The sequence below is a fragment of the Achromobacter marplatensis genome (genome assembly GCF_049060505.1).
GTDB classification, from domain to species: Bacteria; Pseudomonadota; Gammaproteobacteria; order Burkholderiales; family Burkholderiaceae_B; genus Achromobacter; species Achromobacter marplatensis_A.
Genome location: NZ_JBMGRB010000001.1, coordinates 115344 through 565465 on the forward strand (window position 1 = coordinate 115344; position 450122 = coordinate 565465).

General features: G+C 65.1%; 398 protein-coding genes, 7 tRNA genes and 1 riboswitch (2 of these 406 cut by a window edge). Of the genes, 194 read left to right on the top strand and 211 right to left on the bottom strand.

Translation table 11 applies throughout. The features are described from left to right. Both glyS and glyQ read right to left on the bottom strand, forming a co-directional pair. Positions 1–868, bottom strand: partial view of a glycine--tRNA ligase subunit beta gene (glyS, locus tag ACI0FO_RS00500; RefSeq protein WP_416023317.1) — the 5' end (the start) only. Its footprint begins 1271 nt before the window's first position; the window shows 868 of its 2139 coding nt (coding positions 1–868); the start codon lies at positions 866–868; its stop codon lies off the left edge, out of view. Continuing rightward, the gene (gene glyQ / locus ACI0FO_RS00505; protein WP_416023319.1) at positions 869–1777 is read right to left on the bottom strand and encodes a glycine--tRNA ligase subunit alpha; all 909 of its coding nucleotides are present in this window, start codon (positions 1775–1777) and stop codon (positions 869–871) included. Positions 1778–2069: 292 nt separating this feature from the next. On the opposite strand from glyQ, the gene ACI0FO_RS00510 reads away from it, so the two are divergent. Beyond that, on the top strand, positions 2070–2837 hold the full coding sequence (locus ACI0FO_RS00510; RefSeq protein ID WP_416023321.1) for a crotonase/enoyl-CoA hydratase family protein: 768 nt from the start codon (positions 2070–2072) through the stop codon (positions 2835–2837). Between the two features lie 119 nt (positions 2838–2956). Beyond that, the gene (locus tag ACI0FO_RS00515) at positions 2957–4480 is read left to right on the top strand and encodes a fumarate hydratase (RefSeq protein WP_416023322.1); all 1524 of its coding nucleotides are present in this window, start codon (positions 2957–2959) and stop codon (positions 4478–4480) included. Positions 4481–4629: 149 nt separating this feature from the next. Here the strand turns inward: ACI0FO_RS00515 and ACI0FO_RS00520 are convergent, their stop codons facing one another. Next, positions 4630–5694, bottom strand: a complete 1065-nt coding sequence (locus ACI0FO_RS00520; RefSeq protein WP_416023324.1) for an alkene reductase — start codon at positions 5692–5694, stop codon at positions 4630–4632. A gap of 110 nt (positions 5695–5804) precedes the next feature. Here ACI0FO_RS00520 and ACI0FO_RS00525 point away from each other — a divergent pair, with 110 nt between their 5' ends. Then, positions 5805–6689, top strand: coding sequence for a LysR family transcriptional regulator (locus ACI0FO_RS00525; protein WP_416023326.1), 885 nt, complete (start codon positions 5805–5807; stop codon positions 6687–6689). A 143-nt stretch (positions 6690–6832) separates the two neighbouring features. Here ACI0FO_RS00525 and ACI0FO_RS00530 read toward each other — a convergent pair whose 3' ends face one another. From ACI0FO_RS00530 to ACI0FO_RS00540, 3 genes are read right to left on the bottom strand one after another with little or no spacing between them, the layout of a single operon-like run. Continuing rightward, on the bottom strand, positions 6833–8068 hold the full coding sequence (locus tag ACI0FO_RS00530) for a CaiB/BaiF CoA transferase family protein (protein WP_416023328.1): 1236 nt from the start codon (positions 8066–8068) through the stop codon (positions 6833–6835). Continuing rightward, complete coding sequence (locus ACI0FO_RS00535; RefSeq protein ID WP_416023330.1) at positions 8065–8925, bottom strand: MaoC/PaaZ C-terminal domain-containing protein; 861 nt, start codon at positions 8923–8925, stop codon at positions 8065–8067. The genes ACI0FO_RS00530 and ACI0FO_RS00535 overlap by 4 nt, the downstream gene beginning before the upstream one ends. 7 nt (positions 8926–8932) lie before the next feature. Continuing rightward, the gene (locus ACI0FO_RS00540) at positions 8933–9847 is read right to left on the bottom strand and encodes an SDR family NAD(P)-dependent oxidoreductase (RefSeq protein ID WP_416023332.1); all 915 of its coding nucleotides are present in this window, start codon (positions 9845–9847) and stop codon (positions 8933–8935) included. A gap of 177 nt (positions 9848–10024) precedes the next feature. Here ACI0FO_RS00540 and ACI0FO_RS00545 point away from each other — a divergent pair, with 177 nt between their 5' ends. Together ACI0FO_RS00545 and ACI0FO_RS00550 are read left to right on the top strand one after the other, a co-directional pair. Then, the gene (locus tag ACI0FO_RS00545; protein WP_416023334.1) at positions 10025–10924 is read left to right on the top strand and encodes a LysR family transcriptional regulator; all 900 of its coding nucleotides are present in this window, start codon (positions 10025–10027) and stop codon (positions 10922–10924) included. A 237-nt stretch (positions 10925–11161) separates the two neighbouring features. Then, on the top strand, positions 11162–12154 hold the full coding sequence (locus ACI0FO_RS00550; protein ID WP_416023336.1) for a Bug family tripartite tricarboxylate transporter substrate binding protein: 993 nt from the start codon (positions 11162–11164) through the stop codon (positions 12152–12154). 118 nt (positions 12155–12272) lie between these two features. Here the strand turns inward: ACI0FO_RS00550 and ACI0FO_RS00555 are convergent, their stop codons facing one another. The 5 genes from ACI0FO_RS00555 to ACI0FO_RS00575 are packed head-to-tail and all read right to left on the bottom strand — an operon-like array spanning position 12273 to position 17397. Further along, entirely contained in the window at positions 12273–13235 is a 963-nt protein-coding gene (locus ACI0FO_RS00555; RefSeq protein ID WP_416023338.1) for an NAD(P)H-dependent flavin oxidoreductase, read from the bottom strand. 18 nt (positions 13236–13253) lie between these two features. Beyond that, on the bottom strand, positions 13254–14228 hold the full coding sequence (locus ACI0FO_RS00560) for a Bug family tripartite tricarboxylate transporter substrate binding protein (protein WP_416023340.1): 975 nt from the start codon (positions 14226–14228) through the stop codon (positions 13254–13256). Positions 14229–14285: 57 nt separating this feature from the next. Continuing rightward, a complete protein-coding gene (locus ACI0FO_RS00565) occupies positions 14286–15806 on the bottom strand; it encodes a class I adenylate-forming enzyme family protein (RefSeq protein WP_416023342.1) in 1521 nt (506 codons plus the stop codon). Positions 15807–15823: 17 nt separating this feature from the next. Next, complete coding sequence (locus ACI0FO_RS00570) at positions 15824–16996, bottom strand: thiolase (protein ID WP_416023344.1); 1173 nt, start codon at positions 16994–16996, stop codon at positions 15824–15826. After that, positions 16993–17397 (bottom strand): Zn-ribbon domain-containing OB-fold protein, encoded by a 405-nt coding sequence (locus tag ACI0FO_RS00575; RefSeq protein ID WP_416023346.1) that lies wholly within the window; start codon positions 17395–17397, stop codon positions 16993–16995. Before ACI0FO_RS00575 ends, ACI0FO_RS00570 begins: the two co-directional genes overlap by 4 nt. A gap of 200 nt (positions 17398–17597) precedes the next feature. Between ACI0FO_RS00575 and ACI0FO_RS00580 the strand changes: the two genes are divergently transcribed. Genes ACI0FO_RS00580 through paaG form a run of 3 tightly spaced genes read left to right on the top strand, consistent with a single transcriptional unit; the run spans position 17598 to position 20755 of the window. Continuing rightward, positions 17598–18788 carry an acyl-CoA dehydrogenase family protein gene (locus tag ACI0FO_RS00580; protein WP_416023348.1) on the top strand — a complete coding sequence of 397 codons (1191 nt, stop codon included), beginning with the start codon at positions 17598–17600 and terminating at the stop codon, positions 18786–18788. Positions 18789–18821: 33 nt separating this feature from the next. Then, positions 18822–19934, top strand: a complete 1113-nt coding sequence (locus tag ACI0FO_RS00585; protein ID WP_416023350.1) for an acyl-CoA dehydrogenase family protein — start codon at positions 18822–18824, stop codon at positions 19932–19934. Beyond that, positions 19931–20755, top strand: coding sequence for a 2-(1,2-epoxy-1,2-dihydrophenyl)acetyl-CoA isomerase PaaG (gene paaG, locus ACI0FO_RS00590; protein ID WP_416023352.1), 825 nt, complete (start codon positions 19931–19933; stop codon positions 20753–20755). The genes ACI0FO_RS00585 and paaG overlap by 4 nt, the downstream gene beginning before the upstream one ends. A 24-nt stretch (positions 20756–20779) precedes the next feature. On the opposite strand, the gene ACI0FO_RS00595 is transcribed toward paaG, so the two are convergent. Continuing rightward, entirely contained in the window at positions 20780–21673 is an 894-nt protein-coding gene (locus tag ACI0FO_RS00595; protein ID WP_416023353.1) for a LysR substrate-binding domain-containing protein, read from the bottom strand. A 150-nt stretch (positions 21674–21823) separates the two neighbouring features. On the opposite strand from ACI0FO_RS00595, the gene ACI0FO_RS00600 reads away from it, so the two are divergent. From ACI0FO_RS00600 to ACI0FO_RS00615, 4 genes are read left to right on the top strand one after another with little or no spacing between them, the layout of a single operon-like run. Beyond that, positions 21824–22654 carry an FAS1-like dehydratase domain-containing protein gene (locus ACI0FO_RS00600; RefSeq protein ID WP_416023355.1) on the top strand — a complete coding sequence of 277 codons (831 nt, stop codon included), beginning with the start codon at positions 21824–21826 and terminating at the stop codon, positions 22652–22654. Beyond that, positions 22651–23844: a CaiB/BaiF CoA transferase family protein gene (locus ACI0FO_RS00605; protein WP_416023357.1), complete on the top strand. Its 1194-nt coding sequence runs from the start codon at positions 22651–22653 to the stop codon at positions 23842–23844. Before ACI0FO_RS00600 ends, ACI0FO_RS00605 begins: the two co-directional genes overlap by 4 nt. Continuing rightward, entirely contained in the window at positions 23841–24671 is an 831-nt protein-coding gene (locus tag ACI0FO_RS00610; RefSeq protein ID WP_416023359.1) for an HpcH/HpaI aldolase/citrate lyase family protein, read from the top strand. Before ACI0FO_RS00605 ends, ACI0FO_RS00610 begins: the two co-directional genes overlap by 4 nt. 50 nt (positions 24672–24721) lie before the next feature. Then, the gene (locus tag ACI0FO_RS00615) at positions 24722–25621 is read left to right on the top strand and encodes a sugar kinase (protein WP_416023361.1); all 900 of its coding nucleotides are present in this window, start codon (positions 24722–24724) and stop codon (positions 25619–25621) included. A gap of 210 nt (positions 25622–25831) precedes the next feature. Here the strand turns inward: ACI0FO_RS00615 and ACI0FO_RS00620 are convergent, their stop codons facing one another. From ACI0FO_RS00620 to hda, 4 genes are read right to left on the bottom strand one after another with little or no spacing between them, the layout of a single operon-like run. Continuing rightward, a complete protein-coding gene (locus tag ACI0FO_RS00620; RefSeq protein WP_416023363.1) occupies positions 25832–26320 on the bottom strand; it encodes a 2-amino-4-hydroxy-6-hydroxymethyldihydropteridine diphosphokinase in 489 nt (162 codons plus the stop codon). Positions 26321–26324: 4 nt separating this feature from the next. Further along, positions 26325–27719, bottom strand: coding sequence for a polynucleotide adenylyltransferase PcnB (gene pcnB / locus ACI0FO_RS00625; protein WP_416023365.1), 1395 nt, complete (start codon positions 27717–27719; stop codon positions 26325–26327). Beyond that, the gene (locus tag ACI0FO_RS00630; protein WP_105555426.1) at positions 27720–28418 is read right to left on the bottom strand and encodes an HAD family hydrolase; all 699 of its coding nucleotides are present in this window, start codon (positions 28416–28418) and stop codon (positions 27720–27722) included. Further along, positions 28415–29116, bottom strand: a complete 702-nt coding sequence (hda, locus tag ACI0FO_RS00635; protein WP_416023367.1) for a DnaA regulatory inactivator Hda — start codon at positions 29114–29116, stop codon at positions 28415–28417. The genes ACI0FO_RS00630 and hda overlap by 4 nt, the downstream gene beginning before the upstream one ends. Before the next feature lie 343 nt (positions 29117–29459). Here hda and purM point away from each other — a divergent pair, with 343 nt between their 5' ends. Then, complete coding sequence (gene purM / locus ACI0FO_RS00640; protein WP_310034719.1) at positions 29460–30509, top strand: phosphoribosylformylglycinamidine cyclo-ligase; 1050 nt, start codon at positions 29460–29462, stop codon at positions 30507–30509. Positions 30510–30520: 11 nt separating this feature from the next. Here purM and miaA read toward each other — a convergent pair whose 3' ends face one another. After that, positions 30521–31486 carry a tRNA (adenosine(37)-N6)-dimethylallyltransferase MiaA gene (gene miaA, locus ACI0FO_RS00645; protein WP_416023370.1) on the bottom strand — a complete coding sequence of 322 codons (966 nt, stop codon included), beginning with the start codon at positions 31484–31486 and terminating at the stop codon, positions 30521–30523. A gap of 2 nt (positions 31487–31488) precedes the next feature. Further along, a complete protein-coding gene (gene mutL, locus ACI0FO_RS00650) occupies positions 31489–33474 on the bottom strand; it encodes a DNA mismatch repair endonuclease MutL (protein WP_416023372.1) in 1986 nt (661 codons plus the stop codon). Between the two features lie 101 nt (positions 33475–33575). On the opposite strand from mutL, the gene ACI0FO_RS00655 reads away from it, so the two are divergent. Then, positions 33576–34211, top strand: a complete 636-nt coding sequence (locus ACI0FO_RS00655; protein WP_313458635.1) for a VTT domain-containing protein — start codon at positions 33576–33578, stop codon at positions 34209–34211. Between the two features lie 256 nt (positions 34212–34467). Here the strand turns inward: ACI0FO_RS00655 and ACI0FO_RS00660 are convergent, their stop codons facing one another. Together ACI0FO_RS00660 and tsaE are read right to left on the bottom strand one after the other, a co-directional pair. Beyond that, complete coding sequence (locus ACI0FO_RS00660) at positions 34468–35850, bottom strand: N-acetylmuramoyl-L-alanine amidase (protein ID WP_416023374.1); 1383 nt, start codon at positions 35848–35850, stop codon at positions 34468–34470. Further along, on the bottom strand, positions 35778–36317 hold the full coding sequence (tsaE, locus tag ACI0FO_RS00665) for a tRNA (adenosine(37)-N6)-threonylcarbamoyltransferase complex ATPase subunit type 1 TsaE (RefSeq protein WP_105555421.1): 540 nt from the start codon (positions 36315–36317) through the stop codon (positions 35778–35780). Before tsaE ends, ACI0FO_RS00660 begins: the two co-directional genes overlap by 73 nt. 161 nt (positions 36318–36478) lie before the next feature. On the opposite strand from tsaE, the gene fumC reads away from it, so the two are divergent. Beyond that, a complete protein-coding gene (gene fumC, locus ACI0FO_RS00670; protein ID WP_416023376.1) occupies positions 36479–37876 on the top strand; it encodes a class II fumarate hydratase in 1398 nt (465 codons plus the stop codon). Between the two features lie 98 nt (positions 37877–37974). Here the strand turns inward: fumC and ACI0FO_RS00675 are convergent, their stop codons facing one another. Further along, complete coding sequence (locus tag ACI0FO_RS00675; RefSeq protein ID WP_416023378.1) at positions 37975–38874, bottom strand: AEC family transporter; 900 nt, start codon at positions 38872–38874, stop codon at positions 37975–37977. Between the two features lie 243 nt (positions 38875–39117). Here ACI0FO_RS00675 and ACI0FO_RS00680 point away from each other — a divergent pair, with 243 nt between their 5' ends. Further along, a complete protein-coding gene (locus ACI0FO_RS00680; protein WP_105555418.1) occupies positions 39118–40110 on the top strand; it encodes a tripartite tricarboxylate transporter substrate binding protein BugE in 993 nt (330 codons plus the stop codon). Positions 40111–40199: 89 nt separating this feature from the next. On the opposite strand, the gene ACI0FO_RS00685 is transcribed toward ACI0FO_RS00680, so the two are convergent. Further along, on the bottom strand, positions 40200–41105 hold the full coding sequence (locus ACI0FO_RS00685) for a LysR family transcriptional regulator (RefSeq protein ID WP_416023380.1): 906 nt from the start codon (positions 41103–41105) through the stop codon (positions 40200–40202). 145 nt (positions 41106–41250) lie between these two features. Between ACI0FO_RS00685 and ggt the strand changes: the two genes are divergently transcribed. After that, positions 41251–43020 carry a gamma-glutamyltransferase gene (gene ggt, locus ACI0FO_RS00690; protein ID WP_416023382.1) on the top strand — a complete coding sequence of 590 codons (1770 nt, stop codon included), beginning with the start codon at positions 41251–41253 and terminating at the stop codon, positions 43018–43020. 29 nt (positions 43021–43049) lie between these two features. On the opposite strand, the gene ACI0FO_RS00695 is transcribed toward ggt, so the two are convergent. The 4 genes from ACI0FO_RS00695 to ACI0FO_RS00710 form a co-directional block, all read right to left on the bottom strand. After that, entirely contained in the window at positions 43050–44450 is a 1401-nt protein-coding gene (locus ACI0FO_RS00695; RefSeq protein WP_416023383.1) for an APC family permease, read from the bottom strand. A 453-nt stretch (positions 44451–44903) separates the two neighbouring features. Then, the gene (locus ACI0FO_RS00700; protein WP_416023385.1) at positions 44904–46031 is read right to left on the bottom strand and encodes a CaiB/BaiF CoA transferase family protein; all 1128 of its coding nucleotides are present in this window, start codon (positions 46029–46031) and stop codon (positions 44904–44906) included. 12 nt (positions 46032–46043) lie between these two features. Next, a complete protein-coding gene (locus ACI0FO_RS00705; RefSeq protein WP_416023387.1) occupies positions 46044–47024 on the bottom strand; it encodes a Bug family tripartite tricarboxylate transporter substrate binding protein in 981 nt (326 codons plus the stop codon). Between the two features lie 47 nt (positions 47025–47071). Further along, positions 47072–48775 carry an acyl-CoA dehydrogenase family protein gene (locus ACI0FO_RS00710; RefSeq protein ID WP_416023389.1) on the bottom strand — a complete coding sequence of 568 codons (1704 nt, stop codon included), beginning with the start codon at positions 48773–48775 and terminating at the stop codon, positions 47072–47074. A 114-nt stretch (positions 48776–48889) separates the two neighbouring features. Here ACI0FO_RS00710 and ACI0FO_RS00715 point away from each other — a divergent pair, with 114 nt between their 5' ends. Then, on the top strand, positions 48890–49789 hold the full coding sequence (locus tag ACI0FO_RS00715; protein WP_416023390.1) for a LysR family transcriptional regulator: 900 nt from the start codon (positions 48890–48892) through the stop codon (positions 49787–49789). 3 nt (positions 49790–49792) lie between these two features. Here the strand turns inward: ACI0FO_RS00715 and purU are convergent, their stop codons facing one another. The 6 genes from purU to ACI0FO_RS00745 all read right to left on the bottom strand — a co-directional run bounded on the left by purU (position 49793) and on the right by ACI0FO_RS00745 (position 54971). Continuing rightward, positions 49793–50647, bottom strand: a complete 855-nt coding sequence (gene purU / locus ACI0FO_RS00720; RefSeq protein ID WP_416023392.1) for a formyltetrahydrofolate deformylase — start codon at positions 50645–50647, stop codon at positions 49793–49795. Positions 50648–50688: 41 nt separating this feature from the next. Continuing rightward, positions 50689–51798, bottom strand: coding sequence for an NAD(P)/FAD-dependent oxidoreductase (locus ACI0FO_RS00725; protein WP_416023394.1), 1110 nt, complete (start codon positions 51796–51798; stop codon positions 50689–50691). After that, a complete protein-coding gene (locus tag ACI0FO_RS00730) occupies positions 51795–52319 on the bottom strand; it encodes a flavin reductase family protein (protein ID WP_416023396.1) in 525 nt (174 codons plus the stop codon). The genes ACI0FO_RS00725 and ACI0FO_RS00730 overlap by 4 nt, the downstream gene beginning before the upstream one ends. A 39-nt stretch (positions 52320–52358) precedes the next feature. After that, positions 52359–52988 (bottom strand): pyridoxamine 5'-phosphate oxidase, encoded by a 630-nt coding sequence (gene pdxH, locus ACI0FO_RS00735; protein WP_416023398.1) that lies wholly within the window; start codon positions 52986–52988, stop codon positions 52359–52361. A 115-nt stretch (positions 52989–53103) separates the two neighbouring features. Then, positions 53104–53760, bottom strand: coding sequence for a gamma-glutamylcyclotransferase (locus tag ACI0FO_RS00740; protein WP_416023400.1), 657 nt, complete (start codon positions 53758–53760; stop codon positions 53104–53106). Positions 53761–53762: 2 nt separating this feature from the next. Continuing rightward, on the bottom strand, positions 53763–54971 hold the full coding sequence (locus ACI0FO_RS00745) for an MFS transporter (protein WP_416023402.1): 1209 nt from the start codon (positions 54969–54971) through the stop codon (positions 53763–53765). 377 nt (positions 54972–55348) lie between these two features. On the opposite strand from ACI0FO_RS00745, the gene ACI0FO_RS00750 reads away from it, so the two are divergent. From ACI0FO_RS00750 to ACI0FO_RS00765, 4 genes are all read left to right on the top strand, one after another. Then, positions 55349–56536, top strand: a complete 1188-nt coding sequence (locus ACI0FO_RS00750) for an efflux RND transporter periplasmic adaptor subunit (protein ID WP_416023404.1) — start codon at positions 55349–55351, stop codon at positions 56534–56536. Position 56537: 1 nt separating this feature from the next. Next, positions 56538–58496, top strand: a complete 1959-nt coding sequence (locus tag ACI0FO_RS00755) for a MacB family efflux pump subunit (protein WP_416023405.1) — start codon at positions 56538–56540, stop codon at positions 58494–58496. Between the two features lie 5 nt (positions 58497–58501). Further along, complete coding sequence (locus ACI0FO_RS00760; RefSeq protein ID WP_416023407.1) at positions 58502–59938, top strand: efflux transporter outer membrane subunit; 1437 nt, start codon at positions 58502–58504, stop codon at positions 59936–59938. Positions 59939–60007: 69 nt separating this feature from the next. Next, a complete protein-coding gene (locus ACI0FO_RS00765) occupies positions 60008–60847 on the top strand; it encodes a tRNA threonylcarbamoyladenosine dehydratase (protein ID WP_416023409.1) in 840 nt (279 codons plus the stop codon). Positions 60848–60915: 68 nt separating this feature from the next. Here ACI0FO_RS00765 and ACI0FO_RS00770 read toward each other — a convergent pair whose 3' ends face one another. Genes ACI0FO_RS00770 through ACI0FO_RS00780 form a run of 3 tightly spaced genes read right to left on the bottom strand, consistent with a single transcriptional unit; the run spans position 60916 to position 62976 of the window. Beyond that, positions 60916–61227, bottom strand: coding sequence for a non-heme iron oxygenase ferredoxin subunit (locus ACI0FO_RS00770; RefSeq protein ID WP_416023411.1), 312 nt, complete (start codon positions 61225–61227; stop codon positions 60916–60918). Positions 61228–61240: 13 nt separating this feature from the next. After that, entirely contained in the window at positions 61241–61714 is a 474-nt protein-coding gene (locus ACI0FO_RS00775; RefSeq protein WP_416023413.1) for an aromatic-ring-hydroxylating dioxygenase subunit beta, read from the bottom strand. 2 nt (positions 61715–61716) lie between these two features. After that, on the bottom strand, positions 61717–62976 hold the full coding sequence (locus ACI0FO_RS00780; protein WP_416023415.1) for an aromatic ring-hydroxylating dioxygenase subunit alpha: 1260 nt from the start codon (positions 62974–62976) through the stop codon (positions 61717–61719). Between ACI0FO_RS00780 and ACI0FO_RS00785 the strand changes: the two genes are divergently transcribed. After that, positions 62975–63127 (top strand): hypothetical protein, encoded by a 153-nt coding sequence (locus ACI0FO_RS00785; RefSeq protein ID WP_416023417.1) that lies wholly within the window; start codon positions 62975–62977, stop codon positions 63125–63127. The genes ACI0FO_RS00780 and ACI0FO_RS00785 overlap by 2 nt on opposite strands. Positions 63128–63187: 60 nt before the next feature. Continuing rightward, positions 63188–64090 carry a LysR family transcriptional regulator gene (locus ACI0FO_RS00790; RefSeq protein ID WP_416023418.1) on the top strand — a complete coding sequence of 301 codons (903 nt, stop codon included), beginning with the start codon at positions 63188–63190 and terminating at the stop codon, positions 64088–64090. Between the two features lie 76 nt (positions 64091–64166). Here the strand turns inward: ACI0FO_RS00790 and ACI0FO_RS00795 are convergent, their stop codons facing one another. The 4 genes from ACI0FO_RS00795 to uvrA form a co-directional block, all read right to left on the bottom strand. Further along, entirely contained in the window at positions 64167–64799 is a 633-nt protein-coding gene (locus ACI0FO_RS00795) for an aminotransferase class IV family protein (protein WP_416023420.1), read from the bottom strand. A 90-nt stretch (positions 64800–64889) separates the two neighbouring features. Next, the gene (locus ACI0FO_RS00800) at positions 64890–65087 is read right to left on the bottom strand and encodes a hypothetical protein (RefSeq protein WP_416024576.1); all 198 of its coding nucleotides are present in this window, start codon (positions 65085–65087) and stop codon (positions 64890–64892) included. Then, positions 65054–66190: an aminodeoxychorismate synthase component I gene (locus ACI0FO_RS00805; RefSeq protein ID WP_416023422.1), complete on the bottom strand. Its 1137-nt coding sequence runs from the start codon at positions 66188–66190 to the stop codon at positions 65054–65056. The genes ACI0FO_RS00800 and ACI0FO_RS00805 overlap by 34 nt, the downstream gene beginning before the upstream one ends. A gap of 5 nt (positions 66191–66195) precedes the next feature. Continuing rightward, positions 66196–72009: an excinuclease ABC subunit UvrA gene (uvrA, locus tag ACI0FO_RS00810; RefSeq protein ID WP_416023423.1), complete on the bottom strand. Its 5814-nt coding sequence runs from the start codon at positions 72007–72009 to the stop codon at positions 66196–66198. 240 nt (positions 72010–72249) lie between these two features. Between uvrA and ACI0FO_RS00815 the strand changes: the two genes are divergently transcribed. The 4 genes from ACI0FO_RS00815 (at position 72250) to ACI0FO_RS00830 (ending at position 74939) form a co-directional block, all read left to right on the top strand. Beyond that, positions 72250–73035: an IclR family transcriptional regulator gene (locus ACI0FO_RS00815; protein ID WP_416023424.1), complete on the top strand. Its 786-nt coding sequence runs from the start codon at positions 72250–72252 to the stop codon at positions 73033–73035. 18 nt (positions 73036–73053) lie between these two features. After that, complete coding sequence (locus ACI0FO_RS00820; protein ID WP_416023426.1) at positions 73054–73701, top strand: bifunctional 4-hydroxy-2-oxoglutarate aldolase/2-dehydro-3-deoxy-phosphogluconate aldolase; 648 nt, start codon at positions 73054–73056, stop codon at positions 73699–73701. Further along, positions 73694–74626 (top strand): sugar kinase, encoded by a 933-nt coding sequence (locus ACI0FO_RS00825; protein WP_416023428.1) that lies wholly within the window; start codon positions 73694–73696, stop codon positions 74624–74626. The genes ACI0FO_RS00820 and ACI0FO_RS00825 overlap by 8 nt, the downstream gene beginning before the upstream one ends. A 184-nt stretch (positions 74627–74810) precedes the next feature. Then, entirely contained in the window at positions 74811–74939 is a 129-nt protein-coding gene (locus ACI0FO_RS00830; RefSeq protein WP_006226408.1) for a hypothetical protein, read from the top strand. A 164-nt stretch (positions 74940–75103) separates the two neighbouring features. Here ACI0FO_RS00830 and ACI0FO_RS00835 read toward each other — a convergent pair whose 3' ends face one another. After that, positions 75104–76069: a LysR family transcriptional regulator gene (locus ACI0FO_RS00835; RefSeq protein WP_416023430.1), complete on the bottom strand. Its 966-nt coding sequence runs from the start codon at positions 76067–76069 to the stop codon at positions 75104–75106. Between the two features lie 224 nt (positions 76070–76293). On the opposite strand from ACI0FO_RS00835, the gene ACI0FO_RS00840 reads away from it, so the two are divergent. After that, positions 76294–77229, top strand: a complete 936-nt coding sequence (locus ACI0FO_RS00840; protein ID WP_416023432.1) for a glycosyltransferase family 2 protein — start codon at positions 76294–76296, stop codon at positions 77227–77229. A gap of 2 nt (positions 77230–77231) precedes the next feature. On the opposite strand, the gene ACI0FO_RS00845 is transcribed toward ACI0FO_RS00840, so the two are convergent. From ACI0FO_RS00845 to ACI0FO_RS00910, 14 genes are all read right to left on the bottom strand, one after another. After that, positions 77232–77981 carry an ABC transporter ATP-binding protein gene (locus ACI0FO_RS00845; RefSeq protein ID WP_416023433.1) on the bottom strand — a complete coding sequence of 250 codons (750 nt, stop codon included), beginning with the start codon at positions 77979–77981 and terminating at the stop codon, positions 77232–77234. Further along, complete coding sequence (locus tag ACI0FO_RS00850; RefSeq protein ID WP_416023435.1) at positions 77981–79774, bottom strand: ABC transporter permease subunit; 1794 nt, start codon at positions 79772–79774, stop codon at positions 77981–77983. Before ACI0FO_RS00850 ends, ACI0FO_RS00845 begins: the two co-directional genes overlap by 1 nt. After that, the gene (locus ACI0FO_RS00855; protein WP_416023437.1) at positions 79771–80811 is read right to left on the bottom strand and encodes a branched-chain amino acid ABC transporter permease; all 1041 of its coding nucleotides are present in this window, start codon (positions 80809–80811) and stop codon (positions 79771–79773) included. The genes ACI0FO_RS00850 and ACI0FO_RS00855 overlap by 4 nt, the downstream gene beginning before the upstream one ends. Before the next feature lie 18 nt (positions 80812–80829). Further along, positions 80830–81981 (bottom strand): ABC transporter substrate-binding protein, encoded by a 1152-nt coding sequence (locus ACI0FO_RS00860; protein WP_416023439.1) that lies wholly within the window; start codon positions 81979–81981, stop codon positions 80830–80832. Positions 81982–82156: 175 nt separating this feature from the next. After that, positions 82157–82885 (bottom strand): SDR family NAD(P)-dependent oxidoreductase, encoded by a 729-nt coding sequence (locus ACI0FO_RS00865; protein ID WP_416023440.1) that lies wholly within the window; start codon positions 82883–82885, stop codon positions 82157–82159. Positions 82886–82918: 33 nt separating this feature from the next. Then, complete coding sequence (locus tag ACI0FO_RS00870; protein ID WP_416023442.1) at positions 82919–83704, bottom strand: cyclase family protein; 786 nt, start codon at positions 83702–83704, stop codon at positions 82919–82921. Positions 83705–83747: 43 nt separating this feature from the next. Beyond that, positions 83748–84989 (bottom strand): SDR family NAD(P)-dependent oxidoreductase, encoded by a 1242-nt coding sequence (locus ACI0FO_RS00875; RefSeq protein WP_416023444.1) that lies wholly within the window; start codon positions 84987–84989, stop codon positions 83748–83750. Next, complete coding sequence (locus ACI0FO_RS00880; RefSeq protein ID WP_416023445.1) at positions 84986–86155, bottom strand: thiolase family protein; 1170 nt, start codon at positions 86153–86155, stop codon at positions 84986–84988. Before ACI0FO_RS00880 ends, ACI0FO_RS00875 begins: the two co-directional genes overlap by 4 nt. After that, complete coding sequence (locus tag ACI0FO_RS00885; protein WP_416023447.1) at positions 86152–87786, bottom strand: AMP-binding protein; 1635 nt, start codon at positions 87784–87786, stop codon at positions 86152–86154. Before ACI0FO_RS00885 ends, ACI0FO_RS00880 begins: the two co-directional genes overlap by 4 nt. A gap of 9 nt (positions 87787–87795) precedes the next feature. Beyond that, the gene (locus ACI0FO_RS00890; protein ID WP_416023448.1) at positions 87796–88287 is read right to left on the bottom strand and encodes an aromatic-ring-hydroxylating dioxygenase subunit beta; all 492 of its coding nucleotides are present in this window, start codon (positions 88285–88287) and stop codon (positions 87796–87798) included. Then, the gene (locus ACI0FO_RS00895; protein ID WP_416023450.1) at positions 88284–89603 is read right to left on the bottom strand and encodes an aromatic ring-hydroxylating dioxygenase subunit alpha; all 1320 of its coding nucleotides are present in this window, start codon (positions 89601–89603) and stop codon (positions 88284–88286) included. Before ACI0FO_RS00895 ends, ACI0FO_RS00890 begins: the two co-directional genes overlap by 4 nt. A 30-nt stretch (positions 89604–89633) precedes the next feature. Next, complete coding sequence (locus tag ACI0FO_RS00900; RefSeq protein WP_416023452.1) at positions 89634–90611, bottom strand: PDR/VanB family oxidoreductase; 978 nt, start codon at positions 90609–90611, stop codon at positions 89634–89636. A gap of 25 nt (positions 90612–90636) precedes the next feature. After that, on the bottom strand, positions 90637–92181 hold the full coding sequence (locus tag ACI0FO_RS00905; protein ID WP_416023453.1) for an indolepyruvate oxidoreductase subunit beta family protein: 1545 nt from the start codon (positions 92179–92181) through the stop codon (positions 90637–90639). Between the two features lie 13 nt (positions 92182–92194). Next, entirely contained in the window at positions 92195–94417 is a 2223-nt protein-coding gene (locus ACI0FO_RS00910; protein WP_416023455.1) for a thiamine pyrophosphate-dependent enzyme, read from the bottom strand. A 368-nt stretch (positions 94418–94785) separates the two neighbouring features. On the opposite strand from ACI0FO_RS00910, the gene ACI0FO_RS00915 reads away from it, so the two are divergent. From ACI0FO_RS00915 to ACI0FO_RS00940, 6 genes are all read left to right on the top strand, one after another. After that, positions 94786–95292, top strand: coding sequence for a MarR family winged helix-turn-helix transcriptional regulator (locus ACI0FO_RS00915; RefSeq protein WP_416023457.1), 507 nt, complete (start codon positions 94786–94788; stop codon positions 95290–95292). A 183-nt stretch (positions 95293–95475) separates the two neighbouring features. Then, the gene (locus ACI0FO_RS00920) at positions 95476–97047 is read left to right on the top strand and encodes an ABC transporter substrate-binding protein (protein ID WP_416023458.1); all 1572 of its coding nucleotides are present in this window, start codon (positions 95476–95478) and stop codon (positions 97045–97047) included. Positions 97048–97111: 64 nt separating this feature from the next. After that, positions 97112–98101 carry an ABC transporter permease gene (locus ACI0FO_RS00925; protein WP_175177960.1) on the top strand — a complete coding sequence of 330 codons (990 nt, stop codon included), beginning with the start codon at positions 97112–97114 and terminating at the stop codon, positions 98099–98101. Further along, complete coding sequence (locus ACI0FO_RS00930) at positions 98101–99015, top strand: ABC transporter permease (RefSeq protein WP_416023461.1); 915 nt, start codon at positions 98101–98103, stop codon at positions 99013–99015. The genes ACI0FO_RS00925 and ACI0FO_RS00930 overlap by 1 nt, the downstream gene beginning before the upstream one ends. Before the next feature lie 7 nt (positions 99016–99022). Further along, complete coding sequence (locus ACI0FO_RS00935; RefSeq protein WP_416023463.1) at positions 99023–100003, top strand: ABC transporter ATP-binding protein; 981 nt, start codon at positions 99023–99025, stop codon at positions 100001–100003. Continuing rightward, positions 100000–100995 carry an ABC transporter ATP-binding protein gene (locus ACI0FO_RS00940; RefSeq protein ID WP_416023465.1) on the top strand — a complete coding sequence of 332 codons (996 nt, stop codon included), beginning with the start codon at positions 100000–100002 and terminating at the stop codon, positions 100993–100995. Before ACI0FO_RS00935 ends, ACI0FO_RS00940 begins: the two co-directional genes overlap by 4 nt. A 323-nt stretch (positions 100996–101318) precedes the next feature. Here ACI0FO_RS00940 and ACI0FO_RS00945 read toward each other — a convergent pair whose 3' ends face one another. Next, a complete protein-coding gene (locus ACI0FO_RS00945) occupies positions 101319–101834 on the bottom strand; it encodes a hypothetical protein (protein ID WP_416023467.1) in 516 nt (171 codons plus the stop codon). A gap of 124 nt (positions 101835–101958) precedes the next feature. Beyond that, positions 101959–102750: an AraC family transcriptional regulator gene (locus ACI0FO_RS00950; protein WP_416023469.1), complete on the bottom strand. Its 792-nt coding sequence runs from the start codon at positions 102748–102750 to the stop codon at positions 101959–101961. 97 nt (positions 102751–102847) lie between these two features. Between ACI0FO_RS00950 and ACI0FO_RS00955 the strand changes: the two genes are divergently transcribed. From ACI0FO_RS00955 to ACI0FO_RS00970, 4 genes are all read left to right on the top strand, one after another. Beyond that, positions 102848–103771 carry a DMT family transporter gene (locus ACI0FO_RS00955; RefSeq protein ID WP_416023471.1) on the top strand — a complete coding sequence of 308 codons (924 nt, stop codon included), beginning with the start codon at positions 102848–102850 and terminating at the stop codon, positions 103769–103771. An 85-nt stretch (positions 103772–103856) separates the two neighbouring features. Next, positions 103857–105530: an energy-dependent translational throttle protein EttA gene (ettA, locus tag ACI0FO_RS00960; protein ID WP_169274244.1), complete on the top strand. Its 1674-nt coding sequence runs from the start codon at positions 103857–103859 to the stop codon at positions 105528–105530. A gap of 316 nt (positions 105531–105846) precedes the next feature. After that, positions 105847–106380, top strand: coding sequence for an isochorismatase family protein (locus ACI0FO_RS00965; RefSeq protein ID WP_416023473.1), 534 nt, complete (start codon positions 105847–105849; stop codon positions 106378–106380). Positions 106381–106569: 189 nt separating this feature from the next. Next, positions 106570–106794: a glycine zipper 2TM domain-containing protein gene (locus ACI0FO_RS00970; RefSeq protein ID WP_416023474.1), complete on the top strand. Its 225-nt coding sequence runs from the start codon at positions 106570–106572 to the stop codon at positions 106792–106794. Between the two features lie 91 nt (positions 106795–106885). On the opposite strand, the gene minE is transcribed toward ACI0FO_RS00970, so the two are convergent. The 4 genes from minE to ACI0FO_RS00990 all read right to left on the bottom strand — a co-directional run bounded on the left by minE (position 106886) and on the right by ACI0FO_RS00990 (position 110902). Continuing rightward, positions 106886–107146 carry a cell division topological specificity factor MinE gene (gene minE, locus ACI0FO_RS00975; protein WP_006226437.1) on the bottom strand — a complete coding sequence of 87 codons (261 nt, stop codon included), beginning with the start codon at positions 107144–107146 and terminating at the stop codon, positions 106886–106888. A gap of 3 nt (positions 107147–107149) precedes the next feature. Beyond that, complete coding sequence (gene minD, locus ACI0FO_RS00980; RefSeq protein WP_105555581.1) at positions 107150–107965, bottom strand: septum site-determining protein MinD; 816 nt, start codon at positions 107963–107965, stop codon at positions 107150–107152. A 110-nt stretch (positions 107966–108075) separates the two neighbouring features. Continuing rightward, positions 108076–108972, bottom strand: coding sequence for a septum site-determining protein MinC (gene minC, locus ACI0FO_RS00985; RefSeq protein WP_416023476.1), 897 nt, complete (start codon positions 108970–108972; stop codon positions 108076–108078). A gap of 160 nt (positions 108973–109132) precedes the next feature. After that, a complete protein-coding gene (locus ACI0FO_RS00990; protein ID WP_416023478.1) occupies positions 109133–110902 on the bottom strand; it encodes a glutamine--tRNA ligase/YqeY domain fusion protein in 1770 nt (589 codons plus the stop codon). A 136-nt stretch (positions 110903–111038) separates the two neighbouring features. On the opposite strand from ACI0FO_RS00990, the gene ACI0FO_RS00995 reads away from it, so the two are divergent. Then, positions 111039–112382: a cytochrome ubiquinol oxidase subunit I gene (locus ACI0FO_RS00995; protein WP_416023479.1), complete on the top strand. Its 1344-nt coding sequence runs from the start codon at positions 111039–111041 to the stop codon at positions 112380–112382. Beyond that, complete coding sequence (locus ACI0FO_RS01000; RefSeq protein WP_416023481.1) at positions 112379–113434, top strand: cytochrome d ubiquinol oxidase subunit II; 1056 nt, start codon at positions 112379–112381, stop codon at positions 113432–113434. The genes ACI0FO_RS00995 and ACI0FO_RS01000 overlap by 4 nt, the downstream gene beginning before the upstream one ends. Positions 113435–113454: 20 nt before the next feature. On the opposite strand, the gene recQ is transcribed toward ACI0FO_RS01000, so the two are convergent. Next, positions 113455–115284, bottom strand: coding sequence for a DNA helicase RecQ (gene recQ, locus ACI0FO_RS01005; protein WP_416023483.1), 1830 nt, complete (start codon positions 115282–115284; stop codon positions 113455–113457). Between the two features lie 93 nt (positions 115285–115377). Continuing rightward, positions 115378–116703: a fimbrial protein gene (locus tag ACI0FO_RS01010; protein ID WP_416023485.1), complete on the bottom strand. Its 1326-nt coding sequence runs from the start codon at positions 116701–116703 to the stop codon at positions 115378–115380. Between the two features lie 219 nt (positions 116704–116922). Here ACI0FO_RS01010 and ACI0FO_RS01015 point away from each other — a divergent pair, with 219 nt between their 5' ends. The 5 genes from ACI0FO_RS01015 to ACI0FO_RS01035 all read left to right on the top strand — a co-directional run bounded on the left by ACI0FO_RS01015 (position 116923) and on the right by ACI0FO_RS01035 (position 122402). Beyond that, on the top strand, positions 116923–117624 hold the full coding sequence (locus ACI0FO_RS01015) for a response regulator (RefSeq protein WP_006226445.1): 702 nt from the start codon (positions 116923–116925) through the stop codon (positions 117622–117624). After that, complete coding sequence (locus ACI0FO_RS01020; protein WP_416023487.1) at positions 117624–119204, top strand: sensor histidine kinase; 1581 nt, start codon at positions 117624–117626, stop codon at positions 119202–119204. The genes ACI0FO_RS01015 and ACI0FO_RS01020 overlap by 1 nt, the downstream gene beginning before the upstream one ends. Positions 119205–119275: 71 nt before the next feature. Then, positions 119276–120346, top strand: coding sequence for a Holliday junction branch migration DNA helicase RuvB (ruvB, locus tag ACI0FO_RS01025; protein WP_416023489.1), 1071 nt, complete (start codon positions 119276–119278; stop codon positions 120344–120346). A 78-nt stretch (positions 120347–120424) separates the two neighbouring features. After that, positions 120425–121390 (top strand): threo-3-hydroxy-L-aspartate ammonia-lyase, encoded by a 966-nt coding sequence (locus ACI0FO_RS01030; RefSeq protein WP_416023491.1) that lies wholly within the window; start codon positions 120425–120427, stop codon positions 121388–121390. A gap of 103 nt (positions 121391–121493) precedes the next feature. Then, positions 121494–122402: a complex I NDUFA9 subunit family protein gene (locus tag ACI0FO_RS01035; RefSeq protein WP_416023492.1), complete on the top strand. Its 909-nt coding sequence runs from the start codon at positions 121494–121496 to the stop codon at positions 122400–122402. Here the strand turns inward: ACI0FO_RS01035 and ruvA are convergent, their stop codons facing one another. The 6 genes from ruvA to ACI0FO_RS01065 all read right to left on the bottom strand — a co-directional run bounded on the left by ruvA (position 122403) and on the right by ACI0FO_RS01065 (position 127888). Continuing rightward, positions 122403–122975 (bottom strand): Holliday junction branch migration protein RuvA, encoded by a 573-nt coding sequence (gene ruvA / locus ACI0FO_RS01040; RefSeq protein ID WP_105555355.1) that lies wholly within the window; start codon positions 122973–122975, stop codon positions 122403–122405. It abuts the gene before it with no gap. An 86-nt stretch (positions 122976–123061) separates the two neighbouring features. Beyond that, the gene (gene ruvC / locus ACI0FO_RS01045) at positions 123062–123610 is read right to left on the bottom strand and encodes a crossover junction endodeoxyribonuclease RuvC (protein WP_313464045.1); all 549 of its coding nucleotides are present in this window, start codon (positions 123608–123610) and stop codon (positions 123062–123064) included. Further along, on the bottom strand, positions 123610–125199 hold the full coding sequence (gene purH / locus ACI0FO_RS01050; RefSeq protein WP_416023493.1) for a bifunctional phosphoribosylaminoimidazolecarboxamide formyltransferase/IMP cyclohydrolase: 1590 nt from the start codon (positions 125197–125199) through the stop codon (positions 123610–123612). The genes ruvC and purH overlap by 1 nt, the downstream gene beginning before the upstream one ends. Positions 125200–125303: 104 nt before the next feature. Continuing rightward, positions 125304–125543: a helix-turn-helix domain-containing protein gene (locus ACI0FO_RS01055; protein ID WP_006217670.1), complete on the bottom strand. Its 240-nt coding sequence runs from the start codon at positions 125541–125543 to the stop codon at positions 125304–125306. A gap of 36 nt (positions 125544–125579) precedes the next feature. Beyond that, entirely contained in the window at positions 125580–126605 is a 1026-nt protein-coding gene (gene dusB / locus ACI0FO_RS01060) for a tRNA dihydrouridine synthase DusB (RefSeq protein WP_416024520.1), read from the bottom strand. Between the two features lie 116 nt (positions 126606–126721). After that, on the bottom strand, positions 126722–127888 hold the full coding sequence (locus ACI0FO_RS01065; protein WP_416023495.1) for a UbiH/UbiF/VisC/COQ6 family ubiquinone biosynthesis hydroxylase: 1167 nt from the start codon (positions 127886–127888) through the stop codon (positions 126722–126724). A 79-nt stretch (positions 127889–127967) separates the two neighbouring features. Between ACI0FO_RS01065 and ACI0FO_RS01070 the strand changes: the two genes are divergently transcribed. After that, positions 127968–128432, top strand: coding sequence for a hypothetical protein (locus tag ACI0FO_RS01070; protein ID WP_416023497.1), 465 nt, complete (start codon positions 127968–127970; stop codon positions 128430–128432). 6 nt (positions 128433–128438) lie between these two features. On the opposite strand, the gene ACI0FO_RS01075 is transcribed toward ACI0FO_RS01070, so the two are convergent. Beyond that, entirely contained in the window at positions 128439–129782 is a 1344-nt protein-coding gene (locus ACI0FO_RS01075) for an aminopeptidase P N-terminal domain-containing protein (RefSeq protein ID WP_416023499.1), read from the bottom strand. A gap of 142 nt (positions 129783–129924) precedes the next feature. Further along, a riboswitch (yybP-ykoY riboswitch) is annotated at positions 129925–130081 on the top strand. A gap of 79 nt (positions 130082–130160) precedes the next feature. Between ACI0FO_RS01075 and ACI0FO_RS01080 the strand changes: the two genes are divergently transcribed. The 5 genes from ACI0FO_RS01080 (at position 130161) to ACI0FO_RS01100 (ending at position 137304) form a co-directional block, all read left to right on the top strand. Continuing rightward, positions 130161–131165: a sodium:calcium antiporter gene (locus tag ACI0FO_RS01080; RefSeq protein WP_416023501.1), complete on the top strand. Its 1005-nt coding sequence runs from the start codon at positions 130161–130163 to the stop codon at positions 131163–131165. A 460-nt stretch (positions 131166–131625) separates the two neighbouring features. Continuing rightward, positions 131626–131961, top strand: coding sequence for a hypothetical protein (locus ACI0FO_RS01085; RefSeq protein ID WP_416023502.1), 336 nt, complete (start codon positions 131626–131628; stop codon positions 131959–131961). A 414-nt stretch (positions 131962–132375) separates the two neighbouring features. Beyond that, positions 132376–135183 carry a magnesium-translocating P-type ATPase gene (gene mgtA, locus ACI0FO_RS01090; protein ID WP_416023504.1) on the top strand — a complete coding sequence of 936 codons (2808 nt, stop codon included), beginning with the start codon at positions 132376–132378 and terminating at the stop codon, positions 135181–135183. A 49-nt stretch (positions 135184–135232) separates the two neighbouring features. Continuing rightward, positions 135233–136336 (top strand): porin, encoded by a 1104-nt coding sequence (locus ACI0FO_RS01095; RefSeq protein WP_416023505.1) that lies wholly within the window; start codon positions 135233–135235, stop codon positions 136334–136336. Positions 136337–136431: 95 nt separating this feature from the next. After that, the gene (locus ACI0FO_RS01100; RefSeq protein ID WP_416024522.1) at positions 136432–137304 is read left to right on the top strand and encodes a cytochrome c oxidase assembly protein; all 873 of its coding nucleotides are present in this window, start codon (positions 136432–136434) and stop codon (positions 137302–137304) included. 18 nt (positions 137305–137322) lie between these two features. Here the strand turns inward: ACI0FO_RS01100 and galU are convergent, their stop codons facing one another. After that, positions 137323–138174, bottom strand: coding sequence for a UTP--glucose-1-phosphate uridylyltransferase GalU (gene galU / locus ACI0FO_RS01105; protein WP_416023507.1), 852 nt, complete (start codon positions 138172–138174; stop codon positions 137323–137325). A gap of 57 nt (positions 138175–138231) precedes the next feature. Here galU and ACI0FO_RS01110 point away from each other — a divergent pair, with 57 nt between their 5' ends. Next, positions 138232–139755, top strand: coding sequence for a M48 family metalloprotease (locus ACI0FO_RS01110; RefSeq protein ID WP_416023508.1), 1524 nt, complete (start codon positions 138232–138234; stop codon positions 139753–139755). Between the two features lie 43 nt (positions 139756–139798). Here ACI0FO_RS01110 and ACI0FO_RS01115 read toward each other — a convergent pair whose 3' ends face one another. From ACI0FO_RS01115 to ACI0FO_RS01130, 4 genes are all read right to left on the bottom strand, one after another. Then, complete coding sequence (locus ACI0FO_RS01115) at positions 139799–140899, bottom strand: YheT family hydrolase (protein WP_416023509.1); 1101 nt, start codon at positions 140897–140899, stop codon at positions 139799–139801. A 17-nt stretch (positions 140900–140916) separates the two neighbouring features. After that, complete coding sequence (locus ACI0FO_RS01120; RefSeq protein WP_416023510.1) at positions 140917–141339, bottom strand: YybH family protein; 423 nt, start codon at positions 141337–141339, stop codon at positions 140917–140919. A gap of 34 nt (positions 141340–141373) precedes the next feature. After that, on the bottom strand, positions 141374–141592 hold the full coding sequence (locus ACI0FO_RS01125) for a zinc-finger domain-containing protein (RefSeq protein ID WP_310034625.1): 219 nt from the start codon (positions 141590–141592) through the stop codon (positions 141374–141376). A gap of 77 nt (positions 141593–141669) precedes the next feature. Beyond that, positions 141670–142590 carry a branched-chain amino acid transaminase gene (locus ACI0FO_RS01130; RefSeq protein ID WP_416023512.1) on the bottom strand — a complete coding sequence of 307 codons (921 nt, stop codon included), beginning with the start codon at positions 142588–142590 and terminating at the stop codon, positions 141670–141672. A gap of 194 nt (positions 142591–142784) precedes the next feature. Here ACI0FO_RS01130 and ACI0FO_RS01135 point away from each other — a divergent pair, with 194 nt between their 5' ends. From ACI0FO_RS01135 to ACI0FO_RS01145, 3 genes are all read left to right on the top strand, one after another. Continuing rightward, positions 142785–143516 carry an AzlC family ABC transporter permease gene (locus tag ACI0FO_RS01135; protein ID WP_416023513.1) on the top strand — a complete coding sequence of 244 codons (732 nt, stop codon included), beginning with the start codon at positions 142785–142787 and terminating at the stop codon, positions 143514–143516. Beyond that, the gene (locus ACI0FO_RS01140) at positions 143513–143848 is read left to right on the top strand and encodes an AzlD domain-containing protein (RefSeq protein ID WP_416023514.1); all 336 of its coding nucleotides are present in this window, start codon (positions 143513–143515) and stop codon (positions 143846–143848) included. Before ACI0FO_RS01135 ends, ACI0FO_RS01140 begins: the two co-directional genes overlap by 4 nt. A 322-nt stretch (positions 143849–144170) precedes the next feature. Then, a complete protein-coding gene (locus ACI0FO_RS01145) occupies positions 144171–145646 on the top strand; it encodes a DEAD/DEAH box helicase (RefSeq protein ID WP_416023516.1) in 1476 nt (491 codons plus the stop codon). Between the two features lie 97 nt (positions 145647–145743). Here the strand turns inward: ACI0FO_RS01145 and ACI0FO_RS01150 are convergent, their stop codons facing one another. Further along, positions 145744–146127 (bottom strand): thioredoxin family protein, encoded by a 384-nt coding sequence (locus ACI0FO_RS01150; protein WP_416023517.1) that lies wholly within the window; start codon positions 146125–146127, stop codon positions 145744–145746. 63 nt (positions 146128–146190) lie between these two features. On the opposite strand from ACI0FO_RS01150, the gene ACI0FO_RS01155 reads away from it, so the two are divergent. The 3 genes from ACI0FO_RS01155 to ACI0FO_RS01165 all read left to right on the top strand — a co-directional run bounded on the left by ACI0FO_RS01155 (position 146191) and on the right by ACI0FO_RS01165 (position 148869). After that, positions 146191–147000: an EI24 domain-containing protein gene (locus ACI0FO_RS01155; protein ID WP_416023519.1), complete on the top strand. Its 810-nt coding sequence runs from the start codon at positions 146191–146193 to the stop codon at positions 146998–147000. A 33-nt stretch (positions 147001–147033) separates the two neighbouring features. Beyond that, positions 147034–147858: a competence/damage-inducible protein A gene (locus tag ACI0FO_RS01160; protein ID WP_416023521.1), complete on the top strand. Its 825-nt coding sequence runs from the start codon at positions 147034–147036 to the stop codon at positions 147856–147858. Positions 147859–148005: 147 nt separating this feature from the next. Beyond that, positions 148006–148869, top strand: a complete 864-nt coding sequence (locus ACI0FO_RS01165) for an IclR family transcriptional regulator (protein WP_416023522.1) — start codon at positions 148006–148008, stop codon at positions 148867–148869. Between the two features lie 124 nt (positions 148870–148993). Here the strand turns inward: ACI0FO_RS01165 and ACI0FO_RS01170 are convergent, their stop codons facing one another. After that, the gene (locus ACI0FO_RS01170; RefSeq protein ID WP_310034618.1) at positions 148994–149971 is read right to left on the bottom strand and encodes a tripartite tricarboxylate transporter substrate binding protein BugD; all 978 of its coding nucleotides are present in this window, start codon (positions 149969–149971) and stop codon (positions 148994–148996) included. A 382-nt stretch (positions 149972–150353) separates the two neighbouring features. On the opposite strand from ACI0FO_RS01170, the gene phaP reads away from it, so the two are divergent. Beyond that, on the top strand, positions 150354–150932 hold the full coding sequence (gene phaP / locus ACI0FO_RS01175) for a TIGR01841 family phasin (protein WP_105555332.1): 579 nt from the start codon (positions 150354–150356) through the stop codon (positions 150930–150932). 180 nt (positions 150933–151112) lie between these two features. Here phaP and ACI0FO_RS01180 read toward each other — a convergent pair whose 3' ends face one another. From ACI0FO_RS01180 to ACI0FO_RS01200, 5 genes are all read right to left on the bottom strand, one after another. After that, on the bottom strand, positions 151113–152156 hold the full coding sequence (locus ACI0FO_RS01180) for a quinone-dependent dihydroorotate dehydrogenase (RefSeq protein ID WP_416023524.1): 1044 nt from the start codon (positions 152154–152156) through the stop codon (positions 151113–151115). 74 nt (positions 152157–152230) lie between these two features. Next, positions 152231–152965, bottom strand: coding sequence for an arginyltransferase (locus tag ACI0FO_RS01185; RefSeq protein WP_416023526.1), 735 nt, complete (start codon positions 152963–152965; stop codon positions 152231–152233). A gap of 40 nt (positions 152966–153005) precedes the next feature. After that, entirely contained in the window at positions 153006–153779 is a 774-nt protein-coding gene (gene aat / locus ACI0FO_RS01190; RefSeq protein ID WP_416023527.1) for a leucyl/phenylalanyl-tRNA--protein transferase, read from the bottom strand. Next, positions 153776–154357: an NUDIX hydrolase gene (locus tag ACI0FO_RS01195; RefSeq protein WP_416023529.1), complete on the bottom strand. Its 582-nt coding sequence runs from the start codon at positions 154355–154357 to the stop codon at positions 153776–153778. The genes aat and ACI0FO_RS01195 overlap by 4 nt, the downstream gene beginning before the upstream one ends. A gap of 10 nt (positions 154358–154367) precedes the next feature. Next, a complete protein-coding gene (locus tag ACI0FO_RS01200; protein ID WP_416023530.1) occupies positions 154368–155300 on the bottom strand; it encodes a LysR family transcriptional regulator in 933 nt (310 codons plus the stop codon). A gap of 130 nt (positions 155301–155430) precedes the next feature. On the opposite strand from ACI0FO_RS01200, the gene ACI0FO_RS01205 reads away from it, so the two are divergent. Next, a complete protein-coding gene (locus ACI0FO_RS01205; protein WP_105555327.1) occupies positions 155431–155832 on the top strand; it encodes a DoxX family protein in 402 nt (133 codons plus the stop codon). 130 nt (positions 155833–155962) lie between these two features. Then, on the top strand, positions 155963–156394 hold the full coding sequence (locus tag ACI0FO_RS01210; protein WP_416024523.1) for a nuclear transport factor 2 family protein: 432 nt from the start codon (positions 155963–155965) through the stop codon (positions 156392–156394). Between the two features lie 23 nt (positions 156395–156417). Here the strand turns inward: ACI0FO_RS01210 and ACI0FO_RS01215 are convergent, their stop codons facing one another. The 7 genes from ACI0FO_RS01215 to ACI0FO_RS01245 form a co-directional block, all read right to left on the bottom strand. Continuing rightward, positions 156418–157017: a DUF2946 family protein gene (locus ACI0FO_RS01215; protein WP_416023532.1), complete on the bottom strand. Its 600-nt coding sequence runs from the start codon at positions 157015–157017 to the stop codon at positions 156418–156420. A gap of 2 nt (positions 157018–157019) precedes the next feature. Further along, positions 157020–157361: a hypothetical protein gene (locus ACI0FO_RS01220; protein ID WP_416024524.1), complete on the bottom strand. Its 342-nt coding sequence runs from the start codon at positions 157359–157361 to the stop codon at positions 157020–157022. Between the two features lie 101 nt (positions 157362–157462). Then, positions 157463–157536: transfer RNA gene (locus ACI0FO_RS01225), tRNA-Cys, on the bottom strand. Positions 157537–157591: 55 nt separating this feature from the next. Next, positions 157592–157667, bottom strand: a tRNA-Gly gene (locus ACI0FO_RS01230). A gap of 222 nt (positions 157668–157889) precedes the next feature. Beyond that, positions 157890–158504 (bottom strand): hypothetical protein, encoded by a 615-nt coding sequence (locus ACI0FO_RS01235; protein WP_416023534.1) that lies wholly within the window; start codon positions 158502–158504, stop codon positions 157890–157892. A gap of 102 nt (positions 158505–158606) precedes the next feature. After that, positions 158607–158682, bottom strand: a tRNA-Gly gene (locus ACI0FO_RS01240). Between the two features lie 206 nt (positions 158683–158888). Continuing rightward, positions 158889–158964 (bottom strand) — tRNA-Gly (locus ACI0FO_RS01245). A gap of 193 nt (positions 158965–159157) precedes the next feature. Between ACI0FO_RS01245 and murB the strand changes: the two genes are divergently transcribed. Continuing rightward, on the top strand, positions 159158–160204 hold the full coding sequence (murB, locus tag ACI0FO_RS01250; protein ID WP_416023536.1) for a UDP-N-acetylmuramate dehydrogenase: 1047 nt from the start codon (positions 159158–159160) through the stop codon (positions 160202–160204). 136 nt (positions 160205–160340) lie between these two features. Here the strand turns inward: murB and dapB are convergent, their stop codons facing one another. Beyond that, a complete protein-coding gene (gene dapB, locus ACI0FO_RS01255) occupies positions 160341–161132 on the bottom strand; it encodes a 4-hydroxy-tetrahydrodipicolinate reductase (protein WP_416023538.1) in 792 nt (263 codons plus the stop codon). Positions 161133–161150: 18 nt separating this feature from the next. Next, entirely contained in the window at positions 161151–161687 is a 537-nt protein-coding gene (locus ACI0FO_RS01260; protein WP_416023540.1) for an outer membrane protein assembly factor BamE, read from the bottom strand. A gap of 157 nt (positions 161688–161844) precedes the next feature. Here ACI0FO_RS01260 and fur point away from each other — a divergent pair, with 157 nt between their 5' ends. Next, on the top strand, positions 161845–162264 hold the full coding sequence (gene fur / locus ACI0FO_RS01265) for a ferric iron uptake transcriptional regulator (protein ID WP_006223539.1): 420 nt from the start codon (positions 161845–161847) through the stop codon (positions 162262–162264). 162 nt (positions 162265–162426) lie between these two features. Here fur and recN read toward each other — a convergent pair whose 3' ends face one another. Beyond that, the gene (recN, locus tag ACI0FO_RS01270) at positions 162427–164088 is read right to left on the bottom strand and encodes a DNA repair protein RecN (RefSeq protein WP_416023543.1); all 1662 of its coding nucleotides are present in this window, start codon (positions 164086–164088) and stop codon (positions 162427–162429) included. A 13-nt stretch (positions 164089–164101) separates the two neighbouring features. Next, the gene (locus ACI0FO_RS01275) at positions 164102–165001 is read right to left on the bottom strand and encodes an NAD kinase (protein WP_416023545.1); all 900 of its coding nucleotides are present in this window, start codon (positions 164999–165001) and stop codon (positions 164102–164104) included. A gap of 143 nt (positions 165002–165144) precedes the next feature. Between ACI0FO_RS01275 and hrcA the strand changes: the two genes are divergently transcribed. The 7 genes from hrcA to dnaJ all read left to right on the top strand — a co-directional run bounded on the left by hrcA (position 165145) and on the right by dnaJ (position 171898). Continuing rightward, positions 165145–166149, top strand: a complete 1005-nt coding sequence (gene hrcA, locus ACI0FO_RS01280; protein WP_006223542.1) for a heat-inducible transcriptional repressor HrcA — start codon at positions 165145–165147, stop codon at positions 166147–166149. Positions 166150–166194: 45 nt separating this feature from the next. Continuing rightward, the gene (gene hemH, locus ACI0FO_RS01285) at positions 166195–167319 is read left to right on the top strand and encodes a ferrochelatase (RefSeq protein WP_416023546.1); all 1125 of its coding nucleotides are present in this window, start codon (positions 166195–166197) and stop codon (positions 167317–167319) included. Further along, a complete protein-coding gene (locus ACI0FO_RS01290; protein ID WP_416023548.1) occupies positions 167309–167545 on the top strand; it encodes a hypothetical protein in 237 nt (78 codons plus the stop codon). Before hemH ends, ACI0FO_RS01290 begins: the two co-directional genes overlap by 11 nt. Before the next feature lie 124 nt (positions 167546–167669). Then, positions 167670–168227: a nucleotide exchange factor GrpE gene (gene grpE, locus ACI0FO_RS01295; protein ID WP_105555318.1), complete on the top strand. Its 558-nt coding sequence runs from the start codon at positions 167670–167672 to the stop codon at positions 168225–168227. Positions 168228–168244: 17 nt separating this feature from the next. Beyond that, the gene (locus ACI0FO_RS01300) at positions 168245–168649 is read left to right on the top strand and encodes a thioredoxin (RefSeq protein WP_416023550.1); all 405 of its coding nucleotides are present in this window, start codon (positions 168245–168247) and stop codon (positions 168647–168649) included. Positions 168650–168729: 80 nt separating this feature from the next. After that, the gene (gene dnaK / locus ACI0FO_RS01305) at positions 168730–170655 is read left to right on the top strand and encodes a molecular chaperone DnaK (RefSeq protein ID WP_416023552.1); all 1926 of its coding nucleotides are present in this window, start codon (positions 168730–168732) and stop codon (positions 170653–170655) included. Positions 170656–170764: 109 nt separating this feature from the next. Beyond that, entirely contained in the window at positions 170765–171898 is a 1134-nt protein-coding gene (dnaJ, locus tag ACI0FO_RS01310; protein ID WP_105555315.1) for a molecular chaperone DnaJ, read from the top strand. Between the two features lie 528 nt (positions 171899–172426). On the opposite strand, the gene ACI0FO_RS01315 is transcribed toward dnaJ, so the two are convergent. Further along, on the bottom strand, positions 172427–172816 hold the full coding sequence (locus tag ACI0FO_RS01315) for a DUF4148 domain-containing protein (protein WP_416023555.1): 390 nt from the start codon (positions 172814–172816) through the stop codon (positions 172427–172429). A gap of 286 nt (positions 172817–173102) precedes the next feature. Further along, on the bottom strand, positions 173103–175859 hold the full coding sequence (locus ACI0FO_RS01320) for a M16 family metallopeptidase (protein ID WP_416023557.1): 2757 nt from the start codon (positions 175857–175859) through the stop codon (positions 173103–173105). Between the two features lie 107 nt (positions 175860–175966). On the opposite strand from ACI0FO_RS01320, the gene ACI0FO_RS01325 reads away from it, so the two are divergent. The 3 genes from ACI0FO_RS01325 (at position 175967) to ACI0FO_RS01335 (ending at position 177923) form a co-directional block, all read left to right on the top strand. Further along, positions 175967–176566, top strand: coding sequence for a GNAT family N-acetyltransferase (locus ACI0FO_RS01325; RefSeq protein WP_416023559.1), 600 nt, complete (start codon positions 175967–175969; stop codon positions 176564–176566). Between the two features lie 248 nt (positions 176567–176814). Continuing rightward, on the top strand, positions 176815–177192 hold the full coding sequence (locus ACI0FO_RS01330) for a hypothetical protein (protein WP_313461119.1): 378 nt from the start codon (positions 176815–176817) through the stop codon (positions 177190–177192). Positions 177193–177365: 173 nt separating this feature from the next. After that, positions 177366–177923, top strand: a complete 558-nt coding sequence (locus ACI0FO_RS01335; protein WP_416023561.1) for a GNAT family N-acetyltransferase — start codon at positions 177366–177368, stop codon at positions 177921–177923. Between the two features lie 72 nt (positions 177924–177995). Here the strand turns inward: ACI0FO_RS01335 and ACI0FO_RS01340 are convergent, their stop codons facing one another. Both ACI0FO_RS01340 and ACI0FO_RS01345 read right to left on the bottom strand, forming a co-directional pair. After that, positions 177996–179168, bottom strand: coding sequence for a vWA domain-containing protein (locus tag ACI0FO_RS01340; protein ID WP_105555311.1), 1173 nt, complete (start codon positions 179166–179168; stop codon positions 177996–177998). Positions 179169–179193: 25 nt separating this feature from the next. After that, positions 179194–180075 (bottom strand): AAA family ATPase, encoded by an 882-nt coding sequence (locus tag ACI0FO_RS01345; protein WP_313461115.1) that lies wholly within the window; start codon positions 180073–180075, stop codon positions 179194–179196. Positions 180076–180253: 178 nt separating this feature from the next. Here ACI0FO_RS01345 and ACI0FO_RS01350 point away from each other — a divergent pair, with 178 nt between their 5' ends. Together ACI0FO_RS01350 and ACI0FO_RS01355 are read left to right on the top strand one after the other, a co-directional pair. Next, positions 180254–180607, top strand: coding sequence for a c-type cytochrome (locus tag ACI0FO_RS01350; RefSeq protein ID WP_006217806.1), 354 nt, complete (start codon positions 180254–180256; stop codon positions 180605–180607). 11 nt (positions 180608–180618) lie between these two features. Continuing rightward, positions 180619–180981, top strand: a complete 363-nt coding sequence (locus ACI0FO_RS01355) for a c-type cytochrome (RefSeq protein ID WP_105555309.1) — start codon at positions 180619–180621, stop codon at positions 180979–180981. A gap of 77 nt (positions 180982–181058) precedes the next feature. Here ACI0FO_RS01355 and ACI0FO_RS01360 read toward each other — a convergent pair whose 3' ends face one another. Continuing rightward, positions 181059–181484 (bottom strand): DUF1841 family protein, encoded by a 426-nt coding sequence (locus tag ACI0FO_RS01360; RefSeq protein WP_416023563.1) that lies wholly within the window; start codon positions 181482–181484, stop codon positions 181059–181061. A 248-nt stretch (positions 181485–181732) separates the two neighbouring features. Between ACI0FO_RS01360 and icd the strand changes: the two genes are divergently transcribed. Continuing rightward, the gene (icd, locus tag ACI0FO_RS01365) at positions 181733–182989 is read left to right on the top strand and encodes an NADP-dependent isocitrate dehydrogenase (RefSeq protein WP_416023564.1); all 1257 of its coding nucleotides are present in this window, start codon (positions 181733–181735) and stop codon (positions 182987–182989) included. 119 nt (positions 182990–183108) lie between these two features. Further along, a complete protein-coding gene (locus tag ACI0FO_RS01370) occupies positions 183109–184365 on the top strand; it encodes an O-antigen ligase family protein (RefSeq protein ID WP_416023566.1) in 1257 nt (418 codons plus the stop codon). Between the two features lie 33 nt (positions 184366–184398). Here ACI0FO_RS01370 and ACI0FO_RS01375 read toward each other — a convergent pair whose 3' ends face one another. The 9 genes from ACI0FO_RS01375 to kdpF all read right to left on the bottom strand — a co-directional run bounded on the left by ACI0FO_RS01375 (position 184399) and on the right by kdpF (position 194974). Continuing rightward, positions 184399–185298: a 4-hydroxy-tetrahydrodipicolinate synthase family protein gene (locus ACI0FO_RS01375; RefSeq protein ID WP_416023567.1), complete on the bottom strand. Its 900-nt coding sequence runs from the start codon at positions 185296–185298 to the stop codon at positions 184399–184401. Positions 185299–185301: 3 nt separating this feature from the next. Further along, positions 185302–185637: a hypothetical protein gene (locus ACI0FO_RS01380; protein WP_416023569.1), complete on the bottom strand. Its 336-nt coding sequence runs from the start codon at positions 185635–185637 to the stop codon at positions 185302–185304. Between the two features lie 142 nt (positions 185638–185779). Continuing rightward, positions 185780–186547: a TorF family putative porin gene (locus tag ACI0FO_RS01385; protein ID WP_416023571.1), complete on the bottom strand. Its 768-nt coding sequence runs from the start codon at positions 186545–186547 to the stop codon at positions 185780–185782. Positions 186548–186675: 128 nt separating this feature from the next. Beyond that, positions 186676–187368: a two-component system response regulator KdpE gene (kdpE, locus tag ACI0FO_RS01390; protein ID WP_105555306.1), complete on the bottom strand. Its 693-nt coding sequence runs from the start codon at positions 187366–187368 to the stop codon at positions 186676–186678. Between the two features lie 12 nt (positions 187369–187380). Next, a complete protein-coding gene (locus ACI0FO_RS01395) occupies positions 187381–190167 on the bottom strand; it encodes a DUF4118 domain-containing protein (RefSeq protein ID WP_416023573.1) in 2787 nt (928 codons plus the stop codon). 51 nt (positions 190168–190218) lie between these two features. Continuing rightward, complete coding sequence (gene kdpC, locus ACI0FO_RS01400; RefSeq protein ID WP_416023574.1) at positions 190219–190839, bottom strand: potassium-transporting ATPase subunit KdpC; 621 nt, start codon at positions 190837–190839, stop codon at positions 190219–190221. A gap of 62 nt (positions 190840–190901) precedes the next feature. Next, positions 190902–193061 (bottom strand): potassium-transporting ATPase subunit KdpB, encoded by a 2160-nt coding sequence (gene kdpB, locus ACI0FO_RS01405; protein ID WP_416023576.1) that lies wholly within the window; start codon positions 193059–193061, stop codon positions 190902–190904. Positions 193062–193088: 27 nt separating this feature from the next. Next, complete coding sequence (gene kdpA / locus ACI0FO_RS01410; RefSeq protein WP_416023578.1) at positions 193089–194885, bottom strand: potassium-transporting ATPase subunit KdpA; 1797 nt, start codon at positions 194883–194885, stop codon at positions 193089–193091. Next, positions 194885–194974: a K(+)-transporting ATPase subunit F gene (gene kdpF / locus ACI0FO_RS01415; RefSeq protein ID WP_039882847.1), complete on the bottom strand. Its 90-nt coding sequence runs from the start codon at positions 194972–194974 to the stop codon at positions 194885–194887. The genes kdpA and kdpF overlap by 1 nt, the downstream gene beginning before the upstream one ends. A gap of 917 nt (positions 194975–195891) precedes the next feature. Here kdpF and ACI0FO_RS01420 point away from each other — a divergent pair. After that, entirely contained in the window at positions 195892–196176 is a 285-nt protein-coding gene (locus ACI0FO_RS01420) for a DUF4212 domain-containing protein (RefSeq protein WP_416023580.1), read from the top strand. Next, entirely contained in the window at positions 196176–198266 is a 2091-nt protein-coding gene (locus ACI0FO_RS01425; RefSeq protein WP_416023582.1) for a sodium:solute symporter family protein, read from the top strand. The genes ACI0FO_RS01420 and ACI0FO_RS01425 overlap by 1 nt, the downstream gene beginning before the upstream one ends. Here ACI0FO_RS01425 and ACI0FO_RS01430 read toward each other — a convergent pair. The 5 genes from ACI0FO_RS01430 to trxB form a co-directional block, all read right to left on the bottom strand. Beyond that, on the bottom strand, positions 198263–199435 hold the full coding sequence (locus ACI0FO_RS01430) for a hypothetical protein (RefSeq protein ID WP_416023584.1): 1173 nt from the start codon (positions 199433–199435) through the stop codon (positions 198263–198265). The genes ACI0FO_RS01425 and ACI0FO_RS01430 overlap by 4 nt on opposite strands. Next, the gene (locus ACI0FO_RS01435; RefSeq protein WP_416023586.1) at positions 199407–200003 is read right to left on the bottom strand and encodes a hypothetical protein; all 597 of its coding nucleotides are present in this window, start codon (positions 200001–200003) and stop codon (positions 199407–199409) included. The genes ACI0FO_RS01430 and ACI0FO_RS01435 overlap by 29 nt, the downstream gene beginning before the upstream one ends. 92 nt (positions 200004–200095) lie before the next feature. Then, positions 200096–200425, bottom strand: coding sequence for a DMT family transporter (locus ACI0FO_RS01440; protein ID WP_416023587.1), 330 nt, complete (start codon positions 200423–200425; stop codon positions 200096–200098). After that, a complete protein-coding gene (locus ACI0FO_RS01445; RefSeq protein ID WP_416023589.1) occupies positions 200422–201090 on the bottom strand; it encodes a Smr/MutS family protein in 669 nt (222 codons plus the stop codon). The genes ACI0FO_RS01440 and ACI0FO_RS01445 overlap by 4 nt, the downstream gene beginning before the upstream one ends. Further along, positions 201077–202036, bottom strand: coding sequence for a thioredoxin-disulfide reductase (trxB, locus tag ACI0FO_RS01450; protein WP_105555295.1), 960 nt, complete (start codon positions 202034–202036; stop codon positions 201077–201079). Before trxB ends, ACI0FO_RS01445 begins: the two co-directional genes overlap by 14 nt. 42 nt (positions 202037–202078) lie before the next feature. On the opposite strand from trxB, the gene ACI0FO_RS01455 reads away from it, so the two are divergent. Further along, a complete protein-coding gene (locus ACI0FO_RS01455; RefSeq protein ID WP_416023591.1) occupies positions 202079–204463 on the top strand; it encodes a DNA translocase FtsK in 2385 nt (794 codons plus the stop codon). Further along, positions 204463–205086, top strand: a complete 624-nt coding sequence (lolA, locus tag ACI0FO_RS01460; RefSeq protein WP_416024526.1) for an outer membrane lipoprotein chaperone LolA — start codon at positions 204463–204465, stop codon at positions 205084–205086. The genes ACI0FO_RS01455 and lolA overlap by 1 nt, the downstream gene beginning before the upstream one ends. A gap of 45 nt (positions 205087–205131) precedes the next feature. Here the strand turns inward: lolA and ACI0FO_RS01465 are convergent, their stop codons facing one another. The 9 genes from ACI0FO_RS01465 to ACI0FO_RS01505 form a co-directional block, all read right to left on the bottom strand. After that, on the bottom strand, positions 205132–205545 hold the full coding sequence (locus ACI0FO_RS01465; RefSeq protein ID WP_105555293.1) for a RidA family protein: 414 nt from the start codon (positions 205543–205545) through the stop codon (positions 205132–205134). Positions 205546–205555: 10 nt separating this feature from the next. Then, entirely contained in the window at positions 205556–207049 is a 1494-nt protein-coding gene (locus tag ACI0FO_RS01470) for an N-acyl-D-amino-acid deacylase family protein (RefSeq protein WP_416023593.1), read from the bottom strand. Positions 207050–207063: 14 nt separating this feature from the next. Next, complete coding sequence (locus ACI0FO_RS01475) at positions 207064–207936, bottom strand: MurR/RpiR family transcriptional regulator (protein ID WP_416023594.1); 873 nt, start codon at positions 207934–207936, stop codon at positions 207064–207066. 43 nt (positions 207937–207979) lie between these two features. Then, positions 207980–208978: an ABC transporter ATP-binding protein gene (locus ACI0FO_RS01480; RefSeq protein ID WP_416023596.1), complete on the bottom strand. Its 999-nt coding sequence runs from the start codon at positions 208976–208978 to the stop codon at positions 207980–207982. Then, positions 208975–209982 (bottom strand): ABC transporter ATP-binding protein, encoded by a 1008-nt coding sequence (locus ACI0FO_RS01485; RefSeq protein ID WP_416023598.1) that lies wholly within the window; start codon positions 209980–209982, stop codon positions 208975–208977. Before ACI0FO_RS01485 ends, ACI0FO_RS01480 begins: the two co-directional genes overlap by 4 nt. A gap of 2 nt (positions 209983–209984) precedes the next feature. Further along, positions 209985–210854, bottom strand: a complete 870-nt coding sequence (locus ACI0FO_RS01490) for an ABC transporter permease (protein ID WP_416023600.1) — start codon at positions 210852–210854, stop codon at positions 209985–209987. 120 nt (positions 210855–210974) lie between these two features. Further along, positions 210975–211916, bottom strand: a complete 942-nt coding sequence (locus ACI0FO_RS01495; protein WP_105555287.1) for an ABC transporter permease — start codon at positions 211914–211916, stop codon at positions 210975–210977. 250 nt (positions 211917–212166) lie between these two features. After that, positions 212167–213726, bottom strand: a complete 1560-nt coding sequence (locus tag ACI0FO_RS01500; RefSeq protein ID WP_416023603.1) for an ABC transporter substrate-binding protein — start codon at positions 213724–213726, stop codon at positions 212167–212169. Positions 213727–213838: 112 nt separating this feature from the next. Then, on the bottom strand, positions 213839–215107 hold the full coding sequence (locus ACI0FO_RS01505; protein ID WP_416023604.1) for an amino acid deaminase: 1269 nt from the start codon (positions 215105–215107) through the stop codon (positions 213839–213841). Positions 215108–215282: 175 nt separating this feature from the next. On the opposite strand from ACI0FO_RS01505, the gene ACI0FO_RS01510 reads away from it, so the two are divergent. From ACI0FO_RS01510 to ACI0FO_RS01530, 5 genes are all read left to right on the top strand, one after another. Further along, positions 215283–216074, top strand: coding sequence for a deaminated glutathione amidase (locus ACI0FO_RS01510; protein WP_416023606.1), 792 nt, complete (start codon positions 215283–215285; stop codon positions 216072–216074). A 90-nt stretch (positions 216075–216164) separates the two neighbouring features. After that, the gene (locus ACI0FO_RS01515) at positions 216165–217505 is read left to right on the top strand and encodes a replication-associated recombination protein A (RefSeq protein ID WP_105555283.1); all 1341 of its coding nucleotides are present in this window, start codon (positions 216165–216167) and stop codon (positions 217503–217505) included. A gap of 42 nt (positions 217506–217547) precedes the next feature. Then, positions 217548–218894: a serine--tRNA ligase gene (serS, locus tag ACI0FO_RS01520; RefSeq protein WP_416023607.1), complete on the top strand. Its 1347-nt coding sequence runs from the start codon at positions 217548–217550 to the stop codon at positions 218892–218894. A gap of 231 nt (positions 218895–219125) precedes the next feature. Beyond that, complete coding sequence (locus tag ACI0FO_RS01525) at positions 219126–219374, top strand: hypothetical protein (protein ID WP_169270565.1); 249 nt, start codon at positions 219126–219128, stop codon at positions 219372–219374. Next, positions 219361–219516, top strand: coding sequence for a hypothetical protein (locus ACI0FO_RS01530; RefSeq protein ID WP_416023609.1), 156 nt, complete (start codon positions 219361–219363; stop codon positions 219514–219516). Before ACI0FO_RS01525 ends, ACI0FO_RS01530 begins: the two co-directional genes overlap by 14 nt. Positions 219517–219672: 156 nt before the next feature. On the opposite strand, the gene ACI0FO_RS01535 is transcribed toward ACI0FO_RS01530, so the two are convergent. Beyond that, a complete protein-coding gene (locus tag ACI0FO_RS01535) occupies positions 219673–220011 on the bottom strand; it encodes a virulence factor (RefSeq protein ID WP_416023611.1) in 339 nt (112 codons plus the stop codon). A gap of 289 nt (positions 220012–220300) precedes the next feature. After that, positions 220301–220798 carry an ASCH domain-containing protein gene (locus ACI0FO_RS01540; RefSeq protein WP_416023612.1) on the bottom strand — a complete coding sequence of 166 codons (498 nt, stop codon included), beginning with the start codon at positions 220796–220798 and terminating at the stop codon, positions 220301–220303. Between the two features lie 189 nt (positions 220799–220987). Between ACI0FO_RS01540 and ACI0FO_RS01545 the strand changes: the two genes are divergently transcribed. Both ACI0FO_RS01545 and ACI0FO_RS01550 read left to right on the top strand, forming a co-directional pair. Then, positions 220988–221185, top strand: coding sequence for a hypothetical protein (locus ACI0FO_RS01545; RefSeq protein ID WP_332007479.1), 198 nt, complete (start codon positions 220988–220990; stop codon positions 221183–221185). A gap of 63 nt (positions 221186–221248) precedes the next feature. Beyond that, positions 221249–222484 carry an amidohydrolase family protein gene (locus ACI0FO_RS01550; RefSeq protein WP_416023613.1) on the top strand — a complete coding sequence of 412 codons (1236 nt, stop codon included), beginning with the start codon at positions 221249–221251 and terminating at the stop codon, positions 222482–222484. A gap of 51 nt (positions 222485–222535) precedes the next feature. Here the strand turns inward: ACI0FO_RS01550 and ACI0FO_RS01555 are convergent, their stop codons facing one another. Next, positions 222536–223420: a LysR family transcriptional regulator gene (locus ACI0FO_RS01555; protein ID WP_416023615.1), complete on the bottom strand. Its 885-nt coding sequence runs from the start codon at positions 223418–223420 to the stop codon at positions 222536–222538. 162 nt (positions 223421–223582) lie between these two features. Here ACI0FO_RS01555 and ACI0FO_RS01560 point away from each other — a divergent pair, with 162 nt between their 5' ends. Together ACI0FO_RS01560 and ACI0FO_RS01565 are read left to right on the top strand one after the other, a co-directional pair. After that, positions 223583–224710, top strand: coding sequence for a mandelate racemase/muconate lactonizing enzyme family protein (locus ACI0FO_RS01560; RefSeq protein ID WP_416023617.1), 1128 nt, complete (start codon positions 223583–223585; stop codon positions 224708–224710). Positions 224711–224783: 73 nt separating this feature from the next. Continuing rightward, complete coding sequence (locus ACI0FO_RS01565) at positions 224784–225770, top strand: Bug family tripartite tricarboxylate transporter substrate binding protein (RefSeq protein WP_416023619.1); 987 nt, start codon at positions 224784–224786, stop codon at positions 225768–225770. 25 nt (positions 225771–225795) lie between these two features. On the opposite strand, the gene ACI0FO_RS01570 is transcribed toward ACI0FO_RS01565, so the two are convergent. Continuing rightward, on the bottom strand, positions 225796–226644 hold the full coding sequence (locus ACI0FO_RS01570) for an IclR family transcriptional regulator (RefSeq protein ID WP_416023620.1): 849 nt from the start codon (positions 226642–226644) through the stop codon (positions 225796–225798). Between the two features lie 172 nt (positions 226645–226816). Between ACI0FO_RS01570 and ACI0FO_RS01575 the strand changes: the two genes are divergently transcribed. The 4 genes from ACI0FO_RS01575 to ACI0FO_RS01590 all read left to right on the top strand — a co-directional run bounded on the left by ACI0FO_RS01575 (position 226817) and on the right by ACI0FO_RS01590 (position 232035). Beyond that, on the top strand, positions 226817–228469 hold the full coding sequence (locus tag ACI0FO_RS01575) for an MFS transporter (RefSeq protein WP_416023622.1): 1653 nt from the start codon (positions 226817–226819) through the stop codon (positions 228467–228469). Between the two features lie 16 nt (positions 228470–228485). Continuing rightward, a complete protein-coding gene (locus ACI0FO_RS01580; protein ID WP_416023623.1) occupies positions 228486–229445 on the top strand; it encodes a carbon-nitrogen hydrolase family protein in 960 nt (319 codons plus the stop codon). Positions 229446–229448: 3 nt separating this feature from the next. Next, positions 229449–230066 (top strand): flavin reductase family protein, encoded by a 618-nt coding sequence (locus ACI0FO_RS01585; RefSeq protein ID WP_416023625.1) that lies wholly within the window; start codon positions 229449–229451, stop codon positions 230064–230066. Positions 230067–230430: 364 nt separating this feature from the next. After that, on the top strand, positions 230431–232035 hold the full coding sequence (locus ACI0FO_RS01590; RefSeq protein WP_416023627.1) for a methyl-accepting chemotaxis protein: 1605 nt from the start codon (positions 230431–230433) through the stop codon (positions 232033–232035). Between the two features lie 151 nt (positions 232036–232186). On the opposite strand, the gene ACI0FO_RS01595 is transcribed toward ACI0FO_RS01590, so the two are convergent. Then, positions 232187–232277: transfer RNA gene (locus tag ACI0FO_RS01595), tRNA-Ser, on the bottom strand. A 295-nt stretch (positions 232278–232572) separates the two neighbouring features. Between ACI0FO_RS01595 and ACI0FO_RS01600 the strand changes: the two genes are divergently transcribed. The 3 genes from ACI0FO_RS01600 to yaaA all read left to right on the top strand — a co-directional run bounded on the left by ACI0FO_RS01600 (position 232573) and on the right by yaaA (position 235464). Then, complete coding sequence (locus ACI0FO_RS01600) at positions 232573–233790, top strand: cation:proton antiporter (protein ID WP_416023629.1); 1218 nt, start codon at positions 232573–232575, stop codon at positions 233788–233790. A gap of 103 nt (positions 233791–233893) precedes the next feature. Then, positions 233894–234676, top strand: a complete 783-nt coding sequence (locus tag ACI0FO_RS01605; protein WP_416023631.1) for a 3-hydroxybutyrate dehydrogenase — start codon at positions 233894–233896, stop codon at positions 234674–234676. Positions 234677–234690: 14 nt separating this feature from the next. Further along, positions 234691–235464, top strand: a complete 774-nt coding sequence (yaaA, locus tag ACI0FO_RS01610) for a peroxide stress protein YaaA (protein WP_416023633.1) — start codon at positions 234691–234693, stop codon at positions 235462–235464. A 79-nt stretch (positions 235465–235543) separates the two neighbouring features. On the opposite strand, the gene ACI0FO_RS01615 is transcribed toward yaaA, so the two are convergent. Beyond that, a complete protein-coding gene (locus ACI0FO_RS01615; protein WP_416023635.1) occupies positions 235544–237769 on the bottom strand; it encodes an FUSC family protein in 2226 nt (741 codons plus the stop codon). Positions 237770–238197: 428 nt separating this feature from the next. Here ACI0FO_RS01615 and ACI0FO_RS01620 point away from each other — a divergent pair, with 428 nt between their 5' ends. From ACI0FO_RS01620 to pssA, 4 genes are all read left to right on the top strand, one after another. Further along, on the top strand, positions 238198–239967 hold the full coding sequence (locus ACI0FO_RS01620) for an acetolactate synthase 3 catalytic subunit (protein ID WP_255410149.1): 1770 nt from the start codon (positions 238198–238200) through the stop codon (positions 239965–239967). A gap of 10 nt (positions 239968–239977) precedes the next feature. Further along, positions 239978–240469, top strand: coding sequence for an acetolactate synthase small subunit (gene ilvN, locus ACI0FO_RS01625; protein ID WP_006217868.1), 492 nt, complete (start codon positions 239978–239980; stop codon positions 240467–240469). Between the two features lie 76 nt (positions 240470–240545). Then, entirely contained in the window at positions 240546–241562 is a 1017-nt protein-coding gene (gene ilvC, locus ACI0FO_RS01630; protein WP_046807014.1) for a ketol-acid reductoisomerase, read from the top strand. 167 nt (positions 241563–241729) lie between these two features. After that, entirely contained in the window at positions 241730–242503 is a 774-nt protein-coding gene (gene pssA, locus ACI0FO_RS01635; protein ID WP_105555264.1) for a CDP-diacylglycerol--serine O-phosphatidyltransferase, read from the top strand. Between the two features lie 63 nt (positions 242504–242566). Here pssA and ACI0FO_RS01640 read toward each other — a convergent pair whose 3' ends face one another. Further along, positions 242567–243085, bottom strand: a complete 519-nt coding sequence (locus ACI0FO_RS01640) for a hypothetical protein (protein ID WP_416023637.1) — start codon at positions 243083–243085, stop codon at positions 242567–242569. A gap of 333 nt (positions 243086–243418) precedes the next feature. Here ACI0FO_RS01640 and rpsO point away from each other — a divergent pair, with 333 nt between their 5' ends. The 4 genes from rpsO (at position 243419) to ACI0FO_RS01660 (ending at position 248085) form a co-directional block, all read left to right on the top strand. Further along, on the top strand, positions 243419–243688 hold the full coding sequence (rpsO, locus tag ACI0FO_RS01645; RefSeq protein WP_006223612.1) for a 30S ribosomal protein S15: 270 nt from the start codon (positions 243419–243421) through the stop codon (positions 243686–243688). Positions 243689–243782: 94 nt separating this feature from the next. Then, a complete protein-coding gene (gene pnp, locus ACI0FO_RS01650) occupies positions 243783–245945 on the top strand; it encodes a polyribonucleotide nucleotidyltransferase (RefSeq protein ID WP_416023639.1) in 2163 nt (720 codons plus the stop codon). Between the two features lie 181 nt (positions 245946–246126). Further along, positions 246127–246852: a hypothetical protein gene (locus ACI0FO_RS01655; RefSeq protein ID WP_416023641.1), complete on the top strand. Its 726-nt coding sequence runs from the start codon at positions 246127–246129 to the stop codon at positions 246850–246852. Positions 246853–246867: 15 nt separating this feature from the next. Further along, positions 246868–248085, top strand: coding sequence for a threonine ammonia-lyase (locus tag ACI0FO_RS01660; protein WP_416023643.1), 1218 nt, complete (start codon positions 246868–246870; stop codon positions 248083–248085). Between the two features lie 74 nt (positions 248086–248159). Here the strand turns inward: ACI0FO_RS01660 and ACI0FO_RS01665 are convergent, their stop codons facing one another. Next, complete coding sequence (locus ACI0FO_RS01665; protein ID WP_416024528.1) at positions 248160–248723, bottom strand: PIN domain-containing protein; 564 nt, start codon at positions 248721–248723, stop codon at positions 248160–248162. Positions 248724–249113: 390 nt separating this feature from the next. On the opposite strand from ACI0FO_RS01665, the gene ACI0FO_RS01670 reads away from it, so the two are divergent. After that, the gene (locus tag ACI0FO_RS01670) at positions 249114–249656 is read left to right on the top strand and encodes a hypothetical protein (protein WP_416023645.1); all 543 of its coding nucleotides are present in this window, start codon (positions 249114–249116) and stop codon (positions 249654–249656) included. 527 nt (positions 249657–250183) lie between these two features. Here ACI0FO_RS01670 and ACI0FO_RS01675 read toward each other — a convergent pair. Together ACI0FO_RS01675 and ACI0FO_RS01680 are read right to left on the bottom strand one after the other, a co-directional pair. Beyond that, the gene (locus ACI0FO_RS01675; protein WP_416023647.1) at positions 250184–251719 is read right to left on the bottom strand and encodes a tetratricopeptide repeat protein; all 1536 of its coding nucleotides are present in this window, start codon (positions 251717–251719) and stop codon (positions 250184–250186) included. 28 nt (positions 251720–251747) lie between these two features. Beyond that, positions 251748–252758 carry an RDD family protein gene (locus ACI0FO_RS01680; protein ID WP_416023648.1) on the bottom strand — a complete coding sequence of 337 codons (1011 nt, stop codon included), beginning with the start codon at positions 252756–252758 and terminating at the stop codon, positions 251748–251750. A gap of 190 nt (positions 252759–252948) precedes the next feature. Here ACI0FO_RS01680 and ACI0FO_RS01685 point away from each other — a divergent pair, with 190 nt between their 5' ends. From ACI0FO_RS01685 to ACI0FO_RS01700, 4 genes are all read left to right on the top strand, one after another. Further along, positions 252949–253875: a LysR family transcriptional regulator gene (locus tag ACI0FO_RS01685; protein ID WP_416023650.1), complete on the top strand. Its 927-nt coding sequence runs from the start codon at positions 252949–252951 to the stop codon at positions 253873–253875. Between the two features lie 163 nt (positions 253876–254038). Continuing rightward, positions 254039–255247, top strand: coding sequence for a CaiB/BaiF CoA transferase family protein (locus ACI0FO_RS01690; RefSeq protein WP_416023652.1), 1209 nt, complete (start codon positions 254039–254041; stop codon positions 255245–255247). Positions 255248–255318: 71 nt separating this feature from the next. Next, positions 255319–256278, top strand: a complete 960-nt coding sequence (locus tag ACI0FO_RS01695) for a Bug family tripartite tricarboxylate transporter substrate binding protein (RefSeq protein WP_416023654.1) — start codon at positions 255319–255321, stop codon at positions 256276–256278. Positions 256279–256315: 37 nt separating this feature from the next. Continuing rightward, the gene (locus tag ACI0FO_RS01700) at positions 256316–257242 is read left to right on the top strand and encodes a hydroxymethylglutaryl-CoA lyase (protein ID WP_416023655.1); all 927 of its coding nucleotides are present in this window, start codon (positions 256316–256318) and stop codon (positions 257240–257242) included. Between the two features lie 14 nt (positions 257243–257256). Here the strand turns inward: ACI0FO_RS01700 and ACI0FO_RS01705 are convergent, their stop codons facing one another. The 5 genes from ACI0FO_RS01705 to ACI0FO_RS01725 form a co-directional block, all read right to left on the bottom strand. Then, positions 257257–257694, bottom strand: a complete 438-nt coding sequence (locus ACI0FO_RS01705; RefSeq protein ID WP_416023657.1) for a universal stress protein — start codon at positions 257692–257694, stop codon at positions 257257–257259. A gap of 168 nt (positions 257695–257862) precedes the next feature. Continuing rightward, positions 257863–260250 (bottom strand): TonB-dependent siderophore receptor, encoded by a 2388-nt coding sequence (locus tag ACI0FO_RS01710; RefSeq protein ID WP_416023658.1) that lies wholly within the window; start codon positions 260248–260250, stop codon positions 257863–257865. A gap of 102 nt (positions 260251–260352) precedes the next feature. Next, positions 260353–261309, bottom strand: coding sequence for a FecR family protein (locus ACI0FO_RS01715; protein WP_416023659.1), 957 nt, complete (start codon positions 261307–261309; stop codon positions 260353–260355). Next, positions 261306–261821, bottom strand: coding sequence for a sigma-70 family RNA polymerase sigma factor (locus ACI0FO_RS01720; RefSeq protein ID WP_105555247.1), 516 nt, complete (start codon positions 261819–261821; stop codon positions 261306–261308). Before ACI0FO_RS01720 ends, ACI0FO_RS01715 begins: the two co-directional genes overlap by 4 nt. Before the next feature lie 229 nt (positions 261822–262050). Continuing rightward, a tRNA-Ser gene (locus ACI0FO_RS01725) sits at positions 262051–262138 on the bottom strand. A 151-nt stretch (positions 262139–262289) separates the two neighbouring features. On the opposite strand from ACI0FO_RS01725, the gene ACI0FO_RS01730 reads away from it, so the two are divergent. The 4 genes from ACI0FO_RS01730 (at position 262290) to ACI0FO_RS01745 (ending at position 264926) form a co-directional block, all read left to right on the top strand. After that, positions 262290–263267: an NAD(P)H-quinone oxidoreductase gene (locus ACI0FO_RS01730; protein ID WP_416023661.1), complete on the top strand. Its 978-nt coding sequence runs from the start codon at positions 262290–262292 to the stop codon at positions 263265–263267. Between the two features lie 130 nt (positions 263268–263397). Next, positions 263398–264144, top strand: a complete 747-nt coding sequence (gene tpiA, locus ACI0FO_RS01735; RefSeq protein WP_416023663.1) for a triose-phosphate isomerase — start codon at positions 263398–263400, stop codon at positions 264142–264144. Between the two features lie 21 nt (positions 264145–264165). Next, on the top strand, positions 264166–264660 hold the full coding sequence (gene secG / locus ACI0FO_RS01740) for a preprotein translocase subunit SecG (RefSeq protein ID WP_416023665.1): 495 nt from the start codon (positions 264166–264168) through the stop codon (positions 264658–264660). A gap of 181 nt (positions 264661–264841) precedes the next feature. Next, a tRNA-Leu gene (locus tag ACI0FO_RS01745) sits at positions 264842–264926 on the top strand. Between the two features lie 115 nt (positions 264927–265041). Here ACI0FO_RS01745 and ACI0FO_RS01750 read toward each other — a convergent pair. The 5 genes from ACI0FO_RS01750 to ACI0FO_RS01770 all read right to left on the bottom strand — a co-directional run bounded on the left by ACI0FO_RS01750 (position 265042) and on the right by ACI0FO_RS01770 (position 268943). Beyond that, the gene (locus tag ACI0FO_RS01750; protein ID WP_416023667.1) at positions 265042–265320 is read right to left on the bottom strand and encodes a DUF2164 domain-containing protein; all 279 of its coding nucleotides are present in this window, start codon (positions 265318–265320) and stop codon (positions 265042–265044) included. Positions 265321–265394: 74 nt separating this feature from the next. Continuing rightward, positions 265395–266021, bottom strand: a complete 627-nt coding sequence (locus ACI0FO_RS01755; protein WP_416023669.1) for a PqiC family protein — start codon at positions 266019–266021, stop codon at positions 265395–265397. Beyond that, positions 266018–267682 (bottom strand): intermembrane transport protein PqiB, encoded by a 1665-nt coding sequence (locus tag ACI0FO_RS01760; protein WP_416023671.1) that lies wholly within the window; start codon positions 267680–267682, stop codon positions 266018–266020. Before ACI0FO_RS01760 ends, ACI0FO_RS01755 begins: the two co-directional genes overlap by 4 nt. Then, positions 267679–268314, bottom strand: a complete 636-nt coding sequence (locus tag ACI0FO_RS01765) for a paraquat-inducible protein A (protein WP_416023673.1) — start codon at positions 268312–268314, stop codon at positions 267679–267681. Before ACI0FO_RS01765 ends, ACI0FO_RS01760 begins: the two co-directional genes overlap by 4 nt. Next, a complete protein-coding gene (locus ACI0FO_RS01770) occupies positions 268311–268943 on the bottom strand; it encodes a paraquat-inducible protein A (RefSeq protein ID WP_416023675.1) in 633 nt (210 codons plus the stop codon). Before ACI0FO_RS01770 ends, ACI0FO_RS01765 begins: the two co-directional genes overlap by 4 nt. A 253-nt stretch (positions 268944–269196) precedes the next feature. Between ACI0FO_RS01770 and ACI0FO_RS01775 the strand changes: the two genes are divergently transcribed. Continuing rightward, the gene (locus tag ACI0FO_RS01775; protein ID WP_416024530.1) at positions 269197–269448 is read left to right on the top strand and encodes a hypothetical protein; all 252 of its coding nucleotides are present in this window, start codon (positions 269197–269199) and stop codon (positions 269446–269448) included. Positions 269449–269533: 85 nt separating this feature from the next. Here the strand turns inward: ACI0FO_RS01775 and ACI0FO_RS01780 are convergent, their stop codons facing one another. From ACI0FO_RS01780 to ACI0FO_RS01845, 14 genes are all read right to left on the bottom strand, one after another. Further along, on the bottom strand, positions 269534–269713 hold the full coding sequence (locus tag ACI0FO_RS01780) for a hypothetical protein (protein WP_416023676.1): 180 nt from the start codon (positions 269711–269713) through the stop codon (positions 269534–269536). 196 nt (positions 269714–269909) lie between these two features. After that, entirely contained in the window at positions 269910–270542 is a 633-nt protein-coding gene (locus ACI0FO_RS01785) for a helix-turn-helix domain-containing protein (protein WP_105555565.1), read from the bottom strand. 88 nt (positions 270543–270630) lie between these two features. Next, positions 270631–272085, bottom strand: a complete 1455-nt coding sequence (locus ACI0FO_RS01790; protein ID WP_416023678.1) for an N-acyl-D-amino-acid deacylase family protein — start codon at positions 272083–272085, stop codon at positions 270631–270633. A 21-nt stretch (positions 272086–272106) separates the two neighbouring features. Continuing rightward, positions 272107–273114, bottom strand: coding sequence for an ABC transporter ATP-binding protein (locus tag ACI0FO_RS01795; protein WP_416023679.1), 1008 nt, complete (start codon positions 273112–273114; stop codon positions 272107–272109). A gap of 8 nt (positions 273115–273122) precedes the next feature. Further along, positions 273123–274130, bottom strand: coding sequence for an ABC transporter ATP-binding protein (locus ACI0FO_RS01800; RefSeq protein WP_416023680.1), 1008 nt, complete (start codon positions 274128–274130; stop codon positions 273123–273125). Positions 274131–274138: 8 nt separating this feature from the next. Further along, positions 274139–275014: an ABC transporter permease gene (locus ACI0FO_RS01805; RefSeq protein ID WP_416023682.1), complete on the bottom strand. Its 876-nt coding sequence runs from the start codon at positions 275012–275014 to the stop codon at positions 274139–274141. A 12-nt stretch (positions 275015–275026) separates the two neighbouring features. Then, a complete protein-coding gene (locus ACI0FO_RS01810) occupies positions 275027–275962 on the bottom strand; it encodes an ABC transporter permease (RefSeq protein WP_105555232.1) in 936 nt (311 codons plus the stop codon). A gap of 52 nt (positions 275963–276014) precedes the next feature. Continuing rightward, on the bottom strand, positions 276015–277586 hold the full coding sequence (locus ACI0FO_RS01815; protein WP_416023684.1) for an ABC transporter substrate-binding protein: 1572 nt from the start codon (positions 277584–277586) through the stop codon (positions 276015–276017). Between the two features lie 53 nt (positions 277587–277639). Continuing rightward, complete coding sequence (locus ACI0FO_RS01820; RefSeq protein WP_416023686.1) at positions 277640–279085, bottom strand: M81 family metallopeptidase; 1446 nt, start codon at positions 279083–279085, stop codon at positions 277640–277642. Between the two features lie 134 nt (positions 279086–279219). After that, positions 279220–279615, bottom strand: coding sequence for a RidA family protein (locus ACI0FO_RS01825; protein WP_416023688.1), 396 nt, complete (start codon positions 279613–279615; stop codon positions 279220–279222). Positions 279616–279640: 25 nt separating this feature from the next. Beyond that, entirely contained in the window at positions 279641–280777 is a 1137-nt protein-coding gene (locus tag ACI0FO_RS01830) for an NAD(P)/FAD-dependent oxidoreductase (RefSeq protein ID WP_416023690.1), read from the bottom strand. Positions 280778–280873: 96 nt separating this feature from the next. Beyond that, entirely contained in the window at positions 280874–281179 is a 306-nt protein-coding gene (locus ACI0FO_RS01835) for a hypothetical protein (RefSeq protein WP_416023692.1), read from the bottom strand. A gap of 68 nt (positions 281180–281247) precedes the next feature. Beyond that, positions 281248–282027, bottom strand: coding sequence for a tyrosine-protein phosphatase (locus ACI0FO_RS01840; RefSeq protein ID WP_416023694.1), 780 nt, complete (start codon positions 282025–282027; stop codon positions 281248–281250). Between the two features lie 77 nt (positions 282028–282104). Beyond that, on the bottom strand, positions 282105–282596 hold the full coding sequence (locus tag ACI0FO_RS01845; RefSeq protein ID WP_416023696.1) for a MarR family winged helix-turn-helix transcriptional regulator: 492 nt from the start codon (positions 282594–282596) through the stop codon (positions 282105–282107). Between the two features lie 152 nt (positions 282597–282748). On the opposite strand from ACI0FO_RS01845, the gene ACI0FO_RS01850 reads away from it, so the two are divergent. The 8 genes from ACI0FO_RS01850 to ACI0FO_RS01885 all read left to right on the top strand — a co-directional run bounded on the left by ACI0FO_RS01850 (position 282749) and on the right by ACI0FO_RS01885 (position 290301). Beyond that, positions 282749–284014, top strand: a complete 1266-nt coding sequence (locus ACI0FO_RS01850; RefSeq protein ID WP_416023698.1) for a flavin-dependent oxidoreductase — start codon at positions 282749–282751, stop codon at positions 284012–284014. Then, the gene (locus tag ACI0FO_RS01855) at positions 284011–284511 is read left to right on the top strand and encodes a DUF3237 domain-containing protein (RefSeq protein ID WP_416023699.1); all 501 of its coding nucleotides are present in this window, start codon (positions 284011–284013) and stop codon (positions 284509–284511) included. The genes ACI0FO_RS01850 and ACI0FO_RS01855 overlap by 4 nt, the downstream gene beginning before the upstream one ends. A gap of 50 nt (positions 284512–284561) precedes the next feature. Beyond that, positions 284562–285527, top strand: a complete 966-nt coding sequence (locus tag ACI0FO_RS01860; RefSeq protein WP_416023701.1) for a Bug family tripartite tricarboxylate transporter substrate binding protein — start codon at positions 284562–284564, stop codon at positions 285525–285527. 188 nt (positions 285528–285715) lie between these two features. Beyond that, on the top strand, positions 285716–286315 hold the full coding sequence (locus tag ACI0FO_RS01865; RefSeq protein WP_416023703.1) for a nitroreductase family protein: 600 nt from the start codon (positions 285716–285718) through the stop codon (positions 286313–286315). A 233-nt stretch (positions 286316–286548) separates the two neighbouring features. Next, entirely contained in the window at positions 286549–287604 is a 1056-nt protein-coding gene (locus ACI0FO_RS01870) for a diguanylate cyclase (protein ID WP_416023705.1), read from the top strand. 55 nt (positions 287605–287659) lie between these two features. Beyond that, positions 287660–288088 carry a VOC family protein gene (locus ACI0FO_RS01875; RefSeq protein WP_416023707.1) on the top strand — a complete coding sequence of 143 codons (429 nt, stop codon included), beginning with the start codon at positions 287660–287662 and terminating at the stop codon, positions 288086–288088. A 178-nt stretch (positions 288089–288266) separates the two neighbouring features. After that, positions 288267–289442 carry a hypothetical protein gene (locus ACI0FO_RS01880; protein WP_416024532.1) on the top strand — a complete coding sequence of 392 codons (1176 nt, stop codon included), beginning with the start codon at positions 288267–288269 and terminating at the stop codon, positions 289440–289442. A 28-nt stretch (positions 289443–289470) separates the two neighbouring features. Continuing rightward, the gene (locus tag ACI0FO_RS01885) at positions 289471–290301 is read left to right on the top strand and encodes a lysozyme inhibitor LprI family protein (RefSeq protein WP_416023709.1); all 831 of its coding nucleotides are present in this window, start codon (positions 289471–289473) and stop codon (positions 290299–290301) included. 38 nt (positions 290302–290339) lie between these two features. Here the strand turns inward: ACI0FO_RS01885 and ACI0FO_RS01890 are convergent, their stop codons facing one another. Continuing rightward, positions 290340–291110 (bottom strand): extracellular solute-binding protein, encoded by a 771-nt coding sequence (locus ACI0FO_RS01890; protein ID WP_416023711.1) that lies wholly within the window; start codon positions 291108–291110, stop codon positions 290340–290342. Between the two features lie 191 nt (positions 291111–291301). On the opposite strand from ACI0FO_RS01890, the gene ACI0FO_RS01895 reads away from it, so the two are divergent. Both ACI0FO_RS01895 and ACI0FO_RS01900 read left to right on the top strand, forming a co-directional pair. Further along, positions 291302–297343 carry a DUF3320 domain-containing protein gene (locus ACI0FO_RS01895; RefSeq protein WP_416023712.1) on the top strand — a complete coding sequence of 2014 codons (6042 nt, stop codon included), beginning with the start codon at positions 291302–291304 and terminating at the stop codon, positions 297341–297343. 334 nt (positions 297344–297677) lie between these two features. Continuing rightward, positions 297678–298400 carry a DUF4377 domain-containing protein gene (locus ACI0FO_RS01900; RefSeq protein ID WP_416023714.1) on the top strand — a complete coding sequence of 241 codons (723 nt, stop codon included), beginning with the start codon at positions 297678–297680 and terminating at the stop codon, positions 298398–298400. A 54-nt stretch (positions 298401–298454) separates the two neighbouring features. Here the strand turns inward: ACI0FO_RS01900 and ACI0FO_RS01905 are convergent, their stop codons facing one another. The 3 genes from ACI0FO_RS01905 to ACI0FO_RS01915 all read right to left on the bottom strand — a co-directional run bounded on the left by ACI0FO_RS01905 (position 298455) and on the right by ACI0FO_RS01915 (position 302402). Beyond that, on the bottom strand, positions 298455–298898 hold the full coding sequence (locus tag ACI0FO_RS01905; protein WP_416023716.1) for a hypothetical protein: 444 nt from the start codon (positions 298896–298898) through the stop codon (positions 298455–298457). A 90-nt stretch (positions 298899–298988) separates the two neighbouring features. Beyond that, on the bottom strand, positions 298989–301451 hold the full coding sequence (locus ACI0FO_RS01910) for a penicillin acylase family protein (protein ID WP_416023718.1): 2463 nt from the start codon (positions 301449–301451) through the stop codon (positions 298989–298991). 294 nt (positions 301452–301745) lie between these two features. Continuing rightward, positions 301746–302402, bottom strand: a complete 657-nt coding sequence (locus ACI0FO_RS01915; protein ID WP_416023720.1) for an isochorismatase family cysteine hydrolase — start codon at positions 302400–302402, stop codon at positions 301746–301748. Between the two features lie 191 nt (positions 302403–302593). Between ACI0FO_RS01915 and ACI0FO_RS01920 the strand changes: the two genes are divergently transcribed. Continuing rightward, the gene (locus ACI0FO_RS01920; protein ID WP_416023722.1) at positions 302594–303643 is read left to right on the top strand and encodes a hypothetical protein; all 1050 of its coding nucleotides are present in this window, start codon (positions 302594–302596) and stop codon (positions 303641–303643) included. A gap of 9 nt (positions 303644–303652) precedes the next feature. Here ACI0FO_RS01920 and ACI0FO_RS01925 read toward each other — a convergent pair whose 3' ends face one another. From ACI0FO_RS01925 to ACI0FO_RS01935, 3 genes are read right to left on the bottom strand one after another with little or no spacing between them, the layout of a single operon-like run. Continuing rightward, complete coding sequence (locus ACI0FO_RS01925) at positions 303653–304732, bottom strand: ABC transporter substrate-binding protein (RefSeq protein WP_416023724.1); 1080 nt, start codon at positions 304730–304732, stop codon at positions 303653–303655. Continuing rightward, positions 304722–306110: a sensor histidine kinase N-terminal domain-containing protein gene (locus tag ACI0FO_RS01930; RefSeq protein ID WP_416024533.1), complete on the bottom strand. Its 1389-nt coding sequence runs from the start codon at positions 306108–306110 to the stop codon at positions 304722–304724. The genes ACI0FO_RS01925 and ACI0FO_RS01930 overlap by 11 nt, the downstream gene beginning before the upstream one ends. 2 nt (positions 306111–306112) lie before the next feature. Beyond that, the gene (locus tag ACI0FO_RS01935; RefSeq protein ID WP_416023726.1) at positions 306113–306817 is read right to left on the bottom strand and encodes a response regulator; all 705 of its coding nucleotides are present in this window, start codon (positions 306815–306817) and stop codon (positions 306113–306115) included. 155 nt (positions 306818–306972) lie between these two features. Between ACI0FO_RS01935 and ACI0FO_RS01940 the strand changes: the two genes are divergently transcribed. Beyond that, positions 306973–308313, top strand: coding sequence for a CitMHS family transporter (locus tag ACI0FO_RS01940; RefSeq protein ID WP_416023727.1), 1341 nt, complete (start codon positions 306973–306975; stop codon positions 308311–308313). Between the two features lie 37 nt (positions 308314–308350). Further along, positions 308351–309091, top strand: coding sequence for an SDR family oxidoreductase (locus tag ACI0FO_RS01945; RefSeq protein WP_105555204.1), 741 nt, complete (start codon positions 308351–308353; stop codon positions 309089–309091). Positions 309092–309102: 11 nt separating this feature from the next. Here ACI0FO_RS01945 and ACI0FO_RS01950 read toward each other — a convergent pair whose 3' ends face one another. From ACI0FO_RS01950 to ACI0FO_RS01970, 5 genes are all read right to left on the bottom strand, one after another. Beyond that, positions 309103–309507, bottom strand: coding sequence for a GCN5 family acetyltransferase (locus ACI0FO_RS01950; protein ID WP_416023729.1), 405 nt, complete (start codon positions 309505–309507; stop codon positions 309103–309105). A 62-nt stretch (positions 309508–309569) separates the two neighbouring features. Then, positions 309570–309959 carry a helix-turn-helix transcriptional regulator gene (locus ACI0FO_RS01955; RefSeq protein WP_416023731.1) on the bottom strand — a complete coding sequence of 130 codons (390 nt, stop codon included), beginning with the start codon at positions 309957–309959 and terminating at the stop codon, positions 309570–309572. Continuing rightward, the gene (locus tag ACI0FO_RS01960; protein WP_416023732.1) at positions 309943–310215 is read right to left on the bottom strand and encodes a type II toxin-antitoxin system RelE family toxin; all 273 of its coding nucleotides are present in this window, start codon (positions 310213–310215) and stop codon (positions 309943–309945) included. The genes ACI0FO_RS01955 and ACI0FO_RS01960 overlap by 17 nt, the downstream gene beginning before the upstream one ends. A 229-nt stretch (positions 310216–310444) precedes the next feature. Beyond that, positions 310445–311740, bottom strand: coding sequence for a hypothetical protein (locus ACI0FO_RS01965; RefSeq protein ID WP_416023734.1), 1296 nt, complete (start codon positions 311738–311740; stop codon positions 310445–310447). A gap of 58 nt (positions 311741–311798) precedes the next feature. Next, complete coding sequence (locus ACI0FO_RS01970) at positions 311799–312242, bottom strand: hypothetical protein (RefSeq protein ID WP_416023735.1); 444 nt, start codon at positions 312240–312242, stop codon at positions 311799–311801. A gap of 470 nt (positions 312243–312712) precedes the next feature. On the opposite strand from ACI0FO_RS01970, the gene ACI0FO_RS01975 reads away from it, so the two are divergent. From ACI0FO_RS01975 to ACI0FO_RS01985, 3 genes are read left to right on the top strand one after another with little or no spacing between them, the layout of a single operon-like run. Beyond that, positions 312713–312916, top strand: a complete 204-nt coding sequence (locus ACI0FO_RS01975) for a cold-shock protein (RefSeq protein ID WP_105555199.1) — start codon at positions 312713–312715, stop codon at positions 312914–312916. Between the two features lie 40 nt (positions 312917–312956). Continuing rightward, complete coding sequence (locus ACI0FO_RS01980; RefSeq protein WP_105555198.1) at positions 312957–313214, top strand: hypothetical protein; 258 nt, start codon at positions 312957–312959, stop codon at positions 313212–313214. 28 nt (positions 313215–313242) lie between these two features. Then, positions 313243–313779, top strand: a complete 537-nt coding sequence (locus ACI0FO_RS01985) for a hypothetical protein (protein WP_416023738.1) — start codon at positions 313243–313245, stop codon at positions 313777–313779. Between the two features lie 58 nt (positions 313780–313837). Here the strand turns inward: ACI0FO_RS01985 and ACI0FO_RS01990 are convergent, their stop codons facing one another. The 4 genes from ACI0FO_RS01990 to ACI0FO_RS02005 form a co-directional block, all read right to left on the bottom strand. Beyond that, positions 313838–326227 (bottom strand): filamentous haemagglutinin family protein, encoded by a 12390-nt coding sequence (locus tag ACI0FO_RS01990; RefSeq protein ID WP_416023739.1) that lies wholly within the window; start codon positions 326225–326227, stop codon positions 313838–313840. Between the two features lie 130 nt (positions 326228–326357). Beyond that, positions 326358–327338, bottom strand: a complete 981-nt coding sequence (locus tag ACI0FO_RS01995) for a FecR family protein (protein WP_416023741.1) — start codon at positions 327336–327338, stop codon at positions 326358–326360. A gap of 103 nt (positions 327339–327441) precedes the next feature. Beyond that, entirely contained in the window at positions 327442–327957 is a 516-nt protein-coding gene (locus ACI0FO_RS02000) for an RNA polymerase sigma factor (RefSeq protein WP_416023743.1), read from the bottom strand. Beyond that, positions 327954–328589 (bottom strand): STN domain-containing protein, encoded by a 636-nt coding sequence (locus ACI0FO_RS02005; protein ID WP_146120995.1) that lies wholly within the window; start codon positions 328587–328589, stop codon positions 327954–327956. The genes ACI0FO_RS02000 and ACI0FO_RS02005 overlap by 4 nt, the downstream gene beginning before the upstream one ends. Before the next feature lie 171 nt (positions 328590–328760). Between ACI0FO_RS02005 and ACI0FO_RS02010 the strand changes: the two genes are divergently transcribed. Continuing rightward, a complete protein-coding gene (locus ACI0FO_RS02010) occupies positions 328761–329117 on the top strand; it encodes a gamma-glutamylcyclotransferase family protein (RefSeq protein WP_416023745.1) in 357 nt (118 codons plus the stop codon). A gap of 70 nt (positions 329118–329187) precedes the next feature. On the opposite strand, the gene norR is transcribed toward ACI0FO_RS02010, so the two are convergent. Further along, positions 329188–330714 carry a nitric oxide reductase transcriptional regulator NorR gene (gene norR, locus ACI0FO_RS02015; RefSeq protein WP_416023747.1) on the bottom strand — a complete coding sequence of 509 codons (1527 nt, stop codon included), beginning with the start codon at positions 330712–330714 and terminating at the stop codon, positions 329188–329190. 152 nt (positions 330715–330866) lie between these two features. Between norR and ytfE the strand changes: the two genes are divergently transcribed. From ytfE to ACI0FO_RS02055, 8 genes are all read left to right on the top strand, one after another. Further along, complete coding sequence (ytfE, locus tag ACI0FO_RS02020) at positions 330867–331562, top strand: iron-sulfur cluster repair protein YtfE (RefSeq protein ID WP_416023749.1); 696 nt, start codon at positions 330867–330869, stop codon at positions 331560–331562. Between the two features lie 78 nt (positions 331563–331640). Further along, a complete protein-coding gene (locus ACI0FO_RS02025; protein ID WP_416023750.1) occupies positions 331641–332558 on the top strand; it encodes a DUF808 domain-containing protein in 918 nt (305 codons plus the stop codon). Positions 332559–332772: 214 nt separating this feature from the next. Continuing rightward, complete coding sequence (locus ACI0FO_RS02030) at positions 332773–333642, top strand: alpha/beta hydrolase (protein WP_416023752.1); 870 nt, start codon at positions 332773–332775, stop codon at positions 333640–333642. A gap of 58 nt (positions 333643–333700) precedes the next feature. Further along, the gene (locus ACI0FO_RS02035; protein WP_006223711.1) at positions 333701–334645 is read left to right on the top strand and encodes an ABC transporter permease; all 945 of its coding nucleotides are present in this window, start codon (positions 333701–333703) and stop codon (positions 334643–334645) included. Further along, positions 334642–335463, top strand: a complete 822-nt coding sequence (locus ACI0FO_RS02040) for an ABC transporter permease (RefSeq protein ID WP_105555188.1) — start codon at positions 334642–334644, stop codon at positions 335461–335463. The genes ACI0FO_RS02035 and ACI0FO_RS02040 overlap by 4 nt, the downstream gene beginning before the upstream one ends. After that, positions 335460–337115, top strand: coding sequence for an ABC transporter ATP-binding protein (locus tag ACI0FO_RS02045; RefSeq protein WP_416023755.1), 1656 nt, complete (start codon positions 335460–335462; stop codon positions 337113–337115). Before ACI0FO_RS02040 ends, ACI0FO_RS02045 begins: the two co-directional genes overlap by 4 nt. An 81-nt stretch (positions 337116–337196) precedes the next feature. Further along, positions 337197–337817: a GntR family transcriptional regulator gene (locus ACI0FO_RS02050; protein WP_416023757.1), complete on the top strand. Its 621-nt coding sequence runs from the start codon at positions 337197–337199 to the stop codon at positions 337815–337817. A gap of 192 nt (positions 337818–338009) precedes the next feature. Next, positions 338010–339566 carry an ABC transporter substrate-binding protein gene (locus tag ACI0FO_RS02055; protein ID WP_416023759.1) on the top strand — a complete coding sequence of 519 codons (1557 nt, stop codon included), beginning with the start codon at positions 338010–338012 and terminating at the stop codon, positions 339564–339566. A gap of 104 nt (positions 339567–339670) precedes the next feature. Here ACI0FO_RS02055 and ACI0FO_RS02060 read toward each other — a convergent pair whose 3' ends face one another. Both ACI0FO_RS02060 and ACI0FO_RS02065 read right to left on the bottom strand, forming a co-directional pair. Further along, positions 339671–341233 (bottom strand): ABC transporter substrate-binding protein, encoded by a 1563-nt coding sequence (locus ACI0FO_RS02060; RefSeq protein WP_416023761.1) that lies wholly within the window; start codon positions 341231–341233, stop codon positions 339671–339673. Between the two features lie 35 nt (positions 341234–341268). After that, the gene (locus tag ACI0FO_RS02065; protein WP_416023762.1) at positions 341269–342405 is read right to left on the bottom strand and encodes a C45 family autoproteolytic acyltransferase/hydolase; all 1137 of its coding nucleotides are present in this window, start codon (positions 342403–342405) and stop codon (positions 341269–341271) included. A 57-nt stretch (positions 342406–342462) separates the two neighbouring features. Here ACI0FO_RS02065 and ACI0FO_RS02070 point away from each other — a divergent pair, with 57 nt between their 5' ends. Then, the gene (locus ACI0FO_RS02070; RefSeq protein WP_416023764.1) at positions 342463–342651 is read left to right on the top strand and encodes a hypothetical protein; all 189 of its coding nucleotides are present in this window, start codon (positions 342463–342465) and stop codon (positions 342649–342651) included. Between the two features lie 40 nt (positions 342652–342691). Here the strand turns inward: ACI0FO_RS02070 and ACI0FO_RS02075 are convergent, their stop codons facing one another. Genes ACI0FO_RS02075 through ACI0FO_RS02085 form a run of 3 tightly spaced genes read right to left on the bottom strand, consistent with a single transcriptional unit; the run spans position 342692 to position 348491 of the window. Next, on the bottom strand, positions 342692–344164 hold the full coding sequence (locus ACI0FO_RS02075) for an efflux transporter outer membrane subunit (RefSeq protein WP_416024535.1): 1473 nt from the start codon (positions 344162–344164) through the stop codon (positions 342692–342694). Positions 344165–344166: 2 nt separating this feature from the next. Next, positions 344167–347331 (bottom strand): efflux RND transporter permease subunit, encoded by a 3165-nt coding sequence (locus ACI0FO_RS02080; RefSeq protein ID WP_416023766.1) that lies wholly within the window; start codon positions 347329–347331, stop codon positions 344167–344169. Then, the gene (locus ACI0FO_RS02085; RefSeq protein WP_416024537.1) at positions 347328–348491 is read right to left on the bottom strand and encodes an efflux RND transporter periplasmic adaptor subunit; all 1164 of its coding nucleotides are present in this window, start codon (positions 348489–348491) and stop codon (positions 347328–347330) included. The genes ACI0FO_RS02080 and ACI0FO_RS02085 overlap by 4 nt, the downstream gene beginning before the upstream one ends. A gap of 154 nt (positions 348492–348645) precedes the next feature. On the opposite strand from ACI0FO_RS02085, the gene ACI0FO_RS02090 reads away from it, so the two are divergent. Then, complete coding sequence (locus ACI0FO_RS02090) at positions 348646–349269, top strand: TetR/AcrR family transcriptional regulator (RefSeq protein WP_416023768.1); 624 nt, start codon at positions 348646–348648, stop codon at positions 349267–349269. On the opposite strand, the gene ACI0FO_RS02095 is transcribed toward ACI0FO_RS02090, so the two are convergent. Then, positions 349266–349646 carry a VOC family protein gene (locus ACI0FO_RS02095; RefSeq protein ID WP_416023770.1) on the bottom strand — a complete coding sequence of 127 codons (381 nt, stop codon included), beginning with the start codon at positions 349644–349646 and terminating at the stop codon, positions 349266–349268. The genes ACI0FO_RS02090 and ACI0FO_RS02095 overlap by 4 nt on opposite strands. A gap of 124 nt (positions 349647–349770) precedes the next feature. Between ACI0FO_RS02095 and ACI0FO_RS02100 the strand changes: the two genes are divergently transcribed. The 5 genes from ACI0FO_RS02100 to ACI0FO_RS02120 all read left to right on the top strand — a co-directional run bounded on the left by ACI0FO_RS02100 (position 349771) and on the right by ACI0FO_RS02120 (position 358434). Beyond that, on the top strand, positions 349771–351741 hold the full coding sequence (locus ACI0FO_RS02100) for a BCCT family transporter (protein ID WP_416023772.1): 1971 nt from the start codon (positions 349771–349773) through the stop codon (positions 351739–351741). Between the two features lie 155 nt (positions 351742–351896). Next, positions 351897–353027, top strand: a complete 1131-nt coding sequence (locus ACI0FO_RS02105; protein WP_416023774.1) for an efflux RND transporter periplasmic adaptor subunit — start codon at positions 351897–351899, stop codon at positions 353025–353027. Between the two features lie 16 nt (positions 353028–353043). Next, the gene (locus ACI0FO_RS02110; RefSeq protein WP_416023776.1) at positions 353044–356142 is read left to right on the top strand and encodes a MexW/MexI family multidrug efflux RND transporter permease subunit; all 3099 of its coding nucleotides are present in this window, start codon (positions 353044–353046) and stop codon (positions 356140–356142) included. Between the two features lie 10 nt (positions 356143–356152). After that, positions 356153–357721 carry an efflux transporter outer membrane subunit gene (locus tag ACI0FO_RS02115; RefSeq protein WP_416023778.1) on the top strand — a complete coding sequence of 523 codons (1569 nt, stop codon included), beginning with the start codon at positions 356153–356155 and terminating at the stop codon, positions 357719–357721. 53 nt (positions 357722–357774) lie between these two features. Continuing rightward, on the top strand, positions 357775–358434 hold the full coding sequence (locus ACI0FO_RS02120) for a helix-turn-helix transcriptional regulator (protein WP_416023780.1): 660 nt from the start codon (positions 357775–357777) through the stop codon (positions 358432–358434). A gap of 348 nt (positions 358435–358782) precedes the next feature. On the opposite strand, the gene oprZ is transcribed toward ACI0FO_RS02120, so the two are convergent. From oprZ to ACI0FO_RS02135, 3 genes are read right to left on the bottom strand one after another with little or no spacing between them, the layout of a single operon-like run. After that, complete coding sequence (gene oprZ / locus ACI0FO_RS02125) at positions 358783–360174, bottom strand: multidrug efflux RND transporter outer membrane subunit OprZ (RefSeq protein ID WP_416023782.1); 1392 nt, start codon at positions 360172–360174, stop codon at positions 358783–358785. Beyond that, positions 360171–363308 carry a multidrug efflux RND transporter permease subunit gene (locus tag ACI0FO_RS02130; protein ID WP_416023784.1) on the bottom strand — a complete coding sequence of 1046 codons (3138 nt, stop codon included), beginning with the start codon at positions 363306–363308 and terminating at the stop codon, positions 360171–360173. Before ACI0FO_RS02130 ends, oprZ begins: the two co-directional genes overlap by 4 nt. Positions 363309–363311: 3 nt before the next feature. After that, positions 363312–364481 carry a MexX/AxyX family multidrug efflux RND transporter periplasmic adaptor subunit gene (locus ACI0FO_RS02135; protein WP_416023786.1) on the bottom strand — a complete coding sequence of 390 codons (1170 nt, stop codon included), beginning with the start codon at positions 364479–364481 and terminating at the stop codon, positions 363312–363314. Between the two features lie 245 nt (positions 364482–364726). On the opposite strand from ACI0FO_RS02135, the gene axyZ reads away from it, so the two are divergent. From axyZ to ACI0FO_RS02170, 7 genes are all read left to right on the top strand, one after another. After that, entirely contained in the window at positions 364727–365365 is a 639-nt protein-coding gene (gene axyZ / locus ACI0FO_RS02140; RefSeq protein WP_105555171.1) for a multidrug efflux transcriptional repressor AxyZ, read from the top strand. Positions 365366–365423: 58 nt separating this feature from the next. Then, the gene (locus tag ACI0FO_RS02145) at positions 365424–366320 is read left to right on the top strand and encodes a LysR family transcriptional regulator (RefSeq protein WP_416023789.1); all 897 of its coding nucleotides are present in this window, start codon (positions 365424–365426) and stop codon (positions 366318–366320) included. Between the two features lie 138 nt (positions 366321–366458). Continuing rightward, positions 366459–367961: an ABC transporter substrate-binding protein gene (locus ACI0FO_RS02150; protein ID WP_416023791.1), complete on the top strand. Its 1503-nt coding sequence runs from the start codon at positions 366459–366461 to the stop codon at positions 367959–367961. An 84-nt stretch (positions 367962–368045) separates the two neighbouring features. Then, complete coding sequence (locus tag ACI0FO_RS02155) at positions 368046–369845, top strand: gamma-glutamyltransferase family protein (protein WP_416023793.1); 1800 nt, start codon at positions 368046–368048, stop codon at positions 369843–369845. 66 nt (positions 369846–369911) lie between these two features. Continuing rightward, complete coding sequence (locus ACI0FO_RS02160) at positions 369912–370886, top strand: diacylglycerol/lipid kinase family protein (RefSeq protein WP_416024539.1); 975 nt, start codon at positions 369912–369914, stop codon at positions 370884–370886. After that, positions 370883–371677: a metallophosphoesterase family protein gene (locus ACI0FO_RS02165; RefSeq protein ID WP_416023795.1), complete on the top strand. Its 795-nt coding sequence runs from the start codon at positions 370883–370885 to the stop codon at positions 371675–371677. Before ACI0FO_RS02160 ends, ACI0FO_RS02165 begins: the two co-directional genes overlap by 4 nt. Then, positions 371674–372441, top strand: a complete 768-nt coding sequence (locus ACI0FO_RS02170) for a phosphatase PAP2 family protein (protein ID WP_416023797.1) — start codon at positions 371674–371676, stop codon at positions 372439–372441. Before ACI0FO_RS02165 ends, ACI0FO_RS02170 begins: the two co-directional genes overlap by 4 nt. Here the strand turns inward: ACI0FO_RS02170 and ACI0FO_RS02175 are convergent. The 3 genes from ACI0FO_RS02175 to ACI0FO_RS02185 are packed head-to-tail and all read right to left on the bottom strand — an operon-like array spanning position 372412 to position 373891. Continuing rightward, positions 372412–372840, bottom strand: a complete 429-nt coding sequence (locus ACI0FO_RS02175; RefSeq protein WP_416023799.1) for an NAD(P)-binding domain-containing protein — start codon at positions 372838–372840, stop codon at positions 372412–372414. The two genes, ACI0FO_RS02170 and ACI0FO_RS02175, sit on opposite strands and share 30 nt — an antisense overlap. Further along, positions 372837–373280 (bottom strand): PaaI family thioesterase, encoded by a 444-nt coding sequence (locus tag ACI0FO_RS02180; protein ID WP_416023801.1) that lies wholly within the window; start codon positions 373278–373280, stop codon positions 372837–372839. Before ACI0FO_RS02180 ends, ACI0FO_RS02175 begins: the two co-directional genes overlap by 4 nt. Further along, positions 373277–373891: a TetR/AcrR family transcriptional regulator gene (locus ACI0FO_RS02185; RefSeq protein WP_416023803.1), complete on the bottom strand. Its 615-nt coding sequence runs from the start codon at positions 373889–373891 to the stop codon at positions 373277–373279. The genes ACI0FO_RS02180 and ACI0FO_RS02185 overlap by 4 nt, the downstream gene beginning before the upstream one ends. A 459-nt stretch (positions 373892–374350) precedes the next feature. Between ACI0FO_RS02185 and ACI0FO_RS02190 the strand changes: the two genes are divergently transcribed. The 17 genes from ACI0FO_RS02190 to ACI0FO_RS02270 all read left to right on the top strand — a co-directional run bounded on the left by ACI0FO_RS02190 (position 374351) and on the right by ACI0FO_RS02270 (position 393392). Beyond that, a complete protein-coding gene (locus ACI0FO_RS02190; RefSeq protein WP_416023805.1) occupies positions 374351–375460 on the top strand; it encodes a porin in 1110 nt (369 codons plus the stop codon). Positions 375461–375758: 298 nt separating this feature from the next. Continuing rightward, positions 375759–376118, top strand: a complete 360-nt coding sequence (locus ACI0FO_RS02195; RefSeq protein WP_006217959.1) for an NADH-quinone oxidoreductase subunit A — start codon at positions 375759–375761, stop codon at positions 376116–376118. A gap of 40 nt (positions 376119–376158) precedes the next feature. After that, positions 376159–376635 (top strand): NuoB/complex I 20 kDa subunit family protein, encoded by a 477-nt coding sequence (locus tag ACI0FO_RS02200; protein WP_006217960.1) that lies wholly within the window; start codon positions 376159–376161, stop codon positions 376633–376635. Positions 376636–376710: 75 nt separating this feature from the next. Further along, positions 376711–377337 (top strand): NADH-quinone oxidoreductase subunit C, encoded by a 627-nt coding sequence (locus ACI0FO_RS02205; protein ID WP_105555161.1) that lies wholly within the window; start codon positions 376711–376713, stop codon positions 377335–377337. Between the two features lie 3 nt (positions 377338–377340). Beyond that, entirely contained in the window at positions 377341–378597 is a 1257-nt protein-coding gene (locus ACI0FO_RS02210; protein ID WP_105555160.1) for an NADH-quinone oxidoreductase subunit D, read from the top strand. A gap of 47 nt (positions 378598–378644) precedes the next feature. Then, on the top strand, positions 378645–379139 hold the full coding sequence (gene nuoE / locus ACI0FO_RS02215; protein ID WP_006217963.1) for an NADH-quinone oxidoreductase subunit NuoE: 495 nt from the start codon (positions 378645–378647) through the stop codon (positions 379137–379139). Then, entirely contained in the window at positions 379136–380503 is a 1368-nt protein-coding gene (nuoF, locus tag ACI0FO_RS02220; protein WP_088138982.1) for an NADH-quinone oxidoreductase subunit NuoF, read from the top strand. Before nuoE ends, nuoF begins: the two co-directional genes overlap by 4 nt. Before the next feature lie 15 nt (positions 380504–380518). Then, complete coding sequence (nuoG, locus tag ACI0FO_RS02225) at positions 380519–382846, top strand: NADH-quinone oxidoreductase subunit NuoG (protein WP_416023809.1); 2328 nt, start codon at positions 380519–380521, stop codon at positions 382844–382846. Beyond that, positions 382846–383919, top strand: coding sequence for an NADH-quinone oxidoreductase subunit NuoH (gene nuoH, locus ACI0FO_RS02230; RefSeq protein WP_088587944.1), 1074 nt, complete (start codon positions 382846–382848; stop codon positions 383917–383919). Before nuoG ends, nuoH begins: the two co-directional genes overlap by 1 nt. A 21-nt stretch (positions 383920–383940) precedes the next feature. After that, the gene (gene nuoI, locus ACI0FO_RS02235; protein ID WP_416023811.1) at positions 383941–384429 is read left to right on the top strand and encodes an NADH-quinone oxidoreductase subunit NuoI; all 489 of its coding nucleotides are present in this window, start codon (positions 383941–383943) and stop codon (positions 384427–384429) included. Positions 384430–384446: 17 nt separating this feature from the next. Beyond that, positions 384447–385103, top strand: a complete 657-nt coding sequence (locus ACI0FO_RS02240) for an NADH-quinone oxidoreductase subunit J (RefSeq protein ID WP_416023813.1) — start codon at positions 384447–384449, stop codon at positions 385101–385103. Further along, a complete protein-coding gene (gene nuoK / locus ACI0FO_RS02245; RefSeq protein WP_416023814.1) occupies positions 385100–385408 on the top strand; it encodes an NADH-quinone oxidoreductase subunit NuoK in 309 nt (102 codons plus the stop codon). Before ACI0FO_RS02240 ends, nuoK begins: the two co-directional genes overlap by 4 nt. A 17-nt stretch (positions 385409–385425) precedes the next feature. Further along, a complete protein-coding gene (gene nuoL / locus ACI0FO_RS02250; protein ID WP_416023815.1) occupies positions 385426–387468 on the top strand; it encodes an NADH-quinone oxidoreductase subunit L in 2043 nt (680 codons plus the stop codon). Next, the gene (locus ACI0FO_RS02255) at positions 387465–388967 is read left to right on the top strand and encodes an NADH-quinone oxidoreductase subunit M (RefSeq protein ID WP_416023816.1); all 1503 of its coding nucleotides are present in this window, start codon (positions 387465–387467) and stop codon (positions 388965–388967) included. Before nuoL ends, ACI0FO_RS02255 begins: the two co-directional genes overlap by 4 nt. Positions 388968–388976: 9 nt before the next feature. Then, a complete protein-coding gene (nuoN, locus tag ACI0FO_RS02260) occupies positions 388977–390461 on the top strand; it encodes an NADH-quinone oxidoreductase subunit NuoN (protein WP_416023818.1) in 1485 nt (494 codons plus the stop codon). Between the two features lie 13 nt (positions 390462–390474). After that, complete coding sequence (locus ACI0FO_RS02265; RefSeq protein ID WP_416023820.1) at positions 390475–390804, top strand: DUF2818 family protein; 330 nt, start codon at positions 390475–390477, stop codon at positions 390802–390804. 326 nt (positions 390805–391130) lie between these two features. After that, positions 391131–393392, top strand: a complete 2262-nt coding sequence (locus ACI0FO_RS02270) for a TonB-dependent receptor (RefSeq protein ID WP_416023822.1) — start codon at positions 391131–391133, stop codon at positions 393390–393392. A 135-nt stretch (positions 393393–393527) separates the two neighbouring features. Here the strand turns inward: ACI0FO_RS02270 and serB are convergent, their stop codons facing one another. Next, positions 393528–394385 (bottom strand): phosphoserine phosphatase SerB, encoded by an 858-nt coding sequence (serB, locus tag ACI0FO_RS02275; protein ID WP_416023824.1) that lies wholly within the window; start codon positions 394383–394385, stop codon positions 393528–393530. Positions 394386–394407: 22 nt separating this feature from the next. After that, a complete protein-coding gene (gene mfd / locus ACI0FO_RS02280; protein ID WP_416023825.1) occupies positions 394408–397890 on the bottom strand; it encodes a transcription-repair coupling factor in 3483 nt (1160 codons plus the stop codon). Positions 397891–397919: 29 nt separating this feature from the next. Between mfd and ispD the strand changes: the two genes are divergently transcribed. The 3 genes from ispD to ACI0FO_RS02295 all read left to right on the top strand — a co-directional run bounded on the left by ispD (position 397920) and on the right by ACI0FO_RS02295 (position 401345). Beyond that, a complete protein-coding gene (gene ispD / locus ACI0FO_RS02285; protein WP_416023827.1) occupies positions 397920–398603 on the top strand; it encodes a 2-C-methyl-D-erythritol 4-phosphate cytidylyltransferase in 684 nt (227 codons plus the stop codon). After that, positions 398600–399085 carry a 2-C-methyl-D-erythritol 2,4-cyclodiphosphate synthase gene (gene ispF, locus ACI0FO_RS02290; protein WP_416023829.1) on the top strand — a complete coding sequence of 162 codons (486 nt, stop codon included), beginning with the start codon at positions 398600–398602 and terminating at the stop codon, positions 399083–399085. The genes ispD and ispF overlap by 4 nt, the downstream gene beginning before the upstream one ends. 139 nt (positions 399086–399224) lie before the next feature. Then, on the top strand, positions 399225–401345 hold the full coding sequence (locus ACI0FO_RS02295) for a DUF4344 domain-containing metallopeptidase (RefSeq protein WP_416023831.1): 2121 nt from the start codon (positions 399225–399227) through the stop codon (positions 401343–401345). 191 nt (positions 401346–401536) lie between these two features. Here the strand turns inward: ACI0FO_RS02295 and ACI0FO_RS02300 are convergent, their stop codons facing one another. From ACI0FO_RS02300 to ompR, 4 genes are all read right to left on the bottom strand, one after another. Then, on the bottom strand, positions 401537–402055 hold the full coding sequence (locus ACI0FO_RS02300) for a carboxymuconolactone decarboxylase family protein (RefSeq protein WP_416023833.1): 519 nt from the start codon (positions 402053–402055) through the stop codon (positions 401537–401539). Between the two features lie 74 nt (positions 402056–402129). Further along, complete coding sequence (locus tag ACI0FO_RS02305; RefSeq protein ID WP_006217982.1) at positions 402130–402678, bottom strand: peroxiredoxin; 549 nt, start codon at positions 402676–402678, stop codon at positions 402130–402132. Positions 402679–402737: 59 nt separating this feature from the next. After that, positions 402738–404132 carry an ATP-binding protein gene (locus ACI0FO_RS02310; RefSeq protein WP_416023835.1) on the bottom strand — a complete coding sequence of 465 codons (1395 nt, stop codon included), beginning with the start codon at positions 404130–404132 and terminating at the stop codon, positions 402738–402740. Between the two features lie 34 nt (positions 404133–404166). Then, on the bottom strand, positions 404167–404901 hold the full coding sequence (ompR, locus tag ACI0FO_RS02315) for a two-component system response regulator OmpR (RefSeq protein WP_003813882.1): 735 nt from the start codon (positions 404899–404901) through the stop codon (positions 404167–404169). Positions 404902–405032: 131 nt separating this feature from the next. Between ompR and tsaB the strand changes: the two genes are divergently transcribed. Together tsaB and ACI0FO_RS02325 are read left to right on the top strand one after the other, a co-directional pair. Beyond that, on the top strand, positions 405033–406301 hold the full coding sequence (gene tsaB / locus ACI0FO_RS02320) for a tRNA (adenosine(37)-N6)-threonylcarbamoyltransferase complex dimerization subunit type 1 TsaB (protein WP_416023838.1): 1269 nt from the start codon (positions 405033–405035) through the stop codon (positions 406299–406301). Then, positions 406298–407287 carry a uracil-DNA glycosylase gene (locus ACI0FO_RS02325; RefSeq protein ID WP_416023840.1) on the top strand — a complete coding sequence of 330 codons (990 nt, stop codon included), beginning with the start codon at positions 406298–406300 and terminating at the stop codon, positions 407285–407287. The genes tsaB and ACI0FO_RS02325 overlap by 4 nt, the downstream gene beginning before the upstream one ends. Positions 407288–407367: 80 nt before the next feature. On the opposite strand, the gene lplT is transcribed toward ACI0FO_RS02325, so the two are convergent. Further along, a complete protein-coding gene (gene lplT, locus ACI0FO_RS02330; protein WP_416023842.1) occupies positions 407368–408681 on the bottom strand; it encodes a lysophospholipid transporter LplT in 1314 nt (437 codons plus the stop codon). A 264-nt stretch (positions 408682–408945) separates the two neighbouring features. Here lplT and smc point away from each other — a divergent pair, with 264 nt between their 5' ends. The 3 genes from smc to ligA are packed head-to-tail and all read left to right on the top strand — an operon-like array spanning position 408946 to position 415710. Further along, positions 408946–412479 carry a chromosome segregation protein SMC gene (smc, locus tag ACI0FO_RS02335; RefSeq protein WP_416023844.1) on the top strand — a complete coding sequence of 1178 codons (3534 nt, stop codon included), beginning with the start codon at positions 408946–408948 and terminating at the stop codon, positions 412477–412479. Between the two features lie 46 nt (positions 412480–412525). Next, positions 412526–413608: a cell division protein ZipA C-terminal FtsZ-binding domain-containing protein gene (locus tag ACI0FO_RS02340; RefSeq protein ID WP_416023845.1), complete on the top strand. Its 1083-nt coding sequence runs from the start codon at positions 412526–412528 to the stop codon at positions 413606–413608. After that, positions 413608–415710: an NAD-dependent DNA ligase LigA gene (gene ligA, locus ACI0FO_RS02345; RefSeq protein WP_416023847.1), complete on the top strand. Its 2103-nt coding sequence runs from the start codon at positions 413608–413610 to the stop codon at positions 415708–415710. Before ACI0FO_RS02340 ends, ligA begins: the two co-directional genes overlap by 1 nt. A 119-nt stretch (positions 415711–415829) precedes the next feature. On the opposite strand, the gene ACI0FO_RS02350 is transcribed toward ligA, so the two are convergent. From ACI0FO_RS02350 to msrB, 4 genes are all read right to left on the bottom strand, one after another. Continuing rightward, positions 415830–416606 (bottom strand): peptidylprolyl isomerase, encoded by a 777-nt coding sequence (locus ACI0FO_RS02350; protein WP_310032979.1) that lies wholly within the window; start codon positions 416604–416606, stop codon positions 415830–415832. A gap of 17 nt (positions 416607–416623) precedes the next feature. Beyond that, positions 416624–416893, bottom strand: coding sequence for a BolA family protein (locus ACI0FO_RS02355; protein ID WP_416023850.1), 270 nt, complete (start codon positions 416891–416893; stop codon positions 416624–416626). Positions 416894–416962: 69 nt separating this feature from the next. Next, positions 416963–417538, bottom strand: a complete 576-nt coding sequence (locus ACI0FO_RS02360) for a septation protein A (protein WP_332009457.1) — start codon at positions 417536–417538, stop codon at positions 416963–416965. Beyond that, positions 417539–417937, bottom strand: coding sequence for a peptide-methionine (R)-S-oxide reductase MsrB (gene msrB / locus ACI0FO_RS02365; RefSeq protein ID WP_416023851.1), 399 nt, complete (start codon positions 417935–417937; stop codon positions 417539–417541). Positions 417938–417989: 52 nt separating this feature from the next. Between msrB and ACI0FO_RS02370 the strand changes: the two genes are divergently transcribed. The 7 genes from ACI0FO_RS02370 to ACI0FO_RS02400 all read left to right on the top strand — a co-directional run bounded on the left by ACI0FO_RS02370 (position 417990) and on the right by ACI0FO_RS02400 (position 425064). Beyond that, complete coding sequence (locus ACI0FO_RS02370; RefSeq protein WP_416023853.1) at positions 417990–418667, top strand: energy-coupling factor ABC transporter ATP-binding protein; 678 nt, start codon at positions 417990–417992, stop codon at positions 418665–418667. After that, positions 418664–419260, top strand: a complete 597-nt coding sequence (locus ACI0FO_RS02375; protein WP_416023855.1) for an energy-coupling factor transporter transmembrane component T family protein — start codon at positions 418664–418666, stop codon at positions 419258–419260. The genes ACI0FO_RS02370 and ACI0FO_RS02375 overlap by 4 nt, the downstream gene beginning before the upstream one ends. A gap of 39 nt (positions 419261–419299) precedes the next feature. Continuing rightward, positions 419300–419857 carry a biotin transporter BioY gene (locus ACI0FO_RS02380; RefSeq protein ID WP_416023856.1) on the top strand — a complete coding sequence of 186 codons (558 nt, stop codon included), beginning with the start codon at positions 419300–419302 and terminating at the stop codon, positions 419855–419857. Positions 419858–420093: 236 nt separating this feature from the next. After that, positions 420094–421257 (top strand): ABC transporter substrate-binding protein, encoded by a 1164-nt coding sequence (locus ACI0FO_RS02385; RefSeq protein WP_416023858.1) that lies wholly within the window; start codon positions 420094–420096, stop codon positions 421255–421257. Positions 421258–421423: 166 nt separating this feature from the next. Beyond that, on the top strand, positions 421424–422461 hold the full coding sequence (locus tag ACI0FO_RS02390) for a branched-chain amino acid ABC transporter permease (RefSeq protein WP_105555135.1): 1038 nt from the start codon (positions 421424–421426) through the stop codon (positions 422459–422461). Between the two features lie 6 nt (positions 422462–422467). Beyond that, entirely contained in the window at positions 422468–424306 is a 1839-nt protein-coding gene (locus ACI0FO_RS02395) for an ABC transporter permease subunit (RefSeq protein ID WP_416023860.1), read from the top strand. Further along, complete coding sequence (locus ACI0FO_RS02400; protein ID WP_416023862.1) at positions 424303–425064, top strand: ABC transporter ATP-binding protein; 762 nt, start codon at positions 424303–424305, stop codon at positions 425062–425064. Before ACI0FO_RS02395 ends, ACI0FO_RS02400 begins: the two co-directional genes overlap by 4 nt. Before the next feature lie 54 nt (positions 425065–425118). Here the strand turns inward: ACI0FO_RS02400 and ACI0FO_RS02405 are convergent, their stop codons facing one another. From ACI0FO_RS02405 to fdxA, 14 genes are all read right to left on the bottom strand, one after another. Beyond that, positions 425119–425517, bottom strand: coding sequence for an ASCH domain-containing protein (locus tag ACI0FO_RS02405; protein ID WP_416023864.1), 399 nt, complete (start codon positions 425515–425517; stop codon positions 425119–425121). After that, on the bottom strand, positions 425514–427667 hold the full coding sequence (locus ACI0FO_RS02410) for a phosphocholine-specific phospholipase C (RefSeq protein ID WP_416023866.1): 2154 nt from the start codon (positions 427665–427667) through the stop codon (positions 425514–425516). Before ACI0FO_RS02410 ends, ACI0FO_RS02405 begins: the two co-directional genes overlap by 4 nt. Positions 427668–427742: 75 nt before the next feature. Continuing rightward, entirely contained in the window at positions 427743–428588 is an 846-nt protein-coding gene (locus ACI0FO_RS02415; RefSeq protein WP_416023867.1) for a branched-chain amino acid aminotransferase, read from the bottom strand. An 82-nt stretch (positions 428589–428670) separates the two neighbouring features. Next, entirely contained in the window at positions 428671–429696 is a 1026-nt protein-coding gene (locus ACI0FO_RS02420; RefSeq protein WP_416023869.1) for an ABC transporter substrate-binding protein, read from the bottom strand. Positions 429697–429807: 111 nt separating this feature from the next. Continuing rightward, entirely contained in the window at positions 429808–430791 is a 984-nt protein-coding gene (locus ACI0FO_RS02425; protein ID WP_105555130.1) for a branched-chain amino acid ABC transporter permease, read from the bottom strand. Further along, positions 430788–431675, bottom strand: coding sequence for a branched-chain amino acid ABC transporter permease (locus ACI0FO_RS02430; RefSeq protein WP_416023870.1), 888 nt, complete (start codon positions 431673–431675; stop codon positions 430788–430790). The genes ACI0FO_RS02425 and ACI0FO_RS02430 overlap by 4 nt, the downstream gene beginning before the upstream one ends. A gap of 102 nt (positions 431676–431777) precedes the next feature. After that, a complete protein-coding gene (locus tag ACI0FO_RS02435) occupies positions 431778–432992 on the bottom strand; it encodes an ABC transporter substrate-binding protein (protein ID WP_105555128.1) in 1215 nt (404 codons plus the stop codon). A 61-nt stretch (positions 432993–433053) separates the two neighbouring features. Beyond that, the gene (locus tag ACI0FO_RS02440) at positions 433054–433764 is read right to left on the bottom strand and encodes an ABC transporter ATP-binding protein (RefSeq protein ID WP_006223796.1); all 711 of its coding nucleotides are present in this window, start codon (positions 433762–433764) and stop codon (positions 433054–433056) included. After that, positions 433761–434534 carry an ABC transporter ATP-binding protein gene (locus ACI0FO_RS02445; protein ID WP_416023873.1) on the bottom strand — a complete coding sequence of 258 codons (774 nt, stop codon included), beginning with the start codon at positions 434532–434534 and terminating at the stop codon, positions 433761–433763. Before ACI0FO_RS02445 ends, ACI0FO_RS02440 begins: the two co-directional genes overlap by 4 nt. 353 nt (positions 434535–434887) lie before the next feature. Then, positions 434888–435523 (bottom strand): endonuclease III, encoded by a 636-nt coding sequence (nth, locus tag ACI0FO_RS02450; RefSeq protein WP_416023874.1) that lies wholly within the window; start codon positions 435521–435523, stop codon positions 434888–434890. Further along, complete coding sequence (gene rsxB / locus ACI0FO_RS02455) at positions 435520–436182, bottom strand: electron transport complex subunit RsxB (protein WP_416024541.1); 663 nt, start codon at positions 436180–436182, stop codon at positions 435520–435522. The genes nth and rsxB overlap by 4 nt, the downstream gene beginning before the upstream one ends. A 181-nt stretch (positions 436183–436363) precedes the next feature. Further along, the gene (locus tag ACI0FO_RS02460) at positions 436364–437590 is read right to left on the bottom strand and encodes a polyhydroxyalkanoate depolymerase (RefSeq protein WP_416023876.1); all 1227 of its coding nucleotides are present in this window, start codon (positions 437588–437590) and stop codon (positions 436364–436366) included. Positions 437591–437802: 212 nt separating this feature from the next. Continuing rightward, positions 437803–438603: a ferredoxin--NADP reductase gene (locus ACI0FO_RS02465; protein WP_416023877.1), complete on the bottom strand. Its 801-nt coding sequence runs from the start codon at positions 438601–438603 to the stop codon at positions 437803–437805. A 49-nt stretch (positions 438604–438652) separates the two neighbouring features. Further along, a complete protein-coding gene (gene fdxA, locus ACI0FO_RS02470; RefSeq protein ID WP_006218015.1) occupies positions 438653–438976 on the bottom strand; it encodes a ferredoxin FdxA in 324 nt (107 codons plus the stop codon). 156 nt (positions 438977–439132) lie between these two features. Here fdxA and pncB point away from each other — a divergent pair, with 156 nt between their 5' ends. Together pncB and ACI0FO_RS02480 are read left to right on the top strand one after the other, a co-directional pair. Further along, positions 439133–440308, top strand: a complete 1176-nt coding sequence (pncB, locus tag ACI0FO_RS02475) for a nicotinate phosphoribosyltransferase (protein ID WP_199196711.1) — start codon at positions 439133–439135, stop codon at positions 440306–440308. A gap of 72 nt (positions 440309–440380) precedes the next feature. Next, entirely contained in the window at positions 440381–440731 is a 351-nt protein-coding gene (locus ACI0FO_RS02480) for a RidA family protein (protein WP_006223803.1), read from the top strand. Between the two features lie 80 nt (positions 440732–440811). Here ACI0FO_RS02480 and ACI0FO_RS02485 read toward each other — a convergent pair whose 3' ends face one another. Then, entirely contained in the window at positions 440812–441321 is a 510-nt protein-coding gene (locus ACI0FO_RS02485) for a flavodoxin (protein ID WP_105555121.1), read from the bottom strand. Then, positions 441318–442151: a zinc-dependent peptidase gene (locus ACI0FO_RS02490; protein ID WP_416023878.1), complete on the bottom strand. Its 834-nt coding sequence runs from the start codon at positions 442149–442151 to the stop codon at positions 441318–441320. Before ACI0FO_RS02490 ends, ACI0FO_RS02485 begins: the two co-directional genes overlap by 4 nt. A gap of 106 nt (positions 442152–442257) precedes the next feature. On the opposite strand from ACI0FO_RS02490, the gene ACI0FO_RS02495 reads away from it, so the two are divergent. Next, positions 442258–444552 carry a RelA/SpoT family protein gene (locus ACI0FO_RS02495; protein WP_416023880.1) on the top strand — a complete coding sequence of 765 codons (2295 nt, stop codon included), beginning with the start codon at positions 442258–442260 and terminating at the stop codon, positions 444550–444552. 36 nt (positions 444553–444588) lie between these two features. On the opposite strand, the gene ACI0FO_RS02500 is transcribed toward ACI0FO_RS02495, so the two are convergent. Continuing rightward, entirely contained in the window at positions 444589–445902 is a 1314-nt protein-coding gene (locus ACI0FO_RS02500; RefSeq protein WP_105555118.1) for an MFS transporter, read from the bottom strand. A gap of 135 nt (positions 445903–446037) precedes the next feature. Between ACI0FO_RS02500 and argE the strand changes: the two genes are divergently transcribed. The 4 genes from argE to accD form a co-directional block, all read left to right on the top strand. Further along, positions 446038–447189, top strand: coding sequence for an acetylornithine deacetylase (gene argE / locus ACI0FO_RS02505; protein ID WP_416023881.1), 1152 nt, complete (start codon positions 446038–446040; stop codon positions 447187–447189). Between the two features lie 128 nt (positions 447190–447317). Continuing rightward, positions 447318–448517, top strand: a complete 1200-nt coding sequence (trpB, locus tag ACI0FO_RS02510; protein WP_416023883.1) for a tryptophan synthase subunit beta — start codon at positions 447318–447320, stop codon at positions 448515–448517. A gap of 3 nt (positions 448518–448520) precedes the next feature. Beyond that, positions 448521–449384: a tryptophan synthase subunit alpha gene (gene trpA, locus ACI0FO_RS02515; protein ID WP_416023885.1), complete on the top strand. Its 864-nt coding sequence runs from the start codon at positions 448521–448523 to the stop codon at positions 449382–449384. Between the two features lie 35 nt (positions 449385–449419). After that, positions 449420–450122: the 5' portion of an acetyl-CoA carboxylase, carboxyltransferase subunit beta gene (gene accD, locus ACI0FO_RS02520; protein ID WP_105555115.1), read on the top strand. It continues 173 nt past the right edge of the window; only the first 703 of its 876 coding nucleotides appear in the window; the start codon lies at positions 449420–449422; its stop codon lies off the right edge, out of view.

Sequence of the window (450122 nt, forward strand, 5' to 3'; positions counted from 1 at the left end):
ATTCCTGCGGCACTTGCAGGAACTGCTCTTCAAACTGGCCCACGTACACGGTGGGGTGTTCGACCAGCGCAGTCACTTCGTCCAGCAGCGCAGCGACTTCGGGGTCGTCGCCCAGCGTGGCCGACAGACGGCCGGCGTGGTCCAGCAATTGGCGCTGGATTTCGTCGCGGCGGCCTTCGAAGGACGCCACGACGCGGCCCTTCTCGGCCAGGGTGGCGGCGTAGGAATCGGCATCGGCGAACGACACCGGGCCGTTGCTCATGAAGCGGTGGCCCAGGGTGTCGCGGCCAGCGGTGAGGCCCAGCGCGGACACCGGCACGACGTCGGCGCCGAACAGCGCGACCAAGCCGTGCGCAGGGCGCACGAACTTGACGGTGGTGACGCCGTCGGCCAATTGATAGCGCATGACCTTCGGGATCGGCAGGCTGTTTAGCGCCGTGTCGATGCCTTCCTGCAAGCCTGCGGCCAACTGGGCGCCGGCAGCGGTGCCGCGGGCGACCAGATAGTCTTGCTTGCCGTCGGATTCGCGGTCCAGCGTGGCCGGGTCAATGTTCTCGAGACCCTTGGCGGCCAGCTTTTTCTGCAGCGCTGGGGTGACCTGGCCGTCTGCCGTCAAGCCGATCTTCACGGGCATCAGCTTTTCGGCATAAGGCTGGTCGGGCGCCTGGGCCAGCACGGCCGACAGGTGCACGGCCAGGCGGCGCGGCGTGGAATACGCGGTCACGGCGCAGCCGTCGGCCAACAAGCCGTGGCGCTCGAGCGTGGCGCGCACGCCTTCAGCGTAGGCCTGCCCCAACTTCTGCAGGGCCTTGGGCGGGAGTTCTTCGGTCAGCAGTTCGACCAGCAGCGGGCGGATGTTCGTTGTCATTTATGCAGCCTCCCCGGCCTGGTTGCGGCGCAGCATGGGAAAGCCCAGTCGTTCGCGGGAATCGAAATAAGCCTGCGCGACGGCGCGCGACAGATTGCGGATGCGGCCGATGTAGGCGGCGCGCTCGGTAACGCTGATCGCGCCCCGCGCGTCCAGCATGTTGAAGGTGTGGGCGGCTTTCAGCGCGGCCTCGTAGGCCGGCAGCGCCAGGGGCACGTCCATCAGGCGTTTGGCTTCGGCTTCGTAATCGTTGAAGTGGGCGAACAGCATGTCGGCCGACGAGTGCTCGAAGTTGTAGGTGGACTGCTCGACCTCGTTCTGGTGGAACACGTCGCGGTACAGCACGCGATTGCCGTTGGCGCCTTCCGTCCAGACCAGGTCGTACACGCTTTGCACGTCTTGCAGGTACATGGCCAGACGCTCCAGGCCGTAGGTGATTTCACCCGTGGTCGGCGTGCAGTCCAGGCCGCCCACTTGCTGGAAGTAGGTGAACTGCGTGACTTCCATGCCGTTCAACCAGACTTCCCAGCCCAGCCCCCAGGCGCCCAGCGTGGGATTTTCCCAGTCGTCTTCGACGAAACGGATGTCGTGCTGTGTCGGGTCGATGCCCAGCGCTTTCAGCGAACCGATGTACAGGTCCAGGATTTCCGGGGGCGCCGGCTTCAGCACGACCTGGTACTGGTAATAGTGCTGCAGGCGGTTGGGGTTTTCGCCATAGCGGCCATCCTTGGGGCGACGCGACGGCTGCACATAGGCGGCGCGCCACGGCTCCGGGCCGATCGCGCGCAGGAATGTGGCCGTGTGCGAGGTGCCGGCGCCGACTTCCATGTCGTAGGGTTGCAGCAGGGCGCAACCCTGCTTGTCCCAGTATTCCTGGAGCGTAAGGATGATTTGCTGAAAGGTGAGCATAGGATTCTTGGAATTCGGTCGCCTGAGCAAGGCTTGCCCTGGGCGTGGGAAACCCGGCATTTTAACTGGCCCGGGGCGGTCCTGTTTTCGAATGGGCGGCGTACAGTTACATCTATGCGTTTCGGGCACCGCCCGAGTGACGCCGGCGTGCCTGGAGTGGACACCCCGGGGCGCGGCGGCTGCGTCTAAAAACCAATGGTCGTATGATTCCAGGTTGAGTCCCAAGTCTTATATAAAACCCGGAACCCGATTAATACCCGCAATTCCGAGAATTCACGGAAGGAGCAGCCCCATGTCAGACCTGATCACGGTGGAAGTCACCGACGGCATCCAGATCATCACGATCAACCGCCCCGAAGCCAAGAACGCCATCAACCTGGAAACCGCCCAAGCCATGGCTGCCGCGCTGGACCAGTTGGATAGCCGCGATGACATCCGCATCGGCATCCTGACAGGGGGCGGCGGCACGTTCTCGTCGGGCATGGATCTGAAGGCGTTCGCCAAATCGGGGCAGCGCCCATACGTGGATGGCCGTGGTTTCGCCGGGCTGAACGAAAAGCCGCCCAAGAAGCCGCTGATCGCGGCCGTTGAAGGCTACGCCCTGGCTGGGGGGTGCGAAATGGCTCTGGCTTCGGACCTGATCGTGGCCGCCAACAATGCCAAATTCGGTTTGCCTGAAGTCAAGCGCGGCCTGGTGGCAGGCGCCGGCGGCATGTTGCGTTTGCCGCGCCGCCTGCCGTACCACATCGCGATGGAAGTGATTCTGACGGGCGAAATGCTGACCGCCGAACGCGCGTACTCGTTCGGCCTGGTCAACCGCCTGACCGAACCAGGCGGGGCATTGGCCGGCGCACTGGAACTGGCGCGCGCCATCGTTGAAAACGGCCCCCTGGCGGTGCAGACCGCCAAGAGCATCGTGTCGCAGGCCGTTGATTGGGAACAGGAAGGCATGTTCGATCGCCAGCGTCCCTTGATCGCCCACATCTTTTCGTCGGCCGACGCGAAGGAAGGCGCCACGGCTTTCGCCGAGAAGCGCAAGCCGGTCTGGCAAGGCAAGTAATGAGTATTCCCGGCCGCCGTTCAACGCGGCCGGGCAGCAACACCGATCTGTTCTCCCATGTGGTTGGTTGCACCCACCAGCCGCGTTTTCATGTTTTCCATCTTGACCCGCAAATCGCCATGTCCGTCATCATTAAAGAAGAAGACCTTATCCAGTCGATAGCCGATGGCATCCAGTTCATCAGCTATTACCACCCCGTGGATTACATCCGCCATCTGGCGCGCGCATACGAGCGTGAGGAAAGCCCCGCCGCGCGCGACGCGATGGCGCAGATCCTGACCAATTCCCGCATGTGCGCCGAAGGCAAGCGTCCGTTGTGCCAGGACACCGGCATCGTCAACGTCTTCCTGAAGATCGGCATGAGCGTGCGCTTCGACACCAAGCGCACCCTGCAAGAACTCTGTGACGAAGGCGTGCGCCGCGGCTACCTGAACCCGGACAATCCGCTACGCGCCTCGGTGCTGGACGATCCGCTGTTCGCGCGCAAGAACACCCGCGACAACACGCCCTGTATCTTGCACGTCGAACTTGTCCAGGGCGACAAGGTCGACGTGCAAATCGCTTCCAAGGGCGGCGGTTCGGAAAACAAGACCAAGTTCGCCATGCTGAATCCCAGCGATTCGCTGGTGGACTGGGTGCTGAAGACGGTCCCCACGATGGGCGCCGGCTGGTGCCCGCCGGGCATGCTCGGCATTGGCGTCGGCGGTACCGCTGAAAAGGCCATGCTGATGGCCAAGCAGTCGTTGATGGAAGACATCGACATGTACGAACTGCTGGCCCGCGGCCCGCAGAACAAGCTGGAAGAGTTGCGCATCGAGCTGTACGAAAAGGTCAACGCGCTGGGTATCGGCGCACAGGGCCTGGGCGGCCTGACGACCGTTTTGGACGTCAAGATCAGCACCTTCCCGACGCACGCCGCCTCCAAGCCGGTCGCGATGATCCCGAACTGCGCCGCCACGCGCCACGCGCACTTTGAATTGGACGGCTCGGGCCCCGCGCGCCTGGATCCGCCGTCGCTCTCGGAATGGCCGGAAGTGCACTGGGCGCCCGACTACAACAAATCCAGGCAAGTCGACCTGAATACGCTGACGAAGGAAGAAGTGGCCAGCTGGAAGCCGGGCCAGACCTTGCTGCTGTCGGGCAAGATGCTGACCGGCCGCGACGCCGCGCACAAGCGCATTCAGGACATGCTGGCCAAGGGCGAGCCGCTGCCCGTGGACTTCACCAACCGCGTGATCTATTACGTGGGCCCGGTGGATCCGGTGCGCGACGAAGTGGTCGGCCCCGCCGGCCCCACGACCGCCACCCGCATGGACAAGTTCACCGACATGATGCTGGAGAAGACCGGCCTGATCTCGATGATCGGCAAGTCGGAGCGCGGCCCGGTCGCCATCGAATCGATCAAGAAGCACGGATCGGCCTACCTGATGGCCGTGGGCGGCGCGGCCTATCTGGTGTCCAAAGCCATCCGTGGCGCCAAGGTGCTGGGTTTCGCCGATCTGGGCATGGAAGCCATCTATGAGTTCGACGTGAAGGACATGCCGGTGACCGTGGCGGTGGACGCCCAGGGCACCTCGGTCCACACGACCGGCCCCAAGGAATGGCAGGCCAAGATCGGCAAGATCCCGGTCGCCGTGGCGTAAGCACGCGCGGCACGAAGACGGCCGTTGAATCCTGAACCGGCCCCCGAAGGCATGGATCTACATCCTGCTTTCGGGGGCAGTTCAATACGCGGCTGAATGCTTGGGAATGCCGGGGCCTGCCCTGCGCGCGACACCCCTCCCTTACCGTATCAATCTTCTGCGTGCAGCATCGGGTAATCGGTGTAGCCTTTCGCGCCCGCTGTGTAGAACGTTGCTTTGTCGGGGGAATTAAGCGCTGCTCCCTTCAAGAGCCGCTCCGGCAAATCGGGATTGGCCAGGAATGCGCTGCCGAAGACCGTGGCGTCTGCCTTGCCGGCGGTGATCAGCTCCTTTGCCTTGGTTTGATCAAGCCCGCCGCCGATCAGGTACGAACCGTCAAAACGCGGACGCAATAGCGCGTGATAATCGACCGTCGTGTTGAACAGCGCAACGTGCAGGTAGGCCAGACCGAGGCCGCGCAGTTGGTCGACCAGATAAGTGTAGGTTTCCTGAGGGGCTTCGTCAGTGATGTCGTTGAAGTTCATCTCGGGAGAAATCTTGAGCCCGACGCGATCGCTACCCGCTTCGTCCGTCATTGCCTCCAGCACCTCCAACACGAATCGGGCGCGGTTGGCGACTGAGCCTCCATAGCCGTCTTGGCGACGGTTGGTTCCGGTGGAAAGGAACTGTTCGGGCAGATAGCCCGAGGCCCCATGCAGTTCCACGCCGTCAAAACCAGCCGAAATGGCGCGTCGGGTGGCTTCTCGATAGTGCTCCACGACGCCCGCGATCTCGGCGGTGCTCAGTTCACGCGGTGTCACGAAGTCCTGCAAACCTGCGTCCGTCCAGCTCTGACCTGCTGGTTTGATGGCCGACGGCGCCAGCGGCGCGACGCCACCGGGCAGCATCGAAGGATGCGAAATCCGCCCCGTATGCATTAGCTGAAGAAAGATCCTTCCGCCGTTGGCATGGACAGCGTCAGCGACCTTTGCCCACGCCGCCTCCTGCGCGTCATTGTGAATCCCGGGCATGCGCACGTAACCCTTGCCCATGGGGGCAGGAGAAACCCCCTCGGTGATGATGAGCCCAGCGCCCGCGCGCTGCTTGTAGTAAGTGATCGCCAGATCATGTTGGACCCCGTCGTCGTCGGCCCTTGAGCGGGTCATAGGAGCCATGATCAGGCGATTGGGGAGCGTATTGCGGCCGATCGAAACCGGTGTGAAGAGAGGGTTCATGACGAGACTCGTGGAAGTGATTGGGATGTTGCCTCCCATGCTATTCAATTCCATCATCTGCATAAATAGACTAAATTTGGAAGAACAATTCCATTTATGGAGCAATCTTCATGGTGCCGCTGAACGATATGGCTCGTTTCGTTGAGGTGGTAAAGGCTAAGAGCTTTCGGCGTGCGGCCGAAGCGATGGGCATGCCGAATTCGACCCTGTCCCGCCGGATACGCCTTCTGGAACAAGCAATTGGTCTGCGTCTGTTGCATCGCACCACGCGGAAATTCGAGCTGACGGAGGCCGGGCAGCTTTACTTCGAAAGGTGCAAGCGAATCGTCGAGGAAGCGCAGCTTGCCCATGAACAGCTTGGCGATATGTCGGTCATGCCGCAGGGCGTCCTGCGGGCATCGTTTCCCGTGGATTTCGCCACGGTTTTCCTGACGCCGTTGATCATCGAGTTTTCGCAGGCCTATCCTGAAATCACCTTCGAATTCGATCTCACGCCACGCCGCGTGGACCTGGTCAGCGAACCATACGACGTTGCGATCCGAATGGGTGAATCATCGGACTCCAACTTGGTCGCGCGGTTGATCGGCAAGTTCAAGCACAGTCTCTATGCGTCGCCCGCGTACCTGGAGCGAAGAGGTGAACCGAACAAACCGGAAGACCTGATCCAGCATGATTGCTTGCGCTTCTCTCCAACCAAGTCCGACATGTGGTCGCTACATCATCGCGAAGAGGTCGTCCACGTTGCCGTTGACGGCAGGTTTCGCCTGAATAGCATGGGCATGATTCAAAAAATGATCACGCAGGGGCTTGGCATTGGGGTGCTTGCAGACGAGATCGCGGCGCCCGAGGTGGCCGAAGGCAGGTTAAAGCGCGTCTTGCCTGCCTGGAGTTCCGCCACCATTCCGGTCTATGCCATGACGGAGACGCGGCTCCTTCCCGCCAAAACACAGCGCTTTATAGAGTTCCTGCGAGAGCGGCTGGACCATACGCGGTGATCGCATCAATCTAGCAAAGCCCGGATCCGGCGCCGCGCCGAACCCTGGCCTTCGGCTTATGGCTTCTGGCCATGGACGCGTTCGTGCCGCTGGCCGAATTGAGCCGGCGCGCACGTAATGGCATCCGTAGCGCGCCGGCCGCCCTACGGCGTCTTCGCGGTGGCCGCCTTGAACGCCGCGATGGCCCGGTCCGATTTACCCAACACGTCGCGCAGCACTTCCTCGGTGTGTTCGCCCAGCAAAGGCGGCGCGCGGCGATAGACGACGGGCGACGCCGAAAACCGCAACGGGCTGGCGGTGACGGGCGCCATCCCGCCGGCGGGATGCGGCAGGTCACGGCGCAACTGCCTTGCCTGAGCCTGCGGATGCGCGAACGCCTGCGCGATGTCGTTGATGGGGCCGCACGGCACGCCCACCGCTTCCAGCTTGGCGATCCAATCGTCGCGACGTCCTTTCAGCATGATCTCCGTCAAGATGCCGATCAGCACTTCGCGATTCGTGACGCGCAGGCGGTTGGTGGCGAAGCGCGGGTCGTCGCCCAGTTCGGGCACGCCGATGGCGCGGCAATAGGCGCGGTATTGCGATTCATTGCCGGTGGCCACGATCAAGTGGCCGTCGCTGGCGGCAAACACCTGATATGGCACCACGTTCTGGTGCGCGTTGCCGGCGCGCTTGGGCGCCACGCCGGAATTGAAGTAGTTGGAGTTCTGGTTGGCCAGCAGCGCCACGTGGCTGTCCAGCAGCGCGATATCCAGGTGCTGCCCCAGCCCGCTGCGATGGCGTTCCTGCAGGGCCGCCAGGATCGCGACGGTGGCGTACATGCCCGTCACGATGTCCGTCACCGCCACGCCGGCCTTTTGCGGTCCGCCGCCGGGCAGGTCGTCGCGCTCGCCGGTGATGCTCATCAGCCCGCCCATGCCCTGGATCATGAAGTCGTAGCCGGGCCGTTGTGCGAAGGGGCCGTCCTGGCCGAAGCCGGTGACCGAGCAATAGATCAGGCGCGGGTTGATGGCTTTCAGGCTGTCGTAGTCCAGGCCGTATTTGGCCAGGCCACCCACCTTGAAGTTCTCGACCAGGATGTCGCTTGCCGCCGCCAATTCACGAATCAGCGCCGCACCTTCGGGCGTGGCCATGTCGGCTTCGACCGACCGCTTGTTGCGGTTGGTGCTGAGATAGTAGGCGGACTCGTTGGTGTCGTGGCCGTTGCCGTCCTTCAAGTATGGCGGCCCCCAGGCGCGCGTGTCGTCGCCGACGCGGGGGCGTTCGATCTTGATGACGTCGGCGCCCAAATCGGCCAGGTTCTGCGTGCACCAGGGGCCGGCCAGGATACGCGACAGGTCAAGCACGCGGATGCCGTCAAGCGCGGGCGGGCGCGTCATGGTTGCACCGTCGCGGTGCCGTGGCTCATGACGACAAGATCGCGTTCGCGCGCGCGCACCTGAAAGCGGATCTGTCCGTCCGGCAGGCGCCAGATGTCGCATTGCAGGGTTTCGCCGGGATACACGGGCGCCGAGAAGCGGGTGTTCAGGCTGGTCAGGCGCGACGCGTCGTAGCCGCAGCAGCTTTTGACGATGGCATGCGCCGCCACGCCATACGAGCACAAGCCGTGAAGGATGGGCCGTGGATAACCCGCTTGGTGCGCAACCTCGGGGTCTGCGTGCAACGGGTTGCGATCGGCGTTCAGGCGGTAGAGCAAGGCGGCGCTGGGCGGCACGCGCAATTCGCACCGCAAATCAGGCTTGCCGCCCGGCACGGCGGGCAGGGCGTCGGGGCTGGCGTCGCCCTGGCCGAAGCCGCCGTCACCGCGGCAGAAAGTGCTTTGCCGCAGGGTGGCCAGGCAGGCGCCGCTTTCATCGTGCAACGTGCGCTCGGTGATGACGATGGCGCCCTTGTCCGCGCCCTTGTCGATCACATGCGTGTTGCGGCTCTTGCCGATGACCACGCCCGATGTCGGCAACGGCGCATGCACCGTCAGTCGCTGCTCGCCATGCACCACCTTCACCCAATCGATGCCGGCGCGCGGGTCCTGCACCCAGAAGCCGGGATAACCCAGCACCACGCTCATCGTGGGGAAGGCCTGTAAGTCCTTTTCGTACACGTAGCGCAATTGGCCAGCGTCTTCGGGGTCCTGGCCCAGGCCGATGCCCAGGGCATACAGCATGGTGTCTTTCTGCTCGTAGCGCTGACGTACATCGTCAAAGCGCCAGTTTTTCACGGTCGCGTAATCCAGGGGCATGGCGGTCTCAGATAGGGTCCCAGTCGATGACGTCGGGCGAGCGCTCCAGGGCGTAGAAGTGTTTACGCATGGCCGGCACGGCGATCTCGGCGATGCGCTCCGGCGTCCAGCCTTCGCTGTTGTGCACCGTGCGCAGCGGCCGCGGCTGGCTCATCAGCATGATCTCGTTGGCGCGCACCGCGAAGATCTGTGCGGTGATTTCGCTGGCCGCATCGCTGGCCAGGTAGACGGCCATTGGCGCGACCTTGCCGGCTTCCATCTTCTTCAGCTTTTCAACGCGGGCTTTTTCATCGTCGGTTTCCGCCGGGATGGAACTCGTCATGCGGCTCCAGGCGAACGGCGCGATGCAGTTGGACCGCACGTGGTAGCGCGCCATGTCCAGTGCAATGGACTTGGACAGGGCCACGATGCCGAGCTTGGCGGCCGCGTAGTTGGCCTGCCCGAAGTTGCCGATCAGGCCGGACGTGGACGTCATGTGCACGAAGGCGCCCGACTCCTGTTCGCGGAAATAAGGCGCTGCCGCGCGGCTCATGAAGAACGAGCCATTCAGGTGCACGTCGATCACCTGGCGCCATTCTTCTTCGCTCATCTTGTGGAAAACGCGGTCGCGCAGATTGCCCGCGTTGTTGATCACCGCATCAATGCGGCCGAACGCGTCGATCGCGGTCTGCACCACGCGGCTTGCGCTGTCGTAAGCGGCGACGCTGTCCGTGTTGGCGACCGCCTGGCCGCCGGCCGAGATAATCTCTTTCACGACTGCCTGCGCCGGTCCTTCCGCGCCGCCTTCGCCCGTCAGCGACACGCCGATGTCGTTCACCACGACCTTGGCGCCCGCCTGCGCCATCGCCAGCGCAATGCTGCGCCCGATGCCGCCGCCCGCGCCCGTGACGACCACTACCTTTCCGGAAACCATGCCGCTCATAGCCTGTGACTCCTGTGCTGCGGCGCATGCACCGCCTGTGGAAAACAGCCCCGCATCAACCGATATGGTTCGCAGGACCACGGCCTGCTAGTGTTAACAGGCCATGGTGCATGGTAGATTCGACACGGCATTCGAAGAATTCAAAATTAGAAATGCCCCCCTTCTGCGTGGTGGAACATGAGACATGATTTGACTGACCTGCGTCTGTTTGTGAACGTAGGGGAAACACTCAATTTGACCCGGGCCGCGGAACGCACGTTCCTGTCGTTGCCGGCGGCAAGCGCGCGGGTCAAGCACATGGAAGAAGCCTTCAAGGCGCGCCTGCTGGTGCGCCTGGCGACCGGCGTCGCGCTGACGCCGGCGGGCGAGGTGCTGCTGAAGCACGCTAACGCCGTCTTCCGGCAACTGGAATGCCTGAACGCCGACCTGCAGCCCTATGCCAGCGGATTAAAGGGACGTTTGAGGTTGCTGGCCAACACAACCGCCACGAACTCGTTTCTGGCGGATGCGCTCTCCACGTTCCTTGCGGAAAACCCTGACGTGGACGTCGAACTCGAAGAGAAGATATCCGGGGACATCGTCATCGCGATCCGCGCGGGCGCCGGCGATCTTGGCCTGGTTGCCGGCAACATCGATGTGGAAGGGCTGGACGTCACGCCGCTGTTCCGCGACGAACTCACCGTGGTGACGTCGTTGGACCATCCGCTGGCAGCCTCCAAGTCGGCCCATTTCGCGGACTTGGTCGACGCCTATCAATTCGTCGGTATTCACCCCGACAGCGCCATCCAGACCTTCCTGGAAGACATCGCCAGCGGCCTGGGCAAGCGCATTTGCCAGCGCGTGCACGTGGGCAGCTTCGAAGCGGTGTGCCGCATGGTGGAAGCGGGGGCGGGCATTGCCGTGGTGCCGCGTGCCTGCGCGGCGCGCTACAGCCGCCCCGATTCGCTGCACGTATTGAAACTGGATGACCCCTGGGCGCTGCGCGACCGTCTGCTGTGCCGTCAACGTGGCCGCGATCTGCCCAGCTTCGCCGAGTGCTTCATCGAACACGTGCAGCGCGCGGCGCGCGGGCAATGACCGAAGCGGCGCGTGGCCATGCCGGCGCCTGCTACGTTTTCCCTAGGCCATGTGTCGCATCCACGCATCGTCGCGATGCAGATCGTGTCCGCTGATCGAACTTTGCTTCCGTGCGAAAGAGGGGCTTTTGAAAATGTGTAGCGGTGATTCCGCGTGGCCGGAAAATAATAATTAAGCGCGGCGGGCAGCAGTTCTTGAAGCTTGACCGTGAATAACACCAAGATTCAGGAGACTGCAGTGATCGATCTTCAACGCCGCCGCGTCGTCGCGGGGCTGGGCGCCGCATGCGCCGCCGCCGTCGCACCCTTGTTTCCCGCCACCGCCCGCGCCGCTACCTGGCCGGGCCACGCCGTGACCTTCATCGTGCCCTTTCCCCCGGGCGGCCCGGTGGACACCACCGCGCGCTTTACCACGCAACCCCTGGGCCAGCTGTGGTCGGTGCCGACGGTGGTCGACAACAAATCGGGCGCGGGCGGCATCGTTGGCGCACAATTCGCGGCCAAGGCCGAACCCGATGGCTACAACTTCTTTTTTGCGTCCATTCACCACGCGGTGCTGCCCAGCTTGCGTGACAACCTCAGCTACGACATCAGTCGCGACTTCGTGCCGGTCGGCATGGCGGCCGTGTTTCCCATCGTGTTGGTCGTGAACGCGTCGCTGCCCGTGAATACGGTCAACGAACTGATTGCCTACGCCAAGGACAACCCCGGCAAGCTCTCGTTCAGCTCGTCGGGCACGGGCGGCGGCACACACCTGGCGGGCGAACTTTTCAACGCGATGGCCGGCGTGCGGATCCAGCACATCCCGTATCGCGGCAGCGCGCCCGCCATGCAGGACCTGCTGGGCGGCCAGGTGCAGGTGATGTTCGCGGACGGCCCGTCGGCCGTGCCGCATCTGAAGGGCGGCAAGGTGCGCGCGCTGGGCGTGGGCAACCCCACGCGTTCCAGCATGCTGCCGGACGTGCCGACCATCGCCGAAGCGGGATTGCCGGGCTACGAGGCGTATTCGTGGAGCGGCGTGATGGCGCCCAAGGGCACGCCGCCGGACATCGTGAAGCGCATGAATGCCGATATGGTCAAAGTGTTGTCGGACCCCGCCACGGCCAAGGGCATGATCGCCGCCGGCGCCGAGCCCAAGCCCGGCACGCCGGAGCAATTCGGCGAGTTCGTGCAGCACGAGATCGTCAAGTGGCGCGACCTGATCAAGACCGCGAACATCAAGCTGGAATAGGGCGGCGGCGCGTTGTGCGGGAAAGCGCAATCCGAACAACGCAAGCCGAACAACGCAAGCCGAACAACGCAATCCGAACAACGCGGGCGGGCCCGTAGACAAGCCCGCCCGTGTTTGCTTACGCCGCCATCAAGGCGTTGCGGGCGCTGCGGTATTCCGCTTCCAGTTGATCCACCAGCGTTGCGATAGGCAGGATTTCCTGCGCGGCGCCCACGCCTTGGCCGGCGCTCCAGACATCTTTCCAGGCTTTGGGGCGCGTGTTCTTGTCCATGTTGGCGGGCGGCGCCTCGCCGTGTTTGGCCAGCATTAAGGGGTCCAGCCCTGCCGCCTGGATGCTGGCGGAAAGGTAGTTGGCCGGCACGCCCGAGAAATACGGGGTGTAGGTCACGTCGGCCGCTTGGGCCTGCAGCACCATTTCGCGATACGCCTCGCCCGCCAGGGACTCTTGCGTGGCGATGAAGCGCGTGCCCATATAGGCGAAATCGCAGCCCAGGATTTGCGCCGCAAGAATATCCTTGCCGTGGCTGATGCAGCCCGACAGCGCCAGCGGGCCGTCGTAGAACGCGCGGATCTCGTTGACTAGCGCGATGGGGTTGATTTGTCCCGCATGGCCGCCGGCGCCGGCGGCCACCAGGATCAGGCCGTCGACGCCGGCTTCCAGCGCGCGCTTGGCGTGGCGCACGTTGGTGACATCGTGATAAACCAGCCCGCCGTAAGGATGCACGGCCTTTACCACGGCTTCCGGCGCATGCAGCGATGTGATGATGAGCGGCACGCGCCGTTCGGCGCAGATGGCCAGGTCGCCCTGCCAGCGCGGATTACTGGGATGGATGATCAGGTTCACGCCATACGGCGCGACACGGGCGGCGGGGTCGGCCTGGCGCTTGGCGGCCAGGCCTTCCTCGATCCGGGTGATCCAGTCGTGCAGCTGTTCCTGTGGCCGTGCATTCAAAGAAGGGAACGTACCGATGATCCCCGCCGCGCATTGCGCCACCACCAGTTCCGGCCCGGAAACCAGGAACATGGGAGCGCCGATGATCGGCAAGCGGGTCTGGGCGTGTAGCGCAAGCGGAGGATGCATCGTGGAGCTCCGGTGGGGTCAGTTGGCCTGGATGTTGGCGCTTTGGATAACGTCCGACCACAAGGCGTACTCGCGGTCGATACGGGACTGCAACGCCTTCGAGTCGCCGGCGTTGATGGTGTAGCCGCCTTCGGTCATGGCTTTGCGGAAGGCGGGATCCTTCGAGACCTCATCCAGCGCGCGCGTCAGGCGGGCTGAGACCGCGTCGGGCAGCTTTTTGGGGCCGACCAGCGCGTACCAGCCCACCACTTCGTAGTCTTTCATGCCGGCTTCCATCATCGTCGGCACGTCGGGCAGTTCCGGATTGCGGGTCTTGGACGTGACGGCCAGCGCGCGTGCCTTGCCGCTTTTGATGAAGGGGATGGCGGTGCTGGTGATGTCGAACATGAAGGTCACCTTGCCGCTGATCACGTCCATCATTGCCGGCGAATTTCCGCGGTACGGCACGTGCAGCATCGAGGCATCGGCTTGTTTCTTCAGCAGTTCAGCCGACAGGTGGTTGGACGCGCCGATGCCGGCGGATCCGAACGACACCGCGTCCGGATGCGCACGGGCATAGCCGACAAGTTCACCGACATTCTTGGCAGGTATCTGCGGGCCGATCAGCAGCACGTTGGCGTAATCGACCACCAGCCCGATCAGCGAGAAGTCGCGGCGCGGATCGAACAGCGTGCTGCGCTGGACCAGCGGCGACATGGTCAGCGTGGGGCTGGCGGCAAAGCCCAGCAGATAACCGTCGGGCGTGGCCTTGGCGGTGGCGTCGGACGCGATCATGCCGCTGGCGCCGGCGCGGTTCTCCACCACGACGGGCTGGCCCAGCTTGTCGCCCAGGTATTTGGCGAAAACGCGGGCCGTGGTGTCGACGGGGCCGCCAGGGGCGTAGCCCACCAGCAGGCGGATGGGGCGTTCGGGGTAGGCGTCCGCGCGGGCGGAAGCCGCCGTGGCAAGCGCCGCCACGGCGATGGCCGCGGCGAACAGGGTCTTGATGTTCACGCTGTTGTCTCCTTGTGTCATAGCAGCGGGTCGTGGAGCGGAACAGCGAGTCCGCGCCTACGCCAGCCTTTCTTTCAGCGGCTGCTTCAGGATTTTTCCGCTGACGGTCGTGGGAATGGTCTCGATGGGGATGATTCTTGCGGGCCGCTTGTAGGGCGCCAGTTGCGCGCGCAGGTGCAGCATCAGCAAGTTGGTGTCGATCGTGGCGCCGGGCAGGGGTTCGACGAAGGCGATGACCTCTTCGTTCTGGTCGGCCGTGTCGCGGCCCACCACGGCGGATAGCCGCACGCCGGGGAACGCGTTGATCACCGACTCGACTTCGATGGGGTACACGTTGAATCCGGACCGGATGATCAGGTCTTTGGAGCGGCCGGCGATGAACAACGCGCCGCTGTGGTCGACATAACCGATATCGCCCGTGTTGAGCCAGCCGCCGGGCAAGAGCGCCTGCGCGGTTTGTTCAGGGCTGCGGTAGTAGCCCAACATGACGCCAGGGCCGCGGATCAGGATGTCGCCGCGCTCGCCGGGCGCAGGCGTCCCGCCGTCGGGGCTGCCAATGCGCATTTCCACGCCGTCCACCGCGTAGCCGGCCGAGCAGTCTTCGCGCGGCGCGTCGATGCGCGTGATGAACATCGATCCCGCGTATTCCGTGATGCCGTAGCCATGGTGCATCGCCACGCCGAAGTAGCGTTCGGCATCACGCTTGAGCGTCGGGTCCAGCGCGGCCCCGCCGGTGTACAGGTAACGCAACGCCGGGGCGCGCAGGTCCGCGCGCGGCGGCGCCACGGCCATCATCCGGCTGAACATGGTGGGCACGCCCTGCAGGATGCTGACGCCAGGATGGGCCAACGCCTTGAACGCGTCTTCCGCATCGAAGCGGCTGCGCAGCACCAGGCTGGCGCCGGCGTGCACGGTGGCCATCAATACCGTGGCGATGCCGAAAATGTGCGACATGGGCAGCGCCGCATAGCCGATATCGTGCGGTGTCAGGCGGCGCGATGCCGCCGACACCCGCGCGAAGTGCAGCAGCCCGCGATGGGGCACCATCACGCCCTTGGGCGCGCCGGTAGTGCCGGACGTATAGATCACGGTGGCGACTTCCGCGGCCAGTTCGCCGGTCTCGGCCTGCGTGGGAACGGCCGCCCGCAAGGCCTGCACGCCCGGCCCCCAGATGGCCGGGTCCGCGTCCGTGGCGCTGGCGGCCACGGCATGCGCAGCCGCCGCGGACGAGATGCCCGTGGTGTAGAGCATCAGTTCGGGCTGCGCATGCTGTCGGATGTTGTCGACCTCGCGGGCGGACAAGCGGGCGTTCACCCCAACCGGCCAGGCGCCGGCCAGGCCGCATCCGAACAGCGCCGCGATCATCGCCGCGCAGTTTTCGCCCACCATCAGCACCCGGTGGCCGGGTTGCACGCCCTGCTCGCGCAACCAGCCCGCGACGGCCTGCACGCGTTGCCACAGTTGGGCGTAGGTCAGCGTGCCGCCACCTTCTTCGTGCAGGCAGACGGCGTCGGGCCGCTGGCGCGCTTGCAGGGCCAGGACTTCGTGGATGCGGGTGATGGGTTCTGCTTGGGACATCGGTGTTGCCGTGAAGGTCAAAGGGTGGCCTGGGTGCCCAGGATTGCGGTGGATTGGCTGGACAGCGTGCCGCCATTGCCATGCACCAGTGCCAGTTGCGCGTCGGCAACCTGGCGCGCGCCGCATTCGCCGCGCAACTGCCGGACGGCTTCGATCATGATGAAGACGCCATACATGCCGGGATGCACGCAGCACAAGCCGCCGCCATTGGTGTTGACCGGCAGCCTGCCGCCTGGCGCGATGGCGCCGTCCGCGATGAAGTCCTTGCTTTCGCCCTTGGCGCAGAAGCCCAGGTCTTCCAGGAAGAGCAAGGTGTTGATGGTGAAGGCGTCGTAGAGCTCGACCACGTCGACGTCTTTCGGCGTGACGCCGGCCATGGCGAAGGCGCGCTTGCCGGATTCGGCCGCGGCCGTCACGGTCAGGTCTTCCATGGACGAGATTTGCCGGTTCCACACTGCCGTGGCGTTGCCCAGCACGTAGACGGGCGGACGCGCCAGGTCGCGCGCCCGGTCAGCCCGCACCAGCACGTAGGCGCCCGCGCCGTCCGTGACCAGGCAGCAGTCGCGCACGCTTAAGGGGTCGGACACCATGCGGGCCGACAAGATCTGGTCCAGCGTGGCGGGCTCGCGCAGTTGCGCCTCGGGGTTCAGCTGCGCCCATTGGTTGGCCGCCAGCGCCACTTGCGCCAGGTGTTCGCGGCGCGTGCCGTACTGGTGCATATGGCGCGCCGCCGCCAGCGCATACGACGACAACGGGCTCAATGGCTCGTATGGGGTTTCATAGGGCTGCGGGTCGAATTGCTTGCGGACCCGGCCGATTTCAGCCCGGCTCAGGGTGGACGTGCGCTGCGTGCTGCCGTAGCAAACCAGCACTGCGTTGCATTGGCCAGAGGCCAGTGCATGCAAGGCCGGCATCAGGTGCGCCACGAAGCTGGAGCCGCCCAGCATGGTGCTGTCGATGAAGGTGGGGCGGATGCCCAGGTGTTCGATCACCGGCATGGCCCACATCGGCGCCGCGACGCTGGCCGTGCAGATGCCGTCGATGTCTCGCATGGTCAAGCCGGCGTCTGCCACGGCGCGTTGCGCCGCCTGCACCAGGATTTCCATTTCGGTATAGCCCGCGGCCTGTCCCAGCCCCGCATGGCCTACGCCCGCCACCGCGACGGCGCCGCGCAAATCGTTCAGCGTCATGGCGCCTCCTTGTTGGGTACGAAAACCACAAGCCCGTGGCCGTCCTGTTGTGCGACGCGGGCGCGCACTGCCATGCCGATATGCACATCGGCGGGGGGGACGCCTTCCACGCGGCTCATCAGCCTGACGCCTTCCTGCAGGTCGATCAACGCCACGTTGTAGTCGCCGCCCGCCTCGGGCTTGCGCCGCACCACGGTGGACGAATAAACGGTGCCGCGCCCGTCGGGCTCGGCCCAGGCCAGCTTGTCCGCGCCGCAATGCGGACAGATCATTCGGGGGTAGAACACCGCGCGGTCGCAGCCGTCGCAATGCTGGATAAGAAAGCGGCCCTGGTCGAGCGCCTGGCGGTACTGCGCCTCGACGCCCTGCGACACGCCTTCCTTGTGATCGGGAACAGTCATGGTGCGATGGGACTCCGGTAGATGACGGCTGCTAGTGTCCGCACTGGCGTCGGGTTCGGCCATTCTTCATTGCTGAAGCAGGCCTTTTGCGGGCCTGTAGAGGGGGCTCGCCCTACATCCTGCGCGAAGCCGGTCTTCGGAATAGGCAGATTGCCGGTCCGTCCGGCCCGTGGCTAGATACCGGGCAAAGGAGGTAGACCATGAACCTGACCTGGACGCCGCAAGAGCGCCAATTCCGCGACGAGGTGCGCACGTTCGCCGCGGCCAACCTGCCGGCCGATATCCGCGACAAGGTACTGCGGCATCAGCGGCTGGAACGCGAGGACTACGTGCGCTGGCACAACATCCTGGCCGATCACGGCTGGGGCGCGCCCAATTGGCCCGTCGAACACGGCGGCACCGGCTGGAACGCCTTGCAGCGCCTGATCTTCGAGGTGGAATGCTTCAAGGCGGGCGCCCCGCGGCTGCTGCCTTTCGGCTTGTCCATGATTGGTCCCGTGCTGATGAAGTACGGCAGCGCCGAGCAGCAGGCGCGCCTCTTGCCGCGCATGCTGCGCGTGGAGGATTGGTGGTGCCAGGGCTATTCCGAACCGGGTTCCGGTTCCGACCTGGCCTCGCTCAAGACCCGCGCCGTGCGCGATGGCGACGAATACGTCGTCAACGGCCAGAAAACCTGGACCACGCTGGCCCAGTACGCCGACTGGATGTTCTGCCTGGTGCGGACGGACCCCGACGCGCGTGCGCAGCGCGGCATCTCGATGCTGTTGCTGGACATGCGCACCCCGGGCGTGACGGTGCGCCCGATCCGCACGCTGGACGGCGGCCACGACGTGAACGAAGTCTGGCTGGAAAACGTGCGGGTGCCGGTAGCCAACCTGGTGGGCGAAGAGAATCAGGGGTGGACCTACGCCAAGTATCTGCTGGGGCACGAGCGCACCGGCATCGCCGGGCTGGGCCACTGCCATCGCGAGCTGGGTATCTTGAAGCAGATGGCCGCGCGCGCGCAGTCGCACGGCAAGCCGCTGCTGGCCGACAGCCGCTTCCGTGACCGCATTTCGCGGATAGAAGTCGACATCATGGCGCTGGAAATGCTGCTGCTGCGGGTGGCTTCCAGCAACGACGGCACGCCGGGCCCCGAGGCGTCCGTGCTGAAGATCCGCGGGTCCGAGATCCAGCAGGACCTCGCCATGCTGCAGATGGAAGTGGCGGGGCCGGATGCCTGGCCCTACGACCCCGACTGGCTACAGGCCGGCGCCGATTTCCATGGTCCGGGCCCCGAGATGGCTGCCGCCTCCGGCGCGGGCTACGCCGATATGCGCAAGACCTCCATCTACGGCGGCACCACCGAAGTGCAGAAGGGCATCATCGCCCGGCTGGTGCTGGGCCTGTAGGCCGGCCCCACGCAATCCGACAGGAAGACACGCATGGATTTCATCTACACCGAAGAACAGCGCATGTTGGCCGACAGCCTGCGCCGCCTGGTCGACCAGGCATGGACGTATCCCCAGCGCCGCGCCCGCCAGGCAAGCGGCACGCTGGACCCCAAGGCCTGGAGCGCGCTGGCCGAACTGGGCGTCTTGGGCCTGACGATTTCACAGGACTTTGGCGGATTCGGCGAAGTGCCGGCCAGCCTGCTGCCGGTGCATGTGGAACTGGGCCGCGGGCTGGTGTCCGAACCGGTCATTCCCAGCGCGGTCATGGGCGCGGCGCTGCTGGACGCCTGCGGCGATGCCACGCGCGGCCACTGGCTGCCTGCCATCGCATCGGGCGAGGCCATCGTCAGCGTGGCCTACCAGGAACCTGGCCGCCGCTACGACACCGTTCCGCAGAACTGCCGCGCCGTCAAGACCGCCGAAGGCTGGCGGCTGGATGGCGTCAAGCACCTGGTATGGCATGGCGCCGCAGCGACGGCATGGCTGGTCAGCGCACAAGGCGCCGACGGGCAGACCGTGCTGCTGGCGGTGCCGTCCGATTCGGCCGGTGTGCGGGTGACCGATACGCCCACGTTGGACGGCGCGCGCTGCGCCCGCCTGGACCTGGACGCGGTGGGCTTGCCCGCCGATGCCTTGCTGGCCGAAGGGCCGGCCGCGGACGCAGCGCTGGCGCAAGCCTTGCAATGGGGCACGGCAGCGCTGTGCGCGCATGCGGCGGGCGCCATGGAACGCCTGCTGGAGATCACGGTCGACTATCTGAAGACGCGCAAGCAGTTCGGGCAGCCGCTGGCGTCGTTCCAGGCCTTGCAGCATCGGCTGGCCGAGATGCTGGTGGCCAAGGAACTGGCCTTGTCGATGGCCTATGTGGCGGTTGCCGCCTTGACCGAGCCGGATGCCGCGCAGCGCCGCCGCATGATCGCGTCGGCCAAGCTGGAAGCCGCGCGCGCCGGGCGTCAGGTGGCGCAGATGGCCGTGCAATTGCACGGCGGCATGGGCATGACCGACGAACTGGATGTAGGCGACTATTTCAAACGGCTGACGGTGGTGGACCAACTGCTGGGCGACACGGCCGAGCAACTGGCCGTTCTGGAGGAACTGGCATGAGCGCAACCGCATCCCATCCGCCCCAAGGGGGCGAATACACCCAGATCCGCTTTACGCTGGACCGCGGCGTGGGCGTTATCACGCTTGACCGCCCCGACCGGTTGAACAGCTTCACCGAAGTCATGCACGCCGAGCTGGCGCGCGCGCTGGACGCCATGGAGGCTGATCCGGGCCTGCGCGGCCTGGTCATCACGGGGGCGGGCCGCGGTTTTTGCGCCGGGCAGGATCTAAGCGAGCGCAAGCCCGCTGAGGACGGTTCACGTCGTGACCTGAGCCAGATGCTCGAGAAATGCTACCGGCCGCTGATCACGCGCCTGCGCGCGTTGCCCGTGCCGGTGGTGTGCGTGATGAACGGCGTGGCGGCCGGCGCGGGTGCCAGCCTGGTGCTGGCCTGCGACGTGGTGTTCGCCGTGGAATCGGCGCGCTTCATTCAGGCCTTCAGCAAGATCGGCTTGCTGCCTGACGCCGGCGGCACGTGGTTCCTGCCTCGGCTGGTGGGGTCGGCCCGCGCGATGGGGGCGGCGCTGTTCGGCGAAGCGGTCAGCGCCCGGCAGGCGGAATCCTGGGGCTTGATCTGGCGCGTGGTGCCCGACGACGCGCTGGCCGCCACGGTGTCGGACGTGACGGCGACCTTGGCGGCAGGACCCACGCGGGCCTATGCCGCGACCAAGGCGGCGCTGCATGCGTCCAGCGGCAACACGCTGGCGCAGCAGTTCGATCTGGAATGCCGTTTCCAGCGCGAACTCGGCTACACCGACGACTACCTGGAAGGGATGCGAGCCTTCGCTGAAAAGCGGCCGCCCGCGTTCACCGGCACGTGACGCCGCAGGCGGGTGCTGCGGGCGTCAGGGCGCCCGTGGCACCTGGATCTGTTCGATCAGTTCGCGCGCGCAGCCGGGCAGGGCGTCGATGTCGCGCACCAACAGCTTGCGTTCCCGCACCACCCACGGTTCGTCCAGTTCGACGACGCGCAGCTTGGTGTCGGCGCCGTAGCGGCGGGCGGCGGAGTCGGGGATGACGCCGATGCCGACGCCGGCCTGCACCATGCGGCAGATCGAATCGAAGCTATAGAGCTGGATGCGTTGCGGCAGGCGCTGCCCGCCGCGTTCCAGTTGGTCGCGCAGGAAGGCGACCAGCGTGGAGCCTTCGTGCATGGTGATGAACGGATAACGCACGGCGTCCACGAGCTTGACCTTTTCCTGGTCTTGCAAAGGGTGGCCGTTGGGCACCACCAGAACCAGCCGGTCGGTACTGAAGTGGATCGTCTGCAATTCGGGGGCGTCAACCGGCCCGGCCACGATGCCCAGGTCCGTGGTGCCGTCCAGCACGCCCCGCACGATGTCGCGCGTCAGGCGTTCTTGCAAGTCCACCGTGACCCCCGGATGGCCCGCCAGGAACTGCGCCAGGATGTCCGGCATGAACTCGGTGACCGCCGTGGTGTTGGCGAAGATCCGGATATGGCCGGCGTCGCCGTCGGACTGCTCCTGGAAATCGTGTTTCAGGTGGTCCACCTGGCGCATGATGACGCGGGCATGCTGTAGCAGCTTCTGGCCGGCGGGCGTGATTTCCACGCCACGGCTGTCGCGGTACAGCAATCGGGTATTGAGCTGGTTCTCCAGCGCTTTGATCCGCACGCTGACCGCGGCCAGGGACAAGTGCGCCCGTTTGGCCGCCTGGGTCAGGCTGGGGGATTCCGCGATGTGGATGAACAGGCGTAGGTCGGCAAGGTCGAAGTGCATGGGGCATATATTACGGCGCGCGGCGCCGGGGCTGGGCATGGGCCGTCGATTCAGGCGCCGCAAACCCCGCCTTGAGGAAAAACGAATTCACAACGGGGACGGCTTGCGGGCATGCTTGCAGCTGAGAAAACCCCACCAAAGGATATCGGCATGACTTCTACAGATCCGGCAGGCTGGATCGGCAGCGGCGAACGCAAGGCGGACGCAATGGACCCCGGCCATGCCGCGCGCATCGCGGCCACGCTGGGCGGCGCGGCGCCGGCCCCGGGCGAGTCCCTGCCGCCCCTGTGGCAATGGGCGTTTTTCATCAGCACGGTGGGGATGGAAGGGTTGGGGACAGATGGGCACCCCTCGCGCGGCGGTTTCCTGCCGCCGGCCCAGGACCGCAACCGCATGTGGGCCGGCGGCCGGGTGGAATTCCGCCAGCCGTTGAAGGTGGGCGTCCCGGCCGAACGCGTGTCGACCGTCGCCGACGTCAAAGAGAAAACGGGCCGCACCGGCGCGCTGTTGTTCGTGACCGTGCGCCACGAATACCACCAGGCGGGCCAGATCGTCATCCAGGAAGAGCAAGACATCGTCTACCGGCAGCCGTCGCCGCCGAAGCTTGTAGGCAGCGAGCCCGCGCCCGAGGCGCAATGGCGCGACACGGTCAACCCGTCTTCCGTGCTGCTGTTCCGCTATTCGGCGGTGACCTTCAATGGCCACCGCATCCATTACGACCATCCCTACGTGACGGGCACCGAGGGCTATCCCGGCCTGGTGGTGCACGGCCCGCTGATCGCCACCGAGATGGTGGCCGCTTTTACGCGCGCCCATCCCAAGGCCCGGCTTACGCACTTGTCGTACCGCGGCCTGCGTCCGTTGATTTCGCCCACGCCCTTCCAGGTGGCCGGCCGCTTGACCGAGCCGGGCGTGGCCCAGCTGTGGGCCGAGCAGGACGGCACGCTGGCCCACCAAGCTGAACTGAGGTTTACCGAATGAGCACGCAGGCCACCCGCCCCTTGGACGGCATCAACGTCGTCAGCCTTGAACACGCCATCGCCGCGCCATTCTGCACCCGCCAACTGGCGGACATGGGCGCGCGCGTCATCAAGATCGAACGCCCGGGCAGCGGCGACTTCGCCCGGGGCTACGACGAACGCGTGCGCGGCCTGTCCTCGCATTTCGTCTGGACCAACCGTTCCAAAGAGAGCCTGACGCTGGACCTTAAACGCGACGAAGCGGGCGGCATCATGGACCGCCTGCTGGAATCTGCCGATGTGCTGGTGCAGAATCTGGCGCCCGGTGCGGCCGCGCGGCTGGGGCTGTCGTTCGACGCCCTGCACAAGAAGTATCCACGCCTGATCGTGTGCGATATCTCGGGCTATGGCGAAGGCGGTCCCTACCAGGACAAGAAGGCCTATGACCTGCTGATCCAGAGCGAAAGCGGTTTCCTGTCCGTCACGGGCACCAAAGACGATCCCGTCAAGGCAGGATGCTCGATCGCCGACATCGCGGCGGGCATGTACGCCTATTCGGCCATCCTGAACGCCTTGCTGCTGCGCCAGAGAACCGGGTTGGGCAGCCGCCTGGACGTGTCCATGCTGGAAAGCATGGTCGAATGGATGGGCTTTCCCATGTATTACGCGTTCGAAGGCGCCGCGCCGCCCGTGCGTGCCGGTGCCGCCCATGCCTCTATCTACCCCTATGGGCCGTTCCCGGTGGGCGACGGCTCCACCATCATGCTGGGCCTGCAGAACGAGCGCGAATGGCGTGTTTTCTGCGCCCAGGTGCTGCGCCAGGCCGATCTGGCCGAAGACCCACGCTTCCTGTCGAATTCGCAGCGCACCGCCAACCGCGACGCGTTGCGTGACCTGATCGTGGCCGCCTTCGCCGACCTGTCCGTCGCGCAGGTCACGCAGCGGCTGGAAGACGCCCAGATCGCCAACGCGCGGGTGAACGACATGGCGGGCGTCTGGGCGCATCCGCAATTGCAGGCGCGTGCCCGCTGGAGCCAGGTCGACAGCCCCGCCGGCACGCTGCCGGCGCTGCTGCCGCCAGCCAGCAGCAACGCTTTCGCGCCGCGCATGGCCGCCGTGCCCGCGGTGGGCCAAAACACGGATGCGGTGCTAGCATCATTGGGATACGCGCCGGATCAGGTGGCGCAATTCCATGCCTCGGAGGTCGTGTGACGCATCCCGTCGTTCGTAGCGCCCTGTTCGTGCCGGCTTCGCGCGCCGAGCGCATCCCCAAAGCGCTGGCCGCCGGCGCGGACGCCGTCATCGTCGACCTGGAAGACGCCGTCGAGCATCTGGCCAAGGCGTCTGCCCGCGAAGCCCTGTGTGACTTCCTGGGGACGCATCGCCAGGCGCGCCTGTGGGTGCGCATCAACGACGCGTCCACGTCCTGGCACGACGACGACCTGAAAGCCTGCCGGGGTCACCCCGGCGTGGCCGGGATCCTGCTGCCCAAGGCCGAAAGCCTGGCGCAGGTTCGGCACGTGGCGCAGACGGGCCTGCCCGTCATCCCCATCCTTGAAACCGCCCGCGGCTTGCTGAACGCGGCCGAGGTCGCGGCCACCCCCGGTGTGGCGCGGCTGGCCTTCGGCAGCCTGGACTACGGGTTGGACATGGGCCTTACCCCCGACACGCCCGGCGCGGAAACCGTGCTGGACCACGCGCGGGTGCAGGTGTTGCTGCATACCCGGTCGGCCGGGCTCGCGCCCGCCCTTGATGGCGTGTTTCCCGGTGTACAGGATCAGGCCGGGCTGGCGCACGCGGCGGGCCGCGCGCAGCAGATGGGGTTCGGCGGCATGCTGTGCATCCATCCCACGCAGGTGCCGGTGATCCACGCGGCGTTCGTGCCGGCGCAAGAAGAGCTGGAGTGGGCGCGCCGCGTTGTCGCCGCCCATCGCGAGACGTCGGCGGGCACTTTCATGCTGGACGGCAAGATGGTCGACGCGCCGGTCATCGCCCGCGCGCGGCTGGTGCTGGCGCAAGCCGGGGAACACGGCGCGTAGCCCGAAAGATCGCCTATCCTCGGGGTTTCCTCTTTTCCACAGGCAGCAGCATGAGCGATGCGCTCTTCATCGGACACACCTATATCGACGTCACCGTGCTGGCCGACGAATGGCCCACGGGCGACGAAAAAAGCGTGGCGCGGGACTACGCGGTGTCCTTCGGCGGCAACGCCGTCACGGCGGCGTTCGCTTGCGCGCGGCTGGGCTCGCCACCCGACCTGGTCTGCTCGCTGGCGCCCGACTGGCTGGGACACATGTACACGGACATGGCCGCGGCCCACGGCGTGACGCTGCACGCGCGCCATGTGCGCCGTTCGTCCTTGTCCTTCATCATGCCCAACCACGGCAAGCGCGCCATCGTGCGCGCACGCGACGTGGACTACCTGAACGATTTCCCCCGCCTGGATATCAGCGGCTATCGCGCGCTGCATCTGGATGGGCATCAGCCCGACGCCGCGCTGCACTATGCGCGGGCGTGCCGGCAGGCAGGCGTGCTGACGTCGCTGGATGGCGGCGGCGTGCGCGAGAACACCGACGAGCTCTTGCGCTACATCGACATCGCCGTCTGCGCAGAGCGCATGTGCGAACAGCTGGGCCTGACGCCGGAGGGTCTGCTGGATCTGCTAAAGGCGCGCGGTTGCCGTATTGGCGCCGTGACCCTGGGCGAACGAGGCATGCTCTGGTACGACGAGACAGGCCATGTCGACGTATTGCCGTCGCTGGACGTGCCGGGCAATCGCATCGTTGACACTTCGGGGGCGGGCGACGTGTTCCACGGCGCCTATGTGTGGTCGTACCTGAACCGTCCGGATCAACCCTGGGCAGAGCACTTCACGTTCGCGCGGGCGGCGTCCGCGCACAAGATCCAGCACCTGGGCAATGAAGCCGGGCTGCCCAAAGTGGAAGACGTGGAGCGGGCCATGATGGCGTTCGCGGCCAAGGCGGGGTAATGGCGTTCGCAGCCAAGGCGGGTAATGGTGTTCGCGGCGACGGTTGGATGTTGGGTTGCGCGCGCTTTCGGCCAACGTCTTTGGCCTGATTTTCTCGCACTCCACCCATCCTGCAAAACTGTGCCTACACACCCGTAGGATGGGTGGAGCGCGAGAAAATCAAGATCGGGAAATGGGCGCCAATCGCGCGCAACCCATCATCGCCCCTTGCTATTCAACGACCCGTTCAATCGCCTGATCGTGGATTGCGTCGATCCATTCGCCGATCGGCTTGCCCTGCACCGCCATGTCCGGCGCCAGATCACGCAGCGGCAGCAATACGAAGGCGCGCAAGTGCATGCGGGGGTGGGGCAGGATCAGTCGTTCGTGATCCAGCTGCGTGTTGTCATATGCCAGCAAGTCCAGGTCCAGCGTGCGCGGGGCGTTCTTGTAGGGACGCAGGCGGCCGTGGCTGTTTTCCAGCGCTTGCAGCACATCCAGCAAGGCCAGCGGCGGCAGGCGTGTGTCCAATGCCGCCACGGCGTTCACGAAATCAGGGCCGGTGGCGTCCACCGGCGCGCTGCGGTAGAACGGCGACGCTGTCACTGCGGTGATGCCGTCGGTCGCCTGCAGTTCGGCCAGCACGCGGCGCAGGGTGGCCGCGCTGTCGCCAAGGTTGGCGCCCAGGCCGATATAGGCGCGGACGATGGCGGGCGGCATCGTGTTATTCGGCGCTGGCGGGGCCGCGTGGCGCCGAGCGGCGCGGACGGCGACGTTTGCGCGGGGACGACGAAGCAGGCGGAGCACCGAAGCCGCCGCCGCCACCGCCGTCGCCGGGTTCGCGCGGCAGGCGCGAGACTTCTTCGATCATGTCGGCGCGCAAGACGTCGTCGGCGTTGGCCAGGTCCATCCACCACTGCGCCAGCACGCTGTCGAACTCGCCGGCGGCGGCGCGCAGCTGCAGGAAATCGCACGCGGCGCGGAAGCGCGGCTGTTCGATCATGCGGAAGATGGTCTTGCCCATGCGGCGTTCAAAACGCGGTTGCATGAACCAGATCTCGCGCATGTCGGACGAGAAGCGGCGCTGGATGGCCAGCTTCTCGGTCTGCTCGTCCAGCACGGAATCCGCCGCTTGCGACAACGCGGGAATGGTGTGTTCGCCTTGGGCGCGCAACTGCTTCCAGCGCACATCGACCTGCTGCCACAGCAACGCGGCAAACAGGAAGCTGGGGCTGATCGTCTTGCCGGCCCGCACGCGCGCGTCGGTGCGTTCCAGCGCCAGTTCCACGAAGTGCTCGCCACCGGGCTGCTCCAGCACCACGTCCAGTAGCGGCAACAGGCCGTTATGCAGCCCGTCGGCGCGCAGTTGGCGCAGGCAGTCCATCGCGTGGCCGCAGGTCAGCAGCTTGAGCATTTCGTCGAACAGGCGGGACGCCGGCACGTTTTCGATGAGCTCGGCCATGGTGCTGATCGGCTGGCGCGTCGCCGGGTCGATCGTGCCGTTGAGCTTGGCGGCGAAGCGCACCGCGCGCAGCATGCGCACCGGATCTTCGCGGTAGCGCTTGACCGGGTCGCCGATGATGCGGACCTGGCGCTTCTTCAAGTCGGCCACGCCATTGTGGTAGTCAATGACTTCCTCGTTGTGCGGGTCGTAGTACAGCGCGTTCATCGTGAAGTCGCGCCGCTTGGCGTCTTCTTCCTGCGAACCGAACACGTTGTCGCGCAGGATGCGGCCGTGCTCGTCGGTCTCTTGCTCTTCCGAAGCGGGAGCGCGGAACGTCGAGGTTTCGATGATCTCCTGGCCGAACACCACGTGCACGAGCTGGAAACGGCGGCCGATGATGCGGGCGCGGCGGAACAGCGGGCGGATCTGTTCGGGCGTGGCATTGGTGGCCACGTCGAAGTCCTTGGGCTCCAGGCCCACGATCAGGTCGCGCACGGCGCCGCCGACGATATAGCCTTCATAGCCGTGCTGGCGCAAGACTTCGCAGACCTTGATGGCGTGGCGCGAAACGTTACGGCGGTCAATGCCGTGTTTGTCGCGCGTGATGCGCAACGGCCCCCGGGCTGCCGGCGCGAACAAGCGGCCGACGAATTTTTTTATGGTTTCAGTGATCATTTAGGACTTCGAATCTTCCATGTGGTCGAATAAGTCGATCACTTGCCAGCCGCGTTCCTGGGCGATATTGCGCAGGGTCGGGCTGGGGTTGGCGGCGATCGGACGGGTCACCTTTTCGAGCAGCGGTACATCATTGACGGAATCGCTATAGAAAAACGATTCGGGGAAATCCGCAAGCCCTAGCCCCATATTGGACAGCCAATCGTTCACGCGCACCACTTTGCCTTCCTTGAAGCTGGGCGTGCCCAGAATGCGGCCGGTGTAGCGGCCGCGCAGGTATTCGGCATCGGTGGCAACCAGGTGCGGCACGCCGAAGGCGCGCGCGATGGGAGCGGTGACGAAGCTGTTGGTGGCGGTGACGATGGCGCACAGGTCGCCGGCGTCCAGGTGGGCTTGCACCAGACCGCGTGCGTCGGCGGTGATGGACGGGCGGATCACTTCACGCATGAAATCCTCATGCCAGTCCGCCAGGTCGTAGGGGGAATGCGCCGCCAGCAGGCCAAGCATGAATTCGGCGGCCTGCTCGGCAGTGAGTTCGCCGCGGTTGTAGCGGTCCATCAGGTCGTCGTTCTGACGGCGGGCGATGTCGGGGTCTCCCGCGCGGCCCGTGCGTGCCAGATAGTCGGCCCATTGATAGTCGCTATCCAGCGGCAGCAGGGTGTGATCCAGGTCGAACAGGGCGAGACGTCGGGTGGTCATGTGCGTTGCGAATCAGGGTCTGCGAGCATGGCCCGCAGCAAGGGCAGGGTGATGGGACGGCCGGTGGCCAGGGAATAGCGGTCCAGCGCGTCGATCAGCGCGGCCAGTTTGCGGATGTCGCGCTCGTGGTGGATCAACATCCAGTTGATGATTTCGGGTGCCAGGTGCATGCCGCGCTCGGACGCCTGGGCGGACAGCGCGGCCAGCTTGTCGGCGTCCGACAGCGGGTCCAGGCGGAACACGAGGTCCCAGCCCAGACGGGTGCGCAGGTCTTCGCGCAGCGGCATCGACAGCGGAGCGCGGTCGCCGGCCAGGGCCAGCGCAAACGCGCGGCCCGTGGCTGCGGATTCGCGCCAGCGGTTATACAGCGCAAACAGGGCGGCCTGGCGGCTGTCGTCCATGCGGTGCACGTCGTCCACCGCCACGAACTTCGGCATGGGCGATTTGGAATCGGCTTCGGCCAGTCGGCGCAGCATCATCTCGCCTTTGGCGGGATCGACGAAGACGGCATCGGGGCGGGCCGTCAGCGCGCGCAGCAGATGGGTCCGGCCGCAGCCCGCGGCGCCCCAGATATACAGGGCGCGGCCCGGATTGAGCGCGCGCACGGCTGCCAGCGCTTCCCCGTTGGGGCCGGCGATATAGTTGTTCAGCGATGGCGCTGGCGCGGGAAGAACGTCGAGCAGCAGCTGGCGGTTCATGAGAGTTATCGATCAGGCTTGCAGCGTCGCGAGGACATGCCGGTGTTGCCGGAAAAGCCAAAAAACGGTGATACAACGGGCCGGCGCAAGATTAACCCGCCAGAAACTGGCAAAATCCATACCGGCCAACCCAACACTTTAAACCACCTGGGTAGATAGTGTCGCGCCAAGCGCTTTGCCTGGCTTGGGTTTGCGCCATTTTTGCCCGTCAGCCGGCCCGGCCGGCTTCCGCCGCGATCGCCGCGCCCGGCCAGCATGAACCCTGCGCAGGCCCGCAACATCGTAAAATGCAGGGCGTTCCACCAAATTCCCAGCAATTGTTACATACCCCACGGCATTTCTCATGACGAATCAACCTAAAGCCCCCTTGACCTACCGCGATGCCGGTGTCGACATCGACGCGGGCGACGCCCTGGTCGACCGTATCAAACCCCTCGCCGCGCGCACCATGCGCCCCGGGGTGCTGGCCGGTATCGGCGGCTTTGGCGCCCTGTTCGAAGTGCCGAAGAAGTACAACGAGCCCGTGCTGGTGTCGGGCACCGATGGCGTGGGCACCAAGCTGCGCCTGGCGTTCGAGTGGAACCGCCACGACACCGTGGGTATCGACCTGGTCGCGATGAGCGTCAACGACATCCTGGTCCAGGGCGCCGAACCCCTGTTCTTCCTGGATTACTTCGCCTGCGGCAAGCTTTCGGTGGACACGGCGGCGTCGGTGGTGGGCGGCATTGCCAAGGGCTGCGAATTGTCGGGCTGCGCGCTGATCGGCGGCGAAACCGCTGAAATGCCGGGCATGTATCCGGACGGCGAATACGACCTGGCCGGTTTCGCGGTGGGCGCGGTGGAAAAGTCCGCGATCATCGACGGCAAATCCATCAAGCCGGGCGACGTGGTGCTGGGCCTGGCCTCCAGCGGCGTGCACTCGAACGGTTTTTCGCTGGTGCGCAAGATCATCGAACGCGCCGACGCCAAGCCCACCGACGACTTCCACGGTCAGCCGCTGGTTGACGTCGTCATGGCGCCCACGCGCATCTACGTCAAGCAAGTGCTGGCCGCGTTGGCCAAACACGGCACCAGCATCAAGGGCCTGGCCCACATCACCGGCGGCGGCCTGCTGGACAACGTGCCGCGCATCTTGCAGCCCGGCCTGTCGGCCAAGCTGCACCGCGATGGCTGGGAAATGCCCAAGCTGTTCCAGTGGCTACAAGAGCAGGGCGGCGTTGAAGACACCGAAATGCACCGCGTTTTCAACTGCGGCATCGGCATGGTGCTGGTGGTGGACGCGGCCCAGGCCGACGCCATCGCCGCGACCCTGCGCGAGCAAGGCGAAACCGTCAACAAGATCGGCGAAATCGTCGAACAGACGGAAGGCATGGCGCAGACCTTCGTGGTGTAAGCGTCTGCGGCCTAAGGCTTTTTGGCTAGCGCCATGGCCACCGCGTCGATCGTCTGCGGGACGGCGTCGGCGGCCAGGCAATCCACGATGACGCGTTCGGGTTGGGCCCGCAGCCATGTGATCTGGCGTTTCGCCAACTGGCGCGTGGCCGCGATGCCTTGTTCGCGGGCGGTGTCCAAGTCGATTTCGCCGTCCAGGTGCGCCCACATCTGCCGGTAGCCCACGCAGCGCACCGACGGCAGTCCGGGATGCAGATCGGGCCGCGCGCGCAAGCCACGAACCTCGTCCAGCAAGCCTCGGGCCAGCATCGCGTCAAAGCGTTGTTCGATGCGCGCATGCAGGGCGGCGCGGTCCGAGGGTTCCAGGCTGATGGTCAGGTACTGGTTGGCGTCGTCGTCCGGTTTGCGCTGCCCGCGTTGCAGCAGCGCCGACATGGGTTGGCCCGACAATTGGCAGATTTCCAGCGCGCGCTGGATGCGCTGGCTGTCGTTGGGCGCCAAGCGGGCGGCGGTGACCGGGTCCAGCACTGCAAGTTCGGCGTGCAGCGCGGGCCAGCCAAGCCGGGCCGCGCGGGCTTCGAGCTCGGCGCGCAAGGCGGGGTCGGCCTGCGGCAGGTCGTCCAGGCCGTCGCGCAGGGCCTTGTAATACATCATGGTGCCGCCGGCCAGCAGCGGGATGCGCCCGCGCGCGCGGATCTCGCCGATCAGGCGCAGCGCGTCGGCGCGGAATTCGGCGGCCGAGTACGACTGCGCCGGGTCCAGAATATCCAGCAAGTGCTGCGGCACGCGGGCCTGTTCATCGGGCGACGGCTTGGCCGTGCCGATGTCCATGCCGCGGTAGATCGTGGCGGAATCGACGTTGACGATTTCCATCGGCCAGCGTTCGGCCAGCGCCAGCGTGGACGCGCTTTTGCCGGCCGCGGTGGGGCCGGCCAGGCAGATGACCGGCGTCGTATCGGGGATGGGGGAAGACGACAAGCTTATTGTCCGCGCAGAAAGAGCTTGTCCAGGTCAGACACCGACCACTGCACCCAGGTCGGGCGTCCGTGGTTGCACTGGTCGGCCCGTTCAGTGGATTCCATCTGGCGCAGCAGGCCGTTCATTTCTTCGATGGTCAGCTTGCGGTTGGCGCGCACGGAGCCATGGCAGGCCATGGTGGACAGCAGTTCGTTGCGCTGTTCGGTCAGCAGGCGCGACACACCCACGGCGCCCAGGTCGCGCAGCACGGCGCGGGCCAGCGTCTCGATGTCGCCGCGCGCCAGGATGGCGGGCACGGAGCGCACGGCAATCGACGTGGGGCCCGACGGGCGCATCTCGAAGCCCAGGTCGGCCAGTTGCGCCTCGAATTCCTCGACGATGGCCACGTCTTTCTCTTGCGCGTGGAACACCACCGGCACCAGCAGGTCCTGGCGGGGCAGGCTGCGCGCGTCCAGCGCCTGCTTCAGTTGTTCGTACACCACGCGCTCGTGGGCGGCGTGCATGTCCACCAGCACCATGCCGCGGCGGTTTTGCGCCAGGATGTAGATGCCGTGCAATTGCGCCAGCGCCATGCCCAATGGATGTTCTTCATCGGCGGGCAGGCTGGATGCCGGGCTGGGTTCCCGCACGGGCGTGACCTTGGCGGCCGTGTCGTCGGACAGCGGGCGGTACAGCGACTGCCAGTCGGCGGCGGGGATGCCGGCGGGTTCGGCGTGCAGGCGGAAGGGCACCTGGGTGTGTGCGCGTTGCGGGGCCGGCGACGGGCGCAGGCCATAGGCGGCGGCGCCGCCCGGGTTGGCGCTGGAATGGCCGCCCGAATATCCCGGCCGGGGACCATCCGCCAAGCGCGTGGCTTCCCCGGCGGGGGCGCTTGGCGGGGCAGGGGCCGTGGCGAGTCCGGCGGCGGACGAGGCAGAGTAAGGGGCGGCGGTTTGGGCGACGGTCTCGAAACCGCCGTCATCCGCTTCGTTTTGCGGCGCGGGCGAGACCGCCGACGAGCCGCCCGTTTGCGCCAGGGTCTGGCCGACCGCGTGCGACACGAAGCGGTGCACGGCGCCGCTGTCGCGGAACCGGACTTCATGTTTGGCCGGATGGACGTTCACGTCCACGGCGGCGGGGTCGATGTCCAGGAACAGCACATAGGCGGGCTGGCGGTCGCCATGCAGCACGTCGGCATAGGCGGCGCGCAGCGCATGGCTGACGGTGCGGTCGCGTACATAGCGGCCGTTCACGTACAGGTACTGCCGGTCAGCGCGGGCGCGCGCCGCCGTGGGACGCGTGATCATGCCGGCCAGGCTGACCGTGCCGACCGAGTGCGACAGCAGCAGCCCGTGCTCGGCGAATTCGGCGCCCAGCACATCGCGGATGCGCTGGGGCGGTTCGGCGGGCAGCCATTGGCGTTGCGCGCGGTCGTGGTGGAACAGGCGGAACGCGATCTGCGGGTGCGCCAGGGCGATGCGTTCCATCGCATCGACGCAGTGGCCGAATTCCGTGGCTTCGGACCGCAGGAATTTTCGGCGGGCCGGTACCGCGTCGAACAACTGGCGCACGTCGACGGTGGTGCCCGGCGGGCCCGAGGCGGGGTTGACCTGCATGCTGCCCGCGTCGATCTGCCAGGCGTGCTCGCCGTCGCGGGTACGGGAAATGATGCTGACCTGGGCGACTGACGCAATTGAGGCCAGCGCTTCGCCGCGAAATCCCATCGACGCGACGGACTCCAGTTCGTTCAGCGACCGGATCTTGCTGGTGGCGTGGCGCGCCAGGGCCAATGGCAATTCGTCCGGGGGAATGCCGCCGCCGTCGTCCGTAACCGCGATTCGGCGGATGCCGCCGCCTTCCAGGCGCACTTCGATGGCGCGGCCGCCCGCGTCGATCGCGTTCTCGAGGATTTCCTTGAGGACGGAGGCGGGGCGCTCGATCACTTCGCCGGCGGCGATCTGGCTGATGAGCAGGTCGGGAAGCGCAAGGATGGAACGGCGTTCGGTCATTAGGCTAAAGGTCTGGTGGGGCGGTGTGGATGATTTTAGCCCCATGGCCCGGTGGGCTATAGTCGCTGGGGTCTAACCTCTTATGACTTCCGGGCTGCTGAATGCTTGAATTCTTCAATATGGTGCTCCACATCGACAAGACGCTGGGCGTCTGGGTCGCGCAATACGGCGTGTGGGTGTACCTGGTGCTGTTCTTGATCGTCTTCGCGGAGACGGGGCTGGTCGTCCTGCCCTTCCTGCCGGGCGATTCGCTGTTGTTCATCGCCGGCGCGTTCGGCGCCACCGGACATATCGACCCCGTCATGATGGCGGTGCTGCTGATCGTCGCGGCCATTTCCGGCAACACGCTGAACTACATGATAGGCCGGTACATCGGGCCGCGCGTGTTCTCGATGAACCTGCGATTCCTGGACCGGGGCGCGCTGATGCGCACGCACGCGTTCTATGAAAAGCACGGCGGCAAGACGATCGTCATGTCGCGCTTCATTCCCGTCGTGCGAACGTTCGCGCCCTTCGTGGCGGGCGTGGCCGACATGTCGATGTCGCGCTTCCAGTTGTTCAACATCCTGGGCGCGCTGCTGTGGGTCGTCAGCCTGGTCGCCGCCGGCTATTTCTTCGGCAACATCCCGCTGGTGCGCGAACACCTGAACACCATCGTGCTGCTGGGCCTGGCAGCCGCAATCGTGCCAGTCGTCGGCGCGGGCGTATTCAAACTGATCAAGTCGCGCCGCGCGTAGGATGGGTGAAGCGCGAGAGTGCGTAAGCAAGAGCATTGCCGCCCAGCGCGCGTAACCCATCAGGCAGCGGTCGTGCTGTGGCTGAATCGGACAAGGATAGCGGCGCTGTTTGATGGGCTGCGCGCGCTTCAGGCCTGAGTTCTGCCCGGGATGTCTCGCGCGCCCCCCATCCTGCCGGGGGGCGGCGGCTCGGGTGGCGGGGAACAAAAAAGGCGATGCGTTTTACGACGCATCGCCTTTTTTTACGCCAGTACGTTCAGCTGACGTCGCCCAGCCGCGCCAGCGGCGGGTTGGCGGTGAAGTAGCGCTGGATGCCGGTCATCATGGCTTGCGCCAGCTTGTCCTGATGCGCATTGCTGCGCAGCAGCGCCTCTTCCTGGGGGTTGCTGATGAAGGCGGTTTCCACCAGCACGGACGGGATGTCCGGCGCCTTCAAGACGGCGAAGCCGGCCTGTTCGACGCTGTTCTTGTGTAGGCGGTTGATCTTCTTGATCTCGTCGAGAAAGGCGTTGCCGACCTTCAGCGAATCATTGATCTGCGCGGTGGTGGACAGGTCCAGCAGCACCTTGGCCACCTGGCGGTCGTGGCTGCCCAGGTTGACGCCGCCGATCAGGTCGGCCGCGTTTTCCTTATCGGCCATCCAGCGCGCCTGCGCGCTGGTGGCGCCGCGCTGCGACAACGCGAACACCGACGAGCCGTTGGCCGAGGGCTTGACCCAGGCGTCCGCGTGGATCGAGATGAACAGGTCCGCGTGGACGCGGCGTGCCTTCTGCACGCGCACGTGCAGCGGCACGAAGTAGTCGTCGTCGCGCGTCAGGTAAGCGCGCATATAGGGCTGGCTATCGATCAGCGCCTTTAAACGCCGGGCGATGCGCAGCACCACGTCTTTTTCACGCAGGCCGCTGCTGCCGATGGCGCCCGGATCTTCGCCGCCGTGGCCGGGATCCAGCGCGATGGTCACCATGCGCTGCTTGCCGCGGCTGGCGGTCGCGGGGGGCGACTTGGGTGCCGTGGGCAGCGGCGGGGCGGGCTGCTGGCCCTTCACGCGGGGCGGTTCGGGTGGATCGGCCCGCGTCGCCGGATTGCGCTGGATGTCTTCCAGGATGCGCGCCAGCGGATCGTCCGCGTCGGCGCCGCTTTTGTTCAGGATCGCCACCAGCGGGTCTTGGGCGACCTTCGGATACAAGTCCAGCACCAAGCGGTATTGGTAGTCGGCCACGGGCTTGAGCGTGAACACCTGGGGCGCCACGGGCTGCTTCAGGTCGAACACCAGCCGCACGACGTTCGGGCGGTTCTGCGCCACGCGCAGGCTCTGGATATAGGGGTCGTCGGGCCGGACCTTGGACACCAGGTCGTTCAGTGCCGCGCTGATGGTCAGTCCCTCGATATCCACCACCAGGCGGTGGGGGTTTTCAAGGGTGAACTGTTCGGCCTTGAGCTCGCTGTCGAGTTCGAGCGTGACCCGGGTGTATTCGTCGGCCGGCCAGGTACGCACGGCCAGGATCGTCGCGGCCTGCGCCAGACGCGGCAAGACCGGCAGGACGAGCAGCGTGGCCGCGACGCTGATCAGGCGGCGCCGGGTGGCGCCTGCCGAGCAAAGGGCGCCGTCTTGGGCGGGGGGACAATCGCGTTCAACCATGTTTGTCCTCGAGCGGTGTTCGCGGTCAGGGTGGCGTCACGTCCCTCGCCGGCATAAGCCAGGGAAATCAGCAGGTCGGGCGGGGGCAAAAGACCCTCGGCCCGCTCCGGCCATTCGATCAAAACGACCGCATCGTCACGCAGTAAATCCCGGAATCCTGCGTCCAACCATTCGCGCGAATCACTAAATCTATAAAAATCAAGATGATAGAAGTATAAGTTAGAAACTTTATAGGATTCAAGCAGCGCGTAGCTAGGACTTTTGATTCGGCCTGTGATGCCGCATTCCCGCAACAATGCCCGGGTGAAGGCCGTTTTTCCTGCCCCAAGGTCTCCTTGAAGGTGGATACAAGCGCCCGCCGGGCCGGTTTTGCCTCCGGAAACCAGGGGCGCGAGCTGCCGCGCCAGCGATTCCGTGGCGGCTTCGTCGGGCAGGTGCAAGGTCAGGCTGCAAAGGGGGGCGGACATGGCGCTGGGCGAGTGGTAAAAAACGATGGAGGGAACACGGGTTTCGGCAATTATAGGAATGCGGGTTTCTGCTAATCTATTAACTGATTGCTATTCTCAATATGTCGTGCCTGGCGACTGCCGCCGGACGCGACTGACGCCGCCACGGAGTTGTACGCGCCATGAAGACCCGCATCGAAAAAGACACGTTTGGACCCATTGAAGTCCCCCAGGATCACCTGTGGGGCGCCCAAACGCAACGTTCGCTGCATTTTTTCGCGATTTCCACCGAGAAGATGCCTGTTCCCCTGGTCAACGCGATGGCGCGCCTGAAGCGCTCGGCGGCCAAGGTCAACGCCGAACTGGGTGAACTGGATCCGACGATCGCCGATGGCATCATCCGCGCGGCCGACGAAGTCATTGCCGGCAAATGGCCCAACGAGTTTCCTTTGTCGGTCTGGCAGACGGGCTCGGGCACGCAAAGCAACATGAACATGAACGAGGTGCTGGCGAACCGCGCTTCGGAATTGTTGGGTGGGGAGCGCGGCGAGGCGCGCAAGGTGCACCCGAACGACCACGTCAACCGCGGCCAGTCGTCCAACGACACCTTCCCGACCGCCATGCACGTGGCCGCCGCCGTCGAGGTCGAGCACCACCTGCTGCCGTCCCTGAAGGCGCTGCGTGCGACCTTCGCGGCCAAGAGCGCCGAGTTCTACGACATCGTGAAGATCGGCCGCACGCACCTGCAGGACGCGACGCCGCTGACGCTGGGCCAGGAACTCTCGGGCTATGTCGCGCAACTGGACCTGGCCGAACAGCAGATCCGCGCCACGCTTGCCGGGCTGCACCAATTGGCCATTGGCGGCACCGCCGTCGGCACCGGGCTGAACGCGCACCCGCAGTTCAGCGCCAAGGTGTCCGCGGACCTGGCGCATGCCACCGGCACGGCCTTCGTGTCGGCCCCCAACAAGTTCCAGGCCTTGGCGTCCCACGAAGCGCTGTTGTTCGCGCACGGCGCATTGAAGGCGCTGGCCGCCGGCCTGATGAAGATCGCCAACGATGTGCGCTGGCTGTCCAGCGGCCCGCGCTCGGGCCTGGGCGAGATCAGCATTCCCGAAAACGAACCGGGCAGCTCGATCATGCCGGGCAAGGTCAACCCGACGCAGTGCGAAGCCATCACGATGCTGGCCGCGCAGGTGCTGGGCAATGACGTGGCCATCAACATCGGCGGGGCCAGCGGCAACTTCGAACTGAACGTGTTCAAGCCGCTGGTGATCCACAACTTCCTGCAGTCCGTGCGCCTGCTGACGGACGGCATGGCCAGCTTCAATGAGCACTGCGCCGCCGGCATCGAACCCAATCACGCGCGCATCGCCGAACTCGTCGACCGGTCGCTGATGCTGGTGACGGCGCTGAATCCGCATATCGGCTACGACAAGGCCGCGCAGATTGCGAAGAAGGCGCACAAGGAAGGGCTGTCGCTGAAGGAATCGGCGTTGGCGCTGGGGTATGTGACCGAGGCGCAGTTTGCCGAATGGGTGGTGCCGGGCTCGATGACCAACGCGCACAAGCCGTCGTAAGGGGGCGCGCCGCAATGGCAATGGCCGCCGATGGGCGGCCATTTTTTTATCAATGCGAAGCCCGGCGCGAGGCTCCGCGCTACACGAATTCCGCCCGGTCAGGCGTGTCCGGTAAACAGCAGCCACATCGGGATCGTGGCCGCCGAAAATAGCGTGCCCAGCGAGATCAGCACCGCCACCATCCGGCCGTCACCGCCCATGCGCATCGCCAGCACATAGGCGGCGGATGCGGTGGGCAGGGCGGCAAACAGCAGCAGCATCCGCGATTCCAGGGGCGGCAGGCCCAACAGATGCGCGACCAGCAGCGCCACGGCCGGTAGCGCTACGAGCTTGACGCCCAGCATCCACGCGATCAGCAAGCCATAACCCTTGCCGCCTTCCCAGGCCAGGCTGGCGCCCACGCAAAGGATGCCCAACGCGATAGCCGCCGCGCCCAACCGCGCCAGTACGGTATCCACGGGGCCGGGCAGGTGCAGCCCCGCCAGGTTGCAGGCCAGGCCCAACAGCGTGGACACGACGAGTGGATTGCGCGCCAGTTCGCGCAGCAGGTTGCCGCCGCTGTGGCGCGCCAGCCCGTAGACCGCCGCGACGTTGGCCATGGGCACGGCAAAGCCGATGATCAGCGCCATCACCGTCTGGCCCTGCGAGCCGGCCAGGCTGGCCGACAGCGCCAGGCCAATGTACGTGTTGAACCGGTAGCCGCATTGCGCGGACGAGGCCAGCCCCAGCGACGACGGCCGCAGCACCAGGCCCGCCAGCCAGGCCAGCGCCACGCCCGCGGCGACGACGGCCACGGTGGCCTGCAGCAGCAGGGCCGCATTGCCCGCCGTGATGGGCGTGCGCAAAATGGACTGAAACAGCAGCGCGGGGAACAGCACGAAGTAAACGAGGCGTTCGGTGCCCGCGAAAAACTCGCGTGAGAATCCCAGTTTGTGACGTAGCGCCCAACCGAGCGCGACCAGTAAAAAATCAGGGAAAACCAGAAGGGCGACCGACATGGATTAAGGCGTTATTTCAGGGCGTTGGCCGGGGGTCGGCTCGCTATGCGGGTGTAAGCATTTGCTGCTATTCTCCGTCATTCTGGCGGGCGTGTGTGCCACAAGCAATCCCTAAAAGCAGCGCGAAACACGCAGCACACGAGCAATGCGCCCCCACCGTTAACTGCTGGTCCGCCTACAGGCGGGCACAACACACAACGGGCCGTTTACATACGGGCTCGCAATCTTGGAGGAAACACACCTATGAATAAAGTTCGCTCCCTGGCCGTGGCTATCGCCTTGGCAACCGGCGCCGCCGGCACGCTTGGCGTCTCTGTCGCGCACGCCGCCGACAAGTATCCCAGCAAGCCCATCCGCGTGATCGTTCCGTTCGCGCCTGGCGGCTCGACCGACATCATCGCGCGTCTGGTGACCCAGCGCATGAGCCAGGAACTTGGCCAACCGATGGTTGTGGAAAACAAGGGCGGCGCAGGCGGCGCCATCGGCGCGTCGGAAGCCGCGCGCGCCGATGCCGATGGCTACACCCTGTCCATCGCCACCGTCTCGACGATGGCCGTGAACCCGGCGTGCCGTCCGAAGGACCTGCCGTATGATCCGATCAAGGACTTCCAGCCGGTCACCAACTTCGCCAACACGGCCAACGTGGTCGCGGTGAATCCGAAGTTCCCGGCCAAGGACTTCAAGGGCTTCGTCGAAGAGCTGAAGAAGAATCCGGGCAAGTACTCCTACGGCAGCTCGGGCACGTGCGGTGTGCTGCACTTGATGGGCGAATCGTTCAAGATGGCCACGGGCACCGACATCGTGCACGTGCCGTACAAGGGTTCGGGCCCGGCCGTGGCGGATGCCGTCGGCGGCCAGATCGAAATCCTGTTCGACAACCTGCCGTCGTCGATGCCGCAGATCCAGGCGGGCAAGCTGCGCGCCATGGCCATCGCATGGCCCGATGAAATCGCTGCCGTGAAGGGCGTGCCGACGTTCAAGCAAGCCGGTTTCCCGGTCTTGAACCAGCCGGTCTGGTACGGTCTGCTGGCCCCCAAGGGCACGCCGATGGAAGTCGTGAACAAGCTGCGTGACGCCGCTGTCGTGGCCCTGAAGGACCCGAAGGTCATCAAGGCGCTGGACGATCAAGGCTCGGCGCCGTCGGGCAACACGCCGGAAGAGTTCGCGAAAGAAATCAAAGAGCAGTTCGACTGGGCTCAAGACGTCGTGAAGAAGCAGAACATCAAGCTGGACTGATGTTGCGCGGGGGCGGCCCAGGCCTGCCCCCGGCTTGCACGGCAAAACGGACGCCTCGGGCGTCCGTTTTCTTTTGGCGCAGCGCCCGCTCAGGCGGTCGCGTCCAGCGTGGCGATGCGTTCCGCGCAGGCCGCGCGCAGGCGTTCGATCAGGTCGCGGTGCAGGGACGATAAGGGGTCCTGGTTGCGCACCATGATGCTGATCGGCACGCGCAACGCCGGTTCCAGGCGGCGCAGGTGCATGCCGGGCCGCAGCATCGCCTGCGCGGTAATGGCGTCGACGATGGCGTCGCCGCAACCGGCATCGACCAGCGCGCAGGCCACGTAATGCGTCTGCACCTGGATAGCGACTTGCGGGTCCAGGCCCTGCGCGTCCAGCGCCATCTGAAGCAGCGCGCCGGAGGCGTCGCTGGCGTCAAGCACGATCAATGTGCCGCCCGACGGCGTCGCCAATTCCGGCAAGCGCATCGGGCCGGAAGCGGGCGTGCGGCTCAGGTGCACCAGTTCGGTATGGCCCAGGCCCATACGCGTAAGGCCGGGATAGTCATTGGTGTCGAAAGTGACGGCAAGGTCCAGCTCGCGCGTCAACAGGCCCTGCACCAGTTCGGCGCTGTGGTGGGTGTGGATATCGAAGGTGATGCCAGGCTGCGCGTCGCGGCTGTCGCGCACGACGCGGGGCAACAGCCCCAGGCCCAGCGCGGGCGCGCAGCCCAGGCGCAAGTGGCCGTTGGGCCGGTCCCGCAGGCTGGCGGCCAACCGGCGCACGCTGTTCAAGTCTTGATTCAGCCGTGCGACTTCAGGCGTCAGGATGTCGGCTTCGCGCGTGGCGACCAGCCGGCCCTTCACGCGTTCGAACAGCTTGAAGCCCAGTTGGGCTTCGGCGTGCGCCAGCAGTTTGCTGGCGGCGGGTTGCGAGATATGCAGCGCGGCGGCGGCCTCGGTCAGGGACCCGGTACGACGGATCGCTTCGAAAATCTCGATATGGCGCAGGCGCATGGCACGATGGGGATAAGGGACCGGAACCGCGATTCTATGTCGGAAGGCGCAAGCGAGGCATCCCGAGAGGCGGGCGCGACAGCGGCGGATGCCTTGACTATGATGGACGCCTGCCGGCATGCCGGCGCTATCCTGGAGCCCGATCATGCGCGCCTGCCGCTACGCCGCCGCCTTCCTGCTTGCCGCTGCCATGGGGGCGTCTTTGCCCGGCATGCCCGCCGCCTGGGCGCGCACGCCACCGGCGGCTGAAGATCGGAACCCCGAAGCCGCCAGCGGCGCGCGCGCGCGCGAACTGGTGCGCGCGCCGCGCTACATGATGGTCTCGGCCAATCCGCTGGCGACGCAAGCCGGTGAAGAGATGCTGCGCCGGGGCGGCACCGTGGTGGACGCCGCCATTGCGACGCAACTGGTGCTGAATCTGGTGGAACCGCAGTCTTCCGGTATCGGCGGCGGGGCATTCCTGGTGTTGTATTCGGCCAAGACGGGCCGCATCCAGACCGTCGACAGCCGCGAGACGGCGCCGGCGGCCGCGCGCCCGGATCGCTTCCTGGATGCCGAGGGCAAACCACTGCCCTTCGCGCAGGCCGTCAACAGCGGCATGTCGGTTGGCGTGCCGGGCTTGCTGCGCGGCCTGGAGCTAGCGCACAAGGACGCGGGCGTGCTGCCCTGGGCCGACTTGTTCCAGCCCGCGATCCGGCTGGCTGAAACGGGGTTCGCCGTATCGCCGCGCCTGCATGCGCTGCTGGCGGGCAACAAGGCCTTACCCCAGCAAACCGCCGCCGCTGCCTATTTCTACGCCCCTGACGGCACGCCCTGGCCGGTGGGCCATGTGTTGAAGAATCCCCAGTTTGCCGCCACGCTGCGCGCCGTGGCCGGGCGGGGCGCCGACGCGTTCTATCAGGGCGACATCGCCCGCGATATCGTGGCTGCGGTGCGTGGCCACGCCACGCCCGGCGACCTGAGCCTGGCCGATCTGGCGAACTACCGCGCCAAGACGCGCGACCCGGTGTGCGGCGCGTATCGGGGCTACCAGCTGTGCGGCATGGCGCCGCCCAGCAGCGGCCCCATTGCCGTGCTGCAGATGCTGGGCGAACTAGAGCAGTTTCCGATGGCAAGTTACGCGCCGGGCTCGGTCGAGGCCGTGCATTACTTTTCGGAGGCCGGCCGCCTGGCATTCGCCGACCGCGACTTCTATGTGGCAGATCCGGATTTCGCACGCGTGCCGGTGCGCGCGCTGCTGGACCCCGCTTATCTGCGCGCGCGTGGCGCGTTGATTCAGCCGGACCGCAGCATGAAGGTAGCGTTGCCGGGCGATCCGGAAGGAAAACTGCTGTCGCTAGGCCGGGACAACGCGCTGGAGCTGCCGTCCACCAGCCACTTGGTGGCGGTGGACGCGCAGGGCAATGCGTTGTCCATGACGACCACGATCGAAAGCGAGTTCGGCAGCAAGATCTTCGTGCGCGGCTTCTTGCTGAACAACGAAATGACGGACTTCTCGTCGTCGTTCCAGGATCCCGAAGGCCGTCTGGTCGCCAACCGCATCGAGCCGGGTAAACGCCCGCGCAGCTCGATGGCGCCGATCATCGTGCTGCGCGACGGCAAGCCCGTCATGTTGGTGGGATCGCCTGGCGGCAGCGCCATCATCAATTACGTGGCCAAGACGATCGTGGGCGTGCTGGATTGGGGGCTGGATATCCAGGCGGCCATCGCCTTGCCCAACATGGGCAGCCGCAACAAGGAAACCGAGCTGGAAAAAGGCACCCCGCTGGAAGCGCTGGCGCCCGCCCTGGAGCGCATGGGGCACCCGGTGCGCATCACGGAATTTCCCAGCGGCATTCACGGTATCGTCATCGACGCGGGCGGCTTGCAAGGCGGGGCGGACCCGCGGCGGGAAGGGCTGGCCGCGGGGGGCTGAGGCACGAAGCTGCCTGCCGCCTTTACCGGCTACTCCAGCTTGGACGGGTCGAGTTCCATGCGCGCTTCCCTGCGGTGCGCCAGGTACGTTACGCCCCACATCACCACGCCCAGCAGCAGCAGCCAGCCCGCCACCTGATACTGGATGACGTCGCGCCCCGTTAGCGGTGTGACCAGGAACAGGCAGGCTGCCGCACCCAGCCACGGGACGATCCGGTTAATGCGGAAGTGTTCGTGCTTGACGGTGTCTCGGCGCAGCACCAGCACCGCGACGTTGACGAACGCGAACACGCCCAGCAGCAGCAATGCGGTGGTGCCGCCCAGCGCGCGGATGGCCTGGGAATCCGCCAGCGCCACCAGCACGATCAGCGCCAGGGCCAGTACCGTCGTGAATAAAATAGCGGTCCATGGCGTCTGGTTTTTGCGATGCACGTGCGCCAGGAAGGCCGGCAGCACGCCTTGGCGCGACATGCCGTAGAGCAGGCGGCTAGCCATCATCATGTTGATCAGCGCAGAGTTCGCCACGGCGAACATCGAGATGACGGGCATGATGTATTCCACCGGCAAGCCGGGGGCGGCGCGCTTGACCACCAACACCAGCGGCGTCGAACTCTTGGCCAGTTCACCCACGGGCACCAGCGCCACGGCGCAAATGGACACCAACACGTAGATCACGGCGGTGATGCCCAGGCCGGTCAGCATCACCTTGGGGAAGATGCGGCTGGGTTCGTGGGTTTCTTCGGCCATGTTGACGGAGTCTTCGAAACCGACCATCGCGAAGAAGGCCAGCGCCGTTGCGGAGGTCACCGCCAGGAAGACGCTTTTGTCTTCCGGCGTGTCGAACGCGATCACGCGCGAGAAGTCGGCCTGGCCGCCGGCGATGGCGTAAAAGCCCAGCAGGATCACCATCAGCAGGCCTGACAGTTCGATCAATGTCAGCACCACGTTGGCCTTGACGCTTTCGGCCGCGCCGCGCAGGTTCACCAGCATCACCAACAGCATGAAGCCCAGCGCGCCGGACGTGATCCAGGCCTTGTCCGCCTTGATGCCGAAGGCGGCGAACAGATTGGCGGCGAAGGCCTGCGACGCCGTGGCGGCCGACGTCAGGCCCGAACACATGACGGTGAAGCACACGATGAAGGTCAGGAAGTGCACGCCGAACGCCTTGTGCACATACAGCGCCGCGCCGGCGGCCTTGGGATATTTGGTGACGAGTTCCAGATAGGACAGCGCGGTCAGCAACGCCACCGCGAACGCCACCAGGAAAGGCAGCCAGGCCGCGCCGCCGACTTCGGCGGCCACCTGTCCGGTCAGTGCATAGACGCCTGTGCCCAGGATGTCGCCGACGATGAACAGCAACAACAGTTTGGGGCCCATCACCCGTTTAAGCGGGGCGTGGTCGTTCGTTTCATTCGTTTCTTTCGTGGCCATGGTCCTTCTCCTCTTTCTTGGAATTTGGGGGAGGCGCTGCCCGGCAACGCGAGGCGACCTGAAAAGTCTACGGCCCGATGCGACCCTTCAATGCAACATCGTTGCAACGAAATGTCTTAGTTGTTGGCATTCGTTGAAAACCGCGTTCGTAGGATGGGTGAAGCGCGAGAGCATCTTCCTACGGGGGGATACGCCAAGCGCGCAACCCATCAAGCAGCATTGCAAGCAATGGCTGAATCAGCCACGGCATCAACGCTGCGTGATGGGTTGCGCGCGCTTGGGGCTGGTGAGCCTGCGGGCGTTTTCTCGCGCTCCACCCATCCTACGATGACCGCCGCCAACGGCACCCATTCATGGGTATCGATCCCGGTGAAAGGCATCCGTTCACGGGTATCGATCCGGGCCAACGGCATCCGTTCAAGGATCCGTGGGAATGGTGCGGAAGGCCGTTTCTTATTGGGTGTCGGTCTGCGGCGTGAGCGCGGGCGGCAGCTTGCGCAGGGTGGCGGGCGTGCGTGACAGTTTGATCGGAGAGCCCACGCCCCGGTAGTCTCCCTGTTCCAACACCATGCCCCGATGGCGCGTGTGCGGATGCGCCAGCGCCTGGTCCACGGTTTGCACGGCTGCGGCCGGCACGCCCGCGCGCAGCAGGCGGTCGGCCAGCGCGGCCGCATCCTGTTCCGCCAGCAACGCGGACAGTTCATCACGCAGGGCCTGGCGATGCCGCAGGCGGTCGGCGTTGGTGGCGTAGCGTGGGTCTGCCGTCAGGCCCGGCGCGTTCAATACTTGCGCCAGCAGCGCGAATTGCCGGTTGTTGCCCACGGCCAGGAAGATCGGGCCGCTGGCGGTGGGCAGCGTTTCGTAGGGGGCGATGTTCGGGTGCGCGTTGCCGCTGCGCGTTGGCACCTTGCCGCTGTAGAAGTAATTGGCTGCATGCGGATGCAGCAGCGACAGCGCGCAGTCGTACAGCGTGATGTCCAGGAACTGGCCCAGGCCGCTGCGGCCCCGTTCATTCAGCGCCAGCAGAATGGCCACCGCGGCGTTCAGGCCCGTCACCATGTCCACCACCGGCAGGCCGACGCGGGTAGCGTCGCCGTCCGCCTCGCCGTTCACGCTCATCAGGCCGCACATGGCCTGCGCGCAGGCGTCGTAGCCGGGCAACCCGCCTAACGGGCCATCCGATCCAAAGCCGCTGACTCGGCAATGGATCAGCTTGGGGAACGCCTGGCTAAGGGACTCGAAACCCAGGCCCCATTTTTCCAGCGTGCCGGGCTTGAAGTTCTCGACCAGCACGTCGGCGTCGGCCAGCAGGTGGCGCAGCAGTTCCTGGCCAGCCGCTTGCGACAGGTCCAGCGTCATGCCTTCCTTGTTGCGGTTGACGCCGATGAAGTACGACGCCGTGTCGCCCAGGAAGGGCGGGCCCCAGCCCCGGGTTTCATCGCCGCCAGGCGGTTCGATCTTCAGCACGTCGGCGCCGTGGTCGGCCAGGATCTGCGTGCAATAGGGACCGCCCAGCACGCGGGACAGGTCGATCACCTTGCATCCGGCAAGCGCGCCGGCATTGGGTAGGGTGGGGGCCATGGGGAGTCAGCTTCAGTCGATGGAAACGTTGGCGCTGGTGATGAGCTCGCGCCACTTGGGGACTTCGGTGGTGATGAAGGCGGCCAGGCCTTGCGGCGTCTGATCCTGCGCCTCGACGATGCCTTGCGAATGCAGGGTCTGCTTGATGCCGGGATCGGACAGCGCGGTCTTGAACGCCTGGTTCAATGTGTTCACCACGTCTGCCGGCGTGTCCTTGGGGGCGACGATGCCGAAGAAGACGCTGACGTCATAGCCCTGGAGCCCTTGTTCGGACAAGGTGGGCAGGTCCGGCAGGGCCTCGGAGCGCTGGGCGCTGGCCAGGCCGATGGCGCGCAGCTTGCCGGCCTTGATGTAGGGCAACGCCGTCAGGATGTCGGTGAACGACATCGACACCTGCCCGCCCAGCAGGTCGTTCAGCGCCGGGCCCGTGCCCTTGTACGGGATGTGCATGATCTGGGTGCCGGCCATCTTGTTGAACAGAATGCCGGCCAGATGCGACGACGCGCCATTGCCGGACGACGCGTAGCTGAGCTTGTCCGGGTTCTTCTTGGCGTAGGCGATGAGTTCTTGCGCGTTGGCGGCGGGCACCGACGGGTTCACGACCAGGATGTTGGGCAGGTGGCCCAGGCGGATGATGGGCGCGAAGCTGGTTTCGGGGTTGTAGCCCTGCTTCTTGTACAGGCTGACATTGATGGCCAGCGGGCCGGACGTGCCAAACAAGAGGGTGTAGCCGTCGGGCTTGGCCGAGGCCACGTATTCAGATCCGATATTGCCGCCGGCGCCGCTGCGGTTTTCGACGATGACGTTCTGCTTCAGGGGTTGGCGCAGTTTTTCAGCCAGCCGGCGCGCCATGGCGTCGGTGGGGCCGCCGGGCGGGAAAGGCACGATCAGCGTGATGGGGCGGGCCGAGGGGAAGGCGTCCGCGGCCAAGGCGGGCGTCGACGGGGCCGCGGCGGCGGCCGCCAGCATCAAGGGGGCAAGAAAGCGTTTCATGGTGGTGTCTCCTGGGGGAACGCGCCAGCTGTGCCGCCGGCGTCGGTTTACAGCGCGTATTGCAGAATGGTCTGGCAGGCCGCGCTTTCGTTGGGGGGAATGGCGTAGGGATCATGCGGCGCCAGGCGATGCAACAGCACCTGGTCGGCCAGTTGCGCGCGGCTTTCCAGGCCGGCGCCCGTGGCTTCCCAGCGCAGCGCGGCCATCGATACCGCGTGATACAGCAGCGATGCGGCCTGGCGGGCGAGTTCGGCATGGTCGCCTTGCGCGGCGTGTTCGGCCAACGCGAAGGTCTTGTCCAGCGCCTGGGCCTGCCGATCGGCCTGCGCGGGCGGGCAGGGCGCGCCGTCCGCCAGCAGGCGCTCGACATGGGCGCGCAGCGCGGGCAGGGAATGCTCTTTCTTGATGGCGCGCAGCACGTCCAGCGCGACGATGTTGCTGGTGCCTTCCCAGATGGATCCCAAGTGCGCGTCGCGCACCAGGCGCGGCTCGGTCCATTCTTCGATGTAGCCGCAGCCGCCGCGCACTTCCATCGCGTCGCCGGTGACCTTGCGCGCGTCGCGGCACGCGCGGAACTTGATCAGCGGCGTCAGGATGCGGGCCAGCGCAGGATCAGCCGCGCCCTGGTCCGCGTCGGCCAGCGCCCGGGCCGTCTGGAACATGACGCTGCGGGCCTGTTCGGCCCATACGGTCATCTTGACCAGTTGGCGTTGCATCAGCGGCATGTCGATCAGGCGCTTGCCGAAGGCGCGGCGGTGTTGCGACACGTAGATGGCCTCGGTCACCGCGCGGCGCATCAGGCCGGCGGCGCGCATGCCGTTGGACAGGCGCGAGTTGTTGATCATGTCGGCCATGTGCTTGAAGCCGCGGCCGCGTTCGCCCACCAGCCAGGCCACGGCCCCTTCCAGGCGGATTTCGCCGCTGGCCATCGAGCGGGTTCCCAGCTTGTCCTTCAAGCGCAGGATGCGGTAGTGGTTGTGGCTGCCGTCGGCCAGGTCGCGTGGCAGCAGGAACAGCGACACGCCCTTCAAGCCCGGCTGCGGTTCGCTGCGGGCCAGCACCATCGCGAATCCCGCGTCGGGGTTGGAGCAAAACCATTTGTCGCCGTGGATACGCCAGGTACCGTCGTCTTGCGCCTCGGCCGTGACCTCGGTGGCGCTGACGTCCGAACCCGCGCCCTGTTCGGTCATGAACATGGCGCCTTGGCGCAACGTGTCGAAATCCTGGGACGTGACCTGTGGCAGTACGCGCTCGACCAGCGCCGGGTCGCCGAACTTGCGCAGCGTGCGCGCCAGCGAGTCCGTCATGCTGACGGGGCAGCACAGGCCGAATTCCGCCTGCACGAACAGGTGGCTTAGCGCGTATTTGGCGGCGGCCGGCATGGGTTCCGGCCAGCCCAGCACGCCGCCGCGGTGCGAAAGCGCCGCCAGGCCGAATTCACTGTAGGCCAGGCGTTCCAGCTCGACATAGGCGGGGTGCTTGTCGACGCGGGACTCGTCGGTGCCGGCGCGGCTGCGCACGGACAGAGTGGGCGGATGCTTGTCCGCCGTGGAGGCCAACTCGTCCATGACGCCGCCGGCCAGTCCGCCCAGCCGTTGCAGGTGAGGCAGCAGGTGCGCGTGCAGCGCAGGCGGCAGGTAACGCTGGCTGAGGGCGGCCGCATAGGGATCGGCGTTGAATAGATTCAGGCCGCGGGAGTCCGGAACGGGCGTGACGGCAGCGGCGGTCGGGGCGGTTTTTGGAGCATCCATGGCGGCATCCTGCGGAAAACGGGGAAGATGGCCGATGTTGCGCGGGTCGATTAATCTATGCAAATACCGTTTTTGTGTAGAACAATCCATAAAAAATATAGATCGGAAGACGCCGTGGATCTGGACCCTCGCCTGTTGCGCTATTTCATCGCGGTCGCCGAAGAGCGCCATTTCAGCCGCGCCGCCGCGCGTCTGCATATTTCGCAGCCGCCGCTGAGCTACGCCATTCGCCAGCTTGAAGACAACGTGGGCGCGCGCCTGCTGGCCCGCACCAGCCGCCACGTGGAACTGACCGATGCCGGGCAGGTGCTTTACCGCGAAGCGCTGACGCTGCTGCGCCAGGCCGAGGAAGTGCGCACGCTGGTGCAGCGAGTGGACGCGGGCCTGCGGGGCCGGCTGCGCATCGGCTTCGTGGGGTCGATGCTGTATCGCGGCCTGCCCGCGCTGCTTAGCGCCATGCGGGCCGAGCTTCCCGATGTGGAGCACGTGCTGACCGAACTGAACTCCCACGACCAGATTGAAGCCGTTCGGCGCGGCGAGCAGGACCTGGGTTTCATCCACGCCAACCCGGTGCCCGACGAGGTTCATGCGCGCGATCTGGTAGCCGAGCCGTTTGTCGTCTGCCTGCCGGATTCGCACCCGTTGGCGAGCCGGGCGTCGCTGCGACTGGCCGACCTGGCGGGCGATGATTTCGTGTTTTTCGCGCGCGCGGCGTCGCCCAGCTATTACGAAACGGTGCTGTCGATGTGCGTGGCGTCGGGATTCATGCCGGTGATCCGGCACGAGGTACGCCACTGGCTAAGCGTGGCGTCGCTGGTGTCGCAGGGCCTGGGGGTGTCGATCGTGCCGGCCTGCCTGTCGCGTAGCGGCCTGGCGGGCACGCGCTTTATCGCCTTCGCGCACGAGGCGCGTTCCATCAGCCAGGTGATCTGGCCAGCGCAGGCGCGCTCACCGCTGCAGCAGAAGGCAATGGCGCTGGTGGCGCGCCAGTACCCGTCCGCGGCAACCGGCTGAGCATCAGCGGAACACGACGGTCTTGTTGCGGTTCAGCAGGATGCGGTGTTCGACGTGGCTGCGCACGGCGCGCGACAGCACCAGGGATTCGATGTCGCTGCCGACCTGGGTCAGGTCCTGGGCGGTCATCGTGTGGTCGACGCGTTCGATATCCTGGTCGATGATCGGGCCTTCGTCCAGGTCGGACGTCACGTAGTGGGCGGTGGCGCCGATGATCTTCACGCCGCGCGCATGCGCCTGGTGATAGGGGCGGGCGCCCTTGAAACTGGGCAGGAAGCTGTGGTGGATGTTGATGGCGCGGCCGTTCAACGCGCGGCACATGTCCGCCGACAGGATCTGCATGTAGCGGGCCAGCACGACCAGATCGGCATTCGACTGTTCGACGATTTCCAGCACCTGCTTTTCCTGTTCCGCCTTGGTGTCCGGCGTGACCGGCAGGTGATGGAACGGGATGCCATAGGAGGCCGCCAGGCTGGCGTAATCGTTGTGGTTCGACACGATCGCGGCCACTTCTGCGTGCAAATGCCCGCTATGCACGCGGAACAGCAGGTCGTTCAGGCAGTGGCCCTGCTTGCTGACCATGATCAGCAGGCGCTCTTTGCGGCGCGCATCGTGCAGCTTGAGGTCCATGCCGTATTCGCCGGACATCGCGTCCAGGCGGGCGCGCAGGTCATCGGCGGCCACGACGGCGGGCAGATCGAAGTGCACGCGCAGGAAGAACTGGCCCGTTTCCTCGTCGCCGAACTGCTGCGAATCCAGGATGTTGCAACCCAATTCGAACAACAGGCCGCTGACGCGGTAGACGATGCCGGTGCGGTCGGGGCAGGACAGGGTCAGGATGTAGTCGTTGTGCTGCATGGTGCGGAAATAGGCCAGGAAAGGAAGGGGAGAGGGCGGAGTCAGGCGGCCAGGCGCGCCAGGGTTTCTTCCGCCAGGGCCAGGCTGGAGGTCAGCCCGGGGGATTCGATGCCGAACAGGTTGACCAGGCCGGGCACGCCATGCACGGCGGGACCAGCGATGACGAAGTCGGCGGCGGGTTCGTGCGGGCCGGAGATCTTGGGCCGGATGCCGGTGTAGCCGGGCGCCAGCGCGTCGTCGGGCAAAGCGGGCCAGTAGCTGCGCACCGCTTCGTAGAACACCTCGGCGCGGGCCGGGTCCAGTGTGTAGTCTTCGGTGCCGACCCATTCCGTGTCGGGGCCGAACTTGGCTTGGCCGCCCATGTCCAGCGTCAGGTGCACGCCCAGGCCGGCGTGTTGCGGCACGGGGTAGATCAAGCGCGAGAACGGGGCGCGGCCGGACAGCGTGAAATAGCTGCCCTTGCACAGGTAATCGGTGGGGATGCTGGCGGGCGGCACGCCGTCGATGCGGCGGGCCAGCGCCGGCGCCTGCAAGCCCGCCGAATTGATCAGCACGTTGCAGGTCAGGGTCATGGCTTCATCGCCGCCGAATTGCAGGGCGAACCCGCCCTCGGGGCGGACGCGGCCGGACACCAGGGGCGTATGGAACACGCATTGGGCGCCGGCGTTTTCGGCGTCGCCCTGGAACGACAGCATCAGCGCATGGCTGTCGACAATGCCGGTCGACGGCGATACCAGCGCGGCCGTGCATTGCAGCGCGGGCTCCAGGCGCATGGCGTCTTCGCCGGAAATGTATTGCAGGTCGTCGACGCCGTTGGCGCGGGCGCGCTGCGCGATGCCTTCCAGCTGCGCGGCCTGTTCGCGGTCGGTGGCCACGATCAACTTGCCCAGCCGCTTATGCGGGATGGCGCGTTCGGCGCAGTAGGCGTACAGCAGGTGTTTGCCGCGCACGCAAAGGCGCGCCTTCAGGCTGCCGGCGGGGTAATAGATGCCGGCATGGATGACTTCGGAATTGCGCGAGCTGGTGCCGGTGCCGATGGCTTCCGTGGCTTCCGCCACCAACACTTCACGGCCAGACTGGGCCAGCGCGCGCGCGATCGCCAGGCCCACCACGCCCGCGCCGATGACGACGCAATCGACATCCACGCTCATGACGCCTTCCTTTCAGACCGAGATCCGGCCGGCGTCAGGTCGAAACCGCCTGCGTGGAACACCAGCGGCGGTTCGCTGCTGTGGCCGCAGCGTTCGACCTCGCCCACCATGATGATGTGGTCGCCTTCTTCGTAGCGGCTGCGGTTGCGGCATTCGAACCAGGCGGCGCAATGGCCGTCCAGCATCGGCGTGCCGCCGGGCGCGTGGTGCACGGTCAGGCCAGCGTAGCGGTCCGGCGTCTTGCCGGTGGCGAAACGCCGCGCCAGCGCGATCTGTTCGGCGCTAAGCACGTTGACCACATAGCGTTCGCACTGTTCGAACGCCGCCAGCGAAGAAGAACCGCGCGACAGGCTCCAGAGGATCAGCGGCGGGTTCAGCGACACTGAATTGAAGGAGCTGACCGTCAGCCCGATGGGCGCGCCGTCGAGGCCGGAGGCGGTGACGACCGTTACGCCGGTGGCATAGCGGCCCAGCGCGGTACGGAAGAATGAGGCGTCAAAGTCAGGGGAGGAGGCGGGCATGCAATCGTTAAGTCGGGCGGGCGCGCAAGGCGCCCGGCATCAAGGCGACAGGCGTTCGATATTCCAGGCCGTGCCGTCGGCGACATAGCGCAGGCGGTCGTGCAAGCGCGACGGCCTGCCTTGCCAGAATTCGAAAGCGGTGGGCTTCAGGCGGTAACCGCCCCAGTGCGGCGGACGCGGCGGCTGTTCGCCGAACCGTTCGCGGAATTCCTGTTCGCGCGCTTCCAGCGCTTCACGGGTGATGGGCTGGCTTTGGCGCGAGGCCCAAGCGCCGATGCGCGAACCGGCGGGGCGGCTGTGGTAGTACGCGTCCGATTCTTCGGCAGCAACTTTTTCCACCACGCCTTCGATCCGTACCTGGCGTTCCAGCGGCTGCCAGAAGAACAGCAGGCAAGCGCGCGGTTCGGCCGCCAGGTCCTGGCCCTTGCGGGATTCATAGTTGGTGAAGAACGTGAAGCCGTGCTCGTCAAAGCCCTTGATTAGGACGATGCGGGCGCTGGGCTGCCCGGAGGCGTCCACCGTGGCCAGGGTCATGGCGTTGGGTTCCGGCACCTTGGCGGCCAGCGCTTCGTCGAACCAGCGGGCAAACTGCTGGAACGGGGAGGCGGCGGCCTGGCTTTCCAGCAGGACGTTCTTTTCGTAGCTTTGACGCAGATCGGAGACGGACATGAGGCGTGGGATTCAGCGTTGATAACAGGGAGTTTATACCGCTTGGGGCATCGCTCCCTTATTGACCCCGCGCAGGTCTCAGGCATGTTTCCCGCTGGGACGCGGGCGGGGCCGGTCAGGCGCCTTCGGGCAGCGGCCGTCCATCAAGTTCCAGCCGGCGGGCAATGGCGTCCAGGCGGGCGTCATGGATGCCGGCGGCGCGCAGCGCCTGGGCCGTCTGGACCACGTAGTCGGTGCACGGCCCGTAGCGGCCGGCGGCCCGCCGCACGATGGCCAGCAGCTCGGCGTCGGGCAGGGCGCGGATGTAGGCCGGATTGTCGCGGTTCATGATGAAGACCAGCGCACGGACAGGGCCGGCGTCGGTCGCGCAGTTGATCCAGCGCGGCAGGTAGGCGCCGGTGGACATTTCACGTTCCCAGAGCGCGGGGAAATAGGTGGGGACCTGGTCCCCCGCCAGGCGATAGACCACGCCCCGGCAGGAGCCGCCGCGGTCCAGGCCGAACACCAGCCCGGGGCATTCCGGGGTGCCGCGGTTTACGCGCGACCACAGGCACAGCGCCCGGTGGTGCCCGCGCAAAGTCGCCAGGCGGCGTTCCATGAAGTCGAAGTCGGGGCGCCAGATGAGTGACCCGTACCCATATACCCAGACGTCATCGCCCGCCTGCCAATGCCGCAGGGCATCATCCAGCGAAGCCCGCCTTTCCTCGGGCGTCCACAAGCGGAAGGGCAGGCTGGCGCCGGCGATGGCGGAAGGAGGGGACGGCGTGTTCACGACTACGGGTTCCGGTCAGATTCGAGCGGGGGGTTGCGGTTGGCCCAGCCGCCGGCCATCAAGGCCAGCGAATAGGCCCAGAACAAGGGGGCGACACCAATTACCGCGCCCAGCGCGCCGAAGGTCAATGGCAGGGACACTTGGGATCCGTTGATCAGCGCCATTCGCAAACCAACGGCTTCGGCGGCGCGGCCAGGTGGCGAATGCTGGTGCAGCAGGGATAGCATACTCGGTTGGCAGCACCCCAAGGCAAGGCCCAGGATGAACGACAGCACGATCAGGACGGTAACGTCGGTGAACAGCGGGTAAAGCATGAAATCGATCGCCGCCGTTGCCATGGCCACCCGGACCAGCGTCCAGGATCGGACCCGGCGCATGATCAGCGGCAATATCAGGCGGATGACGAACGTTGCCGCCGCGAAGGACGCAAGAATGACGCCGATCGTGGTGGCCGACAGCCCGATCGCGACCCCGAAGATGGGAACGACAAACAAATGGGTGTCCCAGGCGCCGGACAGGATGGTGTTGACCATCAAAATCCGGCGCAGCGCCGGAACGGCCAGCAATTCGGTCACCCGGCGGCGCTGGGCCGCTTTGGCGCCGGTCAGTTGCGAATCCACGGCCTTCAATTGGTGACGCAAGGCATACAGGCCGATGCCCGACAAGATGGGGCCCAGGGCCAGCAGGCCGAAGGCGGTGCGCGTACCCAGATGGTCGATCGCCAGTCCAGCGATCAACGGCCCGGAAAATCCCGACCCGGCCAGCGCCAGCGACATGAACGAAAAATTGCGCAGACGCTGCGCGGGTTCCGCATGGCCCAGCAAGTCTTGCGTGGCGACCTGATGCAGCATGAACCCGATGCCGATGCAGCAGGACGCGATCAGCAGGGCGGTCTGTGTCTGCGAGATAAAAGGCAAAGCGGTGCCGATCGCTACCAAAGCCGTCCCGATGACGAGCGGGCGAACGATGCCCACCCGGTCGACCCAGCGGCCGGCGCGCACCGAGAACAACATCGGCAGCACGGCGAACACCGCGACCAAGGTGCCCACCTTGAAGGTGGACAGGCCCATCTGCAGCGCCGTCAATGAAACGGTGATCCGTCCCCCGGTCAGCGCCACGTGGTTCATCATTGCCAGCAGGCACAGCAGCACCGCCCCGGAAAATTCCGGGGAACTTGAAGGCGAAGAGGGGGATCTGTGAGAGGTAGACACGGCGTAACTGCATTCATTCTGTGCGGATCGTCGGCCTATGTCGAGGCGCGGCGTTTTTGCAGTGCGGCAAACGGTTTCAAGCCGTGGCGGCAAGATAGGCGCCATCTACTGTGCAAGTCACGGAGTTACGGGGCAAGATGCCGGCATGTTCGGCGCATGTGCAAAATATGCGGTTCCGCGCATGCGCCGCTGTCGTTGTATCGTTCTCGCAACGGAACAATCACATGAACGCTGGACGCACCAGTACCGCTTTACTGTTTTTCACCGTTTTGGCACAGAGTCGCCATCGTTTGGACAGGCCGCCCGTTTAGGATGGGCGCCTGTGCTTCGCAATACCGGCGTGGGTCCCCAGCCCTCGTCTCCTATCACCAGGTTCAATGAAAAAGCCCCGCAGCAAGTTCAAGCGTTATGCGTTGATCGCCGTCGTCGTCCTACTGGTGGCGTTCGCTTTGCGCGCCGTCTTTTTTTCAGCGCCGCCGCCGCCCACCTTTGCGGTGGGCGAGGTCAGCCGGGCGAACCTTGAGGACAGTGTCTTGGCCAGCGGCACCATCGACGCTATCGAACGCGTCAGTGTGGGCGCCCAGGCCACCGGCCAGCTGAAGTCCCTTAAAGTGCAACTGGGCGACCGCGTCAAGAAAGGCCAATTGGTCGCCGAGATCGACGACCTGACCCAGCAGAACGAACTGCGCAACGCGGAGGCGGCCCTGCAAACGCGGCGCGCCGAACGCGCGGCCAAGGTTGCCACGCTGAAGCAGGCGGAACTGGCCTTCAAGCGCCAGCGCCAGATGTTGGCGGCCGACGCCAGTTCCCGTGAGGCCTACGAGACGGCCGAGGCCACGCTGGCCGTGACGCGTGCCGAGATCGCGTCGCTGGACGCGCAGATCGCGCAGGCTGAAATCCAGGTGGACACCGCCCGCGTCAACCTGGGCTACACGCGCATCGTCTCGCCCATCGACGGCATGGTGGTGGCGGTGGTAACGAAGGAAGGCCAGACCGTCAACTCCATCCAGAGCGCGCCCACCATCATCAAGGTGGCCCAGGTGGACACGATGACGATCAAGGCCCAGATCTCGGAAGCCGACGTCACCCGCGTGAAGGCCGGCCTGCCCGTGTACTTCACGATCCTGGGTGAACCCGATCAGCGCTATCAGGCCAAGCTGCGCGCGGTGGAGCCCGCGCCGGACGCCATCCAGAAGGAAGACGCCACGTCGTCGCTCACGTCTTCCAGCGGCAGTTCCACCACCGCCGCGGTCTATTACAACGGCTTGTTCGATGTGCCCAACCCCGATGAAAAGCTGCGCATTTCGATGACCGCCCAAGTCTTCATCGTGCTGGGTGAGGCCAAGGACGCCGTCGTGGTGCCGGCGTCGGCGCTGGGCAAGCGCGGCAAAGACGGCCGCTATACCGTGCGCGTGGTCTTGAAAGACAACAAGACCGAGGAGCGCCAGGTCAAGATCGGCATGAACAACAACGTGCAGGCGCAGGTGCTCGAAGGGCTGGAGGTGGGAGAGCGGGTCGTGACGGCGGATTCCGCGCCTGCGGCCGCCGCAGCGCGGGGAGGCTGACATGGGCGGACCGCTGATCTCGCTTTCCGGGGTGCGCCGCGAGTTCCCCGCGGGCGAGCAGACCATTGCCGTCTTGAAAGACATCGACCTGACCATCGAGGCCGGCGAAATGGTCGCCATCGTGGGGGCGTCCGGATCGGGCAAGTCTACGTTGATGAACATTCTGGGCTGCCTGGACCGCCCGACCCGTGGCGATTACCGGGTCAGCGGCCGCAGCACGGGCGAGCTGGACCCCGACGAACTGGCCGAACTGCGGCGCGAGCACTTCGGCTTTATCTTCCAGCGTTATCACCTGTTATCGGACTTGACCGCGCAGGGCAATGTGGAAATGCCGGCCGTGTACGCCGGCAAGCGGCGCGAGGCCCGGGTGGCGCGCGCCGAGGAACTGCTGAAGCGGTTGGGGCTGGGCGACCGGTCGGAACACCGTCCGGGCCAGTTGTCGGGCGGCCAGCAGCAGCGGGTGAGCATCGCACGCGCGCTGATGAATGGCGGCGACATCATCCTGGCCGACGAGCCCACCGGCGCGCTGGACACGCACACCGGGCAGGAAGTGCTGCGCATCCTGGAAGAGCTGAACGCGGCCGGCCACACCATCATTATCGTCACGCACGATATGAATGTGGCGCGCCACGCGCAGCGCATCATCGAGATCAGCGACGGCGAGATCGTCGCGGACAAGCGCAATCCCGACGCGCCGCGCGTGGACGCCGAGCGCGACGCGCCGCCGGAACTGCCCAAGCGTCCCGCTTGGCAGTCGTACCTGGACCGTGGCGGCGAAGCGCTGCGGATGGCGCTGCTGTCCATGAACGCGCACCGGTTGCGTACGTCGCTGACCATGCTGGGCATCATCATCGGCATCGCGGCCGTGGTCTCGGTGGTGGCGCTGGGCGAAGGGTCGCGGCGCAAGATCCTGGACGATATCAGCGCCATCGGCACCAATACGGTCGAGGTGTTCCCCGGCAAGGACTTCGGTGATGAAAAAGCCGTCACTATCCGCACGCTGGTCGCGGCCGATGCCGACGCGCTGGCCCGCGAGCCCTATGTGGACAGCGTCACGCCCGAAGTCACCACCAGCAACACGCTGCGCTACCGCAACGTGTCCGTGAACGGGTCGATCCAGGGCGTGGGCGAACAGTACTTCCGCGTGCGGGCCATCAAACTGGCGCAGGGCAAGTTCTTCGACGAGACCAGCGTGGTGCGTCGGGCGCAGGAAGTGGTGATCGACGAAGGCACGCGGCGGACCTTGTTCGGTTCGCACACGGAACCGATCGGCCAGGTGGTGTTCCTGGGCTCGATGCCCGCGCGCGTGATCGGCGTGACCGAGAAAAAAGAATCCGTGTTTGGCAATAACGAATCGCTGAACGTCTGGATCCCCTACACCACGGCGCTGTCGCGCGTGCTGGGCCAGCAGCACTTGAAGAGCATCACGGTGCGCGTCAATGACGCCACGCCGCCGGCGGCGGCCGAACGCGCCATCGAGCGCGTGCTGATCCGGCGCCACGTGGTGAAGGATTTCTTTGTGTTCAACACGGACGCGATCCGCAAGACCATCGAGCGCACGACGGCCACCATGACGTTGCTGGTGTCTTTGATCGCGCTGATTTCGCTGATGGTGGGGGGGATCGGGGTGATGAACATCATGCTGGTGTCCGTGACCGAGCGCACCCGCGAGATCGGCGTGCGCATGGCGGTGGGCGCGCGCCGCAGCGACATCATGCAGCAGTTCCTGATCGAAGCGGTGCTGGTCTGCCTGATCGGGGGGGCGCTGGGCATCATCCTGTCGCTGGCGCTGGGCGTGCTGGTGTCCAAGGCCACGGGCGGTTCGTTCCAGATGATTTATTCCACGGCATCGATGGTGGCGGCATTCACGTGCTCGACGCTGATCGGTGTGCTTTTTGGCTATTTGCCGGCGCGCAATGCGGCGCGCCTGGATCCCGTCGAGGCGTTGGCCCGGGAATGAGGACGATGAAAGCGGTTTCCCTGATTCGCACACCCGCCGCCCTGGCGCTGCTTCTGGCGCTGGGCGGTTGCGGCAGCCTGTTGCGCACTGATTACGAACCGCCGCTGACCGAGGCGCCGGCTGCCTGGACGCATGCCGCGCCCGGCGCCGCGCAAGCGCCGTTGGCCGACGGCGGCGCCTGGTGGCGCAATTTCAACGACCCGGTCTTGAACGGGCTGGTCGACGCCGTGCTGGCGCGCAACAACGACCTGGCTGCCGCGGCGATCCGGGTGCGCCGCGCGCAGTACCAGGCTGGCTTGACCGAGGACCAATTGACGCCGCAATTGGGCGGCAGCGCCAACGTGGCCCGCAACCGCAATTTGTACGGCGACCGCGCGATCACACGCACCAACGCCGCTGAACTGACCGTCGGCTACGAGGTGGACCTGTGGGGCAAGCTGTCGCGCCAGCGCGACGCGGCCCAATGGGAAGCGCTAGCCACCGAAGAGGACCGGGCGGCCGCAGCCTTGTCGCTGGTGGGCACCACGGCCACGCTGTACTGGCAGACCGCTTTCATCAATCAGCGCATCGCCAGCAGCGAAGAGAGCATCGCCTATGCGCGCCGCACGCAGGACCTGGTACGCGCGCAATACGCGGCGGGCGGTGCATCAGCGCTGGAACTGGCGGAAGCCGAGCAGACGGTGGCCAGCCAGCAGGCAGCCCACACCTTGCTGGTTCAACAGCGCGTGGAATACACGAATGCGCTGACGATTCTGTTTGATGGGCCGCCGGACCGCAGCATGGCCGACCCGGCCCGCTTGGCGCAGTATCCCTTGCCCGAAGCGCGCGCCGGCGTCCCCGCCGATCTGTTGGGCCGTCGCCCGGACCTGCGTGCGGCCGAGCTGCGTTTGCGCGAAGCCTTGGCAACGGTGGACGCCACCCGCGCGAGTTTCTATCCGCCGGTGACGCTGACGGGCGCGGTGGGCACCGCCAGCCCGACGCTATCGAACATCCTGCAAAACCCCGTCGCGTCGCTGGGCGTGGGCTTGACGCTGCCGTTCCTGCAATGGACGCAGATGCAGCTGAACATCAAGATTTCCAAGGCGGACTACGAAGAGCGTGTCGTCAACTTCCGGCAGTCGTTGTATCAGGCGATGGCGGACGTGGAGAACGCGCTGTCGAACCGGACGCAGCTGGCCTTGCAGGCGGAACAACTGGCGGTGTCGCTGCGGGCCGCGCGGGAGGCGGAGCGCTTGTACGAAGTGCGCTACCGGGCAGGGGCCGTGTCGTTGAAGGACTGGCTGGACGCGCAAGAAAAGCGCCGGACGGCCGAGATTGCGCGGGATGAGAACGGGTTGAACCGGCTGGTGAACCAGGTGGCGGTTTATCGGGCGCTGGGCGGGGATGATGTTGTGGCGCGTGATGTCGGGGGCGAGGCCGGGGTTGATGTCTCGGGTTCCTGAGACGCCCGGCGTGGCGGGGGCTCACGTGTGCAACAGCCAACAATGCCCTTGGCCTATAAAATACCCGCCATGAACTCGCCCGATCATCCGATTCCGCCCGCCGACCTGGATCGCCGCTTCGGCGGCCTGTCCCGTCTGTACGGCCCCCAAGCGCCCGCACGTTTGCAAACCGCCCATGTTGCGGTGGCAGGCCTGGGGGGCGTCGGTTCGTGGACCGTCGAGGCCTTGGCGCGTTGCGGGGTCGGCGCCCTGACCCTGATCGACCTGGACCACATCGCCGAATCCAACGTCAACCGGCAGATCCATGCGCTGTCGTCCACGCTCGGCCAATCCAAGGTGGATGCCATGGCCGAACGGGTGCTGGCGATCAATCCGGAATGCCGGCTGACGCGGGTGGATGACTTCGTGTCGCCCGGGAACGTCGCCGACGTGCTGCCCGGGCCCTACACCGTCATCATCGATTGCACCGACCAGGCCACGGCCAAAATCGCGATGATCCTGCACGCGCGTGCGCTGGGCATGCCGATGCTGCTGTGCGGGGGAGCGGGAGGCAAGACGGATCCGCTCGCCTTGCGGGCCGGCGATCTGTCGGCGGCGGTGAATGACGCCTTGCTGGCCAAGCTGCGCAACAAACTGCGTAAGGAACACGGCTTTCCACGCGCTTCCGACCAGAACGGCAAGGCGCTCAAGCGCGTGCCGAAGATGGGCATCCATGCCTTATGGTTTGACCAGCCCGCCATCCTGCCCGATGCCTGGACCCGCCCCGTCGAGGGCGAGGACGACCTGGGCGCGTCGGGCCTGAACCTTGCGCCGCAAGGGCTGTCGTGCGCGGGCTACGGTTCGGTCGTGACGGTGACGGCCGCCATGGGCATGGCGGCCGCGAACGAAGCGCTGCGGTTGGCGATCTGATCAACAGCCGGGTTTTGCACCCCCGGTCTCGGGCGCCATGAAGGTCGTCCGGCTGTCCGATCTTTGCGTCACAGCGCCACGAACACCATCCCGTCCTCGATCCTGACCGGATAGGTCGCCACGTTTTCCCGCACGGGGGAACACAGCGCCCGGCCGTCGCGCACGTCGAAGCGGCCCTGGTGCAAGGGGCACTCGATTTCGTGGCCCTCCAGGAACCCGTCGCACAGGCGGGCATTGCCATGCGTACAGAGGTTGGCGGTGGCGTAGACCTCGCCGTCGACGCCGTACAGCGCGATCTCGCGGCCGCCTGCCTGCACCGCGATGACGTCTTCGTCCGGCACATCGGCTCGGGCGATGGCCTTGATCCATTGCGTGCTCATAGTGCTTTCCTGTTCAGATGGGATAGATGAGCGAATTCGGGATCAGTTCGCTGTCGAAAATGCACAGCCGCGACTCGAATTTCAGGCCGTCGGGCGTCTGGCGCACCACGTCCAGGTAGCGGCCCACGTTGAATACGGTGGTCAGCTGGCTGGGCTTGGTGCGGAATACCGCGTAGCTGGCCTCGGATTCAATCCGGTCGCCATGCACCGACAGCACGCGCGGCGCGCCTACCACGTGGCGTTGGTAGTAGGGGTCATGGAAGATCGTGTCCGTGGCGCCGTAGATGCGGTCCTTCAGCATGCCGCGGCTTTCAAAAGCCATGGTGGCCAGCGGATAGCCGCGCTCGTGGTTTTCGCGCGGCAGCACCTTGTACGTGCAGGCCTCCAAAAAAAAGTCCGGCCATTTCTCCCATTCCTCGGCGTCCAGCGCGGCGGCGTAGTCGGCGTACAAACGGGTCAGTTGGTAATAGAGCGGAAAGTCCAGCATCGTCATGCCTCCATCACGCTGCGCCAATACGCGTACATGCCGCGGATCAGCGTTTCGGTCACCATGTGGCTGGTGTTCTCGGCGGTCTTGCCGCCCAGTTCCGCCACGCTGCGGTGCCAGGGTTTTTGTTGAAAACCCGCTTGCGAGAATTCGATGACCTCGCCGTCGTCGGCGGAGACGAAGCCGGCCGGCCCGAACAGATTGGCCTGGCGCAGGCGCCGGCGCGTCATCTCGGGCGTGTCCTCGGCAAAACCGAAGTGGGTCCAGACGAAGTCGAACGCGTCGTGGCCCACCGGCTGGATGTGGCGGGTTGATAGCGAATTCACCTGCTGCTGGATGATGACGCTGGGGAACAGCGTCATCAGCACGGCGGTCGGGCCGTTCCACCAGGGTTCCTGGACGATGTCGAGGAAGCGGTCGTCGTTCAGCGACATCTGTTCCTTGAAGCTGGATACGCCGCTGGTGACACTGCCTTTGCCGCCCTGGCCGCGCGTGGAAATCATGGCGGCGTGGCGGAAGTGCCTGTCCATTTTCAGTTCGGATCGGTTGTCCGCGCGCCACAAGCCAAAGGTGACAAACCAGGTGTGCAGCAGGCCGGGGTGATAAGGGTCCTTGATGTTCTCCTGCATCAGCTTCCAGTTACCGGGGATGCGCTGGCGGCTGTAGCCGTGGATCACCAGTTCGCGGCCGTCGAAGACGCGGTCGAAGTAGTGCAGGATGTCCGGGCCCAGGTAGTCTTCCAGCGGCTCGACGCCATGGTCGAACGAGGCGAACACCACGCCGTTGCGGCACGCCACGGCCAGTTTGGTCAGGTTGTGCGCTTCGGGCTTGAAGTCAGGCGGCATGCCGCCGTTCACCTTGCCGTCCTGCTTCACGCCGCGCCGGAACGGCACGCCGATCAGATTGCCTTGCAGGTCGTAGTTCCATTGGTGATAGGGACAGACGAATTCGCTGCGGTTGCCGGAGCGTTCGCGGCAGAACTGCACGCCACGGTGGGCGCACACGTTTTCCACCACGCGCACCTGGCCGTCGTTGTCGCGCAGCAGGATCACGGACCTTTCCCCCACTGCGGTGCGCTTGAAGTCGCCCGGCTTGGGGATTTCGGCCTCCAGGCCCACGTAGCTCCAGTGCGCGCGGTAGAAGAAGCGTTCCAGCTCGCGTTGGTGCAGTGCGGCGTCGGTGTAGACGCCAAAGGGGATGCGGTGAGAACCTTCGTCCGGCCAGGGCGGGACGAAAGCAAGCGGTTGTTCGGGGGCGTTCATGGGCGGCCTCGTGCGTGGCCGCCCGGGCGACAGGGCGCGGCAGGTTGCATGGTTTGTCTCCATTTTGGTCTGGGCCGCCAGCGGCGGGCAGGGCCGGCGCGGCATCGGCGCAGGCAGTTATCGCATCATCTTCGGGCAGGCGTTCAAATAAATAAATAGAATCTGCTTGATAAGCCTGATCACCAAAATCAATATTGGTGGAGACAAACGCATGAACCTGAAAGACGTGGACCTGAATTTGCTGGTCGTCTTCAATGAACTGCAGAAGCACCGCCGGGTGTCCGCCGTGGCGCAAAGCCTGGGGATTTCGCAACCCGGCGTCAGCAATGCGCTGGCGCGTTTGCGCAAGCTGCTGGGCGACGATTTATTCCTGCGCACGTCGCGCGGGATGGTGCCGACGCCCTACGCGGAATCGCTGGCCCAGCCTATCGCCGACGCGTTGGGCGCGTTGCACGTCACGTTGAGCGCGCGTGTGCGCTTCGATCCAGCGCGCAGCGAGCGGGCGTTCGTGATCGGCGTGAACGACGTGGGCGAAACCTATTTCCTGCCGCGCTTGATGCGGGCACTGGACGGCGCGGCGCCTGGCGTCACGATCCGAACGGTGCGCGCGACGTCGATCGACGTGAAAGACGAGATGGAACGCGGCCGCATCGACCTGGCCATGGGTTTCCTGCCGGGCCTGACAAGCGGCTTTTTCCAGCGGAAGTTGTTCAGCCAGCCTTATGTGTGCATCTTCCGGCGCGACCACCCGCTGGCGCGTACCGGGGTGTCGGCGCGGCAGTTCCGCGCGGCCGAGCACGTGGCCATCGCGTCCGAAGGCACGGGCCATGGCGTGGTGGACGAGGTAATCGAGCAAGCCGGCATCCGCCGCCGCCTGCGGCTGACGGTGCCGCATTTCATTGCCGTGGGGCCCGTGCTGGCCGCCACCGACATGATCGCGGTGGTGCCGCAGCGCTTTGCCGATTGCGCCTGTCTGCCTTTCGGGCTGGCCACGGCGCCGTGTCCGGTGAAGATCCCGGAGTCCGTCATTAATGTGTTCTGGCACGCGCGTAGCCATCGCGAACCTGCCAACCAGTGGCTGCGGCAGGTGGTGGTGGACGAGTTCGCGGATTAGGGCGTGGCCAGGATGCGCGTGGGCCGGCCGCGCGATGCGATGGACGGCAATGCGCGCCCGCCCGCGTATCGAGGGCTCAGGTTTCGCGCAGCGTGACCGTGAACCAACCGCGCAGGGCGTTGGACAGGCGGATCTCGTCGGCGGCGTGCAGGTCATCCAGGGTCAGCACGCGTTCCTGGACGTTGCCGGTGTCCAACAGCTCGCCGCGTTGCACGCCGGGCAGGCAGCCGCTGTCCACCGGCGGCGTGTACCAATGGCCGTTCATACGCAGATACACGTTGCTGCGGCTGCCTTCGCACAGTTCGCCGCGCTCGTTCAGATAGAGCAGGTCGAAGATGTGGGGATGCGCCGGCAGCCATTCGATTGTCTTGGTGTACCAGGGGCGGTGCGTGGTCTTGTAGCGCAGCAATGGCTCCGTAGAGCGCAGCGCCTCGGGCGCCAGCATGACTTCCTGGACGGCCGGCAGCGGCGGCAGGCGCGCGGTCTGGATGTGGCGGGAGCCGTCGCGGGCAACCAGCAGGCGCAGGCGATGCGGGCCGGGCGTGACCAGGCCCATCGCGGCGATCATGATGTCGCCTTCCACCGACCGGCCGCCCCAGGGGTAGCCCAGCGCCTTGCAGGACGCCTCCAGGCGCCGCAGGTGGCGGGCCAGCAGGGGCACGCGCTGTTCGGCATCGACCAGGATGGTCTCGATCAATTCGGGTTGCATGGGACTCTCCTGGGAAAGGGCGGGCAGCGCCGCGCTCTATGCTACTACCGCTGCTGCGGTCCGGGTAGGATGGGTGGAGCGCGAGAGTTCTTAAGCAAGAACATTGCCGCCCAGCGCGCGCAACCCATCGAGCAACCGTTGTGTTGTGGCTAAAGCCGTTAAGAAATCATCGCTGCTTGATGGGTTGCGCGCGCTGAATGCTTGGGTGCTTGCGCAAAAGCTCTCGCGCTCCACCCATCCTACGGTTTGCGCCGTCAGGCGCGCAAAATCCGGGCCTTCCAGTGGCATTCCTGCCATTCCTCGGCGGGATTCGAGTCGTGCACGATGCCGCCGCCGACGCTGTAGACGCCAGCGCCGTCCGCGTCCAGGACCAGGGTGCGGATCGCCACATTCAACGAAAAATCGCCGTTCGGCGCCAGCCAGCCCACGCTGCCGCAGTACAGGCCGCGCGGGGCGGTCTCCATCTGGCGAATGCGCCGCATGGCGGCCACCTTGGGGGCGCCGGTGATGGAGCCGCAGGGAAACAGGGCGTGCAGCACGTCTTGCAGCGTCGCATCCGGCGCCAACGCCGACACCGTGGACGTCATGGTCCAGACGGTGGGATAGCGCTCAAGAGAGAACAGGGCGTCGACCGTGACCGAACCGGGCTCGGCCAGCCGGCCCAGGTCGTTGCGCAGCAGGTCCACGATCATCAGGTTTTCGGCGCGGTTCTTTTCGCTGGCCAGCAATTCCCGGCCGAGCCGGGCATCCTCGACGGGATCGGGGTGGCGCGGCGCCGTGCCTTTCATCGGGCGGGTCGTCAGCCGCGGGCCCTCGCGCCGCACAAAGAGTTCGGGCGAAAAAGACAGTACCGTGCGGTCGCCATCCTGGATGAACGCGCCATGGGCCACCGGGTTGCGGGCGGCGATGCGGCGGTAGAGCGTGGCCGGATCGCCCTGGTATTCCAGATCAAGCGCCTGCGTGAAATTGACCTGATACAGCTCGCCGTCGCCGATCAGGCCGCGGATGGCGTCGATCTGGCGCACGTAGCCGGTTTCGGTCATGCGCGGCGCGGGCAGGCTGATGGAGGCGGGCGCGCTGTTGGCATCCGGTGCGTCCCAGGGGGCTTCGTCCACTTTGCGGTCGAACACCAGCGCGGTCAGGCGGGGGCGGCCGTCGTCGCGCGGGGCCGTCCAGGGACCGGCGGGCGCGGGCAGGGCCGCCTCGGGCAACAGCCATTCGCCCAGTTCGTAATCCAGCAGCAGGGCCACCCATTGCCCCCGCCGTCGCGCGGCCTCGATGGCCGCCAGCGCGGGAGCGACATCGGCCGACGCGCGCGCTTCGATGCGGGAGCAAAAGCCCTCGAACCGCAGCGCGCGGCCGGCCAGCCGGTCTTCAAAACGACATTCCATACGTGTTACTGCGGTTGTTGTTGCGCCAGGAATTCCGTCAGGACGCGTCCGGTATGGGAGTGGTCGGCCAGGGTCATCACATATTCCGGCGAGCCTTCGGCCACCAGCTTGCCGCCGCCCGTGCCGCCTTCGGGGCCCAGGTCCAGCAGCCAGTCGGCTTCGGCGATGACGTCCAGATTATGCTCAATCACGACGACCGTGTTGCCCGCTTCCACCAGACGATGCAGCACATGGATCAGCTTTTCCACGTCGGCCATGGACAGGCCCACGGTGGGTTCGTCCAGCACGTACAGCGTATGCGGGATGCGGGACGCGCGGCCGGTCTTGATCAGTCCGTCGGTCAGGCGGGCCTTGGAAAGCTCGGTCACCAGTTTGATGCGCTGCGCCTCACCGCCCGACAGGGTTGGCGACGGCTGGCCCAACGTCAGGTAGCCCAGCCCCACGTCCTGCATCAACTGCAGCGGGCGATGGATTTTCGGGTGCGCCGCGAAGTAGCCGATGGCGTCGTCCACTTCCATGGACAGCAGTTCGCCGGCGTTCTTGCCGCGCATCTGCACGCTGAGCGTGTCGCTATTGAAGCGCGCGCCGTTGCAGGCGTCGCACGGCACCTTCACGTCGGGCAGGAAGTTCATTTCAATGGTGCGCATGCCCTGGCCTTCGCAGATCGGGCAGCGGCCATCGCCGGTATTGAACGAGAAGCGCGCCGCCGTCCAGCCGCGCATGCGGGCTTCGCGGGTGTCGGCGAACTGCTTGCGCACGTCGTCCCAGAACCCCACATAGGTGGCGGGGCACGAACGCGGCGTCTTGCCGATAGGGGTCTGGTCCACTTCCAGCACGCGGTCGATGGCTTCCCAGCCCTTGATGCTTTCGCAACCCGCCCAGCCCGGCGACTTGCCTTGCGAGACGGCCTGGCTCAGGTTGTCCAGCAGCACTTCGCGCGCCAGTGTCGACTTGCCGGAACCCGACACGCCCGTCACGACGCTCAGGCGGCCCACCGGGATCTTGGCGTCCACGCTGCGCAGATTGTGCAGGCGCGCGCCGCGGATCTCGATCATCGGCGTGTCGGCCTCGACTGGCCGGCGGCCTTGCAACGGGTGTTGCAGCGGCGTCTTCAGATAACGTCCGGTGACGGATTCCGGCGCGTCCATCAAATCCTGCACCGAACCTTCGGCCACGACGCGCCCGCCGCGGATGCCCGCGCCCGGCCCGATGTCGATCACGTGCGAGGCGCGGCGGATCGTGTCTTCGTCGTGTTCGACCACCACCAGCGTGTTGCCGTTTTCTTCCAGGCGGGCCAGCGCATTCAGCAGAATGCGGTTGTCGCGCGGATGCAGGCCGATGGTGGGTTCATCCAGCACGTAGCAGACGCCTTGCAGGTTGGACCCCAGCTGCGCGGCCAATCGGATGCGCTGCGCTTCGCCGCCGGACAGCGTCGGGGCGGCGCGGTCCAGCGCCAGGTAGTTCAGGCCCACTTCCTGCATGAAGTTCAGGCGGCCGCGGATTTCGGTCAGGATATCGCGGGCGATCTCGCCTTCCCGGCCGCGCGCCACCAGTCCGGTAAAGAAAGTGTGCGCGTCCGACACCGGCAGCGAAGCCAGTTCGGCGATCGATTTGTCGCGCCAGCGCACGGCGCGCGCCACGCGATTCAGGCGTTGCCCGTCGCACTGCGTGCAGGCGCGGGCTTCGCCTTCGTACCAGGCGTTCCAGGCGGTTTCCTCGCCGGTCTGCTCTTCGTCGAACCCCTGCAATTGCAGGCCCGTGCCGAAGCACCCCGTGCACCAGCCGTGCTTGGAGTTGTACGAGAACAGGCGCGGATCGGGTTCCGGGAAGCTGGTGCCGCACGACGGGCACGCGCGCTTGACCGAAAAATGCTGCTGCTGCAATTCGCTGTTCAGCGCTTCGTGCAGCTTGTTCACCGGCCACACGACCGACATCACGCCCTGGCCGTTTTCCAGCGCGCTCTTGACGGCCGCGCGCAGGTCGGCCTCGTTGGCGGGGTCCACCACCACGTCCGCCACCGGCAGTTCGATGGTGTGTTCCTTATAGCGGTCCAGGCGCGGCCACGGGGCCACGGGGATGAACTCGCCGTCCACGCGCAGGTGCGTATGGCCCTTCGAACCGGCCCACTTGGCCAGATCCGTGTAATAGCCTTTGCGCGCGGTGACCAGCGGGGACAGCAGGCCGATGTGCACGCCCTTGTGGTCGCGCAGCAGGCGGGCCACGATCTGGTCGGTGTTCTGCGGCTCGACGGCCACGTTGCAATCCGGGCAGTACTGGGTGCCCAGCTTCACGTACAGCAGGCGCAGGAAATGGTGGATTTCCGTCATGGTGGCCACGGTGGACTTGCGGCCCCCGCGGCTGGTGCGCTGTTCGATGGCCACGGTGGGCGGAATGCCGAAGATGGCGTCCACGTCCGGCTTGCCGGCGGGCTGCACGATGGCGCGCGCGTAGGCGTTCAGCGATTCCAGGTAGCGGCGTTGGCCTTCGTTGAACAGGATGTCGAAGGCCAGCGTGGACTTGCCCGAGCCGGACACGCCGGTGATCACGGTGAACTTGTCGTGCGGAATTTCGACGCTGATGTTCTTCAGGTTGTGTTCGCGCGCGTTGCGGATTTCGATCGCCATGTTGCCCTGGCGGCGCGCCCGCATCACGGACTGCAACGGCGTGCCTTCGCCGGCGCCAGAGGCTTCGGTAGCCAGGTCGGTGCTGTGATACGCGACGGCGGGTTCGGCGATGCGGGCCGTCAGGCCGGCTTGCTCGACTTCCTGCGCGTCGATGTCGCTGGTGACCACCACGTCGGTCGGCAGGATGCTGACTTCGTAGTCGCGCAGCGCAGCGCCGGTGTGCGACTTGGGGTTGTCCATCAAGTCTTGCGGCGTGCCCACGCCCAGCACCAGGCCGCCGGCGTCGCCGCCTTCCGGGCCCAGGTCGATCAGCCAGTCGGCCGCGCGGATCACGTCAAGGTTGTGTTCGATGACCAGCAGCGTGTGGCCGGCGGCCAGCAGCTTGCGGAAGGCGCGCATCAGGCGGGCGACGTCGTCGAAGTGCAGGCCGGTGGTGGGTTCGTCGAACAGGAACAGGCTGCCCTTCTTGGCCACTTTGGCCGTGGAAATGCCGCTGCGTGCCGCTTCGGCCAAGTGGCCGGCCAGCTTCAGGCGCTGCGCTTCGCCGCCCGACAGCGTTGGCACGGGCTGGCCCAGCCGCACATATTCCAGCCCCACGTCGGCCAGCGGCGCCAGCCCCGTCTGCACGTCGCGCAGGCCCTTGAAGAAGTCCAGCGCTTCGCTGACCGTCATGGCCAGCACTTCGTCGATGGACGCGCTCTTGCCCAGGTGTTCGACGCGCACTTCCAGTACTTCGGGGCGGAAGCGCTTGCCGTCGCAATCCGGGCAGCGCAGGTACACGTCGGACAGGAACTGCATTTCCACGTGTTCGAAGCCGGTGCCGCCGCAGGTCGGGCAGCGGCCGTCGCCGCCGTTGAAGCTGAACGTGCCAGCCGTGTAGGCGCGTTCGCGCGCCAGCGGGGCCTGGGCGAACAGCTTGCGGACGGCGTCGAACGCGCCCACATAGCTGGCGGGATTGGAGCGCGCCGTCTTGCCGATGGGGGTCTGGTCCACCATGACCACGTCGGCGATCTGCTCGGCGCCCAGCAGGCGCTCGAACGCGCCCGGGGCTTCAGACGGCTTGCCCTTCTGCTTGAGCAGCGCGGGGTACAGCACGTCCTGCACCAGCGTGGACTTGCCGGACCCGGACACGCCGGTCACGCAGACCAGCCGGCCCAGCGGCAATTCCACCGAGACATTTTTCAGGTTGTGCGCGTTGACACCTTCCAGCAACAGGCGCGGCGTGTTCTTGGCGACCGGCATTGGCCGCGGTGCTTCCACGCGCTGGCGGCCGCCCAGGTAATTGCCCGTCAAGGTGTCGGCCGCGCGCAATTGCTTGGGCGAGCCATCGAAAACGATGTAGCCGCCACGTTCGCCGGGGCCGGGGCCGATGTCGATGATGCGGTCGGCGGCCACCATGACTTGCGGGTCGTGTTCCACCACGACCAGCGTGTTGCCGGCGTTGCGCAGCCGGTGCATGACTTCGACCACGCGGTGCATGTCGCGCGGGTGCAGCCCGATGGACGGCTCGTCCAGCACGAACAGCGTGTTCACCAGCGAGGTGCCCAGCGCGGTGGTCAGGTTGATCCGTTGCACTTCGCCGCCCGACAGCGTGCGGCTCTGGCGGTCCAGCGTCAGGTAGCCCAGGCCGACGTCGCACAGGAACTTCAGGCGCGCGCGCACTTCCGTCATGAGCAGGTCGGTGGCCGCGTCCAGCGCGCCCGAAAACGACAGCTTGTCGAAGAAGCGGCGTACCCGTTCGATGGGCAGCAGCATCACGTCATGGATCGACAGGCCGCCCAGGTTGTTCAACTGGTCACGCGACCAGTCGGCGCCGACCGGCATGAAGCGCCGATAGCGGCCGTCGTCCGGCGGCAGCACCGTGTCGGCTTCTTCCTTGGTGCCCAGGCGCCACAGTAATGCGTCGGGCTTCAGGCGCGCGCCGTTGCAGGTGGGGCAGGGCGTATAGCTGCGGTACTTTGACAGCAGCACGCGCACGTGCATCTTGTAGGCCTTGGTTTCCAGCCAGTCGAAGAAGCGCTGCACGCCGTACCACTGGTGTTTCCAGGCGTCGTTGCCGCCTTTCCAGTCAGGCGTGCCGTAAAGCACCCAGCGCTTGTGCTCTTCGCTCATCGACTTCCAGGGCACCCCCAGCGGCACGCCCGCGCGCGGCGCGTACTTTTGCAGTTCGTCCTGGCATTCCTTATAGGACGGCGTGGTCCACGGCTTGATCGCGCCTTCCAGCAGGGTTTTGTTTTCGTCCGGGATCACCAGGCCGAAATCGATGCCGATCACCCGGCCGAAGCCGCGGCAGGACTCGCACGCGCCCAGGGGCGAATTGAACGAGAAGCTGCTGGGCAGCGGGTCGGTGTATTCGATGTTGCAGTCGGCGCAATGCAGGCGGTCGCTGTATTTCCAGATGTCGGCGTTGCCGCCTTCGGCGTCCATGACATAGACGGCAAGGTGGCCGGCGCCCATGCGCAGCGCGGTGTCCAGCGCTTCCATCACGCGTTCGCGTTCGGTGCCCGCGAAGCGGAAGCGATCCTGGATGACGTGCAGGATGCGGCGGGCTTCGCCGGCGTCCTTGGACGCCTTGGTTTTCTTGGCGCCCTTTGCGGCCTTCGCGCCCTTGGCCGCGGCGGTGGCGCGCGGCACGGCGGTTTCCTCGGCATGCACGCGGGTGTAGCCCTGCTGCTCAAGAAAGCCGCGCACTTCGTCTTCGGTGAAGTTGGCGGGCACGGCGATGGGGAAGGTCACCACCAGGCGCGGGTCGCCCGCCACCGCGGCGCGTTCGGCAAGCGAATGGTAGATGGAGTCCGGCGTGTCGCGGCGCACTACCTTGCCGCAGCCGCGGCAGTACAGCCGGGCGCCGCGTGCGAACAGCAGCTTCAGGTGGTCGTTCAGTTCGGTCATTGTACCGACCGTGCTGCGCGAACTGCGCACCGGGTTGGTCTGGTCAATGGCGATAGCCGGCAGGATGCCTTCGATGCGGTCGACCTGCGGCTTGTCCATGCGGTCCAGGAACTGGCGCGCATACGGCGAGAACGTTTCCACGTAGCGCCGCTGACCTTCGGCGTACAGGGTGTCGAACGCCAGCGAACTCTTGCCAGAGCCCGAAACGCCCGTCACGACGACCAATTCGCCGGTGGCGATAGTCAGGTCCAGGTTCTTGAGATTGTTCTGGCGTGCGCCAACGATGCGGATTTGGGAGCTCATGGACGGTATCGTAGCCTGAGGAAGCCGCCTGCCCGAACGATGACCCTTCGCTGGTTTCGAGCGCGGCGATATGGAATAATTGCCTACATAGTGAGTCACGGGTCCATGATATGGACAATCGTGAACTGACTAGCTGTACAAATAAACAGTATCGCAGATTCGTCTGACATTCGCGCTGTTTGCCTTGCGAAATCTGTTTGTTCATAGTTAAAAGCCAGCTGCCATTATTTGGGGACGTTCTTGTCGGAAACCAAGGTGGCGGGCGCTGCGGCGTTCGCCAAATTCATGACGGTGCTGCAGGCGGTGGCCGATGCGCCGCAGCCGCCCACGGCGGCCTCGCTGGCGCGCAGCTGCGGCTACCCGCGCCCGACGGTCTATCGCATCGTGGCGGCGCTGGCCGAGCAGGGCATGGTGGCGGAGACCGGCGGCGTCTATCGCCTGGGCACGCGCTTGATGTCCCTGGCCAGCCGCGCCTGGTCGCAATTCGACCTGCGCGCCGCGCTGGCGCCCGACCTGCAGGCGCTGCGCGACGCTACCGGCGAAACCGTGCACCTGGCGGTGCCCGCCGGGCAGGAAATGATCTATATCGACAAACTGGAAAGTCCGGGGCCGGTGCGCATGGTGTCGCGCGTGGGGTCATCGGTGGCGCTGCATTCCAGCGCGGTCGGCAAGGCCTATCTGGCCGCGCTGGACGACGCTGCCCGCGAGCGCCTGTTGCACGACCTGCCGTTGCCGGCGCGCATGCCGGGCACCGTGACCAGCCTGCCGGCCCTGCGCGCCGTGCTGGACGTGGACCGCGCGCGTGGCTACGCCATGGACAACGAAGAAAATGAAGCGGGCATTGTCTGCTACGGCGTGGCGCTGTGTGACGCGGGCGGCCGTCCCGTCGCGGGCGTCAGCGTCAGCACCCTGTTGTTCCGGCGGCGCGACGACCCGCAAGCCGCTTATATCGATCCCTTGCTGCGGCTGCGGGACGCCGCCGCGGCCAAACTCGCCGTCCTGCCGGCATCGTCCGGCGGCGTCTGACCGCCCCAGAGGAATTCCATGACTGCCTCCGTTTCCATCGCCTCCAAGCTCTCCGCCCTGCTGGCCGCCCGGGTCGTGCCCGTGTTGCGCTACACGGACGCGGCCACCGCTGCCTATGCCGCCGAAGTCGCGGTGGCGGCCGGCTGCACCACGCTGGAACTGACCTGGACGATTCCCGGCGTGACCGACCTGGTGCGCGCGCTGCGCGACAAGCACGGCCCCAGCCTGCTGTTGGGCGTGGGCACCGTGCTGGACGAGGCCCAGGCCCGCGACGCGCTGGTGGCCGGCGCCGATTTCCTGGTGTCGCCCGCCTTGGCGGGCGAGATCGTCGACATGGCGCACGCGGCCGACGCCCTTTGCCTGCTGGGCGCGTTCACGCCTACCGAAGTGCTGGCGGCTCGCCGCGCCGGGGTGGACGTGGTGAAGGTGTTCCCGGCCGACACCGGCGGCCCCAAGCACCTGGCCGCGCTGAAGTCGGTCTATCCGGACACGATCTTCTGCCCGACGGGCGGCATCACGCAAGACAACATGGGCGCGTACTTCGCGGCCGGCGCCGGGCTGGTGGGCATCGGCAGCAACCTGTACGACAAGGCTGCGTTCGCCGCGCGCGACACGGCGGCTCTGGTCGCCCAGATCACCCGCACCCGCGAGGCCGCCCATGGCTGACTTCGACATCGTCGCGCTGGGCGAACCGCTGGTTGAACTGAACCAGACGCACAAGGGCCAGTTGCAATACTTGCAGGGGTTTGGCGGCGACACCTCCAACGCGGTCATCGCGGCGGCCCGCCAAGGCGCGCGCTGCGCCTACCTGACCCGCGTGGGCAATGACACTTTCGGCGCCCAGTTTCTGAACTTGTGGCAGTCCGAAGGCGTGGACACGGCGGGCGTCCAGACGGACGACGACGCGCACACCGGCCTGTATTTCGTGCAGCACGGCCCCGACGGCCACGCGTTCAGCTATCTGCGGCGCGGCTCGGCCGCCAGCCTGATGACGCCGGCGCTGCTGCAAAGCGGGCTGATCGAGCGCAGCCGTTTTCTGCACGTGTCGGGCATCAGCATGGCGATCAGCACCAGCGCCTGCGACACCGTCTTCGCCGCGATCGCCCGCGCGCATGCCGCGGGCGCGCAGGTCAGCCTGGATTCGAACCTGCGGCTGCGGCTGTGGCCGGTGGACCGCGCCCGCGCGATCCTGCGAGAAGCCATGCGTGAAGCCGACCTGTTCCTGCCCAGCATGGACGACATGCAGCACCTGACCGGTAACGACGATCCCGAACGCACGCTGGACTGGATCCGCGACGGCGGCGCGGCGGGCGTGGTGGTGCTGAAACTGGGCAAGGATGGGTCCATCATTGACGATGGCCATACCCGCACGCCGATCGCGGCCCTGCGGGTGGACGCCGTCGACGCCACCGGGGCCGGCGACTGTTTCGCGGGTAGTTTGCTTGCGCGCCGCTGCCAGGGCGATTCCTGGGAGGACGCCGTGCGTTACGCCAACGCGGCGGCCGCGTTGTCCACGTTGGGCTATGGCGCGGTCGATCCGCTGCCGCGCGCGGAACAGGTGCGGGAACGGCTGAAAACGCTGGAAGCCTAGAAGAAGAGGGTGGCGCTGAAGTATATGGGGGCAGATCACGGCGCGGGCCTTATGCCCTGTTTTCCACCCCCGTTGGCGCAGCCTGTGCATTTCAGGCTAAAATGCCAAGTTATCCGAATTTTTTCCGCCAGCCCTATTTCCGGTTGTGCGGGCCACTTTCCGCAAATTCAACAGGAGAATCAACATGGCTGAACGCAAACGCGTGCGTCGTAACACCCTGGAACGCCGTTGCTTGGGCAAGGCTTTCAAGCGCTTGTTCGTCAAGTCGCCCAAGGGTGTTTTCAAGATGCTGGAAAAGATCAAGCGCGTTTAATCGACGCCCTGATTTGAAAAATCCCCGCATGGCGCAAGCTGTGCGGGGGTTTTTCTTTGGGCGCGCCATGATGGGGGCGCGACATTAGGGCGCGGCATGACGGGGGCGCGGCATGATGGGGCACGGCGCGGGCACGGCGGGGCATGGCGGAGTGGCCTGCCCCCTCACTCTACGGTCGGCCCCAGTTTCGGTTTGATGAAGTCCATGAACGCCCGGGTTTTGGCCGGCTGGATGCTGGACGGATACACCACGTAGATCGAGATGGGGTCCACCGACCAGCCCGGCAACACCCGCCGCAGCGAGTTGCGCTTGATGATCGGGTCCAGCGCCTGGCAATGCGGCATGCGGGTGATGGCCAGGTCCAGGCCGGCCAGGGTGCCGGCGATGCTCATGTTGTTGGCCGCCAGATGGCCGCTGACCGGCACGCGCTCGGTCACCGTGCCGTTGTGCAGGGTCCAGTGTGAATGCGCGTCGTCGATCGTGGTGCGCAGGCATTGATGCTGTGTCAGGTCGGCAGGCGTCTTGGGTTCGCCATGACGCTCCAGATACCGGTCGGAGGCATACAGGTAGTTGTCCAGCGACACCAGTTCCTGCACCACCGCGCCGTCGCTGCGCGCGACGGCCGTGCCGTTGCCGTTGCCCGTGTCGACGGGGGCCAGCGGGTAGTCGGTATTGCGGCCAAAGCGCAGCACCACGTCGAACGGCGTGCCTTGGGCGTCGGACGCCGTCATCATGCTCAGGTCGAACTCGCACTCCACTTCCGGATAGCGGTCGGTGAAGTCGTTGATGGTTTCCGGCAGCAGCCAGATCGCCAGGCTGTACGGCATGGATACCCGCAGGTTGCCCGATGGGCCGCCCGACAGCGACAGCAGTTGCTCGTGCGCCAGGCGGGCTTCGTCGATCAGGCCCTGGCAGCGGCGCATGTAGGCGGCGCCGGCTTCTGTCAGATCCAGCCTGCGGGTGTTCCGGTTGATCAGCCGCAGGCCGATCGCGCGCTCCAGTTCATTGATTCGGCGCGACAGCGTCGACGTTGGCATGTCCAGCGCGCGCGCCGCCAGGCTGAAGCTCTTGCGCTTGGCAACCTCTACGAACAAGGCGATGTCATTGAGCTGGACGGTCGAAGCTTCCATAGGCATTCCGGATTTTGGCCGCCCGAGTTTACGCCACTCCCGAGCGCCGCCCAACGCATAATGCTCCGGATTAGCCGCCAAAAAATACGCGGGTTGACAGATTTGATTGCAAATTCGAATGCGCCGCCATCAGTTCGCGCGGGCATATCCCCTACACTTCAGGCGAAAACAGTTAGACCAAGACCGCAGCGGTGGCATGGGGATCGCAAAGGGGCATAGCAGGCATGACCGATACACCAACGTTTTTCACCGTTCTGACGCCCACTTACAACCGGGCGGGTACGCTGCACCGGGTGTATGAATCGCTTTCCCGGCAAACATTCAGGGACTTCGAATGGGTGGTGGTGGACGATGGTTCCACCGACAACACCCACGATTCCATCCTGGATTGGCAGAAGCGCGCCGATTTTCCGATCCGCTACATCTGGCAGAATAACCAGCACAAGAAAACCGCATTCAATCGCGGCGTGCGCGAGGCGCGTGGCCAAATGGTCGTCGGCCTGGACAGCGACGACGAAATGCCGCCAGACGCGCTGGCCACCTTCAAGGACGCCTGGGATAGCATCCCCCCGGCGCGGCGCGACTCCTACGTGGCCGTGACCGGGCTGTGCGCCCGGCCCGACGGCAGCATCGTCGGCGACCGCTATCCTCAGGACGTATTCGACAGCACGGCGGTGGACGTGTATTTCCGCTATCGCATCAAGGGCGAGAAATTCGGCTGTATGCGCACCGACATCCTCCGGAAGTACCCCTTTCCCGAAGATGTGGCGGGCTTTGTGCCGGAAAGCCTGGTGTGGTGGGCGGTGGCGCGCGCGGGCTATCTCAGCCGCTTCATCAACCGAGTGGTGCGCACTTACCACGACACGCCGGGCGGCCTGAGCCAGGGCGCCGTGTCGGTGGCCAACAATGCGCAGGGCTTGTACCTGCTGGCCTGGGACATGCTGCAGCACCACCTGGAATTCTTCCGCTTTCGGCCGCGCGAATTCATCATGGCGGCCGCGCGCTACACGCGCTTCCGCCTGCACCTGAAGCATTCCGGCGTGCCCACGGCGGTGCAGGCCTACCGGCTGACGAACCCGGCCGCGACCTTCATGGTGGCGGCAATGTGGCCGGTCGGCTACGCGCTATACCGCCGCGACCGCCGGCGCGGCGTCGCCTGAAGTCAGGCGGGCGCCGCCGCCGGCGCGCCGTGGCCCAACCCCAGATACACCTCGACCACGCGCGGGTCCACCGCGACTTCCGCCGCCGGGCCTTCCAGCGTGACCGTTCCGGTTTCCAGCACATAGGCGTAATCGGCCACTTGCAGCGCGGCGCGCGCGTTCTGTTCGATCAGCAGAATGGACACGCCCATCTCGCGCAGCCGCGCGACGATCTTGAACACTTCGCGCACGATGCGCGGCGCCAGCCCCAGGCTGGGCTCGTCCAGCATCAAGAGGCGCGGCTTGGCCATCAGCGCCCGGCCCACCGCCAGCATCTGGCGTTCGCCGCCGGATAGCGTGCCGGCCAACTGCGCGTGGCGTTCCTTCAGGCGCGGAAACAGCTCGTAGACCTCGGACAGCGTCTTGTCCTGGTCGCGCTGGCCGCAGCGGAATCGGTGAAACCCGCCCAGCATCAGGTTGTCCTCCACCGTCATTTCGGCGAAGAGTTCGCGCTTTTCAGGCACCAGGTTCATGCCGGCCGCCACCATTTCCTCGATCTCGGCGTGCGCCTGGGCCTTGCCGCCGAACACGATCTGGCCGGTGGACGGCAGCACGCCCATGATGGCCGACAGCAAGGTGGTCTTGCCCGCGCCGTTGGGGCCGATCACGGTCACGATCTGGCCTTCGCCCACTGTCAGGCTGATGCCCGACACCGCTTCGACCTTGTCATACGCCACACGCAGATCGCGCACTTCCAGCAGATTCGCGCTCATCATTCCACTCCGCCCAGATAGGCTTCAAGCACCGCGGGGTTGTGCTGGATTTCGGCGGGCAGGCCCTCGGCGATCTTCTCGCCGAAGTCCATGACCACCACGCGGTCCACCAATCCCATCACGAAGTCCATGTCGTGTTCGACCAGCAAAATGGCCATGCCTTCCGACCGCAGCTTTTTCAGCAATTCGGCCAGTTCACACTTTTCCTGATAGCGCAGCCCGGCCGCCGGTTCGTCCAGCAGCAGAATGCAAGGGTCCGAAGCCAAGGCTCGCGCAATCTCAAGGATGCGCTGCTGCCCCAAGGCCAGCGAACCGGCTTCGTCATGCAGGTGCTTGCCCAGGCCCACGCGTTCGACCTGCCGCGCGGCTTCGGCCAACAGCCGCGCTTCCTCGGCCCGGTCCAGGCGCCACGCGGCCGGCAGCACGCCGCGATGGCCGCGCAAATGCGCGCCGATGGCCACGTTTTCCAGCACGCTCATGCGGCCCAGCAGGCGCACATGCTGAAATGTGCGCGACAAACCCAGGTGAGCGATCTTGCGCGCGCCAGCGCCCGCCACCGGCTGACCCCGCAACGTGACCTGCCCCGATGTGGGCGTGTCCACGCCCGAAATCTGGTTGAACATGGTGCTCTTGCCGGCGCCGTTTGGGCCGATCAGCGCCAGGATCTCGCCGGCGCGGATTTCCAGGTTCATGGCGTTGTTGGCGACCAGGCCGCCGAACTTGCGCGTCACGTCCACGGCCTTCAGCACGACCTCGCCGCGCGGCGGCATGGGGTTGCGGGGCAGCGGTTCCGCGGCCATGTCCAGGCGGCGCACGGGTTTCTTCACCCGGATCCAGCGCGTCAGCACGGGCCACAGGCCGCTGCGCGCGCGGTGCAGCAGCAGCACCATCCCGAAGCCGAAGACGATGACTTCGAAGTTGCCCGTCTGGCCCAGCAGCTTGGGCATCCAGTCTTGCAACCATTGCTTGAGAACCGTGAACACGCCGGCGCCGACCAGCGCGCCCCAAACCTGCCCCGCGCCGCCGATGACGGTCATGAACAGGTATTCAATGCCCATCTGCAGGCCGAACGGGTTGGGGTTCACGAAGCGCTGCATATGCGCATACAACCAGCCCGAGGCGCAAGCCTGCAACGCCGCGATGATGAAGATCACCATGCGCGACCGTGCCGTGTTCACGCCCATGGATTCCGCCATCACGCGGCCGCCCTTGAGCGCGCGGATGGCGCGGCCTTCGCGTGAATCCAGCAGGTTCTGCGTGGACCAGACGGCCACCATCAGGAACGCCCAGATCAGGTAGTAGATGCTGCCGCCCTGGTTCAGCGACCAGCCGAACAGGTTGATGGCGGGAATGTCCGGAATGCCCGTGTGGCCGCCCAGGCCCTCGACGGAACCGAAGGCGAAGTACAAGGACAGCCCCCAGGCGATGGTGCCCAACGGTAGGAAGTGGCCAGACAATTTCAGCGTGATCGCGCCCAGCAGGTAGGCGATCACCAGCGTCAGCAACAAGCCGGCCAGCAGCGTCAACCAGGGCGACGCGCCCAGCCAGGCCAGCCACGACGGCAGCGTATCGGCGCGGGTGGTCAATAGCGCCGTGGTATAGGCGCCAACGCCCACGAAGGCGGCTTGGCCGAAGCTGGTCAAACCGCCCACGCCGGTCAGCAGCACCAGGCCCAGCGCCACCAGCGCGTACAGGCCGATGTAGTTCAGCAGCGTGACATAGAACGGCGGCAGGGCCAGCGGCCCCAGCGCCAGCAGCGCCAGGAACACGAAGAGGATGATGCGGGGGTTCATTCGTCTTCTTCCTCGACGTGATGGCTTTTCAACGAGCGCCAGAGCAGCACGGGGATGATCAGCGTGAACACGATGATCTCCTTGTACGCGCTGGCCCAGAACGACGAGAAGGCTTCGATCAGCCCGACCAGCACCGCGCCGGCCGCCGCCAAGGGGTAGCTGACCAACCCACCGATGATGGCGCCCACGAAGCCCTTCAGGCTGACCATGAAGCCGGAATCGAAGTACATGGTGGTGATGGGGGCAATGAGAATGCCCGACACCGTGCCGATCAGCGCGGCAAGAAAGAACGTGGCGCGGCCGGCGAAGATGGGCGAAATGCCCATCAGCCGCGCACCCAGCCGGTTGAACGCGGCGGCGCGCAGCGCTTTGCCGTACATCGAGCGTTCAAAGAACTGATACAGCACGATGATCAGCACCGCCGACACCGCCACCACCCAAAGTGCCTGGCTGTTGATGTTGATGGGGCCCAATGCCAGGCTGGCGTCGGAAAACGGCGCGGTGCGCGCGCCCTCGGCGCCGAACGCCAGCAGGCCCAGGCCCACCAGCGCCAGGTGCACGGCAATGGACACGATCAGCAGCACCAGCGTGGACGCCGAGGCGATCGGCTGATAGAACAGCCGATACAGCTGCGGCCCCATCGGCACCACCAGCAGCAGCGTCAACAACGCTTGCACGGCCATTGGCAGCTGCGCCAGGGGGAGTTGGTAAAACAGCCCCGCCAGGATCAGCGGGTAGATCGCCTTGGCCGCGATGCGCCAAAGCCCGGCCGACCGACCCGGGCGCTTGGCCCGCGCCATCAGGTCGGCCACGGCTTCGGCCAACGCGAACGCCAGCAGCAGCCACACCAGCAGCACGGGCTTGCCGGCCTGGATGGCCGCCATGGTCAGCGCGCCAAAGGCGACGAACTCGCCCTGGGGGATGAACAGCACGCGGGTAACGGTAAAGACCAGCAGGATCGACAACGCCAACAACGCATAGATCGCGCCGTTGGTGATGCCGTCCTGCCCGAGTATCAAGGCGATCTGAGCATTCATGCGAAAAGGTCCAAGCCGTTACTTGACGAGCGTCCAGTTGCCGTCTTTCACGGTGATGAGTTCGCGGCCGCGTTCATCGAAGCCGCTATGGTCCGCGGCGCTCATGTTGTAGACGCCCTGCGTGCCCACCAGCTCCTTGGTCTGTTCCAGTGCGTCGCGCAAGGCGCTGCGGAACTCCTTGGTGCCCGGCTTGCCGGCCTTCTCCGCGATCGGCACGGCCTTTTCCAGCAGCAGGCCGGCGTCGTAGACGTTGGCGCCGAAGGTGGCGGGCTTGGAACCGTTGAGCTTTTCGTAGGCCGCGATGTAGTCGGTGGCGACTTTCTTGGACGGGTTGCTGTCGGGCATTTCCGGCAGCACCAGCATCAGGCTGGCGGCCAGCACCGTGCCTTCGACCTTCTTGCCGCCCAGTTTCAGGAAGTCGGGCAGCGCTGCGCCGTGGGTTTGATAGAACTTGCCCTTGTAGCCCTGATCGAACAGCGTCGTCTGCGGCAGCACGCTGGCGGCGCCCGGGGCGGCCACCAGCACGGCGTCCGGCTTGGCGGCCAGGATTTTCAGCGCCTGGCCCGTGACCGAGCTGTCAAAGCGCAGATAGCGTTCGTTGGCGGTGATCTTGATGCCCTTCTCGGTGGCCAGGCCGGAGAAGACCTTGTACCAATTCTCGCCATACGGATCGTTCAGGCCGATGAAGCCCACCGTCTTGATGCCGGTCTTGGCCATGTGGTCGACCAGCGCGCGGGCGATGATGTCGTCGTTTTGCGTGGTCTTGAACACCCACTTCTTCTGCTCGTTCATCGGCAGCACCACGGCCGCCGTGCCCACCGGCGCCAGCATCGGCACGCCGGCTTCGGCGGCGAACTGGATCACGCCCATGGCGTTGGGCGAACCCGACGGGCCGATCAGCGCGTCCACGTTCTGTTCCGAAATCAGCTTCTTGAACGCCGTGACCGAATTGGTGGAATCGCTGGCGTCGTCCAGCGAGACGTATTCCACCGTCAGGCCGCCGATTTTCTTGGGCAACAGCGGCACGGTGTTCTTCTGCGGAATGCCGACCAGCGCGGTCGGACCGGTGGAAGAGGTGACGACGCCGACCTTCATTTGCGCCAACGCGGGCAGGGCGAACAGGGCGGCGACGGCGGCGGCCGCGGCCAGGGGGAGTTTCTTCGACAGCATGGCAAAACCTCCGGATAGGGAGCAGAGTGGGGGTGCAGCTGAAAAGCGGAGAAAACAGGAACTGCCGGAATTACTTGTTGCTTAAAATTTCTAACCTGCAAGGATGAGCACTGTAGACGGGCTCTTCGTGCTTACCTATCCGTCAAAACCCGAAGCTTGCATCGCGGAACGCCCGCTAGATAGTGATGGAACTGACGCTGGCGCCGCCGCAGACGAATAGCGTCTGCCCGGTGACAAAGCTATTGGCGGGGTCGGCGAAGAACATCACGGCCCGCGCCACGTCATCCGAGCGGCCCAGGCGCTTGACCGGGATGCCGTTGGCCAACTGCTTTTCGCGTTCGCTGCCGGGTTCAATCACCTCGTAGAACATATCCGTCTGGATAGGGCCCGGCGCCACCACGTTGACCGTGATGCCGTAGGGCGCCAGTTCCAGCGACCACGTGCGCGCCATGCCGACCATGCCGGCCTTGGTGGCTGAATACGCGGTGCGGGTGGGCAGGCCCAACGCGCCGCGCGACGACATCATCACGATGCGGCCAAACTGGCGTTCCTGCATGCCGGGCAGCGCTGCCTGCACCAGGCTGATCGCCGCGCCCAGGTGGATCTGCGTCAGGCCATGCAGTTCTTCTTGCGTGACCTGTGGCAGCAGGTTGGGCCAGATGACGCCCGCGTTGTGGATAACGTGGGTGATGGGGAATTTCGCGGCGGCTTCACGGCCGGCCTGCGCCGTGGCTTCCGCGTCTAGCAGGTCCACCTGCATGTTGTGCAGGCGGGGGTGGGTGAAGTCGGCCGCGCGGCGTGCCATCGAAATCACTTCATAGCCCGCGTCCAGCATGCTGCGGCAGATTTCCGCGCCGATGCCGGCGCTGCCGCCGGTGACCAGGGCTACATTCGCTTGTGTCATGGATTCCCTTTGTTAGGTGATGGTCGCGCGGGTTCAGGCCTTGGGCGCCAGCGCCAGCACGCGCAGGGGGCTGCCCGAGCCGCTGCGGATCTTGAGCGGCGCCGAGAAAATCACCGCGCCGGTGGGCGGCAGCTGATCCAGGTTGGTCAGGCACTGCAAGCCGTAGCGGTTGTTGCCGTGCATGTAGTAGTGGCAGGGGTAGGGCGGGTTCAGGTGATGGGCCTGGCCCGCATCGGTGCCGACGGATTCGGTGCCGAAACCGTGCACGTCGCGTTCCTTGATCAGCCAGGGCACCACGTCCGCGTCGGGGCCGGGCGAGTGTGCGCCGTCGGCCTGCATGTTCAGGTAGTCGGCGGGCTTGGCGCGCTTGGACCAGTCGGTCCGCATCAGCACCCAGGAACGTGCCGGGATGCGGCCGTGCTGTGCTTCCCAGGCCTTCACGAAGTCGATGGTCAGCAGGAAGTCCGGGTTGTCGCGAGCTTCGGCGGAACAGTCGATGACGCAGGCGCTAGCAATGAAGGACTCGATCGGGATCGTGTCCACCGTGTTGTCGGGCTGGTCCTTGCCCGTGACCCAATGAGCGGGGGCGTCGAAGTGCGTGCCCGTATGCTCCGAACACGAGAAGTTGTTCCAGTACCAGGCCGGACCCCGCTCGTCGTAGCGCGAGATCTCCTCCATGCGGAAGGGCCACGCCTGGCCGAACTCCGGCGGCAGCACGATGGTGGGGAATTCCGGCGTCAGGGTTTCGGTCAGGTCCACCAGGCCGATGCGGCCCGACACCAGTTCCGACATGAATTGGGCAAGAATGTTCTGGCTCATGCTGCTGCTCCTCTTGGTTCGTGCGTTACCGGAAGCCGGGCCGTCAGGCGCCCAGTTCCCGTTCCAGTCCCTTGGGGTTCTCGGCCAGCCGGGCGCGGAATTCCTGCGCGACGTCGCCGACGTACACGTCTTCGATGCCGTCCTTCAGCGCGCGCACGATGGCGGCGGCGATTGCGGCGGGCGCCACGCGCGGCGGGGGCGTGCGTTGTTCCCATTCGTGGTCCACCGGTCCCGGGAACACGTTGATCACCCGTACCCCCGCGCCGCGCATTTCGGCGCGCAGGCATTGGGCCAGCGACAGGGCGGCGGCCTTCGACGCCGACCACATGCCGCGGGACGGCAGATTCATGTGCGCGTAGATGGACAACACGTTGACCCAGGCCGTCGCGCTGTTCACGCCGTCGGCGGCGCGGCCGCACAGCGCCGGTCCGAAGCACTGCGCCAGCCGCATCAGGCCCAGCACGTTCACGTCCATGGCATCGCGCGCCGTGTTGACGTCCTTGCGGCCAAGCAGCCCGCCTTCGCGTTCCAGATCGGCCGTGTTCACCAGGATCTCGACCTTGCCGCCGATCGAGGCGGCCACGCGTTCGACGGAATCGGTGTCGGTGACATCCAGCGTGACGGTCTGCACACGCGGGTCGGCGGCCAGGGCGTCGAAGGCGTCGTCTCGTTTCCAGGCCTGCGGATCGCCCAGGAACACGGTGGGGCAGTCGGCATCCAGCAGGGCGCGCGCCACCGCCAGGCCAACGGCGGACTTGCCGTCCGTGACCAGCGCGCGGCGGAACTTGGGATCGCACGAGGTCTCGCGCAGGGTCTTGTCGTCTTCCATGTTCGGGGTATTCCTTTCTGGCAGGGCGATCATCACGGCCTGGCCGCCGCGGTCCAGTTTCAGCGTCAGCCGCACGCGCGCGCCGTCGGCGCAGTCCTGGTGCACATGCGCCACGACGGACGGGCCGGCATCCATGCGCACCGTGCCCACGCGCCACGGCAGGCGTTCGCGGAAGTACAGGTCGTTGCTATGGTGCAGGACAGTGCTGACCAGCAGCACGCCGTTGGGATCGGCCGGGCGCCACGGCAGGTGTTCGGACAGGCAATGGCCGCAGACCTCGCGGGGCGGATACTGCACCGCGCCGCAGTCGGCGCAGGTTTGCAGGTCGAAGCGGCCCTCGGCAGCAGCGGCCGTCAGGCCCAGCGCGCTGCGGCTGCGCCAGCCGGGCGGCAGCGTGGGCTGGCGGGTGCGCGCAACCGGGTTCTTCCGGGGCGGCTTGGCTAGCGGCTCGGTCATGCGTCGCTCCTTGCCAGGATGGCCGCGGCGGTGCAAAGCCCGCGGTCGTAATTGATCATGCCGAAACCGCTAACGAGACCGATACGGGCGTTTGCCACTTGCGTGCCGCTCGCCATGCCGGTCAGTTGGCGCAAGGCTTCGATCAGGCCCAGGTAGCCGCCGGCCGCGCCCGCCTGGCCCACCGACAGCTGGCCGCCATTGGTGTTGAAGGGAAAGCTGCCGTCCACGGTGAAGGTGTTGGCGCGCACGAATTCTGGTGCGGCGCCTTTTTCGCAGAAACCCAGGTCTTCGATCTGCATCAGATTGATGACGGGGTAGTCGTCATAGGCTTGCAGGAAGTCCATGTCGGCGGGCGCTGCGCCGGCCTGGCCATAGAGTTCGTCCACGTCCATGGTCCAGCCGCCGCGAGTCTGGATCGGGTCGTCGATCCAGGCGTTGTGCCGTTCGATGGTGGACAGGATGCGGGCAAAGGGCAGGTTCAAGGCGCGGGCCTGGTCTTCACGCATGACCAGGAAGGCGTCCGCGCCCGCGCAGGGCATCACGCAGTCGAACAGGTGGATCGGGTCGGTGATGACGCGCGCGTCCAGGTATTGCTGCAAGCTCAGCGGTTTTTTCATCAGCGCGTGGGGATAGCGCAGCGCGTTGTCGCGCTGGGCCACGCACAGCTTGCCGAAGTCTTCGCGGGTGGCGCCCGTGGCGCGCATATAGTTCGCGGTCAGCAACGCAAAGCTGGCGTTGGGGCCGCCCGCCCCGTAGGGATACACGGCGTCCTGCGCAAAGCGCGAGAACTGGCTGACCGTGTTGCGAAACGAGTCCACATGGTTGGTGTCGCCCGCGATGCACGCCACGATGTTCGCGTCTCCGGCCTGCACGGCGCGGGCCGCGCGACGCAGGGCCGCGACGCCGCTGGCGCCGCCCATCGGGATGTGGTCCAGCCAGCGCGGGCTCATGCCCAGATGCTGGACGAGACCCACGGCCGTGTCGGGCGCCAGCGTGAAGCTGGACACGCACAGGCCGTCGACATCTTGCTTGGCCACGCCCGCCTGCCGGATCAGCGCGCCCAGCGCGCGGCCTAGCCACCAGTGGGCGGCGTGGGTGGAATAGCGTTCATACGGAATAGTGACGGGCAGGGCCGCCACAATGCCGTCATAGCCCAGGCGGCTCATCGGGCGGGCTCCTGGCGCTTCTTCAGGCTTGTGGTGTCGACGCAGCGCGCGGTGCCGGGCAAGGTGGGCGCCAGCGACTTCATCTCGCCACGCTGGATTTTGTTGGTGGTGGTCAGCGGCAGGCTGTCCACAAAGGCCACATAGCCGGGCGCCTTGTAATAGGCCAGCTGTTGCAGGCACCACTGCACGATATCGCGCGCGGCATCGGCCATGGCGGCGTCATCGGCCGGCAGGGTGTCGGCCACGACGCAGGCCAGCACTTCGTCGCCACGGACCGGGTCGGGCACGGCGGCCACGGCCACCGCCTTGACCAGTGGATGCTGCATCAGCACGCTTTCCACTTCCACGGCCGAGATGTTCTCGCCGCTGCGGCGGATTACGTTCTTCTTGCGGTCCACGAAGCGCAGCGCGCCATCGGCTTCGCGGCGCACGATGTCGCCGGTATGGAACCAGCCGTCCTGCCAGGCCTCGTTGGTGGCGGCTTCGTCTTTCAGGTAGCCGGCGAAAAAGCCGTAGCGCGGGTCATCGCCGGCGTGCCGCACCAGCAACTCACCATGTTCGCCCACGGCGGCCGGCTGGCCGGCGTCGGTCACGATGCGCACCTGCACGTCGTCTTCCTCGCGGCCAAAGCTGCTGGTGCCGATGTGGCGCGGTTCCTTATTGGCGATGATGACGGCGCCGGCGCCGGTTTCGGTCATGGCCCAGGCTTCCAGCAACGGGAAGCCGAAACGCGCTTCAAACGGGGCGTGCAGCTTGCGGTCCACCCCCGCGCCGAAGCCGAAGCGGACGGTGGGCTGCAAGTCGTCGTCGGACGGCGTCGCCTTCATCAGGATGGCGGGCATCACGCCCAGGTAATGCAGCACCGTGGCGCCGGAGGCGCGCACGCTATCCCACCACGTCTTGGGATGGAAGCGGTCAAGCGGGATCAGGCAGCCGCCCGTCAGCACCATGGCCATGGCCGAATACGCCATCGCGTTCATGTGGACCAGCGGCAGCGGGGTCAGCATGCGTTCCTGGCCGGGGCGTAGCGCGGCCAGCCCGCCGATGCGCGCATACCAGCCGCCCGCGTGCAGGAAATAGCGGTTTGGCAGGATGCACCCTTTGGGCCGCCCGGTGGTGCCTGACGTATACAGCAGCGCGCATTCGGTCAGCTCGTTCGGCGCGGCGTCGCCCAGCGGCGCGGCGAAGGGCGCGGGCGGCGGTGTATCGTCGGAACCCATCACGCGCAAGGGCCGGCCCGCGCGGTCGGCGGCGGCCAGCAGGTCGGCGTGGCGGTCGGGCAGCGCGACGACCAAAGCGATCTCGGAATGGCCGGTCAGGTATTCCAGTTCAGCGGCGCGCAGGTCCGGGTTGATCGGGACGACCGACACGCCCAACGCGTTCAACGCAAACCAATGCTGGAAGAAGGCGGGGCGGTTCTCCAACAGCAGTCCCACGCGGTGGCCATGGCCGTAGCCGGCTGCGGCATAGGCGGCGCGCAGGGTTTCAATGGCATCGGCCGCGCGGCCATATGACAGGTCGCCGGCGTCTATGCCATAGGCGCTGGCCGTTTCCGGCAGGATGCACAGGAAGGGCTGGGCGCCGTAGCGCGACGCGGTGTCGCAAAATGCCTGGTAGACGGTGGTGCTCACAAGCCGCTCCTACATGAACAATTGGATGTTGCCGAAGGCGGCGTCGCAGTTGACGAGGTCAACGCGCTTCAAACGGATGCGCAGTGCGCCGTCCTGTTCCACCAGATGATGCGTGGCCCAGCCGGCGAAGAGCGTCTGCGTGTCCTGGCGCGTTTCAACATAGTGAAAGGCGGTGCGCACCACATGGCGGCCTTGTTCGGGCGCGGCATCGGGGTGGCCGTGCTCGACGGTGGGTGCTTGCAGCAGGTGATGGCAGCGGCTTTTGGGCTGCTGCGAAAACGTGCGCTGCCCCGCCAGCCGTTCCACGCGCACGCGCAGCAGCAGCTTGTCTTCGTACATCAGGGACGCGTGCAGCTTCGGGTCCGTCTGGCCATGCGCCAGCGGCATCCAGTAATAGCCGTCTTCGGTGTACAGGTTCAGCCAATCTTCAAAGCGCAGCTCGTCCAGCAGGCGCGCTTCGGCGTAGACAAAATCGATCAACTCGCGGTCGCTTGCGCTCATACCGACTCCGATCCGGTCATGTAGCGGCCCCATGCGCGGTATTGGTTGCGCATCTGCCATTCGTTGGTGCCGTTGGTGGTGACGTTCTTCTGGGTAACTTCGTCGGGCGTATACAGCCGACCCACGTTGACCCAATCGCGGGCGCGGGAATTCAGGCCGTCTTGCGCGCGTTCGTACATTTCCAGGTCGTCGTGGCCGACGACGGACGTGGGTGCGTTGATCAGCCGGTTGTACATCAGCGTGCGCTCCAGCAGCAGGTCGGGCGCGCCGACCAGGCGGAACGTCCACGATTCCACCAGCGTGCGGTCCGCTGCGATAGGCTTGAAGATGCGCAGTGTCTGGATCGGGCCCTTCACCATGATGTTGGGGAAGTACACGGTGTTGTGGCGCACGTCGCCCAGGATCTGCTTGGCGCGTTCCTCGCCGTAGGCGGCAACCATGGATTCCCAGTAGCCCGGCACGCCGGAGTACGACGCGTGGATCGAGTCCGACACGCCGGTATGGCCATGGCCGTTTTCCCAGACGCGGATGCCCATGTTCTCGAAGAACTCGTAGGGCGAAATGAAGGGCGCGAACAGTTCCACCGCCATCGGCTTGGGCGTGCCTTCGGGCGCCTGCTCCCAGACTTTCACGGCCGTGCCGGCCGACGATTCGTGCGCGACCATCGGGTGGCAGGTGTCGGTCTGGTTATCAACCAGCATCTTCCAGTTGCAGCGGTGCATGTAGCGCAGCACGCCGCCGGCCACTTCCAGCCGGCCCTCGGGTGCACGGTCGACCATGTTGTCCAGCGTGGACAGCGATTCGCCGAAGAAATCCTCGAACGACTGGCCTTCCGGATTCAGGCGGCAGAAGACAAAGCCGCGATGGTTCTTTACGTCCTTGACGGCGGCCATGCCCTGGCTGGCTTCGCAGTTTTCCAGGCCGGTGTTCTCGTAGCCTTTCTTCAGCGGAATCGACAGCAGGCTGCCGTCGGTCTTGAACGTCCAGGCGTGATAGGGACAGCGAAAGAACTTGCCGGTGTTGCCGCAGGCGTCGCCGGCCACCATCGTGCCCTTGTGCGGGCAGCGGTTGTGCAGTACGCGCACGGTCTTGTCGCTGTGGCGCACCATCACCACGGGCTGGTTGCCGACGGTGGTGGTGATGTAGTCGCCATTGTTCGGCACCTGGCTGTCGTGGCCGACGTAGACCCAGGTGTTGGCGTACAGGCGTTCCATTTCCAGGTCGAACAGTTCCTGGTCGATGAACAGGTCCTTGTGCACTTCCGTGTCGCGCACCAGGGCGCGGATGGCGTCGGGATTGTCGCGGTATTTAGCCATGATCGCTTCCTTGTCTTCGGGGCCGCGGCGTTACAGGTCCAGCACCAGGCGGGCGGATTTCGCGCGCGAGATGCAGATCTGGATAATCTTGCCGCTGGCCTTCTCGGTGTCCGAGAGGTAGTAGTCGCGATGGTCGGGCTCGCCTTCCAGCACGGTCGCCTGGCACACGCCGCACTCGCCGCGCTTGCAGTCGTACATCGGGTCGCAGCCTTCTTCTTCCATGACGTCGACGATGGTCTTGTCGGCGGGAATGGTCAGCGTGCGGCCGGACTGGCGCAGTTCGACTTCGAAGGGTTGGTCGCCGGCTTGCGCGGCGGCGGTGACGAAGAGTTCGAAGTGGATGTGGGCATCCGGCCAATGGCGGGCCTTGGCGCCTGCGATGACGGCATCGATCAGGCCCTTCGGGCCGCACACGTACACGTGCTGGCGTGGGTTGGAGGCGGCCAGCAGCGCTTGCAGGTCGAAGCGGCAGGACGGGTCGTCATCCGCGTGCATGGTCAGGTTGCCGCCCGCCAGCGCTTCAAGTTCGCCCAGGAAGGCCAGTTGATCCTTGCTGCGGCCACAGTAGTGCAGGTGGAAGGCGCGGCCGGCGGCTTTCAACGCGGCGGCCATGGAGGCCACCGGCGTGATGCCGATGCCGCCCGCGATCAGCACCACGGGTTCGTCGCCCGCTGGCGATTCATGCAGCGGGAAGTCGTTCTTCGGGCCTTCGACGGTTAGCATGTCGCCTTCGGCCAGCGCGTGCATGTGGCGCGATCCGCCCTGGCTCGATTCCTCAAGTCGCACGCCCAAACGATATTCCGTTGGCTGGGCGAATTGCCCGGCATCAGGAGCCAACTGCACCAACGAATAGCAGCGCGGATCGCGCAGCCCGGGCACCGTGACTTTCAGGTGTGCGCCGGGGCCGAAGGCGGGTAGCGGGCCGGCATCCTCGCGCGCCAGGCGGAAGGATCGGATCAGTGGCGACTCTTGCCGGACTTCCCGGACGATCAGTTTGAGTGTCTGCACGGCGTTGTCTCTTTCTGTGTGCTTGTCAGGCGGCCAGCTTTTCGGCCAGCTGGCGTTCCATGGGGCCGCATTTCTCGTCGGCCAGCGCGGTGTCGCGCAGGGCGCGCAGGGTGTCGGCGGCATCGGGGCGGCCCACCAGTTGTTCGGCCGCGGCGATCAGTTGGCGATACTTGCCGCCGCCGCGCACGTGCGTGTCGCTATAGCCCTTGACCAGACGGCGGCAGTTGACGGTTTCGACGGCCAGCGCGTAATCCTGCGGTGTCAGGCGCGCAATCAGGTCCAACCATTGCTCCAGGCCGGCGGATTCAATCTGATGGCGCAGCGTGCTGCGCCGGAAACGGCGCATGCCGGCCAACGAATACAGCATCAGGAAACCGCCAAGCGTGCTGCTTTGCATCAACCGCCCCTTGCCCAGGCGGCGTTCGATGAAGCCGCCGAACGCCTTGGAGCCTTCCAGCCAGCGGCCTAGCCGCGTGGGCAGGGTGCCGCAGATTTCTTCCAGCCGCGGGTGCATGTAATCGGTCGTCATGACCAGCTGTTCGGGGCGCGCGCCCACTTCACGGCGGACACGTTCGAAGCGGGTGCCGCGCGTTTTCAGGTCGGCCACGCGGATCACGTCGTCGTAGGCCATGGCCGTGGCCACGTAACGCGCAGCGGCACAGGTCAGCGCCCAGCCGTGGGCGTCGCCGCCGTGCTGGGCGTCCAGGTCACGCAGCGCTTTCATGCGGCGCAGGTAGTCGGCGGCGTAGGCGGCGTCCTGGAATTCCAGCTGGCGGCGCACGCCGGCCGTCAGCATCGGCTGCGCACAGGCGGGAAAGTCGCGCTTGATGGTGTCCAGCAGCGCCTGGGCCTTGGGACTGGCGGCGCGCTCGGGTACCGCAGGGACTGGGCGGGCCAAATCGATGGCGGCGGGTTGGACGGGTGCGGCATGGGCCGCGTCGAAGCCCAGCGCGAAGGCGCGCAGGCTGGCCTCCACGCCCAGGCCCGCGCGGCGCACGGTGGCCTCGTAGTCGTCGCGCGTGAAGGGCAGGGCGCCGCTGCCGGCCACCGCGCCGAACAGGCTGGCGCTGATGACGCTGCCGGCGCGGTCGGCCAGGTCTTGCAGGTCGAAGCACAGGAAGCGCTTGGCGGCGGCGCGGCCGGCTTCCAGCACTTTGTTGGGGTCGGCGATGCCGTTGCCAGGCGCGGATTTCTCGCTGACGGCGTAACTGCGGTGCGACGAAGACAGCAGCACCGTGCGTTCGGGCGTAACCAGGCCACGCTGGATGGCGCGGCCGCCTTCCATCAGTTCGGCGGCCACGACCAGGTCCACGTCGCCGGGGGTGGGCATCAAGGCCAGGGCGGGCGGGCGTCCGGCCCGCGCCACGTCCGCCTCGGGCAGCAATTCCAGGTAGTAGATCGTGGCGCCGGTGCGCTGGGCCACGCCTGGCACCGACGTTGTTTGCGCCCACCAGCCGGCGTGCTCGGCCATGTCGACGATCCAGTCGGCCAATACGCCGCCGCCCTGGCCGCCCATGGCCAGGATGGCGATCTTGATGGGGTTGCCTTGCTGCATTGCCGGCGGGTTCATGAAAGGCTTGTCCTTACAGGGCGTATTGAGCCAGCCGCGCGGCGCGGCGGCGTTGCAGGAAACCGATGACCGCACCGCGCACGCGGGCCAGGAAGCGGTCGGTGCCGGTGGGGTTGTGCACGATGTCGGCGCGGTAGAAAGACGGGCACAGCACGGCGGCATGCGCCACTTCGCCGCAGTTGCCGCAGCCCACGCAGCTGCTTTCCACGTGCGCCACCGGGTCTTCCTTCAAGGGGTCGCCGCTGTCCTTGATGGACAGCGACGGGCAGCCCGACAGCCGGATACAGGCGTGGTCGCCGGTGCACACGTCGGGGTCCACGCCGAAGCGCTCTTTCACCATTCGGCGGCCTTCCTTGACCGCTTTGTTGAACAGCGGCTTGATGCGGCGCTGCTTGTTCAACATGCATTCCGACTGCGCGATGATGACTTTCGGACCCTTGATGTCGGTGGTCAGCGCCTCTTCGATCGTGGCGCGCACCTTGGCCACGTCGTAGGTGCGGTCCAGCGTGCGCACCCACTTCACGCCCACGCCGCGCACGGCGTGATCGATGGGGTTGTTGGTGGACCGGTCGGGGTTGTCGGCGCGCGACGACAGAATGTCCTGCCCGCCGGTGGCCGACGCGTAGAAGTTGTCGACGATGACGATGACGCCGTCGTACTTGTTGAACACCGCGTTGCCGATGCCGGACGACAAACCGTTATGCCAGAAGCCGCCGTCGCCCATGATCGAAATGGGGCGCTTGGCGGCGGGCACGTTGAACGCCGCCGCGCTGGACGCGCCCAGCCCGTAGCCCATGGTCGTGGCGCCAAGATTGAAGGGCGGCAGGATGGAAAACAGGTGGCAGCCGATATCACAGGAGATATGGTGCTGGCCCAGTTTTTCCTGCGCCAGCGTCAGCGCGGAAAAGATGGGACGTTCGGGGCAGCCCGTACAGAAGCCGGCGGGCCGTGGGGGCACCACCGACGCCAGGCCCTCGACCTGCTTGTGGAAGGTGATGGGTTGTTCGACGGGCTTGGCGGGCTTGGGACGCGAGACTTCGGTGATTTCCAGCTGGCGCGCGCCGGCTTCGGCGTCTGCCGCCACGGCAGGGTGCGTCTGCAACGATTCGGGGCGATGGCGCTTCAGGAATTCGCGCACGCCGTCGCGCATCACCTGCGTGGTGTATTCCCCCGCCATCGGCAGCACGTCCTTGCCGGACAGATGGGTGTCGATACCCGCCTTGCGCAGCACGGCATGCAGGTTTTGTTCGATGTAGTCCGGCTGGCCTTCTTCCAGCAGCAGCACGGCGCGCTTGTCGCGGCAGAAATCGATGACCTCGTCTTCGATGACGGGATAGGTCACGTTCATGACGTACAGCGGAATGCGGCTGTTGCCGAAGTTGTCCGCCAGGCCCAGCAGCTGCAGCGAGCGGATGACGCCGTTGTACAGGCCGCCTTGCAGAATCAGGCCGATGTCTTTCTGGTCGCCGTCGAAGTGCTCGTTGAGCTTATGTTCCTTGATGTAGCGGATGGCGGCGGGCCAGCGGTCCTTGATCTTCTCTTGTTCGTGCAGGAACGACGCGGGCGGCAGCACGATGCGGCTGGTGTCGCGCGCGGGGCTTTCCAATGCTTCGGCCAGCGAAAAGGCGGGCCGCTTGTTTTCCTTGGCGATGAAGCGGCCATGCACGTGGCAGCCCCGGATGCGCAGTTGCAGCATCACGGGCGTCTTGCTGGCTTCGGACAATTCGAAGCCGTCTTCCACTGCCTTGACCATGCTTTCCAGGTTAGGGCGCGGGTCCAGCAGCCAGATCTGCGACTTCATGGCGAACGCGTGCGAACGTTCCTGCATGATGGACGAGCCTTCGCCGTAGTCTTCGCCCACGATGACCAGCGCGCCGCCCGTGACGCCGCCGGAGGCCAGGTTGGCCAGGGCGTCGGACGCGACGTTGGTGCCCACGGTGGATTTCCAGGTGACCGCGCCGCGGATCGGGTACATGACCGAGGCGGCCAAGGTGGCGGCGGCGGTGGCTTCGGAAGCGCTGGCCTCGAAGTGCACGCCCAGCTCTTGCAGGATGTCGTTGGCGTCGGCCAGCACGTCCATCAAGTGCGAAATCGGCGATCCCTGGTAGCCCGCCACATAGCCCACGCCCGATTGCAGCAACGCTTTGGTGACGGCAAGAATGCCCTCGCCGCGAAACTCTTCGCCGGCGCCGATGCGCAACTGCTGGACTTCTTTCTTGAAAGACCTTTCAGCCATCTCGAACTCCTGGTTGGGCCGGATGACCGGTCCTCAAGCCTTGCTGCCGTGCAGCATCGTCATGTCACGAAATCTTCACCTGAAAAATACTTTAGGAGTCAACGTTTTAGCTGTCAACAAAAAAGATGAAATTTCATGGAAATCAAAAAATATCACGCTAAAACAAGGGTGTATATACTGGTTGTTCTCTAGCTCCATGGCGGTATTTCAGCGCCGTCTTGGTGCAAAAACGGGTTGCGATTCCGGGTATACCCTGTGCTGCGCAACAGCATTGCGGCACATCATGGCGCGTGGTTGCGCCGTCGTGGTGCAATGCGCTTTTCGGCCGTCGGCCAAACATGAATTCCGGTGCGTGGGAGCAAAGCAACATGCGGTTGGACAAGCAGCGGGAAACGCTTCTGACAGGTCGGGGCGCGGCGGGGCCGCGTTTCGTCGATGGCTACCTGGCCTATCTGCTGGCGCAGGCCAGCCAGCGCATTTCGGCCGAATTCCATTTGCAGGTAAAAGCCGCCGGCTTGTCCGTGACCGAGTGGCGCGTGTTGGCCAGCTTGGAAGGCAGCCCCGGCGAAACCATCGGCACGCTGGCGGTGCTGGCCATCACCAAACAGCCCACCTTGAGCAAGGTGGTGCAGCGCATGGAGGCCGAAGGGTTGGTGGCGCGCACCGGCGTGCGGGCGGACCGCCGCCAGACGCGGGTCTGCATCACGGCCAAAGGCACCCACCTGATCGCCAGCTTGTGCGAACAGGCGTTGCAGCACCAGAAAGCGGTGCTGGCGCCCTTCGGCGAAGAGCGCGCGGCGCTGCTGATCGAGATGCTGGGCGTGCTGATGACGGAACACGTGCCGCTTGAACTGCCCATCGATGCGGACGAGTAAGTCCGTTGCGTGCGCGCACTCGAACACTGTTCGTTTCAATTATTTTGTTACAAGCATATGCGTCCCTACTTATTGTCTCTCTATAAAAACCGTCTCCGGTACGCATAAACCCTGAATTGACAGGGGTCTGGCGCGTAGGCACACTCGCGCCGGTATTCAGACTAATGTCAGGAGTTAACCCCTATGCGCCGCACCTTGATTGCTATCGCGATCGCCGCCGCCGTGGCTGTGCCCTCGATCGGGCAAGCCAAGTCCTTCCGTTGGGCTGCCCAGGGCGACATCCTTACTTTCGATCCGCATTCGCAGAACGAAGGCATGACGATCGCCGCCAACAGTTATATCTACGAACCGCTGGTGGACTACGACAAGACGTTCAAGGTGGTGCCGCGCCTGGCGACGGAATGGGAACAGCTGTCGCCCACCCTGTATCGCTTCAAGCTGCGCCCGGGCGTGAAGTTCCATGACGGCGCTGCCTTCACGGCGGATGACGCGGTCTTCTCGATCCACCGCGCCATGGCGCCCACGTCGAACTACAAGGCCTACACGACGGGCATCAAAGAAGCGCGCAAGGTCGACGACCTGACGATCGAGATCGAAACGTCGGCGCCCAACCCCGTGCTGCTGCGCCAGCTGACCAACGTGTTCATCATGAACAAGGCGTGGGCTGAAAAGAACAACATCGCCAAGCCGCAGGACTACGTCAATAAAGAAGAGACCTACGGCGCGCGCAACACCAACGGCACCGGCCCCTACAAGCTGAAGTCGCGCGAAGTCGACGTGCGCACGGTTTTCGAAGAAAACAAGGACTGGTGGAACAAGGCGGGCAAGGTCGGCAACGTGACCGAAGTGGTGTTCACGCCGATCAAGCAGAACGCCACGCGCACGGCCGCGCTGCTGTCCGGCGAGATCGACTTCGTGCTGGACCCCGCAGCCCAGGACCTGGAACGTATCCGCCAGGCGCAAAAAGTGGTGGAAGGCAACGAATACCGCACCATCTATCTGGGCCTGGACCAGAAGCGCCCGGAACTCCAGTACTCGAACATCAAGGGCAAGAACCCGTTCCAGGACATCCGCGTGCGTGAAGCGCTGTACCGCGCGATCGACGTGGACGCCATCAAGCGCGCCGTCATGCGCGGCCTGTCCGCGCCGACCGGCACGATGATCGCGCCGCAGGTGCATGGCTGGGCCGAATCCGTGCACAAGCGCGTGCCTTACGATCCCGAAAAGTCGCGCGCGCTGCTGAAGGAAGCCGGTTATGACGGCACCTTGAACTTCACGCTGGACTGCCCGAACAACCGCTACATCAACGACGAAGCCATCTGCCAGGCCGTGGTCGGCATGTGGGCCAAGGTCGGCGTGAAGGCCACGATGAACGCCATGCCGCGTTCCACGTACTTCCCCAAGGTGCAGTCGTTCGACACCAGCGCCTTCCTGTTCGGCTGGGGCGTGCCCACGTTCGACGCCATGTATTCCCTGCAGAACCTGATCCGCACCAAGGGCGAAGGCGCGGACGGCATGTACAACCTGGGCGGTTACAGCAACAAGGAACTTGACGTGATCATCGATCGCATCAAGACCGAAACCGACCCCGCCAAGCGCGACGCCGACATCATCACCGTGCTGCAAGGGCACGCCAAGGACTTCGGCCACATCCCGCTGCATGACCAGGTCATCCCCTGGGCGATGCGCAAGAACGTCACGGTTATCCACCGTGCCGACAATCGCCTTGTTGCCGATTGGGTCAAGGTTGACTGACCCCGGCTAACCAGACGGCGCGGAGCCCACCCGGCTCCCGCCGTTTTGTTTTGGTTGTTCCCCTATGTTTGCTTTCATACTGCGTCGCCTGTTGCAGGCCGTAGCGGTGATGCTCACCGTCGCGCTACTGGCCTTTGTGCTGTTTCAATACGTCGGCGACCCTGTCACCATCATGCTGGGGCAGGACGCCACCGATGCCGAGCGCATCGAGTTGCGCGAACGCCTGGGGCTGAACGAGCCCGCCATCGTTCAATTCGGTCATTTCGTGGTCAACGCCGCGCAGGGAAACTTCGGCATCTCCCTGCGCCAAAGCGAACCCGTGTCCACCTTGTTGAAGTCCCGCCTGCCGGCCACGCTGGAACTGTCCATGGTGGCGGCGTTGCTGGCGCTGGTGGTCGGCGTGCCGCTGGGCGTGTACACGGCGCTCAAGCGCAATAGCCTGGTATCCCAGATGCTGCTGGCGGGCTCCTTGCTGGGCGTGTCGCTGCCCACCTTCCTGATTGGGATCTTGTTGATCCTGGTGTTTTCGGTGCAGTTGGGCTGGCTGCCCAGTTATGGGCGCGGCGACACCGTCAGCGTGGGCTGGTGGACATCCGGCCTTTTCACGGCCACGGGCTGGAAGCACCTGATCCTGCCGTCCATCACCTTGTCGCTCTTTCAGATGACGCTGGTGCTGCGTCTGGTGCGATCCGAGATGCTGGAGGTGCTGCGTTCGGACTACATCAAGTTCGCGCGCGCACGCGGGTTGAAGCGCCGCGCCATCCACTTTGGCCATGCGCTGAAGAACACGATGGTGCCGGTCATCACGATCACCGGGTTGCAGCTGGGCGGCATCATTGCCTTCGCCATCGTCACCGAGACCGTGTTCCAGTGGCCGGGCATGGGCCTGCTGTTCATCCAGGCGGTCCAATTCGCCGACGTGCCGGTGATGGCCGCGTACCTGTGCCTGATCGCGCTGGTGTTCGTGGTGATCAACCTGGTGGTCGATCTTCTGTATTTCGTCGTGGACCCGCGCTTGCGTTCGGGGCTGACCCGCGGCGGGGGGGCTCACTGATGCGCGCCGTACTCAAACGCTGGTGGGACAGCGATCTTGCCTGGGCCTGGCGCCGGGCGCCCGTGGCCATCGTGGCGACCGTGATGCTGGCGCTGCTGCTGATCGGCTCGTTCGGGGCCGGCTGGGTCGCGCCGCACAACCCGTTCGATCTGACGACGGTGGAATTGCTGGACGCCTTGTTGCCGCCCGCCTGGGAGGCCAACGGCCAGCAGACCTATCTGCTGGGCACCGACAGCCAGGGCCGGGACCTGTATTCGGCCATTCTGTACGGCACCCGCGTGTCGCTGTTGATCGGCCTGGCGTCGGTGCTGCTGTCCATGTTGATCGGCATCGTGCTGGGGCTGATTTCCGGTTACGCAGGGGGGCGCATCGATGCTTTCATCATGCGGATCGCGGATGTGCAGCTGTCGTTTCCCGCCATCCTGATCGCGTTGCTGATCGACGGGGTGGCGCGCGCCGCCGTTCCGCGCGAGATGCACGAGTTGATCGCATTCCCGGTGCTGATCGGCGCTATCGCGCTGGCCGGCTGGCCGCAGTATGCGCGCACGGTGCGCGGATCGACGCTGGTGGAGAAGAACCGCGAATACGTGCAGGCCGCCCGCGTGATCGGCGTGGCGTCTCCCGTGATCATGTTCCGCCATGTGTTGCCGAACGTGCTGGGGCCGGTGCTGGTGCTGGCCACGGTGCATCTGGCCACCGCGATCATTACCGAGGCGACGCTGTCGTTCCTGGGGGTGGGGGTGCCGCCGACGGCGCCGTCGCTGGGCACGCTGATCCGCATCGGCAACGATTTCCTGTTTTCCGGCGAATGGTGGATCACCATTTTCCCGGGCGCGGCGCTGGTGCTGCTGGTGCTGTCGGTCAACCTACTGGGTGACTGGCTGCGCGATGCGCTTAACCCGCGGCTGAATTGAGGCAACCATGAGCGCACTTCTAGAAGTCCGCAATCTGCGCGTGGAGTTTCCCACGCGCCGCGGCACGCTACGCGCCCTGGACGATGTGTCCTTTTCCATCCAGGCGGGCGAAGTCCTGGGCGTGGTGGGGGAATCGGGCGCAGGGAAATCGCTGACCGGCGCGTCCATCATCGGCTTGCTGGAACCGCCCGGGCGCATTGCCGCGGGCGAGATCCTGCTGGCTGGCCGCCGCATCGATAATCTGCCGGACGAGCAGATGCGCCGCGTGCGCGGCCGCGAGATCGGCGCGGTGTTCCAAGACCCGCTGACCTCTTTGAATCCGTTGTACACGGTGGGCCGGCAGTTGGCGGAAACCATCGTCACGCATCTGGACATGACGTGGTCGCAGGCGCGCAACCGCGCCGTTGAGTTGCTGGCGTCTACCGGTATTCCGGCGGCGCGCGAACGCATCGACCATTATCCGCACCAGTTCTCGGGCGGCATGCGGCAACGCGTGGTGATCGCGCTGGCGCTGGCGGCCGAACCCAAGCTGGTGGTGGCCGATGAGCCGACCACCGCGCTGGATGTGTCCATTCAGGCGCAGATCATCGAACTGCTTAAACGCCTGTGCCGCGAGCACGGCACGGCGGTGATGCTGATTACGCACGATATGGGCGTGATCGCCGAAACCGCGGACCGGGTGGCGGTGATGTACGCGGGCCGGGTGGCCGAGATCGGTCCGGTGGCGGACGTGATCCACAAGCCGCGCCATCCCTATACGTCCGGGCTGATGGGATCCATCCCGTCGCTAGAGGGACATCGGGACCGGCTGGTGCAGATCGATGGCAGCATGCCTCGCCTGAACGCGATTCCGCCGGGCTGTGCGTTCAATCCGCGTTGCGGGCAGCGTTTGCCGCGTTGCGCGACCGAGCGGCCCGAGTTGCTGCCGGCGGGCACGTCGCGGGCGGCCTGTTGGTTGCATGACGATAAAACGATGGTGGCCGCATGAGCACGCCCTTGGTGGAAGTTAAAGACGCGGCGCGCTGGTTCGATGTGTCGCCGCCCTGGCTGGAACGCAAGCTGGCCGGCAAGCCGCGCGTGATGCTGCGCGCGGTGGACGGCGTGTCGTTTGACATCGCGCGCGGTGAAACGCTGGCGCTGGTGGGCGAATCGGGCTGTGGAAAATCCACAGTCGCGCGCATGCTGGTAGGCCTGTACGGGCTGACGCGCGGCGATATCCGTTTCGATGGCCAGCCGCTGTCGCGGATGTCTGAGAAAGGCGGGCGCAACTTGCGCAAGCGCTTGCAGATGATCTTCCAGGATCCTTATGCCAGCTTGAATCCGCGCTGGCGCGTGGGCCGCATCATTGCGGAGCCGATGCTGACGCATACGCAGATGACGCCGGACGAGCGCGTGGCGCGGGTCAGCGAATTGCTCAAGCAGGTGGGCCTGGATCCGGCGGATCAGGGGCGCTATCCGCATCAGTTTTCGGGGGGGCAGCGTCAACGCATTTCGATTGCGCGGGCGTTGGCGGTGAATCCGGAATTCCTGGTGTGCGATGAGCCGACGTCGGCGTTGGACGTGTCGGTGCAGGCGCAGGTGCTGAACCTGATGAAGGATTTGCAGCGCAAGCTGGGGCTGACGTATTTGTTCATTTCCCACAATCTGGCGGTGGTGCATCACGTGGCCGATCGGGTGGGGGTGATGTATTTGGGGCGGATGGTGGAAGTGGCGCCCAGGGACGAGCTGTTCGCGCGGCCGCGGCACCCCTATACGCGGATGCTGCTGGAGGCAATTCCGGATATCAACGGGGCGGGCAAGCCGCGCACCGCGGTGGCCGGGGAAGTGCCGAATCCGTTGAACCCGCCTTCAGGGTGTACGTTCCATCCTCGGTGCCCGCATGCCAACGACCGATGCCGGGCGGAGGCGCCCGTGGCCCGGTTGGCGGGGGTGTCGGTCGTGGCTTGCCATGCCGTGGAGGAGGGGCGGATCACGGTTTGATCTGCTTTTGCCGTGGAGGCGGTTCTTTAGGCGTCAGAGGCGGCCAGTCCCCCCACCGCCTCTGACTCGCGTTGTGCTCGACTTGACGGGCGTCGGGGCGGGCTAAGTGCTTGGCATTCTTGCCGCGAGAAGGGCAGGGCGGGAAGATCTTGCGGGGCCGCCAAAAAGCCGGCCGCGCGGGCGGCCTTTTTTGGCATTTGGTGAATTGAATTCGTGGCGCCGCGCCGTCGTAGGAGGGGTGGAGCGCGCGGATGTCGTGGCTGTGGCGCTGGCGTTTATCGCGCGAAACCCATCACCCGGCGAACGCCGGGGCGGTATTCAAATCAATGGCGCGGCTCGTCCACGCGCTCATACGGCGTGTCGTCGTCTTCGTCGTCTTCGTCTTCCCCTTCCTCGTCGTCCTCGGTCGGCTCCGGTTGCGGTTCTTCCGTCAAGGCGAAAGGCAGGACGTCTTCCAGGCTGTCGGACCAGGCGGATTCTTCGCCGTCGTGGTCCAGCTTGATGAAGCGTTCGCCTTCATTCATGGAAATCTGGACGGCCCAGAGGTACAGGCAATCATACGTGTCGTCGTCGGCGTGGGGCAGGCCGCCGCGGTTGCCCAGGATGCGGGCGCCGGGGCCGCCGAGCTGGACGTGGGTCTGGTCTTCTTCGACGTTGGCGTTCTCGTCCATCGGGACACCGTAGGTGACCCATTCGGTGCCTTCATCGCCCAGGATCACTTCGGCCAGCACGGGCTTGCCCAGATAGGCGCTAAGCGCGTCGGCGGTCTTGGCCAGCATGTCCAGCTCGGATGCGCTGAAGTGAGTCACGGAGGGGGGTGGGGTAGCAGAGGCGGACATAAAGGAGATTCCTGGGCGCGATGAAGCCGCGACGGCACGGCAAGATACATAAGGTCAGGCGTTATTGTCGCGCGATCGGCGTTGCAGTGCATCGGACGCTTGGATGACGACACGGGCAGCGCGGTCAGACGGGGGCAGGGGCGCTGCGCTTGCGGGCGCTGTCGGGGGATTCGCCGGTCAGGCGCTGGAACATCGCGATGAAGGCGGACGGCGTGCTGTAGCCCAATTCTCGCGCCACGGTTTGCACGGGGCGGCCCGCGTCCAGCAAGCCTAGCGCTGCGACCACGCGCAAGCGCTGGCGCCATTCGTTGAACGACATGCCCAGGTGCTGCTGGCAATGGCGTAGCAGCGTGCGCTCGGTGATGCCGGCGCTGGCGGCCCAGTGCGCGGCGCCTCGCTTGTCGCCCGGACTGCGCTGCAGGGCAGAGAGAATGGGGGCCAGCACCGGATGGGTGCTTGATGGCAGGTAGCTGGCGTAGGCGCGAGCCTGGCGCAGTTGATCGATGACCACTTGCGCCAGGCGCCGGTCTTCCGGTGTAGCCGGATAGCGGACGCCGCGCCGTTCGAAGTCGCCCAATACCGCGCGCGTGACAGCGCTGATTTCCAAGGTGCAGGGCGTGTCGGGCAGGCCGGCGCAGGCTTCGGCCGGGATGTCGATGCAGGCGTAATGCACTTCGCCTTCGTTCTGGCAGCAGTGCTCGACGTGCGGCGGTATCCAGATGGCGTACTGCGGGGGCGACAGGTAGGTGACGCCGTTAATGCTGATTTCCATGATGCCGGACAGCGCGAAATTCAGTTCCGCCCACGGTGAACGATGGCGCTGCATGCTGGAATGCGGCGTGAAGTGCAAGATGCGGCACGCCAGCGGATACGGCAGGTGGCCGGCCAGGATGGGGGCGGTATCGGCAAGTTCCATGTCGGAAGTTCATGCGGATTTGTCTGATATTCATTATATACGTCGTCTCGGACAGGGCCTACACTTGCCGCCTGTTCTTAGCCTGCAAGACTCGTCCATGACGCGCGACACTCCCCACATTCCCGCCCGCTACCTGCTGTTCCCGTTGCTGGCGGCCTTGATCTGGTCGGTCAATATGATCGTGACCAAGATGGCCGCCGGCGTGATCTCGCCCGCCGTCATCGGCTTCTACCGCTGGGCGATCGCCGGCGCGGTGCTGACGCCTTTTGCCTTGCCGGGCGTGTGGGCGCAGCGCCGCCTGATCGTGCCGTACCTGCCCAAGTTCGCGGTGTTGGGCGGGCTGGGAATGGCGCTGTACCAGGGGCTGGCCTATGTGGCGGCGTCCAGCACCACGGCGACCAACATGGGCATCATCACGGCCATGATTCCGCTGCTGACCATCGCGGTTGGGACAGTGGTGCTGCGTCAGCGCCCCACGTTGATGGCGATGGTGGGCGGCCTGGTGTCGCTGGCGGGGCTGGCGCTGCTGATTGGCGAAGGCGACCCGGCCCGTTTGCTCTCGGTGGGCGCGAATCCGGGCGACCTGCTGATGGGACTGGCTGCGCTGGCCTATGCGCTGTACGGCGTCCTGCTGCGCCGTTGGGGCCTGCCGGTGGGGCCGTGGCAGTCGCTGTATGTGCAGGTGGCGTTCGGCGTGCTGTTCCAGTTGCCGGCCTTCTTGATGGCCGCGCCGTCGCCGCTGAATGCCGAAAACGTGCCGCTGGTGCTGTATGCCGCGATCTTCCCGTCCCTGTTTGCGCCGTTCCTGTGGATGCAGGGCGTGAAACATCTGGGCCCCAACCGGGCCAGCATTTTCCTGAACCTGATGCCGGTGGGCACGGTCGCGATCGCCTCGGTATTCCTGGACGAGAAGCCTCACGTCTTCCATATCGTGGGCGGCGCGATGGCGTTGGCCGGCGTGATGCTGGCGCAAATGCGTACCCCGCGCCTGGGGCTGCGCCCGGGCAAAGCGGCGGGTTGAGGGTTGCGTGGCCGCCTGACGCACGCCTGTCAGGGTTCCGGCCTACAATCGACGGTTCATCAGCTTTCTTTCCCTATACGAGCCCATGGCCCAATACGTCTACACCATGAACCGCGTCGGCAAGATCGTGCCGCCCAAGCGGCAGATCCTGCGTGACATCTCGCTTTCGTTTTTTCCTGGCGCCAAGATCGGCGTGCTGGGCCTGAACGGCTCGGGCAAGTCGACGCTGCTGAAGATCATGGCGGGCGTCGATAAAGAGATCGAAGGCGAAGCCATTCCCATGCCGGGCCTGAACATCGGCTACCTGCCGCAGGAACCGCAACTGAATCCCGAGCACACGGTGCGCCAGTCGGTGGAAGAAGGCCTGGGCGCCGTCGTCACCGCCAAGAAGCGCCTGGACGAGGTCTACGCCGCGTATGCGGAACCGGACGCGGACTTCGACGCGCTGGCGGCCGAGCAGGCCGAACTTGAAGCCATCATCGCTGCCGCTGCCTCCAGCGGTTCGGACGATATCGAACACCAGATGGAAATCGCCGCCGACGCGCTGCGCCTGCCGCCCTGGGACGCCATCGTCGGCAACCTGTCCGGCGGTGAAAAGCGTCGCGTGGCGCTGTGCCGCCTGCTGCTGTCCAAGCCCGACATGCTGCTGCTGGACGAGCCCACCAACCACTTGGACGCCGAAAGCGTGGAGTGGCTTGAGCAGTTCCTGCACAAGTTCCCCGGCACGGTCGTCGCCGTGACCCACGATCGCTACTTCCTGGACAACGCCGCCGAATGGATCCTGGAACTGGACCGCGGCTATGGCATCCCCTGGAAGGGCAACTACAGCTCGTGGCTGGAACAGAAGGAAGACCGCCTGAAGCAGGAAGAGTCCTCGGAGTCCGCCCGCCAGAAGACCATCAAGAAGGAACTGGAGTGGGTGCGCCAGAACCCGAAGGGCCGTCAGGCCAAGGCCAAGGCGCGCCTGGCCCGCTTCGAAGAGCTGTCGTCCTACGAATACCAGAAGCGCAACGAAACCCAGGAAATCTTCATTCCCGTGGGTGAGCGCCTGGGCAACGAGGCCATTGAATTCAACAATGTCAGCAAGGCTTACGGCGATCGCCTGCTGATCGATAACCTCAGCTTCAAGGTGCCGCCGGGCGCCATCGTCGGCATCATCGGCCCCAACGGCGCCGGTAAGTCCACGCTGTTCCGCATGATCGCGGGCCGCGAGCAGCCGGATTCGGGCGAAGTCAACATCGGCCAGACCGTTAAGCTGGCCTACGTTGACCAGTCGCGCGATGCGCTGGAAGACAAGAAGACGGTGTTCGATGCGGTGGCCGACGGCGCCGATATCCTCACGGTGGGCAAGTTCGAAATGTCGTCGCGTGCCTATCTGGGCCGCTTCAACTTCAAGGGTGGCGATCAGAACAAGGTCGTGGGCCAGTTGTCCGGCGGCGAACGCGGCCGCCTGCACATGGCCAAGACGCTGATCGCTGGCGGCAACGTGCTGCTGCTTGACGAACCGTCCAACGACCTCGACGTGGAAACCCTGCGCGCGCTGGAAGATGCCCTGCTGGAGTTTCCCGGCAGCGTCATGGTCATCAGCCACGATCGCTGGTTCCTGGATCGCATCGCGACCCACATCCTGGCATTCGAAGGCGATTCGCAAGCGGTGTTCTTCGACGGCAACTACCAAGAGTACGAAGCCGACAAGAAGCGCCGTCTGGGTGAAGAGGGCGCCAAGCCCAAGCGCCTGCGCTACAAGGCGTTGAAGTAAGCCTTGGTCCGCCAAGCAGCCTGAGAAAAAATCCCGGCCGATGCGTCGGGATTTTTTTGAGCAGCGATCGTAGGATGGGTGAAGCGCGAGAACGACCTCACAACAACGCAATCGCCAAGCGCGCGCAACCCATCAAGCAGCGGCTGCGTAATAGCCGAAGCCGATTAGCTCTCCTGTGCCGCTTGGTGGGTTGCGCGCATTCGGCATTTGTTCATCGATGTGAAGGGCCTCGCGCTCTACCCATCCTACGCCCCCTCTCCCAACATCGAGAATCTTCGAACGGGGTATCCTAAGCACTCAACTGGAGCCCACGACCATGCTGCTGCAAGCTTCCGATTCCACCTTGCTTATCGTCGACATGCAGGGCCGGCTGATGCCGGTCATCCACGACGGCGATGCCGTGCTGCACTCAGCGCACAAGCTTGCGCAGGCCGCGCGCCTGCTGGACGTGCCGGTGATCGCCACCGAGCATCACAGCAAGATGCTGGGCGTCACGGTGGACCCGCTGCGCGAGATCGTGCAGGCTACGTTTCAGAAGATGCACTTTTCTTCGGCGCGCGAGCCAGGTTTCGAAGCGTGGCTGCCGGCGGCGCGCAAGACGATCCTGGTGGCGGGCTGCGAGGCGCATATCTGCGTGCTGCAAACCGTGATCGGTCTGGCTGACATGGGCTATAGGGCCGTGCTGGTGTCGGATGCGGCGGGGTCGCGCAAGCCTGCCGACCATCACGCGGCGCTGCGCCGCGCACGCGCGCATGGCGCCGATATTGTCACGTCAGAAATGGCGATTTTTGAGTGGATGGAGACGTGCGAGCATCCGCGCTTTCGCGACGTGTTACGTCTGGTCAAATAGCCGGCGCGGCCTGCAACACTGTCCCTGGGGCATGCAAAGATTCACTCGCCGTTTGACACAATTCCTGGGCAAACCTCACACCGCCAGGCCCTTTATTTTGAGATCCTGAAACTTCTAAACCCATAAGGGGACCGCGCGCTCGCGTCAGGTTCATGGCGCGGCCCCGGGTACAAGAATAGGAGTCTCATCATGAAAATCGCATCTCTTTCCAAAATCTGTGTCGCACTGGCGCTCACTGCCACCATGGCGGGCTGCTCGTCCTGGGACAGCATGAGCCATCGTCAAAAGAGCACGGTCGGCGGCGCCGCGTTGGGCGGTGTCGCAGGCGCCGTGATCACCAATGGCGGCGTCCTGGGGACGGTGGGCGGAGCGGCGATCGGTGGCGTGATCGGCGACCAGGTCGGCAAACACTAAGCCCCTGCGCCCAAAGCAAAACGCCTGGCATCGCCAGGCGTTTTTTTTACCGCGAAGCATGCGCGCCGGATGGTCGGCGCACGCCGTGCCATCAGGGGGCTTCGTTTTGCGGCATCTCGATCTTCACTTCCAACACTTCCAGCGTGTCCTGGCGTTCCAGGTGAACCTTGATGTCTTCGGGGTTGATCTTCACGTATTTTGAGATGACGGCGATAAGTTCCTGCTGCAACTGCGGCAGGTAATCGGGCGAGTCGCCGCGGCCCCGCTCGTGGGCCAGGATGATCTGCAACCGTTCCTTGGCGACGGAAGCGGAAGATTTCTTTTGACCGAGCAGAAACGACAGGAAGGACATTGCTTACTTGCCTCCGAACAGGCGTTTCAGAAGACCGGGCTTTTCGTAGTCGGTAAAGCGCAGCGCCTTGTCTTCGCCAAGGTAACGGGCCACGACGTCTTTGTAGGCCTCGGAGACGTCGGTCTCTTTCAGGTGAATGGCCGGCAGGCCTTGGTTCGACGCTTGCAGCACCGCTTCTGATTCGGGGATGACGCCGATCAGCTTGATGCGCAGGATGTCTTCGATGTCGCCCAGCGACAGCATTTCACCGTCGACCACGCGCTTCGGGTTGTAGCGCGTGAGCAGCAGGAATTCCTTGACCGGCTCGCCGCCATCCACGGCCCGCTTGGACTTGGCCGCCAGGATGCCCAGGATACGATCGGAGTCTCGCACCGACGAGACTTCCGGGTTGGTCACGACCAGCGCGTCGTCGGCGAAGTAGGCGGCCATCAGCGCGCCCGTCTCGATGCCGGCGGGCGAGTCGCAGACGATGTACTCGAAGCCCATTTCCTTCAGGTCATTGATGACCTTTTCCACGCCTTCCTGCGTCAGCGCGTCTTTGTCGCGCGTTTGCGAGGCGGGCAGGATGAACAGGTTTTCAAGCTGCTTGTCCTTGATCAGCGCTTGGTTAAGGGTGGCTTCGCCCTGGATCACATTGACGAAGTCGTACACCACGCGACGCTCGCAGCCCATGATGAGGTCGAGATTGCGCAGGCCGACATCGAAGTCGATGACAGCGGTCTTGTGGCCCCGCATCGCGAGGCCCGCGGAAAAACTGGCGCTCGTCGTGGTTTTACCCACGCCGCCTTTGCCGGAAGTCACCACAACAATGCGTGTCATGACGATCAAACCCTTATGTTCGAATAAATCGCGTTATCGTAAAGCAAAAAGCCGATGTAAGGCTTCTTACAGAATGTGTTGAGACGTTCGCTTCGCGGCGCAAAAACCATTCAGGCTTTCAGCGCTTCGATGCGTAACGTATCGCCGTCCAGGCGGATCAACGCCGGTTGGTTTTGCAGCGTCCGGTCCAGCTTGTCTTCCACCACGCGGTACACGCCGGCCACGGCAAGCAGCTCTGCGTCCAGATGCGTCGTGAAGATGCGCGCCGACGTGTCGCCGCGGGCGCCGGCCATGGCTTTGCCGCGCAAGGGGCCGTAGACGTGAACGTTGCCATCGGCGATGACTTCCGCGCCCTGGCTGACCATGCCGATCACGACCAGGTCGGTGTGCCGTGCATAGACGCGTTGGCCCGAGCGCAACGGCTTGGTAATGACCAGGGCCGACGACGAATGTGGCGCGGCTTGCGTGGGGGCGGGCGCTGACGTGGTGCTGCTGGCTTCGCGCGCCGGCATGGGCTCGGCGGCGGCGGACGCGGCGGGTTTGTCCGTGGCGTCGGCCGCTTCCGCAGCGGGGGCATCGGCGGCCGACGTGTCCGTCGGCGCGGGCGCGGTCTCGACGGCGGCGGCCGGCACCGAGGGCACGGGCGTGGACACGTCGTTCGGCGGCGCGGTGTCCACCACGGGGGCGGGGCGGGCGGCGGGGGTGGACAGTTCCACCGGCGTCAGGCCGGCCTCGCGCGCGGCTTTCAGGTTGGCGCCTTCGGCCACGACGCCGATCGGGGGCAGGTTATGGCTGCGCAGCGCGGCCACCAGGGCCTTCCAATCGATCTTCTCTTCGACGCGGCTGGCGTCGATCACGACGGGCTCGTTCTCGAAGAAGCTGCCGGCGTCGGCCATGCGCTTGGCCAGCGCGGCAACGAGGCGTTCGGGGTCTGCGCTGTGCAGAACCACCCGGATGGCATACAGGGTGGCGCTTTTGAAGTCCAGGGCTAGGGATTCAGTATTCATCTTGATGGTGGCTGGCGGTCCGGGCGCCAGGAAACGGCGCGCACGACCGGCTGCGGGATGTCGGGGATGATAACCCGCCGGGCGGCGGGGTGCGCAGTCGGGAAAGCGAAAGAAAAAGGCGCCCGAAGGCGCCTTTTCCCGTGATATGCGCGCGGGCGGGTCAGCCTTGCGCCCACGAATCGCGCAGCGTCACGATGCGGTTGAGCACCGGCGCGGCTTCGGAGGAGTCCTTCAGGTCGGCGGTGAAGTAGCCCAGGCGTTCGAACTGCCAGGTAGCGCCCGGCGTCGCAACGGTGCCGGGTTCCAGCCAGGCCGTGACGGTCTGCTTGGAGTTCGGGTTCAGGCAGGCCAGGAAGTCCTTGTCGCCGCCATCGGGGCGGGCGTCGGCGAACAGGCGGTCGTACAGGTGGATCTGCGCGGACACCGCGTGGGCCGCGCTGACCCAAGTGATGTTGCCCTTGACCTTGACGCTGTCGGCGCCCGGCGTGCCGCTACGGGTCTCGGGCAGGTACTCGGCCTGCACTTCAACGACGTCGCCGGCTTCGTTCTTGGTGAAGCCGGTGCAACGCACGACGTAACCGTACTTCAGGCGCACGGTGTTGCCCGGGAACAGGCGGAAGTACTTCTTCGGCGCTTCTTCGCGGAAGTCGTCGCGTTCAATCCAGAGCTCGCGCGACAGCGGGAACTCGCGCATGCCGGCTTCCGGATCATGCGGGTTGCGGGGCGCGGTGCAGATTTCGGTCTGGCCTTCCGGGTAGTTCGTGATGACCAGCTTGATCGGGTCCAGCACGGCCACCGAGCGCGCGGCGATGGGGTCGAGGTCGTCGCGCACGGCTTGCTCCAGCAGGCTGTAGTCGATGCGCGAATCGGACTTCGAGACCGCCGTGCGGTCGCAGAACAGGCGGATCGAGGCCGGCGTGTAGCCGCGCCGGCGCAGGCCGAAGAGGGTCGGCATGCGGGGGTCGTCCCAGCCGTCCACGTGGCCTTCGCGCACCAGCTGCAGCAGCTTGCGCTTGCTGGTGACGACGTAGCTCAGGTTCAGGCGGGCGAATTCATACTGGTGCGGCAACGGCTGGGCCAGCTTGCCCAGTTCGGCCAGGCGCGCCAGGATCCAGTCGTAAAACGGGCGCTGGTCTTCGAATTCCAGCGTGCAGACGCTGTGCGTGATGCCTTCCAGCGCGTCTTCCACCGGGTGGGCCCAGCTGTACATCGGGTAGATGCACCATTGGTTGCCCGTGCGGTGGTGCGTGGCATGGCGCACGCGGTACATCACCGGGTCGCGCAGGTTGATGTTGGGCGACGCCATGTTGATCTTGGCGCGCAGCACCAGGCTGCCGTCCGGATGCTTGCCGTCGCGCATCTCGCGCAGCAGCGTGATCGACTCGGCGGCCGGGCGGTTGCGCCAGGGCGAGTCGATGCCGGGTTCGGTCAGCGTGCCGCGGTTGGCGCGGATGGCCTCGGGGCTTTGCTCGTCGACGTAGGCGTGGCCGGCTTCGACCAGCGCTTCGGCGAATTCGTACATGTAGCCGAAGTAGTCGCTGGCGAAGTACAGGTTTTCCTGGCCGTTGTCGGCCTTCCAGTCAAAGCCCAGCCAGCGAACGGCTTCGATGATGGCGTCGACGTATTCCTGGTCTTCTTTTTCGGGATTGGTGTCGTCGAAGCGCAGATGGCAGACGCCGCCGAAATCGCGCGCCAGGCCGAAGTTCACGCAGATGCTCTTGGCGTGGCCGATGTGCAGGTAGCCATTCGGCTCCGGCGGGAAGCGCGTGCGGATGCGGGCCGGATCCGGGGCCCCCTGTTGCTGCACGGCGGCCGGGCCAGGCTTGCCCGCCCAACGTTTGCCCTGGAAGCGATTGGCTTCAAGGTCGTCCTGGACGATGTTGAGCAGGAAATTGGATGCAGCTGGGGTCGGCGTCGTGGCGGAGGTCATTCTTGAAAGAATAGGAAAAAGCGGCGACAAAGCGTCAATTTTGCCACGTTCCGCGCGAGGGGCCTTTTTGAACCCTGTGCAACCGGTTTCAAACTGTCCCCACAGTCATGTAACTGGCTCTACACTACGGGCCATCATGGATATATCCACCCTTTCCCTGGCCCGTGCGCAGTTCGTGGCCAGCCTGAGCTTTCTGGCGCTATTCCTGGCGATTTCGCTGGCGCTTGCCTGGGTCTTGCTGTTTTTCAAGGTGCGCGCCCGCTGGTCCGGCCGGGGCGGCTGGACCGCCGCCTACCGCTTCTGGGTGCGCATCTTCGCACTGGCCTTCGTGCTGACCCTTGCCGCCAGCGTGCCGGTGCTGATCCAGATCGGCGGCCTGTGGGCCGGCCTGATGGACAAGATCGGCAACGTGGCCGGCCCCCTGCTGGGCTACGGCATTTTGTCCGTCTTCATATTGAAGTCGTGCTTCCTGGGCGTCATGCTGTTCGGCCAGCGCCGCGTGTCCGACGGCGCGCATACGCTGGCGGTGCTGATGGTGGCCGTGGGCCAATTGGTGGCGGTGTTCTGGGTGCTTGCCTTGCAGTCCTGGATGCAGACGCCGGACGGCGCCATCCTTGTCGATGGCCGCTACCAAGTCTATGACTGGGCCGCCGTGGTGCTGAATCCCTCTGTCGGCTGGCGCATGGCGGTCGTGGTCGTGGGCGCGGCGTTGGCCGCCTCGTTCCTGATGATGGGCGTTTCCGCCTTGCAGGCGCTGCGCCGGCCGCTGGGCGATGGTGAACGCAATACGTTCAAGACCGGGCTGGTGATCGCAGTGGTCGCGGCCTTCCTGCAGGTGCCGGTAGCCACGGGAGCCGGTCAAATGGTGGCCAAGCTGCAGCCCGCCAAGGCGGCCGCCGCCGCCGGCTTCTGGGAAAGCGGCGCCGAGCCCCAGCTGGTGATTTTCGGATGGCCGGACGCGCGCACGCACGCCAATCTGTCGGACCTGACCATCCGCAATGCCGGCGGCATGTGGCTGCACCGCAATGCGGACGGCACCTACCAGGGGCTGGACAAGTACTCCGGCATGCTGCCGCCGGTGGCGCTGACCTTCTGGTCGCTGCGCGTCGCCGTGGGCTTGGGCCTGCTGATGCTCGCCGTGGCCTGTGTGACGTTCCTGTGGACGTTCCGGCGCGGGCTGGATCCGTCCACGTTGCCGGTCTGGTGGCAGCGAGTGCTGTGCGGCATGATGTTCTCGGGCGGCATCGCGGTGGTGGCCGGCTGGTGGGTGTCCATCATTGGCATGCAGCCCTTTGCCGTCAACGGCACCATCACGCAATCCGAAGTGCTGGGCCAGACGGCCTCCAGCACGGTCCTCTATGGGCTGGTCGGCTATGGCCTGCTCTATGCCTTGCTGCTGGCCGCGTTCGCCGCCATGCTGTTCCACGCGGCGCGCTACGGCGTGGTGCCCGTGCGCAAACTCGGCGGAGGCTCGCCATGATCGCCATGCTGGCCGCTTCGCAGGGCCTCAGCCCTGAAGATCCCTCCTTCTGGATGCCGCTTGCCTTCATGGGGCTGCTGTTCGTGGTGATCGCCGCGGGCATGGTCCTGGACGGCTTCGATCTGGGCGTGGGCATCCTGCTGCAATTGGCGCCCGAACACGAGCGCGGACGCATGATGTCGCTCTTGAGCCCCTGGCGCGACGCCAACGAATTCTGGCTGCTGCTGGGCATGGGCTTGTTCGCGTCGGCATTCCCGTTCGCATGGGGGGCGGTGCTGGGCAAGCTCTATGGCCCGCTTACCTGCATGGTGCTGGGCGTGATGCTGCGCAGCGTGTCGTTCGAATTCCGCATCCGCGCGCGCAACGAGATGAAGCCGCGCTGGATCTTCGGCTTCTGGGCGGGCTCGATCATCACCGCTTTTGGCCAGGGCATGCTGTTGGGCCGCATCGCCACGGGCTATCAGTCCGACGCCGGCTACGGCTGGTTCGCGATGTTCGTGGGCCTGTGCGCCGTGGCGGCTTACGTGCTGCTGGGCGCCTCTTGGCTGGTCATGCGGGTAGATGGCGACCTGCAGCGCCGCGCCGCCGGTTGGGCGCGCCACGCCATTCGCTGGACGGCCGTGGGCATGGTCGCCATCGCGGTGACGCTGGGGTTGGCCAACGCGGGCATCTTCTATAAATGGAGCAACATCGCGCACCTGAGCCTGGCCGCCACGGTGTGGGTGTTGATGCTGGCGGCATACGTGGCGGCCGAGATGCTGCTGGCTCGTCTGCCCGGCCGCGCCGATCGTTTCAGCTGGTTGCCGTTCGTGCTGTGCGTGGCGTTGTTCCTGCTGATGCTGAGCGGGTTGGCGTACAGCCTGTTCCCCTACCTGATCCTGGACGACATGACCTTGTGGGACGGCGCGGGCGCGCTGGGGTCGATGCGCCTGGTCATGGCCGGCGCGGTCGTGGGGATACCGGTAGTGTTGGTGTTCAACATCCTGGCGTACCGGTCGGTTTTCGGGAAAGAGCGGGCGCCGGTGCCGCTCTTGCCACCGCCGTCGGCCTGACGGCGGCGGCGGGGCGGGCGTTACAGCACCGGCTTGGCCACGCGTTGCAGGATCTCTTCGCCGTAGGCTTCCAGCTTGCGCGCGCCCACGCCGCTGATGTGGCTAAGCGCATCCATGGAGTCGGGTTGCGCCAGGGCAATTTCACGCAGCGTGGCGTCGTGGAAGATGACATAAGCCGGCACGCCGTGGCTTTTCGCCACTTCGCCGCGCCAGGCGCGCAGCGCCTCGAAAACGGGTTGCAGTTCGGCCGGCAGGTCGATCGCGGCGGCCTTGGCACGGCCGCTGCTGGTTTTGCCCGACCGGGTCTTCTTTTCGGATTCACGGCGCAGCATCAATTGGCGTTCGCCCTTGAGCACCGCGCGGCTGCCTTCGGTCAGGGCCAGCGTACCGAACCCTTCGTTGTCCACTGTCAGCAGGCCTTGCGCCAGCAACTGGCGCAGCACGCCTCGCCACGCGGTATCGCTCAGGTCTTCGCCCACGCCGAACACGCTTAGCGTTTCATGGCCGTGCTGCTTGGTGCGGTCGGTGACCTTGCCGCGCAGGATGTCGATGATGTGGCCCGCGCCATAGCGCTGGCCCCGTTCCTTCCACAGGCGATAGACAGCCGACAGCACTTTCTGCGCCGCGACCGTGCCGTCCCAGGCTTGCGGCGGCTCCAGGCACACGTCGCAGTTGCCGCAGGCCGTGATCTGCTGGCCGAAGTACGCCAGCAGCCGCACGCGCCGGCATTCCACGGTTTCGCACAGCCCCAGCATCGCGTCCAGCTGCTGACCCAGGCGGCGGCGGTAAGACTCGTCGCCGGGGGATTCGTCGATCATGCGGCGCTGCTGCACCACGTCTTGCAGGCCGTAGGCCAGCCAGGCGGTGGCGGGCAGGCCGTCGCGGCCGGCACGGCCCGTTTCCTGGTAGTAGCCTTCGACGGATTTGGGCAGGTCGATGTGGGCCACGAAGCGCACATCCGGCTTGTCGATACCCATGCCGAAGGCGATGGTGGCCACCATGACAACGCCGTCTTCCCGCAGGAACCGGGACTGGTTGGCGGCGCGCACCTGCGGGCTGAGCCCGGCGTGGTACGGCATGGCGTCGATGCCCTGGTTGCACAGGAATTCAGCGGTTTCCTCAACGCGTGCTCGTGACAGGCCATACACCACGCCGGATTCGCCGTCGTGTTCGGTGCGGATCATCTCCAGCAGCTGCTTGCGCACCTCGTTCTTTTCGACGATGCGGTAGCGGATGTTGGGTCGGTCGAAGCTGGAAACGAAGTGGCGGGCGTCGTCCAGCGACAAGCGCTGAGCGATTTCGGTGCGCGTATCGGCCGTGGCCGTGGCCGTCAGCGCGATGCGCGGCACGTCCGGCCAGCGTTCATGCAGCATCGACAGGCCCAGGTATTCCGGCCGGAAGTCGTGGCCCCACTGGGATACGCAATGCGCTTCGTCGATGGCGAACAGCGCGATGCGGCCGCGCTCGAGCAATTGCAGGCAGCGGTCGGTCAGCAGGCGTTCGGGGGCAACGTACAGCAAGTCCAGTTCGCCAGCCAGGAACGCCTGCTCGACGTCGCGGGCCACGCGCCATTCCTGCGTGGAGTTCAGGAAGGCCGCGCGCACGCCCAGTTCGGTCAGGGCGTCGACCTGATCCTGCATCAGCGCGATCAGCGGCGACACGACGATGCCGGTGCCTTCACGGACCAGCGAGGGAATCTGGTAACAGAGCGATTTCCCGCCGCCGGTGGGCATGAGGACCAGCGCGTCGCCGCCGTCGATCACTTGTTCGACAATGGCTTGCTGGTCGCCGCGGAAGGATTCGTAACCGAAAACGCGCTGCAATACGCCAAGGGCGCGCGCGTCAGACATGGGGGTAGGCCGGGAGCATCATGGCAGGGATTTTAAGCCGCAATTCCGGACAGCCTCCTTTAAGCGGATATTTCCGTCCGTGCTGCGTGCCGGCTACCAACTGAACCAGGTGCCGCGCATGAAAGTATCCACCGGCATGCTCAGGTTCGCCCGCCATTCATAGTTGCCGGAAATGATGTCGCGGTCGGCGCCCACGGCCAGCTTCACTTTGGGGGCGACGAACATGCTATGCGTCAGCCCCACGCGTTGTTCGGCCAGCGTCGACCCTTCGTGCAACCCGGAATACGTGCCGCTAAGCGTGCCCCAGCCCGTGATGGGCACGCCCGCCGTGAAGGTATTGCGCGACTGCGGGACCGACGCCACGCCGCCGGAGTAAGTGGACAGGTCGCCGAAGCCGGCCCCGATTTGTTCGTTCGTGTAGCCCAGGTTGACGGCATCGGCCACGTCCACGCTGTAGCCGAAGCGATAGCGCCAGGCGTTGGCGGCGTCGAACGAGCTTTGCGTGGCGCCGGCCTGGAATGTGCCGTATTCGCCTGCGGCGTAGGTGGTGCCCATGCCCCGGGTCGTCAGCGACGGCGCGCTCTGCATCTGGCCTTCCAGCGTCAGCGTGGGCGTCAGCCCATAGCGCACGCTGCCGCTGCCGACGGACGCGCCATAGTCCACGGCGCCCGAACTGGCCGCGGGATCCATGCGGTTCAGTTTGCCCAGCGACGAGGAATAGCCAAAGCTGCCTTCGGGCACGGTCGCGGAAGCGCCGGCCCAGTTTGCGATCTGCAAACCGCCGACCGGCGCGCTGCTGCCCCAGGCGGGCGCGTTGGCATTGATATTGCCCACGGTGACGGATGGCCCGGCCGTGTTGCGGTACACCCAATTGCGGTCGCCGCCGTAACGCAGGCCGTCCTGGCCGCTGACCGAGGCGAACCACGGACGGCTGGGGCGTGAAACGCCCGAGATCACCACGACCGGCACACGGGGCAGATCCCCGTCTTCCAGCGCGAAGGCGTAGTCGGGCGTGGCTTCTTCGGCCGGGGCGGCAGCCTGTTCGCAGCCCAGGGGCGACGCGTTGGCCGCGCCCGACAGCGAGGCGCCGATGCCGGGAATCAGTTCGTCATCGCTGCCGCCTCCGCCCTGCACGCTGGTGTCCATGGCCGGCTCCGCCACTTGCAGGTCGCAAGGGGACGGATCGAGCGGCACCGCCCGGGCTTCCATCGACGGCGCGGGCCGCACGGGAATGGGCTGAACCGGGGACAGAACTCCGATGCCGCGCGCCATGCGTACCGGCGCGCCCTGGGAGGGCGGCGAGGCAAAATCAGGGGACGCAATGGGGGTGTCGCCAAACGCGGACGCCAACGGGCAGGATAAACCTGCGGCCAGCGCCGCGTGCAACAGCCGTCTGCGCCAGAGTGAAGGGGCAACCATACGGACCAGTGTAGAGAGGGGATGCCGCCGTAGCTGTAAACGTTTTTTAGGAAACCGGACGAGCAGCAAGGCCAGGACGTTTATTTTAGGGCCACTCCATGACGCCACACGGTTTTCCGGCAACGCGCCGGCAAACCCGGCGTACATCGTGCAACAGGTGTATTTCAGTTGATTTCTTCCCTCTTGCGGCCAGACGCGGCGCGCCTCACTATGGCATCCATGGACAATCCTCACACCAAGCTGCTGGTCGTCGACGACGATCCCGCGTTACGGCAACTGCTGGCCGACTACCTGAATCGCCACGGCTACGACACCTTGCTGGCGCCGGACGCCACCGATCTGTCGTCCCGCATCACCCGCTACGCGCCCGATCTGCTCGTGCTGGACCGCATGTTGCCCGGCGGCGATGGCGCCGACGCTTGCCGCCGCCTGCGCGAACAAGGCGAGGACATCCCCGTCATCCTCCTGACCGCGCGCGACGAAGCCGTGGACCGCATCATCGGCCTGGAAGCCGGCGCCGACGACTACGTCGGCAAACCATTCGACCCGCGCGAACTGCTGGCCCGCATCGAGGCCGTGCTGCGCCGCAAGCGCGGCCCGTCCGCGCTGACCAAGGACGCGCCGGTCACGTTCGGCCCGTTCCTGTTCGATCCGTCCTCACGCCAGCTGTCGCGCGAAGGCACCGTGGTGAAGCTGACCGGGGGCGAAATCAACCTGCTTGAAGCCCTGGTGCGCAACGCCGGCAAGCCGCTGTCGCGCGAGCGCCTTCTGGCGCTGGCCCGCGACGACGACGCCGGCGAACGCAACGACCGCGCCATCGACATCGCCATCCTGCGCCTGCGCCGCGTTATCGAAGATGATCCCAAGCAGCCGCGCTGGATCCAGACCGTCTGGGGCATTGGCTACCGGTTTTCGCCCTGATGCGCTTGTCCCTCGGTTTCCTGGTACCGCGTTCGCTGCGGGCGCGCCTGATCCTGCTGATCCTGGGTTCCGTGCTGCTGACCCAGGCGGCCACGCTGGTGACGGTGTCGTACTTCCGGCACAAGTTCATGGAAGACGTGGCGATCGGCTACATCGTCACCACGATCCGTACCCTGCGCGCCGCCGTGTCCGAGGTTCCCGCCGAAGACCGCGCCGAATTCGTGCGCACGGCGTCGCAGAACCAATGGCGGCTGTGGTCGCGCGTCTTGCCGGCTGAAGCCAAGCTGCAGCGGTTCAACGGCCGCCGCCCGCCGCCGCGCGCCGCGCCCCGTCCGCCCCCACCGCCGCCGCCCGTCTCCCAGCCCGGGGACGTTCCGCAGCCGCCGCCGCCCGACGTCGGGGGCGACGATCATGACGCAACCGGTGGCAACCATGGCGACGAACGCCGGGCCGAAGCGCGCGATGCCGACCGCGAGCGTGCCCGCGAAGAGCACATGCGCCGTTACAAGCCCGAGCCCGACGATATCCGCCGTGATCTGCGCGTGCTGGTGCAGTTGCTGAACGAACGCCTGAACGACGGCACCCGCGTCGCGTTGTCGCATGGACCGGCGCCGGAAATCTTCATTTCACTGGCGCCCAACTCCGCCAGCGAAGACGCGCCGCGCCTGCGCGAATGGCTGGTCATCCCGCTGGACCGCCTGGACCCGCCGGTCGCCACGCCCTTCATCGCGGCCTGGCTCGGCGGCCTGGGTCTGTTGCTGTTGCTGGCGGTGGGCTTCTCGTGGCACATCACGCGGCCCATCACCCGGCTGGCCGACGCCGCCGACCGCCTGGCCGCGGGGCAGCCGCAACGCGTGGAGCCCTCGGGGCCGCATGAAACCCGCGCGTTGGGTGTGCGTTTCAACGCCATGCTGGACGCGCTGGCCGAATCCGATTCGGTGCGCCGGACGCTGTTGTCCGGTTTGCCGCACGACCTGAAAGGACCTCTGTCGCGGATGTGGCTGCGGATCGAAATGGCGGACGATTCCAAGTTGAAGGAAGGCTTGCGCACCGATTTGCAAGACATGCAGCACATGGTCGACCAGTTCATCGGTTTCGTGCGCGGCACCGATCCCGCCGCGTACCGCTATGCGCCCATCGTGCTGTCAGACTGGCTGACCGAACGCGTTGGCGCCTGGCATGGCGCGGGCACGGACATCCACCTGAAGGCCGACGACGACGATGCGCCGCTGGTGGTGCAGGCGGACGCCGTGGCGTTGGGCCGGCTGCTGGACAATCTGATCGGCAATGCGTTGAACCATGGCGCGCCGCCGGTGGAGGTGACTCTGCGCCGGGAAGACCGCCACGCGGTGCTGGATGTGGCCGACCATGGCACCGGAATCGTGCCCGAACGCCGCCAGGAGGCGCTGCGCCCCTTCAGCCGCCTGGACGACGCGCGCACGCGTACCGGCAGCGTGGGCCTGGGCTTGGCGCTGGCCGAGGCCATCGCCCGCGCCCACGGCGGCTCGCTGGAATTGCGCCAGGCGGAATCCGGCGGCCTGTGCGTGCGGGTGAAGCTGCCGCTGTCCGAAACCGCATAGGGCGGCGGGGCCCTCCGGGGCCCCGCATACGGTACGATGCATCCTGCTTCGTCCCTTGTCGTATCCGTACCATGGCCATTCAGTCCGATTCCCTTTCTTCCCGTCCCGACGCCCCCCGTATCGTGGCGCCGCAGCCGGTGTCGCCCAACGAGGAATCGATCGAACGCGCCTTGCGGCCCAAGGCGCTGCAGGAATACGTTGGCCAGCAGCGCGCCCGCGAACAGCTCGAGATCTTCATCGCCGCCGCCCGCAAGCGTGGCGAGGCGCTGGATCACGTCTTGCTTTTTGGTCCGCCCGGGCTGGGCAAGACTACGCTGGCCCACATCATTGCGCACGAAATGGGCGTGCAGCTGCGCCAGACTTCCGGCCCCGTGCTGGAGCGTCCGGGCGATCTGGCCGCGCTGCTGACCAACCTGGAAAAGAACGATGTCCTGTTCATCGACGAAATCCACCGCCTGTCGCCCGTGGTCGAGGAAATCCTCTATCCGGCGCTGGAAGATTTCCAGATCGACATCCTGATCGGCGAAGGCCCCGCCGCCCGCAGCGTCAAGCTGGACTTGCAGCCGTTCACGCTGGTGGGCGCCACCACGCGGGCGGGCATGTTGACCAACCCGCTGCGCGACCGCTTCGGCATCGTTTCGCGGCTGGAGTTCTACAACGCGGCCGACCTGGGCCACATCGTGATGCGCAGCGCGGGTCTGCTCAACGCCGGCATCACGCCGGATGGCGCGGCGGAAGTGGCGCGCCGCGCCCGCGGCACGCCCCGGATCGCCAACCGCCTGCTGCGCCGCGTGCGTGACTACGCCGAGGTCAAAGCCAGCGGCACGATCGACGCCGACGTCGCCGGCCGCGCGCTGGCCATGCTGGAAGTGGACCCCCAGGGCCTGGACCTGATGGACCGCAAGCTCTTGGAGGCCATCATCCACAAGTTCGACGGCGGACCCGTGGGCGTGGACAGCCTGGCAGCCGCCATCGGCGAAGAGCGTGACACCATCGAAGACGTGATCGAGCCCTACCTGATCCAGCACGGCTATCTGCAACGTACCCCGCGGGGGCGTACCGCCACGCTGACCACCTGGCGCCACCTGGGCTTGACGCCGCCCACCGGCGTCGCCAGCGGCGGCGATCTGTTCGGCAAGTAGGCGCGGGCCGCGCAAACCGCGCGGCGGGTTTATGATCCTGGGGTTTCGACATTCCTGCGATCAAAGGACCGGATTCCCATGCAGCCCGAATTGCCTACCTATGATGATGTCGTCCGTGCCAGCGAGCGCCTGGCCGGCAACGCACACCGCACGCCCGTCTTGACCTCGGCGACCGCCGACGCCATCAGCGGCGCATCGGTCTTCTTCAAGTGCGAGAACTTCCAGCGCATGGGCGCGTTCAAGTTCCGCGGCGGCTACAACGCCATCGCGCGCCTGAAGCCGGAACAGCGCGCCGCCGGCGTGGTGACCTTCTCGTCCGGCAATCATGCGCAGGCCATCGCGCTGGCGTCCAAATTGCAGGGCGTGTCCGCCACGATCATCATGCCGCTGGACGCCCCGGCGGCCAAGCGCGCGGCCACCGAAGGCTATGGCGGCAAGATCGTCACCTACGACCGCTACACCGAAGACCGCGAACAAATCGCTTTGCGCATCCAGGCGGAAACCGGCGCCACGCTGATTCCGCCCTACGACCACGAAGACGTGATCGCGGGGCAGGGCACCGCCGCCAAGGAACTGTTCGAGGAAGTCGGCGAACTGGATTACCTGTTCGTCTGCCTGGGCGGGGGGGGCCTGCTGTCGGGATCGGCGCTGTCCGCGTTCGCGCTAAGCCCGGGCTGCCTGGTCTACGGCGTCGAGCCGGAAGCCGGCAACGATGGCCAGCAGTCCTTGCGCAAGGGTGAAATCGTCCGCATTCCCGCCCCCAAGACCGTGGCCGACGGCGCCGCCACGACCCATCTGGGCAACCTGACCTTCCCGCTCATCCAGAAGCACGTGCGCGACATCGTCACGGTGACGGATGCGCAGTTGGTCACCACCATGAAATTCTTCGCGGAACGCATGAAGATGGTGGTGGAACCCACGGGTTGCCTGGGCGCGGCCGCGGTCATGCAAAACGTCGTGCCGGTGCGCGGCGCGCGGGTCGGCGTCATCATCAGCGGCGGCAATGTCGACCTTCCGGCCTACGCCCGGTTGCTGGCTTCCTGACCTTCGCGGGCGGTCCGGGCGCCGGACCGCCGATGCGTGCTTGCGGTTGCAGCCTGCGCAGGGCAGAATCGGGGCTCGATCCTGACGAACAGGAGGCTGCGGCATGCGTATCCTTGTCATCGGCGGCACCGGTTTCATCGGCCGTCACCTGATTGCCCGGCTGTCAGGCAGCCTGCATCAGATGATTGTGCCCACGCGTCTGCTGGCGCGGGGCAGCGAACTGCAAGTCTTTCCCACCGTCACGCTGGTCCAGACCGACATACACGATGACGCCTCGCTGGACCGCCTGGTGCGCGGTTGCGATGCCGTCGTGAATCTGGTGGGCATCCTGCACGGCAATTCCGGCAAGCCCTACGGGTCCGATTTCGCGCGGGCCCACGTTTTGTTGCCGCAGCGTATTGCGCAGGCTTGCCGGCGCCAGGGCGTCCATCGCCTATTGCACGTCAGCGCGCTGGGTGCCGATTCCCAGGGCGACAGCATGTATCAGCGCTCCAAGGGCGACGGCGAAGCCGCCATCAAGCACGAATTCCAGGCTGCGTCGGAAGGCGGCTGGACTATTTTCCGTCCGTCGGTCCTGTTCGGCCCGGACGACCAGTTCACCAATATGTTCGCCCGGCTGGCGCGCTGGCTGCCCGTGCTGCCGCTGGCGGGTGCGCATGTGCGCATGCAGCCGGTTTACGTGGGCGATGTGGTCGAAGCGATGGTGTCCGCCTTGGGCGATACGCACACCTGTGGCAAGACGTATGAATTGGGTGGGCCGCAAATCTATACATTGGGCGAAATCGCGCGGCTGTGCGCTGCCTGGAGCGGCCATCCTCGGCCCGTGATCAGCATGCCGATGGGAGTGGGCCGCCTTCAGGCCCGGCTATTCGAATGCCTGCCGGGCAAGCCGTTGATGTCGCGCGACAACCTTGATTCCTTGCGCCGCGACAACATCTGCGCGGGCCCCATCGCGCCGGAACTGCACGTCGTGCCGACCGGCCTGGAGGCCGTCGCGCCCCGCTATCTGTGATCAGCGGGCCAACGCCTTCAAGGCCTGCTTGATCCCGTCCGACACGCCGACCCCTTCGGGCAGCGTTTTCAATGCCGATAGCGATTCCTTTTCCGAATATCCCAGCGCCAGCAGCGCGTTGAGGATGTCCGACTGGTTGTCGGGCGTGGCATGCGAAGTCGCCCCGATGTCCGCGCCCAGCTTGCCGCGCATTTCCAGCAGCAGGCGTTCGGCCGTTTTCTTGCCGATGCCGGGCACGCGCGTCAGGCGCCCCGATTCCTGCAATGTGATGGCCTGGGCCAGATCCGCCACCGACATGCCCGACAGCACCGACAGTGCGGTGCGCGCGCCGATGCCGCTGACCTTGATGAGTTCGCGGAACGCGCTGCGTTCGCTGGCCGTGCCGAAGCCGTACAGGATGTGCGCGTCTTCGCGCACCGTCAGGTGCGTGTACAGCGTGACGCGCGCCCCGGTCTCGGGCAGCGCGTACAGCGTGCTCATGGACACGTCGATGTCATAGCCCAGTCCGCCTACGTCCACGCAGATGGTGGGGGGCAGCTTTTCGATCAGGGTTCCGGTGATGCGTCCGATCATGGTGGTGATGGCCTGGTAAGGAAAGGGCAGGAAAGGCGCGCGGAATGCGCGGCGAATGCGGGCATTCTATACGCGCCAAGGCGCGTTCAGCCGATCAGTCGGCCGTTGCGGATGCGTGTCTTGCCGCTCATGCGCAGCGACGTGCCCAGGCGTTCCAGTTTGTCCTGCAGCGGGCCGACGTGGGCGTGGCAGATGGCGCAGGCCAGCGCGTCGGCGGAGTCGGGCGCGGGCGTACCGTCCAGTGCCAGCAGGTGCTGCACCATCATCTGCACCTGCTCCTTGGCGGCGCGTCCGGTGCCCACCACGGCTTTCTTGATCTGCAGCGCGGTGTACTCGTGCACGACCAGCGAACTGTCGGCCAGCGCGCACAGCGCGGCGCCCCGGGCCTGGCCCAGCAGCAGGGTGGACGCCGGATTGGTGTTCATGAAGACGATTTCAAGCGCGGCCACATCGGGTTGCGTGTCGCGCGCCACCTGGCGCAGATTGTCCAGGATGACTTTCAGGCGCTCGGACAGCGTCAGCGCCGGCGGGACCACGATGGTCCCGCTGGCTACGTAGCGCAGCCGCGAACCTTCGGCATCGATCACACCGAAACCGGTACGGCGCAAGCCGGGATCGATGCCGAGGACGCGCATCAGTGGCGGAAGTGACGGGTGCCGGTCAGCACCATGGCGATACCATGTTCGTCGGCCGCGGCGATGACTTCGTCATCGCGCATGCTGCCGCCGGGCTGGATCACGCAGGTCGCGCCTGCCGCCACCACCACATCCAGGCCGTCGCGGAACGGGAAGAACGCGTCCGACGCCACGGCCGAGCCCTTCAGGGTCAGGCCGGCGTTTTCCGCCTTGATCGACGCGATGCGGGCCGAATCGATGCGGCTCATCTGGCCGGCGCCTACGCCAAGGGTCATGCCGCCGCCCACGAATACGATGGCGTTGGACTTGACGTACTTGGCAACCTTCCAGGCGAAGGCCAGGTCGTTCATTTCCTGTTCGGTCGGCTGGCGCTTGCTGACCACCTTGAGCGCATCGCGCGGCACGTTGTAGGCGTCCGGGCTTTGCACCAGCCAGCCGCCGCCCACGCGCTTGATGTCCATGGCGTTCTGGCCCACGCCCATCGGCACTTCCAGCACGCGCACGTTCTTCTTGGCGGCCAGGATAGCCAACGCGGCGCCGTCATACGCCGGGGCCAGCAGCACTTCCAGGAACTGGGCGCTGACGGCTTCGGCCGTGGCGGCGTCCACCGGGCGGTTGAAGGCGATGATGCCGCCGAAAGCGGAGGTCGGGTCGGTCTTGAATGCCTGTTGGTACGCGCCCAGGGTATCGGCCGCCACGGCGACGCCGCAGGGATTGGCATGCTTGACGATGACGCAGGCGGGCACGTCGAAGCTGCGCGCGCATTCCCACGCGGCGTCCGCGTCGGCGATGTTGTTGTAGGACAGTTCCTTGCCCTGCAGCTGGCGATAGTTGCCCAGCAGGCCGGCCGGACGCTGCGCGTCCACATAGAAGGCGGCGGTCTGGTGGGGGTTTTCGCCGTAGCGCAGTGCCTGTTCCTGCTTGACCTGCAAGGTCAGCGTGCCGGGCCATTCGCTGCGGGCCGGAACCGCTTCCTGGGCCGGTTCGGCTTCGGTCAAGCTGGTCAGGTAGGCGGCGATGGCGCCATCGTAGGCGGCGGTGTGGGCGTAGACCTTCGATGCCAGCGCCAGGCGCAGGCCGTAAGAGGTGCTGCCGTTCTTGTCCATTTCGGACAGCACGCGCGAATAGTCGACCGGGTCGATCACGACCGTCACGCCGCCGGCTTCCGTGCCGTGGTTCTTGGCGGCGGCGCGCAGCATGGCCGGGCCCCCGATATCGATGTTCTCGACCGCGTCGGCGAACGTGCAGTCCGGCTTGGCGACGGTTTCACGGAACGGATACAGGTTGACCACCAGCATGTCGATGCGATCGATGCCCGCCGCCTTAATGGTGTCCATGTGCTCGGCGCTGTCGCGGCGGGCCAGCAGGCCGCCGTGGATCTTGGGGTGCAGCGTCTTGACGCGACCATCCAGGATTTCCGGCGATCCGGTGTGGGCGGCCACTTCGGTGACGGTCAGGCCGGCGTCGGCCAGCAACTTGGCAGTGCCGCCGGTCGACAACAGGCGCACGCCACGCGCGGCCAGGGCGCGGGCAAATTCAACGATGCCGGTCTTGTCGGACACCGAAAGCAGGGCGGTTTCGATTTTCATGGTGGGGGACGGGAGTCGGGCGGGGCGCCTTTCTCGTTCAGGTCAGGATGGGAAATCTGCGAAGGGGAGGACGGCGCCCGACAGGGGCCGTCCACGCGGAAAAGCTATACCTGGATATTGTGCGCCAGCAGCTTCTTGCGCAAGGTGTTGCGGGTGATGCCCAGCATTTCGGATGCCCGCGACTGGTTGCCGCCCGAACGCTCCAGCGCCACTTCAAGCACCGGGCGCTCCACGCAGCGCATCACCATGTCCCACATATCGTGGGGCTCGGATTCACCCAAGTCTTCGAAATAGCGCTCAAGGCTGGCGCGCACGCATTCTTCCAGGACATCTTTCTTGCTCATTTGAGTACAGATATTTTTATGTTGGTGTTGAGGCGGTTATGCCGCCAGCAGGGCTTCTGCGACCGGCGCCGGGTGGGGCTCGCCGTCGCGCGAGATGATGTCGAACCAATCAGACACCGCCCGCCACTGGTCGCGGGTGTTGTCGATCAGGTTCATGCGGGCACAGAACGAATCCGCGCCCGGCAGGCCGTCCAGATACCAGCCGATATGCTTGCGCGCCGTGCGTACGCCGGTGTGCTCGCCATAAAACCGGTAATGGTCGTCGAGATGTTCGAGCAGCAGCTCGCGCATTTCCCCATAGGAGGGAGGGGCCAGTGTTTCGCCCGTGCGCAGGTAGTGGTCGATTTCGCGGAAAATCCAGGGGCGGCCCTGGGCCGCCCGGCCAATCATGACCGCGTCGGCGCCAGTGTAATCCAGGACGCGCCTGGCTTTTTCAGGCGAGTCGATATCCCCGTTTGCGATCACGGGAATGGTCAGCTCGGCCTTGACGGCGCGGATAGTGTCATATTCCGCCTCGCCCGTATAGAGGTCGGCGCGCGTGCGGCCGTGCAGCGTCAAGGCGGCGATGCCGGCATTTTCAGCCAATTTGGCCACGCGCAAGGCGTTGCGGCTGCCGCGGTCCCAGCCGGTGCGGGTCTTCAGCGTGACGGGCACGCCCAGTGGCGCGCAAGCGGACACAACGGCGTCCAGGATGCGGGCGATCAGGTCTTCATGGCGCAGCAGCGCCGATCCCGACGCCACGTTGCAGACCTTTTTCACCGGGCATCCCATGTTGATGTCGATGATCCGCGCGCCCTTGCCGGCGTTGAACACCGCCGCTTCGGCCATCATGGCCGGGTCGGCGCCGGCGATCTGCACGGAAATGGGGGCGATCTCGCCGTCGTGGTTCAGACGGCGGGACGTTTTGACGCTATCCCATAACTTGGGGTTGCTGGCGGCCATTTCCGACACGGCATAGCCCGCGCCCAACTTCTTGCAAAGTTGCCGGAAAGGGCGGTCCGTCACGCCCGCCATGGGCGCGACAAGAACATTGTTGGGAAGGGTCCATTGGCCTATGCGCATGCTCACATTTTAACCGGCTCGATCGGACCCCCGTTTTCGGCTGGCAACAGCTTGGTAACAAACGGGGGCGAAAACGGACGATTCCGTCCCTCTGACGGGGACGGAACGCCGCGAAATCAGGCGCGGAAACCTTGCAGCAGGTGTTGGGCTAGCGGCGCGCGCAGCGGCGAGGCCAGGTCCATCCCCAGCAAGGCCAGGCCACAGGCGTGCTCGACCGGCGCCAGGCCGGTGGCGAACACCCGGGGCATCAAATCGGTCAGGCCGGCGGTGATGACGCGGTCGACTTGGCGTGCCCGTGCGAATTCCGTCAGCAAGGCGGTGGGGCTGGCCTCGGGGCGAGCGAGCCAGCCGGCTAGCGCCTGGGCCAGCCGGGCGGCGTCGCGCAGCCCCAGATTCAAGCCCTGGCCAGCGACGGGGTGCAGGGTCTGCGCGGCGTTACCGATGGCGGCCACGCGGCCTTGCACTTGCGCCCGCCGGGCGGCCAGCGCCAGGGGGAAGACATGGCGCGGGGCTTGGCTGGACAGCCGGCCCAGGCGGTCGCCGAATGCGGCCGACAGCGCCTTCGAGAAGGCCGCATTGTCCAGCGCGGCTAGCTCGGCGGCGCGGTCCGGGGCGCTGCACCACACGACCGAGTAGGCGTCCGGCGTCTGGGGGTGGGGCAGCAAAGCCAGCGGCCCTTCGGCGGTGAAGCGTTCCCAGGCCCAGCCGCGGCGCGGCAGGGCGGCGTGCGCGGTGGTCAGCACGGCGTGTTGGCCGTAGTCGCGGCGCAGGTCGGTCGCGCCCGCGCCGTCGGACTGCACGGCGACCTGGCATCGCAGCGTTTGGCCGCCTTGCAGGATGCGCACGCCGTCCGCGTCCTGGCTGTCGACCTGCGCGGGGCCGGTCAGCACGGTGACGCCACAGGCGGCCACGCACTCGTCCAGCTTGGCATGCAGCCCGGAATAGGCGACCACGCTGCCCAGCTGCGGCACGCCGAAGTCGGTGTTCTGGATCACGGTGCGGCCCAGCCGCCCGCGCTGCGAGACATGGATGTTGCGGATGTCGGCCGACCGCTCGGGCCACGCATGCAGCGATTCCAGCAGCACGCGGCTGCCATGGTTCATGGCCAGCACGCGCGGGTCGGCGGCGGGCACGGCCGCGGCGGGCGTGACTGGCGCGGGCGCGGCGCCCGCAAGCAGGGCGATGCGCGCCGGGTCCGGCGCCACACGCGCGAGCATCAGGGCCAGCACGCGGCCCACGGGGCCGGCGCCAAGAATCGCTATGTCGAAGGCAGATGCAGTCATGTCCCGATTTTAACCGTCCACTACAATCCGGGACAGCCGACGCGGCGGGTCGCGCGGCCCACCCTCCCGGTTGATCGATATGACGCAGGTTCAGGTTTCCCCTCCGCTGTCCGCCGTATCCGCCCGCCGCCCGCGCGGCAAAGTCGCCGTCGGGCTGCTGGCTTGCCTGTTCGGGGGGCTGGGCGCCCATTGGTGGTATCTGGGCCGGCGCCACGCCTGGCTGGTCACGACGCTGTCGCTGGCCTGCCTGTTCTGCGCGTTCCGCTTTTATCCCGTCTGGTACGACAACCCCGCGTTCTTCCTGGTCTTCATCCCGATGATTGACGGGTTTATTGAAAGCGCGGTGTTCTCGCTGATGCCGGATGAAAAATTCGACCGCCTCTACAACCCCGGGCTGGGCCGGCCCTCGTCAACCGGGTGGGGACCGGTGCTGGTCGCCATCCTGGCGTGCCTGGTGGGCGCCATCGTCTCGATGTTCGCCATCGCCATGGTCGTGGTCTACGTCTGGGTGGCGATGGGCTGGCTGGACGGGCTGGTCCTGTAGGGCCGGCTATTCGCGCATCAACGCTTCGATCTCGCTGGCCTGCACCGGTACGCCACGCGTGATCAGTTCACAGCCCTCGTCCGTGACCAGCGCATCGTCTTCGGTTCGGATGCCGATGTTCCAGTAACTTTCCGGCACGTCGTCGGCGGGCCGCACGTAGATGCCCGGTTCGATGGTCAGCATCATGCCGCGCTCGAGTTTGCGCCAGGGCCGGTCGGCGCCTTGCGCGGGGCCCGGTTGGCGGTAGTCACCCACGTCATGGACGTCCAGGCCCAGCCAGTGGCCGGTGCGGTGCATGTAGAAGCGGCGGTAGTCGCCGGATTCCAACACGCCATCCAGCGAACCCTTCAACAGCTTAAGGTCTAGCATGCCTTGCGCCAGCACGCGCAGCGCGGCTTCGTGGCCGTCGTTGAAGGTGCGCCCGGGGGCGGTGGCCTGGGCCGCGGCTTCCTGCGCCGCCACGGTCAGGTCGTACAGCGCGCGCTGCGGGCCGCTATAGCGGCCGTTCACGGGGAAAGTCCGGGTGATGTCGCTGGCGTAGCTGTCGACCTCGCAGCCGGCGTCGATCAGCACCAGGTCGCCGTCGCGCAGTACGGCTTCGCCCGCCGGGTAGTGCAGCACGCAGGCGTTGGCGCCCGTGGCGACGATGCTGTTATAGGCCACGGCCTGCGCGCCGTGGCGGCGGAATTCATACAGCAGTTCGGCTTCCAGCTCGTATTCGTGCATGCCGGCGCGGGCGGCCCGCATGGCTCGCGCATGGGCGCCGGCCGAGATCTTGGCCGCGCGCCGCATCGCGGCGATTTCGGCAGGGTCCTTGATCAACCGCATGTCGGCCAGCAGCGGGCGGATGTCTTGCTGGCGCGAAGGCGGCGCATGGCCGGCGCGGCTGGCCTCGCGGGCCGCGGCCAGCCAGCGGTGCAGGCGCCCGTCGCCGCGCTTGTCGCCGGCCAGCGGCGCGTAAAGGGTGGGATGGTCCAGCATCAGCTTGGGCACCAGTTCGTCCAGTGCGTCGAGCTCGTGGGCGTCATCGAAGCCGAAATGGGCCGCGGCGGCTTCGGGACCAAAGCGCTTGCCTTCCCAGATCTCGTGTTCGACATGGCGCGGGCGGCAGAACAGCACGGCGCGGTCGGTGGCCCCCGCGATCAGCACCAGCCAGGCGCCGGGTTCGGTGAACCCGGTGAGGTAGAAGAAGTCGCTGTCGTGGCGATAGGGGTATTCGGCGTCCCGGTTGCGGATCGCCTCGGGCGCGGTCGCCAGGATGGCGATGCCGCCGCCGTCGGCGCGCATCCGCTCCATCAGGCGTTGGCGGCGAGCGGCGAAGGGGGCGATGTCGGCGGGAGGCAGGCTCATGGCGGGCAGGGGCGCGAACCCCGCGAAAGATGTGGATGCGGCTTACTTTACCCCGCTATCGCGCGGAAACAACAGCGCATGCGGTTCCCGCGGCGTCCGCGCGGGATTCACTGGCCCGTCAGGAACACGCTGCTACAATCGCCGCTCTGTCATTGGGGAGTAGCCATCCTTTGCCCCCAAAGGAGTTAGCGTCAACAGACTTGGTGGTTCAGGGCCGCGTAGCGGTTGCTAGAACCCCATGGCGCTAACGGTTTCCATGCAAGCGGCCCGCCCGCCGCATGGATCAGCCAGGCGAGACCTTTGGCCGCGTTGCGTTCACCCTAGCCGGGCGAGCCGCTGCGTCGCGCCATTGGTTTCTGCTCGTCCGGCTGCGTTCATATGTTGCTCACCCTGTTTCTGTTTTTCCTGTCCGCAGCAGTGATTTACTTCGCCTGCGAATTCTTCGTCAACGGCGTCGAATGGGTCGGACATCGCTTCCATTTGGGCGCCACCGCTACCGGCACCGTGCTGGCCGCGTTCGGCACGGCGCTGCCGGAAAGCGCCGTCACCTTCATGGCCGTGGTATTCGGCGACACCCCGGAGCAGAAAGACATCGGCGTCGGCGCCGCCATGGGCGGCCCGCTGGTGCTGGCGACGCTGGCATACGCCGTCGTGGGCATTGCCCTGTGGCGCGCGCGCCGGGGCCAGCCCACGCAAGCCAACTGTATCAACGCGGACCAGCGCCGGCTGGCCCGCGACCAAGCCTGGTTCATGGGCATCTTTATCTTCAAGGTGGGGCTGGGCCTGCTGGCCTTCGCATGGAAGCCCTGGCTGGGCATCCTGTTCCTGGCGACTTACGGCCTGTACATCAAGCGCGAACTGAGCCACGACGAAGAACGCACCGACAGCGAAGATCTGGAACCGCTCACGCTGCGCCCCCGCGACGAAGACCCCACCATGTTCTGGGCGGCGTCGCAGACGATCTTGGCCCTGGTGGTCATCGCGGGCGCTTCGCACGTGTTCGTGAACCAGATCGAAGTGCTGGGCGTGTTCATGGGCGCGTCGCCCCATGTGGCCGCCTTGCTGCTGGCCCCGGTGGCTACCGAACTGCCTGAAATCATGAACGCGCTGATCTGGGTGCGCCAGGGCAAGGAACGGCTGGCGCTGGCCAATATTTCGGGCGCGATGATGATCCAGGCCACCATTCCCAGCGCGTTGGGCATCTTCATGACGCCGTGGTTGCTGGACGCCCCCTTGTTGGCCGCTGGCCTATTCACAATGCTGTCGATCGGGCTGCTATGGCTGCGTTTCCGCCGCTCGATGATGAGCGTGCCGGCGCTGTCGGCGGTGGGGGGCTTCTATGCCCTGTTCGCGGCGTATCTGGGGTGGCACTTCTACGCCTGATCCCGGGGGGATGGCGATCGCGGCGCAGGCTTTGCGAAGCTTGCGCCGCTTTTGCATTTTTTTGCCCGCTATCAGCGCCTTTTCCCCGCATAAACCTTGTCCATCAGTGGAAACCCGCGTAAACTTCCGCTGTTATCCATCCCAGGAGCAGTCTTCGTGAATACCGATTCCGGCGAAAGTAGTCGATCTTGCATCGACCTCGCTGTCTGACAGGAAACACGCAGAACTCCATCTGCCGCATCCTGTCATGCAGGTTGCGGCGTATCCCAAGCCTCGGGTTCCCACCCAGGCAATAGCGCAGGCCTTCGGCTTGCCGGGAATCTCCCCAACGTAAACCGCCAGAACCGCCGCTTGTCGCAGCGCCCGCGTTCGTGCACGTCTTGTGCCCGCACGTCATGCGCCGCGCGGGTGTGCACGCGTACTCGCGATCACGCTCCCCATTCTTGCAATGGAGGTCGTTATGCGTTTCTTCGACTTGTTCCTACGCCGCGCCGGCGTGGACCGCGCCACCGCCCTGGGCCGCCGCCGCGGCACGTCGCGCTTGACGGTCATCTGTCCGCGCGACGAACTGGGCGCCTTGCGCAAGCAGATCTGCCTGGACTTCAGCGCCGCCGGCCTGGATGTCTCGCAAGTGCAGGTCGATCAAGGCCAGGACCCGAGCATGGCGTCGGCTTGCATCACGGTTAATTGCCCCCCCGAACTGCGGGCGGAATTGATGTCGCAAGCCCGCCGCCTGAGCGCCAACCCCGCCGTGCGTCACGTGCATTTCGGCGCGCAAGTCGCGTCGATGGCCTGACGCCCGCGTCATTCCCAGGAGAGATCATGCCTAGTGCCTTAGACCCAGAACCTCGATCGCGCCATGTGCATGGCGCCGGCATGCCTGTCTGACCTGTCTCCTCTCTGCGAGCCGACCGGCCGGACAGTCATTCCGGTTCCCACGGACTCCGCAGCAAAGAATCCCCGGCCTGGCCTTCAAACGCCCACGGCGCCGGCCTCGATTCCCTAGCTAGCCCCCTTTCCGTTTTCCGCACCCGGCGCGACTTCGACGCGATCCGGACACCGGCAACATTGCCCCGGTGCCTGCGCACGCCCATACGCGGCGGATTGACGGCTTTCCAGTGAAAGCCGCGGCCCGCTGCTGCCCGCGCGCAGCCCGAAGGGCAGGTTTGCCCGTGTCTCCGATAACAACACCAAAAACCGGAGCACTCCGATGTTTACCTTCCTGAAATCTTTTTTTTCGTCCGCCGCGGGCCGGCGGCGCGCAGGCCGCCACTTCCGGCGCTCGCCCATGCTTGAACAAGGCATTGATGCCGCCGCAGCATCGGCCGCTTCCGACTCGTCGCGACGCGCCAACCGCCGCATGCTTGATATGTCCCGCATGGGCATGGATGCCTTGTTCCTGCTGCTGGGCAGCGGCCGCGGCGGTCTATCCGAAGCCCAGGCGCAGACGGCGCGCGAGCGCCACGGCGCCAATGAGGTGGACCACGAGAAGCCCTTGTCCTGGCCCGCGCATTTGTGGCTGTCGTACCGCAACCCGTTCAATCTGCTGTTGACCGCGCTTGCTGCCCTGTCGGGGCTGACTGATGTCTGGATGGCCGAACCGGACGAGCAGTCGTGGACGGCTGTCGTGATTATCGGCTCCATGGTCGTCATTTCGACGCTGCTGCGCTTTGCGCAGGAACTGCGTTCGAACCGAGCGGCAGAGGCGTTGAAGGCCATGGTGCAGAACACCGCCACGGTGCTGCGCAGCGGCGCGGCGGCGCCCGGCGCGGACAACGTCGAGCGCCGCGCATACGCGGCGCCCTTGCATGAATCCGGCTCGCGCCAGCGGGAAGTGCCCTTGGCGGAATTGGTGCCGGGCGACGTGGTGCTGCTGTCCGCGGGCGACATGATTCCTGCCGACTGCCGCATCCTGAACGCCAAGGACCTCTTCATTGCGCAGGCCGCGCTGACCGGCGAGTCGCTGCCGGTTGAAAAGCACGCCGTCCAGCGCGTCGAGACCGGCAATTCGCTGGAACTCGAGAACATGGCCTTCATGGGGACGAATGTGGTCAGCGGCGCGGGCCGTGCCATGGTCGTCGCCACGGGGAGCAACACCTATTTCGGCCAGTTGGCGGGGCGCGTCACGCAGGCCGCTCGCGTGCCCACACAGTTCCAGCAAGGCATCAATAGGGTCAGTTGGGTGCTGATTCGGTTCATGCTGGTGATGGCGCCGATCGTCATGCTGATCAACGGGTTCACCAAGGGCGACTGGCTCGAAGCGCTGCTGTTCGCATTGGCCATCGCGGTGGGGCTGACCCCCGAAATGCTGCCGATGATCGTCACCGCCACGCTGGCCAAAGGCGCCTTGCGCATGTCGCGGCGCAAAGTCGTCGTGAAGCGGCTGGACGCCATCCAGAACCTGGGCGCGATGAATGTGCTGTGCACCGACAAGACCGGCACGCTGACGCAGGACCGCATCGTGCTGGAGCGCCACACCGACGTCTACGGCACCAGCAGCGACGACGTACTGGCCTATGCCTACTTGAACAGCTACTACCAGACCGGCTTGAAGAACCTGCTGGACGTGGCCGTGTTGCAGCATGCCGAAGTGCAGCGCCGGTTGAATCTTGCGTCGCGCTATCGCAAGGTCGACGAGATCCCCTTTGACTTCTCGCGCCGCCGGATGTCGGTGGTGGTCAACGAGACCGAGAACGGCCGCGACCACCATGAACTGATCTGCAAGGGTGCGCTGGAGGAAATGCTGTCGGCCTGCACGCGGTTGCGCGTGGGCAGCGAGGTGCAACTGCTGACCGAGCCGCGCCGGGCGGACATTCGCCGGGTCACGGCGGAACTGAACCGCGACGGTCTGCGGGTGATCGCGGTGGGCGTCAAGGAAATGCCGCCGACGCAGCAGACTTATGGCGTGGCCGATGAATCGGATCTGGTGCTGGTGGGCTACATCGCCTTCCTGGACCCTCCCAAGGAATCGACCGGTCCCGCTCTGGCGGCGCTGAAAGCCTCGGGCATCGAAGTGAAAGTACTGACGGGCGATGTCGAACTCGTGACGCAGAAGGTCTGCCGCGAAGTGGACTTCGAGGTGCGCCGCGTCTACCTGGGCGCCGAGATCGAGGCCATGGACGATGCCCAGCTGGCGACGGCGGTGCGCGAGGCCAATGTGTTCGCCCGGCTTACGCCTGCGCACAAGGAACGCATCGTGCGCAGCCTGCGCGCGCAGGGCAACACGGTTGGGTTCATGGGCGACGGAATCAACGACGCGCCTGCCTTGCGTGCCGCCGACGTGGGTATTTCGGTGGATTCGGCGGTGGATATCTCAAAGGAGGCCGCGGACATCATCCTGCTGGAAAAAAGCCTGATGGTGCTGGAAGACGGGGTGATCGAAGGCCGCAAGACCTTCTGCAACATGCTCAAGTACCTGAAGATGACGGCCAGCTCGAATTTCGGCAATGTGTTTTCGGTATTGGTGGCCAGTGCCTTCCTGCCTTTCCTGCCGATGCTGCCCATTCATCTCTTGCTGCAGAATTTGATGTACGACATTTCTCAAACGGCGATTCCTTTCGACAATGTCGATGAGGAACTCCTGAAGCAGCCGCAGCAATGGGATCCCGACGGCCTGGGCCGCTTCATGGTGTTCTTCGGTCCGATCAGTTCTCTCTTCGACATCGCCACTTATGCGCTCATGTGGTACGTGTTCCAGGCCAACGCGCCCGAGCACCAGACGCTGTTCCAGTCGGGTTGGTTCGTCGAAGGCTTGCTGTCGCAGACCCTGATCGTCCACATGATCCGCACGCGCCGGATTCCCTTCCTGCAAAGCCGGGCCGCGTGGCCGCTGATGGCGATGACGATGATGGTGGTGGCCATGGGCCTGATTTTGCCGTTCTCGCCGCTGGCCGAGTACTTTCAGCTGCAGGCCCTGCCTTGGAGCTACTTCCCGTGGTTGGTAGGCATCTTGTTGGGCTACTGCGTGTTGACGCAACTGCTCAAGGGCATCTGGGTCCGCCGCTACGGCTGGCAGTAAGTCTGGGGATGGCGGCGGGCGATACGCCCGCCGCCACCGGGAGAACACAATGAGATTCGCATTCTGTGCCGTGGCGGTGGCGGGCGGCCTGGGCGTGCCGCCGGCGGCGCTGGCCGCCGAAGAAGGCGCGGGCGTGTACATGTACGGCATCGTGGACGCCGGCTTGGCCGTGACAAGCGTGTCGGGCCACGGCAGCCAAAGCGGCGTGCTCAATGGCGGCCTGACGGATTCCCTATGGGGATTGCAGGGCGCCGAGAACCTGGGAGGCGGCTGGCGCAGCCGCTTCCAGCTGGAAAGCGGGTTTGACCCTTCCAGCGGCAACGCCACGGACGACGGCCGTCCGTTCAACTACGCGGCGTGGGTCGGTATTGGCCACGACAGCCTGGGTGAACTGCGGCTGGGGCGCCAGCACACGATCGGCCAGGTCTACGGCAACGCGTTGGAAATCGCTTCATGGAAGGACATGGGCATGGGCGCCACCTTCAAGGCGTCCGACAATTTCCAGTTGAACAACATGGTCAACGTCACGTCGCCTGTCTGGAACGGCCTGCAGGCGGGTGTCGGGTATTCATTCGATGCCGGCGGCCAGGGCCCATTCCGCACCGACCAGAACCCCCGCGCGCTCAGCCTGGGCGTGAAGGTCGAAAATGGCCCCTTGCTGGCCGTGGCCACGTGGGACCAGCTGCGGCTGGCTCATGCCCCTGCCGGCAGCACCGGCAGGCCCCAGGCGGTGCAGTTGGGCGCCTCTTACGATTTCGAGGCGGTCAAGCTGTCATTGGCGTGGTCACGCCAGAAAAACGGTTATGCGGGGTTGGACGGAGGCGATCCCGACGGTCTGGGCCTGGGCCTGGGCCCGGCGCCTTTCGCGCGGGGCGGCACGGTCAACGCCTGGCTCGCCGGCGCCAGCGTGCCCGTCGGCCCGGGCGCCGTCCTGGTGCAATGGTCGCTGGCGCGGCCGGACTGGCATTGGGACAACGGCATGACGGCGCGCAAGGCGCAGCTGGTGACGTTGGGTTATACCTACGCGTTGTCTACGCGCACGACGCTGTACGGCTTCGCCGGTTACGCCTCGAACTACACGCTGGACAACCAGTTCGACCCGGCCAATTCCCACACTACGCGTGTCGGGGCAGGCGTCTCGCACCATTTCTGATCCCCACGGGGCACCGGAGCAAGGGCGGGCGGGGTCTACTACAATCGGCAGGGATGGCGCATGGCGCCGGCCCCGTCTTCCCCGATGTCTTCCGGATGGCCCGCATGGATAGTCTTGAATGGCTCATACCCTGGGAGTTCTCTCCCACGCTGGTCGCCTCCTTCGTGGTGGCGATCGTGCTGTTCGTGCGCGGCCAGCGGGTCCACTCGGTGACGGGCGCGCGCCGCGTCTTCTTCTGGGCGGGCCTGGTGCTGCTGTACCTGTCGATGCATACGCGGGTGGACTATTACGCCGAGCGCATGTTCTTCATCCACCGCATCCAGCATCTGGTGCTGCATCACCTGGGGCCGCTGCTCGTCATGGCCGCTTTCCCGGGGCAGGTCATGCGGGCCGGGCTGCCGATGACCTGGCGCGTCCGCCTGCGCGATTTCCTGCGCACGGGCATGGGCCGGGCCACGGTTGCGGTGCTGACCAACAAGATCTTCGTGCCGACGTTGTTCGTCTTCCTGGTGCTGGTCTGGCTGATCCCGTCGGTGCAGTTCTATTCCATGCTGGATTGGCGCCTGTATCGGCTGATGAACTGGTCGGTCGTGATCAGCGGTTTCATGTACTGGAACCTGATCCTGGACCGCCGCCCCGCGCCGCCCGCGGCCATGACGCCGGGCGGCCGGGTCATTTCACCGGTGCTGACGATGCTGCCGCAGATGGTGGCGGGCGCCGTCATCGCTTTCACGGAAAGCGATATCTATCCGTTGTTCGAGCTGTGCGGCCGCGCCATCGCGATGTCCGCCCAGACGGACCAGACCATCGGCGGCCTGACCATGTGGATACCGGCGGCGCTGGTCGAGGTCATTGGCCTGATGGTGGCGCTGGGAACCTTGATGCGCTTGTCCGCCAAAGGCCGCTTGCGCAAAGTCGATCGGGATGCCCGTGCGCGCGCCAAGGCGCGCGCGGCAGCGTCCGCCTAGCGCGGACCCGTCCCAGGGTTATTCCGGCAGCAGGCCGTGGTACTTCCTGCCCAGCGCCACGGTGGCCTGGAACATGCCCGCCTTGTTGCCGCAGTCGTAGCGCACGCCGTCGAAACGGTGCGCGAACACCGCGCGCTCGCGCATCATCGACGCAATGCCGTCGGTCAGCTGGATTTCATTGCCGGCGCCCATCTTGGTTGAACGCAGGTGATCGAAGATGGCGGCTTCCAGCACGTAGCGGCCCACCACCGCCAGCGTGGATGGCGCGGCGTCGGGTTCCGGCTTTTCAACAATATGCGTGACGCGCTCGGTGCGGGCGTCCAGCCGCGTGTCGCCTTCGCGGGTGGCCACGATGCCGTACTTGCGCGTGTCGGCGCGAGGCACATTCTGCACGCCCAGCACGCTGGCGTTCTGCGCGACGGCGATGTCCACCAACTGTTTCATGGCAGGCGTGTCGGCATCGATCAGGTCGTCCGCCAGCAGCACGGCGAAAGGCTCGTCGCCCACGGCTGGCGCGGCCGACAGCACGGCGTGGCCCAGGCCCAGCGGCGCCGATTGGCGGATGTAGAGGCAATTCACGTGCGCGGGTAGAATGCCCCGCACCATTGCCAGCAGCTCGTGCTTACCTTTGCTTTCAAGGTCGGATTCAAGCTCCGGCGCGGAGTCGAAGTGGTCTTCGATGGCGCGCTTGTTGCGGCCAGTCACAAAAATAAGGTCGGTGATGCCAGCGGCCACGGCCTCTTCAACGGCATATTGAATCAACGGCTTGTCGACCACGGGCAGCATTTCCTTGGGCATCGCCTTGGTGGCGGGCAGGAAGCGGGTGCCCATGCCGGCGACAGGGAAAACGGCTTTACGGACGGGACGCATTGAGACCTCGTTTGGGGTATCGGTGAAACATTTTAAGCTCATCGCTATCATAGGCTTATGAACCGCAGGAAAATGCCATCCATTTGCTCTATTGCGAAACGGGGCGCGATTGCCGGACTATGCGCCGCCTTGCTCGCTCCCTCCATCCCCGTCGCCGCCTGGGCGCAGCCGGTAGGCCTGCCTACGATGGGCGCCGCGTCGGCGGCCGATCTTTCGCCCATGCTGGAACGCAGCCTGGGCGAAGCCATCATGTCGCAAGGCCGTCGCGATCCGACCTATGTCGACGACCCCGAACTCAGCCAATACCTCACCACCATGGGCCGCAAGCTGGCGGCTTTTGCGCCCGGCGCGGTGCCGGAAGTGGAAATGTTCGGCGTGCGCGACCCTGAAATCAACGCGTTCGCCATGCCCGGCGGCTTTATCGGCATCAATACCGGCCTGATCGTGTCGTCGGCCAGTGAATCCGAGCTGGCCGCGGTGGTGGCGCACGAAATCGGCCACGTCGTGCAGCGCCACATCGCGCGCGGCATGACGCAGCAAAGCCAGAACGGCATGCTGATGCTGGCCAGCCTGGCCGGCGCGCTGCTGGCCGCCTTGGCGGGCGGGGGCGGCAACCTCGCGATGGGCGTGGCGGCTTTCGGCCAGGCCGCGGCGATCAATCGCCAACTGGGTTTTTCCCGTGATGCGGAACGCGAAGCCGACCGTGCCGGCTTCCAGATGCTGACCAAGGCCGGGTACGACGCTGAAGGCATGTCGCAAATGTTCTCGCGCTTGATGAACGCGTCGCGCCTGAACGAAGGGGCGGGCGGCGGTTCGTGGGCCAGCACCCACCCGTTGTCCATCGAGCGCATGTCCGATGTGCAAAACCGCGTGCGCTCGACATCGCCGTCGCGCCATGTGGACTCTGACGACTTCTGGTACGTGCGCGCCAAGATGCGCGTGGTGCAGGGGCGTGATGCCGTCAGCCTGCGCTCGGCCGGCCAGCAGTTGCAGGACGAGGCCCAGGCGCTGTCCGGCGTGCGCCAGTCTGCTGCGTATTACGGGCTGGCCTTGCAGGCATTCCAGCGCAATAACCTGACTGAAGCCGACCGCTTGTGGAATCTGGCCACGGCGGGAGGGCGCAATTCCGCGCAATTGGCCAAACTAAGCGTGGATATCGCCCTGGCGCGCAAGGAATATCCGCGGGCGCTTGAACTGGCGCAGGCGGGCACCAAACGCTGGCCCGACCAGCGGGCGCTGGGCATCGCCTACGCTCAGGCGCTGCAAAGCAACGGCCGCCATGCCGACGCGCAGGACTATCTGCGCGCCAAGATCAAGCAGTGGGGCAGCGACGAGCCCAGCCTCTACCAGATGCTGGCGCAAAGCGAGGAACGCAACGGCAAGCCGGTGCAGGCGCGGCGCGACCTGGCGCGCTTCTACCTCATGACCGGCGCCTTCGCGGCGGCGGAATCGCAGCTGCAGCAGGCGCGCGGGCTGTCCACCGACTTCTACGAGCAGTCGCAGATCGACGTGCAGATCAAGGAAGTGAAGGACAAGCTTGCCGAAGAGCGGCAATTGCTGGAGCGCTTCAAGTCGGGCTGAGTCGGCGGATGCGGCGTCTCGGGGCAGTTTCCCCGAGGGCGTCCTACAAGCCGGTTTCGAAAAATCGGCCCAGGCGCTGCGGCAGCCAGTTCAGGTGTGCCGGGAAGGCGCCGGTGGGAAAGCCGGCATGCCCGCCGTCGCTGGGCTGGTGCAGCAAGATGACGGGCGCGCACTCTTCCGGCTTGGGTAGCGACGCCGCCGGGATGAACGGGTCGTTGCGCGCGTTGAGCACTAGCGTCGGCACCGAGATCTTCGGCAGCCAGGGCTTGCTGGACGCGCGTGTCCAATAATCCAGGGCATTGCGGAAGCCATGCATCGGCGCGGTATAGGTGTCGTCGAATTCGCGCAGGTCGTGCGCGTGCGCGATGCGCATCACGTCGATGGCGCCAGGAAAGCGATGGGCTTTCTCCAGCACCTTGTGCTTGAGCGTTTTCAGGAAATGGGCCGAGTAGACGCGCCGGTTGAACACCCCGGTGGATAGCGTCTTGCCGCAGGCGACCAGATCCAACGGCACGGAAACGCCCGCTGCGGCTGTCAGCCAGCCGGTGTCTTCCTGGTGTTCGCCCAGATACTTGAGCAGCGCGTTACCCCCCAGCGATACGCCGACGGCGTGCCAGCGCGCATGCGGGATGCGGCTGCGCACCGTTTCCAGCAGGAAGCCGACTTCAGCGGAGTCGCCCGAATAATAGGCGCGCGCCAGGCGATTCGGCACGCCCGAGCAACCGCGGAAGTGCGCGATCACGACGATCCAGCCGCGCGCGCGGAAATAGTGCGCCACGGATTGGGCGTAGCGGCTGTTGCTGCCACCCTCCAGCCCGTGGAACAGGATCAGCGCGGGCGTCTCGGGCGTTTGCGGCAGCGATTTCCAATCCGCGTCCGTCATCCACCGCGCCGCGGCGGTCTTGCCATTGGCGACCGGGCCTTGGCCGCTGACAGGCGCACCGTCGGCGGCTTTGTGCGGGAACAGGCCCGGGCCGGTCCAATCGAAGTCGACGAAATCGGTGTCCGGCGTTTCCACCCGGTCGCGCACGAACGCGATCCGGTGGTATTGCGCGAATACCGACGCGTAAACGGTCTGGGCATCGCCTCCGGGCAACCAGGAGGGAACGGGGCAGGGGGACGTATCTAGACGAGCAGCGGCCAACTAAAAATCCACCCGATTCAATGCAGCATGTCGGGTACGTCGTGCAAATCGAGCACCCCGGCTTCCGTGGGCGCCGACGACGAATGATGCATGACCATGCGCCAGCCGGTGGGACCCTTGTGGTAGATGTTCGTGGCGTAGCAGTTTGCGAACTGCATGCCTTCCCGCGTGCGCACCGCCACCTGTTCCACCAGCACGTGCACCGCGCACATCATGCTCAGCATGACCAGCGGGCGCAGCGGGCGGACGTGCAGGGGGCCGTTGGCCAACACCTGCTGCCAGGACTCATGTACTGCCGAGTGGCCGACGATGCGCAGCCCGCCCGGGTGGATGCAGACGACTTCCTCGTCGTCGGCCCACACCTGCATCAGGCGGACGGCGTCCCCCTGTTCCAGGGCTTCGTAGAACGCGTGTTCGGCTTCTTCAGGTGTGGCAAACATGGTTGCGTGTGACGGGTGGCGTTGTGCGGCGGGCTTAGTGGTGGCCGTGCAGCACGGTACCGGCTTTCAGGCGGTATTCGGCGCCGCAGTAGGCGCACTTGGCGGAACCGGAACGGGCCACGTCCAGGAACACGCGGGGATGCATGCTCCAGAGCGGCGCCTTCGGGCCGGGACAGAACACGGGCAGGTCTTCAGCGCCGACCTCAATGACTTCGTGAGCGTGGGGGACGGCGGCCGGGGCAGCAGCGGTCATGGATATTCCTGAAAAAAAACCGATAAACGGCAGGTTGGGGCAATGATGCGGCCAGGTCGGGGACACGGCCGCGTGAATCAGACTTTACTTAGCCAGTGATGGTACTTCGGGATGCGGCCATTCACCATGTCAAAAAATGCTTTCTGCAATTTCTCGGTAACCGGGCCGCGGTTGCCGCCGCCGATCTGGCGGTTGTCGACCTCGCGGATCGGCGTGACTTCCGCCGCGGTGCCGGTAAAGAAAGCCTCGTCGGCAATGTAGACGTCGTCCCGCGTGAGCCGCTTGGTGACCACGCGCAGGCCGAAGTCGGCCGCCAGCGCATGGATCGTCGACCGCGTGATGCCGGTCAGCGCGGACGCGATTTCGGGTTCGCAGAGCACACCGTCCTTGACGATGAACAGGTTTTCACCGGAACCCTCGGCCACGAACCCTTCGGTGTCCAGCAGCAGGGCCTCGTCGTAGCCGTCTTGCAAGGCTTCGGTGTTGGCCAGGATGGAATTGGCATAGGTGGTGGCGACCTTGGCGCGTGGCATCGTGACGTTCACGTGCTGGCGGGCAAACGACGACACCTTGACCCGGATGCCGCGGGACAGGGCCTCTTCGCCCAGGTAGGCGCCCCACGGCCAGGCGGCAATGGCTACATGCACGCGGGCGCCCTTGGGCGACACGCCCATTTTTTCCGGGCCGTAGAACACCAATGGCCGCAGGTAGCCGGATTCCAGCTGGTTTTCACGCACGACCATCCGCTGCGCTTCGTTGATCGTGTCGCGATCGAACGGCATGGGGATCTGGTAGATGTGCGCCGAGTTGAAAAGACGGTTGGTGTGGTCTTCCAGGCGGAAAATGGCGGTGCCGATCTCGGACTTGTAGGCGCGCACGCCTTCGAAGACGGACAGGCCGTAGTGCAGGGAATGCGTCAAGACGTGCGTCGTCGCGTCTCGCCAGGGGACGAGCTTGCCGTCATACCAGATGAAACCGTCGCGGTCAGCCATCGACATGGTTTTCTCCACACAGGGCGCCAGGCCTGGCGCCGTGCGTCAGGCCCCAAGCGGTCAAGAAACTCGGGGCGCCTATTGTATCAAGCGGCGAGGTTACAATACCGGCCTGTCCGCGCACCGGCGTGGTGCCATTCGGCCCGCGCAACCCGTTAGAGTTCCCATGTCGTCCTGTCTGAATCGCCAGGGGTCAGCCGTTGTCCTCTGAATCCGCGCTTCCCGAAATCCGCCAGGAACGCCTGGCCGCATTCCGCGCCGGCATCCATGCCATCGTCCCGGCTCTCATCGCCACGGCGACCTGGGGCCTGGTGACCGGGGTGGCCATGGTCAAGTCCGGCCTGACCGAGACCATGGCGCTGGCCATGACCCTGCTGCTTTACGCGGGGTCCGCCCAATTGACGTCGCTGCCGCTGATCGCCACGGGCGCGCCGCTGTGGCTGATTTTCGCCGCCGGCTGTGTCGTGAACCTGCGTTTCATCATCTTTGGCGCCGCGCTCCATCCCTACTTCCGGCACCTGTCCTGGCCCAAGCGGCTGGGGCTGGGCTACTTCACGACCGACATGGGTTTCGTGCTGTTCATGCCGCGTTTTGGCGATTCGGCCGAGCGCGGCACCCGCGAACAGCTATGGTTCTTCCTGGGCACGATCGTGCCGGGCTGGCTGGTCTGGCAGTCGTCCTCGATCATCGGCATCTATCTGGGGGCGATGGTGCCCACGAACTGGTCGCTGGATTTCGCCGCGGTGTTGGCCCTGCTGGCGATCACGGTGCCGCTGGCCAGTTCCAAGCCGATGCTCGTGTCCATGCTGGCGGCCGGCGTGGTCGCCTGGGTCGGCCAGGTGCTGCCGCTGCGGCTGGGCCTGGCGGCGGCCGTCATTGCCGGCGTGGCGGCGGGCATGTGGGCGGAACGTTTCTTCAAGGCGCGACCATGACCCTCTGGCCCTCCGAGCTCTATGTCTATTCCGCCATCCTGCTGTTGGCCTTGTGCAGCGTGCTCACGCGTGCCGGCTTCATGCTGTTTGGCGACTACATCCCGCTGCCCGACGGCGTGCGCCGCGCGCTGCGCTACGCGCCCGCCGCGGCGCTGACGGCCATCGTGGTGCCGGACCTGCTGCCCTGGAAGGCGGGATTGGGGCCGGTGTTCGACTACAAACTGGTGGCTGGCGTGGTGGCCATCCTGGTGTTCCTGCGCACGCGCAGCGCGGTGATGGTGATCGTCGTCGGCATGGCCGTCTTGTGGGGCCTGCGCTGGCTGGCGGGCTAAGGCCTTGATTTTGGTCACAAATAGTCCATCTGGTGGACATACACGCTGTTTGAGCGTGTGGTAAGGCGGCTGCGCTAAAATTAAGTTATCCACAGCAATCCGGGCCTGGTACTGCCCTCATAAGTATCGACTCCAGAATGCGCCGACTGGCCTGCAAGGCAGGGTGCCGATTGCCCGTGAAGCCGAAAGCGCTTTGCGGCCATCTGCGTGCCGTCGCGTTGCGGCCACGCGTATTCGGATTGCCCCGATGCATATGTAGTGCAGTGCATGTAGCACTCTCGTTTTGTTCTTTTTCACTGGTCCCGGTATCTGCCAAACCCTGATGACTGAATCCACTCAATCCGTAGCACCTCCCGTTGACGCGCCCGCGCCGACGTTCGCCGATTTCGGGCTGCATCCCCTGTTGCTGCAGTCCATCGCCGAAACCGGCTACACCATTCCCACGCCCATCCAGGCCCAAGCCATCCCCGTCGTGGTGGACGGGCGCGATGTCATGGGCGCTGCCCAGACAGGCACCGGCAAGACGGCCGCGTTCACGCTGCCCATCCTGCACCGGCTGATGCCGCTGGCCAACACCAGCGCGTCGCCCGCGCGCCATCCGGTGCGTGCGCTGATCCTCACGCCCACGCGTGAACTGGCCGACCAGGTGTACGAAAGCGTCAAGCGCTACAGCAAGCAAACCCCCTTGCGGTCGGCCGTGGTGTTCGGTGGCGTGGATATCGGTCCGCAAAAGGAAGCGCTGCGCCGTGGTTGCGAAGTGCTGGTGGCAACCCCCGGCCGCCTGTTGGACCACGTTGAACAAAAGAACGTGAACCTGAGCCAGGTCGGCATCCTGGTGCTGGACGAAGCGGACCGCATGCTGGACATGGGCTTTTTGCCCGACCTGGAACGCATCATCCGACTGCTGCCCACACAGCGTCAGGGCCTGCTGTTTTCGGCCACCTTCAGCAACGAAATCCGCAAGCTCGGCCGTTCGTATCTGAATCACCCCATTGAAATCGAAGTCGCGGCGCGCAATGCCACGGCCACGACGATCACGCAGATCGCCTACAAGATGACGAGCGACGCGAAACGCGCCGCCGTCGTGCACTTGGTGAAGTCGCGCGGTTTGAAGCAGGTCATCGTGTTCTCGAACACCAAGATCGGCACCGCGCGCCTCGCCCGCGAACTGGAACGCGACGGGGTCAAAGCCGAATCGATCCACGGCGACAAGACGCAGGCCGACCGCATGAAGGCGTTGGAAGCCTTCAAGGCGGGTGAACTTGAAGTGCTGGTGGCCACCGACGTGGCCGCCCGTGGCCTGGATGTGGCCGGCGTGCCTTGTGTCATCAACTACGACCTGCCCTACAACGCCGAAGACTACGTGCACCGCATTGGCCGTACCGGCCGCGCCGGCGCGTCGGGCGAAGCCATCGCGTTGTTCACGGCCGACGAAGAGCGTTTCCTGCTCGACATCGAAAAGCTCATCAAGCGCGAAGTGCCGCGCGGTACCCTCGATCTGCCCGCCGACGCCGTGGCGCGCAGCCATCGCCGCAGCGAAGAGCGCACCGGTTCCTCGCGCGAAGGCCGCGATGCCGGCCGCGGCGATCGTGGTGATCGCAGCCGTTCCTCGGACCGCCGTTCGGGTTATACCTCTGGCGGTTCGCGCCAGCCGGTCGACGATTTCTTCCTGAAGCCCTACGAGCCCTCGTCGACCGCCTCGGCGGCAGAAGAGCCTGCGCCCAACACCAATGGCAATACGTCTGCGGCGCCCAAGCGCCAGGTGGCGGTGCTGCTGGGCGGTTCGCGCAAGAACTGACGCCTTCAAGCATCAAGACGCCCCCGCGCCGCGGGCGATAAGAAACCCGCAACGCCGACAGGCCTTGCGGGTTTTTTTCATGACAGGATACGGCGGCTCAGGCCGCCAGCAATTTCGGCAGGTCCGGAAGTTCCGTCGCGACGGCCGGGCTGTTTTCATCCACGCTTTCCAGCAGCCGCTCCAGATGCCCGATGTGCGGCAGCATGGGGCCGTAGAACACCACGCGGGCGCCAATCTGCACCAGCAGGGTAGGGAAGTTCTCGACGTCTTCATCGCCCAGCAGTTCTGCGTGGTCTTCGATATCGATCCAGGCGAAAACGTGCTGCGGCAACGTGGCGGCCAGCGCCTCTAATTTGGGCTTGTATTGCTCGCAGGTGTCGCACCAGGCCGCGCAGAAGCAGGCCACCAGCCAGGTGTCGGGGGTTGCGCCAAGCCGCGCGCGCAGGGCGGCAAGGTCGGTGCCGGGTACGAGTAGAGACATGTCAGCAGATGAAGGCGTGTTTGACTATCATACCCGGGATGTCCACCGCCTTTTTCCGCTCCCATGACCGCATTGCGCACTGATTCCACCCCGCCCGGCAATGGCCGCCTAACCGCCGCCGGGGCCGGCGCCGTCAGCGTGGGCCAGGCCTTCAAGCGCGCGCTCGTATCGCAATGCCATCCCAGCATGCTGTTCGCGGTGCTGCTGCCGTTCCTGATCGCGCTAGTCGGCGCCTTCCTGCTGCTGTACCTCTTCTGGACGCCGCTTAACGAGTGGCTGGCCGCCGAGGCCGCGCGCTGGGATTTCGTCAATCGCGCAGAGGACTGGATGCTGGCGATGGGGCTGTTTTCGCTCAAGATCTATCTGATACCCATCATCGCGGTGGCCATCTTGTTGCCGGTGTCCGGCATCCTTGGCCTGGCGATCGCGGCCGTCTTCGTGATGCCGCTCGTATTGCGCCACGTCGGGCAGCGCGAATACGCCAGCGTCACGCGGCAGGGTAAAAACGCCACCGCGGTCAGCGTCTGGAACGCGGTGTGGGTGTCCGCGGCGTTTGCCGCCGGCTGGCTGTTGACGCTGCCGTTGTGGCTGGTGCCGCCGATGGCCATCGTGTTGTCCATCTTCTGGTGGGCGTTCGCTTTCTCGCGCATGATGCGCGTGGACGCCATCGTCGAGCACGCCAGCCCTGAGGAACTCAAGCTGATCCTGGAACGCAATAACGGCGGCTTCTGGAGCATCGGCCTGATCTGCTCCCTCTTGAACCTGTTGCCGCCCGCCTGGATTATCCTGCCGGTGTTCTCGGCGCTGGTCTACGCGCACTACGGACTGGAAGCGCTGAAGCGCTTGCGCGAGGACCGCGTTATCGACGCCTGACCGGCGTCTTCCCTCTATCTATTGGAACCGGACATGGCCGCAGAATCCGCCGCCCGCCGTATTGGCCTCATCATCGTCGGGGATGAAATCCTCTCCGGCCGCCGCCAGGACAAGCATTTTTCCAAGGTCGTCGAACTTCTCAGCGCGCGCGGCATGCAATTGAGTTGGGCGGAAGTGCTGCCCGACGACCGCGATACGCTGGCTGCCGCCTATCGGCGCAGCTTCGCCACCGGCGACGTCGTGCTTTCTTGCGGCGGCATCGGCGGCACGCCCGACGACCACACCCGCCAGGCGGCTGCCGCAGCACTGGGCCTGCCGCTGGCCTTGCACCCCGAGGCCGAAGAGGCGATTGCATTGCGCACCGCCGAAATGGCGGCCAAGGGGCAGGGCACCGCCGACATGAGCGCGCCCGAGAACCAGCAGCGCCTGCAGATGGGCATGTTCCCGGCGGGCTGCGAGATCGTCCCGAACCCTTACAACCGCATCCCGGGCTTCTTCATCCAGGACCATACCTTCGTGCCGGGTTTTCCGGTCATGGCGTGGCCGATGCTGGAATGGACTCTCGATACCCGCTATCGTGCACTGCAGCATGTGCGCGCCCATGTTGAGCATTCCTTCCTGGTGTTCAGCATGCCTGAGTCGCGCATCACGCCTGCCATGGTCAGTGTCGAAACCCGTTGGCCGGACGTGCGCGCCTTCAGTCTGCCGAGCGTGGGCGAAGCCGGCGGCACGCCCCACATCGAGCTGGGCGTCAAGGGTGAACCCGCGGCTTCCGCAGAGGCGTTGGAGTTTTTGCGGGCCGAAGTGCTGCGGCTGGGCGGAAAGCTGGCGCCACCGCCCGCCAACTCAGCCGGATAGGCAATAAACGGGTGCGGACCCGTTTATTGCTGAAAAATCCATTGCCAAACGGCGCGGTAAATTTCACAATACGGGAAAGAACTGTTTGCTGCGTTGCCGCAAGGCCGGTCTTTTTCGGCGGCGCGGCGCAAGCCCCAACCTGCCCCTATGCCCCGTCTTTCGCCCCCCCGCAATCCCCTGGACGCCGAAACCGAAGGCGCTTCCGCCCACCCCATCGCCATCCAGGTGATCGAGCGTGCCATGCGCCTGCTGGACGCGCTTGCCGCGCAGCAAGATCCGGTGACGCTCAAGGAATTGTCCGCCACCACCGGCCTGCATGCGTCGACCGCGCACCGTATCCTGAACGACTTGGTCGTGGGCCGCTACGTCGAACGCGTCGATAACGGCCTGTACCAACTGGGCATGCGCCTGCTGGAACTGGGTTCGCTGGTGAAAGGGCGCCTGAACGTGCGCGAAGCGGCCATTTCGGCCATGCGCTCGTTGCACAAGCTGACCGGGCAGACCATCAATCTGTCGGTCCAGCAAGGCGACGAAATCGTCTACATCGATCGCGCCTGGAGCGAACGCTCGGGCATGCAGGTGGTGCGCGCCATCGGCGGCCGCGCGCCCTTGCACCTGACCTCCACCGGTAAGCTCTTTTTGTCCACCGGAGACACGCGGCAGGTCCGGGCCTATGCGTTGCGCACCGGCCTGGCTGGCCATACGCGCAATAGCCTGACCGACCTGGACCGCCTGGAACGCGAGTTGGCCCTGGTACGCCGCCACGGCTACGCCCGCGACAACGAAGAACTGGAATTGGGCGTGCGGTGCATCGCCGCGGGCATTTTCGACGACACCGGCAAGCTGGTGGCGGGCTTATCCATCTCGGCCCCGGCCGAGCGCCTGCAAGACGACTGGATCAAAGCCCTGGTCGACACGGCGGCCAGTATTTCGGAAGCGCTGGGTTACGAGCCGTCGGTATCCACGGGTTTCAACGGACTTGGGATGGCGGCGGAAGCCCTGCGCCCGTAGGGCGGGGTAGGCCGGGCAGCGGTGGTCATGCTCGGGCACTCCCGCTTATCCGGCGCGCCCAGGCAGGATGGCGCCGCGGAATGAAGAAAAGCCCCTTGCGGGGCTTTTCTTCATTTTGCGGCGGTTACTGCTGTTCGACGCCGGCCTTCTTGAACAGTTCGGCCCACTGAGGCACTTGCTGTTTGACCTTGGCTTCGAGCCCTTGCGGGTTCGCTTCGGACGTCAGGACCGTAGCGCCCAATTGCTTCATGCGCTCTTGGAACTTCGGGTCGGCCAAACCGGCCTGCAAGCTCTTGATCAGCTTATCGACCACCGGCTTGGGCGTGCCCTTCGGCACCCACATCCCGTGCCAGATACCCACTTCGAAGCCCTTGTAACCGGACTCGTCCATGGTCGGCAGCTTGGACAGCGTGGGAACGCGCTGCAGGCTGGTCACGGCGTAGGCCTTGACCTTGCCGCTCTCGATCTGCTGGGTGGTGTTGGTGGTCTGGTCGCACATCAGGTCCACCTGCTTGCCCAGCAGGTCGTTCATGGCCGGGGCGGTACCCTTGTAGGGAATCGTCAGCAGTTGGACGCCCAGCGCTTCCACCAGCATGGTGCCGCACAGGTGGCTGGCGGCGCCGATGCCGGCGTTGGCCAGCGAGACCTTGTCCTTGTTCTGTTTGACGTACTCGGCCAATTCCTTGATGTTGTTGGGCGGGAAGTCCGAACGGGCGATGATGGTCATGGGCACATCGACGACCAGGCCGATAGGCTCGAAGCTCTTGTACGGGTCGTAACCCGGGTTCTTGTACAGCGACGGCGCCGTGGAGAAGCCGGCGTGCATCAGCAGGATGGAATAGCCGTCCGGTTGGGCGCGGGCTACCTGCGTCGTGCCGATGGTGCCGCCGGCACCGCCTTTGTTTTCCACTACAACCGTCTGGCCCAGACTAGGCCGCATGGCTTCCGCCAGCGAACGGGCGACGTTGTCGGTCGGGCCGCCTGCTGCGAACGGCACCACCATATTGATGGGGCGCTCCGGATATTCCGCGTGGGCGGCGCCGGCCGCGAGCATGGCGCTGGCCGCGAGCAGGGCCGAAAGCGTGCGGGGAATGAGGGTCATGAAGTCTCCAATTGCAGGGGTTTTGCTTGCTGCGATGTAGTTATTGACCGCTGACTTTTGATTTGTATTTGTCTGTCATCAGCGTGAAGTCAGTTTAGAAAAGAATTGATACGCCGTCATGTCCGGTATTTCCCGAATCATGGGAAATTCTTGTGCAAGATCAAAGGCGTGCCGAAGCATGCACCGTAGAAGTGCAAATACTTGTTGCGTTGCACAAAAACTGCTTGACAAGGAATTCTGCCAGTCTAGAATGTGAATTGTGCAGTGCATCAAACGGGCCGGCGGTAGCTTGTAGTACCAGTTTCCGCGCACGTTTTATTTTCGTCGCAGACAACCATCCTGACTTGCCGGAAGCGTCCGGCTACCCATAAAGGAGCATTCTATGAGCGCAATTCCGCAACAAGTTCTGGACCGCCAGAAGGCCAGCATCAACACTTTCGTGGCCGCCCAATCCGCTGTTTTCGCCGGCTTTGAAAAGCTGGTCGAACTGAACCTCAAGGTCGTGCGCGCCACCCTGGACGAAGTCGCCCAGCGTTCGCAACAAGCCGCCGAAGTGAAGGACCCGCAAGAAGCCGCGGCGTTCGCCTCCGGTCTGCTGCAGCCGGGCGCCGAAAAGGCCATGGCTTACACCAAGCACGTGTATGACATCGTCGCTGGCGTGCAGGGCAGCCTGGTCAAACTGACCGAAGAACAGATCGCCGAAGGCCAGCAACAGCTGAGCGAAGCCGTCGACCAGTTCTCGAAGAACGCCCCCGCCGGCTCCGAAAGCGCCGTTGCCCTGTTCAAGTCCTCGCTGGCCACCGCGACCAGCGCCTACGATTCCGTCACGAAGGCCGCCAAGCAGGCTGCCGAAGTCGCCGAATCGAACCTGAATGCCGCCGCCAACGCGACCTTCAAGGCTGCTACGGATGCCGCCGATGCCGCCACCAAGGTCGCCAGCCGTAGCCGTCGCACCGCCTAAGTCTCTGGCGCGCGATGCTGCGCAAATCGCAGTAATGTAGTACTGTTGAGTGACAGAGCAGAGCTGGAATTAGGGCCACCCACCGGGTGGCCCCTTTTTTTTGCCCTGCCTGGGGGTTGGTAGCAAGGGCGGGCAGCAAGGGTGGGCAGCAAGGGCGCGCAGCGTGCGCGGCGTGGGGCGCTATTTTTTTGAGACAGCGTGCACGCATTCGCCGACCAAAGCCGGGCCCCGATAGATCAAGCCTGTGTACAACTGCACGGCAACTGCGCCAGCGGCCATTTTTTCGCGGGCCTGCTGGCCCGACAGCACGCCGCCCACACCGATGATCGCCAGGCTGTCGCCCAGTTGTTCCTTCAGGCGGCGGATCACTTTCAATGACAGTTCATGCACCGGCGCGCCGGACAGGCCGCCGGCTTCGTCGGCGTGCGCCTGGCCTGCGACCGATTCGCGCGACAGGGTGGTGTTGGTGGCGATGACGCCGTCGATACCGTGACGCGGCAGGATATCGGCGATCGCATCGATCTGCTCTTGCGTCAGGTCGGGGGCAATCTTCACCGCCATCGGCACGCGGCGCTGGTGTTGGTCTTCCAACGCGCGGCGCTTGTCCGCCAATTGCCCCAGCAACGCCGACAGCTCATCGCCGCTTTGCAGCGCGCGCAGGTTTTTGGTGTTTGGCGACGAGATATTCACCGTCACGTAGTCGGCATGGGGATACACGCCTTGCAGCCCGATCAGGTAATCGTCGGCCGCGCGCTCGATCGGCGTATCGGCGTTCTTGCCAATGTTCAAGCCCAGAATGCCGCCTTGCCGACGCCATTGGCTGCGCTGGACATTGGCCAGGAACGCGTCCAGGCCCAGGTTGTTGAATCCCAGCCGGTTGATCAGCGCATTGGCGCGCGGCAGGCGGAACATGCGCGGCTTCGGGTTGCCGGGTTGCGCGCGCGGGGTGACCGTGCCGACTTCAATGAAGCCGAACCCCAGATTGCCCAGCGCGTCGATATAGGCGCCGTTCTTGTCCAGCCCCGCCGCCAGCCCGATCGGGTTGGCCAACTGCATGCCCATCAGCGTGGTGGGCGCCGTGGGCCGCGCATGCATCAGCTTGCGCGTGGCGCCGCACTCGTAGGCGCGTTGCAGGCCCGATAACGTGACTTCGTGGGCGGTTTCCGCGTCCATGGCGAACAGCGCCGGGCGGGCCAGGGGATAGGCGTGGAAGAGGATAGACATGGGGCGGAATTGTAGAGCGAATTTCGCCGGCCTTGCGGCAGGACCGGGGGCGCATGACCCCATGGCGGGAGAAATCAGGGGGACGGAACAACCTGGTCGCGCCATTCGCCGTCGGCCAGGAATTGCGCGGGGTGGAAGCTGGACTTATAGGACATTTTTCGGCTGTCTTTGATCCAATAACCCAGGTACAGCCACGGCAGATTGAGATTACGGCATTGCTCGATCTGCCACAGAATGCTGTAGGTGCCCAGGCTGCCTTCGACATCGGGGTCGTAGAACGTGTAGACCGACGACAGCCCGTCGTCCAGCACGTCGATGATCGAGACCATCATCAACACCCCTTCTGGATTGCGGAATTCCACCAGACGCGTGTTGACTCGGCTGGTCAGCAGGAACTGCGCATACTGGGTGCGGCTGTCTTCGTCCATGCCGCCGCCCGGGTGCCGCCCTTGTTGATAACGCGTATACAGCCGGTAATGCTCGGGCGACCACGCCAGTTCGGCGACGAAAGATTGCAGGTCCTGGTGATCTCGCCAAGCGCGGCGCTGGCTGCGGTTGGGGGCGAATCCGGCAGTGTCCACGCGCACGGGCACACAGGCCTGGCAGTTGTCGCAATGGGGACGATACGTGAACAGGCCGCTGCGACGGAAACCTTGCTCGACCAGTTGGGAATAGGTGCCGGCGTTGATCAGATGACCAGGCGCGGCAACCTGCGACCGAGCCTGGCGACCCGGCAAGTAGCTGCAAGGGTAGGGAGCGGTTGCGTAGAACTGCAGCGTGGAGAAGGGAAGTTCTTTGAGCTGGCTCATGGGGATTACGCATCGCGACGGCAAGTCCGCGACGGGATGGCTACATATTAACGCCTAAGTCAGCGTCGGTTGCGTCGTCGGGCGTGAGGCGCCCGCTGCTGTCCAGGATACCCCGCGCCCAGGGAATGGGCGTTTGCGCCGTCGCTTGGCGCACATGCTGCAGAAATTGCGTCCGGGAGATCGGCCGCGCGCCCAGGCTGGCCAAGTGCCGCGTCTGCTGCTGACAATCGATGCATGCGACCCCGTGGCGGCTCAGGTAGCGCACGAGGTAGGCCAGCGCGATCTTCGACGCATTGGGCGCGCGTGTGAACATGGATTCGCCGAAAAACATACGTCCCAGGCTGATGCCGTACAGGCCGCCCGCCAGTTCGCCATCAATCCAGGTCTCGATACTGTGCACGTACCCGGCCTGGTGCCAGCCGGCGTAGGCTTGCTGCATGGCGCCGGTGATCCAGGTGCCCGGTTGACCGTCGCGCGGCGCGGCGCAGTGTGCCATCACCTGCGGGAAAACGGTGTCCACGCGCACCTGAATCCGTGGCGACGCATCGTGTTCATGGCTGGCAATCTGACGCAGCAGCTTGCGCAGCGAATGCGACGGCGAAAAGTCGGCAAGCGCCAGCACCATGCGGGGATCCGGGCTCCACCACAGCACGGGCTCGCCTTCCGAATACCAGGGGAAAATGCCGTTGGAGTAGGCCTGGATCAGCCGTTCCTGGGACAGGTCTGCGCCCGCCGCCAGCAGGCCGTCAGGCTCCGTCAGCGCAAATTCCGCTGGTGGAAACGGCGTGTCGACGGCAAGCCAGGGCAGCTTCAACGGTGCGATTCTAGGGTGTAGTGATGGGGAACGAAGACGCCTTGCTTGCGGTCTTCGAAGTAGTGCCGCAGCGTCGTGGTGACGGTGCGGAAAGCCAGATCGTCCCAGGGAATCTCGGCTTCATCGTACCAGCGCGCTTCCAGGCTTTCGGGGCCGGGATCCAGTTCGGGGCCCAGCGCCTGGGCCAGGTAGAACACATGCACCTGGTCGATCTGAGGCAGGTCGATCAGGGTGTAGAGCTCTCCCAGCTTGATGCGCGCGCCGGATTCCTCCAGCGTCTCGCGGGCGGCGCCTTGCGCGGTGCTTTCGCTTAGCTCCATGAAGCCTGCGGGCAGTGTCCAGGTGTTGTAGCGCGGTTCAATCGCGCGCCGGCAAAGCAGGACGCGGTTTTCCCAGACCGGGACCGTGCCGACCACCAGACGCGGATTCTGGTAGTGGATCGCGCCGCAGTGATCGCAGATGTCGCGTTCACGGTTGTCGCCTTCCGGCACCCGGCGATTGACGGGCGTGCCGCACTGGCTGCAGAAAAGCGAACGGCGGGGGGCGGGGAAGTATTCGATGGACGGTTTGGCGGTCATGGGTAGGATTCTAACGGCTGCGGCGGGGACTGGCTCGCCGTCCTGGGGCGGCAGGATCGGGTTGGCCGAATCGCGCTTCCAGGTGTTCGATGAAGGACCGTACCTTGGGCGACAGGAAGCGCCGGTGGGGATAGATGGCGTACATGGAGATCGGCGAGTGCTCGTAGTCGGCAAGCAGCGTCACCAGCCGCCCGGCACGGATATCGTCCCCCACCAGGAATTCGGGCTGCAGGATGACGCCGTGGCCCGCCAGCGAAGCGGTACGCAGTACGTCGCCGTTGTTGGCGCGCAGGGCCGCGTTCACGCGGACAAGATGCGTGACGCCGTCTTTCTCGAAATGCCATTCGTTGCCGGTGCTGGCGTAGGCGTAGTGCAGGCAGCGGTGCTGCTTCAGGTCTTCAGGCGTTTTGGGCGTGCCGTGGCGCGCCAGATAGGCGGGCGCCGCGCATACCCGCAATTGCTGTGGCGCCAGCGGGCGCGCCACCAGCGACGAATCCAAAAGCGGGCCGATGCGTACCGCCACGTCGAATCCGTCCTCCACCAGATCCACCACCCGGTCGCTAAGGTCCAGGTCGATGGTGACGTCGGGGAAGCGCAGCAAATATTCGGCGATTGCGGGGCCCAGATGCAGGATGCCGAACGACACCGGCGCGCTGACCCGCAGACGTCCGCTGGGGCGCTGGCCTTCGGCTTGCAGCGACAGCTCCAGGTCGGCCACTTCGGCCAGGATCGGGCGGACGCGGTCGTAGAACGCGCGGCCCGCGTCGGTCATGCTGAGCTTGCGCGTGGTGCGGTTCAAGAGGCGCACGCCGTACTTCTGTTCCAGGTAGGCGATCTGCCGAGTCACGACGGACCGGGCCTGTCCCATCTTGTCGGCCGCTGCCGCGAATGAGCCCAGTTCCACGACCTTGGCGAAGGTCTGCATGGCGGTGTGGGTGTCCAAGATTGTTTCCTAACGAGGAACAATAATTTGCAATTCTGCATGTTTATCTTTGTTTTTGGAATCGCAAGAATAGCGGCCAAGATGAATCGCCCCGATTTGGATGATTCCCGAACCGCTCAAGGAGAGCGCAATGATTGATACCCGTACCGCGCCCTACGCCGCGCTGCTGCTGCGTGTCGCCCTCGGCGTCATGTTTCTTGCCCACGGCCTGACCAAGCTGTTGGTATTCACGCTGCCCGGCACCGCGCAGTTCTTCGCCAAGATCGGCTTTGCCGGCTGGCTGGCTTACCCGGTTACGTTCTTTGAAGTCGCCGCAGGGGCGCTGTTGATCCTGGGCGTGGTGCCGCGCTGGGTCGCCGCGATCGCGGTGGTGCAATTGTTCGTTGCCTCGACCGTCCATTTCGGCAATGGCTGGGGTTTCGGCAATGCGGGCGGCGGTTGGGAATATCCGATCTTCCTGACCGTTGCGGCCGCCGTGCTGGCGCTGCTGGGCGACGGCAAGTTCGCGTTGGTCAAAAGCGGCCGCGGCTGATCGCTGCGCGCACCAGACTGTCTATCGACACGGTCATGGCCGACAGGGCGGCTGGCTCATAGAATGAGCCGGCCGCTTTTTTTATTCAGGAGTCCCGATGATTGTTCCGATGCGACTGATCCGACGCGCCATGGGCGCGTTGTTGTGTGCCGCCGCCTTGTCGCCCGCCGTTCAGGCAAGCCCCGAACAAGAGGCCGCCAACAAGGCCGCGGTGCTGGCGTTCTACGAGAAGGGGTTGAATCAGAAGGATGCGGACGCCGCGCTGAAATATGTGGCCGACCGCTATGTGCAGCACAATCCCAACGCGGCCGACGGCCCGGAGGGCTTTCGCAAGTTCGTCGCCTTCCTGCGCGATAAATTCCCGGCCTCGCACAGCGAGATCAAGCGCGTCTTTACGGATGGCGATTATGTGATCCTGCACGTGCACGCGGTGCGCGAACCGGGCTCGCGCGGCAACGCCATCATCGATATCTTTCGCTTGGAGCAGGGCAAGATCGTCGAGCATTGGGATGCGGTGCAGCCCATTCCCGAGCAGTCCGCCAATGCCAACGGCATGTTTTGACCGTTGACGCCGGTTCGGCCGGATCAGTCTTGCGTCGTGCGGGGGTTGGGATCGAATCCCAGTGTTTGCGCGACGTTCTGTCTGGCGATCGCCCGCAGCGGCGCGGCCGGGTAGACGTCTGGCCACGAGGCAAGACCCGCCTGGCCCGGCGCCAGGTCGGCCAAGGCGTCAAGCAAGGGCGCACCGTGGCCCGATACCAGCTTTTCCAGCAACGCGGGCAGATCCCGGTCCAGCACGATGCCTCCACCCGCCTGCGTCATCGCATACAGTTGGCCCGCATCGTCCAGCCACCATCCGGTGATGGATTCAACGGGCGCATTCGTATGGGTGACCAACCGGCGATTGTCGTCGCTTAACCGCAGCACGAACGGGGCGGCGTCCAGGCGCAAGAAGACGCGTTGCGGTCCATTCTGAAAAAACCATCGACCGGCACCGTCATGCGCGTAGTTGCGGTTGATGAAGTCCAGAATCTGGGTATTGGTGATGGATTCGCCTTCGCCGCCTTGCGTGGCTTGGCCTTGCGGGTGCAGGCGCCAACGGCCGCGGCCGTCCAGCGACAACCAACCGAATACCGCGGGCACGTCGGGCCATCGGGCGATGGCGTCCTTCACCGATTGATCCATGTTCAGGGCCGGATGATGATGGGGGGAGGAGTGATGACGATCGCGGGGGAGGCCATGGGCATGATGACCTGTGGCGGCGCCATGTACCCCTGATGATAATCGTCACGGCATTTGCGCTTTTCCTGGTACTCGCCGTTGCGCTTCCATTTGCGCTCGACCCGGCAGTTGCCTTCCCAGTACTTCTCTTTGTATTCGCGACCGTGGCGGTGCTCGTGGCGGTCGGAATCAGCTTCGGCCGCCAGCGGCGCAAGCGACAGCAGCGCGGCGGTCGACAAGGCCAGCAAAGGGGAAGACGCGCGGGAATACTTGCGGGAACGCCCGCGGAAAGTCAGGATGCGGTGCATGGGTTCGACGTCAAATGAAAACGGCGTCACCATAGCAATCATTCGATTGACGGCGCGTAGGGATGCGTAACGAAATGCAGGGGGGAAGGGAGAAAAGATGCTGGAGGCGCAAGCCGGAATCGAACCGACGTACACGGATTTGCAATCCGCTGCATGACCACTCTGCCATTGCGCCAGCACTTGCAAGAAAAAAGGAAGCGCGGTGTTGGCCGTTGCTTCCTTTTTGTATTTGGAGCGGGAGACGAGTCTCGAACTCGCGACCTCAACCTTGGCAAGGTTGCGCTCTACCAACTGAGCTACTCCCGCTTTGTACTGCTGTATTGCTTGGTACCTATTTCAGTACCACATGCATTGGTACTACATGCATCACTACTACATACATCGCTGCATGTTTGGTGAAGGTCCGCAGAAGCTTTTTGCTTGTTCTCTGCTTGTTGGTTGTTTGAAGTTATCTCCGAACCCGTCTCCACCAAAGACAGCAATTATACACGAAAATTTTGGCTTGTGTGGAAAAGGGGCGGGGCGGAATTAGCGTTCATCGCCACGCTGCCATTGCTGATAGGCGTGGCGGGTTGCCGCAGATACCGATTCCAGCACTTTTTGATGGTTAACCTGATGCCGCAGCATCAACCGCGCATCGGCCACTGCACGAGATTTGCAGAACCAATGGCAGCTGTGCTGCAGCAGATATAGCTCTGCCGAGAGTTGGAACGCGCGGGCTTTCGCGTCCAGGTGATCTTCGTTGTCCACGACGTGACGCAGGCCGGCTGCGTGGATGTGCAGCAGTTCACGAAAATCCCGGGTTACCGCAGGAACAAAGCGTTCGATGTACGGCACGCAAAGCGAGAGCATGGATACGCGGGAGGCCTGCGGGCTTTCCTTTTGCATCGCGTTGGCCAGCGAGTTTGCCTGTGATGCCATGGCGCGTTCGGTCTGGGCAAAAGTTTCCAGCACCTGCAGCTGGCGCGATTCGGTTTCTTCGCGAATGGCGCGGGAGTAGCCTTGCGTCAGCGTTTCCATGTGACGCTCAAGCTGCAAGCTGCCCAAATGCCGCCCCAGCAAGGCGATGCGCGCGCGCTGGTAGCGCACGCGCAACACTTGCCATGCCAAGGCCACCATCAGCAGGATTAATACGCTGTCCATCGCCTATGTCCTCTTTGCAAAATCCGCCGTTGCTAAACCCGCCATGGCTAAACCCGCATACAAAGCAAAAGGCCCAAACCGAAGTCTGGGCCTTTTTGAATGTGGAGCGGGAGACGAGTCTCGAACTCGCGACCTCAACCTTGGCAAGGTTGCGCTCTACCAACTGAGCTACTCCCGCATTTCCCCGCGCTGAAAACATCTGGATTTGTGCAACCCGAAACGTTGTTCTTTGCAAGAGAGGCGGAAGTATACAGAAATTTAAAAATTTTGCACGCGGCAAGGGAGCTTGCGGCATGCATGCGTATCGAGCGGGCATGAAAAAAGGGCCCGCAGGCCCTTTTTAATGATTTGCAGAATTTTCAAAAAACACTGCAAATCTGAATTTGGAGCGGGAGACGAGTCTCGAACTCGCGACCTCAACCTTGGCAAGGTTGCGCTCTACCAACTGAGCTACTCCCGCGTGGATTCTGAAAAAGCGATCCAGAACCTTTTTCTTATTCACTCTGATCAACTTGGTTATCGATCAGAAGGCGCGCATCTTACATGATTTTTTTGAGTTTGTCATGAGCATGGCGTTGCGTGAACATCAGGCCCAAACACTCAATCAAGTAATATGAGCGAAGACAGAAACTATAGCATAGCCAGTAGCACCCATGTCAAATCCTGCCCCCTCCAACGCCGCGCCTGTTGCGTTGATTCCCACTGCCCAAGACCTGACCCGGCTCAATACGTTGGGCCTGGTTTCACAGTCCGGCGCGTTCGTCACGTTGAGCGAACCCGCGCAATTGCCCGCGTTGTCGGCGCTTGCGCGGCAGGCCGAATCGCTGCTTGTGCTGGGGGGCGGCAGCAATGTGGTGCTGCCGCGGCGAGTGCCGGGCCTGGTGGCCCAGGTGGCGTTCAAGGGCGTGCGCTTGCTTGAGGCGCGACCCGATGCGTGGCTGGTCGAGGCCGCGGGCGGCGAGAACTGGCATCGCTTCGTGGAAACCTGCGTGGACAACGGCTGGGACGGCCTGGAAAATCTGGCGCTGATCCCCGGCACGGTGGGGGCTGCGCCCGTGCAGAACATCGGCGCCTATGGGGTGGAGTTCGATGCGCGCTTCCATAGCCTGACGGCGTGGGACGTGCCGGCGGGGCGGCTCGTTGAAATGCAGGCGGACGATTGCCGCTTCGCCTATCGCGACAGTGCGTTCAAACACGACGCGCCCGGCCGCTGGATCATCGTCAGCGTGCGCTTCGCATTGCCCCGGCCATGGCAGCCCGTGCTGGGGTACCCGGACCTGCAACGCCATGCGCGACTGGCACAAGGGTCGCCGGCCGCGCGCGACATTTTCAACGCCGTGTGCGAGATCCGTCGCGCTAAATTGCCCGACCCTGCCGTGACCGGCAATGCGGGCAGTTTCTTCAAGAATCCCATCGTCGCGGCGGACGTGCGCGATGGCCTGGCAGAGCAGTTTCCCGGGTTGGTGTCCTATGCCCAGCCGGACGGGCGCTACAAGTTGGCCGCGGGCTGGCTGATTGATCAGTGTGGCTGGAAGGGACGGGCGTTGGGCGCGGCCGGCGTGCATGACCGGCAGGCGCTCGTGCTGGTGAACCGGGGCGGGGCCACCGCGACAGACATCATGGGGTTGGCGCAAGCGATTCAGCAGGCCGTCGCCGACCGCTATGGGGTCAGGCTGGAGCCAGAGCCGGTCGTCGTCTGAGCGACAGCCGCTTCCGACGCTTCCAGCATCCGATGCTTTCAGCATCCGATGCTTTCAGCATCTGCCCATCCTGGCCCGCCTTTTCCCGGGCGAAAAAAAAGGATCCCGAGGGATCCTTTTTCGTTTGGGCCCGACCTTAGAGGCCCAGCACGGATTGCATGTCGTACAGGCCGTTGTGCTTGTCTTCCAGGAAGCGCGCGGCGCGTAGCGCGCCCTCGGCGTAGGTGGCGCGGCTGGCCGAGCGGTGAGTGATCTCGATGCGTTCGCCGGTGCCGCAGAACGACACCGTGTGATCGCCCACGATATCGCCGCCGCGCAAGACCGAAAAGCCGATGGTGCCGGGCTTGCGCACGCCGGTGTCGCCGTGGCGGCTCCAGGTGGCCACGTCGGGCAGGGCGACATCCCAGGCCGATGCGATGGTTTCGCCCATCTTCAAGGCGGTACCCGACGGCGCGTCGACCTTGTTGCGGTGGTGCGCTTCGAACACTTCGACGTCGTAGCCGGAATTCAGGATGCGGGCAGCCATGTCCAGCAGCTTGAGCGTGGCGTTGACCCCGACGCTCATGTTGGGTGCGAACACGATGGCAATCTTCTGCGCGGCGACTTCGATCGCGGCGCGGCCGTTGTCGTCGAAGCCCGTCGTGCCGATCACGGCCCGCGTGCCGTGTTTAACGCAGGCCTGCAAGTGCTCAAGCGTGCCTTCGGGACGGGTGAAGTCGATCAGGCAGTCGGCTTGGGCCAGGGCGTCGAGGTTATCGGTGATGAGCACGCCGGTTTGTTGGCCCAGCGGGGCGCCGGCATCCTGGCCCAAGGCGGACGAACCCTGGCGGTCCAGCGCAACCGTCAGTTGCAGGCCGGAGGACTTGAGGACGGCATCGATCAGCATCTGGCCCATACGGCCGCTGGCGCCGGCAATTGCAATACGCATGTAGAAGAATCCTTGGAGTTAGCGGAGCGGCTCGGGCGCGTTGCCCGGCTGGCCGGGGTATTGGTTCAGCGGGCTGACCGGGGCGGCCGAATCACGTTTCTGCTGTTCCGCTTCTTCCTTCAGGCGGGCCTCGTCCTGGTCCAGGCGCTTGTCGGCCTTCTCGTCGGACGTGGCGCTGGGCGTATTCAGCTGGTAGGGCTGCAGGTCGGGCTGCTTGTCGCCTTCCCAGCGGGTCAGCCGGTCGTTCTCGAACCAGACGGTGAACTTGCGTTCACGGGCTTCGCCATAACCGGGCTTGTAGTAGTAGGGATAGTCCCAACGATTGGCGTGCAGCACGCTGGTCAGCGTGGGGCTGCCCAGCGCAAAGCGCACCTGTTCGCGCGTCATGCCGGGTTGCAGCAGGGCGACTTGTTCCTGGGTGATCCAGTTGCCTTGCTGGACGCCGGCCTTGTAGGGGAAGCCCCACTTGTCGCCAGAGCAGCCGGCAAGGGCGACGGCCAGGGCGGCAACGGCCAATCCGGTCTTCAGCGAGCGGGAGGGAATTCGTGCAATCATGGACACTACGCGCCCCTATTATTTGGAAGCAGACAAAACCGTTATCATAAAGGTTTCATAAGGATAGTTCCGCGGGGCGGCATGAATTCAGGGGAGCCGGCTCGCGGCGCACCCCACATCCTTGCCCATGCCAACGCGGACGGAGAGCGATTACACCATGAGCGACCAAAGCGAACTGAAGAACATGGGTTTGAAGGCGACGTTTCCTCGCCTGAAGATTCTTGATATTTTCCGTAAATCCGACCAGCGTCACCTTAGCGCCGAAGACGTCTATCGCGCCCTGATCGGCGAAAACGTCGAAATCGGCCTGGCGACTGTCTATCGCGTGCTGACGCAATTCGAGCAGGCGGGCATTCTTGCCCGCAGCCAGTTCGATAGCGGCAAGGCCGTGTTCGAGCTCAATGATGGCGATCACCACGATCACCTCATCTGCACGAATTGCGGCAAGGTTGTCGAGTTTTCGGATCCGGACATCGAAAAACGCCAGCAAAAGATCGCGAAGGACAACGGTTTTGCGCTGGAAAGCCATGCGATGGTGCTTTACGGCATCTGCGGCAGCTGCTTGAAAGGCCGCTAAGCCGCCTGCTTCCGTCCCACCGCCTGCGGCCGCGCTCGTCGTAGGCGAGTGAGAACAAAAGCCCCTTCCGTTGGAAGGGGCTTTTTCATGGGCGCGGCAATAAAACCCCAAGGCACGGTGATGGCGTCAGATTGACCGCAACAGGCTCGGCATGGGCGGCAGTCAGGCGGCCGGTTGGCCGAAACCTTCCAGCATTTCGCGGGCGTGTTCGCGGGTCGTGGCGGTGAGCTTGATTCCGCCCAGCATCCGGGCAATCTCTTCGACCCGGGCGGGGGCGTCCAGCTCTTTGATGCTGGAGCGGGTGGTGCCGCGCAATTCGGTCTTGCTGACCAGGAATTGGTTGTTGCCGCAGGCGGCGACCTGCGGCAAATGGGTCACGCACAGCACCTGATGGCGTTCGCCCAGTTCGCGCAGCAGTTTGCCGACGGCTTCGGCCACCGCGCCGCCGACGCCGCTGTCGACCTCGTCGAAGATCAAGGTGGGAACGCGGGCCGCACGGCTGGCGATGACGGAAAGCGCCAATGAGATGCGCGACAGTTCGCCGCCCGAGGCCACTTTGGCCAGCGGGCGGGGCGTGGTGCCGGCATGGCCGGACACCAGGAATTCAACCTGTTCGTTACCGTGCGCGGACGGCGCGGCCGCAGTGAGCGTGGGCTCGAATTTGCCGCCTTGCATGGCCAGCGTTTGCATGGCCAGCGTCACTTGCTTGCCCAGGTCTTTCGCCACCTTGCGGCGGGCGGTGCTGAGCTTGGCAGCCATTGCATCGTATTGCGCCTGGGCGGCGGCGGACTGGGCGCGCAAGGCGTCGATGTCGCCCGCGGCCTGCAAAGCGGCCAATTCGGCGTGCAGCGAGTCGCGCAGTTCGCATAGCGCATTGGGTTCGACCCGGAATTTGCGCGCGGTTTCAAACACCAGGCCCAGCCGCGCTTCCACGTCGGCGAGGCGCTTGGGATCCAGATCGACGCGGCTGACGTAGTTGTTCAGGTCCGACACGGCTTCGCTGATGGCGATGCGGGCGGACTCCAGCTCGTCGTGGACGCCTTGCAGGCCGGGGTCGTGCCGCAGCATCTGCTGAATCCGGTGGTTGGCGGCCGTGATGCGGTGGTGCGCGGAATCGCCTTCGCCGTCCAGCGCTTCCAGAATCTGCGACGCCCCGTCCAACAGCGATTGGGAGTGTGACAGGCGGGTGTGCTCGGATTGCAGCGCGTCCCATTCGTCGGGGCCCAAGGCCAACTGGTCCAGTTCGTCGGCCTGCCATTGCAGCCGGTCGCGCTCGGTGGCCAGGCTGGCCGCGTCTTTTTCGGCGGCCTCGAGTTGGCGGGCCACCGCGCGCCATTGCTTCCAGGCCTGGCCGACGGCCTGGCGCAGGTCGCCATGGCCGCCGTGGGCATCCAGCAGGTCGCGCTGGGCATCGGGGCGCATCAGGCTTTGATGGGCGTGCTGACCGTGGATGTCGACCAGGCTGTCGCCCAGCTCGCGGAGCTGGGCCACGGTGGCGGGCGTGCCGTTGATGTAGGCGCGGCTTCGGCCTTGCGCGTCGATCACGCGGCGTAGCGACAGTTCGTCGTCGGCGTCGATCTGGCGCTCGGCCAGCCAGGCGTGCAGCGATTTGGGCGTGTCGAACACCGCCGTGATGTCGGCGCGCGGGGCGCCTTCGCGCAGCATGCTGGCGTCGCCACGTTCGCCGAGCGTCAGCGCCAGCGCGTCCACCAGGATGGATTTGCCCGCGCCGGTCTCGCCGGAAAAGACGGTGAAGCCGGGGCCAAAATGAATTTCGGTCTGTTCGACGATGACGAAGTCGCGGATATGCAGGGTGCGCAGCATGTCGGGGCGCTTACTACTCTACGTTGTCGGTGGCTTGGGGCATCAGGTTCCAGTGCAGCTTGCGGCGCAGGGTGGAAAAGAAGCTGTACCCTTCGGGATGCACGAAGCGGATGGTATAGGGCGCGCGCTGCACGACGATGCGGTCGCCGGGTTGCAGATCCGACCATGTCTGCATGTCGAAATGCACGCTGGCGCCGACTTCCACGCGGCCCATGGCCGTCAGTGTCATGTTCAGCACGCCGGTGTCGGGGATCACGATGGGGCGGTTCGACAGCGTTTGCGGCGCCACGGGCACCAACACCATGGCGTTCATGCCGGGATGCAGGATGGGGCCGTTCGCGGACAGCGCATAGGCGGTGGACCCCGTGGGGGTGGCGATGATCAGGCCGTCGGCGCGTTGCGTGTACATGAAGGCGCCGTCCAGCTCGACGCGCACCTCGATCATGCCGCCGCGACCGGCGCGGTTCAGCACGACGTCGTTCAAGGCAGACGCGGAGTACATTTTTTGGTCGCCGCGCCACACGCTGCCTTCCAGCAGCATGCGCTCTTCGATCTGGAAGCTGCCTTCGAGCACACGCGCCAGCGCGCCATGCGCGTCCTGCAGCGGAATGTCGGTGATGAAGCCGAGCCGGCCGTGGTTGATGCCGACCAGCGGGACGCCGAAAGGCGCCAGGTGGCGGCCCGCGCCCAGCACGGTGCCATCGCCGCCCATCACGACGGCGAGCGACGCGCGATGGCCGATTTCTTCAAGCGTCGCGACGGGGTATTCGGTCAGGCCGGTGTTGCGCGCGGTGTCGGCATCGATGAGCACGTGCCGGCCCGCTTGCGTCAGCGCGTGCGCAAGGGCTCTCAGCGGAGTGTCCAGGCCGGTGTCCTGGTATCTGCCGATCAGGGCGACGGTAGGAAAGTGCATGGATGCGTGCTTATCGAAAAAGGGCAAAGCCAGGATGCCGGAACCCGCCTGAGGCGGGCTGATTTGCCGATTATATGGGGCCGCATATCGGCGTGCAGGACAAAAATCGCCTTAATCGGAAAAGATTCCCTAAAATACCTGTTATGGATGACCGCGCACGCGCACTACTGAAAGCGTTGATAGAACGCTACATCGCCGATGGGCAGCCCGTCGGCTCGCGGACGCTATCGAAAGTCTTCGACTTGTCCCCAGCCACAATCCGCAATGTCATGGCGGACCTGGAAGAGCTGGGGCTGATCCATAGCCCGCATACGTCCGCCGGCCGTGTCCCCACGCCGCGGGGTTACCGCATGTTCGTCGATTCCCTGCTGGCCGTGCAGTCCTACCAGCTACAGCCGCACAATATGGGCGAAATGCTGTCGGCGGCCGAACCCACCCGCGCCGTCAATGCGGCCGCTGCGCTGCTGTCGAACCTGACGCAGTTCGCGGGGGTGGTGCTGACCCCCAAGCGCGCCCAGGTGTTCCGCCAGATCGAATTTATCCGTCTGTCCGACAAGCGGGTGCTGCTGATCATCGTCACGCCTGATGGCGACGTCCAGAACCGCATCTTGTTCGTGCAGCGCGATTATGTCGAAGCCGAATTGCTGGAAGCCGGCAATTTCTTCAATATGCATTTCGCCGGCAAGTCCTTCAATGCGGTGCGGCAGACCCTGTCCACCGAACTCGCCCAGTTGCGCGAAGACATCTCGCGCCTGATGCAGGCGGCGGTGGAGGCCAGCGCCGAGGCGGCCGAAGACGGCGACGCCATGATCATTTCCGGCGAACGCAAGCTGTTGGACGTGACGGACATCGCGTCCGATATGGACCGGCTGCGCAAGATGTTCTCGTTGTTCGAAAAAAAGACCGATCTGCTGCAATTGCTGGATGTGTCCAGCCGCGCGCAGGGCGTGCAGATCTACATTGGCGGCGACTCGCAGCTTGTGCCGATGGAAGAAGTTTCGGTCATTACCGCGCCGTACGGCGTGGACGGCAAGGTGGTGGGCACGCTGGGCGTGATCGGCCCCACCCGTATGGCTTACGAGCGCGTCATTCCCATCGTGGATATCACGGCGCGCCTGTTGTCCAACGCCCTCAGCCACAACCAGTAGTTCCATTCCAAGCTACATCCTCCTTACGGAGGAAGGGGAGTCTTCGTGTTTCTTCGCCTGTTCAAGTACCTGTGGCCTGAACGCTATCTGCCGGAAACCGAGCAGGACGACCCTTTCAACGAAGACCCTCCGCCACGCGGCCCGGGCAAGGTTGGCGTGCTGCTGGTGAACCTTGGCACCCCCGATACCCCGGATAAGGCGGGCATCAAGAAATACCTGGGCGAATTCCTGTCAGACCCGCGCGTTATCGAAATTCCCCGCTATCTGTGGAAGCCCATCCTGCATGGGCTGGTGCTGACGATGCGTCCCAAGAAGCTGGCGCCGCGCTACGCGGGCGTGTGGCTGAAAGAGGGCTCGCCCCTGATGGTCTATAGCCAGCGCCAGGCCGATGGCGTGCGCGCGGCGTTGCAGACGGCGGGCATTGATGCCGTGGTGGAATTGGGCATGCGCTATGGCAATCCGTCGATTCCCGATGCGATCACGCGTCTGCGCGCCGCGGGCTGCGAACGCATCCTGACCGTGCCGTTGTATCCGCAATACGCCGCCAGCACGACGGCCACGGTGGTCGACGCGGTGACCCGGCACGCCGGGCGCCTGCGCGACCAGCCCGAACTGCGCTTCACCAAGCGTTTTCACGAAGACCCGGCGTGGCTGGACCCGTTGGCCGCGCGCATCGAATCCTTCTGGCGTGAACACGGCAAACCGCAAAAGCTGGTGATGAGCTTTCACGGCCTGCCGCGCTATTCGATCGAACTGGGCGACCCCTATTACCGCGATTGCATGGAATCCGCGCGGCTGTTGTCGCAACGCCTTTCCTTGCCGCGCGAACAGATCGAAGTGACTTTCCAGAGCCGCTTCGGCACCGCCCGCTGGCTGGAGCCCTACACCGAGCCCACGCTCAAGGCGCTGGCGGCCTCGGGGGTGACCGAGGTGGATGTGGTGTGCCCGGGATTTGTGGCAGACTGTCTGGAAACCCTGGAAGAGATCAGCCTGGAATGCCGCGACGCGTTTGTCGAGGCAGGCGGCAAGCAATTCCGCTACATCCCCGCTTTGAACGACGATCCCGCCTGGATCGCCGGCTTGGCCGGCATCGTGGAACGAAACTTGCAGGGCTGGCCGCTGGCACCCCAGGCCACCACGGACTTGAAGGAGAAGGCGCATGCACCATGATCCCAAGAGCGACAAGGTCGTAAAAAAGGGGACGGTTAGTACCCCGGTTGACGAGGATCAGGTCGAGCACGACCTGGACGAAGCGCTGGCCGAGACCTTTCCCGCCAGCGATCCCATCGCGGTCCGGCCGGAGCCGGACGAAGACGACGCCCGGGTTGACCGCGCATTGAAAGAGAGTTTCCCCGCCAGCGACCCGGTCGCGCCGGCCCAACCCCACAAGAAGTAAGCGGGTGCTCCGCCCGGGCGTCCGGGCGGGCGCCGTCAGGGAATATTTCGCTATCCCGGGCTTGAAATAGGGGTATTGGCCCCCATTCATGTCTGCGAAAGCCATTCTTTTTGGAGGATTCCCCATGACGGCACCCCACGAGCCTGTTGATCAGACGCCCGAAGTCGGCCAGAACGCCGACGCGGCCCCCGCCGCCCAGGACGCCGCGCAGGCCGAGCTGGACGAGTTGCGCGCCCAGCTGGATGCGGCCCAGGCGACCGTCAATGAACAGCACGACCAGCTTCTGCGCGTGCAGGCCGAAGCCGAAAACGTGCGTCGCCGCGCCCAGGAAGAAGTGTCCAAGGCGCGCAAGTTCGGCATTGAGTCGTTCGCTGAAAGCCTGGTTCCGGTCAAGGACAGCCTGGAAGCCGCCTTGGCCCAGCCCGACCAGACCGTCGAAACGCTGCGTGAAGGCGTCGAAGTCACCCTGAAGCAACTGGCCGCGGCCTTTGAGCGCAATCTGCTCAAGGAAATCGCGCCGGCGCAGGGCGACAAGTTCGACCCGCACCTGCATCAAGCCATTTCGTCGATCCCCAACGCACAGCCCGCCAACACCGTGCTGCAGCTGCTGCAAAAAGGCTACGCCATCGCCGACCGTACCCTGCGCCCGGCGCTGGTGGTGGTGTCCGCGGGCCAAGGCTGATTGCAGCCCTGCGCGCCATGACCGACCCTCGTTTCGATCCGGCTCAGGTCTTCCAGGTGTTCGGCATGCGTCATGTCGACTCTGGCGGATTCGATGCGGCCGTGGTCCTGGCGCCGGGGTCGGACCTGCGTTGCGTGTTCCTGTGGGGCCAGGATTGCTATAACTGCAATCTTTTCAAGCAGGCGGCGTTGCTGCACCAGGAAACGTTGCTAGGCCTGGGCTTGACCTGGTTCGAGGCCGACGTCTATGCAGACGAGCCCTTGGGCCGCCGCTTTTCCTTGCATGGTGTCCCCACTTTTGTATTGTTCCGGGCCGGAAAACGGCTTGGACGCATCACCGGCTGGCCCGGATTGCCCCAATTCACGGCGGCCATCCAGCGGTTGCAGGACCCGGGCGCGGAAAATTCCGGCCAGGTGTCTTGAAAAACCCTGCGAGTAGCCCCAGTTATGTGGGGACAAGAAGTTTTCCTCTATTTTCATAGATTTAATTCAAGGTACCCACCATGAGCAAGATTATTGGCATTGACCTGGGCACGACCAACAGCTGCGTGGCTGTCATGGACGGCGGGCAGGTCAAAATCATTGAAAACGCGGAAGGTGCTCGCACCACCCCCTCGATCGTCGCCTACATGGACGACGGCGAGACCCTGGTCGGCGCTCCCGCCAAGCGTCAGGCCGTGACCAACCCGCGCAACACCCTGTACGCGGTGAAGCGCCTGATCGGTCGCAAGTTTGAAGAAAAAGCGGTGCAAAAGGACATCAACCTGATGCCCTACACCATTGCCCGTGCCGACAACGGCGACGCCTGGGTGGAAGTGCGCGGCAAGAAGATGGCGCCTCCCCAAGTGTCGGCCGACGTGCTGCGCAAGATGAAGAAGACCGCCGAGGACTACCTGGGCGAAGAAGTGACCGAGGCCGTCATCACCGTGCCCGCCTACTTCAACGACAGCCAGCGCCAGGCCACCAAGGACGCCGGCCGTATCGCCGGCCTGGAAGTCAAGCGCATCATCAACGAGCCCACCGCGGCCGCGTTGGCGTTCGGCCTGGACAAGACCGAAAAGGGCGACCGCAAGATTGCCGTCTATGACTTGGGCGGCGGCACGTTCGACGTGTCCATCATTGAAATCGCCGATGTTGACGGTGAAAAGCAGTTCGAAGTGCTGTCGACCAACGGCGACACCTTCCTGGGCGGCGAAGACTTCGACCAGCGCATCATCGACTACATCATCGCCGAGTTCAAGAAAGAGCAAGGCGTCGATCTGTCCAAGGACGTGCTGGCGCTGCAACGCCTGAAGGAAGCCGCTGAAAAGGCCAAGATCGAACTGTCGTCCGCTCAGCAGACCGAAATCAACCTGCCGTACATCACGGCGGACGCTTCGGGTCCGAAGCACTTGAACCTGAAGATCACGCGCGCCAAGCTGGAAGCGCTGGTCGAAGAACTGATCGAACGCACGATCGAACCCTGCCGCGTGGCCATCAAGGACGCCGGCGTGAAGGTTTCCGACATCGATGACGTGATCCTGGTCGGCGGCATGACCCGCATGCCCAAGGTTCAGGAAAAGGTGAAGGAATTCTTCGGCAAGGATCCGCGCAAGGACGTGAACCCCGATGAAGCCGTCGCCGCTGGCGCCGCCATCCAAGGTTCCGTGCTGTCGGGCGACCGCAAGGACGTGCTGCTGCTGGACGTGACGCCGCTGTCGCTGGGTATCGAAACCCTGGGCGGCGTGATGACGAAGATGATCCAGAAGAACACGACGATCCCGACCCGGTTCTCGCAGACCTTCTCGACCGCCGACGACAACCAGCCGGCCGTGACGATCAAGGTATTCCAGGGCGAGCGCGAAATTGCCGCGGGCAACAAGGCCTTGGGCGAGTTCAACCTTGAAGGGATCCCGCCGTCGCCGCGCGGCATGCCGCAGATCGAAGTCACGTTTGACATCGACGCCAACGGCATCCTGCACGTGTCCGCGAAAGACAAGGGCACCGGCAAGGAAAACAAGATCACCATCAAGGCCAATTCGGGTCTGTCGGAAGACGAGATCCAACGCATGGTCAAGGATGCCGAGGCCAACGCCGAGGAAGATCACCGCGTTGCCGAGCTGGCGCAGGCGCGCAACCAGGCCGACGCGCTGGTGCACGCCACCCGCAAGTCGTTGACCGAGTATGGCGACAAGCTCGAAGCGGCCGAGAAGGAAAGCATCGAAGCCGCCATCAAGGACCTGGAAGACACCTTGAAGGACGGTGACAAGGCCGCGATCGACGCCAAGGCGGAAGCCCTGTCGACCGCCTCGCAGAAGCTGGGCGAGAAGATGTACGCCGACATGCAGGCGCAACAAGCCGCCGGCCAGCAGCAAGCGGCCGACAACGCGAAGCCGGTGGACGACAATGTCGTCGACGCCGACTTCAAGGAAGTCAAGCGCGACCAATAATGGCCGGGCACTGACCAGCCTCTGCCGCCCGGTAGCCGGAGAAATCCGCCTACCGGGCGTACTCATTCTGTAGCACTGAAAAGATGGCTCGTTTTTGAGCCCACGGATCATGGCAAAACGCGACTATTACGAAGTCCTGGGCGTAGCGAAAAACGCCGCGGACGACGAACTCAAGAAGGCCTATCGAAAGCTGGCCATGAAGTACCACCCGGACCGCAATCCGGACAGCAAAGAAGCCGAAGAGAAGTTCAAGGAAGCCAAGGAAGCCTACGAGGTCCTGGGTGATGAACAGAAGCGCGCCGCGTATGACCGCTATGGCCATGCGGGCGTCGACCCCAACTCCGCCGGTATGGGTGGGGCGGGCATGGGCGGCGGCTTTGCCGACGCCTTCGGCGATATCTTCGGCGAAATCTTCGGCGGCGCCGGCGGCGGTGGCCGTCGGGGCGGCGGCCCGCAGGTGTACCGCGGCGCCGACCTGAAGTACGCGCTGGAAATCACGCTGGAACAAGCCGCAGCCGGTTTCGATACCGAAATCCGCGTGCCCAGCTGGGAAAACTGCGACACCTGCCACGGCTCTGGCGCCAAGGCCGGCACGTCGCCCAAGACTTGCCGCACGTGCGGCGGCTCGGGCGCCGTGCGCATGCAGCAAGGTTTTTTCAGCGTGCAGCAGACTTGCCCCACTTGCCACGGCAACGGCAAGGAAATCACGGATCCGTGCCCGTCCTGCGACGGCGTGGGCCGCATCCGCCGCAACAAGACCTTGCAGGTCAAGATTCCGGCCGGCATCGACGACGGCATGCGCATCCGCTCCAGCGGCAATGGCGAGCCGGGCATCAATGGCGGCCCTCCGGGCGACTTGTATGTGGAAATCCACATCAAGCAGCACAAGATCTTCCAGCGCGACGGCGACGACCTGCACTGCGAACTGACGATCCCGTTCACCACGGCGGCATTGGGCGGCGAGCTTCAGGTGCCCACGCTGGGCGGCAAGGCCGAGATCTCGATTCCAGAAGGCACGCAGTCCGGCAAGACCTTCCGCTTGCGCGGCAAGGGCATCCGCGGCGTGCGGGGCAGTTATCCGGGCGACCTGTACTGCCACGTCGTCGTGGAAACGCCGGTTCGCCTGAGCGAAGACCAGAAGAGCATCCTGCGCCAGTTTGAGACGTCGCTGAACGACGGGGGCGATCGCCACTCGCCGCAAAGCAAGTCCTGGACGGACCGCGTGAAGGAATTCTTCAGCTAAATCGCACCCCAGGCGGCCTCGGCCGCCATCGGTGATTCATGCACCCCGCAGGCCGGAACCGCTATCCGGCCTGCGGGGTGTTTTCATTGGGCGCCGATGCGCTGGGAAAGCGCCATCGACAGGGCGGCCGCGCAATGAAAAAGGCCGCGGCATCCGCCGCGGCCCTACTGCTACTGCTTTACTGCTACTGCAACTTCTCTACTGCTACTGCAACTTCTCTACTGCTACTGCAACTTCTATTGCAACTGCGACTTCTACATCGACTTCAGTCTTCGTAGGATGGGTGCAGCGCGCGGACCGCCTCAATAGAAGCGCAATCGTCCAACGCGCGAAACCCATCAAGCAGCACCCCAATTCTTGCGAGGCGCAGCTACAGCACAGCTTCCGCTTGATGGGTTACGCGCGCTTGATAATCGAGTTCTTGCTTAAGGACTCTCGCGCTGCACCCATCCTACCGGCCGCTGTATCCGAAAAAACCGGCCCCAAGCCATGATGCCGCCTGAGGCCGGCCGGGCTACAGCAAGCAGCTCACCGGGTGATCGGCGGATATTCCAGTTCGCCGAACGTGTATTGGCCGCTGGCCTTGGCTTGGGCCAGTTCCTGCTGGACTTCGGCGCGCGTCTTGACGGCCGCGGGCGCGGCGGTGACGGGCGGGTATTGCAGTTCGCCGAACGTGTACTGGCCGCTGACCTTGGCTTGTTGCAGTTGGGCTTGCACTTCTTGCGAGCTCAGGCTGGCAGCTTGCGGCAGGGCGGGCGGGTAGTCCAGTTCGCCGAAGGTGTATTGGCCGGTGGCCTTGGCTTGCTGCAGCTCGGTCGCGACTTGGTCGCGGGTCTTGCTTTGTTCAACGCCGGCGGCTTGGGCGCCGACGCCAGCCAGGGCCAGGGATAGCAGCAGGGTAGTGGTTAGGGTTTTCATGGTAGACCTCCAGTCGTTTCAAGTGGGGACCGAATCCGGCGGCCCTCCGTCGTGGTTCGTTTCGTTTCCCGATGACTGAATTCTGCGCGTTATCCCACCTGGGATAAACCCGTATTCCTTGAAAACATCTTTCCAAATAACCGAGTAATCGATCGGTTATGAAAAAAATTCGCCGTCAGTGGCATGGTTTTGACGATTCGAAGGCGGGGGCGCGAAAGCGGCAGCGTGTCGTCATGCAAAAAAAAAGCCCCTGCCGAGGCAGGGGCCGTTTTGGGCAAAGCAGGCGTCAGGGCGTGGCTTTCTTCTTGAAGTCGCCGGCGACTGCCGTGCTGAAGCCGTCCGCGCGCAGATACTTGCGCAGGGCTGCATTGACCGCGTCGGGGGTCAGCGCCGAGATCTTTTTGTCCATCTCGGCCGACCATTCGAACGTGCGGCCACGCTGCAGGTAGTCCAGCCACGTGCCGGCCAGGATGTCGTCTTGCGCGCGGGCCAGGTTGCGGTAGTTCAGCAGCGCGTTGATGCCGTCGGAGATTTCCTTTTCAGAAAAACCGTCCTTCAACACGCGGGCAAGTTCCTCGTTGATGGCTTTCTCCAGGCGTTCGCGGTTCTGCGGCGCATAGATGGCGTACATGGTCCAGCTGGCGCTGGGCTCGAACGAGGACACCGACAACGAGCTGCGGACGTTATAGGAGAGGCCTTCGGTTTCGCGCACGCGGTTCCACAAGCGCGAAGTTTCGGATGCGCCGAACAAGTAGTTGGCCAGGTACAGGGAGGCGTAATCGGCATCCGTGTCTTGCAGCTTCAGCGGCATGCGCGAGATGTAGAAGGCGTTGGCCTTGTCGGGCGTGTCGATGTCGAATTGCTTGGCGGGGATGTCGCGGTACGGATTGGCGACCCGGGTATAGGCGGGCGCCTTCTTCCAGCCGGCCAGGCCGGTCTTGATGGCCTTTTCCACGGCTTCGGGCTCGAAATCGCCGACAGCCGAATACTCGATCTTGCCCGCGCCGTAGAACTTGGCGTGGAACTTAACCAGGGCGTCGCGGTTCAGGCCACGCACGCTGGCAAGCGATTCTTCGAACGTGGGCACATAGCGCAGGTCGTTGGCAGGCCACGGATTATCCTGGCGGGCCAAGGCGCGGCCTGCCAGCGCCGAAGGCTCGGTCATGGCGTTCTGGATCGAGGTTTCAAGCTGGCGCTGGTATTCGTCCAGCTGCTCTTTCGGGAAGTTCGCGTTGCGCACGATTTCAAGCGCCAGCGCGGTCAATTCGGGCAGGTTCTCGCCCTTGGTCGACATGGCGACCTTGAGCGTGGTGCCGCCGCCGCTGAAGCCGAGTTCGGCCTGCAAATTGTCCAGGCGGTCCTGGATAGCTTGGCGCGACAGCTTGGGCGTGCCCCGGGTCAGCAGGTCAGCCACGGCGCTGGCGTTCACGCGCTGGCCAAGCAGGTCTTTTTCGTTGCCGAACTGGATCAGCATCTGGGCCTGCACGCGGTTGCCGCGGGTGGCCTTGGGCAGCAGGGCCAACTGGACAGGGCCGTTGGGCAGGTCCAGCTTTTTGCGCTGGGTCAGCTTGTCGATGTTGGCCGGGGTGGGATCGAACGCGGAAGCGGCCTTGAAGTCCGGATCGCCCTTGTAGTCCTTGAATACGGCGGTCAGGTCCTCGCGCTGCAACTGCGGAGCGCGCAGCGGCTTCTCCGTGGGGATATAGCGGCCTTCGATGCGGTTGCTTTGCACCAGGTAGGTCACGGCGGCTTGCTGCACTTCGGCCAACGAGGCTTTGCGGGCGCGATCGCGCTGCAGGAAGAACAGGCGCCAGTCACCGGCGGCGATGGCTTCGGACAGGGCCACGCCGACTTGTTCCGGATCGCTATACGTCTGTTCCCATGCCGTCAGCCATTTGCTGCGCGCGCGGTCCAGTTCCTGCTGCGTGAACGGCTTTTTGGCCAGGGTTTCCAAAGTGCTGGTCAGGGCGTTAACCGTGGTGTCCAGATTCTTGCCCGGCGGCAATTGCGCCCCGAACATCGCCAGGCCCGGATCGCGGTTTTCCATGGTGAAGCCGAACACGCCGGAGGCCAGCTTGGTGGCGACCAGCGCGTGGTACAGGCGGCCCGACGGCGTGTCGGACAGGATGACGGTGGCCAGGTCCAGCGGGACGAAATCGGGGCTGCCGGCGGCGGGGATGTGGTACATCGCGGCTACCAGCGGGGTGCCGCCGGTGCGGCGCAACGTCACCGAGCGTTCGCCATCCTGCACCGGTTCGACGGTGTATTCGGGCGGCAGCTTGCGGTCGGGCTTGGGCAGCTTGCCCAGCGTGGCCTCGATGTCCGCCAGCGTGGTTTGCGGGTCGAACTTGCCGGCCACGATCAGCACGGCGTTATCAGGCTGGTAATACTCGTGGTAGAAGGCGCGCAACTGGCCGATGTCTACGTTTTCCACGTCGGAGCGGGCGCCGATGGTGTTCTTGCCGTAGCTGTGCCACTGGTACGCGGCGGCCTGCATCTTCTGCATGAGGATGCGGGACGGGCTGTTTTCGCCGCTTTCCATTTCATTGCGGACCACGGTCATTTCCGAATCCAGGTCTTCCCGGGCGATCAGGGAATTGACCATGGCGTCGGCTTGCCAGCCCAGATACCACTTGAGGGTGTCCGGATTGGCGGCAAAGCTGGCGAAATAGTTGGTGCGGTCGCTGGAGGTCGAGCCATTGGCTTGCAGGCCGCGGCGCGAGAACTCGCCCATGGCGTTGCGGGTGGTGGACGTGCCTTTGAACAGCATGTGTTCAAGCAGGTGCGCCATGCCGGTCTGGCCGTAGTTTTCGTTGCGCGAGCCCACCAGGTAGGTCATGTTGACCGTGGTCGAAGGCTTGGACTCATCGGGAACCAACAGCACTCTCAGGCCATTGGCCAATCGGTATTCGGTGATGCCTTCAATCGAGGCGGCCTCCGAGACGCCGGCCGGAAGGCTGGCGGCGCCGGCCTGGAAGGCCAGGAAGGAGGAAAACAGCAGCACACCCAGCGGGCGCGGCAGCTTCGATAGGGACAGGCGCATGGCAGACAATTCCTTTGGCATGGCAGAATCCGTTGGAGTGTATACGTTGGCAATGGTTCAAGGGCCGCTTGTGCAGCGCCCGCCGCCGTGCGGCAAGGAAATCAGACATGTCTTTATCGCTGGAAGTAGAAACTCCGCGCCTGGTGCTGCGGCAATGGCGCGCCGACGACCGCAAGCCGTTCGCCGAGATGAACGCGGACCCGCGCGTCATGGAATTCCTGCTGCCGCTTACCGCGCCGGAAAGCGATGCGCTGGCCAACCGGCTGGCGGCCGGCATCGACGAGCATGGTTGGGGTTTTTGGGCGGTGGAGGCGCCTGGCGTGGCGCCTTTCGTGGGGTTCGTGGGCATCAAGTCGATGCCGCCGGTGTTGCCGTTCGCGCCGGGTGTCGAGATCGGCTGGCGTTTGGCCTGGCCGTTTTGGGGGCGCGGTTACGCCAGCGAGGCCGCCCTGGCCGCGCTGCGCGTGGGATTCGAGCAAGTGGGGTTGGCCGAGATCGTCGCGTTTACCGCCGTGGGCAATGAACGGTCGCGAGCCGTGATGGCCCGCCTGGGCATGCGGCAGGACCCCGATCCTTTCGATCATCCCGCCGTTCCGGAGGGCCATCCGCTACGTCGACACGTGCTCTACCGCATGGGTCGGGAACACTGGCGGGCCCCGGAAAACGGTGACGTAGACCATGGCGGCATGCCGGTTGCCGCCGCATAAGCGCCCGAAAGCCGCATCCGTATAGGGTGCTGCAACGCAACATCGTTAGTGCGCAAGGCAAATTTGGGGTAGGCGAAGCGCGGGTGTAAGCTTTGAAGCACGTAGTAGCTGTTGCCGACGGGATGCGCGACAGCCGTCTACCGGCTTCCCGTCCAACGCCAGACGCCGCCGCAAGCGCGGTGCCGGTGCTTGTCGTTCGCGCCTTCGCTGCCGGCATCCTGCCGGCGCATTTTTCGGAGGAACGACCCATGCTGACCGAGATCGTCACGCGTGCCTTGTCCCAATTGACCGGCAACGCCTTGAGCGGCGACGGGATCAAAGGACAATTCCAGTACGCCTATGCCAGTGATGACGGCCAATTCGTGGCCATATTGACGCATGACATGACCACCTATGTGGTGGACCTGAGCACTCAACGGTATTTCGCGGAGTGTGGTGGTTCGCCCCGCGGGTTTGCCGGACATGTGCTGGAAATGGAAGGTGCCGCGGCGCGCAACCATCCCTGGCCGGCCGCCAACGACCTGTTTGACCTGGACATGGACGCCGACGAACTGTCGTGGCGTCAGTGTCCCGGCTTACGTCGCGCGTCCGCCGCCCACCGATCTGTGGAGAGCCGCGCCGCCTGAGAGTGGCCAGAAGCGGCAGCAACTCACTGAACCGGCGAATTCGCCGGTTTTTTTTGGCAGCCCCCGTCCCCAAGGAAAAACAGCCCCCTTGGGGCCAGCGGACCCAAAATACAGCCCGACGGGGGCAAAAAATCCACGGGTTGGTGAAGCGTGGAGGCGTACAATTTCCGGCCATGAACGCGACCGCTGACTCCCTAGCGCCGGATGGCGCCATCCTTGTCGACTGCACCCATGAACGCCATGCGGAACAGATCCTCGCCATCTTCAATGACGCCATCGTGACGTCCACCGCGCTGTACGACTACAAGCCGCGTCCGCGCGAAGCAATGCTAGGCTGGTTCCAGGCCAAGCAGCAGGGTGGTTTTCCGGTGGTCGGGTTCGAGAACGCGGCAGGCGAATTGATGGCGTTCGCCAGCTATGGCACGTTCCGCGCCTGGCCCGCGTTCAAATACTCGGTCGAACATTCCGTCTATGTCGACGGGCGGTTCCGGGGGATGGGCTTGGGCGAGGCCATGATGCGCGTGCTGATCGAACGGGCGCGCGTCAACCAGGTGCACGTGCTGGTCGGCGGCATCGATGCCTCGAACGAGGGCAGCATCCGCCTGCACGAGAAGCTGGGCTTCAAGCACTCGGGCACCATCAAGGAAGCCGGCTTCAAGTTCGGACGCTGGCTGGATCTGGCGTTTTATCAGCTGACGCTGGATACGCCCGAGCAACCGGTGGATGGCTGACGGCCGCGCGATGGGTTGCGCGCGTTGAAGCGTCGCCGTCTTTGCGGAGTTTCTACTGGCGCTTCACCCATCCTACTTGGATAGGACGCGCATGGCCTGTTCAAGCCCGGCGACGGTGACCGGGTACATGCGGTCTTGCATGATGTCGCGCATCAGCGCGATGGACTGCCGGTATTGCCAGGAGGCCGTGGGTTCGGGGTTCAGCCAGACCGATTTGGGCCAGGCGTCCAGCAGCCGCCGCATCCATTGCGCGCCGGGTTCCTTGTTGTAGTGTTCGACCGATCCGCCGGGTTGCAGGATCTCGTAGGGGCTCATGGTGGCGTCGCCGACGATGATCAGGCGCCAGTCCGGGTTGTACTTGCGCAGCACATCCCAGGTGTCGAAACGCTCGTTCTGGCGCCGGCGGTTGCTTTGCCACAGGCTTTCGTAGGGGCAGTTGTGGAAGTAATAGACTTCCAGATTGCGGAATTCGCTGCGCGCCGCTGAAAACAGTTCTTCCACGCGGCCGATGTGATCATCCATGCTGCCGCCCACGTCCAGCAACATCAGCACCTTCACGGTGTTGTGGCGTTCGGGGACCATGCGCAGGTCCAGATGGCCGGCATTGCGCGCGGTGCTGGCGATGGTGTCGTCCAGGTCCAGCTCCAGCTCGGCCCCTTGGCGCGCGAATCGGCGCAGCCTGCGTAGCGCCACCTTGAAGTTGCGCGTGCCCAGTTCGACCTGATCGTCGTAGTCCTTGAATTGGCGCATGTCCCAGACTTTGACCGCCGAGCGGTTGCCGGCCGAGGCGCCGCCCACGCGGATGCCTTCGGGGTGATAGCCGCCGTTGCCGAATGGCGAGGTGCCGCCGGTGCCGATCCATTTGCTGCCGCCCGCATGGCGCTCTTTCTGTTCTTCCATGCGCTCTTTGAAGAGCTCCATCAGCTTGTCCCAGCCGTGCTTTTCGATCGCGGCCTTTTCTTCAGGCGACAGGCTTTTCTCGAACTGCTTGATCAGCCAGTCCAGCGGAATCTCTTTGCCGGCAGGCAAGGCGGCTTCGATGCCCTTGTAGTAGGCGCCGAAGGCCTTGTCGAAGCGGTCGTAGAGCGACTCGTCCTTGACCAGCGTGGCGCGCGCCAGGAAGTAGAACTCGTCCAGCGTGGGGGCCATCAGGTCCTGGCGCAACGCGTCCACCAGGGTCAGGTATTCCTTGACCGAGACGGGCAGCTTGTGCGCCCGGAGGTGATAGAAGAAATCGATCAGCATGTGCAAGCCGCCCGTAGCTGCAAGATCAACGACGCTGCCCGCCGCGCGTCATGGCCGCAAGGCGTTCCAGCAGGTGCACGTCTTGCTCGTTTTTCAATAGCGCGCCGGCCATCAGCGGCACGGCCGTGGCGGTGTGGGCGTCGATCTCGGCGGCGGTGGCGTCTTCGGCCAGCAGCAGGCGCAGCCAATCCAGCAATTCGGATGTGGATGGCTTTTTCTTCAGGCCCGGCGCGTCACGCAGCGCGAAGAACGTGTCCAGCGCGGCACGCAGCACATCCTGCTTCAGGTGCGGGTAATGCACGGCCACGATGTCGCGCATGGTTTCGCGGTCGGGGAAGCGGATGTAGTGGAAGAAGCAGCGGCGCAGGAAGGCGTCCGGCAGGTCTTTCTCGTTGTTGGACGTGATGATGACGAGCGGGCGGTGGCGCGCGGCGATGGTCTCGCGCGTTTCGTACACATGGAATTCCATGCGGTCCAATTCGCGCAGCAGGTCATTGGGAAACTCGATGTCGGCTTTATCGATCTCGTCGATCAGCAGTACCACGGGCTCGTCGGCCTGGAAGGCCTGCCACAGGGTACCCTGGACGATGTAGTTGCGGATGTCGCGGACTTTTTCGTCGCCTAGCTGCGAGTCGCGCAGGCGCGACACCGCATCGTATTCGTACAGGCCCTGATGCGCCTTGGTCGTAGACTTGATATGCCATTGCAGCAACGGCCGTCCCAGCGCCCGCGCCACTTCTTCGGCCAGCATGGTCTTGCCCGTGCCGGGTTCCCCCTTGATCAGCAGCGGCCGCTGAAGGGTCAGGGCGGCGTTGACGGCCAGCTTCAGGTCATCGGTGGCGACGTAGCTGTCGGTTCCGTTGAAGCGGGCGGGCGAGGTCGAAGAGGCGGATTGGGCTGCGGACATTGTCTGATGGCTTCCGAGGATTGACGGTGATCAATACCATCGTAAGGTATTAATCCTGAGCAATTATCGTACAATCAGGCGGTTTTGCAGTTGGGTTCGACCCGCAACGTGTTTGCAGGGGGCCTTTTCGTGTGATGCAGGCCCTAGTCCTTAAGCCATACCAAGAAGAGCCATTCCAATGAAGTTGCGAACCTCTCTGAAGTGCACGGTTTCCGTGTTGGCCGCGATGGCATCCTGTGCGATCGCCGGCCAGGCTGTTGCTGCTGACGCAGCGCCTGTCGGCAACATCCAGAACGCCCGCGACAAAGTTTCCATGTGCATCGGTTGCCACGGCATCGAAGGCTACAAGGCGACCTTTCCCGAGCTTTATCACGTGCCGATGATTGCTGGCCAGAACGCCAAGTACATCGAGACCGCCCTTAACGAGTACAAGAAAGGCGCGCGCAGCCATCCCACGATGGATGCCATTGCCGGCAGCCTGTCCGACCAGGACATCGCCGATCTGGCCGCGTACTACTCGAATCTCAAATAAGGGGCAAAACCATGAACCGCACCATGCTTGCCCTTGCGGGCGCGACCCTGGCCATCGCGGGCACCGCCGCCCAGGCGCAGGATCTGGCGGCCGGGAAGGCCGTTTTCGACAAATTCAATTGCGCGTCCTGCCATGGCGCAGACGCCAAGACGGCGGTGGACCCGGCCTACCCGACGCTGGCCGGCCAGCACGCCGACTACCTGGCCCACGCCCTGAAGGCCTATAAGCGCGGCGCCTCCGGCAGCGCGGCCACGGCCAACGTGCGCAAGAACCCCATCATGGGCGCTTTCGCCACCCAACTGTCGGACCAGGACATCTCCAACGTGTCAGCCTGGCTGGCGTCCCTGCCCAGCGATCTGGGCGTGCGCAAGTAGGCCTGGCGCGACTCGGCCAATAAAAACCCTCGGTTCAGGCCGAGGGTTTTTTTATCGCTGGGCCGTTCCGGGATAAGTCAGAGGCTGGCGCGGCGGCGGATCAGGTCGATGTAGGTGTCGCTGTCCATGGGCGTGCCCAGGCGCTGCGCTTCCCAGACCACCTGTCCCAGGCATTCCATGATCTCGTGCGCGGCGTGGTGCGCGTCGGAGCGCGCGGTCAGCTGCTGGTAAGCGCGGCGGATGCCCGGCGGATGGTCGATGGACAGTTGTTCGGCGATCGCCAGGTGCATGGACAGGTGCAGGAAGGGATTCGTGCGGCCCTTCTCCACGGCGTACTCCATGGTCATGGCATCCGGGCTTTCGAGGTCGCCGTGGTATTCGGGATGCTCGATGATCCAGTCCAGCGCGATGGCCTCAAGCGGCGTCAGCACGTCGTTGGCGCGGTGCTTGCGCCAGGTATCGATAAAGAATTCGCGGACTTGGTCGCGGGAGGGATTGAACATCTGCGGGGCGGAATACGGGGGGGAAGACCGCTATTTTACTGCTCGGCCGCCCGCAGGCAAAAAGCGCGCCTTCGGGGGGCTTTTTTGCACTGCTCGGGGAGGGGTGGGGCCCGGCGGGCCCTTTGCGATATAGAATTGATCGGTATCCGCCATCCTGTGTGCGGTTCGCGAGGTCGGTCTCCCCGCGGAATCGGACGCTTTCCGATGCGGCGCGTGCAGAAAAACCACCCGGAGCAAATGGAGCATTCATGTCCTACCAACATATCAAGGTTCCCGCTGGCGGCCAGAAGATCACGGTCAACGCTGATTTCTCGCTGAATGTGCCTGAACAGCCCATCGTTCCCTTCATTGAAGGCGACGGCACGGGCGCCGATATCACCCCCGTCATGATCAAGGTCGTGGACGCGGCGGTGCAGAAAGCCTACGGCGGCAAGCGCAAGATCCACTGGATGGAAGTCTATGCCGGCGAAAAGGCCACCAAGGTCTACGGCCCGGACGTCTGGCTTCCCGATGAAACCCTGGAAGTCGTCAAAGACTACGTGGTGTCCATCAAAGGCCCGCTGACGACCCCGGTGGGCGGCGGCATCCGTTCGCTGAACGTGGCGTTGCGCCAGCAATTGGACCTGTACGTCTGCCTGCGTCCGGTGGCGTACTTCAAGGGCGTGCCGTCTCCGGTGCGTGAACCCGAGAAAACCAACATGGTGATCTTCCGCGAGAACTCGGAAGACATCTATGCCGGCATCGAGTACATGGCCGAAAGCGAGCAGGCCAAGGAACTGATCCAGTTCCTGCAGACCAAGCTCGGCGTGAAGAAGATCCGTTTCCCGAACACGTCCTCCATCGGCATCAAGCCGGTGTCGCGTGAAGGCACCGAACGCCTGGTGCGCAAGGCCGCCCAGTACGTCATCGACAACGACCGCACGTCGCTGACGCTGGTGCACAAGGGCAACATCATGAAATTCACGGAAGGGGGTTTCCGTGATTGGGGCTATGAATTGCTGCAAAAGGAATTCGGCGCCCAACTGATCGACGGCGGCCCGTGGTGCAAGTTCAAGAACCCGAGGACGGGCCGCGAGATCATCGTCAAGGACGTGATCGCCGACGCCTTCCTGCAGCAGATCCTGCTGCGCCCGGCCGAATACGACGTGATCGCGACGCTGAACCTGAACGGCGACTACATTTCCGACGCGCTGGCCGCGCAAGTGGGCGGCATCGGCATCGCGCCGGGCGCCAACCTGTCGGATTCGGTTGCCATGTTCGAAGCCACCCACGGTACGGCGCCCAAGTACGCCGGCAAGGATTACGTGAACCCGGGTTCCGAAATCCTGTCGGCGGAAATGATGCTGCGCCACATGGGCTGGACCGAAGCGGCCGACCTGATCATCGCCAGCATGGAGAAGTCCATCCTGTCCAAGAAGGTCACATACGACTTCGCCCGCTTGCTGGAAGGCGCGACCCAGGTGTCGTGCTCGGGCTTTGGCCAGGTCATGATCGAAAACATGTAAATTCCGTCCGGACTCGGCAAGTCCCGCTGAACCCGCCCGCCGTCATGGCGGGCGGGTTTTGTCCGCCTGACCCGCAAGATGTTCGTCGTGTTCCCGCTTTTACTACTAGGCTGATCGCTGTGCCCCGATTGTATGTATCTCTGGCCACCTGGCTTGTGTTGCTGGTTCCCGCGCTGGCATTGACCAGTCCCGTGGGGGGCCCCGCCATTGTCTACCTGGCCGGGGGCCTTGCCCTGATCGCGCTGGCCGTCAATGCCGTAAAACACTACGAACCGATGGACTTCAGAGCCTTATGGCCGGTGGCGCTGGCGCTATTGTTGCCGTTGGTCTGTCTGATCTTCACATCCCTCATCCGAGGGGTGTGGAGCAATTCCGAGCTGGAGAAACTGCTGCGGTTCGCGCTGGCGATACCTGTGCTATGGCTTCTATTGAGAGCCCCCCAACAGAGGCTGAAACTCCTGCAATGGAGTATTTTGTTGGGCGCGTTCGCCGGTTCAGTGCTACTGATCGTGACGGTGCATACGCTGGACCGGAATGCGATGATCGACGTCGGCGGGCGCTACAACGCGGTAGCGTTCGCGAACATTACCCTGCTTTTCGGCGCGATGACGCTGCTGTCTATGGGGTGGGGGCCGAGCACGCGTTGGGCGCGCCTCGAAACCGGTGTGAAGCTGACGGTGGTCGCCCTGACTATCGTGGCCACATGGGTGTCCGAAACGCGCAGCAGCTGGATGTTGCTGCCGATTCTAGGGCTGGTCTTCCTGCTGGGCTTGCGCAATTGGAAGCGCCGCCACAAGGTGTATTGCGCATTGGCTGTCTGTGCGGCGCTGGCTGCCAGCGCTGCGGCAATCTGGACGTTCAGCAGCCGGATGCAAGAGATTTCGCATGATGTCCAGGGCTTCGCGACCTCGGCCAACCGCGATACCTCGTTTGGTATCCGGCTTCAACTTTGGCATGCCTCGCTCCTCATGTTCCAGAAAAGCCCCATCGTCGGCATCGGCCCCAGCAAGTTCCGCGACGAGCTACTGCAGCTGCAAAGCCAGGGCGTGGTGACCAAAGAAGTGGTGGAGGGGTTCGGCGAACCCCATAACGATATGCTGGCTGCCTTGTCCGGTTACGGGCTGCTGGGATTGATCAGCATTCTGACGCTGTATCTGCTGCCGGCGGCCATCTTTTTCCGACGGCTGGCCAGCGACGACCGGGTGATCCGCGTGGGTGCGCAACTGGGGTTGCTGTTTTGCCTGGGCTATTGCGCGTTCAGCCTGACCGAGATGATGTTCCGCAACATGCGCAGCGTGCCCAATTATTCGCTCATCGTCGTGGCCTTGATCGCGCTGACGACGCCTCGTCCGCCGCGTGGGGTCGGGGCTAACTAGGCCCCGGTTTCGCACCCGGGGCAAGCGGTCTGGTTAAGCGGTCTGCAGCCGGCTAGCCGACCCCTGGACGGCACTCATGGCGCGCTGCAGCCGTGAGGTGAGTTCACGGCTGGCCGGCATCATGGGCATGCGCAGCTCGTCGGCGATCAGCCCCTGCAGCGACAACGCGCGCTTGAGCGGCGCGGGGTTGGGCTCGGCGAATAGCAGTCGGATCAGGCCGCGCAAGGGTTCGAACAGTTCGCGCGCGGCCTCGGCGTGCCCGTCGCGCGCCAGCTGCATGACTTCGACGTAGCGCTCGGGGTACAGGTGCGCGGCAGCCGGAATGGCGCCGCGTCCGCCCGCCAGCCAGTGGTCCAGCAGCGCCAGGTCTTCGCCGCAAAGCGCGTGCAGCTTTCCGCGCGCGTTCAAGGTGGCCAGCACCGACGGGTTGCATTCCTTGACAGCTGTGAAGTTGGGCAAGAGCGCCAGCGTCTCCATGGTTTCGACGGTCATGGTGACGCCGGTCCGCTTGGGGATGTTGTACAGGATGATGGGGCGTTCGGTGGCCCAGGCGATCTGCCGGTAGTGCCACAGAATGCCCGGTTGCGACGGGCCCAGGTAATACGGCGGCGGCACCAGGTAGCCGGCGGGCGCGTACTTGTCCAGTCGGCGGATGGCGGTGGCCACGCCGCGCGTATCGACGCCGCCCGCGCCGAACACCAGCGGCAGCGCATGCGGGTCGCTTGAGATGGCCTCGATCATGTCGGCCTTCTCCGACAGGCTCAGCAGATTCCCCTCGCCGGTGGAGCCGAACAGGACCAGGCCCGCGATACCGGCGTTGCGGTAGTAGCGGGCCAGCGCCTGCGCGGCATCCAGGTCCACGTAGCCGCCACGCAGCGGCGTGACCATCGGCAACCAGATGCCGTCGAAAACGGTTTTGGCTGGCATGTCCATGGCTTATTGCACCGTAATAGCGGACGCCGGGCGCACCGGGCCGAATTCGGCTTGGGGCAGGCCGCGCATGATGGCGTGCATCAAAGCATCGAGTTCGCACCGGGCGCATTGCAGTTGCAGGACGCTTTGGGCATGGGCGTGGTCGACCGACAGCAGGTACACGCCAATACGATCGCCCAATTCTCGATGCAGCGCCAGGCGGACCTTCAAGGCATCCAGCGTATCGATCCTGACCGTCAGCGCCACTTTGTCGGATTGCGGCAAAGGCGCCAAGGGCAGGGAAGCGGCCGGGGAACGGTCGGGGGAAACGGGGCTGCGGCGGTCCAGTCGGGGAATCATGGCGGTCGGGCGGGGCGGTGCGCGGCTAGGCGCGATCCGCGGTTCCGGTTGGTTGATGACGATTCCACTATAGGAATCGCGCCGTAAATCCTGCCGATAAAAGCGGGCGCGGCGCGTAAAAAACGCGTCAACGCTCCGAGGGTCAGAAGGTCTTGGTCAGCGACAACAGGCCAGTCGCGCGGCCCATGTCGCGCCCGCGCGTGTTGGTGTAGACAGCGCGGTCCGCGTTGGTGTCCAGGTAGGCGAGCGAGACCGACAGCCCCTCGCCAAAGTCCTTGGTCAGGCCCAGCTTCCAATCGGTGTAGGACCCGTTGTCGACGTTGCGCACGACTTGGCGGCCCACGTGTGCGTTGACCGTCAGGCCCCATACGCCGGTCTCGATATTGCCGGACAGGTCGAAATACTGGCTGTACTTGCTGTCGGCGAACCCGAACAGGTTGGTCAGGGCGATGGAGTACTTGAACATCATTGGGCCATAGCCGATGCCGGCGTACAGCTCGGTGGTGTCGGGGCTGGTGTAGCCGGACGGGTAATCGCCCGGATAGTAGTACTGCAAGACGCCCAGGTCGACAGGCACATTTTCGGTCAGGTTGCCCTTGTAGCCGCCGTAGAAGTCCATTTCCACGGGCGCGGAGACCGCGCTGTCAGTGTCGCCAAGCCAGCTGATACTGGAATTCCAGTTGCCCAGGTAGAAGCCGCTGGCATGCGCCAGGTCGAAGCCGCCCTGGATCGCAGGCTTGTTGTTCGACTGCATCAGACCGCGGTAGCGGTATTGGCTGGCCAGCGTGACGTTGGCGCTCAGGCTGAAGTCAGAGGCGGCGGGGCCGTCGGCGGCCGGCGCGTCGCCGGCATGCGCGGTGGCGCCAAGGGTCAATAAAAGCAGCAGCGCGGCCAGGGGATTGCGGGACATGGGATGCTCCGGTTGTTGAACGGGATCGCAACAATAGGAGGATCGGCATAAAGCGCGAGACAAGACTCGCGCCCCCCGCGTAAAAGAAGCGCAAAGGCGGCCTCAACGCGGGACGAATGGCGCGGATTTCAGCCCGCGAAGCGGTAGCCCACGCCGATTTCGGTCAATAGGTAGACGGGCTGGGCGGGATCGGCTTCCAGCTTCTGGCGCAGATGGCCCATGTAGATCCGCAGGTAGTGGTTGCTTTCCACGTGGGACGGGCCCCAGACCTCGCGCAGTAGTTCGCGATGCGTCATGACCTTGCCCCGGTGCGCCAAGAGCGCGGCAAGCAGACGGTATTCCATGGCGGTCAGATGCACGTGCTGGCCGGCGCGTTCGACGACGCGCTTGGAGAAGTCGACGCGCACGTCGCCAAAGGCGATCTCGGCCGCGTTGCCCGCGCCGCCTCGCGCATGCCGGCGCAGCAGCACGCGCAGCCGGGCCAGCAGTTCGCTGACGCCGAACGGCTTGGTCAGGTAATCGTCGGCGCCGGCATCCAGCGCGGCCACCTTGTCGGCTTCGGCGCTGCGGGCGGATAGCACCAGCACCGGCACTTCGGTCCAGCCGCGCAGTTCCCGGATCAGGGTCATGCCGTCTTCGTCGGGCAGGCCCAGGTCCAGCACGATGGCATCGGGTTGGCGGGTGCCGGCTTCAATCAGGCCGCGCTTGACGGTGTCGGCCTCGTGCACGGCGCACCCCTCGCTTTCCAACGCCTGGCGGACGAAGCGCCGGATGTTGGCGTCGTCTTCAATGATCAGGACGGTAGGCTGGTAGTCGAACATGCGGATGGCCGGTCAAAGGGTTTCGGGTTGGATCGCGGGCGGCGTGCCCAGCGGCAGGCTGAAGACGAATTGCGCGCCGGAAGCCAGCCCCGGCGTATGTTCGACCCAGATGCGGCCATGGTGCGCCGAGATGATGGCTTCGCAAACGGCCAGGCCCAGCCCGACGCCGGGGGTGGCCGATTCACGTTCGCCGCGCGTGAATTTCTCGAAGATGCGGCGTTCGGCGCCTGTGGCGACGCCGGGTCCATTGTCGCTGACGGCCACGCGCAGTTCGTCTTCGTGCACGGTGGCGTGGATGCGCAGCGTGCTGCCCGGCGGTGTGTACTTGGCGGCGTTCTCAAGCAGGTTGCACAGCACGCGTTCGATCAGCACGCCGTCGCATTCCACCAGCGGCAACTGCGACAGGCTGTCCACGGCGACGTGGTGGCCCGCCAGGGGCTCGCGCATGGCGGCCAACGACGCGCCCACCAGTTCTTCGATGGATTGCCATTCCAGGCGCAAGGGTGTGTCGCGGCTTTGCAGCCGGGCCATGTCGAGCAGGTTGACGACCAGCGCGTGCATGCGCTGCGCCTGGTCGCGCATGGCGCGCACGGTGTCCTGCACATCAAGGGGCAACGCCGCCTGCTGGCGGGTCAAGGTGTCGGTCATGCCGATCAGGCTGGTCAGCGGCGTGCGCAGGTCGTGCGAAACGGCCGCCAGCAGCGAGTTGCGCAGCCGCTCTGATTCCATGCTGACCAGCGCTTGCTGAGCGACTTCCACGTAATGCAGCCGTTCCAGTGCAATGGCGATCAGCGTCGCGTAAGCCTCGATCTGCCGCCGGGAATCCGGATGGGTGAACAGGCTGCGGCGCGGCGCGGCCAACGCCAGCACGCCGCGCGTTCGCATCGGCGCCTTCAGCGGCAGGTACAGCAGGTCGCTGTTGGACAGCGTAGGGGTGCCGGCGCCGGCCGGCTGGCCATGGTCGTAGACCCATTGGGCCAGCGCCGATTCCAGGGGCGGCATGTCGTCGGCGGCGGGCGAGGCCAGCTTCAGCCGGTCGTCCAGGCCCAGGATGTACAGCGCGCACCGCGAGCCGAAGGTGGCGTGGACGAACGCGCCGGCCGACGCCACGATCTGCTCGGGCAGCAAGGCGGACGACAATTCCCGTGCGAACTCGTACAGGCTGCGCGCGTCGGCCTCGCGCTTGACCGACACCTGCGCCTGCAGGCGCAGCCCGGCCGTCAGTTGCCCGATCAGCAGGCCCACCGTTAGTAGCACGGCGAAGGTCAGCAGGTATTGCACGTCGGAAACGGCGAACGAGGCCAGCGGCTGCACGAAGAAAAAATCGAACAGTCCCACGCTGACGACGGACGCCAGCGCGGCGGGGCCGCGTCCGTGACGCAGCGCCACGCCCATGACCGCCAGCAGGAACAGCATGACGATGTTGGTCTGGTGCAGCGCGGGAAACGCCAGCATCGACAAGCCGGTGGCGGCCGCGCAATAGCACAGCGCCCAGGCGTAGCCGGCAAGCGGGCGGCCGTTGCGTTCATCGGCGCCCTGGCCGGCGCGGCGCCCCAGTGTAAGCGGGTCGCGGCCGGGGGCCGCGCTGGCGGGAAGCGGCGGGGCGCCCAGCCGGATGATGTCGATTTCGGGGCAGCCGGCGGCCAGCATGTCGGCGAAACTGTGCCGGCGCCACAGCCAGCCCGGCGTGATGGCCGCGGTCAGCAGGGCCGACACCGACAGGCGCAGGCGTTGCAGGCCGGTAGCGCGCGTGCGGCCGACGATGGCCTTGGTGATGTTGTGCCGGCGCACGTAGCGCACCACGGCATCGACCATGTCGCCGCCTGCCAGGGTTTCGGTGCGCGCGCCCAGTGAATCCGCCAAGGCCAGGCTGCGCTGCATGCGGTCTTGCTCGGCCTGTGGCGTGGGCGCCGCGCGCGGGGTATCGATGGTGACGACATGCAGGTCGCATTCCAGCTGCTGGCTAAGCCGGTGCGCGCTGCGAATGACGTATTCGGCGTCGATGTCCGGGCCGACGCAGGCGACGACGGCCTCGCGGGTGCGCCAGACGGGTTCGATGGCGCGGTCGCGGCGGTAGGCCTGGACGTCATCGTCGACGTGGTCGGCGGTGCGGCGCAGCGCCAGTTCGCGCAGGGCGATCAGGTTGCCCTTGCGGAGGAAATTCCGGGTGGCGTGCCGGGCCTGTTCGGGCAGGTAGACCTTGCCTTCCTTCAGCCGCCGCAGCAGTTCGTCGGCCGACAGATCCACCAGGATGACCTCGTCGGCGGCGTCGAAAACTTCGTCGGGCACCGTTTCCCAGACACGCACGCCGGTGATGCTGCTCACGGCCTCGTTCAGGCTGTCCAGATGCTGCACGTTCAGCGTGGTCCAGACATCGATGCCCGCCGACAATAATTCCTGGATGTCTTGCCAGCGCTTGGCGTGGCGCGAGCCAGGCGCATTCGAGTGCGCCAGCTCGTCCACCAGGACCAGCCCGGGCCGCGCCGCCAGCGCGCCGTCCAGGTCGAATTCCTTCAGGACGTGGCCGCGGTATGCGACTTCTTTCAATGGCAGGACCGTCAGGCCGTCCAGCAGGCTGGCGGTTTCGCGGCGGCCATGGGTTTCGACGATGCCGGCCAGCACGCTGACGCCTTGCGCAGCCTGTGCCCGCGCCGCGACCAACATGGCGTAGGTCTTGCCCACGCCGGCCGACGACCCGAAGTACACGCGCAGCTTGCCGCGCACCGCCTGGTGCGCGGCGTCGTCCAAGCTCTTCAAGAGCGCGTCGGGGTCGGGACGCTCGCCAGCAATGTCAGCCATGAACGCGCAAGGGTGGGGTGGGGAAGGCTGGCAATACTATACGCTGCGTCATCAACGCGCCGTGCCGAGTTGGTCCAGCGCCAGGTTCAGCATCAGCACATTGACGACCGGGTCGCCCAGCACGCCCAGCCAGGGCTTTTCGGTATTGGCCTGGATCAGGGCGTCGACCTGTTCGCGCGGCAGGTGCCGGGCGCGGGCCACGCGGGCTGCCTGGTAGCTTGCCGCGGCCGGGCTGATGTGCGGGTCCAGCCCGCTGCCGGACGCGGTGACCAGGTCCACCGGCACCGGCGTGGGGTTTTCCGGATCGGCCGCCTTCAGGGCCGCGATGCGGGCCTGGATGGCTTCGGCCAGCGCGGGATTGCGCGGGCCCAGGTTCGACCCGCCCGAAGCCGCCGCGTTATACGGCATGGGCGCGGTGGCCGACGGGCGGCCCCAGAAGTACTGCGGCGATGTGAAGGACTGGCCGATCAGTTCCGAACCGACGACCTTGTTGCCTTGCTTGATCAGCGAACCCGCTGCTTCGTGCGGGAACACGGCGGCGGCCACGCCGCGCGTCAGGAAGGGATAGGCCAGCCCCGTCACCAAGGTCAAGGCGGCGAAGACGACCAGCGCCGGCCGCAGGATGCCGCCCGCGCGGGGCAGGGCGGGAGCGGATTGCGTAGCGTGTTTCATGATGGATTCCTATTTTCAGATTGGGGCGGCGGTCAGGCATAGGGTCGGGCTTGCGCCCGGCCCTATGCCCAGCCCAGCGCGGCCAGCACCATGTCGACCAGCTTGATGCCCACGAATGGCACCAGCAGGCCGCCCAGGCCGTAGACGAGCAGGTTGCGGCGCAACAGCACGGAAGCGCCCAGCGGCCGGTAGCGCACGCCCTTGAGCGCCAGCGGGATCAGCACGACGATGATCAGTGCGTTGAAGATCACGGCCGACAGGATGGCCGAGGCCGGCGTGGCCAGGTCCATGACGTTCAGCACGTTAAGCTGCGGGTAGACCGTTGCGAACGCGGCGGGGATGATGGCGAAGTACTTGGCGACGTCGTTGGCCACGCTGAAGGTGGTCAGCGCGCCGCGGGTCATCAGCATCTGCTTGCCGATTTCGACGATCTCGATCAGCTTGGTGGGGTTGGAATCCAGGTCCACCATGTTGCCGGCCTCTTTCGCGGCCTGGGTGCCCGAATTCATCGCGACTGCTACATCGGCCTGCGCCAGCGCTGGGGCGTCGTTGGTGCCGTCGCCGGTCATCGCCACCAGCCGGCCTTCGGCCTGATAGGCGCGGATCAGCTTCAGCTTGGCCTCGGGCGTGGCTTCCGCCAGGAAGTCGTCCACGCCGGCTTCGGCGGCGATGGAGGCCGCCGTCAACTTGTTGTCGCCCGTGATCATCACGGTCTTGATGCCCATGCGGCGCAACTCGGCGAAGCGCGACTGAATGCCGGGCTTGACGATGTCTTTCAGTTCCACCACGCCCAGCGCCCGATTGCCGTCGCTGACCATCAGCGGCGTGCTGCCGCGGCGGGCCACGTCTTCGGCCAGGCGCAGGACTTGCTCGGGCACGGTGGCCGCTTGGGCGGCCAGCCAGGCCTGGATGGCGTCGACCGCGCCCTTGCGGATCATGCGGTCGCCCAGGTTCACGCCGCTCATGCGGGACTGCGCCGTGAAGGGCACGAATTCCGCGTCGGCCATGGCGGGTGCCGGCGCATGGAGGGTCTTGTCGGCCAACGCCACGATGCTGCGGCCTTCCGGCGTTTCGTCGGCCAGCGAGGCCAGGCGGGCGGCGTCGGCCAGTTCGCGCGGCGACACGCCCGGCGCGGGCAGGAAGGTAGAGGCCTGGCGGTTGCCGAACGTGATGGTGCCGGTCTTGTCCAGCAGCAGCACGTCGACGTCGCCCGCGGCTTCCACCGCGCGGCCAGACGTGGCGATGACGTTGGCGCTCATCATGCGGCTCATGCCCGCCACGCCGATGGCCGAGAGCAGGCCGCCGATGGTGGTCGGGATCAGGCACACCAGCAGCGCCACCAGCACGGTCACCGTGACCGCCGAACCGCCGCCAGCTGCGTTGACCGCGTAGATCGAGAACGGCATCAGGGTCACGACCACCAGCAGGAACACAACGGTCAGGCCGACCAGCAAGATGGTCAGCGCCAGTTCGTTCGGCGTCTTCTGGCGCTTGGCGCCTTCGACCATGGCGATCATGCGGTCCAGGAAGCTCTCGCCGGGATCGGCCGCGATGCGCACGAAGATCCAGTCGGACAGGACGCGCGTGCCGCCCGTGACCGAAGAGAAGTCGCCGCCGGATTCGCGGATGACGGGCGCCGATTCACCGGTGATGGCGCTTTCGTCCACCGAAGCGACGCCTGCGATTACCTGGCCGTCGCCCGGGATGGTCTCGCCCGCTTCGACCAGCACCACGTCGTCGCGGCGCAGCAGGCCCGAGGGCTGGCTGACGGCTTGATCGCGCCATTGCCCAGGCTGCGCGTCGCGGATGTCCGCCTCGCCGAAGTGCTTCAGCAGGCGGGCGTTGATGGTGGTGCGCAGGCCGCGCAACGTCGCCGCCTGCTGCTTGCCGCGGCCTTCCGCCAAGGCTTCGGCGAAGTTGGCGAACAGCACCGTGAACCACAGCCATACGGAGATGGCCAGGATGAAGCCCGCAGGGGCTTCGGCCTGGCCGCGCAAGGCCATGACCCACAGCAGCGTCGTCAGGATGCTGCCCACGTAGACCACGAACATCACGGGGTTCTTCAACTGCGCGGCGGGCGAGAGCTTGCGCAGGCTGTCCAGCACGGCGGGCCCGACCAGCGAGCGCGACCACATGCCGAAAGGACGGTCTTGCGAGGCCGCGTCGGGCGCACGGGCGGCACCGCCGCCGGCGCTGGTTGTTGGCATTTCAATCTTGGCCATTTTCTTTCCTAGCCTGTTGTGTTGCATTCAAGGTTGCAGGTGTTCGGCGACGGGGCCCAGGGCCAGCGCGGGCACATAGGTCAACGCGCCCACCAGCAGCACGGCGCCGATCAGCAGCACCACGAAGAGGGGGCCGGTCGTGGGCATGCTGCCGGGGCCGGCGGGCAGCCGGCGTTTGGCCGCCAGCGACCCGGCCATCGCCATCACGGCGACGATCACGGCGAACCGGCCGAACCACATGGCGATGCCCAGCAATACGTTGTAGAAGGGCGTGTTGGCGGACAGCCCGGCGAACGCACTGCCGTTATTGTTGGCGGCCGAGGACAGCGCGTAGAGGATTTCCGAGAAGCCGTGGATGCCGGGGTTCAGCACGCCGGCCTGGCCGGCCGACACGGAGACGGCCAGCGCGGTGCCGCCCAGCACCAGCAGCGGCGTGGCCAGGATGACGATGGACACCATCTTCATGTCGTATGCCTCGATCTTCTTGCCCAGGTATTCCGGGGTGCGGCCGATCATCAGGCCGGCAATGAAGACGGCGAGGATGGCGAAGGCCAGCATGCCGTACAGGCCGGACCCCACGCCGCCGTAGACGACTTCGCCCAGCTGCATCTGCAGCATCGGCGATAGTCCGCCCATGGCGGTCAGGGAATCATGCATGCCGTTGACCGCGCCGCAGGACGCGGCCGTGGTGATGACGGCAAAGAGCGACGTGGCGGCGATACCGAAGCGCGTTTCCTTGCCTTCCATGTTGCCGCCCGGCGAGAACGCGGTCATGGCGCTGTCGGCACCGGCCTGCGCCGCCATGGGATTGGGCTGCTGTTCAAAGTAGGCGGTGCCCAGCGCGAAGGCCGCGAACAGCACGGTCATCGCCGCCAGGATCGCGATGCCCTGGCGCCGGCTGCCCACCATCTCGCCGAAGGCGAAGCACAGCGCGGCGGGAATCATCAGGATGGCCAGCATCTCCAGGAAGTTCGCCAGCGGCGTCGCGTTCTCGAACGGATGCGCCGAGTTGGCGTTGAAGAAGCCGCCGCCATTGGTGCCCAGCAGCTTGATGGCTTCTTGCGAGGCCACCGGGCCCATCGCCAGCGTTTGCGTCGACGTGACGGCGGGGGCGGTCACGGGCTGGCCCTTGGCATCCAGCACCGGCTGGCCCTGGCCGTCCACGCGCGGCTGGTCATAGTGCAGGGCTTCAACAGTCTGCACGTCTTGGTACGGGCTGAAGTTCTGAATCACGCCCTGGCTGACCAGCGCCAGCGCCAGCACGAAGGACAGCGGCAGCAGCACATACAGCGTGCAGCGGACGATGTCGGTCCAGAAATTGCCGACGGTGGCGGAACAGTGACGCGCCAAGCCGCGGATCAGCGCGAACAGCACGGCGATGCCGGTGGCGGCCGAAAAGAAGTTTTGTACCGTCAGCGCCAGCATCTGCGTCAGGTAGCTCATCGTGGCTTCGCCGCCGTAGCCTTGCCAGTTTGTATTGCTGACAAAGCTGATGGCGGTGTTCAGGGCAGAGTCCGGCGTTACGGCGCCCATCCCAGCCGGGTTCAGCGGCAGCATGCCCTGGACTCGCTGCAGGCCGTAAACCACCACGATCCCGATGATGTTGAAGGCCAGCACGGCCACGGTGTAGCGCTTCCAGCCCATCTCGGCTTGCGGGTCGATGCCCGCCAGCCGGTAGATGCCGCGCTCGAACGGGCGGCCCCAGGCGGTCAGCCGGGATTGCCCGTTTTCCATGGCGATGCGGATGTAGCGCCCGAGCAGGGGCGCGATCGCAAGCAGGACCGCCAGGTACAGGACCAGCAATCCGACGAATTCGGCGGTCATCAGAATTTCTCCGGTTTGAACAGGGCGACCAGCAGATACACAAACAGCAGCGCGGCGGTCAGGCCGCTGATCCAATAGAGCCAGTTCATGACGGCTCTCCCGTAGACAGGGCTTCGCAGAACCGCAGCAGGGCGGCAATCAGCCCGGCCATGACGGCGAAGACGGCGATATAGATGGCATCCACGTTTTTCCTCCCGGGAGCGCGGCTCCCTTCGAACGACGGGCCTGCGCGGCAAAAGCGGATGCGCGCCGGGCAGGCCAGGTGACCAATCAGGACACCGGCAGGTTACGGAGCAGGGGGTAAAAACGGGATATAGGTTGGGAGGGGGGGTGTAAACAAAAAATAAAGAGCCCCCACGCTGCGCTCGCTTTGCGAGCTTGCTGCCCCCCGAGGGGGCTGCGCCGCCTTGGGGCGGCCCGGCGGCGGCGCTGCTATTTTTCTGGGGTCTGGGGGCGTTCTTCTTGAGGCTGCGGGTGCTTTTGAAGGCTGGCTTATGGTTTCGCAGGCGCCTTTCCTTTCTTCTTATACGCAGGTTTGCATCTGGGGCGCGAAGGGCCGGCCCGATTTTGGGCCGCGCCCGATTCCGGGCATGGTGCGGTGGCGGTCGTCATATTTTGGGATGGGACGGATTTCTGAATTTGGCTCAATTCGGGCTTTTTGGCCAAAAAATCCCAATATTTAGAACTTTGCCGTCAAATTGCACTGCTGTGGTGCACGGAATATGTAAATGAATGCTCCGTCTTAGGGCATTCCCCTAGTGTGGCATTCCCGCACTTGGTGCAGAATCTCTTCCCATGCAGGTGAGGAGACAAAGCCCTGCATGGGCAAATACCGGCGGCACCGGTACATAAAAAAAGTAAAGCAGTACTCAAAAAAAGCAAAACGCACAACGGCTGGCACCAGGCAGTGCCAGCCGTTGTCGCATAAAAAGCCTGGATTTCATCCGCAAGGGCTTTTCAGACGCAGCGTTTCGCGCTATCCAGGTAGGGTCTCTACATCCTAGCTATGCCCGAACCCCGCGCTCTTACCTCCAAGCCCGTTTCCATTCCCTATTGGCGCCGCAACTTGCGGCTGATCCTGTTGCTGCTTGCCGTTTGGGCAGCGCTGACGTTTGTTCCCGCCTTTTTCGCCCGCGGCCTGACCTTCGATTTCATCGGGTGGCCGTTCGCCTTCTGGATGGCAGCCTACGGCGCGCCGCTGGCCTACCTGATCATCATCGGCGTATATGCTCGCGTCATGAACCGGGCCGACGAGCGGGCCGAGGCAGACGCCGCAGGCGGAGATCGCTGATGCCGTTTTTCACGGGAGACACTCCCCAGCAATTCCGGATCCGCCTGCGCCGCATCTACGTGCTGTACACCGCCGGCTTCGCGCTGATGATCCTCTTGATGGCGCTGGCCGAGATCCTGGGGATGCCGCGCAACTGGATCGGCTATGTCTTTCTGCTGGTCACGGTCAGCCTGTACGCCGGCATCGGCATCGTATGCCGGACCTCGGACCAGGTCGAATACTACGTGGCCGGACGGCGCGTGCCCGCCATCTACAACGGCATGGCCACCGCCGCCGACTGGATGTCGGTGGCGTCCTTCATCGGCGTCGCGGGCACGCTGTACCTGACCGGTTACGGCGGGCTGGCCTACATCATGGGCTGGACAGGCGGTTACGTGCTGGTGGCGATGCTGCTGGCCCCATACCTGCGGCGCTTCGGGCAGTACACCATCCCCGACTTCATGGGCGCGCGCTATGGCGGCAACATGCCCAGGCTGGCGGGCGTGGCCTGCGCCATCCTGTGCTCATTCACTTATCTGGTGGCCCAGATTTACGGCGTGGGCATCATCACTACGCGCATGACCGGCATTTCGTTTGAGCTCGGCATCTTCGTGGCGCTGGGCGGCATGCTGGTCTGTTCGTTCCTGGGGGGCATGCGCGCCGTGACCTGGACGCAGGTCGGCCAGTACATCATCCTGGTCATCGCTTATCTGGTGCCGGTGGTGTGGCTGTCCATCAAGCACACCAATATGCCGGTGCCGCAGTTGTCGGCTGGCGTGGTGCTGCAGCAGGTGACCGAGAAAGAGATCTACCTGCAGAACGACCCTTCCGAAATCGAAGTGCGCCGGCTCTGGCAGCAGCACGCCGACCAGATGGCGCAGCGCGTGCAGGCCCTGCCGGAATCCTGGACGCTGGAGAAGGACAAGCTGCGCAGCCGCCTGGCCCAATTGAACGCCGGCGACGCGCCCATGGTCGAGATCCGTTCGGCCGAGCGGGAACTGGCGGCCTATCCGGCCAGCGTCGAGGATGCGCGCGTGGTCTGGTCGCAAGCCCGCGCGACGTTCGAGGCGCGGGCGGCCCCGCCCACGCCGCACGCCGAGCCATTCCCCGCCAAAGATCCGGAAGAGCGGCGCAACATGCGCATCAATTTCCTGGCGCTGGTGCTTTGCCTGATGCTGGGGACGGCGGGGATGCCGCATATCCTGATGCGCTCATACACCACGCCCTCGGTGATCGAGGCGCGCAAATCGGTGTGCTGGTCGCTGCTGTTCATCCTGCTGCTGTATTTCATGGCGCCTGCGCTGGCCTTGCTGGTCAAGTACGAGGTCTATACGCAGGTGGTCGGCTCGAATTTCCTGAGCCTGCCCAACTGGGTGCATGCCTGGAGCGCGGTGGACGCCAATCTGCTTGACGTCACCGATATCAACCGCGACGGGGTTGTGCAGTTAAGCGAGATCAGCATGGGCGCCGATGTGGTTGTGCTTGCCATGCCCGAGATCGGCGGGCTGCCCTATGTGATTTCAGGGCTGGTCGCGGCGGGGGGGCTGGCGGCCGCGCTGTCCACTGCCGACGGCCTGCTGCTGACCTTGTCCAATTCGCTGTCGCACGACATGTGGTACCGGATGGTGTCGCCGCGCATGTCGGCCGCGCGCCGGGTGATGGTGTCGAAAATCCTGCTGTTGGTGGTGGCGTTCGGCGCGGCCTGGGTGGCCGCGCGCAAGCCCGCGGACATCCTTTTCATGGTGTCCGCCGCGTTCTCGTTCGCCGCCTCGTCCTTCTTTCCTGCGCTGGTGATGGGGGTGTTCTGGCGGCGCGCCAACAAATGGGGTGCCACCCTGGGCATGGCCGCGGGCCTTGCGGCGACCTTCGCTTACATGACGCACACGCATCCGTGGCTACGCGAATGGGTACTGGGCATTTCGCGCACGCAGCCGGTAGACCTGTGGTGGGGGATCCAGCCGATCGCGGCCGGCATATTCGGGGCGCCCGTCGCCTTCCTGACCATCATCGTGGTGTCGTTGCTGACGCCGCCGCCCGACCGGGCGACGCTGGCGCTGGTGGATTATCTGCGCCACCCGGCGGCTCCCCGGCCGCCAGCCGAAAACGCCTAAGGCGTTCCGCAGGCGTTGGCCGTGCGGTTTGCGGGGTCGGTGCAGGCCGCCCACGCCGCGCGCGGCAGGGCTTGCAGCAAGGTAAAGATCTGGCCGGGTGCCCATAGCCACTGCACGCCACCCGGCGTCTGGCCGGCGGCGTCCCAGATGCGCTGCTTCTGCGCAGCCGTCAAGGCGAATTGGCTGCCGTTGCCGTTGTTGCCGCTGTTGCCGTTGTTGCCTTTAGCCAGCACCTGAGCGGGATCGCGCTTGGCGGCATAGACGTCGTGATCGCCGTTGTCGGACCGGGGCCGCACGATGGCCCAGTCATAGTGGTAGGAATCCAGCGCGGGCGGTTGCCACGCGGGGCCGGGCAACACCAGCACGGCGTATTCGCTTGGGACCTCGCGATAGGGCAGCCCCAAGGTTTGCACACCGTCTGCCCAGCCCATTTTTTGACGGGCATAGCGCTGCGCCCGGCGGCCCTGGCCATCATACGTGTCGACCTGGGACGCCTCGCGGGAGGCGTCCTGATAGGTGATGACGCGCTGCAGCCGGCCAGCCGCGTCATGCACATAGCGCGTGATTGGCTGGGAAGGCGCTGCGCAATCGTTGGCGCCCAGCTCGGCCAGCCAGCCGTGTTCGTCATAGCGCAGGCAGTAGCGTGCCGGCGGGTTTGGACGGCCGTCGGCGGCGCGGGCGCGCTCTTCATAACCCGTCAGCCGGCCGTCCTTGCCATAGTAGTAGCGGGTTTCGGTATCTGGGCGCGGCAGGTCGGCTTTGCCGGCTTCCCGTGCCGCATCCACGGCGCTGGCGCTGTAGCGTGCGATGCCACACAGATGCCGGCGGCCGTTGGCGCCGGTCTCGAACCGCAGCATCGCGACGCCGATGCGTGCATCCGGCGCGGCCGCATACACCGACCAGTCGACGCGTTCGGCCCAGACGACAGGCGTGGCCCGCGCGCCGGTTTCCACGGTGACGGCGGCTTGCCAGGAAGGAATGCGCGAACCGTCCAGCGCCAGCAAGGTATTGGTGCTGTCCAGCGAGATGTCCGCCACCAGGGTCTGGCGCTGCGCCGATGCCGCCAGCGGTTCGCACAGGGCGTTGGCCAGCCCGGGCGCTATCGACAGGGCCGTCAGCGCAAGCAGGCGCAGGGCGGATTCAGCGTGCGGCATTGTGCAGGTAGACAATCAGGCCCCACAGTTCGCTGCTGACGCCGCCCAGGCGCAGCGCGCCGTCGCGGGTATCCATCAGCAGGAACGGGTAGGCGTTGCGTTCCAGCTTACCTGGGGGCGGCAGCCGGTACGGGGTGAAGTGTTTGTCCGACAGCAGGTAGGTATTGGTCATGTCGCCTACGTCCACATGCAGGTACCAGACGGTCAGATCCGCCACCTTCAGCGCCGGGTCGGATTCCGGATACAGGCCGCCCTGGCCGGCGGGGATGCCGCTGTCCAGCACGCCCAGGAACACGGTGCGCGGGCCGGTCTGCGGCAAATAGGCGCCGTCGCTGCCGCGCTGGGCGAAGCTTTGGCGGATGAACGCGGCCCCGCGTGAACCGGGCACCACGGTGCGGGCGAACATCGCGTCCAGCTCGGCGCCGGACAGCGCGCGTGGCGACGCGGAAAAGCGGTCCAGGTCCTGTTTGAAATCCGTCAGCCAGGCGCGGTAGCGCACAAGTTCCGCGGCGCGGTCGAACCCGTCCGCCCAGGCATTGCCGGCCGGCAGCAAGCCCAGGCCGCCCACACCCAGCCAGGCCACGCAAACCCAGACCGCGCACCACCTAGCCGCGCACCACCTGGCCGCCAGCCAGCGGCAGACCCAAGACACGGCCGGCGGTTGGGCGCGGCGGTTCAATGCGAAACGGATTTGGAGAACACGTTCATCACCACCACGCCGGCGATGATGAGGCCAATGCCGATCAGCGCGGGCGTGTCCAGATGTTGCTTGAACAGCACGGTGCCCACGATCGATATCAGCACGATGCCCACACCGGACCAGATGGCGTAGGCGATGCCCACCGGGATCTCGCGCAGCGTCAGCGACAGGAAATAGAACGAGATCAGGTAGCCCGTCACCGTGATCAGCGACGGCACCAGGCGGGTGAAGCCTTCAGAACCCTTGAGGGCGCTGGTGGCGAAGATCTCGGCGATGATCGCCACGCCCAGGTAGAGCCATTTCATTTGCGCATTCCTTCAGACTGCCGCAACAGCACCAGCAGCGCGCCCGCGCCGCCTTCGCGCTCGGGCGCTTCTGAAAACGCCAGGACTTCATTCTTTTGCACCAGCCAGGTGCGCGCCTTGTCTTTCAGCACCGGCTCCAGCCCTTGCGAACCATAGCCCTTGCCATGCACGACGCGAACGCAGCGGATGCCGTGTTCCTGGCATTCGTCCAGGAAAGACAGCAACGCGTGGCGGGCCTGCTCGACGCGCAGCCCATGCAGATCCAGTTCCGCGCCCGCGCGCCATTGGCCGCGCCGCAGGTTGCGGGCCGTGTCGGGCGCGGCGTCGCTGCGCACGAAGGCGGTGCCGCCCTCGGACAACAGGTGCGTGATTTCGCCGCCGTCGGACACGCCGGCGTCCGCGCGGGACGGGGCTTCGCCCAGCGCGTTGGCGCGGCGCAGCGCCGGGGCGGGTTCCGCCACGGGCTTGTGCTCGACCCGGGCGTCCGCCTTGATCGGCGTGACGGACTTCATCGTGCGCCGGAAAGCGGCCATGTCATCCATGGGGGGGCTTTCCGGCTTCTTCAGCACCGCGACCCGCTTGGCCAGCGCATCGCGTTCGCGCTCGGCCTGCAAGTCTTTCTTCAGGCGTTTCAGGTCGGCCAGGCCGACCTTACTGCCCCGCATTCTCCAACCACCGTTGAGCGTCCAGGGCGGCCATGCAGCCCGTGCCGGCGCTGGTGATGGCTTGGCGATAGACGTGGTCCTGTACGTCGCCCGCGGCGAACACGCCCGGGACGGAAGTCATCGTGGCCATGCCGGACAGGCCGCTCTTGGTGACGATGTAGCCGTCCTTCATTTCCAGCTGGCCCTGGAAGATTTCCGTGTTCGGCTGGTGGCCGATGGCGATGAAGGCGCCGGTGACGGCCATGTCTTCGGTGACACCAGTGTCCACGTGGCGAACGCGCACACCGGTTACACCGCTGTCGTCGCCCAGCACTTCTTCAAGCGTGTGGAACGTCTTCAGCGCCATGTTGCCGTTCTCGACCTTGGCCATCATCTTGTCGACCAGGATCGGTTCGGCGCGGAATTTGTCGCGGCGGTGGATCAGGGTGACCTTGCGGCAGATGTTCGACAGGTACAGGGCTTCTTCGACGGCGGTGTTGCCGCCACCGACCACGACCACGTCCTGGTTGCGGTAGAAGAAGCCGTCGCACGTGGCGCAGCCGGACACGCCGCGGCCCATGAACGACTGCTCGGACGGCAGGCCCAGGTACTTGGCGGAAGCACCGGTGGCGATGATAAGGGCGTCGCAGGTGTAGATCTTGCCGGTGTCGCCCGTCAGCGTGAACGGCCGCTTGGACAAGTCGACCTTTGCGATGTGGTCGAACAGCATCTCGGTGTTGAAGCGTTCGGCGTGCTTCTGGAAGCGCTGCATCAGGTCCGGACCCTGCACGCCATCCGCGTCGGCCGGCCAATTGTCGACATCCGTGGTGGTCATGAGCTGGCCGCCTTGGGCCAGACCTGTAACAAGAACAGGGCTCAGATTGGCGCGTGCCGCATAGACGGCCGCCGTGTAACCGGCAGGGCCGGAACCGAGTATCAAAACTTTAGCGTGCGTGGGCGTGGACATGGGCGGGTATCTTTAGGTTAACGCCCAATTATAATGAGCCGCATGCCGCGTATCTCGACTGCTTCTCCGCGCGCCTCGCGCAACACCCGCAACGGGCCCTCGCCGCTACAAACGCGTATTTCCGCGTTGCTGCGCGAGGCCCGCTGGATCCTATTTGCCGCCCTGGCGGCCTGGCTCACCCTGGTGCTGGCCACCTGGAGCGCGTCCGACCCTGGCTGGTCGCACTCCGTGCCCGGCGACGTCGTGCGCAACCACGGGGGACGGCTGGGCGCCTATCTGGCGGACATCCTGCTCTATCTCTTCGGCTTTTCGGCTTGGTGGTGGGTCGTCTTGCTGCTGCACCGGGTGCGGGCGGGCTATCGCCGTCTGGCCAGTCAGCTTAAAGTAACTAATAGTAAACAGCCGGAAGTGCTGCCCCGTGTCCACTGGGAAGAGGGCATCGGCTTCTTTCTGCTGCTGCTGGGCTCATTGGGAATGGAAGCCCTGCGCCTGGCCAGCCGCGGCACCCATCTGCCTGGCGCGTCCGAGAATGCCAGCGGCGCCGGTGGCGTCATCGGCCACACGCTGGCCGACCTGATCAGCCGCAGCATCGGCTTCACCGGCAGCACGCTGGCCTTCCTGGTCATGCTGGCCATCGGCCTGAGCCTGTTTTTCTCGTTCTCGTGGCTGGCCGTGGCGGAACGCGTGGGGTCCTGGATAGAAGGCCTTGTGCGCCGCATTCGCAATTCCTACGCCGCCCGCGAAGACCGCAAGGTCGGCCAGGTGGCCAAGGCCGTGCGCACCGAGCAAGTCGAGGCCAAGCAGGAAAAGCTGGTGCACGACCAGCCGGTACGCATCGAACCCGCGATTACCGTCGTGCCCAAGTCCGAACGCGTTGAAAAGGAAAAGCAGCAATCGCTGTTCTTCGCGCCCTCGGGCGGCACCGAAGGCGACCTGCCGGCCATCAGCCTGTTGGATCCGCCGCTGGCGAACCAGGAAACGGTCTCGGCCGAGACCATCGAATTCACCTCCCGCCTGATCGAAAAGAAGCTGGCCGACTTCGGCGTGTCCGTCACCGTGGTGGCGGCGCAGGCCGGCCCGGTCATCACGCGCTATGAAATCGAGCCGGCCACGGGTGTGAAGGGCAGCCAGATCGTGAACCTGGCCAAGGACCTGGCGCGCGCCCTCAGCCTGGTCAGCATCCGGGTGGTGGAAACGATCCCGGGCAAGAACCTGATGGGCCTCGAACTGCCCAACCCGCGCCGCCAGATGGTGCGCCTGTCTGAAATCCTGGGCTCGCAGACCTATCACGCCAGCCATTCGGTGGTGACGATGGCGCTGGGCAAGGACATCGCCGGCAACCCGGTCGTGGCCGATCTGGCCAAGATGCCCCACCTGCTGGTGGCGGGCACCACCGGTTCGGGCAAGTCGGTGGGGATCAACGCCATGATCCTGTCCTTGCTGTACAAGGCTGACGCGTCCCATACCCGCCTGATCCTGATCGACCCGAAGATGCTGGAAATGAGCGTCTACGAGGGCATCCCGCACTTGCTGGCCCCGGTCGTCACCGACATGCGCCACGCGGCCAACGCGCTGAACTGGTGCGTGGGCGAAATGGAAAAACGCTACCGCCTGATGAGCAAGATGGGGGTGCGCAACCTGGCGGGCTACAACACCAAGATCCGCGACGCGATCAAGCGCGAAGAACCTATTCCAAACCCGTTCTCGCTGACGCCCGATGCGCCCGAGCCGCTGTCGCCGCTGCCCACCATCGTGGTGGTCATCGACGAATTGGCCGACTTGATGATGGTGGTGGGCAAGAAGATCGAAGAACTGATCGCCCGCCTGGCGCAGAAGGCGCGTGCCGCCGGTATTCACCTGATCCTGGCCACGCAGCGGCCCAGCGTGGACGTCATCACGGGCCTGATCAAGGCCAACATCCCGACGCGTATCGCGTTCCAGGTGTCTTCCAAGATCGACTCGCGCACCATCCTTGACCAGATGGGCGCCGAAACCCTGCTGGGTCAGGGCGACATGCTCTACATGCCGCCGGGCACCGGCCTGCCGGTGCGCGTGCACGGCGCGTTCTGCAGCGACGATGAAGTGCACCGCGTGGTGGAAAGCCTGAAAGCGCAGGGCGAACCCAACTATATCGAAGGCCTGCTGGAAGGCGGGCTTGAAGGCGACAACGGCGAAGGCGCCAGCAGCGTCACGGGCATCGGCGGCGACGCCGAGTCCGACCCGATGTACGACCAGGCATGCGAAGTGGTGCTGAAGCACCGCCGCGCCTCGATCTCGCTGGTGCAGCGCCATCTGCGCATTGGTTACAACCGCGCGGCCCGGTTACTCGAGCAAATGGAGCAATCGGGTATGGTGTCGGCGATGCAATCCAACGGCAACCGGGAGATCCTGGTCCCCGCCGCTGCTGCCGCCCGAGAGGAAGCATGATGAAGACGTTTCGCCGCCTGGCCATCGCCACCGCCCTGAGCCTGGCGCCCGTCCTGGCGTTTGCCGCCAGCGCGCAAGAGCAGCTGAAGGCCTTTGTCTCGACCGTCACGGCGGCCACCGGTTCGTTCTCGCAATACACGGTGAACAATCAGGGCCGCACGCAGCCCGCGCAGACCGGGGTGTTTTCGTTCCAGCGCCCAGGCAAGTTCAAGTGGGCGGTGCAAAAGCCGTATGAGCAGCTCGTCATTTCCGATGGCCGCACGGTGTTCCAGTTCGATCCCGACCTGGCCCAGGTCACCGAGCGCAAAGTGGACGCCGCCATCGGCACGTCGCCCGCCGCCATCCTGTTCGGTTCCGGTTCGCTCGAGCAATCGTTCGACGTGTCGGCACTACCGTCCAAGGACGGCGTGGAGTGGCTGCGCGCCAAGCCGCGCACGGCCGACGCCGGCTTTTCGCGCGTGGATATCGGCATGAAAGACAATCTGCCGGTGCGCGTGGAATTGCTGGATTCGTTCGGCCAGACGACCCGCGTCGATTTGTCGGCGATCGCGCCCAACCCCAAGTTGGCGGACAAGGAATTCCAGTTCACGGCGCCCAAGGGCGTGGATGTGGTGAAGATGTAAAAAATGGCCCGGTGATCACCGGGCCATTTTCTTGGCAAGCCCCCATCAAGGACGCTTGTACGCCACGCAATCGATCTCGACCTTGGCGTCCACCATCAGGCTGGATTGCACGCAGGCGCGGGCGGGCGGATTTTCGCCGAAGTATTCCTTGAACACCTTGTTGAACGACGGGAAGTCGCGGGCGTCGTCCAGCCACACGCCGCAGCGCACCACGTGTTCCGGGCCATAACCGGCTTCCTTCAGGATGGCCAGCAGTTGCTGGATGGCCTTGTGGCATTGTGCGACGGTGCCGCCTTCGATCACTTCGCCATTTTCCATTGGCACCTGGCCGGACACGTGCAGCCAGCCGTCGGCGGCGACGGCGCGCGCGAACGGCATGTGCGAACCGCCCTGGCCTGTGCCGCCGGCGACGCCGTAGCGGGTGATGCCGTTCTTGTCGGGGGTGGGGGCATTGCTCATGGATGGCTCCTTATTGGGATGGGGGTGATGCCGGAGAAAGGGAAGACGCCGCCGCGAAGCTCGCGCGCAGGTCGCCGTTGCGCGGCAGCCAGCGTCCGGCGCGGTCGCCAGTAGGCTGCCCCTGGTGGTAAGACAAGGCGCCGTTCACCCAGACGGCTTCGATGCCGGCCGCGGTCTGCACCGGCGCGGCGAAGGTGGCGCGGTCGATGACGGTGTCCGGATTGAACAGCACCAGATCGGCGTGATAGCCCTCGCGCACCAGACCGCGGTCGGCCAGGCCGAAACGGGCGGCGGACAGGCCGGTCATCTTGTGTACCGCCTGAATCAACGGGAACAGCCCCACATCGCGGCTGTAGTGGCCCAGCACGCGTGGGAACGCACCCCACAGTCGCGGGTGCGGCATCGGGTCGTTGGGCAGGCCGTCCGAACCCACCATCGTCAGCGGGTGCGACAGCACGCGGCGCACGTCGTCCTCGTGCATGTTGTGATACACGGCGCCGGCCGGTTGCAGGCGGCGCGCGGCCGCAAGCAGCGTCACGCCCCAGTCGGCGGCGATGGCCGCCAGCTTGCGGCGCGCCTGCTCAGGGTGGGGCACGGACCAGGTGATGTCGATGTCGAATTCGTCGGTGACCTGCTTCAAATCCAGCGTGGACGAGCTGGCCGAATACGGATAGCAATCGCAGCCCACATGCTGCAGGCGACCCGCGTTCTCAAGGCTGAACAGCACTTCCTTCGTGCGGCCCCAGTTGCCGGCGCCCGCGCATTTCAGGTGCGACACCACCACCGGCACGCGGGCGTGCAGGGCGATGTCGAACGCTTCCTGCATGGCTTCCAGGATGGCCGCGAACTCCGAACGCAGGTGCGTCGTGTACAGCGCGCCGAATTCATCCAGCGCTTCGGCCAGCAATTTGACTTCGGCCGTGTCGGCCTCGATGGCGGATGCGTAGGCCAGGCCCGTGCTCAGTCCGATCGCGCCATGCGCCAGCGCATCGCGCAACTGGTCGCGCATGGCCAGCACTTCGGCGCGCGTGGCGGCGCGGTCCAGGCGGTCCATGTGGTTGCTGCGCAAGGCGGTGTGGCCGACCAGCGCGGCGACGTTGACCGCTGGCCGCGCGGCTTCGATGGCGCGGGTGTAGTCGGCGAAGGTGGGATAGTTGAAGTCTTCGCGGCCGCCCAGCAGGTTCATGGGGTCGGGCGGGTCGGCCCGCAGCGACACTGGCGATGCGCTGATGCCGCAATTGCCCACCACCACGGTCGTCACGCCCTGGGACAGCTTGGGCAGCATGCCGGGCGTGCGGATAACGTTGGTGTCGTCATGCGTATGCACGTCGATGAAGCCGGGGGCCAGCGCCAGGTCCGTGCCGTCCACAATGTGGCGGGCCCGCGCGCCGGGCAGCGCGCCAATGGCGGCAATGCGGCCATCGGCCAGGGCCACGCTGGCGCGGTATTCGGCGCCGCCGGTGCCGTCCAGGACACGGACGTTGCCAATGAGGGTGTCGTACATCTTGGGTTCCAGGTTCAATCGCCCAGCGGCAGACGGTTCGGGCCGCCGCGGTGCTCGTCCAGCGCCAGCTTGATCCGGCGCAGGCGTTCGCGGTTTTCCTCTTGATTCAGCATGGCCAGTTCGGTCGACAACAGGTCGATGGCCAGCATCATCGCGTAGCGCGATGCCGAGGGTTTGTAGATGAAATCGGTTTCGTCCGTGCGAATCGGCAGCACCACGTCGGCCAATTGGGCCAGTTCTGACGTGGCGTCCGTGATGGCGACGATGCGCGCGCGGTATTGCTTGACGATGCGGGCAGCGCCGACGATTTCGGGGGTAAGGCCGGAGGCCGACAGGATCAGCACGGCATCGCGCTCGTCCAGTGTGGCGGCCACCATGCGCAGCAGCACGGCATCGCTGTAGACGGCGATGGGGTAGCCCAGGCGCACCAGGCGCGACTGCACTTCCTGCGCCAGCACGGCGGACGCGCCGCCCATGCCGAACACGTAGATCATCCGCGCGCCGTCGACGATGGCCGATGCCTGTTCGAACAACTGTTCCGTGAAGGTGGGCAAGTGCGCGCGCAGCGTGCTTTCGATGTCGGCGTAGATGCGGGCGTAGAACGTGCTTTCCTCGGCGGGCGCGCTGGGGTCCAGGAAGCGGCTGCCCACCGTGCTGGCCTGCGCCAGCTTCATCTTCAGGTCGCGGGTGTCTTCGCAGCCCACCGTGCGCGCAAAGCGCGAGATCGTGGCGATGCTGACGCCGGCTTTCGTCGCCAGCTGGTCGACCGTGGCGCTCGCGCCCCACATGATGTCGTCCAGGATGGCGTCCGCGACCTTGCGTTCAGTCACGCTCAATGCGTCCCGCCGACTGCGTATCTGGAAGACGATGTCGCGGATGATGTTCATGTGGGGTTCCTGGATCAGGTCTGGACGGGGCTAAGGTTAGCCTTTAGGCCAGCTCGGGGGCGCCGATGCGCGAACAGGCCACGAAGTGGCCCGGGCCCACGCTGACGGCTTGCGCGTCGATCGTCGCGCAGGTATCGATGGCGTGCGGGCAGCGTGTGCGGAACACGCAGCCGGACGGCGGATTGACCGGGCTGGGAATATCGCCTTTAAGCAGAATACGCGAACGCGGGGCGCGCGGGTCCGGTACTGGCGCGGCGGATAGCAGCGCGCGGGTATAGGGGTGACGCGGCCGGGCGTAGACCTCGCTGGTCGGCCCGCGTTCCATGACGCGGCCCAGATACATCACGACGACTTCGTCGCAAAGGTAGTCCACCACCGCCAGGTCGTGGGCCACGAACAGCATGGTCAGGCCCAGGTCGCGCTGCAGGTCTTGCAGCAGGTTCAGCACCTGCGCCTGCACCGACACGTCCAGGGCGGAAACGGGTTCGTCCGCCACGATGAAATCGGGCTCGACCGCCAATGCGCGGGCGATGCCGATGCGTTGGCGCTGGCCGCCCGAGAACTCGTGCGGATAGCGGCGGCTGTGATCGGCGTTCAGGCCCACGCGCTCCAGCAGTTCGCCGATACGGGCCGAACGGCGGTGCTGCGCCAGCCGATGCGTGTCCAGCGCTTCGCCCAGGATCTCGGCCACGGTCATGCGGGGATTGAGGCTGGCGTAAGGGTCCTGGAACACAATCTGCATGCGGCGGCGCCACGGCAGCATCTGTTTTTCGTTCAGTTTGGTGATGTCGTGGCCGTCGAACAGGATGCGGCCCGCCGTGGGCGCGAACAGCCGCAGCAACGCGCGGCCGGTAGTGGTTTTGCCCGATCCCGATTCCCCAACCAGGCCCACGATGGTGTTCTTCGGCACATCGAAGCTGACACCGTCCACGGCCCGCACCACGGGCGCGTTACGTGCTTGCGAGGTCGGAAAGTGGACTTTCAGGTCTTCGATGCGGACCAGCGGATCTTCGGCGCGCACGGTCACTTGGGGGCTCGTCATATCGGGTTCACCTTGATGCAGCGCGCGTGATGTTCAGGCCGCACGGCGATCAGTTCGGGCACGGCGGCGCGGCAGTCGTCGGCGGCCAGTTCGCAGCGCGGCGCGAATGTACAGCCAGCCGGCAGCGACAGCACGCTGGGTACGTTGCCCGGGATGGCGCGCAGGCGTTCGCCCGAGGCCAGCAGGGCGGCCGTGGGCAGGCAGGACAACAGGCCGCGGGTGTACGGGTGCGTGGGTTTTTCGAACAGGTCGTAGACGCCCGCATCTTCCACCACGCGCCCGGCGTACATGACAGCCACGCGATGCGCGATTTCCGCCACCACGCCCAGGTTGTGCGTGATGAACAGGATGCTCATGTTCATCTCTGCCTGCAGCCGGCGCAGCAGGTCCAGGATCTGCGCCTGCACGGTCACGTCCAGCGCGGTGGTGGGTTCGTCCGCGATCAGCACTGCCGGATTGCAGGCCAGCGCCAGCGCGATCATCACGCGTTGGCGCATGCCGCCGGACATCTGGTGCGGGTATTCGTTGACGCGGCGGTCGGCGGCGGGAATTTCCACGCGTTCCAGCATTTCGCGGGCGCGCCGGATCGCCGCGGCATAGGACCCGCCTTCGTGCTGCAGCACGGCTTCGGCGATCTGGTCGCCCACCGTGTACAGCGGATTCAGGCTGGTCATCGGCTCCTGGAAAATCATGGCGATTTCGGCGCCGCGGATCTTCTGCAGGGTGGCGGGCGTGGCGCGGGCCAGATCGTGCTGCGCGCCTTGGCGGTCGCGGTACAGGATCTTGCCATCTTCAATGCGGCCGGCCGGCTTGGGCAACAGGCCCATGATGGACAGGCTGGTCACGGATTTTCCGGAGCCGGATTCACCCACGATGGCCAGCGTTTCGCCGCGGGCCAGGTCGAAGGTGACGCCGTCCACGGATTTGGCGATGCCGTCGCGGCTGTGGAACCAGGTCTTCAGCCCTTCCACGGATAGCACGACGTCTCGGGTGCTTGCCGTCATGATTACAGCTCCTTGCGCAGACGCGGATCGAGTACGTCGCGCAGTCCGTCGCCCACCAATTGCAGCGACAACACGGACAGCACGATGGCAATGCCGGGAAAGATCATGATCCAGTCGGCCGAGCCCATGTACTGCTGGCCGGCGTTGATCATGGTGCCCCAGGTGGGGATGTCTGGCGACACGCCCACGCCCAGGAACGACAGCCCGGCTTCCGCCAAGATCGCGTAGGCGAAAATGAACGTGCCTTGCACCAGAATGGGCGACACCAGGTTGCGCAGCACGTGCACGGTGACGATGCGCCAGGTGGGTACGCCCAGCGCGCGGGCGGCTTCCACGAAGGGCAGCTCGCGGATCACCAGCGTCGAGGCGCGCACGATGCGGGCCAGGCGCGGCGTGTATACGATGCCCAGCGCGATCACCACGTTGATCAGCGACGGCCCCAGCGCGGCCACCAGCGAGATCGCCAGCAGAATGTCGGGGAACGCCATCATGGCGTCGATCAGGCGCGACACGAATTTGTCGGCCGACCGGAAGAAGCCAGCAACCAGCCCCAGCGCGATGCCCAGCACGCTGGACACGATCACGACGGAAAAGCCCACCATCAGTGACAGCCGGCCGCCGTGGATGACGCGGCTGAACACGTCGCGCCCGAAGTCGTCGGTGCCGAACCAGTGCGCGGCGCCCGGCGCCTTCAGCCGGTTCATGATGGACAGCTTGAATGGGTCGTAGGGGCTGACCCATGGCGCCAGCAGCGCGGCGGCCACCAGCACGACGATCACGATCAGGCTGACAAGAACCGTCTTGCGGGACACCAGCAGGCGCAGTACCTGCCAGCGGTCGGTTCCGGAATTCACAGTAGATCCGGTTGTCATTTCAGTTGCTCCACTTGCGGTGCATCGGATCGGGGCCGCGCGGAGCCGGCTTTGCCAGGCCGCAGGCGGCGCCCCCTTGAGGGGGAAGCGCCGCTGGCGCTTCGGGGGTGGGGCGCATCATTAGTAACGGACCCGAGGATCGACCACCAGGTACAGCAGGTCGATGAGTAGATTGATCAGGACGTAGATGGCCGCGATGACCAGCAACGCGCCCTGGATGACGGGATAGTCGCGGCGCAATACCGCCGACACCACCAGGCTGCCGACACCGGGCAGGCCGAACACGGTCTCGGTTACGACGGCGCCGCTGATCAGCAGGGCGGTCGTCAAGCCCAGCACCGTCAGGATGGGGATCAGCGCGTTGCGCACCGCGTGCTTCAAGATGACTTTGCTTTCCGGCAGGCCTTTGGCCCGCGCGGTGCGCACGTAGTCGTCGCGCAACACGTCCAGCATGCTGGCGCGGATGAAACGGGTGATCAGCGCGGAGTTCACCAGGCCCAGCACCACGGCGGGCAGGATCAGGTGCGACAGGCGCGTGGCCAGCGATGCGTCGGGGCCGCCATAACCGGATACCGGCAGCCAGCCCAGCTTCACCGAGAAGATCTGCATCAGCAGCAGGCCCAGCCAGAAGCTGGGCACGCTGGAGGTGAACATCGAAAACGACAGCACCGACTGGTCCAGCGTGGTGCCGCGCTTGACCGCGGAGAGGATCCCCACGGGCAGCGCGATCGCGCTGGCGATCAACAGCGACATCAGCGTCAGCAGGATCGTGGGCTCGGCGCGGTCCGCCAGGGCCGACAGCACCGGCTTGTTCATGAAGATGGATTGGCCCAGGTCTCCCTGCGCCAGCTTGCCCAGCCACGACAGGTACTGCATCGCCATCGGCTGGTCCAGCCCCAACTGCGTGCGCAGCGCGGCGATGTCTTGCTGGCTGGCCTGCGGGCCCAGCATCACGGCCGCCGGATCGCCGGGCGTGACGCGGATGATGACGAACACGATGGTCGCGACGATGAACATCACGGCCACCAGCCCGACCAGCCGGTTTAAAAGATAACGCAACACGATGATGTCCTAAAAAACGTCGTTCGGTGCAGGGAGACGGTTCGTTGGCGGATGAGCCGTAGGATGGGTGGAGCGCGAGAGTTTTTAATGAAGAACTCGACTGCCCAGCGCGCGCAACCCATCAAGCGGCGGTGATTGCTTCGCAACTTCAGCCACAACGCAACCGCCGCTTGATGGGTTGCGCGCGCTGGACGGCAATGTTCTTGCTTTGAAACCCTCGCGCTTCACCCATCCTACGTACCGCGTGCTGTTACTTGGGCGCCTTCCAGGCGTTCCAGAAGAACGGCCACGGAGCGGGCTTGGTGCCTTGCAGCGACGGGGAACGCGCAGCCTGGGCATTGAAGTCGCCGACCTTGACGAAGGGAATCTCGTCATACACGGCCTGCTGCACGTCGGCCCAGCGCTTGATGCGCTCTTCCTGCGTGCGCGCCTGGTTGAAGGCATCCATCACCTGCGCGCGGCGCGGCGTGTCCCACCAGCCCGGCGCATCCTTGGAGGGGAAGTCGATCAACGCGGGTTCCGGCAGGAAAACGCTGTGCGTAATGAAGATGTCCCACACGGCAGGGTCTTGGCGGCGTTGCGTCAAGGTGGCCCAATCCACCACCTGCATGTCCACCGTGAAGCCGGCGGCCTTCAGGTATTCCGCCGCCACCAGCGCCATCTTGTAATGGAACTCGTACTGCTGGCTGGTCAGGATGCGGATCTTCTTGTCGGCCACGTTGGCGCCGTCCAAGAGCTTCTTGGCGGCGGCGGAGTCGGCCTTGTTGTAGACCTTGCCGCCCAGCGACGTGGCCCACGGGTAGCCTTCCGGATACAGGTCGCCATTCAGCTTGTAGAAGTCCTTATTGCCGAAGGCGGCAAACAGCATGTCTTCTTCGTTCAGCGCCAACTGCACCGCCTGGCGCACGGCCAGGTTGGACATGATGCCTTGCTTGGTATTGAGCACCAGGCGCGGCCAGCCGAAAGGCTTCAGCATCACCGGGTCTGAACGGCCGCCCTTGAGCTTGTCCAGCGCTTCCACCGGCAGCGAGTCGACATAGTCGAACTGGCCGGCGGCAGCGGCTTCCGAGCGGGTGTTGGCGTTGCTGACCGGCACGAAGCGGATTTCGTCCAGGTACTGCTTGCGCGCGCCGCCATAGCCGTCGGGCTCGCCTTCGCGCTGCTTGTAGCCTTCGAAGCGCACCAGCTGGATGTACTGGTCCGGCACGCGGGCCTTCAATTGGTAGGGGCCCGTGCCGACGATTTCGGTCAGCACCGGCGCGATCTTGCCTTTGGGCATGATGACGGCCGCGGCGTTGTTCATGGCCAGCAGCGCGGTCAGCGGCGCATAGGGCTGCTTGAGCGTGATGCGGATGGTGTTGGCGTCGGGCGCTTCGATGCTGCTGATCACCTTGGCGGCGCCCTTGCCGCGCGTGGCGGTCTCGGTCCAGCGCTTAAGCGACGCCAGCACGTCCGACGAGTCCATTTTGGAACCATCGTGGAACGTGATGCCCTGGCGCAGCGGGATGGTGTAGACCAGGCCGTCGGGGGTAACGTCCGGCATCTTGTCGGCCAGCAGCGGAGTCAGGTTCCACTTGGCGTCGAAGGTGTAGAGCGTTTCAAAGAAATGCTGCGTCAGGATGCCCACCAGATCGGCGGTGCTGGTCATCGGATCCAGCGTCGGCGGCTCACCGATGGTGGCGACGGATATCGTGCCTCCCTTGACGGGCGCGGCACAGAGGGCGGGGGACGACAAAGCGGTCAAGCCAATTGCGCCGGCCGCGAGCAGGCTGGTCAGCCTACCGCCTCGCCGGGAGGGTCGGAAGTTCATGATTCTCTCTCCAGAGGGTCAAAAACAGGTTGTCGCGTGGTATCGGTCAAGCGCCTGAATCCCGGGTCTTACCGCCCCCTCGGGTGTGGCGCGGTGCGGCGGGCGGGGGCGTTCAGAAGAAGGTTTCGGCCACGTCGGTGACGCGGTACTGCTCGTCCACCAGCAGCACCTGACGCCACTTGTCGAACGTCAGGCAGGGGTGGGAAATATCGAAAGCGATCATGTCGCCCACCTGGATGTCGTCGCCTTCGCCGATCTGCATAAAGGCGTGCTGGTCCATCATGGCGGTCAGCTTCCACGTCCCGGGCGCATCGGCGGGCGCGTTCTGGCCGGGGCGGAATCGCAAGGCGGGCGTGGGCAGGCCGGCGTCGAAAGCCGCGTCGCGCTTGCCCATTGCGATGATGGCGCGGCCGGGTTCGGGCAGCGATTGCACGTAAGCCCAGACCTGCAAGGCGGGCAGCAGGCCCGGTTCCATCTTCCGTGCCACGGGGTTGTGCGCGTTGATGCGTTCTGCCGCCGAACGATAGACGCCCACGTCGTGCGACAGATAGCAGCCGGGGCGCAGCACCACTTCCAGCGGGGCGCCGATGTCCAACTGCGAAAACTCTTCAGCCACCACGTCGAACCAGGCCGAGCCCGCGCCGGAAATGACCGCAGAGCCGTTCTTGCGCAGGCGGCCGGCGGTGGCCAGGGCGCGCAGGGTGTCGGTGGCGCGGCGCAGGAAGGCGCGGATGGCGCCTTCTTCTTGCAGCACGCCTTCATAAACTTCGATGCCGGCCAGCGCCAGGCCGGGCCAGCGGCCGATTTCCTCGACCACGGCCTGCAGCTGCGCATCGTCGCGCACGCCCGTGCGCCCGCCCGTGGGACCCAGTTCGATCAGCACCGGCAGGGTCAGGCCCTGCTCGCCGAAGAACTGGCCCAGCTGGGCAGCATTGGTGGCGGAATCCACAATGCAGAAATAGGTAAAGGCGGGATCTTGCAGCAGGCGGGCGATGATGGCCATGTTGGCGCGGCCCACCAACTGGTTGGCCATCAGCACGCGGCGGATGCCGTGCTGGTATGCGGCCAGCACCTGCGGCGCCGTCGCCAGCGTGATGCCCCAGGCGCCGTTGTCGATCTGGCGCTTGAACAGGGCGGGGCTCATCGTGGTCTTGCCGTGGGGTGCCAGCTTGACGTGGTAGGCCTCCATGAACTGCTGCATCCACTGCAGGTTGTGGCGGACGCGGGCCTCGTACAGCACCGCCACCGGCAGGCTGACGTCTTCGTCCAGCAGGTTCCAGTTCAGGGCCGCCACGTCGGCGGTGGTACAGGACTCGGGAAACGCGCCCAGGCCTTTGCCGTTCACGTCCAACAGGGCTGCGGGGGAGGAGGAGTTCGTCATGGCGGGCGTCGGTTATGGAAAATATTTACGTCAAATTCGGTTTTTTTCATTATCGTGAAAGAAATTTACAAGCGGGAGCTAGGAGTTACCCGTAGTCGGCACGCCGGGCCAGTTGGCGCGACAATAGGAAATCCCGGGAAAAGCCGGAAAAAACCCACTCGCATAAGGAAAAGCCATGCTGAAAGTCGCTTTGGGCCAGTTCGCCGTCAGCCGCGTCTGGGAAGAGAACGCCCAAGTCTGTGTCGACCTGATGGAGCGCGCCCGCGCGGGCGAAGCCGATCTGCTGGTGCTGCCCGAAGGCGTCCTGGCCCGCGACATCACCGATCCGCAAATCGTGCTGAAGGCCGCGCAACCGCTCGATGGTCCGTTCATGACCCGTCTGCTTGCGGCCAGCCGCGGCTCGTCCCTGTCGACCATGATGTGCGTGCACGTTCCCACGGGCGAAGGCCGGGTCTGGAACACGCTGGTCACGCTACGCGACGGCGAAATCGTGTCGCAGTACCGCAAGCTTCACCTGTACGACGCCTTCAACATGAAGGAGTCCACCAACGTCACCCCCGGCACTGACATCCCGCCCTTGCTGGAAATTGCCGGCCTGCGCGTGGGCCTGATGACCTGCTACGACGTGCGCTTTCCCGAAATGGCGCGCCGCCTGGCGCTGGACGGCGCGGACCTGCTGGTGCTGCCGGCCGCCTGGGTGCGCGGCCCGCTGAAGGAAATGCACTGGGAAGTCCTCGTCACGGCACGTGCGCTGGAGAACACCTGCTATGTGGCGGCCACTGGCGAATGCGGCGAACGCAATATCGGTTGCAGCATGGTGGTGGATCCGTTGGGCGTCGTGACGGCGCGCGCGGGCGAGGCGCCGGCGCTGGTGTTCGCGGACATCGACCCCGAGCGCCTGGCGCATGCCCGCCGCGTGCTGCCGGTGCTGGCCAACCGCCGCTTCGCGCCGCCGGAATTGTCCTGAACGGCCGCGGGCCGCGGGGCCGGGCCCGCGGCGGCGGTCATGGTGTAATACCCACTTGAACTTCTTGCTGTCTTCCCTCATCTGCTGCCAATGAGCAACGATCTCTTCGCGGCCGATCCCGCCCATCGGCCTTACGTGCCCCTGGCCGAGCGCCTGCGCCCGCGCACGCTGTCCGACGTCGTCGGGCAATCGCACCTGCTGGGCCCCGACAAGCCCCTGCGCGTCGCTTTCGAATCCGGCCGTCCGCATTCCATGATCTTCTGGGGGCCGCCGGGCGTGGGCAAGACCACGCTGGCGCGCCTGATGGCCGACGGTTTCGACGCGCAGTTCATCGCCATTTCGGCCGTGCTGGGCGGCGTCAAGGACATCCGCGAGGCCGTCACGGTGGCGCAGGTGGCGCAAGGCCAGGGCCGCCGCACCATCCTTTTCGTCGACGAGGTGCACCGCTTCAACAAGGCGCAGCAGGATGCCTTTTTGCCCTACGTGGAAAGCGGGCTGTTCACTTTTATCGGCGCCACCACCGAGAACCCCTCGTTCGAGGTCAATTCGGCTTTGCTGTCGCGGGCGCGGGTGTACGTGCTGCAATCGCTTTCGCCCGAAGAGCTGCAGCAGCTAGTTGACCGTGCGGTCGCCGCGTTGAACGATGGGCTGGAAGAGGGCGAGGCCATCCGTGTGGAGGCCGACGCGCGCGAACAGCTGGCGGCCTGGGCCGACGGCGACGCCCGTCGTCTTATCAGCGCGGTGGAAGTCGTGGCCGAATCGGCGCAGTCGGCGGGCCGCGACTCGGTGGATGCCGCCTGGCTGGAGATCTCGCTGTCGCAGAACCTGCGGCGCTTCGACAAAGGCGGCGACGCCTTCTACGACCAGATCAGCGCGCTGCATAAATCGGTGCGCGGGTCCAACCCCGACGCCGCGCTCTACTGGTTCTGCCGCATGATCGACGGCGGCGCCGATCCCAAATACCTGTCGCGCCGGCTGGTGCGCATGGCCGTCGAAGACATCGGTCTGGCCGATCCGCGCGCCACCGACCTGGCGGTCAACGGCGCCGACATCTACGAACGCCTGGGGTCGCCCGAGGGCGAACTGGCGCTGGCGCAAGCCGTGGTCTACATGGCTTGCGCGGCCAAATCCAACGCCGTCTACAACGCCTACAATCAAGCACGCCAGTTCGCGGCCGAGCACGGCAGCGCGCCGGTGCCCATCCATCTGCGCAATGCGCCCACCAAGCTGATGAAGCAACTGGGCCACGGCAAGGCCTACCGTTATGCCCACGACGAGCCGCATGGCTACGCTGCGGGCGAACAATATTTCCCTGATGGACTGAAGCCTTCCTTCTATCGGCCGACTGATCGCGGCCTGGAGGCTAAAATCCAGCAAAAGTTGGCATTTCTGCGCGAGCTGGACGCGCAGGAACGCGCCAAGAACCGGTGATGGGCCACGCCCGTCGCTTTCCGCAACCTCACTGACATCACCATGCTAGACCCGATACTGCTGCGTAAAGACCTGCAAACCGTCGTAGACCGCCTCAAGAGCCGTGGCGTGTCCTTCGACACGGAACGGTTCAACGATCTGGAGTCTCGCCGCAAGGCCGTCCAGACCGAAACCGAGTCCCTGCAAGCCCGCCGCAACGCGCTGGCCAAGCAGATCGGTCAGTTGAAGGCGAAGGGCGAAGACGCCAGCGCCGTCATGGCCGAATCCCAGGCCGTGCCGGTCCGCCTGAAGCAGCTGGAAGAAGAGCTGGCCGCCTTGCAGGCACCGCTCAATGATCTGCTGATGTCGGTGCCGAACCTGCCGCATCCCAGCGTGCCGCTGGGCGAATCCGCCGACGACAACGTCGAGGTCCGCCGCTGGCTGCCGGGCGCCGCTGGCGCCGATGGCAACCCGCCGGCCCTGGCGTTCGACGCGCGCGACCACGTCGCCATTGGCGAACCGCTGGGCCTGGATTTCGACATGGCGGCCAAGCTGTCGGGCGCGCGCTTTTCGTTCATGCGCGGCCCGATCGCCCGCCTGCACCGCGCGCTGTCCCAGTTCATGCTGGACCTGCAAACGGGCACGCACGGCTATACCGAGTGCTACACGCCTTATATCGTCAACGCCTCGACGCTGTACGGAACCGGGCAGTTGCCGAAATTCAAGGACGACATGTTTGCCGTCTCCAAGGGCGGCGGCGATGACGATCCCAAGGTAGACGCGGCGGGCAACCCGTACGTGCGTGAAGACCAGTACCTGATCTCCACGTCGGAAATCACGCTGACCAGCGTGGCGCGCGACACCATCCAGTCTGCCGCCGACCTGCCGCTCAAGCTTACCGCCCACACGCCTTGCTTCCGTTCCGAAGCGGGCAGCGGCGGCCGCGATACCCGCGGCATGATCCGTCAGCACCAGTTCGACAAGGTCGAAATGGTGCAGATCACGCAACCGGACCAGTCTTACGAGGCACTGGAAGACATGGTCGGCCACGCCGAGCGCGTGCTGCAATTGCTGGGCCTGCCGTATCGCGTGATGCTGTTGTGCACGGGCGACATGGGCTTTGGCTCCGCCAAGACCTACGACCTGGAAGTCTGGTTGCCGGCGCAAAACACCTGGCGCGAGATTTCGTCGGTGTCCAACTGCGAAACATTCCAGGCCCGCCGCATGCAAGCGCGTTTCCGCAATGCCCAAGGCAAACCGGAATTCGTGCATACCTTGAATGGTTCCGGCCTGGCGGTCGGCCGCGCATTGGTGGCCGTGCTGGAAAACCATCAGCAAGCCGACGGCAGCGTGCATGTTCCGGAAGCCCTGCAGCCCTATATGGGCGGCGTGACGGTACTGAAACCCTGACGCTTTATCGCGCGCATCCTCCATTTGGAGGATAAAAAGACGGAGCCTCCGGGCTCCGTTTTTTTTTATCATGCGACATATTCCTGTCGCTTTTTCTGATTATGCTCACTCGCGTGTGTGCTTGATTTTGATGTGAGCAATTGTGTATTTTTAATATAAGGGCCGGATAGTTGCGGCACAATACACCCGCGTTCTACACGCTTCATTCACATATAAAACAAGGAGTTGTCCATGACTTCAAGAATGATTGGAGATTTTCGTGTGAGATGCTCTGTCGCTCATGAAGAAGAGCAGGGCTACCGCGTGCAGATATGGACACGCCGAGTCGGCGGTACCGCACCGGAAAAATGTTGGACGGTGCCGGGACAGGCGCCGTTCTCGGACTTGCACGAAGCAGAACAGGAAAGCCGCCAACTGTTCCAAGAAATCAATGGCGTGCGTTTCAACGGTGAACCGGAGTTTGCTCATGCGTCCGCATAATGGCTGGTGGCGGGCGTCGAGCGCGCCCCGCAGATGGATCGATCTTGTTCAGGAATCGTCGCAAGAGGCCAACAAGGCCAACGCGGCATTGCAGAAGCCGGCCGCCCTGGTCGGCAAACCGGTACAGGCTCCCGCAGCCTGACAGCGTTCCAGCGGGGCACCGGACAATGCCCTGACGGAACGGCATCATGGCCCAGGCCGCACAGGCTTCGGGTGTTTGCTCGCTCAAGGGCGTGCCTGGAACGTTGAGGCAGCCGGGCGATAAAAAGGCCACTCATTTGAGTGGCCTTTGTATTTATCAACGGCGCCAATCGCCGCGATCGTGCCCATGTCCGTGTCCACGGTAATGGCCGTTGCCGCCGTAGTAACGTTGCGGCGGGCCGCCGCGCCAGTAGGGGCCGCCGCGGTAATAGACCGGAGCGGGGTAGACCACCGGCGGGGCCACATAGACGGGGGCCGGGCGGTAGTAGACGGGCGGTGGCGGCGCCACATAGACCGGCGCGGGCGCGACATACACCGGCGCCGGATAGACCACACCCGGGATACCGATGGAAATGCCCACATCCACACGGGCCAGAGCGACGCTGGAGATCAGCAGACCTGCGGCACCGGCACTTGCGATAAGCCATTTTTTCATGTTGCACCTGCCTGCTGCATGACACAGCAAAGTTGAGTATTCGACGGCCCTATTTTCGGGCTTTCCGGCTCGCTTTTCGTAAGCGGGACGCCCTCAATAGCGACAATCCGCAACCGCTACCGGGTTTGGATCCAGCGGGGTGCTGCACTGCGGCGTGGTGCGTCCGCTCTGGTAAACACGCACTTGAAATCGATTGAAATCATGTGGAATGCGGTGAAGCGTGGATCGGCCGTTACACGCAGTCACCAAGCCGGCATGGTCCCCGGGGGGCTGCGGAGGCGCGCCGCGCTTATTCAGCCTGTTGGCGGCGGAATTCCACGACCCAGACCCACGGATTCGCGGCCCAGGCATGCGAACCGTAGCGTTCGCACCACGTTAGCGCGAACGCTGTTTGAAGCGGCACGCCCGGCAGTAACGCCGACGATTCATACAGTGCTTGCGTGCCCTCGGCGCGCGCGTCGGCTTCGGTCAGGTTTTGCAAACGCTGTATGCGCACGCCCACGATCACTGCGTTGGCGAACGGCTGACCGGCTTCATCGGTCAATATGATGCTCTCGCCGGATTTCCCATAGGGACAACGCACCCAGGTGGACGTCTTGCGCAGCTCGGCAGGATTATCGCGGTTGGGACCCATGGCCACCCACCGACCGGAGTCTTCGGCATCGGCATACCAGACAGTGGTGGGTTTAGTGGGCTGTGGCTTCAAAATGCGGCGGCTCTGCACTTTGGAGCCGTTCAACACGGCCTGTTTAAGCGGTTCGCTGAATTGAAGTGGCTGCCTTTTCATGCGCTCGCTATTCTCCTATCGATTAACCCCTGACCGTTTTTGGCAATGCGTCCAATCGATGTGTGACTCGTGCACCAGCTATTTTTATCTAGGTGCGGGGAAGTATGACCTGTCGTCTTCGCGATGTCAGGCACGGTTTGTATGAGTGTTGTCTTTTTGTACCGCCGTCGTTATTTGTATACTCAAGGCATGAATACAGACCTGCATGACCTCAAGCCTGGCTACTACTGGTACACCATGGCGAACGATCCGCTGGCCGTCATCCACATCCACGAAGACGGCGGCGCTTCCCTCATGGGCACCGACTACCGTATTGGCGCGGAAGGCGTGGCCGATATGGTTCGCCAGGGCGAACGCTTCTTCTGGATCGAACCCCCGCAAGTCTGATGCCCGAGGGGGTGTCGTAGCCGGCCGTCCTGGCCGGCTGCTTGCGCTTGTGCGGAACATGCCATGACCAACCTGCTATTGAAGAATGTCCGCGTCTTGCGCGAAGCTGCGGTGGACGTGCTGGTGCGCGCCGGCCGCATTGTCCGGATCGGCCCGGGCATCGATGTCGCGGCGGCCGATGTCGCGGCGGCCGATGCCGCGGCGGCCGATGCCGCGGCCGATACCCTGGTGGAAGACTGCGGCGGCGCGTTGTTGCTGCCCGGCTTGATCGAAGGGCATACCCACCTGGACAAGACGAACTGGGAATCGCCCTGGTACGTAAACGAGGTGGGATCCGCGCTGACGGACCGCATCGACAACGAGCGCGCCTGGCGGGCCAGCACCGGCCACGACGCGGGTAGCCACGCGCGCGCGCTGGCGCTGGCCTTCCTGCGTGAAGGCACCACCCGCATCCGCAGCCACGTCGACGTAGACACCGACGCCGGCTTGCGCCATCTGGACGGTGTGCACGCCACCCGCGAGGAACTGGCCGGCCGCGTTGAAATTCAAACCGTGGCTTTCCCGCAGTCGGGCTTGCTGGTTCGGCCGGGCACCGCCGAATTGCTGGATCAGGCGTTGGCGCGAGGCGCCGATGTGCTGGGCGGGTTGGACCCTTCCGCCATTGACCGAGATCCCGCGAAATCGCTCGATGTGTTGTTCGGTCTGGCGGACAAGCATGGCAAGCCCGTGGACATCCATCTGCACGAACCCGGCGAGTTGGGCGCGTTCACCCTGGACCTGATCCTGGACCGGGTGGCCGCGTTGGGCATGCAAGGCAAAGTGGTCATCAGCCACGCTTTCTGTCTGGGCGGGGTCGATGCCAAGCGGCTGGACGGCTTGCTCCGGCGCCTGGCCACGTCGGACACGGCCGTGCTGACCACCGCGCCGCCATCCCGGCCCGTGCCGGCCGTGCGTGCCTGTCGCGAGGCCGGCGTGACGATCTTTGGGGGCAATGATGGTATCCGCGATACCTGGACGCCGTATGGCAGCCCCGACATGCTGGCGCGCGCCATGATGATCGGCCTGCGCAACGACCTGCGGCGCGACGACGAGGTCGAATGGGCGTTCGATTGCGTCTCAGGCGCCGCTGCCCGCGCCTGTGGGTTCGCCGATTACGGCCTGACGCCGGGCGCGCGCGCCGACCTGGTTCTGGTGGACGCCAGCTGCGTGGCCGAAGCCGTGGTGACCCGCAAGCCGCGCCGCCTGGTCGTGGCGGGCGGCACGATCGTGGCGCGCGACGGCCAGGATGCCATCGCCTGAACATTTGAGCGCCTGAGTGCTGAGCGTTTGAGGCGCCAGGGTGCCAGGGTGCTAGGGCTGGGACAGGCCCAGCTCCGACTCGGTGAGTTCCACGAATGCCCGCATCAATTCCGACCGCACGCCGGCGCGCAGCCAGATCGCGCCCACCGTGCGCACCGGGCACGGCGCGGGCAACGGCCAGCGTTTGACTCGCGCCGGCGGCGTGCCGGCGGCGGCCCAGTCAGGTAGCAACGCCACGCCCAATCCCTCGGAAACCAGCTTGGCGATGGAATCGATTCCATCAAGCTCGAAACGCACGTGCGGCCGCAAGTTGCGCGTGCGCAGATAGTCGTCCGCCATCTTTCCCCCGACCACGCTGCGGTCGTAGCAGATGTAAGGTTCCCGCGCGATCACCGCCAGCGGGTCGCGCACCTTCATGTCGGCAGGGGTGACCAGCACCAGGGGTTCGTGCCGAAGATCGCGCCACGCGCAGGTCTTGGGCAGCGTAAACAGCGGATGCACCAGCAGCGCGCCGTCCAGTTCGCCCGACAGCACCTTGCCATACAGCAGGGTGGTGGGGGCGGGTTCGATATAGATTTCGATATGCGGGTGGCGGGCGACCCAGGTCCGCAGCACGGGCGGCATGATGCCGGTCAGCGCGGTGGGCGTGGCGCCCAGCCGCAAGGGGCCGGCGGGCAGTTCGGTGTCGCTGGCGGCCGAGCGCAGGTCCCGCACGTCGCGCAGGATCTGGCGCGCGCGGTCCAGGATGCGAAGGCCGGCCGGCGTGGGTTTGACGGTGCGTCCGGAACGGGCAATCAGCGCGCTGCCCACGTCGGCTTCCAGCGCCCGCAGCCGCTGCTGCACCGTGGCGGGCGTCAGGCCCTGGTGCCGCGCGGCCTGAGCGATAGAGCCCAGTTCCACCACATGCACATAGGTTTGCAGGAAGCGCGAATCCACGGCGGCAAGTCTCTTGGGAAGATGGAATATCCATATTCTAAAGATGCGTGACGATAATTGTTGTTTTCTTTGGCGAAGGGAAGAATACGTCCAGAGCATTCAGCCCGCGCAAGACCGCGTTGGCGCCGTCTGTCGGAATTTCCCGTTATCAAGGAGCCTGCCGTGCCCATTATTGAATCCATCGACGTATGCGCCGCCGCGGTGCCGTTGGACAAAGTCACCTCGTTCTCGAACCGCAGCGTCTCGACGCGGCACTATGGGCTGGTCAAGGTGCGTTCCACCGATGGCGTGGAAGGCATCGGCTTTTGCTATGTGGGCAGCGCCGGCGGCGCCATCTTCGAGGCGGCGGTGCAAAGCCTGCTGGGTCCCGTGCTGCTGGGCAAGGATTCGCATGCCGTTGAAGGCCTGTGGCAGTCCATGTACCAGGAGGCGCTGCTGCAAGGCCGCCAGGGCACCGTGATGCGCGCATTGAGCGCGCTGGACATCGCGTTGTGGGATTTGAACGCCAAGACCGCCGGCCTGCCGCTGCACAAGTTCCTGGGCGCGGTCGAACTCGAAACGGTGCCTGCTTACGCCAGCGGCGGCTACTACCTGGACGGGAAGACGCCACAGCATCTGGGCGAAGAAATGGCCAGCTATGTGGATAAGGGCTTTCGCGCCGTGAAGATGAAGACCGGCCGCCTGTCGCCGCGCGAGGAAGAAGCGCGGCTGAAGGCGGCGCGCGAGGCCGTGGGCCCGGACGTCGAACTGATGATGGACTGCAATAACGCCTGGCAGGACGTGACCCAGGCCATGCAGTACATCCGCCGCTTTGAGCAGTACGAACCCTATTTCATCGAAGAACCGTTCAGCCCGGACGACACCGATAGCCATGCCAAGCTGGCGCGTCTGACACATTTACCGATCGCGACCGCCGAAATCGGCTATGGCCGCTGGTACCACAAGGAATTGCTGGACAAGGGTGCGGCCGGCATTCTGCAGACGGACGCGGCCGTGTGCGGCGGCATCACCGAATGGAAGCGCATCGCGGCCACCGCCGCCAGCTATGGCGTGGTCGTCTGCCCGCACTGGTTCCACGACGTGCATGCGCCGCTGGTCGCGGCTACGCCCAACGCGCGCTACGTCGAATTCTTCTGGGACGACCAGGTACTGAACTTCCGCAAACTGGTTGATCGTCAGTTGACGCACAAGCAAGGGCGCGTGGTGTTGCACCAGGAGCCCGGCCTGGGCTTCGGGTTCGACGAGCGCATGGTAGAACGGTTCGGGAAGTGGGTCCGGGTCGGCCGTTAAGGCCGCACCGCAAGCAGGCAGTGCTTTGCTAAAACCAGCCGCCGGCCTACGGGACCGGCGCGAGGAGACAAGAATGCAACGCAGGCAATTCATGACCGGCGCCGCGGCGCTGGGGGTGGGCCTAGTCCTGCCCGCCGCGGCCCGGGCGCAACAGCCGGATTTGCCGTCCGGCCCCGTGAAGATCGTGGTGGGCTTTCCGGCGGGCGGCGGCACCGATGTGCTGGCCCGCTTGTTGGGGCAGAAGCTGGGCGTGTTGTGGAACATCCCCGTCATCGTGGAAAACCGCGCGGGCGCGGCCGGCATCATCGCCGCCGAGCAGGTGGCGCGGCAACCCAACGATGGCAACACGCTGTTGATGGCCCACGTGAATAGCCACGGCATCGCGCCCGGGCTGCAGCCGAAACTGGCTTATTCCGTGGACCGCGATTTTTCGCCCATTGCACTGGTGGGTAAAACGCCCACCATCCTGATTGGCGGCGCGTCGCAGCCCGCCAAGACACTGCCCGATCTGGTCAAACTGTGCCGCGCGCAGCCGGGCAAGATTGTGTTCGGCTCGGCCGGCGCGGGGTCTGCCCAGCACCTGGCGTTGGAGATATTCAAGGCGCGCGCCGGCATCGATGTGCTGCATGTGCCCTACAAGGGATCCGCGCCGCTGATGAACGACCTGATGGGCGGCCATGTGCAGTATTGCTTTGAAGGCATGACGACCGCGACGCCGTTGCTGCAGTCGGGCAAGGTGATTGCGCTGGCGCAGACCTTGCAGCAGCGTTCCAAGAGCCAGCCGGACGTGCCGACGGTGGCCGAGCAGGGCTACCCGGGGTTCGAAGCCAGTATCTGGTTCGGCATGGTGGGGCCGGGAAAGATGCCCGACGCCATGGTCCAGCGCATGAACCGCGACATCGACCGCGTACTGGCCATGCCAGAGGTGCAGGAAAAACTGGCGCAGGTGGGCGCGGAAGACGGCGGCGGCAGCGTGCAGCGCTTTGCCGATTTCATGACGCGGGAACAACAGAAATACGCGAAGACGATCAAAGACGCGAAGATCGTCGTCGAAAGCTGAAGCGGCGCACCGCTCGCGACGCGGCTTAGCGCGCGTCCGGGTCCACCCAGCCCGCCATTGCCGAGATCGAACGCGCTTTCTCGCGCAGCAGACGCGCAGTGCCGGATTCCAGTTCATCATCGATGGCGCCCACCGGCCCCATCAGGGTGATGGCGGCGGTCATTTCGCCCAGCATGTCGAAGATGGGCGCCGACAGGGACGTGAAGTGGGGCAGCAACGCGTGGCGGCAACGGCTGATGTGATGCTTCCGGACCTCGTCGCGGATCGTTTGCACGTCTTTGGCCGTATAGGAATTGCCTGGCGCGCCGCCATGGCTTTCCGGCACCGCCGAGGCCAACTCTTGCTCTAGCAGGTCTCGGGTCAGGGCATCCGGCAGATGAGCCAGGAAGTTGCGGCCCAGGGCGGACGACAGCAAGGGCATCACGCTGCCCACGCGTAGCTCCAGCAACGGGCGGCTGCGGCTGCCTTCCACCCGGTAGACGATCGTGGGGCCCTTGTTGCCCCATACCCCCAGGAACACGGTGTGCCCGGTGACGGCCGCCACCTCGGCCATGATGGGCCGCGCCGTGGTGAACACGTCGAACTGCTCCAGGGCCGCCAGGCCCAGCCGCAAGGCATAGGGCCCGAGACCATAGTGGCCGGTGTCCGCATGCTGCTGCACCACGCCCACTTTCTGGAAACTGACCAAGTAATAGTGCACGTTCGGCACGGTCAGTTCACAGGCGTCGGCGATTTCCTTCAAGGGCATCGGGCGGCCGGTCTTGCGGATTACGTCCAGGATCCGGAACCCCACTTCGATCGACTGGATGCCTCGGCGCGCCGCGATCGGCGCCTGTTCCGCGTTCTTTTCAACTTTGCCGGCGGGCCTTGCCATCACTGTCTCCACGGTGTCTTTGGCGGCAGTGTAGCAGCGGCCGCGCGGCGTTCCGGCCGATGGCGGGGACGGGTTTTCCGGGTTTCCCCCAGCTATGTTGCACTGCGGTTCAAGTTTGATAATAGTTAATGAATACAGCAGTATCAATTAAAAACGACCGGGGAATGCAAGCATGGAAGCTAACGTCGCAATGCAGCGGATAGACGCCGGGCCGGCGCTCAGCAGGAAAGAGGAACGCCAGGTGGTGGTGGCCTCGACGCTGGGAACGTTGTTCGAGTGGTATGACTTTTTCATCTACGGGACCTTGGCCGTCTTCATGAGCCAGGTGCTGTTTCCGCAGGACAACCCCACGGTGGCGCTGCTTGCCGCACTGGGCGCGCTGGCGGTGGGCTTCATCATCCGTCCGCTGGGCGCGGTGATGTTCGGCTATCTGGGCGACAAGTGGGGCCGCAAGTACACCTTCTTGATCACCGTCGTGATGATGGGCGGCGCCACCGTGCTGATAGGCTGCCTGCCCACCTACGAATCGGCGGGCCACCTGTCGTGGATTCTGCTGCTGACGCTGCGCGTCATCCAGGGCTTGGCCGTGGGTGGCGAATACGGCGGCGCCGTGATCTACGTGGCCGAGCATTGCGAGCCCAAGCGCCGCGGCCTCTTGACCGGCTGGATCCAGATCACCTCGTCGGCCGGCCTGATCCTGTCGCTGGTCGTCATTTTGTGCACGCAGGCGGCCATGAGCGCCGAGGATTTCCGGCAATGGGGCTGGCGCCTGCCGTTCATCCTGTCGATCGTGATGCTGGCCATTTCGATCTATGTGCGTGCCAAGCTGCATGAATCGCCCGTCTTCACGCGCATGAAGCAGCAAAACCGCCTGTCGAAGAACCCGATCAAGGAAACGTTCGGCCAATGGTCCAGCCTGCGGCTGGTGCTGCTGGCGCTGATCGGCGTGACCGCCGGCCAGGGCGCAACCTACTTCACGGGGCAGTTCTACGTGATGATCTTCCTGCAGCAGGCGGTGCAGATCGACCAGACCAGCGTCTACACGCTGATCCTGATCGGCTTCATCATCGGCGCCCCGACCTTCGTGTTGTTCGGCTGGCTGTCCGATCGGATCGGCCGCAAGTGGATCATGATGGCGGGCCTGTTCATTGCCGCCATCGGCTACCACTCCATGTTCGATGTGCTGCTGAAGGCCGGCAACCCGGCCCTGGCCCAAGCCATGCAGAGCACGCCGGTTCGCGTGCACGCCGACACGAGCGGCGGCGCCTGCGACTTCGGCTTGCAGGCCGCGATGATCGGCAGCCATGCCGACCATAAGAAAGTATGCGTGCAGGCCAAGAAATTCCTGGTCGGTAAGGGCATCAACTTCGAATACGCGGCCCCGCTGCTTGGCCAGGACATCGCCATGAGCGTGGGCGGCGTCACCGTCAACGGCTTCGACCGCGCCGGCTATGCCCGCGCGCTGACGGCCGCCGGCTACCCGGACCGCGCCGACCCCGCTCGCGTCGACCGCGCCACCATCATCCTGATCCTGGTGCTGATGACGGCCGTCGTCGCGATGGTCTACGGACCGGTCGCGTCCTATCTGGTCGAACTGTTCCCGGCCCGCATCCGCTATACCGCGCTATCCTTCCCGTACCACATCGGCGCCGGCATCTTCGGCGGGATCGTGCCGTTCACCGCGACGTATCTGGCGCAGGCCAGCGGCAATATCTTTGGCGGCCTGATGTATCCGGTGACCGTGATGGTCGTGGTGGGCGTGATCGGCAGCCTGTTCCTGCCGAACACCCGCGCCCAGGCCATCGACGAAGATCCCAACCATTAAAAGAGCGAGGAGAAACATGTCCGTGCAATCGAGCTTCAAGGCTGCCGTCATCCAGGCGGCATCCATCCCGACCGACAGCCTGGCTTGCGCCCACAAAGCGGCCTCCCTGATTCGCCAGGCGGCGGAGCAGGGCGCCCGGGTGTTGGTGTTCCCTGAAGCCTTCCTGGGTGGCTACCCCAAGGGCAATTCCTTCGGCGCGCCCATCGGCATGCGCAAGGCCGAAGGCCGCGACGCCTTTGCCACCTATCACCGGCAAGCCATCCGGCTGGACGGCGAAGAAGTGGCGGTCGTGGCCCAGGCCGCCGCCGACACCGACAGTTTCGTCGTGATGGGCTGCATCGAGGCCGACGGCGGCACGCTGTACTGCACCGTCCTGTATTTCAATGGGCAGGAAGGGCTTGCCGGCAAGCACCGCAAACTGATGCCGACCGCGGGCGAGCGGCTGATCTGGGGCTTTGGCGATGGCTCGACGATGCCTGTCTTCGACACCCCCTACGGCAAGATCGGCGCCGTCATCTGCTGGGAAAACTACATGCCCATGCTGCGCATGTACATGTACAGCCAGGGCGTCGCGCTGTATTGCGCGCCCACCGCGGATGACCGCGACAGCTGGATCCCCAGCATGCGCCATATCGCGCTGGAAGGCCGCTGCTATGTGCTGACGGCCTGCCAGCACCTGCGCCGCGACGCCTACCCGGAAGACTTCGAATGCGCGCTGGGCGACAGCCCGGACACCGTGCTGATGCGCGGCGGCAGCGCCATCATCGACCCCTTGGGCGAAGTGCTGGCCGGCCCCGACTTTTCCGCAGAGACGATTCTGTACGCCGACATCAACCCCAATCAGATCCTGCGCGGCAAGTACGACTTCGACGTGTCCGGCCATTACGCGCGGCCGGACGTGTTCCAGTTGCACGTCGACACCCGCGAAAAGCGGGCGGTATCCGCCCAGGGCGCGATCGGCCACCAGGAGCCCTGAGTCATGCACTTTGATTTCAGCGCCTTGCCCTCGCAGACGGTCTATAAGTTGCTGACCTCGACCGTCACGCCTCGCCCGATCGCGTGGGTCACCACGATATCGGCCGACGGCAGCGTGAACGCGGCGCCGTTCAGCTTCTTCAACGTCATGGGGCACCAGCCGCCTACGGTCGCCATCGGCCTGATGCGCCGCGCCAATGGCGAACTTAAGGACACCAGCGCCAACATCATCGAAAACGGCGAGTTCGTGGTGAACCTGGTGCCGGAGTCGATGATGCAGCAGATGAACCAGACCTGCGCCGATTATCCGCCCGGCGTGGATGAGTTGGCCAAGGCCGGGCTGACGGCCTTGCCGGCCGCGCATGTGCGGCCGCCCCTGATCCAGGGCAGTCCGGTGTCGCTGGAATGCGTTAGCCAGGCAACGATCGTGACCGGACCGCATCAAGTCGTGGTCATCGGCCGGGTGCTGGGCGCGCATGTGGACGACGCCTTTGTGCAGGATGCCGAGCGTGGCTACGTGAAGACGGCCGAGATGGGCTTGGTTGCCCGTATGCACGGCAGCGGATGGTACGCCCGCAGCACGGACCTCTTCCAGCTGGCGCGACCCACCGTCGCGGATTGACGATCCAAGGCGGCCGCTCAGGCCGCTTTTTTTTGGCTTGCGGCGGCGGCTCCCGAGCTGTCCGTCCTTGGCTGCTTTGCGACGGTTACGCAAACGCGGGAGCTTCTGTCAAAAAGGTCTCCAGTTCGCTCGATGCGGGTCAAATTCCGGCTGCTAGCATGTGTTGGACCGTCGCGAGAATCCTCGATTCCGACTTCTCCGGCGGCATTTTCTTGACACATCGAACACCAATATTTTGGGGGCGGATCATCCAGGGGCTTGCGGGCGTCTGGCTTGCAGGGGAGGAGGCCTTCGGCCGGTGCCCGGCAACTGCCGAAACCCGCATTCAAGCGCCTGGCTGGATGCTGGAGGCAGTATGAAAAATATGAAGCTTGGAACCCGCCTTGCGGGCGGCTTTTCCGTGTTGCTGGCCCTGATCATCGTCATGTGCATCGTGGGGTTGGTCAGCTTGGGCAACATCAACGAATCGGTCGAGACGGTCACCCAGCGATCCCTGATCAAAGAGCGCCTGATCAGCGACTGGGCCCGCAACATCCAGACCGGGGTCACGCGTACTACTGCCATCGCCAAAAGCGCTGACGCCAGCCTGGCGGGCTTCTTCACCGAAGAGGCCGCCGCGTCCAGCCGCAATTCTTCGGCGCTGCAGCAGCAGATCGAGCCGTTGATCGAAACCAGCGAAGAAAAGCAGTTATGGGACGGCATCCGGAAATCCCGGGCGGAATACCTGCGCACGCGCGACGCGATCTTCAAAGCCAAGCAGGAAGGCGACCTGGCCTCGGCCGACAAGGTATTCACCCAGGAATTCCTGCCGGCCACGCGCCAGTTCATCGACCAGATCACCAAGCTGTCGACCCTGCAGCGCGCCGACATCGACGCGCGCGCGACGGAGATCCAGGGCGCCTACACCACCGCGAATTTCTGGATGATTGCGATCGGTTCGCTGGCGGTCGTCAGCGGGTTGCTGTTGGCCGTGCTCCTGACGCGGGGCATCACGCGTCCCTTGTCCGACGCGGTGCGCGTGGCGCGCACGGTCGCCGCCAACGACTTGACCAGCACGGTCACCGTGAAATCGCGCGACGAAATCGGGCAACTGATGCAGGCGCTGCAATCCATGAACGCCAACCTGGCAGGCACCATCGCCCGCATCCGAACCGGCGTGGACAGCATGGCGTCCGCCTCGGGCGAGATCGCGGCGGGCAACACCGACCTGTCTTCCCGCACCGAGCAGCAGGCCGCGTCGCTGGAAGAGACAGCCGCCTCCATGGAGCAGTTGTCGTCAACCGTGAAGCAGAACGCCGACAGCGCGCGCCAGGCGAACCAACTTGCCGCCGCAGCGTCCGACACCGCGTCCCGCGGCGGCGCCACCGTGTCCGAAGTCGTCAGCACGATGAGCGCGATCTCGTCCAGCTCCGTCAAGATCGCCGACATCGTGTCGGTTATCGACGGCATTGCGTTCCAGACCAACATCCTGGCGCTGAACGCCGCGGTCGAAGCGGCGCGGGCGGGCGAGCAGGGCAAGGGCTTCGCGGTCGTCGCCGCCGAGGTCCGCACGCTGGCGCAGCGCAGCGCGCAGGCCGCCAAGGAGATCAAGACGCTGATCGAAGACACGGTGCAGAAGATCAGCCAGGGCTCGGTCAGCGCCGAACGCGCGGGCTCGACGATGCAGGAGATCGTCAGCTCGGTGCAGCGCGTGACGGACATCATGGGCGAAATCGCCGCGGCGTCCGCCGAGCAGGCCGACGGCATCGAACAGGTCAATCGGGCCGTGTCGCAAATGGATGAAGTTACGCAGCAGAACGCCGCGCTGGTGGAAGAGGCCGCGGCCGCCGCGGGCTCCATGCAGGATCAGGCCGCCGACCTGATGCGGGCGGTCAGCGCGTTCAAGCTGCCGGGGGCGGGGCATACGGTCGGGCCACGCACGCAAGACGCACGATTGGCCGCGCCCGTGAAGCAGATCGCGGCATATTGATGCGGTCGAAGTGGCGCCTGCTGGCAGGCGCCACTTCAGCGTTGCGTTGGGGGATCAGTGCCCGCTGCCGCTGCCCGCTACCGCTACCCGCTACCGCTACTCGCGAAAAGAAAAAAGCCCCTGATTTCTCAGGGGCTTCGTTCTTGAATACTGGCGGAGAGGGTGGGATTCGAACCCACGGTACGGGGATACCGTACGCCTGATTTCGAGTCAGGTACATTCGACCACTCTGCCACCTCTCCGTTGCTGGGTTCCGTAACGGTGAAATTCCTGCCTTCGCTCTTGCCGTTTAACTAGACGACTTAAAGCAGTAGGGCGGGTTTCTCACTCCAAGATCCCTGGTCGGAAGGATCTTCGTTGTCGGAGCAGCGAAGCCCGCAATTCTACAGGATTTTTTTCTTGTGTGTAAAGGGGGTGGAAAAAAATCTCTACGGGGGCTTACTCCGGGCTTCCGGTGCCAGCGATCTTTGCCCAGAATTCCCCCAACGCGGGCATCTCGATCCTTGGCCCGCACCCACCAGGCAACCGCTTCCCTACATGGATCTGATCCTTATCCTCTTGCTTGCCGCCGTCCTGTGCGTGCCGATCACCCAGCGGCTTGGGTTGGGCGCCATCCCCGGCTACCTGATCGCGGGCGTGCTGATCGGGCCGTCCTGCCTGAAGCTGGTGACCAATGTAGACACCATGATCAACGTGTCTCAATGGGGCGTGGTGATGATGCTGTTCATCATCGGGTTGGAGCTGTCGCCCAAGCGGCTTTGGGCGATGCGCAACGAAGTCTTCGTGCTGGGATCCTTGCAGATGCTGGCGTGCGGCCTGCTGCTGGGGCTGGTGTTCGGGGCGGGGCTACGGCATCTGGCAGGCATGGAATGGCAGGCGGCGGTGCTGTGCGGGCTGTCGTTGGCGTTGTCGTCGACGGCGGTGGCGCTGCGGCTGCTGGACGAACGCGCGTTGACGCGCACGCCGCTGGGCCGGTCAGCGCTGGGCGTCCTGCTGTTCCAGGACATGGCGGCCATCCCGATGCTGGTTGCGGCCGGCCTGCTGGGCGCCGACGGCACGTCGGCCCCGTCGTTCAAGGAAGCGCTGGTTGCGGTGGCGGTGGTGGCCGTGGCCTATCGGCTGCGGCTGCTGGGCTGGGCCGCCAAAGCGGAGCTGAACGAACTGTTCACGGCGGCGGCGCTGCTGATGGTGGTGGGGGCGGCGCAGCTGTTCGACTACGCGGGGCTGTCCGCCGGCCTGGGCGGTTTCCTGGTGGGGGTGCTAATGGCGGAATCGCGTTACCGCCACGACCTGGAAAAGGCTATCGATCCGTTCAAGGGCCTGCTGCTGGGGCTGTTCTTCCTGGCGATCGGCATGTCCATCAATCTGGCGGTGGTGGCGGTCCACTGGAAGCTCATCATCGCCGGCGTCGCGGCCTTGCTGGCGATCAAGGCGCTGGTGTTGTACGGCTTTGCGCGTTTTCTGGGGCTGCCGCGCTATCACCGCCTGCTGTTCGCCATGGTGTTGGCCCAGGGCGGGGAATTCAGCTTCGCCATTTTCAACGAGGCCTGGGACAACCATCTGATGAACCTGGAGCAGCGCGACGTGCTGGCGGTGGTGGTGGCGGTGTCGATGGGCGTGGTGCCGGTGCTGATCAAGCTGCTGGAGCGCGTGCCGGAAAGCCGGGGCGGCATGGCCGACCTGCCCACCGCCGAGCCGGTCGCCAGTGGCGGGCCAGCGCCCGCCGATCCCCGCGACCCGCCTCCCGCTGCTTGACCCCGCAGGGTGTGGGGGCATGGCATGATTGCCGTCATCCCGGGCAGCTACACTTGAACCCCGTTTTTGCACCCCGTTCTACGCCAGATCACAGGAGAATGTCATGCTCAAAGGAAAAGTCGCCCTTGTCACCGGTTCCACCAGCGGCATCGGCCTGGGTATCGCCACGGCCTTCGCCCAGCAAGGGGCCGATATCGTCCTGAATGGTTTCGGCGACGCCGCCGAAATCGAAAAGGTGCGCGCCGGCTTGGCCGACAAGCATGGCGTGAAGGTGATCTACGACGGCGCCGACCTGTCCAAGGGCGATGCGGTGCGGGGGCTGGTCGAAAACACCGTGCGCCAGCTGGGCCGCATCGACATCCTGGTCAATAACGCAGGTATCCAGCACACCGCGCTGATCGAGGATTTTCCCGCGGAAAAGTGGGATGCCATTCTGGCGCTGAACCTGTCGGCCGTGTTCCATGGCACCGCGGCCGCCTTGCCGCACATGAAGAAGCAGGGCTTCGGCCGCATCATCAACATCGCCTCGGCGCACGGCCTGGTGGCCTCCGCCAACAAGTCGGCCTATGTGGCCGCCAAGCACGGCGTGGTTGGTTTCACCAAGGTGACGGCGCTGGAAACCGCTGGCCAGGGCATCACCGCCAATTCCATCTGCCCGGGTTGGGTCCGCACCCCGCTGGTGGAAAAGCAGATCACCGCGCTGGCTGAAAAGAGCGGCGTGGATCAGGAAACCGCTGCCCGCGAACTGCTCAGCGAAAAGCAGCCTTCGCTGCAATTCGTCACGCCGGAACAACTGGGCGGCACCGCCGTGTTCCTGGCGTCGGAGGCCGCGGCGCAAATCACTGGAACGTCCGTCTCCGTCGATGGCGGCTGGACGGCGCGTTAATAAAGGAATTCCGAATGCTGTTTCTGCTTTCCCCCGCCAAGAAGCTGGACTACGACTCGCCGCTGCATATCGAGACGCACACCCAGCCGCTGTTCGTGGACCAGGCCGCCGGCCTCATCAAGGTGCTGAAGACCAAGTCCGCGGACGATATTGCCGAACTGATGAGCCTGAGCCCGGCCCTGTCCGAGCTGAACGCGCAGCGCTACGCCCACTGGAAGCGCACCTTCACGCAGACCAATTCGCGTCAGGCCGTGCTGGCCTTCAATGGCGACGTGTACGAAGGACTGGACGCGTCGACCCTGTCGGCCAAGCAGCTGGACTGGGCGCAAGAGCACGTGGCCATCCTGAGCGGTCTGTACGGCGTGTTGCGTCCGCTGGACCTGATGCAGCCGTACCGCCTGGAAATGGGCACGCGGCTGCAGACGCCCAAGGGCAAGAACCTGTACGAGTACTGGGGGTCGACCATTGCCGACTACCTGAACGAGCGCCAGGAAGGCAAGAAAGCGCCGGTGATCGTCAACCTGGCGTCCGAAGAGTATTTCAAGTCGGTCGATCTGAAGACGCTGAAGGCGCGCGTGGTGCAGTGCGTGTTCCAGGACTGGAAGAACGGCGCCTGGAAGATCATCAGCTTTCACGCCAAGCGCGCGCGTGGCCTGATGGCGCGCTACGCCATCCAGCACAAGGTCACCAAGCCCGAAGGCCTGCACGGCTTCGACCTGGAAGGCTACGCCTATGACGCGTCGGCGTCGTCGGAAGACAAACTGGTGTTCCGGCGCAAGCTGGCCTGACCCGGGGCGGATCGCCGCGCGAAGCAAAAACCGGCCTGTTTTCAGGCCGGTTTTTTTTATCGCGTGATAACGGTCTCGATCAAGACGCCATGGTCGCCACCGGCGGCGTGTGCGCGGGGTCGGCCAGCGCCTGCAGTTCTTGCCGGATCATGTGGGACGCCTTCAGCATTTGCTTGACGGGGTAGGCCAGCGCGGCCTGTTCGCCTTCGGTGTCGAACTGCGTCGGCAGGGGCGCCGCGATCTCGGGGCGGCGTTCGTCCAGCAGGTCGACCATGCCGTTCATCGCCAACTGCACCGCCTCGGGGGTTTTGGGCAACGCGGCCAGGATGGGGATCGCCGCAGTGATCTGCGAGGCCAGCACGTGGTTCTGGATCAGCAGGTTGTTCAGCTCGGGCACGCTGACCTGGTGCGATTTCGGTTCGCTCATCATGCGGTAGAAGGCTTCGGCGAAATTGCTGAACGCGATGTGCACGTTCTTGCGCGCCAGGCGCCAGGCCAGGTCGGCGTCGATGACCGCCGGCGTTTCAGCGGCGGCGCCACCTGCGGGGGCGCCGTGCGCCTGCATGGCGTCGGCATAGCGCAGCCCGGCCAGCAGGTACTCGCGGTTGGCGCGCGTGGCGGCGGCGGCCAGCGGCCTCAAGTAGCGCGCTTCCCACCACGGGAGGATATAGCTGCACACCAGCGCCAGCGTGCAACCCAGCAGCGTGTCGATGGCGCGTTCGCCAATCACGGACATCGACACCGTGCCCGGCGATACGAAGTGGAAGACCAGCACCACGAAGAGCGTGTTGAAGATGGCGCTGGCCATGTAGTTCAGCTGCACCAGGCTGTTGCCCATGATGCAGGCGCCCAGCAGCACGGCGAACAGGATTTCTGGCTGGTCGGTCACGTTGAACAGCAGCAGCGCGCAGATGCAGCCGATCAGGGTACCCATCAGCCGCCAGCCGTTGCGCTGCCGCGTCAGCGCGAAACCGGGCTTCATGATGATGACGATGGTCAGCATGATCCAGTAGTTGTGCGCCGAGAACGCCGGCGACAGCCAGCGGCTGGCCAGCGTCATCGCGATGGCGGCGGCTGCCGTCACCCGAAGCGCATAGCGGAAATGCGGCGAATCCAGGCGCAGGTTGCTGGTCAGCAGCCCAAAACGGAATTCCTGTCGCGAGATGAATCGGGTCAACGATTTGTTGATGCGCAGCACGTCGGTCGGCTTGGCATCCGGCGACGCCGCCGTGTGGTCCGCCAGCCGGTCCACGATCCGCGCCGAATTGCGCAGGCGGCGCAGCACCTGGATGATCAGCGCCAGCATTTCGGGTTCGCGTTCGCCCAGACCCTGCTGCTTAAGCTGTTCGATCTCGTATTCGATGGCGCGAAGTTCGGCGCGGGCGCTGCTGCGGTACTGCACCTGGCGGCCGCGCGACACGTCCAGCGCAATGCGGTTGAGTTCCAGCGACATCTTCACCAGCGCGTCGCGCATGAACATCAGGCAATCATTGCCGGCCAGTGTGCGTCGCAGCGCGGCGTAGTCGGTGTGCGTGGCGACCAGCGTGTCCAGCAACTGAAGCATGTCGACGAACATGTTCCAGATCATCACGCGCTGGCGGTCGCCCACGCCTTTGCCGCGCGGCAGGGCGCGCAGCACCATGTCGCGCGCGGCCTGGTGCTTTTCGGTCATGACGGACTGACGCTGGATCAGCGTGCGGTAGGCCTCGTCCAGATCAGCCGTCGTGTCGTAGAAGGCCGCGCGGGCAGCGACGTAGTCGCCCGTGGCGAACAGCGCCACCGACATCGCCTGCTGTTCCTCGCGCAGCCAGAACAGGCGTGAAAAGCCCAGGCTGAACACCACATAGAACAGGGCGCCGCCCAGGGTGGCGGCGGCGTGCGCCAGCACTTCGTGGGGTTCCAGCGGCGAGTGCATCGTCAAGGTCATCAGCAGCAGGCCGGCAAAGCCGATCAGCCCGCCGCGCTTGCCGAACACGGTGAACATCGAATAGACGAAGCACTGCGCGATGACGGCCAGCCAGATCATTACCGGGTGCGTCGATGCCAGTCCGGTGATGATGACGGTCAGCGTGCCCAGCGCGGCGCCGCCCAGCATCTCGTTGGTGCGGTGGCGTTGCGGCCCGCCGGGTTGATCGATGATCGCCAGGCACTGGGCGCCGAAGGTCGCCACCAGCCCCGTGGTGTAGTTGCCGAAGATGCCGCCCAGCACCAGCACAGGCAACAACATGCCGATCCCCTGGCGCACGCCTCCGAAGAAGTAGTGGCTGTAGAGAAAGCGGCGAATGCTGGCAATGCGCAAATCCATGGGGCGGCGGCTGGGTTCTAGGCAACGGAACAAGTATAGAGACGCTGTTGGATTTTTTGGGGCCGGATGGGCACCGGACTTTCCCTGCATCGCGCGTGCAACGGTCCCGAAACATCGATTTGCTACCTTTGACGCAACGCGGTAAATTCCATCTCTTGCGCCGGTCTGCCTATCCGATACCGGCGCGTTGAGGCGGATGGTCAGGGTCACCTCCCAGCCATCCTGCCGCAGTGATACTTGCTGTTGGCCGCGCCACAAGCGTGTGTTGCCGAAGCTTCCATTTCGACCTCCAGCGTCCCCCAGGGGCGTTTGCACTGCGTTCTGTCGAGCGTGTGCCGGGTCGGCAGGGTGTCCGGGTGGCGTGGCTCCGTGAGCCGCTAAGCGCCGGATCATGTTGTCGTAGCCGGTATGGGTTCCGTTGCCGCCGTATCCGGGCGAGCAGCAGTCAGGGTTGCAGGGCCGGTACTGAAAGGAAATACAACATGGAAATGAATGGCGCCGATATCGTCGTGCGCTGCCTGGCCGATGAGGGCGTGGAACACGTTTTCGGCTATCCCGGCGGCGCAGTGCTGTACATCTACGACGCGATCTTCAAGCAAGACAAATTTCAGCATATCCTGGTTCGTCACGAGCAAGCTGCCGTGCACGCCGCCGATGCCTATTCGCGCTCGTCGCAAAAGGTTGGCGTCTGCCTGGTGACCAGCGGCCCGGGCGTGACCAATGCCGTCACCGGCATTGCCACTGCCTACATGGACTCCATCCCCATGGTCATCATCAGCGGGCAAGTGCCCACTGCGGCCATCGGCGAAGATGCGTTCCAGGAATGCGACACCGTCGGCATCACGCGTCCCTGCGTCAAGCACAACTTCCTTGTGCGCGACGTCAAGGACCTGGCCGAAACCATGCGCCGCGCGTTCTACATCGCGCGCACGGGCCGTCCCGGCCCGGTGCTGGTGGATATCCCCAAGGACATCACCGTCGCGCAGTGCAAGTACACGCCGCCCAAGGGCGAGATCTCGATGCGTTCCTACGCGCCCGTCAACAAGGGCCACCAGGGGCAAATCAAGAAAGCCGTGCAGATGCTGCTGGCCGCCGAGCGGCCGATGATCTACACGGGCGGCGGGGTCATCCTGTCGAACGCCGCGCCCGAGCTCAACAAGCTGGTGTCGCAGCTGGGCGCACCGTGCACCAGCACCCTGATGGGTCTGGGCGGCTACCCGGCCAGCAGCGGCCAGTTCGTGGGCATGCCCGGCATGCACGGCACCTACGAAGCCAATATGGCGATGCAGCACTGCGACGTCCTGCTGGCCATCGGGGCCCGTTTCGATGACCGCGTGATCGGCAATCCCAAGCACTTCGCGCAGAACGCCCGCAAAATCATCCATATCGATATCGATCCGTCGTCGATCTCCAAGCGCGTGCGCGTGGACGTCCCGATCGTCGGTAACGTCAAGGACGTGCTGGCCGACCTCAGCGCCCAATACGAAATCGCCTCCGCCGAACACAAGCCGGCCCCCATCGCCAAGTGGTGGGACCAGGTCGAGACCTGGCGCGGCAAGGAATGCCTGAAGTTCGCCAACTCGGACGAAGTCATCAAGCCGCAATACGTGGTGGAAAAGCTCTGGGAAGTGACGGGCGGCGACGCCTTCGTCACGTCCGACGTGGGCCAGCACCAGATGTGGGCGGCGCAGTATTACAAGTTCGACAAGCCGCGCCGCTGGATCAACTCCGGCGGCCTGGGCACCATGGGTGTGGGGCTGCCCTACGCGATGGGCGTGCAGATGGCCAACCCTGGGCACGACGTCGCCGTCATCACCGGCGAAGCGTCGATCCAGATGAACATCCAGGAACTGTCGACCTGCCATCAATACCGCCTGACGCCCAAGATCGTCTGCCTGAACAACCGTTTCTTAGGCATGGTCCGGCAATGGCAGCAGATCGATTACGGCTCGCGCTATTCCGAGTCCTACATGGATTCGCTGCCCGACTTCGTCAAGGTGGCCGAGGCCTATGGCCACGTGGGTCTGCGTATCGAGCGTCCGGCGGATGTCGAACCCGCGCTGCGCGAAGCCTTCGGCAAGCACAAGGAACGCCTGGTCTTTCTGGACTTCATCACCGACCGCACCGAAAACGTGTGGCCGATGGTCAAGGCCGGTCGTGGGCTGACCGAAATGCTGCTTGGCTCTGAAGACCTGTAAGGAGGCCACCATGAAGCACGTGATTTCCGTCCTCCTCGAAAACGAACCCGGCGCGCTGTCGCGCGTGGTGGGGCTGTTTTCCGCGCGGGGCTACAACATCGAGACCCTGACCGTGGCACCCACCGAGGACGCCACGCTGTCGCGCATGACCATCGTGACCACTGGTTCCGACGAGGTTATCGAACAGATCACCAAGCACCTGAACCGCCTGGTCGATGTCGTCAAAGTGGTGGATTTGACCGAGGGCGCCCACATCGAGCGCGAGCTGATGCTCGTGAAGGTGCGCGCCGTCGGCAAGGAACGCGAAGAGATGAAGCGCATGGCGGACATCTTCCGCGGCCGCATCATCGACGTGACCGACAAGTCCTACACCATCGAATTGACCGGGGTGCAGGAAAAAGTACAGGCCTTCCTGGAAGCCCTGGACCGCAGTGCCATCCTTGAAACCGTACGCACCGGCGTGTCCGGCATCGGACGCGGTGAACGGATTTTGAAGATTTGACCGGCCTTCCAGGCCACGCCACACCCTACATCTGAATTAATCGAATATCCAAAATACTGGAATCTGGAGCACAACCATGAAAGTTTTCTACGACAAAGACTGCGATCTGTCCCTCATCAAAGGCAAGACCGTTGCCATCATCGGCTACGGTTCGCAAGGTCATGCGCACGCGCAGAACCTGCATGAGTCGGGCGTGAAGGTCATCGTCGGCCTGCGCAAGGACGGCGCTTCGTGGAACAAGGCCGCCAACGCCGGCCTGGAAGTCAAGGAAGTGGCTGATGCCGTGAAGGCCGCCGACATCGTCATGATGTTGCTGCCCGACGAGAACATCGCCTCGGTCTACAACAAGGAAGTGCACGGCAACATCAAGGCCGGCGCCGCCCTGGCTTTCGCCCACGGCTTCAACGTCCACTACGGCCAGGTCGTGCCGCGTGAAGACATCGACGTCATCATGATCGCGCCGAAGGCCCCGGGCCACACGGTGCGCAACACGTACAAGCAAGGTGGCGGCGTGCCCCACCTGGTGGCCGTGTACCAAGACAAGTCGGGCGCCGCGCGTGACGTAGCCCTGTCGTATGCCAGCGCCAACGGCGGCGGCCGTGCCGGCATCATCGAAACCAACTTCCGCGAAGAAACCGAAACCGACCTGTTCGGCGAACAAGCCGTGCTGTGCGGCGGCACCGTCGAACTGATCAAGGCCGGTTTCGACACGCTGGTGGAAGCCGGCTACGCGCCCGAAATGGCGTACTTCGAATGCCTGCACGAACTGAAGCTGATCGTCGACCTGATCTATGAAGGCGGCATCGCCAACATGAACTACTCGATTTCGAACAACGCCGAATTCGGCGAGTACGAAACGGGCCCGAAGATCGTCACCGACGAAACCCGCAAGGCCATGCGCCAGTGCCTGACGGACATCCAGACCGGCGAATACGCCAAGAAGTTCATCCTGGAAAACACCGCCGGCGCTCCGACCCTGACCTCGCGCCGCCGCATCAACGCGGAATCGCAGATCGAGCAGGTCGGCGGCAAGCTGCGCGCCATGATGCCCTGGATCGCCGCCAACAAGCTGGTGGACAAGTCCAAGAACTGATCGATGCCCAAGCGCGGGTTTTCCCCGCGTGGAAGCGTTCAAAGCGGCATGCCTGCGAAGGCATGCCGCTTTTTCTTGGCTTATTGCTCAGGCACGCGGCTTGCTGTAGCCCGCAAGCGGGGCCAGATGGGTTAACCTTTCACCGTCCGTTGTAAGTTATTGAGACCATGCCAAATTTTTCCATGCGCGATTCCGAGAACCGCCACCGAAGCATCTACCTGCTGCCCAACGCATTCACCACCGCGGCGTTGTTCGCGGGGTTCTATGCCGTGGTGCAGGCCATGAACGATCGCTTCGAAGTCGCCGCCATCGCCATTTTCGTGGCCATGGTGCTGGACGGCATGGATGGCCGCGTCGCCCGGCTGACCAATACGCAGTCCGCCTTCGGCGAACAATACGACTCGCTGTCGGACATGACGTCGTTCGGCGTGGCGCCCGCGCTGGTCATGTACGAGTGGATTTTGAATGACCTGGGCCGTTGGGGCTGGCTTGCCGCTTTCGTCTATGTGGCGGGGGCCGCGCTGCGCCTGGCGCGCTTCAATACCAATATCGCCGTCGTCGACAAACGCTATTTCCAGGGCTTGCCCAGCCCGGCCGCGGCCGCGCTGGTGGCGGGTTTCGTCTGGCTGGCCGTGGATAACAAGCTGCCCATCCATGACAGCCTGATGGCCTGGGTGGCGTTCACGCTGACCATGTACGCCGGCATCACGATGGTGTCCAACGCGCCGTTTTTCAGCGGCAAGAGCTTCGCCCTGGGCCGCAGCGTGCCGTTCTGGGGCATCCTGCTGGTAGTGGCCGTGTTCGTGTTCGTGTCCAGCGATCCCCCGGTGGTGCTGTTTGGCTTGTTCGTGCTGTATGGTCTGTCGGGATGGGTCATGTGGGGCTGGCGCTGGAACAAAGCGCGCCGCCTGACACAAGAGCGCCGCAGCCAGTCTTCCTGATGGCGTCGCCATTCAAGACAAAAAACCCGCCGGATCGGCGGGTTTTTTGTCTTTGGAAGGGAGTCAGCGCCACATGAATTTATCATCGTCGTACATGGGGTCGGGTCCGGGGTGGAAGTGCGTCAGTTTGCTGCCGTCGCGGCTCATGTACACGTACATCAACGAATTCCACACGCCGTTTTCCTTGTAGCGGTACGACCACACGACTTCGCGTTTTTCGCCCAGGCCGGCTTCCTCGATGCGGGCGGGCGGGCCGAATTCGCAGCGCACGCGGTCGGGGCCCCATTCGCCGGTTTCCAGCACCTTGAAGTGGGCGTCGGTCAGCAGGGGCAGCACCTGGCCCACGCGGCCGTCGGTGCCGACATTGGTGCCCCAGGCGTACTGGCCCATCGGTTGTTGCGTCCAGATCACGCGGCGCCCGCCGCCCGCTTGCGGGCATTCGAAGTTAGGCTGGCCGAACTGAGTCAACACCTCGGCGTAGGGCGTGCCGGGGGGCACTTGGGCCAAGTTGGCGCACGCGGCAAGCCCGGCCAACGCCAGCGAGGCGAGGGCGATACGGGTCGATCTGTAATATTTAGACATGAATTTGCTCCTCAGGGCGCCGCGCAGCCGGTCGCCGGCCTCTGCCGACGGGACCGAAACCGTCTCTGGGGTAATTCTAGCGAATCAGCTATAATCATCGAGCTTTATCAAGTGTATTGATTTTGCAAGATGCTTTGCGCCGGCAGTCCGGCTGCAGGGTGGCTCCAAAAAGCGGGCCCGGGTTCCAGGCGAATCCGTGTGCTGTAGGGGGCACTTCGCAGCTATTGAAGCAGCAGTGAGAAAGCAAAAACGCTTATCGCCGGGATTTACGCAAATTTTTTCCAAACCACGTCAGGGCACCTCGGCCCTGTCGCATGTCCGAAGAGGTCATCAATGTCTGTAGCTGACATCAAGAAATCCGATATCGTTGCGCAGTTCCAACGCGCTCAAGGCGATACCGGCTCCCCCGAAGTTCAGGTGGCTCTGCTCACCGCCCGTATCAACGAACTGACTGGTCACTTCAAAGAACACATGAAGGACCATCACTCGCGCCGCGGTCTGCTGCGTATGGTCAGCCGTCGCCGCAAGCTGCTCGACTATCTCAAGGGCCGCAATCCCGATTCGTACCGCGCTCTGATCGAAAAACTCGGTCTGCGTAAGTGATCGACGGGGCTGGCTCCCCATGACGCAATAACCGTGGTCGGTGCGACGTATTGTCGCGACGGCCACGGTTTTTCATTTGTAAGGAATAATCGTCATGTTCAACAAAGTGACAAAATCGTTCCAATACGGCCAGCATACGGTCGTTCTGGAAACTGGCGAAATTGCTCGCCAGGCCTCCGGCGCCGTTGTGGTGTCGATCGAGGACACCGTCGTCCTGGCCACTGTCGTGGCTTCCAAGAAGGCCAAGCCGGGTCAAACGTTTTTCCCGCTGACCGTCGACTACATCGAGAAGACCTACGCTGCCGGCCGTATTCCGGGTGGGTTCTTCAAGCGTGAAGGCAAGCCGTCCGAAAAGGAAACGCTGACCTCGCGCCTGATCGACCGTCCGCTGCGTCCGCTGTTCCCCGAAGACTTCTACAACGAAGTCCAAGTGGTCATCCACACGCTGTCGGTCAATCCCGAGATCGATCCCGACATCGCCGCCATGATCGGCGCGTCGGCCGCGCTTGCCATTTCGGGCATCCCGTTCAACGGCCCGATCGGCGCCGCGCGCGTGGGCTACATCGATGGCCAGTACGCCCTGAACCCGACCGCTTCGCAACTGAAGTCGTCGAAGCTGGACCTGGTGGTTGCCGGTACCGAAAACGCCGTGCTGATGGTGGAATCGGAAGCCCAACAGCTTTCCGAAGAAATCATGCTGGGCGGCGTGGTCTTCGGCCACGAGCAAATGCAGGCTGTCATCAACGCCATTCACGAACTGGTGAAGGACGCTGGCAAGCCCGACTGGGACTGGCAAGCGCCCGCCAAGGACGAAGCCCTGATCGCCGCCGTGACCTCGGCGGCCCAGGAAGGCCTGAACGCTGCCTACCAGATCCGCGAAAAGCAGGCCCGCACCGCCAAGCTGCGCGAAGTGTCGGCCGAGGTGTCGGCCAAGCTGGCTGCCGCCGCGGCTGAAAAGGGCGAGTCCGTGCCCGACGCCGTGACCGTCGACAACATCATGTTCTCGCTGGAATCGGCCATCGTCCGCGGCCAGATCCTGAACGGCGAACCGCGTATCGACGGCCGCGACACCCGTACCGTGCGCCCCATCAGCGTGCGTCTGGGCGTGCTGCCCCGCGCACACGGCAGCGCGCTGTTCACCCGTGGTGAAACGCAAGCGCTGGTCGTGGCCACGCTGGGCACCAAGCAAGACGAACAGATCATCGACGCGCTCATGGGTGAATACCGCGACCGCTTCATGATGCACTACAACATGCCTCCGTTCGCCACCGGCGAAACGGGCCGCATTGGTGTGCCCAAGCGCCGCGAAATCGGCCACGGCCGTCTGGCCAAGCGTTCGCTGATCCCGCTGCTGCCGGCCCCGGAAGACTTCCAGTACACGATCCGTATCGTGTCGGAAATCACCGAGTCCAATGGCTCGTCGTCGATGGCTTCGGTCTGCGGCGGCTCGCTGGCCATGATGGACGCCGGCGTGCCGGTCAAGGATCACGTGGCCGGTGTGGCCATGGGCCTGATCCTGGACGGCGGCAAGTTCGCCGTGCTGACCGACATTCTGGGTGACGAAGATCACCTGGGCGACATGGACTTCAAGGTCGCGGGCACCGAAAACGGCGTCACCGCACTGCAGATGGACATCAAGATCCAGGGCATCACCAAGGAAATCATGCAAGTGGCGCTGGCGCAAGCCCGCGAAGGCCGCCTGCACATCCTGACCAAGATGAAAGAAGCACTGGACGGTTCGCGCGGTGAGCTCTCGGCTTTTGCCCCGCGCATGCTGACCATCAAGATCAACCCCGAGAAGATCCGTGACGTGATCGGCAAGGGCGGCGCCACCATCCGCGCGCTGACCGAAGAAACCGGTACGCAGATCGACATCTCCGACGACGGCACGATCGTGATCGCCAGCGTCGACGAAGGGCAGGCCAAAGAAGCCCAGCGCCGCATCGTCGAACTGACGGCTGACGTCGAAGTGGGCCAGATCTACGAAGGCTCGGTCCTGCGCCTGCTGGACTTCGGCGCCATCGTGCAAGTGCTGCCGGGCCGTGATGGCCTGCTGCACATCTCGGAAATTGCCAACTACCGCATCGCGAACATCAACGATGTGCTGAAGGTCGGCCAGCAAGTCCGTGTCAAGGTCATCGAGGCCGACGACAAGGGCCGCCTGCGCCTGTCCATCAAGGCAATCGGTGGTATCGAAGCGCAGCAGCCCGCTGCCGCGCCGGAAGCCGCCCCTCAGTCGGAACCGCAAGCTGAATAAGCTGGCAGGCTGATTGAACGAAGAACGGCGCCGCAAGGCGCCGTTTTTTTATTGCACCACACAAAAATCCGATTCCGGCGCTGATTCATCTTCTTGCGACTTCAACCCGCCGACGTCTCCCAACTTCGCCGACCTTGCTGTAAAGTCTTGCGCGAGAAAGGGGGAATCGGATGAGCCGAGTATGACGGGAGGGCCGGGGGGCGCCACCGCCGCGGTGCTGCTTACCGTGCTGCTGGCCGGCTGCATGAGCAGCCCGGGGCCGGGCCAGCGCGGACCCAATAGCGAAGGCATGTCCGCCGATCAATTCGGCCAGACCGACTTCAACCGTACCGTCACACTGGAAGTGCGCGACAACCTGTCCAGCCTGTATTCGCTGCTGGACAAGCTCTACCGCCGCAATCCCCGCGAATGGCGCAAAACCGGCGTGGCGGACCAGAAAGAGGCCGTCAACCGGGTCAAGCACGCGATTGAAGTCCGGATTCCGCCCGGCGATCTTGCCGGCCTGCGCGACATCCAGATCCTGGCCGTATCCCTCGACCCCAACTACACCGGCGACCGCGTCGGCGCCTTCATCTACGGCATGGCCGACACCATCATCGCGGCCCACAACGGCAAGACCCGGCTGTACGCCACCGACGCGCTGGACGGCCAGCGGGTCTACAATGCGGCACGGAATGTCGAGGCCGCCGCGTGGTTGCTGGCATCGCGCCGCAACAATCAAGGCGAGCCGCTATTGCTGGCCAATGAAATGTCCCCCAACGCCACGAACCTGAGCTTCGAGCGCGAGTTCGGCGCCATCATCGGTCGGCTGGACTTGATCGCCAATCTGCTGGGCGAGAATTCGCGGCGTATCGGGATCAACTATGCGCAGGGCCTGCTGCTGTTCAATTTTCTGCCTGTGCGCTAACAGGATCTACCCATCGTGATCGATATTGCCTCTATCCAGACCGCCCGCGAAAACTTGCGCGGCCAGGTGCTGAAGACCCCGTTTACCTTGTCGCGCACGCTGTCCGACATCTTCGGCGCCGAGATCTGGCTGAAGTTCGAGAACCTGCAATTCACGGCCTCGTTCAAGGAGCGCGGCGCGTTGAACCGCATGCTGACCTTGTCGGATGACGAGCGAGCCAAGGGAGTGATCGCCGTGTCGGCCGGCAACCATGCCCAGGGCGTGGCCTACCATGCGCAGCGCATGGGCGTGCCGGCGGTGATCGTGATGCCGCGCTTCACGCCTACGGTCAAAGTGGCCAATACGCGGCGCTTTGGCGCCGAGGTCGTGCTGGCGGGCGATACTTTCGACGATGCCAAGGCCCATGGCTACGAGCTGGCGCAAGCGCGCGGCCTGATCATGATCCACCCCTACGACGACGAAGCCGTCATTGCGGGGCAGGGCACCGTCGCCCTGGAAATGCTGGAAGACCAGCCGCAATTGGAGACGCTGGTCATCGCCATCGGCGGTGGCGGCCTGATTTCGGGCATCGCCACGGCCGCCAAGGCCTTGAAGCCCGGCATCGAGATCGTGGGCGTGCAGACGGAGCGTTTTCCGTCGATGTACGCGGCGGTCAAGGGCGTATCCATGCCGCAGGGGCTGTACACCATTGCCGAAGGCATCGCCGTGAAGTCGCCGGGCGCGCTGACCCAGCCGATCGTCAGCCGGTTGGTCGATCAGATCGAACTGGTCAGCGAAAGCGATATCGAGCACGCCATCGTCGTGCTGCTGGAAATCGAGAAGACCGTGGTGGAAGGCGCGGGCGCCGCGGGCTTGGCCGCGCTGCTGCGCGCGCAGGAAGCGGGCAGCGACCGCTTCAAGGGCAAGCGCATCGGCCTGGTGCTGACGGGCGGCAATATCGACCCGCTGATGCTGGGCGAACTGATCGAACGCGGCATGGTGCGCGCCGGGCGCCTGGCCCGCATCCGCGTGGACTTGCGCGACCTGCCCGGCGCGTTGGCCCACGCCACCAAGCTGATCGCCGATGCGCAGGCCAACATCACCGAAGTGCATCACCAGCGTGCCTTCACGTCATTGCCGGTGCGCAACGTCGAGGTGGATTTTGTCTTGCAGACGCGCGGGCCGGAGCACATCCTGGAAGTGATCGACATCCTCAACGCTGCGGGTTTTGCGGCCAGCAATCACGATCACTAAGCGTGGGCGATAAGAGCGATCATTAAGAGCGATCACCAAGGACGGGCGCCTGGCGCGGCGTCCAGGCCGGGGGATCAGGCGGCGTCGTGTTGGGCGGCGTCGCGCGCCACCAGACTTTTCAGGCCGTACAGGCGTTCGCGATGCAAGGTCGTGGACAGGGGCTCGGGCTCGCGGCCCAGCGCGACGTAGTCGGCGGGGATCTGGGCGATGGCCTCGCGCATGCGCTCGGCGTTGCCTTGCCACCATTGCGCCAGCATGCGGTCCGGGTTGTAGACATCCAGCCCCTGGCGGCGCAACTCCGAGCGATTGAAATCCTTCAGGTTCCAGGTGGCGATCTGCACGACGGGCGGCTGCTGCAGCCCGCAGCGGGCGCGCCGCGCCAGGCCGGCGGCGATCACATGGAAGTCCTTCGGGTCGCTATAGCGCAGCGACGCTTCATAGACCTGCGTGTCCGCCTCGTTGGCGTCGGGAAAGCGCGCGTTCATGTCGGCCCAGAACTCGGCCAGCACTTCCGGCGGAATATCCCAGATGCGCGAGGCGTTGCGGCGCCACTCTTCGCCGATGCGTTCCGTCCAGACCGGGATGAACACGCCGGCCTCGGCCAGACGCAGCAGCAGCCGGCGCAAGATGCCGGACATCAGCACGCAGGCGTCCAGGACGATGAAGGGGGGAAAGGGGGGAGAGGTAGTCAAGATCGTGTTCGGTGCCCAAGCCAGTGAGAGGCTTGCTTTGCAAGGGGACGCATGTCGAAGTGCGGCTCAGATGGGGAGATAAAAGGCGACGCGAAAGAATAGCGGTTTTCCTTGCCAAGGCTTAGCCCGTACGAGAAATACTCCAGCCTAACGTGTGCGGATTGGCTTCGGACGCGGCGGGCATCGCGAGCACCACCCCAAATTCCGATGAATTGGATCTGCCGCACTAAATATTCATCTGAGTGTGCCGTAGGGATAGTAGTTGGGAGTTTCTCGTGAGGTCACTATCTCGGAGATTCTTCGAGACTCGTCTACAGGTGTCTGAACGGAGTGGCAATGGAATCGTGGAAAGAATGGATAAGCATAGTTGTGTCTTTGATCGCACTGTTTGTTGCGCGGCGGGCCAACTCCATCGCGCAAGAATCCGCGGAAGCTGCCAAAGCAAGCCAAGAGCGGTTGGAAATATATAACCACTATCCAATCTTGGCCGTTACCGCATCTCTGGATCTCGATACAGCACGGTTTCACATTGAAATTCGCAATGATAGTGCCATCAATGCTTCATCCCCAATTCGCGTGGAATGGTTAGTGATGGCTCATGCTGGTAATGTCCATCGGGTTGAGCAAAAGGGGACTACTGAATTTCCCCCTCGGCTGCCTGCTAGTCGGGGGGATTATGAAATCAGCGACCTAAATACCTACGCCAAATGGGCACTCGAGTTTATGAAAACTCCTCCACCGGGAGCGAACAGTTTTGTTATTAGATTGGTGTTCAAATACCAAGCGGTGTTACCGACATCCAAGTCACTGTGTAAGGAATTTTTCTGTAGGTACGAGCACAAAGATGGTGCTTTGGTCCTAGTAGAGACAGGGCAATAATGTTTGCGTCAAATTGCGCAAAATCTTGCCGTGCTTTCCATTTGGCGCCCCAGGGCAGGCAAGCCCGCCGTGAACAATGTTGGGTATCGTCATGCACTGAGTTCGGTTGGTGCCCGAGACCGGAATCGAACCGGTACGGCCTTGCGGCCGAGGGATTTTCTTACCACTTCGGCTTTCGCCGCCAGCGCGAAAACGCTGTTCGTGGTCTGGAGCACGCCTTCACCATAGCCTTGCGGCCTTAGGTGCCCGCCGTCTGCTCTCTACACCTTCCCCGGTTTTTCAACCGGGGCTTGGCTCGGCGTTGGCTCGGAACAGGTCCAGGGCGTTCGCCGAATTTGACGGGCTACACCTTTGGAGTTTCCTCCAAAGGGCTCAAATTAGTTTAAGTCCCTTGTGTCTACCAATTTCACCACTCGGGCGTTGCACGGCCCATGCAGGGTCGGCAGCGGGCGTGACTATACCATCTTGGGCGCAGGGGCATTGGCGCGCCCTGGTGGAATCAGGGTAAGCACGAACCCGGTCAACCCCTATTTTCGGCCGAACAGACGGCCCAGGAAACCGCGCGGCGCGGCAGCGGCGTCTTCGGCAGCCTGGGCTCGGCGTAGCGACAGGTCCTGGTAATCGGCTTTGCCGTTCTGCTGGTAAGAGGCCGCGGCCTGGCGGAAGGCCATGGCCGATTCGGCATGGCGTTTCAGGTGGCCGTAGATCTCGCCCCGCGAAAATAGGGCCCAGCTACGGAAGTCGGGATCCAGCCCGATCAGGCGGTCGCACGCGGCCAGGGCTTCTTCATGCTGCTTGGCCGCATTCAACGCGTTGATGCGCTCGGCGTGCAGCGGGCCGCTGTCCGGCCACCTCACAAGAGCGCGATCGGCATCGGCCACGGCTTCGGCGCCGCGGCCCAGGTTTGTCAGGGCGTCGATGCGGACCCGGCGCCATTTCAGCCAGTCGGGGTCCAGGGAAATCGCCACTTCCGACAGAGGCAGGGCTTCGTCGTAGCGTTCCAGGCGGGTCAGCATGTCGGCGGCGTTGCCGGGCAGGAAATCGTTGTCGGGCGCGATCTCGTAGCCGCGCAGGTAATAGGCCAACGCTTGCTCCCAGTTGCGCTGGTCACGCTGGGCGTTACCCGCCACGAACAGCAATTGGGCGTCGCCGCTTTCCATCGGATCCAACCCTTGCAGGGCCTGTTCGGCCAGTTCGGGGTCGCCGCTGCGCACGAATTCGCGGGCCTGTTCCTTGCGGCCTTCCCAACCCGTGTCCGACAGCGCGTCCAGATGCCGCCACAACGGGGCGGCTTCATCCGCGCGGCCCAGACGGTGCAGGGACCGCGCCTTGCCTTCCAGCGGCCAATCCCAATCGGGCTCGCGGCGCAGCAGGCTGGTCCATTCCTCTACCGCGTCTTCATGGCGTTCCAGCGCTTGCAGGCAGGAGGCCCGGTTGTGCTGGATGGCGTTTCCCTCGCCCAGGATCGCGCGGGCGCGGTCGAACATCGCGATGGCGTTCTTCAGGTCGCCCAGGCGGCGGTAGTTGTTGCCCGCGTCGTACAGGAAGCCGCCATTGTTGGGCGCCAGCGCGACGGCGCGCTGATGGTAGGGCAGCGCGTCCTGGTAGCGGCCAGCGTTATGCAGATTGGAACCGATATAGCAATGCGGCGCCGCGGCGGACGGCCGTAGTTGCGAGGCGCGGGTCCAGCATTCGATGGCGGGTTCCAGCCGGCGGTCGTTGATCAGCAGATAGGCTTCGGACATCATCAAACCGTAATGCGAGGGCGCGCGCTGGCGTGCCTCGCGCAAGATGCGCCAGGCTTCCTGCTGTTCGCCTGCGTCATAGCGCGCGGTGACCTGCACGCGCAGCGCGTCGCTGCACTGCGGGTCCAATGCTAGCGACCGGGCCAGGTCGGCTTCGCGCTGGGCGTGGGCGCCGCGTTTGTCGTGATAGCGGGCGCGCAGGGCCCACATCACGGCCGAACCGGGCTCTTCGCGCACGCCTCTTTCGCACAAGGCAAGCATTTGCGCGTGGTCGTGGCCGTCATCGGCGCGGTGGATGGCTTCTATCAGGCTGGACATGCGGAGCGTTCCGTATTCAAAGGGCGGGCTAGCGCACAAAGGCGCCGGTGTCGTGGCGGCAGCTGTAGGGACGGTCGGCGCGGGCGATGTCGTCGCTGCCGCATTGCCAGCGGCGGATGCCGCCGCCTTTCTTTTCCGCGCGCAGTTCCGGCAGGTACATCAAGTGTTTGCCGGCCAGCGTGGGAAAGCCATCAGTGCGAGGCTCACCAGCGATCGTCAGCCGCATCACGCCGTTGACGGGATTGAGTTCCAGCTTGGAGAATCCGCTGTTCTGCAGTGATTCCTGGGTCATGCCGATGTCCGCCATCGTGGCGGGGAAGGCTTTTTTACTGCGGTAGTGGTTTTCAACCAGCATGCGGATGGGGTCCGACACCAAGTCAAAACGGCGGACGTCCGCGTGCAGGGGATTGTCGCCATCGTCCTGGCTCATGACGCCCACGCCGATCACCACGCCACCCAGCACCAGCGCCAGCACGCCGAATACGAAGAACAGGAATTTGCCTGTGCCGGTGACCGCGGGCGTCTTGGCGACGGCCGCCTGCATCGCGCGTGGATGCGCCCGGCTGGCGACCACATGCGTGCCGGCCAGGGCGTTGTGCATCGACCGTTCGCCGAAGATGGCTTGCTGGATGTGGTGGAACAGGCCCGGCAGTGCAAGGTTAAGCGTGTACTTCAGCGTGTGCCGCCATATCGACCGCAGCAGGCCGGGCACCTGCCCTTTGCGATTCACGACGCGCTGCTTCAGCAGGCGCTTGCCTGGGGACCCGTTTGCCCAGGCGTCCATGAAGGCGGGCAACAGCCAGCCAATCAGCCCCGCCAACACCAGCAGCAGCACGGGCCGGGGCTCGCCGGTCAGGCTTTCATAGGTCAGCGAGGCCGCCCAGATCAGCGTGAAGATCGCCGCCACCATGAACAGGCCGTCGATGACGGTGGCGCCAAGCCGGGCCCAGATGCTGGGGAATACGGGCGCATTCGGCGCCGGGGCGGCCTGCTTGGCGCGCGTGGGCGCAGCCGCAGCCGCAGCCGTTTTAACCGGCAATGGCGCTTGGCAACTGAAGCAAAGGGTATTGGAGGCCGGGTTCTGCCAGTTACAGCGTGGGCATTGCATGAAAGCGTGATCCGCGAAACGAAGGCCGCGCAGAGCGGCCGGACTGCGGATCATACCCAGGTCCTGCCTGCGGGAAAACCCCGATCCCTGCGGCAGCAGGCAAAGCAGGACACTTCGTGCCATGAAGCCCGCCCTGCCTGCATCTCCCGCCGCCCGCGACATCGACCCCGTTTCGCTCCGATTGTTCTTGTCGGCGCTGGAGGAGGGTAGTCTGGCGCGCGCCGCCGCCCGCGAGAACATCGTGCCGTCCGCCGTCAGCAAGCGCATGTCGGAAATGGAAGACGCCTTTGGCGTGCCGCTGCTGGAGCGAGGCGTCAAGGGCGTGCAACCCACGCCAGCGGGCAATGCGTTGGCGACCCATGCGCGCCGGCTGCTGCAGGACATGGACCGCATGCATCGCGAGATGGCGGGCTTTGCGACCGGCGTGCGCGGGCACATCCGGCTGGCCGTCAGCGTGGCCGCCTTGTCGGGCGACCTGCCTGCGCAGATCCAGTCGTTTCGCCGGGCGTATCCGCAAATCGACATCTCGCTGGAAGAAGACACGACGCAAGCGGCGTTCCGCGCCGTGCTGGACGGACATGCCGACGTGGCGGCGGGATCGGACTTCGGTCATGACGGCTTGCAGGTATTCGCCTGCGGTCATTGCGAGCTGGCCGCCGTGGTGCCGGGCCAGCACCTGCTGGCGGACCGTGACGCATTGGATTACGCGCAACTGCTGCCTTTCGAACAGATCGAGCTGAACCGCGACAACGGCATCAGCAGCGTCTTCGAGCAGGCGGCCAAGGACGCGGGCCTGACGCGTCGCATCAGTGCGCGCGTCAGTTCGCACGAAACCATCTGCATGCTGGTTGCGCGCGGCATGGGCGTGGCGGTGGTGCCCCAGTACCTGAAGGCGCGCCTGTCACACCTGGACATCCGGTTCGTGCCGTTGACCGGCCCGTGGTCCAGCACGCCAATCTGTATTGCAGTGCGGGATCCGGATGTCTTGTCGCCCGCCGCACGGGCCTTGCTGGCCCACTTGGGCGTGCTGCCGGCGGGCGAGAGCTAGGGGCAAACCCGGACGTTCCGAAACGAGAATGCCCCCATGCTGAAAGACCGCTACCCGCTCTGCCCGCTGGCCCGCGATGATGGGCGCATCCGCGGGGCGGCAAGGCGGTTTTCCGACGTTGCCGACCTGCATCCGACCATCCGGCAGGCGAGAGGAAACGTTGATGAGCGCAGCACCGGCTTCACCCTTCATGGAGAGTTCCGAATTGCCCTTGCGGGGCATCAAGGTCCTGGAGCTGTCCCACATGATCATGGGGCCGGCAGCCGGCCTGTCGCTGGCGGATCTGGGGGCCGACGTGATCAAGGTGGAACCCATCGACGGCGACCGAACGCGCCGTCTGAAAGGGTCGGGCAGCGGTTATTTCCCCGTGTTCAATCGCAACAAGCAAAGCCTGGCGATCGACCTGAAGTCGCCCGAAGGGCAGGACGTGGTGCGCCAGCTGGCCCTGCGGAGCGACATGGTGGTGGAGAACTTTCGCGACGGCAGCCTGGCCCAGTACGGGCTGGACTATGAATCCTTGTCTGCCGACAACCCAGGGTTGATCTATGTGTCGCTGAAGGGGTTTCTGTCAGGCCCGTACAAGCACCGCACGGCGCTGGATGAAGTTGTACAGATGATGGGCGGACTGGCCTACATCAATGGCGGCGCCGACACGCCGCAGCGCGTGGCGGCATCGGTCAACGACATCCTGGGCGGCACCTTCGGCGTGGTGGGCGCGCTGGCCGCGCTGCACGACCGCCATGCCACGGGCCGCGGCCGTCATGTGCGGTCGGGCCTGTTCGAGAACAACCTGCTGCTGGTGGCGCAGTTCATCGCGCAATACCAATTGACCGGCACGGCGCCCAAGCCCATGGGCGCGGAGCGCAAACCGCCATGGGGCGTGTACGACGTATTCGAAACGGCGGACGGCCGCGTGTTCGTCGCGGTGGTGGGCGACGCGCAGTGGCGAAATTTCGCGCAGAAATTCCTGCCACCGGAATGGGCCGCCGACCCGCGTCTGGCCACCGCCGTCGACCGCGAGGCCGCAAGGTCCTGGCTGGTGCCCGGCGTGGCCGAAATCCTGAAAACCTGGAAGACCGATGCGCTGTGCCAGGCGCTGGAGGACGCCAACCTTTCTTATGGACCGATCCGCCAGCCGCACGATCTGCTGGACGACGCGCACCTGAACGCCGGGGGCGCGCTGCTCAAGACCCTGCTGCCCGACGGCAGCGAAATATCCACGGCCGCGCTACCCATCGAGTTCGACGGGCGCAAGGCCGGCAAGCGTTGCGATCCGCCGGTGCAAGGCGGCCAGACCCGCGCCATTCTGCAAGGCCTGGGCCTGGATGCGGCGCGCATCGATGCGCTGCGCGCGGCGGGAGTCATCGCATGACCCGGCCGTAGCGCCAACGCCCTGTCGAGGCGGCGTCAGACCGCCAAGACATTCATCAAAGAGGAGACCCCATGATTCGAAAACTGATTGCGATGGCCGCGTTGGCCGCCGCCTGCACGGTGCACGCGCAGGATTATCCCAACAAGCCCATCCGCATCATCATCCCGTCCACCCCGGGCGGGGGCACCGACTACATCGGCCGGCTGATGAGCAGCAAGCTGCATGAGCTGAACGGCTGGGCGGTGGTGCCAGAGAACAAGCCTGGCGCCGGCACGGCGCTGGGCCTGGCCGAAGCAGCGCGCGCACCTGCGCAGGGGTATGACCTGGTGATCGGCCAATCCGACAACGTCACGTTGATTCCGCTGCTGATGAAGGTGGCCTACGACCCCGTCAAGGACCTGGTGCCCGTGGCGCTGGTGGCCACCACGCCGATGGTGCTGCTGGTGACCGAGAGCTCGCCCTACAAGACCCTTCCCGAAGTGATCGAGGCCGCCAAGAAGGAACCGAACAAGATTTCCTACGGCACGTCGGGCACCGGCGGCGGCGTGCACATCGCCATGGAAATGCTGCAACACGAGGCCGGTTTCAAGATGCAGCACGTGCCGTACAAGGGTTCGGCTCCCGCCCTGGCCGACCTGATGGGTGGGCATCTGCAGTTTGCCGGGTCGTCGATCTCTTCAGCGGCGTCGCTCATCAAGGCGGGCAAGGTGCGTGCGCTTGCCGTGACCTCGCCCAAGCGCAATCCCGCCTTGCCGGATGTGCCGACGGTGGCGGAGCTTGGCTACGCGGATTTCAGCGTGGTGACCTACTACGGCGTGCTGGCGCCGGCAAAGACCCCGGCCGACATCGTGACGCGCCTGAACACCGATTTCAACAAGCTGCTGGCGCGCAAGGACGTGCAGGAAGCGCTGGCGTCGCAGGGGCTGGAAACAGACCCGGTCTCCAGCGCCCAGTTCGCCGCGCTGATCCAGTCGGACATCGGCAAGGCACAGCAGACCATCAAGAGCGCAGGCATTGTGGTGCAGCAATAGTCCGGGACACAGGCCGGCGTACACGACAGGAGGGCATATGGATCAGGAAGTCAGGCTTTGCGAGGTGGGCCCGCGCGACGGGCTGCAAATGGCCAAGGGCAGGATGCGGGCGGCCGACAAGCTGCGCTGGATCCGCCAACTGGCGCTGGCGGGCTTGCGCGAGATTGAGGTGGGCAGCTTTGTATCGCCGCGGCTGGTGCCGCAGATGGCGGATACGGGCGCCATCCTGCCCGACGTCCTGCAGATAGACGGCCTGACGGTGTGTGCGCTGGCCTGCAATCTGAAAGGCGCCATTGCCGCCTACGAGGCGGGCGCGCACGTGCTGTCGTTTCCGATTTCGGTCAGCGACACGCACAGCCACGCCAACGTGGGCAAGGGCACCGACGCGCAAGTGGAGATGATGGCGTCCATTGTGGACTGGGTGCGGTCGCAGCCGCGCCCCATGCGCATCGATGCGGCGGTCGCCACGGCGTTCGGCTGTTCGATGGAAGGCGATGTCGCCGTGCGGCGCGTGGCGTTGGTGGCCGCGGCGGTGGCGCGCACTGGCGTCGATGAGATCGCGCTGGCCGACACGGTGGGCTATGCGCACCCCGCGCAGGTGAGCGATGTGGTGCGCGCTACGCAGGACGCCGTGGGCAGCCTGCTGACCAAGCTGCACTTGCACGACACCATGGGCCTGGGCCTGGCGAACGCGCTGGCTGGCCTGAACGAAGGCATCCGCAGCTTTGATTCCTGCCTGGGCGGTCTGGGAGGCTGCCCGTTTGCCCCGGGCGCCTCGGGCAACATCGTCACCGAAGACCTGGTGTTCATGCTGGAAAGCATGGGCTACCGGACCGGCGTGGACCTTGCCCGGTTGTTGGCCGCGCGTGCCTTGCTGGCCGACGCCTTGCCGCAAGAGACCTTGCGCAGCGGCGTGGCCGCGGCAGGCATCCCCAGGACCTTCCACGCGGCGGCCGTGGCGTAGCGCCGCGCCCCGCGTTAGCGATACACCAGCACCGGCACCGTGGAGTGCGCCAGCACCTTTTGTGTCTGGCTGCCCAGCAGCAGCGCGGCCATGCCGCTGCGGCCGTGCGAAGTCATCGCGATCAGATCGCAGCCTTGCGTCAAGGCGATGTCGATGATGACCTGATACGGCGTGTCGCTTTCGCGCATTTCGGTCGTGCACGGCACACCCATGGCCTTGGCGCGGGCGGCGGCTTCCGCCAGGTACGAGGCGGCCAGCTCCTGGGCTTGATGTTCATACGTTTTGCGCACGCCTTCCAGCTGCACGGTTTCCATCGAAGGCATATGGAAGCTGCCATAGGCCGTCACCACGGTGACACTGGCCCCTAGCGCGCGGGCCAGGCCCAACCCTTGTTCCAGGCCGGTGTTGGCCAGGCTGGATCCGTCGATGGGGATGAGAATGTGCTTGTACATGGCAACCTCCTGGGATGGAGAGGGCGGCGCGGTCATGGCCGCCACGCGGGCGAAAACAACAGCCTCATACTACGCCCGCCCCGCACGGCCCGGAAGGCGCGCGCGGGACGGCGTCTGACGCTGATCAAGCGCTGGCCCCGGAACCCGGGCCGGCGCCCCGCCGGGTCTTTACCAGCGGTACGTCGCCGTGCCCACGACGGTACGCTGGTCGCCGTAGTAGCAGTTGCCATAGCCGCAGTTGGCGATGTAGGTCTTGTTGGTCAGGTTGCGGGCGTTCAGCGCCAGGGTCCAGTTCTTGATCTGGTAGCCGATCATTGCGTCGAACAGCAGGAACGACGGCACCTTGACCGGCGCGGCTTCGCCATCGCCGAAATTCGACCCGGTGTAGCGGGCGCCGATGCCGACCTTGACGGCGGATTCGAACCGGTAGTCCAGCCAGAGCGATGCGCGATGCTTGGGCACGGCGGTGGCCTGCTTGCCGACCTCTGCGGGGTTGCTGCTTTCGACCACATCGGCCTTCGGCGTCCAGGTGTAGGCCGCGACGACATTGAAACGCGGTAGCGGCTGGAAGGTGGCCTCAAGCTCCAACCCACGCACCAGCACTTCGCCCTTCTGGCTGGGCATCGATTGGCTGTCGTAGGTGATGTAGTTCTTGCGGCGCAGCTCGAAGATCGCGGCGCTGTAGCTGTCCGAGCGTCCGACCGGCTGATAGCGCACGCCGGCTTCGTATTGCTTGCCGGTTTCCGGCTTGAAGGGTGTGCCGCTGACTGGATCGATGGTGACGGTGGGAGAGAACGATTCCGAATAGCTCAGGTACGGCGCCCAGCCCGCCGGATCCACGTAGACCAGGCCGGCGCGGCCGGTGAACTGATGGTCGGGAAAGCGCGTGGTGGTGCCGTCCTGGCGGTTGCGCATCTTGCCTGAGACATCGTCGTACCGGCCGCCCAAGGTCAGCACCCACCGGTCCTTCCACTTGATCTGGTCTTGCAGGTACACACCGGTTTGCGCCACGGTGATGTCGGCATCCATCCAGGGCCGGGGCCGTTCGATGCCGCCGCGGCCATAGACGGGATCGTAGATCGACAGCGGCGGCGCGTAGCCGCCATTGAAACTGACCTGATCGATGGCCGTGCGCTGGTAATCCACGCCCAGTAGCAGCCGATGCTGCCAATCACCGAAGCGCAAATCCGTCTGCGCCTGGTTGTCGATGGTGAAGCTGGAAATGTTCTCTTTGCTGCCGGATACGCTGCGGCGCAAGGTCTGGTAATTGGCCGGATCCGACGGGTTTTCGTTGACGGGCAGATACCCCAGCGACTGCACTGCCGCGTAGTCGACCCGCAGCTTGCCGTAGCGCGCGTTCTGGCGCAGGGTCACGGCGTCATTGACGCGATGTTCGAACAGGTAGCCCACCATCCATTGTGTCTGGTCAAACGAGTCGTAGTCGGGTTCGCCCACGAAAAGATCGCTGGGGATATGCGTGCCGGCAGGCGTGCGCACCAAAGAGCCTGCCGCGGGGCGCGCCCGCGTGTACGTGCCGCCGTCCTTGCGGCCATACTGTGAAAGCAGCGTCAATGACGTATCCGCCGACGGCCGCCATGTCAGCGACGGCGCGATGTACAGGCGGTCGTTCGAGATGCCGTGTTCCGGCATCTCGGAATCCAGCCCCATCGCGGTGATGCGGTAGAGCCATTTGCCGTCTTCATCCACCGGGCCGGAGAAGTCGCCTGCCAGCTGGCGCCGCGAATGGTCGCCCAACTGTGCCTGCAATTCATGCAGGGGCTCCTCGGTCGGCCGCTTGCTGACGACGTTGACCAGGCCGCCGGGGCCGGTCTGTCCGTACAGCACGGAAGAGGGCCCGCGCAGGATCTCGATCCGTTCGGCGCCGTAGTTCTCGGTCTGCCAGATTCCCCAATTGCCGTTGTTGCGCAGCGGCATGCCATCCAGGTAGAAGCCTGGCGAGTAAGCGTCAAAGCCACGGATCGCGATCCAGTCGTACCGAGAGTCGGCGCCGTATGTCGTGATCGCCACGCCAGGCGTATAGCCCAGGGCATCCCTTAGCGTGGTGGCGCCTATGGCGCTGATGCGGTCGGCGGTGACCACGGAAATCGACTGCGGCGTTTCCAGGATCGCCGTGTCGGTCTTGGTGCCCGTGGCGCTGCGCTTGGCCACGTAGCCGGACACGGGACTCCACGCGGTTTCCGCGTTGGCGGTGACGTTGATCGGCGCCAGTGTCGCCACGGCCGACTGGGGCGCGCGGCGCACGGTCAGCGCGCCGCCGGGCAGGGTAACGGCCTCCAGGCCAGATCCCGCCGTGACGCGGCCCAGCGCGTCGTTCAACGTGTAGCTGCCGCTAAGCGCCGGCGCGTTGATATTGCGGACCATGGCCGGGTCCACCGACAGCACGCGGTTGTTCTGCGCCGCGATGCGGTTCAGGGCGACCGCCAGCGGCCCGGCGGGAATCTCGTATTGCTGGCTGGTGGGCGCCGATTGCGCGAGCGCGGCAGGGGAAACCACGGCGACGGCGACCGCTAGGCCGGCCCGATACAAAGGATGCATGACGTACAACTCCGGGTTGCTGATTTCTCGAATTCCTACCCAGAGGTGTATCGGCGCCCGAAAACCGGACAACAAAATTGTAAAAGCCGGGCCGCACGGGCCTCAGGCCCGGTCTACCCATGTCAGCAAGCCGCCGTAATGGTCGATGCGCAATGGCAAGGTCGCCGCCAGCGCGGCCCAGGCTTCATCGGGTCGATCCAGAGAGAACACGCCCTGTACCCGCAGCTGGCCAGCCGCTTTGGACACGTGCAGCGTGGCCCGCATGTAGGGGCGCAAGGCCGCGGCGACTTCGTCCAGCGACGCGTCCAGCACGTCGATCCGGCCCGCCTCCCAGGCCGCCAGCGCGTCGGCAGAGGTGCCTTCCAGCCGGTGGATGCCAGCGGCGCCATAGGCCGCCGCCTGCCCCTGTGCCAGTTGCTCCGTCGCGCCGTTGCGCGTGCGTACCCGCACCGTATGCTCAAGCACGGCCGCCACGCTATGGTCGCTTTCCTTGCGCACCATGTAGCGGGTGCCCAGCGCCCACGCCGTGCCGTCGTCCGTGCTGACCCCGAACGGGCGCGCTTCATCCGGCGCCACCGCGGCGATCAACGCGCCGTGCAGTAATCGAACCCGCCGCACCGCGCTGGTGAATTCCAGCCGGATCCGGCTGTCCGCATTCAGCTGCAACTGGCTGCCGTCGTCCAGCGCAAGCGTGCGGCGTTCGCCGGTGCCGGTGACCAGGTCGCCGCGTTGTTGCCATTGCTGCGCACCCAACCAGCTAGCGCCCACGGCAGCGCCCGTCAACGCCAGGGTCTTGCCCAGGAACAGGCGCCGTGACGGGCCCCGCACCAGCATGCCGCGCAACGCCGCGCCGGCGGAATCCTGAGTTTGGGCCGCGCCCAGCGCGCGCAGCGCTTGAAGCGGCCCCGCCACGCTTTCCTGCAGGGTGGTCCAGGCTTGGGCATGCGCGGGGTCCGCCTGCCGCCATTGCTGGAACCGAAGCTGTTCGGCCGCATCGGCGTCCCCGGCGGTCAGGCGCAGCATCCATTGCACGGCCTGGCGATCGATCTCGGGCGTCATGCGTGCCCCTCGCGGCGCACTCGCAGGCAACGTTCAAGCGCCATCGCCATGTGCCGCTGCACCGTTCGCGCCGACAAGCCCATGCGCCGGCCGATTTCGTCGTAGCTCAATCCGTCCAATTGGCTATAGAGAAACACGGCGCGCGCCGCGGGCGGCAGGCCATGCAGCACCGCATCCACCCGCATCAGCATTTCCACGCCCAGCGCGACGGCTTCGGGCGACGGCGCCATGTCGTCGGCATGCAGGGCCAGCCATTGCAGATACGCCTGTTCCAGTTCGCGGCGGCGCCAAAAATGGAACAGCAGCCGGCGGGCGATGGTGGAGAGGTACGCCTTGGGTTCGACAATCGAGGCCACGGGCTCGCGGCTGACGGCGGCCTGCAGAAACGTGTCGGACGCCAGATCTTCAGCGTCCGCCTGGTTGCGCAGCCGAAACCGCAGGCGATCCACCAGCCAAGGGCGATAGTTCACGTATAGGGAAGCCAGGGCGGAATGGGCGGAGTGCTTTCCCATGAACTGAAGATCTTAAAAAATAGGAATAAGTATCATTCAGTATATAGAAAAAGGCGGCCGGCAAATAGCAGGGAACACCCTCGGCCTGGCCGGCGGGGGCGCAGGGGCGTTGGGGGCGAGACAGGGGCGTAGTGGGAAGGAAAAGAAGCGAAAGGGCGCATCAATGCGCCCACGGTGTCCCAGGTAAGTGCCTGGTGCGGCCGGCGGCCTTGCGAATGCCAAGGGTATTTGGCGGAAGCGGTGAGATTCGAACTCACGAACGGTTGCCCGTTGCCGGTTTTCAAGACCGGTGCAATCGACCACTCTGCCACGCTTCCGGGGTCTGCTGATGTGTCCTGCGGGCGTGTCTGGTGGACCTGCGCGCGCAGTACGGCGATTCGGCCGTCAGGCAAACATTCTGCCCGAACAGCAACGCGATATGCCGTAAAGGGCGCAATAATAATCCATTTGCTGCAAAGGAGGCACGCGATGCACGCTGTAGAAATCTCCCGCCCCGGCGGCCCCGAGGTCCTGGTCCCCGTAGAACGCCCCACGCCCGAAGCCGGCGTGGGTGAAGTTTTGATCAAAGTCAGCGCTGCGGGCATCAACCGCCCCGACGTATTCCAGCGCAAGGGCAACTACGCCCCTCCGCGTGGCGCCTCCGACCTGCCGGGTCTGGAAGTGGCCGGTGAAATCGTGGGTGGCGACCTGGCTGGCAGCGGCTTTGCCGTGGGCGACAAGGTCTGCGCCCTGGTGGCGGGCGGCGGTTACGCCGAATACTGCGTCGCGCCCGTGGCGCAATGCTTGCCCATCCCCAAGGGCCTGTCCGACATCGAAGCGGCCGGCTTGCCGGAAACGTATTTCACCGTCTGGAGCAATGTGTTCGACCGCGGCCGCTTGTCCGACGGTGAAATCCTGCTGGTGCATGGTGGCGCCAGCGGCATCGGCACCACGGCTATCCAGTTGGCCCGCGCGATGGGCAACAAGGTCTATGCGACGGTCGGCAGCGATGACCGCGCCCGTGCCGTCGAAGCGCTGGGCGCCGAAAAGGGCATTAACTACAAGACGCAGGACTTCGTGAAGGAAGTCATGGACGCCACTGATGGGCGCGGCGTGGACGTCATCCTGGACATGGTGGCGGGTGACTATATCGCCCGCGACATGCAATGCCTGGCGGATGACGGCCGCATCGTGATCATCGCCCAGCTGGGCGGTGCGCGCGCCGATGTGGATACGTCCCAGGTCATGCGCCGCCGCCTGACCATCACGGGGTCCACGCTGCGCCCCCGGTCGGTCGATTTCAAGGGCGCCATCGCGCGCGCCCTGCGTGAACACGCATGGCCCTTGCTGGAAAATGGGGCCATCAAGCCGATCGTGCACGCCACGTTCCCCTTGGCCGAGGCCTCCAAGGCGCACGCCATGATGGAAGGCGGCGAAAATATCGGCAAAATCATCCTGACAATGTAAGAAACGCGCGGCGTTCGGCGTATCGCCGCGCAACAGGATACAATCTCGGGTTTCGCCTGGAATTTTTTCCAGGCAGGCCCGTGGGCGGTCGTGTCATGCCCCGGGACTCACCCTCTCTGACAATTGCGCCATGACTTCAGTCGAAAACCGCGCCCGCCTCGTGCTGGGCAACTGGAAGATGCACGGCAACCTGGCCGAGAACGCCGCGTTGCTGACCGAGCTGCGCGCCGCGGATGCCGCGAGCCACTGCGACATCGGCATCTGTGTTCCGTTTCCTTACCTGGCGCAAGCCGGTTCGGCCCTGACCGGAAGCAACGTGTCCTGGGGCGCGCAAGATGTCAGCGCGCACGAAAAGGGTGCCTATACCGGTGAAGTCTCCGGTGCGATGCTGAAAGAATTCGGCTGCCGCTGGGCGTTGGCCGGCCACTCCGAGCGCCGCGTGCTGCACGGTGAAACCGATGAAATCGTGGCCGCCAAGGCGCAAGCCGCGCTGGCCGCCGGCCTGACCCCCGTGGTCTGCGTGGGCGAGTCGCTGGCCGACCGCGAAGCCGGCAACACCCTGGCCGTCATCGAACGCCAGTTGAAGCCCGTGCTGGCGTTGGGCGCCGAGGCTGTGTCGCGCATGGTCTTGGCCTACGAGCCCGTCTGGGCCATCGGCACCGGCCGCACCGCCAGCCCCGAGCAGGCGCAAGAAGTCCACGCCGCCATCCGCGCCGCCTTGCGCGCGCTGGGCGCGGCGCAGGTGCAAGTTTTGTACGGCGGCAGCGTTAAAGCTGCCAACGCCGCCAGTTTGTTCGCCATGACTGATATCGACGGAGCCCTGGTCGGCGGCGCGTCGCTAGTGGCTGAAGAATTTTTGCGTATTGCCGCCATCTAAGTTTCCGTTCCGGAGTCTGTAATGCCCTTGATGCTTAAACTTCTGCTGGCCGTCCAAGTCTTTTCGGCGCTGGCTATCATCGTTCTGGTTCTGCTGCAGCAGGGCAAGGGCGCCGACATGGGTTCCGCTTTCGGTAGTGGCTCGTCCGGCAGCCTGTTCGGTGCCACCGGCGCCGCCAACTTCCTGTCGCGCGCAACCAAGTGGGCCGCCGTCGTCTTCTTCGCGTCCACCGCCGGCCTGGCTTACGTCAGCCACAAGGGCACCAGCGGCCCGGCTGTGGACTCCGGCGTGATGCAAAGCTTCCCGTCCGACCGCTCCGTGCCCCAAGTGCCGGGCGCCGCGCCCGCCGCGGGTGGTTCGTCGGTTCCGGGTGCCGCCTCGCCCGCGCCGGGTTCGGTGCCGGCAGCGCCTGCCGCCCCGGCCAAGCCGGATGCGTCGGTGCCGTCGGTTCCGGCTACGCCTGCCACGCCGGCGCCGGCTGCGGGCCAGAAGCCGGCCGAAACGCCTGCCAAGTAAGTTCGGGCAGGTCCAGAGGAAGGCCGGCGGATGCCGGCCTTTTTCTTTGGGGCGGCGGTATGGAGAGGAAGGACGCGGCGGCGGTTGGAGTATTTGGGGCCGCTTCCGTCATTCGTTCAATTCGTGCTAGAATGCTCGACTTTCTGGCAATGCCTATGGCGGCGTCAGGAAATTGGTGAATGCCGACGTGGTGAAATTGGTAGACACGCTATCTTGAGGGGGTAGTGGCGAAAGCTGTGCGAGTTCGAGTCTCGCCGTCGGCACCAAGAATTCCTCGTAAAAAGCCCGCTGAAACGTAACGTTTCAGCGGGCTTTTTGCTTTGTGCTTTTTGGACGGGGCGGTGCCGCATCCACATATCGCGCCCATGACGGAACGCCGCGCTACTTCGGCCCCTTGTTGTTTCCCTGCGCGTACTTGCGCCAGTAGGCGAACTCGTCTTCGCGCACCTCGAGGTCCAGTTCAGATACGCGCAGTTGCAGCCGCTCCTGCACGTCGGCGACCGCTCGGTTATATATCGTCGGGCCGATTTCCTCCAGGAAAAAACCAAGCAGCGCTCCCGCCGCGATATTGCCGATAGGCGCTTCCATGTGCTCGTCGAAATACCGCTGAATCGACGCGATGGCAGTGGCTCGAGTTTGTTTTTCCAATTCAATCGTCATAAGGGTCTTGCGCCTTCTGGGAGGTTCCAATGGTGGACCATACCGCGATACCGCCAAAGGCTATCAGAGTCCGGCTAGGACGCTTTCGAACTCCCGCATTTCGATTGTGGTGAGGCCGACCACGTCGTTGCGTCCTGGCCGATCTGCCGGGCCAACGCAGCAATCAAGCGCTGCTGCGCTTGCACAAGCGAGGGATATCCGTCGCTGGCGGCTTCTTCGAATCGTCCGTGGCACACCAACCTGGCATTCCCGGGCTGGCGTGCGTCCCCCAGGGTCCAACCGGCCTCAAGCTGCACGCGTTTTCCGGGCCATGCGTCCAACCGGCGAATCTGCAATTTCACCTTGATCACCTGCGCATCGCCCGGCCATGACAATCCGGCGACATCCTGGGTGCCCAGGTCATCGACCAACTGCGCCGACAGGGCGTTGCGTATCTCTTCGTCCAACGGCCCCAGCCACCGTTCGTCATCCAGGACGGCGAGCGTGCCGCTGTCGTCTTGCCTCACAACGAGTTGGGGCTGATTCAGATATTCCGGCACACTCACCGGCAGCACTTCGACGACGAAGCGCGCCGGGGCGGCCGGAGGTTGGATGCCCCCCTGGGGGGTTAGCAGCGTGTAGTGACGAACAGGCGCGGAAGCGGTGCAGGCCGCAAGCCCCAGTGTCATGGCGAGCAGGCAGAAGCGAATAGGTCGGATCATCGTTGGGGCGTCTCTATCGTGCTGGCGGGCGGTTCTCTGGGGGCCTCGAATGTGGCGTGCTTCGGGCGGCCTCGCACCACCGCCTCGGGATACCGGCTTAACAGGTCGGTCAGGGTGCGGACCGAACGGGCGGCGCGTTGAATCTCCTGAAGGGTCTGGCCCACGCTTTGCCGCAACGTCGCGTCTTCGGTAAGCATTCCGTGCGCGGCGCCAATGGTTTGTTGCGCCTGGCGAAGGGTCTGCGTGGCCTGAGGTAGAACCTGGCCATTCACCTGCGACAGTGCTTTATTCAGGCTGGCGAAGGACGCGTCAAGATTGCGTGCGATGTTGTCCAAGGGCATCTTGTCGATCTTGCCCACGATGCTGGCGACCCGCTCCTGCAATTGATCGAAGCTGCCGCTGACGGTCGGCAGCGTTATGGGACGATGTTGAGGATCAAAGGCGACCTTGGGCGTGTTGGGTATGAAGTCCAGCGCGATGAACAGTTGGCCGGTCAGCAGGTTTCCCGTCCTGGCCTGAGCCCTCAGACCGTGCGCCACCATTTCTTGCAGCATGCGTACCAGCCGGTCTTCGTCGGTTCCGTCGAGCGCCGGCATTTTCTCCAGGATTTCGCTCAGCCGCTGCGGATACACCACAATGCCGACCCGGGATTGAAAGCGACGCTTCACCGGATCGTAATCCGGCTTGATGGAAACGACCTTACCCAGGTCCATGCCATCAAACTGCACGGGCGCGCCGATAGCCAGGCCCCGCAAGGATTGCTCAAACACCAGATAGGCGGTTTGCGAGGGCCCGTCGGGCGGGGCCAGCGCTGCCTGCTGATCCTTGGCCAATTCGTATGCGGCGTCCTCGGCCGCTGGCTCGCCGGATACGCCCGAAGACGTGCCGAAGGAAACCCCTCCGGCCAGAATGGTGGCGATCGACTGGGTTTGCAGCTTGAACCCGTCCGCGCCCAGCGAGACATCCACACCGCTGGCATTCCAGAAGCGCGTTTCCGTCGTGACAAAACGGTCGTAGGGCGCATTGACGAAGACTCGCAACGCGACTGCTTTGCCATCCTCGCCCAACTGATAGGACGCAACACGGCCGACTTGAATGCGTCGGTAATAGACGGGCGATCCGACGTCCAACGAGCCAAGATCTTCGGTATGCAGAACGAAAGACCGGCCGGGCGTGTCGCCGATGACCGTGGGAGGGCTTTCCAGGCCGGTGTACTCCTTGCCGGGCTCCATCGATTGCCCCCGATCGACACCGATATAGGCGCCCGACAGCAGCGTGTCCACCCCGGAAACGCCGTCGATGCCGATGCGCGGACGCACCACCCAAAACCGGGAATCCTCGCGCGCCAGGCTTGCCGCATCTTTATCCAGCGCCACCGTTGCGACCACACGGGAACCGTCTTCGTTGAGGCCGATCGTCGTCACCGTGCCTACGTTTACGTCCTTGTATTTCACCAGGGTCTTGCCTTCTTCCAGACCGGCGGCGGTGCGAAACGTGATATTGATCACCGGGCCTTCCGTCATCCAGGTTTGCACCAGCATGGAAAGCCCTACCAGCACGGCGATGAGAGGCACCAGCCAGACGAGCGAGATCCGCCATTTTCTGCGCGGTATCACCGCAGGAGCGCCAGGCTCGGAAAGCGCCCTGGAAGAATCATTCATGCATCACCACCATTGATTTCACCATCCCAAATATGTCTGGGGTCGAACGACATGGCTGCAAGCATGGTGAAAATCACGACCATGCCGAAGAAAAGGATGCCGATCCGAGGCGAGATATCGGTAAGGCCGTGAAACTGCACCAGTGCGGCTACGACGGCCACCACCAGCACATCCAGCATCGACCAATACCCGACAAACTCCACCATGCGGTACAACTTGGCGCGCTCTCGCGTTGCCCATCGGCTACGCCTTTGGGAGGTCGCGAGCAACAGCGCAAGAATCAGGAATTTGGCGCAAGGGACCGCCACGCTCGCGATGAAGATCACCAGTGCGATGCCATAGGAGCCCGACGTCCAGAACTCCACCGCCCCTTCCATGATCGTGCTGCTGCTGCCTCTGCCCAACAGGCTGGTATGCATGACCGGCAACACATTGGCGGGGATGTAGCAGATAACGGCAGTCAGAAGCAGCGCCCAGGCGCGTGCAATACCGTTCGGCCGCCGATGGTGGAGGGGCGAGCCACAGCGCGGACAGGGAACGGATCGCCCGGGCGTGTCCTGGTGTTCGCAAACCAGGCCGCATGCGTGGCAGCCGACGACTGATAAGTCGCTTGCGAATGGCGGCTTGTTCATACCGCGCGTCCGCTTTGCACTTTCGGATCATGTTCGGTCTGTTCCCACAGCGAAGAGAGGTCTTGGTGGGTAATCACAGTAAGCAATACCATCAGGGCGGCAGTCGCCCAGACGCCCGCGCCTAGAGTGACTTCCACAAGGCTCACCAGCTTGATGATCGCCACAAGAATGCCGAGGATGCCGACTTCCACCATGCTCCAGGGCCGCAACCGCGCCAGCATCCGCAGGGCCGGGGCAAAGCCTGGCGCCCGTTGGCCCGCACGCGCGAAGATCAGCACCCACGACAGCAACGTGATCTGCGCAAGCGGCACCAAGATCATCACCAGCGCAGCAACGATCGCAAGAGGCGCAACGCTTCCTTGGGCCAGGGCCCATGCAAATTCCCACAACGTTGCTTCGCGGTGCGTTCCATTCAGGCTGATGCGCACGACCGGACATGCGTTCGCGATCAGAAACACCACCGCCGTTGCGAGGGTCAACGCCAACCACCGATTCACGTCCAGCGGATTGGCGCGCAGGATCACGGCTTCACATCGGCTGCATCGCGCGACCTCGCCTGCCGCCAATGCGCAACGTTGGTAAACGCTGTCGCAATGTTCACAGGCCACCAAGTGCGGGTAAACGTTCATGTGTTTGGCTGGATAACCGTGCGGTTGCATTGCGAAGGCCGCCCATGGAAACCGACCGCTGCTGATGGGTGCCCTTTGACGCAGCCTGCGAGGCTACCGAAAATGCCGCGCCGGGGCTTGCCATTCGATGCCAAAGTGCCTCGGTGCAGCGGGCGCGAACGCTGACGAGGGCCGGGGATTGAGAGTAAGGTATGAAGTTAAGGCCTTGATCACCCGGCACGTCGGCCTGTGCCCCAGCGGGAAGCAGAGCATGATGAAGATTCTTTATTTAGTAGCGCGGCCCGTCCTTGTCGCGGCCGCCTGCGCGTCGATTGCCGCGTGCGCGGACAATCCGCCCCGGCAAACCGACATGGACTATCGGAGCCGGCCATCTTCGACCACGCAGGGGGCGACAGGCGCTCCTGGCTCGTCGGGGCAACGGTTGACCATACAGTCCGGCGAGGGCGAAAGATTGAATCTGCCCTGGTTCATCGACGACACCAAGGATTGGATCAATAGCAACTAAAAAAAATCCCGCCGACGCGTGACGTCTTAGCGGGATTTTTAATGGGGCACTGCCGCCGGCCATGCCGGCCATTCAGCAATACGAATTACGCGCCAGCCAACATATACCGTACCGACACAGCAAGAATTCGCTGCGCCGACTCATTCAGCATCTTGGCTTCACGATGGGCTTTCACTGAATACACGGCGTCATAGCGGCGACCGCTGCGCGGGCCGGCAAGCAGTGCCGGGCGGCGGGTCAAAATGGGGGAGATCAAGCGTTGCATGTCGGAGCATTCCTGCGGGCACCGGGCCCAGTAGATGCCAGGCATCGTAAGCCGGCTTTCCGCCCGGGCCAACGAATTACCATTCATATGAATATCCAGGGCTGGCCCGGTCCAGACCGGGTTCCCCCCAAGCATCTCGTCGACGAGTATGCCCGGCGTATATGACAGTCATATGCCAGCCGCGGCTCCAATTGCCTCAGGCCCCCTTCAACCTGGAAGGCACATCTTCCGTATCGCTGCACACGGCCAGTACTTCGGCCGGTTTGCGGCTTAGCGACAGGTACACGTGCCCGATACTGCTATCGAAGTAGGCCGATTCCAGCTTGCCCAGCACCACGCTATCGCCATTCTCGAATTGGATCCTGACCTTTCCCGATAGCACCACCACGAATTCCTGGCCGGGGTGGCGGATGTAGTCCTCGAACTCCACGACCTTGCGCGAGTCGATCAGCGCAACCATCGGCAGCATTTTCTTGCCGGGGTATTCGCCCATCAGCAGGCGGTAGTGGTAGTTCTCGGTGATGTAGTCGCGGGCGTCGCTGAGCTTGTTTTTGACGTAGGTGGGGGCAACGGCGGCTTGGGAGGCGTCCCGCAGCATGAACATGCGGGTCATGTCGATGTCCAGCGCGCGGGCCAGGGCGGCAAACTTTTCGTAGCTGAGGGCGATCTGGCCGAGTTCGGCCTTTGACAGGGTGGATACCGCGATGCCGCTGGCCCGCGACAGCGCCTGCAAGGTCATTTTTCTGGCTTTGCGCTCGGCGCGCAGGCGGGCGCCCATCTCTTCCTTGCCCACGATCTCGGGCGGGGACGTATTGCCGGGTAGGGCCATGTAGCGGTCTGGCATCAAGGGGTTGAGGGCTGGGGCAGGGCCCGCAAGCCCTGCCGCGTGTACGCCGGATTGTAAAGGGTGGGCGGGTTCAGGCGGCAGTCCGGTTCAGGACGCGGCCGGCATGCTGGCCGGTGAAGGCCTGATCTTCCCAGACGGGGGCGCCGTTGACATAGACCGAATGGATGCCGGCGGCGCGTTCGGTGGGGCGTTCGAAGGTGGCGGCGTCGGCGACGGTGGCGGGATCGAAGACCACCAGGTCGGCGAAGTACCCGGGCTGCACCTGGCCGCGCTCGGCCAGGCCGAACTTGGCGGCGGTCAGGCCGGTCATTTTCCAGACGGCGGTCTCCAGCGGGAACAGGCCCAGGTCGCGCGAGTAGTGGCCCAGCACGCGGGGGAAGGTGCCCCACAGCCGGGGGTGCGGGCGTTCGTCGTGGGGCAGGCCGTCCGAGCCGATCATGGTGGGGCCGAATTTCAGGATGCGTTGGACGTCTGGCTCGTCCATCATGAAGTAGATGGCGCCCGCGGGTTGCAGGTCTGGCACGACGTCGTACTTGGATTTACCGCGTTCGGCGGCCACTTCCTCCAGATCGCGCCCGCTCAGTTCGGGGAACGGCTTGCACCAGGTGATGATGGTGCGGCCGGCCAAGAGCACCCGGTCTTGCTTGAGCATGGTGGATCCTGCCACATAGGGGTAGGCGTCCAGCGAGACGTCTTGCCTGGCCATGGCGGCTTCGATCAGGGGCAAAGTTTCCTGGGAACGGCCGAAATTGGGCTGGCCCATGACCTTGTGGTGCGAGATCACGACGGGCACGTCGAGTTCGCGGCCGATGCGGAATGTCTCTTCCAGCGCTTCGACGATGTGTTCGCCTTCGTCGCGCATGTGGGTGGCGTAGATGCCGCCGTGGGTGTTCAGCGGCCGGCAGACTTCGATGATCTCTTCGGTGGTGGCGCGGGCGGCGGGCGGGTAGAACGTGCCGGTCGAGATGCCGATGGCGCCGCTGGCCAGGGCGTCGTCGGCCAGCGTCCGCATGGCCTGTACTTCGTCGGGGGTGGCTTCGCGTTGCAGGTCGGGCATGACGGCGGCGCGCAGCGTGGAGTGGCCAACCATGCAGGCGGCGTTGACGGCGGCGGGCGTGGCGCGCAACGCGTCCAGGTAGTCGGAGAAGCGGGCGAAACGGTACGAGCCGCCTTCGTCCAGCAAGTCCAGCGGGGCGGGCGGGCTGGCGTGGGCCAGCGGCGCCAGGCTGATGCCGCAGTTGCCGGTGACGACGGTGGTGACGCCCTGCGAGATCTTGGGCGTCATGTCGCGGTGCTTGAGCAGGTAGTTGTCGTCGTGCGTGTGCGAGTCAATGAAGCCGGGCGCGACCACTTTGCCGCTGACGTCGATCCGGCGGCGGGCGGCGCTGGCGGACAGGTCGCCTACCGCGGCGATGCGGTCGCCGCGGACCCCGACGTCGGCGCGTTGGCCGGGGGTGTTGGCGCCGTCGATGACGGTGCCGCCGGCAAGGATGTAGTCAAACGGGGTGGCGTCAGGCTGGGACATGCGGATCTCCGGCTAAAAGGGTCAGGCAAAGTGGCAGGCGACCTGCTGTTCGGGGGCGACCTGGCGAGGTTGCGGGGTCTCTTCGGCGCAGCGCGGTTGCGCCATCGGGCAACGGGTGCGGAACGCACAGCCCGATGGGGGCGACAGCGGGCTGGGGATTTCACCTTTCAAGACTTCGACGGGCGTGCGCTGGCCCTGGCGCGCCGACGGCACGGCGGCCAGCAGGGCGCGGGTGTACGGGTGGGCGGGGCGGTCGAAAATGGCGTCGCGGGTGCCGATCTCTACGATCTTGCCCAGGTACATGACCGCCACGCGGTGGCTGATGTGGCGCACCACGCTCAGGTCATGCGAGATGAACACGTAAGTCAGGCCCAGGTCGCGCTGCAGGTCCATCAGCAGGTTGATGACCTGCGCCTGGACCGAGACATCCAGCGCCGACACGGGTTCGTCGCAGACGATCAGGCCCGGATCCAGCGCCAGGGCGCGGGCGATGACGATACGCTGGCGTTGTCCGCCCGAGAACTCGTGGGGGTAGCGGTCGGCGGCGTCGGGGCGCAGGCTGACGCGGGCCAGCAACTGCGCAACGCGTTCGCGGATGGCGGCACGGCCGTGGCCGAAGTTACGCAGCGGTTCGCCGATGATGTCGCGCACGCGCATGCGCGGGTTCATGGACGAAAAGGGATCCTGGAAGATGAACTGCATGCGCTGGCGCATGGCGCGCAATTGGCCGCTGTTCATCTTCGCCAGGTCTTCGCCTTCAAGCAGGATGCGGCCTTCGGTGGGGTCGGTCAGGCGGATCAGGCATTTGCCGGTGGTGGACTTGCCACAACCGGATTCGCCGACCAGGCTCAGGGTCTGGCCGCGCGGAACGGATAGCGAGATGCCATCCACCGCACGCAGCACCTTGGCGCCGCGCCCGCTGTCCACGGGAAAGTGCTTCTTCAGGCCGATGACTTCCAGCATGGGGACGGCGGCAGGCGCAGTGCGGGGGGGCGCGGCGGACGAGAGAGGGATGTCGTGCAGGTTCATGGCGGACCTCAGGCGGTGACGGCGGCGGGCGCCGGTTCGGACTGACGGGCCCAGCACCAGACGCGGTGGCGGCTGCCGGCATCGATGGCGGGCGGCGCGTCTTCGGTGCAGCGCGCCAGCGCCTGCGGGCAGCGGGCGGCGAAGGCGCAGCCGCGCGACGCGGGGGTCATTACCGGCACGATGCCGGGCAGTTCGGCCAGCCGCGCCGTGTGGTCCTGGCCGTCTACAAAGTCAGGCAGCGAACGAATCAGCGCCTGCGTGTAGGGATGCTGCGGACGGTCCAGCACGTCGTCCACGCTGCCTTCTTCCACCTTGCGGCCGGCGTACATCACGATGACGCGCTGGCACATTTGCGCCACCACGCCCAGGTCGTGCGTGATCAGCACGATGGCCGTGCCCAGCCGGGCCTGGATGTCGCGCAGCAAGTGCAGGATCTGCGCCTGGATGGTGACGTCCAGCGCCGTGGTGGGCTCGTCGGCGATCAGGACCTTGGGCTGGCATGCCAGCGCCATGGCGATCATGGCGCGCTGGCGCATGCCGCCGGACAGTTGATACGGATACTCGCGCACGCGGCGGGCCGGGTCCGATATCTGCACCAGTTCCAGCAGCTTCTCGGCCTGCGCCAGCGCATCGCGGCGCGACAGGCCCTGGTGCAGCATGAGCGATTCGCTGATCTGCTTGCCCACCGTGATCACGGGGTTCAACGAGGTCATGGGCTCTTGGAAGATCATCGAGATCTGATTGCCGCGGATGGCGCGCATGGATTTTTCGGGCAGGGCCAGAAGGTCGCGCCCGTCGAACTCGATGCTGCCGCCCGCGACGCGCCCGGGGGCGCGCAGCAGCCGCATGATGGACAGCGACGTGACACTTTTGCCGCAGCCGGATTCGCCGACCAGGCCCAGCGTTTCGCCGGGCAGCAGCTCGAACGACAGTTTGTCGACGGCCACGACGGTGGTGTCGTCGCCGTCGAAACAGGTGGTGAGGTCGTGCACGCGCAAGACAGGGGTGGGTTGCATGGGCGCTCCTACAGCTTTTTGGCCAGACGGGGATCGAGCATGTCGCGCAGCCCGTCGCCCACCAGATTGACGGCAAGCACCGCCACGCCCAGGAACAGCCCCGGGTACAGGATGATGTGGAACGCCACGGCCACGAAGTTGCGGCCTTCGGCCATGATGTTGCCCCAGCTGGGGATCTGGGGAGGAATGCCCACGCCCAGGAAACTCAGCACGGCTTCGGTCAGGATGGCGGAGGCGGCGATGAAGGTGGCTTGCACCATCAACGGGGCGAACAGATTGGGCAGGATATGGCGCAGCAGAATCGACGGCACGCGGGTGCCCACCGAGACGGCGGCTTCAATGTAGGGCTGCTCGCGGATGGTCAGTACCAGCGCCCGCACCAGGCGGACGACGCGCGGCACTTCGGGGACGACGATGGCGATGATCACGGTGCCCAGGCCGCCTTTCAGGGTGGCCATCAGGGCAATCGCCAGCAGCACGCCAGGGATGGCCATCAGCCCGTCCATGATGCGCATGATGAACGCATCGACCCGGCGGAAGTAGCCGGCCAGCATGCCAAGCATCACGCCGGCCACGGTGGACACCACCGCCACGACGATGCCGACCAGCAGCGATACGCGGGCGCCCCAGACCGTGCGCGAATAGACGTCGCGGCCCAGCGCGTCGGTGCCGAAGAAGTGTTCGGACGACGGCGGCTTCATGCGCGCCATCGGGTTGATGTCTTGCGGGTCGACGGTAGCCAGCCACGGGGCGGCCAGCGCAATCGCCGCCAGCACCAGCAGGATGGCGCCGCCCACATACAGCATGGGATGGCGCCGCAGCGAGCGGACGGCGCGGCGCAGGCGCGGCCGCGGGACGGGAAGCGGCAGGGTGGTCGTGTTCATGCGTTGCCCTTCTCAGTAGCGGATGCGGGGATCGAAGAGCCGGTAGCTCAGGTCGACCAACAGATTGATCAGCACGTAGATGCCCGAGGCCACCAGCAGCACACCCTGGATCACCGGGTAGTCGTGGCGCAGTACGGCGTCGATCGTCAGCCGGCCCAGGCCGGGAATCGCGAACACGGTTTCAGTGACCACGACCCCGCCGATCAGCAGGGCCACGCCCACGCCGATGGTGGTGACGATGGGGTTGGCGGCGTTCTTCAGCGCATGCCACACGATGGGGCCCGCCGACAAACCCTTGGCGCGCGCGGTGCGGATGTAGTCCTCGGACAAGGCTTCCAGCATGGTGGCGCGCGTCATGCGGGTCAGCAGCGCCATGTACACCAGGCCCAGCGACAAACAGGGCAGCACCAGGTGGCGCAGGTAGGGCACAAGGCCGTCCGCCAGGGGTTTGTAGCCCTGCACCGGCAGCCACCCCAGCTTGATGGAAAAGCCGTAGACAAGGCAATAGCCGATCAGGAATACCGGCACCGAGAACGCGCACACCGCGCCGATCATCACCAGCCGGTCCAGCCAGCGGCCGGCGTTCCACGCGGCCAGCACGCCCAGGGGCACGGCCGCCAGCACGGCGAACAGCATCGTGAACAGGGCGATGGACAACGTCGGTCCCATGCGCTGGGCGATCAGCTGCGACACCGGCATCTGGGACGACATCGAGGTGCCCAGGTCGCCCATCGCGATGTGGCTCACCCAGATGGCGAACTGCTGTGGCAGCGGCTTGTCCAGCCCCATGTTTTGCCGGATCTTCTCGACGTCGTCGGCGGTGGCGTTGTCGCCCGCCATCACGGCCGCCGGATCGCCCGGCGACAGGTGTATCAGCAGGAACACCACGACCGCGACGACGGCCATGACTGGAATGACGGCCGCGATGCGGCGCAGGATGTATTTCACGCTGGATTCCCCCTGGCTTGCGGCCGGGCGCGTGATGCGCCCGGCGTCTGCCTTACGGTTTCTCGATGTTCCACATCACCGGGATGCCGTTCTTGATCAGCTCGGTGTGCTTGAGGCCGCGCACGGCGAAGACGGGCTTGAATTCCCCCCACATGACGTAGGGCACGGTCTGATAGGCGCGCGCCTGCATTTGCGCGGCGATCTCCTTGCGCTTGGCGGCATCGGTCTCGCGGATCCAGCTGGTGCGCAGCGTGTCCAGTTCCTTGTCGCACGGCCACCCCGGCAGGCTGTTGCCGCAGGCCGCGGACAGCCACGGGTTGGTCACCGGCGTGCTGGCGTCGTAGTAGCCGCCCCAGGTCAGAAAAATGTTCCAGCCGCCTTGTTCGGGTGGATCTTTTTTCAAGCGGCGGCCGGCCAGCGATGCCCAGTCCATCGACTGCACGTCTACCTTGATGCCGGCCTTCTTCATGTTCTGCGCCAGCACCATCACGGCGGGCGCGCTGAGGTGGTCGGTCGGGTACAGCAGCACCACTTTCTCGCCCTTGTAGCCGGCTTCCTGCAGCAATTGCTTGGCGCGCGCCGGATCGGGTTTGGCATAGGGCGCGGCGCCCGCGTCGGTCGCCAGCGGTGAACCGCAGATGTACAGCGTGGCGCAGTAGTCGACGCGGTACTTCTCCGGATAGCCCATGGCCGACAGCATTTCCTTCTGGCTTATCAGGTGATAGAGCGCCTGGCGGGCCAGCGGGTTGTTGAACGGCGGGTGCAGCGCGTTGACGATGACCATGCCCTGGGACGCGACCGAGGTGCTAAGGGTGATGTCCGGATTGCTTTCCACGACCGGCAGGAAGTCGGGGGTGATCTGTTCGATCATGTCGACCTCGCCGTTCATCAGCGCGGCCGTCGCCGTGTTGCCGTCGGGGATGTACAGCCACTCGACGCGGTCCACCTTCACGTTCTTGCCGCCCGCCAGGCCGTCGGCCGGCTCGGCCCGAGGCACGTAGGCCGGATTCTTCACGTAGACGACCTTGTTGCCGGGCACCCATTCATCGCGCTTGAACAGGAACGGGCCCGATCCGACCATCTCGGTCACCTGCGTGTTCGGGTCCGTCATGGCCAGGCGCTTGGGCATGATGAACGGCGGCATGCCCGAGGGCTTGGACAGCGCGTCCAGCACCAGACCGAAGGGCTCTTTCAATGTCAGCGTGAAGCTGTTGTCGCCGGTGGCGGCAAATTCGGCGCCGGCCGCCATCAAGGCCTGGCCAAGGGTGTCCTTCTTTGCCCAGCGCTGCAGCGACGCAATGCAGTCCTCGGCCTTCACAGGCGTGCCGTCGTTGAACTTCAGGCTCGGGCGCAGGGTGAAGGTCCAGGTCTTGCCGTCTTCAGACGTGGTCCACGTGTCCACCATCTGCGGCTTGACCTGCCCCTTGCTGTCTTGCGAGAACAACGTGTCGAACACCATGTAGCCATGGTTGCGCGTGATGTAGGCCGTGTTGAACAGCGGGTCCAGCGTCTTCAGGTCCGCGTGCGGCACCATGCGCAGGGTCTTGGTCTGGGCGAGCGCGCCCGTGGCGGCGCTCATCGCCAGGAGCGCCGCGGCCCCCAGCAAGCTGAAACGTCTGATCATTGTGTTTCCCTTATTCATTCTGGATGCCCGGTTGGGCGGCAATGGATGGCGTCTTAGGCCTTGAACGGCCATTTGGGCAATTTGCGCTTGGTGAAGGGAAGCGCGTTGACGTCCTGCGTGATGGCGCCCGGCGTTTCGACGTAGATGACCTGGCGGCCCACCTTCGAGTACGAGGCATAGAAATGCTGCGACGACTTCACGATGATGAGTTTCATCGCCTGGAGGTCCACGCCGAATTGGGTGAAAAGGTCCGTGCCCATGGCCTGGGTGCGCGAGGTGTTCATGACGATCGTCACGCCCCGGGTGCGCACGACGGCGACGTCGCCCAGCAGCGCGGGCGTGCCCGCCAGCCCCGTCATGACGGCGTCGCGCTTGAGCGCAAGGATTTCGCAGCCCAGGTCCAGCGGCTGGCCCGAGACGGGGGCGACCTTGCCGCCCACGCGCAGCATGATCCGCGCGCCTTCGCCGGCTTCGAAACAAAGCTGCACGGCGACGGGGTCCCAGAAGGGGCCGGTGGCAACGTCGGTGATGCCGCGCGCCAGCACGCGTTCCAGAATGAAGGTGGCGTCGCTGGGCGCGCCGCCGCCCGCGTTGTCGGCGGAGTCCGCCAGCACCACGGGGAATTCCTTCGCGGCCAAAGCCTGGTCCAGCGCCTCGTCGGCGCCGGGGTAGGGCGGGGCAAGCTGGTCCCGAAAGCCGATGATCTCTTCGCCCAGCGCGCGCGCCAAGGCGTCGGCCTGGCCTTGGTCGCCGTCGGTATAAACCAGGACTTTGGAGCCCATGTCGGGCGTGTCGCCCCAAGGGAAGCCGTGAGCGATGGATACCGACAGCACGCCTTCCTTACCTTCCATGGCCATCAGGCGGTCCACGAAGCTGCGCATGGGTTCGCGGCTGGTGTGCATGATCGAGATCATCTGGCAGTCATAGACCGCGCGCGTGGGCGTGTTCCGGCCTTCGGCGCGGGCCACGCACAGGTCTACCAGGTCGTAGGCACGGTCCAGGATGTCGGTGTGCGGGTATTCCTTGAAACAGACCAGGAAGTCGGCGCTGTCCACCATGGCGTCCGTCAGATGGCAATGCGGATCCAGTTCGGCGCCGATGACGGTGTCGGGGCCGACGATTTCACGGGCGCGGCGAAGCAGGTCGCCTTCGCAATCGTCATAGCCGTCGGCCACCATGGCGCCATGCAGGCCGAACAGGGCGATATCCACCTGGCCGGCGCGGCGCAGGTCTTCAAGCAGCTCGTCGCGCAGGGTTTCGTAGGCGTGGCGGGTGGTGATGCCCGCCGGCGTGGCGCCAGCCGTCATGCCTTCGATCAGCGTCCAGTCCTTGCCCACCGCGCGTTGACGCGCCGCCCACAGCGGCCCCGAAAACATCTGCATGCGGTCGGGATGCTGGCCGGCGGGGTAATAGCCGCGGGCACGGTAGGCGGACAAGCCCGTCGGGATGGGGGAAAAGGTGTTTGTTTCGGTCGCCAGGGACCCGGAAAAGATCTTCATGGATGACGCTCCGCGCAAAAAGGGGTTAAGGCCTGCATGCAGGCCCTAGGGGCGCGGGCATCGTGGCGCGCGCAGTGGGTGACGCCTTGCCAGGCGGCGGGCCTGGCGTTGTCTTGCCAGCAAACGGATACGGCTCAGGCCGCCTGCGCGGGCGATTGCGCCCCGCCCAGCCAGGCCTGCACTTCAATCTCTACGTCCACGTCCATCGCCAGCCTGGCCTCGACGGTCGACCGCGAAGGGAAGTCCGATGCGAAATGGCTGCGATAGGCCTCGTTGAACTGCGCGAACAGCGTCAGGTCCGACAGCCACACCGTTACGCGCACCACGTCTTTCAGGGTGGCGTCCGACAGCGCCAGCGTTTCCTTGATGCGTTCGATGGCGGCATGGGTCTGGGCGGCGATGTCGCCGCGCACGACCTGTCCGCTGGCATCCATCGGGATCTGGCCCGACAGGAAAAGGAAGTCGCCTGCCTGGGTGGCGCGCGAAAACGGCAGGGGCAGGGTGCTGGGATAACGAATGATGGCGGTCATGGCGGGTTGTCGTTCCAGGGAAAGGTCAGCGCAAGCGCTCGGGACGCACGGCATTGGCATCGACGCCATGCGCGTGCAGGTGGGCAGGCACCGGCTGGCGGGTCAGTAGCGCAGCGGCCAGTTCGGACGTGGCGGCGGCGGTCTGGATGCCGTAGCCGCCTTGCGCCGCCAGCCAGAAGAAGGCGGGCGCGCCGGCGTCCCAGCCCACCACGAAGTCGCCGTCGCGCACGAATGAGCGCAAGCCGGCCCAGGTGTGCTTGGGGCGGCGGATGGTAAGCGACGTGGCGGTTTCAATACGGTAGATGCCGGTTGCCACGTCAAGCTCTTCGGGCACGACGTCATGCGCGGCCACGGGGTCGGCGTTGGCGGGCGACCCCAGCAATTGGCCGGCATCGGGTTTGAAGTAATAACTTTCATCCACGCCGACCACGGCCGGCCAGTGGGAAAAATCGGTGTCTTGCGGGCCGGAGAAGGTGAAGGCCGTGCGGCGGCAGGGCTGCAGGCCAATGGGGGCGGCGCCGCACAGGGCTGCGGCGTGATCCGCCCAGGCGCCGGCGGCGTTGACCAGCACCCGCGCCCGGATGGCGCGTCCGTCCGCCAGCGTCAGCGTCCAGGTCTCGTCCGCGTAGACAGCGGACACCAGTTCCGCGTTGTTGTGCAGCACCGCGCCTTGCCGGCTCATGCCGCGCAGGAAGCCCTGGTGCAGCGCATGGACGTCGATGTCGCGCGCATCGGGTTCTTCGATTGCGCCGCAGAGCTGGTCGCCGCGCAGGCACGGTACGCGCGCCACGGCCTGTTCGGCGTCGATCAGCGTCACGTTGGGCGATTGGCGGTGGAAGTCTTCGAACACCTCTTGCAGCAGGTCCTTCTGTTCCGGCGTGGCGATGTACAGCACGCCGCGCGGGCTAAGCAGCGGGTGTTCGCTGAAACCTTGCGGCGGCTGCTCGTAGAAGGCGCGGCTGGCGCGGGTCAGCGCCTTGATCTGCGTCGTGCCGTAGGTCTCCATGAACATGGCCGCGGAACGGCCGGTGGAGTGGTAGCCGGGTTGGGATTCACGCTCCAGCACCGCCACGGATGCCGTGGCGCTCAGGCGGTAGGCCACGGATGCGCCAGCGATGCCAGCGCCGACCACGGCAAAATCGTATAGGGGTTCTGCGGTCATATTTGTCGGAAGCGAGAATTCTCTTATTTGATAATTCTCGAATACGATAGTTTTTTGCCGGCAGACGGGTAATAGGGGAATGCCCTGATGGCAGGGCTACGTTACGTGATGGCCGAAGGCGACCATGGCGGCGACGAAGGTGGCCGCGCCGATGGCGGCCAGCCAATAGCCGCGCTTCGCCGCATGGGCGTTGCTACGGCTCAGCGCGATCAACAGCGCAACCAGCGACCACAAGCCGGTGAATGCCAGCAGGCTCAGCGAGTAGACCCAATTCGACAAGTCATAGCCGCCGCCGCCGATGGACGGGTGGCCCGATGTTTTCGGCCACAGCAAGGCGATCAACGGGCCGGCGACCAATGCGAACACGGCAAGCCAGATCAGGAATCCGCGGTCTTTCAACATGATTTCGATCCTTGGATGATTGGCGTTGTTTCCGGCGGCGATCGGGGAATTGATTCCCGGCTGGGGCCTCAGTTTTCCAGATAGTGCTCACGCAAGGCGTCCACATCCACGCGCAGCACGTCGCGCAGATAGCGGTCCATGCCGCCGAACGCCTGATCGATCGCCTGCACTGACGCTTCCAGGTAAGCGGGCGTGACTTCCAGCAGCGGCATCATTACCTCGTCGCGCACGCCGCGTTCCGCGGATTTGGCCAGGATTTCCTGGAAGAACCGCGCGTTCCAATGGTTCGATTCGAGGTAATTCGCCACGATGTCGTCCTGCGAGACGCCCAGCGCCGACAGCAACAGCAAGGAGGCGAAGCCGGTGCGGTCCTTGCCGGCGGTGCAGTGAAACAGCAGCGTCTTGCCGCTGGCGGCCGTTTGCAGAAAGCTCCCGAAAGGCGCCTGATAACGGGCGGGGAAGTCGCGGTAAATGTCCACCATCATCGTGTTGACGGCCGCTTGCGTGCTGTCACGCAGCTTGGGCAACAGCACGGCCATCGCCATGTTCCCGTCCAGCACCGGCGACGCGATCCAGGTAAAGCGCTTGCCGAAGTGCGCTTCATCCTGCGCTTTTTCCGTGTCGGCGCGGAAATCGATGACGGCTTCCAGGCCGAGTCCGCTCAGAAATTCGATATCCGCAGTGCTGGCGCGCGCCGGGTTGCCGCTGCGAAACAGCTTGCCTTCGCGCAGACGCCGGCCATTCGCACCCGTCAGGCCGCCCAGGTCGCGGGCATTGTGCACGCTATCCAGCGCCAAGCGGCGTCGGCCGTTGGCAGGCGGCGTGTCGGCAAGATTCGAACGGGACATGGGGCGGTTCCTTGGTCTGGGGGCGTGCCGATGATCGTATCATCGCGGCCCGCCCCGCCTCTTCCCCGCGCGGCGCGCTACCCGAGCTTGCCCAGCAGGCCGATCAACTGGCGCTTTCCCGCCGCGCTCAATTGGGTGCTGATACGCGCGTCGTGGGCTTTGACGGCCTGGGTGATCTCGGCCAGCACTTTTTCGCCCGTGCGCGTCATCGCCAGCGCATACGCGCGCTTGTCGTGCAGGGCCTCTTGCCGTTCGACATAGCCCAATTCCTGCAATTGGTTGACGATCTGCACGGCGCCCGACCGCGCAATGCCCAGAATCCGCGCCAGATCGGTCAGTTTCAGGTTGGCGTTGGCCGCGATCAGCGTCAGCGACGAAAAACGCTGCGGCGTGATGTCCCACGGGGCCAGCGCATTCAGGAAGTCTTCGTAGATCACGATCTGGGCGCGCCGGATGGCGTAGCCGACCAGATCGTCCAACGCGCCGTACCGGATGCCGGGCACATGCGGATCGAAATGCTCGCCACGGGCGGCGGGGCGCCGGGGGCGTTGGGATGCGGCTCTGGACATGGGGTGGGATCGCGGTTCCTGGGCTATCGCGTAAGAAGGCCTCAACACTAATGCACCCGTTGCCGGCGCGCCAGCGCATTACGGGAAATCCCCGGGTGCGGAAAGCGGGGCGATTTTGTTATGTTGCATAACAAATAAAACCAGGAGCAGACATGCAAATCGTCATCGCCGGCGCCGGCATCGGCGGGCTGACGCTCGCCTTGATGCTGCATCGGCGCGGCATCGATTGCCGCGTCTATGAAAGCGCGCAGGAACTCAAGGCCCTGGGCGTGGGCATCAACCTGCTGCCGCACGCGGTCAGCGAACTTGAACCGTTGGGCCTGATGCCCGGTCTGGCCGAGCGCGCCATCGAGACCTCGCAACTGCACTACTACAACAAGTTCGGCCAGCCGATCTGGCGCGAGCCGCGCGGGCTGGAAGCGGGGTACCCGCTGCCCCAGTATTCAGTGCATCGGGGGGAATTCCAGATGCTGTTGGCGCAAGCGGTGCGCGAACGGCTGGGCGACGACGCCATCGTCACGGGCAGCGTGCTGGAGTCCGCGGAGCAAGATGCCTTCGGCGTGGTGGCGAACTTTCGGCGCCGGCAGGACGGGGCGACGCAGAGCGTGCGCGCGGACATCCTGGTGGGCGCGGACGGCATCCATTCGGCGCTGCGCCGCCAATTGCATCCTGCCGGCGACGAGCCGCGCTTTTCCGGCCGCATGCTGTGGCGCGCCGTGACCGAAGCGCCGCCGTATCTGGATGGCCGCAGCATGTTCATGGCGGGACACCAAGACCAGAAATTCGTCTGTTATCCGATTTCAGAGCCGCTGCGCCGCCAGGGGCGGTCGCTGATCAATTGGATCGCCGAGCTCTCCGTGCCCGGCGCCGAGCTGCCCGCCACCGACTGGAACCGGCAGGTGGACAAATCGGTGTTCGCCGACCGCTTCGCCGATTGGCGCTGGGACTGGATCGATATCCCCGCGGTGATTGACGGGGCACGGGCCATCTATGAGTTCCCGCTGGTGGACCGCGACCCTTTGCCGCGCTGGACGCAGGGGCGAGTGACCCTGTTGGGCGATGCCGCGCACCCGATGTACCCGATTGGGTCGAACGGCTCGGCGCAGGCCATCCTGGATGCGCGCTGCCTGTCGGATTGGTTGGCGCAAGCCGCAAGCGGCGCGGTGCGCTCACCCCAGACCGCCTTGCTGGAGTACGAGGCCGAGCGCCTGCCCCGCACGGCGGGCATTGTCTTGCGCAACCGCTTGAATGGGCCCGAGCAAGTCATGCAGATGGCCGAAGAGCGCGCGCCGCACGGGTTTGCCGACATCAGCGACGTGATCGCGCCGCAGGAGCTGGCGGCGGTATCGTTGCGCTACAAACAACTCGCGGGATTCGATCCCGCCACCGTCCGCAAGAGCAGGGGGGAAGCACCATGACCGACAATACCGGCGCCTTGGCGCAACCCTTGACCGACCCCTTGGCGCCGCGCCTTGAGCACGTGGCGACCGTGGTGGTGGAAGTGGGCGCGCCGCAAGAGGTCGGCGATACGCCGCAAGGCTGTCGCCGCGTCATCCCGATCACGGGCGGCACCGTGGAGGGCCCGCGTCTTCGCGGCAAAGTCCTGCCGGGCGGCGCCGATTTCCAGGTGATCCGTTCGGCGACCTACACCGACATCCACGCCCGCTACGTTATCGAAACCCTTGATGGCGAACGCATCTATGTCGAGAACACCGGCATCCGCACGGGCCACGCCGACGACATCGCCCGGTTGGCGCGCGGCGAAGCCGTGGACCCCGCGCGCATCTATTTCCGCACCTATCCGCGCTTTGAAACTGCGTCGCCGGCCTTGGGCTGGATGAACGAAAGCCTGTTCGTGGGCACGGGCGCGCGCTACCCCGACCGCGTGGAATTGCGCTTCTACCGCATCTGCTGAACCCGTGGCGTCCGCCACGACACAAATACTAAAACCGCTCGGAGACAACCATGACATCGACGCTGCGCCGCCTGCTGGGCGGTTTCCTGCTGTGCCTGCCGATCGCGGCGATGGCGCAGTTCCCTAACGGCCCCGTGCGCCTGAACGTGGGCTTTCCGCCTGGAACGGGGCCCGACATCGTGGCGCGCACGCTGTCGCAGCACATGGGGCCGTTGCTAGGTGAAAGCGTGGTGGTGGAAAACAAGGTGGGCGCGGGTGGGCAGATCGCCGCGCAGACCGTGGCGCGCAGTCCGGCGGACGGTCAGACCCTGTTGTTGGGCGAGGTCGGTTCCATCAGCATTTCGCCGGCCACCTACCGCAACCTGAATTACGATCCGCCACGCGATTTCGCACCGATCTCCGAAGTGGTGCGAGCCGATTTCGTGCTGGTGGTGCCGGCCGGTTCGCCGTACCAGGATCTGGCCGCGTTCATCAACGGCGCCAAGACGGCGGCGGACCGTCTGAATTTCGCGACGTTCGGCGCCGGCACGCCGGGACATTTCGGGGCCGAACTGTTCGCCCGCGAAGCCGGCATGAAGATCGAGGCCATCCACTACCGTTCCACGGGCGATGCGGTATCGGGCCTGGTGTCCGGCGCGGTCCAGGCCGCGTTCGTGACGACGGCGCTGGCGGTGCCGCAGGTGCAGGGCGGCAAACTGCGCGCGCTGGCGATCACCGGCCCGCAGCGGTCGCCCGCCTTGGCGGCTGTGCCGACCTTTGCCGAAAGCGGCTTGCCTGCAGTCAACTTCGGCGCGTGGTTTGCGCTATTCGCGCCGGCCGGCACGCCGGATGCGGTGCTGAACCGCTTGCAGAAGGACAGCGCGCAGGCCTTGCGCCAACCCGCCGCGGTGCGCAGCCTGGCCGATGCGGGCTTCGTGGTGGTCGGGTCGGATCGGCCGACGCTGCAAGCCTTGCTGGCGTCGGAAGCCAAGCGCTGGGCCGAGGTCGTCAAGGCAACGGGATTCCGGGCGGATTGAGGCGTGGCCAGGGGGAACACTAGCGCCGTCAATCGCGCTATCCGACCGATTGGGTTCATGAATGGAACAGTTTGTTCCGGCCAAAAAACCCGGTTTTTGGTCTTGGAAGGGTGTTCCCGTCAGGGGTGGGCCGGTAGAATCGCCTCGCATACCACCCCTCTATCTACTGGTCGAAAGGTTATATTCTTATGAGCAACGCATATCTCGACGCCCTCAAGAAGCGCCGCACCCAATATTCACTGGGCCGCAACCTGTCGGCCTCTAAAGAGCAACTGGCCACGCTGATCCAAGACGCGATCAAGCACAGCCCCTCGTCGTTCAATTCGCAAAGCTCGCGCGCAGTGATCCTGTTCGGCGCTGAAAGCGTCAAGCTGTGGGACCTGACCATTGAAGCCGTGCGCAAGGTCGCGCCCGCCGAAGGCTTCGACAAGACCGAAGCCAAGCTCAAGAGCTTTGCCGCCGGCGTAGGCACGGTGCTGTTCTTCGAAGACCAGGACGTCGTTCGCAGCCTGCAGGAAAAGTTCGCCCTGTACGCCGACAACTTCCCGGTGTGGTCGGAGCAGGCGGGCGGTATGGCCCAACTGTCGGTCTGGAGCGCGTTGGCCAATGCCGACGTCGGCGCCAGCCTGCAGCACTACAACCCGTTGATCGACGGCGTCGTGGCAAGCGAATGGAAGATCCCGGCGTCGTGGAAGCTGCGTGCGCAAATGCCGTTCGGTTCGAACGAGAACGGCTTCGGCGACAAGGGCTTCATGGACGACGCCGAGCGCTTCCGCGTCATCGGCTGATCGGATCATTCGGACGCTTGCCGGCGTTCGGATAAGCGCAGGGTTCAAACCCGCATTTCCCCATAGGGGAATGCGGGTTTTCAACTTTTTACGGGATGCGACCAAGCGCCCGCGACGGCGAATCCCTCGATAAGCGCGGTGCATAATGGCGGTTGACCGGCTGATGTCCGTTCCGGAGCTGGGCCACACTCGCCGCACAAGAATAAAAAGCGCGCGATTCGAGGAGATTGCAGTTGGACCCGATACTCGCCGAACTGTCGAATTCCCTGCCGCAAGCCAGATCGGTCGAGCAATTGACCCGGCCGCTGCTTGATATGCTGGGCAGCGTGACGGGACTGGAATCCACGTACCTGACGTCCATCGACCTGAAAGCCGACCTGCAGCACGTGCGCTTTGCCCGCAACGCGGGCGAACTGCAGATTCCCGAAGGCTTGTCGGTTCCATGGTCGGACACCTTGTGCAAGCGCGCGCTGGAAGAAGGCCGCATGTGCACCAGCGATGTCTCCCGTTCCTGGCCCGATTCAGAGGCCGCCCGCCAACTGGGCATCCAGACCTATGTCAGCGCGCCGGTGCGCACGGATGACGGCATACTGCTGGGCACGCTGTGCGCGGCCAGTGCCAAGCCGCATCCGATCACCCCGCAGGCAGAGTCCGTCTTGAAGTTGTTTTCCAACGTAATCGCCAACTTCCTGCAGCGCGAATTACTGATGGAGCAACTGCATGCCGCGAACGTCCGCCTGATGTCTTACGCGTTGACCGATCCGCTGACCGGCTTGCCCAACCGCCGGGCGCTGTACGAAGAACTGGAGCGCCTGGAAAGGCGCGCGTTGCGCGAAGGCGGCAGCGTGCTGGTCGGGCTGATCGACCTGGACGGGTTCAAGGGCATCAACGATACCTACGGGCATCAGCAGGGCGACGTGTTCCTGCAAGAGATCTCGCGGCGGCTGGCCAGCACATTGCGCACATCAGACATGTTGGGGCGTATCGGCGGCGATGAGTTCGTGCTGGTCGGCCCCGGCCCCGCCATCGAACGCGGCAATACCGGCGCCGGAGGCGAAGCGCTGCGCGGCGAGGCGGAAGACGCTGCCCGCGCGCTGGAGGAACGTGCAACGGCGGCCACGATAGGCCGCTATCAGCTGGGCGATACCGTGGTGCCTTACGAGGGCGCGAGCGTCGGCGTGGTGGCGGTGGACCCGCGCGGATTGGACGCCGAAGCGGCGGTCCGCCTTGCCGATGCGCGCATGTACGAGATCAAGCGGGCGCGCAAAGCGGCGCGCACGATCCACTGAAGGCGGCGCTGGGCGCCGCTACGTTCAAAGCGATATTCACTTACCGGAGCGTTCCATGCAAACCAATGAAATCCACCGCGGCCGCCTGATCGATCATATCCAGTTGGTTGTCCGCGATCTTTCCGCCAGCCAGGCGTTCTACCAAGCGGTGTTCGATGCCCTGAAGGTGCCGATGGGCGGCACGGGCGAGGGGTACTTCTGGGCCGATGAACTATTTGTTTCGACCGCCGACAGCCCGGCGGCGCTGGGTCAGCTGACTGGCCGCCACCACTTGGCGTTTCAGGCGGAAGACCAGGCAATGGTCGACGCCTTCTATCGGGCGGCGCTGGCCCACGGCGGCAAGGACAATGGCGCGCCAGGCTTTCGCGACTATCACCCGGGATACTACGGGGCATTCGTGCTGGATCCGGACGGCAATAACATCGAAGCCGTCTTTCACGGCGAGGCCAAGCGCAGCGCGCCATCGGTAAAAGTGACGTTCTGACATCACACTATTTCGCGCGACAAGCGCTTGAAGCACAAAGACTGATAAATTTGCGCTTCCACAGGCGCGCGGGGGCATTTTTTCCCTTCCGGCGCCCCCGGCCGGGAAATGCGGTGTGCATTTCTCTACTCGCGATAGATCAGAACCGATGCTGAAAAGAAAACTAACGGCTTTTGGAATGTGCGTGGCGCTGCCCCTGGGCGGCATCGCGGCCACCCCGGCGCAGGCTCAAGCCCCCGCGCAACAGCAGGCTTCCGTGCAGCCCAGTCCGCCGGCGGAAGCGGCGGAGCGCTACGGGCCGTTCGTCTACTTCCCCAGCGCGCCCAGCTTGCTGATCTATCACACGGGGGTGGGCGCCAACGACATGCTGAACCTGAAGAAGGCGCTGCGTGAGCATCCCTCCATCGCCACCCTGATCCTGCAAAATAATGGCGGTGGCCTGGTGCATATCGGGCTGGTCGTGGCCGAAGAGGTCTACGAGCGCGGGCTCAATACCTACATTCCCAAAGACAGCTACTGCGCGTCGGCGTGCGCGTTCGTGTATTTTGCCGGCCGCCAGCGCCTGGCTGACGGGCGTTTGGGCGTGCATCAGATCTCCGCGCCGGAAATGACGGGCGAGCAAGCCCAGTTTGGCGTGTCGGATATCGTCGCCACGCTGCCGAAGTATGGGGTGTCGGCGGACGTGCTGGGCATCATGTTCAGCACGCCCTCCAAGGACATGTACTTCTTTTCGCCGCAGGAAATTGCTAAGTTCGGCATCAACCGGACCGGTCAGACACAGGTGGCGCAGAACAGTCCGCCGCCGCGCGGTCCGGCAAGCGGCACGGCGAATGCGCCCGTGGCCACCCCTGCCTCTGCGTCGTCGCAGCAGGGGCAGCCGCCCGCGCCCGCGCCGGTTCAAACCGCGCATGCCGGCGCCGCGCCCGTGGCCAACCCGTATATGAAAAAGGAAACCGCGCCTGCGGCCATTTCCGACGAGCAGAAGGCCGTTAACGCCGCTGCATTGATGATCCAGGCGGGCAGCGGCACGAACGAGGAATCGATGAACTTCACGCGCGAGTTCTACGCGGATACGGTCGATTACTTCAAGAAGACGCGGCCCAAGTCCGAGATCCTGGCGGATAAGGAAGCCTATTTTGCCCGCTGGCCCATCCGCCGTTTCGTGGTCGACCAGAGCACGCTGAAGGCGCAATGCAAGGACCAGATGTGCAAGGTCGTCGGCATCTACGACTACAAGGTGTCCAGCCCGGCACGCGGCAAGACGGCCACCGGCACGTCCAACTTTACTTATGTGCTGGATCTGCGCAACCGCTACCGCATCGTGATGGAAGACAGTGAAGTCATCAGCCGCTAGGCCGGCACCTGGAACAGAGCAGAACGTGATGAAATCCGAATTTCCCGCAGCGAGGCTGTGGCTTCTTGCCGGTCTGGCCATGGCGTCGGCGCCGGCGTTGGCGATCAACTGCGCCAAGGCCGCCACGCCGGCCGAAAAGTTGATCTGCTCGGACAAGAAAACCATTGCAGCCGATGCTGAGCTGAATCGCGCCTATCAGGCGATTCTGAAGCAGGCGCCTGACAGCGATATTCGCGCCATGCTGGTGCACAGCCAAAAGCGGTGGGTCGAGGCGCGCGACAGGGAGCTGGACCGGTTGGTCACCGACCCCGATGTGCTGCCCGATGACAAGACGGCGGGCGGAATCGCTCGGGATCTGATTGTCGATCGCACGGCGCAGTTCAAGGAAGCCGGAAAGGGCTCCTCGACGCCCGACCTGTTTCGCCGCGCGGTTCAGCAGCAACAGTTTCAGGCGCAGTTCACGGGCGGCAAGTACGCGGGCTACTGGACGTCTTGCGACGTGCTGCCCGGGGAATCCGCGTATTACGGCTGCTTCGCAATCCGCCACTACCAGAACAACGACCGCATTTGTTCGGTGGACGAATCCTGGGCGTCCGGCGCGGTCTACACCAAGCGGTATGTGGCCAATGTGGTGGGCGGCAAGCCGCAGGTCATTGCGTCCTGCTCGTTCAGTAGTTCGGACGAAGCCTGCGCCAGCATCGGCGACACCCCGGCCAGATGGAACCCGAAGCCGGAACAGCCGGAATATGTCTACGCGTCGGAGCCGTTGCCGAAAATCGACGGCGAGATCGACGCGTCGGACGACTTCGACTGGGTAAAGGCCTGCCTGACCGAGCCTGCGTACCCGGCCGCCCGGTAAACCCGGGCGGTAGGGCCACGGGCGTTCCGTGCGGGCCTTCAGTCCGTCTTCCAGCCCCATTTCTTGAAGATGGCTTTGCCATCGGCCGACGCCAGATAATCCACAAAGGCCTGCGCCTGCGGATTGTTCTTGCCTTGTTTGGTCACCACCGCGCCGGCATCGCGATAGATGCGGTACGGTTCTTCGATATCCACCACGCTGGCCAGCGTGGGGTTCGACACCTGCCAGATGTTCCAGATCAGCCAGGCGTCGATGCTGTTGTCTTCGGTCCACTGGGTACGGGCCATCGCGCTGTTGGCGGCTTCCGGCAACACCAGGTTGGCGCGGAAGGCACGGACGGTCTCGATATCGCCCAGGCGGCCGGCAACATCTTCCCACAGGCCCGTCTGCCCCGCGCCGGATACGGCCATCACCTTGATGCCGGGTTTGAGCAGGTCCTTGAAGCCGCTGATGCCCTTGGGGTTACCCGGGCGCACCAGGATCGCCGACGGACGCAGGTACAGCGTGCGGGCCTCGCGCAGGTCGAATACCCCGGGCAGGGCGCTGGCGAAGCCGCTCATCATGTTCTCTGCGCCGCTAAACAGCACGTCGGCATCCTGTTTGGCCTTGTCGGCCCAGGCAGGCGTGGGCCCGGCCGTGACGTTGACGGTGATGCCATGTGCCTTGCCGAACGCGGCGGCGGCTTCTTTCATGGCGGGCGCCGGGCCGCCGGGGCCGTACACATTCAAGTCCGGCGCGGCCCATGCGGGAGCGGTGGCCAGGCAGGCCAAGGCGAACATACCGCTGGCAATCGTTTTGAAAGGCTTCATATCCTTCACCTCATTCAAGTGTCTTCCATCGCCGCCGATACGCGGCGTGCCAATGGGATAGACGCCAGCGCGCACGGGAATATTCCGCGTGTAAAGACGGTTACTCGAGGCCGCCACCCGATGCGGGCTTTAGAATTCGACCTTGCAGATTAGAAATGGGGCCCACGCCCCGTATTCGCAGAGAGATATCGATGGATAAGCGACAAGACCTGGAACCGCCGGCGATCCAGGAAGGCGCGGCGCACGCCGCAGGGCCCAACATGCCCGACGCCATCGCCATCACGATCGAAGCAGACCCGACACTGGGTTACGCGTCCATTCAGAATGCCGTTCCCATCGTGCGCTCTCTGCTATTGGCCAACCGCACGCAGCGGGAGTTCGAGAACGTCGACGTCCAACTCCGCTGCAACCCGCCTTTCGCGCAGCCGGTCAAGCTGCGTTTCGACAAGCTGGCCGCGGGTGAGATCCGCCGCGTGTCGCCGCTGGATCTGGCGCCGGACCATGCCTATGTGGCCGACCTGCAAGAGGCGGTGCGGGCCAGCATCGATGTTGCCGTTCAGGCCGGGGCGCAGGAACTGGGCCTGGCCTCGCAACCGATTACCGTGCTGGCCTATGACCAGTGGGCCGGCACGAAGGCCTTGCCCGAACTGCTGGCCGCGTTTTCGATGCCCAATAATCCGGCGGTGGACGTGCTGATCGGCAAGGCCTCGAAGCTGCTGCGCGCGCAGCATGCCGATCTGCAGATGAACGGCTACCAGTCCAAAAGCCGCGACGTGGTTTGGAAACAGGTGTCGGCCATTTACAGTACCTTGGCCGCCGAGTCGCTGCACTATGCCGAGCCGCCTGCGTCTTTCGGCGTGGACGGGCAGAAGATCCGTACCCCGGACCGCATCATGGAGGCCCGCGTGGCCACCTGCCTGGACCTGGCGATGCTGTTCTCCTCCTGCCTGGAACAGGCAGGGCTGCGCCCCGTCATCCTGATGAAGGACGGCCACGCGTGGGTGGGCGTCTGGCTGCATCAAGCCTGCTTTGCCGACCCGTTGACCGATGATGTGCAGGCGGTCCGCAAACGCGTGGACAGCGGCGAGTTCCTGGTCTTTGAAACCACCGGCATCGCCCAGCATCCGAATTTCCGCCCCTCGTTGTGGCTGGCGCTGGAGCAGGGCGCCGCCCATCTGCGCGAAGAGGACACCTTTCGCTACGCGATCGACGTGCATCGCGCACGCGAGTTGCAGATCAAGCCGCTGCCGTCCCGTGTCGTGTCGGTGACGCCGGACGACACCCCCGACGGGGAGCGTCCCGCTGCCATCGAGCCCACGCCCGATCTGCCGCCGCTGGACCCGGAATTCGTCATCAGCCTGGAACCCGCCGACGACACGCCGGAAGGCCGGCTGGCGAAATGGAAGTCGCGGTTACTGGACCTGACGCTGCGCAACCGTCTGCTGAATTTCAAGCCGACCAAGTCCACGCTGCCGCTGGTCGTGCCTGACCTGGCCAAGCTTGAAGACGCCATCGTCGATGGCAGCGAATTCCGCATCCGGCCGTTGCCCGCCGCGCTGATGGAGGGCAGCGACCCGCGCATGGCCGACGTGCACGTCAGCCGGGGCGGCCGCGCGCCGCTGGACGACATGGCGCTGGAGGCGTTGGGCAACAAGGAATTGATCGCCCGCGTTGCGCAGGAAGCGCTGGACGCCAACCTGCTTGCCATCTTCGGCGCGGCGCGCATCGGGCTGGAAGAGGGCGGCGCCAACACGCTGTATCTGGCGATGGGCATGCTGCGCTGGACGGAAAGCCCGGGTGCGGAAAGCGCCCATCTGGCCCCGCTGATCCTGGTGCCGGTGTCGTTGCAGCGCCAGTCCGTGCGCAGCGGCTTCCGCCTGGTCCGCCATGACGACGAGACCATCATCAATCCCACGTTGTTGCAGATGCTGCGCAACAACTATGAGCTGCGTATTCCGGGCCTGGATATCCTGCCCGCGGACGACAAGGGCGTGGACGTGGCACGCGTGCTGCAGGCCTTCCGGCTGGCCGTTCGCGAGATTGCCGGCTGGGAAGTGCTGGAACAGGCGCATCTGGGCATCTTTTCGTTCACCAAGTACCTGATGTGGAAGGACTTGCAGGACCGCACCGAGCAGCTGAAAGCCAACCGCGTGGTCAAGCATTTGATCGACCATCCGGGGCAGGCGTTTGCCAAAGCGCCCTTGGACGAGCGCTTCGATCGCCTGGACGAAAGCTATAAGCCGGAGGACCTGCTGACCCCGCTGTTGTCCGACTCGTCGCAGTTGAAAGCCATCTGCGCCGTCGACGCCGGCCGCGACCTGGTGCTGGAGGGGCCGCCGGGCACCGGCAAGAGCCAGACCATCACCAACCTGATCGCCCACCTGCTGGCGCGTGGCAAGACCGTGCTGTTCGTGTCCGAGAAAATGGCTGCGCTGGAGGTCGTGCATCGCCGGCTGGCCAACATCGGGCTGGGACCATTCTGCCTGGAATTGCATTCGTCCAAGGCGCGCAAGGCCGAAGTGCTGCAACAGCTGGGCAAGGCGCTGGACCACAGCGGCCAGCGCACCAGCGACGACTGGGCGCGCGAAGCCGAGCGGCTGGCCGTGCTCCGCCAGGACCTGAACGGGCTGGTCGACGCGCTGCATCACGAACATCCCAATGGTCTGACGGTGTTTGACGCCATCGGCACGTGCATTCAGAACGCGGGGCGCGACCCTTCGCCGATGTCGTGGCCGGATGGGCAGGCGCACGAACGCAAGGACCTGGCGCAACTGCGGGAAACCGCAAGGCGCATGGCGACCCTGTCCGGCGAGCTGGGCACGCTGCATGGCCACCCGCTGGCGCACATCGGCATGGCCCAATGGAGCCCCAGTTGGCAAGACGCGCTGCTGGCGGCGGGGCAGGCGCTGGATCAGGCGGTTGCCGGGTTCCAGCAGCAGGTGGTCGCGGCAGGCGACGGCCTGGGCGTGCCGGCGGCCGGCCTGAGCCTGGACGCCTACGCCAGGCTGGACACCTTGATCGATGTGCTGCTGGCCGCGCCGCAAGTGCCGGCGGGACTTGCCGCGCAGGCGCACGATCCGGCCGCCCGCTTCCAGGTGCAGGCGCTGGCACGCCACGGACTGGCGCGCAACGCCCATTGGGCGCAAGTGGGCCCGCTGTGGAACGCGCAGTTGGCGGAGCAGGATGCGAATGTGCTGAAGGCCGAATGGCTGGCGGCGTGCTCGGCATGGTGGCCGAAATCCATCTTCGCCAAAGGCGGTATCCGCAAGCGCCTGGCTGCCTACCGCGTGGATGCCCAGCGGCCGGACGATGCGGCGATCAGCGCGGTGCTTGCGCCGCTGGCCTCGGTCAACGCCGAAGACCGCGAACTGGCTGTCTTGAAGGACGATGCCCAGCGTCTGCTGCAGGACGCCTACACGGGGCTAAGCACCGACTGGGAACATATCCAGCGCCACGAACAGTGGGCGCAGCGCTTTGCCGAGGCCGTCACGCTGGTCGCGGGCGACCCTGCCGCGGCGGCCGATCTGCGCATACGGCTGCAACCGTTGGTGAGTGAAAACCGCGCACTCTTGCAACCCGGGGCGGCGGTGGGCAAACGCCTGCTGGATACCCGCGACACATGGCGCGCCTTGCAGGACAGGCTGGCCGAGGTCAATGCGCTGGCCAAGCCCACCGAGGCATTGGCGGGCGCGGCGGATGCCAACGGTGCGCTGGAACGTATTCAGTCCGTTCTTGCCGGCTGGCGCCACAACAAGCAGTTCCTGATGCCGTGGTGCGTGTGGCGCGACGCCCGCGAACAGGCGATTGGCGCGCAACTGCAAGGGCTGGTTGCGTCGTTGGAGCAAGGCCGCGTACCGCTCGCGCAGGTGGAAGCCCACTTTGAATTCAGCTATCGCCTGTGGTGGGTGAAGAAGGTCATCGACCATTCGCCTGTGTTGCGGTCGTTTTCCAGCGCCGACCACGAACGCAAGATCCGCGAATTCCGCGAGGCCGACGACCGCTTCCAGAAACTGACATCGGCCTATATCGCCGCCGTGCTGGCCGGTAAGGTGCCCGCCGGCAACGGCATCCTGGTCAGTCCCGACAGCGAACTGGGCCTGCTGCGCCGCGAATTGCAGAAGAAGGCCCGCCACGTCCCCGTGCGGCAGCTGATGCAGCGCCTGCCGTCGTTGCTGCCGAAATTGAAGCCCTGCCTGTTGATGTCGCCCTTGTCCGTGGCGCAATACCTGGACGCCGGCCATTCGCAGTTCGACGTTGTCGTCTTCGACGAGGCGTCGCAGATTCCGGTGTGGGATTCCGTCGGCGCAATCGCGCGCGGCCAGCAATTGGTGGTGGTAGGCGACACGAAGCAACTGCCGCCCACCAGTTTCTTCAGCAAATCCGCGCCCGAAGAAGATGGCGCAGGCGATGATGGCCAGGTCGAAGACCTGGAGAGCATCCTGGACGAATGCCTGGGCGCCGATATGAACCGGCTGCGCTTGCAATGGCACTACCGCAGCAAGCATGAAAGCCTGATCACTTTCAGCAACGTCACCTACTACGATTCGCAGCTGATCACGTTTCCGTCGCCCGTCACTGACGATGTGGCCGTGCGCCTGGAGAAGGTCGCCGGCGTGTACGACCGGGGCGGCAGCCGCACCAACCGCCGCGAGGCCGAAGCCATCGTGCAGGGCATCGAACAGCATTATCTGGACAAGTCCCGCCGCCGCCAGACGCTGGGCGTGGTCACATTCAACCAGCCTCAGCAATCGCTGATCGAAACCCTGCTGGATGCCCGCCGCCGCGCGAATGCCGACCTGGACAAGGCGATTTCGGCCCAGTCGCGCGAGCCCCTGTTCATCAAGAACCTGGAAAACGTGCAGGGCGACGAACGCGATGTTATCTATTTCTCGATTACCTTCGGCCCGGATGCGGCCGGCAAGATGACGATGAACTTCGGGCCGCTGAACGGTGAAGGCGGGCATCGCCGCCTGAACGTTGCGATTTCCCGGGCGCGCGAGGGCGTGGTGATCTACAGCACGCTGATGCCCGAGCAGATCGACCTGTCGCGCGTGCGCGCCACCGGCGTGCGGGACTTGAAGCACTATCTGGAATTTGCCCTGAAGGGCCCGCGCGCCCTGGTCGCGCAGTCGCTGCCCACCGGGCGCGAACCCGACAGCCCCTTCGAAACCCAGGTCATCAAGGTGTTGCGCAACCACGGCTGGACCGTGCACCCGCAGGTGGGGTGTTCGGGATACCGGATCGATATGGGCGTGGTGGATCCGCGCGCGCCGGGCCGGTATCTGTTGGGCATCGAATGCGACGGCCGGGCGTATCACTCCGGCGCCACGGCGCGCGACCGGGATCGCCTGCGGCAGGTGGTGCTGGAAGGCCTGGGATGGCGCTTGCATCGGGTCTGGTCGACCGATTGGTGGATCAATCCCGAGCGCGAAGCCGAGAAGATCCTGGCCCGATTGAACGCGGAACTGGAACGCCAGGTCGACGACGCGCCGGCGTCGGAACCGGAAGAGGACGCCAAAGCGCAGGCCGATGCGCAGGCCAAGGCGGAAACGTCGCAGGACGCGGTGCCGGCCAGCGCGTCGGGTGCGGGCGCCGGCCGCGGCGTGCCGTTCGAGATCACGACGGAAGAGGGCGCCTGGGCGGCCGGAAACGGCGCCCCGGCCTCCTCGGGCCTGTCAGGCAGCCTGCCTGCGTACACGTTAGCGTGCCTGGAAGGCGGCGATGCCGAGGCGTTCTATAGCCGCGCCAATAACAGCCAGGTGACCGAGCAGCTGCGTGCCGTGATCGAAACCGAAGGTCCAGTCGCCGAAACCGTGCTGCACCGCAGGGTGGCGCGGGCGTGGGGGCTGGAACGGACGGGCGTCCGGATCGTCGAGCGGCTGCGCACGTTGACGCCGATGGACGTCGGGCAGACCGAGGAAGGGGACGCCACCTTCTATTGGCCCGGGGGCGTGACGCCAGAAGCATGGAAGGGGTTTCGCGCGGCGGGCGACGACGACGCCACACGCCGCCGGATTGACGATGTGTGCATCCAGGAGCTGGCCAACGGTGTCTTGCACGTGCTGGCCATGGCCGGCAACGCGCCCAAGGCAGACGTGATCAAGTCCGTGTGCCGGATGCTGGGAATGGCGCGGACGTTGGCGGATGCGGAAGCCCGGGTCGGGATGGCGGTGTCCCGCCTGGTGCATCAAGGCGTGGTGCGGGAAGAGATGGGAATGCTGCGCACGGCATAGAGGACGGGGGATGGTGTCAGACTGTAAACGTCCGCTGTCGCCCAGCAGCCTGTCCGCCAGAGCCGCGGTTGTCGCCTTGGCAGGAGGGCATCGGCGTTTTCGGCTGGCGCCGCCGTCGCCTTTTCCCGGCATCGCGTCTGGCAAGGTTTTGAAACGGTCTGGGAGCCCGTCATCCCATTTCGTCCATAGCGTGAACGTAGAATGCCGCTTGTCATCAGTGCCATCCGGCTTACAGGAACGAACCATGAAAAAAATAATCTTTCTTGCGTCCGCATGCGCCGCGCTGCTTCAGGCTTGCGCCCCGGTTACCCCTCCCAGCGAAGGATCCTCTTCCATGCCCACGTCTGCCGCCACGTCGCCCGCCAGCGCATTGACCTTGCCCGCGTACTACTGGCGTCTGGCGTCCGCCAGCGACGCGTCGGGTAAGCCGATCGCCGCGCTGCAGAAAGGAATCGAGCATCAGTTGCGCCTGACCTTCTCGAATGACGCCTTGAACATCCGTGGCGGTTGCAACGCGCAATTTGGCGGGTACACCTACAAGAACGGCGTGCTGCATGTGAATAACCTGGCATCAACGATGAAGGCTTGCGAACAGAGCCTGATGCAGCTGGATGCGGAGATCAATCAACGGGTGAAGGGCGACCTGCGCGCGACGCTGTCTGGCGACACCGCCGAGCCTGCGCTGGAGCTGGTTGCACAGGACGGCAGCGTCCTGAAGTTCGTCGGCGAGCCGACGCCCGAGACACTGTACGGTAGCGCCGGCGAAACCCTGTTCCTGGAAGTGGCCGCGAAAAAGGCGGAGTGCAGCCACCCGATGATTCCGAATTACCAGTGCCTGATGGTGCGCGAACGCCGCTATAACGACGCGGGCGTGCAGCAGCCAGCGCAGGAAAAGTGGCATCCGCTGTATCAGTCGATCGAAGGCTTCGAACACAAGGACGGCGTGCGTACCGTGCTGCGCGTGAAGCGCTACGACTGGAAAAATCCGCCCGCCGATGCGCCGTCGAAGGTGTACGTGCTGGACATGGTGGTGGAGCAGGACGCTTCGGGAAAGTAACGATGGGCGGCGCGGGATGCGCGCGGCCGTTTCCGTCCTGCAGCCATGCCCGGATCAAGACCGGGCAGGCGGCCGCCGTGTGCGGGCGCGAAGATCCTCGCGCACGGCAACATAACGGCGATAGCGGGCAAAGTCTTTGTGGGCGAACGCTAGATACAAGCCCGTCGCCACCATGAAACCGCCGAAAACGAACACGTACAACAGGCGTCCAGGGGCGTCTTGCAGCAGCCCGAGCCCCAGGTACAGGTTGAGGGCGCCGAACCCCAACAGCAGCGCCATCAAGATCCAGCGCGCCCACGGGCTACCGTGGTAAAGCCACGCCAGCAAAAGCCCGGGCAGCAGCAGCTTCTTCAACACCGAGAATTCGCCTTGCAGCAGGGACACGATTTCGTAGCCGAGGGCGGCCAGTGTCCCGGCCAGGACGATGAACCAGAAACGCCGTTCGCTGGGCTGTCGGCGGTCGGAGGTTCGGGAGTCGGTAAGGGCTCTTTGGGACATGCATTCTCCTGAATGGATGAAAAAAAAGGGCTGCGACGCCGTCCTTGAATCGCAGCCCGTTAGGGGTTAAGGGTTAGTTTGTCCGCCGCCTCAATTTCCCGATGGCCGCAGCGTCAGCGTATCCGCGCGTTCGCTATCCACCTTGGCCCGGCTGAATGCCATGGGGAAGTACTTGCCGGTGGCCCAGTCCTTAAGCAGATCCTGGTAATGCGGGCTGCGGGGATCCGCGGATTGCCCCGGCACGTTCTGAACGCGCGAGTTGTCCCAGTCGGCCACATCAATCACCTGGCGGTACGACGACCCGCTGATCTGGCGGAAATCGCTCTTGCGGAACGTGGCGCGATGCACCGTGTCGTTGTCGCCGCCCACCGGATAGCGCGGCGTGCCGTAGGCCTTAGCGGTGTCCGGGGGCAGCAGGCTTGCCAGGCTGTGCTCGAACTGGATGTGGTGCAGCTTGCCCCATTGCCACTGGGTTGAATCCGTGCCCAGCTTGGCGCGCAGTTTCTGTACCCCATCGGCCAGCGCTTGCAGCAGCAGCGCGTCCCGGCCCTGTTCCGGCCGGGGGCCGAAGGCGGCGTCGGGCGTTGCGAGTTTTTCCAGCGTCTTGCGGGTAGAAAGTTCGCCGAAGGCCGTGCGCCCGTTCGCCGGCACGTAGAGGTCCGTCACACGCTTGACCACTTCGGGCAGCCAGAACGCGTAGACCGAGGCCGCGCGGGACTCGGTGTCCATGCGCGAATCCCAGTCCTTCAGCAGGCCCAAGGCGTCGTTCAAGGCCGGGTCGGCGGCGTTCAGCGACTTAGCGTAGCCCGTCAACGTCCGCGCGGGGATCGAAAGATTGTCGTATTGCAGATCTTGCGATTGCTGCACCGTCAGCCCTTTGCCTTCGGCCAGCACTTCGCGGATGCGCTGCACGCGGTAGGGTTCGGCCCAAGTGCGCGCCGACATGTCCTTGTGGGTGAAGTCGGCCGGCAAGTTGTACTCGTTGGCCGTTGCCACGTAGCCTTCCGGCGGGTTGTAGACACGCGGCAGCGCGCTACCCGGCAGAATGCCGCGCCACTCGAAATCACCATTGCCGGGCACCGGCAACATGCCCGACCAATCACCGCGCGGACGGATCGGCGCGATGCTGCCGCCGAACCAGCCGATGTTGCCGTCCACGTCGGCGTACACCATGTTCTCGCTGGGCGTGTAGTGCTTTTCCATGCCGGCGACGAACTCGTTCCAGTTCTGCGCCTGGTTCAGGCGCAAGCTGGCCAGGTAGGCCGCCGTGCCGGGATATTCCAGGTAGGCGGCACGCAAGGCGTAGGCCTTGCGGCGCACCCGGTCTTCGTGGATGACCGGACCATGACGCGTGAACTTCAGGTTGCGGACGGCGGGCGCCGCGCCGCGCACGGGGATGGACTCGTCGACCTGGCGCATTTTTTCCCAGCGGCCCTGGTAGCGGTATTCGTCGGGGTTGGCCGGGTTGGTGTCATAGACGTAGAGATCCTCTTCGTCGCCGAAGGCGAAGATGGTCAGCCCGAACGCGATGCGGTCGTTGTGCCCCATGGAGACGCCCGGCAACGCGGGTTCCCCCGCGCCGATCACGTTCCAGCCCGGCGCGTTCAGATGCACCATGTAGCGCAGCGACGGCATGGTGATGGAGCGGTGCGGGTCGCCCGCCAGGATGGGTTTGCCGGTGGCGGTGCGTTGGCCGCCAAGCGTCCAGTTGTTGCTTTCATAGCGGGTCGCCATCGGATCGAAATCCGGGTCCAGCGATGCCAGCCGGCCTTCGGACAATGCGCTGGCGAGCGTTGCGCGTTGCTCGGCGGCAAGCGGACTGCGCGGGAAGTCCGCGGCGACGAACTTCTGGCCATCACGCGCCAGGGCGTAATTGGCCAGGATGGTCTTGTCGATCTGACGCACGTCCAGCCCCGCCGGCACCTGCAAGGCCAAAGGCGGCTCGAACGTGCTCAACCCCTGCACGTTGTTCACTCCCAAGGCGGCGACCTTCTGCGCCATCCTTACCTCTTCATTAAGGTTGCGCGTCAGCGCGTAGATGCGAATCAGCGAGGTCTCGGGGCTCCAGTAACCGGGCTCGGTGCCGGTCAGTTTGAATTCGGGAGGCAACTGCTCGGGGTTGGCCTTGACCCAATTCACATAGGCATTGATGCCATTGGCGAACGCGGTCAGGATGGCGCGGCCTTCGGGGTGGTAACTGGCGAATTCCGCCTGCATGTCGCCCCGGAAGAGGAACAGCCTTGCGGCGCGGTCCTGTTCGATGAAGCGCGGGCCGAATTGTTCGGCCATCTTGCCTTCGCCCTGGCGGCGCCACAGGTCCAGTTGCCATAAGCGGTCGCGCGCGGCGCTAAAGCCCTGGGCGAAGAACAGGTCGTTCTGGTTCTGCGCATAAATGTGGGAGACACCGTGCTTGTCCCGGACAATCTCCACGGGCTGGGTCAGGCCCGCCATATCGATCGTGTCTTTCTTGCCGCCGGGCGCGGCACACCCCGCCAAGACGACGATCAGCCCGCTCGCCAGCAATGCGGCGATCCTGCGATTAAGAATACGCATGGCTCCTCCTCCGGTTTATTGCTTTTGTATAGGCTCGCAGGCCCCGGAGCGTCGTGCCGCCGGTAGGTCCCGCAAGCAAGCAATACAACTAAATCAGGAGACGCGGAAAAGGTGTTTCATTTAATGAAATATAAGTGGGCTTGTAACGCGGGCGGCTTGGCGCGGCCGCCTTGCGGGACGACGTTGGCCGCGCTTCGGGGCGGCTTGCGCACCACCCAGGCGGTGGCTGGATCGGGTTATCGACCTTGCAGTCTGATACGTTTATCAAAAGGCGAGCAAGCCAAAGGCTAACGGTTATGTGGCCGCGCAGGGCAGCAAGGCCAAGGCGTCGGCCAGCGAAAGCACCGTCGTGCGCGACTCGAATGCCGTTGCAAAAAGGTGTTCGTGCACCACCGGATCAGGGTCGTAGCAGCAATCCTTGACGGTCATCAGTCGGAAGTCGGCGTCGCTGGCATACGCCACCGATGACAGTACGACGCCGGTCGAGGCAATGCCCGCCATCATTAGCGTATCAATGCCCTGCGCCGACAGCCGGACCTGCAGGTCGGTGCCGTAGAACACGCTGGCGCGATGCGCGATGATGAGCGGTTCGCTGGCCTGTCGGTCAAGCGCGGGCGACAGATCGTCGTCGACAAAAAGCCCCATCTGCTTGATCCCTTGTCCGTTCTTGTTCAATGGGCTGACCTCGGGATAGCCAGGGTTGAACCGGATGTTGGCGAAATAGACGCTGACGCCGTTTTTCCGGGCCGCATCGCACAGGCGGCGCGTGTTGGACACCAGGGCAGGGGCGACCGACGGGAAAAGTTCCAGGATGTCGGTCTGGTAATGCATGACCAGCAGCGCGGTCCGCGCGGGGATGATTGCCGGCTGCCGGTGGCTGGGGTATTGCGTCGTGGCAATATTTCCCGAGGCAGGCTGCGGCGGCTTCGGATCAGCTTTTCCGGGTTCCATGGAGGGCGGCATGGGAGGCTTGGCGATGAGATCGACGAATGAATCTACCACGGCCTTCGTGGCGCAGACCATCGGGCCCCATTCAGTCGAGTTCCGCGCACCGCACGCTGGCCTGGCCCGATTTGGCGGGGTATCCTCCCGCGATATTCCCAAGATGTTCTCGACTTGCACCGTGCGTGCCACTGGTTCCCATGCCCCTTGACGACCTTGCCGCTGCGCTTTCCGCCCCGATTTTGACGCCGGACGATCTGGATTCCCTGGAGCAGTTCTTCAACCGCCCTGAAGTCCGTGCGGTCTACGCGCTTGCGCAAGACCCGGCGCACACTGCTGCCTGCCTCCAGGTTTGTGCCGATCTGCTTGCCCGGCTTCATCCCAACCGCGCGTCGGCTTTGGCGCTGATGTGCGGTTCGCTGGTTGAAGACGATGCGGATCCCGCCATCCTGTTCCCGACCCTTCAATCGTTACTGCGGCAATGGCTGCAAACCCTGCGGCCCTATTGCGCGCAGGAAGTGGAAGATGACGACGACGAAGTCGTAGCGGCCGACCGTCAGGCCTGGACGCAGGCGCAAGCGGCATTGGCGGGCATGCCCGAAGACCAGCGATGGGAGATGGAAGCCCTGCACCAGGCCGTCGACGTGCTCGTCTTGCCCATGATGACGATGTTGATGCGGGACCAAGGCAACCATCAGGCATTCGTCTCCGACACGGCGTTGATGGCCGTGCTGCACCCGATGGCCACAAACAACGACAGCTTGCCGTTCGAGCAACTGCATTATTTATGGATGGCGGCGCAGGTCAGCTACGAAGAGGAGCTGATCGTGGTGCTGCCGGCGTCCGGATCGGGTTTCGTGGCGCGGGCCCACGCCGTCAACAACACGTTCCACGCCTTTACGCTGTTGCAGATCATCATTGGCGAACATGCGGACGAATTGGGCGTCAAGCGGCAGATCCCGCCGCGTCAGCCCGAGATGGAGCGGGATACCGCCGACTTCCAATGGCTGCAGATCGGCGCCTATGCCGGCGGCGAACTGGTTCAACCGATGTTGTGGGCCTGGGGCGAAGCGGCGTTACGCCACAACATGGCCAAGCATGGCAAGCGGGTGTTGGTGGCGCTTGAAACGGAAGCGGGCACCCAGCGCAATTGGTCCGGGTTCAACGGCATCATCCACGATGCACAGCAGCCGTCGATGACCTTCACGCGCTATCTGACGGCCGACGAGGTAGCGTCGTACCTGGCGTGACGGGCGGTGTCAGGGCGCCTGGATGGCTGCCCGCCAGACGTCCAGGAAATGCCGCTTTTTCAACGGGTCCAGATACACCAGCAATCCCACGCCCAGCGCCATGGGGCGCACGCCGGCCGCCGGGACGACCGAGACATTGACCGGCCGCATGCCGGACTGCTTGGCCAGCATCTCCTGGCCCCGGGGCGACAGCAGATAGTCCAGCAGCCGCGCGCCCAGGTCGCCGCGAGGCGCTTGTTTCGGGATGATCGCCGAGCGCGACAGCATCAGCGTGTAGTCCTGCGGATAGATGATCGCCAGCGGCGCGCCTTGGTCGATACGGTGCCGCGTATAGGACTCCAGCAGGTTATAGGCCAGCGTGATGTCACCGCGCTCTAGTTTGTCTAGCGCGTCCTCGGTGGATTCGTGGACCGACACGCCGTTGCGGCCCAAGGCCGCCAGCAAGGCGCCGGCCATGCTGTCCAGCCGCGTGTCCTGCGTGGCGGCCAGGTAGCCGATGCCGCTGCCTTGCACGTCGTAGGTCGAAATGCGGTCAGCCAGCGGCCGGTCGGGCGCTTGCAGCAGCGACAGTAGTTCGCGGCGGGTGTGCGGCACGCGCTCGGCAGCAAGCCGGCGCGTGTTGTAGACCATGACGATAGGGTCGGTGCCGATGCTGAACACCTCGTCGCGCCAGTTGGCCCAGGCGGGCAGCGCGCGGGTCTCGGGCGACACGTGCGTCTGCGCATAGCCGTCGTTGACCAGCTTGGTCTGCAAGTCCATGGCGCTGCTGATGACCAGATCGGGGCCGCTCTTGACGGCAGGCTGCGCGGCGCGTTCGACCGTGTCGCGATAGAGCTGTTGCGTGGACAGTTCGGTGTATTCCAGCCGGATGCCGGGGTTCAGCGCGCTGAAGTCTTCCAGCACGCCGCGAAAGACCTGCACGCTGTTGGAGGCGTGCAAGATCAGCACGTTCTTGCTGTCGGCCGGGCCCAGCGTCAAGCCCCCGCCGCTGACTTCGGCAGCGTGTGCCGTCGTGGCAAACAGCAAGGCAAGCAGCACGGCGGCCATCGCGCTGGCGGCACGGGCCACGGACAGGGCGCTACGCATCATGGGAGATGGCCTTCAATGTGATGACCGCGTCCAGCCCGCCGCCCACACGGTTGCTCAGCCTGAGCCTGCCCTGGTGGACATCGACGACGCGCTTGATGATGGACAGCCCCAGGCCGGCGCCGGGCGTGCGCGGGTTAGGGCCGCGCGCGAAGCGCTCAAACGCGGTGTTGGCCAACGCGGGCGGAATGCCCGGGCCCTGGTCCGATACCGTGATGCGCCAATGGCCGTCGTCGGCGTCCAGCCGGATGTCGATGTGCCCGAGTTCATTGGCGCCATGGCGCAGCGCGTTGTCGATCAGGTTCTTGAAGGCTTCGCGCAGCATCAGGCTATCGCCTTGCACGAGAGGCGGCGTGGCGCCGGCAGAATCGGGCAAGCGCAGCCGGACGTCCGGCTGCGGGTCGGCTTGCGGCACGGTGTCATAGACGGCCTGGCGAAGCAGATCGGCCACGTTCACGGGCTGGAACTGCTTGACGTTGCTGCGATGGATGACGCTGGCGTCGCTAAGCAGCTGATTGACCAGGCGCGACAGTTTTTCGGCATTGCGCAGCACGGCCACCAGGCTGCGGCGCTGTTCCGCCGGATCGTCTTCGTCCAGCGCCACTTCCATCTGCGCGTGCAATGCGGCAAGCGGCGTGCGTAACTGATGCGCGGCTTCGGCGATAAAAAGGCGTAGCGTGTCCAGGTTGTCCGCCAGACGCGCCATGAAACCGTCCAGCGAATGCACCAGCGTGTCCAGCTCTTCAGGCACCGGGGCGGTGATGGGATGCAGGTCGGAGGCGTTGCGGGCGGCCAGTTCGCGTTCAATGCGCTGAATGGGAAACAGCGATCGTTGCAGGCCCCAGTACGCCAGGGCCAGCGCCGCGGCGGTAAAGCCGATCAGGGCTAGCGTGCCCTGCCAGAGGATGTTCTGGGCCAACGCGTTGCGGGCTTCACGTGTTTGCGCCACCTGGATGACGGCCGATTCGGCGCTGAGGGGGCCTGCGACCTTGCGTTCCATCCAGGCGATGCGCACGGGCTCGCCCTGATAGGCCGCGGTGTAGAGCTGGCGCGTATCGTCGGGCGGAGGCGGCAGGTCGGCATAGCCGGAGATCAGCGCGCCGCCGCCGGTGGCCACGCGGTAGAACACGCGGTCCCGTGGCGCCTGTTCCAGCAGCGCCAGGGCGGCGTAGGGCATGTCCATCTGCCATTTGCCCTGCACCAGTTGCAGGCTGTCGGCCATGGAAAGCACCGAGGCGCGCAGCAACTGGTCATAGGTGGTGTCGGCGGTTTGATGCGCATAGCCGCGCACCAGCAGGTACAGCGCGCCCAGGCCGACGGCGAACAGCGCCATCAGCATGGTCAGCAGGCGACGGCGGACGGAGATGCGGCCGTGCTGCACGGTCAAGCCCGCGGCGGGGGCGGCGCGACGCCGTCCGCGTCGTCGGTGGTGGTCAGCAGATAGCCGGTACCGCGCTGCGTTTCGATGCGCAGCGGGGACCCTTCCAGCTTGCGACGCAGGCGGGCGATGTAGACCTCGATGGCGTTGGGGGCGGCGTCGTCGTCGAAGGCGAACAACTTGTTGGCAATTTCCGTTTTACTGACGGCGCGGTTCATGCCGGCCAGCAAAATTTCCAGCAGGCTGTATTCGCGTTTGGGCAGGTCGATGCGTTGGCCTGCCAGGGTGACCTGGCGGGCGGCGCTGTCGATCGTCAATTCGCCGAAGCGCTGCACGCCGGCCGCCTGCGCGATTGGCCGGCGCAGCAGGGCGCGGCAGCGGGCTTCCAGCTCGCGGAAGTCGAATGGCTTGGCCAGGTAGTCGTCGGCCCCGGTATCCAGGGCATGGACGCGGTCTTCGATGTCGATGCGGGCGGTCAAGGCCAGCACGGGCGTCTTGCTGCCCCGGTCGCGCAGCCGATGCAGGATGTCGAACCCGGACATGCGGGGCAGCCCGATGTCCAGGATGACCAGGTCGAAGGTCTCGTATTGCAGCACGCCGTCGGCGCTGAGTCCGTCTTTCTGCAAATCCACGGCATGGCCGAGACGGCGCAGCCGGCGGACGATGGCGTCGGCCAGATCCTCGTCGTCTTCGATTACCAGGATGCGCATCGGCCGATTGTAAAGCCCCGTGCGTGCCCGGGCCTTCGCGGGCGCGCTTGCAAGAAAACGACAGGTTCCAGACAGCTTTTCTTCCTAGTCTTGCGCACCTGCTTCCCCCGCCGGAGGCCGTCACACATAACAACGACTAGTCGGAGATACCCCTCATGCTTCTGACCCTGCTTGGCTTCGGCATGGTGATCACGTTCATGACGCTGATCATGACCAAGCGCCTGTCGCCGTTGGTCGCCCTTATCCTTGTCCCCATTATTTTTGCGTTGCTGGGCGGGTTCGGCGCCGGTATCGACAAGATGATGCTGGACGGCATCCGCAAGATCGCGCCCACCGGCGTGATGCTGATGTTCGCCATTCTGTATTTCGGGGTGATGATCGACGCGGGCTTGTTCGACCCCATCGTGGGCCGCATCCTGCGCGCGGTGAAGGGCGATCCGCTGAAAATCGTGGTCGGCACCACCGTGCTGGCGCTGGTGATCTCGCTGGACGGCGACGGTTCCACGACCTATATGATCGTGGTGGCCTCGATGTTGCCGCTGTACCGCCGCTTGAAAATGAATGCGCTGTCCATGACGTGTCTGGCGATGCTGGCCAGCGGCGTCATGAACCTGACGCCGTGGGGCGGGCCGACGGCGCGCGCCGCCAGCGCCTTGCATGTGGATGCGGGCGATATCTTCGTGCCGCTGGTGCCGGTGATGGGCGTTGCCATCGTTTCGATCCTGGTCCTGGCGTTCTTCCTGGGCCTGCGCGAGCGCCGCCGCCTGGGCGTGCTGTCGCTGCCGGATGGCGCGTCGCTGCATGCCGGTTACGACGAAGACGGCCCCAAGAACCTGCCCGAGATCGAAGTCGACCATGACCTGCGCCGCCCCAAGCTGCTGTGGGTGAACGCCGGGCTGACACTGGCGCTGATGGTCAGCCTGGTGATGGGCATTCTGCCGCTGCCGGTGCTGTTCATGATCGCGTTCGCGGTTGCGCTGATCATCAACTATCCGAACCTGGCCGAACAGCGCCGCCGCGTCGCACAGCACGCGGGTAACGTGCTGTCGGTGGTGTCGCTGATTTTCGCCGCGGGCATCTTCACGGGCATCCTGTCAGGCACGGGCATGGTTGAAGCCATGTCGCGCAGCCTGCTCGCCGTGATTCCGGACGCGATGGGCCCGTACCTGGCGGGCATCACCGCCCTGGTCAGCCTGCCGTTCACGTTCTTCATGTCCAACGACGCGTTCTACTTCGGGGTGTTGCCCATCCTGAGCGAAGCCGCGCAGGGCTACGGCATTTCGCCCGTCGAGATGGCGCGCGCGTCGCTCATTGGCCAGCCGGTGCATTTGCTGAGCCCCCTGGTGCCCTCGACGTACTTGCTGGTTGGCCTGGCCGGCGTGGAATTCGGCGACCACCAGCGCTATGCGCTGAAGTGGGCCACGATGGTGTGCATGGTGATGCTGGCGGCCGCGCTGGCGTTCGGCCTGTTCCCGCTGGTCGGGGTGGTCGGTTGATTCGCGGCGCCTGCCGCACTTTCATAAAGGAACGTTCATGGCTTTGCGTATTGCTTATGTCACCAGCGGAATGGGCCACACGGGCACCGCGATCTGCCAGGCGCTACACCAGGCCGGGCACCGCGTGGTGGCCGGTTGCGGCCCGCGTTCGTCGCGCCGCGACGCATGGTTGAAGGAACAGCAATCCCTGGGCTACGACTTCATCGCGTCGGAAGGGGACGCCACCGACTGGGCGTCCACCGAGGCCGCGTTCGCGAAGGTCCGCCGTGAAGTCGGCGAGATCGATGTGCTGGTCAATAATGCCGGATCGATGCTGGACATGCGCTTTCGCCAGATGGCATATGCAGACTGGTCAGCCGTGTTGCGCAGCAATCTGGACACCTTGTTCAACAGCACCAAGCAGGTGGTCGATAGCATGGCCGACCGTGGCTGGGGCCGCATCATCAATATTGGATCGGTCGCGGCGGAAAAAGGCCAGATCGGCCAGATCAACTACGCCACGGCCAAGGGCGCGGTGATCGGCTTCACGCGGTCATTGGCGCAGGAAGTGGCGGCGCGCGGCGTGACGGTGAACCTGGTGTCGCCCGGCTTCATCGCGGACGATACCGTCAAGGCTTTCCCGCCCGCGCTGCTGGACCGCATCATCGAAAGCGTGCCGGTGGGGCGGCTAGGCACGGCCCGCGACCTGGCCGGGTTGTGCGCCTGGCTGGCGTCCGATGAAGCGGCGTTCGTGACGGGCGCCAACTACGCCATCAACGGCGGCGTGTACATGAGCTGACGGGCCGGCGGTTAGCGCGCGCGGCTTTTCAGGAAATCCGGGATGGACGTGGCGGTGCGCTTGCATTCCGCCAGCCACTCGACGCGCCATTCGGTGATGCGCTCGGTGGTGTAGTGCTCGAAGACGCCCGGCGTCGGTTCGTTGATGGACTCGAACTGCCGGACCAGCACCAGCGGCCGCTCCGCGCCCGGCGTCTCGTTCGAGCATTCCGCCGCGTCCTCGAACGTGGCGAACGCGTAGTAATAGTCGTCGCCATCGTGCAGGTCCTCGCCGCCCGCGTGCGGGTGCACCCATACGCGGTACTCCAACACGTCATCGTAGAAATAGCCGCCGCCGGATTTGGTCAGCGCGGGGTATTCGCCGACCAGGTCGGGGTTGATGGCGATGGGGTAGGGGGAAGTGGTGGAAGTCGTCATCGAATTTTCAATGCGGTGATTGGATAGGGGGATTGGCGAAGCCGACGCGGGAGTGATCGGCCCTATACGTCAATCTGGTCAAACTGCACGCCAAGCGCATTCGCAATGCGTTCCCGAGTGACCTTCTTCGTCCTGGCGCCAGGCGCCTCCATCGTGGCATAGCTGGGTTGGCGTATGCCAAGGCGTGATGCCATCTGTACTTGAGTGAGGCCGAGATACTCGCGCCATGACCGCAAGATGCTCCAGCCATTGTTGGCCATCAAAGATACGACCTCGTGCGGGATCGTGCCGTCGGCAGGAATGCGGGGATGGGGAATGGCCTGTTGGTCGCCGGTCAGTGCGAGATATTCGGCATAGGGCAGAACGACGAAGGTCGGCTTTCCGTCGGCTTCCAGGATAGTGGGATGGAGCCTGCGGCGGCCACGCGCATTGGATTCAATAGGTGTTGTCATCGCGCTTTCTCACTTCCTGAATGTCTATGATCCGAATTTCAGTTCGGACGTCGAATAAGACCCGATACTGGCCGACGCGGAGCCGATATCCAAACTCGTGATTCGAAAGCGCCTTGATATTCGAAAGGGCGGGGAACAACTCCAGTCTGGTGATCTCGGCAGTTATCCTGATTCGATCGGCTGTGGGAAATTTCAGCCATTGCTTGACGGCTTTCCTGGCCCAGTTGATGGAGAACGTGTTCGGCGGAGCTGTCATTGTTATAGCCTAAGCTATATAGGTTAGCAAGTCCGTCGTCAGGCACCGATGGCTGGCGCCCTGCTTGGGATGGGACGGTTCCGACGAGTTCTACCGTGGGGTCGGGTCGGCATCAACCGAGTTGCTCGAATCTAGGACGGTTTCCCTATCGCATCGATTGATGCATGCCCTGCGCGAATACCTGCTCGTCATTGCGTACAGGACGGACCGCAGACGAAAAATCAGTCGCCTACGTGCATTGCCACAGTTGCCCGCTGACGTGGCAGCCGGCGCACCAGAAGGTGTAGTTGCAGCCGCCGCTGCCCCACAACCATTCGCCGCCGTCGGCCTGCGGCAATCCGGAATCCAGTTGCATGACGAAGGCCATGTCCTGTTGGCAGTCGGGGCAGGCCGGGTAGTCGGGGGATTGCACCCAGCTGGGTGCGCCGCCGACGCGGCTGAGGTTCTGGCGGCCGTTTGATTCCCCCCAATCCTGCCAGGCCCAGCGGGTGGGAGCGGTAAAGAGTTGGACTTCGGCGTCTTGCAAAGCGTCGGCGACGACCTCGGGGCGCACGGGGTCGTCGCGCTGCTGGACCGGATGCGCGCTGGCGACGCCGTCGGCGTCGTGCCGATAGAACATCGGGCCGTCGCTCTCCCAACCTTGGCAGGACAGGCAGGTGGCGAATTCGATCGGGCCGCTGCCGTCGATGCCCGCGAGGGCGGGCTCCTGCACGGACAGCAATCGATGCAACGGGGCATGGCATAGTCCGCAGGTGCTGGCCAGCACGCCGCCCATGCGCGCTTGCGTGACGGGCGGCGTGCCGGGGTTCCAGGTGGGATGGACCTTCTGGATGTCGCGTCGCCAGGCGGGTTGGCTCGCCAGCATGGGCTTGCGCTGCGCGGCGCTGAATCCGATATGCAAGGGGGATTCCGTATGCAGTGAACGCAAGCCGTTCGCATGCCTGGCATAGCCGGCAAGCATCAGCCAGGAGCGGGCAGCGGGATCCGATGCATCGGGAAACAAGCGCGCCCAGGCATGCAGCACGGCGTTCGGCCGTCGAGAGCGAAGCAGGGCGATGGCGCGCGCGCGGCCCAGCGTTCCTTCGCGGGTGTCCGGTTCCAGCCCGGCGCGCCATGCGTCGATCGTCGCGTCGTCCAGTGCGCGCCAGGCTTGGCCAGCAAGGTACTCCGGGCCGCCTTTGCCGGTGTGCACGGCGGTAAGCAGGCGTTCCCAGTGGCCGGCAAAAGCATCGGGGTGTTGCAGGGCAGCGGAATCCAGCACCGCGGACAAGATGTTCGAACGGACGCCTTGCATCGCGCGCTGCCAGGCCAGGGTGACCGTCGCCGAGTAGGCGTCGTCGTCCATGATATCGAGCGCGGCATCGATGAACGTGGCGTTGTCGAGCGCGCGGTCCAGCGCTTGCGCGACCAGTTCGCCCAGCGCCTTCGGGTCTTCAAGGCGCAACCGCAGCATCTGCGCCATCGGGTCGTTGTTCTTCCAACCCAGGCGTTCGAACGCATCCAGGATTGCGGCGGGATCTTGCATTGGGCGGGCCCTGAAAATTCTCAGGGGGACAGTATCCCATGCAGGTGAAGCGGGCGGTTTACCGCCCCAGCTTCATCGACACATCCGTATGCGTGCCGCGGTCCAGGTCTGCGCCAAGAGGCTGATCCCAATCGGGCAGGTTCAGCAGTTCCTTGCCGATTTCGCCGGCTTCGATGCGGCGGGCGATGTCGTCCAGCAGCAAGGTACGCGTGGCGAAACCCTTGCCTTGAAGGTCACGCGCGAAAAGCCGGTATGCCAGGTCGGGCTCGGCGCCTTTCATGACGCCCAGATCCAGGATACGGCCCTGTTCGTTGCGCATCAGCAGATGCCCGGGGCGGGCATAGATGCGGTAGATGCGCCACGGCGAGGAGATGGCGGCGTGTTCGCGCTGGGCGGTGCGCTTGGGTTCTTCGCCGCCGCCGCGCGGCGACTGCGATGCGGGTGGCAGCAGCTTCACGCAGGCGTTTGCGAGTTTGGCGATCGACCTTCTGAAAGCGCTCACGCGTGTTCCGCAGTCAGCGCGCGCGCCATTGGCGCCATTGTCGTGAAACGCAAGGTTCGGCGCGTGCGCGGGTGGGTATTGCGGGGGGTGTGCATGACCATACTCCTGTATGGCGATACGGCGAGGCAACGCGCGTTCAAGCACCATCGCTTCAGGATACGCGCTTTATTACGCGCGCGTATGCAAATGCGGTACCCGTTACGCAATAAGTAAATCCCCGGTGCATATGCAGCCCGGGATGGGCGCATTTACGGTGAATCAACCGTCAAAAGCCACCAGAACAACTATTTGGTGGTAATCGGAAACGCCGATTGACTTTAACTACCCCTGCGCCCATAGTGGACTTGAAGCTTTTCGAGCATCGTGATTTTCGTCCGGTCTTGCACCCTCCGAGGGCGCTTCATTGTTCGCAGTCCTTTCCTTGACAGGCTCATTTCGCGGGCGGTGCTCGCATTTAAAGGAAAGAGATTATGGAAACCGGAATCGTCAAATGGTTCAACGATGCCAAGGGCTTCGGCTTCATCATGCCCGAGAACGGCGGCAAGGATTTGTTTGCGCATTTCTCCGAAATCGTGAGCGAAGGGCATAAAGTGCTGCTGGAAAACCAGCGAGTCAGCTATGTCACCGCGCAGGGCGCCAAAGGCCCGCACGCCACGCAAATCCGCGCTTTGTGAATGAAGGCCCTCTGGGCCTTTTGATCAAATAGGGGGTTTCATGTTTCACAACAATATGGTCTACAAGGGCTATCGCCTTACCGCCAATGTTTCCCGCGTTTCCGTCGGGGGCAGCGGCCGGCCCGCCTTCACCGCAACCGTTGCGGTGGAACTGGCGGCAGATCAAGACAAACTCAACGAACATCACACCGTGCCGTTGTTCGCCTCGGGCGGATTTGTATCCAGCCCCGGCATGGCGGTGGACGCCGCGATCAATCACGGCCGGCTCGTGGTGGATGCGCACGCCAGGCCAGCTTGATGCCGTGCAGTACGCCCAGGAGATTCGCATGGCGAATTCAACCGGCAGGGCAGGCAGGGCGGAATCGGACGATCAAGGCCACGGGCGGTTCGCCGCACTGGCCACGTCATTCGCGCTTGAGCAACTGGACGCCGCCGAACAGCGTATCTTGGCTTTACTTGGCGCCTCCGTCCTGAACCACTGGAGCGCGCTGCCTCACGGCACGAGGCAACGCCTCATGAGCCATGCGGCCGGGCAAACCGAATTCAATTCTCCGCAGGTGAAGGCGCAGATCGCGCGCTTCATGGCGGACGGCGTCAGCTTCCGCCTTGGGGACGCGCCGCCGGTCAGTATGCGGCCGGGCATCACGCGCGGGGTGCGCGACGACGATGACTTCGTCGACCGCGCCAAGACGGCCTACAAGCAGGACGGCGGGGCCGCGGAACCCGCGCACTACAGCCACATCAACGAATTTGACGGCAAGCGTGTCGTTGTCTTGCGCAACAAGCGCGGTGTGCTTGCCGTATACGAAGACGTGGAGGGCCAGGTAACGCGCCTGGCTCACTGGCCCGTAGCCTGGGTGTGAGGCGGCCCGCCGGGTGCTTCATCGGCGAGCCGGCCATTGCCCCAAGGCGCATCCTGCCCTACAGCCCGAACGCCTGCTTCTCTTCTCCCGTCAGTTTTGCCGACTGCGCTGCCGTCAGCGCGCCGTCACCCACGACCTGCACCATATTGTTGGGCCGGTAGGCCGGGATATCCGCGGCCTGGCCGTCTTTGGGCGCCACCGTCGACGTACCTGAAGCCGATTCCTCGCCGAATCCCAGGATCTGCACGTTGATGATCGACGGCAGGTTCTGGCGCGCCTGGTTCTGCGCGCGCTGCGCCGAGTCCTGGGCGGCGTTGGCGGCAGAGGTGGCGGCGCTGCTGGCCGAGGTCAGCGCACCGGTATTGACGCTGGGGGCGGCCGGGATGCCGGCGCTTTCGCCTTGCGTCTTGATGTTGGCGGCATTCAGCACGGATTGCGCGCCAATGTAGACGTTGCCCGACACGCGGATGCCGGCTTCGCCCGCGTCGATGGTTCCCAGCGGTGCGTAAAGATCGACGTCGCCGGCAAGCACTTCCGCCAGCGGCGCCAGTGTCGCGATGCCGGCGCCGCTGGCGGGCGCAGCGGGTGACAGGGTGATGTTGCCGACCGCGTCGTAGACCCGGCGCGGCGGGGTGTAGACCACCGTGGTCTTGGATCCGCGGCCGGCGTTGATGTCACCCTGCGCCGACCACGCCAGGATGTTGCCGCCGAATGTCGTCATGACGCGGCTCTGGCCCAGCAGGATGCTGTCTGCCGCGTACAGCTGGATGTCGCCACGGCCTTGCGTCAGGACGCCGGCGGTGGCGGGAGGCGCGGTGCCTTCCACACCGTAGATTTGCGCGCCGCCCGGCGTCAACACCTGGATACCGCCGCCACTGCGGGTCTGCAGGCCCGCGCCGCCGTACATCGTGACGCTGCCGCCACCGGCTTGCGCCGCGCCCGCAGCGGGCTGTCCCGGGAACAGCGCGGCGATGGCTTGCCGGCCGCGCAGATAGCTGCCTTCGCGCGGACCGGCCTTGTCGCCATACTCGCGGCCGCCGGCGCGCAATTCGGCAAAATAGACCTGGCGTGCGAAGACCCGTTGCTGCTCGGACGGCAGCGCATTGAAGAAGGCGCGGGCGTCGTCGGTGCTGCCGGCGAAGCCGTAGGCCTGGGTCAGCCACAGCAGCAGTTCGGCCTCATAGGTCCTGAACGGCTTGCCCTGGTCCGTTAGCGGCAGACCAGGATCGGCGACGTCGGCGCCCAGATAGTGGCGCAGGAAGCCGGCATAGTCGGCACCTTGAGCGCCCAGCCCGCTTTGCAGCACGATGCTGGCACCGGGGCGCGTGTCGCCGCGGACGACTGGCCCCAGGCTGACGACGGCGGCTTTGTCTTCCATCAGGATATTGCGGCCCGCGCTAAGCTCCAGCGTGCCGGGACCGGCCACGGTGAAGCTGCCGTAAAGGATGTCGCGGCCGGCCTGCACGACCGACACGTCGTTCGCATCGCCATGCACGAAAAGGTTGTCGGTGTACTGATATGGGATGGGCGTGGACAACGCATCGGCGGGCCCCAACGGGCTGCCGCTGCCGACGATGTCCCGGCCGGCGATCATGCGTACCGGACCGCCCGCGGCGTACCAGTCGGTGCCGGTCACGACATTGCCGTTGTCCGTCAGCTGGATCAGCCGGCCGCTGCTGACGCCGACGAGATCACCGTCCTTCGCATAGAAGCGCGACGGCGCCACGACGCCTGACGTGGCGGCCGACAACGACCCGAAGGCGAACAACACGTTGTCGCGATAGGCACCGTCCCTGGACAGGTTGGTGGGGCCCCAGATGATGTTGCTGCTTTCGGCCGCCTTCACCTTTCCGGCAAAAGCCGGGCGGTAGATCGATGCCAACGCGCCGGGATCGGCGCTGGTGCGGCCAAAGGAGGTGTTGCCGCCATAGAGCGAGTGGCCGGCCAGCAAGTCCAGGCGGGACAGGGCACCGGGCGCCAGGGCGATCGTATTGTTGTACTGGATATCTCCCTGAGCGGCCACCGACGAGAACTGCGACGGGTAGATGACGATGCCGTCATTGTCGTTGCCGGCCCTGTGTACCGGCGCCAGGTTGCCGCCCGCGCTGAACAGGTCGATGGCGGTATTGGGCGTCCACAGCGAAAACCAGCTGTCGGAACCGTAGACGCCCAGTGTGCCGTCCGCCTGGGTATATGGCATGGACACGGGCAGGAGCACGCGGCCGGGGTCCCTGGCCGCCTGGATAACGAGGTCTCCCAGGCTCTGCAGCTGGAATGCACTGTCTCCCGGCGTCAGCGTCAACGCCCCCGCAGGCTCGTAGGTGCTGGCCTGGAAGCGGTCCAGCGCGCGCGTGTCGCGTGCCGCACGAATGTTGTAGATGGGGTACATCCGCCCCATCGAGGCGGCTTGCAGCAGTGTCTGGCCGCGCAAGTTGGTGACCGCGCCTGAGGCTTCATAGGGGCTGGGCAGCGCAGGATTCAAGCTGCCGCCGACCCGCAGGATGATGTCGCCGCCCCCTGTCAGCGCCAACGTGCCGTCGGCCATCACGCGGCCCGTGCTGGCCACGGCCAGCGTCAAGGCCTGGCTGCGCGGGTTGATCTGGCGTTCCTGGAAACTGATGGGGTGCGAGGTGATGATGCCCGCGTCGCCGCGCACGTCGATGTCCAGGTTGCCGCCGCCGAGCGTGCCGAAGCCGGTGAAGCCACGCAATTCATCCGCCTGGTCTGACGCGCTGGAGGTATAGGTGCCGAAGTTCAGCCACCATGCAGTGGGCTGTGCCTGGCCTATCGCTGCGTCGCCGCTGCCCTGGCGCCACAGCCAGTTTCCGACCAGGTCGGAGGAGTAGCCGGTCGAGCGGGTCAATGGCCGCCCGTACGAAGCCACGGATGCCGTCATCAGATCGCCGGTCAGGCTGGCGCCGGCACGCAGCGTCACGTTGCCGCCGCCATCCGGATACCAGGCCCGGTAGACGCTTTGCGGCCCGCCATCCACAAAGGCTTCAAAGCCCTTGCTCGGGTCGCGCAGCACCGTGCCGTCGGGATTGATCAGGCGCGGCTGGTTATAGGGGTCGCCCGCGTAGGTGCCCGTGGATGACGTGCCCGCGGTGTAGACGCCGTACAGCGACTGCATGCGCAAGCTGCCGCCCGCCAGCAGATCCAGGTCGCCGGTGCCGGTACGCAGCACGCTGAAGCGCGGGGTGGCAGGCGCGGGGATGTAGTTGTTCGCGCCGCTTGCGGCGCAGTACTCGGGGAGTTCGGCGCACAGGGCGCCGGCATTCGGATAGCCGAACGTGTCGCGGACGAAAGCATCATCGATGACCTGGCCGACCAGTTCCGGCATGCCGACGTCGTCGGCGACCAGTTGCGTCCAGACGAAGTTGCCGGGGCCATCAAAGCCATACATGCCGTAGTGGCTGTCGGCCAGCACCAGGTCCCCCCGCTTGGCGCCTTCCTTCGTCGTGAACTGCGTGGTCCGCGTATCGGCCGCGCCCAGGTCGGCGCCGCTGGCCAGCCGCATTGACCAGGATTGCGAACCTTCGGGCAGCATGGGCGCTACCGCCCACACCTGGCCCTGGGCGCCGTCGACGCGCGGGCGCAGATCGACATATTCCACGCCCGGTTCCAGTTTCACGTTGGTGCCCGATGGGATCAGTGCGCCGCGCGGCAGGGCGACGGCAGCCGCCAGATTCGCGTTGCGGGGCAGAGGAACCCCCGCAGGCCAGGTGACGGCGCCAAGGAAGGCAGTGCTTGTCAAACGCGTGCCGGCGCCGAGCGCCATCCCCGCAGGCAGCGTCAGCGTTTGGCGCAGCACGGTGCCGGCTGCGTGCGCCACCGTGCCGTCGGGGTTGAGGATGGGCGCCGATAGCACGGTGCCGGCGGGAAGCGTCAGCGCCTGGGCCAAGGGGGCGGTAACGGGCAGGACGGAATTTTCGAGAAGCGTGGCGCCTTGCAGCGTCAAGTCGTAATTCAGCGTGACACCGACCGGGAACGCCGTACCGGCGGCCAGCACCACGCCGGCGTGGGGCGTGATCATGTCACCGCCGGTGAAGTCCCGGCCTGGCAGCAGGCGCCAGCCGTTCACGTCCTGCTTGACCTCTGGAGGCGGCGCGAAGCCGTCGTTGATGCTGCCGTGGATCTGCAGGTCCCCACCGGCACGGATGACCAGAGTGCCCACTTCCCCCGAGCCGTAGACGCCCGGCCGCAGCGGCGTATGCGGGTTCAGGCTGGCGTAGCGGAAACCGGACAGGTCAAGGTCGCCTTGCACCACCAGATTGCCGTCTGCGGTGGCGCTGCGGATCTCAACGCCGGGGCGCAGGTGCAGGGCGTCGCCATAGACGAGCAAGCCGGCCAGCCTGCCGTTGATCAGATTGCCGTTGGACCGGGCCCGGTTGATGAAGGCGACGCTGTCGCCATGCAGGCGGGTCAGGTAGGCCTGGTCGATGATCTGGTAGGGCTTGCCGTCCGCCGTCGTTTCGGTCCCTGGCGCTGCGTCCGTGTAGACCCAGACGCCATTGACCGCGATGCTGCGCGCGCCGCGGATGTCCAGGGGCCCGCGCGCGTCGATGTCGATGTCGCCGCCAGTCGCCCCACCCAGACGCGGCGCATTCAGCGCCAGCGTGCCTCGCGGGAGGCCGTCATGGCGGGGCGCACCCGTGCCGGCGCGCACATCGATGACCGCGCCTGCGTCCATCCGCAACTGGCCATTGCCCGAATTCAGTTCCACGATGGCGCGGTTGGGCGCGTCAATGATCTTGCCGTAGCTGTCCACGCGCAGCGCCGTGCCGTGCGCATCCAGCACTGCGGTGGACGCCAGGCGCAGTCCATCGCGCGCGGCCAGGCGGATGCTGCCCACGCCATCGCCACTGGCGTCAATGCGGCCGGTCACGGTCAGGCTGCCGGCATCGACCGAAATATTCACATTGCGGGCACGTACCTCGTCGCCGATGGCAAGGTTGCCGCGCTTGAGCTGGAAGCTGCGGCCGCCGAAGACTTGGCCTTCGTTCAGGCGCTGGTTCAGCGCCGTAAAGTCCACTTGCTGCGCTCGGATATCCGCTTCGCCAAAGGCGTAGGGGACCAGGGTGCCGCCCGCGTCATACCTGCCCGAAGCCATGCCCAGAGTGCGGCCTTGCAGGTCCACGCGGCCAGCGTCCTCAGCCAGCGCCACGGCGGTCAGGCGGCCGGCGCGGTTGTGTTGGGCCGAGACGTCGATGGTGCTGCCCGCCGCTTGCGTGATGTCGCCTTGGCGGCTGTGGAGGCTGACGTCGCCGCCCCAGCTGTATTTTGTGATGTCGTCGAATGGTACAGGCCGGCCAGCTACGTCCAGATGCGCGCCAGGGCCGAGGATCAAGGCGTTGTCCGCGCTTGCGCTTAGCTTGCCGGTGGGCAGCGCGATGCGGCCGTTGATATTCAGCGTGCCGGCGTCCAGCGCCAGTTCCGCACCCAGTCCGCGCGCGTCGGGGGCCGAGGCGCTTGCCGGCGGGCTGTCGAGGTTGATCGCGGCGCCCGCCTTGATCCGATTGATGGAGCCGGACTCGCCCGTCAGCAGGGGCGTCGACAGATTCAGGGTGCCGCCGCTGTAGCGCCAGCCGGACGCGGCATCGAAAGCCCCGCGCGACTGGTACACGGCCAGGCTGCCTTGATGATTGGCGGTGATGCGGTCGCTGGCGGTCAGGTTGATGTTGGCAAAACCCAAGGCCAGACGGGCATTGTCCAGTTCGCCCAACGGCTGGGTATAGGGCCCATACCCGAACTCGATGCGCTCGGCCTGGATATTGAGCGTGCCGCTGCCGGAGCCCGCCCCGTTATCGATCACGCCGACGGGCGGCGCGATCGATCCGTTCCAGATCAGGTTGCCCGCGCGCAGCGTGGCCACGTCGCCCGCCTGGCCATACCCGTAGATGGCCGGCGCCGTCAGCGCCAGGGTTTGCAGGCGCGACTTGCCGGTGGCGGGATCGGTCGTGTCCAGCGTGACGGTTTCGAAGAAGTTGAATGAGTCGCTGACGGCCAGGGTCAGCATCTCGAGCGCCGGCGCGCCGAAGCGCTGGTCGCCCGCCATCAGACGATTCAGCAGCGTCTGGTCCAGGCTAAGCCCTGCGCCAAGCGCGCCGCGGGTGGCTGCGGCCGCCAGGGCCTGTTCGCTGCCGGCGTTGACGGCGCCCACGGCCAGCGTGAGGTAGCGTGCGCCGTAGCCGGCAGCACTACCCAGCTCGAAGGTCTTGTTGGTGACGGCCGCCAGCGTGCCTTCGGTATACAACAGGGCTTCCCCGACGCAGGTAGCGCCGCAGACGCCAATGCGGATGGGACCGGCGCCTTTGGGTTCCTGGTCGGCGGTGGGAGGAAGCATGTTGATCCAACCGTTGGACAAGGCCAGGAGGCTGCTGGAGGATGCCCCATAGGTGTAGCCGGCAGTGGAATCAAAAGGCGCTTTGCCGCGGCCGATGGTGTTGATCGAGGCCCCGCGTTCGAGGGTGATGCCGGTGGCCAGGCCGCTGGTCACCAGGAAGACTTCGGCCGCCGAGAGCGACGCGCCCTCGCGCAGGACCACGGAGTTGAAGTGGGTGCGGGCGTAACCGAAGTCGACGGTATTGCTGTTGTTGGCATAGTCCACATTGGGGACGGCGCCCAGCACGAGGCGGGGCGCGCCCAGCGCGCTGAGCTGGGCGGAATCCAGCGATAAGCCCTCGAAGCCCGCACTGCGCCCCGCGCCCGGAGCGGTGACCTCTAGATGCCCTGCTTTGTCATTGCTGGACGAGACGGCGAACGTGCCGCCGTAGCCGGCTGCCGCGGCGGAAAAGTCGACCTGGCCCGCGAATGAAAAGGCCTGGCCTTCGGCGCCGCTCGCCAGATACGCCCGCAACGTGCGTGCGTCCGCGGGCAACATGGCGCGCGGAATGCCGCGGCGCGCGCCGTCGGCCTGCACGAAGGCGGCGTAGTCCATCTCGTTGTATTGCGAGTACTGGCGCAGGACGTCGCCGGATGTGATCAACAGCTGCTTGGGCGTCGCCGTGGCGAGGTTCGTGCCGGCGGTACCGACGTTGCCCGCGATGGACCAGGAGCCGTTGCGCAGCGGTATCGCACCCGAAGCGGCGGCGCTCGAAGCCAGCCCGTTGACTTCCACGCGGAATGCGCCTGGCATCAGGGCATAGGTCGAGGGCATCAGCGTATAGGTGCCGGCGGGCAGGCCGGGCACCCCGTTTCCGATCGTGACTTGCTGCCCGATCTGCGGCTTCTGGCTTCCGTCGGGCGTGGTGGGCGCCACGGGCGCCTGCACGCCGGGCACCAGCGCGTAGACGGGATTGGTGGCCAGGCCCGGCAGGGTGAAGCCCGCACCCTTGGCATTGATCTGCACCAGCGGGTTGAATCGCGCGTCGGTGGAGCCGCCCCGGCCCGTCACGAAGCCGGCGCCCAACAAGCGGCCGCCGCCGGACAGGTCCAGCATGGCGTTGCCGTCCACCCGAACCTCTTCGCCGGCCAGCTGAATGCCGCTGCTCAAGTCGCCGCCGAGCGTGGCGGCGCCTGCGCCGATCAACACGATGTTCTGCCCGGCGTATTGATAGGTCACGCCGTCGACGGTGCCGCCATAGGGCATGACCAGCCCCTGGCCGCTGACGGACGTGACGCTGCCCGGCAAGAGATTGACGCGGGAGGTTGTGCCGGTGGTATCCGCCACCCCCATTTCCACCAGTCCGAGCGGCGCCCGCACCACGCCGCCCTGGTCGATGATGTCGGCGGCCAGCCGCAGCTTGCCGAACGCGCTGTACGGAAGGGGGGGAAGGGCGTCGTTATTGCGGCGGATGGTAAGCGTGCGGCCGGCTTCGTAGCCGCTGACGCCGTCGCGAGAGCCGTTCGGACCGACCACGATTCGCGTCACCGCTCCCGTGTCCGGATAGATCTGCGCGGCGGTCAGGTTGAGATTGCCCGGGGCAGCAAGCTGCGTGGTGTAGGGCTGGTTGGCCAGCGCAACCTGCGTGCCCCGGCCGCCCAGCACCCGTATGTCGCTCTGGCTGCGCAGGTCGGTCTGGATGAAGCCGGTGCCGACGTAGCTGGCATCGCCATTCGGCGCCCGCTGCGTGGTCAGCGCGCCCAGCTGTACCAGGTCGCGGATATCGACGAAGCCGGCATCCGCCGTGAAGGTGGATTCGCTGATGCGCGTGGACGGAGCAAGCGAGGATGACGGGCGGGTGTACAAGTCGGGCGCGCCATTGTCGGTGGCGCCTGCCAGCATCACATAGGGGGCGGCCAGCCGCACCCGGGCGGCGGTGGGCGCGGCTTCCGTCATGTTGAGCGACGTGCTGAACAGGCGCAGGCTTTGGCCCATGCGCAGGTCGACGTCGCCCGCGAAACTGATGGCGCCGTTGCTCAGCAGGTTCAGGCTGCCGAACCCCCCGTCTTCCACCTGCGCAACGCTTAGGCCGCCGTGCCCATAGACAAGCGCGTCCGCCGCGGCCTGCGCGTCGGCAAAGCCGGCCAAGTCGTCGGGCAGGGCCTGTTGCGACAGGCGCAGATCGCGTCCTTTGTTCACTCGGGCGGTCATCGCCGCCGTACGGTAGACCGGCGCATCCAGGCCGATGGACAGGGTGCCGCCGGGCGCGCCGCTGCCGCCTGCAAGGGCGGTCATGCGGCCATCCAGGTACAGACCGTTGCCGGAGCTGACGGCGATGTTGCCGCCAGCGCCCGCCAACATCGTCGGCACGCCATTGATCAGTACCGTGGCAGTGCTGCCTGAGGCGTCCAGGCGGCTGCCTGGGCGCGACACGATGAACAGGTCGGGAGACGGCGAGACGCCCAGCGATACGTCCACCTGGCTGCCCAGCACGATGCTGCCGCCGTCCTGCACGCGGCCATATGCCTGGCCTTGATGGTTGAAGGCGGTGGCGGCGCGGCCCGCGGCGTCCAGTACGGCCGTTTCGCCCAGCCAGATGGAACGGCCGTGCCCGGCCGCGATGGCGTCGTCCGTCGACCCGGGGCGTATGCCCCGGACCGCGATGGCGCCGCCCCACGCGTTGAGTGTGCCCTCCAGGGTGATCTGCCCGACGCCGCTCAGATCGATCTTCTGCCCCGGGTCGACCTCGACGACGGCGCCGCTGCCCACGCGCAACATCGTGGTTTCCAAATCGTCAGCGGTCGACAGCGGAGATCCGGCCTGCAGGACCAGGCTGGCCCCTTTGCGTTGCGTCAGCACGCTTTTGACGGGATTTTCCTGGTAAAGCTCGGGCGTCAAGGTCTGCAAGGCTTGCGACTTGTCCAGGATGGCGCGGATGCCGGAGGCATGGCGCTGGACCGGCATCGTCACCCGCACTTGCGCGCCGTCGGCAACCTCCAGTCCGTGCAGGCCAATCACCTCATATTGCGAAAAGCCCATGTTGAAGGCGTCGTCGGACAGGACGGAGACCTTGGTCCCCGCCGCTTCCGCGAATGCCGCGTTGACCTGACTTGCCGCGACGATGCGCACCTTGTCTGCTTGTAATGACAGCTTTCCGCCGCCGTCCACGCCCTGCGCCGCTATCGTTCCTTCCTGGCTGAGGGCGGCATCAAGCCCCGCCATCAGCGTGACGTCGCCGCCTTTGCCGCCCAGGGTCTTGCCATTGGCCAGCACTGCGCCGCCGCCAGACACGTCCACGGCGCTGCCCGCAGCCAGCGTTACACCGTGGGTACTGCGCAGCGATACGCTGCCGCCCTGCCGATAGGCCAGTTCACCGGACGTGGCGGGCTTGGCAAGCAGATTGCTCCACAGGCCGCCGGTGTCCAACACCGCGCCCGCGGCGACCGTCACGCCCGTCGTTCCCCCGGCGGGGGCAAGGACCGGGGTGTCTTCGTTGCGGCCGTTGGCGTTCCATTGCTTGACGATATTGCCGGCCACGATTCGCCCGCCCGCCGTACTGACGCTGGCGTTGATATCGACCTGGGGCGCATACAGCACCACGCTTGCGCCCGGCGCGGCGTGCACGGCCTGATCCACCGCGATCCCTTCGGACCCGGCCAGTCGGATGGCGCCCAGATTGGCGGCATTAAGCCAGGCGGCATCCAACCGGATCAGGCCGTCGCCGGCTGTGCCTGTGCCTGCCGTCACCTGGTTGGCGACACCGCCCAGCGTCCAGGCCAGCATGTTGGTGCCGGCATCGAAAATCGGCGTATAGCTTCCCACGGTCAACTGCGCGCGGCGCGCGACGGCCGTCTGCGATTGGTAGTAGCCGTCCATGTCCCATTGCGGTGCGTCGATCTGGCGCGCGCCCTGGTATACCTCGCCCGTCAATGTGCCCGCCAGTTGGGCGGCATGGGTGGATACGATCAACTGGCCGGCATCGCGGCCCACGGTGTAGCCGTTTTCAAAGCGCGTTTTTGGGGCGATCAGCGGGTTGTAGAACGTGCGCGTGGCCTTGTCTCCCCAACGGGCGTGGGTGTCTTCATACCCCTTGTACAGGCCGGCGTAAAGCAGGTCGCCGGGCGCTCGCGAGACCTCGTACAGGCGGCCGTCGGTGCCGCGCAGCCAGCTTTGGCGGATATCGCCGGCCTGCACGTCCAGCGTGCCGCCCGACAGGTTGATGTCGGAGCCGGCCTGCGTGACCAGTTCGCCGCCGGTGAAAGTGGCCGTGCCGCCTTGCGCCAGCCATTGGCCGGCGCCGTGTTCCGTGGTGGCCAGGTAACCGCCCACTTCCAGCAGGCCGCCGCTGGTGTACCAGCGGTCGCCGATGTAGCCATGGGTGCCGCTGGCAACCTTCACCAGCGTGCGGCGGTCCACCCACACGTCGCTGTTGTTCAGCAGCTTGCTGTCGCGGTTGACCGGCGCGTCGCGCTGCTCGTTGCCCTGCACGTTGATTTGCAGGTTGTTCGATTCCATCGACACGCTGACACCGATGGCGCCCGCCACATCCAGTTCGGCGCCGTTTTCCAACACGGTCTGCCGCTTGGCCGAAACGGCGATCTGCCCGCCGGTGGCCAAGGTGACCGAGCCTCCCTGGAAGGACGCCAGATCACCTGTGACCACCTCGATGCGCGACAGGTCCATGCGGTCGGCGACCGTGCTCAGATGATCGAAGGCGCCGGTGGCCTTGTTGGTGGCGGAGCCGTCCAGCGTCTTGATGGCGGCTTGGCGCTGACCGTCCAGGCCGGTCACGGCCGAGGCTTCCAGCAGCACGGCCGTGACGCTGTCCGCGCCCAGCGTCACGCTGCCTGCCGTGTCGCTGGCTCGGTTCAGCAGATGAATGGCGCCGCGCGCGCCGATGTCGGTCGTGGCGATCAGTACGCCATCCTGGCGCACGGCGTGGCCCATCATCGTGATGTCGCCGACGGGGGCGCTGATCAACCCGGTGTTGCGCACCTGTCCTGCCTGGCTGCCGGTGTTGAGTGTGGTGCCGACTTCCAGGCCCTGCGTCGTGGACTTGGGATTGCCGTCGGTGCCGTAGCCGCGGCGGATGATGAAATCGTCGCCCGCGGCCAGCATGGCCTGGCCGCGCGGCGTGATGAGCGTGCCAGCGTTGTGGACGTTGCTGCCCAGCAGCAGCACGTAGCCGCCGCCCTTGGTCGCGGTCGTGGGCACGGCCGTGTCGATGCGCGCGCCGGCCTGCACTTGCACGTCGCCCAGCGCGTCCTTGAACGTGGGCAGCGTGCCGTCCTTATCCACGAACAAGCCTCGTTCGCGGAACTGTTCGTCGCTGATGGTGGCCGCCGCGGCCACCAGATTGCGGGCGTTGACCTGGCTGGTGCCGCTGAAGATCACGCCGTTCTGGTTCACGACCAGCACCGTGCCGTCGGCTTTGATCGCGCCTTGAATCTGGCTGGGCCTGGCACTGGCGCCGACCACGCGGTTCAGGACTGCATCGCTGGCGGCCTGCTTGAATTGCACCGTGGTATTGCGGCCGACGTTGAAGGTGTCCCAGTTCAGGATCGCGCGCGGCTGCGTCTGCTCGATCGTGACCGTATGCTTGCCGCTGCTTGACGATGACGTGGCAGCCTTGGCGCCTTCCCACCGGGCCAGCTCGCCCTGGGCTTCCCATAATCCGCCTTCGGTCCGGCCGTCGGGCACCTCGGCGCCATTGGCCGCCGCAGCCGCGCGCGCGGCCGCTTGCGCGGCCTGCTGGGCGGCAACCGCTGCCGCGGCGCGATTCAGATTGTCCAGGGACTTCTGCAATTGCTGGCGAGATTGCGCCTGCTGTTTGGCGCCGTTGCCGATGCCCGCCATGCTGCCGTCGGGCATGCGGCCCGTGCGTTGAGCCGTCGACTGGACGGTGTTCTTGTCCGCGAACCAGCCGGGGCTGAACGCGCGCGTCTGCGCTTGCGCCGCACTGCTGGCGCTGCCCGCGATCGCCAGGGCCGTCATGGCCTGCGACAGCGGGCTAAGCCGCCATGCGGGCCGCAGGCCGGCGCGGCGGTCGCGGGACGAGCCGCGCCGGCCAAGGGGCGCCAGGGCGGGGGAGGGGACGAGGGGCGTAGCGGACGTAGACGAGGACATGGCGTGATTCAAGGATGTCGATGAAGGGCGGCAGTGACTAGGCCACCGTGCCCGCTTACTCATCTAGTCGAACGACGCCTTGGGACTCGGTACAGGAATCCGCGTGAATTTTTTATGACAAGCGCGTTTATCAACTCAGGAATACGACATCGCCCACCCGCCGCACGGACGCGCCATACAGCTGCCGGATCTGCGCGATGGCCTGATCCAGGTTCTTCACTTCATAGCGCGCGCTCAAGCGGTGGCGGGCCAGCGCATCGTTCATCAGCACCACGCGGCCCGGCCGGTAGCGGTTGATCTCTTCCACGGCCAGGTTGAGGGGCAGGTCATGGAAGCTGACGATGCCCGCGCGCCAGTCCGAGCTGATTTGCGCAATGGCGGCAGGCGCGCCCAGCATGGCGTCGTCATAACCCAGTTGCTGACCCGCTGGCAGCAGCAGCGTGGCATTGGCATGCGCCAGTTCCACCTGGCCGCTGTTGCAGCGCACGTGGACGCGGTCGCCGTGCAGCCGCCGCACTTCGATGTCGCCAGACGCCAGCCGCAGACGGGCGGCGCCGGCCCGCACCTCGCATGGCCGGCTTCCGGTGGACTGGATGGCCGCTTCGCCCGAGACCAGCTCGATGCGGGTTTGCATGCCCTCGCTTGAAACGTTGACGCTGGTTTGCGTGTTCAGCGCCAGCGTCACGTGCTGGCCATCAAGGGCGATGCGGCGTTGCTCGCCGGTCAAGGTGCGATAGTCCGCGCGGGCTTCGGCCAACGACGGCCAGAGGCCGAAGGGGGGGCGCAATAGCCCGACGGTGGCCAGGCTGGCGAAGGCCCCGGCGCCGCCTGCCAGGAACCACCGTCTGCCGGAGACGGCGGGCGCTGGCCGCTTGGGCGTCGGCGCGGGCCGGCTCGCGGCGTAGGCTTGCGTGATCTGCCCCAACTCCCGCCACGCGCGCGCCGCCTGCACCCAGGCGCGTTCATGAGCCGCGCTCTGCGCGCGCCAGGCCTTGAAGGCCCGGCCATCTTGCGTGGTAGGGGAGCCCGTCGCCAAGACGCGGACCCAGGCATGGGCCTCGCGCTCAAGGGCGGAATCGGAACGGGGGCCGGAGGGGCTGTCGGAATTCATGGGGACGTTTGCTTGCGCGGCCTTATCTGCCGTGCTGATACTTAGACGTTTTCAAACAGCAGGAACGGAACCCCGACGGCCGGAAATAAACACTTTCTTTCAATTATTCCTCCGTCGGCGTCATCGCACGGACGCAGTGCTCGTGCGCGGTCTGTAGTTCGCGCCCCACCAGCCGCACCGAGATACCCCAGCGTTTGGCCAGGTCCGACCGCGACAGCCCTTCGACGCGCGCGGCAAGCAGGATGTCCCGCTGGCGCGGCGTCAGCGCATCCAGCACCTGGAACATCCGGGTCAGGTCCGAGCGCGACTGCACCACCTCGGCCGGCCCGGGGCTGGCATCCGCCACGTCGAAGAATTCGCTGACTTCGCTTTCGCTCAGCAGCCGCACGTCTTGCCGGATGCGGTCGATGGCCACGTGCACGGCGGTATTGACCAGATAGGATTGCGGATGGCGCACGGCATCCAGGTCGTCCCGCACGGACAAGCGCAGGTAGGCGTCATGCAGCGCGTCGCCCGCCAGATCGGACGCGCCGCCTAGCCGGCGGGCCACCTGATGCTTGATGGCGTCGTAGCGGTCGACGATAAGACGCCGCAGCGCGGCCAGGCCGTTTCCGCTCATGGCGCGCAGCCGCCGTAGCGGCGCGCGGCCTCGGGCGTGATCAACAGGGTGGCGGGAAGCCCGAAGCCGGCCGGCGGGGCGCCGATGGGCACGCCGCTTAGCGCGTCCCGGATCGCCGGTTCCATGTCAGGGTGGCCGGTGGCGTGCACCTTCACGTCGGACAGCGCGTGGGCCGGGTCCAGGCTTACGCGCAACGCCACCCGGTAGTCGCCGGTGCGCAGGGCGGGCCGGGCGCACAGGGCGGCCAGCACCCGGCTCTGCAGGCGGCCATAGTATTGCTGGCGATCCGCGCGCGAGGCGGGCGGCGGGGGGGCGGCCGGCGTGCGCAATCGGGGCATCAGCATCAATGCCCGGGGCGCCGTGTAATGCGCCTGAAGGTCCGTTCCGGCCAGTAGCCGCGTCAGCGCTTCGCGAGCGGTGTAGCGGCCGGTCAGCGCGGGGGCGGTCTTGCCGGCCGCCTGCCCCGTGTCGTAAAGGACGGAATCGCCCGTCAGTTCGCCATACTGCTGCAAGGCGTCGTGCAACGGCTGGCGCGGCCAGTCGAAGACATACTCCGGAGTGGCCGCCTGCGGGGCGGCGTTCACGGGGAGTGACGCGGCAACGGCGGCGCCGACGGCCAGGGTGGCGACCATGTTGCGCAAGTGCCTCAGAAGAAAATCCAACGCAGACCGCCGTGAGGCAGCGAAAGAGCGGCCATGGTAATCGTCGAAGATTAAACTTTTGTTGCGCCGGGATGTCCTTTCAATGAAGCTCGGACACGCTGGTGTAAAGTCGTTTTCCTGGGGTTTCTCCTAAAGGACACGATGGTGCATGACTCCCACGAAACGTCGATCCTGCTTTTCTCTTATGGAACGCTGCAGGACAAAACGGTGCAACTGGCCACTTTCGGCCGCGAATTGACTGGGCGGCCCGATGCGATGACGGGTTATGTCCAGCACTGGGTGGACATTACCGACCCCGAGGTCTTGAAGACCAGCGGCAAGGCGCAGCACCCGATCGTGTATGCCAGCTACGACCCTAAAGACGAAGTCCCGGGCACGGTGTTCGAAATCACCCAGGACGAACTGCGCGCGGCCGACAGCTATGAAGTCGCCGACTACAAGCGCGTGTCGGTGCTGCTGAAATCCGGCGTGCACGCCTGGGTGTACATCAAGGCTTGATCCCCATTCCCGCTGCGGGATGCCGCTTTCAGGGGCCGCCCCGCGGCCTTTCTGTTTAGATCACCGGGCGCTAGGGCTTCAGGCCCAGGCGCCGCGCCAGCTTATGCAGGTTGCTGGGGTCGACGTCCAGCGCGCGCGCGGCGTGGGCCCAACTGCCCTGGTGCGTGTGCAGCGCCCGGCGGATCGCCTGGCGTTGGCAGGCGTCCACCGTGTCGCGCAATGACGGGATGCCGGCGGCAGGCCCATCGTCGGGCCCAAGGTCCGGGGCGGGCATGGGCGCGTCGTGGTCGGACACGTCCAGCAGCCCGGTTTCCAGCGTCACGATGTCGTTGCGGTCGGCGCCGTGACTGACCGCCTTGATGGCGGCACGGCTGATGACGTGTTCCAGTTCGCGCACGTTGCCTGGCCAGGAATAGCGGCGCAGCATTTCTTCGGCCTCTTCGGACAGCCGCAAGCTGCGCAGGCCTAGCCGCGCCCGGTTCAGTTCCAGGTAGCGGCCGGCCAGCAGCAGGATGTCGTTGCCGCGCTCGCGCAGCGGCGGGATCGGCACCGGGTAGACGGACAGGCGGTGATAGAGGTCGGCGCGGAAATCCCCGGCTTGCACCCGATCTCGCAAACTGCGGTTGGTGGCGGCGACGATGCGCACGTCCACGGTGCGGGGGCGGTCGTCGCCCAGGCGCTGGATTTCGCCGTTCTGCAAGGCGCGCAGCAGCTTGGCCTGCACCAACAACGGCAGTTCGCCGACCTCGTCCAGGAACAGGGTGCCGCCGTTGGCCGCTTCGAAGCGGCCGGGCCGGTCGGTGACCGCGCCGGAGAACGCGCCTTTGGCGTGGCCGAACAATTCACTTTCGGCCAGGGATTCCGGCAGGGCGGCGCAGTTCACATGCACTAGCGGCTTGCCGCCGCGACGCGACAGACGATGCACGCGGTGCGCGAACAACTCCTTGCCGACGCCGGTTTCGCCCAGCAGCAGGATTGGCAGATCGGAATCCGCCACCACGTCGATTTCATGCAGCAGGCGGACAAGGGGGGCGCTGTTTCCCAGGATTTCGTAGCGGTCCGTGGCCACGTTGTCGACGGGGGCGGGGCCGCGGGCGTCGCGCAGGGCGCGGATCTCGGTTTCCAGCCGGGTGGTGCGCAGCGCGGCCTCGACCAGCACGATGGCGTCACGCAGTTCCGACTGGGCTTCGGCGTCGAAGGTGCCGACTTCCAGCGCATCCAGCGTCAGTACGCCCCAGGGCTGGCCTTCAACATGCAGGCTGGTGCCCATGCAGTCGTGTACGGGCAGCGGTTCGCCGGCCATGCCGTTGATCAGGCCGTCATAGGGATCGGGCAGGGTGCTGTCATGATGGAAGCAGGTGACGCCGCGGCGAGCCAGGATGGCGGCCAGGCGCGGGTGCTGGTGCACGGCGAAACGCCGGCCCAGCGCGTCCCGGGTCAGGCCGTCGACCGCGATGGGGCGCAGGTGATCCTCTTCCTGCTGAAGCAAGGCGACGGCACCGCACCGGAAATGCGCGCGCAGGCTGGAGACCAACCGTTGCAGGCGGATGGCGGGCGGCAGGTCGGCTACCAGGTCGGCAAGCAGGAGGTTTTGCATGGGGTTGATTTTACCGTCGCGGGGTGATTAAAACCCCAGGTTGCGACGGTGTTATCTACCCTAAGTTTTGCAAGTCTTTGATTTAACGCAACGTTTTCCTGGCATGGTTTTCGCTCTTACTCCGGTACCGTCAAGATCACTGGAGAGACGCGATGAGCATGGTTGAGCAATCCCTGGGTCAATTGGCCCGCAGCATTCCGGGCGCCACGCAGGTGTTCCACGAATACGAACTGGATTTTTGCTGTGGCGGCAAGAAAAGCCTGGGCGAAGCGGCGGCGCAGCGGTCGCTGGACCCGGCGCAGATCGAAGCGCGCCTGATCGCGCTGTCGCGCAACCCGCCCCAGGAGAAGGATTGGGGCCTGGCATCGGCCGCCGAACTGATCGACCACATCCTGGCGCGCTATCACGACGTGCACCGCCAGCAGTTGCCCGAGCTGATCCGGCTGGCATTGAAGGTGGAACAAGTGCACGCCGACAGCCCGGATTGTCCGACCGGCCTGGCCGACCACCTGCGCACGATGCACCAGGAACTGGAAAGCCATATGCAGAAGGAAGAGCAGGTGCTGTTTCCGATGCTGGCGCGCGGCCACGGAGCGATGGCGACCATGCCCATCATGGTGATGCGCATGGAACACGACGACCATGGCGTGGCCTTGGAACGCCTGCTGGCGCTGACGAACGACCTTACCTTGCCGCGCGCCGCATGCAATACCTGGCGCGCGTTGTATCTGGGCATCCGCACGTTCAAGGAAGACCTGATGGCGCATATCCATCTGGAAAACAACATCCTGTTCGACGACGCCGGGGGGCGGGTACCGCCCAGCCCGATCCCGACACAAAAGGAATGAAAACGGCCAACCGTGTTGCAGCCGAACGGGCCGTGCCGCCTGTAAACTCGGGTCACCTTAAGGCTCAGGGGATGCTTGATGGCCGGCAGCAGTTTTTTCGCATTGTTCGACGACATCGCCACGATTCTGGATGATGTCTCCGTCATGACCAAAGTCGCGGCCAAGAAAACGGCCGGCGTGCTGGGCGACGACCTGGCGCTGAACGCGCAGCAGGTGGCCGGCGTGCCGGTCAACCGGGAACTGCCCGTCGTGTGGGCGGTGGCCCGGGGTTCCTTCATCAACAAGCTGATCTTGGTGCCGGCGGCGCTCTTGATCAGCACCTTCCTGCCATGGGCGGTGACGCCGCTGCTGATGCTGGGCGGCGCCTTTCTGTGCTTCGAAGGCGTGGAGAAGCTGGCCCATAAGTTCCTGCCGCATGGCGAGTCGGTCGAAGGCAATCACGCCGCGCGCGCCGAAGCGCTGCAGAACGCGTCCGTCGACATGGTCGCGTTCGAACGCGACAAGATCAAAGGCGCGGTGCGGACCGACTTCATCCTGTCCGCCGAGATCATCGTCATCAGCCTGGACGCGGTGGCGACCGCCGACTTCACGCGCCAGGTGATGGTGCTGTCGGTCATCGCCGTCGCCATGACGGTAGGCGTCTATGGCCTGGTGGCCGGCATCGTCAAACTGGATGACCTGGGCCTGTACCTGAGCCAGAAGCGGTCGCAGGCCATGGCCTGGCTGGGCAAGCGCATCGTGGGCGCGGCACCCTATCTGATGAAGACGCTGTCGGTGGTGGGCACCGCGGCCATGTTCATGGTGGGCGGCGCGATCCTGACCCATGGCATTGCGCCGGTGCACGCCGCCGTGGAGCACGCCGCCGCCGCGGTGGGCGGGGGCGCCGTGGTGCACGCGTTGACGTCCACCTTGCTTAACGCCCTGTTCGGCATCGTGGCCGGGGCCGTGGTGCTGGGCGTGGTCAGCGTGGTCAAGCGGCTGTTCAAGAAAGGCTGACGCGGCAGGGCGTCGCATCCGCGCGGCGCCCCAATACTTCCCCCAGATTGAAACAACGGCCGGCCTATCCGGCCTGGGCTTGTTGGCCCTAGGGAATCCCCTGCCTTGTTGGGCGGAAACACCTACGCCTAAAATTGGCGCCAATTTATGTGATCATTATTTTGCCCACCGGATAGACCATGTGCCCGCCCGCGGCCATGGAAACGAGGAAATCATGCAGTCCAACGCAGCTCCCGCCATCCAGCCCGACGCCGCCCGCGCGCGGGCCATATACGACCTGGGCCACAGCACGGTCTTCGCAGCCCGCACCGACCCGCGCTTTTCCTACTGCATGTATGTGCCGCCGCACATCGACACCGCCAAACATCCGATGGAACTGGTGGTGATCATGCACGGCACCGGCCGCGCTTTCGTGGAATACCGCGACGCGTTCGCCGAGTTCGCGCGCTGGAACGACTGCATCGTGCTGTGCCCGCTGTTCCCCGTGGGTCCGCTGGGCGACGGCAACCGCGACGGCTTCAAGCAACTGCGCGAGGGCGATATCCGGTACGACCAGATCCTGCTGGACATGGTGGCGGAAGTCGGCGAGAAATTCGGCCGCGATTTCAAAAAGTTCGGCCTGTTCGGCTATTCGGGCGGCGGCCAGTTCGTCAACCGTTTCGCCTACCTGCATCCGGAAAGCTTGTGGGCCGTGTCGATCGGCGCGCCGGGCTCGGTCACGCTGCTGGACCCCAGCCAGGACTGGTGGGTGGGCGTGCGCGACGTCGAGGCCCGTTTCGGCAAGGGCGTCGACATCGAGGCGCTTAAGCAGGTCGCCGTTCACATGATCGTGGGCAAGGCCGACCTGGAAACGTGGGAAATCACTCACCGCGAAGGCGGCAAGTTCTTTATGCCGGGCGCCAACGACGCCGGCAAGACACGCCCCGAGCGCCTGGAGGCGTTGCGGCGTTCTTTTGAAGCCCAGGGCGTGAAAGCGGAACTGGACCTGGTGGAGAACGTGCCGCACGACGGGCTGAAGTGCGTGGGCCAGGTGCAGGACTTCCTGGCGCGCGCGCTGCGCAAGTTGCGACATGTTGATCATTGATATCGCCGGACGCGGACGCGTCGCGCAGCCGCGCGGCGTTCAGGACTAGGAGAGGGCCATGCTGCGTTTTGCGCTATCCCGAATTGTCATGGCGGTGCCGACCCTGCTGATCGTGGCGGTGGCGGTGTTCGTGATGATCCGGTTGATTCCGGGTGATCCCGCCCAACTGCTGTTGGGCGATCTGGCCACGCCGGCCGCGCTGGCGGATCTGCGTGCGCGCCTGGGGCTGGACCAGACCTGGCTGACCCAGTTCGGCATCTGGTTCGGCAACATGCTGCACGGCGATCTGGGATCGTCCATCAACACCGGGCAGCCTGTGCTGCCGCTGGTGTGGGACCGCTTCCTGATCAGCGGGCGCGTGGTGCTGGTGGCGGTGCTGTTTGCCGCGCTGGTGGCCGTGCCCGCCGGCATGATCGCGGCCTGGAAGCAGAACAAATGGCCCGACCTGTTCCTGGTCGGTTCGGCGACCCTGCTGGTGTCCATCCCGACCTTCTGGCTGGGCTTGCTGCTGCTGATCTTCTTCGGCCTGAAGCTGCAATGGCTGCCGGTGGTGGGCTACGTGTCCATCGGTGAAGACTGGAAGGCGGGCCTGCTGTACCTGGCCATGCCCATCCTGACGCTGTTCCTGCACGAAATCGGGGTGTTGATGCGCATGGCGCGCGCCAGCACGCTGGAAGTGCTGCGGCTGGACTACATCACCCATGCGCGGGCCAAGGGCCTGTCCGAGTCGGCCGTGCTGATGCGCCACGCGTTCCGCAACGCCTTCGGCCCCACCTGGACACTGATCGGCCTGGTGCTGGGTAATCTGCTGGGCGGCATCGCGGTGGTGGAAACGGTGTTCACCATTCCCGGACTGGGCCGCCTGCTGGTGGACTCGATTTTCGCGCGCGACTACCCGGTGATTCAGGGCTGCCTGCTGTTCGTGGGCGTCGTCTACGTGATCGTGAATCTGCTGATCGACCTTTGCTATCCCATCTTCGACCCGAGAGTGACCGCCGAATGAAAAAGCGAATCGCAGCTAACGCGCTCCTGGGCGGCGTGATCGTCGGGGCGATGATCGTCGCGGCGGTCATGGGCGCTTTCTGGACGCCGCATGACCCGCTCAAGATCAACTTCGTCGCGCGGCTCAAGCCGCCGGGCGGCGACTTCCTGCTGGGCACCGACGAATTCGGCCGCGATGAACTGTCGCGCTTGTTGGCCGGGGCCGCAAGCAGCGTCTGGATCAGCCTGCTGACCGTCACGTTCGCCATCGTGGCGGGCACCGCCATCGGCACTTTGACCGGTTTCGTGCGCGGTTGGACCGACCGCATCATCATGGCCTTCAACAATGCGCTGCTGGCCTTCCCGGGCCTGTTGCTGGCGCTGGGGCTGCTGGCCGTGGTGGGCGCCAACAAGTACGGCATCATCCTGGCGTTGGGCCTGGCCTACACGCCGTCGGTGACGCGCATCGTGCGGGGCACGGTGCTGTCGTTGCGCGAAAAAGAGTTCATCGAATCGTCCCGGGTGCTGGGCAATTCAGAGCTCTACACCATGTTCCGGCATGTGCTGCCCAACTGCGTCGCGCCGTTGACCGTGCTGGCCACGTCCATGTTCGGCTGGGTGATCCTGGCGGAAAGCGCGCTGTCCTTCCTGGGCTTGGGCGTGCCGCCGCCCGCGCCGACCTGGGGCAACATGCTGGCCGCCGCGCGTCCGTTCATGGCGCAGGCGTCCTACCTTTCCATTCTTCCCGGCCTGGCCATTGCGCTGGCGCTGCTGGGGATCAACCTGCTGGGCGACGCGGTGCGAGACCGCCTTGACCCCCGCATGAGGGGCGTGCAATGAGCGCACTGGTAGCGGTATCGAACCTGACCCTGACCGTGGGCGCCGGCGGCCGCGAGATCGTCAGCGGCGTGTCTTTCGAGGTCGCGCCGGGCGAAATGGTCGGCATCGTCGGCGAATCCGGCAGCGGCAAGACCCAGGCGGCGCGCGCCATCATGGGCCTGACGCCGGCGCCGCTGGTGGTCGCGGGCGGGGCCATTGTGTTCGAGGGCGTCGACGTGACGAAGGCCGAGCCGGCCGTGCTGCGCAAGCTGCGCGGGGCGCGCATCGGCATGGTCTTCCAGGAGCCGATGACGTCGCTGAACCCGTCCATGCCGATCGGCCGCCAACTGGACGAAGGCCTGAAACTGCACCGCAAGTCCTTGTCCACGGCGCAGCGCCGCGAACGCATCCTTGAAATGCTGCGCCGCGTGGGCATCCGCGACCCCAAGGGGGCGATGGACGCCTGGCCGCACGAGTTCTCGGGCGGCATGCGTCAACGCATGATGCTGGCCTCGGTGATGCTGCTGGAGCCGGCGCTGCTGATCGCCGACGAGCCCACCACCGCCCTGGACGCGGTGGTGCAGCGCGACGTGCTGGAACTGATGGTGGACCTGACGCGCGAACACCACACGGCGGTGCTGATGATCAGCCATGACCTGCCGATGGTGGCGCGCTACACCGAGCGCATGGTGGTGATGCAGCACGGCAAGGTGCTGGAAACCGGCACGACCGCCGGCATCCTCGCGCGGCCGCAGCATCCCTACACGCGCAAGCTGCTGGACGCGATGCCCCGCCGGCTGCCGGCCCGCAAGCTGGCGCCGGAGGCGCCCATCGTCGAGGTCAAGAACCTGGTGGTGGATTACGCCGGCCATCAGCGGCTGTTTTCCCGCACGGGCGCCAAGCGCGCCTTGAACGGCATCGACCTGCACGTTCAGCCGCGAGAGGTCGTGGCGGTCGTGGGCGGATCGGGTTCGGGCAAGACGACGCTGGGCCGGGCGATCGCGGGTCTGCTGGCGCCCACGTCCGGCCAGATCCTGTTCCGCAACCAGCCGGTGAACCGGCGCTCGGCGGCCTGGCGCGACTACCGCTTGAATTGCCAGATGGTGTTCCAGGACCCGTATTCGTCGCTGGACCCCCGCATGACCATCGGCCAACTGGTAGGCGAAGGCCTGCGCATGCTGGACAACATGTCTTCGGCGGACAAGCGCCGTCGGGTCGACGAGGTGTTGGCGGAGGTGGGCCTGGGGTCGGAGTACGCCACGCGCTTTCCGCACGAAATGTCGGGCGGCCAACGCCAGCGCGTGGCCATCGCCCGCGCCATCGTGCGCCGGCCAGCGTTCGTGATCGCCGATGAACCCGTTTCCGCCCTGGACGTGACCGTGCGGGCGCAGGTGCTGGATCTGTTCGCCGATCTGCAGGAACGGCACGGCTTTTCGTGTTTGTTCATCAGCCACGACCTGGGCGTGGTCGAGCAGGTGGCGGACCGGGTAGTGGTGATGCGCGACGGCGGCATTGTCGAACAGGGCTCGCGCGACGCGGTGTTCGACCAGCCTCGGGAAGACTACACGCGCAGCCTGCTGTCGGCGATCCCGGCGCTGGAATCCACCGACACCGGCGGCGTGCGCCTGCGCTGGCGGTTGGACGGGCAAGAGCCCGTGCGGGCGATTGCGTGAGGGCAGGGGGAACTCCCTGCTATCGCCGCAGGAAGTTATGCCTAAAATACGCGTTTTGGAATTGATTGACGGGAGTGGTCCATGCCGAAAGCGGCGGCGGCACAACCCGGCCTGGTTGACCGTATTGCCCATGATATTCAGTCGGGTGTGTATGGTCCCGGCGCCTGGTTGAAACAGATCGACCTGCAAGAACGCTACGACGCCAAGCGTCTGGACGTCCGGCGGGCGTTAGACCAATTGGCCGCCAAGCGGCTGATTGCGCACATTCCGAACCGGGGCTATCACGTCTATGCGATGGACCCGGACCAGCATCTGCAGATCCGCGACATCCGCATCTTGCTGGAAACCGGGGCGGCGGCCGACTTGATGCCCAACGTCACGGCGGCCAAGGTGCGTGCGCTGCGCACCTTGGCCGAACGTTTCGCCAAGCTGCTGCATGACGGCACCCTGTTGGAGCAATACGAGGTCAATCTGGCGTTTCACGCAGGCATGTACGACCTGTGCAGCAATCGCGAACTGGCGGCGTTGATCCAGGAAACCCGCGCGCGGGGACCCGCCGCGCCCGCCAAGGAATGGGTCACCCGTTCACGCATCGAGATCTCGGCGCGAGAGCATTTCGACATGGTCGACGCGCTGGAGGCGCGCGACGTGAAGCGGCTGCAGAAGATCATCGCCCAGCACGTGGGCCAAGATATTTCCTGACGCGGCGCCGCTTGCCCGATTGCGCTTCGCCCATGCGGCGGCCCGCCTGAAAAGGGGGCTGCCGCAGTGTTTCTGGCGGGCGTTTCAGGGATACCCCCGATGGCGCACCAACGCCGACTCTCCATAATTAGCAGATTATTTTGGCGCCAATATATGCGTGAATTTTGCGCCACACGCCGGGGAGTCTTTTCCATGCACCACCACTTTGTTCCCAGGGCGCTTGCGCTCTCCGTGGCGCTTGCCGCCGTCCCCGTCCACGCCGCCGTGCTGACCGTGGCGCAACCGGCGGACATCCGGTCGACCAACCCTGGCGTGAACCGCGATAACACCACCGACGGCGTGGTGCTCAACATCGTCGAAGGCCTGGTCGGCTACCGCGAGGACGGAACGGTCGGCCCGCTGCTGGCCAAGTCGGTGGAGCTGTCGCCGGATGGCCTCGCCTATACCTTCACGCTGCGCGACGGCGTCAAGTTCCACAACGGCGCCACGCTCACGTCGGCCGACGTGATCTGGAGCTGGCAGCGCTACATGGATCCGAAGACGGATTGGCGCTGCCGCAGCGATTTCGACGGCCGCAATGGCCTGAAAGTCACCGACGTGTCCGCGCCCGACGCGAAGACCGTGGTGATGAAGGTGGACCGCAAGTCGGCGGTGTTCCTGGATTCGCTGGCCCGCACCGATTGCGGCATGACCGCCATTATTTCGAAAGATTCGGTCGCCGCCGACGGCTCGTGGATCAAGCCCGTGGGCACGGGCCCCTACATGTTCAAGGACTGGAAGCGCGGCGAATACACCTTGCTGTCCGCATTCAAGGACTACACGTCGCCCGACGGCGATAAGCCAGACGGCTACGTCGGTTCCAAACGCCCGCTGGTGGACGAGGTGAAGTTCCTGGTGGTGCCGGATCCGTCTACGTCCAAGGCCGGCCTGATGTCCGGCGCCATCGACGCCAGCCAGATCACCAACACCGATGTAGGCGAACTGAAAAGCGCCAAGAACCTGACGGTTTTCAGCCCGCACGATGCCGTCAAGCATGTGCTGTTGTTTCAGACCCAGGACCCGGTGCTGAAGAATGTGAAGGTGCGCCAGGCGATCGCCGCCGCGCTGGATATCCCGCAAGTGGTCGCCGCCGCGTCTGAGGGGCTGGGCCGGTTGAACAACTCGGCGGTCTACGCGGGATCGGCCTACTACAAGGACGCCGAAAAGCGCAGCTACCAGTACGACCCGGCGCGCGCGCAGCAACTGCTGAAGGAAGCGGGCTACAAGGGCGAACCCATTGTTATTTATGCCAACAAGCGCGCCCACGTACCCAGCTATCAGGTGGCCGTGATCGCCCAGGCCATGATGCAGTCGGTCGGCATCAACGCCAAGATCGAAGTGCTGGAGTGGGCCACGCAGCTGGACCGCTACAACACCGGCAAGTATCAGGTCAGCTCGTTCTCGTTTTCGTCCCGGCTGGACCCGTCGCTCAGTTTCGAGCAGTTTGCCGGCGACAAGGCCAAGCAGCCGCGCAAGGTCTGGGACGACCCCGCCGCGCAAAAGCTGATCGACGAGAGCTTCCTGGAATCCGACCCGGCCAAGCGCCAGGCACTCTTCGATCAGTTGCACGCGCTGATGCTGGAACAGACGCCGATGCTGATGCTGTACAACGGCGCGGACGCTTGGGCCGTCGGCAAGCGCGTCCAGGGCTTCTCGGTCTGGGAAGGCAAGCCCCGCGTGTGGGAAACCAAAGTGGTAGAAGGAAAATAGGCCGGCGTGCGAAGCAAGCATCGCCACGACGCCCCGAACCATGTATGCCGATTGTGGCCGCCCGCGCGGCCGCAATTCGGCGGCCTACTTAATACAGCGCGCGCTCACTGAGCAACCCGCTCCACTTCCCATGCACGCGGCTTTTTCACCGCCCAAGGTTGATACCCCTTGATGCTGCTCCGGTAAGCCCCGATATCCAGCCCGTTATAAAGCGGAATGCTAGGCACATCCTCCAAGAACAACCGATGCAGTTGATCGAACGCCGCCTGCCGTTTGGCATGGTCCGTATCGACGGACGCCGCCGCCACCAGCTTCGCGGCCTCCGGGTTATCCCAGATCTTGCGCGGTTGCTTGGCCTTGTCGCCCGTCACCATCTCGTAGTTCAGCGCCGCGTCCAGGCGCGCTGAATACGGGAACGTCATCATCTGGTAAGTACCCGCGTTATAGCGGTCCAGCTGCGTCGCCCACTCCACCACCGACAATTGCGCGTTGATGCCCACCGACTGCAGCATCGCCTGCACGATCACGGCCGAGTTATACGACTGCGGGTAGCGTTTGGTGGTCAGGATCGATAGCGCCTGGCCCTTGTAGCCCGCTTCCTTCAACAGCTTCTGCGCCTGCGCCGGATCGTAATTCCAGCCTTGCTTCTGGACCGCATCATGGTAGGGCGACACCAGCGGCACAATGGAATTGTTGGGCTGGGCCAGGCCTTCGGTCACGGCCGCGGCCAATTGCTTGTAGTCGATGGCGTGGGCCAAGGCCTGGCGCATCTTGGGGCTGGACAGCACCGGGTCCTTGGTCTGCAGCAGCAGTGCCGTCATGCTCATCACCGGCGCATAGGCCACCTTCACATTCGGCGTGCCTTGCAGCACGGGAACGTCGTTGTTGGACACGTCTTCAATGATGTCGATGTTGCCGCGCTGCAAAGCGGCCTTGGCGGTGGAATCGTCCGGTACGATCATGAAGCGGGCTTCGTCCACCAGCGGGCGCTTCGACCCGGTATAGCCGTCGCGCTTGCCATCCAGGTTCGAATAGCCGGCGAACTTGGTCAGGCGGATATACTCGCCGCGCTTCCATTCAGCCAATTCGAACGGGCCGGTGCCAATGGGCTTGATCCAGGCGCCGTCCGCGCCGACCGAATCCCTGGACAGGATGCCGGTGCCGCCGCAATCGGTGCGGGCCAGCGACGCCAGAAACAGGCTGGTAGGCTTTTCCAGGTGATACACCACCGTCTGCGCATCGGGCGCTTCCACGCCGGTGACCTTCACCGTGCCGCGGCCGTCGAATTCGCTGGCGCAGCGCCAGCCGGAATTGGCGGCGGTGTAGTGCTGCCAGGTCCACAGCACGTCGGCCGATGTCATCGGTTTGCCGTTGTGAAACTTGATGCCGTCGCGCAGCTTGAACGTATAAGTCTTGCCATCGGGACTGATGTCGACCGATTTGGCCAGCAGTGGGCGCACTTCGGCGTCCTCGCCGTAGGCCACCAGGCCTTCAACGATGTGCAGCACGACCGCGTCGCTGTTGCTGTCGCGGTTGACGCCGGGCTCGGTGGAGCGGATGTCGGCCGTCAGCGAAATACGCAGCGGCGGCGCCGATTGCGCGACCGCCGTGCCGGCCAGGCCGGCAAGCGCCAGCGCAACCGCGGCGCGCAGACAATGAATCTTCATTGATATTTCCTCGGGTTGCGCGGACGCGTTGCCGGTCAGGCGGCGGCCAGCAGTTCAGGTTCTGCGGTCAGGCTGTAGCGGGTGAACGTGCGGTTAAGCGCCGGCAGCGGTGCCACTTCCATCAGGCCGGCGGCGGGTTCCATCACGACCATGGCGACCGTGGCCGACAAATTGTCGTGGCTGCCGGGGCGCGGCGGGCGGCAAACGGAGTAGGGCGAACCGAAGTCGTCGAACAGCGCGCGCTTCAAGTCGTCGCGCGTCAGTTCCGTCTTTTCGTTCAGCAGGCGGCGCACGCGCCAGTCGCGGTAGGCGCTTTCCGGTGTGCTGGCACGGCCGGTGTCGCGCAGCTTGCCAAGCGCCACTTCGCTGACCCAGTGGTTGGCGTGCACGATCAGGTCGTCGGCGCCCGGGTAGATCGGGAAGGCTTCATCCGTGGTGCATTCGTAGTCGACGCCAAAGCCGGCAGCCATGCCGATCATGATGTTGTTGGAGCACGACTTGGGCGTGGTGGCGACGGCCTTGATGGCCAGCGCGAAATGCTGCTGTTCCAGCACCTTGCGGCGGATCAGCGACAGCGGCACGCCCAGCTGGCGGAAGTCGCGGTCGGATTCCAGATAGTTCGCGGTGATGGACACGCCTGCGCTGTTCAGGCCGCTGCGCGCCAGGCCGCCGGCTTCCACGAACGTCAGGATGTCGGGGCCGTTGTCGTTGCGCACGCGCAGCACGACGGCGGTTTCGGCGCATTCGGCGCGCCAGTCCCAATTCTGGCCGTGGATCAGGTTGCCGTTGGCCGAGCGGGTGGGCAGGATCAACGCGCCGGTGCAGCCGTCGCCGGGTTCCAGTTCAGCCGCTTTTTTCTTTTCGGCGCGCGCCTTGGCGACGACTTCGGTGCGGGCGTTCACCATGACGATGTCTTCGAACGACACGTCGGCGCCTGCGGCGATGCCGCGCATTTCTTCGAGGTAGTGCGGGGCGAAGTCCTCGATCTCACGCGCGAAATGGGCGATGAGTTCGGTACGCGCCATGGCGTCGTAGCCCAGGTCGACCAGGGTCTGGCCGTACATGGCCGCGCTTTTGCGCACACGGTTGGCGGCTTGCTGGCCATAAGCGCGGCCACGGGCTTCGGGCGTGCCGGAAACCGATACGAAGGGGAATTGGGTGATCTGGGTCATGGACGGGTAAGCGGCGACGCGCGCCGTGGGGTCGGAAGGGGATTCAAATCTGCAAAAATGTTAGCTTATTTTGGCGCCAATATTGCTCAGGGTTTACCCAGTAGCGCGCTGACCGTCACCTTCCTGGCGACCCGGCTGAACACGATTGCGCAGGACAAGACGACGGCGCTGCTGCAGTCCGCCGCCCGCCGCATCGAATCGTTGGCCCTGGCCGCGCGCATGAAAGAACAGGCCCCCGCGCCGTAGGCGGCAGGGGCCTGTCTAAAGTCAAACGCAGCGGGTCGCGTCAGGGTTGCCTGGCGGCGGTCTCAGGTGCCCGCGTGGGTGATCCCATGGCCTGGAACAGCGCCGCGGTTTCGGTCAGGCGCGCATTCGCGTATTCCAGTTCGCGCAGCCGCGCAGCCACGTAGTGCTGTTCGGCCGCGTATTCCGTATACGGCGCCAGCGCGCCCAGCCGCACCCGGCTTGCCGTATTGCGATAGGACTGCTCGGCCGCGCGCCGCGATGCCTCGGCTGACGCCAGCGCCTGGCCGTCGGCGTCCAGGCGCGACAGCGTATCGGCCACATCCTGGAATGCGGTCAGCACGGTCTGCTTGTATTGCAGCACGGCGGCTTGATAGCGTTCCTGGGCGGCGCGGCGTTCGGCCAGCAGCGCGCCACCATGGAAGATGGGCTGCGTCAGCGATGCCCCGATGGCCCAGATCGGCCCGGCGCCCGACAGCGCCGACGGCCAACTGAAGCCGCCTTTGCCCATGGACGCCGATAGCGACAGGCTGGGAAACAGCTGCGCGGTGGCCACGCCTACGTCGGCCGCGGCGGCTTGCACCACGGCATCGGCCACCAGGATATCCGGCCGCGACGCCAGCAGTTCCGACGGCACCACCACCGGCACCTGCGGCGGCACCGCCAGCGTGCCGAATGCCAGATCGTCCGGGGCCTGATCGGGGCTGCGGCCCAGCAGCACGGCCAGCGCGTGCCGGGTGGCGTGCCATTGCGCGCGCAGGCCGGGCAGCGAGGCTTCCAGCGTGGCGGCATCCTGGTCGGCGTCCAGCGCATCGTTCTGCGATGCCGATCCCAGTTCGTAGCGGCGCTGCGTATCGCGCGCCACCTGGCGCAGCAGCACCACCTGCTTTTCCGTCAGCGCCACACGCTCGGCCAGCGAGGCGGACGTGATGGCGCCGGTGACGATATTGCCTGCCAGGGACCGGCGCGCGGATTCCAGCTGGAACGCCTGCTGTTCGACTTGCGCCGCCAGCGAGGCGTTGGCGAAGCGCGCGGCGCCGAACAAATCCAGGTCGTAGGTGGCCTGGATCTGTCCGGTGAAGACGTTGTACAGCGCCGTGGGCTCGGGCAGGTTCGGCATCGTCAGCGCGCGATTGCGCGTGGCGCTTACGCCGGCATCCACCGATGGCAGCAAGGACGAATTGACTTGCGCGCGCAGTTGCTCGCGCGCGCCGGCCAGGTTGCGTTCAGCGGCGGCCAGGTTGGGGCTGTTGGCCAGGCCTTCTTCCACCAGCGCGTCCAGCGCGGGGGAACCATAGCGTTTCCACCACTCTGGCACCGGGCGCGCACCTTGTTCGAAACGTTGCGCCACGCCCTGGGCGGTGGCGCCGGCAGCGGGCGTGGCTTCCACGCCGTACTGCGCGGGCGGCGTCACCGCGGGCGGCTTGCTGTCGGGGGCAAAGGCGCAGGCGCTCAGCACCAGAATCAGCGGCAGCGCCAGCGGCAGTCTGGCCGAACGGAGGCGAAGGTTCATCATCATCAGGTTCCTCGTTGCAGCGTGTCGGCGGCGTTGGCGCCGGGCGGCACGCCTTCCGGTTCGTCGCGTTCGTCGTGGCGCACGCGGAACCAGGCCGCATACAACGCGGGCAGGAAGAACAGCGTCAGCACGGTGGCGCTGGTGATGCCGCCCATCAACGCCGTCGCCATGGGGCCGAAGAAGTTGCTGCGCAGCAGCGGGATCAGGGCCAGCACCGCCGCGGCGGCCGTCAGCACAATGGGGCGGAAGCGCCGCACCGTGGCGCCGACGATCGCGTCCACACGCTTGTGTCCGTTCAGGATGTCTTGCTCGATCTGGTCGACCAGGATCACCGAGTTGCGCATGATGATGCCAAACATGGCGATCACGCCCAGCATGGCGACGAAACCGAAGGGCTTGCCGAACAGCAGCAGCGCGGCGACCACGCCGATCAGGCCCAGGGGCGCGGTCAGCACCACCATCAGCACCCGCGCGAAACTCTGCAGTTGCACCATCAGCAGGGTCAGTACGGCCACTGCCATCAGCGGCATCTGCGCATTGATGGACGACTGGCCCTTGGCGCTTTCCTCGACCGGGCCGCCGACTTCAATGCGGTACCCGACGGGCAGCTCGGCCCGGATCGCGTCCAGCTTCTTGTCGATGGCGTGCGTGACGTCGATGCCTTGCGATCCGCTGGCCACGTCGGCCTGCACCGTGATGGTGGGTTGGCGGTCGCGTTCCCAGATCACACCGTATTCCAGGTCATAGCGCACCTGTCCCAGGCTGCCCAGCGGCACGGGGCCGTTGGGTGTGGGCATGGCCAGCGTAGCCAGGCGGGCGGGGTCGACGCGTTCGTCGCGCGGTGCCCGCAGGCTGACGTTGATCAGCTTGTCGCGTTCGCGGTATTGCGTCACGTTGTAGCCCGACAGGGTCATGGCCAGGAAGTCGGAAATGTCGCTTGAACTGATGCCCAGCTCGCGCGCCTTCTGCTGGTCGATCTCGAAGCGCACGGAACGTTCCGACGGCTCGTCCCAATCGAACTGCACGTTCACGGAGCTGCTGTCCGCGCGAACTTCGGCGGCAACCTTTTCGGCCACGGCGCGCACGTCGGAGATCTTGTCGCCGCTGACTCGGAACTGCACCGGGTAGCCCACGGGCGGCCCGTTTTCCAGGCGCGACAGCCGGGTGCGGATGGCGGGGAATTCCTGGCGCAACATCGGCGTCAGCCATTGCGCCAGTTTTTCCCGGTCTTCCACGGAATGGGCGGTGATGACCAACTGGGCGAAGTTGGGCGTGGCCAGTTGCTGGTCAAGCGGCAGGTAGAAGCGCGGTGCGCCCGTGCCGACGAAACTGACCGAATGGTCGATTTCGGGCCGGCCATCCAGGGCCTTTTCCAGCCGTTCCACCTGGCGCAGGGTGGCGGCAAACGACGCGCCTTCCTGCAAGCGCACGTCCACCAGCAATTCGGTGCGGTCCGAACTGGGAAAGAACTGTTGCGGTACCAGCTTGAAGCCCGCCATCGACACGACGAAGATCAGCACGGTCGCCGCCAGCACCCAATAGCGCCGGTCCACGCACCACGCCACCCAGCCGCGCAGGCGCTGGTAGAAGCGGGTGTTGTAGATGTCGTGTTCGTGATCGTGCGGCAAGTGGGATTCGCGTTTGCGTTCGGGCAGCAGGCGATACCCCAGCAGCGGGATCAGCACCACGGCGGCGAACCAAGAGGTGATCAGCGCAATGGCGGACACCTGGAAGATCGACCGCGTGTATTCGCCGGTGCTGGACTTGGCCAGCGCGATCGGCAAAAAGCCCGCCACCGTGACCAGCGTGCCGGTCAGCATGGGGAAGGCTGTGCTGGTGTAGGCATAGGCCGCCGCGCGGGCGCGGCTCCAGCCTTGTTCCAGTTTCACCGACATCATTTCCACGGCGATGATGGCGTCGTCCACCAGCAGGCCCAGCGCCAGCACCAGTGTGCCCAGCGACACTTTGTGCAGCCCAATGCCGAATACATCCATGAACAGGGCCGTGACCGCCAGCACCACCGGAATCGAAATCACCACGACCATGCCCGTGCGCAAGCCCAGCGATACCAGGCTGACGATCAGAACGATGGCGACGGCTTCCGCCACCGATCGCAAGAAGTCGTCGACGGAATGCGACACCGCCTGGGGCATGCTGGACACCTCGGTCAGCGTCAAGCCGGCCGGCAGCTGGGCCTTCAACTTTTCGAACGTCGCGTCCAGCGATTTGCCTAGCCGCACCACGTCCTGCCCGGGCTGCATGGTGATGCCGATCCCCAGCACGGGGTTGCCGCCCGCGCGCATCTGTTCGATGGGCGGGTCGTCGTAGCCGCGATGGATCGTGGCGATGTCGCCCAGCCGGATCGACTTGCCGTTCACGCGGATCAGCGTATCCGCCAGCGCGCGGCTGTTCTCGAACTGGCCGGTGGGGCGCACGAAGATGCGGTCGTCGGCGGTCGTCAGCGTGCCGGCGCTGGCCACCGCGTTCTGCGTGTTGATCGCCTGGGCGATCTGTTGCGGCGATACGCCCAGCCGCGTCAGCTGCGTGTTCGAGATTTCGATGTAGACGTGTTCGGCCTGGTCGGCAAAGTAGTCGACCTTGGCAACCCCCGGCACGCGCAGCAGCACGGTGCGCAGCGTGTCCGCATAGTCATGCAGTTGCGCGGGCGGGAAGCCGTCGCCGTGCAGGGTATAGATATTGGTGTAGACGTCGCCGAACTCGTCGTTGAAGAACGGACCCTGCACGCCCTGGGGCAAAGTGGCCTGGATGTCGCCGACTTTCTTGCGCACCTGATACCACTGATCGGCCACCATGCTGGCCGGCGCCGAATCCTTCATGGTGTAGAAGATCAGCGATTCGCCGGGGCGCGAGTAGCTGCGCAGGAAGTCCGTGTTGGCGGTCTCTTGAAGCTTCTTGCCAATGCGGTCGGTGACCTGTTCCTGCACTTGTTGCGCCGTCGCGCCCGGCCATAGGGTCTTGATGACCATGACGCGGAAGGTGAAAGGCGGGTCTTCGGATTGCGCCAGCTTGGAATACGACAGCACGCCGAACAGCGTCACCAGCGTAATGATGAAGATCACCAGCGGCTGGTGGCGCAGCGCCCAGGCCGACAGGTTGAACTTGCCTTCTTCGTGGCTGTGGCCAGCCTCGCGGTCCGGCGCGCTCATGACGCAAAATCCTCGGGATGCAGCGGCGGCACCGCGCGGACGCGCTCGCCCGCCGAAACGGTGTGCACGCCCTGCCAGACCAGGCGCTCGCCTACCTTGACGCCGCCAGACAGCGTGACCGAACGCGCGTCGTAACGCAGCACTTGCACGCGGCGCAGTTCCAGCGTGTCTTCTTGTGGCTTGACCACCCACACCGCGGGTTGCTTGCCATCATGGAATAGCGCGGTGGCCGGCACGGTATAGGTCGTCTGGTTGTCCACGCCGCGGTTGTCGAAGCTGATGTTGGCGGTCATGCCCAAACGGACGTCGGGCGATGGGGAATCCAGCGTGAGCTTGACTCGGTAGGTGCGGCTTTGCGGATCGGCTGCGGGGGCGATCTCGCGCAAGGTGGCGGTAAAGGTCTTGCCGGGCAGCGGGCCCAGCGTGACATTGGCGCGCTGGCCAACCGCCAGCGCGGCCAGCACGCTTTCGGGCACGTCGCAGATGGCGTCGATGTCGCCAGACCAAGCCAATTGGTAGACGGGCGTACCCGCGGCCACGTTCTGGCCGGTGTCTGCCTGTTCCGCGGTAATGACGCCCGCGTGGTCGGCTTGCAGGGACGTGTATTTCAGCTGATCGGCCGATAGCGCCGCCTGCTGTGCGGCCTGGTCCCGCTGCGCCAGCGCCGAGGCGTATGCGTTGCGGGTCTGTTCCAGCTGGGTCGCGGCAATCAGGTTTTCACGCGACTGGGCGCGGTCCCGGTCCAATTGCTGGCGCGCATAGTCCAGTTGATGCTGGGCGGCCGACAATTGGGCCTTCGCGGCCGCCGCGTTCTTGGCGGCATCGGCCGGGTCCAGCTTGGCCACGATTTGGCCGGGCGTAACGGTGTCGCCCAACCTGACATGGCGTTCGATGATCTTGCCGGCCACGCGGAACGACAACGGCGTGCTGTAGCGGGCCTGCACTTCGCCCGGAAGCGTCCAGGCCGGCAGGCGCTCATCGGCCTGCACCGGCATGGCGACCACGGGGCGCGGCGTGGGAGGAGGCGCTTCGTTGCGGCCGCAGCCCGACAGCGCCGCGGCCAGCGCCAGGACGGCCGGCAAGGTCAGTCGGCGCGTCCGGCGGCGCGAAGGGGAAGAGGGCAATGCCGGGGCGGTGGCAAGGTCGTGCGCGGCAGGCATCGCGCAAGGGTCAGGACAATTCACGAAACACCTCGCGGCGCGGAAACGGGGCAAAAGAGGGCGAGTCAAACTCGATACGGCCTGGATTCTAATGCAACTATGAATTCGGATACAAGACTGTATTTGAATGGGCGGCCAGTGCTAAACTCGCGCCATGTCAAAAATCCGCCTTACCCGTGAGCAAAGCCGAGACCAGACGCGCCAGCGCCTGTTCGACGCGGCGCAATCGGTCTTTCTCAGCAAGGGCTTCGTGGCCGCCAGCGTCGAGGATATCGCCGAATTGGCGGGGTACACGCGCGGGGCCTTTTATTCCAATTTCGGCAGCAAGTCCGAACTTTTCCTGCAGTTGCTCAGGCGCGACCACGAAAAAGTGATGGCCGACATGCGCGCCATCTTCGAAGACGGCGAATCGCGCCCGCAAATGGAAGCTCGCGTGCTTGAGTACTACAGTACGCACCACCGTGAAAACGACTGTTTCCTGCTCTGGATGGAAGGCAAGCTGCAGGCGGCGCGCGACCCGGAGTTCCGGGTCGGTTTCACGGATTGCCTGCGCGAACTGCGCGCCGCCACCACGGAATACGTCCGCCAGTTTTCCGCGCACGTGGGCACGCCGCTGCCGATGCCGGCCGAACAGTTGGCCGTGGGGCTGTTGGCCCTGTCGGACGGCATGCAGTTCAGCTACGCCTTCGATCCGCAGGGCGTCACGCTGGAAATGACCGAAGCCGTGCTGGCGGGATTCTTCCGTCGCGTGGTCTTTGGCGACACGCAATCCATTTAGCCCTGTAACTCTGATATTTCGATCAAATTCAGGTCCGGATCGCGCAGATACACCGAACGGATCTTGCCGGTGGCGCCAGTGCGTGGCACCGGGCCTTCGATGATCGTGGCGCCGGCCTGGTTCAACCGGGCGATCACCTCGTCCAGCGGCCGATCGGCGATAAAACACAAGTCCAGCGCGCCCGGCACGGGCAAGTGCGCCTTGGGTTCGAACTCGTGGCCGCGCACGTGCAGGTTGATTTTCTGGTTGCCGAAGCGCAGCGCCTGGCGGCCCGCCCCGAAAGTCTCCAGGCGCATGCCCAGGATCCGGGTGTAAAAATCCACGGTGGCGTCGGGGTCGGTGCAGGTCAGGACCAGATGGTCCAGATGATCGATCATGCGCTTCTCCGTTATTTCAGATTGTCAGCTTTACGCTGGCCGTGATAGTAATACCAGCGGCGTGCAGCCAGACTGAGGGGGCCTGCGCCGGTTTTTCCAACCCTCGGGCGAAAGGAGCGGCAGCATGACTTCAGAAACCCGACCATCCACGATCAATCGGCCCGTGTTTTTTCCGGCGGCCATCTTCACGCTGCTGCTGGTCGGATTCGCGATCCTTGCGCCCAAGTCCGCGCAAAGCCTCTTTGAATCCGTGCAAAGCTGGATCCTGGGCAACGCCAGCTGGTTCTACATCCTGGTCGTGGCCATCATCCTGCTTGCCGTGGTGTTCCTGGCGGTCAGCCGATACGGCGACATCAAGCTGGGCCCGGACCACAGCGAACCGGACTACCGCAATTTCACCTGGTTCGCGATGCTGTTTTCCGCAGGCATGGGCATCGGGCTGATGTTCTTCGGGGTGGCGGAACCGGTGATGCACTTCATGTCGCCGCCGGTTGGCGAGGGCGCGACCGCCATCGCCGCGCGCGAAGCCATGAAGATCACGTTCTTCCATTGGGGCCTGCACGCCTGGGCCATCTACGCGGTGGTGGCGCTGATCCTGGCGTTCTTCAGCTATCGCCACGGGCTGCCGCTGACGCTGCGCTCGGCGTTGTATCCGCTGATCGGCAACCGCATCCACGGCCCCATCGGCCACGCCGTCGACATCTTCGCCATCATCGGCACCGTGCTGGGCGTGGCCACCTCGCTGGGGCTGGGCGTGGCCCAGATCAACAGCGGGCTGAACCACCTGTTCGGCATTCCCGTGGGCGTGACCACGCAGATCATCCTGATCATCATTACTTGCGGCTTGGCCACCATCTCTGTCGCCAGCGGCCTGGACAAAGGTATCCGCATCCTGTCCGAGACCAACCTGGTGCTGGCGGCGGTGCTGCTGCTGTTCGTGCTGATCGTCGGCCCCACCGTGTTCCTGCTCCAGACTTTTGTGCAGAACACGGGCGCGTACCTTTCCGACATCGTCAACAAGACCTTCAACCTATACGCCTATGAACCCACCGACTGGATCGGCGGCTGGACGCTGTTCTATTGGGGCTGGTGGATTGCGTGGTCGCCGTTCGTGGGCCTTTTCATCGCACGCATCTCGCGCGGCCGCACCATCCGCGAATTCGTGACCGGCGTCTTGCTGGTGCCCGCCGGCTTCACCCTGTTCTGGATGACGGTGTTTGGCGATACGGCCATCCATATGATTCTGGTCGACAAGGTGCAGGGCTTCGCGGAAGTGGTAGAGGCCGACTCATCGCTGGCCCTGTTCGCCTTCCTGGAACACCTGCCCTGGAGTGGCGTGCTGTCCATCGTCGCGATTGTGATGGTGGCGGTGTTCTTCGTCACGTCGGCCGACTCGGGGGCGCTGGTGGTGGACTTGCTGGCCTCTGGCGGGTCGGACCGCACGCCGGTATGGCAGCGCATCTTCTGGTCGCTGCTGATGGGGGCGGTGGCTATCGCGCTGCTGCTGGCTGATGGCCTGACCGCATTGCAGACGGCCACGATCGCCAGCGCGTTGCCGTTCTCCATCATCTTGCTGCTGGCGGTGTGGGGGTTGTTCAAGGCGCTGAAGCTGGACGCCACCAAGCGTGGCATCCGGTATCAGTCGTTGACCTTGTCGCGTCCGGCACGCGGCGGGCAGTCCTGGGAACGCCGCCTGCGCAACATGGTGATGATGCCGCGGCGCGCCCACGTGCAGCGCTTCATCAGCGACGTCGTGCGCCCGGCGCTGGATGACGTGGCCGACGAACTGCGCAAGCAGGGCTATGCCGTCGAGGTCCGGGAAAACGACAGCGACGGCAGCGCCGTCCTGGAGGTGTCCCATGGCGAACACCTGGATTTCTCGTATGCCGTGCAGCCCGAGGCCTTCGTGCGCCCCAGCCTGACGCCGGAAGAGGCCGCCGACGAGGATGAACGCAAGTACTTCCGCGCGGAAGTCCACCTGCGTGAAGGCGGGCAGGATTACGACATCATGGGTTGGAGCCGGGACGCCGTCATCGGCGACATCCTGGATCAATACGAGCGCCATCGTCACTATCTGCACATGGTTCGGACCTAGCGCACTGCGCGTTGCCCTTTCAAAAACCGCCGGACTCCGGCGGTTTTTTTCGTCCATAGGGGGCCGCTATGCCGGGGATTGGTTTAGCCGCTTTGACGGATTCGCAGGAATCATGGATTATCCAAGCATAATCTTGTTTAAATAGAGGGCGAATCATGAAGGCGAAAACAGGGGCATGGGCGGCGGGTGTCGTCGTGCTGGCGGTCGTGGCAGGGGGCGGGCTGCTCTGGAAGCTTGGCGGCCCGTCGCAAAAGGGCGGGTGGGCGATGCCGCCGGCCAAGGTGGCGGTAGCCCCCGCGGTACGGGCGGACCTTCCTGCGGCATTGACCGGCATCGGGTCTTTGGAGGCGACGCGCCAGGTGCAGGTTCCGGCGGAAGTGGACGGCCGCGTCACCCAGATTCTGTTCACGGCAGGGCAACGCGTGCAGGCCGGCCAAGTGCTGGTGCAGATGAACGACGCGCCCGAACAAGGTGAGCTGGCGCGCCTGCAGGCCCAGGCGCGCAATGCGCGGACCCTGCTGGAACGCACGCGCCGCCTGTTGCCGCAGCAGGCCGCCACGCGCGAACAGCTGGACCAGGCGCAGGCCGACTATGACCAGGCCGCCGCCGACATCAAGCGGGTGCAGGCGCTGATCGAGCAAAAGCGTGTCAAGGCGCCGTTCGACGGCGTGCTGGGCGTGCGCCGCGTCAATCTGGGGCAGTTTGCCAAGGCCGGCGACGCGCTGGTGTCTTTGACTGATGCGACCACGCTGTACGCCAATATCACGCTGCCCGAGCAGGCGCTGGGCGCCTTGCGCGCTGGCCAGCCCGTCACCGTGACCGTGGACGCCCACGCCGGGCGCGAGTTCACCGGACAGGTGACCACGGTGGAACCCCAGGTGGACCCGGGGTCTCGCACCGTGCGGGTGCAGGCCACGCTACCCAACGCCGACGGCGCGCTGGCCGCCGGCATGTTCGCGTATGGCCGCATCGGCCTGCCCGATCGTCCTGGCGTGATCACCGTGCCGGAGACTGCGGTCAGCTATAGCGCCTATGGCGATTCCGTCTACGTCCTGACGCCGCCTGCGGCCGACCCGCAGGGCGCGGCCCCCACCGTGCGGCAAGCCTACGTGAAGACCGCCGAGCGCGTGCGCGGCCGGGTCGTCGTGACCGAAGGGCTGGATGCCGGCGACCAGGTCGTGACGTCCGGCCAGCTGCGCCTGCATAACGGCGCGGCGGTCGACGTCATCGCCTCCGATACCGTGGCGCTGGACGGCGCGCGGCAATCCCTGGCGCAAGCCAGGTAATGGGGCGAGGGCAATCATGAGATTCACCGACCTTTTCGTCCGCCGCCCCGTGCTGGCCCTGGTGGTCAGCACGCTGATCCTGCTGCTCGGTATCAAGGCGCTTAGCGGGCTGCCTGTGCGGCAATACCCGCTGACCGAAAGCACCACCATCACCATCACCACCCAGTATCCTGGCGCCTCTCCCGATCTGATGCAGGGTTTCGTCACGCAACCCATCGCGCAATCGGTAGCCACCGTGGAAGGCATCGATTACCTGTCGTCCTCGTCCACGCAGGGCCGTAGCGTCATCACGGTCCGGATGAAGTTGAACGCCGATTCGAACAAGGCCATGACCGAGGTCATGGCCAAGGTCAACGAGGTCAAGTACCGGCTGCCCCAGGACGTGTACGACCCCGTGCTGGTCAAATCCGCCGGCGAAGCGACGGCCGTGGCCTATGTCGGCTTCTCCAGCAGCACGCTGTCGTTGGCGGCGCTGACGGATTATCTGTCGCGGGTGGTCCAGCCGCAGCTGTCTTCCATCGACGGCGTGGCCAGCGTCGAGCTCTATGGCGGCCAGAAGCTGGCCATGCGGGTCTGGCTGGATCCCAACCGGATGGCCGCGCGCGGCATTTCCGCGGGCGAACTGGCCCAGGCACTGCGCGACAACAACGTGCAGGCCGCGCCGGGCCAAGCCAAAGGGTTGTATGTCGTGTCCAACATCCAGGTCAACACCGACCTGGTTAACGTGGCGGAATTCCGTGATCTGGTCGTCAAACGCGACGGCGACGCGATCGTGCGGCTGGGCGATGTGGCGACCGTGGAACTGGGCGCGGCGTCCACGGATTCCAGCGGCCTGATGGACGGCGAGCCCGCTGTGTATTTCGGCCTGAACGCCACCCCGGTCGGCAACCCGCTGGTCATCGTCAAGCGGCTGAACGAGCTGCTGCCCAACATCAAGCAGAACCTGCCTCCGGGCACCAGCGTGCAGGTGCCGTTCGAGCTGGCCCGTTTCATCAGCGCCTCCATCGACGGCGTGATACATACGCTGCTGGAAGCCGTGGCTATCGTGGTCGTCGTGATTTTCCTGTGCCTGGGGTCGCTGCGCGCCGTGCTGATCCCCGTCGTAACCATCCCGCTGTCCATGTTGGGCGGGGCGGCCATCATGGCGCTCTTCGGCTTCAGCGTAAACCTGCTGACCTTGCTGGCGATGGTGCTGGCTATCGGCCTGGTGGTGGACGACGCCATCGTGGTGGTGGAAAACGTGCACCGCCACATCGAAGAAGGTAAATCGCCCGTGCGGGCCGCCCTGATCGGCGCGCGAGAAGTGGCGGGGCCGGTGATCGCCATGACGATTACGCTGGCGGCCGTCTATGCGCCGATCGGGCTGATGGGCGGTCTGACGGGTTCGCTCTTCAAAGAGTTCGCCTTCACGCTGGCAGGGGCGGTAGTCGTGTCGGGCGTCATCGCGTTGACGCTGTCGCCGGTGATGAGTTCTTTCCTGCTGAACAGCCGGGTGTCGGAAGGCTGGATGGCGCGGCGTGCCGAGCGTTTTTTCGGACGGCTGGGCGATGCCTATGGCCGGTTGCTGGACGTGTCTTTGCATCACCGCTGGGTGACCGGGCTGGTCGCGGTGGGCGTGCTGGTCAGCCTGCCGTTCCTGTACAACGCGGCGCAGCGCGAATTGGCGCCGGTCGAAGACCAGTCCACCGTGCTGACGGCGATCAAGTCGCCGCAGCAGGCCAACATCGACTATGTGGAAAAGTTCGGCAAAAAGTGGGACGACGTCATGAAGACGCTGCCGGAACAGCGGGGGCGCTGGCTGATCAATGGATCGGACGGCGTGTCCAACAGCATTGGCGGCGTCGATTTCGTGGATTGGGACGCGCGCACACGCTCGGCCGACGAACTCCAGGCCGACATGCAGGCGATGGCCAACCAGGTCGAAGGCAGCAATATCTTTGCCTTCCAGTTGCCATCGCTGCCGGGTTCCACGGGCGGCTTGCCCGTGCAGATGGTGCTGATGAGCGCGGCCGATTACCCGGTGGTCTACGAGTCCATGGAAATCCTGAAGAAGGCGGCGCGCGAAAGCGGATTGTTCATGGTGGTCGACAGCGACCTGGACTACAACAACCCGGTAGTGCAGCTGAAGGTGGACCGCGCCAAGGCCAACAGCCTGGGCGTCACCATGAAAGCCATTGGCGACACGTTGGCGGTGTTGGTGGGCGAGAACTACGTCAATCGCTTCGGCATGGACGGCAGGTCCTATGACGTGATTCCGCAGAGCCTGCGTGAACAGCGCATCTCGCCAGCGTCGCTGGCGCAGTTCCATGTCAAGAGCGCCAGCGGCGCGCAGGTGCCGCTGTCCAACCTGGTGACCGTGACCATGGGGGTAGAGCCCAATTCGCTGACGCAGTTCAACCAGCTGAACGCCGCCACCTTCCAGGCCATCCCGATGCCCGGCGTCACGATGGGTGACGCGGTGCTGTTCCTGACACGGCAGGCACAGCAACTGCCGGCGGGCTTCAGCTACGACTGGCAGTCTGATGCGCGCCAGTTCAGCCAGGAAGGCTCGGCGCTGATGATCACTTTCATCTTCGCGATCATCGTCATCTACCTGGTGCTGGCCGCGCAGTACGAAAGCCTGCGCGACCCGTTCATCATCCTGGTCAGCGTGCCCATGTCGATTTGCGGCGCGCTGATCCCGTTGGCGCTGGGCATGGCCACCGTGAACATCTACACCCAGATCGGCCTGGTGACGCTGATCGGCCTGATCAGCAAGCACGGCATCTTGATGGTGGAGTTCGCCAACGAGATGCAGGTCAGCCACGGGCTGGACCGGCGTGCCGCGATGGAACAGGCCGCCCGCATCCGCCTGCGCCCGATCCTGATGACGACGGCGGCGATGGTGATGGGGCTGATCCCGCTGCTGTTCGCCGCAGGCGCCGGCGCACACAGCCGTTACAGCCTGGGCCTCGTCATCGTGGTCGGCCTGCTGGTCGGCACGCTGTTCACGTTGTTCGTGCTGCCCACCGTCTACACCGTCTTCGCCCGCGACCACCGCGCGGCACACGACACGCCGCGCGCACGCGAACTGGCGGCGGCGCAGGCCGCTGATGCTGGCGCCGCCGCGCACTAAGGAACCGATCATGAATCATCACCTTCATTTCCAGCGCCTGCGCCGCGGCGTTGCCGTGCTGCTGACGGCCCTGGCCACCGCAGGCTGCGCGGTGGGGCCCGATTATCAAAAGCCGCAGGCCGCGCCCGTGGCGCTGGCCAGCCCCGAGCAGGCGCTGTTCTCCACCGACCAGGTGCAGCAGGACTGGTGGCGGCAATTGCAGGATCCGCAGCTGGACCGCTTGATCGGCCTGGCGCTGTCCCGCAATCACGACATCCGCATTGCCCAGGCCCGGTTGGCCGAATCCCGCGCCGTACTGGACGAAAAAGAGCTGGACCAGTTGCCCGCGGTGACCCTGGATGGCGGCTACGAGCGCAGCTTGTCCCAAGCCAATGCGGGTGCGGCGGGTCAGCGCAATCTGGCCCAAAGCTATCGAGCCGGGTTCGACGCGACATGGGAGCTGGACCTGTTCGGCCGCCTGCGTCGGACGGCCGAGAGCGCGGCGGCGCGCAGCGAATCCCAAGCGGCGGACCTGGCCCAGGCCCGCATCGTGGTCGCGGCGGAGGTGGCGCGCAATTATTTCGAGTTGCGCGGCGCCGAACAGCGACTGGCGGTGGCGCGCGCCAACCTGGATAGCCAGCAAGACAGCCTGCGCGTGACCCAGGCGATGGTCTCGGCCGGCCGCGGCGATGAGGGCGACCTGGCCAGCGCGCGGGCCGAACTGGAAACCGTAGAGGCCAGCGTGCCGGTGCAGGAAACGGCAAGACGGCTGGCGCGGTACCGCATCGCGGTGCTGGCCGGTCTGCGGCCGGTGGAACTGGGTGAGCTGGACGCCGGCAAGCCGCTCACGCCATTGGCCGCGCGCCTGCCGATCGGCGACGTGGGCGCCTTGCTGTCGCGCCGTCCCGACATCGTGGCGGCCGAACGCAATATGGCCGCCGCCAATGCAGACGTGGGCGTGGCGACCGCCGAGCTCTATCCCCGCATCGACCTGGGCGGATTCCTGGGCTTTATCGCGCTGCGCGGGGCGGACTTCGGGTCGTTGTCCAGCCGCGCGTTCAGCGTGGAGTCGGGCGTGAGCTGGCCGGCGTTCCACTTGCCCACCGCGCTGGCGAGAAAGCGCGGGGCCGTGGCCCGGTCCCAGGGGGAAGTGGCGCGCTACGAGCAGACGGTGCTGCAGGCGGTGGAAGAGCTGGAGGCGGCGTTGACCGAATTTGGCCAGACGCAGCAACGGCTTGGCAATCTGGCGCGGGCCGCCGAGCACAGCCGCCGGGCGGCCAGCCTGGCGCAATTGCGCTATCGGGAAGGCAGCACCCCGTATTTGACCGTATTGGACGCGCAGCGTGCGCTTTTGCGCGCCCAGGACGCCGTGGCCGTGGCCGAAACCCAGTCCTACACCCGCCTGATCGCGCTCTACAAGGCGCTGGGCGGCGGCTGGCAGGCGGGGGCGGAAACGGCGGATAGCGGGGAAACGACAACCGCGGCGCCAATGGCAACAACGGTCACAACGGCGCCAACCGCACAAACCGCACCGGGAAGGGGGGTGGCCGATGGGCCCACGGCCGCCGACGGATCCGCGGCATCGCTTGTCGCCGGCTGACCTTCGCCCCGGTTCGTGGCACCATAGGAAAAAACTGGAATTCCGTTATCGCCATGTCTGAGAGCCTGTCCCAACCCGTTACCTGGATGCCGCATCAACCTGCGGACCGCGTGCTCATGACCTTGAAGACGCGTGGCCCGCAATCCGTCGCGGTCATCGCAAAGGCGATGGACCTTACGGCTGAAGCGGTGCGCCAACAGATGACGCGGCTGCATGCGGACGGCCTGGTCGACTCCGAAAGTCATAGCGCCGGGCGCGGCCGGCCCACGCAGATCTGGTACTTGACGGAAGCCGGCCATGGCCGTTTTCCGGATACGCACGCCGAAATGACGGTGCAGATGATCGGGGCGGTGCGCCAGGTGTTCGGCGACGAAGGCGTGGAAAAGCTGATCCAGGTGCGCGAAACCGCCATGCTGAACAGCTACCACCAAGCGATGCTGGGCGCCAAGGACCTGGCCGAACGGCTGGAACGCCTAGTGCAAGTGCGTGCTTCCGAAGGCTACATGGCCGAACTGCGCAAGGACGGCTTGGATTATCTTTTCATTGAAAACCACTGCCCCATCTGCTCCGCGGCCAAAGCCTGTATGGGCTTTTGCCGCAGCGAATTGGACCTGTTCCGCAATGTGCTGGGCGAGGGCGTGAAAGTCGACCGCGAAGAACACATCCTTGCCGGCGCAAGGCGGTGCGCATACCGCGTCAGCGCAAGGGCCTAACGGGCCGCGACCTGCCGCCGTCGCCGTGCAGTCGCGCCCGCCCTCGCGTGCCGTCGCCGCAGATGCGCATTGCCACTCATGCGCCGTTGCCGCTCGTGCGCCGTTTCCACTCGTGCACCGTTTCCACTCGTGCACCGTTTCCGCTCGTGCGCCGTTTTGGGCCTCGCCGCTCGTAGGATGGGTGAAGCGCGAGAGTCTCGATATCCGAACGCAGGCTTTCCGCGCGCGTAACCCATCAAGCAGCCCCGCGATTCTAATCAGACCTTGCCATGGACCGACCGCTGCTTGATGGGTTACGCGCGTTGGAGATCCGCGTTCTTGCTTAAGGAATCTCGCGCTTCTCCCATCCTACGATTCATCGGCGGCGGGCGTTTCCCACCCGCCCAGCGCCTTGTACAGCGCCACCGCGTTGATTAATCGGCGTTGCTGCAGCCGGATGTAGTCTTGCTCGGATTCGAACAGGCTGCGCTGGGCTTCCAGCATTTCCAGATAGCCGGCCACGCCGCGCTCATAGCGCCGCTCGGCCAACCGCTGGCGGTCGCGGTCGGCGTCGCGCACCCTGCGCTGGGCGTCGATCTGCGCGCGCAGGGTATCGCGCGCGGACAGCGCATCGGCTACCTCGCGGAAGGCCAGCTGGATGCTGCCCTCATACTGGGCCACCGCGATGTCCTTGCGCGTTTCGGCCAACGACAGGTTGGCGCGGTTGCGGCCGGCATTGAAGATGGGCAGCGTCAAGGTGGGCGCGAAGACCCAGTTGCCCGTGCCTGATCCGAACAGATCCGAGAAGCTGCTGGCGGTGGTGCCGATGTCTGTCGTCAACTGAACCGACGGGAAGAACGCCGCCCGTGCCGCGCCAATATCGGCATTGGCGGCCCGTAGCATGTTCTCGGCTTGACGCAGGTCTGGCCGGCGCGTCAGCAGCGTCGACGGCAAGCCGGCCGCCAGTGGTGTCAGGCTTTGGTTTTCCAGCGAGATGGCATCGGTCCCGGCGGGCAGCGAGAAGTCGCCCGCCAACAGGCCCAGCGCGTGGACGGCTTGGCGGTACTCGCGGCTAAGTTCGGCATGCGTGGCGCGGGACGATTCCACCAGCATCTGGGCGGTGCGCAGGCCGATCGCGGTTTCCAACCCCGCGTCGTAGCGGCGCTGGGTGATCTTCAACGTCGCTTCACGTAGCGCCAGCGTGCGGTCGGTCAGGCGTAGTTGCTCGGCCAGCGAACGCTGGTTGAACACCGCCGTCGCGGTCTCGGCCACCAGCGACAAGGTGGCCGCCCGATGCGCCTCTTCGGTCGCCAGGTAGCGTTCCAACGCAGCGTCGCTCAAGCTCTTCACACGGCCGAAAAAGTCCAATTCAAACGCCGTGATGCCGACGGCGGCGCGATAGCGGTTCGCCACTGGCATCGGGCCCTGGCCGGGTTCCACGCTGCGGCCCCGACTGAACTCGCCGCGGCCGTCCACGGCCGGCAGTCGGTCGGCCTGCTGCACGCCGTATAGCGCGCGGGCCTCCTGGATGCGCAAGGCCGCGACCCGCAGATTGCGGTTGTTGCGCAACGCCGCATCGATCCAGGCTTGCAGCGCGGGATCAGCGAAGTAAGCGCGCCAGTCCTGTGGCATGGCGGTTTGCCCATCTTGGGCGCGCGTGTCGTAGGACGCGGGGATGGGCGCGGCGGGGCGCTCGTGGACGGGCGCCAACGAGCAGCCCGCCAGCGCCGCCGCCAATAGGCTCATGGCCATGGCTTTCATGGCGTGGTCTCCACAGTGTCGCGGCCGGTTTGGGCAGCGGGGCAGGCGCGCCCGCCGAACAGGCGGCCCACGATCAGAAAAAACAGCGGCACCAGGAAAATCGCCAGCACCGTCGCGGTGATGATGCCGCCCAGCACGCCCGTGCCGATCGCCGCCTGCGCGCCCGAGGCTGCGCCGGTGGCCAACGCCAGCGGCAACACACCCACGCCGAAGGCCAGCGACGTCATCACGATCGGCCGCAGCCGCAACCGCGCGGCCTCCAACGTGGCCGACACCAGGCCCTGGCCGTCGCGCACCAGGTCCTTGGCCACCTCCACGATCAAGATGGCGTTCTTGGCCGACAAACCGATGGTGGCAATCAGGCCCACCTTGAAGTAGATGTCGTTGGGCATGCCGCGCAAGGTCACGCCCAGCACGGCGCCGATCACGCCTAGCGGCACCACCAGGATCACGGCCAGCGGGATGGTCCAGCTTTCATACAGCGCGGCCAGCGCCAGGAATACGATCAGCACCGACAAGGCGAACAGCGCGGCCGCCTGGTTGCCTGACAGCCGTTCCTCATAAGACTGGCCCGACCAGTCAAAGCCGATACCGCGCGGCAAGTCGGCGGCCAGTTCCTCGATAGCGCGCATGGCCTCGCCGCTGCTGTGCCCCTTGGCCGCCGACCCGTTGATCGTGAACGCGGGAAAGCCGTTGTAGCGGCTGAGCTGCGGCGGGCCCATCGTCCATGCCAACGTGGTGAACGCGGAAAGCGGCACCATCTGGCCTTGCACGTTGCGCACATGCAGGCGCGACACGTCGTCCACGTCGACGCGGCTTTTGCCGTCGGCCTGCACCGTTACCCGCCGCACCTGACCGTTGTGCATGAAGTCGCCGATATAGTCCGATCCATACATCACCGCCAGTGCCGTATTGATTTCGTCCACGGTCACGCCCATGGCTTGCGCCTTGTCACGGTCAATGTCCAGCCGCAATTGCGGCGCTTCTTCCTGGCCCGCGAACACCACTTCGGTCAGCGCCGGGTGCTTGGCGGCTGCGGTCAGCAACTGCTGGCGGGCCTGGACCAGGGCCTGATAGCCCAGGCCCGCCCGGTCCTGCAGCCGGAAATCGAAGCCCGAGGTCGAGCCCAGGTCCGGCAGGGGCGGCGAATTCAGCGCCAGCACCGTCGCGTTCTTGCGTTTGGCAAAGGCCCCGTTGATGCGTTCCACCACGGCGTCCACATGCTTGCTGGCGTCACGCCGTGCGCTCCAGTCCTTCAGCGTGACGAAGAACATCGCCGAATTCGGCCCGCTGCCGTACAGGCTGAAGCCATTGACCGAATACACGAATTCGACCGGTTCGTTGTCCAGCATGTAGTGTTCGACTTCCTTTACCAGCGCCATCGTGTCGCTTTGCGGCGTGCCTTGCGGCAAGATGACCATGGCCATGAAACTGCCCTGGTCTTCGTCGGGCAAAAACGAAGCGGGCAGCCGGATGAACAGGAACGCCACGGCGGCGATGACGGCCAGATAAGCCAGCCCGAAGCGCACTGGCCGGGCCAGAACGGCCGCCACGCGGGCCGTGTAGCGGTCGGTCAAGCGGGCGAAGGCGCGGTTGAACCAGCCGAAGAAGCCGCGCTTTTCGTGATGCCCCGCTGGAACGGGCTTCAGCAGCGTCGCGCACAGCGCCGGCGTCAGCGACAGGGCCAGAAACGCCGAAAACGCGATCGACACGGCCAGCGTTACCGCGAACTGCCGGTAAATGTTGCCGACCGCGCCGTCGAAGAACGCCATCGGCACGAACACCGACACCAACACGACGGTGATGCCCATGATGGCGCCGCTGATCTGGCCCATGGCGCGCACGGTGGCGTCGTGGGCCGACAGCCCTTCCTCGGCCATGATGCGTTCCACGTTCTCGACCACCACGATCGCGTCGTCCACCAGGATGCCGATGGCCAGCACCATGCCGAACATGGTCAGCACGTTGATGGAAAACCCCAGCCACAGCATCACGCCCAGCGTGCCCAGAAGCGCCACCGGCACCACCAGCGTGGGGATGAGCGTGGCGCGGGCGTTTTGCATGAACAGGTACATCACGCAGAACACCAGGGCCACGGCTTCCAGCAGCGTCATCAACACCTTTTGGATCGAGACCTCGACAAAGGACGAGGTTTCGTAGGGCAGGTCGTAGGTGACGCCGGGCGGAAAGTACTGCGCCAGCTCGTCCATGGTGGCGCGGATGCGGCGCGTGGTGTCCACGGCATTCGAACCCGGCGCCAGCTTGATGCCCAGCCCGGTGGCGGTCATGCCGTTCACGCGCGACAGGTACATGTAGTCGGTGCCGCCCAGTTCCACGCGCGCCACGTCCTTCAGTCGCAGCGTGGCGCCGCCCGGCTGGGTGCGTAGCGGGATGTTGGCGAACTGTTCAGGCGTGTGCAGCGATTCCCCCGCCACGATGCTGGCGTTCAATGGCGCGTCCTTGGGCACGGCCTGGTTGCCCAGTTCGCCGATGGTGACGCGCGCGTTGTGGTCGCGCAGGGCGCGCGCGATATCGCCCGGCGTCAGCGACATGGCCGTCAGCTTGGCGGGATCGGGCCAGATGCGCATCGCCGCTTCCGCCCCAAACGACTGCACTTTTCCCACGCCTTCCACGCGGCGCAACGCTTGCAGCACATTGGAGGCCGCCAGTTCACCCAGCTGGATGTCGTCCAGGCGCCCGTCGGACTTCAAGGACACCACCAGCTGGATGTTGTCGGCCGCTTTTTCCACGCGGACGCCGTCGCGCCGCACGGATTCGGGCAGGCGCGGCTCGACCGCCTTCAAGCGGTTCTGCACCTCCACGGCGGCGATGTCCGGGTTCGTGTCTTGCTTGAAGGTCAGGTTGATGCTGGCCCAACCGGTGGAGTCGCTGGTGGACGAGGTGTACATCAGGCCGGGCGCGCCGTTCATCTCGCGCTCGATGATGGCGGTGACCGCCTCTTCGACCACCTGGGCGGACGCGCCGGGGTAGCTCGCGCCGATGTTGACCACGGGCGGCGCGATGTCCGGGTATTGCGCCACCGGCAGCGCGCGGATCGACAGGACGCCGGTCAGCATGATCAGCAGCGAGATCACCCACGCGAAAACGGGGCGATCGATAAAGAAACGCGCCATGGTTTATCCCTTCTGGCCCTCGGTGGCGGCTTGCGCGCCCGGTGCCGGTTTTTCAATAGGCTTGATCTTCTGGCCAACGGCCAACTGGGCGGCGTTTTCCACGACGATGCGTTCGCCGCCTGTCAGGCCTTGCGTGATGACCCAGTTCGGACCTTGCAGCCGATGCGCGGCGACGGGAATGCGACGAAGCTCGCCGGCCTGGTCCGCCACCAGCAAGTGCGCGCCGTCGGCAGTGCGCACCAGCGCGTCGCGCGGCACCAGATAGGCGTCGCGGTTAATCGCCTGTTCCAGCCGCACGCGCACGTACATGCCCGGCAGCAGGTCACGGCCCGGGTTGTCGAACAGCGCTCGCATCGTCACGTTGTCGGTGCCGGGGTCCACCGCCAGGTCCGCGAACGACAGCGTCCCGCTGCGCGCGTGCTCGGACCCGTCGGGCAGTACCAGGCGCACTCGCACCTGGTCCGGCGCGACGCCTTGCAGCGCGCCTGCACGGATCTGCTTCTGCAGTTGCATCACCTCGGCGGCGGGTTGGGCGAAGTTCACATAGATGGGGTCGATCTGCTGCACGACCGTCAGTGGCGTGGCCTGGCCTTCGCCCACCAGCGCGCCCTCTGTGACCAGCGCGCGCCGGGCGCGGCCGTCGATGGGTGACGTGACGCGCGCATACCCCAGGCGCAGCTTGGCGCTTTGCAGCTTGGCGCGCGCCAGGGCGACTTGCGCGCGCGCCTGGCGTTCATCGGCCACGCTTTCGGCATGGTCGCGTTCGCTGATGGCGCGGTCGCCGACCAAGTCCGCGTATCGGCGCAGCTTGTCGGCGGCCGCCGACAGGTTGGCTTGGGCGCTAGCCAGGTTGGCGGCTTCGGAGTCGTATGCGGCCTGCAAAGGCGCCGGGTCGATCTGGAACAGAGCCGCGCCGCGGCTGACGTCCTGGCCTTCCTCATACAGGCGTTCCGTGACGATGCCGGCCACGCGCGCGCGCACTTCGGCTTCGCGGTAAGGCTCCAGGCGGCCAGGCAGGTCGGTGGTGACGGCGGTGGGCGTGGCCCGGGCCACGATGACGCCAATCTCGGCGGGCGCCTTGGCCTGTTCTTCCGGCGCCGGCTTCGAGCAGGCAGTAATAAGAACCAGTACGGATAAAAAAGCGAACTTTTCGTAGGGGACTCGTTGCTTCATTTTTGATTGTTGTTGTGGTGTGCCCGTGGGACGGGCTGGGGTGATGCCAAGCCGGAAATGCGCGGGTTTTCCCGGTGGGGGGCGAGTCTATCATTTAATCCGTCATGATTGATTGATTATCTTGTTGGAAAGTATGCTCATGGCTGCACACTTCTTAACAGTGTGGAAATGGCGGCTCCCGTCCCGGTAAGCCGCCGTTTGTTTTTGCCGCGCTTCCCTCAACCCTTTTCACGGAGATTTCCTGCATGGCCCGCAAGACGAAAGAAGAGTCCCAACGCACCCGCGACCGTATCCTGGATGCGGCAGAGCACGTGTTCCTGTCCAAAGGGGTGGCCAGCACCACCATGAGCGACATCGCGGACCACGCGGGGGTATCCCGGGGCGCCGTCTACGGCCACTACAAGAACAAGATCGACGTCTGTATCGCCATGTGCGACCGGGCCTTGGGCGAAGCGGCCTCGTTGACCGAGGTGTCGACCGAGGGCGAGGCCCTGGAATCCCTGTATGTCTCCATGCGTCAGTTCATCCGGATCTACTCGGAAGAGGGCTCGATGCAGCGCGTGCTGGAGATCCTTTACCTGAAGTGCGAACGCAGCGACGAAAATGCGCCGCTGCTGCGCCGCCGCGATCTCTGGGAACGCTACGCGCAGCGCACATCCGAAAAGCTGCTGCGGGCCGCGGTTGAACGCAAGGACCTGCCGCAGGCGCTGGATGTGCGGCTGTCCAATATCTACCTGCATTCGCTGGTGGACGGCGTATTCGACAGCATTTGCTGGTCCGACCGGCTGAAGGGGGATATCTGGCCCAGCGTCGAACGCATGCTGCGCGCCGGCATCGACACCCTGCGGCTGTCGCCCCACCTGCTGATGCCCCGGCTGGCATAAGGGCGCCTGGAACGATCCAGGGCCACCGGACGCGGGCGCATCCTCCTACAATCGCCGCATGACCCTCAAGCAACTTGAAGCCTTCTATTGGGCCGCTACCTGCGCCAGCTTCGCCGTGGCCGCTGATCGCCTGCATCTGTCGGTGTCGTCGCTGTCCAAGCGCATCACCGAGCTTGAGGAAGCGCTGGGCCAGGCGCTGTTCGACCGCAGCGGCCACAAGGCCGCATTGACCGACGCGGGCCAGCGCTTGGTGCCGCAGGCCCAGGAACTCCTGGCCGCCGCGGACCGGGTGCGCGCGTCCATGAACGACACCCCGAGTCTGCGTGGCCGTTGCCGCTTCGGCGTGGGCGAGTTGACGGCACTGACCTGGCTGCCGCGCCTGATCGCTGGCGTGCGGGCGGCGTATCCCGACCTGGTGCTGGAACCCTACGTGGACATCGGGCAGGTGCTCGAGCAGCGCGTGGCCGACGGCGAACTGGACTTCGCCGTCATCGCCGGGCGGTCGTCGCGCGCGAACATCGCGTCGACGCCGATCGGCCAGGCGCGCTTTGCCTGGGTCGCGTCGCCGGCCGCGTTGGACGGCGAAACCCGCATGACCCCGGCGTTGCTGGCGCGCCTGCCGTTAGTGACTCTGCCTGCGGGCGCGGGCACGACGCGCATCATCGATGACTGGCTGGCTGGACGCAGTGCCGGAGGCGTGCGCCTTTGCTGCAATAACTGGGGCGCCATTGCCGGTTTGCTGATCGAAGGGACGGGCGTCGGGCTGCTGCCCAGCCATTGGGCCGACGCGCTTGCGGCCGAAGGCAGCCTGCGCGTCCTGCAGGGCGAGCCCGAGCTGGCGGCATTGCCCTACGCGTTCCAGTATCGGCGCGACGATACGCGGGCGCTGGTCGCCCGGCTGCGCGACGCAGTCGCTGCCGCGGTGGACTTCTCGGCGCCTTGCCGGCTGCCCTGAACGACGCGCGCGGCCGCTCGGGCTGCGTCCGCGAGGCGGCCGCCTCCGATCCCATTTAGCTATCCGACAGCCGGCGCTCTATACAATCGCCGCGCGCCTGGCGCAGAATCCAACAAGATGAATCAAGGGAGAACATCCATGCGTAAAATTTGCGCCGTCATGGCCATGGCGGGAATGCTGGCGGGCGGACTGGCGCACGCCCAGTCCACGTTGCGGATCGGTCTGCAAGACGACCCGGACGTGCTGGATCCGGCGCGCGCGCGCACCTTCGTGGGCCGTATCGTCTTTGCCTCGCTGTGCGACAAGCTCGTCGACATCACGCCCGACCTGAAGATCGTGCCCCAGCTGGCGCAATCCTGGACGATCAGTCCGGACAACAAGTCGCTGACATTCAAACTGCGCACGGATGCGGTGTTCCATGACGGCACGCCGGTCAATGCCGCCGCCGTCAAAGCGAACCTGGACCGCGCCCGCACGCTGCCCGACAGCAACCGCAAGAGCGAACTGGCCACCGTCGCCAGCGTCGATGCGCCCGATGCCAGCACCGTCGTGCTGAACCTGTCGGAGCCGGACGCCTCGCTGCTGTCGCAACTGTCCGACCGCGCCGGCATGATGATGTCGCCCGCGGCCTTCGACAAGGATCCTGGCGGCAAGCCCGTGTGCTCGGGGCCGTACCAGTTCAAAGAGCGCGTGCAGAATGACCGCATCGTGCTCGAGAAATTTCCCAAGTATTGGGATGCCGCCAACTACCACTTCGACCGCCTGGTCTTCACGCCGATTCCGGACAACACGGTGCGCCTGAACAACCTGCGCGCGGGCGACCTGGACATCATCGAGCGCGTGGCGCCCAGCGATGCCAAGGCGGTGAAAGACGATAGCAACCTGCGCCTGGCACCGGTAACCGGCCTGGGCTTCCAGTCTATTTCGATCAACCTGGGCAATGGCGCGCGCGCCAATAACCCGTTCGCGAAAGACAAGCGCGTGCGTCAGGCGCTTGACCTCGCCATTGACCGCGACGTGCTGAACCAGGTGATTGGCGAAGGCATGTTCCAGCCCGCCTACCAGCCGTTCCCGCCCGCCAGTTTTGCCTACAACACCGCCTTCGAACACAAGGGCCGCGACCCGAAGAAGGCGCAGGCGCTCTTGAAGGAAGCCGGTTTCGACCGCGTGAAATTCGAGATCACCTTCGGCAACAACACGACCATGCAACAGGTCTTCGAACTGGTGCAGGCGATGGGCGCCGAAGCGGGCTTCGACATCACCTTGCGTCCGGTGGAGTTCGCGTCGCTGCAATCGTCGCTGGCGCGCGGCGACTTCGAAGTGGGCCAGAGCGGCTGGTCGGGGCGCGTCGATCCCAGCGGCAACATCCATCAGTACCTCAGCTGCAAGGGCAACCTGAACGACGGCAAGTTCTGCGACGCGGGCGTGGACAAGTTGCTGAACGACGCGCGCGCCGAAGCCGACACGGCCAAGCGCCGCGCGCTGTACGACCAGGTGCTGACCAGCATGCAGGACCAGCGCCCCATCGTTTACCTGTTCTACCTGCCGTGGACCTTCGGCGTGCAAAAGAAGGTTGAAGGCTTTGTGCCTTACCCCGACGGCCTCATCCGCCTGAAGGGCGTGACCGTCGCCAAGAAGTAAGCCGGGCGGCCAACGACGGGATCCGGAATCGGGTCCCGTTTTTCTTACTTGCGGGCGGCGTGCGCCGCCGCTACAGGAAGCATCATGTTTACGACTCGCCCCGAAATTCTTGGCACCTTCGGTGTCGTGACCTCTACCCATTGGCTGGCCAGCGCGACCGGCATGTCGCTGCTGGAACGCGGCGGCAACGCGTTCGACGCCTGCGCGGCGTCGGCGTTCGTGCTGCAAGTGGTTGAGCCGCATCTGGTCGGCCCCGCCGGCGAAGTGCCGGCCATTTTCTATTCGGCGCGCACGGGCAAGCTGGAAGTGCTGTGCGGGCAGGGCACGACGCCGGCCGCGGCCACGCTTGAGCGCTACCGCGCCGAAGGGCTGAAACTGATCCCGGGTAACGGCCTGTTGGCCACCGTGATCCCCGGCGCATTCGACGCCTGGATGCTGCTGCTGCGCGACCACGGCACGATGCGCGTGCGCGATGTGCTGGAACCGGCCATCTATTACGCCCAGCACGGCCACGCGCTGATGCCGCGCATCTCCAATACCATTGCCGGCCTGAAGGACTTCTTCGAAACGCATTGGCCGACGACCGCACAGGTCTACGTGCCCGGCGGCAAGGTGCCCGAAGCGCGCAAGTTGTTTCGCAATCCCGCCCTGGCGCGCACGTGGACGCGTGTGCTGAAAGAGGCGGAAAGCGTGGGCGCTGATCGCGAACGCCAGATCGAGGCGGCGCGGGACGCCTTCTACCGGGGCTTCATCGCCGAGGAAATCGACCGCTTTGCCCGCAATACCGACGTCATGGACGAAAGCGGCACGACCCACCGCGGCGTCATCACGGCGGACGACCTGGCCGGCTGGTCGGCCAGCTACGACACCCCGCTGACCTACGACTATCACGGCTATACGGTCGCCAAGGCCGGCGCGTGGAGCCAGGGGCCGGTCTTCCTGCAGACGCTGGCGCTGCTGAAAGGCATGGACCTGACTGGCGTCGGACCGAACAGCGTGGAGTTCATCCACCGCGTCACCGAAGCTATGAAGCTGGCTTTCGCCGACCGCGAAGCCTATTACGGCGACCCGGCTTTCATCGACGTGCCGCTGGCGCACCTGCTGTCGGACGCCTACAACGACGAGCGCCGCGCGTTGATCGGCGAGACGGCCTCGCACGACCTCTTGCCCGGCCAGGTGCCAGGCTTCGAGGCCCAGGTGGCGCGCGTGATGGACACGCTGGAACGCCTGTCTCCGGTGTCCGCGCACGGCAGCGCCACCAACGAGCCCACGCTGGCCGACATGCGCGCCTCCGCCAAGCGCGGCGACACCACGCATGTGGACGTCATCGACCGCTGGGGCAACATGATCTCGGCCACGCCCTCCGGCGGCTGGTTCCAGTCTTCACCTGTCATCCCGGAACTGGGTTTTGGGCTGAACACCCGCGCCCAAATGTTCTGGCTGGAAGAGGGGCTGCCCGGCACGCTGGCGCCAGGCAAGCGCCCGCGCACCACGCTGACGCCCTCGCTGGCGCTGCGCGACGGCAAGCCCTATCTGGCGTTCGGCACGCCGGGCGGCGACCAGCAGGAGCAGTGGCAACTGCTGTTCTTCCTGCGTCACGTGCATCACGGGCTGAATTTGCAGGAAGCCATCGACCTGCCGATGTCCCACACCATGCATTTCCCCACGTCCTTTTACCCGCGCGACCGCAAGCCCGGTCATCTGGCGGTCGAAGCCAGCTTCGGCGCCGAGGTCATCGAAGGTCTGCGCCAGCGCGGGCACCAGATCGAGGAAGTGCCTGAGTGGTCCGTGGGCCGCTTGACCGCGGCTTCGCGCGATGACGACGGGCTGCTGCACGCGGCGGCCACGCCGCGGCTGATGCAGGCCTACGCCATCGGCCGCTAGGCGTCCTGACGGGTGAGTCGCCCCGCCGCCTTGCGGCGCTTTACCGGCATGGGCTATCTTTCTCCCATGACGTCATCCCAGCAGCGCCCGGCAACCGGGGCGCAATCCCTGACGGGACAAGAACCGCTTTTCATCGTCCTCAACACCGGCTCGGGGCGCGGCGACGCGCAGGTCCTGCAGGACACCATCCGCGGCATCCTCGACGAGGCAGGCAGGCGCTACACGCTGATGCCCGTCGATGATCCGTCCCGGCTGACCGAAACGGCGCATGCCGCCGTCAAGCGCGCGCAAGACGAGCAGGGCGTCGTCATCGCCGCAGGGGGGGATGGCACGCTCAACGCCGTGGCCAGCACGGTGCTGGGCCGGGGCGTGCCCTTTGGCATCCTGCCCCAGGGCACCTTCAATTACTTCGGGCGCAGCTATGGCATCTCTCAGGACACCGAGGTCGCGTTGCGCGGTTTCCTGCAAGGTCATCTACAGCCCGTGCAAGTCGGACACCTGAACGGCAGGCTGTTCCTGGTGAACGCCAGCCTGGGCCTGTACCCCACGCTGCTAGAAGATCGCGAGGCCTATAAGCAGCGCTTCGGCCGCAGCCGCCTCGTGGCGCTGTGGTCGGGCATCGTCACGTTGCTGCGGGCGCCGCGCCAGCTGCGGCTGCAACTGGAATACGAAGGCCGAGTGCGCGATCTGCGCTCGCCCACGCTGGTGGTCGGCAACAACAAGCTGCAACTCGAACACATCGGCATCGAATCCCAGGAGCTGGACCGCGGCCGCCTGATGGCAATGGCGGCGCGCCCGGTCGGCACCCTGGCGCTATATGGCTTGCTGGTGCGCGGGCTGTTCAGCCGGTTGGGCGACGCCGAACACGTGATCAGCTTCGCCTTCGATCGGCTGACCGTGCATATCCGGGGGCGCAGCCGCGTCAAGGTGGCGATGGACGGCGAAATATCCTGGATGAACACGCCGCTGGAATTCAAGGTGGCCGATGAAAAGCTGCCGCTGGTGGTGCCGGCGGACTCGGCGTACCTGGACCGCTCATGACGCGCATCCTGCAATTATCCGACACGCATTTCGGCACCGAGCGCAAGCCGGTCGTTGAAGCGGCCCTGGACCTCGCCCGTTCGCTGAACCCCGATCTGGTCGTGCTTAGCGGAGACATCACCCAGCGTGCGCGGCGCGGCCAGTTCGCCGCCGCCCGCAAATTCATCGAACGCCTGTCGTTGCCCGTGCTTGCCGTGCCGGGCAACCACGACATCCCGCTGTTCAATCTGTTCGCGCGCGCGCTCAATCCGTATGGCAACTACAAGCGTGCGCTGGGCGCGGTGCTGGAACCGGTGTTCGAAACCCCGGGGCTGCTGGCTATCGGTGTGAACACCACGCGCCCGCGTCGCCGCAAGGATGGCGAAATCTCCGATACGCAGATCGCCCGCGTGGCGCAGCGCCTGCGCCAGGCCCGGCCAGGCCAGTTGCGGGTGGTCGTGGCGCATCACCCTGTGCGGGCCAAGGTGGAATCCGACCTGTCCAATCTGCTCATCGGCCGCGAGCGCGCGCTGGCCGCCTGGGCGCAGGCGGGGGTGGACCTGATCCTGGGCGGGCACATTCACCTTCCCTACGTGCTGCCCTTGACCGCAGCTGGCCAGCCGGCAGGCTGGATCGTCCAGGCGGGTACCGCCTGCTCCCATCGCGTCCGGGGCAGCGTGCCCAACTCCGTGAACGTAATCACGCGCGACGGTGAAGGCGGCACGCAGGCTTGTCATGTCGAGCGTTGGGACTACGCGGCGGGCATGCACGCGTTCGCGCCGGTCGACAGGACGCTGGTGACGCTGTCATGACCGATGCGTATGCGGCATGGGCGGCCTCGCATGCCCTGGAATTATTTATCGCGCTGCCGCTGCTTGCGGGCGCGGGGGCGTTCTTCGCCGCGCGTGCCTACGTCAACTGCCCGGCACGGTGCCGCAACGCGGTCTACGCGTCGGGGCTGGCCGTCTTGCTCTTGTTGTTCCTGGGGCTGGCGATGGCGGTACGGCATCAGGGCGGCATCGTCTCGTTCGACGGCGCGCTGGCCGGCGCCTTGAGCATGACGATGGACACGTCGCTGCTGTGGCTGCTGTCCTGGTTCACCTATCTGGGCGACCGCGACCTTCTCACGGTGCTGAGCGTGCTGATGACGCTTTATCTGCTTTGGACGGGCTGGTGGCGGCTGGCGGCATTCTGCGCCATCGCCACCGGCGTGGGCGGGGCGATCAACACGCTGCTCAAGCACACCTTTGAACGCGTGCGGCCAGAGCACGACCACGGTTACGCCATGGTGGCCGGGTGGAGTTTCCCCAGCGGCCATGCCTCGGCCGCGATGGTGGTGTACGGCACGGCCTGCTATCTGGTGTGGCGTCTGGCGCCAGCCGCCTGGCGGTGGCCCTGCGTGGCCCTTTCCGCCGCGCTGATCATGGCGATCGGACTTAGCCGCATCCTGTTGCAGGTCCATTTCGCCAGCGACGTCGTGGCGGGTTTCACGTTCGGCCTGGCCTGGCTGTCGGTTTGCGTCGCAGTGGCCGAACGCTACTGCACGTCACGCCGGGCAGTGCAGGGCGCGCAATAGGCGAGTGCTGACGTCTTCCGCCGCCAGCCCGGGCATGCTGGTGTAGCGGCCCCCCGCGCTTGCGATCGCCAGCCCCAGTCGGCGCGCCCGTTCACCGGGGGGAGGGGCCAGGTCGATGATTTGCTTGCCGGCGACGGGCGCCGTGACTTCGCCATCGCTGAAACGCTCCAGCGTGCGGTCGATCTCGCGCTCCCGTGGCAGGGCCAGCACGATGGTGTCCGATTCCGCCAGGGCTTCCCGGGCCGAGGTGGCCAGGGTGGCCGAGCCCCGGAAGTCCTCGCAGCGTTCCGGATCAATGTCGTAGACGGTCAGCGCGACGTCCGGCGCGGCCTCGAGCAGCCGCCGCGCGGCCGCCGTGCCGGTGCCGCCCATGCCCAAGATGCTGATGCGCTGGCTCATGGCTTCGGCACGGACCACGTGCTCACGATGTGGGCAAGCGGCTCGTCCGAGCCTTCGCCGGCCAGGACGACTTCGCCGGCGGACAAGCGTCCCACCTTCAGCAGGCGGGCGTCGGCGTAAATTGCGCCGGCGGGGCTTTTGCGCAGGAAGTTGATGGTCAGGCTGGCCGTGACGGCGTGCGTCTGGCCGGTGGCGCCCACCACGGCGGCATACATGGCCAGGTCCGCCAGGCCCATCAGCATGGGTCCCGCGACGATACCGCCCAGGCGTTGATGGGCGTCGCGGGCCGGGAGTACCGCGCGCGCCGTGCCACGGCCGATGCGCAAGATGTCGATGCCCAGCAGCAAAGAAAACGGGTGCTGGTCGGCCAGCAGGATATGGAAGTCGGCCAGGCTGATCAGCGGGGCCTCGGCGTCGGCGGCCAGGACGGTTGCGGTCATCGTTGCTCCAGGGCGAGGCAGTGGTTGTCCAGCAGCGCGTCGGCGTGCTGGCCCAGGGATTTCAGGCGATGGGTGTGCAGCAGCAGCAATAGCCCCATCAGATACGTGAAGAGATTCATCTGTTCGACGGCCACCGCGGCAGCGTCCCAGCCTTTCGTGCGGGCCAGGGCAGCGCCCAGCAGGTCCACGCATTGCCGCAGGCGGGCGTTGAGCTTTTCGTCCATTTCCCGGCCCAGACCGCGCGGCCCCAGTCCCTGGAACAGATACATGCCCAGTGAAAAGTCGGTCTGCCGCTCGGCGTAATAGGCAAAAAAGGCGCGGATGGCGCGGCGCGCGGCGCCCGGCGCATCGCCGGTGGCGGCCGCGTCGGCCAAATGTGCATGCAGCCGCTGCAGCGATTCGTCCAGCAGTGCGCCGTAGATGGTTTCCTTGCCCGCAAACCAGGGGTAGATGGCGCCCGTCGTGCATCCGGCTTCCTTGGCAATCGCCCGGATCGTGGTTTTTTCCAACCCGTCCCGTTCGAATACGCGCTGGGCGGCATCCAGAATCAACTGGCGGCGCAGTGCGTGAAGGCGTTCATTACGATCGGCACGGGCGGTGGGGCTGGGCATGAGGGACGAAGGCAGCGACGGTATCAGGTGGATAATATCGACGATTTTTATTAATAACAATGTTATTTGTTGGTTGTTCCATCTGGCCCGCGCCTGCCCGACACCCCCCGCGCCGGAATCGCCTTTAAGATGGAAAGCGCGTCGAGCGCGGCAGGAAAGGCGATTGAAAGCGGCAGCTAAAACCGTCCAAAATAATTGGGGGCAGGGCTGAAAGTCGCATGGATACGGGCTTGCCCGTTTAGCTAAGGGTAAGCCCTAGCATCTTTGGCGCCATGTTCGCGTGATGTTGCAAGATCCCAACAGGGGTGTCGCAAACCTGCACTTTTCTGATGCCGACCATAGCCAGCCCCCCCGATTTTTGATGCAATAGCGTCAACTTCCCTTCGCGGAGTTAGGGGGGCGGCAGGCTGGTTTGCTGGATTGCTGCTCTTGTCACTCAAATCAACGGAGATTTCTTAAATGAAAAAGACTCTGCTCGCTGCCGCCCTGCTCGCCGGTTTCGCCGGTGTCGCCCAGGCAGAAACGTCTGTCACCCTGTACGGCATCATCGATACGGGTATCGGCTACAACAAGATCAGCGGTGGTCCCGATGCCATGAACGGCAGCCGTTTCGGCATGATCAACGGCGTCCAGAACGGTTCGCGCTGGGGTCTGCGTGGTTCGGAAGACCTGGGTGACGGCCTGCGCGCTGTTTTCCAACTGGAATCCGGCTTTGATTCGGGCAATGGCAAGTCGGCTCAAAACGGCCGCCTGTTCGGTCGCCAAGCCACCGTCGGTCTGGCCAGCGACAGCTGGGGTCAACTGGACTTCGGTCGCCAAACCAACATCGCGTCGAAGTACTTCGGCTCGATCGATCCGTTCGGCGCTGGCTTCGGTCAAGCTAACATCGGCGTCTCGATGAGCGCTGCCAACACGAACCGCTACGACAACATGGTCATGTATCAGACCCCGTCGTTCAGCGGCTTCCAGTTCGGCGTTGGCTACTCGTTCAATGCTGATGACCAGAACGCGGACCAAACCGGCTGGAAGACTGCCGACAACACCCGCGCCATCACGACCGGTATTCGTTACGTTAACGGCCCGTTGAACGTCGCTCTGACGTACGACCAGCTGAACCGTTCGAACAAGGCCATCCTGGGCGACGAAGATGCTACCCCGCGTATGTACGCCATCGGTGCGTCGTATGACTTCGAAGTCGTGAAGCTGGCTTTGGCCTATGGCCGCACGACCGACGGCTGGTTCGCTGGTCAAGGCACGAACAGCGGCACCGGTTCGCTGAGCATCGGCACCAACATCTTCGCCGACGGCTTCAAGGCCAATTCGTACATGGTCGGCCTGTCCGCCCCGATCGGCGGCGCAAGCAACCTGTTCGGTTCGTGGCAGATGGTTGACCCCAGCAACGACCGTATCAACGGTGCTGAGACGATGAACGTCTTCTCGCTGGGCTACACCTACGACCTGTCCAAGCGCACCAACCTGTACGCTTACGGTTCGTACGCCAAGAACTACGCCTTCCTGGAAGACGTCAAGTCGACCGCTGTCGGCGTCGGTATCCGCCACCGCTTCTAATCCAACGCAGGGCGCAAGCCCTGTCTGGATTCAAAGCGCAAGCGAACGAACGGGCTTCGGCCCGTTCGTATAAAGCCACCTTTCGGGGTGGCTTTTTTTCGTCCGACCCGGCGGTTTTTTAGCGTTCCGCAGGTGCTTGTCAGGTGAGTCCTGTATCCTTCGGGTTCTCTGTCCAAGACTGCGATTGTTCCATCTGAGGAATGCAGTCTTTCACCCGTTATTCAAGCTACAGAGTTCAGCCGGAAGTAACCACGCGAATGCTACAATCCTAAGGTTTGCGCATTTGACGGACGCCTGAATGAACCTGCAACAGTATTTTCCCGTCCTGCTGTTTATCGTAGTGGCCACCCTTATCGGGTTCGCGCTTCTAACGGCCGGCTCCCTCCTTGGCCCGCGGCGTCCTTACGCTGAGAAGCTGTCGCCCTATGAGTGCGGCTTCGAAGCGTTTGAAGACGCCCGCATGAAGTTTGACGTGCGCTACTACCTGGTGGCGATTCTGTTCATTCTTTTCGACCTGGAAATCGCGTTCCTGTTCCCGTGGGCCATCGCCCAAGGCACAGTCGGGCTCGTCGGTTTCTGGACGGTCATGGTTTTCCTAGCCGTGTTGACCGTCGGCTTCATCTACGAATGGAAAAAGGGCGCGCTGGACTGGGAATGACCCCTCCGGGTTTTTTCACAGCACGCTATCAGAGACGAATATGGCTATAGACGGCATTCTCAAGCAAGGGTTCATCACAACCAGCGCCGACAAGTTCCTTAATTGGGCGAAGACCGGCTCCATGTGGCCCATGACCTTCGGTCTGGCCTGTTGCGCGGTTGAGATGATGCACGCGGGCGCGGCCCGCTACGACCTGGACCAGTTCGGCATCATCTTCCGGCCCAGCCCGCGTCAGTCCGATCTGATGATCGTCGCTGGCACGCTGTGCAACAAGATGGCGCCGGCGCTGCGCAAGGTTTACGACCAGATGCCTGAGCCGCGTTGGGTGGTTTCCATGGGCTCCTGTGCCAATGGCGGCGGCTACTACCACTACTCGTATTCGGTGGTTCGTGGCTGCGATCGGATCGTACCGGTAGACGTCTACGTGCCGGGCTGCCCGCCCACGGCCGAGGCGCTGGTCTACGGCTTGCTGCAAATGCAGAACAAGATCCGTCTGACCAACACGATTGCGCGCTGAGCCTTCGCCCCGCCTGCGGCAATCGTTGCCGCAGGCCTTGCGAATCCAGCGTATCGGTTCACCTAAGCGTACAAGATGATGACCAGGCTCGAAACCCTGAAAAACAATTTGCAGACCACCCTCGGCGCGGATATCGCGCTGACCGAGGCGTTGGGCGAGCTGACGCTCGAAGTGCCCGCGCCGCAGTGGTTTGCCGTCTGCAACAAGCTGCGCACCGAAGCCGGCTTGCGCTTTGAAACCTGTATCGACCTCTGTGGCGTCGACTACCTGACGTGGGGCAACGGCACCCGCCAGCTGCCCGAGGAAACCAGCACCAAGATCCACCGCGCGCGCTTCGCCGTGGTGATCCACCTGCTGTCGATCGAGAACAACTGGCGCCTGCGTGTCCGCACCTGGGCCACCGACGACGAGTTCCCGATCATCGCGTCGCTGATGGAATGCTGGCCGACCGTGGGTTGGTTCGAACGCGAAGCCTTCGACCTGTACGGCATCGTCTTCGAAGGCCACCCGGACCTGCGCCGCATCCTGACCGACTACGGCTTCATCGGCCATCCGTTCCGCAAGGACTTCCCCTTGTCCGGCACCGTCGAAATGCGTTACGACCCCGAACAACGGCGCGTCATCTACCAGCCGGTCACGATCGATCCGCGCGAGATCACCCCGCGCGTGGTCCGCGAAGACTCCTACGGCTTGGGGCGTTAAATCATGGCAGAAATCAAGAACTACACGCTCAACTTCGGCCCTCAGCATCCGGCCGCGCACGGTGTGTTGCGCCTGGTGCTGGAACTGGACGGCGAAGTCATCCAGCGCGCCGACCCGCACATCGGGCTGTTGCACCGTGCCACCGAAAAGCTGGCCGAACACAAGACATACATCCAGGCGCTGCCCTACATGGACCGCCTGGACTACGTGTCCATGATGTGCAACGAGCACGCTTACGTCATGGCCATCGAAAAGCTGCTGGGCGTCGAAGCCCCGTTGCGCGCCCAGTACATCCGGGTCATGTTCGACGAGATCACGCGTCTGTTGAACCACTTGATGTCGCTGGGTTCGCATGCGCTGGACGTTGGCGCCATGGCCGTGTTCCTGTACGCCTTCCGTGAACGCGAAGACCTGATGGACTGCTACGAAGCCGTCTCAGGCGCGCGCATGCACGCGGCCTACTACCGTCCGGGCGGCGTCTACCGCGACCTGCCGGACACGATGCCGCAGTACGGCGACTCCAGCAAATACCGCGGCGACAAAGAAATGCGCTTGATGAACGACGCGCGTTCGGGTTCGCTGCTGGACTTCATCGAAGACTTCACCAACCGCTTCCCGGCCTGCGTCGACGAGTACGAAACGCTGCTGACCGACAACCGCATCTGGAAGCAGCGCCTGGTGGGCATCGGCGTGGTCGATCCCGAACGCGCCAAGGCACTGGGCTTTACCGGCCCGATGCTGCGCGGCTCGGGCGTCGCCTGGGACTTGCGCAAGACGCAGCCCTACGAAGTCTATGACTTGCTCGATTTCGACATCCCCGTAGGTGTCAACGGCGACTGCTACGACCGCTATCTGGTCCGCATCGCCGAAATGCGTGAAAGCAATCGCATCATCCGCCAGTGCGTGGAATGGCTGCGCAACAACCCGGGTCCGGTCATGATCGAGAATCACAAGATCGCCCCGCCATCGCGCACCGCCATGAAGACCAACATGGAAGAGCTGATTCATCACTTCAAGCTCTTCACCGAAGGTTTCCACGTGCCTCCGGGCGAGGCGTTTGCCTCGGTGGAGCACCCGAAGGGCGAATTCGGCATCTATCTGGTGTCGGATGGCGCCAACAAGCCTTACCGCCTGAAGATTCGGGCCCCCGGCTTTGTCCACCTGCAAGCGCTGGACGAAATGTCGCGCGGTCACATGATCGCCGACGCCGTCACCATCATTGGTACGCAGGACATCGTTTTCGGCGAGATCGATCGCTGATCCGCCCAGACAGTCACGAGCACGCCCGCATAACCCGGATTCAAACTATGCTGCTTTCCGAACAGGCCTACCAGAAAATCGACCGAGAACTCGCGAAGTTCCCGGCCGACCAGCGGCAGTCCGCCATCATGGCCTCGCTTGCCATCGCGCAAGAAGAGAAGGGCTGGTTGGCTACCGAAACTATTGAAGATGTGGCCAATTACATTGGCGTCCCGCCCATCGCGGTGCAGGAAGTCGCCACGTTCTACAACATGTTCGACGTCAAGCCCGTCGGCAAGAACAAGATCGCCGTCTGCACGAACTTGCCCTGTGCCTTGCGCGATGGCGATCGTGCCGGCGAATACCTCAAGCGCAAGCTGGGTGTCGACTACCGTCAAACCACCGCCGACGGCCAGTTCACGCTGGTTGAAGGCGAATGCATGGGCGCTTGCGGCGATTCCCCCGTGCTGATCGTGAACAACAAGCATATGTGCGTGCGCATGACCGACGAGAAGCTGGACGCGCTGGTCGCGGCCCTCAAGGTGCAAGGAGAGTCGGCATGAACGCGCCCGACCTGTACAAGCAGTTCGCGCAAGGGCTGGATCCCAATCCGCTGAACGACGTGTCCAATTCGATGTGCCTGCATGGCCGGCACATCCAGCCGCAGATCATGGCTGACGTCGACGGCGCCAACTGGCGCCTGGCCGACTACGTCAAGCGCGGCGGCTACGAAGCCCTGAAGAAGATCCTCACCACCGGCATGAAGCCGGAAGACGTGATCGCTGAAGTCAAGGCGTCGGGTCTGCGCGGCCGTGGCGGCGCGGGCTTCCCGACCGGCCTGAAGTGGAGCTTCATGCCGCGCGCCTTCCCGGGCCAGAAATACCTTGTCTGCAACTCGGACGAAGGCGAGCCGGGCACGTTCAAAGACCGCGACATCCTGCGCTTCAATCCGCACATCGTGATTGAAGGCATGGCCATCGCGGCCTACGCCATGGGCATCAGCGTCGGCTACAACTACATCCACGGCGAAATCTTCGAAGTGTATGAACGCTTCGAAGAAGCGCTGGAAGAGGCGCGCGCCGCCGGCTTCCTGGGCGACAAGATCCTGGGTTCCGACTACAGCTTCCAGCTGCACGCGTTCCACGGTTACGGCGCCTACATCTGTGGCGAAGAAACCGCGCTGCTGGAATCGCTGGAAGGCAAGAAGGGCCAACCGCGCTTCAAGCCGCCGTTCCCGGCCAGCTTCGGCCTGTACGGCAAGCCCACCACGATCAACAACACCGAAACGTTCGCGGCGGTGCCGTGGATCATCCGCAATAGCGGCCAGGCCTACCTGGAAGTCGGCAAGCCGAACAACGGCGGCACCAAGCTGTTCTCGATCACCGGCGACGTCGAACGCCCCGGCAACTACGAGATTCCGCTGGGCACCCCGTTCTCGACCCTGCTGGAACTGGCGGGCGGCATGCGCGGCGGCAAGAAACTGAAGGCCGTGATCCCTGGCGGGTCCAGCGCCCCGGTGCTGCCGGCCGACATCATCATGGAATGCACGATGGACTATGACTCCATCGCCAAGGCCGGCTCGATGCTGGGCTCTGGCGCTGTGATCGTCATGGACGAAACGCGCTGCATGGTGAAGTCGCTGCTGCGCCTGTCGTACTTCTATTTCGAGGAAAGCTGCGGCCAGTGCACGCCGTGCCGCGAAGGCACCGGCTGGCTCTACCGCATGGTGCACCGCATCGAAAATGGTCACGGCCGTCCGGAAGATCTGGACTTGCTGGACAACGTGGCAGGCAACATCATGGGCCGCACCATTTGCGCCCTGGGTGACGCCGCCGCCATGCCCGTCCGTGGCTTTCTCAAGCATTTTCGCGACGAATTCGCGCACCACATCGAGCATAAGTCTTGTGTGGTCCCGCAATATCTGTAGGTCTCAGGAACAGCAATGGTTGAACTAACCGTCGACGGCAATCAGGTCGAAGTGCCCGAAGGCAGCATGGTCATGCATGCCGCTCAGAAAGTCGGGCTTTACGTGCCGCATTTCTGCTACCACAAGAAACTGTCCATCGCGGCCAACTGCCGGATGTGCCTGGTTGAAGTGGAAAAAGCGCCCAAGGCGCTGCCCGCCTGCGCCACGCCCGTGACCAACGGCATGGTCGTCCACACCTGCTCTGAAAAGGCTCGCGCCGCTCAGAAGTCGGTGATGGAATTCTTGCTCATCAATCACCCCCTCGACTGCCCGATCTGCGATCAGGGCGGCGAATGCCAGCTGCAGGACCTGGCCGTGGGCTACGGTGGCTCTTCCTCGCGTTACCAAGAGGAAAAGCGCGTCGTCTTCCACAAAGACCTGGGTCCGCTGGTTTCCGCCGAGGAAATGAGCCGCTGCATCCACTGCACCCGCTGCGTGCGCTTTGGCCAGGAAATCGCCGGCGTCATGGAGCTCGGCATGCTGGGCCGTGGCGAACACTCCGAGATCACGACGTTCGTCGGCCGCTCGATCGAGTCCGAACTGTCGGGCAACATGATCGACATCTGTCCGGTGGGCGCGCTGACCTCCAAGCCCTTCCGCTATAGCGCGCGTACCTGGGAACTGGCCCGCCGCCGTTCGGTCAGCCCGCACGACAGCCTGGGCGCCAACCTGGTGGTCCAGGTCAAGGGCGACCGCGTCATGCGCGTGGTGCCGTTCGAAGACGAAGCCATCAACGAATGCTGGATCAGCGACCGCGACCGCTTCTCGTATGAAGGCCTGAACAGCGACGACCGTCTGTCCGCCCCGATGATCAAGGGCACCGATGGCAAGTGGCAGGAAGCTTCCTGGGCCGATGCGCTGCAAGCCGTCGCCCAGGGCCTGTCGCGCGTGCGCGACAGCTTCGGCGCTGGCCAGATCGGCGCGCTGGCGTCCGAATACGCCACCACCGAAGAATATGCGCTGCTGGGCCGTCTGGTCCGCGCGCTGGGCTCCGAGAACATCGACTTCCGCCTGCGCCAGACCGACCCGGCCTTTGACGCCGCGTTGACCGGTGCGCCGTGGTTGGGCATGCCCATCGCCGAACTCGACAACCTGGACCGCGTCCTGGTCGTCGGCTCGTTCCTGCGCAAGGACCATCCGCTGATGGCGCAGCGCCTGCGCCAGGCGGCCAAGCGCGGCACGCAGATCCTGATGGTCGACAGCGCCGCTGACGATCCCCTGATGCCCGTCGCCGCCCGCATTACCGTGGCGCCGTCCGAGCTGCCGCGCGCGCTGGCCGAAGTGGCCGTTGCCCTGGCGCAAGCCAAGGATCAGGCCGTCCCGGCCGAATTCGCCTCGGTCACCCCGGGCGAAAATGCCAAGATCATCGCCGCCAGCCTGGCTTCCGGCGCCAACACCGCCGTGCTGATGGGCAACCTGGCCGTGGCCAGCGCGCAGGCATCGACGCTGGCCGCCAACGGCCGCGCCGTGGCCGATCTGGCCGGCGGCAAGTTCGGCTTCCTGACTTCCGGCGGCAACACCGTCGGCGGTTACCTGGCTGGCGCCATTCCGGGCAAGGGCGGCAAGACTGCCGCCGAGATGCTGGCGGAACCGCTGAAGGCCTACATCGTGCTGCACGCCGAGCCGCTGCTGGATGCCGACAACGGCCAGCAAGCGATCGCCGCGCTGCGCGGCGCGCAATTCGCCGTCGCCTTGACGCCGTACCGCTCGGCTGCCGCCGAATGGGCCGACGTCATGCTGCCGGTGTCGCCGTTCACCGAAACCTCGGGCACGTTCGTCAACGCGCAAGGCTTGGCCCAGAGCTTCAAGGGCACGGTCACGCCGTTGGGCCAGACGCGTCCGGGCTGGAAAGTCCTGCGCGTGCTGGGCAACGTCCTGCACCTGGCCGGCTTTGACGACGAGACCTCGGAATCCGTGCGCGACGCCGCACTGGCCGGCGGCATCGAAGGCCGCTTGTCCAACGACGTCAAGGCGCCGCTGGGCTTGGGCCAGGCTGCAAGCGGCCTGGAACGCGTGGCCGACGTGCCGATCTACCGCACCGACGCCATGGTCCGCCGTTCTGAACCGCTGCAAGCGTCCCCGGCCTCGAAGAAGCCGGCCGCCGCCATGAACGGCCGCACGCTGACCAGCCTGGGCCTGACGGCCGGGGTCAAGGTTCGCGTCGCGGGCGCCCAAGGCGCCGTCGAACTCGAAACCGTGCAGGATGATGCCGTGGCCGATCGCGCCGTGCGCATTTCCGCAGCCTTTGAAAACACCGCAGCCCTGGGTGGCGCATTCGGTCAACTCAGCGTGGAGCGTGCCTGATGGAATGGCTTAATGTTCTTGAGAGCCACGGGCAGGCGTTGCTGGGCCCGACGGTCTGGATGGTCCTCTGGACCCTCATCAAGATTGTGATCATCGCCGTGCCGATCATTCTGTGCGTCGCGTACCTGACGTACTGGGAACGCAAGATGATCGGCGCCATGCACGTGCGCGTGGGCCCCAACCGCGTGGGCTTCAAGGGGTTGCTGCAACCGTTTGCCGACGTGTTCAAGCTGTTGACGAAGGAAGTCGTCGTCCCCAGCCAGGCCAATAAGGTGTTGTTCGTCGTGGCCCCCGTGGTCACGCTGATGCCTGCGCTGGCTGCCTGGGCCGTGGTGCCCTTCGGCCCTGAAGTGGTGTTGGCCAACGTCAACGCCGGCCTGCTGTACATCATGGCCATCACCTCGATCGGCGTCTATGGCGTGATCGTGGCGGGCTGGGCGTCGAACTCCAAGTACGCGTTCCTGGGCGCCTTGCGCGCCTCGGCACAGATGCTGTCGTACGAACTGGCCATCGGCTTCGTGCTGGTGACGGTGCTGCTGGTGTCCGGCAGCCTGAACATGTCCGAGATCGTGAACGTCCAGAACCGCGGCTGGTTCGCCGACAAGGGCCTGACGTTCATGTCGTGGAACTGGCTGCCGCTGTTGCCGCTGTTCGTGATCTACGTGGTCGCGATCGTCGCCGAAACCAACCGTCACCCGTTTGACGTGGTGGAAGGCGAATCGGAAATCGTGGCCGGCCACATGGTCGAGTACTCGGGTATGGCCTTCGCCCTGTTCTTCCTGGGTGAATACGCCAACATGATCCTGCTGTCCTGCATGGCGTCGATCATGTTCCTGGGCGGCTGGGCTTCCCCGATCGATATCGCGCCGCTGACCTGGATCCCGGGTTGGATCTGGCTGGGTCTGAAAACGTTCGTCGTGGTCTCGTTGTTCGTGTGGTTCCGCGCATCGTTCCCGCGCTACCGCTATGACCAGATCATGCGTTTGGGTTGGAAAATCTTCATCCCGCTGACCGGCGTTTGGCTGGTCGTGGTGGCGATCTGGATGCAGACGCCCTGGAACATTTGGCGCTAAGCCGCCAAGCAGAGGCAGGATATGGAAGCGATCAAAGATTTCTTCGGCAGTCTGATGCTGACCGAGTTGCTCAAGGGCATGCGCCTGACGGGCAAGTACTTTTTCAAGCGCAAGGTCACCTTGCGCTATCCGCAGGAAAAAACGCCTACGTCGGCGCGTTTCCGCGGCCTGCACGCCTTGCGCCGCTACCCCAACGGGGAAGAGCGCTGCATCGCGTGCAAGCTGTGCGAAGCCGTGTGTCCGGCCTTGGCGATCACCATCGAATCGGACCAGCGCGATGACGGCACCCGCCGCACCACGCGTTACGACATCGATCTGACCAAGTGCATTTTCTGCGGCTTCTGTGAGGAAAGCTGCCCCGTGGACTCGATCGTGGAAACCCATATCCACGAATACCACGGTGAAAAGCGCGGCGACCTGTATTTCACCAAAGACATGCTGCTCGCCGTGGGCGACCGCTACGAAGCCGACATCGCCCGCCGCCGGGCCGACGACGCTCCTTACCGTTGAAGCCCAGGGTCTGATCCATGACTTTTACCACTGTCCTTTTCTACATACTGGCCGCCGTGCTGGTGATCGCGGCGTTCCGCGTGATCACCGCGCGCAGCCCCGTCACCGCGGTCCTGCACCTGATCCTGGCGTTCTCGAACGCCGCCATGCTCTGGATGCTGCTGGGCGCCGAATTCCTGGCGTTGCTGCTGGTGCTGGTGTACGTGGGCGCCGTGATGGTGCTCTTCCTCTTCGTCGTGATGATGCTGGACATCCGCATGGACACCATGCGCCAGGGCATGAAGACCTACCTGCCTTTGGGCCTGGTGATCGGTCTGGTGCTGGTGCTGGAAATGTCCTTCGTGCTGGGTACCACCTGGTACGGCTCGGGTCCGCAAGCGCCGGTTGCCGGCGATTACAACAACGCCCGCGCGCTGGGCGAAGTCATGTACACCCAGTACGTCTACGCCATTGAAGTCGGCGCCGCCTTGCTGCTGGTCGGCATGGTCGCCGCGATTGCGCTGACCCTGCGCCGCCGCCGCGACGTGAAGTACAACGACCCGGTGGCCGCCGTGCGCGTTCGTTCGAAGGATCGTTTCCGCATGGTGAACATGCCCGCCCAGAGCGACCGGGCCCAGGCCAAGCGCGACGCCGCCAACGGCGTTGCCGCTGCGCCCCAAGGAGAAAAAGAATGACGCTGACGCTGGCCCACTATCTGATCCTTGGGGCGATCCTGTTCGCCATCGGGATCTTCGGCATCTTCCTGAACCGCCGCAGCCTGATCATTCTCTTGATGTCCATCGAGCTCGTGCTCCTGGCCGTCAACATGAACTTCGTGGCGTTCTCCAGCTGGTTCGGCGACACCGCCGGCCAGGTGTTCGTGTTCTTCATCCTGACCGTGGCCGCCGCTGAAGCGGCGATCGGCCTGGCCATCCTGGTGCTGCTGTTCCGCAACCTGAACACGATCAACGTTGACGAACTCGATCGCCTGAAGGGCTGACGGGGTATTGGAAGAAAATGTCTAGCTCACCCAATCTCTACTTGCTCATCGCGCTGGCACCGCTGGCCGGAGCAATTCTCGCGGGCCTTTTCGGCACCGGCTTCCTGGGCCGTCCCATCGGCCGCCGCGCGTCCCACGTCATCACCATCCTGGGCGTGCTCATCTCCGCCATCGGTTCGGTGGTGGTGCTGGCCGACGTGCTGAACGGCCTGCGCTTCGACGGCGCGGTCTACACCTGGAGCCTGATCGGCAAGACCAAGCTGGAAATCGGCTTCCTGATCGATCCGCTGTCGGCCATGATGATGGTCGTGGTGACCTCCGTGTCGCTGATGGTGCACATCTACACCATCGGCTACATGGCGGATGATCCCGGCTACCAGCGCTTCTTCTCGTACATCTCGCTGTTCACGTTCTCCATGCTGATGCTGGTGATGTCGAACAACATGGTGCAGCTGTTCTTCGGCTGGGAAGCGGTGGGCCTGGTGTCATACCTGCTGATCGGCTTCTGGTACACCCGCCCCACGGCGATCTTCGCCAACATGAAGGCGTTCCTGATCAACCGCGTCGGCGACTTCGGCTTCGTGCTGGGCATCGGCCTGTTGTTCGCTTATGCCGGCACGATGCACTACGGCGAAGTATTCGCCCAAGCCGACAAGCTGGCCGCGATGACCCTGCCGGGCTCGGACTGGATGCTGCTGACGGTGGCGTGTATTTGCCTCTTCATCGGCGCCATGGGCAAATCGGCCCAGGTTCCGCTGCACGCCTGGCTGCCTGACTCGATGGAAGGCCCGACCCCGATCTCGGCGCTGATCCACGCCGCCACCATGGTGACGGCCGGCATCTTCATGGTCGCGCGCTTCTCGCCGCTGTTCGAACTGTCGGACGTGGCGCTGTCGTTCATCATCGTGATCGGCGCCATCGGCGCGCTGTTCCTGGGCATCCTGGGCATCATCCAGACCGACATCAAGCGCGTCGTCGCGTACTCCACGCTGTCGCAGCTGGGCTACATGACGGTGGCGCTGGGCGCGTCGGCCTACTCGGTGGCAATCTTCCACCTGATGACCCACGCGTTCTTCAAGGCGCTGCTGTTCCTGGGCGCGGGTTCGGTCATCATCGGCATGCACCACGATCAGGACATCCGCAACATGGGCGGCCTGCGCAAGTACATGCCCATCACCTGGATCACGTTCCTGCTCGGCACGCTGGCCCTGGTCGGCACGCCGTTCTTCTCGGGCTTCTACTCGAAAGAGAACATCATCGAAGCCGCCGGCCACGCTAACGTCTGGGGCGCAAGCTTCGCGTACTACGCCGTGCTGATCGGCGTGTTCGTGACGTCGCTGTACTCGTTCCGCGTCTACTTCCTGGTCTTCCATGGCAAGGAACGCTTCGACACCACCGACCACGGTCACGGTCATGGTCACGACGACCATGCCCATGACGACCACGGTCACGACGACCATGGCCACGGCCATCATGGCGGCAAGCCGCATGAATCGCCCTGGGTGGTCACGCTGCCGCTGATCCTGCTGGCGATCCCGTCGGTGCTGGTCGGCGCATGGGCAGTGGACCCGATGCTGTTCGGCAAGTTCTTCAACGGCGTCATCACGGTGCTGCCGCAGCATCCGGCGATGCACGAACTGAACGAAGAATGGCACGGCTGGGTCGCCTATGGCCTGCATGCCTTCCAGACCCTGCCGTTCTGGCTGGTCGTGGCGGGTTTCGTCATCGCCTGGTACTGCTACCTGATCAACCCCAAGGTTCCGGCCGCGATCAAGTCCAACTTGTCTGGCGTGAACAAAGTGCTTGAGAACAAGTACTACGTGGATTGGGTCAACGAGCAGATCATCGCTCGTGGCCTGCGCGCGCTGGGCCGTGGCCTGTGGAATACCGGCGACCGCGGCATCATCGACGGCCTTCTGGTCAACGGTAGCGCCCGCGTGGTGGGCTGGGTGGCAGCGGTCAGCCGTCACCTGCAGTCCGGCTTCATCTATCACTACGCGTTCGCGATGATCATCGGCATCATGGCGCTGGTGACTTTCTTTGTGCTGATTCCCCAATGATGGCAAGCGAGATGGCATCCAACACTTTCCCCTGGCTCACGCTTGCGATCTTTGTCCCGATCGTATTCGGCCTGCTGGTGCTGGCGGTGGGCCGTGACGACCGTCCCGGTCTGACGCGCGGCCTGTCGCTGGCTGGCGCCTTGGCCGGTTTCCTCGTCACGATCCCGCTCTACACCGGTTTCGACTCCACCACGGCTGCCATGCAGTTCGTGGAGAAGGCCTCCTGGATCGAGGCTTTCAACGTCAATTACCATCTGGGCATCGACGGCATTTCGCTGTGGTTCGTTCTCTTGACCGCCTTCATCACCATCATCGTGGTGCTGGCGGGCTGGGAAGTCATCACCAGCCGCGTGGCGCAGTACATGGCCGCCTTCCTGATCCTGTCGGGTCTGATGGTGGGCGTGTTCGCGGCGCTGGACGGCATGCTGTTCTACGTGTTCTTCGAAGCCACGCTGATCCCGATGTACATCATCATCGGTGCGTGGGGCGGCGATAACCGCATCTACGCGGCATTCAAGTTCTTCCTGTACACGCTGATGGGTTCCCTGTTGACCCTGGTCGCGTTCATCTACCTGTGGCACGCCTCGGGTGGTTCGTTCGACATCCTGACCTGGCACAAGGTCAAGCTGGGCCAGACCGAGCAGATCCTGATCTTCGTGGCGCTGCTGGCGGCATTCGCGGTGAAGGTGCCGATGTGGCCCGTCCACACGTGGTTGCCGGACGTTCACGTTGAAGCGCCCACGGGCGGCTCCATCGTGCTGGCCGCGATCATGCTGAAGCTGGGCGCCTACGGTTTCCTGCGCTTCTCGCTGCCGATCACGCCGGATGCCTCGCACAGCCTGGCCGGCCTGATGATTACGCTGTCCTTGATCGCGGTGATCTACATCGGCCTGGTGGCGATCATCCAGGAAGACATGAAGAAACTGGTGGCCTACTCGTCCGTGGCCCACATGGGTTTCGTGACCCTGGGCTTCTTCATCTTCAACACGGCCGGCATCGAAGGCGCCATCGTGCAGATGATTTCCCACGGTTTCGTGTCGGGCGCCATGTTCATGTGTATCGGCGTGCTCTATGACCGCATGCACTCGCGCCGCATCGCCGATTACGGCGGTGTGGTCAACGTGATGCCGCGTTTCGCCACGTTCTTCATCCTGTTCTCGATGGCCAACAGCGGCTTGCCGGCCACCAGCGGTTTCGTGGGCGAGTTCATGGTGATCATGGGCGCGGTCGAGCACAACTTCTGGATCGGCTTGTTGGCGGCTACCGCCCTGATCCTGGGTGCTGCGTATTCGCTGTGGATGGTCAAGCGCGTGGTCCTGGGCGACGTCGCCAATGACCATGTGCGCGAACTGACCGATATCAACCGCCGCGAATTTGTGATTCTTGGCGTGATGGCGATCGCCGTGTTGTACATGGGGATCTATCCCAAGCCCTTCACCGACGTGATGCACGTGTCGGTCGAGGCCCTGCTGCAACACGTTGCCGTCTCGAAACTGTAAGACAAGACAATGATGCAATCCCAAATCGATTTCGCCCTGGCGACACCGGAAATCCTCCTGCTGGTTTTCGGCCTGGCTATCCTGCTCGTCGACGCGGTCAGCAATCACCCTGAGCGCAAGCCCACGTTCTTGCTGACCCTGCTGGCATTGGGCGTGCTGACCGTCGTGTCGGCCTTCCAATGGAAAAACGGCGTTTCGGGCGCGACGTTCCACGGGCTGTACGTCACCGACGAACTGTCGCACCTGTTGAAAATCGCGTCCTATATCGCGGTGGGCGCCACGCTGGTCTACGGCCGCGTCTATGCGCAGGTCCGCGACATGCTCAAGGGCGGCGAACTCTACGTGCTGACGCTGTTCGCGCTGCTGGGCCAGATGGTCATGATCTCCTCCGGGAACCTGATCTCGATCTACCTGGGCCTGGAGCTGATGTCGCTGGCGCTGTATGCGCTGATCGCGCTGCGCCGCGACGACGTCGTGGCCACCGAAGCCGCCATGAAGTACTTCGTGCTGGGCGCGTTGGCCTCGGGCTTCCTGCTGTATGGCATGTCGATGGTCTATGGCTCCACGGGCCACCTGGACCTGGCCGAGATCTCCAAGGTCATCGCCGCCGGCAAAGCCGAGAAGATGGCGCTGGTGTTCGGCATTGTGTTCCTGGTGTCGGGCCTGGCGTTCAAGCTGGGCGCGGTGCCGTTCCACATGTGGGTGCCGGACGTCTACCAGGGTTCGCCGACCGCGGTCACGCTGATCCTGGGCGGCGCGCCCAAGCTGGCAGCCTTCGCCATCACGCTGCGCCTGCTGGTGGACGGTCTGCATGGCCTGGCCGCCGACTGGCAGCCGATGCTGATGATCCTGGCCGTGCTGTCGCTGGCCATCGGTAACCTGACCGCCATCGCGCAGACCAACTTCAAGCGCATGCTGGCCTATTCGACCATCTCGCACATGGGCTTCGTGCTGCTGGGCCTGATGTCGGGCTCGGTCGCGGGCAAGCCGGAACTGTCATCCGCCGCCTATGGCGCGTCGCTGTTCTACATGCTGACCTACGTGCTGACCACGTTGGCCAGCTTCGGCATTGTGCTGCTGCTGTCGCGCCAGGGCTTCGAATGCGAGCAGATCGACGACCTGAAGGGCCTGAATCGCCGTAGCCCGTGGCATGCCGCCATCGTGCTGCTGCTGATGTTCTCCTTGGCCGGGATTCCGCCGCTGGTGGGCTTCTACGCCAAGCTGGCCGTGTTGCAAGCGCTGATCAGCGCCGGCCACGTCACGCTGGCCGTGATTGCCGTGCTGTTCTCGCTGATTGGCGCGTTCTACTACCTGCGCGTCGTCAAGGTTGTGTACTTCGACGAACCGGCGGCCGACGCCGCACCGATCGCCGCCACCTGCGGTCAACGCGGGCTGTTGTCGATCAACGGCGCCATGATGCTGGTGCTGGGCTTGCTGCCGGGCGGCCTGATGGCGCTGTGCGTCCAGGCCATCCGGTCGTCGCTGTCCCTGTAATCGGAAACCCGCCATGAACCAGACGCTGGCGGTATGGCTGTTGATCGCGCTGGCGCTCGTCAGCGCCAACCTCCCGTTCCTGACGGAACGGGTGTTCGCCGTCCTGCCCTGGAAGCAGGCCGGCGAGGCCGCGGTCAAACCGTTCTGGCTGCGCCTGGTTGAAGTGCTGGTGTTCTACGCCATCGTCGGCGCGCTGGGTTTTGCGTTCGAGTCCACGCTGGGCAACCGATTTGCCCAGACCTGGGAGTTCTACGCGATCACCCTGAGCTTGTACCTGGTGCTGGCCTATCCGGGCTTCGTCTACCGCTACTTGTTTAAACGGCACCCCCGTCTGCGCGCCTGATGGCCCGCCAAGGCACCAAACGCCCCGTCAGGGGCGTTTTTCTTTTGGGTCCGTGAAATGTGCCGCACGCAAGAGCGCGCAGCAGGGCGGCCACCCCAGGCGCGTGCAATGGCATCGCGGACTAGCCGTGGACGCTGGCAGGGGCATCGCCGCGCCATTGCGCTATAAGCTGTTATTTATAGCGATCTTGCAGGCATAAGTGTTGTTTTTTTCATCTTTAACGTAAGCGCAGGGCCTTCATTCAGGTTTCATTCAGCGCTCCAGATCAAAATCGCAACCGGTAAAAAAATAAGAATCGTTGCTATTTATATTTTGGAGAAGCTGGTTTGAAGCCCCAAGACTCGTATTCGCTGAATACGCTTACTACCTCGTTGGCCGCCGCCATCGCCGCGCCTGCCCTGTTCATCAGCCCTTACGCCGCCGCGCAGTCCGCGGACTCGGGCGTGACGCAGCTTGCTCCGGTACGGGTGGAGGGCGAAGGGTCTTCGTACCAGACGACGACGGTGCCGTCGCCAAAAATGACCGCGCCCTTGCTGGACACGCCCCGCACGGTGCAGGTCGTGCCGAAGCAGGTGATCCAGGATCAGGCGGCGTCCACGCTGCAAGACGTGCTGCGCAATTCGCCGGGTATTACGTTCGGCGCGGGCGAGGGCGGCCGTCCGGGCGGCGACTTGCCGATCATTCGTGGCCAGAACGCCGCGGGCAGCCTGTTCCTGGACGGCATCCGCGATTCCAGCACGCAGGTGCGCGATACGTTCAACTTGGAACAGGTGGAAGTGATCAAGGGGCCGGACTCGGTGTATTCCGGGCGGGGCGGCGCGGGCGGCAGCATCAACATGGTCAGCAAGTCGCCCAAGGCGACGGACTTTACCGAAGCCACCGCTCAGATCGGCACGGACAACAACTATCGCGCCACGATCGACAGCAACTGGCGCCTGGCCGACAAGGCGGCGTTCCGCCTGAATGTGATGGGCAACAAGGGCGACGTGGCGGGCCGCGACGACGCCGTGGATTTCGAGCGCTGGGGCGTAGCGCCGTCGCTGATGCTGGGAGTCGGCACGCCGACCCGCATCACGCTCAGCTACTACCACTATCAAGACGACAGCATGCCGGACTACTCCATTCCGTATGACCCGAAGACGGGTCAGCCGGTGACGGAGACGATGGGCGTGAGCCGCAAGACGTTCTACGGCCTGAAGGGCCGGGACTTCATGAGCACGCGGGATGATGTCGCGACCGTCGATTTTCAGCATGACTTTTCGGACAAGCTGCAATTGCGCAACGTGACCCGGTACGGCCGCGGCACGACCGATTTCGCCGCCACCAACCCGGACGACAGCAAGGGCAACGTGCCCAACGGCTTGGTTTACCGCGCATTGAAGTCGGGCTACTACGTCACCAAGAGCTTCGCCAACCAGACGGATCTGACCGGCGAGTTCGATACGGGCAGCCTGAAGCACTCGTTCGACCTGGGTTTCGAATACAGCAACATCAAGCAAGACAAGGACAGCTACACGCAGACCATCGCCAAGGGGCCGATGGCGTGCAAGGTCGGCGCTGCCGACCTGTCGAATCCGGCGCTGTGCGCCTCACTGTGGGATCCGGATCCCGGCACCGATTACACGGGGCACCTGACTCGCAATAACAACCCGGCCCGCTACAACACGGATACCCTGGCGCTGTACGGCTTCGATACGATCAAGTTCAACGATCAATGGCAGGCCAGCCTGGGCGCGCGCTGGGATAACTACCGCACCAGCGGCAGCAACATTGCGAAGGGCCGCAACGATCCGGCCGGCACGCCGGCGTTCTACAGCACCCGTCGCGAAGACAATCTGTTCAACTATCAGTTGGGCCTGGCCTACAAGCCGCTGCCCAATGGCACGATCTACGCCACCTATGGCACCTCGTCCACGCCGTCGGCCATCGCGGCCGGCGCGATCAGCGATGCCGCGTCGGTCACGAGCGCATCGCTCGAGCCCGAAAAGAGCCGCACCGTGGAACTCGGCACGAAGTGGCAGGTGTTCGATGACCGCCTGACCTTGTCGGCGGCCGCCTTCCACGATATTCGCAAGAACACGAGCGTTGCCGTGTCCGCCACGGAAGTGTCGCAAGTGGGCGAGGCCAGGGTGCGGGGCATCGAACTGGGCTTCTCGGGCAACATCACGCCCCGATGGAACGTGTTCGGCGGCTATACCTTCATGGACAGCGAAGTGACCAAGGGCGCCTATAACAGCGGCGCCGTGGGCCAGGATCTGCCCAATACGCCGCGTAATGCCTTCAGCCTGTGGACCACCTACAAGGTCCTGCCCAAGCTGACGATCGGCGGCGGCGCCTACTACGTCGACAAGCAATTCGGCAATGCCGACGCATCGAATAACCCGGACGGTACGCCCAAGGCGCGCTGGGTGCCTTCGTACTGGCGCTTCGACGCGATGGCGGGCTACGAGTTCAACGAGCACTTCTCGGCGCAGTTGAACGTGCTGAACCTGTTCGACGAAACGTACTACACCAAGGCTTACGCGGCGCACTACGCCGCGCTGGGTTCGGGCCGCGCGGCATTGCTGTCGCTGAAGGTCCGGTACTGATGGCGCCGTAGCGACGGGCCGCTCTTGATGGGCCGGTACGGTTCCGAAGCTGCAAGGAAAAAACCACCGCAAGGTGGTTTTTTTTGAGGGCAGGCGGTTGGTTGTTGTTTCGGACGGCTGCGAAGCCGCCGCCGATCAGCTTTCGAACCAGTTCAGCACGCCGTCCAGGCCCGTCACGTTCAATGCGAAACGAGTCTGCTCGCGCACCAGCGGCTTGGCGTGATAGGCCACCGGGAAGCCGGCTGCGCCCAACATCAGCAGGTCGTTGGCGCCGTCGCCCATCGCGATGATCTGGTCTTTCGTGGCGCCGTGCGCCCGGGCGAATTCACGCAGGTAGACCGCCTTGGCCGAGGCATCCAGGATGTCGCCCACGACGTGGCCGGTCAATAGGCCGTTGTCGATCTCCAGCGTGTTTGCATGGGCGCTGTCCAGGTTCAGCCGTTCGCGCAGGCGATCGGTGAAGAACGTGAAGCCGCCCGACACCAGCAATACCTTGATGCCTGCGGCCTGCGCCGTGCTGATCAGGCGTTCCGCGCCCGGGTTCAGCCGCAGCTTTTCAACATAGACCTGCTCCAGCGCGTCGGCTGGCACGCCCTTGAGCAATGCGACGCGGCGGCGCAGGCTTTCGGCGAAGTCCTTGATCTCGCCGCGCATGGCGGCTTCGGTGATCTCGGACACCTTGTCTTTCACGCCCGCCACGCCGGCGATCTCGTCAATGCACTCGATGTTGATCAGCGTGGAGTCCATGTCCATTGCAAGGACCTTGCATTGCGACAGTTTCAGGCCGGCCGGCAAGAAGGCCACGTCCACGCCGTTGCGGTCGGCCCAGGCCACGACTTCGGCACGGGTCAGGGCGTCGTGCTGCACGTCCAGCAGACGGGCGGCGGTGTTGCTGATGCGCGCCACGCCCTGGGCCTGAACCAGCGCGGCCAGTTGTTCCGCGTGTTCGACGGTCAGGCCGGGAGATTGGACGACAAGGTGATGGGTAGTCATAAAGTTGCGAAGGTTGGCGGGATTATTTCAAGGCGCGCAGCACAACGCGTATGGCGTCGGCGCGGGCAGCGATCTGCGCGGCCTTGATCTCAATCCGCAATTTATCCTGTCCTGCCAGTTTGATGTTGCGCTGGCGTTGCACAAGTTCAATGATCCGGCCGGGATCGACCGTGGTCTTGGGGCCGAATTGCATCAGGGCCTGAGCTTCGCTGGCGTCGATCTTGACGATGCCCAGCGGTTGCGCGGCCAGGCGTAAACGATGCGTGGTCAGTAGCGTTTGCGCGGCTTCGGGCAATTTGCCGAAGCGGTCGATCAGTTCTTCCTGGATGAGGATCAGATCGTCTTCGTTGGCGGCGTGGGCCAGGCGCTTATAGATGCCCAGGCGCGCGTGCACATCGGCGCAGTAGTCGGAAGGCAGCAGCGCGGGCGCGTGCAGATTGACTTCGCAGGCCAGGTTGAAGGGCGCGTCCAGGTCGGGTTCTTCGCCCGCGCGCAAGGCACGGACGGCCTCGTTCAGCATCTCGTTGTACATCGAGAAGCCGACTTCCTGAATATTGCCCGACTGCGAGTCTCCCAGCACTTCGCCCGTGCCCCGGATTTCCAGGTCGTGCATGGCCAGGTAAAAGCCGGAACCGAGTTCCTCCATGGCCTGGATCGCCTCCAGGCGCTTTTTGGCGTTGGTCGTGATGGCGTCCTCGCCCGGCGTCAGCAGATAGGCGTAGGCCTGGTGGTGCGAACGTCCCACGCGGCCGCGCAACTGGTGCAACTGCGCCAGTCCGAAGCGGTCGGCGCGGTGGATCACGATGGTGTTGGCGCTGGGCACGTCGATGCCGGTTTCAATGATGGTCGTGCACAGCAGCACGTTGTAGCGCTGCTGATAGAAGCCCTTCATCACCTGTTCAAGTTCGCGCTCGGGCATCTGGCCGTGGGCCACGGCGATGCGGGCTTCGGGCACCAGCTCTTCCAGGCGCGCGCGGCGATTGTGGATGGTTTCGACCTCGTTGTGCAGGAAATAGCACTGGCCGCCGCGCTTGAGCTCGCGCAGCAGGGCCTCGCGCAGCGTACTGCCGTCTTCGCGGCGCACGAAGGTCTTGATCGCCAGGCGCTTCTGCGGCGCGGTGGCGATGACCGAGAAGTCGCGGATGCCCTCCAGCGACATGCCGAGTGTGCGCGGAATGGGCGTGGCGGTTAGCGTCAGCACGTCGACTTCGGCGCGCAACGCTTTCAGCGCTTCTTTCTGGCGCACGCCAAAGCGGTGCTCTTCATCGATGATGACCAGTCCCAGACGTTTGAACTGCACGTCCTTGGACAGGATCTTGTGCGTGCCGATGACGATGTCGACGCGGCCGTCGTTGATACCTTCGACGGCGGCCGCCACTTCCTTGGCCGATCGGAAGCGCGACAGCTCGACGACGCGCACCGGCCAGTCGGCAAAACGGTCGGAGAAGGTCTGGGCGTGCTGTTCGGCCAGCAAAGTGGTGGGGCAAAGCAGGGCAACCTGCTTGCCGTTGGCCACCGCCAGGAAGGCCGCGCGCAACGCCACTTCGGTCTTGCCAAAACCCACGTCGCCGCAGACCAGCCGGTCCATGGGGCGGCCGGAGGTCATGTCCGCCAGCACGGCTTCGATGGCGGCGGCCTGGTCGGCGGTTTCTTCGAAGCCGAAGCCTTCGGCGAAGGCCTGATAGTCGTTCAGCGGCAGATTGAAGGCGAAGCCTTCGCGGGCGGCGCGCTGCGCATACAGCGCCAACAGCTCGGCCGCGGTGTCGCGCACCTGGCGGGCGGCCTTGCGGCGCGCTTTGTCCCATTGGCCGGAGCCCAATTGGTGCAACGGCGCGGCTTCCGGGTCGGCGCCGCTGTAGCGGGCGATCACGTGCAGTTGCGACACCGGCACGTACAAGGTGCTGCCGTTGGCGTATTCAAGATGGAGGAATTCCATCTCGCCTTCGCCCATATCCATGTTGACAAGGCCATGGTAGCGGCCGATGCCGTGCTGCGCGTGGACGACGGGGTCGCCGGCGCGCAGTTCGGACAGGTCGCGCACCATCGCTTCGACGTTGCTGGCGCGTTCCTGCGAGCGCTTGCCGCGCCGGCCGGTCGAAGCCAGGCCCGGGTACAGGTCGTTTTCGGTCAGGAAGGCCAGATTGGCCTGCGGCAGGCCGAAGCCGGTGGCAAGCGGCGCGGCCACGATGCCGAAGTTTGCGTCGGACGCCAGAAAGGCTTCGATGGTGTCCGGCTGCGCATCGGGCGTGACGCCAAACTCGTTCAGCATCTGCACCAGGGTTTCGCGGCGGCCGGCCGAATCCGCGCATAGCAGCACGCGGGTCTGGCGTGTCTGCACCAGCGCACGCAGCTTGGCGATCGGGTCGTCGGAACGGCGCGCCACGCTGACGTCGGGCACGGCTTTGAAGTCGGGGTGCGGCTCGCCGGCGGTGAGCGACAGGCGACGGAACGCCTTCAGGCTTGCGTAGAGCGTTTCGTTGTCCAGGAATAACGAGGCCGGCGGCAGCACGGGGCGCTCGCGGTCGCTTTTCAAGAACCCGTAGCGGCTGGACGTGTCGTGGTTGAAACGCTGGATCGCGTCGTCGATATCGCCAATCGTGACGGTGACGGTCCCTGCCGTCAGGTAATCGAACAGCGTCGCCGTTTCCTCGAAGAAAAGCGGCAGGTAGTACTCGACGCCGGCAAACGGGATGCCGTTGCCGATGTCCTTGTAGGGCAGGGCGCGGGATGGATCGCCTTCAAAAATCTCTCGGAAGCGTGCGCGGAAACGGGTCCGCGAATCTTCGTCCATCGGAAATTCGCGGCCAGGCAGCAACTGGACCTCGCGCACGGGGTACAGGCTGCGCTGCGTGTCGACGTCGAAGCTGCGGATGGTCTCGATTTCGTCGTCGAACAGGTCCAGCCGGTAGGGCACGGCCGAGCCCATGGGGAACAGATCGATCAGCCCGCCGCGCAGGCAGAACTCGCCGGGCGCGGTCACCTGGGTGACGTGGTTGTAGTTGGCCAGCGTCAGTTGGGCGCGCAGGGCGGCTTCGTTCAGCTTGTCCTTTTGCTTGAACGAGAACGTGTAGGCGGCCAGGAACGAGGGCGGCGCCAGCCGGTACAGCGCGGTCGTGATCGGCACCGTCAGCACGTCCACCGTCTTCATCATCAGCGAGTGCAGCGTGTGCAGGCGCTGGGAGATCAAGTCCTGGTGCGGCGAAAACGCGTCGTAGGGCAACGTTTCCCAGTCGGGCAACTGCCGCACGCGCAAATCCGGGGCAAAAAGCTGGATCTCTTCCGCCAGGCGCTGGGCCTCCAGCGGCTCGGCCGTCAGGATGACCAGCGGCGCGCCCGCTTGGCGTGCCAGGTCCGCCAGCAGCCAGGCGTCGCCGGACCCTGGCGGACGGGGTTGCGCATAGCGGGCGCCGGCTTTCAGCGCGGACAGGGTAGGGGCGGTCGCCGGGACGGGCGGGGCGGCGGTGGCGGAGGAATTGGGGGTGGGCATCAGGCTGGAAGCAGGCATCAAGCGGAAGATTATAAAATCACCGCACCATGTCTGACTCAATCATTGCGATCGTACCCGCCGCGGGTGTCGGCGCCCGGGCCAACCCGTCCGGTGCGCAGCCCGTGCCCAAACAGTATCGTCCATTGGCCGGACAGCCCATGCTGCGCCATGCGGTGCACGCCTTGTTGGCCGATGCGCGCGTGTCCCAGGTGCGCGTGGCCGTGACCCCGGGCGACGGCTGGGTGGACGCGGCGCTGGCCGGCCTGCCGCGGACGGTATGGCGGGCCTGCGGCGGCGCGACTCGGGCCGACACCGTTGCCGGCGCGCTGGCCGACAGCGGCGTGGCGGACGATGCCTGGGTGCTGGTCCATGACGCCGCCCGTCCCGGCTTGCCCGAAGCCGCGTTGCGCCGCCTGATCGATGCCTGCCTGGCCGATCCCGTCGGCGGTTTGCTGGCGTTGCCGGTTGCCGATACGGTCAAGGGGGGGCACGAGCGGGTGGAGCGCACGCTGGACCGCAATGGCTTGTGGCTGGCGCAGACGCCGCAGATGTTTCGGGCCGGCGTGCTGCGCGATGCGCTGACGGCGGCCTCCGTGAATGGCGTGATCGTCACCGACGAGGCTTCGGCCCTGGAAGCGGCGGGGTATGCGCCGTTATTGGTTCCGGGCGCCTTACGCAATTTCAAGGTGACGTGGCCAGATGATTTCGAACTGATGGAAAAATGGCTATGAGCATTCCTTTTCGCGTCGGGCAGGGCTTTGACGTGCACGCGCTGGTCGAAGGCCGCCCGCTGATTATCGGCGGGGTCACGATCCCGCACACGCATGGCCTGCTGGGGCATTCCGATGCGGACGTGTTGCTGCACGCCATAACCGACGCGCTGCTGGGCGCGGCGGGCCTGGGCGACATCGGCCGGCACTTTCCGGATACCGATCCGGCTTTCAAGGGTGCGGACAGCCGCGTGCTCTTGCGCGAGGCGATGGCGCGGGTGCGCCGGGCCGGCTGGGCGCCGGTGAACATTGACGCCACCCTGCACGCGCAAGCGCCCAAGATCGGCCCGCATGCGCCGGCCATGGTGAAGAACATCGCGGCCGACACCGGCCTGGCCGAGACCGAGGTCAATATCAAGGCCAAGACCAACGAGGGCCTGGGCTATCTGGGCCGCAAGGAAGGCATCGCCGCCACGGTGGTGGCCTTGCTGGCGCGCGCCTGAAAGGCCAGGCCGCTGGCGCGCGAAGAACACGAATTACCCGCTTATTTACTTTGGAATACATCTTTAACAAATAAATAAGCGGGTCGAATTGATCTGGCATATTCTCCGCTACTTCAATTTCGACCACAGAGACATTCGGATGCACTTACGCGGCGTCGCCCTGATTTTCGTTCTAGGTGCATTCGGTTCGCCTGCACACGCCGAGTTTGAACAACAGCTTGGCCCGCTGGCCGGCACGGTCAGGCAGCAACTGCTGCAAGGCTGGACCGCCGGCGTGCAAGACGGCTGGTTCAGCTTGCGCAATACAGGGACGCCCGGCAGCGAACAGACGCTGTATCTCAACGTGGGGCCGGCGCCTGAAACGGGCCGCGTGACCGACGTGAATGTGGTCGTCAATTCGCAGAATCCGAAAGCCTCTATCGGCGTCGTGCTGAATAACCGCGCCGCCAAGAGTTTGTGCCTGCTTGAGATCACGGCCGACAAGAATACGTTGCTGTTTTGCCTTGAAGGCCAGAAGCGACGCGATATCGCGTCGGTGCCCAACCTGGCGAAACTGGACGGTTCCGACCGCATGAAAGTGGTCGAGCTTCCGGGCGCTGCCCGGTTCGTCGTGAATGGCCAGATAATCGGCGACGTTACCGATTCGCCCGCGGTGGGTTCCGAAATCGGCATCATGGCGTATGACGTCGGCACGTTCGGCATCGCGGATTTCACCATCGAGTCGAATGTGGGTTCGAAGCCGTCCGGCGCGGCGGCGCCCGCCGGCGGACTGCCCCCGCGCCCCGGCAGCGGCAGCGGCGGCGCGGGTGCGCCGCAAACCGCCCCGCAAGGCGGCAATCCGCAAAGAACGCCAGCACCCGCCCAGACGCCGGCCGCCGGTAACGGCGGCTCGGGATTGCCGGGCGCGGGCCCCTATCCGCGCTTCGGTGGCGACACCCTGCGCATCGTTTCGGTGTACATCGGGATCATGCGCAGCATTTTCATGCACGAGTTCGGCCATGCGCTGATCGGCGAATTGGAATTGCCGTCGACCGGCGCGGAAGAAGACGCGGTCGACATCTATGCGGCGTTGCAGATTGTTGAACCGACGATGTACCCGTCGAACGACAAGGACGTGAACACCATGGCCCGCGACGCGGCGACCTATGCCGCGCTGCAGTGGTACTACAGCGGCAAAGTGGCTGAAAGCAATGGCGCGTCGGCCTCTTCGGCTTGGCAAGACGAGCACACGGGCGACTTGAAGCGTTTCCGCAACATGCTTTGCATCATGTATGGCGGCAATCCCAGCGTCTTCGAACCGGTGGCCAAGCACGTGGGGCTTGAAGACCGGACCAAGGCGCGTTGCTCGGACGAATTCAACAAGCAGAACCGCGCCTGGCGCAAGATCCTGGCGCCGTATACCCGCGTCGGCACCTGGACGCCGGACGGCCTGCAGCCTGCCAATGCGCCCGGCGCGCCGGTGAAGGTGGTCTTCGAACCGTCTTCGCGCAAGATCGGCAACCTGTTCGCTAACAACCTTTCCGAAGCGATCACGAACAACATCAAGTTGCTCGGGCAGACCTATGTGCTGCCGCGTCCGGTAAACGTGGTGTTCAAGGACTGCGGCAAGCTCAACGCCTGGTACAGCCCGCGTGAAGGCTCGATCACGATGTGCTATGAGCTCATCGAGAGCATCGCGGTGATGATTTCCGATATCGAAATGGGTACGGTCAATGGCGAAGTCGTGGCCAACAAGGGCGGCGGCCCGGCCACTGCGCCGCGCCCGCAGCCGCAATCGGCACCCGGCCAAGGCATGCCCCCCAGCGCCATCGACGAACTGAAAGACATGGGCGTGCCGCCCACGACCATGCTGTTCGCCGCGCCCTACAAAGGGCCGACGCCAAACCAGATCTACCGCGCCCAGGTCATTACCACCGCGGATCTGGTGTCGATGGTCAAGAACGACAAGAACATCTTGATCGTCGATACCAGCGGCCTGCGCGACACGGTGCCGATCGCTTTCCCGCTGGCCGACGCCGGTTCGGACGGCAGCGTCACTGATCAGCTGCAAGCCTCGCTGGACGCCTGGTTGCTGAAGAAAAGCGGCGGCAAGCGGGATGTGCCGGTCGTGTTCCTGGGCGGCAGCATGAACGACCGTTCGTCCTATAACGCGGCGTTGCGCGCGGGGACGTTGGGCTGGCCGGCCTACTGGTACCGCGGCGGCGTCGAGGCATGGGTCGCCAACGGCTTGCCGACCACCTCGGACATGGCGAAGAAGTAGCCATCGCTCGCCGCATGAAAAAACCGCCTGTGCGAACAGGCGGTTTTTTTGTGCCCATCAAGGAGCAGAGCAGCAAGCACGCGCAGCGTGTGCGGCGTGGGGGCCATTTTTGCCGCCGGGCCGCCCCAAGGCAAAAAGCGCCCCCTTGGGGGGCAGCAAGCACGCGCAGCGTGTGCGGCGTGGGGGCTCGTTTACTTGCCTTGCGCGGTCAACGCCAGTGCGGCGGCGTTGACGACCGATGCGATACGGCCGGCGTCGCGCAGCTGTTCGGTCGACAAGCCGTCGTTCTTCAGGTTTTCATAGTGCGAGGCCACGCAGAAGTGGCACTTGCCGATGATCGAGGCCACCAGCGCGAACAATTCAAAGCGCTTCTTTTCCACGCCGCCGTGGGTGGCGTAGGCATTCATGCGCAACTGCGCCGGCAGGCTCTTCAATTGGGCGTCGCCTGTCATTTCCACGTAGGGATACCAGGTGTTGTTCATGCCCATAAGCGCCGAAGCGGTCAGCGCGGCGTTGGCGTCGCCTTCCGACAAACCGCTCTTGAAGGCTTCCACCAGCACCGGGCTGCGCGCGGCGTAGGCGGCGGACAGGGCGGCGCCCACGGCATCTTCAGGGGCGAGCGTCGAACGGGCAATCACGGCGTCCAGATTCAGGCGGATGTCCTTGGCCCAATCCGGCAGCTGTTCCTTAATGGTAGTAAGAAATTCCATAGCTTTTACCTATAATCTAGCGCAATTAAAGCCCAGCTCGGGGCCTGCAAGCAGGCCCGTTGCCGGGCTGGAAATTACAGCGTGGCGCCGCCAACCGTACGGTTGCACGGGCACAGCTCGTCGGTTTGCAGACCGTCAAGCAGACGCAGAACTTCTTCCGGGTTACGGCCGACGTTCAGGTTGTTCACCGAAACGTGCTGGATCGTGTTGTCCGGATCAACGATGAACGTGGCGCGCAGGGCAACGCCAGCACCCTTTTCACGGACGCCCAGTTGGTCGATCAGGGCACCGGTGGTGTCGCCGAATTGGTAGTGGCCCAGCTTGTTCAGGTCCGGGTGCTCACGGCGCCATGCCAGCTTGACGAATTCGTTGTCGGTCGAGCCGCCCAGCAGGACGGCGTCGCGGTCTTCGAAATCCTTGGCCAGCTTGTTGAAGCCGACGATTTCGGTCGGGCACACGAACGTGAAGTCTTTCGGGTAGAAGTAGATCACCTTCCACTTGCCGGGGAACGAGCTTTCGGTGATGTCTTCAAACGCCGACACGCCATTTTCTTCGTGCTGGTTGAAGCCGGGCTTGACGCCGGTGACCTTGAAGGGCTCGAGTTTGTCGCCAACAGTTTTCATGTGTACTCCCAGTAGTTGTTGGTGGAAATAAGGCTGTGCCTTAAAGCATAAATTCTACGCTATGGATTATCGTTGTCTAATTGATAATTCCTAAACTTAGCTTTGGGCAACTCTATGCGTGCGGTCAGGCCGCCGCCCTCGCGGGGAAGCATTCGCAGCGTGCCGCCCACGTGCTTGAGCAGGCGTTCCACGATGGCCAGACCCAGGCCCGCGCCACTGACGCCGGTACGCGCCGCCTCGCCACGCGAGAAAGGCCGCAGCAGCCGGTCGACATCTTCAGGAGCGATGCCGGGTCCGCGGTCGCACACTTCGATCACGATCATGCCGCCTTCGGCTTGCAGCGTCATGACAAGGTGCGCCATGCCGTCGCTGGACCGGCCATAGCGTCGCGCGTTTTCGATCAGGTTGCTGACCACGCGCTTCAGATCCAGCGCCGTGATCCGGGCGCGCAGCCCCGGTTCCAGCGAGGCGTCGAGCTCTCCACCCAGCGACGCCGTATGGCTGCGTTCGCGTTCGTAGAGTTCGGCCAGCACCGCCGAGATGTCCGTCGCCAGCTGCGGCAGCGTGCCGGCCGGACGTGCGTATTCCATCAACTGGCCGATGCTGTGGTCGATCTGGCCCAGGTCTTCGTCGATGGCCTGGCGGGCGTCTTCCGACACGCCGCTCAGTTCGATCTCAAGCCGCATGCGGGCAAGCGGCGTGCGCAGGTCGTGCGAAATCCCCGCCAGCATCAGTTCCCGGTCGGCCTCGGCCTGCCGCAAGTCTTTGGCCATGCGGTTGAACGAGGCATTCAGGTCGCGGATTTCCAGCGGGCCCTGCTCGGGCAGGGCCGCCGGTGTCTCGCCGCGCGACAGCACTTGCGCCGCCCGGGCCAGCCGCGACAAAGGCCGGTTCACGAAGCCCACCGAGACCGCCGCCCCGACAAGGGAAAGCAGCAACGCCGTGGCGCCCCAGCCCAACCATTCGATCCCGCCCGTCAACCCGATCTGCTCTCGCTCGAACACCAGCCAGTACAGGTCTTTCTCTATCTGGAAGCTGACCCAAAAGCCCGGCACCTGGTTCACGCCCCAGGCGATCTGCGTTTCCGGACCAAAGCGCGTGCGGATATGCTGGGCAACGCGTTGCCAGTAGTCGTCGTCGGGGAGGGCTTCGGCAAAGTCAGTGACTTCGCGCGGATAGACCTGGATGCCTTCGTTGGTGGCCAGGTCCAGCAGGAGCTTGCTGCGTTCGCCGTTGTGCGAGTAGATCAGCGCCGTGCGTGTGATATTGACGGCCGTGATCACCCGCTGCGCCATTTGATTGGCGCGCGGTCCCAGCTCCATGCTGAAGAAGACTTGTAGCCACGCGCCCAGGCTGACCAACATCAGCGCGGCAAGCAGCAGGAACGTGCGGCCGAACAAGCCGAGCCGCAGACGTGAAGTCAGGTTCCTGAAGGTTCTGCGCAAGCGGGGCACGAGGCTGCGCTCCTGCCCGGGGCGGGCGAGCCGATCAGCTACCACCGTCCGGCACAAACACGTATCCAAGACCCCAAACGGTCTGGATGAACACGGGCTTGGACGGATTGGGTTCGATCAGTTTGCGCAGGCGCGAGATCTGGACGTCAAGGCTGCGATCGAAGGCTTCGTATTCGCGGCCGCGCGCCAGCTCCATGAGCTTGTCGCGGGACAGGGGGATCTTCGGATGGCGCGCAAACACCTTGAGCACCGAGAATTCACCCGTGGTGATCGGCACCTGTTCGCCGTTGCGCGTGAGCGTGCGGGTGGACAGGTTGAGCACGTAGGGGCCGAAGGCGATGGATTCGTTTTCCTGGCTGGGGGCGCCGGGATGTTCCTCGGTGCCGCGGCGGCGCAGGATCGCGTTGATCCGTGCCAGCAGTTCCCGGGGGTTGAACGGTTTGGACAGGTAGTCGTCCGCGCCCATTTCAAGGCCTACGATGCGGTCGATTTCTTCCGCCTTGGCCGTGAGCATGATGATGGGCGTATTGTCGTGGCCACCGCGCAGCCGGCGACAGATGGACAGGCCATCTTCGCCGGGCAGCATCAGATCCAGCACGAGCAGGTCGAAATGCTCGCGTTGCCAGAGTTTGCCCATCTCTTTGGCGTCTTCGGCAACGAAAACGTTGAATCCCTGCTCGGACAAATACCGGCGCAGCAAATCGCGCAAGCGCGGATCATCGTCGACGACGAGGATTTTTCGGGTGGGGGTGGTGTTTTGCGTATTCATGGCCGGAAATGTAACAGTGACGAGAACCAGCGGCTAGTGGGCGTTCACAAGATATTACACATTGCGAACCATGGTTGAAATCCCCCTTACAACCGGGGGCAAAGCCGCCGTATTTCGTACAATCTGCATCTATGGAACTAAACCTGCTGGCTTTGGAAACGTCTTCGTCCCGTTGTGGGGTGGCCCTTTTGCGGGCGGTCGATGGCCGTCTGGAGGTCAGCACCCGGGAACACGAGGGGTCCCAAGAGCACGCCGAACGGCTTTTGCCGATGGCCAACGAGCTTCTGGCGGCCTCGGGCCTGGCGCCTTCTGCCCTCCACGCGGTGGCCTTTGGTCAAGGCCCGGGAGGCTTTACCGGGCTGCGCGTGGCCTGCGGCGTGGCCCAGGGCATGGGGCTGGGCCTGGGCATACCCGTGCTGCCGGTTGTGTCGCACCAGGCGGTTGCCGCCCAGGTCGCGGACGCAACCCCGTCCGATGCCATCGTCGTGGCCCTGGACGCGCGCATGAATGAAGTCTATCTGGCGGTCTACCGCCCGGCGGCCGCGCCGGAAGGCGAGGGCGGCTGGGAAACCGTGCAGCCGCCGCTGCTGATCGCGGCGGCCGAAGTCGTGCCCTGGACCGCGCACCACCTGCCCGGGTGGTCGGCGCAGGCGGGCCAGGCCCTGAAACTGGTGCTGGCAGGTGATGCCTGGGACGCCTATGCAGCCGACATGACGCATCCGCCTGTCTGGCGCCGTGCCGCCGACGCGCAACGGCCCGAAGCCGCCAGCGTGGCGCGGCTGGCGCGCCAGGGATGGCTGCGCGGCGAGGCCCTGCCGCCCGAACAGGCCGCGCCGCTGTACGTGCGCGACAAGGTGGCCTTCACCACCGCCGAACGCATGCGCGGCGAAGGCGGCAACCCCAAGGCCCAGCCGTCGCTGGCGCCGCAAGCGCCCCTGATCCCGCAGCCCCTCACCGAAGCCGACCTGGACGACGTGGTGGCGCTGGAAGCCCATGTGCAGGCGTTTCCCTGGACCCGAGGCAATTTCGCCGATGCGCTGGCCGCCGGGTACGGCGCCTGGGTGTTGCGCCGCGAGGGCAAGGTGGCGGGCTTTTGCATTCTGATGTTCGCGCCCGACGTGGCCCACCTGCTGGTGATCGCCGTGGCCAAGCCCCTGCATCGCCAGGGCCTGGGCGGCGTCCTGCTTGACTGGTGCGAGCAGCAGGCCCGCCAGCGCGGACTGGAAGGCGTGCTGCTGGAAGTGCGCCCGTCGAATGAGTCCGCCGTCAGCTTCTATCAACATCACGGCTATTTGCAGATCGGCGTGCGGCGGGGGTATTACCCGGCTGCCAAGGGGGCCCGCGAAGATGCGCTGGTCATGCAGAAGCGGTTTGCGGCTGCGGCGGAGGAAGCAGCATGAGCCTGCCGACCGTCGCCGCCAAGCCGGCCGCTCCTCGCATCAATCCTTTGCAAAGGATCTGGCTGCGGGAAATCGGCATGGAACGCCTGTGGATGCGTCCGGCGCCCGCCGCCGCGCGTCCCGTCGTGGTGCCGCAAGCGCCTGTTTCCAAACCGGTTTCCGTTCCCGACGCGATGCCGGCCGTCGTTGTACAAGACACCGCGCCGCTGCCCGTGGCACCTGCGCCGGCGCCTGCCGCGCCGCCTACCGTTGCCGGCGCCGTGCCTGTGGCCGAGACCGCCGTCGCGTCCAGGCGGGCGAATGGCCGTCCGGGCATTCCGGCGTCAATCCTGAATCGCACGGGCCCGCCTCCGCGTCCGGAGCCCAAGGCGGCCGAGGACGACGTCGTCGAGGCGCCGCGCATCCCGGTGGCCGAAGCCGTCAAGAACGCCAATCTGGACGAATTGCGTGAACAGGTCGTGGCCTGCACCGCCTGCGGCCTGTGCGACGGGCGGCGCCACGCCGTGTTCGGCCAAGGCGCCACCCCGACCCGCTGGCTGGTCGTGGGCGAAGCCCCGGGCGAGCAAGAAGACCGGCAGGGTCATCCCTTCGTGGGCCGGTCCGGCCAACTGCTGGACGCGATGTTGGCCGCCGTGGGCATGAGCCGCGAAACCGATGTTTTCATCACGAACGTGATCAAGTGCCGTCCGCCGGGCAACCGCAACCCCAAGCCCGAGGAAATCGCGGCCTGCAGCCCGTACCTGATGCGGCAGATTGCCTTGCTCAAACCCGAGCGCATCCTGGTGCTGGGCCGCTTCGCGGCGCAGACGCTGCTGGGCACGGACGCCACGATCGGCAGCCTGCGGGGCCGGGTTCATTCGTTGAAGACGGACGAAGGCGCCGAGATTCCGGTCATCGTCAGCTACCACCCCGCGTACCTGCTGCGCAGCCCGTCCGAGAAGGCGCGCGCCTGGCAAGACCTGAAGCTGGCGTCCCGCATGGTCTGACAGCGGCTTTCAGTCGCAAAAGAAAAACCGGGCCTTGGCCCGGTTTTTCTTTGGGATATCAATCGCTTGGCGGTGATTTCCTAGTGTGTGGAGTCCAGTGCGCGGCCATGGCCTTCCTGGCCGATCTGGTCGTGCAGATCGGGATTGGCCAGCATGTTGCGCTTGCTCCAGCGCATGAACACGACCATCAGCACGGCGACGACGGTGCCGAAGATGATGATGATGATGTTGATGGGCAGTTGCAGCCACAGCAGCAGGGTGTACATCGCCACCATCAGCAGGATGTTGAGCTGTTCGTTGAAGTTCTGCACGGCGATGGAATGGCCGGCCGACAGCAAAACGTGGCCGCGGTGTTGCAGCAGGGCGTTCATGGGCACCACGAAGAACCCGGCCAGGCCGCCGGTGATCAGCAGCAGCAGGTACACGCTCCAGGGCGAGTAGACCAGCGGCATCAGCAGCACGACCAGCCCCATGGCGGCGCCCACCGGCAGCACGGCCAGCGCGCGGCGCAGCGGGATGCGGCCGGCAAGGATCGAACCCACCACCGTGCCCAGCGCGGCCACGCCCATCAGCATCGACGCCTTGTCCAGTTGATAGCCCAGGTGGCTGCGGCCCCATTCGATGACGATCAGTTGGAGGGTCGCGCCAGCGCCCCAGAACAACGTGGTGACGGCCAGCGAGATCTGCCCCAGCTTGTCGCGCCAAAGCACGCAGACATAGCCCCAGAACGTGCGAATCAGCCGTACCGGGTTCTTTTGCTGCGGCGGATAGCGCACGTGGGTGTGCGGAATCATCAGATTGCACAGCGCCGCCAGCAGGTACACGAAAGCGATCACGAGGATGGCGGCTTCGGCCGGCGTATGCACCAGGCTGCCGATGAACGAGTGGCTGAGCAGCGCGGTGGAGACCGAGGACGAGATCAGCAGGCCGCCCAGCACCGTGCCAAGGATGATGGAGAAGACCGTAAGGCCCTCGATCCAGCTGTTGCCCTTGACCAGCATGTGCGGCGGCAGCATTTCGGTGACGATGCCGTACTTGGCGGGCGAATACGCGGCGGCGCCGATGCCTACGACGGCGTAGGCAGCGCACACCAGATACGTCTGATATTCCGGGGCGACGCCGATGCTGGCATACGAGAACATCAGCAGGCAGCCGGCCACTTTCAGGGCGTTGGTGGAAAACATCACCCGCCCCTTGGGGAAGGAGTCCGCCAGGGCGCCGACAAAGGCCGCCAGCACCACGTAGGCCAGCGCGAACGACCATTTCATCATGGGCGCCAGCCAGTCGGGGCCATGCAGTTCCTGTATCAAGGCGATCGCTGCGATGAACAGCGCATTGTCCGCCAATGACGAGAAGGCCTGCGCGGCCATGACCAGATAGAAACCACGTTTCAAGAATGTCCCCGTTCTTTGGCCTGAGCCCGGCCGGTCCGCGTGAAAATTATGTGTCGTGCCAAAAAGTGTCAGGGAGTATAGCCGGAGCGTGGACGCGCGCTATTGAGCGTTTGCCCGTGGGTTGACCGTTGCTAACGTTTGGGGACAGACTGCCTGCGGTATCATACGAGCCATATGTGAGCCGGCCCTTGACGGGCCGGTTTGCAATCTGTGCGGCAGGTCCGTTAACGCCTTTCGTTCAACCCACCCCGTCGTCATCGTACTGTGCGTCTCACTCAGCTAAAACTCGCCGGCTTCAAGTCCTTCGTTGATCCCACCGTGATCCCCGTGCCCAGCCAACTGGTCGGCGTGGTGGGTCCAAACGGCTGCGGAAAATCGAACATCATTGACGCAGTACGCTGGGTGCTGGGCGAGGCCAAGGCCTCCGAGCTGCGCGGCGAGTCCATGCAGGACGTCATTTTCAACGGCTCCGGCCACCGCAAGCCGGCCGCCCGGGCGTCGGTGGAAATGGTGTTCGACAACAGCGAAGGGCGCGCCGCCGGCCAATGGAGCACCTACGCCGAAATCGCCGTGCGCCGCGTCCTCACCCGGGACGGCACCAGCAGCTATTTCGTCAATAACCAGCAGGTGCGCCGCCGCGACATCCACGACATCTTCCTGGGCACCGGCCTGGGCGCGCGGGGCTACGCCATCATCGGCCAGGGCATGATCAACCGCCTGATCGAGGCGCGCCCTGAAGAACTGCGGGTATTCCTTGAAGAAGCGGCCGGCGTGTCGCGCTACAAGGAACGTCGCCGCGAGACCGAAAACCGCCTGTCCGACACCCGCGAGAACCTGACCCGCGTCGAAGACATCCTGCGTGAGCTGAACAGCCAGCTGGAAAAACTGGAAGCACAGGCCGAAGTGGCCACGCGCTACCGCGAACTCCAGGCCGACGGTGAAAAGAAGCAGCATGCGCTGTGGTTCCTGAAGGAAACCGGGGCGCGCGAAGAGCGCGCCAAGAAAGTCCAGGAAATGGCGCAGGCCCAGAACGAGCTGGAAGCCGCCATCGCCGGCCTGCGGGCGGGCGAAGCCGCGCTGGAGTCCCGGCGCCAGGCCCATTACGCCGCCAGCGACGCGGTCCATGCCGCCCAAGGCGCGCTGTACGAGGCCAATGCCCAGGTCAGCCGCCTTGAGGCCGAGATCCGCCACGTGGTGGACTCCCGCAATCGCCTGCAGTCGCGCCGCGATCAACTGCAGCAGCAGATCGCGGAATGGACCAGCCAGCGCGAACATTGCACGGAACAGATCGCCCAGGCCGAAGACGATCTGGCCACCGCCGCCGCCCGCACCGAAGAGGCGCGCGCCACGGCTGAAGATGCCCAGGCGGGCCTGCCTTCGGTCGAGCAGCGCGTGCGCGAGGCCGCCTCCGGCCGCGACGAAATGCGTGCCGCGCTGGCCCGCGTTGAACAGAACCTGGCGCTGGTCGCCCAGACCCAGCGCGATGCCGACCGCCAGATGCAGGTCCTGGAACAGCGGCGCGAGCGCCTGCAACAGGAACTGCGCGAACTGCACGCCCCGGATCCGGTGCGTCTGGAACAACTGGCCGGCGACCGCCTGGCGGGCGAAGACCAACTGCAAGAAGCCCAGGAAGAACTGGCTACGCTGGAAGGCCGCGTGCCGGAGGCGGATGCCGAGCGCAGTCGCGCCCAGGCCGCCGCCCAGACCGACGCGCAGAACCTGGCGCGCCTGGAAGCCCGCCTGTCGGCGCTGGTGAAATTGCAGGAAGACGTGCAAAAGCAGGGGGCGCTTGAGCCCTGGCTGGCCAAGCACGAGCTCGCTGGCCTGTCGCGCCTGTGGCAAAAGCTGCATGTGGAGCCGGGCTGGGAAACGGCTCTTGAAGCGGCGCTGCGCGAACGCATGGCGTCGATGGAAGTGCGCAACCTGGACTGGGCCCGCGCCTTTGCCGAAGATGCGCCGCCGGCCCGCCTGGCGTTCTACCAGCTGCCCGTCGCCGCGCCCGCGCCGGCGGCTCCCGCCGGCCTGACGCCGCTGGCCAGCCTGCTGCGCATCACAGACCCGGACCTGCGCACGCTCCTGAACGAGTGGCTGGCCGGGATCTACACCGCGACCGACGTGGCGCAGGCCCTGTCCATGCGGGCTTCCCTGCCTGCCGGCGGCGCTTGCGTGGTCAAGGCCGGCCATCTGGTCGACGCGCACAGCGTGCGCTTCTACGCGCCGGACTCCGAACAGGCTGGCCTCCTGGCCCGCCAGCAGGAAATCGAAAACCTGCAGCGCGAAATCAAAGCCCAGCAACTGATCGCCGACCAGGCGCGCGCCGCGGTCGCCCGTGCCGAAGCGGCCTGGCAGCAGGTGTCCCAGGCCATCGCGCCGGCGCGCACCCGCGTGGCGGAAGTCACGCGCCGGGTGCATGACATCCAGCTGGAACACTCGCGGTTGCAGCAGCAGGCCGAGCAATCCGGGGAACGCGCGTCGCGCTTGCGGCAGGACCTTGAAGAAATCAAGGTGCAGGAAGAAGACCTGCTTGCCACCCGCGAAGAGGCCGAAGCCCGCTTCGAGACCCTGGACGAAGAGCTGGCCGAACACCAATCCCGTTTCGCCGATGCCGAGATCGACGGCGAAACGCTGGCCGCCCAAGCCGAGGCGGCCCGCACGCGCCTGCGCGAACTGGAACGCGCCGCCCAGGAAGCCGAATTCGCCGAGCGCGGCATCCAGGTCCGCATCACCGACTTGCAGCGCAACCAGCAATTGGCGGCCGACCAAAGCCAGCGCGGCGCAGTCGAACTGGAACAACTGATGGGCGATCTGGCCGAACTGGACGCCTCCGCGTCCCAGGCCGGTTTGCAGGATGCCCTGGAAGCGCGTGCCGAACGCGAGGAAGCGCTGTCCCGCGCCCGCCAGGAAATGGAAAACCTGTCGGCGTTGTTGCGCGGCGCCGACGAAGACCGGCAGCAGCAAGAGCAAACGCTGGAACCGCGCCGGGCGCGCATCATGGAATTGCAGTTGCAGGAACAGGCGGCCCGCCTGGCCGAGGAGCAGTTCACCGAGCAGTTGAACGCCCGCGAAGTCGACCGCGAAGCGCTGGCCCAGGACTTGGCCAACGCGCCCGACGAATGGCGCCGCGCCAGTTGGCTGCAACAGGAAGTGGGGCGCATTTCGCGCCAGATCGAGTCGTTGGGCTCTGTCAACCTGGCGGCGCTGGACGAACTGAACACGTCGCGCGAACGCAAGGGCTTCCTGGATTCGCAACACCAGGACTTGATGACCGCCATCGAGACCCTCGAAGACGCCATCCGCAAGATCGACCGCGAGACCCGCGAGCTGCTGCAAGAGACGTTCAACGTCGTGAACGGCCACTTTGGCGAGCTCTTCCCCAAGCTGTTCGGCGGGGGCGAGGCCAAGCTCAGCATGACCGGCGAGGAAATCCTGGACGCCGGCGTGCAGGTGATGGCGCAGCCGCCGGGCAAGCGCAACAGCACGATCCACCTGCTGTCGGGCGGCGAAAAAGCCCTGACCGCGACCGCGCTGGTGTTCGCCCTGTTCAAGCTGAACCCGGCGCCGTTCTGCCTGCTGGACGAGGTGGACGCGCCGCTGGACGACGCCAACACGGAACGTTATGCGAATCTTGTCGCCAGCATGAGCGAGCAAACGCAGTTCCTGTTCATCTCGCACAACAAGATCGCCATGCAGATGGCCAAGCAACTGATCGGGGTAACCATGCAAGAGCAAGGGGTTTCGCGTATCGTTGCGGTAGATATAGATTCGGCCGTGCAAATGATGGCCTCCGAAGCGGCATAAACCCAATATTTAGAAAGGCGCCGCCCTGTTGGCGCGGGATTTACACATGAGTGATTTGCAGATCGGGCTGATTGCCCTGGGCGTCTTGCTGATACTGCTGGTGCTGGGGTTCAACTGGTGGCAGGACCGGCGCGTCCGGCGCAAGATGCAGAGCCATTTCCCCACCTCCGAGCAGGATCCCCTGCTGGGGGGTGCGGCTGCGTCCGCTGCCGGCACCGCGGCCGCGGCTTCCGGCGCGGTATCCCGCCGCGAGCCCGGCATGGGCGGCGACGCGCCGCGCAAGGAAGGCCAGCCGGCACCGGTGGACCCGGGCAGCGATGCCGACGATACCGAGGAACCCGATCCCGCCTGCGAAGTGGTCATCGAGATCAACTTCGCGGAACCGGTTCGCGGCGCCGACCTGCTGCCGTACATGCAAAGCCTGCGCCATGTCGGCCGCAAGCCCATGCGCGTGTTCGCCGAAACCGACCAGCGCCGTCATCGCGCGCGGGTGCACGCCGGCGAAACCTATGCGTCGATGCAATTGGCCGTGCTGCTGGCCAACCGCAGCGGCCCGCTGACCGCCATCGAGTGGTCGCAAGCGTGGGCCCGTGCGCAAGACATGGCTGAACGCTTCGACGCCACGATCGAAGGTCCCGATCAGCAAGCCGTGCTGGAGCAGGGCGCTCGCCTGGACGATACCTGCGCCGCCCTGGATACCCAGGTCGGCCTGACCCTGATGCTGGGCACCGCGCAGCCGGCCGCCGAAGTCCTGTCCGTCGCCCGCGATACGGGTTTCGTGGCGGAAGGCAATCGCCTGGCCTGGCCTGCCGAGAACGGCGCGACCCGTTTCACGCTGTCGCGTGCCGACGGCGCGGCTTTTGACGCCGGGATGGGCGGTATTGAGCGCCTGTACTTGCTGCTGGACGTGCCCTGCGCCCCGGCGGACAGCCGCGCCTTCGGGCGCATGGTGGATGTGGGCCGCGACCTGGCCGCGCGCTTGCGTGCTGAACTGGTCGATGACCAGGGCAAGCCGCTTGCCGAGGGGTCCGAGACGGTCATCGACGAACGGCTGCAAGTGCTGTTCGAACAGCTCGAACAAGCGGGCTTGCCCGCCGGAAGCGAGCGCGCTCAACGGGTGTTCGCTTAATGAGCAGCGCGTCCGGCGGGGAAGACGCGGCCAAGGCCGCGGCGCGCTTGCGCGCAGAGCTTGAACAGCACAACGTTCGTTATTACGTCTACGACGAGCCCACGGTCTCGGATGCCGAATACGACGGCTTGATGCGCCAGCTTGAAGCCCTGGAGGCCGAGCACCCCGAGCTTGTCACGCCGGAGTCGCCCACGCAGCGCGTGGGTGCCGCGCCGGTTTCGGCGTTCGGCGCGGTGCGCCACGCCGTGCCCATGCTGTCGCTGAACAACGCCTTCGACGAGGAAGAAGTCACGGCTTTCGATCGCCGCGTGACGGACACCTTGCGGGGCGCGGGCTTGTTGGGCCCCGCGCAGCAAGCCGATTATTTCTGTGAGTTGAAGCTGGACGGCCTGGCGATCAGCCTGCGCTACGAAGACGGCCGCCTGGTGCAGGCCGCTACGCGCGGAGACGGCCAGACAGGCGAGGACGTCACGTCCAACATCCGCACGATCAAGGCGATTCCGCTGCAACTGAAGGACGGCGCGCCGAAAGTGCTGGAAGTGCGCGGCGAAGTGCTGATGAATCGCGCCGACTTCGAAAAACTGAACGCGGCCCAGGCCAAGCGCGACGAGAAAGTGTTCGTCAATCCGCGCAACGCGGCGGCCGGCAGCTTGCGCCAGTTGGATCCGCGCATCACGGCTAAGCGGCCACTGCGCTTTTTTGCTTACGGCTGGGGCGAGGTCCAAGGCCTGCCCGGCGCGCAGAGCGGGCTGTTCGACGAAGCGTCGGCTGGCGCCGGGCAAGCGTCGCTGCTACCTGAAAAATCGCACGGCGCGATGTTGGCGTGGCTGCACGAGCTGGGCCTGCCAGTCAATCTGATGCATAACCATCGAGCCACGGGCGCCGAAGGGCTGATGGCCTTCTATGCCAAGGTGGGCGCGATGCGGGCGACGCTGCCCTACGACATCGACGGCGTGGTCTACAAAGTGGATTCGCTGCCCGCCCAGAAGGTGCTGGGCTTTGTGGCGCGCGCGCCGCGTTTCGCGCTGGCGCACAAGTTCGCCGCCGAAGAGGCCACGACGACGTTGCTGGATATCGAGGTGCAGGTCGGCCGCACCGGTGCGATCACCCCGGTGGCGCGCCTGAAGCCCGTGTTCGTGGGCGGCGTCACCGTCACCAACGCCACGCTGCACAACGAAGACGAGATCCGCCGCAAGGACGTGCGGATCGGCGATACGGTCATCGTGCGCCGCGCCGGCGACGTGATTCCCGAGGTGCTGGGGCCCGTGCTGGAAAAACGGCCGGATGATGCCCGCGAATTCGTCATGCCGACAGCCTGCCCCGTCTGCGGATCGGCCATCGAAAGGCTGGAAGACGAAACCATTGCGCGCTGCACCGGCGGCCTGTTCTGTGGGGCGCAGCGCAAACAAACCCTGTGGCATGCGGCCAGCCGCAAGGCGCTGGATATCGAAGGCTTGGGCGAAAAGCTCGTGGACCAGTTGGTCGACAGTGGTCGCGTCAAGACGCTGGCTGACCTGTATAGCCTGCGGCCGCTGGAACTGGTGGGACTGGATCGCATGGGCCAGAAGTCCGCCGATAACCTGGTGGCCGCCATCGAAAAGGCGCGCGAGCCGGGCTTGGGCCGTTTACTGTTCGCGTTGGGTATCCGCCACGTGGGCGAAACGACCGCCCGTGATGTCGCCCGGCATTTCGGCAGCATCGACGCGATCATGGATGCGGACGAAGACGCCCTGTCTGCGGTGCCCGACGTGGGCCCGGTGGTGGCGGCGTCCATTCGCCGCTTCTTCGCCGAGCAGCACAACCGCGACGTGATCGAACAACTGAAAGCGCAGGGCGTGAACCCGGTAGCCGAAGCGGTGCCGCAGGGCACCACGCTGGCCGGCAAGACGTTCGTGCTGACGGGCACGCTGCCTAACTGGACGCGTGAAGAGGCCTCGATGCACATCCAGGCTGCCGGCGGCAAGGTCAGCGGCTCGGTCTCGAAAAAGACCGCGTATCTGGTGGCCGGTGAAGAGGCCGGCAGCAAGCTGACCAAGGCGCAGGAGCTGGGCGTGACGGTGCTGGACGAAGACGCGCTGAAGGCCCTGCTGGGCATGTCCTAAGGTGCCCCGGGCCGGTCTGGCCCGAGGAAAAAAAAACTGCACGCCTGGGGCGTGCAGTTTTTTTTTGCGCTTGAAAAAAACTGCCCGCAAGGGCGGGCAGTTTTGTGTCTGGCGCAGGCTTACTGAATCTTGGCCTTGTCGCGCAGTTGCTTCTGGTAGTCGGCCAGCGTTTGCTGGCGCAGCATTTCTTCCAGTTGCGGACGCACTTGATCCAGCGGCGGGAATTCCACCGGGCGGGTGTCGTCAACCATGATGATGTGCCAGCCGAACTGGGTTTGCACCGGCTTGTCGACCAATTGGCCCTTCTTCAGCTGCGTCACGGCTTGCGCGAACGGCTGGACGTAGTTGGTCGGGGGAGCCCAACCCAGATCGCCACCCTTTTCGGCGCTGCCGGGGTCCTTCGAGTTTTTCTTGGCCAGATCGTCGAACTTGCCCTTGTTGCCCTTGATCTGGGCCAGCAGGTCATTGGCCGTCTTCTCGTCTTCGACGAGGATGTGACGGACCTTGTATTCCATCTTGCCGGCTTGTTCTTTCTTGATCTTGTCGTATTCCGCCGTGACCTTGGCGTCCGACACGGGATTCTTGGCCAGGTAATCAGCCATCAGAGCGCGGACCAGGATGCCTTGGCGGGCCAGTTCGACTTCCGTCTGAACGTCGGCCTGCTTGGCAATGCCGCTGGATTCGGCGGCTTGCACGAAGATCTGGCGGTTGATCATTTCTTGCTTGACCTGTTCGCGCAGTTGCGGCGAATCGGTCGCGCCCTGGCTGACCAGCAGCTTGACGAATTGATCCAGGTTCTTCTGCGGAATGGCCTTACCGTTGACGGTTGCCACGTTTTGCGCGAAAGCAGGCACGGCGATGACGCAGGCCGCAGCCAGCATGACGATGCGTTTCATGAATATCCTTTGACTTTCTATTTGGGAGCCTGGGCATCTAGCGCAAGCGCATGAATCGGATAGGGGATCAAATCTTGCAAATGATGATACACCAGCCTATGTCGCGCCACGGCGGAGAGCCCTGCAAAGCAAGACGCAACGATGTGCACGCGATAGTGGCCGGCGCCGTTTTTACTGCCTTCGTGGCCGGCATGCAAATGCGAGTCGTCCAGAATGTCCAAAGTGAGGGGGTCCAGGGCGGCTAGGCGCTCCCGGATCAGGGCGATGCGATCAGTGTTGTCTGACATGGCGGCAGTGGGTAAGTTCCAGCGCACCGCCCAAGGGCGGGCACGCCGATGATAGGGCCGTCTGGCGGATCAGGGCTTGCCCGGCGGGGTGCCGGAGCTGGCGTTTTCGTCGGTCTGGATGTGTTTGCCCAACCATACCGATTGGCCGATCACGAACACGACCATCAGGCCCATCAGGCCAAAGGCCTTGAAGCTGACCCATTGCGATTCGGTGAAATGGCCGGAGAACGCCACATACAGGTTCAGGGCGCCCGCGATGAGGAAGAACCCGGCCCAGACCAGGTTCAGCTTGTCCCAGGCGGTATCGGGCAACTGGATCTGCTTTTCCATCAGGCGGCGGATCAGGTTGCGGCCGAACAGCAGGCGGGCGAACAGCAGCGCGCCGCCAAAGAGCCAATACAGCACCGTGGGCTTCCACTTGATGAAGACATCGCTGTGCAACCAGATCGTGGCGCCGCCGAACACCAGGATGACCGTCAGGTTGATCCAGTGCATGGCCTCGGTGGGGCGGCCCGTGGCTTTCAGCCAGATGATCTGCAGCACGGCCGCCGCCATCGCGACACCCGTGGCGATGAAGATGTCCGTGTACCGGTAGGCGATGAAGAACAGGAACAGCGGGAACAGGTCGAACAGAAACTTCTTCATTCAGTTTTCTATGGGTTCAAACGTCATCGACAGGGAATTGATGCAATAGCGCAGCCCGGTAGGCGGGGGGCCGTCGGGGAAAACGTGGCCCAGGTGCGAATCGCAGACGTTGCACAGCACTTCGGTGCGGACCATGCCGTGGGTCGTGTCGCGCTCTTCGCGGACCAGTTCCGGGTCGAGCGGCTGGAAGTAGCTGGGCCACCCACAGCCGGCGTCGAATTTGGTGTCGGAGGCAAAGAGGGCGGTGCCACAGCCCACGCAGCGGTAGATGCCCGGCGTGGTGGTATTCCAGTAACGCCCCGTGAATGCGCGTTCGGTACCCTTTTCGCGGGTGACCACGTATTCTTCGGGGGAAAGCTGTGCGCGCCATTCGGCGTCGGTTTTGCGTACTTTTTCCATATGAGCTCTTGGAGTCCCGATGCCCGAAATGGTTCGGGCATAATCCCGCCCCATGTTAATCGAGTTTGACCAGGCGGTAGTGTCTACGCCCCAGGCGGAAGTGCTGCGCGGGGTGAGCGTCACCCTGGCCGAACGCCGCATCGGTATCGTCGGCCCCAACGGGGCGGGCAAAAGCACGCTGGCGCGACTGGTCAACGGCCTGGTGCTGCCGTCCGCCGGCTGCGTCCGCGTTGACGGGCTGGATACCCGGAAAGACCTGAAGGCCGTGCGCCAGCGGGTCGGTTTTGTGTTCCAGAACCCTGAAAACCAGATCGTTTTTCCCATTGTGAGGGAAGACCTGGCGTTCGGGCTGAAGCGCCTGGAGCCCGACAAGGCGCTGCGCGAAAGCCGCATCGAGTCCCAATTGGGGGCGCTGGGCGTGGGCCATCTGGCAGACCGCACGAGCCATACGCTGTCGGGCGGAGAACGCCAGTTGGTGGCCCTGGCGGCGGTGCTGGTGATGGAGCCGGCGCTGATTGTCTTCGACGAGCCCACCACCCAGCTGGACCTGCGCAACCGCAACCGGGTGCGCGACGCCATCGCCGCGTTGCCCCATGACGCCATTGTCGTCAGCCACGATCTGGAATTGCTGGAAGCGTTCGACCGCGTATTGGTCGTGCGTGACGGCGGCATCGCGGCGGACGACACGCCTGCCGCCGCCCTGCGCTGGTACCGGGAGCACTGCGCATGATGGAGCCCCTATATGTCGCCGGCCAGACGCCGTTGCACCGGCTGCCGGCCTGGCTGAAGCTGGCGGTGCTGGTCGCGGCCGGGGCCGGGTTGTTCATGCTGCGCGACCCCCGCTGGCTGGCGCTGACGTTTGCCGTCGCCGTGGGGCTGACCGGGTCGACGGGCGTGACCGCCGCCGCCGTCTGGCGGCAGACGCGCGGGCTGCTCTGGGTGCTGCTGGCCGTGGCGCTGTTCACCGGGTGGTTCCAGGGCTGGCTTGAAGCGCTGGCCGTGGTGCTGCGCGTGGGGGCGATGGTGGGGTTGGCGCTGGCGGTGACGCTGTCCACCCGGACCTCCGACCTGATTGCCGTCTGCGAACGAGCGCTGACGCCGTTCGAGCGCATCGGTCTGGTGGATGCTGGCAAGGTCGCGCTGGCGCTGGCGCTGGCCCTGCGTTTCGTGCCCGAGATCTGGCGCAATTTCCAGGAAATCCGCGAAGCGCAAGCGGCGCGCGGGCTGGGGGCCCATCCCGTGGCGCTGATCGTGCCCTTGATCGTCCTGACCTTGAAGCGCGCCCAGGAAGTGGCCGAAGCCATCGACGCACGCAGCCCATGAGGGCGGCGCGTACTGCCTTGATTCCGTAGAGGGGAAACCATGAAATCCAATAACACCGTGCTGATCGCGCTGTTCGCGGCGCTGATTGTCGTGCTGAGCTTGATGCCGCCGATCCCGCTGCCCGGCATTCCGGTGCCCATTACGCTGCAGACGCTTGGCGCCATGCTGGCTGGCGCGATGCTGGGGCCGGTGCGTGGCGCGCTGGCCTGCCTGCTGTATCTGGCGCTGGCGGCCATCGGCCTGCCCGTTCTGCCTGGTGGCCGCGGCGGACTGGGCGCCTTCTTCGGCCCCACGGGCGGGTTTCTGGTCGGGCTTGTGGCGGGCGCTTTCGTCACGGGCTGGCTGGCGCGCCGCCTGGCGGGCCGCGCCACGGGAACCTGGACGGGGCTGGCGGGTTATGTGGCCGCTTGCGTCGTGGGCGGCATCGCCGTGGTGTATGCCTTCGGCGTGCCGTGGCTGGCGTCCGTGACCAAGATGGGCCTGCCCAAAGCGGCGATGGCGGTGGCGGTGTTCCTGCCCGGCGATCTGGTCAAGGCGGTCGTGGCCGCGTGGGTCGCCTCGCGGGTGGAACGCGTGTGGCCGATGCTGGGACGGTAAGGCGGCCGGCACAGGGAATCCCCCAACTGACGCGCCGAAAGCTTTTCTAGTACAAGTTCGCCATTAACAAATGCGTTCGCTAAAACAAGGATTCCGTAGCACATCAGGGATTTACCGTAGTTGCGGGAAGTCATTTGATACTGTTTTAACCCTATAATATTTTTTTCTGTATAACTTTAACTAGGCTCGCTTCGCCTCAATCGAGGCACATAAGAGCCACCACAGGAGACAAAAATATGCGCAAGCACTTCGGCTTGTCCGCGGCGGCTGCCGCCGTAGCCCTGACTCTGCCGCTCCTGGCGAGCGCGCAGGTCAAGGTGGGCGTGACGGTATCCAGCACCGGCCCCGCCGCGTCGCTGGGCATCCCCGAGCGCAACACCGTGGCACTGCTGCCCAAGGAAGTGGCCGGCCAGAAGATCGAATGGATCGTCCTGGACGACGCCACCGACACGACGCAAGCCGTCAAGAACTCGCGCAAGCTGGCTTCCGACGACAAGGTCGACGTGCTGATCGGCACGTCCGTGACGCCGGGTTCGCTGGCCATGGTGGACGTGGCCGCCGAAGCCAAGGTGCCGATGATCAGCGTGGCCGCCAGCGCCAAGATCGTCGAACCCGTGGACGACAAGCGCCGCTGGGTCTTCAAGACCCCGCAGAACGATGCCTTGATGGCCGGCGCCCTGGCTGACGCCATGGCCAAGTCCAAGGTCAAGACGCTGGGCTTCATCGGTTTCGCCGACGCCTATGGCGACGGCTGGCTGGACGTGATGCAAAAGGCCGCGAAGGCCAAGGGCATCGAGATCGTCGCCATCGAAAAGTACAGCCGCACCGATACCAGCGTAACGGGCCAGGTCTTGAAGCTGGTCGGCGCAAAGCCCGACGCCATCCTGATCGCTGGCGCCGGCACCCCGTCGGCCCTGCCGCAAAAGGAACTGAAGGCCCGCAACTACGGCGGCACCATCTATCAAACCCACGGCGCCGCCAACAACGACGTGCTGCGCGTCTGCGGCAAGGATTGCGACGGTATGCTCCTGCCGGCCGGTCCGCTGCTGGTGGCGGCCCAATTGCCCGATTCCAACCCGGTCAAGAAGTCGGCCCTGGCCTACGTCGAAACCTACGAGAAGGCCAACGGCGCCGGCTCGACCAACACGTTCGGCGGCCACATGTGGGACGCCGGCCAACTGGTTGTGGCGGCCTTGCCCGTGGCGCTGAAGTCGGGCGCCAAGCCTGGCACGCCGGAATTCCGCGCCGCCATGCGCGACGCGCTGGAAGGCGTGAAGGACCTGGCTGCGTCGCAAGGCGTGTTCAACATGTCGCCCACCGACCACGCCGGCTTTGACGAGCGTTCGCGCGTTATCGTCAAGGTCGAAGGCGGCAAGTGGGTCTATCAGCCCGGCCTGTAATTTCCCAGGATTGCCCGATCCACGGGTGCGCCACGCGGGGTAAATGCCAGTGACCGGCGTTTGCCTTGCGGCACCCGAGCAATGCTTCGCACCGGCCTTTCCGGCCGGTGTGTCGTATCAGTGTCCCGGGTGGGGCCGGGACACCAAGAATCAATAAGGTTGTTAGATGGATTCCTCAATTGCGCTGATCCTGCTGCAAGACGGTGTCGTCAACGGCGCTATCTATGCCCTTCTGGGCATGGCTCTGGTGCTGGTTTTCGCCGTTACGCGCGTCATTTTCATTCCCCAGGGCGAGTTCGTGGCGTTTGGCGCCTTGACCCTGGCCATGCTGGTGGACGGCAAGGTGCCCGGCACCGCTTATCTGCTGCCGCTGCTGGGCGCCGTGTGCCTGGCGCTTGAACTGCTGCGCGCCGTGCGCACCCGCAGTTTCGCCGGCCTGCCCAAATCCCTGGTCACCTGCGTGGTTCTGCCGCTGGCCCTGCTGTGGCTCACCAAGAGCTACACCGGACCCGAGAACTCGTTGTGGCTGAACATGCTGCTGACGCTGTTGCTGGTGATCCCGATGGGCCCGATGGTCTATCGCATCGTCTATCAACCCCTGGCTGAAGCCACCGTGCTGGTCCTGCTGATCGTTTCGGTCGCGGTCCACTTCGCGCTGACCGGCCTGGCGCTGGTCTTCTTCGGCGCGGAAGGCTGGCGCACGCCGGCATTCGTCAGCGGACAAGTCGACCTGGGCTTCATGACCTGGTCCGCGCAAAGCCTGTTCGTGGTTGCGACCTGCGCGTTGCTGATCATTGCCTTGTGGCTGTTCTTCGGCAAGACGCTGTATGGCCGCGCGCTGCGCGCCACCGCCGTCAACCGCCGCGGCGCGCGCCTGGTCGGCATCAGCACCACCATGTCGGGCAGCCTGACGTTCACGCTGGCCACCGCGATCGGCGCCATGTCCGGCATGCTGATCGCGCCGATCACCACGGTGTACTACGACACCGGTTTCCTGATCGGCCTGAAGGGTTTCGTGGGCGCCATCATCGGCGGCCTGGCCAGCTATCCCGTGGCGGCCGCCGGCTCGCTGCTGGTGGGCGTGCTGGAATCCTTCTCGTCCTTCTGGGCCAGCGCCTACAAGGAAGTGATCGTCTTCACCTTGATTATCCCGGTTCTGGTCTGGCGTTCGTTCAGCACCCATCACGTGGACGAAGAGGAGTAAACCGCCATGAACCGCATTCTGCTTGTCGTATTCCTCGTCGTCCTGGCTGGCCTGCCGCTGGTGCCGGTCACGCCCGAATTCTGGGTCACGCAACTTAATTACATCGGGCTGGCCAGCTTGGTGGTGCTGGGCCTGGTGCTGCTGACCGGCGTGGGCGGCCTGACCTCGTTCGGCCAGGCCGCGTTCGTGGGCCTGGGCGCGTACACCACCGCTTTCCTGACCACGCAATATGACGTGTCGCCGTGGCTGGCGCTGCCTGCCGGCCTGGTGTTGACCGCCGTGGTGGCCTATCTGCTTGGCGCGATCACCTTGCGCCTGTCCGGCCACTACCTGCCGCTGGGCACCATCGCCTGGGGCCTGTCGCTGTATTTCCTCTTCGGCAACATCGACTGGCTGGGCAAGCACGACGGCATCGCCGGGATCGAACCCATCAGCATCTTCGGCATGTCGCTGGCCAATGGCCGCCACATCTATTACCTGATCTGGGTTTTCGTGCTGCTGGCGCTGTGGGCCACGCGCAACCTGCTGAATTCGCGGCCTGGCCGCGCCATCCGCGCCCTGAAAAGCGGCGCGGGCATGGCCGAGTCCATGGGCGTGAACACCGCCGCGTACAAGGTTGTGATCTTCGTCTGGGCGGCATTGTTGGCCTGCATTTCGGGCTGGCTCTACGCGCACATGCAACGTGCCGTCAGCCCCAGCCCCTTCGGCGTGAACTACGGTATCGAATACCTGTTCATGGCGGTGGTGGGCGGCGCGGGCTACGTCTGGGGCGCATTGCTGGGTTCCAGCGTCATCCTGGTGCTGAAGGACCAGTTGCAGAACTGGCTGCCCAAGCTGCTGGACACCAACGCCAACTTCGAAATGATCGTCTTCGGCGTGCTGCTGATCCTGATGCTGCAATACGCCCGCAACGGCCTGTGGCCGATCCTGGCGGGCTGGTGGGGCAGCCTGACCGGCGCGGACGGCTCGCGCCGCAACCTGGCGCCGCCGGCGCCCGCGCCCGCCTTGCCCACGCGTGAGCGTCCGCAGGCGGGGCAGGTGGTGCTGGAAGTGGACGCCATCCGCAAGGAATTCGGCGGTCTCGTCGCGGTCAATGACATCACCTTCAAGGTCAGTTCGGGCGAGATCATGGGCCTGATCGGCCCCAACGGCGCTGGCAAGAGCACGACGTTCAACCTGATCAGCGGCGTGCTGCCGGTGACGCGCGGCAAGGTCACGTTCATGGGCCAGCGCATCGACAACCGCTCGGCGCGCGAAATCGCCAAGCTGGGCGTCGGACGCACCTTCCAGCACGTGCAATTGCTGCCCGGCATGACCGTGCTGGAAAACGTGGCGCTGGGCGCGCACTTGCGCTCGGACGTCGGCGTGCTGGCGGGGGCGTTGCATTCGGACCGTGCCCGCGAGGCGCAGTTGCTGCACGAGGCCGCCCAGCAGATCAAGCGGGTCGGCCTGGGCGAATACTTGTATGAGCAGGCGGGCAATCTGGCGCTGGGCCAGCAACGCATCCTGGAAATCGCGCGCGCCCTGGCGTCCGATCCCGTGCTGCTGCTGCTGGACGAACCCGCCGCCGGCCTGCGCTACAAGGAAAAGCAGGACCTGGCGCGCGTGCTGGAACAACTGCGCGCGGAAGGCATGAGCATTCTGCTTGTCGAACACGATATGGATTTTGTGATGCGCCTGACCAACCACCTGGTGGTGATGGATTTCGGCACCAAGCTGGCCGAAGGCGTGCCGGCCGATGTGCAAAAGAACCCGGCGGTGCTGGAAGCCTATCTGGGCGGCATCGACGACGATCTGCCTGAAGCCGATCAGGCCAAACCCGTGTCGGCCGGAGGTGTGCAATGAGCGCCACGCAACCTCCCGTTCTGGAAGTCAGCAACTTGTCCGCCCGCTACGGCAAGGTGGGCGCGCTGGTGGGCGCCACCCTGACCGTGCCCGCCGGCAGCATCGTGACCGTGATCGGCGCCAACGGCGCCGGCAAATCCACGATGCTGAATGCCGTGATGGGTTCGCTGCCGCAGACCGGCCATTCGGCCGGCACCGTGCAGTACGCGGGCACCGACGTGTCCGCCTGGCAGGTGGAACGCCGCGTGGCGGCGGGCATGTCGCTGGTGCCCGAGCGCCGCGAACTGTTCGGCACCATGTCCGTGGAAGACAACCTGCTGCTGGGCGGTTTCCGCCGCTACCGGGCGCGCGAGGCCGGCTGGCGCGACACGTTGAACGAAGTGTTCGACCTGTTCCCGCGCCTGCGTGAACGCCGTGCGCAGCAAGCGGGCACCTTGTCCGGCGGCGAACGCCAGATGCTGGCGGTGGGCCGCGCGCTGATGGCCAAGCCCACGCTATTGATGCTGGACGAGCCCAGCCTGGGGCTTGCGCCGCGTATCGTGCGCGAGATCTTCCACATCATCGCGCGGTTGCGCGAAACCGGCGTGGCGATCCTGCTGGTCGAGCAAAACGCCCGAGCCGCCCTGCAAGTGGCCGACTACGGCTATGTGCTGGAAACCGGCGAGGTGATCCTGCACGGTCCGGCGCGGGAGCTGGCTGGCGACCCGAAGGTCATCGAAAGCTATCTGGGCCTGGGCAAGGGCGCGGAAAAAGACTGAGCGTAGCTAGAAGCCGATCTTGAAAGAGCCGACACCGACAGGTGCCGGCTTTTTTTATTTGTCGAACACCTCGACCATGCGGAAGCGTTCGCAAACCAGCATCATGTCCGGCGAATAGCCGCCATTGCGCTCGAAGTAGGCGACGTGCGATTCCCGCCAGGCGTCGTAGGGCCCTTCGCCCTCGGCCACCGCGAATGCTTCGTCCACCTGATCAAAGCGTTGGATCAGCACGCTGGTGGTTTCAATGACGCAGGCGGGTCGCCCGAGGCCGTCCAACACCACGTCGCGCCGCCCGACCGCGGGCACGGGTTCCTTGTCGTTGAAGTGATGCAGCGCGCCGCAGGTCGCCGTCTTGGTGCCGGCCAGCACCAGGGCCAGCAGTTCGTCGGCCAGTTCGGGCGTATCGCCAAACTGGAACGTCACGGCGTTTTCGTAAGGGGCGGGAGGTTTCATGCCAGGGGCGTCCATTGCAGAATCAGCGTTTGTTCCATTTCGGGATCGGACGTGGAGGGGGCGCCGGTCTCGATGCGTCCGGCCAGCCGACGCGTGCAGGCGGGGTCGTCGGGAACCCGCACGGTGACGTCGTACCAGCCGCCCGTGCGAGTCATGTCCCAGGACAGCTCCACGGCTTCGCCTGGGGCCAGCGCGGCGTGAGTCTGCCGCGGATGGCCGTAGGCGTTGGCTTCGACGCGGAACGCGCGCGGCTGCGAGCCGGGATTGTGCACCAACAGCCGCAGGGACGCGCCCGGCGCCGTATAGGCGGCGGTGACCGCCAGCGGCGGCATCGCGCCCGCTGCGGTTCGCCCCGTGCAATGCCGATGGAAGCCGTTCGGCCCCAGCACCCACAGGTCGTAGCGGCCATCGTCGCCCGTCGTCAGCCATTCGCCCTCCAGCCGCTTGCCGGCTTCCACGGTATAGCGGCGCGGGCCGCGGTCCAGGTGTAGACGGTCATAGACATGCAGCACCGCGCCGGCCGTTCCGGCGTTTTCAAACGCCAGCGTGACGCGGTCGCCGTCTACTCGGGCGTGGGCCTGCAGCGCGTAAGGAAGCGCGCGGGAAGGGCGCGTGCCGGGTTGTTGGCGCGCCAGCGCCGGTTGCGTCGGCGCGGGGGGCGTCACGGTGCCGGGCAGCGCGGATGCCTGCGCCGCCCGTTCGGCCGTTGGCGGAAAGCCGCGCGGCAGGTCGGCTTCGTTCGGGTTGGCAAAATCGAAGACCGATGTCAGGTCGCCGCAGACCGCCCGGCGCCAGGGCGAGATGTTCGGTTCGGCCACCCCGAAGCGCTGTTCGACAAAGCGCAGCACCGACGTGTGGTCGAACACTTGCGAATTGACCCAGCCGCCCTTGGTCCAGGGCGACAGCACATACATGGGCACGCGCGGGCCCAGCCCGTAGACGCCATGCAGATGCGCCGGTGTGTCGTCCTTTTCCACGCCGGTGATGCGTTCGTGGTATTCGCCCCGGGTGTCCACGGTGGATGCGCCGGCCAGTGCGCCGGTGGCATCGCGCGAAGGCGGGGCGGGCGGCGGCATGTGATCGAAGAAGCCGTCGTTTTCGTCGAACATCAGCAGCAGGACGGTTTTGCTCCAGACCTCGGGATTGGCGGTCAGCGCGTCCAGCACGCGGGCCGTGTAGTCCGCGCCCTGGGCGGGGCTGGACGGGCTGGGATGCTCGGAGCCGGCCTTGGTGGCGCAGATCCACGACACTTGCGGCAAGGTGCCGTCCAGTACGTCCTGGCGCAGCAGGTCCAGGCCGCGCGTGGTCAACGCCTTGTCCTTCAGCGCGGCAAGCGCGCCCGGCACGCCATGGTACGCATCGCGATAGGCCTTGAACCCCGCGGTGGGGTTCAGCGAATAGTTGTCCGCCATGTCCTGGTAGATGTGCCAGCTGATGCCCGCGGCTTCCAACCGTTCCGGATAGGTGGTCCAGGTATAGGCGCGGGCAGGATCGCCGCCCTTGAGTTTGTTATAGACGTTGCCCAGCGCGGGGCCATTGCCGCGCCCGGCGCCGTCGTTCGTGCCGCTCCATACGAAGAGCCGGTTGGTGTTGGTGCCGCCGGTGAACGAACAGTGATAGGCATCGCAGACCGTGAAAGCGCGCGCCATGGCGTACTGGAAAGGCATGTCGGCCTCGGTGTAGTACGCCATCGAATGGTTCTTCTTGGCGGCCGGCCAGCGGCCCATGCGGCCCGCTTCCCAGGCGTCCTGCGCGTTGGACCAGGTATGCGGCGTACTGGCGACGCGCAAGGTCTCGAACGCTTCGCGCGTGTCCAGGTGATAGGGCAGCACGGTACGCGGCGCGCCTTCATCAGGTTTGTCGTTGTATTGCGCCCACACGGTGCGGTAGCGGGCGTCGGGGCAGTCCGGCACGGGGATGGGGAAGCGGTCGCCAAAACCGCGCACGCCCGCCAGCCCACCGAAATAATGGTCGAACGAGCGGTTCTCCTGCATGAAGATCACGATGTGCTCGACATCGCGGATGGTGCCGGTGCGGCGGTGGGCGGGAATGGCCAGCGCGCGGCGGATGGACGCCGGCAACAGTGCCAGCGCGCTGCCGGCGCCGGCAAGAGTCGCGCTGTTGCGCAGGAAGTCGCGTCGGGTTTGCATGGGTCGGCATCCTGGAATGCGACGCTGCCCGCGATATGGCGGGCAGCGTCGGGAAAGCGGCAGGGCGGCGTCGGTTTAGCGGCTGCCGGTGCTTTCGGCGTAATCCATGTACAGCTTGTGGGCGCGGCGCGCCAGCGGGCCGTATTCCAGCGCGCGGTCTTCCACGCGGTTCACATGGACCACCTTGCCGTAGTTCCCGGATGAAAACACCTCATCGGCTTCTTCAACATCGGCGCGCGTCAGGCTGCGCTCTTGCACGTCGACGCCGTCTGCCTTCAGCAGCGCCAGGACCCGGCGGCGGGTGATGCCGTTCAGGAAGGTGCCGTTGTCCACGGGGGTGGACACGACGCCGTTCTTGGCGATCCACAGGTTGCTGGTGGCGAATTCGGCAATGTTGCCCGCGCCGTCCAGCATGATGGCGTTGTCGAAACCCTTTTCCGCGGCCTCGCGGATGGCGCGCTGGCCGTTGGGGTACAGGCACGACGCCTTGGCGTCGGTGGGCGCCATGTTGGGCCAGGAACGCGCAAAGCTGGAGAAGCAGGCCGAGAAGCCTTGCTCGCCCGGCATCGGCACCTTGAACACGTGCAGCACGAACTGGGTCTTGTCGGCATCGGGCAGCAGGAAACCGTCGGCGCAATAGAACATCGGCTTGATGTAGAGCTCGGTGCCGGCCGGGAACTTGGCCACGGCTTCCAGGCACAGCTTCTGGATCGCTTCCCAGCCGATCTGCGGCTTCATCAGCATCTTTTCAGCCGAACGCACGACGCGCTGGCAGTGCAGGTCCAGGTCGGGCGTCAGGCCGCGGAACGCGCGCGCGCCGTCGAAAACCATGCTGGCCATCCAGAACGCGTGATCGGCGGGGCCGAGCAGTTTGGGGTTGTCGGTGGTCCAGTGGCCGTCGTACCAATACAGGGCATCCATGTTCATCTTCCTTTGCTTCAATCGGGTGGGCGCTTGTTCGGCGCCGAAACGCCAGGATACATGAGGCGGCGGCGGTGTCCGGTCAGTCCTCGCGTGCCAGCGCTGCCTGCACGCGGTCGGCGGCATCCGCCGGCATCCATTGCCGCCAGACGGGCCCGTACTGCTTCAGGAAATAGCGCGCCGCATCCTCGGGTTCCTTGCCTTCGTTTTCGAGCCAGCCCAACGTGGCGTTGATGGCGTCGTCGGGCACGGCCAGCTTGCTCAGGAAGTCGGTGATCTTGGGCGCCTCTTTGGCGAACGCCGCATTCACACCCGTGACCACGGGGTTCGGCTTGAACTCGGTGGCGACCGGTGCGGCGCACTTGGGATCGGTCATGCAGGTGTAGGCGGTTTGGTCGAAGGCGGGCAGTTCCAGCTTCACCAGGTCCAGCGCGCCGACCAGCGACGTGGGTGTCCAGTAGTAGAAGACGATGTCTCGCTTGCGCTTGTAGGCCGACACGATGGCTGCCTTCTGCGCGGCGCCCGAGCCGGGTGCGAACAGCGAATAGTCCTTGTCCAGTTTCAACGCGCGCAGCAGGTTGTCGTTCAAGGTGCCGCAAGCCCAGCCGGCGGGGCAGCCGTAGATGCGGCCGCGGCCAGGGTCTTCCGGGTCGGCGAATACCTGCTTGAAGCGCGCCAGGTCTGACGCGGCCTTCAGCTCGGGATGGCGTTCGACGGTGTAGCGCGGCACGTACCAGCCTTCTCCGGCGTCGTACACGTGCCCCACGCCCAGCACTTTGCCGCTGGCCAGCGCCTTTTTCCACGCGCCTTCGATCTGTCCGGGCCACACTTCAGGCGTCACGTCGACGTCGCCGCGTTGCAGCGCCGCCAGCATGGGCAGGGTTTCGCCGATTTCCACGCTGGTCTTGCAGCCATAGCCGTGTTCCAGCACGTAGCGTTCAATGCCCGCCAGCACCAGGTTGGATTCCCAGTTCAGGCCGCTGAAGCGGACAGGGCGGTCGACTTCGCAGGTAGCGGTGGGGGAGGCGGCTTGGGCGGGCGGGGCCAGGAGGGCTGTGGCCAGCGCCAGGGCGCCGCAGACGGGGGCGAGCAGATGCGGGTTGCGCATGGTCAGGCACCTGTTTGATGGGGTGCGTTTTATTGTACGGGGCCTCGCGTCTCTGCAAAAGCAAACGGGGCCGCATGATGCGGCCCCGTCCGGGTGGCTAGCGTTGGCGGGTCAGGCGCGGGCGGCGCGCCGGCGGTCGATGAACGCGCCGACTTCGCCCACGATGCCGCGGCGGAAGGCCAGCACGCAGATCACGAAGATCAAGCCGATCACGATGGTGACGGATTCCCCAAGGCGCAGGAACCACTCCACGCCGGTCAGGTTGGCCATCATCTGGCCGAAGTCGCCCACCTTGTTTTCCAGCAGCACCACGATGAAGGCGCCCAGGATCGGGCCCGTCAAGGTGCCAAGCCCGCCGATCAGCGTCATCAGGATGACCAGCCCGGACATCTGCCAGGTGGCGTCCGACAGGGTGGCCGACACGAACACCAGGGTCTTGGTGGCGCCCGCCAGCCCGGCCAGCGCGGCCGACAGCACGAAGGCCAGCAGCTTGAACCGGTCCACGTCGTAGCCCAGCGAAACGGCGCGCGGCTCGTTTTCACGCAGCGCCTGCAACACTTGCCCGAAGGGCGAGTTCACCGTGCGCCAGATGATGAAGTAGCCGATGATGAAGATCGCCATCACCACGTAGTACAGGTTGATGTCCTTGGACAGGTCGACCAGCCCCAGTAAGGTGCCGCGCGGCACGCTTTGCAGACCGTCTTCGCCGCCCGTGAACTTGGCCTGCAGGAAGAAGAAGAACACCATCTGCGCCAGCGCCAGCGTGATCATCGCGAAGTAGATGCCGCTGCGCCGGATGGCGATGGCGCCCATCGCCAAGCCCAGCAAAGCCGCCACGCCCACGCCGAACAGCAGGCCGATTTCGGTGGGAAAGCCCCAGACCTTCATCGCATGGCCGGCGGCGTAGGCCGCGCTGCCAAGGAAGGCGGCATGCCCAAAGGACAGCAGCCCCGTAAAGCCCAGCAGCAAGTTGAATGCGCAAGCGAAAAGCGCATAGCACATGATCTTCATGGCGAAGATCGGATACACCCCGAGAAAGGGTAGAGCGGCCACCACGACGGCCAGGACCGCATAGCCCAGGAATTGACGATTCATTTTTCTTTTCCGAACAGCCCGGCCGGGCGGATCAACAGAACGATGGCCATGATGATGAACACGACGGTGCTGGAGGCTTCGGGCCAGAACACCTTCGTCAGTCCTTCAATCACGCCCAGGCCCAGACCGGTCACGATGGCGCCCATGATGGACCCCATGCCCCCGATCACGACCACGGCGAACACGACGATGATGAGGTTGGACCCCATCAGCGGGGAAATCTGCAGCACGGGCGCGGCCAGCACGCCGGCAAAGCCCGCCAGCGCCACGCCAAAGCCGTAGGTCAACGTGATCATGCGGGGCACGTTCACGCCGAAGGCCTCTACCAGGCGCGGGTTTTCGGTGCCCGCGCGCAGCAGGGCGCCCAGGCGGGTGCGTTCGATCACGAACCAGGTGGCCAGGCACACGACCACCGACGCCGCCACGACCCAGCCGCGGTAGTTCGGCAGGATCATGAAGCCCAGGTTGGTCGCGCCGCGCAAGGCGTCGGGCGTGGGATAGGGTTGGCCCGACACGCCATAGAAGCTGCGGAACAGCCCCTCGATCAGCAGCGTCAGCCCGAAGGTCAGCAGCAGGCCATATAAGTGGTCAAGCTTGTACAGGTGCTTGAGCAGCAGCTTCTCGATGAGGATGCCGAACAGCCCGACGACCAACGGCGCCACGACCAGCATGACCCAGTAGTTCAACCCCAGGTACGACAGCCCCATCCAGGCGATGAACGCGCCCAGCATGTAAAGCGCGCCGTGCGCGAAGTTGATGACGTTAAGCAGCCCGAAGATAACGGCAAGCCCGAGCGACAACATGGCATAGAAGGAACCGTTGACCAGGCCCAGTAATAGCTGGCCGAACAAGGCCTGTATAGGGATGCCGAAAAGGTCAGTCATCTTGTGAAAATCCTGCGCGTACGGATGGAAGCGAGCAAATTCAAGGTGCGGCCGCGGCGGCTTGCGCCTGACCGCACCTCGGGGGTCACATAAGCCGGTGGATTATTTCTTGACCAGCTTGCAAGTGGACTCGGACAACTTGGTGTAGACCTCGTCGCCGGGCAGCGTCGCCACGACCTTGTAGTAGTCCCACGGGGCCTTGGATTCGGCCGGGGTCTTGACCTGCATCAGGTACATGTCGTGGATCATGCGGCCGTCTTCGCGGACGTAGCCGCCCTGGGCGAAGAAGTCGTTGACCTTGTTGGACTTCATCCACTTCATCACGGCATCGCCGTCGTCCGTGCCGGTGGCCTTGACCGCGTTCAGATAGAAGCTAAGGGCGGAATAGTCGCCCGCCTGCAGCATGGACGGCTTGCGGCCGACTTTGGCTTCGAACTTCTTGGACCAGGCGCGCGAAGCGTCGGATTGATCCCAGTACCAGCCGTCGGTCAAGTACATGCCCTGCGTGGCCTGCAGGCCCAGCGCGTGCACATCGTTGATGAAGACCAGCAGACCGGCCATCTTCATGGTCTTGGTCACGCCGAATTCATTGGCGGCCTTGATCGCGTTGATGGTGTCGCCGCCTGCGTTGGCCAGACCCAGGATCTGCGCCTTGGAGGCTTGCGCTTGCAGCAGGAAGGACGAGAAGTCCGAGGCGCCCAGCGGTGCGCGCACCTGGCCTCTCACGTCGCCGCCCGCGGCCTTGACGACCGCCATGGTGTCACGCTCCAGCGCATGGCCGAAGGCGTAGTCGGCGGTCAGGAAGAACCAGCTCTTGCCGCCGTCCTTCACGACGGCGGAACCGGTGCCGCGCGCCAGGGCCACGGTGTCGTAGGCGTAGTGCACGGTGTAGGGCGAACATTGCGCGTTGGTCAGGTCCGACGCGCCCGCGCCGATAGCCATGAACGGCTTCTTCTTGGCCGCGGCCACGCCGGCCATGGCCAGGCTGGTCGACGAGTTCGTGCCGGCGATAATGACGTCCACTTTCTGTTCGTCGAACCATTCGCGCACGCGGGCCGACGCGACGTCGGCCTTGTTCTGGTGGTCGGCCGAGACCACTTCGATCTTCTTGCCGTTGATCGAACCGCCGGCGTCTTCGATCGCCATGCGGATCGCGTCCAGACCGGCCTTGCCGTCGATGTCGGAATACACGCCCGACATGTCGGTGATGAAGCCGATGCGGATGACATCGTCGGAGATACCTTGCGCGTGGGCGGTTACCCCCGCAAATCCCAGGCCCGCCATGGCCAGTGCAGCAGTGATGGTGTGCAGCTTCATGGGATGACTCCTCTTCCCTACGGTGTAGTGTTGCCGGGGTTCCGGCGGATGACAGGTTGTTTTAGACGCCCAGCAATTCGTTGAGCGTGTCCTGTTTTTCTGAAAGTTCAGCCGCTTCGAAATGCTCGACGATCTGGCCATGCTCCATCACATAGAAGCGGTCGGCCAGCGGAGCTGCGAAGCGGAAGTTCTGCTCTACCATGACGATGGTGTAGCCGCGCTGCTTCAGCGTCGTGATCATGCGGGCAAGCGCCTGCACGATGACCGGCGCCAGGCCTTCGGAGATTTCGTCCAGCAGCAGCAGGTTGGCGCCGGTGCGCAAGATGCGCGCCACCGCCAGCATCTGTTGTTCGCCGCCCGACAAGCGCGTGCCCGGCGAATTCCGGCGCTCTTGCAGGTTGGGAAACATGTCATAGATTTCAGCCAGCGACATCCCCCCGCCCAGCGAGCCCACGACGGGCGGCAGCAACAGGTTTTCTTCACAAGACAGGCTGGCGAAGATGCCGCGCTCTTCGGGGCAATAGCCCACGCCCAGGTGGGCAATCTTGTAAGTGGGCAGGTCGATGGCCTCGGTGCCGTGTATGCGTACCGAGCCCTTGCGCGATCCCGTCAGGCCCAGAATGGCCCGCAGCGTGGTCGTGCGGCCGGCGCCGTTGCGGCCCAGCAGCGTGACGACCTCGCCTTGCCCCACGCGCATATCGACGCCGTGCAGGATATGCGATTCCCCGTACCAGGCTTGCAAGCCCGAGATTTCCAATGCCGGGGTGCTCATGCGTGCGCTCCTTGAAGTTCGCCGTCGGTGGTGCCCATGTAGGCTTGCATCACGGCGGGATGGCGCGAGACCTCGGCGTAAGTTCCTTCGGCCAGCACCGAACCGCGTGCCAGCACCGTGATGGTGTTGGCGATGGAGGACACGACGTTCATGTTGTGTTCGACCATCAGGATCGTGCGCCCGGCGCTGACGCGCTTGATCAACTGCGTGACGCGGTCCACGTCTTCGTGGCCCATGCCCTGCGTGGGCTCGTCCAGCAGCATCAGTTCGGGTTCCATCGCCAGCGTCGTCGCGATCTCCAGCGCGCGCTTGCGGCCGTAAGGCAAGTTCACCGTGGTCTCGTCCGCGAAGGCGCCCAGGTCCACCTGTTCAAGCAGCGCGCGGGCGGGCTCGTTCAGCGATGCCAGGCGCTTGTCGCTTTGCCAGAAATGGAACGACAGGCCGGTCTTGCGCTGCAAGCCGATCCGCACGTTTTCAAGCACGGTCAGGTGGGGAAACACCGCCGAAATCTGGAACGAGCGGATCACGCCACGCCGCGCGATTTGCGCGGGGCGATCGCCAGTGATGTCGATGCCGTTGAACTTGATCGTCCCCGAAGTGGGCGATAAGAACTTGGTAAGCAGGTTGAAGCAAGTGGTCTTGCCCGCGCCGTTAGGCCCGATCAAGGCATGAATCTCGCCCCGCTTGATACGCAAATCGACCCCATTGACCGCGACGAATCCGCGGAACTCCTTGGTGAGGCCTTTTGTCTCCAGGATTGTGTCATCCATGTCCGCTGCACCGGCGTTGATTTTTATGGTCTCAACCTGCCGTCATTGCGCCAGGCCCCCGCAGGGTCGTGAAATTCAGCGATTGTTCGCTGATTTCCGATGAGTTGCCGGCGAGTATGCGGACCTCTTTATCAAAATTCCATGAGGGTTTTACATAGGTTTTGCAGTGCGGCATGACGAATTGTCGGCAGGCCGACAATACCGGGCCGGCAAGGCGGGAAAACCCTTTTCCCTATCCAATGCGTTGCAGCAAATCCGCGTTGATCGTTATCAACGCGTTGTGCAATTCCGGGCAGGGAAAACCCGGTTTTTCATGCAATGAAATAATAAGGAAATAGCCGGCGCGACGGAATTTACGCGGGCGTCTTCTGTTTGAATTCGCATAGGTCGGAAATGCCGCATTGGGGGCATTTCGGTTTACGCGCCACGCAGATGTAGCGGCCCAGCAGGATCAGCCAGTGATGCGCATCCTGCATGTATTCGCGCGGCACGAACTTCACCAATTTGTCTTCGACTTCCAGCACATTCTTGCCGGGAGCGATGCCGGTGCGGTTAGAAACGCGGAAGATGTGCGTGTCGACCGCCATGGTGGGTTGGCCAAACGCAGTGTTCAGCACCACATTGGCCGTTTTGCGGCCCACGCCTGGCAACGATTCCAGCGCCTCGCGGGTTTGCGGCACTTCGCCGCCGTGGTGCTCGATCAAGATCCGGCAGGTTGCGATCGTGTTCTTGGCTTTGGTGCGGTACAGGCCGATCGTCTTGATGTAGTCGGACAGGCCTTCCTCGCCTAGCGCAAGCAGGGCCTGGGGCGTGCCGTACTCCGGGAAGAACTTACGCGTCGCGATGTTGACCGATTTGTCGGTCGCTTGCGCCGACAGCAACACCGCGATCAGCAATTGGAACGGGGTGTCGTATTCCAGTTCGGTGGTGGGGTGCGGGTTGGCCGCCTGCAAGCGGGCGAATATCTCTTTGCGTTTGGCTGCGTTCATGGCTGCGTTGGATTGCGGCGGGCCCGGGCGCGGGCCAATGCGGATTCAATGGCGGAGCGCTTGCGGTCTTCGCTGTGCGCGTCGTCGGCGGCGGCCGCCGCCTGAGGAAGCGCCGCCTGAGCGGGGGCCTCCGGCGCCATCAGGCGCGTGTTGTCGGCCGCCAGGCGTTCCACGCGGGCCTGGTGATTGCGGTGGCGTTGTCGGCTGACCGCGGCGTCCTCGGCGCTCCACGCGCGCCCCGCAGGCACCATCTGGATGCAGTCGACCGGACAGGGCGCCACGCACAGGTCGCAGCCGGTGCACCAGTCGGCCAGCACGGTGTGCATGTGCTTGTTGGCCCCAACGATCGCATCGACGGGACAGGCCTGGATGCACAGCGTACAGCCGATGCAATGGGATTCGTCGATGCGCGCGACGAGCAGCGGGCCGGGTTCGCCGCGTTCCAGGTCCAGCGGCAAGGCGGGGGTCTGCAGCAGGGCGGCCAGCGCGGCGATGCCGTCGTCGCCGCCGGGCGGGCAACGATTGATCGGGGCCGCGCCCTCGGCAATGGCGTCGGCATAGGGCCGGCAACCGTCATAGCCGCATTTGGTGCATTGCGTCTGGGGCAGCAAGGCGTCGATGCGGTCGGCAAGTGAGCGACAGGACATGGTTTGGAACAGAGAACGGTAGGAGGGGGGAAGCGCGAGAGTCCCTTGGCAAGGACTCAACAGCGCAACGCGCGCAACCCATCAAGCTGCGGTGGCGGCATGGCTGCTTGTGCCATGCAACCAAAGCCGCTTGATGGGTTGCGTGCGCTTAACGTCCGGGTTCTAGTTCAGGCTTGCTCGCGCTGCACCCATCCTACGCCGATTGCCGGATGAATTCGGCAATTTTAGGACAGATCATTTCGCGCCAGCGGCGGCCCGAGAAAATGCCGTAATGGCCGCAGTTGGGAGCGGTGTAGTGCGACTTGCGCTCGGCCGGAATGTTCTTGCACAACGTGATGGCGGCTCGCGTCTGGCCTTGGCCCGAAATATCGTCAAGCTCGCCTTCGATGGTGAAGAGGGCAACCTTTTTGATGTCGGCGGGGCGCACGGTCTGGCCGTCCACTTCCCATGTGCCGCCGGGCAAGGCAAAGTCCTGGAACACCATCTTGATCGTGTCCAGGTAGAACTCGGCCGGCATGTCGAGCACGGCGTTGTATTCGTCGTAGAACCGGCGATGCGCTTCGGCGTCGCTGTCATCCCCGCGCAGCAGATCCAGGTAGAACTCGTAGTGCGACTTCATGTGGCGGTCCGGGTTCATGGCCATGAACCCGGCGTGCTGCAGGAAACCCGGATAGACCTTGCGGCCGGCGCCCGGATAGCGCGGCGGCACCGGATGGATGACCTGGCTTTCAAACCAGGAATAAGGTTTGGTCGTGGCCAGCCGGTTCACCTGGGTGGGCGACTGGCGCGGATCGATGGGGCCGCCCATCATGACCATGCTGCGCGGTTGGCAGGGATCGTTGGCGGTGGCCATCAGCGACACGGCGGCCAACACCGGCACGGTGGGCTGGCAGACCGAGATCACATGCACGTCCGGGCCCAGGTGCCGGATGAAATCCTGCACATAGCGCACGTAGTCGTTCAGATGGAAGGGGCCGGCCGCCAGGGGCACCATGCGGGCGTCGACCCAATCCGTGACGTAGACGTCATGGTGGGGCAGCAGGGCGCGCACGGTGTCGCGCAGCAGCGTGGCGTGGTGGCCCGACAGCGGCGCCACCAGCAATACCTTGGGGTCATCGCGGCCGGCCGCGCGCACGTCGCGGTGGAAGTGCACCAGGCGGCAGAAGGGCTTATCCAGCGCCAAGGATTCGGTGACGCGGACGGGCTTGCCGTTGATCTGCGTCTCGGGAAGATTCCAGGCGGGCTTCTGGTATTCCTTGCCGATACGCGTCATCAACTCGTACCCGGCAGCCATCTGACGGGAAATCGGGGTGTAGGCGAGGGGGCTGTATGGGCTGGAGAACAGCTGGGAACCGGCATCCGTGAATGCAGCGAACGGAGTCAGGAAGGCGCGCTGCATTTCGTGCAATTGGTACAGCATTTGGGGGAAGTCCTTCTGGGTCGTGCGTGTGCCCCGATTATTGCGCCGGGGACTAAAGATATATCCAATCAGCCTAAAGAAACTGCGGCAGAAACCGGGATTCTGTTGCAAAAAAGAGACCCGTCATCCCATTAAGCACCAGTTTAGGGCGTTTTTTTGCCCTGCCCAGAGACCAAACGGGGGATATGTGCACTACGCCGAGCCATGCGGCATCACCAATAATTCTCAACCGCCAGGTTGCCGGGGATGCCTCGGCGGCCCGGTTTGAAACCGCGTTCGCCCAGCAGCTTGCGGGCGTCCGCCAGCATCTCGGGGTTGCCGCAAAGCATGATCTTGGCGTGTTCGGGATCCAGTGGCAGCCCGGCCAATTGCTCCAGCCGGCCGTCCGCGATCAGCGTGGTCAGGCGCGCTTGCGGCATGCCGGGCAGGGGCTCGCGGGTGGCGATCGGCAGGTAGACCAGTTTTCGCGGGTCGGCCGCGTACAGGTCGGCCAGCTCGGGACGCTGGCCCCAGGATTCGATTTCTTCGCGGTAGGCCAGCTCCGCCGCGGTGCGCACACCATGCACCAGGATGATGCGGCGATAGGCGCGCCAAGTGGCAGGGTCGCGCAGGATGGACAGGTAGGCCGACAGACCGGTGCCGGAGGCCAGCAGCCAGAGGTCGCCGCCAGGGGCGAAGCGTTCCAGCGTCAGGAAGCCGTAGGGTGTCTTTTCCACGTACAGGGCGTCGCCCGGGCGCAGTTGCGCCATGCGCGGGCTGAACAGGCCGTCGGGGACGACGATGGAATAGAACTCCAGTCCGGATTCTTGCGGGGCCGACACCATGGAATAGGCGCGCCACAGGGTGGGCGGGCCGTCGGGGGCGTCGGCTCCCGGTAGACCGACCCGGGCGAACTGGCCCGGCAGGAACGTATACGCGTCGTCGCGCGTCACGCGCACGGAGAACAGCTTGTCGGGCACCCAGGTATGGATCTGGGTTACGGTTTGGCGCGTGTATTTGGAATCGTCGGTCATCGGGGCATCGCACGATGCCGGCCGCCAGGCGGCAGCCAGCGGCCGCGGATTATTTTTCCAGGTATTGCAGCTTGTCCTGCTTGCCGTTCCAGTCGTCGGCGTCCGGCAGGGGCTTCTTGGCGCGGCTGATGCTGGCGAACTCGGGGGACAGTTCGGCGTTCAGCGCGATGAAATTCAGTTGGTCCTGCGGCACGTCTTCTTCGGCGTAGATCGCATTGGCCGGGCATTCCGGGATGCAGACGGCACAGTCGATACATTCGTCCGGATCAATCACGAGGAAGTTCGGACCCTCACGAAAACAGTCCACCGGGCACACATCAACGCAATCGGTGTACTTGCACTTAATACAGTTTTCGGTGACAACGTGGGTCATTCAGGAACTCCGGGATCGGCGGCTTTTGTGTCTTGTTGGCCGGATTTTACCCAATGCGGGCGGGATGTGCCGGTAATACCCGTATTGACATCGTGGCCCATCGCCCTGAACCCCCGGCCCTCTATGCTATGGTGTCGCGAAACGATACGCGCAATCATGATAATCACTTCGCTGCTCGACACCGATCTGTACAAATTCAGCATGATGCAAGTGGTGCTGCATCAATTCCCCGCTGCACAGGTCGAGTACCGTTACAAGTGCCGCACCGTGGGGGCCGACCTGCGCCCCTATCTGGACGAAATCCGCGAGGAAGTGCACCAATTGTGCCAGTTGCGCTTCACCCAGGACGAACTGGATTACCTGGGCGGCTTGCGTTTCATCAAAAGCGACTTCGTTGATTTTCTTGGGCTGTTCCATATGCCCGAGCGCTGCATCCACATCGGCGAAGGCGACGCGCCCGGCGAGATCTCGATCGAGGTCAAGGGCCCGTGGCTGCACACGATCTTGTTCGAGATCCCGGTGCTGGCCATCGTCAACGAGGTCTATTTCCGCAACACGCGCAAGAATCCCGACTGGGAAGAAGGCCGCCAGCGCTTGCAGTCCAAGATGCACCTGGTGCTGGACGACCCTGCGCTGGCCGATTTCCGCGTGGCCGAATACGGCACGCGCCGCCGCTTCTCGAAGGTCTGGCACCAGGAAGTGGTCTCCACCATGAAGGCGCAGATGGGGCCGCACTTCGCGGGCACCAGCAATGTCCTGCTGGCCAAGCAGCACGAAGTGCTGCCGCTGGGCACGATGGGCCACGAATACTTGCAGGCCTGCCAGGCGCTGGGGCCGCGCTTGCGCGATTCGCAGGTGTACGCGCTGGAAGTCTGGGCCAAGGAGTATCGCGGCGACCTCGGCATTGCGTTGTCGGACGTCTATGGCATGGATGCCTTCCTGCGCGACTTCGACATGTATTTCTGCAAGCTCTTCGACGGCGCGCGCCACGATTCCGGCGACCCCTTCGTCTGGGGTGAGCGTCTGCTTGAACACTATCGCAAGAACCGCGTGGACCCCCGCGCCAAGACCCTGGTGTTCTCGGATTCTCTGACGTTCCCGCGCGCCATCGAACTGGCCCGCCAGTTCGCCGGGCGCTGCAAGGTATCGTTCGGCATCGGCACCAACCTCACCAACGACCTGGGCCACGAACCGCTGCAGATCGTCATGAAAATGGTCCGCTGCAATGGCCAGCCCGTGGCCAAGGTGTCCGATGCGCCCGAAAAGACCATGTGCGACGATCCCGCCTACCTGGCGTATCTGCGCCAGGTGTTCCAGTTGCCCCCCGCCTGAGGGCGGCTCGGGGTAAATTGCGGGTTTCCTTGTTTTGATTCACCCAACCCACTCGACTCTAGGGGAATATTCATGAGCAGCATCAAGCGCTTCCACGTCGCCAAGCGCCTGTCGGACATGGCCGTGTACAACGGCGTCGCGTACCTGGCGGGCCAAGTGCCTGACGATGCCAAGCTGGACATCACCGGCCAGACCGAGCAAGTGCTGGCAACGATTGATCGCCTGCTGGCCGAAGCCGGCACCGACAAGACCAAGATCCTGATGGCCCAGATCTACGTGGCCAACATGAAAGAATTCGACGGCATGAACAAGGCCTGGGACGCTTGGGTCGCCGACGGCAATTCGCCTCCGCGCGCCACGGTCGAAGCCCGCCTGGCCAACCCCGACTTCAAGGTCGAGATCGTCGTGACGGCCGCCGTCTAAGCGATATCCGCCGGCAAGTGAAAAGCCCTTCGGCATGCCGAAGGGCTTTTTCTTTGGGCGTGGGCCTTTGGGCGCAACCATCATCCCCCCATCAGCACGACCCCTGCCAACAGTCCGCCCAATTCCTCGCACCTGGCCAGATCCTGGGCGGGCACCGTCTTCTCTGCCCAGATCTGTTCCGCGGTCTGCGCGCCCAGGTTCACGATCAAAGGCGGCGCCACGGGTTTCAGCCGCCAGCCGGTGCAAATCCGTTCAACCTGCCGCGCCGCGCCCGAGCCGTCGCTGCCGGCACTGATGGCGCAACCGTAGGGCAAGCCCTGGATGCGGTCCAGCACCGCGTAGTAATTGCGGTCAAAGCACTCTTTCATCTCGCCGCTGAGGCTCGCCAGATTCTCGGGCGCGCAGAATAAAAAACCCTGGCTGGCCAGCAAATCGTCGGCCGCGGCGTCCGCCGCGCGCCGCAGGATGATGTGCAATTCGTCCGCCTGTTCGAGTTGCGCGGCAGCCGCGGTCGCGCCGCGGGCCGCGGCCTCGGCCATCTGCCGGGCCGCGCCCGTGCGCGAATGCCAGATGATCAGCAACTGCTTCATGCGTAGCGTTCCAGAGGGTCTTGCCGGTAATACGCCCGCAGCAAGCCATACCATTCGGGTAGCGCCTGCTGCATGGGGGCAGGGTCCACGAAGAAGTGTTCAGAGCTGACGGCGAAGAACTCCGCTTCGTCCGTGGCCGCATACGGGTCCATCGGCAACTGGCCGTACCAGGCGTCGGCGTCCTCGCTTTCGGGGTCCACGTCGGGCGGGATGGCCGCCTCGACCGCGTCCAGCGCGACGATGAAGCGGTCCAGGCTGTCGTCCAGCACTTGCCGCCAGACCTTCGGTTTCAGATCCCGATGCGCCGCCAGCGACGGCATGCCGTCCGCGAACCCCGAGCGCAGGTCCAGCTTGTGGGCGAATTCATGGATGACCACGTTGAAACCGCCTTCCGACAATTGCGTGTCTTCCCAGGAAAGCACCAGCGGGCCGCCTTCCCAGGCTTCGCCAGCGGCGTCCTCGATGTACTCGTGAACCACGCCGTCGTCGTCCTGGCGCGACCGGGGAATGCGGAAGCTGGCGGGGTAGACGATGATCTCGTCCCAGCCTTCATAGAGTTCGGGCGCCAGGTTCAAGATAGGCAGGCTGGCCTGCGCCGCGATGGACAGGCGCATGAAGTCCGAGACCTCCAGGCCGCGCGCGCCGTTGATGGTTTTGCTGGCCAGCAGCCAGGCCGACCGCGCCAGCAGTTGGGCGGTTTCGCCGTCATTCAACGCCGAGAGGAAGGGGTGGGCATCCAGCACCTGCCGCCACAGTTCGGGCGAGATGCGGGCCTGCATCTCGGCCACCTGGGCGGGGCGGGCGCCCCGGCCCTTGAGCCAGCGCAACATAAGCTTGGGTTCCTTCGATATAACGGGATAAGGCGGGGGATTCAGGGGTTGCAAGCCCTAGTGTAGAGTGTCGGGAATCTCAACCCGATCCCGCTCGACAACCGTCATGTCCGCCCCGCCTGTTCCCGACGCGCCTTCGCCTTTCGACGCATCCTGGCGGCAGGAGGTAGGGGCGGGCCTGGACGCCCATGGCATGGCGCTGATAGACCAGGCCGTGACCTGGGCCGTCCCCCGGTTTGAAGGGCAGCAGGCGCTGACGGGCGAGCCCTTGGCCAGTCACGGCGCGGGCGTGGTCCGCATCCTGGCGGCCCTGCACACCGACGCCGCTACGCGCGCCGCGGCGCTGCTGGCCGCCCTGCCGACCGACTTGATGGCGCCCGCGCCGGCCTTGCGCAACGATCCCGTGGCCGTCGCGTTCGGCGCCGAGGTCGCGCGGCTGGTCCAGGGCACGCGCGCGCTGCTGCGGCTGGGCGTCGTGGCCCGCCAGGCCAGCGACGCCGAGGCCGAAAGCGGCTCGCAAAAGGAAATGCAGCGCAAGATGCTGCTGGCCATGGCGGCCGACCTGCGCATTGTGCTGATGCGGTTGGCCTCGCGCCTGCGTACCTTGCGCTGGCACGCCGAAAGCAAGGCGCCGTGCTCGACCGCCTTCGCGCGCGAAACGCTGGACCTGTACGCGCCGCTGGCGAATCGGCTGGGCATCTGGCAGATCAAATGGGAAATGGAAGACCTGGCCTTCCGCTTCCTGGAACCCGACCGCTACAAGCAGATCGCCCGCCTGCTGGAAGAAAAGCGCGTCGAGCGCGAAGCCTTCATCGCAGGCGCGATCGACCGCCTGCAGACCGCCTTGTCCAAGGCCGGTATCGAGGCCGAAGTCAGCGGCCGGCCCAAGCACATCTACAGCATCTGGAACAAGATGCGGGTCAAGCGCCTGGACTTCGCCCAGATGTACGACTTGCGCGCCTTGCGCATCATCGTCGAGGATGTGCGCGCCTGCTATACGGCCTTGGGCCTGGTGCACGAAATGTGGACGCCGCTGTCCGACGAATTCGACGATTACATCTCGCGGCCCAAACCCAACGGGTACCGTTCGCTGCATACGGTGGTGACGGACGACGACGGCAGGCCATTCGAAGTGCAGATCCGCACGCGCGAGATGCATCAGTTCGCCGAGTACGGCATGGCCGCGCACTGGCGCTACAAGGAGGCCGGCGCCAAGGGCGGCCAGGTGGCGGCCTCCAGCGAATACGACCGCCAATTGGCCTGGATGCGCCAACTGCTGGCTTGGAACAGCGATGTCGAAGGCGGGGCCGAGCCGGGCGTGGACCCCGCCAAGCCGGACGCCGCCAAGGCGGGTCCGGCCAAGTCGGGCCCGGGCAAGAACCGCAATGTGGTCACGGCGCCCGCGCACACCGACGAACGCATCTACGTGCTGACGCCGCAGGCGCGGGTGATCGAACTGCCCGCTGGCGCCACGCCGGTGGATTTCGCCTATCACTTGCACACTGACCTGGGCCACCGCTGCCGCGGCGCCCGGGTCGACGGGCAGATGGTGCCGTTGCAGACGCGGCTGTCCACCGGCCAGACCGTCGAGATCATTTCCGCCAAGTCCGGCGGCCCGTCGCGCGACTGGCTCAACCCGCAACTGGGGTTCCTGGCCAGCCCGCGCGCGCGCGCCAAGGTGCGCATGTGGTTCAACGCCATCGAGCTGCAGCAGCGCATCACCCAAGGGCAGGCGCTGGTCGAAAAGGAATTGCAGCGGCTGGGCAAGACGGCGGTCAACCTGGAGCAACTGGCGCAGAACCTGGGCTTTGCCCGCGCCGACGACCTGTACGTGGCGGCCGCCAAGGAAGAGTTCAGCCTGCGCCAGATCGACAGCGTGTTCCAGCAGCCGGGGCCGGCCGTCGAACCGCAACCGGCCGCGCTACGCCATGCCAGCGCGGGCAGCGCCGAGAAAAGCGGCAAAAGCGGCGTGCTGGTGGTGGGCGTGGGCTCGCTGTTGACGCAGTTGGCCCGTTGCTGCCGCCCGGCGCCGCCGGACGCCATCGCGGGCTTTGTCACGCGGGGGCGCGGTGTGTCCATTCACCGCAGCGATTGCCATAGCTACCTGGCGCTGGCCGCCCGCGAACCCGAACGCGTGATCGAAGTGGCCTGGGGCGAGACCTCCGACACCTTCTATCCGGTAGACATCAGCGTGCGCGCACACGACCGGCCCGGTCTGCTGCGTGACCTGTCCGAAGTCTTCGCGCGGTTGCGCCTGAACGTGGTGGGCGTGAATACGCAAAGCAAGCAGTCGCTGGCCCACATGGTGTTCACGGTGGAAGTGCGCGGGGGCGAATCGCTCACCCGCGCGCTGGACGCCTTGGCCGAAGTGGCTGGCGTGTCCTCGGCGTCGCGCCGGTAGGACAGCCCCGGGCCACGTGGCCCGGGGAATCCGGCTTCAGTGGTCCAGGTTCTCGTGCGCGCGTTCGCGCATGAAGAACGAGGCGATCAGGCCCAGCGCCACGCCGAACATCACGTAGTAGGCCGGCGCCATCGGCGAACCGGTGGTCTTGATCAGCCACGTCACGATGAACTGCGCAAAGCCGCCGAAGATCATCACGGCCACGTTATAGGCCAGGGACAGGCCCACGGAACGCACGCGTGCCGGGAACAATTCCGCCATCACTGTGCTGAACACGCCAAAGAAGGCCGACACGAAGAAACACACCACGATCTGCACCGTCAGCAGGCGGCCAATCGACGGCGCGTCCGACAGCCAGTAATACAGCGGGTACAGCACGATCAGGTAGCCGATCAGCGACCCGATCACCAGCGGACGGCGGCCGATGCGGTCCGACCAGGCGCCCATGAACGGGGTCATCAGCACCATCAGCGCCGCGCCGGCCATCTGCACCATGAAGGTGTCCTTCATCGGCAGCTTCAGGATCTGCGTGGAATACGTCACCAGATACGTGAAGGTGATGTAGATGGACACGGTGGCCGTCACGACCAGGCCCACGCCGATCATCGTTTCACGGGTGTGGGTCTTGACCATCTGAACCAGGCTCAGGCGCTGCACTTCACCGCGCGCGGCGGCCTGGCGGTCTTCTTCCTGCATCTTCTTGAAGACGTCGGTTTCGTCGATGTTCTTGCGGATATAGATCGCAATCGGAACAATCACCAGGCCGAAGGCGAACGGAATGCGCCATGCCCAGGCGGCGATTTGCTCTTGCGTGAAGAACTCGGTGATCAACGTGCCGCAGGCCGCGCCGATCAGCAGCGCCAGCATCTGGCCGGCCATTTGCCACGACCCGTAGAAGCCGCGTTTGCCGTTGGGGGCCATTTCGATCAACAGCGCCGTCGATGTGCCGAACTCGCCGCCCGCCGAGAAGCCTTGCAGCAGGCGCGCGATCAGGATGAAGATCGGGGCCAGGATACCGGCGGCGTGGTAAGTCGGGGCCACCGTGATCAGCGCGATGGACACCGCCATCAGCGACGTCACCATGACCATCGCGGCCTTACGGCCCTTCTTGTCGCCGTACATGCCCAGGATGATGCCGCCGACCGGGCGCATGAAAAAGCCGACGCCGAAGATCGCCGTCGTCATCAGGATGGCGTTCAGTTCGCTGCCGGGCAGGTTGGGATCGGTAGGGAAGAACAACTTGGCGATGATCGGCGTCATGAACGCGAACACCAGGAAGTCATACCATTCGAGGGCGTTGCCTATGACTGCGGCCACGATGTTGCGTGTGGGGACTGCTTTGTGCTGCACGGTTTCTCCTTGGGGGTATTTCTGAATCCGGGCGCCATTCTAGGCGCTTAACCGGTGAACGGTCCGCCCCGCCGTCCAAGACGCGGGCGCTTCCTGGCTTTACACTTGTCGCTTTTCCCCCCAAAGAGAAGTGACATGAACGCGCGCACCTGGCTGGAAACGCTGGTGGGTTTCGATACCACCAGCCGCAATTCCAATCTTGCCCTGATCGAAACCGTCCGTGATTGGCTCAAGGGCCAGGGCGTGGACGCATGGCTGGCGCACAACCCCGAGCGCACCAAGGCCAACCTGTTCGCCACCTTGCCGGCGCAAGACGGCAACCAGCAAGGCGGTATCGTCCTGTCCGGCCATACGGACGTGGTGCCGGTGGACGGCCAGGACTGGAGCGCGGACCCGTTCAAACTCGTTGAAAAAGACGGGCTGCTCTTTGGGCGCGGCAGTTGCGACATGAAGGGCTTCATCGCCGGATCGCTGGCCCTGGTGCCGGAATTCCTGGCCATGCCGCGCAAGAAGCCGATCCACCTGGCGTTCTCCTATGACGAGGAAGTCGGCTGCGCAGGCGCCCCGTACATGCTGGCCGACCTGCTTGAACGCGGTATCCGCCCCGAAGGTTGCGTGGTGGGCGAACCCACCGGCATGCAGGTAGTCGTGGCCCACAAAGGCATCAACCTTTTCCGCTGCAAGGTGCACGGCAAGGCCGCGCACTCGTCCCTGACCCCGCGCGGCTGCAACGCCATCGAATACGCCGCTCGCCTGATCTGCCGCATCCGCGACCTGGCCGACGGCTTCAAGGCCAACGGCCCTTACGACCAGTTCTACGACGTGCCGTTCTCAACGATGACCACCAACCAGATCCGGGGCGGCATCGCGGTCAACACCATTCCCGAATTGTGCGAATTCACCTACGAATTCCGCAACCTGCCGGGCATGCAGCCCGACGAGATCCAGGCCGAAGTCGAAAAATACGTGCGCGATGAGCTCCTGCCGCGCATGAAAGCCGAATTCGACGGCGCCAGCATCGAAATCGAGACGGGGGCTGCCGCGCCCGCGCTGGAAGCCTCGGAAGAGGCCGCCATCACCCAGCTGGTGCGCGCGTTGACCGAAGACCGGACTACCCGCAAGGTGGCCTATGGCACTGAAGCCGGCCTGTTCCAGGGCATCGGCATCCCCACCGTCGTCTGCGGCCCCGGCCATATCGAACAGGCCCACAAGCCCGACGAATATGTCGCCCTGGACCAGATGGCCTCGTGCGAGACCTTCCTGCGCCGCCTGGGCCAATCGCTCTAGACGCCGTGCGGGCGCGGCCGGGGCAGGGGACTTCCCGCCCCGGCCGCGCCCGGGTCAGGTAAAATGACGGGTTGCAAACCGGATTTGCGGCCGGCAGTGGCCTGCCGCGATACCGGGGGAGATGCTTGGTGAAACCTTACGACTTTCCGGATGCCAAGGGCCATTTCGGCCCTTATGGCGGTGTTTTCGTGGCAGAAACGCTGATGCACGCGCTCGACGAGCTGCGTGCCGCCTATGACCATTACCGTGTCGACCCGGCCTTCCTGGAAGAGTTCAACTACGAACTCAAGCATTTCGTGGGCCGGCCCAGCCCGGTCTACCATGCCCGCCGCTGGTCTGAAATGCTGGGCGGCGCCCAGATCTGGTTCAAGCGCGAAGACCTGAACCACACCGGCGCGCACAAGGTCAACAACTGCATCGGTCAGGCCTTGCTGGCCAAGCGCATGGGCAAGCCGCGTGTCATCGCCGAAACCGGCGCCGGCCAGCACGGCGTAGCCACCGCCACGGTGGCCGCCCGCTACGGCATGGAATGCGTGGTCTACATGGGCAGTGAAGACATTCGCCGCCAGGCGTCGAACGTCTATCGCATGAAACTGCTGGGTGCCACGGTGGTCCCGGTCACGTCCGGTTCGCGCACCCTGAAAGACGCGCTGAACGAAGCCATGCGCGACTGGGTCACCAACATCGAAAACACGTTCTACATCATTGGCACGGTGGCGGGTCCCGACCCCTATCCCCGCATGGTGCGCGACTTCCAGACCGTCATCGGCAACGAATGCCTGACGCAGATGCCTGAAGCCATCGGCCGCCAGCCCGACTACGTCGTGGCGGCAGTGGGCGGCGGCTCCAACGCCATGGGTATCTTCCATCCCTATATCCCCTACGAAAACGTGCGCCTTATCGGCGTTGAAGCGGCGGGCGAGGGCATGGATAGCGGCAAGCACGCCGCATCGCTGGCCGCCGGCCAGGTGGGCGTGCTGCACGGCAACCGTACCTATGTCATGCAGAACGCCGATGGCCAGGTCCAGGAAACGCATTCCGTATCCGCCGGCCTGGATTACCCCGGCGTCGGCCCGGAGCATGCCTGGCTGAAAGACACCGGCCGCGCGGAATACGCGGGGATCACCGACGATGAGGCCCTGAAGGCGTTCCACGACTGCTGCCGCATCGAAGGCATCATGCCGGCGCTGGAATCCTCGCACGCCATCGCGCAAGCCGCGAAAATGGCCGCCACACTGCCGCGCGACAAGGTCATCCTGGTCAATTTGTCGGGCCGTGGCGACAAAGACATGCATACCGTCGCCGAACATGCCGGTATCGAACTCTAAAACATGACAACTCGCACCGATCGCATCGCTGCCGCCTTTGCGCGCACCGCCGAATCCGGCCGTGCCGCGGCGCTGATTCCTTACATCGCGGCAGGCGATCCTTCACCCGCCGCCACCGTTCCCCTGATGCACGCATTGGTCGAGGCCGGTGCCGACGTCCTCGAACTGGGCGTGCCGTTCTCGGATCCGATGGCGGACGGTCCGGTGATCCAGCGCGCCGCCGACCGCGCCATCGCGCAGGGCGTGGGCCTGGCCCGCGTGCTGGAATTGGTGGCTGAATTCCGCCAGCGCGACACTTCCACCCCCGTGGTGCTGATGGGTTACGCCAACCCGATTGAACGCATGGGCCAGACCGCGTTCGCCGTGAATGCCGAAAAGGCCGGCGTGGACGGCGTGCTGGTGGTGGACTATCCGCCTGAAGAAGTCATCGAGTTCGCCGCGACCTTGGGCGAACACGGCATTGCCCCCATTTTCCTGCTGGCCCCTACCTCCACCGAGGCGCGCATCCAGGCCGTGGCGCAGGTCGCGCGTGGCTATGTGTATTACGTGTCGCTCAAGGGCGTCACCGGCGCGGGCTCGCTGAATACCGACGACGTGGCCGAGCGCGTGGCGGTCATCCGCCGTCATGTACGCGATATCCCGGTGGGCGTCGGATTCGGTATCCGCGATGCCGAAAGCGCCCAACGCGTGGCCCGAGTGGCGGATGCGGTCGTCATTGGCAGCAAACTGATTGAAACGATGGAGCAGGCGGTGGCTGACGCCCCGGCTGCCCAGAAAACCGACGCTGCAGTCACCGCCGCCAGCGGTTGGCTGCGCACCATCCGGCAAGCGCTGGATCAAGTAAAACGAGAAGACGCGTCGGCCTGAACGGCGGGCGTGACCTCATACGGGATGAAACATCAATGAGCTGGATCGAAAAACTCCTGCCTCCTCGCATCAATAAAACCAGCGACAGCGGCGCGCGCCGCGTTCCCGAAGGCCTTTGGGTGAAATGCCCGTCGTGCGAATCGGTGCTGTATAGCGAAGACTTGGCGGCCAATCTGCACGTGTGTCCGAAGTGTGATCACCACATGCGCATCGGCGCCCGCGCCCGCATCGATTCGTTGCTGGACATGGAAGGCCGCGTCGAAATCGGCCAGACCACGCGTTCCGTGGACACGCTGAAGTTCAAGGACACCCGCAAGTACCCCGAGCGCCTGCAAGAGGCCGTCAAGCAAACCGGTGAAACCGATGCAATGGTGGTCATGAGCGGCTCGATCCGTGGCGTGCCGGCAACCCTGGCGTGCTTTGAATTCGAATTCATGGGCGGATCGATGGGGTCCGTGGTGGGCGAGCGCTTTGCGCGCGGCGCCCAGGCGGCCCTGGACAACAAGACCGCGTTCATCTGCGTGGCTGCCTCTGGTGGCGCGCGCATGCAGGAAAGCCTGCTGTCGTTGATGCAGATGGCCAAGACCAACGCCATGCTCACGCGCCTTTCGGCGGCGGGCCTGCCGTTCATCAGCGTCCTGACCGACCCCACCATGGGCGGCGTGTCGGCCAGTTTCGCCTTCATGGGCGATGTGGTGATCGCTGAGCCCAAGGCGCTGATCGGCTTTGCCGGCCCGC

What these genes read in the sequence shown, in the direction of transcription:
- glyQ (WP_416023319.1), bottom strand. Translation starts at nt 1,777, where the DNA reads ATGCTCACCTTTCAGCAAATCATCCTTACGCTCCAGGAATACTGGGAC.
- ACI0FO_RS00510 (WP_416023321.1), top strand. Translation starts at nt 2,070, where the DNA reads ATGTCAGACCTGATCACGGTGGAAGTCACCGACGGCATCCAGATCATC.
- ACI0FO_RS00515 (WP_416023322.1), top strand. Translation starts at nt 2,957, where the DNA reads ATGTCCGTCATCATTAAAGAAGAAGACCTTATCCAGTCGATAGCCGAT.
- ACI0FO_RS00520 (WP_416023324.1), bottom strand. Translation starts at nt 5,694, where the DNA reads ATGAACCCTCTCTTCACACCGGTTTCGATCGGCCGCAATACGCTCCCC.
- ACI0FO_RS00525 (WP_416023326.1), top strand. Translation starts at nt 5,805, where the DNA reads ATGGTGCCGCTGAACGATATGGCTCGTTTCGTTGAGGTGGTAAAGGCT.
- ACI0FO_RS00530 (WP_416023328.1), bottom strand. Translation starts at nt 8,068, where the DNA reads ATGACGCGCCCGCCCGCGCTTGACGGCATCCGCGTGCTTGACCTGTCG.
- ACI0FO_RS00535 (WP_416023330.1), bottom strand. Translation starts at nt 8,925, where the DNA reads ATGCCCCTGGATTACGCGACCGTGAAAAACTGGCGCTTTGACGATGTA.
- ACI0FO_RS00540 (WP_416023332.1), bottom strand. Translation starts at nt 9,847, where the DNA reads ATGAGCGGCATGGTTTCCGGAAAGGTAGTGGTCGTCACGGGCGCGGGC.
- ACI0FO_RS00545 (WP_416023334.1), top strand. Translation starts at nt 10,025, where the DNA reads ATGAGACATGATTTGACTGACCTGCGTCTGTTTGTGAACGTAGGGGAA.
- ACI0FO_RS00555 (WP_416023338.1), bottom strand. Translation starts at nt 13,235, where the DNA reads ATGCATCCTCCGCTTGCGCTACACGCCCAGACCCGCTTGCCGATCATC.
- ACI0FO_RS00565 (WP_416023342.1), bottom strand. Translation starts at nt 15,806, where the DNA reads ATGTCCCAAGCAGAACCCATCACCCGCATCCACGAAGTCCTGGCCCTG.
- ACI0FO_RS00570 (WP_416023344.1), bottom strand. Translation starts at nt 16,996, where the DNA reads ATGACGCTGAACGATTTGCGCGGCGCCGTCGCGGTGGCGGGCGTAGGC.
- ACI0FO_RS00575 (WP_416023346.1), bottom strand. Translation starts at nt 17,397, where the DNA reads ATGACTGTTCCCGATCACAAGGAAGGCGTGTCGCAGGGCGTCGAGGCG.
- ACI0FO_RS00580 (WP_416023348.1), top strand. Translation starts at nt 17,598, where the DNA reads ATGAACCTGACCTGGACGCCGCAAGAGCGCCAATTCCGCGACGAGGTG.
- ACI0FO_RS00585 (WP_416023350.1), top strand. Translation starts at nt 18,822, where the DNA reads ATGGATTTCATCTACACCGAAGAACAGCGCATGTTGGCCGACAGCCTG.
- paaG (WP_416023352.1), top strand. Translation starts at nt 19,931, where the DNA reads ATGAGCGCAACCGCATCCCATCCGCCCCAAGGGGGCGAATACACCCAG.
- ACI0FO_RS00595 (WP_416023353.1), bottom strand. Translation starts at nt 21,673, where the DNA reads ATGCACTTCGACCTTGCCGACCTACGCCTGTTCATCCACATCGCGGAA.
- ACI0FO_RS00600 (WP_416023355.1), top strand. Translation starts at nt 21,824, where the DNA reads ATGACTTCTACAGATCCGGCAGGCTGGATCGGCAGCGGCGAACGCAAG.
- ACI0FO_RS00605 (WP_416023357.1), top strand. Translation starts at nt 22,651, where the DNA reads ATGAGCACGCAGGCCACCCGCCCCTTGGACGGCATCAACGTCGTCAGC.
- ACI0FO_RS00615 (WP_416023361.1), top strand. Translation starts at nt 24,722, where the DNA reads ATGAGCGATGCGCTCTTCATCGGACACACCTATATCGACGTCACCGTG.
- ACI0FO_RS00620 (WP_416023363.1), bottom strand. Translation starts at nt 26,320, where the DNA reads ATGCCGCCCGCCATCGTCCGCGCCTATATCGGCCTGGGCGCCAACCTT.
- pcnB (WP_416023365.1), bottom strand. Translation starts at nt 27,719, where the DNA reads ATGATCACTGAAACCATAAAAAAATTCGTCGGCCGCTTGTTCGCGCCG.
- ACI0FO_RS00630 (WP_105555426.1), bottom strand. Translation starts at nt 28,418, where the DNA reads ATGACCACCCGACGTCTCGCCCTGTTCGACCTGGATCACACCCTGCTG.
- hda (WP_416023367.1), bottom strand. Translation starts at nt 29,116, where the DNA reads ATGAACCGCCAGCTGCTGCTCGACGTTCTTCCCGCGCCAGCGCCATCG.
- purM (WP_310034719.1), top strand. Translation starts at nt 29,460, where the DNA reads ATGACGAATCAACCTAAAGCCCCCTTGACCTACCGCGATGCCGGTGTC.
- mutL (WP_416023372.1), bottom strand. Translation starts at nt 33,474, where the DNA reads ATGACCGAACGCCGTTCCATCCTTGCGCTTCCCGACCTGCTCATCAGC.
- ACI0FO_RS00655 (WP_313458635.1), top strand. Translation starts at nt 33,576, where the DNA reads ATGCTTGAATTCTTCAATATGGTGCTCCACATCGACAAGACGCTGGGC.
- ACI0FO_RS00660 (WP_416023374.1), bottom strand. Translation starts at nt 35,850, where the DNA reads ATGGTTGAACGCGATTGTCCCCCCGCCCAAGACGGCGCCCTTTGCTCG.
- tsaE (WP_105555421.1), bottom strand. Translation starts at nt 36,317, where the DNA reads ATGTCCGCCCCCCTTTGCAGCCTGACCTTGCACCTGCCCGACGAAGCC.
- fumC (WP_416023376.1), top strand. Translation starts at nt 36,479, where the DNA reads ATGAAGACCCGCATCGAAAAAGACACGTTTGGACCCATTGAAGTCCCC.
- ACI0FO_RS00675 (WP_416023378.1), bottom strand. Translation starts at nt 38,874, where the DNA reads ATGTCGGTCGCCCTTCTGGTTTTCCCTGATTTTTTACTGGTCGCGCTC.
- ACI0FO_RS00680 (WP_105555418.1), top strand. Translation starts at nt 39,118, where the DNA reads ATGAATAAAGTTCGCTCCCTGGCCGTGGCTATCGCCTTGGCAACCGGC.
- ACI0FO_RS00685 (WP_416023380.1), bottom strand. Translation starts at nt 41,105, where the DNA reads ATGCGCCTGCGCCATATCGAGATTTTCGAAGCGATCCGTCGTACCGGG.
- ggt (WP_416023382.1), top strand. Translation starts at nt 41,251, where the DNA reads ATGCGCGCCTGCCGCTACGCCGCCGCCTTCCTGCTTGCCGCTGCCATG.
- ACI0FO_RS00695 (WP_416023383.1), bottom strand. Translation starts at nt 44,450, where the DNA reads ATGGCCACGAAAGAAACGAATGAAACGAACGACCACGCCCCGCTTAAA.
- ACI0FO_RS00700 (WP_416023385.1), bottom strand. Translation starts at nt 46,031, where the DNA reads ATGGCCCCCACCCTACCCAATGCCGGCGCGCTTGCCGGATGCAAGGTG.
- ACI0FO_RS00705 (WP_416023387.1), bottom strand. Translation starts at nt 47,024, where the DNA reads ATGAAACGCTTTCTTGCCCCCTTGATGCTGGCGGCCGCCGCCGCGGCC.
- ACI0FO_RS00710 (WP_416023389.1), bottom strand. Translation starts at nt 48,775, where the DNA reads ATGGATGCTCCAAAAACCGCCCCGACCGCCGCTGCCGTCACGCCCGTT.
- purU (WP_416023392.1), bottom strand. Translation starts at nt 50,647, where the DNA reads ATGCAGCACAACGACTACATCCTGACCCTGTCCTGCCCCGACCGCACC.
- ACI0FO_RS00725 (WP_416023394.1), bottom strand. Translation starts at nt 51,798, where the DNA reads ATGAGCGTGGATGTCGATTGCGTCGTCATCGGCGCGGGCGTGGTGGGC.
- ACI0FO_RS00730 (WP_416023396.1), bottom strand. Translation starts at nt 52,319, where the DNA reads ATGCCCGCCTCCTCCCCTGACTTTGACGCCTCATTCTTCCGTACCGCG.
- pdxH (WP_416023398.1), bottom strand. Translation starts at nt 52,988, where the DNA reads ATGTCCGTCTCCGATCTGCGTCAAAGCTACGAAAAGAACGTCCTGCTG.
- ACI0FO_RS00750 (WP_416023404.1), top strand. Translation starts at nt 55,349, where the DNA reads ATGAAAAAGCCCCGCAGCAAGTTCAAGCGTTATGCGTTGATCGCCGTC.
- ACI0FO_RS00755 (WP_416023405.1), top strand. Translation starts at nt 56,538, where the DNA reads ATGGGCGGACCGCTGATCTCGCTTTCCGGGGTGCGCCGCGAGTTCCCC.
- ACI0FO_RS00760 (WP_416023407.1), top strand. Translation starts at nt 58,502, where the DNA reads ATGAAAGCGGTTTCCCTGATTCGCACACCCGCCGCCCTGGCGCTGCTT.
- ACI0FO_RS00765 (WP_416023409.1), top strand. Translation starts at nt 60,008, where the DNA reads ATGAACTCGCCCGATCATCCGATTCCGCCCGCCGACCTGGATCGCCGC.
- ACI0FO_RS00770 (WP_416023411.1), bottom strand. Translation starts at nt 61,227, where the DNA reads ATGAGCACGCAATGGATCAAGGCCATCGCCCGAGCCGATGTGCCGGAC.
- ACI0FO_RS00775 (WP_416023413.1), bottom strand. Translation starts at nt 61,714, where the DNA reads ATGCTGGACTTTCCGCTCTATTACCAACTGACCCGTTTGTACGCCGAC.
- ACI0FO_RS00785 (WP_416023417.1), top strand. Translation starts at nt 62,975, where the DNA reads ATGGGCGGCCTCGTGCGTGGCCGCCCGGGCGACAGGGCGCGGCAGGTT.
- ACI0FO_RS00780 (WP_416023415.1), bottom strand. Translation starts at nt 62,976, where the DNA reads ATGAACGCCCCCGAACAACCGCTTGCTTTCGTCCCGCCCTGGCCGGAC.
- ACI0FO_RS00790 (WP_416023418.1), top strand. Translation starts at nt 63,188, where the DNA reads ATGAACCTGAAAGACGTGGACCTGAATTTGCTGGTCGTCTTCAATGAA.
- ACI0FO_RS00795 (WP_416023420.1), bottom strand. Translation starts at nt 64,799, where the DNA reads ATGCAACCCGAATTGATCGAGACCATCCTGGTCGATGCCGAACAGCGC.
- ACI0FO_RS00800 (WP_416024576.1), bottom strand. Translation starts at nt 65,087, where the DNA reads ATGCCACTGGAAGGCCCGGATTTTGCGCGCCTGACGGCGCAAACCGTA.
- ACI0FO_RS00805 (WP_416023422.1), bottom strand. Translation starts at nt 66,190, where the DNA reads ATGGAATGTCGTTTTGAAGACCGGCTGGCCGGCCGCGCGCTGCGGTTC.
- uvrA (WP_416023423.1), bottom strand. Translation starts at nt 72,009, where the DNA reads ATGAGCTCCCAAATCCGCATCGTTGGCGCACGCCAGAACAATCTCAAG.
- ACI0FO_RS00820 (WP_416023426.1), top strand. Translation starts at nt 73,054, where the DNA reads ATGACTGCCTCCGTTTCCATCGCCTCCAAGCTCTCCGCCCTGCTGGCC.
- ACI0FO_RS00825 (WP_416023428.1), top strand. Translation starts at nt 73,694, where the DNA reads ATGGCTGACTTCGACATCGTCGCGCTGGGCGAACCGCTGGTTGAACTG.
- ACI0FO_RS00830 (WP_006226408.1), top strand. Translation starts at nt 74,811, where the DNA reads ATGGCTGAACGCAAACGCGTGCGTCGTAACACCCTGGAACGCCGTTGC.
- ACI0FO_RS00835 (WP_416023430.1), bottom strand. Translation starts at nt 76,069, where the DNA reads ATGGAAGCTTCGACCGTCCAGCTCAATGACATCGCCTTGTTCGTAGAG.
- ACI0FO_RS00840 (WP_416023432.1), top strand. Translation starts at nt 76,294, where the DNA reads ATGACCGATACACCAACGTTTTTCACCGTTCTGACGCCCACTTACAAC.
- ACI0FO_RS00845 (WP_416023433.1), bottom strand. Translation starts at nt 77,981, where the DNA reads ATGAGCGCGAATCTGCTGGAAGTGCGCGATCTGCGTGTGGCGTATGAC.
- ACI0FO_RS00850 (WP_416023435.1), bottom strand. Translation starts at nt 79,774, where the DNA reads ATGAACCCCCGCATCATCCTCTTCGTGTTCCTGGCGCTGCTGGCGCTG.
- ACI0FO_RS00855 (WP_416023437.1), bottom strand. Translation starts at nt 80,811, where the DNA reads ATGAATGCTCAGATCGCCTTGATACTCGGGCAGGACGGCATCACCAAC.
- ACI0FO_RS00860 (WP_416023439.1), bottom strand. Translation starts at nt 81,981, where the DNA reads ATGCTGTCGAAGAAACTCCCCCTGGCCGCGGCCGCCGCCGTCGCCGCC.
- ACI0FO_RS00865 (WP_416023440.1), bottom strand. Translation starts at nt 82,885, where the DNA reads ATGACACAAGCGAATGTAGCCCTGGTCACCGGCGGCAGCGCCGGCATC.
- ACI0FO_RS00870 (WP_416023442.1), bottom strand. Translation starts at nt 83,704, where the DNA reads ATGAGCCAGAACATTCTTGCCCAATTCATGTCGGAACTGGTGTCGGGC.
- ACI0FO_RS00875 (WP_416023444.1), bottom strand. Translation starts at nt 84,989, where the DNA reads ATGACCGAGCCGCTAGCCAAGCCGCCCCGGAAGAACCCGGTTGCGCGC.
- ACI0FO_RS00880 (WP_416023445.1), bottom strand. Translation starts at nt 86,155, where the DNA reads ATGAGCCGCCTGGGCTATGACGGCATTGTGGCGGCCCTGCCCGTCACT.
- ACI0FO_RS00890 (WP_416023448.1), bottom strand. Translation starts at nt 88,287, where the DNA reads ATGAGCGCAAGCGACCGCGAGTTGATCGATTTTGTCTACGCCGAAGCG.
- ACI0FO_RS00895 (WP_416023450.1), bottom strand. Translation starts at nt 89,603, where the DNA reads ATGGCTAAATACCGCGACAATCCCGACGCCATCCGCGCCCTGGTGCGC.
- ACI0FO_RS00905 (WP_416023453.1), bottom strand. Translation starts at nt 92,181, where the DNA reads ATGAACCCGCCGGCAATGCAGCAAGGCAACCCCATCAAGATCGCCATC.
- ACI0FO_RS00910 (WP_416023455.1), bottom strand. Translation starts at nt 94,417, where the DNA reads ATGGCTGAAAGGTCTTTCAAGAAAGAAGTCCAGCAGTTGCGCATCGGC.
- ACI0FO_RS00915 (WP_416023457.1), top strand. Translation starts at nt 94,786, where the DNA reads ATGCGGTTGGACAAGCAGCGGGAAACGCTTCTGACAGGTCGGGGCGCG.
- ACI0FO_RS00920 (WP_416023458.1), top strand. Translation starts at nt 95,476, where the DNA reads ATGCGCCGCACCTTGATTGCTATCGCGATCGCCGCCGCCGTGGCTGTG.
- ACI0FO_RS00925 (WP_175177960.1), top strand. Translation starts at nt 97,112, where the DNA reads ATGTTTGCTTTCATACTGCGTCGCCTGTTGCAGGCCGTAGCGGTGATG.
- ACI0FO_RS00930 (WP_416023461.1), top strand. Translation starts at nt 98,101, where the DNA reads ATGCGCGCCGTACTCAAACGCTGGTGGGACAGCGATCTTGCCTGGGCC.
- ACI0FO_RS00935 (WP_416023463.1), top strand. Translation starts at nt 99,023, where the DNA reads ATGAGCGCACTTCTAGAAGTCCGCAATCTGCGCGTGGAGTTTCCCACG.
- ACI0FO_RS00940 (WP_416023465.1), top strand. Translation starts at nt 100,000, where the DNA reads ATGAGCACGCCCTTGGTGGAAGTTAAAGACGCGGCGCGCTGGTTCGAT.
- ACI0FO_RS00945 (WP_416023467.1), bottom strand. Translation starts at nt 101,834, where the DNA reads ATGTCCGCCTCTGCTACCCCACCCCCCTCCGTGACTCACTTCAGCGCA.
- ACI0FO_RS00950 (WP_416023469.1), bottom strand. Translation starts at nt 102,750, where the DNA reads ATGGAACTTGCCGATACCGCCCCCATCCTGGCCGGCCACCTGCCGTAT.
- ACI0FO_RS00955 (WP_416023471.1), top strand. Translation starts at nt 102,848, where the DNA reads ATGACGCGCGACACTCCCCACATTCCCGCCCGCTACCTGCTGTTCCCG.
- ettA (WP_169274244.1), top strand. Translation starts at nt 103,857, where the DNA reads ATGGCCCAATACGTCTACACCATGAACCGCGTCGGCAAGATCGTGCCG.
- ACI0FO_RS00965 (WP_416023473.1), top strand. Translation starts at nt 105,847, where the DNA reads ATGCTGCTGCAAGCTTCCGATTCCACCTTGCTTATCGTCGACATGCAG.
- ACI0FO_RS00970 (WP_416023474.1), top strand. Translation starts at nt 106,570, where the DNA reads ATGAAAATCGCATCTCTTTCCAAAATCTGTGTCGCACTGGCGCTCACT.
- minE (WP_006226437.1), bottom strand. Translation starts at nt 107,146, where the DNA reads ATGTCCTTCCTGTCGTTTCTGCTCGGTCAAAAGAAATCTTCCGCTTCC.
- minD (WP_105555581.1), bottom strand. Translation starts at nt 107,965, where the DNA reads ATGACACGCATTGTTGTGGTGACTTCCGGCAAAGGCGGCGTGGGTAAA.
- minC (WP_416023476.1), bottom strand. Translation starts at nt 108,972, where the DNA reads ATGAATACTGAATCCCTAGCCCTGGACTTCAAAAGCGCCACCCTGTAT.
- ACI0FO_RS00990 (WP_416023478.1), bottom strand. Translation starts at nt 110,902, where the DNA reads ATGACCTCCGCCACGACGCCGACCCCAGCTGCATCCAATTTCCTGCTC.
- ACI0FO_RS00995 (WP_416023479.1), top strand. Translation starts at nt 111,039, where the DNA reads ATGGATATATCCACCCTTTCCCTGGCCCGTGCGCAGTTCGTGGCCAGC.
- ACI0FO_RS01000 (WP_416023481.1), top strand. Translation starts at nt 112,379, where the DNA reads ATGATCGCCATGCTGGCCGCTTCGCAGGGCCTCAGCCCTGAAGATCCC.
- recQ (WP_416023483.1), bottom strand. Translation starts at nt 115,284, where the DNA reads ATGTCTGACGCGCGCGCCCTTGGCGTATTGCAGCGCGTTTTCGGTTAC.
- ACI0FO_RS01010 (WP_416023485.1), bottom strand. Translation starts at nt 116,703, where the DNA reads ATGGTTGCCCCTTCACTCTGGCGCAGACGGCTGTTGCACGCGGCGCTG.
- ACI0FO_RS01015 (WP_006226445.1), top strand. Translation starts at nt 116,923, where the DNA reads ATGGACAATCCTCACACCAAGCTGCTGGTCGTCGACGACGATCCCGCG.
- ACI0FO_RS01020 (WP_416023487.1), top strand. Translation starts at nt 117,624, where the DNA reads ATGCGCTTGTCCCTCGGTTTCCTGGTACCGCGTTCGCTGCGGGCGCGC.
- ruvB (WP_416023489.1), top strand. Translation starts at nt 119,276, where the DNA reads ATGGCCATTCAGTCCGATTCCCTTTCTTCCCGTCCCGACGCCCCCCGT.
- ACI0FO_RS01030 (WP_416023491.1), top strand. Translation starts at nt 120,425, where the DNA reads ATGCAGCCCGAATTGCCTACCTATGATGATGTCGTCCGTGCCAGCGAG.
- ACI0FO_RS01035 (WP_416023492.1), top strand. Translation starts at nt 121,494, where the DNA reads ATGCGTATCCTTGTCATCGGCGGCACCGGTTTCATCGGCCGTCACCTG.
- ruvA (WP_105555355.1), bottom strand. Translation starts at nt 122,975, where the DNA reads ATGATCGGACGCATCACCGGAACCCTGATCGAAAAGCTGCCCCCCACC.
- ruvC (WP_313464045.1), bottom strand. Translation starts at nt 123,610, where the DNA reads ATGCGCGTCCTCGGCATCGATCCCGGCTTGCGCCGTACCGGTTTCGGT.
- purH (WP_416023493.1), bottom strand. Translation starts at nt 125,199, where the DNA reads ATGAAAATCGAAACCGCCCTGCTTTCGGTGTCCGACAAGACCGGCATC.
- ACI0FO_RS01055 (WP_006217670.1), bottom strand. Translation starts at nt 125,543, where the DNA reads ATGAGCAAGAAAGATGTCCTGGAAGAATGCGTGCGCGCCAGCCTTGAG.
- dusB (WP_416024520.1), bottom strand. Translation starts at nt 126,605, where the DNA reads ATGCGCATAGGCCAATGGACCCTTCCCAACAATGTTCTTGTCGCGCCC.
- ACI0FO_RS01065 (WP_416023495.1), bottom strand. Translation starts at nt 127,888, where the DNA reads ATGACTGCATCTGCCTTCGACATAGCGATTCTTGGCGCCGGCCCCGTG.
- ACI0FO_RS01070 (WP_416023497.1), top strand. Translation starts at nt 127,968, where the DNA reads ATGACGCAGGTTCAGGTTTCCCCTCCGCTGTCCGCCGTATCCGCCCGC.
- ACI0FO_RS01075 (WP_416023499.1), bottom strand. Translation starts at nt 129,782, where the DNA reads ATGAGCCTGCCTCCCGCCGACATCGCCCCCTTCGCCGCTCGCCGCCAA.
- ACI0FO_RS01080 (WP_416023501.1), top strand. Translation starts at nt 130,161, where the DNA reads ATGTTGCTCACCCTGTTTCTGTTTTTCCTGTCCGCAGCAGTGATTTAC.
- ACI0FO_RS01085 (WP_416023502.1), top strand. Translation starts at nt 131,626, where the DNA reads ATGCGTTTCTTCGACTTGTTCCTACGCCGCGCCGGCGTGGACCGCGCC.
- mgtA (WP_416023504.1), top strand. Translation starts at nt 132,376, where the DNA reads ATGTTTACCTTCCTGAAATCTTTTTTTTCGTCCGCCGCGGGCCGGCGG.
- ACI0FO_RS01095 (WP_416023505.1), top strand. Translation starts at nt 135,233, where the DNA reads ATGAGATTCGCATTCTGTGCCGTGGCGGTGGCGGGCGGCCTGGGCGTG.
- ACI0FO_RS01100 (WP_416024522.1), top strand. Translation starts at nt 136,432, where the DNA reads ATGGCCCGCATGGATAGTCTTGAATGGCTCATACCCTGGGAGTTCTCT.
- galU (WP_416023507.1), bottom strand. Translation starts at nt 138,174, where the DNA reads ATGCGTCCCGTCCGTAAAGCCGTTTTCCCTGTCGCCGGCATGGGCACC.
- ACI0FO_RS01110 (WP_416023508.1), top strand. Translation starts at nt 138,232, where the DNA reads ATGAACCGCAGGAAAATGCCATCCATTTGCTCTATTGCGAAACGGGGC.
- ACI0FO_RS01120 (WP_416023510.1), bottom strand. Translation starts at nt 141,339, where the DNA reads ATGTTTGCCACACCTGAAGAAGCCGAACACGCGTTCTACGAAGCCCTG.
- ACI0FO_RS01125 (WP_310034625.1), bottom strand. Translation starts at nt 141,592, where the DNA reads ATGACCGCTGCTGCCCCGGCCGCCGTCCCCCACGCTCACGAAGTCATT.
- ACI0FO_RS01130 (WP_416023512.1), bottom strand. Translation starts at nt 142,590, where the DNA reads ATGTCGATGGCTGACCGCGACGGTTTCATCTGGTATGACGGCAAGCTC.
- ACI0FO_RS01140 (WP_416023514.1), top strand. Translation starts at nt 143,513, where the DNA reads ATGACCCTCTGGCCCTCCGAGCTCTATGTCTATTCCGCCATCCTGCTG.
- ACI0FO_RS01145 (WP_416023516.1), top strand. Translation starts at nt 144,171, where the DNA reads ATGACTGAATCCACTCAATCCGTAGCACCTCCCGTTGACGCGCCCGCG.
- ACI0FO_RS01150 (WP_416023517.1), bottom strand. Translation starts at nt 146,127, where the DNA reads ATGTCTCTACTCGTACCCGGCACCGACCTTGCCGCCCTGCGCGCGCGG.
- ACI0FO_RS01155 (WP_416023519.1), top strand. Translation starts at nt 146,191, where the DNA reads ATGACCGCATTGCGCACTGATTCCACCCCGCCCGGCAATGGCCGCCTA.
- ACI0FO_RS01160 (WP_416023521.1), top strand. Translation starts at nt 147,034, where the DNA reads ATGGCCGCAGAATCCGCCGCCCGCCGTATTGGCCTCATCATCGTCGGG.
- ACI0FO_RS01165 (WP_416023522.1), top strand. Translation starts at nt 148,006, where the DNA reads ATGCCCCGTCTTTCGCCCCCCCGCAATCCCCTGGACGCCGAAACCGAA.
- ACI0FO_RS01170 (WP_310034618.1), bottom strand. Translation starts at nt 149,971, where the DNA reads ATGACCCTCATTCCCCGCACGCTTTCGGCCCTGCTCGCGGCCAGCGCC.
- phaP (WP_105555332.1), top strand. Translation starts at nt 150,354, where the DNA reads ATGAGCGCAATTCCGCAACAAGTTCTGGACCGCCAGAAGGCCAGCATC.
- ACI0FO_RS01180 (WP_416023524.1), bottom strand. Translation starts at nt 152,156, where the DNA reads ATGTCTATCCTCTTCCACGCCTATCCCCTGGCCCGCCCGGCGCTGTTC.
- ACI0FO_RS01185 (WP_416023526.1), bottom strand. Translation starts at nt 152,965, where the DNA reads ATGAGCCAGCTCAAAGAACTTCCCTTCTCCACGCTGCAGTTCTACGCA.
- ACI0FO_RS01195 (WP_416023529.1), bottom strand. Translation starts at nt 154,357, where the DNA reads ATGACCGCCAAACCGTCCATCGAATACTTCCCCGCCCCCCGCCGTTCG.
- ACI0FO_RS01205 (WP_105555327.1), top strand. Translation starts at nt 155,431, where the DNA reads ATGATTGATACCCGTACCGCGCCCTACGCCGCGCTGCTGCTGCGTGTC.
- ACI0FO_RS01210 (WP_416024523.1), top strand. Translation starts at nt 155,963, where the DNA reads ATGGGCGCGTTGTTGTGTGCCGCCGCCTTGTCGCCCGCCGTTCAGGCA.
- ACI0FO_RS01215 (WP_416023532.1), bottom strand. Translation starts at nt 157,017, where the DNA reads ATGGATCAATCGGTGAAGGACGCCATCGCCCGATGGCCCGACGTGCCC.
- ACI0FO_RS01220 (WP_416024524.1), bottom strand. Translation starts at nt 157,361, where the DNA reads ATGCACCGCATCCTGACTTTCCGCGGGCGTTCCCGCAAGTATTCCCGC.
- ACI0FO_RS01235 (WP_416023534.1), bottom strand. Translation starts at nt 158,504, where the DNA reads ATGGACAGCGTATTAATCCTGCTGATGGTGGCCTTGGCATGGCAAGTG.
- murB (WP_416023536.1), top strand. Translation starts at nt 159,158, where the DNA reads ATGTCAAATCCTGCCCCCTCCAACGCCGCGCCTGTTGCGTTGATTCCC.
- dapB (WP_416023538.1), bottom strand. Translation starts at nt 161,132, where the DNA reads ATGCGTATTGCAATTGCCGGCGCCAGCGGCCGTATGGGCCAGATGCTG.
- ACI0FO_RS01260 (WP_416023540.1), bottom strand. Translation starts at nt 161,687, where the DNA reads ATGATTGCACGAATTCCCTCCCGCTCGCTGAAGACCGGATTGGCCGTT.
- fur (WP_006223539.1), top strand. Translation starts at nt 161,845, where the DNA reads ATGAGCGACCAAAGCGAACTGAAGAACATGGGTTTGAAGGCGACGTTT.
- recN (WP_416023543.1), bottom strand. Translation starts at nt 164,088, where the DNA reads ATGCTGCGCACCCTGCATATCCGCGACTTCGTCATCGTCGAACAGACC.
- ACI0FO_RS01275 (WP_416023545.1), bottom strand. Translation starts at nt 165,001, where the DNA reads ATGCACTTTCCTACCGTCGCCCTGATCGGCAGATACCAGGACACCGGC.
- hrcA (WP_006223542.1), top strand. Translation starts at nt 165,145, where the DNA reads ATGGATGACCGCGCACGCGCACTACTGAAAGCGTTGATAGAACGCTAC.
- ACI0FO_RS01290 (WP_416023548.1), top strand. Translation starts at nt 167,309, where the DNA reads ATGCACCATGATCCCAAGAGCGACAAGGTCGTAAAAAAGGGGACGGTT.
- grpE (WP_105555318.1), top strand. Translation starts at nt 167,670, where the DNA reads ATGACGGCACCCCACGAGCCTGTTGATCAGACGCCCGAAGTCGGCCAG.
- ACI0FO_RS01300 (WP_416023550.1), top strand. Translation starts at nt 168,245, where the DNA reads ATGACCGACCCTCGTTTCGATCCGGCTCAGGTCTTCCAGGTGTTCGGC.
- dnaK (WP_416023552.1), top strand. Translation starts at nt 168,730, where the DNA reads ATGAGCAAGATTATTGGCATTGACCTGGGCACGACCAACAGCTGCGTG.
- dnaJ (WP_105555315.1), top strand. Translation starts at nt 170,765, where the DNA reads ATGGCAAAACGCGACTATTACGAAGTCCTGGGCGTAGCGAAAAACGCC.
- ACI0FO_RS01315 (WP_416023555.1), bottom strand. Translation starts at nt 172,816, where the DNA reads ATGAAAACCCTAACCACTACCCTGCTGCTATCCCTGGCCCTGGCTGGC.
- ACI0FO_RS01320 (WP_416023557.1), bottom strand. Translation starts at nt 175,859, where the DNA reads ATGCGCCTGTCCCTATCGAAGCTGCCGCGCCCGCTGGGTGTGCTGCTG.
- ACI0FO_RS01325 (WP_416023559.1), top strand. Translation starts at nt 175,967, where the DNA reads ATGTCTTTATCGCTGGAAGTAGAAACTCCGCGCCTGGTGCTGCGGCAA.
- ACI0FO_RS01330 (WP_313461119.1), top strand. Translation starts at nt 176,815, where the DNA reads ATGCTGACCGAGATCGTCACGCGTGCCTTGTCCCAATTGACCGGCAAC.
- ACI0FO_RS01335 (WP_416023561.1), top strand. Translation starts at nt 177,366, where the DNA reads ATGAACGCGACCGCTGACTCCCTAGCGCCGGATGGCGCCATCCTTGTC.
- ACI0FO_RS01340 (WP_105555311.1), bottom strand. Translation starts at nt 179,168, where the DNA reads ATGCTGATCGATTTCTTCTATCACCTCCGGGCGCACAAGCTGCCCGTC.
- ACI0FO_RS01345 (WP_313461115.1), bottom strand. Translation starts at nt 180,075, where the DNA reads ATGTCCGCAGCCCAATCCGCCTCTTCGACCTCGCCCGCCCGCTTCAAC.
- ACI0FO_RS01350 (WP_006217806.1), top strand. Translation starts at nt 180,254, where the DNA reads ATGAAGTTGCGAACCTCTCTGAAGTGCACGGTTTCCGTGTTGGCCGCG.
- ACI0FO_RS01355 (WP_105555309.1), top strand. Translation starts at nt 180,619, where the DNA reads ATGAACCGCACCATGCTTGCCCTTGCGGGCGCGACCCTGGCCATCGCG.
- ACI0FO_RS01360 (WP_416023563.1), bottom strand. Translation starts at nt 181,484, where the DNA reads ATGTTCAATCCCTCCCGCGACCAAGTCCGCGAATTCTTTATCGATACC.
- icd (WP_416023564.1), top strand. Translation starts at nt 181,733, where the DNA reads ATGTCCTACCAACATATCAAGGTTCCCGCTGGCGGCCAGAAGATCACG.
- ACI0FO_RS01375 (WP_416023567.1), bottom strand. Translation starts at nt 185,298, where the DNA reads ATGGACATGCCAGCCAAAACCGTTTTCGACGGCATCTGGTTGCCGATG.
- ACI0FO_RS01380 (WP_416023569.1), bottom strand. Translation starts at nt 185,637, where the DNA reads ATGATTCCCCGACTGGACCGCCGCAGCCCCGTTTCCCCCGACCGTTCC.
- ACI0FO_RS01385 (WP_416023571.1), bottom strand. Translation starts at nt 186,547, where the DNA reads ATGTCCCGCAATCCCCTGGCCGCGCTGCTGCTTTTATTGACCCTTGGC.
- kdpE (WP_105555306.1), bottom strand. Translation starts at nt 187,368, where the DNA reads ATGTTCGACTACCAGCCTACCGTCCTGATCATTGAAGACGACGCCAAC.
- ACI0FO_RS01395 (WP_416023573.1), bottom strand. Translation starts at nt 190,167, where the DNA reads ATGGCTGACATTGCTGGCGAGCGTCCCGACCCCGACGCGCTCTTGAAG.
- kdpC (WP_416023574.1), bottom strand. Translation starts at nt 190,839, where the DNA reads ATGAAACACGCTACGCAATCCGCTCCCGCCCTGCCCCGCGCGGGCGGC.
- kdpB (WP_416023576.1), bottom strand. Translation starts at nt 193,061, where the DNA reads ATGGCCAAGATTGAAATGCCAACAACCAGCGCCGGCGGCGGTGCCGCC.
- kdpA (WP_416023578.1), bottom strand. Translation starts at nt 194,885, where the DNA reads ATGACCGCCGAATTCGTCGGATTGCTGGTCCTGTACCTGGCGGTCCTG.
- kdpF (WP_039882847.1), bottom strand. Translation starts at nt 194,974, where the DNA reads ATGAACTGGCTCTATTGGATCAGCGGCCTGACCGCCGCGCTGCTGTTT.
- ACI0FO_RS01420 (WP_416023580.1), top strand. Translation starts at nt 195,892, where the DNA reads ATGCCCGAACCCCGCGCTCTTACCTCCAAGCCCGTTTCCATTCCCTAT.
- ACI0FO_RS01425 (WP_416023582.1), top strand. Translation starts at nt 196,176, where the DNA reads ATGCCGTTTTTCACGGGAGACACTCCCCAGCAATTCCGGATCCGCCTG.
- ACI0FO_RS01440 (WP_416023587.1), bottom strand. Translation starts at nt 200,425, where the DNA reads ATGAAATGGCTCTACCTGGGCGTGGCGATCATCGCCGAGATCTTCGCC.
- ACI0FO_RS01445 (WP_416023589.1), bottom strand. Translation starts at nt 201,090, where the DNA reads ATGCGGGGCAGTAAGGTCGGCCTGGCCGACCTGAAACGCCTGAAGAAA.
- trxB (WP_105555295.1), bottom strand. Translation starts at nt 202,036, where the DNA reads ATGTCCACGCCCACGCACGCTAAAGTTTTGATACTCGGTTCCGGCCCT.
- ACI0FO_RS01455 (WP_416023591.1), top strand. Translation starts at nt 202,079, where the DNA reads ATGCCGCGTATCTCGACTGCTTCTCCGCGCGCCTCGCGCAACACCCGC.
- lolA (WP_416024526.1), top strand. Translation starts at nt 204,463, where the DNA reads ATGAAGACGTTTCGCCGCCTGGCCATCGCCACCGCCCTGAGCCTGGCG.
- ACI0FO_RS01465 (WP_105555293.1), bottom strand. Translation starts at nt 205,545, where the DNA reads ATGAGCAATGCCCCCACCCCCGACAAGAACGGCATCACCCGCTACGGC.
- ACI0FO_RS01470 (WP_416023593.1), bottom strand. Translation starts at nt 207,049, where the DNA reads ATGTACGACACCCTCATTGGCAACGTCCGTGTCCTGGACGGCACCGGC.
- ACI0FO_RS01475 (WP_416023594.1), bottom strand. Translation starts at nt 207,936, where the DNA reads ATGAACATCATCCGCGACATCGTCTTCCAGATACGCAGTCGGCGGGAC.
- ACI0FO_RS01480 (WP_416023596.1), bottom strand. Translation starts at nt 208,978, where the DNA reads ATGACGAGCCCCCAAGTGACCGTGCGCGCCGAAGATCCGCTGGTCCGC.
- ACI0FO_RS01485 (WP_416023598.1), bottom strand. Translation starts at nt 209,982, where the DNA reads ATGACGGCAAGCACCCGAGACGTCGTGCTATCCGTGGAAGGGCTGAAG.
- ACI0FO_RS01490 (WP_416023600.1), bottom strand. Translation starts at nt 210,854, where the DNA reads ATGACAACCGGATCTACTGTGAATTCCGGAACCGACCGCTGGCAGGTA.
- ACI0FO_RS01500 (WP_416023603.1), bottom strand. Translation starts at nt 213,726, where the DNA reads ATGAACTTCCGACCCTCCCGGCGAGGCGGTAGGCTGACCAGCCTGCTC.
- ACI0FO_RS01505 (WP_416023604.1), bottom strand. Translation starts at nt 215,107, where the DNA reads ATGACGAACTCCTCCTCCCCCGCAGCCCTGTTGGACGTGAACGGCAAA.
- ACI0FO_RS01510 (WP_416023606.1), top strand. Translation starts at nt 215,283, where the DNA reads ATGCTGAAAGTCGCTTTGGGCCAGTTCGCCGTCAGCCGCGTCTGGGAA.
- ACI0FO_RS01515 (WP_105555283.1), top strand. Translation starts at nt 216,165, where the DNA reads ATGAGCAACGATCTCTTCGCGGCCGATCCCGCCCATCGGCCTTACGTG.
- serS (WP_416023607.1), top strand. Translation starts at nt 217,548, where the DNA reads ATGCTAGACCCGATACTGCTGCGTAAAGACCTGCAAACCGTCGTAGAC.
- ACI0FO_RS01525 (WP_169270565.1), top strand. Translation starts at nt 219,126, where the DNA reads ATGACTTCAAGAATGATTGGAGATTTTCGTGTGAGATGCTCTGTCGCT.
- ACI0FO_RS01530 (WP_416023609.1), top strand. Translation starts at nt 219,361, where the DNA reads ATGCGTCCGCATAATGGCTGGTGGCGGGCGTCGAGCGCGCCCCGCAGA.
- ACI0FO_RS01535 (WP_416023611.1), bottom strand. Translation starts at nt 220,011, where the DNA reads ATGAAAAAATGGCTTATCGCAAGTGCCGGTGCCGCAGGTCTGCTGATC.
- ACI0FO_RS01540 (WP_416023612.1), bottom strand. Translation starts at nt 220,798, where the DNA reads ATGAAAAGGCAGCCACTTCAATTCAGCGAACCGCTTAAACAGGCCGTG.
- ACI0FO_RS01545 (WP_332007479.1), top strand. Translation starts at nt 220,988, where the DNA reads ATGAATACAGACCTGCATGACCTCAAGCCTGGCTACTACTGGTACACC.
- ACI0FO_RS01550 (WP_416023613.1), top strand. Translation starts at nt 221,249, where the DNA reads ATGACCAACCTGCTATTGAAGAATGTCCGCGTCTTGCGCGAAGCTGCG.
- ACI0FO_RS01565 (WP_416023619.1), top strand. Translation starts at nt 224,784, where the DNA reads ATGCAACGCAGGCAATTCATGACCGGCGCCGCGGCGCTGGGGGTGGGC.
- ACI0FO_RS01570 (WP_416023620.1), bottom strand. Translation starts at nt 226,644, where the DNA reads ATGGCAAGGCCCGCCGGCAAAGTTGAAAAGAACGCGGAACAGGCGCCG.
- ACI0FO_RS01575 (WP_416023622.1), top strand. Translation starts at nt 226,817, where the DNA reads ATGGAAGCTAACGTCGCAATGCAGCGGATAGACGCCGGGCCGGCGCTC.
- ACI0FO_RS01580 (WP_416023623.1), top strand. Translation starts at nt 228,486, where the DNA reads ATGTCCGTGCAATCGAGCTTCAAGGCTGCCGTCATCCAGGCGGCATCC.
- ACI0FO_RS01585 (WP_416023625.1), top strand. Translation starts at nt 229,449, where the DNA reads ATGCACTTTGATTTCAGCGCCTTGCCCTCGCAGACGGTCTATAAGTTG.
- ACI0FO_RS01590 (WP_416023627.1), top strand. Translation starts at nt 230,431, where the DNA reads ATGAAGCTTGGAACCCGCCTTGCGGGCGGCTTTTCCGTGTTGCTGGCC.
- ACI0FO_RS01600 (WP_416023629.1), top strand. Translation starts at nt 232,573, where the DNA reads ATGGATCTGATCCTTATCCTCTTGCTTGCCGCCGTCCTGTGCGTGCCG.
- ACI0FO_RS01605 (WP_416023631.1), top strand. Translation starts at nt 233,894, where the DNA reads ATGCTCAAAGGAAAAGTCGCCCTTGTCACCGGTTCCACCAGCGGCATC.
- yaaA (WP_416023633.1), top strand. Translation starts at nt 234,691, where the DNA reads ATGCTGTTTCTGCTTTCCCCCGCCAAGAAGCTGGACTACGACTCGCCG.
- ACI0FO_RS01615 (WP_416023635.1), bottom strand. Translation starts at nt 237,769, where the DNA reads ATGGATTTGCGCATTGCCAGCATTCGCCGCTTTCTCTACAGCCACTAC.
- ilvN (WP_006217868.1), top strand. Translation starts at nt 239,978, where the DNA reads ATGAAGCACGTGATTTCCGTCCTCCTCGAAAACGAACCCGGCGCGCTG.
- ilvC (WP_046807014.1), top strand. Translation starts at nt 240,546, where the DNA reads ATGAAAGTTTTCTACGACAAAGACTGCGATCTGTCCCTCATCAAAGGC.
- pssA (WP_105555264.1), top strand. Translation starts at nt 241,730, where the DNA reads ATGCCAAATTTTTCCATGCGCGATTCCGAGAACCGCCACCGAAGCATC.
- ACI0FO_RS01640 (WP_416023637.1), bottom strand. Translation starts at nt 243,085, where the DNA reads ATGTCTAAATATTACAGATCGACCCGTATCGCCCTCGCCTCGCTGGCG.
- rpsO (WP_006223612.1), top strand. Translation starts at nt 243,419, where the DNA reads ATGTCTGTAGCTGACATCAAGAAATCCGATATCGTTGCGCAGTTCCAA.
- pnp (WP_416023639.1), top strand. Translation starts at nt 243,783, where the DNA reads ATGTTCAACAAAGTGACAAAATCGTTCCAATACGGCCAGCATACGGTC.
- ACI0FO_RS01655 (WP_416023641.1), top strand. Translation starts at nt 246,127, where the DNA reads ATGACGGGAGGGCCGGGGGGCGCCACCGCCGCGGTGCTGCTTACCGTG.
- ACI0FO_RS01665 (WP_416024528.1), bottom strand. Translation starts at nt 248,723, where the DNA reads ATGTCCGGCATCTTGCGCCGGCTGCTGCTGCGTCTGGCCGAGGCCGGC.
- ACI0FO_RS01670 (WP_416023645.1), top strand. Translation starts at nt 249,114, where the DNA reads ATGGAATCGTGGAAAGAATGGATAAGCATAGTTGTGTCTTTGATCGCA.
- ACI0FO_RS01675 (WP_416023647.1), bottom strand. Translation starts at nt 251,719, where the DNA reads ATGTCCAGCCTGATAGAAGCCATCCACCGCGCCGATGACGGCCACGAC.
- ACI0FO_RS01685 (WP_416023650.1), top strand. Translation starts at nt 252,949, where the DNA reads ATGAAGCCCGCCCTGCCTGCATCTCCCGCCGCCCGCGACATCGACCCC.
- ACI0FO_RS01690 (WP_416023652.1), top strand. Translation starts at nt 254,039, where the DNA reads ATGAGCGCAGCACCGGCTTCACCCTTCATGGAGAGTTCCGAATTGCCC.
- ACI0FO_RS01695 (WP_416023654.1), top strand. Translation starts at nt 255,319, where the DNA reads ATGATTCGAAAACTGATTGCGATGGCCGCGTTGGCCGCCGCCTGCACG.
- ACI0FO_RS01700 (WP_416023655.1), top strand. Translation starts at nt 256,316, where the DNA reads ATGGATCAGGAAGTCAGGCTTTGCGAGGTGGGCCCGCGCGACGGGCTG.
- ACI0FO_RS01705 (WP_416023657.1), bottom strand. Translation starts at nt 257,694, where the DNA reads ATGTACAAGCACATTCTCATCCCCATCGACGGATCCAGCCTGGCCAAC.
- ACI0FO_RS01710 (WP_416023658.1), bottom strand. Translation starts at nt 260,250, where the DNA reads ATGCATCCTTTGTATCGGGCCGGCCTAGCGGTCGCCGTCGCCGTGGTT.
- ACI0FO_RS01715 (WP_416023659.1), bottom strand. Translation starts at nt 261,309, where the DNA reads ATGACGCCCGAGATCGATCGCCAGGCCGTGCAATGGATGCTGCGCCTG.
- ACI0FO_RS01720 (WP_105555247.1), bottom strand. Translation starts at nt 261,821, where the DNA reads ATGGGAAAGCACTCCGCCCATTCCGCCCTGGCTTCCCTATACGTGAAC.
- ACI0FO_RS01730 (WP_416023661.1), top strand. Translation starts at nt 262,290, where the DNA reads ATGCACGCTGTAGAAATCTCCCGCCCCGGCGGCCCCGAGGTCCTGGTC.
- tpiA (WP_416023663.1), top strand. Translation starts at nt 263,398, where the DNA reads ATGACTTCAGTCGAAAACCGCGCCCGCCTCGTGCTGGGCAACTGGAAG.
- secG (WP_416023665.1), top strand. Translation starts at nt 264,166, where the DNA reads ATGCCCTTGATGCTTAAACTTCTGCTGGCCGTCCAAGTCTTTTCGGCG.
- ACI0FO_RS01750 (WP_416023667.1), bottom strand. Translation starts at nt 265,320, where the DNA reads ATGACGATTGAATTGGAAAAACAAACTCGAGCCACTGCCATCGCGTCG.
- ACI0FO_RS01755 (WP_416023669.1), bottom strand. Translation starts at nt 266,021, where the DNA reads ATGATCCGACCTATTCGCTTCTGCCTGCTCGCCATGACACTGGGGCTT.
- ACI0FO_RS01760 (WP_416023671.1), bottom strand. Translation starts at nt 267,682, where the DNA reads ATGAATGATTCTTCCAGGGCGCTTTCCGAGCCTGGCGCTCCTGCGGTG.
- ACI0FO_RS01765 (WP_416023673.1), bottom strand. Translation starts at nt 268,314, where the DNA reads ATGAACAAGCCGCCATTCGCAAGCGACTTATCAGTCGTCGGCTGCCAC.
- ACI0FO_RS01770 (WP_416023675.1), bottom strand. Translation starts at nt 268,943, where the DNA reads ATGAACGTTTACCCGCACTTGGTGGCCTGTGAACATTGCGACAGCGTT.
- ACI0FO_RS01775 (WP_416024530.1), top strand. Translation starts at nt 269,197, where the DNA reads ATGAAGATTCTTTATTTAGTAGCGCGGCCCGTCCTTGTCGCGGCCGCC.
- ACI0FO_RS01780 (WP_416023676.1), bottom strand. Translation starts at nt 269,713, where the DNA reads ATGCAACGCTTGATCTCCCCCATTTTGACCCGCCGCCCGGCACTGCTT.
- ACI0FO_RS01785 (WP_105555565.1), bottom strand. Translation starts at nt 270,542, where the DNA reads ATGGCCCTACCCGGCAATACGTCCCCGCCCGAGATCGTGGGCAAGGAA.
- ACI0FO_RS01790 (WP_416023678.1), bottom strand. Translation starts at nt 272,085, where the DNA reads ATGTCCCAGCCTGACGCCACCCCGTTTGACTACATCCTTGCCGGCGGC.
- ACI0FO_RS01795 (WP_416023679.1), bottom strand. Translation starts at nt 273,114, where the DNA reads ATGAACCTGCACGACATCCCTCTCTCGTCCGCCGCGCCCCCCCGCACT.
- ACI0FO_RS01800 (WP_416023680.1), bottom strand. Translation starts at nt 274,130, where the DNA reads ATGCAACCCACCCCTGTCTTGCGCGTGCACGACCTCACCACCTGTTTC.
- ACI0FO_RS01805 (WP_416023682.1), bottom strand. Translation starts at nt 275,014, where the DNA reads ATGAACACGACCACCCTGCCGCTTCCCGTCCCGCGGCCGCGCCTGCGC.
- ACI0FO_RS01815 (WP_416023684.1), bottom strand. Translation starts at nt 277,586, where the DNA reads ATGATCAGACGTTTCAGCTTGCTGGGGGCCGCGGCGCTCCTGGCGATG.
- ACI0FO_RS01820 (WP_416023686.1), bottom strand. Translation starts at nt 279,085, where the DNA reads ATGAAGATCTTTTCCGGGTCCCTGGCGACCGAAACAAACACCTTTTCC.
- ACI0FO_RS01825 (WP_416023688.1), bottom strand. Translation starts at nt 279,615, where the DNA reads ATGACCGCCATCATTCGTTATCCCAGCACCCTGCCCCTGCCGTTTTCG.
- ACI0FO_RS01830 (WP_416023690.1), bottom strand. Translation starts at nt 280,777, where the DNA reads ATGACCGCAGAACCCCTATACGATTTTGCCGTGGTCGGCGCTGGCATC.
- ACI0FO_RS01835 (WP_416023692.1), bottom strand. Translation starts at nt 281,179, where the DNA reads ATGTTGAAAGACCGCGGATTCCTGATCTGGCTTGCCGTGTTCGCATTG.
- ACI0FO_RS01840 (WP_416023694.1), bottom strand. Translation starts at nt 282,027, where the DNA reads ATGTCCCGTTCGAATCTTGCCGACACGCCGCCTGCCAACGGCCGACGC.
- ACI0FO_RS01845 (WP_416023696.1), bottom strand. Translation starts at nt 282,596, where the DNA reads ATGTCCAGAGCCGCATCCCAACGCCCCCGGCGCCCCGCCGCCCGTGGC.
- ACI0FO_RS01850 (WP_416023698.1), top strand. Translation starts at nt 282,749, where the DNA reads ATGCAAATCGTCATCGCCGGCGCCGGCATCGGCGGGCTGACGCTCGCC.
- ACI0FO_RS01855 (WP_416023699.1), top strand. Translation starts at nt 284,011, where the DNA reads ATGACCGACAATACCGGCGCCTTGGCGCAACCCTTGACCGACCCCTTG.
- ACI0FO_RS01860 (WP_416023701.1), top strand. Translation starts at nt 284,562, where the DNA reads ATGACATCGACGCTGCGCCGCCTGCTGGGCGGTTTCCTGCTGTGCCTG.
- ACI0FO_RS01865 (WP_416023703.1), top strand. Translation starts at nt 285,716, where the DNA reads ATGAGCAACGCATATCTCGACGCCCTCAAGAAGCGCCGCACCCAATAT.
- ACI0FO_RS01875 (WP_416023707.1), top strand. Translation starts at nt 287,660, where the DNA reads ATGCAAACCAATGAAATCCACCGCGGCCGCCTGATCGATCATATCCAG.
- ACI0FO_RS01880 (WP_416024532.1), top strand. Translation starts at nt 288,267, where the DNA reads ATGTGCGTGGCGCTGCCCCTGGGCGGCATCGCGGCCACCCCGGCGCAG.
- ACI0FO_RS01885 (WP_416023709.1), top strand. Translation starts at nt 289,471, where the DNA reads ATGAAATCCGAATTTCCCGCAGCGAGGCTGTGGCTTCTTGCCGGTCTG.
- ACI0FO_RS01890 (WP_416023711.1), bottom strand. Translation starts at nt 291,110, where the DNA reads ATGAAGCCTTTCAAAACGATTGCCAGCGGTATGTTCGCCTTGGCCTGC.
- ACI0FO_RS01895 (WP_416023712.1), top strand. Translation starts at nt 291,302, where the DNA reads ATGGATAAGCGACAAGACCTGGAACCGCCGGCGATCCAGGAAGGCGCG.
- ACI0FO_RS01900 (WP_416023714.1), top strand. Translation starts at nt 297,678, where the DNA reads ATGCCCACGTCTGCCGCCACGTCGCCCGCCAGCGCATTGACCTTGCCC.
- ACI0FO_RS01905 (WP_416023716.1), bottom strand. Translation starts at nt 298,898, where the DNA reads ATGTCCCAAAGAGCCCTTACCGACTCCCGAACCTCCGACCGCCGACAG.
- ACI0FO_RS01910 (WP_416023718.1), bottom strand. Translation starts at nt 301,451, where the DNA reads ATGCGTATTCTTAATCGCAGGATCGCCGCATTGCTGGCGAGCGGGCTG.
- ACI0FO_RS01915 (WP_416023720.1), bottom strand. Translation starts at nt 302,402, where the DNA reads ATGGAACCCGGAAAAGCTGATCCGAAGCCGCCGCAGCCTGCCTCGGGA.
- ACI0FO_RS01920 (WP_416023722.1), top strand. Translation starts at nt 302,594, where the DNA reads ATGCCCCTTGACGACCTTGCCGCTGCGCTTTCCGCCCCGATTTTGACG.
- ACI0FO_RS01925 (WP_416023724.1), bottom strand. Translation starts at nt 304,732, where the DNA reads ATGATGCGTAGCGCCCTGTCCGTGGCCCGTGCCGCCAGCGCGATGGCC.
- ACI0FO_RS01935 (WP_416023726.1), bottom strand. Translation starts at nt 306,817, where the DNA reads ATGCGCATCCTGGTAATCGAAGACGACGAGGATCTGGCCGACGCCATC.
- ACI0FO_RS01940 (WP_416023727.1), top strand. Translation starts at nt 306,973, where the DNA reads ATGCTTCTGACCCTGCTTGGCTTCGGCATGGTGATCACGTTCATGACG.
- ACI0FO_RS01945 (WP_105555204.1), top strand. Translation starts at nt 308,351, where the DNA reads ATGGCTTTGCGTATTGCTTATGTCACCAGCGGAATGGGCCACACGGGC.
- ACI0FO_RS01950 (WP_416023729.1), bottom strand. Translation starts at nt 309,507, where the DNA reads ATGACGACTTCCACCACTTCCCCCTACCCCATCGCCATCAACCCCGAC.
- ACI0FO_RS01955 (WP_416023731.1), bottom strand. Translation starts at nt 309,959, where the DNA reads ATGACAACACCTATTGAATCCAATGCGCGTGGCCGCCGCAGGCTCCAT.
- ACI0FO_RS01960 (WP_416023732.1), bottom strand. Translation starts at nt 310,215, where the DNA reads ATGACAGCTCCGCCGAACACGTTCTCCATCAACTGGGCCAGGAAAGCC.
- ACI0FO_RS01965 (WP_416023734.1), bottom strand. Translation starts at nt 311,740, where the DNA reads ATGCAAGATCCCGCCGCAATCCTGGATGCGTTCGAACGCCTGGGTTGG.
- ACI0FO_RS01975 (WP_105555199.1), top strand. Translation starts at nt 312,713, where the DNA reads ATGGAAACCGGAATCGTCAAATGGTTCAACGATGCCAAGGGCTTCGGC.
- ACI0FO_RS01980 (WP_105555198.1), top strand. Translation starts at nt 312,957, where the DNA reads ATGTTTCACAACAATATGGTCTACAAGGGCTATCGCCTTACCGCCAAT.
- ACI0FO_RS01985 (WP_416023738.1), top strand. Translation starts at nt 313,243, where the DNA reads ATGGCGAATTCAACCGGCAGGGCAGGCAGGGCGGAATCGGACGATCAA.
- ACI0FO_RS01990 (WP_416023739.1), bottom strand. Translation starts at nt 326,227, where the DNA reads ATGTCCTCGTCTACGTCCGCTACGCCCCTCGTCCCCTCCCCCGCCCTG.
- ACI0FO_RS01995 (WP_416023741.1), bottom strand. Translation starts at nt 327,338, where the DNA reads ATGAATTCCGACAGCCCCTCCGGCCCCCGTTCCGATTCCGCCCTTGAG.
- ACI0FO_RS02000 (WP_416023743.1), bottom strand. Translation starts at nt 327,957, where the DNA reads ATGAGCGGAAACGGCCTGGCCGCGCTGCGGCGTCTTATCGTCGACCGC.
- ACI0FO_RS02005 (WP_146120995.1), bottom strand. Translation starts at nt 328,589, where the DNA reads ATGGTCGCCACCCTGGCCGTCGGCGCCGCCGTTGCCGCGTCACTCCCC.
- ACI0FO_RS02010 (WP_416023745.1), top strand. Translation starts at nt 328,761, where the DNA reads ATGGTGCATGACTCCCACGAAACGTCGATCCTGCTTTTCTCTTATGGA.
- norR (WP_416023747.1), bottom strand. Translation starts at nt 330,714, where the DNA reads ATGCAAAACCTCCTGCTTGCCGACCTGGTAGCCGACCTGCCGCCCGCC.
- ytfE (WP_416023749.1), top strand. Translation starts at nt 330,867, where the DNA reads ATGAGCATGGTTGAGCAATCCCTGGGTCAATTGGCCCGCAGCATTCCG.
- ACI0FO_RS02025 (WP_416023750.1), top strand. Translation starts at nt 331,641, where the DNA reads ATGGCCGGCAGCAGTTTTTTCGCATTGTTCGACGACATCGCCACGATT.
- ACI0FO_RS02030 (WP_416023752.1), top strand. Translation starts at nt 332,773, where the DNA reads ATGCAGTCCAACGCAGCTCCCGCCATCCAGCCCGACGCCGCCCGCGCG.
- ACI0FO_RS02035 (WP_006223711.1), top strand. Translation starts at nt 333,701, where the DNA reads ATGCTGCGTTTTGCGCTATCCCGAATTGTCATGGCGGTGCCGACCCTG.
- ACI0FO_RS02040 (WP_105555188.1), top strand. Translation starts at nt 334,642, where the DNA reads ATGAAAAAGCGAATCGCAGCTAACGCGCTCCTGGGCGGCGTGATCGTC.
- ACI0FO_RS02045 (WP_416023755.1), top strand. Translation starts at nt 335,460, where the DNA reads ATGAGCGCACTGGTAGCGGTATCGAACCTGACCCTGACCGTGGGCGCC.
- ACI0FO_RS02050 (WP_416023757.1), top strand. Translation starts at nt 337,197, where the DNA reads ATGCCGAAAGCGGCGGCGGCACAACCCGGCCTGGTTGACCGTATTGCC.
- ACI0FO_RS02055 (WP_416023759.1), top strand. Translation starts at nt 338,010, where the DNA reads ATGCACCACCACTTTGTTCCCAGGGCGCTTGCGCTCTCCGTGGCGCTT.
- ACI0FO_RS02060 (WP_416023761.1), bottom strand. Translation starts at nt 341,233, where the DNA reads ATGAAGATTCATTGTCTGCGCGCCGCGGTTGCGCTGGCGCTTGCCGGC.
- ACI0FO_RS02065 (WP_416023762.1), bottom strand. Translation starts at nt 342,405, where the DNA reads ATGACCCAGATCACCCAATTCCCCTTCGTATCGGTTTCCGGCACGCCC.
- ACI0FO_RS02070 (WP_416023764.1), top strand. Translation starts at nt 342,463, where the DNA reads ATGTTAGCTTATTTTGGCGCCAATATTGCTCAGGGTTTACCCAGTAGC.
- ACI0FO_RS02075 (WP_416024535.1), bottom strand. Translation starts at nt 344,164, where the DNA reads ATGATGAACCTTCGCCTCCGTTCGGCCAGACTGCCGCTGGCGCTGCCG.
- ACI0FO_RS02080 (WP_416023766.1), bottom strand. Translation starts at nt 347,331, where the DNA reads ATGAGCGCGCCGGACCGCGAGGCTGGCCACAGCCACGAAGAAGGCAAG.
- ACI0FO_RS02085 (WP_416024537.1), bottom strand. Translation starts at nt 348,491, where the DNA reads ATGCCTGCCGCGCACGACCTTGCCACCGCCCCGGCATTGCCCTCTTCC.
- ACI0FO_RS02090 (WP_416023768.1), top strand. Translation starts at nt 348,646, where the DNA reads ATGTCAAAAATCCGCCTTACCCGTGAGCAAAGCCGAGACCAGACGCGC.
- ACI0FO_RS02095 (WP_416023770.1), bottom strand. Translation starts at nt 349,646, where the DNA reads ATGATCGATCATCTGGACCATCTGGTCCTGACCTGCACCGACCCCGAC.
- ACI0FO_RS02100 (WP_416023772.1), top strand. Translation starts at nt 349,771, where the DNA reads ATGACTTCAGAAACCCGACCATCCACGATCAATCGGCCCGTGTTTTTT.
- ACI0FO_RS02105 (WP_416023774.1), top strand. Translation starts at nt 351,897, where the DNA reads ATGAAGGCGAAAACAGGGGCATGGGCGGCGGGTGTCGTCGTGCTGGCG.
- ACI0FO_RS02110 (WP_416023776.1), top strand. Translation starts at nt 353,044, where the DNA reads ATGAGATTCACCGACCTTTTCGTCCGCCGCCCCGTGCTGGCCCTGGTG.
- ACI0FO_RS02115 (WP_416023778.1), top strand. Translation starts at nt 356,153, where the DNA reads ATGAATCATCACCTTCATTTCCAGCGCCTGCGCCGCGGCGTTGCCGTG.
- ACI0FO_RS02120 (WP_416023780.1), top strand. Translation starts at nt 357,775, where the DNA reads ATGTCTGAGAGCCTGTCCCAACCCGTTACCTGGATGCCGCATCAACCT.
- oprZ (WP_416023782.1), bottom strand. Translation starts at nt 360,174, where the DNA reads ATGAAAGCCATGGCCATGAGCCTATTGGCGGCGGCGCTGGCGGGCTGC.
- ACI0FO_RS02130 (WP_416023784.1), bottom strand. Translation starts at nt 363,308, where the DNA reads ATGGCGCGTTTCTTTATCGATCGCCCCGTTTTCGCGTGGGTGATCTCG.
- ACI0FO_RS02135 (WP_416023786.1), bottom strand. Translation starts at nt 364,481, where the DNA reads ATGAAGCAACGAGTCCCCTACGAAAAGTTCGCTTTTTTATCCGTACTG.
- axyZ (WP_105555171.1), top strand. Translation starts at nt 364,727, where the DNA reads ATGGCCCGCAAGACGAAAGAAGAGTCCCAACGCACCCGCGACCGTATC.
- ACI0FO_RS02145 (WP_416023789.1), top strand. Translation starts at nt 365,424, where the DNA reads ATGACCCTCAAGCAACTTGAAGCCTTCTATTGGGCCGCTACCTGCGCC.
- ACI0FO_RS02150 (WP_416023791.1), top strand. Translation starts at nt 366,459, where the DNA reads ATGCGTAAAATTTGCGCCGTCATGGCCATGGCGGGAATGCTGGCGGGC.
- ACI0FO_RS02155 (WP_416023793.1), top strand. Translation starts at nt 368,046, where the DNA reads ATGTTTACGACTCGCCCCGAAATTCTTGGCACCTTCGGTGTCGTGACC.
- ACI0FO_RS02160 (WP_416024539.1), top strand. Translation starts at nt 369,912, where the DNA reads ATGACGTCATCCCAGCAGCGCCCGGCAACCGGGGCGCAATCCCTGACG.
- ACI0FO_RS02165 (WP_416023795.1), top strand. Translation starts at nt 370,883, where the DNA reads ATGACGCGCATCCTGCAATTATCCGACACGCATTTCGGCACCGAGCGC.
- ACI0FO_RS02170 (WP_416023797.1), top strand. Translation starts at nt 371,674, where the DNA reads ATGACCGATGCGTATGCGGCATGGGCGGCCTCGCATGCCCTGGAATTA.
- ACI0FO_RS02175 (WP_416023799.1), bottom strand. Translation starts at nt 372,840, where the DNA reads ATGAGCCAGCGCATCAGCATCTTGGGCATGGGCGGCACCGGCACGGCG.
- ACI0FO_RS02180 (WP_416023801.1), bottom strand. Translation starts at nt 373,280, where the DNA reads ATGACCGCAACCGTCCTGGCCGCCGACGCCGAGGCCCCGCTGATCAGC.
- ACI0FO_RS02185 (WP_416023803.1), bottom strand. Translation starts at nt 373,891, where the DNA reads ATGCCCAGCCCCACCGCCCGTGCCGATCGTAATGAACGCCTTCACGCA.
- ACI0FO_RS02190 (WP_416023805.1), top strand. Translation starts at nt 374,351, where the DNA reads ATGAAAAAGACTCTGCTCGCTGCCGCCCTGCTCGCCGGTTTCGCCGGT.
- ACI0FO_RS02195 (WP_006217959.1), top strand. Translation starts at nt 375,759, where the DNA reads ATGAACCTGCAACAGTATTTTCCCGTCCTGCTGTTTATCGTAGTGGCC.
- ACI0FO_RS02200 (WP_006217960.1), top strand. Translation starts at nt 376,159, where the DNA reads ATGGCTATAGACGGCATTCTCAAGCAAGGGTTCATCACAACCAGCGCC.
- ACI0FO_RS02205 (WP_105555161.1), top strand. Translation starts at nt 376,711, where the DNA reads ATGATGACCAGGCTCGAAACCCTGAAAAACAATTTGCAGACCACCCTC.
- ACI0FO_RS02210 (WP_105555160.1), top strand. Translation starts at nt 377,341, where the DNA reads ATGGCAGAAATCAAGAACTACACGCTCAACTTCGGCCCTCAGCATCCG.
- nuoE (WP_006217963.1), top strand. Translation starts at nt 378,645, where the DNA reads ATGCTGCTTTCCGAACAGGCCTACCAGAAAATCGACCGAGAACTCGCG.
- nuoF (WP_088138982.1), top strand. Translation starts at nt 379,136, where the DNA reads ATGAACGCGCCCGACCTGTACAAGCAGTTCGCGCAAGGGCTGGATCCC.
- nuoG (WP_416023809.1), top strand. Translation starts at nt 380,519, where the DNA reads ATGGTTGAACTAACCGTCGACGGCAATCAGGTCGAAGTGCCCGAAGGC.
- nuoH (WP_088587944.1), top strand. Translation starts at nt 382,846, where the DNA reads ATGGAATGGCTTAATGTTCTTGAGAGCCACGGGCAGGCGTTGCTGGGC.
- nuoI (WP_416023811.1), top strand. Translation starts at nt 383,941, where the DNA reads ATGGAAGCGATCAAAGATTTCTTCGGCAGTCTGATGCTGACCGAGTTG.
- ACI0FO_RS02240 (WP_416023813.1), top strand. Translation starts at nt 384,447, where the DNA reads ATGACTTTTACCACTGTCCTTTTCTACATACTGGCCGCCGTGCTGGTG.
- nuoK (WP_416023814.1), top strand. Translation starts at nt 385,100, where the DNA reads ATGACGCTGACGCTGGCCCACTATCTGATCCTTGGGGCGATCCTGTTC.
- nuoL (WP_416023815.1), top strand. Translation starts at nt 385,426, where the DNA reads ATGTCTAGCTCACCCAATCTCTACTTGCTCATCGCGCTGGCACCGCTG.
- ACI0FO_RS02255 (WP_416023816.1), top strand. Translation starts at nt 387,465, where the DNA reads ATGATGGCAAGCGAGATGGCATCCAACACTTTCCCCTGGCTCACGCTT.
- nuoN (WP_416023818.1), top strand. Translation starts at nt 388,977, where the DNA reads ATGATGCAATCCCAAATCGATTTCGCCCTGGCGACACCGGAAATCCTC.
- ACI0FO_RS02265 (WP_416023820.1), top strand. Translation starts at nt 390,475, where the DNA reads ATGAACCAGACGCTGGCGGTATGGCTGTTGATCGCGCTGGCGCTCGTC.
- serB (WP_416023824.1), bottom strand. Translation starts at nt 394,385, where the DNA reads ATGACTACCCATCACCTTGTCGTCCAATCTCCCGGCCTGACCGTCGAA.
- mfd (WP_416023825.1), bottom strand. Translation starts at nt 397,890, where the DNA reads ATGCCTGCTTCCAGCCTGATGCCCACCCCCAATTCCTCCGCCACCGCC.
- ispD (WP_416023827.1), top strand. Translation starts at nt 397,920, where the DNA reads ATGTCTGACTCAATCATTGCGATCGTACCCGCCGCGGGTGTCGGCGCC.
- ispF (WP_416023829.1), top strand. Translation starts at nt 398,600, where the DNA reads ATGAGCATTCCTTTTCGCGTCGGGCAGGGCTTTGACGTGCACGCGCTG.
- ACI0FO_RS02295 (WP_416023831.1), top strand. Translation starts at nt 399,225, where the DNA reads ATGCACTTACGCGGCGTCGCCCTGATTTTCGTTCTAGGTGCATTCGGT.
- ACI0FO_RS02300 (WP_416023833.1), bottom strand. Translation starts at nt 402,055, where the DNA reads ATGGAATTTCTTACTACCATTAAGGAACAGCTGCCGGATTGGGCCAAG.
- ACI0FO_RS02305 (WP_006217982.1), bottom strand. Translation starts at nt 402,678, where the DNA reads ATGAAAACTGTTGGCGACAAACTCGAGCCCTTCAAGGTCACCGGCGTC.
- ompR (WP_003813882.1), bottom strand. Translation starts at nt 404,901, where the DNA reads ATGAATACGCAAAACACCACCCCCACCCGAAAAATCCTCGTCGTCGAC.
- tsaB (WP_416023838.1), top strand. Translation starts at nt 405,033, where the DNA reads ATGGAACTAAACCTGCTGGCTTTGGAAACGTCTTCGTCCCGTTGTGGG.
- ACI0FO_RS02325 (WP_416023840.1), top strand. Translation starts at nt 406,298, where the DNA reads ATGAGCCTGCCGACCGTCGCCGCCAAGCCGGCCGCTCCTCGCATCAAT.
- ACI0FO_RS02340 (WP_416023845.1), top strand. Translation starts at nt 412,526, where the DNA reads ATGAGTGATTTGCAGATCGGGCTGATTGCCCTGGGCGTCTTGCTGATA.
- ligA (WP_416023847.1), top strand. Translation starts at nt 413,608, where the DNA reads ATGAGCAGCGCGTCCGGCGGGGAAGACGCGGCCAAGGCCGCGGCGCGC.
- ACI0FO_RS02350 (WP_310032979.1), bottom strand. Translation starts at nt 416,606, where the DNA reads ATGAAACGCATCGTCATGCTGGCTGCGGCCTGCGTCATCGCCGTGCCT.
- ACI0FO_RS02355 (WP_416023850.1), bottom strand. Translation starts at nt 416,893, where the DNA reads ATGTCAGACAACACTGATCGCATCGCCCTGATCCGGGAGCGCCTAGCC.
- ACI0FO_RS02360 (WP_332009457.1), bottom strand. Translation starts at nt 417,538, where the DNA reads ATGAAGAAGTTTCTGTTCGACCTGTTCCCGCTGTTCCTGTTCTTCATC.
- msrB (WP_416023851.1), bottom strand. Translation starts at nt 417,937, where the DNA reads ATGGAAAAAGTACGCAAAACCGACGCCGAATGGCGCGCACAGCTTTCC.
- ACI0FO_RS02370 (WP_416023853.1), top strand. Translation starts at nt 417,990, where the DNA reads ATGTTAATCGAGTTTGACCAGGCGGTAGTGTCTACGCCCCAGGCGGAA.
- ACI0FO_RS02375 (WP_416023855.1), top strand. Translation starts at nt 418,664, where the DNA reads ATGATGGAGCCCCTATATGTCGCCGGCCAGACGCCGTTGCACCGGCTG.
- ACI0FO_RS02380 (WP_416023856.1), top strand. Translation starts at nt 419,300, where the DNA reads ATGAAATCCAATAACACCGTGCTGATCGCGCTGTTCGCGGCGCTGATT.
- ACI0FO_RS02385 (WP_416023858.1), top strand. Translation starts at nt 420,094, where the DNA reads ATGCGCAAGCACTTCGGCTTGTCCGCGGCGGCTGCCGCCGTAGCCCTG.
- ACI0FO_RS02390 (WP_105555135.1), top strand. Translation starts at nt 421,424, where the DNA reads ATGGATTCCTCAATTGCGCTGATCCTGCTGCAAGACGGTGTCGTCAAC.
- ACI0FO_RS02395 (WP_416023860.1), top strand. Translation starts at nt 422,468, where the DNA reads ATGAACCGCATTCTGCTTGTCGTATTCCTCGTCGTCCTGGCTGGCCTG.
- ACI0FO_RS02400 (WP_416023862.1), top strand. Translation starts at nt 424,303, where the DNA reads ATGAGCGCCACGCAACCTCCCGTTCTGGAAGTCAGCAACTTGTCCGCC.
- ACI0FO_RS02405 (WP_416023864.1), bottom strand. Translation starts at nt 425,517, where the DNA reads ATGAAACCTCCCGCCCCTTACGAAAACGCCGTGACGTTCCAGTTTGGC.
- ACI0FO_RS02410 (WP_416023866.1), bottom strand. Translation starts at nt 427,667, where the DNA reads ATGCAAACCCGACGCGACTTCCTGCGCAACAGCGCGACTCTTGCCGGC.
- ACI0FO_RS02415 (WP_416023867.1), bottom strand. Translation starts at nt 428,588, where the DNA reads ATGGATGCCCTGTATTGGTACGACGGCCACTGGACCACCGACAACCCC.
- ACI0FO_RS02420 (WP_416023869.1), bottom strand. Translation starts at nt 429,696, where the DNA reads ATGCGCAACCCGCATCTGCTCGCCCCCGTCTGCGGCGCCCTGGCGCTG.
- ACI0FO_RS02425 (WP_105555130.1), bottom strand. Translation starts at nt 430,791, where the DNA reads ATGAATCGTCAATTCCTGGGCTATGCGGTCCTGGCCGTCGTGGTGGCC.
- ACI0FO_RS02430 (WP_416023870.1), bottom strand. Translation starts at nt 431,675, where the DNA reads ATGACTGACCTTTTCGGCATCCCTATACAGGCCTTGTTCGGCCAGCTA.
- ACI0FO_RS02435 (WP_105555128.1), bottom strand. Translation starts at nt 432,992, where the DNA reads ATGAAGCTGCACACCATCACTGCTGCACTGGCCATGGCGGGCCTGGGA.
- ACI0FO_RS02440 (WP_006223796.1), bottom strand. Translation starts at nt 433,764, where the DNA reads ATGAGCACCCCGGCATTGGAAATCTCGGGCTTGCAAGCCTGGTACGGG.
- ACI0FO_RS02445 (WP_416023873.1), bottom strand. Translation starts at nt 434,534, where the DNA reads ATGGATGACACAATCCTGGAGACAAAAGGCCTCACCAAGGAGTTCCGC.
- nth (WP_416023874.1), bottom strand. Translation starts at nt 435,523, where the DNA reads ATGAACGCAGCCAAACGCAAAGAGATATTCGCCCGCTTGCAGGCGGCC.
- ACI0FO_RS02460 (WP_416023876.1), bottom strand. Translation starts at nt 437,590, where the DNA reads ATGCTGTACCAATTGCACGAAATGCAGCGCGCCTTCCTGACTCCGTTC.
- ACI0FO_RS02465 (WP_416023877.1), bottom strand. Translation starts at nt 438,603, where the DNA reads ATGACCGACGATTCCAAATACACGCGCCAAACCGTAACCCAGATCCAT.
- fdxA (WP_006218015.1), bottom strand. Translation starts at nt 438,976, where the DNA reads ATGACCCACGTTGTCACCGAAAACTGTATTAAGTGCAAGTACACCGAT.
- pncB (WP_199196711.1), top strand. Translation starts at nt 439,133, where the DNA reads ATGATAATCACTTCGCTGCTCGACACCGATCTGTACAAATTCAGCATG.
- ACI0FO_RS02480 (WP_006223803.1), top strand. Translation starts at nt 440,381, where the DNA reads ATGAGCAGCATCAAGCGCTTCCACGTCGCCAAGCGCCTGTCGGACATG.
- ACI0FO_RS02485 (WP_105555121.1), bottom strand. Translation starts at nt 441,321, where the DNA reads ATGAAGCAGTTGCTGATCATCTGGCATTCGCGCACGGGCGCGGCCCGG.
- ACI0FO_RS02490 (WP_416023878.1), bottom strand. Translation starts at nt 442,151, where the DNA reads ATGTTGCGCTGGCTCAAGGGCCGGGGCGCCCGCCCCGCCCAGGTGGCC.
- ACI0FO_RS02495 (WP_416023880.1), top strand. Translation starts at nt 442,258, where the DNA reads ATGTCCGCCCCGCCTGTTCCCGACGCGCCTTCGCCTTTCGACGCATCC.
- argE (WP_416023881.1), top strand. Translation starts at nt 446,038, where the DNA reads ATGAACGCGCGCACCTGGCTGGAAACGCTGGTGGGTTTCGATACCACC.
- trpA (WP_416023885.1), top strand. Translation starts at nt 448,521, where the DNA reads ATGACAACTCGCACCGATCGCATCGCTGCCGCCTTTGCGCGCACCGCC.